The 454,933-nt window shown below is 69.6% G+C and carries 398 protein-coding genes and 8 tRNA genes (1 of these 406 running past the window's edge); 155 read left to right on the forward strand and 251 right to left on the reverse strand.

What is annotated here, in order from left to right:
- Positions 1–520: 520 nt before the first annotated feature.
- Positions 521–835: a hypothetical protein gene (locus tag ACEN96_RS21285; RefSeq protein WP_495585047.1), complete on the reverse strand. Its 315-nt coding sequence runs from the start codon at positions 833–835 to the stop codon at positions 521–523.
- A gap of 35 nt (positions 836–870) precedes the next feature.
- Between ACEN96_RS21285 and ACEN96_RS21290 the strand changes: the two genes are divergently transcribed.
- Positions 871–1,131 carry a prolyl oligopeptidase family serine peptidase gene (locus tag ACEN96_RS21290; protein WP_495588654.1) on the forward strand — a complete coding sequence of 87 codons (261 nt, stop codon included), beginning with the start codon at positions 871–873 and terminating at the stop codon, positions 1,129–1,131.
- Between the two features lie 170 nt (positions 1,132–1,301).
- On the opposite strand, the gene ACEN96_RS21295 is transcribed toward ACEN96_RS21290, so the two are convergent.
- The 4 genes from ACEN96_RS21295 to ACEN96_RS21310 all read right to left on the reverse strand — a co-directional run bounded on the left by ACEN96_RS21295 (position 1,302) and on the right by ACEN96_RS21310 (position 7,396).
- On the reverse strand, positions 1,302–1,757 hold the full coding sequence (locus tag ACEN96_RS21295) for a hypothetical protein (protein WP_495585048.1): 456 nt from the start codon (positions 1,755–1,757) through the stop codon (positions 1,302–1,304).
- A complete protein-coding gene (locus ACEN96_RS21300) occupies positions 1,745–4,123 on the reverse strand; it encodes an RHS repeat domain-containing protein (protein ID WP_495585049.1) in 2,379 nt (792 codons plus the stop codon). The genes ACEN96_RS21295 and ACEN96_RS21300 overlap by 13 nt, the downstream gene beginning before the upstream one ends.
- A 3-nt stretch (positions 4,124–4,126) precedes the next feature.
- Positions 4,127–6,610, reverse strand: a complete 2,484-nt coding sequence (locus ACEN96_RS21305) for an RHS repeat domain-containing protein (protein WP_495585050.1) — start codon at positions 6,608–6,610, stop codon at positions 4,127–4,129.
- A gap of 537 nt (positions 6,611–7,147) precedes the next feature.
- Positions 7,148–7,396 (reverse strand): hypothetical protein, encoded by a 249-nt coding sequence (locus ACEN96_RS21310; protein ID WP_495585051.1) that lies wholly within the window; start codon positions 7,394–7,396, stop codon positions 7,148–7,150.
- A gap of 309 nt (positions 7,397–7,705) precedes the next feature.
- Here ACEN96_RS21310 and ACEN96_RS21315 point away from each other — a divergent pair, with 309 nt between their 5' ends.
- Complete coding sequence (locus ACEN96_RS21315; protein WP_495585052.1) at positions 7,706–7,981, forward strand: DUF4242 domain-containing protein; 276 nt, start codon at positions 7,706–7,708, stop codon at positions 7,979–7,981.
- A 4-nt stretch (positions 7,982–7,985) separates the two neighbouring features.
- Here the strand turns inward: ACEN96_RS21315 and ACEN96_RS21320 are convergent, their stop codons facing one another.
- From ACEN96_RS21320 to ACEN96_RS21340, 5 genes are all read right to left on the reverse strand, one after another.
- A complete protein-coding gene (locus tag ACEN96_RS21320) occupies positions 7,986–8,330 on the reverse strand; it encodes a translation initiation factor Sui1 (RefSeq protein WP_495585053.1) in 345 nt (114 codons plus the stop codon).
- Between the two features lie 30 nt (positions 8,331–8,360).
- Positions 8,361–10,622, reverse strand: coding sequence for a S9 family peptidase (locus tag ACEN96_RS21325; RefSeq protein ID WP_495585054.1), 2,262 nt, complete (start codon positions 10,620–10,622; stop codon positions 8,361–8,363).
- Positions 10,619–11,680 (reverse strand): tRNA dihydrouridine synthase, encoded by a 1,062-nt coding sequence (locus ACEN96_RS21330; protein WP_495588655.1) that lies wholly within the window; start codon positions 11,678–11,680, stop codon positions 10,619–10,621. Before ACEN96_RS21330 ends, ACEN96_RS21325 begins: the two co-directional genes overlap by 4 nt.
- 188 nt (positions 11,681–11,868) lie before the next feature.
- On the reverse strand, positions 11,869–12,402 hold the full coding sequence (locus tag ACEN96_RS21335; protein WP_495585055.1) for a YgjP-like metallopeptidase domain-containing protein: 534 nt from the start codon (positions 12,400–12,402) through the stop codon (positions 11,869–11,871).
- Positions 12,399–14,342, reverse strand: a complete 1,944-nt coding sequence (locus ACEN96_RS21340; RefSeq protein WP_495585056.1) for a M3 family metallopeptidase — start codon at positions 14,340–14,342, stop codon at positions 12,399–12,401. Before ACEN96_RS21340 ends, ACEN96_RS21335 begins: the two co-directional genes overlap by 4 nt.
- 34 nt (positions 14,343–14,376) lie before the next feature.
- On the opposite strand from ACEN96_RS21340, the gene ACEN96_RS21345 reads away from it, so the two are divergent.
- Positions 14,377–14,724 (forward strand): 2Fe-2S iron-sulfur cluster-binding protein, encoded by a 348-nt coding sequence (locus ACEN96_RS21345; protein WP_495585057.1) that lies wholly within the window; start codon positions 14,377–14,379, stop codon positions 14,722–14,724.
- A 339-nt stretch (positions 14,725–15,063) separates the two neighbouring features.
- Positions 15,064–16,608, forward strand: coding sequence for a methyl-accepting chemotaxis protein (locus tag ACEN96_RS21350; RefSeq protein WP_495585058.1), 1,545 nt, complete (start codon positions 15,064–15,066; stop codon positions 16,606–16,608).
- Between the two features lie 47 nt (positions 16,609–16,655).
- Here ACEN96_RS21350 and ACEN96_RS21355 read toward each other — a convergent pair whose 3' ends face one another.
- Positions 16,656–17,543: a YceI family protein gene (locus ACEN96_RS21355; protein WP_495585059.1), complete on the reverse strand. Its 888-nt coding sequence runs from the start codon at positions 17,541–17,543 to the stop codon at positions 16,656–16,658.
- Between the two features lie 104 nt (positions 17,544–17,647).
- Between ACEN96_RS21355 and ACEN96_RS21360 the strand changes: the two genes are divergently transcribed.
- Together ACEN96_RS21360 and ACEN96_RS21365 are read left to right on the forward strand one after the other, a co-directional pair.
- Positions 17,648–18,178 carry an Mpo1 family 2-hydroxy fatty acid dioxygenase gene (locus ACEN96_RS21360; protein WP_495585060.1) on the forward strand — a complete coding sequence of 177 codons (531 nt, stop codon included), beginning with the start codon at positions 17,648–17,650 and terminating at the stop codon, positions 18,176–18,178.
- Between the two features lie 121 nt (positions 18,179–18,299).
- Positions 18,300–18,728, forward strand: a complete 429-nt coding sequence (locus ACEN96_RS21365; RefSeq protein ID WP_495585061.1) for a CBS domain-containing protein — start codon at positions 18,300–18,302, stop codon at positions 18,726–18,728.
- A 244-nt stretch (positions 18,729–18,972) separates the two neighbouring features.
- On the opposite strand, the gene ACEN96_RS21370 is transcribed toward ACEN96_RS21365, so the two are convergent.
- From ACEN96_RS21370 to apbC, 12 genes are all read right to left on the reverse strand, one after another.
- On the reverse strand, positions 18,973–19,551 hold the full coding sequence (locus tag ACEN96_RS21370) for a nitroreductase family protein (protein WP_495585062.1): 579 nt from the start codon (positions 19,549–19,551) through the stop codon (positions 18,973–18,975).
- A gap of 10 nt (positions 19,552–19,561) precedes the next feature.
- Positions 19,562–21,196: a phosphonate ABC transporter, permease protein PhnE gene (gene phnE / locus ACEN96_RS21375; protein ID WP_495585063.1), complete on the reverse strand. Its 1,635-nt coding sequence runs from the start codon at positions 21,194–21,196 to the stop codon at positions 19,562–19,564.
- The gene (locus ACEN96_RS21380) at positions 21,193–22,008 is read right to left on the reverse strand and encodes a phosphonate ABC transporter ATP-binding protein (RefSeq protein WP_495585064.1); all 816 of its coding nucleotides are present in this window, start codon (positions 22,006–22,008) and stop codon (positions 21,193–21,195) included. Before ACEN96_RS21380 ends, phnE begins: the two co-directional genes overlap by 4 nt.
- Positions 22,009–22,023: 15 nt before the next feature.
- A complete protein-coding gene (locus ACEN96_RS21385) occupies positions 22,024–22,923 on the reverse strand; it encodes a putative selenate ABC transporter substrate-binding protein (protein ID WP_495585065.1) in 900 nt (299 codons plus the stop codon).
- 54 nt (positions 22,924–22,977) lie between these two features.
- A tRNA-Sec gene (locus ACEN96_RS21390) sits at positions 22,978–23,070 on the reverse strand.
- A 16-nt stretch (positions 23,071–23,086) separates the two neighbouring features.
- Positions 23,087–25,135 carry a selenocysteine-specific translation elongation factor gene (gene selB / locus ACEN96_RS21395; RefSeq protein WP_495585066.1) on the reverse strand — a complete coding sequence of 683 codons (2,049 nt, stop codon included), beginning with the start codon at positions 25,133–25,135 and terminating at the stop codon, positions 23,087–23,089.
- Positions 25,132–26,592, reverse strand: a complete 1,461-nt coding sequence (selA, locus tag ACEN96_RS21400) for an L-seryl-tRNA(Sec) selenium transferase (protein ID WP_495585067.1) — start codon at positions 26,590–26,592, stop codon at positions 25,132–25,134. The genes selB and selA overlap by 4 nt, the downstream gene beginning before the upstream one ends.
- Before the next feature lie 20 nt (positions 26,593–26,612).
- Positions 26,613–27,728, reverse strand: a complete 1,116-nt coding sequence (gene fdhE, locus ACEN96_RS21405) for a formate dehydrogenase accessory protein FdhE (protein WP_495585068.1) — start codon at positions 27,726–27,728, stop codon at positions 26,613–26,615.
- Positions 27,725–28,345: a formate dehydrogenase subunit gamma gene (locus ACEN96_RS21410; protein WP_495585069.1), complete on the reverse strand. Its 621-nt coding sequence runs from the start codon at positions 28,343–28,345 to the stop codon at positions 27,725–27,727. Before ACEN96_RS21410 ends, fdhE begins: the two co-directional genes overlap by 4 nt.
- 17 nt (positions 28,346–28,362) lie before the next feature.
- Positions 28,363–29,319, reverse strand: a complete 957-nt coding sequence (fdxH, locus tag ACEN96_RS21415; protein WP_495585070.1) for a formate dehydrogenase subunit beta — start codon at positions 29,317–29,319, stop codon at positions 28,363–28,365.
- Between the two features lie 9 nt (positions 29,320–29,328).
- Positions 29,329–32,397: a formate dehydrogenase-N subunit alpha gene (fdnG, locus tag ACEN96_RS21420; protein WP_495585071.1), complete on the reverse strand. Its 3,069-nt coding sequence runs from the start codon at positions 32,395–32,397 to the stop codon at positions 29,329–29,331.
- Between the two features lie 311 nt (positions 32,398–32,708).
- Positions 32,709–33,803, reverse strand: coding sequence for an iron-sulfur cluster carrier protein ApbC (apbC, locus tag ACEN96_RS21425; protein WP_495585072.1), 1,095 nt, complete (start codon positions 33,801–33,803; stop codon positions 32,709–32,711).
- A gap of 277 nt (positions 33,804–34,080) precedes the next feature.
- Here apbC and ACEN96_RS21430 point away from each other — a divergent pair, with 277 nt between their 5' ends.
- Positions 34,081–35,034, forward strand: a complete 954-nt coding sequence (locus ACEN96_RS21430; protein ID WP_495585073.1) for a glycosyltransferase family 32 protein — start codon at positions 34,081–34,083, stop codon at positions 35,032–35,034.
- 120 nt (positions 35,035–35,154) lie between these two features.
- On the opposite strand, the gene ACEN96_RS21435 is transcribed toward ACEN96_RS21430, so the two are convergent.
- From ACEN96_RS21435 to tolB, 7 genes are all read right to left on the reverse strand, one after another.
- Positions 35,155–35,230: transfer RNA gene (locus ACEN96_RS21435), tRNA-Lys, on the reverse strand.
- A 164-nt stretch (positions 35,231–35,394) separates the two neighbouring features.
- Positions 35,395–35,470, reverse strand: a tRNA-Lys gene (locus tag ACEN96_RS21440).
- A gap of 24 nt (positions 35,471–35,494) precedes the next feature.
- Positions 35,495–35,570: transfer RNA gene (locus ACEN96_RS21445), tRNA-Lys, on the reverse strand.
- An 87-nt stretch (positions 35,571–35,657) separates the two neighbouring features.
- The gene (locus ACEN96_RS21450; RefSeq protein WP_495585074.1) at positions 35,658–36,470 is read right to left on the reverse strand and encodes a tRNA threonylcarbamoyladenosine dehydratase; all 813 of its coding nucleotides are present in this window, start codon (positions 36,468–36,470) and stop codon (positions 35,658–35,660) included.
- A 66-nt stretch (positions 36,471–36,536) separates the two neighbouring features.
- Positions 36,537–37,346: a tol-pal system protein YbgF gene (gene ybgF, locus ACEN96_RS21455; RefSeq protein ID WP_495585075.1), complete on the reverse strand. Its 810-nt coding sequence runs from the start codon at positions 37,344–37,346 to the stop codon at positions 36,537–36,539.
- Between the two features lie 9 nt (positions 37,347–37,355).
- Entirely contained in the window at positions 37,356–37,886 is a 531-nt protein-coding gene (pal, locus tag ACEN96_RS21460; RefSeq protein ID WP_343639396.1) for a peptidoglycan-associated lipoprotein Pal, read from the reverse strand.
- A 265-nt stretch (positions 37,887–38,151) separates the two neighbouring features.
- The gene (gene tolB / locus ACEN96_RS21465; RefSeq protein WP_495585076.1) at positions 38,152–39,477 is read right to left on the reverse strand and encodes a Tol-Pal system beta propeller repeat protein TolB; all 1,326 of its coding nucleotides are present in this window, start codon (positions 39,475–39,477) and stop codon (positions 38,152–38,154) included.
- A 362-nt stretch (positions 39,478–39,839) separates the two neighbouring features.
- Between tolB and ACEN96_RS21470 the strand changes: the two genes are divergently transcribed.
- Entirely contained in the window at positions 39,840–40,436 is a 597-nt protein-coding gene (locus ACEN96_RS21470) for a hypothetical protein (protein WP_495585077.1), read from the forward strand.
- 51 nt (positions 40,437–40,487) lie between these two features.
- Here the strand turns inward: ACEN96_RS21470 and rng are convergent, their stop codons facing one another.
- From rng to ACEN96_RS21510, 8 genes are all read right to left on the reverse strand, one after another.
- Positions 40,488–41,981: a ribonuclease G gene (rng, locus tag ACEN96_RS21475; protein WP_495585078.1), complete on the reverse strand. Its 1,494-nt coding sequence runs from the start codon at positions 41,979–41,981 to the stop codon at positions 40,488–40,490.
- 112 nt (positions 41,982–42,093) lie between these two features.
- Positions 42,094–42,723, reverse strand: a complete 630-nt coding sequence (locus ACEN96_RS21480; protein WP_495585079.1) for a Maf family protein — start codon at positions 42,721–42,723, stop codon at positions 42,094–42,096.
- A 7-nt stretch (positions 42,724–42,730) separates the two neighbouring features.
- Complete coding sequence (gene rlmH, locus ACEN96_RS21485) at positions 42,731–43,201, reverse strand: 23S rRNA (pseudouridine(1915)-N(3))-methyltransferase RlmH (protein WP_091734000.1); 471 nt, start codon at positions 43,199–43,201, stop codon at positions 42,731–42,733.
- A gap of 4 nt (positions 43,202–43,205) precedes the next feature.
- On the reverse strand, positions 43,206–44,069 hold the full coding sequence (gene rsfS, locus ACEN96_RS21490) for a ribosome silencing factor (protein ID WP_495585080.1): 864 nt from the start codon (positions 44,067–44,069) through the stop codon (positions 43,206–43,208).
- Positions 44,070–44,696 carry a nicotinate (nicotinamide) nucleotide adenylyltransferase gene (gene nadD, locus ACEN96_RS21495; protein WP_495585081.1) on the reverse strand — a complete coding sequence of 209 codons (627 nt, stop codon included), beginning with the start codon at positions 44,694–44,696 and terminating at the stop codon, positions 44,070–44,072. It abuts the gene before it with no gap.
- Between the two features lie 10 nt (positions 44,697–44,706).
- The gene (gene hemF / locus ACEN96_RS21500) at positions 44,707–45,642 is read right to left on the reverse strand and encodes an oxygen-dependent coproporphyrinogen oxidase (protein WP_495585082.1); all 936 of its coding nucleotides are present in this window, start codon (positions 45,640–45,642) and stop codon (positions 44,707–44,709) included.
- A gap of 152 nt (positions 45,643–45,794) precedes the next feature.
- Complete coding sequence (purD, locus tag ACEN96_RS21505; protein WP_495585083.1) at positions 45,795–47,075, reverse strand: phosphoribosylamine--glycine ligase; 1,281 nt, start codon at positions 47,073–47,075, stop codon at positions 45,795–45,797.
- On the reverse strand, positions 47,072–47,797 hold the full coding sequence (locus tag ACEN96_RS21510; RefSeq protein WP_495585084.1) for a YebC/PmpR family DNA-binding transcriptional regulator: 726 nt from the start codon (positions 47,795–47,797) through the stop codon (positions 47,072–47,074). The genes purD and ACEN96_RS21510 overlap by 4 nt, the downstream gene beginning before the upstream one ends.
- Positions 47,798–47,900: 103 nt before the next feature.
- On the opposite strand from ACEN96_RS21510, the gene ACEN96_RS21515 reads away from it, so the two are divergent.
- Complete coding sequence (locus ACEN96_RS21515; protein ID WP_495585085.1) at positions 47,901–49,487, forward strand: helicase HerA-like C-terminal domain-containing protein; 1,587 nt, start codon at positions 47,901–47,903, stop codon at positions 49,485–49,487.
- Positions 49,488–49,490: 3 nt separating this feature from the next.
- Here ACEN96_RS21515 and ACEN96_RS21520 read toward each other — a convergent pair whose 3' ends face one another.
- The 5 genes from ACEN96_RS21520 to ACEN96_RS21540 form a co-directional block, all read right to left on the reverse strand.
- Positions 49,491–50,141 carry an ABC-type transport auxiliary lipoprotein family protein gene (locus tag ACEN96_RS21520; protein WP_495585086.1) on the reverse strand — a complete coding sequence of 217 codons (651 nt, stop codon included), beginning with the start codon at positions 50,139–50,141 and terminating at the stop codon, positions 49,491–49,493.
- On the reverse strand, positions 50,138–51,100 hold the full coding sequence (locus ACEN96_RS21525; RefSeq protein WP_495585087.1) for an MlaD family protein: 963 nt from the start codon (positions 51,098–51,100) through the stop codon (positions 50,138–50,140). Before ACEN96_RS21525 ends, ACEN96_RS21520 begins: the two co-directional genes overlap by 4 nt.
- A 75-nt stretch (positions 51,101–51,175) precedes the next feature.
- The gene (locus ACEN96_RS21530) at positions 51,176–52,042 is read right to left on the reverse strand and encodes an ABC transporter ATP-binding protein (RefSeq protein ID WP_495585088.1); all 867 of its coding nucleotides are present in this window, start codon (positions 52,040–52,042) and stop codon (positions 51,176–51,178) included.
- A complete protein-coding gene (locus tag ACEN96_RS21535) occupies positions 52,039–53,196 on the reverse strand; it encodes an ABC transporter permease (RefSeq protein ID WP_495585089.1) in 1,158 nt (385 codons plus the stop codon). Before ACEN96_RS21535 ends, ACEN96_RS21530 begins: the two co-directional genes overlap by 4 nt.
- Positions 53,197–53,259: 63 nt before the next feature.
- Complete coding sequence (locus tag ACEN96_RS21540) at positions 53,260–54,201, reverse strand: LytTR family DNA-binding domain-containing protein (protein ID WP_495585090.1); 942 nt, start codon at positions 54,199–54,201, stop codon at positions 53,260–53,262.
- A 116-nt stretch (positions 54,202–54,317) separates the two neighbouring features.
- Here ACEN96_RS21540 and ACEN96_RS21545 point away from each other — a divergent pair, with 116 nt between their 5' ends.
- Complete coding sequence (locus ACEN96_RS21545) at positions 54,318–55,568, forward strand: acyltransferase family protein (protein ID WP_495585091.1); 1,251 nt, start codon at positions 54,318–54,320, stop codon at positions 55,566–55,568.
- A gap of 1 nt (position 55,569) precedes the next feature.
- Here ACEN96_RS21545 and ACEN96_RS21550 read toward each other — a convergent pair.
- From ACEN96_RS21550 to ACEN96_RS21610, 13 genes are all read right to left on the reverse strand, one after another.
- Positions 55,570–55,646 (reverse strand) — tRNA-Pro (locus tag ACEN96_RS21550).
- Between the two features lie 34 nt (positions 55,647–55,680).
- Complete coding sequence (locus ACEN96_RS21555; protein WP_495585092.1) at positions 55,681–56,148, reverse strand: MerR family transcriptional regulator; 468 nt, start codon at positions 56,146–56,148, stop codon at positions 55,681–55,683.
- Between the two features lie 40 nt (positions 56,149–56,188).
- A complete protein-coding gene (locus tag ACEN96_RS21560; protein ID WP_343639363.1) occupies positions 56,189–56,554 on the reverse strand; it encodes an integration host factor subunit alpha in 366 nt (121 codons plus the stop codon).
- Between the two features lie 20 nt (positions 56,555–56,574).
- The gene (gene pheT, locus ACEN96_RS21565; protein ID WP_495585093.1) at positions 56,575–58,989 is read right to left on the reverse strand and encodes a phenylalanine--tRNA ligase subunit beta; all 2,415 of its coding nucleotides are present in this window, start codon (positions 58,987–58,989) and stop codon (positions 56,575–56,577) included.
- Between the two features lie 39 nt (positions 58,990–59,028).
- A complete protein-coding gene (pheS, locus tag ACEN96_RS21570) occupies positions 59,029–60,066 on the reverse strand; it encodes a phenylalanine--tRNA ligase subunit alpha (protein WP_495585094.1) in 1,038 nt (345 codons plus the stop codon).
- Positions 60,067–60,244: 178 nt separating this feature from the next.
- On the reverse strand, positions 60,245–60,601 hold the full coding sequence (gene rplT, locus ACEN96_RS21575; RefSeq protein WP_058934277.1) for a 50S ribosomal protein L20: 357 nt from the start codon (positions 60,599–60,601) through the stop codon (positions 60,245–60,247).
- A gap of 26 nt (positions 60,602–60,627) precedes the next feature.
- Positions 60,628–60,831, reverse strand: coding sequence for a 50S ribosomal protein L35 (rpmI, locus tag ACEN96_RS21580; protein WP_495585095.1), 204 nt, complete (start codon positions 60,829–60,831; stop codon positions 60,628–60,630).
- 150 nt (positions 60,832–60,981) lie between these two features.
- Positions 60,982–61,527, reverse strand: coding sequence for a translation initiation factor IF-3 (infC, locus tag ACEN96_RS21585; protein ID WP_279759897.1), 546 nt, complete (start codon positions 61,525–61,527; stop codon positions 60,982–60,984).
- Between the two features lie 68 nt (positions 61,528–61,595).
- Complete coding sequence (gene thrS, locus ACEN96_RS21590; RefSeq protein ID WP_495585096.1) at positions 61,596–63,521, reverse strand: threonine--tRNA ligase; 1,926 nt, start codon at positions 63,519–63,521, stop codon at positions 61,596–61,598.
- Positions 63,522–63,724: 203 nt separating this feature from the next.
- Positions 63,725–64,807 (reverse strand): patatin-like phospholipase family protein, encoded by a 1,083-nt coding sequence (locus ACEN96_RS21595; protein ID WP_495585097.1) that lies wholly within the window; start codon positions 64,805–64,807, stop codon positions 63,725–63,727.
- A gap of 60 nt (positions 64,808–64,867) precedes the next feature.
- On the reverse strand, positions 64,868–67,069 hold the full coding sequence (locus tag ACEN96_RS21600) for a TonB-dependent receptor plug domain-containing protein (RefSeq protein WP_495585098.1): 2,202 nt from the start codon (positions 67,067–67,069) through the stop codon (positions 64,868–64,870).
- A 164-nt stretch (positions 67,070–67,233) separates the two neighbouring features.
- Positions 67,234–69,573 (reverse strand): Tex family protein, encoded by a 2,340-nt coding sequence (locus tag ACEN96_RS21605; protein WP_495585099.1) that lies wholly within the window; start codon positions 69,571–69,573, stop codon positions 67,234–67,236.
- A gap of 53 nt (positions 69,574–69,626) precedes the next feature.
- Positions 69,627–71,333, reverse strand: a complete 1,707-nt coding sequence (locus tag ACEN96_RS21610) for an acyl-CoA dehydrogenase family protein (protein ID WP_495585100.1) — start codon at positions 71,331–71,333, stop codon at positions 69,627–69,629.
- A gap of 381 nt (positions 71,334–71,714) precedes the next feature.
- Between ACEN96_RS21610 and ACEN96_RS21615 the strand changes: the two genes are divergently transcribed.
- Together ACEN96_RS21615 and ACEN96_RS21620 are read left to right on the forward strand one after the other, a co-directional pair.
- Positions 71,715–73,538, forward strand: coding sequence for a M4 family metallopeptidase (locus ACEN96_RS21615; RefSeq protein WP_495585101.1), 1,824 nt, complete (start codon positions 71,715–71,717; stop codon positions 73,536–73,538).
- A gap of 89 nt (positions 73,539–73,627) precedes the next feature.
- The gene (locus ACEN96_RS21620) at positions 73,628–75,220 is read left to right on the forward strand and encodes a M20/M25/M40 family metallo-hydrolase (RefSeq protein ID WP_495585102.1); all 1,593 of its coding nucleotides are present in this window, start codon (positions 73,628–73,630) and stop codon (positions 75,218–75,220) included.
- Positions 75,221–75,249: 29 nt separating this feature from the next.
- Here ACEN96_RS21620 and ACEN96_RS21625 read toward each other — a convergent pair whose 3' ends face one another.
- Together ACEN96_RS21625 and ACEN96_RS21630 are read right to left on the reverse strand one after the other, a co-directional pair.
- Positions 75,250–75,579, reverse strand: a complete 330-nt coding sequence (locus tag ACEN96_RS21625) for a tetratricopeptide repeat protein (protein WP_495585103.1) — start codon at positions 75,577–75,579, stop codon at positions 75,250–75,252.
- Positions 75,580–75,656: 77 nt separating this feature from the next.
- On the reverse strand, positions 75,657–76,346 hold the full coding sequence (locus tag ACEN96_RS21630; RefSeq protein ID WP_495585104.1) for a phytanoyl-CoA dioxygenase family protein: 690 nt from the start codon (positions 76,344–76,346) through the stop codon (positions 75,657–75,659).
- Between the two features lie 166 nt (positions 76,347–76,512).
- On the opposite strand from ACEN96_RS21630, the gene ACEN96_RS21635 reads away from it, so the two are divergent.
- Positions 76,513–76,851 (forward strand): hypothetical protein, encoded by a 339-nt coding sequence (locus ACEN96_RS21635; RefSeq protein ID WP_495585105.1) that lies wholly within the window; start codon positions 76,513–76,515, stop codon positions 76,849–76,851.
- Here the strand turns inward: ACEN96_RS21635 and ACEN96_RS21640 are convergent.
- The 7 genes from ACEN96_RS21640 to ACEN96_RS21670 form a co-directional block, all read right to left on the reverse strand.
- Positions 76,827–78,056 (reverse strand): Fic family protein, encoded by a 1,230-nt coding sequence (locus ACEN96_RS21640; protein WP_495585106.1) that lies wholly within the window; start codon positions 78,054–78,056, stop codon positions 76,827–76,829. The genes ACEN96_RS21635 and ACEN96_RS21640 overlap by 25 nt on opposite strands.
- A 76-nt stretch (positions 78,057–78,132) precedes the next feature.
- Positions 78,133–79,395 (reverse strand): BaiN/RdsA family NAD(P)/FAD-dependent oxidoreductase, encoded by a 1,263-nt coding sequence (locus ACEN96_RS21645; RefSeq protein WP_495585107.1) that lies wholly within the window; start codon positions 79,393–79,395, stop codon positions 78,133–78,135.
- Between the two features lie 47 nt (positions 79,396–79,442).
- Positions 79,443–81,164 carry a sensor histidine kinase gene (locus ACEN96_RS21650; RefSeq protein ID WP_495585108.1) on the reverse strand — a complete coding sequence of 574 codons (1,722 nt, stop codon included), beginning with the start codon at positions 81,162–81,164 and terminating at the stop codon, positions 79,443–79,445.
- A gap of 139 nt (positions 81,165–81,303) precedes the next feature.
- Positions 81,304–82,197, reverse strand: coding sequence for an SDR family oxidoreductase (locus tag ACEN96_RS21655; protein WP_495585109.1), 894 nt, complete (start codon positions 82,195–82,197; stop codon positions 81,304–81,306).
- Between the two features lie 29 nt (positions 82,198–82,226).
- Positions 82,227–83,192, reverse strand: coding sequence for a glutathione S-transferase family protein (locus ACEN96_RS21660; RefSeq protein WP_495585110.1), 966 nt, complete (start codon positions 83,190–83,192; stop codon positions 82,227–82,229).
- Positions 83,189–83,659, reverse strand: coding sequence for a GNAT family N-acetyltransferase (locus tag ACEN96_RS21665; protein WP_495585111.1), 471 nt, complete (start codon positions 83,657–83,659; stop codon positions 83,189–83,191). The genes ACEN96_RS21660 and ACEN96_RS21665 overlap by 4 nt, the downstream gene beginning before the upstream one ends.
- Positions 83,659–84,678 carry an NADP-dependent oxidoreductase gene (locus ACEN96_RS21670; RefSeq protein WP_495585112.1) on the reverse strand — a complete coding sequence of 340 codons (1,020 nt, stop codon included), beginning with the start codon at positions 84,676–84,678 and terminating at the stop codon, positions 83,659–83,661. The genes ACEN96_RS21665 and ACEN96_RS21670 overlap by 1 nt, the downstream gene beginning before the upstream one ends.
- Positions 84,679–84,906: 228 nt before the next feature.
- On the opposite strand from ACEN96_RS21670, the gene ACEN96_RS21675 reads away from it, so the two are divergent.
- The gene (locus ACEN96_RS21675; protein ID WP_495585113.1) at positions 84,907–85,920 is read left to right on the forward strand and encodes a hypothetical protein; all 1,014 of its coding nucleotides are present in this window, start codon (positions 84,907–84,909) and stop codon (positions 85,918–85,920) included.
- 23 nt (positions 85,921–85,943) lie between these two features.
- Here ACEN96_RS21675 and ACEN96_RS21680 read toward each other — a convergent pair whose 3' ends face one another.
- The 7 genes from ACEN96_RS21680 to ACEN96_RS21710 all read right to left on the reverse strand — a co-directional run bounded on the left by ACEN96_RS21680 (position 85,944) and on the right by ACEN96_RS21710 (position 93,833).
- The gene (locus ACEN96_RS21680; RefSeq protein ID WP_495585114.1) at positions 85,944–86,396 is read right to left on the reverse strand and encodes a PaaI family thioesterase; all 453 of its coding nucleotides are present in this window, start codon (positions 86,394–86,396) and stop codon (positions 85,944–85,946) included.
- Between the two features lie 19 nt (positions 86,397–86,415).
- Positions 86,416–87,207: an SDR family oxidoreductase gene (locus ACEN96_RS21685; protein WP_495585115.1), complete on the reverse strand. Its 792-nt coding sequence runs from the start codon at positions 87,205–87,207 to the stop codon at positions 86,416–86,418.
- Positions 87,208–87,245: 38 nt separating this feature from the next.
- Positions 87,246–89,063, reverse strand: coding sequence for an acyl-CoA dehydrogenase family protein (locus tag ACEN96_RS21690; RefSeq protein ID WP_495585116.1), 1,818 nt, complete (start codon positions 89,061–89,063; stop codon positions 87,246–87,248).
- A gap of 128 nt (positions 89,064–89,191) precedes the next feature.
- Complete coding sequence (locus ACEN96_RS21695; RefSeq protein ID WP_495585117.1) at positions 89,192–90,367, reverse strand: acetyl-CoA C-acyltransferase; 1,176 nt, start codon at positions 90,365–90,367, stop codon at positions 89,192–89,194.
- A 28-nt stretch (positions 90,368–90,395) separates the two neighbouring features.
- Positions 90,396–92,492: a 3-hydroxyacyl-CoA dehydrogenase NAD-binding domain-containing protein gene (locus ACEN96_RS21700; RefSeq protein ID WP_495585118.1), complete on the reverse strand. Its 2,097-nt coding sequence runs from the start codon at positions 92,490–92,492 to the stop codon at positions 90,396–90,398.
- 202 nt (positions 92,493–92,694) lie between these two features.
- The gene (locus ACEN96_RS21705) at positions 92,695–93,171 is read right to left on the reverse strand and encodes a hypothetical protein (RefSeq protein ID WP_495585119.1); all 477 of its coding nucleotides are present in this window, start codon (positions 93,169–93,171) and stop codon (positions 92,695–92,697) included.
- A gap of 182 nt (positions 93,172–93,353) precedes the next feature.
- Complete coding sequence (locus tag ACEN96_RS21710) at positions 93,354–93,833, reverse strand: hypothetical protein (RefSeq protein WP_495585120.1); 480 nt, start codon at positions 93,831–93,833, stop codon at positions 93,354–93,356.
- A gap of 235 nt (positions 93,834–94,068) precedes the next feature.
- Here ACEN96_RS21710 and ACEN96_RS21715 point away from each other — a divergent pair, with 235 nt between their 5' ends.
- Complete coding sequence (locus ACEN96_RS21715) at positions 94,069–96,105, forward strand: hypothetical protein (RefSeq protein ID WP_495585121.1); 2,037 nt, start codon at positions 94,069–94,071, stop codon at positions 96,103–96,105.
- 3 nt (positions 96,106–96,108) lie between these two features.
- On the opposite strand, the gene ACEN96_RS21720 is transcribed toward ACEN96_RS21715, so the two are convergent.
- The 9 genes from ACEN96_RS21720 to minC all read right to left on the reverse strand — a co-directional run bounded on the left by ACEN96_RS21720 (position 96,109) and on the right by minC (position 105,499).
- Positions 96,109–96,876 carry an ABC transporter ATP-binding protein gene (locus ACEN96_RS21720; protein ID WP_495588656.1) on the reverse strand — a complete coding sequence of 256 codons (768 nt, stop codon included), beginning with the start codon at positions 96,874–96,876 and terminating at the stop codon, positions 96,109–96,111.
- A 32-nt stretch (positions 96,877–96,908) separates the two neighbouring features.
- Positions 96,909–97,691, reverse strand: coding sequence for an ABC transporter ATP-binding protein (locus ACEN96_RS21725; protein ID WP_495585122.1), 783 nt, complete (start codon positions 97,689–97,691; stop codon positions 96,909–96,911).
- On the reverse strand, positions 97,688–99,070 hold the full coding sequence (locus ACEN96_RS21730) for a branched-chain amino acid ABC transporter permease (protein ID WP_495585123.1): 1,383 nt from the start codon (positions 99,068–99,070) through the stop codon (positions 97,688–97,690). Before ACEN96_RS21730 ends, ACEN96_RS21725 begins: the two co-directional genes overlap by 4 nt.
- 3 nt (positions 99,071–99,073) lie before the next feature.
- The gene (locus ACEN96_RS21735) at positions 99,074–100,081 is read right to left on the reverse strand and encodes a branched-chain amino acid ABC transporter permease (protein ID WP_495588657.1); all 1,008 of its coding nucleotides are present in this window, start codon (positions 100,079–100,081) and stop codon (positions 99,074–99,076) included.
- 22 nt (positions 100,082–100,103) lie between these two features.
- Positions 100,104–101,363: a branched-chain amino acid ABC transporter substrate-binding protein gene (locus ACEN96_RS21740; protein WP_495585124.1), complete on the reverse strand. Its 1,260-nt coding sequence runs from the start codon at positions 101,361–101,363 to the stop codon at positions 100,104–100,106.
- Positions 101,364–101,555: 192 nt separating this feature from the next.
- A complete protein-coding gene (locus ACEN96_RS21745; RefSeq protein WP_495585125.1) occupies positions 101,556–103,286 on the reverse strand; it encodes a 3-(methylthio)propionyl-CoA ligase in 1,731 nt (576 codons plus the stop codon).
- A gap of 133 nt (positions 103,287–103,419) precedes the next feature.
- On the reverse strand, positions 103,420–103,683 hold the full coding sequence (minE, locus tag ACEN96_RS21750; RefSeq protein ID WP_343639318.1) for a cell division topological specificity factor MinE: 264 nt from the start codon (positions 103,681–103,683) through the stop codon (positions 103,420–103,422).
- A gap of 18 nt (positions 103,684–103,701) precedes the next feature.
- Positions 103,702–104,514 (reverse strand): septum site-determining protein MinD, encoded by an 813-nt coding sequence (gene minD / locus ACEN96_RS21755; protein ID WP_495585126.1) that lies wholly within the window; start codon positions 104,512–104,514, stop codon positions 103,702–103,704.
- A gap of 49 nt (positions 104,515–104,563) precedes the next feature.
- Complete coding sequence (gene minC, locus ACEN96_RS21760; protein ID WP_495585127.1) at positions 104,564–105,499, reverse strand: septum site-determining protein MinC; 936 nt, start codon at positions 105,497–105,499, stop codon at positions 104,564–104,566.
- 764 nt (positions 105,500–106,263) lie between these two features.
- On the opposite strand from minC, the gene ACEN96_RS21765 reads away from it, so the two are divergent.
- From ACEN96_RS21765 to ACEN96_RS21780, 4 genes are all read left to right on the forward strand, one after another.
- Complete coding sequence (locus ACEN96_RS21765) at positions 106,264–107,247, forward strand: bile acid:sodium symporter family protein (RefSeq protein WP_495585128.1); 984 nt, start codon at positions 106,264–106,266, stop codon at positions 107,245–107,247.
- Between the two features lie 82 nt (positions 107,248–107,329).
- Positions 107,330–109,375, forward strand: a complete 2,046-nt coding sequence (metG, locus tag ACEN96_RS21770; RefSeq protein ID WP_495585129.1) for a methionine--tRNA ligase — start codon at positions 107,330–107,332, stop codon at positions 109,373–109,375.
- A gap of 60 nt (positions 109,376–109,435) precedes the next feature.
- Complete coding sequence (locus tag ACEN96_RS21775; RefSeq protein ID WP_495585130.1) at positions 109,436–109,639, forward strand: DUF3460 family protein; 204 nt, start codon at positions 109,436–109,438, stop codon at positions 109,637–109,639.
- 73 nt (positions 109,640–109,712) lie between these two features.
- Positions 109,713–110,555: a segregation and condensation protein A gene (locus ACEN96_RS21780; RefSeq protein ID WP_495588658.1), complete on the forward strand. Its 843-nt coding sequence runs from the start codon at positions 109,713–109,715 to the stop codon at positions 110,553–110,555.
- 47 nt (positions 110,556–110,602) lie between these two features.
- On the opposite strand, the gene ACEN96_RS21785 is transcribed toward ACEN96_RS21780, so the two are convergent.
- The 3 genes from ACEN96_RS21785 to ACEN96_RS21795 all read right to left on the reverse strand — a co-directional run bounded on the left by ACEN96_RS21785 (position 110,603) and on the right by ACEN96_RS21795 (position 112,732).
- Entirely contained in the window at positions 110,603–111,343 is a 741-nt protein-coding gene (locus ACEN96_RS21785) for a response regulator (protein ID WP_495585131.1), read from the reverse strand.
- A 230-nt stretch (positions 111,344–111,573) separates the two neighbouring features.
- On the reverse strand, positions 111,574–112,026 hold the full coding sequence (locus tag ACEN96_RS21790) for a MaoC family dehydratase (protein WP_495585132.1): 453 nt from the start codon (positions 112,024–112,026) through the stop codon (positions 111,574–111,576).
- 52 nt (positions 112,027–112,078) lie between these two features.
- Complete coding sequence (locus ACEN96_RS21795; protein WP_495585133.1) at positions 112,079–112,732, reverse strand: ParA family protein; 654 nt, start codon at positions 112,730–112,732, stop codon at positions 112,079–112,081.
- Positions 112,733–112,793: 61 nt separating this feature from the next.
- On the opposite strand from ACEN96_RS21795, the gene kefF reads away from it, so the two are divergent.
- From kefF to ACEN96_RS21810, 3 genes are read left to right on the forward strand one after another with little or no spacing between them, the layout of a single operon-like run.
- Positions 112,794–113,414 carry a glutathione-regulated potassium-efflux system oxidoreductase KefF gene (kefF, locus tag ACEN96_RS21800; protein ID WP_495585134.1) on the forward strand — a complete coding sequence of 207 codons (621 nt, stop codon included), beginning with the start codon at positions 112,794–112,796 and terminating at the stop codon, positions 113,412–113,414.
- On the forward strand, positions 113,414–115,282 hold the full coding sequence (gene kefC / locus ACEN96_RS21805) for a glutathione-regulated potassium-efflux system protein KefC (protein ID WP_495585135.1): 1,869 nt from the start codon (positions 113,414–113,416) through the stop codon (positions 115,280–115,282). Before kefF ends, kefC begins: the two co-directional genes overlap by 1 nt.
- A gap of 25 nt (positions 115,283–115,307) precedes the next feature.
- Positions 115,308–115,748 carry a DUF1841 family protein gene (locus tag ACEN96_RS21810; protein WP_495585136.1) on the forward strand — a complete coding sequence of 147 codons (441 nt, stop codon included), beginning with the start codon at positions 115,308–115,310 and terminating at the stop codon, positions 115,746–115,748.
- Between the two features lie 81 nt (positions 115,749–115,829).
- On the opposite strand, the gene ACEN96_RS21815 is transcribed toward ACEN96_RS21810, so the two are convergent.
- The 3 genes from ACEN96_RS21815 to flgA form a co-directional block, all read right to left on the reverse strand.
- Positions 115,830–116,219 (reverse strand): hypothetical protein, encoded by a 390-nt coding sequence (locus ACEN96_RS21815; protein ID WP_495585137.1) that lies wholly within the window; start codon positions 116,217–116,219, stop codon positions 115,830–115,832.
- Between the two features lie 57 nt (positions 116,220–116,276).
- Entirely contained in the window at positions 116,277–116,606 is a 330-nt protein-coding gene (flgM, locus tag ACEN96_RS21820; protein ID WP_495585138.1) for a flagellar biosynthesis anti-sigma factor FlgM, read from the reverse strand.
- A 120-nt stretch (positions 116,607–116,726) separates the two neighbouring features.
- On the reverse strand, positions 116,727–117,542 hold the full coding sequence (gene flgA, locus ACEN96_RS21825; protein WP_495585139.1) for a flagellar basal body P-ring formation chaperone FlgA: 816 nt from the start codon (positions 117,540–117,542) through the stop codon (positions 116,727–116,729).
- 164 nt (positions 117,543–117,706) lie between these two features.
- Between flgA and flgB the strand changes: the two genes are divergently transcribed.
- The 14 genes from flgB (at position 117,707) to ACEN96_RS21895 (ending at position 133,277) form a co-directional block, all read left to right on the forward strand.
- A complete protein-coding gene (flgB, locus tag ACEN96_RS21830) occupies positions 117,707–118,093 on the forward strand; it encodes a flagellar basal body rod protein FlgB (RefSeq protein WP_495585140.1) in 387 nt (128 codons plus the stop codon).
- A 28-nt stretch (positions 118,094–118,121) separates the two neighbouring features.
- On the forward strand, positions 118,122–118,538 hold the full coding sequence (flgC, locus tag ACEN96_RS21835) for a flagellar basal body rod protein FlgC (RefSeq protein WP_343639298.1): 417 nt from the start codon (positions 118,122–118,124) through the stop codon (positions 118,536–118,538).
- 41 nt (positions 118,539–118,579) lie between these two features.
- Positions 118,580–119,233 carry a flagellar hook assembly protein FlgD gene (locus tag ACEN96_RS21840; RefSeq protein ID WP_495585141.1) on the forward strand — a complete coding sequence of 218 codons (654 nt, stop codon included), beginning with the start codon at positions 118,580–118,582 and terminating at the stop codon, positions 119,231–119,233.
- A gap of 67 nt (positions 119,234–119,300) precedes the next feature.
- Positions 119,301–120,704, forward strand: coding sequence for a flagellar hook protein FlgE (flgE, locus tag ACEN96_RS21845; RefSeq protein ID WP_495585142.1), 1,404 nt, complete (start codon positions 119,301–119,303; stop codon positions 120,702–120,704).
- Between the two features lie 40 nt (positions 120,705–120,744).
- Positions 120,745–121,473: a flagellar basal-body rod protein FlgF gene (gene flgF / locus ACEN96_RS21850; protein WP_495585143.1), complete on the forward strand. Its 729-nt coding sequence runs from the start codon at positions 120,745–120,747 to the stop codon at positions 121,471–121,473.
- A gap of 69 nt (positions 121,474–121,542) precedes the next feature.
- Positions 121,543–122,325, forward strand: a complete 783-nt coding sequence (flgG, locus tag ACEN96_RS21855) for a flagellar basal-body rod protein FlgG (RefSeq protein WP_343639292.1) — start codon at positions 121,543–121,545, stop codon at positions 122,323–122,325.
- 94 nt (positions 122,326–122,419) lie between these two features.
- A complete protein-coding gene (locus ACEN96_RS21860) occupies positions 122,420–123,136 on the forward strand; it encodes a flagellar basal body L-ring protein FlgH (RefSeq protein ID WP_495585144.1) in 717 nt (238 codons plus the stop codon).
- 46 nt (positions 123,137–123,182) lie between these two features.
- The gene (locus ACEN96_RS21865; RefSeq protein ID WP_495585145.1) at positions 123,183–124,340 is read left to right on the forward strand and encodes a flagellar basal body P-ring protein FlgI; all 1,158 of its coding nucleotides are present in this window, start codon (positions 123,183–123,185) and stop codon (positions 124,338–124,340) included.
- Position 124,341: 1 nt separating this feature from the next.
- Complete coding sequence (flgJ, locus tag ACEN96_RS21870; protein WP_495585146.1) at positions 124,342–125,229, forward strand: flagellar assembly peptidoglycan hydrolase FlgJ; 888 nt, start codon at positions 124,342–124,344, stop codon at positions 125,227–125,229.
- 43 nt (positions 125,230–125,272) lie between these two features.
- The gene (gene flgK, locus ACEN96_RS21875; protein ID WP_495585147.1) at positions 125,273–127,249 is read left to right on the forward strand and encodes a flagellar hook-associated protein FlgK; all 1,977 of its coding nucleotides are present in this window, start codon (positions 125,273–125,275) and stop codon (positions 127,247–127,249) included.
- Positions 127,250–127,282: 33 nt separating this feature from the next.
- Entirely contained in the window at positions 127,283–128,530 is a 1,248-nt protein-coding gene (gene flgL, locus ACEN96_RS21880; RefSeq protein WP_495585148.1) for a flagellar hook-associated protein FlgL, read from the forward strand.
- Positions 128,531–128,543: 13 nt separating this feature from the next.
- Positions 128,544–129,689 carry an EAL and HDOD domain-containing protein gene (locus ACEN96_RS21885; protein ID WP_495585149.1) on the forward strand — a complete coding sequence of 382 codons (1,146 nt, stop codon included), beginning with the start codon at positions 128,544–128,546 and terminating at the stop codon, positions 129,687–129,689.
- Between the two features lie 338 nt (positions 129,690–130,027).
- Positions 130,028–132,553 (forward strand): sensor histidine kinase, encoded by a 2,526-nt coding sequence (locus ACEN96_RS21890; RefSeq protein ID WP_495585150.1) that lies wholly within the window; start codon positions 130,028–130,030, stop codon positions 132,551–132,553.
- A 97-nt stretch (positions 132,554–132,650) separates the two neighbouring features.
- Positions 132,651–133,277 (forward strand): response regulator, encoded by a 627-nt coding sequence (locus ACEN96_RS21895; RefSeq protein WP_495585151.1) that lies wholly within the window; start codon positions 132,651–132,653, stop codon positions 133,275–133,277.
- A 56-nt stretch (positions 133,278–133,333) separates the two neighbouring features.
- Here ACEN96_RS21895 and ACEN96_RS21900 read toward each other — a convergent pair whose 3' ends face one another.
- Positions 133,334–134,986, reverse strand: coding sequence for a sensor histidine kinase (locus ACEN96_RS21900; protein WP_495585152.1), 1,653 nt, complete (start codon positions 134,984–134,986; stop codon positions 133,334–133,336).
- Between the two features lie 223 nt (positions 134,987–135,209).
- Here ACEN96_RS21900 and ACEN96_RS21905 point away from each other — a divergent pair, with 223 nt between their 5' ends.
- The 3 genes from ACEN96_RS21905 to ACEN96_RS21915 are packed head-to-tail and all read left to right on the forward strand — an operon-like array spanning position 135,210 to position 139,798.
- Complete coding sequence (locus tag ACEN96_RS21905; RefSeq protein WP_495585153.1) at positions 135,210–135,617, forward strand: Hpt domain-containing protein; 408 nt, start codon at positions 135,210–135,212, stop codon at positions 135,615–135,617.
- Between the two features lie 8 nt (positions 135,618–135,625).
- Positions 135,626–137,821, forward strand: a complete 2,196-nt coding sequence (locus ACEN96_RS21910; RefSeq protein WP_495585154.1) for a putative bifunctional diguanylate cyclase/phosphodiesterase — start codon at positions 135,626–135,628, stop codon at positions 137,819–137,821.
- A gap of 54 nt (positions 137,822–137,875) precedes the next feature.
- Positions 137,876–139,798, forward strand: a complete 1,923-nt coding sequence (locus tag ACEN96_RS21915; RefSeq protein ID WP_495585155.1) for a GGDEF domain-containing protein — start codon at positions 137,876–137,878, stop codon at positions 139,796–139,798.
- A 45-nt stretch (positions 139,799–139,843) separates the two neighbouring features.
- On the opposite strand, the gene ACEN96_RS21920 is transcribed toward ACEN96_RS21915, so the two are convergent.
- The 3 genes from ACEN96_RS21920 to ACEN96_RS21930 all read right to left on the reverse strand — a co-directional run bounded on the left by ACEN96_RS21920 (position 139,844) and on the right by ACEN96_RS21930 (position 144,279).
- Entirely contained in the window at positions 139,844–140,359 is a 516-nt protein-coding gene (locus ACEN96_RS21920) for a DUF1697 domain-containing protein (protein WP_495585156.1), read from the reverse strand.
- Between the two features lie 90 nt (positions 140,360–140,449).
- Positions 140,450–142,204 carry an Ig-like domain-containing protein gene (locus ACEN96_RS21925; RefSeq protein ID WP_495585157.1) on the reverse strand — a complete coding sequence of 585 codons (1,755 nt, stop codon included), beginning with the start codon at positions 142,202–142,204 and terminating at the stop codon, positions 140,450–140,452.
- An 830-nt stretch (positions 142,205–143,034) separates the two neighbouring features.
- Positions 143,035–144,279: a DUF445 domain-containing protein gene (locus ACEN96_RS21930; protein WP_495585158.1), complete on the reverse strand. Its 1,245-nt coding sequence runs from the start codon at positions 144,277–144,279 to the stop codon at positions 143,035–143,037.
- Positions 144,280–144,598: 319 nt separating this feature from the next.
- Here ACEN96_RS21930 and ACEN96_RS21935 point away from each other — a divergent pair, with 319 nt between their 5' ends.
- Positions 144,599–145,771 carry a Fic family protein gene (locus ACEN96_RS21935; RefSeq protein WP_495585159.1) on the forward strand — a complete coding sequence of 391 codons (1,173 nt, stop codon included), beginning with the start codon at positions 144,599–144,601 and terminating at the stop codon, positions 145,769–145,771.
- 129 nt (positions 145,772–145,900) lie between these two features.
- Here the strand turns inward: ACEN96_RS21935 and ACEN96_RS21940 are convergent, their stop codons facing one another.
- The 22 genes from ACEN96_RS21940 to ACEN96_RS22045 all read right to left on the reverse strand — a co-directional run bounded on the left by ACEN96_RS21940 (position 145,901) and on the right by ACEN96_RS22045 (position 165,815).
- The gene (locus tag ACEN96_RS21940) at positions 145,901–146,233 is read right to left on the reverse strand and encodes a hypothetical protein (RefSeq protein WP_495585160.1); all 333 of its coding nucleotides are present in this window, start codon (positions 146,231–146,233) and stop codon (positions 145,901–145,903) included.
- A 15-nt stretch (positions 146,234–146,248) separates the two neighbouring features.
- On the reverse strand, positions 146,249–146,593 hold the full coding sequence (locus ACEN96_RS21945) for a hypothetical protein (protein WP_495585161.1): 345 nt from the start codon (positions 146,591–146,593) through the stop codon (positions 146,249–146,251).
- A gap of 386 nt (positions 146,594–146,979) precedes the next feature.
- Complete coding sequence (locus ACEN96_RS21950; protein ID WP_495585162.1) at positions 146,980–147,474, reverse strand: hypothetical protein; 495 nt, start codon at positions 147,472–147,474, stop codon at positions 146,980–146,982.
- 271 nt (positions 147,475–147,745) lie between these two features.
- Positions 147,746–148,390, reverse strand: coding sequence for a reverse transcriptase domain-containing protein (locus ACEN96_RS21955; protein WP_495588659.1), 645 nt, complete (start codon positions 148,388–148,390; stop codon positions 147,746–147,748).
- Between the two features lie 306 nt (positions 148,391–148,696).
- Positions 148,697–148,987 carry a hypothetical protein gene (locus ACEN96_RS21960; RefSeq protein WP_495585163.1) on the reverse strand — a complete coding sequence of 97 codons (291 nt, stop codon included), beginning with the start codon at positions 148,985–148,987 and terminating at the stop codon, positions 148,697–148,699.
- Between the two features lie 309 nt (positions 148,988–149,296).
- Positions 149,297–150,673 (reverse strand): methyl-accepting chemotaxis protein, encoded by a 1,377-nt coding sequence (locus ACEN96_RS21965; RefSeq protein ID WP_495585164.1) that lies wholly within the window; start codon positions 150,671–150,673, stop codon positions 149,297–149,299.
- A 57-nt stretch (positions 150,674–150,730) separates the two neighbouring features.
- On the reverse strand, positions 150,731–151,444 hold the full coding sequence (locus ACEN96_RS21970) for an RNA polymerase sigma factor FliA (RefSeq protein WP_495585165.1): 714 nt from the start codon (positions 151,442–151,444) through the stop codon (positions 150,731–150,733).
- Between the two features lie 20 nt (positions 151,445–151,464).
- Positions 151,465–152,286, reverse strand: coding sequence for a MinD/ParA family ATP-binding protein (locus tag ACEN96_RS21975; protein ID WP_495585166.1), 822 nt, complete (start codon positions 152,284–152,286; stop codon positions 151,465–151,467).
- Between the two features lie 518 nt (positions 152,287–152,804).
- Entirely contained in the window at positions 152,805–154,517 is a 1,713-nt protein-coding gene (gene flhF / locus ACEN96_RS21980) for a flagellar biosynthesis GTPase FlhF (RefSeq protein ID WP_495585167.1), read from the reverse strand.
- The gene (flhA, locus tag ACEN96_RS21985; protein WP_495585168.1) at positions 154,514–156,613 is read right to left on the reverse strand and encodes a flagellar biosynthesis protein FlhA; all 2,100 of its coding nucleotides are present in this window, start codon (positions 156,611–156,613) and stop codon (positions 154,514–154,516) included. Before flhA ends, flhF begins: the two co-directional genes overlap by 4 nt.
- A 242-nt stretch (positions 156,614–156,855) precedes the next feature.
- A complete protein-coding gene (locus ACEN96_RS21990; protein ID WP_495585169.1) occupies positions 156,856–158,052 on the reverse strand; it encodes an EscU/YscU/HrcU family type III secretion system export apparatus switch protein in 1,197 nt (398 codons plus the stop codon).
- A gap of 195 nt (positions 158,053–158,247) precedes the next feature.
- The gene (locus tag ACEN96_RS21995) at positions 158,248–158,886 is read right to left on the reverse strand and encodes a protein phosphatase CheZ (RefSeq protein WP_495585170.1); all 639 of its coding nucleotides are present in this window, start codon (positions 158,884–158,886) and stop codon (positions 158,248–158,250) included.
- Between the two features lie 15 nt (positions 158,887–158,901).
- The gene (gene cheY / locus ACEN96_RS22000) at positions 158,902–159,294 is read right to left on the reverse strand and encodes a chemotaxis response regulator CheY (protein ID WP_092947725.1); all 393 of its coding nucleotides are present in this window, start codon (positions 159,292–159,294) and stop codon (positions 158,902–158,904) included.
- A 45-nt stretch (positions 159,295–159,339) separates the two neighbouring features.
- A complete protein-coding gene (gene motB / locus ACEN96_RS22005; protein WP_495585171.1) occupies positions 159,340–160,287 on the reverse strand; it encodes a flagellar motor protein MotB in 948 nt (315 codons plus the stop codon).
- 15 nt (positions 160,288–160,302) lie between these two features.
- Positions 160,303–161,160 carry a flagellar motor stator protein MotA gene (motA, locus tag ACEN96_RS22010; protein ID WP_343639252.1) on the reverse strand — a complete coding sequence of 286 codons (858 nt, stop codon included), beginning with the start codon at positions 161,158–161,160 and terminating at the stop codon, positions 160,303–160,305.
- A 105-nt stretch (positions 161,161–161,265) separates the two neighbouring features.
- Positions 161,266–162,024 (reverse strand): class I SAM-dependent methyltransferase, encoded by a 759-nt coding sequence (locus tag ACEN96_RS22015; RefSeq protein WP_495585172.1) that lies wholly within the window; start codon positions 162,022–162,024, stop codon positions 161,266–161,268.
- 11 nt (positions 162,025–162,035) lie between these two features.
- Entirely contained in the window at positions 162,036–162,572 is a 537-nt protein-coding gene (gene flhC / locus ACEN96_RS22020; protein ID WP_091722407.1) for a flagellar transcriptional regulator FlhC, read from the reverse strand.
- 43 nt (positions 162,573–162,615) lie between these two features.
- The gene (flhD, locus tag ACEN96_RS22025; RefSeq protein ID WP_377161327.1) at positions 162,616–162,939 is read right to left on the reverse strand and encodes a flagellar transcriptional regulator FlhD; all 324 of its coding nucleotides are present in this window, start codon (positions 162,937–162,939) and stop codon (positions 162,616–162,618) included.
- A 163-nt stretch (positions 162,940–163,102) separates the two neighbouring features.
- Positions 163,103–164,218, reverse strand: coding sequence for a glycosyltransferase (locus tag ACEN96_RS22030; protein ID WP_495585173.1), 1,116 nt, complete (start codon positions 164,216–164,218; stop codon positions 163,103–163,105).
- The gene (flhC, locus tag ACEN96_RS22035; protein WP_091722393.1) at positions 164,127–164,663 is read right to left on the reverse strand and encodes a flagellar transcriptional regulator FlhC; all 537 of its coding nucleotides are present in this window, start codon (positions 164,661–164,663) and stop codon (positions 164,127–164,129) included. The genes ACEN96_RS22030 and flhC (ACEN96_RS22035) overlap by 92 nt, the downstream gene beginning before the upstream one ends.
- A gap of 60 nt (positions 164,664–164,723) precedes the next feature.
- Positions 164,724–165,047, reverse strand: a complete 324-nt coding sequence (flhD, locus tag ACEN96_RS22040; RefSeq protein ID WP_091722388.1) for a flagellar transcriptional regulator FlhD — start codon at positions 165,045–165,047, stop codon at positions 164,724–164,726.
- 270 nt (positions 165,048–165,317) lie between these two features.
- Entirely contained in the window at positions 165,318–165,815 is a 498-nt protein-coding gene (locus ACEN96_RS22045) for a tetratricopeptide repeat protein (protein ID WP_495585174.1), read from the reverse strand.
- Between the two features lie 646 nt (positions 165,816–166,461).
- On the opposite strand from ACEN96_RS22045, the gene ACEN96_RS22050 reads away from it, so the two are divergent.
- The 7 genes from ACEN96_RS22050 (at position 166,462) to ACEN96_RS22080 (ending at position 173,223) form a co-directional block, all read left to right on the forward strand.
- The gene (locus tag ACEN96_RS22050; protein ID WP_495585175.1) at positions 166,462–167,301 is read left to right on the forward strand and encodes a flagellin N-terminal helical domain-containing protein; all 840 of its coding nucleotides are present in this window, start codon (positions 166,462–166,464) and stop codon (positions 167,299–167,301) included.
- A 278-nt stretch (positions 167,302–167,579) separates the two neighbouring features.
- On the forward strand, positions 167,580–168,422 hold the full coding sequence (locus ACEN96_RS22055; protein WP_495585176.1) for a flagellin N-terminal helical domain-containing protein: 843 nt from the start codon (positions 167,580–167,582) through the stop codon (positions 168,420–168,422).
- Positions 168,423–168,788: 366 nt separating this feature from the next.
- Positions 168,789–169,658: a flagellin N-terminal helical domain-containing protein gene (locus ACEN96_RS22060; protein ID WP_343639238.1), complete on the forward strand. Its 870-nt coding sequence runs from the start codon at positions 168,789–168,791 to the stop codon at positions 169,656–169,658.
- Positions 169,659–169,813: 155 nt separating this feature from the next.
- Positions 169,814–171,244, forward strand: coding sequence for a flagellar filament capping protein FliD (gene fliD / locus ACEN96_RS22065; RefSeq protein WP_495585177.1), 1,431 nt, complete (start codon positions 169,814–169,816; stop codon positions 171,242–171,244).
- 225 nt (positions 171,245–171,469) lie between these two features.
- Positions 171,470–171,904, forward strand: coding sequence for a flagellar export chaperone FliS (fliS, locus tag ACEN96_RS22070; RefSeq protein ID WP_495585178.1), 435 nt, complete (start codon positions 171,470–171,472; stop codon positions 171,902–171,904).
- A gap of 102 nt (positions 171,905–172,006) precedes the next feature.
- On the forward strand, positions 172,007–172,306 hold the full coding sequence (locus ACEN96_RS22075; RefSeq protein WP_495588660.1) for a flagellar protein FliT: 300 nt from the start codon (positions 172,007–172,009) through the stop codon (positions 172,304–172,306).
- Between the two features lie 194 nt (positions 172,307–172,500).
- The gene (locus ACEN96_RS22080; RefSeq protein WP_495585179.1) at positions 172,501–173,223 is read left to right on the forward strand and encodes a flagellar brake protein; all 723 of its coding nucleotides are present in this window, start codon (positions 172,501–172,503) and stop codon (positions 173,221–173,223) included.
- A 24-nt stretch (positions 173,224–173,247) separates the two neighbouring features.
- Here the strand turns inward: ACEN96_RS22080 and fliE are convergent, their stop codons facing one another.
- Positions 173,248–173,568, reverse strand: coding sequence for a flagellar hook-basal body complex protein FliE (gene fliE / locus ACEN96_RS22085; protein WP_254783195.1), 321 nt, complete (start codon positions 173,566–173,568; stop codon positions 173,248–173,250).
- Positions 173,569–173,738: 170 nt separating this feature from the next.
- On the opposite strand from fliE, the gene fliF reads away from it, so the two are divergent.
- The 13 genes from fliF to fliR all read left to right on the forward strand — a co-directional run bounded on the left by fliF (position 173,739) and on the right by fliR (position 185,308).
- Positions 173,739–175,457: a flagellar basal-body MS-ring/collar protein FliF gene (fliF, locus tag ACEN96_RS22090; RefSeq protein ID WP_495585180.1), complete on the forward strand. Its 1,719-nt coding sequence runs from the start codon at positions 173,739–173,741 to the stop codon at positions 175,455–175,457.
- 60 nt (positions 175,458–175,517) lie between these two features.
- Entirely contained in the window at positions 175,518–176,513 is a 996-nt protein-coding gene (fliG, locus tag ACEN96_RS22095; protein WP_495585181.1) for a flagellar motor switch protein FliG, read from the forward strand.
- A 12-nt stretch (positions 176,514–176,525) separates the two neighbouring features.
- Positions 176,526–177,374 (forward strand): FliH/SctL family protein, encoded by an 849-nt coding sequence (locus tag ACEN96_RS22100; RefSeq protein WP_495585182.1) that lies wholly within the window; start codon positions 176,526–176,528, stop codon positions 177,372–177,374.
- Positions 177,371–178,795: a flagellar protein export ATPase FliI gene (fliI, locus tag ACEN96_RS22105; RefSeq protein WP_495585183.1), complete on the forward strand. Its 1,425-nt coding sequence runs from the start codon at positions 177,371–177,373 to the stop codon at positions 178,793–178,795. The genes ACEN96_RS22100 and fliI overlap by 4 nt, the downstream gene beginning before the upstream one ends.
- Positions 178,796–178,829: 34 nt before the next feature.
- Positions 178,830–179,300, forward strand: a complete 471-nt coding sequence (gene fliJ / locus ACEN96_RS22110) for a flagellar export protein FliJ (protein ID WP_495585184.1) — start codon at positions 178,830–178,832, stop codon at positions 179,298–179,300.
- A 32-nt stretch (positions 179,301–179,332) separates the two neighbouring features.
- Positions 179,333–180,775 (forward strand): flagellar hook-length control protein FliK, encoded by a 1,443-nt coding sequence (locus ACEN96_RS22115; protein WP_495585185.1) that lies wholly within the window; start codon positions 179,333–179,335, stop codon positions 180,773–180,775.
- A 136-nt stretch (positions 180,776–180,911) separates the two neighbouring features.
- Positions 180,912–181,493: a flagellar basal body-associated FliL family protein gene (locus tag ACEN96_RS22120; protein ID WP_495585186.1), complete on the forward strand. Its 582-nt coding sequence runs from the start codon at positions 180,912–180,914 to the stop codon at positions 181,491–181,493.
- 24 nt (positions 181,494–181,517) lie between these two features.
- Positions 181,518–182,519 carry a flagellar motor switch protein FliM gene (gene fliM / locus ACEN96_RS22125; RefSeq protein ID WP_343639218.1) on the forward strand — a complete coding sequence of 334 codons (1,002 nt, stop codon included), beginning with the start codon at positions 181,518–181,520 and terminating at the stop codon, positions 182,517–182,519.
- Positions 182,512–182,955, forward strand: coding sequence for a flagellar motor switch protein FliN (gene fliN, locus ACEN96_RS22130; RefSeq protein ID WP_495585187.1), 444 nt, complete (start codon positions 182,512–182,514; stop codon positions 182,953–182,955). The genes fliM and fliN overlap by 8 nt, the downstream gene beginning before the upstream one ends.
- Positions 182,956–183,016: 61 nt before the next feature.
- A complete protein-coding gene (locus ACEN96_RS22135) occupies positions 183,017–183,382 on the forward strand; it encodes a FliO/MopB family protein (RefSeq protein WP_495585188.1) in 366 nt (121 codons plus the stop codon).
- Between the two features lie 13 nt (positions 183,383–183,395).
- Positions 183,396–184,214, forward strand: a complete 819-nt coding sequence (gene fliP, locus ACEN96_RS22140) for a flagellar type III secretion system pore protein FliP (protein ID WP_495585189.1) — start codon at positions 183,396–183,398, stop codon at positions 184,212–184,214.
- Between the two features lie 25 nt (positions 184,215–184,239).
- The gene (gene fliQ, locus ACEN96_RS22145; RefSeq protein ID WP_495585190.1) at positions 184,240–184,509 is read left to right on the forward strand and encodes a flagellar biosynthesis protein FliQ; all 270 of its coding nucleotides are present in this window, start codon (positions 184,240–184,242) and stop codon (positions 184,507–184,509) included.
- Positions 184,510–184,543: 34 nt separating this feature from the next.
- Positions 184,544–185,308: a flagellar biosynthetic protein FliR gene (gene fliR / locus ACEN96_RS22150; RefSeq protein ID WP_495585191.1), complete on the forward strand. Its 765-nt coding sequence runs from the start codon at positions 184,544–184,546 to the stop codon at positions 185,306–185,308.
- Positions 185,309–185,483: 175 nt separating this feature from the next.
- Here the strand turns inward: fliR and ACEN96_RS22155 are convergent, their stop codons facing one another.
- The 6 genes from ACEN96_RS22155 to ACEN96_RS22180 form a co-directional block, all read right to left on the reverse strand.
- Positions 185,484–186,800, reverse strand: coding sequence for an ABC transporter permease (locus ACEN96_RS22155; protein ID WP_495585192.1), 1,317 nt, complete (start codon positions 186,798–186,800; stop codon positions 185,484–185,486).
- A gap of 2 nt (positions 186,801–186,802) precedes the next feature.
- Positions 186,803–187,972 (reverse strand): ABC transporter permease, encoded by a 1,170-nt coding sequence (locus tag ACEN96_RS22160; RefSeq protein WP_495585193.1) that lies wholly within the window; start codon positions 187,970–187,972, stop codon positions 186,803–186,805.
- 27 nt (positions 187,973–187,999) lie between these two features.
- Entirely contained in the window at positions 188,000–188,701 is a 702-nt protein-coding gene (locus ACEN96_RS22165) for an ABC transporter ATP-binding protein (RefSeq protein ID WP_495585194.1), read from the reverse strand.
- 30 nt (positions 188,702–188,731) lie between these two features.
- Positions 188,732–189,952: an efflux RND transporter periplasmic adaptor subunit gene (locus ACEN96_RS22170; protein WP_495585195.1), complete on the reverse strand. Its 1,221-nt coding sequence runs from the start codon at positions 189,950–189,952 to the stop codon at positions 188,732–188,734.
- A 203-nt stretch (positions 189,953–190,155) separates the two neighbouring features.
- A complete protein-coding gene (locus ACEN96_RS22175) occupies positions 190,156–190,803 on the reverse strand; it encodes a response regulator (RefSeq protein WP_495585196.1) in 648 nt (215 codons plus the stop codon).
- Positions 190,800–191,960, reverse strand: a complete 1,161-nt coding sequence (locus ACEN96_RS22180) for a hybrid sensor histidine kinase/response regulator (RefSeq protein WP_495585197.1) — start codon at positions 191,958–191,960, stop codon at positions 190,800–190,802. The genes ACEN96_RS22175 and ACEN96_RS22180 overlap by 4 nt, the downstream gene beginning before the upstream one ends.
- A gap of 282 nt (positions 191,961–192,242) precedes the next feature.
- Here ACEN96_RS22180 and ACEN96_RS22185 point away from each other — a divergent pair, with 282 nt between their 5' ends.
- The 8 genes from ACEN96_RS22185 (at position 192,243) to ACEN96_RS22220 (ending at position 203,673) form a co-directional block, all read left to right on the forward strand.
- Entirely contained in the window at positions 192,243–192,701 is a 459-nt protein-coding gene (locus ACEN96_RS22185; protein ID WP_495585198.1) for a hypothetical protein, read from the forward strand.
- A gap of 123 nt (positions 192,702–192,824) precedes the next feature.
- A complete protein-coding gene (locus ACEN96_RS22190; protein WP_067068294.1) occupies positions 192,825–193,187 on the forward strand; it encodes a response regulator in 363 nt (120 codons plus the stop codon).
- A 19-nt stretch (positions 193,188–193,206) separates the two neighbouring features.
- Positions 193,207–195,360 carry a chemotaxis protein CheA gene (locus ACEN96_RS22195; protein WP_495585199.1) on the forward strand — a complete coding sequence of 718 codons (2,154 nt, stop codon included), beginning with the start codon at positions 193,207–193,209 and terminating at the stop codon, positions 195,358–195,360.
- Between the two features lie 72 nt (positions 195,361–195,432).
- The gene (locus tag ACEN96_RS22200; protein WP_495585200.1) at positions 195,433–197,286 is read left to right on the forward strand and encodes a methyl-accepting chemotaxis protein; all 1,854 of its coding nucleotides are present in this window, start codon (positions 195,433–195,435) and stop codon (positions 197,284–197,286) included.
- Between the two features lie 22 nt (positions 197,287–197,308).
- A complete protein-coding gene (locus ACEN96_RS22205; protein WP_495585201.1) occupies positions 197,309–197,851 on the forward strand; it encodes a chemotaxis protein CheW in 543 nt (180 codons plus the stop codon).
- A gap of 162 nt (positions 197,852–198,013) precedes the next feature.
- Positions 198,014–200,077: a methyl-accepting chemotaxis protein gene (locus ACEN96_RS22210; protein ID WP_495585202.1), complete on the forward strand. Its 2,064-nt coding sequence runs from the start codon at positions 198,014–198,016 to the stop codon at positions 200,075–200,077.
- A gap of 407 nt (positions 200,078–200,484) precedes the next feature.
- Entirely contained in the window at positions 200,485–202,551 is a 2,067-nt protein-coding gene (locus ACEN96_RS22215; protein WP_495585203.1) for a M3 family metallopeptidase, read from the forward strand.
- Between the two features lie 75 nt (positions 202,552–202,626).
- The gene (locus ACEN96_RS22220; protein WP_495585204.1) at positions 202,627–203,673 is read left to right on the forward strand and encodes a hypothetical protein; all 1,047 of its coding nucleotides are present in this window, start codon (positions 202,627–202,629) and stop codon (positions 203,671–203,673) included.
- 36 nt (positions 203,674–203,709) lie between these two features.
- Here ACEN96_RS22220 and ACEN96_RS22225 read toward each other — a convergent pair whose 3' ends face one another.
- Positions 203,710–206,976: an EAL domain-containing protein gene (locus tag ACEN96_RS22225; RefSeq protein ID WP_495585205.1), complete on the reverse strand. Its 3,267-nt coding sequence runs from the start codon at positions 206,974–206,976 to the stop codon at positions 203,710–203,712.
- Between the two features lie 90 nt (positions 206,977–207,066).
- On the opposite strand from ACEN96_RS22225, the gene ACEN96_RS22230 reads away from it, so the two are divergent.
- Positions 207,067–208,884, forward strand: a complete 1,818-nt coding sequence (locus ACEN96_RS22230) for a hypothetical protein (RefSeq protein WP_495585206.1) — start codon at positions 207,067–207,069, stop codon at positions 208,882–208,884.
- 40 nt (positions 208,885–208,924) lie between these two features.
- Positions 208,925–209,887: a hypothetical protein gene (locus ACEN96_RS22235; RefSeq protein ID WP_495585207.1), complete on the forward strand. Its 963-nt coding sequence runs from the start codon at positions 208,925–208,927 to the stop codon at positions 209,885–209,887.
- Positions 209,888–210,459: 572 nt separating this feature from the next.
- On the opposite strand, the gene ACEN96_RS22240 is transcribed toward ACEN96_RS22235, so the two are convergent.
- From ACEN96_RS22240 to ACEN96_RS22270, 7 genes are all read right to left on the reverse strand, one after another.
- Positions 210,460–211,689, reverse strand: a complete 1,230-nt coding sequence (locus ACEN96_RS22240) for an MFS transporter (protein ID WP_495585208.1) — start codon at positions 211,687–211,689, stop codon at positions 210,460–210,462.
- The gene (locus ACEN96_RS22245; RefSeq protein WP_495585209.1) at positions 211,686–213,038 is read right to left on the reverse strand and encodes a DNA recombination protein RmuC; all 1,353 of its coding nucleotides are present in this window, start codon (positions 213,036–213,038) and stop codon (positions 211,686–211,688) included. Before ACEN96_RS22245 ends, ACEN96_RS22240 begins: the two co-directional genes overlap by 4 nt.
- Before the next feature lie 13 nt (positions 213,039–213,051).
- Complete coding sequence (locus tag ACEN96_RS22250) at positions 213,052–214,035, reverse strand: 2-hydroxyacid dehydrogenase (RefSeq protein ID WP_495585210.1); 984 nt, start codon at positions 214,033–214,035, stop codon at positions 213,052–213,054.
- Positions 214,036–214,157: 122 nt separating this feature from the next.
- Complete coding sequence (locus ACEN96_RS22255; RefSeq protein ID WP_495585211.1) at positions 214,158–214,877, reverse strand: nitroreductase; 720 nt, start codon at positions 214,875–214,877, stop codon at positions 214,158–214,160.
- A complete protein-coding gene (locus tag ACEN96_RS22260; RefSeq protein WP_495585212.1) occupies positions 214,874–215,320 on the reverse strand; it encodes an acyl-CoA thioesterase in 447 nt (148 codons plus the stop codon). Before ACEN96_RS22260 ends, ACEN96_RS22255 begins: the two co-directional genes overlap by 4 nt.
- Positions 215,321–215,366: 46 nt before the next feature.
- Positions 215,367–215,840, reverse strand: a complete 474-nt coding sequence (locus tag ACEN96_RS22265; RefSeq protein ID WP_495585213.1) for a cupin domain-containing protein — start codon at positions 215,838–215,840, stop codon at positions 215,367–215,369.
- A gap of 29 nt (positions 215,841–215,869) precedes the next feature.
- Complete coding sequence (locus tag ACEN96_RS22270) at positions 215,870–216,817, reverse strand: histone deacetylase family protein (RefSeq protein WP_495585214.1); 948 nt, start codon at positions 216,815–216,817, stop codon at positions 215,870–215,872.
- A gap of 189 nt (positions 216,818–217,006) precedes the next feature.
- On the opposite strand from ACEN96_RS22270, the gene phaP reads away from it, so the two are divergent.
- Complete coding sequence (gene phaP, locus ACEN96_RS22275) at positions 217,007–217,564, forward strand: TIGR01841 family phasin (RefSeq protein ID WP_495585215.1); 558 nt, start codon at positions 217,007–217,009, stop codon at positions 217,562–217,564.
- A gap of 100 nt (positions 217,565–217,664) precedes the next feature.
- Here the strand turns inward: phaP and ACEN96_RS22280 are convergent, their stop codons facing one another.
- Positions 217,665–218,420, reverse strand: coding sequence for a TetR/AcrR family transcriptional regulator (locus tag ACEN96_RS22280; protein ID WP_495585216.1), 756 nt, complete (start codon positions 218,418–218,420; stop codon positions 217,665–217,667).
- Positions 218,421–218,667: 247 nt separating this feature from the next.
- Between ACEN96_RS22280 and ACEN96_RS22285 the strand changes: the two genes are divergently transcribed.
- Both ACEN96_RS22285 and ACEN96_RS22290 read left to right on the forward strand, forming a co-directional pair.
- Positions 218,668–219,255, forward strand: a complete 588-nt coding sequence (locus ACEN96_RS22285; RefSeq protein WP_495585217.1) for a YdeI/OmpD-associated family protein — start codon at positions 218,668–218,670, stop codon at positions 219,253–219,255.
- A 93-nt stretch (positions 219,256–219,348) separates the two neighbouring features.
- Entirely contained in the window at positions 219,349–220,467 is a 1,119-nt protein-coding gene (locus ACEN96_RS22290) for a hypothetical protein (RefSeq protein ID WP_495585218.1), read from the forward strand.
- Between the two features lie 66 nt (positions 220,468–220,533).
- Here ACEN96_RS22290 and ACEN96_RS22295 read toward each other — a convergent pair whose 3' ends face one another.
- On the reverse strand, positions 220,534–221,514 hold the full coding sequence (locus ACEN96_RS22295; RefSeq protein WP_495585219.1) for a patatin-like phospholipase family protein: 981 nt from the start codon (positions 221,512–221,514) through the stop codon (positions 220,534–220,536).
- A gap of 78 nt (positions 221,515–221,592) precedes the next feature.
- Between ACEN96_RS22295 and ACEN96_RS22300 the strand changes: the two genes are divergently transcribed.
- Positions 221,593–224,064: a penicillin acylase family protein gene (locus ACEN96_RS22300; protein WP_495585220.1), complete on the forward strand. Its 2,472-nt coding sequence runs from the start codon at positions 221,593–221,595 to the stop codon at positions 224,062–224,064.
- Positions 224,065–224,119: 55 nt separating this feature from the next.
- Here the strand turns inward: ACEN96_RS22300 and pncB are convergent, their stop codons facing one another.
- Positions 224,120–225,334 (reverse strand): nicotinate phosphoribosyltransferase, encoded by a 1,215-nt coding sequence (gene pncB / locus ACEN96_RS22305; protein ID WP_495585221.1) that lies wholly within the window; start codon positions 225,332–225,334, stop codon positions 224,120–224,122.
- Positions 225,335–225,447: 113 nt separating this feature from the next.
- Here pncB and ACEN96_RS22310 point away from each other — a divergent pair, with 113 nt between their 5' ends.
- The gene (locus tag ACEN96_RS22310) at positions 225,448–226,587 is read left to right on the forward strand and encodes a hypothetical protein (protein ID WP_495585222.1); all 1,140 of its coding nucleotides are present in this window, start codon (positions 225,448–225,450) and stop codon (positions 226,585–226,587) included.
- Between the two features lie 61 nt (positions 226,588–226,648).
- Positions 226,649–227,476 carry a hypothetical protein gene (locus ACEN96_RS22315; protein ID WP_495585223.1) on the forward strand — a complete coding sequence of 276 codons (828 nt, stop codon included), beginning with the start codon at positions 226,649–226,651 and terminating at the stop codon, positions 227,474–227,476.
- A 24-nt stretch (positions 227,477–227,500) separates the two neighbouring features.
- Here the strand turns inward: ACEN96_RS22315 and ACEN96_RS22320 are convergent, their stop codons facing one another.
- Positions 227,501–227,926, reverse strand: a complete 426-nt coding sequence (locus tag ACEN96_RS22320; protein WP_495585224.1) for an Lrp/AsnC family transcriptional regulator — start codon at positions 227,924–227,926, stop codon at positions 227,501–227,503.
- Positions 227,927–228,165: 239 nt separating this feature from the next.
- Between ACEN96_RS22320 and ocd the strand changes: the two genes are divergently transcribed.
- The 10 genes from ocd (at position 228,166) to ACEN96_RS22370 (ending at position 238,270) form a co-directional block, all read left to right on the forward strand.
- Positions 228,166–229,233, forward strand: coding sequence for an ornithine cyclodeaminase (ocd, locus tag ACEN96_RS22325; protein WP_495585225.1), 1,068 nt, complete (start codon positions 228,166–228,168; stop codon positions 229,231–229,233).
- 42 nt (positions 229,234–229,275) lie between these two features.
- The gene (ybiB, locus tag ACEN96_RS22330) at positions 229,276–230,196 is read left to right on the forward strand and encodes a DNA-binding protein YbiB (protein ID WP_495585226.1); all 921 of its coding nucleotides are present in this window, start codon (positions 229,276–229,278) and stop codon (positions 230,194–230,196) included.
- Positions 230,197–230,531: 335 nt separating this feature from the next.
- The gene (locus ACEN96_RS22335; RefSeq protein ID WP_495585227.1) at positions 230,532–232,229 is read left to right on the forward strand and encodes a nitrite/sulfite reductase; all 1,698 of its coding nucleotides are present in this window, start codon (positions 230,532–230,534) and stop codon (positions 232,227–232,229) included.
- A gap of 11 nt (positions 232,230–232,240) precedes the next feature.
- A complete protein-coding gene (locus ACEN96_RS22340; protein ID WP_495585228.1) occupies positions 232,241–232,729 on the forward strand; it encodes a DUF934 domain-containing protein in 489 nt (162 codons plus the stop codon).
- A gap of 85 nt (positions 232,730–232,814) precedes the next feature.
- Positions 232,815–233,606 (forward strand): phosphoadenylyl-sulfate reductase, encoded by a 792-nt coding sequence (locus tag ACEN96_RS22345; RefSeq protein WP_495588661.1) that lies wholly within the window; start codon positions 232,815–232,817, stop codon positions 233,604–233,606.
- Positions 233,603–234,562 carry a sulfate adenylyltransferase subunit CysD gene (gene cysD, locus ACEN96_RS22350; RefSeq protein ID WP_495585229.1) on the forward strand — a complete coding sequence of 320 codons (960 nt, stop codon included), beginning with the start codon at positions 233,603–233,605 and terminating at the stop codon, positions 234,560–234,562. The genes ACEN96_RS22345 and cysD overlap by 4 nt, the downstream gene beginning before the upstream one ends.
- Positions 234,562–235,854, forward strand: coding sequence for a sulfate adenylyltransferase subunit 1 (locus tag ACEN96_RS22355; protein WP_495585230.1), 1,293 nt, complete (start codon positions 234,562–234,564; stop codon positions 235,852–235,854). Before cysD ends, ACEN96_RS22355 begins: the two co-directional genes overlap by 1 nt.
- A gap of 55 nt (positions 235,855–235,909) precedes the next feature.
- Complete coding sequence (cobA, locus tag ACEN96_RS22360) at positions 235,910–236,689, forward strand: uroporphyrinogen-III C-methyltransferase (protein WP_495585231.1); 780 nt, start codon at positions 235,910–235,912, stop codon at positions 236,687–236,689.
- A 97-nt stretch (positions 236,690–236,786) separates the two neighbouring features.
- The gene (fdxA, locus tag ACEN96_RS22365) at positions 236,787–237,110 is read left to right on the forward strand and encodes a ferredoxin FdxA (protein WP_091722144.1); all 324 of its coding nucleotides are present in this window, start codon (positions 236,787–236,789) and stop codon (positions 237,108–237,110) included.
- A gap of 56 nt (positions 237,111–237,166) precedes the next feature.
- Positions 237,167–238,270 carry an NAD(P)/FAD-dependent oxidoreductase gene (locus ACEN96_RS22370; RefSeq protein ID WP_495585232.1) on the forward strand — a complete coding sequence of 368 codons (1,104 nt, stop codon included), beginning with the start codon at positions 237,167–237,169 and terminating at the stop codon, positions 238,268–238,270.
- Between the two features lie 143 nt (positions 238,271–238,413).
- Here the strand turns inward: ACEN96_RS22370 and ACEN96_RS22375 are convergent, their stop codons facing one another.
- The 5 genes from ACEN96_RS22375 to ACEN96_RS22395 form a co-directional block, all read right to left on the reverse strand.
- Positions 238,414–240,177 (reverse strand): flotillin family protein, encoded by a 1,764-nt coding sequence (locus ACEN96_RS22375; RefSeq protein ID WP_495585233.1) that lies wholly within the window; start codon positions 240,175–240,177, stop codon positions 238,414–238,416.
- 41 nt (positions 240,178–240,218) lie between these two features.
- On the reverse strand, positions 240,219–240,845 hold the full coding sequence (locus ACEN96_RS22380; protein WP_495585234.1) for a YqiJ family protein: 627 nt from the start codon (positions 240,843–240,845) through the stop codon (positions 240,219–240,221).
- Positions 240,842–241,513: a PspA/IM30 family protein gene (locus ACEN96_RS22385; protein WP_495585235.1), complete on the reverse strand. Its 672-nt coding sequence runs from the start codon at positions 241,511–241,513 to the stop codon at positions 240,842–240,844. The genes ACEN96_RS22380 and ACEN96_RS22385 overlap by 4 nt, the downstream gene beginning before the upstream one ends.
- Before the next feature lies 1 nt (position 241,514).
- Positions 241,515–242,093 (reverse strand): hypothetical protein, encoded by a 579-nt coding sequence (locus tag ACEN96_RS22390; RefSeq protein WP_495585236.1) that lies wholly within the window; start codon positions 242,091–242,093, stop codon positions 241,515–241,517.
- 250 nt (positions 242,094–242,343) lie between these two features.
- A complete protein-coding gene (locus tag ACEN96_RS22395) occupies positions 242,344–242,496 on the reverse strand; it encodes a hypothetical protein (protein ID WP_495585237.1) in 153 nt (50 codons plus the stop codon).
- Positions 242,497–242,926: 430 nt separating this feature from the next.
- Here ACEN96_RS22395 and ACEN96_RS22400 point away from each other — a divergent pair, with 430 nt between their 5' ends.
- The 3 genes from ACEN96_RS22400 to ACEN96_RS22410 all read left to right on the forward strand — a co-directional run bounded on the left by ACEN96_RS22400 (position 242,927) and on the right by ACEN96_RS22410 (position 245,441).
- Positions 242,927–245,146, forward strand: a complete 2,220-nt coding sequence (locus ACEN96_RS22400) for a TonB-dependent siderophore receptor (RefSeq protein WP_495585238.1) — start codon at positions 242,927–242,929, stop codon at positions 245,144–245,146.
- A gap of 36 nt (positions 245,147–245,182) precedes the next feature.
- Positions 245,183–245,258: transfer RNA gene (locus ACEN96_RS22405), tRNA-Asn, on the forward strand.
- A gap of 107 nt (positions 245,259–245,365) precedes the next feature.
- Positions 245,366–245,441: transfer RNA gene (locus ACEN96_RS22410), tRNA-Asn, on the forward strand.
- Positions 245,442–245,536: 95 nt separating this feature from the next.
- Here the strand turns inward: ACEN96_RS22410 and ACEN96_RS22415 are convergent.
- Positions 245,537–247,180, reverse strand: coding sequence for a hypothetical protein (locus ACEN96_RS22415; protein WP_495585239.1), 1,644 nt, complete (start codon positions 247,178–247,180; stop codon positions 245,537–245,539).
- Positions 247,181–247,287: 107 nt separating this feature from the next.
- A complete protein-coding gene (locus tag ACEN96_RS22420) occupies positions 247,288–247,491 on the reverse strand; it encodes a hypothetical protein (protein WP_495585240.1) in 204 nt (67 codons plus the stop codon).
- Between the two features lie 248 nt (positions 247,492–247,739).
- Between ACEN96_RS22420 and ACEN96_RS22425 the strand changes: the two genes are divergently transcribed.
- Positions 247,740–248,384 carry a DUF4124 domain-containing protein gene (locus tag ACEN96_RS22425; RefSeq protein WP_495585241.1) on the forward strand — a complete coding sequence of 215 codons (645 nt, stop codon included), beginning with the start codon at positions 247,740–247,742 and terminating at the stop codon, positions 248,382–248,384.
- A gap of 22 nt (positions 248,385–248,406) precedes the next feature.
- Here ACEN96_RS22425 and ACEN96_RS22430 read toward each other — a convergent pair whose 3' ends face one another.
- Both ACEN96_RS22430 and ACEN96_RS22435 read right to left on the reverse strand, forming a co-directional pair.
- Complete coding sequence (locus ACEN96_RS22430) at positions 248,407–249,168, reverse strand: YoaK family protein (RefSeq protein ID WP_495585242.1); 762 nt, start codon at positions 249,166–249,168, stop codon at positions 248,407–248,409.
- Positions 249,165–249,620 carry a response regulator gene (locus tag ACEN96_RS22435; RefSeq protein WP_495585243.1) on the reverse strand — a complete coding sequence of 152 codons (456 nt, stop codon included), beginning with the start codon at positions 249,618–249,620 and terminating at the stop codon, positions 249,165–249,167. Before ACEN96_RS22435 ends, ACEN96_RS22430 begins: the two co-directional genes overlap by 4 nt.
- Positions 249,621–249,813: 193 nt before the next feature.
- Here ACEN96_RS22435 and ACEN96_RS22440 point away from each other — a divergent pair, with 193 nt between their 5' ends.
- The gene (locus tag ACEN96_RS22440; protein ID WP_495585244.1) at positions 249,814–250,860 is read left to right on the forward strand and encodes a LacI family DNA-binding transcriptional regulator; all 1,047 of its coding nucleotides are present in this window, start codon (positions 249,814–249,816) and stop codon (positions 250,858–250,860) included.
- A gap of 171 nt (positions 250,861–251,031) precedes the next feature.
- On the opposite strand, the gene ACEN96_RS22445 is transcribed toward ACEN96_RS22440, so the two are convergent.
- A complete protein-coding gene (locus ACEN96_RS22445) occupies positions 251,032–251,268 on the reverse strand; it encodes a hypothetical protein (protein WP_495585245.1) in 237 nt (78 codons plus the stop codon).
- Positions 251,269–251,613: 345 nt separating this feature from the next.
- Here ACEN96_RS22445 and ACEN96_RS22450 point away from each other — a divergent pair, with 345 nt between their 5' ends.
- Complete coding sequence (locus ACEN96_RS22450) at positions 251,614–253,989, forward strand: TonB-dependent receptor plug domain-containing protein (protein WP_495585246.1); 2,376 nt, start codon at positions 251,614–251,616, stop codon at positions 253,987–253,989.
- Positions 253,990–254,141: 152 nt separating this feature from the next.
- Here the strand turns inward: ACEN96_RS22450 and ACEN96_RS22455 are convergent, their stop codons facing one another.
- Together ACEN96_RS22455 and ACEN96_RS22460 are read right to left on the reverse strand one after the other, a co-directional pair.
- A complete protein-coding gene (locus ACEN96_RS22455) occupies positions 254,142–254,540 on the reverse strand; it encodes a cold-shock protein (protein WP_495585247.1) in 399 nt (132 codons plus the stop codon).
- 203 nt (positions 254,541–254,743) lie between these two features.
- On the reverse strand, positions 254,744–256,708 hold the full coding sequence (locus tag ACEN96_RS22460; protein WP_495585248.1) for a S9 family peptidase: 1,965 nt from the start codon (positions 256,706–256,708) through the stop codon (positions 254,744–254,746).
- 264 nt (positions 256,709–256,972) lie between these two features.
- Here ACEN96_RS22460 and ACEN96_RS22465 point away from each other — a divergent pair, with 264 nt between their 5' ends.
- Positions 256,973–257,323 carry a hypothetical protein gene (locus ACEN96_RS22465; RefSeq protein WP_495585249.1) on the forward strand — a complete coding sequence of 117 codons (351 nt, stop codon included), beginning with the start codon at positions 256,973–256,975 and terminating at the stop codon, positions 257,321–257,323.
- 223 nt (positions 257,324–257,546) lie between these two features.
- Positions 257,547–259,238, forward strand: a complete 1,692-nt coding sequence (locus ACEN96_RS22470; RefSeq protein ID WP_495585250.1) for a hypothetical protein — start codon at positions 257,547–257,549, stop codon at positions 259,236–259,238.
- A 15-nt stretch (positions 259,239–259,253) separates the two neighbouring features.
- On the opposite strand, the gene ACEN96_RS22475 is transcribed toward ACEN96_RS22470, so the two are convergent.
- The 6 genes from ACEN96_RS22475 to ACEN96_RS22500 form a co-directional block, all read right to left on the reverse strand.
- A complete protein-coding gene (locus ACEN96_RS22475) occupies positions 259,254–260,405 on the reverse strand; it encodes a BMP family ABC transporter substrate-binding protein (protein WP_495585251.1) in 1,152 nt (383 codons plus the stop codon).
- An 86-nt stretch (positions 260,406–260,491) separates the two neighbouring features.
- Positions 260,492–261,412 (reverse strand): ABC transporter permease, encoded by a 921-nt coding sequence (locus ACEN96_RS22480; protein ID WP_495585252.1) that lies wholly within the window; start codon positions 261,410–261,412, stop codon positions 260,492–260,494.
- Positions 261,412–262,536, reverse strand: a complete 1,125-nt coding sequence (locus tag ACEN96_RS22485) for an ABC transporter permease (protein WP_495585253.1) — start codon at positions 262,534–262,536, stop codon at positions 261,412–261,414. The genes ACEN96_RS22480 and ACEN96_RS22485 overlap by 1 nt, the downstream gene beginning before the upstream one ends.
- Complete coding sequence (locus ACEN96_RS22490) at positions 262,523–264,088, reverse strand: ABC transporter ATP-binding protein (RefSeq protein ID WP_495585254.1); 1,566 nt, start codon at positions 264,086–264,088, stop codon at positions 262,523–262,525. The genes ACEN96_RS22485 and ACEN96_RS22490 overlap by 14 nt, the downstream gene beginning before the upstream one ends.
- 16 nt (positions 264,089–264,104) lie before the next feature.
- Positions 264,105–265,418 carry a guanine deaminase gene (guaD, locus tag ACEN96_RS22495; protein ID WP_495585255.1) on the reverse strand — a complete coding sequence of 438 codons (1,314 nt, stop codon included), beginning with the start codon at positions 265,416–265,418 and terminating at the stop codon, positions 264,105–264,107.
- Positions 265,419–265,488: 70 nt separating this feature from the next.
- Positions 265,489–266,436: a LysR family transcriptional regulator gene (locus tag ACEN96_RS22500; protein WP_495585256.1), complete on the reverse strand. Its 948-nt coding sequence runs from the start codon at positions 266,434–266,436 to the stop codon at positions 265,489–265,491.
- A 91-nt stretch (positions 266,437–266,527) separates the two neighbouring features.
- Between ACEN96_RS22500 and xdhA the strand changes: the two genes are divergently transcribed.
- Both xdhA and xdhB read left to right on the forward strand, forming a co-directional pair.
- Positions 266,528–268,042, forward strand: coding sequence for a xanthine dehydrogenase small subunit (gene xdhA, locus ACEN96_RS22505; RefSeq protein ID WP_495585257.1), 1,515 nt, complete (start codon positions 266,528–266,530; stop codon positions 268,040–268,042).
- Positions 268,039–270,393, forward strand: coding sequence for a xanthine dehydrogenase molybdopterin binding subunit (xdhB, locus tag ACEN96_RS22510; protein WP_495585258.1), 2,355 nt, complete (start codon positions 268,039–268,041; stop codon positions 270,391–270,393). Before xdhA ends, xdhB begins: the two co-directional genes overlap by 4 nt.
- A gap of 24 nt (positions 270,394–270,417) precedes the next feature.
- Here xdhB and ACEN96_RS22515 read toward each other — a convergent pair whose 3' ends face one another.
- Complete coding sequence (locus ACEN96_RS22515; protein ID WP_495585259.1) at positions 270,418–272,988, reverse strand: DUF2339 domain-containing protein; 2,571 nt, start codon at positions 272,986–272,988, stop codon at positions 270,418–270,420.
- 185 nt (positions 272,989–273,173) lie between these two features.
- On the reverse strand, positions 273,174–275,231 hold the full coding sequence (locus tag ACEN96_RS22520; protein ID WP_495585260.1) for a peptidase inhibitor family I36 protein: 2,058 nt from the start codon (positions 275,229–275,231) through the stop codon (positions 273,174–273,176).
- Positions 275,232–275,638: 407 nt separating this feature from the next.
- On the opposite strand from ACEN96_RS22520, the gene ACEN96_RS22525 reads away from it, so the two are divergent.
- On the forward strand, positions 275,639–278,974 hold the full coding sequence (locus ACEN96_RS22525) for a S41 family peptidase (RefSeq protein WP_495585261.1): 3,336 nt from the start codon (positions 275,639–275,641) through the stop codon (positions 278,972–278,974).
- Between the two features lie 30 nt (positions 278,975–279,004).
- Here the strand turns inward: ACEN96_RS22525 and ACEN96_RS22530 are convergent, their stop codons facing one another.
- The 20 genes from ACEN96_RS22530 to kduI form a co-directional block, all read right to left on the reverse strand.
- Positions 279,005–279,409 carry a response regulator gene (locus ACEN96_RS22530; protein ID WP_495585262.1) on the reverse strand — a complete coding sequence of 135 codons (405 nt, stop codon included), beginning with the start codon at positions 279,407–279,409 and terminating at the stop codon, positions 279,005–279,007.
- Positions 279,410–279,556: 147 nt separating this feature from the next.
- Positions 279,557–279,907 carry a GFA family protein gene (locus tag ACEN96_RS22535; RefSeq protein ID WP_495585263.1) on the reverse strand — a complete coding sequence of 117 codons (351 nt, stop codon included), beginning with the start codon at positions 279,905–279,907 and terminating at the stop codon, positions 279,557–279,559.
- Between the two features lie 55 nt (positions 279,908–279,962).
- On the reverse strand, positions 279,963–280,829 hold the full coding sequence (locus ACEN96_RS22540; RefSeq protein WP_495585264.1) for an HDOD domain-containing protein: 867 nt from the start codon (positions 280,827–280,829) through the stop codon (positions 279,963–279,965).
- 47 nt (positions 280,830–280,876) lie between these two features.
- Positions 280,877–281,608, reverse strand: a complete 732-nt coding sequence (locus ACEN96_RS22545; RefSeq protein ID WP_495585265.1) for a Crp/Fnr family transcriptional regulator — start codon at positions 281,606–281,608, stop codon at positions 280,877–280,879.
- Positions 281,609–281,758: 150 nt separating this feature from the next.
- On the reverse strand, positions 281,759–283,093 hold the full coding sequence (locus tag ACEN96_RS22550) for a glycerate kinase type-2 family protein (protein WP_495585266.1): 1,335 nt from the start codon (positions 283,091–283,093) through the stop codon (positions 281,759–281,761).
- A gap of 26 nt (positions 283,094–283,119) precedes the next feature.
- The gene (locus tag ACEN96_RS22555) at positions 283,120–284,022 is read right to left on the reverse strand and encodes a 2-hydroxy-3-oxopropionate reductase (protein ID WP_495585267.1); all 903 of its coding nucleotides are present in this window, start codon (positions 284,020–284,022) and stop codon (positions 283,120–283,122) included.
- Positions 284,023–284,039: 17 nt separating this feature from the next.
- Positions 284,040–284,834 carry a 2-dehydro-3-deoxyglucarate aldolase gene (gene garL / locus ACEN96_RS22560; protein ID WP_495585268.1) on the reverse strand — a complete coding sequence of 265 codons (795 nt, stop codon included), beginning with the start codon at positions 284,832–284,834 and terminating at the stop codon, positions 284,040–284,042.
- Between the two features lie 25 nt (positions 284,835–284,859).
- Positions 284,860–285,867, reverse strand: a complete 1,008-nt coding sequence (locus tag ACEN96_RS22565) for a Bug family tripartite tricarboxylate transporter substrate binding protein (RefSeq protein WP_495585269.1) — start codon at positions 285,865–285,867, stop codon at positions 284,860–284,862.
- A 49-nt stretch (positions 285,868–285,916) separates the two neighbouring features.
- Positions 285,917–287,203 (reverse strand): enolase C-terminal domain-like protein, encoded by a 1,287-nt coding sequence (locus ACEN96_RS22570; RefSeq protein ID WP_495588662.1) that lies wholly within the window; start codon positions 287,201–287,203, stop codon positions 285,917–285,919.
- 71 nt (positions 287,204–287,274) lie between these two features.
- Entirely contained in the window at positions 287,275–288,270 is a 996-nt protein-coding gene (locus tag ACEN96_RS22575) for a Bug family tripartite tricarboxylate transporter substrate binding protein (RefSeq protein WP_495585270.1), read from the reverse strand.
- Positions 288,271–288,431: 161 nt separating this feature from the next.
- On the reverse strand, positions 288,432–289,178 hold the full coding sequence (locus tag ACEN96_RS22580) for a FadR/GntR family transcriptional regulator (protein ID WP_495585271.1): 747 nt from the start codon (positions 289,176–289,178) through the stop codon (positions 288,432–288,434).
- Between the two features lie 160 nt (positions 289,179–289,338).
- A complete protein-coding gene (gene kdgR / locus ACEN96_RS22585; RefSeq protein WP_495585272.1) occupies positions 289,339–290,145 on the reverse strand; it encodes a DNA-binding transcriptional regulator KdgR in 807 nt (268 codons plus the stop codon).
- A 29-nt stretch (positions 290,146–290,174) separates the two neighbouring features.
- On the reverse strand, positions 290,175–292,571 hold the full coding sequence (locus tag ACEN96_RS22590; RefSeq protein ID WP_495585273.1) for a pectinesterase family protein: 2,397 nt from the start codon (positions 292,569–292,571) through the stop codon (positions 290,175–290,177).
- On the reverse strand, positions 292,571–293,722 hold the full coding sequence (locus ACEN96_RS22595) for an oligogalacturonate lyase family protein (protein WP_495585274.1): 1,152 nt from the start codon (positions 293,720–293,722) through the stop codon (positions 292,571–292,573). The genes ACEN96_RS22590 and ACEN96_RS22595 overlap by 1 nt, the downstream gene beginning before the upstream one ends.
- A gap of 17 nt (positions 293,723–293,739) precedes the next feature.
- On the reverse strand, positions 293,740–295,077 hold the full coding sequence (locus ACEN96_RS22600; protein WP_495585275.1) for an ABC transporter substrate-binding protein: 1,338 nt from the start codon (positions 295,075–295,077) through the stop codon (positions 293,740–293,742).
- Positions 295,074–296,237, reverse strand: coding sequence for an ABC transporter ATP-binding protein (locus tag ACEN96_RS22605; protein WP_495585276.1), 1,164 nt, complete (start codon positions 296,235–296,237; stop codon positions 295,074–295,076). Before ACEN96_RS22605 ends, ACEN96_RS22600 begins: the two co-directional genes overlap by 4 nt.
- Positions 296,238–296,240: 3 nt before the next feature.
- Positions 296,241–297,158, reverse strand: coding sequence for a carbohydrate ABC transporter permease (locus ACEN96_RS22610; protein ID WP_495585277.1), 918 nt, complete (start codon positions 297,156–297,158; stop codon positions 296,241–296,243).
- Complete coding sequence (locus tag ACEN96_RS22615) at positions 297,155–298,042, reverse strand: carbohydrate ABC transporter permease (RefSeq protein WP_495585278.1); 888 nt, start codon at positions 298,040–298,042, stop codon at positions 297,155–297,157. The genes ACEN96_RS22610 and ACEN96_RS22615 overlap by 4 nt, the downstream gene beginning before the upstream one ends.
- 36 nt (positions 298,043–298,078) lie before the next feature.
- Positions 298,079–298,840, reverse strand: coding sequence for a 2-dehydro-3-deoxy-D-gluconate 5-dehydrogenase KduD (gene kduD / locus ACEN96_RS22620; protein WP_495585279.1), 762 nt, complete (start codon positions 298,838–298,840; stop codon positions 298,079–298,081).
- 9 nt (positions 298,841–298,849) lie between these two features.
- Complete coding sequence (gene kduI, locus ACEN96_RS22625; protein ID WP_495585280.1) at positions 298,850–299,686, reverse strand: 5-dehydro-4-deoxy-D-glucuronate isomerase; 837 nt, start codon at positions 299,684–299,686, stop codon at positions 298,850–298,852.
- 176 nt (positions 299,687–299,862) lie between these two features.
- Here kduI and ACEN96_RS22630 point away from each other — a divergent pair, with 176 nt between their 5' ends.
- From ACEN96_RS22630 to ACEN96_RS22640, 3 genes are all read left to right on the forward strand, one after another.
- Positions 299,863–300,198, forward strand: coding sequence for a cupin domain-containing protein (locus ACEN96_RS22630; protein WP_495585281.1), 336 nt, complete (start codon positions 299,863–299,865; stop codon positions 300,196–300,198).
- 207 nt (positions 300,199–300,405) lie between these two features.
- Positions 300,406–303,441 (forward strand): TonB-dependent receptor, encoded by a 3,036-nt coding sequence (locus ACEN96_RS22635; protein ID WP_495585282.1) that lies wholly within the window; start codon positions 300,406–300,408, stop codon positions 303,439–303,441.
- Between the two features lie 7 nt (positions 303,442–303,448).
- Positions 303,449–304,216, forward strand: coding sequence for a rhamnogalacturonan acetylesterase (locus ACEN96_RS22640; protein WP_495585283.1), 768 nt, complete (start codon positions 303,449–303,451; stop codon positions 304,214–304,216).
- An 11-nt stretch (positions 304,217–304,227) separates the two neighbouring features.
- On the opposite strand, the gene ACEN96_RS22645 is transcribed toward ACEN96_RS22640, so the two are convergent.
- Entirely contained in the window at positions 304,228–305,259 is a 1,032-nt protein-coding gene (locus ACEN96_RS22645; RefSeq protein WP_495585284.1) for a sugar kinase, read from the reverse strand.
- 30 nt (positions 305,260–305,289) lie between these two features.
- Here ACEN96_RS22645 and ACEN96_RS22650 point away from each other — a divergent pair, with 30 nt between their 5' ends.
- Positions 305,290–305,520, forward strand: a complete 231-nt coding sequence (locus ACEN96_RS22650) for a hypothetical protein (RefSeq protein WP_495585285.1) — start codon at positions 305,290–305,292, stop codon at positions 305,518–305,520.
- 21 nt (positions 305,521–305,541) lie between these two features.
- Here ACEN96_RS22650 and ACEN96_RS22655 read toward each other — a convergent pair whose 3' ends face one another.
- Positions 305,542–307,191 carry a lipase family alpha/beta hydrolase gene (locus ACEN96_RS22655; RefSeq protein WP_495585286.1) on the reverse strand — a complete coding sequence of 550 codons (1,650 nt, stop codon included), beginning with the start codon at positions 307,189–307,191 and terminating at the stop codon, positions 305,542–305,544.
- A 123-nt stretch (positions 307,192–307,314) separates the two neighbouring features.
- A complete protein-coding gene (locus tag ACEN96_RS22660; RefSeq protein ID WP_495585287.1) occupies positions 307,315–308,214 on the reverse strand; it encodes a LysR family transcriptional regulator in 900 nt (299 codons plus the stop codon).
- A 134-nt stretch (positions 308,215–308,348) separates the two neighbouring features.
- Between ACEN96_RS22660 and ACEN96_RS22665 the strand changes: the two genes are divergently transcribed.
- Positions 308,349–308,930: an isochorismatase family protein gene (locus tag ACEN96_RS22665; RefSeq protein ID WP_495585288.1), complete on the forward strand. Its 582-nt coding sequence runs from the start codon at positions 308,349–308,351 to the stop codon at positions 308,928–308,930.
- Between the two features lie 35 nt (positions 308,931–308,965).
- On the opposite strand, the gene ACEN96_RS22670 is transcribed toward ACEN96_RS22665, so the two are convergent.
- Positions 308,966–309,589 carry a class I SAM-dependent methyltransferase gene (locus ACEN96_RS22670; protein WP_495585289.1) on the reverse strand — a complete coding sequence of 208 codons (624 nt, stop codon included), beginning with the start codon at positions 309,587–309,589 and terminating at the stop codon, positions 308,966–308,968.
- A gap of 143 nt (positions 309,590–309,732) precedes the next feature.
- On the opposite strand from ACEN96_RS22670, the gene ACEN96_RS22675 reads away from it, so the two are divergent.
- Positions 309,733–310,323, forward strand: a complete 591-nt coding sequence (locus ACEN96_RS22675; protein ID WP_495585290.1) for a DUF2939 domain-containing protein — start codon at positions 309,733–309,735, stop codon at positions 310,321–310,323.
- A 21-nt stretch (positions 310,324–310,344) separates the two neighbouring features.
- On the opposite strand, the gene ACEN96_RS22680 is transcribed toward ACEN96_RS22675, so the two are convergent.
- From ACEN96_RS22680 to uraH, 3 genes are all read right to left on the reverse strand, one after another.
- Complete coding sequence (locus ACEN96_RS22680) at positions 310,345–311,553, reverse strand: urate hydroxylase PuuD (protein ID WP_495585291.1); 1,209 nt, start codon at positions 311,551–311,553, stop codon at positions 310,345–310,347.
- 337 nt (positions 311,554–311,890) lie between these two features.
- Positions 311,891–312,709: a xanthine dehydrogenase accessory protein XdhC gene (xdhC, locus tag ACEN96_RS22685; protein ID WP_495585292.1), complete on the reverse strand. Its 819-nt coding sequence runs from the start codon at positions 312,707–312,709 to the stop codon at positions 311,891–311,893.
- 10 nt (positions 312,710–312,719) lie between these two features.
- Entirely contained in the window at positions 312,720–313,073 is a 354-nt protein-coding gene (uraH, locus tag ACEN96_RS22690; protein ID WP_495585293.1) for a hydroxyisourate hydrolase, read from the reverse strand.
- Positions 313,074–313,137: 64 nt separating this feature from the next.
- On the opposite strand from uraH, the gene ACEN96_RS22695 reads away from it, so the two are divergent.
- The 6 genes from ACEN96_RS22695 (at position 313,138) to ACEN96_RS22720 (ending at position 320,754) form a co-directional block, all read left to right on the forward strand.
- Positions 313,138–313,821, forward strand: a complete 684-nt coding sequence (locus ACEN96_RS22695) for a GntR family transcriptional regulator (RefSeq protein WP_495585294.1) — start codon at positions 313,138–313,140, stop codon at positions 313,819–313,821.
- Positions 313,822–313,844: 23 nt separating this feature from the next.
- Positions 313,845–314,801 (forward strand): allantoinase PuuE, encoded by a 957-nt coding sequence (puuE, locus tag ACEN96_RS22700; protein WP_495585295.1) that lies wholly within the window; start codon positions 313,845–313,847, stop codon positions 314,799–314,801.
- A gap of 18 nt (positions 314,802–314,819) precedes the next feature.
- A complete protein-coding gene (gene uraD, locus ACEN96_RS22705) occupies positions 314,820–316,604 on the forward strand; it encodes a 2-oxo-4-hydroxy-4-carboxy-5-ureidoimidazoline decarboxylase (protein ID WP_495585296.1) in 1,785 nt (594 codons plus the stop codon).
- An 18-nt stretch (positions 316,605–316,622) separates the two neighbouring features.
- Complete coding sequence (locus tag ACEN96_RS22710; RefSeq protein WP_495585297.1) at positions 316,623–317,906, forward strand: M20 family metallopeptidase; 1,284 nt, start codon at positions 316,623–316,625, stop codon at positions 317,904–317,906.
- Between the two features lie 71 nt (positions 317,907–317,977).
- Entirely contained in the window at positions 317,978–318,376 is a 399-nt protein-coding gene (locus ACEN96_RS22715; RefSeq protein WP_495585298.1) for a DUF2946 family protein, read from the forward strand.
- A 53-nt stretch (positions 318,377–318,429) separates the two neighbouring features.
- Positions 318,430–320,754, forward strand: coding sequence for a TonB-dependent receptor (locus ACEN96_RS22720; protein WP_495585299.1), 2,325 nt, complete (start codon positions 318,430–318,432; stop codon positions 320,752–320,754).
- On the opposite strand, the gene ACEN96_RS22725 is transcribed toward ACEN96_RS22720, so the two are convergent.
- A complete protein-coding gene (locus tag ACEN96_RS22725; RefSeq protein WP_495585300.1) occupies positions 320,748–321,152 on the reverse strand; it encodes a CopG family ribbon-helix-helix protein in 405 nt (134 codons plus the stop codon). The two genes, ACEN96_RS22720 and ACEN96_RS22725, sit on opposite strands and share 7 nt — an antisense overlap.
- A 282-nt stretch (positions 321,153–321,434) precedes the next feature.
- Between ACEN96_RS22725 and ACEN96_RS22730 the strand changes: the two genes are divergently transcribed.
- Complete coding sequence (locus ACEN96_RS22730) at positions 321,435–323,624, forward strand: prolyl oligopeptidase family serine peptidase (protein ID WP_495585301.1); 2,190 nt, start codon at positions 321,435–321,437, stop codon at positions 323,622–323,624.
- Between the two features lie 532 nt (positions 323,625–324,156).
- Positions 324,157–325,266 carry a hypothetical protein gene (locus ACEN96_RS22735; RefSeq protein WP_495585302.1) on the forward strand — a complete coding sequence of 370 codons (1,110 nt, stop codon included), beginning with the start codon at positions 324,157–324,159 and terminating at the stop codon, positions 325,264–325,266.
- Positions 325,267–325,284: 18 nt separating this feature from the next.
- Here the strand turns inward: ACEN96_RS22735 and ACEN96_RS22740 are convergent, their stop codons facing one another.
- Complete coding sequence (locus tag ACEN96_RS22740; protein WP_495585303.1) at positions 325,285–327,717, reverse strand: membrane-bound PQQ-dependent dehydrogenase, glucose/quinate/shikimate family; 2,433 nt, start codon at positions 327,715–327,717, stop codon at positions 325,285–325,287.
- A gap of 204 nt (positions 327,718–327,921) precedes the next feature.
- Here ACEN96_RS22740 and ACEN96_RS22745 point away from each other — a divergent pair, with 204 nt between their 5' ends.
- Complete coding sequence (locus tag ACEN96_RS22745) at positions 327,922–330,501, forward strand: hypothetical protein (protein ID WP_495585304.1); 2,580 nt, start codon at positions 327,922–327,924, stop codon at positions 330,499–330,501.
- Positions 330,502–330,525: 24 nt separating this feature from the next.
- Here the strand turns inward: ACEN96_RS22745 and ACEN96_RS22750 are convergent, their stop codons facing one another.
- Positions 330,526–331,830: a class I SAM-dependent methyltransferase gene (locus ACEN96_RS22750; protein ID WP_495585305.1), complete on the reverse strand. Its 1,305-nt coding sequence runs from the start codon at positions 331,828–331,830 to the stop codon at positions 330,526–330,528.
- 201 nt (positions 331,831–332,031) lie between these two features.
- Here ACEN96_RS22750 and ACEN96_RS22755 point away from each other — a divergent pair, with 201 nt between their 5' ends.
- A complete protein-coding gene (locus ACEN96_RS22755) occupies positions 332,032–333,456 on the forward strand; it encodes a hypothetical protein (RefSeq protein WP_495585306.1) in 1,425 nt (474 codons plus the stop codon).
- Positions 333,457–333,477: 21 nt separating this feature from the next.
- Here the strand turns inward: ACEN96_RS22755 and argJ are convergent, their stop codons facing one another.
- Together argJ and secA are read right to left on the reverse strand one after the other, a co-directional pair.
- Positions 333,478–334,707: a bifunctional glutamate N-acetyltransferase/amino-acid acetyltransferase ArgJ gene (gene argJ, locus ACEN96_RS22760; protein WP_495585307.1), complete on the reverse strand. Its 1,230-nt coding sequence runs from the start codon at positions 334,705–334,707 to the stop codon at positions 333,478–333,480.
- A gap of 28 nt (positions 334,708–334,735) precedes the next feature.
- Entirely contained in the window at positions 334,736–337,495 is a 2,760-nt protein-coding gene (gene secA / locus ACEN96_RS22765) for a preprotein translocase subunit SecA (protein ID WP_495585308.1), read from the reverse strand.
- Positions 337,496–337,746: 251 nt separating this feature from the next.
- Between secA and ACEN96_RS22770 the strand changes: the two genes are divergently transcribed.
- From ACEN96_RS22770 to ACEN96_RS22840, 15 genes are all read left to right on the forward strand, one after another.
- Positions 337,747–338,082, forward strand: a complete 336-nt coding sequence (locus ACEN96_RS22770; RefSeq protein ID WP_495585309.1) for a hypothetical protein — start codon at positions 337,747–337,749, stop codon at positions 338,080–338,082.
- A gap of 187 nt (positions 338,083–338,269) precedes the next feature.
- Positions 338,270–338,428: a periplasmic nitrate reductase, NapE protein gene (gene napE / locus ACEN96_RS22775; RefSeq protein ID WP_495585310.1), complete on the forward strand. Its 159-nt coding sequence runs from the start codon at positions 338,270–338,272 to the stop codon at positions 338,426–338,428.
- A 32-nt stretch (positions 338,429–338,460) separates the two neighbouring features.
- Positions 338,461–338,781 (forward strand): chaperone NapD, encoded by a 321-nt coding sequence (locus tag ACEN96_RS22780; protein WP_495585311.1) that lies wholly within the window; start codon positions 338,461–338,463, stop codon positions 338,779–338,781.
- On the forward strand, positions 338,765–341,278 hold the full coding sequence (gene napA, locus ACEN96_RS22785; protein WP_495585312.1) for a periplasmic nitrate reductase subunit alpha: 2,514 nt from the start codon (positions 338,765–338,767) through the stop codon (positions 341,276–341,278). The genes ACEN96_RS22780 and napA overlap by 17 nt, the downstream gene beginning before the upstream one ends.
- A gap of 65 nt (positions 341,279–341,343) precedes the next feature.
- Entirely contained in the window at positions 341,344–341,823 is a 480-nt protein-coding gene (locus ACEN96_RS22790; RefSeq protein ID WP_495588663.1) for a nitrate reductase cytochrome c-type subunit, read from the forward strand.
- 16 nt (positions 341,824–341,839) lie between these two features.
- Positions 341,840–342,502, forward strand: coding sequence for a cytochrome c3 family protein (locus ACEN96_RS22795; protein ID WP_495585313.1), 663 nt, complete (start codon positions 341,840–341,842; stop codon positions 342,500–342,502).
- Entirely contained in the window at positions 342,489–343,181 is a 693-nt protein-coding gene (ccmA, locus tag ACEN96_RS22800; RefSeq protein ID WP_495585314.1) for a heme ABC exporter ATP-binding protein CcmA, read from the forward strand. Before ACEN96_RS22795 ends, ccmA begins: the two co-directional genes overlap by 14 nt.
- Entirely contained in the window at positions 343,178–343,834 is a 657-nt protein-coding gene (gene ccmB / locus ACEN96_RS22805) for a heme exporter protein CcmB (RefSeq protein WP_495585315.1), read from the forward strand. Before ccmA ends, ccmB begins: the two co-directional genes overlap by 4 nt.
- Before the next feature lie 13 nt (positions 343,835–343,847).
- A complete protein-coding gene (ccmC, locus tag ACEN96_RS22810; protein ID WP_495585316.1) occupies positions 343,848–344,618 on the forward strand; it encodes a heme ABC transporter permease CcmC in 771 nt (256 codons plus the stop codon).
- Positions 344,615–344,755 carry a hypothetical protein gene (locus ACEN96_RS22815; RefSeq protein ID WP_495585317.1) on the forward strand — a complete coding sequence of 47 codons (141 nt, stop codon included), beginning with the start codon at positions 344,615–344,617 and terminating at the stop codon, positions 344,753–344,755. Before ccmC ends, ACEN96_RS22815 begins: the two co-directional genes overlap by 4 nt.
- Complete coding sequence (ccmE, locus tag ACEN96_RS22820) at positions 344,752–345,207, forward strand: cytochrome c maturation protein CcmE (RefSeq protein WP_495585318.1); 456 nt, start codon at positions 344,752–344,754, stop codon at positions 345,205–345,207. Before ACEN96_RS22815 ends, ccmE begins: the two co-directional genes overlap by 4 nt.
- On the forward strand, positions 345,204–347,204 hold the full coding sequence (locus ACEN96_RS22825; protein ID WP_495585319.1) for a heme lyase CcmF/NrfE family subunit: 2,001 nt from the start codon (positions 345,204–345,206) through the stop codon (positions 347,202–347,204). The genes ccmE and ACEN96_RS22825 overlap by 4 nt, the downstream gene beginning before the upstream one ends.
- Positions 347,204–347,722 (forward strand): DsbE family thiol:disulfide interchange protein, encoded by a 519-nt coding sequence (locus tag ACEN96_RS22830; RefSeq protein WP_495585320.1) that lies wholly within the window; start codon positions 347,204–347,206, stop codon positions 347,720–347,722. The genes ACEN96_RS22825 and ACEN96_RS22830 overlap by 1 nt, the downstream gene beginning before the upstream one ends.
- On the forward strand, positions 347,719–348,201 hold the full coding sequence (locus ACEN96_RS22835) for a cytochrome c-type biogenesis protein (RefSeq protein ID WP_495585321.1): 483 nt from the start codon (positions 347,719–347,721) through the stop codon (positions 348,199–348,201). Before ACEN96_RS22830 ends, ACEN96_RS22835 begins: the two co-directional genes overlap by 4 nt.
- On the forward strand, positions 348,198–348,950 hold the full coding sequence (locus ACEN96_RS22840) for a tetratricopeptide repeat protein (protein ID WP_495585322.1): 753 nt from the start codon (positions 348,198–348,200) through the stop codon (positions 348,948–348,950). Before ACEN96_RS22835 ends, ACEN96_RS22840 begins: the two co-directional genes overlap by 4 nt.
- A 54-nt stretch (positions 348,951–349,004) precedes the next feature.
- Here the strand turns inward: ACEN96_RS22840 and ACEN96_RS22845 are convergent.
- The 6 genes from ACEN96_RS22845 to petA form a co-directional block, all read right to left on the reverse strand.
- Positions 349,005–349,080: transfer RNA gene (locus ACEN96_RS22845), tRNA-Thr, on the reverse strand.
- Positions 349,081–349,199: 119 nt separating this feature from the next.
- Entirely contained in the window at positions 349,200–349,757 is a 558-nt protein-coding gene (locus ACEN96_RS22850) for a ClpXP protease specificity-enhancing factor (protein WP_495585323.1), read from the reverse strand.
- Between the two features lie 14 nt (positions 349,758–349,771).
- Entirely contained in the window at positions 349,772–350,389 is a 618-nt protein-coding gene (locus ACEN96_RS22855) for a glutathione S-transferase N-terminal domain-containing protein (RefSeq protein WP_343642223.1), read from the reverse strand.
- Positions 350,390–350,555: 166 nt separating this feature from the next.
- On the reverse strand, positions 350,556–351,338 hold the full coding sequence (locus tag ACEN96_RS22860) for a cytochrome c1 (RefSeq protein ID WP_495585324.1): 783 nt from the start codon (positions 351,336–351,338) through the stop codon (positions 350,556–350,558).
- Positions 351,339–351,364: 26 nt separating this feature from the next.
- Positions 351,365–352,765, reverse strand: coding sequence for a cytochrome b (locus ACEN96_RS22865; RefSeq protein ID WP_495585325.1), 1,401 nt, complete (start codon positions 352,763–352,765; stop codon positions 351,365–351,367).
- Between the two features lie 20 nt (positions 352,766–352,785).
- Positions 352,786–353,382, reverse strand: a complete 597-nt coding sequence (gene petA / locus ACEN96_RS22870) for a ubiquinol-cytochrome c reductase iron-sulfur subunit (RefSeq protein ID WP_495585326.1) — start codon at positions 353,380–353,382, stop codon at positions 352,786–352,788.
- A gap of 221 nt (positions 353,383–353,603) precedes the next feature.
- Here petA and mscL point away from each other — a divergent pair, with 221 nt between their 5' ends.
- Together mscL and ACEN96_RS22880 are read left to right on the forward strand one after the other, a co-directional pair.
- Positions 353,604–354,047 (forward strand): large conductance mechanosensitive channel protein MscL, encoded by a 444-nt coding sequence (gene mscL / locus ACEN96_RS22875; RefSeq protein ID WP_495585327.1) that lies wholly within the window; start codon positions 353,604–353,606, stop codon positions 354,045–354,047.
- 117 nt (positions 354,048–354,164) lie between these two features.
- Positions 354,165–356,564, forward strand: coding sequence for a DUF1631 family protein (locus ACEN96_RS22880; protein WP_495585328.1), 2,400 nt, complete (start codon positions 354,165–354,167; stop codon positions 356,562–356,564).
- 49 nt (positions 356,565–356,613) lie between these two features.
- On the opposite strand, the gene ACEN96_RS22885 is transcribed toward ACEN96_RS22880, so the two are convergent.
- Genes ACEN96_RS22885 through ACEN96_RS22895 form a run of 3 tightly spaced genes read right to left on the reverse strand, consistent with a single transcriptional unit; the run spans position 356,614 to position 359,098 of the window.
- The gene (locus ACEN96_RS22885) at positions 356,614–357,267 is read right to left on the reverse strand and encodes an energy transducer TonB (protein WP_495585329.1); all 654 of its coding nucleotides are present in this window, start codon (positions 357,265–357,267) and stop codon (positions 356,614–356,616) included.
- 47 nt (positions 357,268–357,314) lie between these two features.
- Positions 357,315–358,349, reverse strand: coding sequence for a 4-hydroxythreonine-4-phosphate dehydrogenase PdxA (gene pdxA, locus ACEN96_RS22890; RefSeq protein ID WP_495585330.1), 1,035 nt, complete (start codon positions 358,347–358,349; stop codon positions 357,315–357,317).
- On the reverse strand, positions 358,346–359,098 hold the full coding sequence (locus ACEN96_RS22895) for a Nif3-like dinuclear metal center hexameric protein (protein WP_495585331.1): 753 nt from the start codon (positions 359,096–359,098) through the stop codon (positions 358,346–358,348). Before ACEN96_RS22895 ends, pdxA begins: the two co-directional genes overlap by 4 nt.
- A 13-nt stretch (positions 359,099–359,111) precedes the next feature.
- On the opposite strand from ACEN96_RS22895, the gene ACEN96_RS22900 reads away from it, so the two are divergent.
- From ACEN96_RS22900 to rocF, 4 genes are all read left to right on the forward strand, one after another.
- On the forward strand, positions 359,112–360,281 hold the full coding sequence (locus ACEN96_RS22900) for a S1C family serine protease (protein ID WP_495585332.1): 1,170 nt from the start codon (positions 359,112–359,114) through the stop codon (positions 360,279–360,281).
- A gap of 3 nt (positions 360,282–360,284) precedes the next feature.
- On the forward strand, positions 360,285–361,034 hold the full coding sequence (locus ACEN96_RS22905; protein WP_495585333.1) for a HesA/MoeB/ThiF family protein: 750 nt from the start codon (positions 360,285–360,287) through the stop codon (positions 361,032–361,034).
- Between the two features lie 132 nt (positions 361,035–361,166).
- Entirely contained in the window at positions 361,167–362,069 is a 903-nt protein-coding gene (locus ACEN96_RS22910) for an LOG family protein (protein ID WP_495585334.1), read from the forward strand.
- A gap of 45 nt (positions 362,070–362,114) precedes the next feature.
- A complete protein-coding gene (gene rocF, locus ACEN96_RS22915; RefSeq protein WP_495585335.1) occupies positions 362,115–363,035 on the forward strand; it encodes an arginase in 921 nt (306 codons plus the stop codon).
- 12 nt (positions 363,036–363,047) lie between these two features.
- Here rocF and ACEN96_RS22920 read toward each other — a convergent pair whose 3' ends face one another.
- From ACEN96_RS22920 to ACEN96_RS23000, 17 genes are all read right to left on the reverse strand, one after another.
- Positions 363,048–363,938: a ketopantoate reductase family protein gene (locus ACEN96_RS22920; RefSeq protein WP_495588664.1), complete on the reverse strand. Its 891-nt coding sequence runs from the start codon at positions 363,936–363,938 to the stop codon at positions 363,048–363,050.
- A 115-nt stretch (positions 363,939–364,053) separates the two neighbouring features.
- Positions 364,054–364,878, reverse strand: a complete 825-nt coding sequence (locus tag ACEN96_RS22925; protein ID WP_495588665.1) for a DUF429 domain-containing protein — start codon at positions 364,876–364,878, stop codon at positions 364,054–364,056.
- Positions 364,879–364,994: 116 nt separating this feature from the next.
- On the reverse strand, positions 364,995–365,741 hold the full coding sequence (gene gspN / locus ACEN96_RS22930; protein WP_495585336.1) for a type II secretion system protein N: 747 nt from the start codon (positions 365,739–365,741) through the stop codon (positions 364,995–364,997).
- The gene (locus ACEN96_RS22935; RefSeq protein WP_495585337.1) at positions 365,738–366,241 is read right to left on the reverse strand and encodes a type II secretion system protein M; all 504 of its coding nucleotides are present in this window, start codon (positions 366,239–366,241) and stop codon (positions 365,738–365,740) included. Before ACEN96_RS22935 ends, gspN begins: the two co-directional genes overlap by 4 nt.
- The gene (gspL, locus tag ACEN96_RS22940; protein ID WP_495585338.1) at positions 366,238–367,410 is read right to left on the reverse strand and encodes a type II secretion system protein GspL; all 1,173 of its coding nucleotides are present in this window, start codon (positions 367,408–367,410) and stop codon (positions 366,238–366,240) included. The genes ACEN96_RS22935 and gspL overlap by 4 nt, the downstream gene beginning before the upstream one ends.
- On the reverse strand, positions 367,407–368,249 hold the full coding sequence (gspK, locus tag ACEN96_RS22945) for a type II secretion system minor pseudopilin GspK (protein ID WP_495585339.1): 843 nt from the start codon (positions 368,247–368,249) through the stop codon (positions 367,407–367,409). The genes gspL and gspK overlap by 4 nt, the downstream gene beginning before the upstream one ends.
- Positions 368,250–368,281: 32 nt before the next feature.
- A complete protein-coding gene (locus tag ACEN96_RS22950; protein WP_495585340.1) occupies positions 368,282–368,827 on the reverse strand; it encodes a type II secretion system protein GspJ in 546 nt (181 codons plus the stop codon).
- On the reverse strand, positions 368,824–369,231 hold the full coding sequence (gspI, locus tag ACEN96_RS22955; protein ID WP_495585341.1) for a type II secretion system minor pseudopilin GspI: 408 nt from the start codon (positions 369,229–369,231) through the stop codon (positions 368,824–368,826). Before gspI ends, ACEN96_RS22950 begins: the two co-directional genes overlap by 4 nt.
- Positions 369,221–369,721, reverse strand: a complete 501-nt coding sequence (locus tag ACEN96_RS22960) for a prepilin-type N-terminal cleavage/methylation domain-containing protein (protein ID WP_495585342.1) — start codon at positions 369,719–369,721, stop codon at positions 369,221–369,223. Before ACEN96_RS22960 ends, gspI begins: the two co-directional genes overlap by 11 nt.
- Before the next feature lie 8 nt (positions 369,722–369,729).
- Positions 369,730–370,932: a type II secretion system inner membrane protein GspF gene (gspF, locus tag ACEN96_RS22965; protein ID WP_495585343.1), complete on the reverse strand. Its 1,203-nt coding sequence runs from the start codon at positions 370,930–370,932 to the stop codon at positions 369,730–369,732.
- Positions 370,929–372,515 (reverse strand): type II secretion system ATPase GspE, encoded by a 1,587-nt coding sequence (gspE, locus tag ACEN96_RS22970; RefSeq protein WP_495585344.1) that lies wholly within the window; start codon positions 372,513–372,515, stop codon positions 370,929–370,931. Before gspE ends, gspF begins: the two co-directional genes overlap by 4 nt.
- On the reverse strand, positions 372,512–374,611 hold the full coding sequence (gene gspD, locus ACEN96_RS22975) for a type II secretion system secretin GspD (RefSeq protein ID WP_495585345.1): 2,100 nt from the start codon (positions 374,609–374,611) through the stop codon (positions 372,512–372,514). The genes gspE and gspD overlap by 4 nt, the downstream gene beginning before the upstream one ends.
- Positions 374,612–374,699: 88 nt before the next feature.
- On the reverse strand, positions 374,700–375,287 hold the full coding sequence (locus tag ACEN96_RS22980; RefSeq protein ID WP_495585346.1) for a type II secretion system protein N: 588 nt from the start codon (positions 375,285–375,287) through the stop codon (positions 374,700–374,702).
- 28 nt (positions 375,288–375,315) lie between these two features.
- Positions 375,316–375,978: a hypothetical protein gene (locus tag ACEN96_RS22985; RefSeq protein WP_495585347.1), complete on the reverse strand. Its 663-nt coding sequence runs from the start codon at positions 375,976–375,978 to the stop codon at positions 375,316–375,318.
- 119 nt (positions 375,979–376,097) lie between these two features.
- Positions 376,098–376,658, reverse strand: a complete 561-nt coding sequence (locus ACEN96_RS22990; protein WP_495585348.1) for a hypothetical protein — start codon at positions 376,656–376,658, stop codon at positions 376,098–376,100.
- Between the two features lie 90 nt (positions 376,659–376,748).
- Positions 376,749–377,171, reverse strand: coding sequence for a type II secretion system major pseudopilin GspG (gene gspG, locus ACEN96_RS22995; RefSeq protein ID WP_495585349.1), 423 nt, complete (start codon positions 377,169–377,171; stop codon positions 376,749–376,751).
- A gap of 192 nt (positions 377,172–377,363) precedes the next feature.
- Entirely contained in the window at positions 377,364–379,937 is a 2,574-nt protein-coding gene (locus ACEN96_RS23000; RefSeq protein ID WP_495585350.1) for a winged helix-turn-helix domain-containing protein, read from the reverse strand.
- A gap of 233 nt (positions 379,938–380,170) precedes the next feature.
- Between ACEN96_RS23000 and ACEN96_RS23005 the strand changes: the two genes are divergently transcribed.
- Positions 380,171–381,853, forward strand: coding sequence for a GGDEF domain-containing protein (locus ACEN96_RS23005; protein ID WP_495585351.1), 1,683 nt, complete (start codon positions 380,171–380,173; stop codon positions 381,851–381,853).
- 136 nt (positions 381,854–381,989) lie between these two features.
- Here the strand turns inward: ACEN96_RS23005 and ACEN96_RS23010 are convergent, their stop codons facing one another.
- The 6 genes from ACEN96_RS23010 to hutC all read right to left on the reverse strand — a co-directional run bounded on the left by ACEN96_RS23010 (position 381,990) and on the right by hutC (position 388,464).
- Positions 381,990–383,546, reverse strand: a complete 1,557-nt coding sequence (locus ACEN96_RS23010) for a methyl-accepting chemotaxis protein (protein WP_495585352.1) — start codon at positions 383,544–383,546, stop codon at positions 381,990–381,992.
- A 65-nt stretch (positions 383,547–383,611) separates the two neighbouring features.
- On the reverse strand, positions 383,612–384,976 hold the full coding sequence (gene hutF / locus ACEN96_RS23015) for a formimidoylglutamate deiminase (protein WP_495585353.1): 1,365 nt from the start codon (positions 384,974–384,976) through the stop codon (positions 383,612–383,614).
- A complete protein-coding gene (gene hutG / locus ACEN96_RS23020; RefSeq protein ID WP_495585354.1) occupies positions 384,973–385,797 on the reverse strand; it encodes an N-formylglutamate deformylase in 825 nt (274 codons plus the stop codon). Before hutG ends, hutF begins: the two co-directional genes overlap by 4 nt.
- Positions 385,798–385,833: 36 nt before the next feature.
- Positions 385,834–387,066 carry an imidazolonepropionase gene (gene hutI, locus ACEN96_RS23025; protein WP_495588666.1) on the reverse strand — a complete coding sequence of 411 codons (1,233 nt, stop codon included), beginning with the start codon at positions 387,064–387,066 and terminating at the stop codon, positions 385,834–385,836.
- 2 nt (positions 387,067–387,068) lie between these two features.
- Positions 387,069–387,623, reverse strand: a complete 555-nt coding sequence (locus ACEN96_RS23030; RefSeq protein WP_495585355.1) for a HutD/Ves family protein — start codon at positions 387,621–387,623, stop codon at positions 387,069–387,071.
- Positions 387,624–387,711: 88 nt separating this feature from the next.
- Positions 387,712–388,464: a histidine utilization transcriptional repressor HutC gene (gene hutC / locus ACEN96_RS23035; RefSeq protein ID WP_495585356.1), complete on the reverse strand. Its 753-nt coding sequence runs from the start codon at positions 388,462–388,464 to the stop codon at positions 387,712–387,714.
- A 116-nt stretch (positions 388,465–388,580) separates the two neighbouring features.
- On the opposite strand from hutC, the gene ACEN96_RS23040 reads away from it, so the two are divergent.
- The 4 genes from ACEN96_RS23040 to ACEN96_RS23055 all read left to right on the forward strand — a co-directional run bounded on the left by ACEN96_RS23040 (position 388,581) and on the right by ACEN96_RS23055 (position 394,789).
- Positions 388,581–390,011: a purine-cytosine permease family protein gene (locus tag ACEN96_RS23040; protein WP_495585357.1), complete on the forward strand. Its 1,431-nt coding sequence runs from the start codon at positions 388,581–388,583 to the stop codon at positions 390,009–390,011.
- 29 nt (positions 390,012–390,040) lie between these two features.
- Positions 390,041–391,726, forward strand: a complete 1,686-nt coding sequence (hutU, locus tag ACEN96_RS23045; RefSeq protein WP_495585358.1) for a urocanate hydratase — start codon at positions 390,041–390,043, stop codon at positions 391,724–391,726.
- Between the two features lie 68 nt (positions 391,727–391,794).
- Positions 391,795–393,354: a histidine ammonia-lyase gene (gene hutH / locus ACEN96_RS23050; RefSeq protein ID WP_495585359.1), complete on the forward strand. Its 1,560-nt coding sequence runs from the start codon at positions 391,795–391,797 to the stop codon at positions 393,352–393,354.
- A 49-nt stretch (positions 393,355–393,403) separates the two neighbouring features.
- Positions 393,404–394,789, forward strand: coding sequence for an alpha/beta hydrolase (locus ACEN96_RS23055; RefSeq protein ID WP_495585360.1), 1,386 nt, complete (start codon positions 393,404–393,406; stop codon positions 394,787–394,789).
- Between the two features lie 192 nt (positions 394,790–394,981).
- Here the strand turns inward: ACEN96_RS23055 and clsB are convergent, their stop codons facing one another.
- Genes clsB through nudB form a run of 3 tightly spaced genes read right to left on the reverse strand, consistent with a single transcriptional unit; the run spans position 394,982 to position 397,625 of the window.
- Positions 394,982–396,256, reverse strand: coding sequence for a cardiolipin synthase ClsB (gene clsB, locus ACEN96_RS23060; RefSeq protein ID WP_495585361.1), 1,275 nt, complete (start codon positions 396,254–396,256; stop codon positions 394,982–394,984).
- Positions 396,253–397,083 (reverse strand): endonuclease/exonuclease/phosphatase family protein, encoded by an 831-nt coding sequence (locus tag ACEN96_RS23065; RefSeq protein ID WP_495585362.1) that lies wholly within the window; start codon positions 397,081–397,083, stop codon positions 396,253–396,255. Before ACEN96_RS23065 ends, clsB begins: the two co-directional genes overlap by 4 nt.
- Entirely contained in the window at positions 397,080–397,625 is a 546-nt protein-coding gene (nudB, locus tag ACEN96_RS23070) for a dihydroneopterin triphosphate diphosphatase (RefSeq protein ID WP_495585363.1), read from the reverse strand. The genes ACEN96_RS23065 and nudB overlap by 4 nt, the downstream gene beginning before the upstream one ends.
- A gap of 399 nt (positions 397,626–398,024) precedes the next feature.
- On the opposite strand from nudB, the gene ACEN96_RS23075 reads away from it, so the two are divergent.
- Positions 398,025–401,312, forward strand: a complete 3,288-nt coding sequence (locus ACEN96_RS23075; RefSeq protein ID WP_495585364.1) for an Ig-like domain-containing protein — start codon at positions 398,025–398,027, stop codon at positions 401,310–401,312.
- A 13-nt stretch (positions 401,313–401,325) separates the two neighbouring features.
- Here the strand turns inward: ACEN96_RS23075 and ACEN96_RS23080 are convergent, their stop codons facing one another.
- The 5 genes from ACEN96_RS23080 to ACEN96_RS23100 all read right to left on the reverse strand — a co-directional run bounded on the left by ACEN96_RS23080 (position 401,326) and on the right by ACEN96_RS23100 (position 407,544).
- A complete protein-coding gene (locus ACEN96_RS23080; protein WP_495585365.1) occupies positions 401,326–402,813 on the reverse strand; it encodes a hypothetical protein in 1,488 nt (495 codons plus the stop codon).
- Positions 402,814–403,059: 246 nt separating this feature from the next.
- The gene (aspS, locus tag ACEN96_RS23085) at positions 403,060–404,850 is read right to left on the reverse strand and encodes an aspartate--tRNA ligase (RefSeq protein ID WP_495585366.1); all 1,791 of its coding nucleotides are present in this window, start codon (positions 404,848–404,850) and stop codon (positions 403,060–403,062) included.
- A 149-nt stretch (positions 404,851–404,999) separates the two neighbouring features.
- Positions 405,000–405,674 carry a DUF502 domain-containing protein gene (locus ACEN96_RS23090; RefSeq protein ID WP_495585367.1) on the reverse strand — a complete coding sequence of 225 codons (675 nt, stop codon included), beginning with the start codon at positions 405,672–405,674 and terminating at the stop codon, positions 405,000–405,002.
- Between the two features lie 21 nt (positions 405,675–405,695).
- Entirely contained in the window at positions 405,696–406,046 is a 351-nt protein-coding gene (locus tag ACEN96_RS23095) for an FmdB family zinc ribbon protein (protein WP_495585368.1), read from the reverse strand.
- Between the two features lie 31 nt (positions 406,047–406,077).
- Entirely contained in the window at positions 406,078–407,544 is a 1,467-nt protein-coding gene (locus tag ACEN96_RS23100) for a high affinity choline transporter 1 (RefSeq protein WP_495585369.1), read from the reverse strand.
- A gap of 188 nt (positions 407,545–407,732) precedes the next feature.
- On the opposite strand from ACEN96_RS23100, the gene ACEN96_RS23105 reads away from it, so the two are divergent.
- The 3 genes from ACEN96_RS23105 to ACEN96_RS23115 all read left to right on the forward strand — a co-directional run bounded on the left by ACEN96_RS23105 (position 407,733) and on the right by ACEN96_RS23115 (position 408,644).
- A complete protein-coding gene (locus tag ACEN96_RS23105) occupies positions 407,733–407,942 on the forward strand; it encodes a hypothetical protein (protein ID WP_495585370.1) in 210 nt (69 codons plus the stop codon).
- 74 nt (positions 407,943–408,016) lie between these two features.
- Positions 408,017–408,190 (forward strand): hypothetical protein, encoded by a 174-nt coding sequence (locus ACEN96_RS23110; RefSeq protein ID WP_495585371.1) that lies wholly within the window; start codon positions 408,017–408,019, stop codon positions 408,188–408,190.
- Positions 408,191–408,281: 91 nt separating this feature from the next.
- The gene (locus ACEN96_RS23115; protein ID WP_495585372.1) at positions 408,282–408,644 is read left to right on the forward strand and encodes a sigma factor-like helix-turn-helix DNA-binding protein; all 363 of its coding nucleotides are present in this window, start codon (positions 408,282–408,284) and stop codon (positions 408,642–408,644) included.
- Between the two features lie 69 nt (positions 408,645–408,713).
- On the opposite strand, the gene ubiB is transcribed toward ACEN96_RS23115, so the two are convergent.
- On the reverse strand, positions 408,714–410,267 hold the full coding sequence (gene ubiB / locus ACEN96_RS23120) for a ubiquinone biosynthesis regulatory protein kinase UbiB (RefSeq protein WP_495585373.1): 1,554 nt from the start codon (positions 410,265–410,267) through the stop codon (positions 408,714–408,716).
- 22 nt (positions 410,268–410,289) lie between these two features.
- Positions 410,290–410,823, reverse strand: a complete 534-nt coding sequence (locus tag ACEN96_RS23125; protein WP_495585374.1) for a hypothetical protein — start codon at positions 410,821–410,823, stop codon at positions 410,290–410,292.
- Between the two features lie 137 nt (positions 410,824–410,960).
- Here ACEN96_RS23125 and ACEN96_RS23130 point away from each other — a divergent pair, with 137 nt between their 5' ends.
- From ACEN96_RS23130 to wecB, 10 genes are all read left to right on the forward strand, one after another.
- The gene (locus ACEN96_RS23130) at positions 410,961–412,355 is read left to right on the forward strand and encodes an undecaprenyl-phosphate glucose phosphotransferase (RefSeq protein WP_495585375.1); all 1,395 of its coding nucleotides are present in this window, start codon (positions 410,961–410,963) and stop codon (positions 412,353–412,355) included.
- A 65-nt stretch (positions 412,356–412,420) separates the two neighbouring features.
- Positions 412,421–413,587, forward strand: a complete 1,167-nt coding sequence (locus ACEN96_RS23135; protein WP_495585376.1) for a porin family protein — start codon at positions 412,421–412,423, stop codon at positions 413,585–413,587.
- A 46-nt stretch (positions 413,588–413,633) separates the two neighbouring features.
- Positions 413,634–414,656 carry a UDP-glucose 4-epimerase GalE gene (gene galE, locus ACEN96_RS23140; RefSeq protein ID WP_495585377.1) on the forward strand — a complete coding sequence of 341 codons (1,023 nt, stop codon included), beginning with the start codon at positions 413,634–413,636 and terminating at the stop codon, positions 414,654–414,656.
- Between the two features lie 122 nt (positions 414,657–414,778).
- On the forward strand, positions 414,779–416,188 hold the full coding sequence (locus ACEN96_RS23145) for a mannose-1-phosphate guanylyltransferase/mannose-6-phosphate isomerase (RefSeq protein ID WP_495588667.1): 1,410 nt from the start codon (positions 414,779–414,781) through the stop codon (positions 416,186–416,188).
- A 90-nt stretch (positions 416,189–416,278) separates the two neighbouring features.
- Positions 416,279–417,559, forward strand: a complete 1,281-nt coding sequence (locus tag ACEN96_RS23150; RefSeq protein ID WP_495585378.1) for a nucleotide sugar dehydrogenase — start codon at positions 416,279–416,281, stop codon at positions 417,557–417,559.
- 57 nt (positions 417,560–417,616) lie between these two features.
- The gene (rfbB, locus tag ACEN96_RS23155; RefSeq protein WP_495585379.1) at positions 417,617–418,675 is read left to right on the forward strand and encodes a dTDP-glucose 4,6-dehydratase; all 1,059 of its coding nucleotides are present in this window, start codon (positions 417,617–417,619) and stop codon (positions 418,673–418,675) included.
- 21 nt (positions 418,676–418,696) lie between these two features.
- Positions 418,697–419,578, forward strand: coding sequence for a dTDP-4-dehydrorhamnose reductase (gene rfbD / locus ACEN96_RS23160; RefSeq protein ID WP_495585380.1), 882 nt, complete (start codon positions 418,697–418,699; stop codon positions 419,576–419,578).
- A 14-nt stretch (positions 419,579–419,592) separates the two neighbouring features.
- On the forward strand, positions 419,593–420,483 hold the full coding sequence (gene rfbA / locus ACEN96_RS23165; RefSeq protein ID WP_495585381.1) for a glucose-1-phosphate thymidylyltransferase RfbA: 891 nt from the start codon (positions 419,593–419,595) through the stop codon (positions 420,481–420,483).
- Positions 420,483–421,034 carry a dTDP-4-dehydrorhamnose 3,5-epimerase gene (gene rfbC / locus ACEN96_RS23170; RefSeq protein WP_495585382.1) on the forward strand — a complete coding sequence of 184 codons (552 nt, stop codon included), beginning with the start codon at positions 420,483–420,485 and terminating at the stop codon, positions 421,032–421,034. The genes rfbA and rfbC overlap by 1 nt, the downstream gene beginning before the upstream one ends.
- A 17-nt stretch (positions 421,035–421,051) precedes the next feature.
- Positions 421,052–422,218: a non-hydrolyzing UDP-N-acetylglucosamine 2-epimerase gene (wecB, locus tag ACEN96_RS23175; RefSeq protein ID WP_495585383.1), complete on the forward strand. Its 1,167-nt coding sequence runs from the start codon at positions 421,052–421,054 to the stop codon at positions 422,216–422,218.
- 58 nt (positions 422,219–422,276) lie between these two features.
- Here wecB and kdsA read toward each other — a convergent pair whose 3' ends face one another.
- Positions 422,277–423,116: a 3-deoxy-8-phosphooctulonate synthase gene (gene kdsA / locus ACEN96_RS23180; RefSeq protein ID WP_495585384.1), complete on the reverse strand. Its 840-nt coding sequence runs from the start codon at positions 423,114–423,116 to the stop codon at positions 422,277–422,279.
- Between the two features lie 552 nt (positions 423,117–423,668).
- Between kdsA and ACEN96_RS23185 the strand changes: the two genes are divergently transcribed.
- Complete coding sequence (locus tag ACEN96_RS23185; protein WP_495585385.1) at positions 423,669–425,309, forward strand: Atrophin-1 multi-domain protein; 1,641 nt, start codon at positions 423,669–423,671, stop codon at positions 425,307–425,309.
- 16 nt (positions 425,310–425,325) lie between these two features.
- Here ACEN96_RS23185 and ACEN96_RS23190 read toward each other — a convergent pair whose 3' ends face one another.
- From ACEN96_RS23190 to ACEN96_RS23300, 23 genes are all read right to left on the reverse strand, one after another.
- Complete coding sequence (locus ACEN96_RS23190) at positions 425,326–426,663, reverse strand: UDP-glucose dehydrogenase family protein (protein WP_495585386.1); 1,338 nt, start codon at positions 426,661–426,663, stop codon at positions 425,326–425,328.
- A gap of 84 nt (positions 426,664–426,747) precedes the next feature.
- On the reverse strand, positions 426,748–427,755 hold the full coding sequence (locus ACEN96_RS23195) for an NAD-dependent epimerase (RefSeq protein WP_495585387.1): 1,008 nt from the start codon (positions 427,753–427,755) through the stop codon (positions 426,748–426,750).
- A gap of 90 nt (positions 427,756–427,845) precedes the next feature.
- On the reverse strand, positions 427,846–428,784 hold the full coding sequence (locus ACEN96_RS23200) for an O-fucosyltransferase family protein (RefSeq protein WP_495585388.1): 939 nt from the start codon (positions 428,782–428,784) through the stop codon (positions 427,846–427,848).
- A 46-nt stretch (positions 428,785–428,830) separates the two neighbouring features.
- Positions 428,831–430,036 carry a glycosyltransferase family 4 protein gene (locus ACEN96_RS23205; protein ID WP_495585389.1) on the reverse strand — a complete coding sequence of 402 codons (1,206 nt, stop codon included), beginning with the start codon at positions 430,034–430,036 and terminating at the stop codon, positions 428,831–428,833.
- 22 nt (positions 430,037–430,058) lie between these two features.
- Positions 430,059–431,519, reverse strand: coding sequence for a lipopolysaccharide biosynthesis protein (locus tag ACEN96_RS23210; protein WP_495585390.1), 1,461 nt, complete (start codon positions 431,517–431,519; stop codon positions 430,059–430,061).
- A gap of 44 nt (positions 431,520–431,563) precedes the next feature.
- Positions 431,564–432,472 carry a hypothetical protein gene (locus tag ACEN96_RS23215; protein WP_495585391.1) on the reverse strand — a complete coding sequence of 303 codons (909 nt, stop codon included), beginning with the start codon at positions 432,470–432,472 and terminating at the stop codon, positions 431,564–431,566.
- A complete protein-coding gene (locus ACEN96_RS23220; RefSeq protein WP_495585392.1) occupies positions 432,469–433,683 on the reverse strand; it encodes an acyltransferase family protein in 1,215 nt (404 codons plus the stop codon). Before ACEN96_RS23220 ends, ACEN96_RS23215 begins: the two co-directional genes overlap by 4 nt.
- A 40-nt stretch (positions 433,684–433,723) precedes the next feature.
- Positions 433,724–434,539: a WecB/TagA/CpsF family glycosyltransferase gene (locus ACEN96_RS23225; RefSeq protein ID WP_495585393.1), complete on the reverse strand. Its 816-nt coding sequence runs from the start codon at positions 434,537–434,539 to the stop codon at positions 433,724–433,726.
- Positions 434,540–434,555: 16 nt separating this feature from the next.
- The gene (locus tag ACEN96_RS23230; protein ID WP_495585394.1) at positions 434,556–435,764 is read right to left on the reverse strand and encodes a glycosyltransferase family 2 protein; all 1,209 of its coding nucleotides are present in this window, start codon (positions 435,762–435,764) and stop codon (positions 434,556–434,558) included.
- Positions 435,757–436,962, reverse strand: a complete 1,206-nt coding sequence (locus ACEN96_RS23235; protein WP_495585395.1) for a glycosyltransferase — start codon at positions 436,960–436,962, stop codon at positions 435,757–435,759. Before ACEN96_RS23235 ends, ACEN96_RS23230 begins: the two co-directional genes overlap by 8 nt.
- Positions 436,959–437,636 carry a serine acetyltransferase gene (locus tag ACEN96_RS23240; protein ID WP_495585396.1) on the reverse strand — a complete coding sequence of 226 codons (678 nt, stop codon included), beginning with the start codon at positions 437,634–437,636 and terminating at the stop codon, positions 436,959–436,961. Before ACEN96_RS23240 ends, ACEN96_RS23235 begins: the two co-directional genes overlap by 4 nt.
- Positions 437,633–439,249 (reverse strand): Atrophin-1 multi-domain protein, encoded by a 1,617-nt coding sequence (locus tag ACEN96_RS23245; RefSeq protein ID WP_495585397.1) that lies wholly within the window; start codon positions 439,247–439,249, stop codon positions 437,633–437,635. Before ACEN96_RS23245 ends, ACEN96_RS23240 begins: the two co-directional genes overlap by 4 nt.
- A 19-nt stretch (positions 439,250–439,268) precedes the next feature.
- A complete protein-coding gene (locus ACEN96_RS23250; RefSeq protein ID WP_495585398.1) occupies positions 439,269–440,264 on the reverse strand; it encodes an acyltransferase family protein in 996 nt (331 codons plus the stop codon).
- Entirely contained in the window at positions 440,261–441,742 is a 1,482-nt protein-coding gene (locus ACEN96_RS23255) for an O-antigen ligase family protein (RefSeq protein WP_495585399.1), read from the reverse strand. The genes ACEN96_RS23250 and ACEN96_RS23255 overlap by 4 nt, the downstream gene beginning before the upstream one ends.
- Positions 441,739–442,494: an exosortase C-terminal domain/associated protein EpsI gene (locus ACEN96_RS23260; RefSeq protein WP_495585400.1), complete on the reverse strand. Its 756-nt coding sequence runs from the start codon at positions 442,492–442,494 to the stop codon at positions 441,739–441,741. The genes ACEN96_RS23255 and ACEN96_RS23260 overlap by 4 nt, the downstream gene beginning before the upstream one ends.
- A gap of 8 nt (positions 442,495–442,502) precedes the next feature.
- Complete coding sequence (gene xrtB / locus ACEN96_RS23265) at positions 442,503–443,429, reverse strand: exosortase B (RefSeq protein WP_495585401.1); 927 nt, start codon at positions 443,427–443,429, stop codon at positions 442,503–442,505.
- A gap of 122 nt (positions 443,430–443,551) precedes the next feature.
- Complete coding sequence (locus ACEN96_RS23270) at positions 443,552–444,433, reverse strand: polysaccharide biosynthesis tyrosine autokinase (RefSeq protein WP_495585402.1); 882 nt, start codon at positions 444,431–444,433, stop codon at positions 443,552–443,554.
- A 44-nt stretch (positions 444,434–444,477) separates the two neighbouring features.
- Positions 444,478–445,896 (reverse strand): chain length determinant protein EpsF, encoded by a 1,419-nt coding sequence (gene epsF, locus ACEN96_RS23275; RefSeq protein ID WP_495585403.1) that lies wholly within the window; start codon positions 445,894–445,896, stop codon positions 444,478–444,480.
- A gap of 38 nt (positions 445,897–445,934) precedes the next feature.
- Positions 445,935–446,822 (reverse strand): polysaccharide export protein EpsE, encoded by an 888-nt coding sequence (gene epsE / locus ACEN96_RS23280; protein ID WP_495585404.1) that lies wholly within the window; start codon positions 446,820–446,822, stop codon positions 445,935–445,937.
- Complete coding sequence (locus ACEN96_RS23285) at positions 446,822–447,955, reverse strand: EpsD family peptidyl-prolyl cis-trans isomerase (RefSeq protein WP_495585405.1); 1,134 nt, start codon at positions 447,953–447,955, stop codon at positions 446,822–446,824. The genes epsE and ACEN96_RS23285 overlap by 1 nt, the downstream gene beginning before the upstream one ends.
- A gap of 173 nt (positions 447,956–448,128) precedes the next feature.
- A complete protein-coding gene (locus ACEN96_RS23290; protein ID WP_495585406.1) occupies positions 448,129–450,039 on the reverse strand; it encodes a S8 family serine peptidase in 1,911 nt (636 codons plus the stop codon).
- A gap of 11 nt (positions 450,040–450,050) precedes the next feature.
- Positions 450,051–450,752 carry a DVUA0089 family protein gene (locus tag ACEN96_RS23295; RefSeq protein WP_495585407.1) on the reverse strand — a complete coding sequence of 234 codons (702 nt, stop codon included), beginning with the start codon at positions 450,750–450,752 and terminating at the stop codon, positions 450,051–450,053.
- Positions 450,753–450,973: 221 nt separating this feature from the next.
- Positions 450,974–451,975, reverse strand: a complete 1,002-nt coding sequence (locus tag ACEN96_RS23300; RefSeq protein ID WP_495585408.1) for an AraC family transcriptional regulator — start codon at positions 451,973–451,975, stop codon at positions 450,974–450,976.
- A gap of 154 nt (positions 451,976–452,129) precedes the next feature.
- On the opposite strand from ACEN96_RS23300, the gene ACEN96_RS23305 reads away from it, so the two are divergent.
- Positions 452,130–453,359, forward strand: coding sequence for an MFS transporter (locus ACEN96_RS23305; protein ID WP_495585409.1), 1,230 nt, complete (start codon positions 452,130–452,132; stop codon positions 453,357–453,359).
- Between the two features lie 24 nt (positions 453,360–453,383).
- On the opposite strand, the gene ACEN96_RS23310 is transcribed toward ACEN96_RS23305, so the two are convergent.
- Positions 453,384–454,933, reverse strand: the 3' portion of a protein-coding gene (locus ACEN96_RS23310; protein ID WP_495585410.1) for a methyl-accepting chemotaxis protein. Its footprint extends 7 nt past the window's final position; only the last 1,550 of its 1,557 coding nucleotides appear in the window; its start codon lies off the right edge, out of view; its stop codon occupies positions 453,384–453,386.

The following is a 454,933-nucleotide window of genomic DNA, read 5'->3' on the forward strand; positions in this document are numbered from 1 at the left end:
AGTCCATGCACACCACGAAGGGCTAGCTGCCGCCATTCTTCGCCCCTCGCCTAGAACCTGGACGCAGACAGTAAAGAACATTTGCCACTGTTCATTTTTCATGATCACGAATCTGGTTTATAAGGAAACTCGATAGTCTCCATGCAGGGGTGCCTCACCCCTTGGCAGGTACAAACAAATCGCGTGCAGGCTGTTCTATGAGGTCAACATTCTTGGCGCCACGTCCTGGAATCAGTATTTCAGCAGCCCGTTAGCGCCCGCGAGCCGACAGCCAAGCCAATACACAGCAGACTGCGGCAGGGATGATGACGGCGAACGTCCAGAACAGACTATCTACACCTCTAAACACTAGTTCATATGCGCCAAGGCCCACCGCACCGATAGCGAATACCGCGGACACCACAGCCCATAGTCTGCGAAGCCGCATGACTTTCAGACAGGCGATAAATCCAAGGCCCTCACATATCGTCAGAAGCAACAAGGTCGAGTAGATGTAGGCAAAGCTCTCCACTGCCCATCCTTAGTTTGAGCAGTCGCAATTGACGCCGACACCGGATGACATCGCGCGATAGATGTCGTCGATGGTCTTCTGCTGCAACGCGGGCGTCAGGCCATTCACATTCTCATTGGACGTAGGAAACACGCCGTGCCGGGGAGCATCGCTGTTACTCCATTTTTGAAACCCCGAATGCGCCGGCGAGGTGTTATCCATGATGGGGTGCAACGCAAACCCCAGAGCGAAGTATGCATCGTGCAATGCCAAGTTGGCCGATGCTTGGTTCCCCTGCGCTGACCAATAGTTTGCGCTCTTGAGGTTGGACTGGTACAGCGCCAAGTTCTTCGCGAAGAATTCGTTCAGCTCTTTGCACGATCGGGTATGTCCAGCATTTCAACGCCCCGACGCTGGTGACCCACGGGCAGTTGGATTACCGAGTGCCGGATGCGCAGGGGTTGGCGTACTACAACACGCTGAAGGCGCAAGGGGTGGACGCCAGGCTGGTGTGGTTCCCGGATGAGAACCATTGGGTCATGAAGCCGCGGGACTCGAAGCTCTGGCATGGGGAGTTCTTCGAGTGGCTGAAGCGGTATGACAAACCTCGAAAAACCACTGGGAAGCGCGAAGGGAAGTAAGTTCCTGAGGAATTAAAGAATGGGCCTGCGATTGCAGGCCCATTTCATTTCCGCTGTGCCATAAGGAAAAAACGTCGCCGACCAGCAGAACCACGATAACGGCCGCGCCCCTGGCTAGAAATTGACTGCATCGTGAATGCACGTCATCGGACCAAGCAACTCAATTCGACCTATTTCTGCGAACTCTCCGCTTGCCGTCGCGAGAAGTACTCGTCGCGCGAGAGAACCGAGTACCTGTAGCTCGCGTCGCGTATGAAGTAATACTCTTCGTTGATTGAGTAATACGTGTCTGAAAGCAGACGCTGTGCCTTCGTTACCTCGGCCCACCCCGCTGGGACCTCGCCATATGCCAGCGTTGTGAGGGTGGCTTGGCCATCCTTGTCGGTGACGTTTTGAATCTGCCAGACAGTCCGTCCGATAGCCCCCTTGGAGCCCGCCTCCGTCACAGAAATGAAGTGCAGCTGCACCCCTCGCTTGCCACATTCCCCGCCTTCGTTCAAGCAAAAGACGGGTCCCATGGCGGCGTCCCACCGCTCAATTTCAAGGAACCACTGCTTAGTGCAAGCGGCTAGTAACACGAACTGCGCGAGGATGATGATGTTGCGCAGGGTTTTCATTTTGAGCATGAGCAGTTGTCCTTCACATAGTCTGCGATCGCTTGGTATCGCGCGAAATCGCCTCCAGACAGACGAATGAACAGGTAGTCCTCAAAGAGCTGCCCTTGCTGCTCTACGTTTCCCGTCTTGTACGTACCCAACATCGTCTGCGGGTCGTCCGAACTCGAATACGAATAGGGGTCCGAGATTCCGAGTGACGCCTTCAACTGCAGAAGCGCGGCCTGTCCCGTCACGTTGATGCCATTCAGCCGTTGAAGTTGATGCAGCGATTCATGGCCCATTATCGAAGCGACGCGCGGAGATGACAGGTTCAGCTCCTTCGCAGGGTCTTGGTCCTGAAAGTACGACTGTGGGAAAGAGATGAAGCCTTTATCAAGTGAGACAGCCCGCCGAGTGTCACCAATCGTCCGAACGTTGACGTCAAATGTGGAAAGGACGGAGTCTAGGCAGCTGCCAAAATGGGAGCGAAGGAAGGTTTTCTCGTTGTCCGTTAGTGGTCGCAGGCCAGAGGGGTCGACGAGTTGCGTTGGGCGCGACCGTGCATATGTGTATGTCGAGTAGCTTCGCCCCGCAAGGCCAATGGGGTCGCTTTGGACATATCTTCCGGTCGTCCCGTCATAGTCCCGGAAGTAGTTGTAGTTCAGCCCGGACTCGCTGTCGTAATACTGCCCCGGGAAGCGCAGGTTGAACGTGATCGGTGAGAGCCCCGCCGGCGCTTGCTCCGGTTGCGTCGTGCCGAAGGGCTCGCTGATCCAGCGCCAGCGCGCGGCACCGGTCTTGTCGATGAGCACCCGCGGCGCGTCCAGGTGATCCGCGTACGCGAGCAGAGGCAGCGGCGACGCCACGGAACCAACGATCACCGCCACGGGCGTGTCGCCCAGCCAGACGAATTCCTGCACGACACCAGCGGTGTTGTACTCGCCCAGCAGATGCCCTTGCTGGTCGTACGCGAAGTCCCGCAGCCCCACGCTGTGCTCCTTGTGCACGCGCTGCCCGCCGGCGTCGTACTGGTAGGTCGTCGTCAGGCCGTTCTTGGTGAGCGTGCCAAGCCGGTTGTCCAGCCGGATCGTCGTCGTGTAGGCGAGCCCGGTGTCGCTCAGCGTGTTGCCCGCCGCGTCGTAGCCGAAGCTTCGCGTGGGATTGGCGATGCTCGTGAGCCGGTTGCTGTTGCTGGCCGTGGTGTAGGTCCGCGTCGTGGCGTTGAGCTTGACGCTGGTCCGGTTGCCGTTGGCGTCGTAGCCGATGGTCCAGGAGTTGGCCGGCGTGACGATGCCGGTGAGCCGGCCCATCTCGTCATAGCTGAAGCTCTGGTTCATCGCCTGGGCTTCGGCGGTCACCTGGCCTGTCGTGGCATCCAGGTGCGTGTAGCTGGCGATGCGATCGGCTGCGTCGTAGGTGATGTCGCGCACCACCGAGCCCAGCGGGTAACGGACGAGGCGTCCGTATTGGTCGTAGATCCTCTCCTGCGCTTTGGCGCCGGAGTTCAGCTGCATCTGCCAGCTCTGTAGAGCGCCAAAGGAAGTCCACTGGATCTGGCTGATCAGCGGGCTGGCTGTGCTGCTCGCGTCTTTGGCCAGGCTCATGCTGACCGGCAGGCCGTTGACATAAGCGATGGTCAGCACGCGTCCCGAGGGATACGTGATGTTGGTGACGTGTCCGGCCAAGTCGTAGCCGTAGCGGGTGGTGAGCACCGCCGAGCCAACGGTCTGGATCACGTTGGTCACTCGACCGAAACCGTCGTAGCCGTACTTGGTGTTCCCGGCAGGACTGGTGGCCGTGGTGAGACGGCCGACCCCGAAACCGAAGACGCCGTCCTTTTGGTCGTAGGTCCACGAGTAGCTCAGCGTCGGCTGACCGCTCTTCGCGTAGACCGCCGAGGTCATCCGATCCAGGTCGTCGTAGCCGTAGGTACCGAGCACACCACGGCTGTCGGTCCGCGTGAGCAGGTTGCCGTTCGCGTCGAAGGTGCTGTTGGCGGTGCCGGTGTCGGGGCTGGTGAGCTGGTTCAGATCGCCCAAGCCATTGCGCTGGTATGAGGTGATCAGTTGCCTCGGGTCCGTGACCTGCTTGAGCTGATCGAGGCCGTCGTAGCCCAGCGTCGTCACGCCGTTGCGAGCGTCGATGTTGGTCTTCACGCGATCGAGCGCGTCGTACGCGTTTGACGTCGCGAAGCCAAAGCCGGAAACACCCTTGGCCTTGATGACCTTGGTTGGGTTTCCCTTGGCGTCGTACTCGTAGTCCGTCACCGGCGCGGGCGAGACCGGCGGTGGCGGCAGCGTCGCTGCGTGAGCGATCGATGCGATCGCGGTGAGGCCTGCGGCGATCGCAGACGCGATCGCGCTCCGGCACTTCGAGTGCCTGTCTTCTCGCTTCATGACTTACTCCCTGCCCGTCGTCTGTTGTGCGCGCCCGAGCGCGTCGTACGCGCGGCTCATGGCCCGTTGCAGCGTTCCTTGTGGATCCTTGGCGGCTTCCTGCGTCCGATTGCCGCTCTGGTCCAGCGTGTACTCGATGCGATTGCCCAGCGAATCGGCCACGGCGACGAGGCGGTGCGCGTCGTCGTACTCGTAGGTGGCGAAGCTGCCGTCCGGCTGGGTCGCCTTCTTCAGCAAGCCGGTGGGCCAGTACTCATAGGCAGTGACCGCGCCTTGCGTGGTCGTCGACAGCAGGCGCTGGCGCGCGTCGTACGCATAGGTCGTCGAGATGCCGTTCGTGTCGATCATCTCCAGCGGCTGGCCGTACGCGTTGTAGCGTGGGAACTGCGTCAGATGTCCAAGCACGTTGCTCGTCGATTGAAGGTCGCCCTTCGTGTGATCGGCCGTCGTGTCGGCGTAGTACACGTTGGTCACGACCGCCTTGCCCAGCGGGTTGGTCTCCGTGAGCACCTGGCCGGTGGCGTTGTAGGTCCAGCTCGTGGCGCGTGCGGCGACGCCGCTTTGCAGCGTCGCGTTGAAGCCTTGCGCGCCGGTCTCATCGATCGTCGCCTGCTCGACGCGCTTGCACAGCACGACGATGGGTTTGCCATCCGGCAGCTTCGCATCCGCCGGCGCGCAGCTCGCGATCGCACCGCCATTGAACACATCGGGCTGGCCGTTGTAGACCAGCGTCGTGATGCGCCGAGGCTCGGCCGTTTTCGTCGCCACGCGCCAGTCCGGATGCCACTGCGTCGACACCTTGCGCGCGCCTGCCGGCAATGCCCCCGTCACGGCGCTGCAGTCCGTCGCCGGCGTCAGCCCTTCCACGCGCGCCGTCTCCAGGTTGCGCGCCGTGTCGTAGCTCATGCAGCTGCGATTGCCGTTGAAGTCATCGAGCCGCGTTACGTTCATGTGGTCGTCAAGCACCCGCGAGGTCGTCGCCAGCGGACTGCCCGCTCCCGGCGCCTGCGTCTTCGCGGTCCACATCGACGTCCCGAACGACGTGGTGGACTGCAGTTCCTGCACCTGCCCATTGGGCAACTGGACCTTCAGCCCCTTCGGCGGCTGCAGCACGTGGTCCAACCAATCCACGCCGCTGGCCGGGTCGTACGAAGACTTCCGCGACAGACGAGGCGGCTCGTCCCACGACGCGATGTACTTGTCCAGCCCCAGCGCCCGCTCGGAAGAGATGGCGCGTCCCTGGCCGTCGTAGCCGTAGGTCCCCGCGCGCACGCTGCTTTCGTCGAGATAGCCCGTCAGCGCCCAGTTCAGATCGCTGCGCTCGTAGAGCAGCTGCTGAGCCGTGCCGTCCGGCCACTCGACCCGGGCGATCTGCTCGTTCGCGCCGTACCCGATGACCAGGCGCCGGCCGCCCGGATCCACGATCGCGGAAACCCGCGACCTCGACTCCGACCCCATGCGCGTGTACTCGAAGGTCCAGCGGCGGCCGAAGTGGTCGGTCAGCGACAGCGGCAGCCCTTCGTCAGGCGTCGCTTCGCCCGGCGCCTCCAGCGTCGTGCGGGCCACCGCCAGGCTCCGTCCGTCGAGCGCCGTGACCTTGATGAGCATGCCGCGCGCGTCGTACTCCTCGATCACCTGGCGATCCGCATCGCGGTAGGAGAAGCCCTGCGCGGTCTTGGTGAGCTGGTCGTTGATCTGCATGCCGACCGGATTGAAGCCGGCGCCCGACTGCAGGAAGCTCGTCCAATCCCCGCTGCCGCGGGCCACATTGGCGAGCGTGCCGCTTCCGCCGACGGACGTGTAGACCGCCTTGTCGATGCTCGCCGTCCACATGGGTCCGAAGGCCGGGGGATCCGATCGCAGATAGGGCGTTTCGCCTTCGCCATAGGGCAGCTTGCTCATCGAGCTGTAGGTCAGCTTCAGGCCCGTCCACGGCTGCCAGCCGGCGGTGAGCGCCTGCACCTTCAGGCCTTGCTCCGGGAAGATCGGATTGCCGTAGCAGGTCTTGCACGGCGTGAGGATCACTCGATCACGAACCGGCGTGCAGTAGCCACCACCGGAGGTCTTCATGTACACCTGCCCCTCCGGGCAGACGCATTGGCGGCTTTGCGGGTCGAAGTACTGGTCGCAGACCTTGGAGGCCGACACCATCCCCTCGACCGTGGCCTCGTACGGAGCGTTCCATCCGCACTTCTGGGTGTACTTGCCTTGCAGCTTGCAAAGCGCGACTCCATTGCTTGAGCTCGTGGCGTTGACCTGGCAAGCCTGCGTCACCGACCAGTCGATCTTGCTGTTGCAGGCGGTCTCCGCCGAACACTGACTACCCTGGATCAGCGCCAGATAGCTCGCGAAGTACTGCTCGGGTCGCCCGGGCGCGCCGTCCGAACGAGCGACGTGGTAGACACCGCCGTTGTAGGTCCATCCCCCGCCCGATTCATTGCAGGCTGGACCGTACTCCGCCGCATCGAGCCTCCATTCCGAAGGCATCTGCCGTTCGTTGGCCATCGCCGGCCCGCCGATCAACATGGCAACGAGCCAGAGCATGGCCGCGGCCCCGCCTCTGGAAGACACAAGAGACTTCGCTGCCCGCAGGCACGCGCGCATGGCAATTGATAGCGGCTTCATCGCTCCCCATCCGATCTGCAAGAAAACGGCGACAGGGAGGAGCGGCTCACGGGCGTGAGCCGATGCACGAGGGTCCGGCGAGCGTCTATCGCGCCCGACGCCGGTTCAGCCTCTCTCCCTGATTGAATAGCGCGCGATTCTGCACGACGGAAACACTGATTGCAGATGACCTCTGAACTGTTTCAGATCCCACCAAGGCATCACAGGTAGCTGCCTTGCATTCTTGGCAAGGCAGTTCACCCGAGCGGTGGGTCGAGAACCCCTGCACGACGGTGCAACCCTGGGCGATTGGGCACCTGACCGACAGCGGGCTGCCGAATCGAGCATCGAGCGCCAGAGCAGTTGGCGGCCGCGGCCCGGCTTTTGCCCTCCCGGGCATGTCGAGGGCTTTCGGCTTACCTACACGTCGCAGCGCTGGATGACCGGCGTCGCGTACTCGTGGCCGACGACGGCGCGGGCGAACAGGTAGTTCTCGCGGGCCTGCTCGCTGAGCTGGTCGAGCGCGACCAGGCCATGCTCGTCGCACGGGAAGGACAGGCCGCGGCCCGCATGGAAGAGGGATTCGAACCGCAGCAGGTAGCGGCCCTGGCCGGCGCTCGTGCGAACGGATACATCGCGCTGGAGCGCGGCGAATTGGGACGGACTCATGGACGGACTCCGAGGCCCGCGGGGAGGTCGGGGCCGGACGGGTCAACCTTAGACCCGCGCCCTCGCGGCCGCGCGTGCATACGTCGCGCTTTGCCCGACTGTCGGCCCTGCCCCCCTCACTCGCGTCATCGAGGCGTCATCGATGCATCACCGGCATCGCTCCAAACCACAGCCGACGCCTCACCAGCGCGCCGCGGCGCCGCGGCGCGCGCCCCCCCCCAGTTCCAAGGGCGCGGCGCCTTGAACCTGGGGCCGGCGTTGCCAATACTTTTCTGTTCCCCGTCCCGCATCAGGCAACAGGAGCCGACCATGCCCAAGTACGTCATCGAACGAAACCTGCCGGGCGCCGGCGCGCTCTCCGCTGCCGAGCTGCAGGCGGTCTCGCAGAAGTCCTGCGCGGTGCTGTCGGACCTGGGCCCGTCGGTCCAATGGCAGCAGAGCTACGTCACCGACGACAAGCTCTACTGCGTCTACATCGCCCCCAGCGAGGCGCTGATCCGCGAGCACGCGCGCATCGGCGGTTTCCCCGCCGACCGGATCTCTCAGGTGCGCCGCGTCATCGACCCGACCACCGCCGAGTCCTGAGGCCTCAGCCGCCCGCCTTCTTCGGCGCGAAGCCAGCCTGCGTCAGCCACTGCATCACCTTGTCGAGGTGATCGCCCTGGATCTCGATGGTGCCGTCCTTGACGGTGCCGCCCGTGCCGCAGGCGGCCTTGAGCTTCTTGGCCGTCTCGGTCAGCTCGGCCGCCGTCATCGGCAGGCCCAGCACCACCGTCACGCCCTTGCCCTTGCGGCCGGCCGTCTCGCGCCGCACCCGCACCTTGCCGTCGCCCAGCACCGCGCTGGCCGCCAGCGCCTTGCAGCGGCAGTCGGCCTGCGCCTGCCGGCATTGCGGGCAGACGCGCCCGCCCTCCGTCGAGTAGACCAGCGCCATCGCCCCGTCCCTTTCCTGTGAATGCCGCGCTCAGCGCGCCAGCGTGCGCGCGAAGAAGGCGTCGATGGTGCGGTACAGGTGCAGCTTGGCGCTGCGCCCCGCGATGCCGTGCGCCTTGCCCGGATAGATCATCAGCTCGAAGGGCCGCGACGCATCCTGCAGCGCCTCGGTCATCCGCAGCGTGTGCTCGAACAGCACGTTGTCATCGGCCGTGCCATGCACGATCAGCAGCGGCTTGCCGAGCAGCCTGGCGCGCTCGATCAGGTTGGCCTGGCGGTACGGCGCGGTCTGGCCGCCCTTGCCGTCCTGCGGCAGGCCCAGGTAGCGCTCGGTGTAGGCAGTGTCGTAGAGCGTCCAGTCGGTCGGCGGCGCGACAGCCACCGCCGCGGCCAGCGGCGTGTCGGCGTCCAGCATCGCGCGCTCCGCCAGGAAGCCGCCATAGGACCAGCCGAAGAAGCCGATGCGCCTGGCGTCGACACCGGCCACCTGCCTGGGCAGCTGACGGACGGCGGCGAACAGATCGTTGACATCGACCTCGCCGAACGCATGCCGGTGCGCGCGCGTGAAGGCGCGGTCGCGGTTCTGCATGCCGCGCGTGTCCAGCGTGAAGACGCCGTAGCCGCGGCGTTGCCAGTACGCGATCAGCGCGGTGTCGCGGCTCCAGTTCCAGTTGGTCGTCGAGGTGCCGGGGCCGCCGTAGGCCATCGCGATCACCGGATGCGGGCCGGCCTTGCCGTCCAGCGGCGCGAAGTACAGCGCGTTCAGCGGCGTGCGGCCGTCGGCGGCGGTGATGTCCACGACCTGCGGCGCCGGCACGATGCGCGCCAGCAGCGGATCGGGCGCGTCACCCGGCAGCGCGAGCGGCGCGGCGCCGGCCTTCACCGGCTGCAGCGACAGCGCCGGCGGCTCGCCCCACGCGCCGCGCGTGACCAGCAGCTGCGCGCAGTCGCCATCGCCGCGGGCATCGCGCCATTGGCGCGGCTGGGCGCCGTCGAGCACGCGGCCCTGGCCGTTCAGGTCGATGGCGAAAAGCTCGCGCGAGCGGCCGCGATCGCGCGCCGCCGCGTAGACCACCGTCTTGCCATCGCTGCACACGCGATGCGCGACCGGCTCCGGCTCGTTGGTCAGCGGGCGGCGTTCGCCGGTGCGGCGGTCCACCAGCACCAGCTGGCGGCGCCCCGAGGCTTCGCTCGACCACAGCAGCGCCGGCTGGCCCGAGAGCTGCAGGCCGTCGATCTCCAGCAGGTCGTCATGCACCTCGACCCAGGCCGGATCGCGCTCGTCGATCACGGTGCGGCCCGGGCCGGTGCCATTGGCGTATTCGGTCAGCGCGAGCTTGTGCTGGTCGCGCGTCAGCGTCTGCAGCCAGGGCGTGCCGTCGCCGAACCAGCCGGCGCGGGCGATGTATTCCGCATCGGCGGGCAGCGGCAGCGGCGTCGCCCGGCCGTCCGACACCTGCAGCGTCCACGCGGTGACGCGGGCGTTGTTGTCGCCGGCGCCGGGATAGCGCTGCTGCGTCATCGTGGTCCGGTCCGCGAAGATCTGCGCCCGCGTCTTCACCGGCACCTCGCTCTCGTCGACGTTCAGCGCCAGCAGCTGCTTCCCGTCCGGCGACCACCAGTAGCCGCGCTGGCGGCCCAGTTCCTCGGCCGCGATGAATTCGGCCAGGCCCCAGAAGCGCGTGTCCGTCGCGCCCTTCGTCAAGGCGCGCGCCGGCGCGCCGCCGTCCAGCGGCTGCACCCACAGCTCGCCGCCCTTCACGTAGGCGACGCGGCTGCCGTCGGGCGAGCAGGCCGGGTCCTGTTCGGGCACCTGCTCGTCCTGGGTCAGGCGCTGCGCCTTCGGGCCCTGCCCGGTCAGGCGGACGAGGTAGAGATCGCCCGACAGCGGAAACAGCAGCGCCTGGCCCGACGGACCGCACCACTGGTAGCCGGTGATGCCGCCTTGCGAGATCCGCTTGCGCTCCAGCGCCATGCGCTCCGCCTCGGTCAGCTGCTGGCTGCGGCCGCCCAGCACCTCGGCCGCCGACACCAGCTTGCGCGGCGCGCCGCCGGCCGCGGGCTGCGCCCAGAGCTCGAGCTGGTCGCTGTCGCTCTCCGACGGGCGCAGGTAGCTGACCCAGGCGCCATCGGGCGAGATCTCCGCCTGGCGGACCACGCGGCCCTGCAGCGGCGGATCGCCGAGCACGCGCTCCAGCGAGAGCGGCACCACCGGCGCCGCGGCGGTCGAGAGCAGGGGCGCGCACGCGGCGGCGAGCGCCAGCAGGCGCGAGGTCAGTCGGAAGGCGGTCATGCGGCGATCAGCGAGTCGCTGTCTTGTTGTTGATCGGTGAGGTCGGCGTCGCAGGCGGTGGACGCGTCGACGGGCGCGTCGTCATCGGTCTCGGGCGGCGGCGACGCCGGATCCAGCGCGCGGCCGAACAGCGCCAGCGCCAGCGCGTCCGGCGCGTTGATCGTGCGCACGCGCTGGTAGGTCTCCTCGGCCTCGGGATGGCGGCGGCGCAGGTAGTGCAGCCATTGCTTGAGCCGGCCGGCCTGGTGGCGCGTCGCGACCTTGCGGCGCACCTGCGCGAAGAAGCCCTCCATCAGCGGGAGCATGTCGGCCCAGGGCAGCGGCGCGGCGCCCTGCCCGGCGCGCGCCGCGCGCACGGCCAGCGCCAGTCCCGGATCGGCCACCATGCCGCGCCCCAGCATCAGCGAGGCGCAGCCCGATTCCTCCAGGCAGCGCAGCGCGTCGCAGGCGGTCCAGACCTCGCCATTGGCGACGACCTCGATGCCGACGGCTTCGCGCACGACGGCGATCTGGTCCCAGAACGCCGGCGGCTTGTAGCCGTCGCGCTTGGTGCGGCCATGCACGACGAGCTCCGCCGCGCCGCCGGCCTCGATCGCGCGGGCGCAATCGAGCATGCGATCGCGGTCCTCGTTGCCGAGCCGCATCTTGGCCGAGACCGGCACCCGCGCCGGCACCGCGCGGCGCACGGCGGCGACGATCCCGCCCACCAGCTCGGGCTCGTCGAGCAGCACCGCGCCGCCGCGATGGCGGTTCACCGTCTTGGCCGGGCAGCCGAAGTTGAGGTCGATGCCTTCCGGGTCCAGCTCGGCGAGCCGGGCGGCGTTCTCCGCCAGGCACTGCGGGTCCGAGCCGAGCAGCTGCGCCCGCACCGGGACGCCGGCGCGCGTGCGTCCGCCGTTCAGCAACTCCGGCACGATGCGCGTGAACACGCGGCGCGGCAGCAACTGGTCGGTGACGCGGATGAACTCGGAGACGCAGCGGTCCACACCGCCGACACGGGTCAGCGTGTCGCGCAGCATGTGGTCCAGCAGGCCCTCCATGGGCGCCAGCAGAATCATCGGAGGCAAGGGGAAGCGCGGCGCTCGTGACGCCGCGGATCGGGATCTGGAAAGCCCGAGAGCATAGCGGAACGTCCACACCGCCTGTGGATAAACGCGTGCACAGGCTGCGCAGCAATCGCGCAAGCCGTTGATCCGAAAGGGCTTCCCCTACCTTGCCCGAAAAAGAGGCAGGCGCGCGGGCGTCCTCAGGCTTGAGGAGGCGCCTGCGCCGCTTCGGGCGCAACATCGCCCCGGCGCGCTGCCTCGTCCTTCACGCTGAGCCACAGCCGCACGTCGAATTCGAGCTGCGCGTAGGCCGGCTCCATGTGGTGGCACAGCGCGTAGAAGGCCTTGTCGTGATCGAGCTCCTTCAGATGCGCGAGCTCGTGCACGACGATCATCCGCAGGAAATCCGCCGGCGCCTCGCGGAACAGCGTCGCGACGCGGATCTCGCGCCGCGTCTTGAGCCGGCTGCCCTGCACCGTCGTCTGCCGCGTGTGCGTGCCCAGCGCGTGCTGGATCACCTTGAGCTTGGCGTCGTAGCGGACCAGCGCGAGCGGCCCGGCGTTGCGCATGAAGCGCTGCTTCAGCTCCTGGGTGTAATCGAACAGCGCCTTGTCGCTGCGCACCTCGTGCGGCTCCGGGTACTTGCGCGTCAGCAGCGGGCCGAGCTCGCCCGCGTCCAGCAGCTGCTTCGCCTGCGCGACCAGCGCCGGCGAATATCCCTGCAGGTACTTCACGGATGGCTCGATTGAGCGGACTGCGCCGCCGGATAGTGCGCGCCGATCCAGCCCTCGAAGCGCTCGAACATCGCCTGCTCGGCCGCTTCGCCGCCATCGCCGTTGTCGGCCAGCAGCTCGGCGCCGTGCACCACCCGCACCCGCGCGTCCAGCGGCGGGCCGTCGTCGGTGCGCTCGCCGCGGCGCTCCGACGCCTCGAGCGTGTCGCGCGCCTTGGCCCAGGCCTGCTCGACGGTCTCGTCGCAGACCTCGGCCAGGTAGCGTGCCGAGAAGCCCTCGCCGGTCAGCCGGCGCAGCGTCTGGTCGTGCGACAGGCTGTTGCCCGGCGCCCAGTAGGCCTGGGCCAGCGCCGGCCCGATCGCGGGGTTGTCGGTCAGGTAGCCGTCACGGCGCAGGAAGAACGCGCGCGTCTGGTAGACCGCCATGTGCGCCAGCAGGTAGCCCTGGTACGAGGCCGCCGACTCCTGGTTCAGCAGATGCGGGATCGCCAGGAGGGGCCGCGGCGCCCGCTCGACGCCCAGGATGCGGCGCTCCATCGCGCGCGCCAGCGCGAGCACCGCCTCGGGCGTGCGCTCCGCATCGGACATCGCGTACAGCGCGGCCTCGAAGTACGGCACCACCGCGATGGCGCGCTCGTCGAAGGCACGCATCGGCTGCGCGGCCGCGATGCGGTCGTGGATCAGCTCGTCCGGGATCGCGTGGCCGTCGGCGCCGCGCGCATAGCGCTTGAGCCAGTCCGCGTCGCCCAGCAGGCTGTCGCAGAACATCGATTGGGTCTCGGCATAGGCCATCGAGGTCGGCGCGAACTCCTGCGAGAAGCAGGGCGAGTTCTGCGTCACGTTGGCGAAGTGCGCCGCATGGCCGCCTTCGTGGAACAGCGTGTTGATCGCGCGGGCGCCGCTGCCGACCTGGTCGGGCTTGGCCTCGGCGGTGAAGTTGATCTCGCCGGCATGCCAGCGGCCCTGGTCGTCGAACCAGGTCGGCAGCGGGCCGTGGCAGAAGCCGTTCTGGTACTTGCCGGGCCGCTGCAGCAGGTCCAGTTGCATCGTCGCGCCGCGGTACTGGATGCCGAGCCGGCGGAAGCTGCGCACCCAGCGCCGCAGCGCCGGGCCGAAGGGCATGTACGGATCCATGCGGCGGGTGACGTCGCCGGCGCTGTGGAAGCGCAGGTTCCAGGGCTCGAGCGCCGAGGCGCCGTGCCGGGCCGCCAGCGCGTCGTGCGCGCGGCGCTGCGCGGCCTCGGTGCGGGCGACGAAGTCGTCGAGGATCTCGAACAGGCCGGCCTTGGACATGCGCTCGTTCTTGCGCAGCTTCATCTCGAAGTAGTCCGGGAAGCCCAGCGCCCGCGCCAGCCGGTTGCGCAGCGACACGATCTCCAGGAAGCCGTTCTCCAGCACCCAGCGCTCCACCGCGTGCAGCGCGTCGTAGGAGCTGCGGCGGCGCGATTCGTCCGGGTTGGTCGCGAGGTTGGTCGACAGCATCGTCAGCGTCGCGGCCTCGGTCTCGCCGCGGTCGTTGACGTGGACCGGCGCGAAGTCCTTGCGCCTGGCGAAGAGGAGGCGCTCGGCCTCGATCAGCTCGGCCATCAGGCGCCGGCCCTCGTCGTTGTCGACGATGTTGGCCTCGAACACGCCCAGCCAGCCGCGCAGGCCGTGGGCCAGCGCGTCGCCCGCCGCGGAGGCCGGCGCGGCCTGGACGGCCTTCAGCTGCGCGCGGGTGGCGGCGAGCTTGTCCGGGTCGGAGATGAAGGCCTTGTAGGCGGTCTCGGCGCGGCCGAAGCCCTCATGGTCGTCGCTGGTGGCCATGTAGGTGGCCCAGAACAGGTCCTCCTTGCGCTTGTGCACCGTGACGTAGTCGCGGTTGAGCTGATCGAAGAAGGCCTGGGCGGCCTGGACGGCCGCAGGGGCGGCGGCGGCGCCGGAGATCGAGGTGTCGGGCATCGGGCGAGCTTAGCGCACAGGCATCATGGCGCCCATGGATCACCCCGCCGCCATTCCGGGCGCCCCTTCCGCCGAGCCCACCCCCGAGCCCACCCATGTGGTGGAACTCCAGCCCCAGGGCTGGCGATTCGACGCGCCCGAAAGCCAGACCCTGCTGCTGGCGGCGCTCGACCATGGGCTGCGACTGCCGCATTCGTGCCGCAACGGCACCTGCCGGGCGTGCATCGCGAAGCTGGTGTCGGGGAGCATCGACTATCGGATTGAATGGCCGGGGCTGTCACGAGAAGAGAAGGAAGAAGGCTGGATCCTTCCCTGCGTCGCCTGCGCCCGCTCCGACCTGGTACTCGACCAGCCGCAGACGATCAACCTCTTCGACCCATGACACCCTCGCCCCAGCGGGGAGAGGGAGGGGAGAGGGGGCTCGTGCCACGGCGCTGCTGCCCCTTCGAAGCACCCCCTCTCCCCTGCCCTCTCCCCCCACGCGGGGGGCGAGGGAGTTTTCGTGCCGGGGGCGTCGCCCTTTCGCGGGGCGCGTCTCGCACCATGGCGAGGCAAAAATCCGACATCGGCCCCCGCGCTCGGGCCTTCCGCGCCGTAGTTCACAGCCCACCCCGCATTTCCCTCGATCAAGCGCCACGTGATCGAGGCAGCATCGCGGACGTTGAACTCACGGGACGGCATCGACGCGATGGCGCCCCGTTCGCAGAAAAAGGATGTCGAGATGCTGAACTTGAATCGTTGGCGGCTTCGCAGCCGCGTGCTGGCCGGCTTCGCGCTGGTGATCGTGCTGATGGCCGTGGCCTCGGCCGTGGGCGTGGTGCGGGTCTCGATGCTGCACCAGCGCATCGAACGCCTGGTCGAGGTCGACATGCACACGCTGGAGCTGTCGCGCCAGTGGGCCGGCCTGACCGAGGGCAACATCCAGCGCCGCATCGTGCAGCTCGTCGTCGACGACGAGAACTTCGTCAACGCCTTCACCGCCCGTTCCAAGGAGCTCTCGGCGCGCATCGACAAGATCCAGAAGGAACTCGACGAGAGCGTCACCGAGAAGGAAGGCAACCGCCTGATCGACGAGATCGGCGCGGCCCGCAAGAAGTACCAGGACGCCCGCGAGGCGGTGGTCAAGGAGAAGAAGGCCGGCAACGACGTCAAGCCGCTGGCCGCGTCGCAGTTGATCCCGGCGATGAACGACTACCTGGCCTCGATCGACCGCTTCGCCGAGCACAACCGCGACCTGCTGCAGGCCGCGCGCAAGGAGGCCCAGTCCGAGGCCGAGAGCACCCGTGACCTGGTCATCGGCCTGATGGTAGTGGCGATCGCGCTGGGCGTGGGCATCGCGCTGGTGATCACGCGCTCGGTCACCGAGCCGCTGGCCCAGGCCCAGTCGCTGAGCCAGTCCATCGCCGAGGGCGACCTGAGCCGCCGCGCCGACGATGTCGTGGGCACCGACGAGGTCGCCGCGCTGCGCCGCTCGCTGCAGGAGATGCAGCGCCGGCTGGCCGACACGATCTCCGGCGTGCGCTCGGCGGCGGACCAGGTCCGCCATGCCTCCACCGAGATCGCCACCGGCAACGCCGACCTGTCCAACCGCACCGAGCAGGCCGCCAGCAGCCTCGAGGAGACCGGCGCCGCGATGGCCCAGCTCAGCGACGGCGTGCGGCTCAACGCCGAGTCCGCGCGCGAGGCCGACACGCTGGCGCAGACCGCGTCGCAGGTCGCCGGCCGCGGCGGCCACATGGTCGAGCAGGTGGTCGCGACGATGAACGAGATCCAGCAGTCGTCCAACAAGATCGCCGACATCATCGGCGTCATCGACGGCATCGCCTTCCAGACCAACATCCTCGCCCTGAACGCCGCCGTGGAGGCGGCCCGCGCCGGCGAGCAGGGCCGGGGCTTCGCGGTGGTGGCCGGCGAGGTGCGCTCGCTGGCCCAGCGCAGCGCCGAGGCGGCCAAGGAGATCAAGACGCTGATCTCGGCCTCGGTCGAACGGGTCGACGGCGGCTCGCGCCTGGTCGGCGAGACCGGCAGCACCATGCGCGAGATCGTCGACAGCGTCGAGCGCGTGACCCGCATCATTGGCGAGATCTCGGCCTCCAGCGCCTCGCAGTCGCTGACGCTCGGAGAGATCGGCCAGGCGGTGCGCCAGCTCGACCAGATGACGCAGCAGAACGCCGCGCTGGTCGAGGAATCGGCCGCGGCGGCCGAGTCGCTCAAGGACCAGTCGGCCCAGCTGGTGGAAGCCGTCGCCAGCTTCAAGCTGAACTGAGCGGCTGACCCGCCTGACCCGTCTGACGCCCGGCGCCGCTCCCGGCGTCAGCCGCAGGACGCCGCCGGGCGGGCCGACACGTCCACCTCCACCGTCAGTTCGTCCTGAACGGCGAGCAGGCCGCCCAGGATGGACAACGGCGCGATGCCGAAATCGCTCTGACGCAGGACGAGCGCGCCCTGCGCGCGCAGCGCCGCCTCCCCCATCGGACGGGCCACCCGCACTGGCACGTCGAACTCCCGGGCCTGGCCGTGCCAGCGCACCGCCAGCTTCACCGCCAGCACCGGAAACGCGCCCGCGACCGCCGTGCCGCGCATCGAGATCGCCGGGAAGCGCTCCCCATCGACCGTCCTGAGCAGGTTCGCGCGCGTCCCGGCGATGTCCGACGCGGACGGCACGCTGGCGAACTCCGGACCCAGCGCGGCGCGCCATTCGGGCTTGTCGATCGCGAGGTCCTCGAGCCGGAAACCCAGTTCCAGCCCCGCGCCGGCGACACCGTCGGCGGGCACGAAGACCTGGCCTTCGAGGCGCTCGACGCCCAGCACGTGGTTGTGCCCGGCCCTGGCCAGCCGGCCGGCCCGGAAGACATGGATCCGGACCTGCGAGGCGGCCGCGTCGACGCGGTAGAGCCGCCCGTCCCCGCGCTGCTGCGCGGCGAGCCAGCCGGGACAGGCGGACGCTGCTTCTCCATTCGCACCGGTCTGCGCGGCCGTGGCGCCAGGGGCCGCCGAGGCGGCCGAGGGCGGCGAGGCGGCCGAGGGCGGCGAAACAGACGGCGCCCCAGGCGGCAGTGCGGGCGGCGCGCTGCCGCATCCGGCCAGCGCCAGCATGATCGCGCCCAGGGCGGGGACGGCCGCCCGGCCGCTCGCCGAGCGCTTCTGGAGGCCGATCACGCGTCGGGAAGGCACCTCGCTTGCCCGCGTCAACACTTGCATAAGGGTGTATCCGGAGTGGTGAGACCTGCATTCTGAACGGCACAAAGAGGCTGGTCGCACTAGCATTGCGACATTCACGACCGACCTTCCGCACGGAGACCGCCATGGCACGCCAAGCCACCGACCTGATGGCGCAGTACGCCGCCTATCACCGCGACCGCCGCAACATCGCCACGCATTTCGTCGGCATTCCGCTGATCGTCTTCGCCGTCGGCGTGCTGCTGGCGCGAGCGCAGTTCCATGTGGCCGACTGGACGGTCTCGGCCGCCTGGCTGGTCTGGGGCGGGGCGACGATCTGGTATCTCACGCGCGGCAACTTCGTGCTGGGGCTGTCCACCGCGCTGGTCAACGCGGTGCTGATGGCGCTGGCGCACCCGCTGGCGGCCGGCTCCTTCGGCGGATGGCTGGCCTGGGGCCTGGGCAGCTTCCTGGCCGGCTGGGTGATCCAGTTCGTGGGCCACTACTACGAGGGCCGCAAGCCGGCGTTCGTCGACGACCTGATCGGGCTGCTGGTCGGTCCGATGTTCGTGGTTGGCGAGGCCCTGTTCGCGATGGGCTGGGGCCGCGACCTGCTGGCCGAGATCGAACGCCGCGCCGGTCCCACCCATCTGCGCGATCTCACGCATCCCGCCTGATCCCCCGGGTCGCGGCGGCCTTGCCCCCTGATGGGGGTCGGGTCTTGCGGGGGCTTGCGGCGCGCCGCCAACGCGCTTATCTTGGACGTCCGAGTTCCGTCAGATGTCGCCAGGAGGCCCCATGAAACCGGTGTCCGAACTGCTGAAGAATCGCGGCCCGAGCGTCTGGCGCGTCGCGCCGGAGGCAACGGTGTTCGATGCGCTGCATCTGCTGGCGCAGCACGATGTCGGCGCCCTGCTGGTGATGGAAGGGGATCGCCTGCTGGGCATCTTCTCGGAGCGCGACTACACGCGGAAGATCGCGCTGCAGGGGCGCGATTCGCGGCACACGCAGGTCAAGGAAGTCATGACGCCGAACGTGTTCGTCGTGAAGCCCAGCACCGACTGCCGCGAGTGCATGAGCCTGATGAGCCAGCGCAAGATCCGCCACCTCCCGGTGGTCGAGGGCTCGACGGTCGTGGGGATGCTCTCCATCCGCGACCTGATGGACAACATCATCGCGGACGACGAACTGACGATCGCGCAGCTGCAGAGCTACATCTACGGGTAAGAACTCCCTCGCCCCCCGCGAGGGGGGAGAGGGCAGGGGAGAGGGGGGTGCTTCGAAGGGCAGCAGCGCTGTGGCACGAGCCCCCTCTCCCCTCCCTCTCCCCGCAGGGGCGAGGGGGTAATGCCGGCGGGCGCGCTTCTTACATCCCTCGCCCGCTTGCAGGAGAGGGTAAGGGTGAGGGCCAGCGGCCGCCGCAGTCCTCCACCCTGCCCACTCTCGCAAGCGCGCGAGCGAAGGCCGTCCGTCAGGGCTGCCAGAACTGGAACGCCTCGGCCGCGCCGCCTTTCGGCGCGCGCGGCTTGGGCGGCTTGTCCGACTTCACCGGCGTGCCCAGCGCGATCCATCCCAGCAGCGTCTCGCCCGGCTCGCAGAACGCGGCGACCAATCCCGGGTCGCGCGCCTTCGCGCCGCTGAGCATCTTTCCCCCGAACCCCAGCGCATGCGCCGCGTTCAGGAAGTTCGTCAGCGCCCCGCCGACGCAGGCCCATTGCTCCTGCTCCGGCACCTGCGGCTGATCCGCCGTGATCCTCGCCACCACCGCCACCGTCACCGGCGGCCGCAGCGCGCGTTCCTCGTCGATCGCGATGCCGTCCGCGTCCTTGCCGGCGCGGCGAGCCGCCTGCGCATACAGCGCCGCCATCGCCTGGCGCGCGTCCCCGCTCACGACCTTGAAGCGGAACGGCACCAGCCCCGCGTGATCCGGCGCATGCAGCGCCGCCTCCACCATCTGCCGCAGTTGATCCTCGTCGGGCGCCGGCTCCGCCAGGTGCTTGGGCCCCACGGACACCCGCGACAACAGCAGCTTCAACCCTTCCTCGTTCATCGCGGACTCCTCATCGATTCAGCCGCCTCCGCGCCGCGTAGGAGCAGGCGTCGACCAGCATCACCAGCGCCAGCATCGCCAGCAGCACCGTGCAAGTCTCTCGCATCTGGAACAGGCTCAGATGCAGCGTCAGCATCTGCCCCAGCCCGCCCGCGCCCACGACGCCCAGCACCGTCGCCGCGCGGATGTTGTTCTCCCACCGATACAGCGTGTAGCTCAGCAGCTGTGGCGCCGCCTGCGGCAGCGTCGCGAACGCGAACACCTGCCAGCGCGCCGCGCCCGCCCAGCGCAGCGCCTGGGCGGTCTGCGGCGGCGCGTTCTCGAGCGCCTCGGCCATCAGCCGCCCCAGCACGCCGGCCGTGTGCAGCGCCAGCGCCAGCGTGCCGGGCATCGGCCCCAGTCCCGCCGCCACCAGCAGGATCGAGGCCCACACCAGCTCCGGCACGCTGCGCAGCGCGTTGAGCAGCAGCCGCGACGCCCATCGCAGCGCGCCTGGCGGACGGCTGGCCAGCAACGCGATCGCCAGCCCCGCGACCGCCGCCAGCCCGCTGCCCAGCGCCGACATCGCCAGCGTTTCCAGCGCCCCCTGCCCGACGCGGGCGAGGAAGGCCGGCGCCCACTGCGGCGGGAAGAATTCCGCGAGGAAGCGTCCCATCTGCGCGAGCGCCTCCCAGCCCAGCAGCTCGCCCCAGCGCAGCGGCAGCGACACGAAGCTCGCCACGCCGAGCGCCAGCAGGCCCGCGAGCAGGGCCCGCACGCCCCAGCGCGCCGGCGGACGGCCGGGCGGCTGCTGCGGCTCGGCGCCCTGCCCCGCCTCGCGCGCGGGCCGCAGCCAGGCGCTGATGCGATCCGCCAGCGCCACCAGCGCGATGAAGATCAGCAGGATGGTGGCGACCTCGGATCCCGCGAACATCTTGGTCGCGTTGTCCAGTTGCTGACCCAGGCCGCCCGCGCCGACGAAGCCCAGCACCACCGACGAGCGGATCGCGCATTCCCAGCGGTAGACGGTGTAGCTGACCAGCTCGTCGGCGCAGCCCGGCAGCGTGCCGAACAGCAGCGCCTGCAGCCGGCCCGCGCCGTCGCGCAGCAGCGCCTGCGTGGGCGCGGCGTCGGCGCTTTCGAGGATCTCGGCGTAGACCTTGCCCAGCATGCCGCCATAGGACAGCGCGATGGCCAGCACGCCCGCGCCCGGTCCCAGGCCGACCACGCGCACCAGCATCAGCGCCCAGACCAGCTCCGGCACCGAACGCAGCACGACCAGCACCAGACGCACGGCCCAGCGCAAGGCGGCCGGCGCCGCGCCCATGCGGCCGGCCAGCGCCGACACCGACAGCCGCGCCGTCGCCAGCAGCGCCAGCGGCACGGCGATGACCCAGGCGAGCGCCAGGCCCGCCGTCGCCATCGCCACGGTGCGCCAGGTATCGGCGGCGAGCATCGTCAGGAACTCGAGATCCATGCGCGGCGTCAGGAACTGCGCCGCGAAGCGCGAGGTCGCGCGCAGGCTGCGCGCATCCAGCAGCTCCCAGGGACGGAACTCGCACCACACGAGCAGCGGCCACAGCAGCGCCAGCACCGCCGCGGCGAGACCCAGCCGGCGCAGGCCGGCGGGATCGCGCCGCCAGGGCTCGATGGCCAGCGCGCTCATCGGCACATCGCCTGCGGCGGCGCGGCCGGCTGCGGCGCGCCATCGCCTGGCGGCGGCGATTCATTCAGGAGGTCGGCGTAGATCTCGTCCAACGCACGAGCCCCGAGCGCCTGCGGCGGACCGTCGTAGACCAGCCGGCCCTCGCGCAGCGCAATCACGCGCGGGAACGCGCGGCAGGCCAGATCGACCTGATGCAGGCTGCAGACCAGCGTGTGACCCTGCATCCGCGCCGCGTCCTGCAGCACCGCGAGCACGCGCTGCGCGCGCTGCGGGTCCAGCGCCGACAGCGGCTCATCGGCGAGCCACAGTCCCGCCTTGGACACCAGCAGCCGCGCGATCGCGACGCGCTGCCGCTCGCCGCCGGAGAGCTGATCCACCCGCGACCAGAGCCGGCTTCCGAGCTCCAGCCGCTCGAGCGCCTCGAACGCGAGCCGCGCCTGCGCCGCGCTGGGGCTCAGCAGCATGCGCAGGCTCTCGGCCATGGACGCGCCGGGCAGCCGCCCCGCCAGCACGGCGGTCGCGACGCGCTGACGCGGCGGCAGGGGCGGATGCTGCGGCGCCAGCATCAACGCGCGCCGCAGCCCATGGCGCTCGCGCGAGGACAGCGTCCAGGCCTCGCGCCCGGCCAGCCGCAGCGTGCCCGCGGCGGGACGCAGCGCCAGCGCGAGCGCATGCAGCAGCGAGGTCTTGCCGGCGCCCGAGGCGCCGATCAACGCGACCTGTTCACCGGTCTCGATCCTGAGCGACAGCGGCTCGACCAGCGTGCGCGCGCCGGCCCGCAGGTGCAGGCCGTCCAACTCCAGCAAGGGCATCGGGACGGGCTCAGTTCACTTCAGCAGGCCGGCGTTCTCGGCGGCGGCCTTGATGCCGGCGTAGTTCTCCGGCTGGGTCGGCACGAACTTCGTCGCGCGCTGCAGCTCCAGGATCTCCTTGCCTTCCGGCGTCGACGGGTTCAGCTTCAGGAACGCGGCCTTGAGCTTCTCCTTCATCGCCGCGGGCAGGTCGGCGTGCACGCTCCAGTTGTAGTCGTAGTAGGCCGGCGTCGTGAAGAACACCTTCACCTCGCTGGTGTCGACCTTCTTCTCGGCCACCAGCTTCTCCCACACGGAGATGTTCAGCGCGCCCGCGTCGACCTTGCCCGAGGCCACGGCCGCGACCGTCGCATCGTGCGCGCCGGAGAAGGACACGCGCTTGAGGTCCGACTCGGGGTTGATCTTCGCGGCCAGCAGGAAGGAGCGCGGCATCAGGTGGCCGGAGGTCGACGAGGCCGAGCCGAAGCTCAGCGTCCTGCCCTTGAGGTCCTCGAGCTTGCGGATGCCGGACTTGGCATCGGTGATGAAGACGGAGCGGAACTTCTCGTCCTCCTCGCGCTGGACCAGCGGCACGATCCTGCCGCCCGAGCGCACGTTGGCCTGCACGAACGTGAAGCCGCCAAACCAGGCCAGCTCGACCTTCTTGTTGACGACGGCCTCGACGGCCGCGGCGTAGTCGGTGACGGGCGTCCACTCGACCTTCACGCCGAGTTCCTTCTCCAGGTATTTGCCCAGCGGCGCGAACTTGCGCGCGAGCTCGGTCGGCGACTCATCGGGGATGGCGGTCACGCGCAGGACCTGCGGCGCGGTCTGCGCCCGCGCGGCGCCCACGGCGCTCATGGTGCCAGCGGCGATCAGCGTGGCGGCGACGATCCCATGCAGCGCACGGCTGACATGCTGGAAGACGTTGGACATCGGAAGGCTCCGGTGAGGAAGGAAGCGTGGAACGGGAAGGACGAAAAGCAAGGGCGGAGAGACATGGGAGTCGAACCCACCCGACGGCGCGTGGCGCCATCCACCGGATTTGAAGTCCGGCCGATCCACCAGGATCGTTGTCTCTCCAGTGATCGTGGCCTGTTCATGCGGCCCGGGCGGCGTCGCCGTCCGCGTCGTCGATGAACAGGCGGCAGTCGGTGCGCAGCTTGTGCGCGTCCCCGACGCGGCGCAGCAGGCCCACCTTGTCGAAGAACTCCAGCACCTGGATCGCGCGCTTGCGGCCCAGGCCGCTGCGGTCGCGGAAATCCGCGGCCCGGAGATCGCCCGAGGCGGCGGATTCTCGCGCGGTCCGGGCCAGGGCTTCGATAGCCGGGGGCGCATAGTAGAGGTCCTTCACGACCTGGAACAGCTCGCCGCGCTGCGACAGCCGCGCCAGCGTCGTGCGCACCAGGGCTTCAGGCTCACCGGCCGAGCGGGCCAGGTCGCGCGCCCAGGCGCCCTCGAAGCCGGCAGCCAGCAGCGCCGGCATCAGCTTCTGCGCCAGGCGCTCGTCCAGCGCCGACAGCTGCGCGCCATGCGCGGGCAGATGCGCCGCCGCGCCGGTGATCTTGACGCGGCCCGCCTCGGCCATCCGCCGCACCAGCGCGCGCCACAGCGGCTCGGCCATGCGCGGCGCGGCAAGGCGGCGCCATCGCGCCAGGTCGGGGCCGAGCTCATCCGGCCACTCCTGGTGGTAGCGCTGCAGGCGTTCCAGCGCGGTGTACTGCCACTGCGCCGCGCGCGCCGCGCCCAGCGCCCAGTCCGGGCCGTCGGCGCCGGGCACCACGGCGATGGCCGAGCCCGCCGCGCCGGCATCGGCCAGGCCGCCTGCCTCCTCGACCAGCGCGGCGCGCGCGTTCATCGCCACGCCCTGCCCCGCCGCGAAGCGCGCCAGGTCGACTCCCATCGGCGCCTGGTCCAGCAGCCCCGCCAGCCGCAGCGCCGGCGTCGGCGCCGTCAGGGCGACCAGTTCGGCGAGCCGCTGCGCGGTGCGCCGGTAGCGCGCTGGCGCCTGCGGATCGAGCACCGTGCCGCCGGCCAGCGCGCGCGTCGCCGAGGCATCGCGCAGCACGACGCGATCGCCGGCCCACGCGCCGATGCGGCGATGCAGCACCAGCTGGACGAGGGCCTCGGCGCCCGGCTCGAGCGCGTCGAGCGCGCTGCTGCCGTCCAGGGCGCCCAGCACCGCGATGGCGCCGGTCACCTGCTCCGCGCCGAGATGCACGTGCACCGCGGTGCCACTGCGCAGCGCCTTGGCTTCCTCGGGCCACAGGCGCAAGCGCGCATCCAAGCGCTCGGTCCACTGCGCCACGTCCGGCGCGGCCAGCCATTGGCCGCGCTCGACCTCGTCCTTCTCGAGACCGGCCAGGCCGATGGCCACGCGTTGTCCCGCCGACGCCCGCTCGGCGGCGGCGTTCTGCGCGTGCAGGCTGCGCACGCGGCCGCGACGGGGCGCCTGGCCGGGCGCGGGTGGCAACAGCAGCAGCTCGTCGCCGATCGCGACCTCGCCCGCATGCGCGGTGCCGGTGCAGACGGTGCCCACGCCCGCGAGGCTGAAGACCCGATCGACCGCGAGGCGGAAGCCCTGCCCCGCCACCACGCGCGGCGGCAGCGCCCGCGCCTGGGCGAGCAGGTGATCGCGAAGCTCGCGCACGCCCTCGCCCGTCGGCGCGGCGACCTCGAAGACCGGCGCGCCGTCGAGTGGCGTGCCCGCGACCAGCGCGCGGATGTCTTCATGACGACGCGCGCGCGTGGCGGCATCGGCGCGATCGCACTTGGTCAGCGCCACCGTGCCGCGCGCGATGCCCAGCAGGGACAGCAGCGCCAGATGCTCGCGCGTCTGCGGCATCACGCCGTCGTCGGCGGCGACCAGCAGCAGCGCGTGGTCGATGCCGGTCGCGCCGGACAGCATGGTGTGCACCAGCCGCTCGTGGCCAGGCACGTCCACGAAGCCGATGCGCGCGGAGGCGGCGCCCTCGCGCGGCTCCGCCTCCGCGTCGGCGGTCTGGGCCGCGTCGAGATAGGCATAGCCCAGCGCGATGCTGATGCCGCGCCGCTTCTCCTCGGGCAGGCGATCGGTGTCGACGCCGGTCAGCGCCTTCACCAGCGTCGTCTTGCCATGGTCGATGTGGCCGGCGGTTCCGACGATCACGCGAGCCTCTCCTTCAGCTGCGCGAGCTGCTCGACGAACTCGGCCTCCTCGCGCGCCTCGTCGAGGCAGCGCAGGTCCATCCAGAGTTCATCGGCCTGCACGCGCGCGATGACCGGCAGCGGCAGCGCGCGCAGCGCCGTCATCAGCTCGTCCAGCGCCCGCCCGATGCCGCGCTTGCCGGGCAGACGCGGCGTCAGCACCAGCCCCGCCGACGGCAGCGTCTCCACCGGCAGCGAGCCCGACCCGATCTGCCCGCGCATCGCGCTCACGCGCACCGCGAAACGCGGCGCGACGGCGTCCTCGACGCGCGCCAGCAGCCGCTCGGCCTGCGCCTCGATCTGGTCGACCGGCCGCGTCAACAGCCGCAGCGTCGGCAGGTCCCGCGTCAGCCGGTCGGGCTGCAGGTACAGGCGCAGCGTCGCTTCCAGCGCCGCCAGCGGCAGCTTGGACAGCCGCAGCGCGCGCTTCATCGGGAACTTGCGGATGCGCTGCACCAGGTCCTTGCGGCCGACGATCAAGCCGGCCTGCGGCCCGCCCAGCAGCTTGTCGCCGCTGAAGGTCACGACATCGCAGCCATCGGCCAGCATCGCCTGCGGCAGCGGCTCGGCCGGCAGCCCCCATTGCGCGAGGTCCACCAGCGAGCCGCTGCCCAGGTCCGTCATCAGCGGCACGCCGGCGGCCTTGGCGATCGGCGCCAGCTCAGCCTCGCTCACCGCCGAGGTGAACCCCTGGATCGCGTAGTTGCTGGTGTGGACCTTCAGCAGCAGCGCGGTGTCGGGACCGATCGCGGACTGGTAGTCGCGCGCATGGGTGCGGTTGGTGGTGCCGACCTCGACCAGCCGCGCGCCGGCCGCCGCCATCACGTCGGGCATGCGGAAGGCGCCGCCGATCTCGACCAGCTCGCCGCGCGACACGATCGCCTCCTTGCCGCCGGCCAGCGCGGCGATGCCCAGCAGCACCGCGGCGGCGTTGTTGTTGACCACCGTCGCGGCCTCGGCGCCGGTGATCTCGCGCAGCAGGTCCTCGACCAGGCTGTCGCGATCGCCGCGCTCGCCGCGCGCGAGGTCGAACTCCAGGTTGTTGGGCGAGGCCATGCAGGCCAGCACATGCTTGAGCGCCTCATCGGCCAGCAGCGCGCGGCCGAGGTTGGTGTGCAGCACCGTGCCGGTCAGGTTGATCACGCGGCGCATGCGCGGCGCCAGGCGCTCGGCGCATCGCCGATCGAGCTCGGCCGGCAGGCGCTGCAGCTCCCACGCGGCGAGCGAGCCGTCCAGGGCGCGCTGACGCCATTCCTCGAGCAGCCGGCGCGCCTGCGCCGCGACGAAGGCATGGCCGTGACGCGCCATCAGGTGCGTGACCGCCGCGTCGCGCAGCAGCCGGTCGACGGAGGGCAGATCCTTGGGGGCGGCGGGAGCCGGTGGAGGGACCGGGGAGCCTGCCGTCGGACCATGAACCATGGATGCCTCGGGCTTCATGCTCAGCGTCCTCCGGGATCGGGCGGGGACGCGGCGGCGGCGGCGCCGGGCGGGCCGCTGTCGCGCGCGGCCTCGGGCTCGCCGAGGATCAGCAACGGATTGAAGCCCTGCCGCACCAGGCCCAGTTCGCCGACCAGCAGATCCAGCGTCAGCGTGGCGAGGTCGTCGGCCAGCGGCTCGACCTGCAGGTCCTTCTCCATGTGGACCTGCTTGAGGTAGTGGCCGCAGCTCTCGCAGCATTCGGCCGCGACCGCTTCGGCCTTCTTCCCGTCGGCGTCGACCAGGTTCTGGAAGCTGATGCCCTTGGTGCCCTGGCAGTGCGTGCACTTGATGCGCACGTAATGCCATTGCGCGCCGCACAGCGAGCAGGCGAGGAAGCGCTGCCCGGACTGCTCCGCCGCGATGCGCGTGATCGAGGCCACCGGCCGCGAGCCGCAGCACGGACACACCGTCGGGTCGTCGATCATGCCGAAGGGCGGCACGTTCTCGCCCTGGTCGCTGCGGTCGTAGCGCTGCTGCAGCTGCGTCACCAGCCGCGTCCAGTGGACCTGCAGCGCGGCGGCGATCAGCGGCGCCGCCGCCGGATCGAGGCCCGGCGCCCCGCCGGCCAGCAAGGCGCCAGCCTGCTGCTCGAGCCAGGCATCGTCCGCGCCGCCGAGCTGCGCCACCAGCGCCCGCGCCGGCTCCGGGATCGCGGCCCGGCCGATCGTGCCCAGCAGCGCGCGCAGCTCCTCGCGCCAGACCGCCTCGCGCGGATGGCGCAGCGCGTCGACCGGCGGCAGCCCGCCCACCATCGCGCTGGCGACCGCGGTCTCGTCGGGCAGTTTCAGCGCGCGCGGCTGTTTCAGCAGCTCATGCTGGGCCTGCGCCAGTTCGGCGGCGAACAGCAGGTAGTCCCGCATCGCATGGCCGCCGGCGAGCTGCCGCAGCCGCAGCGCCCGCTCGGCGAAGAGGCCGGGCTCGGGCAGCCGCACCGGCGCGGCGCGCGCGCCGGCATTGACCGCGATCTCCTCCGGGCTCATCACCCGGACCGGATGGACGGCGGGATCGGCGCCGCCCTGGGTGACGCCGGGGCTGGTGCTGGTGCTGGTGCCGGTGCTGGAAAAGCTCGACGTCATGCGCGGGGACGCTCCTTCACTTCCTTGTGCCACAGCGGGTGATGGTGCGCGGCCCAGGTGTCGGTCACCGTACCACGGGTCATCGCCCGGAACGAGCCCTTGACCCAGATCGCGGCGTAGACATGGATGATGATCGTCAGGATCAGGATCGCCGCCGCCGCCGCGTGCAACAGGACCGCGACACGCCGCATCAGGATGTTCCCGTCGGGGAACCAGGCGTGCCAGAACATGAAGCCGGTCACCAGCAGGATCAGCAGCGACACGATCATGATCCAGAACACGATCTTCTGGCCGGCGTTGTACTTGTGCGCCGGCTGCGTGCCCTCCTTGTGGCCGCCGAAGATCATGTCGCCGCTCTGGCGCATCCATTGCCGGTCGGCATCGGTCCAGAGGTTGTCCCGCCACATCTGCGCCGCCAGGAAGGCGAACGCGACCACCATGCCCAGCCCCATGTAGGGGTGCAGGACGCGCGCCCACGGCCCGCCGCCGAACAGGTGGCTCAGGAAGAACAGGCTCGGGTGGAAGAAGGCCAGGCCCGAGAGCCCGGCGCACAGGAACAGCAGCACGACGAGCCAGTGGTTGAGCCGCTGGCCGTCGCGATAGCGTTGCAGCAACATGTCGATCTCCCGGTGGATCAGAGACCGCCGCCGGCGGGCGGCACGGACGCGTCGCGCGGCGGCTCGCCGTGCTTCGCGCGCTCGTAGGCCAGTTCCTCGTCGGGGTCCGGCTCGTCATGCGCGGTCTTCTGCGGCCCGACCTTCATGTAATGGAAGAAGCCCGCGACCGCCGCGCCGATCATGGCCGCCACCGCCAGCGGCTTGGCCGCCCCCTTCCACAGCGCGACCAGCGGACTGATATGCGGATCCTTGGGCAGGCCGTGATAGAGCTCGGGCTGGTCGGCGTGCTGCAGCACGTACATCACGTGCGTGCCGCCCACGCCCTGCGGGTCGTAGACGCCGGCGTTCTGGAAGCCGCGCTCCTTCAGGTCGACGATGCGCTCGGCGGCGAATTCATGCATGTCCTCCTTCGAGCCGAAACGGATCGCGCCGGTCGGACAGGCCTTCACGCAGGCCGGCTCCAGCCCCACGCCGACGCGGTCCGAGCACAGGCTGCACTTGTAGGCCTTGTGGTCGGCCTTGCTGATGCGCGGCACGTCGAACGGGCAGCCCGTCACGCAGTTGCCGCAGCCGATGCAGTGCTCGGAGATGAAGTCGACGATGCCGTTCTGGTACTTCACGATCGCGCCCGGCGCCGGACAGCTCTTGAGGCAGCCCGGATCGTCGCAATGCATGCAGCCGTCCTTGCGGATCAGCCATTCGAGCTTGTTCTCGACGACCTCCACCTCGGAGAAGCGCATCACCGTCCACGACTGCGGCGTCAGGTCGCGCGGGTTGTCGTAGGTGCCGTGGGTCTCGCCGACCTCGTCACGCAGGTCGTTCCACTGCATGCAGGCGACCTGGCAGGCCTTGCAGCCGATGCACGAGGACACATCGATCAGCTTGGCCACCTCCTCCACGTGCCGGCGCGCGTCCGGACTGGGCAGCGTGGTGGCGGAGCGCTTGGCGATGTCGAGGGATTGCAATGAAGACATGGCAGCTCCTCAAGCCTTCTCGATGTTGACGGTGAAGCTCTTGAACTCCGGCGTCTGGGTGTTCGCGTCGCCCACGAAGGGGGTCAGCGTGTTCACCAGGAAGCCGGGCTTGGCCACGCCGACGAAGCCCCAGTGGTTGGGCAGGCCCACCGTGTGGACCCGCTTGCCGCCGACATCCAGCGACGCCACCCGCTTGGTCACCACCGCCACGGCCTTGATGTAGCCGCGGTTGGAACTGACCTTCACCTGATCGCCATTGGCGATGCCCTTCTCCTTCGCGAGTTCCTCGCCGATCTCCACGAACTGCTGCGGCTGGATCACGGCGCTGGTGCGCACGTTCTTGGTCCAGTAATGGAAGTGCTCGGTGAGCCGGTAGCTCGTCGCCACGTAGGGGAACTTGTCCGGCTTGCCGAACTGCTCCCGGTCGCCCTTGAAGACCCGGCCGGCGGGGTTGTTCATCGCCTTGGGGTTGTCCGGGTGCATCGGATTGACCGTCAGCGGCGACTCGAAGGGCTCGTAATGCTCCGGCAGCGGACCATCCACCATGCCGCTGGGCGCGAACAGCCGCGCCACGCCCTCGGCGGTCATGATGAAGGGCCGCACCGCGTCCTCGTCGTTGGGATTGGCGTCCGGACGGATGTCCGGCACGTCCGAGCCGCCCCACTTGTCGGTGAAGCTCACCAGCCGCCGCTTCGGATTCCACGGCTTGCCGGTCGGATCGCAGGAGGCCGCGTTGTAGAGCACGCGCCGGTTGGCCGGCCAGGCCCAGGCCCAGTTCAGCGTCTGGCCGATGCCCCACGGATCGCTGTTGTCGCGCCGCGCCATCTGGTTGCCGGCCTGCGTCCAGGCGCCGGCGTAGATCCAGCAGCCGCTGGCGGTGCTGCCGTCATCGCGCAGCAGGCCGAAGCCCGAGAGCTGCTCGCCCGCCTTGGCCAGGACCTTCGTCGCATCCTTGGGATCGGTGACGTCGGCCAGCGCCTTGCCGTTGTATTCCATCGCCAGCTCCTCGGCCGAGGGGCTGCTGGGAATCTTGTACGGCCAGGTCAGGTTGAGGATGGGATCCGGGAAGGCGCCGCCGTCCTTCTGGTACGCGGCGCGCAGGCGCAGGAAGATCTCCGCGATGATCTCGGCGTCGCCCTTGGCTTCGCCCGGGGGCTCGGCGCCCTTCCAGTGCCACTGCAGCCAGCGGCCCGAGTTGGTCAGCGAGCCGTCCTCCTCCGCGAAGCAGGTGCTCGGGAAGCGGAACACCACCGTCTGGATGTCCTCGCTCTTCACGTCGTTGTGCTCGCCATGGTTCTTCCAGAACTCGGCGGTCTCGGTGTTGAGCGGGTCGATGATCGCGAGGAACTTCAGCTTCGAGAGGCTCTCGACCACCTTCTTCTTGTTGGGGAAACTGCCCACCGGGTTGAAGCCCTGGCAGATGTAGCCGTTGACCTTGCCCTGATGCATCAGCTCGAAGGCCTGCAGCACGTCGTAGCCCTTGTCCCACTTGGGCAGGTAGTGGAAGGCCCAGTCGTTCTCCTTGGTCGCGGCCTTGCCCCACCACGACTTCTGCTGGCTGACGAAGAACTTCGGATAGTTCTGCCAGAAGCTCATCTGGTTGGGCCGCAGCGGCTTGAGCGCCTTGGTCTTGTAATAGGTCTCGAGATCCTGCTCCGAGTCCTTGGGCAGCGTCATGTAGCCGGTCAGCGAGGTCGACAGCAGCCCCAGGTCGGTCAGGCCCTGGATGTTGCTGTGGCCGCGCAGCGCGTTCATGCCGCCGCCCGGCAGCCCGATGTTGCCCAGCAGCAGCTGCATCAGCGCGCCGGTGCGGATGATCTGCGAGCCCTGGCTGTGCTGCGTCCACCCCAGCGCGTACATCACCGTCATCACCTTGCCGGGGACCGAGGTCGCGGCGATCTGCTTGCAGATCTCCAGGAACCTGTCCTTGGGCGTGCCGCAGATCTCGCTGACCTTCTCCGGCGTGTAGCGCGCGTAGTGCTGCTTCATGACGTTGAGCACGCAGCGCGGATGCGCCATCGTCATGTCGACCTTGGCGAAGCCCTTCTCATCCATCTCGTAGGCCCACGACGCGTTGTTGTACGCGCGCTTGGCCTCGTCATAGCCGGAGAAGAGCCCATCCTCGAACTTGTAGCCCTCATTGATGAGGAAGGGCGCGTTCGTGTAATGGCGGACGTATTCCTTCTGGATCTTGTCGTTGCTCAGCAGGTAGTTGATGACCCCGCCCAGGAAGGCGATGTCGGAACCCGCGCGGATCGGCGCGTAGTAATCGCTCATCGCCGCCGACCGCGTGAAGCGCGGATCGACCACGATCAGCCGGGCCTTGTTGTGATGCTTGGCCTCGATCACCCACTTGAAACCGCAGGGATGCGCCTCGGCGGCATTGCCGCCCATGATCAGCACCAGATCGGCGTTCTTGATGTCCACCCAGTGGTTGGTCATCGCACCGCGGCCGAACGTCGGGGCCAGACTGGCCACCGTCGGTCCGTGTCAAACGCGGGCCTGGTTGTCGAACGCCAGCATCCCCGTCGAACGCATCGCCTTGTGGGTGATGTAGCCCGACTCGTTCGAGGACGCGGAAGCGCAGATCATGCCGGTCGAGAGCCAACGGTTCACGGTCTTGCCGTCCCCGTTGGTCGCGATGAAATTGGCATCGCGATCCGCCTTCAGCAACTTGACGAAACGATCCATCGCCTCGTCCCAGCTGACACGCTTCCACTCCTTGGCACCCGCCTCCCGGATCTCCGGATACTTCAACCGGTTGGGGCTGTGCACGAAATCCAGCAGGCCCGCCCCCTTGGGACACAAGGTGCCGCGATTCACCGGATGATCCGGGTCGCCCTCGATATGAATGATGTCGGCGGTGACGTTCTTCGCCTTGTCCCCCAGCGAATACATGATGATCCCGCAGCCCACCGAACAGTAGGGACAGGTGTTGCGGGTCTCCGTCGCCCGGGCCAGCTTGAACTGCCGCGTCTCAGCCAACGCCGCAGTGGGAGAGAACCCCAGCGCGACAAGGCTCGAGCCCATCACGGCCGCCCCGCTCACCCGGAAGAAATGCCTCCGGTTCATGTCCATCTTGTGCCTCCTGGGTTCGGCACCACCGCCGACCTGGGTGAAACGCACGACCGTCACGCGGCCCGTCTCGGCATTTCGGCACAAAGGCAGCGCTTTGTCCAATAAGGAGTCACCCTCTGATGGAGGGCGGGAACGTGGGGCGCACAACCCCCTTCGGGCAGAGAACTGCGCGCACCGCCCCGCGAGCGGGTGCCCCTCTCCGCTCACAATCTTCCCTTCGGTCCAGGGTTCGCTCCGAGGGGCACCCGCTCGCGGGGCTCTCGTTGCACCGCAGCACGCCCCCGCGCACGCGGGTCTCGCTCGTCAGGGGGTCACGTGTTCTTCGAGACGGTGATCGTCGGGAACTTCGACGAGTAGTCCTTGGCCTGGCCAGCAAGCTTCACGGCAATCTTGCGAGCGATCTGCTTGTAGGCCTGCGCGTACGGACCGTCCGGCTCGGCCACCACCGTGGGCTTGCCGCTGTCAGCCTGCTCGCGGATCGACAGCGCCAGCGGGAGCGAGCCCAGCAACTCCTGTCCGTACTGGTCCGCCATGCGTTGGCCACCACCACTGCCGAAGATGTGCTCGGCATGGCCGCAGTTGCTGCAGATGTGGATGGCCATGTTCTCGACGATGCCCAAGATCGGCACGCCGACCTTCTCGAACATCTTCAGCCCCTTCTTCGCATCGATCAGCGCGATGTCCTGCGGCGTCGTCACGATCACCGACCCACTCACCGGCACGCGCTGCGATAGCGTCAGCTGGATGTCGCCCGTGCCCGGCGGCATGTCGATGACCAGGTAGTCCAGGTCGCGCCAGCGCGTCTGGCGCAGCAACTGCTCCAGCGCCTGCGTCGCCATCGGGCCGCGCCACACCATGGCCTGGTCGTCCTCGACCAGGAAGCCGATCGACATCAGCTGCAGGCCGTGCGACTCCAGCGGCTCCATCGTCTGGCCGTCGGTGCTTTCCGGCCGGCCGTGAATGCCCAGCATGAGCGGCAGGCTCGGGCCGTAGATGTCGGCATCGAGGAGACCGACCTTGGCGCCCTCGGCCGACAACGCCAGCGCCAGGTTGGCCGCCGTCGTGCTCTTGCCGACCCCGCCCTTGCCGGAGGCGACCGCGATGATGTTCTTCACGCCAGGCAGCAATTGGACGCCGCGTTGCACCGCATGGGCGACGATCTTCGAGCCGATGCCCACGCTGACGTTGCCCACGCCCGGCACCGTCCGCGCCGCCGCGACCAGCGCCGCCCGCAGCGCATCGACCTGGCTCGCGGCCGGATAGCCCAGCTCGACATCGAAGCTGACCGCATCGCCGTCCAGCTTCAGATTGCGCAATTGCTTCGTCGAGACGAAGTCGCGCCCCGTGTTGGGATCGACGACCTGTTGCAGGGCCTGGAGCAGCTGGACTTCTGGAATCTGGGACATGTGGAAAGGCGGCGAAGCGGGCCGAACGGCCCGGGAGTCGGAAGAAGGATGGCAGCGGCGGGATCACCGTGCAGCAGCGTCGCGCACGGGAGGCGGACGTTTCGCCGGGCAGTCTAGCCCAGCCAGAAAAACCGCCTGCCGGCGGGTCCAACGTCCACACCGCACGCCACCAACCGAAGCAAGGGAGAGCCGCCATCTAGAACGAGTCAGTGGCGAGCGCAGGTCCACCAATGAAGGCCATGGCTTGGCACCCGAGGGCGCGCCGAGCATCCAGCCCATGAAACTCAAGATCTGCGCGGCCCTCTTGCGGTTGATGCGCCCCGTCGCCAACCTCCTTCATCGCCTTTGGGCCCGGCCTTCTCCCCGCAGGGCCTGGGTCAGCCAGGCGGTCATCGCGCCACCCAGGCGGCCGGTCCCGCGCATCGTCTGGAGTTACTGGCACTGCAAGGATCTACCGCCCGTCGTCGCGGCCTGCGTTGCCAACTGGCGGCGCCACGCCCCGGGCTACACCGTTCGCATGCTGCATCGCGACACGGCGCTGGCGGAGCTCGGCGGTCAACCGCTGGCGCAGGCTTTCGATACGTGGCCGGCTTATCGGCAGGCAGACTGGCTGCGGGTGGCGCTGGTGGGCCGATACGGCGGCCTGTGGCTGGACGCCAGCCTGTTCCTGACGCGCTCGCCGGAGTGGCTGCTGGCGCTGGCCACCCGCAAACGGGGATTCGCAGGCTTCCATCTGCGCGGCGGGGATCCGTTGGCGGATGGACCAGGCGCCTGGCCCTACCTGGAGAACTGGTGCTTCGCCGCCCCGCCACACGACCGGTTCGTGCTCGCCTGGGAGGCGGAACTGCGCTGGGCCATGTCGCTCGGCGAAGCAACGTATCTCGCTCGACTGGGCAACGCGCGGGATGAACTGCTGGCAGGCATCGACGGGCCGCACTACCTCGTGATGCACGTGGCGGCGCGCGTCGTGCTGCGACGCGACGGTCCGTTCAATCTCCATCTGCTGCCGGCGGAGGATTCAGCCTACTTCTACCAGTCCCGCACCGGTTGGCGCCGTTGGCGCTTGATGCTCGCCCTGCTGGGATGGGGACGCCGCACGGACACGCCGCTGGTGAAGCTCCGCGGCGCGGAGCGCAAGCGGCTCGACATGCAGTGCGCGCATGAACCTCCGCTCCCGCAGAGCCTTGTGGCGACCGAGTTGCCAGAACTCATGGCGCGACCGCGGACTTGAATCCCTGTCCGGCGCGAGATTCACATCACGCCAGAATGAAAAAAGGCCGCAGCGTCTGCTGCAGCCTTTTCGGTCGCGTCCTGATTCGATTCACTGTCGTGCTCGATATCGGCGCGTATTTGGTGGGCCCTGAAGGATTCGAACCTTCGACCAACGGATTAAGAGTCCGCTGCTCTACCAACTGAGCTAAGAGCCCGAAATTCGTTTCGTTCCGCGTCACCAACGGTGAATCTCGCGAAGCCGAGATTATGTCAGATATTCAGTCCTCTCGGAACCGAATCCCCTCTGACATCGTTCCGTCATCCGTGAATCGCACGCCCGTGGCGAGAGTTTCACTGTGACGATCCGACAAGGATCGGTTGGTGGGCCCTGTAGGATTCGAACCTACGACCAACGGATTAAGAGTCCGCTGCTCTACCAACTGAGCTAAGAGCCCCCGAGAAATACCATCTGAAGCAAATGGTGGGTCGTGCAGGATTCGAACCTGCGACCAACGGATTAAAAGTCCGCTGCTCTACCGACTGAGCTAACGACCCGAAGCCGTGCTTCAAGCAGTGAAGGCCGGGCTACCCCGACCTCCCCTACTGCGCTTTGAGGTTGTTGCCCCTCAGCAGAGCCACAGATTATAGGACGGTTTTTTGCGCTCGTGCAAGTGCCTTCAAATATCGCTTCACGAGTTCCGCCGCCGCGACCATGCCGAAGCCGGCAGTGACCGCCACGCTTGAGCCATAGCCATGGCAATTGAGGTTGGCATCGAGGTCACAGGCCTGGACGCCCTCGGGCCGCGTCACCGGCTCGCGCGAGAAGACGCAGGTCACGTCCATGTCGCCCTGCCGCGGCGCCGCATGGAACTTGCGCAGCCGCTGGCGCAGATTGGCGAGCAGCGGATCATGCGTGGTCGCGGAGAGATCCAGGATTTCGACGTCCTGCGGCCGATGCTTGCCGCCCGCGGCGCCAATGCAGATCTGCGGCAGCTTGAGCGCCCTCGCCCAGGCCGCGATCTGCGCCTTGGCCCGCACCTGGTCGCAGGCGTCGACGATGCCGTCCACCTGCACGTCGCCCAGCAGCGCCGGCCAGTTGGTGTCGTCGACGAAGTCCTCGATGGTGAGGACCTCGCAGCCGGGATGGATGTCGGCGATGCGCCGCTTCAGCGCCTCCGCCTTGGCCATGCCCAGCGTGCTGCCGAGCGCCTGCACCTGGCGGTTGATGTTGGATTCGGCGACGTGATCGAGATCGATCAGCACCAGCCGCGCCACGCCCATGCGCGCCAGCGCTTCCACCACCCAGGAGCCCACGCCGCCGAGTCCGACGACGCAGAAGCGCGCCGCGCGCAGCCGCGCGTAGTCGCGCTCGCCATGCAGACGGCGCAGGCCGCCGAAACGGCGCTCCGCGTCCGCTTCGAGATCAAGGGGGCCGTGCCCGGTGTCCTGGGTCAAGATGGTCGCGCGCCTCTGGGCGCGCCTCGGGAGAACGGGGAAGAACGGGAACCCGCCGGGCCGCGCTCAGCGCAGGCCCGCCTGGCGTTCCTTGGCGGCCTTCGCGGCCTCGGTGCCGGGATAGGCCTTCTGCAGGTCATCCAGGGTCTTGCGCGCGCTCTTCGTGTCCTTGAGCTCGATCTGGCAGTTCGCGATCGCCAGCAGGCTCTCGGCCGCGCGCGGGTGCTCCGGATTCGCGGCGACGAAGGACTTGAAGGTCGCGATCGCGCCTTTGTAGTCGCGCTTGCCGTACTGCGCATTGCCCAGCCAGAAGCGCACCGAGTCGGAATAGCCGCTCGCCGGGAAGCGCGTCAGGAAAGTCGAGAAGGCGGACACCGCCTCGTTGAAGTCACCGCGGCGGATCAGGCCCATGGCCGCGTCGAACTGGCGTTTCTCTTCCGGATCGGCCTGGAATTCCTTGCCGTCCAGCGACACCTTCTGCGGCTCCAGCGGGCGCAGCCGGTTGTCGAGGGTGGCCGACTGGTCGGTCACCTTGCGCTGGGTGTCGGACAGATCGCGCGCCAGCTGCTCGTTCTGGCCGCGCAGCTTGGCCAGCTCGGCCTTCAGGCCGTCGATCTGTCCGGACAGGTCCAGCAGACCGCGCCGGGCGGTCTCGAGCTGGGCCTGCAGGTCCGCGGCACGGGCACGCTGCGCCTCCTCGTTCTGAGCCATCTTGGCGCGCAGGTCGAGGATCGCCTTGCGGGCCTCGTCGTCGTCGAACAGCGCCGCCCGGGCGGGACCGGCGGCGCTCAGCGCCAGCAGCACGCCAACCAGCGCGGCCTTGACCACGGCGCCCGGCGCGAAGGGGATGGAACGGGAGAGTCGCAGCATGCTCATGTCACCGGATTACTTGTCGCGCAGTTCGACGCGACGGTTCTTGGCCCAGGCTTCCTCGTTGTGGCCCGTGTCGGCCGGACGCTCCTTGCCGAAGCTCACCGGCTCGACCTGGTTCGAGGACACACCCAGCAGCGTCAGCGACTTGGCGACGGCTTCCGCGCGCTTCTGGCCCAGGGCCAGGTTGTATTCGCGGCCGCCGCGCTCGTCGGCGTGGCCTTCCAGGCTCAACTGCAGCGTCTTCTTGTTGTTCAGACGCTTGGCGTGGTTCTCGATCAGGCTGCGGTACTCGTCCTTGACGACGAAGCTGTCGAAGTCGAAGTACACGATGCGCTGGTTGGACACGGCGGCGTCCAGTTGCGCGCCCAGGTCGACGGTCTCGACCTTGCGCTGCGCGTTGGCGTTCGGGTCGACCTGCGGCGCCTGTTCGGTCTTGACCGGTTCCTTGGTCTCGACCTGCGCGGGCTCGTCAAGCTTGGTGGAGCTGCAGGCGGACAGGGCGGCCGCGGCCACCAGGCCAAGCATCAGTTTTTCGAATTTCATGGACATTCGCTCCTATGGGTCAAAGCGTGCGGGGGAGTACGGGCAGGACGTCGCGGCCAGACAGCGCCGCTGGTGAAGCCGCGGGAAACAGCGATTGTGAAGCATCGGCTAACACATTCGCGGGGCCAGCCGCCACCCGCGAATGAGCGCTCGACGCGTCACGCTCACGCCTCGCACAGGACGGGCGAAGCGCGACGCCAACGTAGGCAAACCGTGTGCCCGGCGTTGCGAAAGGCGGGAGTGACTCGAACCGGTGCACGCGGCGTCAGTTGCCGAACGGGCCCCAGGCGGGCTCGCGGATGTCGGACACGCCCGGCGTGGCGAGCTTGGCCTTGACCTTGCCGTCCAGCGTCGTCGTCATCAGCACGTCCCGGCCGCCGGAGCGGGTCGCGTAGACGATCAGCTTGCCGTTGGGCGCGAAGCTGGGGCGCTCGTCGTCGCTGGTGTCGGTGATCTGCTGGACCTGCCCGCTGCCCAGGTCCATCACGCACAGCTTGAAGGTGCCGCCGCCGATGCGCGTCACGTAGGCCATCGTGCGGCCGTCCGGGCTGATGGACGGGCTGATGTTGTAGTTGCCGCTGAAGGTCACGCGCTCCGCGTTGCCGCCCGAGGCCGGCATGCGATAGATCTGCGGCGCGCCGCCGCGGTCGCTGACGAAGTAGATCTGTGCCCCGTCGGGCGAGAAGCGCGCCTCGGTGTCGATCGCCGAGCTCTGCGTCAGGCGTTTGGCGCCCGAGCCGTCGCGGTTGATCAGGTAGAGCTGCGAGCCGCCCTCGCGCGACAGCGTGACCACCAGCTGCTGGCCGTTCGGCGAGAACGACGGCGCGCTGTTGGTGCCGCGGAAGTCCGCGACCTTGCGCCGCCTGCCGCTGCGCAGGTCCTGGATCCAGATGACCGCCTTGCGGGTCTCGAAGCTGACGTAGGCGACCTCGTTGCCATCCGGCGACCAGGCCGGCGAGATGATCGCCTCCGGGCTGTTGAGCACGGTCTGCTCGCCCTCGCCGTCCGCGTCGGCGACACGCAGCGAATAGCGCGGGCCGGCCTTGTTCACGTAGACCAGCCGGGTGGCGAAGACGCCACGCTCGCCGGTCAGCTTCTGGTAGATCGTGTCGGCGATCTTGTGCGCCGCCAGGCGCAGGTCCGCCGGGACCACCGGCACGCTCTCGCTGCCCAGGTCGGTCCCCTTGACGACGTCCCAGAGCCGGTAGCGCACGTCGAAGCGGCCGTCCGCGAGCCGGGCCGCCGAGCCGGCCGTCAGCGCGTCGGCGGCGCGGGCGCGCCAGTCGACGAATTGCGGCTGCGAGGTTTCGGACATGCCGGCCTGGCCGGGCACGATGCTGAACTGGCCGCTGCGCTCCAGGTCGGCGCGGATGATGGCCGCGAGCGGCTGTCCGGTGGCCGATTCATTGGCGAAATCGCTGATCGCGATCGGCACGCGCGTCGCGCCGACACCGGCGATCTCGACGCGGAACTGCGCGAAGGACGGCAGCGTCAACCCGGCTGCCAGACCACCGAGCAGTCCGCGGCGCGTCAGCGCGCCCTGGCCTTGAGGAGGAAGAACGGAGGGGGAGGCAATCGTCTTGGTGCTCATCGGCTTGCGGAACGAATGGAGGCCTGATTGTGCCCGAGGCCCGTGAGGATGTTACGAATCGGCGAGGTTACAAAGGGCAAGGCGGCTGGCAAACGGCGCGCCACCCCGATGCAAGTCGGCGCCCCACTCGAATCAGTCAACGCAGCCGGCAGCCTCGACGAGTTCAGGCCATGGCCGCGGCGACGCCGGATTCCCAGAATGCGGGCTTCGCCCACGAAGGGTTCGGGGGCTCGAGGGACACCGATGGCTGACTCCAAATCCCGGCTGCGCGACCAGCTCCGGCCCTGGTTGATCGCGATCCTGTGGCTGCTCTTCGCGGCGTTGTTCAGGGCAGCGCTGGCAGCCGTCCCCCGGGGGGCGGCATGAGCGGCGTCGCCTTCAAGCATCTGGTCGCGGCGTCGGCGCATTTCCACCGGCTGGCCCGCGCCCACCTGGTGACCGACGACGGACTGGCCCACGCGCAGACCCAGATCCTGGGCGCGGCGTGGCTGGCGGGGCTGCTGATGTTCCGGAGCTTCCGTGTCGACACGGGCTCGCTGTCGCCGGGCATGCGCGTCGCGTCCTCGGAGGCGCTCGTCCACGGCCGCCGGCTGCGCGAGGTCCTGCTGGCCACGCTGCATCAACTCGGTCATCGGATCGCGATGGAGGATCTCGACGAGCGCAGCCGCGCGACGGGACTCTCCCGGCTCTCCTTCGTCGAGGTGCATGAGCGGCTGACGCCCCGCGCGCTGTCCTATCTGGAGCTGTCGCCGATGGGCGTGCGGGATGCGGCGATCGCGGCCGCCACCGCGGCCGCCGGCCTGATCCATGACCATGCGCCGGCGGTGTGCGTGCGCCAGGCCGCGGCGCTGGCATGCCGCGGCTTCGAGGAAGGCGTGACGACGGTGCCGTGGCCCTTCGCGCCCGATCTGGACGCGGCGCGCGCGCTGCTCGCCAGCCTGCGCCTGGGCAGCGCCTGAGCGCGTCCGGCGCCTCCGCCGCTCGCCGCGCCCGGCCGGCGCGGCGGCTCCTCACATCAGCACGATGTCGTAATGCTCGGTCTGGTTGGTGGGTTCGGCGGTCAGCGAGATCGGCTTGCCAATGAAGTCCGACAGGCCCGCGAGATGCTGGCTCTCCTCGTCGAGCAGCATTTCCACGACATTGGCCGCGGCCACGACGCGGAACTCCTTGGGATTGAACTGCCGGGACTCACGCAGGATCTCCCGCATGATCTCGTAGCAGATGCTCCGCGCGGTCTTGACCTGGCCGCGCGCTTCGCAGGTCGGGCACGGCTCGCACAGCATGCGGGCCAGCGACTCGCGCGTGCGCTTGCGCGTCAGCTCGACCAGCCCCAATTGCGTGAAGCCGCCAATCGTCACCTTCGTGCGGTCGCGGTTCAACTGCTTGCGGAACTCCTGCAGCACCGAGGTCTTGTGCTCCTCGCGCGTCATGTCGATGAAGTCGACGATGATGATCCCGCCCAGGTTGCGCAGCCGCAGCTGGCGCGCGATCGCGCCGGCCGCCTCGAGGTTGGTCTTGAAGATCGTGTCGTCGAAGTTGCGCGCGCCGACGAAGCCGCCGGTGTTGACGTCGATCGTCGTCATCGCCTCGGTCTGGTCGATGATCAGGTAGCCGCCGGACTTCAGGTCCACGCGCCGCGCCAGGGCGCGGGCGATCTCGGCATCGATGTTGTGCAGATCGAAGATCGGACGCTCGCCGCGGTACAGCTCCAGCTTGGCGGTCGCCGCCGGCATGTAGGTCTCGCCGAACCGGCGCAGCACGTCGTGCTGCAGCGTCGAGTCGATCCGGATCGAGTTGGTCCGCTCGCTGGCCAGGTCGCGCAGCACGCGCTCGACCAGGCTGAGGTCCTGGAACAGCAGGCTGCCGGGCGGCAGTTTCAACGACTTGTCGCGGATCGAGGCCCAGGTCTTGCGCAGGTAGGCGATGTCCGCGCCCAGCTCGTCGTCGCTCGCCTCTTCCGCGTTGGTCCGCAGGATGAAGCCGCCGGTATTGCCGTCCTGCACGCCGGCCGACACCAGGGTCTGCATGCGCCCGCGCAGCGCGTCGCGCGCCTCCGGCGAGCCGATCTTCTGCGAGATCCCGATGTGGTTGTCCTGCGGCAGGTGCACCAGCAGCCGCCCCGCGATCGAGATCTGCGTCGACAGCCGCGCGCCCTTGGTCCCGATCGGGTCCTTGATGACCTGCACGGTCAAGGCCTGACCCTCGTAGACGAGCCGCTCGATCGGCACCGCCTGGCCGCTCTCGCCATGCGGCCCGTGATGGCCGCGCGGATTCACGCCATTGAGGTGCAGGTCGGCGACGTGCAGGAAGGCCGCGCGCTCCAGGCCGATGTCGATGAAGGCGGACTGCATGCCAGGCAGCACGCGCGCCACCTTGCCGAGATAGACGTTGCCGACGAGGCCGCGTTCCAGCGTGCGCTCGATGTGCAGTTCCTGCACGGCTCCGTTCTCGACCACGGCCACGCGCGTCTCCTGCGGCGACCAATTGATCAGGATATCTTCCATGTTCTTGTGCTCCAGCGCTCTCGTCAGCCTCGGGGCTGGCGGCAACGCTCGAGTCGCCTTCGGGATCGCCCTGTGTTCGTGTCCGTCCGTGTCCGTCCGCCCGTGCCCGGCCTCAGACCACGAAGCCGGCCTCCCGCAGCAACTGCGCCGTTTCGAACAACGGCAGGCCCATGATGCCCGAATAACTGCCGGCGATGTGCTCGATCCAGGCGGCGGCCTGACTTTGTATTGCATAGGCGCCGGCCTTGCCCATCGGCTCCCCGCACGCCACGTAGGCATCGAGCCGGGCCTGGCCGATCACGGCGAAGCGCACCTGCGACACGTTGACCGCGCTCAGCACGCGGCCGTCCGGCAGTCCGACGGCCACGGCGGTGAGCACCCGATGCTCGCGTCCCGACAGGCTGGCCAGCATCGCCGCCGCATGCGCGGCGTCGTCGGGCTTGCCCAGGATGCGGTCCCCCAGCGCGACCGTGGTGTCCGAGCACAGCACCGGCGCGGGGGCCAGACCCCGGCGTTCGCGCCGCTGCAGCGCGGCCTGCAACTTGGCCGCGGTCACCCGCCGCACATAGTCGTCGGGCGACTCGCCATCGATCAGCGCTTCCAGCGCCTCGGCGTCCTCATCGGGACCCGGCAGCAGCAGCTCATGGCGGATGCCGATCTGCTCGAGCAACTGACGGCGGCGCGGGCTCTGCGAGGCGAGATAGACGAAGGCGAAGGGAGCGGCGGCAGCAGCGTCGGTCATGGACGATTCACTCGCGGTGATACGGATGCCCTTCCATCACGGACCAGGCGCGGTAGAGGCCTTCGGCCAGCAGCACGCGGACGAACGCGTGCGGCAGCGTCAGGTCGGACAGACGCAGCTTCTCGTCGGCGCGCGACTTGATGCTGTCGTCCAGGCCATCCGGGCCGCCGATGAAGATCGCGACATCGCGGCCATCGCCGCGCCAGGTCTCCAGCCGCTGCGCGAGCTGCTTGCTCGTGACCCGCTCACCGCGCTCATCGAGCACGACGCGACGCGCCCCTTTCGGGCAGGCGGCATCGAGGCGCTGGGCCTCGGCCGCCATCAGTTGCTCGGTCGACTTGCCGGTGGTGCGCGGTTCCGCCTTCACCGCCTTCAGCTCCAGCCGCATCTCCGGCGGGAAGCGCTTGGCGAAATCCTCATAGGCCTCATCGGCCCACGCCGGCATCTTCTGGCCGACCGCGCACAGCACCAGACGCACGGGGTCAGGCCTTGGCCTTGGACTTCGTGCCGGTCTTCACCGTCGTCTTCTTGGCGGCCGCCGTCTTGGTGCCGGTCTTGGTGCCGGTCTTGGCGGGGGCCTTCTTCACGGCGGGTCTGGCCGTCTTGGTCGGCGCGGCCGCCTTCGGCGAGACCTTCTTCGTCGCCGGCTTCTTCGAGCCGACCTTCACCGTCTCGACCGGCGCCTTGGCGGCCGCGGTCTTGCGAGCGGTCTTGGTGGCCGCCGTCTTGGTTCCAGTCTTCGCGCCGGCGGACGTCGCGGCCGTCTTCTTCGCCGCGGGCTTGGCGGCGGACTTCGCGGCCGGCTTGGCGGTCTTCGCGGCGGCGGACTTGGTGCCAGTCGCGCGCGTCGGCGCCTTCTTGGACGCGGGGGCCACGGTCTCGCGGTCGTCCGGCTTGGCCTTGGCCTTCGCCGGCTTCTTGGCTGCGGCCTTCTTCGCCTTGGGCTGGTCGTCCTCGTCCTCGTCCATCGGCTCGGACGCCTTCACCAGCTTCGTGCCGGCATTGCCCAGCTTGAGCTTGACCGGCTTGCCGCCCCAGATCTCCTCGAGGTGGTAGTACTGGCGGATGGCCGGCTGCATCAGGTGGACCACGGCGGCGCCGCAGTCGACGATGATCCATTCGCCGTTGTCCTCGCCCTCGGTGCGCATGACCTGCATGCCGCGCTTCTTGACCGTCTCGCGCACGCTGGAGGCCAGCGCCTTGGTCTGCCGGTTGCTCGTGCCCGACGCGATGATCACGCGCTCGAACAGCGGCGACAGGCGCTCGGTGTCGAAGACCAGGATGTCCTGGCCCTTCACATCCTCCAGACCATCGACGATGGCACGTTCCAGTTTCTTGATGTCCATTCAGTTCTCACTGTAGAGACGGTGCCGGGCAATATACCGCGCCACCTCGTCGCCCACCACGGGCCCCACGTCAGCGCCCTCGGCCGCCAGATGGCGGACCTCGGTGGATGACCATTGCAGCGCCGGCATCGTCAGCTTGACCAGCCGGTGCGGCCGTTCCAGCAGCGCCGCCGGCGCCCTCACTTCGTCCTGCGCGCGGGCGGCCACCGCCAGCCCCATGCGCTCGACCAGTTCCTCCCAGCCGTTCCAGCTCGTGAAGCCGGCCAGCTGGTCCTGTCCCAGGATCAGCCAGAGCGCGTCGTCGGGGCGCTCCAGCCCATACTCGCGCACCGAGTCGAGCGTGTAGCTCGGACCGGCGCGTGTCATTTCGCGATCATCGAGGATGAAGCGCCCATCGCCCTCCTCCCCACCGATCATCAGCCGCACCATCGCGGCGCGGTCCGCTGCAGGCGCCATCCGGCGGCCCGACTTCTGCCAGGGCTGGCCAGCGACGACCCAGCGCACCTCATCGAGCCCCAGCTGCCCGAGCGCCGCATGCGCCAGCGCCAGGTGCGCGCGATGGACCGGATCGAACGACCCGCCGAACCATCCGACCTGTCGCGCGCGGTGCGAATGGCTGCTGCTCACTCGGGACCCTTCAGAACCAGAGGTGCGTCGGCACCTCGTCCGCCCACTCGCGCGGGCGGAGGAAGTCGCTGTAGAGCCGCGCCTCGGGCGAGCCCTCCTCCGGCGACCAGTCATAGCGCCAGCGCGCCACCGGCGGCATCGACATCAGGATGGATTCGGTGCGCCCGCCGGACTGCAGGCCGAACAGCGTGCCGCGGTCGAAGACGAGATTGAACTCGACGTAGCGGCCGCGGCGGTAGGCCTGGAAGTCACGCTCGCGCTCGCCATAGGCCAGGCCATGGCGGCGTTCGACGATGGGCTCGTAGGCCGGCAGGAAGGCGTCGCCCACCGACTGCAGCATGCCCAGGGCCCGGTCGAAGCCGCCTTCGGCGTAGTCGTCGAAGAAGATGCCGCCGATGCCGCGCGGCTCGTTGCGGTGCTTCAGGTGGAAGTACTCGTCGCACCATTGCTTGAAGCGCGGGTAGAGGTCCTGGCCATGCGGCTCGAGCGCGGCGCGGCAGGTGCGATGGAAGTGCTGGGCGTCGCGCTCGAAGCCGTAGTACGGCGTCAGGTCCATGCCGCCGCCGAACCACACGACCGGATCGCGGCCGGCGGGCAGCGCGGCGAACATTCGCACGTTCATGTGGACCGTCGGCACGAACGGGTTATGCGGGTGCATCACCAGCGACACGCCCATGGCCTCGAAGGGCGAGCCGGCCAGCTCGGGCCGGTGCGCGGTCGCGGACGGCGGCAGGACCCGTCCGCGCACATGCGAGAAGTTGACCCCGCCGCGCTCGAACACCGCGCCGTTCTCGATCAGGCGCACCAGGCCGTCGCCCTCCAGGCGGCCGCCGGGTTCGCGCTGCCAGGCATCGGCGATGAAGGCCTGGCCGTCGAGCCGCTCCAGCGTCGTGACGATCCGCTGCTGCAGACCCAGCAGGTAGTCGCGCACCAACTGCGTGTTCATCGGGGATCTCCGTCCTGAACGGGAAATTGAGGGGCCAGTGGCCGGCGCGGGCGCGCGCGCCTTCCGGGCACGGCGCGCGCCACCGCGCCGCCACCCGGCATCGGCGTCAGCGTGCCGGTCCGGCGGCGAGGGGCGGAAAGGGCCACGTCAGGTCAACGCTTGATCGCGCGGTGGCCGATGTCCTGGCGGTACTGCTTGCCGTCGAACTGGATCGACTGCGCAGCCTGGTAGGCCCGCTGCTGGGCATGGCGGACGGCCTCGCCCAGCGCGGTCACGCACAGCACGCGGCCCCCGCTGGTGACCAGCTTGCCGTCCTGCATCGCGGTGCCGGCATGGAACACCATCGCGTCCTCGGCGTCCTCGGGCAGGCCCGTGATCGCGTCGCCCTTGCGCGGCGACAGCGGATAGCCGCCCGCGGCCATCACGACACCCAGCGCCGCGCGGCGGTCCCACTGCAGCTCGACCTGGTCGAGCGTGCCGTCGGTGGCGTGCATCAGGACCTCGAACAGGTCGCTCTTCAGACGCATCATGATCGGCTGCGTCTCGGGATCGCCCATGCGGGTGTTGAACTCCACCGTGCGCGGCTGGCCCTGCGCGTCGATCATCAGGCCGGCGTACAGGAAGCCCGTGAAGGGGGTGCCGTCGCGGGCCATGCCCTGGATCGTCGGCATGATGATCTCGTGCATCGCCTTGGCGTGGACGTTGGGCGTCACCACCGGCGCCGGCGAGTACGCGCCCATGCCGCCGGTGTTGGGCCCGTGGTCGCCGTCGAGCAGCCGCTTGTGATCCTGGCTGGTGGCCAGCGGCAGGACGTTCCGGCCGTCGCACAGCACGATGAAGCTGGCTTCCTCGCCTTCGAGGAACTGCTCGATGACGACGCGCGCGCCGCCCTCGTTGTGGACCACGCCGAGCTTGTTGTCGGCCAGGATCCAGTCGATCGCCTCATGCGCTTCGGCCAGCGTCATCGCCACGACCACGCCCTTGCCCGCCGCCAGGCCGTCGGCCTTGATGACGATGGGCGCGCCCTGCGCGTCGACGTAGGCATGCGCCAGCGCGGCGTCGCTGAAGGTCTCGTAGGCGGCGGTCGGGATGCCGTGGCGCTTCATGAACTCCTTGGCGAAGGCCTTGGAGCTCTCCAGCTGCGCGGCCGCCTTGGTGGGGCCGAAGATGCGCAGGCCGCGGGCGCGGAACTCGTCGACGACGCCCGCCGCCAGGAAGGCCTCGGGACCGACGACCGTCAGCGCGATCTTCTGCTCGATCGCGAAGTCGGCCAGCGCCTTCACGTCGGTGATCGGGACGTTCTTCAGCAGCGGATCGCGCGCGGTGCCGCCGTTGCCGGGGGCCACGAACACCTGCGTGACGCGCTCGCCCTGCGCCAGGCGCCAGGCCAGCGCGTGCTCGCGACCACCATTGCCAAGGACCAGGACCTTCATTCGGACAGGCTCGCGTTGTGATAGACCTCCTGGACATCGTCCAGGTCCTCGATGACGTCGAGCAGCTTCTGCATGCGCGCGGCGTCCTCGCCGGCCAGGTCGATGGTGTTCTCGGCGCGCATCGTCACCTCGGCGATCTCGGGCTTGAGGCCCGCGGCCTCCAGCGCGTTCTTCACCGCCTCGAAGTCGCCCGGGGCGGTCAGCACCTCGATGGCGCCGTCGTCGTCGGTGACCACGTCCTCGGCGCCGGCCTCCAGCGCGACCTCCATGACCTTGTCCTCCGAGGTGCCCGGCGCGAACACCAGCTGGCCGCAATGCTTGAACTGGAAGGCCACCGAGCCTTCGGTGCCCAGGTTGCCGCCGTACTTGCTGAACGCGTGACGGACCTCGGCGACGGTGCGCACGCGGTTGTCGGTCATGCAGTCCACGATGATGGCCGCGCCGCCGATGCCGTAGCCCTCGTAGCGGATTTCCTCGTAGGTCACGCCGTCCAGGTTGCCGGTGGCCTTGTCGACGTTGCGCTTGATGTTGTCGGCCGGCATGTTGGCGGCCTTGGCCTTCTCGATGGCCAGGCGCAGGCGCGGGTTCATGTTGACGTCGGCACCCCCGGCGCGGGCCGAGACGATGATTTCACGCGTCAGGCGGGTCCAGATCTTTCCGCGCTTCTCGTCCTGGCGGCCCTTGCGGTGCTGGATGTTGGCCCATTTGGAATGCCCTGCCATGTCCTCGTTCTCCTATGAACGACGGCCCGGAAAAAGTCCGGGCCGGCGCTGTTGATGCTTCGTTAGACTGCGATTTTAGCTTTTTGCCTCTGGAGACTTCCGCATGGCCGACCCGATCCTGCTGGCCCGCCACGGCGACACCGCATGTGAGCTGCTCCCCGCGTTGGCCAACCGCCACGGTCTGATCACCGGCGCGACCGGCACCGGCAAGACGATCAGTCTCCAGAAACTGGCCGAATCGTTCAGCCTGATGGGGGTTCCGGTGTTCATGGCGGACGTCAAGGGCGACCTGACCGGCATCTCGCAGGCCGGCGCGCCGTCGACCAAGCTGCTGGCGGTGCTGAAGGAGCGCGGCATCGAGCCGCCCGCCGCGATCGCCTGCCCGACGACGCTGTGGGACGTGTTCGGCGAGCAGGGCCACCCGGTGCGCGCGACGGTCTCGGACATGGGCCCGCTCCTGCTGTCGCGGATGCTGGGCCTCAACGAGACCCAGGCCGGCGTGCTGCAGATGGTGTTCAAGATCGCCGACGACCAGGGCCTGGCGCTGCTGGACCTGAAGGACCTGCGCGCGATGCTGCAGCACGTCGGCGACAACGCCAGCGACTTCACCACCCAGTACGGCAACGTCTCGGCCGCCAGCGTCGGCGCGATCCAGCGCGGCCTGCTGCAGATCGAGGCGCAAGGCGGCGACAAGTTCTTCGGCGAGCCGATGCTCGACATCCACGACTTCATGCAGACGTCGGATGGATTGGGCGTGATCAACATCCTGGCCGCCGACAAGCTGATGGCCGCCCCGCGCCTGTACGCGACCTTCCTGCTGTGGATGCTGTCGGAGCTGTTCGAGGCCCTGCCCGAGGTCGGCGACCTGGACAAGCCCAAGCTGGTGTTCTTCTTCGACGAGGCGCATCTGCTGTTCAAGGACGCGCCCTCGGCGCTGGTCGAGCGCATCGAGCTGGTCGTGCGGCTGGTGCGGTCCAAGGGCGTCGGCGTCTATTTCGTGACGCAGAACCCGCTGGACATCCCGGACACGGTGCTGGGCCAGCTTGGCAACCGGGTGCAGCACGCGCTGCGCGCGTTCACGCCGCGCGACCAGAAGGCGGTCAAGGCGGCGGCCGACACGATGCGGCCCAAGGCCGGGCTGGACATCGCGATGGCGATCACCGAACTGGGTGTCGGCGAAGCGCTGGTCAGCCTGCTCGACGAAAAGGGCCGGCCCTGCGTCACCGAGCGCGTCTTCGTGCTGCCGCCGGGCAGCCAGATCGGCCCGATCACGCCGGAACAGCGCAAGGCCCTGATCGCGGGTTCGCTGGTCGCGGGCGTGTACGAGAAGCAGGTCGACCGCGAGTCGGCCTACGAGAAGCTGACCGGCCGCGCCGCCGCGACGCCCGCGGCGCAGCAGCGCCAGCAGCAGTCGCCGGCGCGCGGCGGCTCGATGGCCGACGAGGCGGACGACGCCTTGCGCACGGGCGGTGGCCGGGCCGCGCCGGCGCCGCAGCCGGACCAGGGCGGCGGCATGCTGGACGGACTCAAGGACGTGCTGTTCGGCAGCACCGGGCCGCGTGGCGGACGTCACGAGGGCCTGGCGGAGACGGCGGCCAAGTCGGCGCTGCGCTCGATCGGCTCGTCGGTCGGACGCGAGATCGTCCGCGGCGTGCTTGGCAGCCTGCTCGGCGGCTCCAAGCGCCGCTGAGCCTCAACGCCGGCCGCGTCCCGGCGGCCGCGCCGTGTCGCGCGGCGACAGGGTCGCCGCCCAGGCCGCGATCTCGGGGCCGAGCGCATCGACCGCCGCCGCCGTCGCCTTGACGGCGCCCTCGGCGTTCGCACCCGACGGCTCGGTGCGATCGAAGGCGCGCTGCGTGCCGTCCTCGGCCGTCGCCATCACGCGCACCTGCACCTCGCTGCGCGCCGCGCTGCTGAAGTTCTGCAGGCATTCCTCGAGTTCGAGCGTGACGCCGATCGCGGCCAGGGGTTCCGCGCCCGCCGCCGGGGGGACCACGGGCGCGCGGGCGATCTGCTGCCGCAGCCGCGCGCCCACCAGCACCGGCAGCGGCGCCGCCCAGCGCGAGTCGCGATAGGCGCGCCGCGCATACGGGTCCGAGTCGCTGAGCCGGTAGGCGATGCCGGTGCCCTGCAGCGTTTCGGGCGCGCTCACCGCCTGCAGGTCGACGCGCCGCGCAAGCGTCATCTGCGCCGGCCAGGCCGCGGCAGGTCCGAGGTCCATCTGCGAGGGCGCCGGACCGCGGCTGCCGCAGCCGGCCGCCAGCGCCGCGGCGATCGCCAGCGCGCTCACCGTCAGCACGCGCCGCAGGCTGCCGGTGCGGGGAAGGTCGAGGTCGTCGTTCATTTCTTCGCTCCCGCGTCGAAGCCCGATTCGCCGGGCCCCGGCTCGCCGGGCTTCGGTCCGAGGATCAGGCTCTGCGGCTGATCGCCGATGCGCTGCGCGGCGCGCTCCAGCGCGCGGGCGGCCTGCGACAGGTCGTCGAGCACGGCGCGCTGGCGCGGCTTGTCGGTCGAGCCCACCAGCGACAGCTCCACCCGGCGCAGCGTGCGCTGCAGCTGCACCGCCGCGTCGCCAAGCTGGTCGATCGCCACGGCCTTGCCCTTGTATTCATCCACCAGTTCGCCGCCCTGCTTCGCCAGCGTGTCGACGTTGCCCAGCGTGTGCCGTCCGGCGACGACCAGCCCATCGGCGTTCTTCACCAGCGAGGGCAGCGCCTGCGCCGCCGGCCGCAGTTCGTGCACCAGCTCATTGAGCCCGGCCGAGGCCTGGTTCAGCTGCACCAGCGTCTGGCTGAGCTGCTGCTGGTTGCTGTCGCTGAGCACGCGCTGGATGCGCTCCATCGTCTGCAGCGCGCTCGCGGCGAGCTTGGGCCCGACGTCCTGCAGCTGGTCGAAGAAGGACGGCGCCAGCGCGATGCGCCGCGTCGTCAGCACGCTTTGCTTCGGATCGCCGGGCTCGGGCCCGTCGTACAGGTCGATGAACGACAGCCCCGTGATGCCCTGGTAACCCAGCTTGGCGGTGGTGCCCGCCGCGATTGGCGCGTCGGCGTCGACCTCGATGTCGACCAGGATCTGCCGGGGCTCCGCCGGATCGAAGCGGATCGCATCCACCTTGCCCACCTGCACGCCGCGCAGCTTCACCGGCGCCTTGACGTTCAGGCCCGGCACGCCGGCGCGGGTCACGACGGTGAAGCTCTGCGTGTCGCCGCGGTCGTCGCGGAACCACAGGATCACCGCCACCAGCGCCGCTCCGAGCAGCAGCACGAACAGGCCGGTGGCCAATGCATGTGCCTTGTTTTCCATGTGCTCGCCCGAAATCCTTTCTTGTCGCTCTTGCTCTTGCTCTTGGCTCGTCTGGTCCTCGCCTCGCCGCGGCCCTCAGGCCGGCAGCTCGTCGCGGTGATGCAGCGCGTCGCGGTAGTGGCGCAGGTTGTCGCCGGCGCAGCGGTCCGCGTGGCCGAGGAAGAAGTTGCGGATGAACGGATGCTGCTGCTTCACCACCACCTCCAGCGGACCGTGCGCGACCAGGTGCTGGTCCGCCAGCACCGCCACGCGGTCGGCGATCGCGAACAGCGTGTCCACGTCGTGCGTGACCATCACCACCGTCAGCGCCATCTCGCGCTTGAGGCTCTCGATCAGTTGCACGAAGCCCTTGGAGCTCGCGGGATCGAGGCCCGCCGTCGGCTCGTCCAGGAACAGCAATTGCGGATCCATGATCAGCGAGCGCGCCAGCGACACCCGCTTGATCATGCCGCCGGAGAGTTCGGCCGGCATCTTGATGCCGTCCTCCGGCTTCAGCCCGACCTGCTGCAGCTTGGTCATCACCAGCTCCGCGATCAGGTCCTTGGGCAGGCTCTTGAGCTCGCGCAGCGGCAGCGCGATGTTGTCGAACACCGTCAGCGCCGAGAACAGCGCCCCCTGCTGGAACAGCACGCCCCAGCGGTGGCGCACCTGCGCCAGGTCGGTGGCCTCGCACTTGCCGAGCTTGTGGCCGAAGATCAGGATCTCGCCCTCGCTGGGGCGCTCCAGCCCCAGCATCAGGCGCAGCAGCGTCGTCTTGCCGCTGCCCGAGCCGCCGATGATGCCCAGCACCTCGCCGGCCGTGACCTCCAGGCTGAGGTCCTTGTGGATGCGCACGCCGCCCAGCACGGTGCCGACATGACGCACCTCGATCACCGGCTCGCCGGGATGGACTTCCAGGGCCTCGATCGCCGCGGCCGGGTCTGGTTCGATGCAGTCGCTCATGACTTCAACCCCACGTCGGAGAACATCACCGCGAAGATCGCGTCGACGATGATGACCACGGTGATCGACGCCACCACCGAGGCGGTGGTGCCGGTCCCCAGGCTTTCGCTGTTGGGCTTGATGCGCAGCCCGAAATGGCAGGCCACGAACGCGATCAGCAGCCCGAACACCGCCGACTTCGACAGTCCCAGCCAGAGGTTGGCCACCGGCACCGCGGCCGGCAGCCCCTGCAGGAACTGGACGTACTCGAGGCCGAGCGTGGCTCTGGCGGCGATCATGCCGCCGAGCAGCACCATGCTGCTGGTCCAGGTCATCACCAGCGGCAGCGACAGGGACAAGGCCACCATCTTGGGCAGCACCAGCCGGATGGTGTGCGAGATGCCCATCACCGACAGCGCGTCGAGCTCCTGCGTCACCCGCATCACGCCGAGCTGCGCGGTCATCGCCGAGCCGCTGCGCCCGGCGACCAGGATCGCCGCGAGCAGCGGCCCGAGCTCGCGCCAGACGCTGATGCCCAGGATGTTGATGACGTAGATGTCGGCGCCATAGCTCTGCAGCTGCTTGGCGGTCAGGTAGGACAGCGTGATGCCCACCAGCACCCCCACCAGCGCCGTGATGCCCAGCGCCTGCGCGCCGCTGCGGTAGATGTGGGCGGAGATGTCCTTCCACGAGATCAGCGCCGGGTGGCGCGCCAGCGTGCCGAGATCGCGCACCACCTGGCCCAGCAGCGCCGTGGCGTCGAGCAGGTGGCCGGCCAGGTTCAGCAGGCCCTGGCCGAACTGGCGCACGTTCTGCGCGCGCGGCGGCCTGGCCGGCTTGCCCTGCTTGCTGCCCAGGCGCGCGAACAGCGCCTGGAACATGTCCGCCAGCGGCGCCGGCGGCCAGCGCAGGTCGTCCGGCTGGCGGCGGCCCCAGGCCTGCCACAGCAGCAGCGCGCCGGTCGGATCGAGCCGGCGCACCGCGCTCAGGTCCCAGGAGACGTTCGCGGTCGGCACCTCGCCGAGCTCGCCGCGCAGCGACTCGACGCGCTCGCGCAGCGCCAGCAGCGTCCAGTCGCCCTCCAGCCGAGCCCGCAGACGGCCGCCTTCGCCGGACTCGCGCAGCAGGCGCGGCGACGGATCGGCCGAGGTTCGGGTTTCCAGGGGGGCGTCCATTGGGGTCAGAGCATAGCCGCGCATGGCGGCTTCAGTGAATCCGGCGCGCAGGAGTTCGCCCAGTCAGACAAGACGCTGTCGCAGGCGCTCCAGGTAGGTGCGGCTGCAGGGCACGCGGCTGCCGTCGCGCAGCCGCAGGTGGGCATCGCCGGCCTCAGTGGGCTCGATCGTGTCGATCAGGCTCAGCCGCACCAGGTAACTGCGGTGAACGCGCACGAACGCCGCCGGATCCAGCCGCTGCTCGAAAGCGCCGAGACTGCTGCGCAGCGGATAGTCATGCTGCTGGCGGCGCAGGTTGACGTAATTGCCACAGGCCTGCACCCATTCGATCTCCTCCATCGGGAGCAGGAATTCCTTGCCGAGCTTCTTCACCAGCAGCCGCTCGGGGCGGTCCGGCGATGCCGAGGGCCCGGGGGCCGAGCGTTCGGGGGGCAGCGGTTCAGGCGCCGCAAGGCCGGACGGCGGGAGGCCGGGCGGGAGGGGCTCCGACAAGGCTGGCGGCTCGGCGAGCACGCTCGCTTCCCCCTGCCAGCGCCACACGAACAGCCGGTAAGCGCCCACGATCAGCAGGATGAAGGCGTAGCTGCGGACATCCTTCAGCGCCTCGTAGAACAGCTCGAGCGGCCAGTTGCCGAAGTCGTAGTGCGCGCCTCGCGCCGCGTAGGCCAGCTTGCGCAGCGCGACCATGCCCAGCACGTGCGCCAGGCTCGTCATCAGCGCGAACAGCAGGTGCCAGGGGAGATGGCGCCGGAGCAGCCCCCAGCGCAAGGGCTTGGTGTCGGCGGCGCGCACCAGCAGCGGCACGAGCGCGATCCACACCAGCGCGCTGGAGAACTCCCAGACCGCGGGTTCCCAGATGTCGACCGGCAGCCTCGCGCGGCGCAGGTCCAGGTTGACGGTGATCGTGTTGGCGACGGCCGAGCCGATCAGCAGCGCGGCCCAGGCCGCGCGCTCGATCCAGCGCCGATGCTTCAGGTAGATCCCCAGCCATTTGTCCTCGGTCATGGCGGCGCAGTGTAGGGGCGCGGGACAGCCCGGGGACGGGGCGGATCGTCACCGCGCGGGGGCGGCTCGTCACATTCCTCCCTCCTGCGAGGGGCGCGCGCCGATGCTCCGTCCTCATGAATGCCACCACCCCCTCCCCCGCGCCGGTCCGGACCGGCGCGTCCCGCCTCACCGAACTGGACTGGCTGCGCGTGCTCGCCTTCGGCCTGCTGATCCTCTACCACTCGGGCATGTTCTACGTGAGCTGGGACTGGCATGTGAAATCGCCGCGGCTCATCCCGGCGCTCGAGGCCTGGATGCTGTGGCTGAACCCGTGGCGGATGTCGCTGCTGTTCCTGATCTCCGGCGCCGCCACCGCCCTGATGGCGGAGCGCCTGGAACGCCCCGGCGCGCTGCTGGCCTCGCGCAGCAAGCGGTTGCTGCTGCCGCTGCTGTTCGGGATGACGGTGATCGTGCCGCCGCAGTCCTACCTGGAGGTGGTGGAGAAACTCCATTACGGCGGCAGCTACCTCGATTTCCTGAAGCTCTATTTCCAGGCCTATCACGGCTTCTGCCGCGGCAACGACTGCCTGTCCCTGCCGACCTGGAACCACCTCTGGTTCCTGCCCTACCTGTGGGCCTACACCGCCGTCGTGCTGCTGGCGTTGACGGTGCCGGCCGTGCGCGCGGGCTTCGGGCACGCAGGCTGGCGGCGTCTCATCGCGGGCGGACGGCTGCTGTGGGTGCCATGGCTGCTGTTCGCGCTGCTGCGCCAGCATCTGCTCGACCGCTTTCCCGGCACCAACGATCTCGTCCACGACTGGTACCAGCACGCGCTCTATGGCGCGATGTTCGTGCTCGGATTCGCGCTGTTCGGGTCGCGCGACGACCGCCACGGCGCCTGGGACGCCGCGCGCCGCATGCGCTGGGTCGCGCTGGGGGGCTATGTCCTCGTCCAGCTGCTGTCGCAGGGCATCGTCGACGGGTGGCGCGCCGGCCACGGCGATGAGTTCCCCGAGTGGCTGCTGATGGCGATGCGCGCGCTCAATGCCGGCAAGCAGTGGCTGCCAATCGTCGCGGCGCTGGGATTCGGTCGGCAGTGGCTCGCTGGAAAGGACTCTCCGGCGCTGCGCTGGCTGACGCTGGCGGTGTTCCCGTTCTACATCGTCCACCAGACGGTGACCGTCATCGCGGGCCATCTGCTGGCGCCGCTGCAGTGGCCGCTGGCGCTCGAGGCCCTCACGCTCATCGCGATCACCGCCGCGGCCTGCCTGTTTGCCGCGTGGCTGGCGATGCGCGTCGACGTCCTGCGTCCGTGGATGGGTCTGGGCCCCAAAGCAAAAAGCCCGGCACCTTGCGGTACCGGGCTTCTTGGTTCTTCTTATTAAATGGTCGGGGTGGCGGGATTCGAACTCGCGACCCCTTGCACCCCATGCAAGTGCGCTACCAGGCTGCGCTACACCCCGACGAAGCCTCAGATTCTATACGCAATTTCTGCGCTCAGGCAAGCAAACTCTCTCGAATCGACAACAACTCGTCCCGGACCTGCTCCAGCGTCAGCTTCTCCAGCGTCACGCTGGTGTGCGCCGCGCCATCGGCGACATCCGCCGCCAAGGCGCGCGCGCTTTCGCGGTGATCACGGAACGAATCGAGACGCGCCGCGGCGATTGCCTCGGCACGGAATTCCTGCGCGCTCGACGCCGCGCCCGCATGGACCGTGTCGATCAGCTGGTTGCGCGCGCCGCTGATCGTGAAGCCCTGGTCGTAGAGCAGGTCGCGGATGCGGCGGATCAGCAGCACTTCATGGTGCTGGTAATAGCGGCGGTTGCCGCGCCGCTTCATCGGCTTGAGCTGGGTGAACTCCTGCTCCCAGTACCGCAGCACATACGGCTTCACGCCGCACAGCTCGCTCACCTCACCGATCGTGAAGTAGCGCTTGGCAGGGATGGCGGGAAGCTGGACGTCCATGGGGATCAACGGCTCCGGCGGCGGCGGGAAGGGTCAGACTCTACTCGAAGTCCCCCGTCGAAGGCGTGTTGCCTTGGACGGCTTCTTTCAATTTGTGACTCGCATGAAACGTCACGACGTTGCGGGCCTTGATGGGGATCGCTTCGCCGGTGCGCGGGTTGCGCCCCGGTCTGGGCGCCTTGCGCCGGATGTTGAAGTTGCCGAAGCCCGACAGCTTCACCTCCCGGCCGCTGGACAGGCTCTGATGAATGATGTCAAAGAAGGCCTCGACCATGTCCTTGGACTCGCGCTTGTTCAGGCCGAGCTTGTCGAACAGCAGCTCCGCCAGTTCGGCCTTGGTCAGCGTGGGCGTCTCCAGGCTGCCGAGCAGCACGCGCGCCTGCTCCTTCAGATCGTCATCGTTCATGGATGTCCTCCCCTCCCCCTTCAGCCCCGCAGGCGCGCGCCCAGGCGTTCGCCCAGCGCCGTCACCACCTTCGCCACCGCCTGCTCGATGCGTTCGTCGGTCAGCGTGTTCTCGTCATCGAGCAGCTCCAGGCGCACGGCCAGGCTGCGTTCGCCCGCCTGCAGCTCCGCCGTCGGCTGGGCGGGCTTGAAGACGTCGAACAAACGCGCAGAGCGTACCAGGGCTTCGCCACTGGATTCGATCGCCCGCATGAGGGAGGCATAGGTCACTTGCTCATTGACGATCAGCGCCAGATCGCGTTGCACCGCCTGCAGGCGGGGCACGCCCTGACCCTGCGGCAGCGTGCGCGCCAGCGCGGCGTCCAGCGACAGCTCGAACAGCACCGGCGCCGACGGCAGCTCATAGCCCTGGCGCCACTTCGGATGCAGCTCGCCGATCACGCCGATCTCGACGCCGTCCAGCAGCACCCGGGCGCTGCGGCCCGGATGCAGCGCCGGATGGCCGGCGGCTTCGAAGCTCAGCGCGCGCGGCGCGAACAGCGCTTCCAGATCGCCCTTCACGTCGAAGAAATCGACGGCGCGATCCTTCAGCGCCCACTGCTGCTGGTCCGCCGGACCCCAGGCCAGGCCGGCCAGGCGCATCGGCTGGGCGATGCCGGCGATGGTCGTGTCGCTTTCCTGCACCGAGGCGTCGCGCAGGAACACGCGGCCGATCTCGAACACGCGCACGCGCGGCGCCTTGCGCGACAGGTTGTGACGCAAGACCTGGACCAGCGAGCCCATCAGCGAGGTGCGCATCACCGCCAGCGGCGCCGCGATCGGGTTCAGCAGCTGGATCGGATGGGCGTTGCCGGCGAGTTCCTGCTCCCAGCGCGCCTCGACGAAGCTGAAGTTGATCGTCTCGAAGTAGCCCAGGCCGGCCATCGCGTGACGCAGCGCGTGGGTGGCGCGGCGCGACTCGCTGCGCACCTTGCCCACCACCGGCGCCAGCGGCGGCGTCGACGGCAGCTTCGGATAGCCGAGCACGCGGATGACTTCCTCGATCAGGTCTTCCTCGATCTGGATGTCGAAGCGGAAGGACGGCGGCGTCACCGTGATCACGCCCGGCACCGACGTGAAGGCCAGGCCCAGCCGCTTGAACACGCCTTCGCAATCGGCCTGGGTGACGGGCATGCCGATCACCTTGGCGGCGCGCTCGACGCGCAGCGCGACCGGCTTGCGCTCGGGCAGCGCGGTGGTCTGGTCGTCCATCGGGCCGGCCTCGCCGCCGCAGATCGACTGGATCAGCTGCGTGATGCGCTCGATGTGATCGACGGTGCCCGCCGGGTCGACGCCCCGTTCGAAACGGTGGCCCGCGTCGGTCGAGAAGTTGTAGCGGCGCGACCGTCCCATCACCGCCTTCGGCCACCAGAACGCGGCCTCGACATAGATGTGCTTCGTGTCGTCGGAGACGGCGGTGGCGTCGCCACCCATGATGCCGGCCAGCGACTCGACCTGCTCGCGATCGGCGATCACGCCGACCTGCCCGTCGACCTCGATGGTGTTGCCGTTCAGCAGCTTGAGCTGCTCGCCCGGCTTGCCCCAGCGCACGACCAGCTCGCCATGGATCTTGTCCAGGTCGAAGATGTGGGACGGGCGGCCCAGCTCGAACATCACGTAGTTGGAGATGTCCACCAGCGGCGACACCGAGCGCTGACCGCAGCGGGCCAGGCGGTCGACCATCCACTGCGGCGTGCGGGCCTTGATGTCGACGTTGCGGATCACGCGGCCCGAGAAGCGGCCGCACAGATCGGGCGCCTCGATGCGCACCGGCAGCTTCGCGTCGTTGGCGACGGCGGCAGGCTGGATCTCCGGCGCGGTCAGCGGCGCGCCGGTCAGCGCGGCCACTTCGCGGGCGATGCCGTGGACGCTCAGCGCATGCGCCAGGTTGGGCGTCAGCTTCAGCGTGAACAGCGTGTCATCCAGGTTCAGGTGCTTGCGGATGTCCTCGCCCAGGGGCGCGTCCGCGGCCAGCTCCAGCAGGCCGCCATGATCCTCGGACAGCTTGAGCTCGCGGGCCGAGCACAGCATGCCGAAGCTCTCGACACCGCGCAGCTTGCCCTTGCCGATCTTGAAGGGCTTGCCGTCCTCGCCCGGGGGCAGCTCGGCGCCGATCATGGCCAGCGGCACGCGGATGCCCGCGCGCGCGTTCGGCGCGCCGCAGACGATCTGCAGCAGTTCGGGGCCGCCGGCGTTGACCTTGCACACGCGCAGGCGGTCCGCGTCGGGATGCTGCGCGGCCTCGACGATCTCGGCCACGACGATGCCGTGGAACGGCGGCGCCACCGGGCGCAGCTCCTCGACCTCCAGGCCGGACATCGTCAGCAGCTCGGCCAGTTCTTGCGTGTTCAGGGCGGGATTGCAGAAGGCCCGCAGCCAGCTCTCAGGGAATTGCATGGTTTTCTTTCTTGCTCTCTAGGCGACCGACAGGCGTGCTTACTTGAACTGCGACAGGAAGCGCAGGTCGCCGTCGAAGAACAGGCGCAGGTCGTTCACGCCGTAGCGCAGCATGGCCAGGCGGTCGATGCCCGAGCCGAAGGCGAAGCCGATGTAGCGCTCGGGATCGAGGCCCATGTTGCGGATCACCTGCGGGTGCACCTGGCCCGAGCCCGACACCTCCAGCCAGCGGCCCTTCAACGGACCGGAGCCGAACATCATGTCGATCTCGGCGCTCGGCTCGGTGAACGGGAAGTAGCTGGGGCGGAAACGGATCTCCATGTCCGTCGTCTCGAAGAACTGCTGCATGAAGTTCACGTAGACGGACTTGAGGTCCTTGAAGCTGATGTTCTCGCCGACCCACAGGCCCTCGACCTGGTGGAACATCGGCGAATGCGTCGCGTCACTGTCGACACGGTAGGTGCGGCCCGGCGCGATCACGCGGATCTCGGGCATCGGCTGGCCGGCGTCGATCAGCGCGCGATGCTTCTTGACGTGCTGCACCGCGTAGCGGATCTGCATCGGGCTGGTGTGCGTGCGCAAGACATGACCCCCTTCGATATAGAAGGTGTCATGCATCGAGCGCGCCGGATGGTCTTCCGGCGTGTTCAGCGCCGTGAAGTTGAACCAGTCGTTCTCGATCTCCGGGCCGTCGGCCACGTCGAAACCCATCGAGCCGAAGATGGCCTCGATGCGTTCCATCGCGCGCGTGATCGGGTGCAACCCGCCGGTGCCGCGCTGGCGGCCGGGCAGCGTCACGTCCAGGGCCTCGGCCTTGAGCTGCTTCTCGAGTTCGGCATCCGCGAGCGCCTGGCGGCGCTGGTTCAGCGCGGCCTCGATGCCCTGCTTGAGCTGGTTGATCTGCGCGCCGCGGGTCTTCTTCTCCTCGACCGACAGCGCGGCCATGCCCTTCATCAGCTCGGTGACCTGGCCGGTCTTGCCCAGGAAGCGGGCCTTGGCGTTCTCCAGGTCAGCGGGAGTCGTGGCGGCGGCGAAATCGCCGGTAGCCTGTTGCAGCAATTGATCGAGGTCGTTCATCGCGGGGCGACTGGGAGTCGTTGGCGGGCAGGGACGGTGGCGAATGGCGAACATCGCACCACCGCTCCGGAATGAAAAAAGGCCGGACACCCAGGTGCCGGCCTTCAAAGGGGGCTGCCTCGGCAAGCCGAAGCGGCCAGTCCGCCGCGGGCGAGCACCCGCAAGCGGACGATGGCAATTAAGCCAGAGCGGCCTTCACCTTGGCGAAGATGCTGGCAAAGCCAGCAGGATCGTTGACGGCGAGATCGGCCAGGACCTTGCGGTCGATGTCGATCTGGGCCTTCTTCAGGCCGGCCACGAACTTGCTGTAGCTCAGACCCAGGCCACGGCTTGCCGCGTTGATACGGGCAATCCACAGCTGGCGGAACACGCGCTTCTTGGCACGGCGGTCACGGTAGGCGTATTGGCCCGCCTTCATCACCGCCTGTTTGGCGATGCGGAAGACGTTCTTGCGACGACCACGGAAGCCCTTGGCCAGAGCCAGGACCTTCTTGTGACGAGCACGTGCGGTAACACCACGTTTGACGCGAGGCATGTTGTATCTCCTTGTCTACAGCTGGATTACAGACCAGCGGAGGGCAGCATCGCGGCGATGTGGCCCATGTTGGTCTCATGCACGCTCGTGGCGCCACGCAGATGGCGCTTGTTCTTCGTGGTCTTCTTGGTCAGGATGTGGCGCTTGAACGCCTGACCGCGCTTGACGGTGCCACCCGGACGAACGCGAAAACGCTTTTTCGCGCTGCTCTTGGTCTTCATCTTGGGCATGACTGCTCCTTCTATGTGCGTCCCTCCAGGCGACCCCGGTTCCGGAGTACTTGATTGGCCTGCAGGAGACTAATAAGCCCGCCGACGACCAGATCGGCGGGCTGAAACTGAGACGGGGCCTTCCGGCCCCGCCGCGATTCTCGCAGATGCTCAGCGCTTCTTCGGCGCCAGCACCATGATCATCTGGCGGCCCTCGAGCTTGGGCATGTGCTCCACCACCGCCACATCCGCCAGTTCATCGCGGATGCGCTCGAGCATGCGCATGCCGATGTCCTGGTGGGTGATCTCGCGGCCGCGGTAGCGCAGCGTGACCTTGCCCTTGTCGCCGTCCTCCGCGATGAAGCGGCGCAGGTTGCGCATCTTGATCTGGTAGTCGCCTTCGTCCGTGCCCGGACGGAATTTGACTTCCTTGACCTCGATGACCTTCTGCTTGGACTTGGCTTCCGCCGCGCGCTTCTGCTCCTGGTATTTGAACTTGCCGTAGTCCATCAGGCGGCACACCGGCGGGACAGCCGTGGCGGCAATTTCAACCAGGTCGACGTCCAGGTCACCGGCCATCCGGAGCGCTTCCTGGATCGAGACGATGCCGATCGGCTCGTTCTCCGGGCCATTCAGACGGACTTCGGAAGCGGTGATTTCGCGGTTCAGGCGGTGCTTGCGCTCCGGAATCGCACGACGGTCAGCAAAAGTAGCGATGGTGGTTACCTTTCGACAGGCCCTGGCAAGGGGCCGAAGTGATCAATGCAACGCAAAAAGCGCCCGACTCAGGTCTTGTCCGCGATGGCTTGCGAGAGCTTCGACACGAAGTCCTCCAGCGACATCACACCCAGATCCTGGTTGCCTCGGGCGCGTACTGCAACAGCGCCGTTCGCTTTTTCCTTGTCGCCCACGACGAGGATGAACGGCACTTTTTGCAGCGAATGCTCGCGGATTTTATACGTGATTTTTTCATTGCGCAAATCTGCGTGGACCCTAAGCCCTTGTTTTTGCAGCGATTTCACAATGTCGGAAACGTAGTCCGCCTGGGCATCCGTGATATTCGCGACAACGACCTGCGTCGGCGCCAGCCAGACGGGCAGCGCGCCGGCGTGCTGCTCGATCAGGATGCCGATGAAACGCTCCAGGCTGCCGACGATCGCGCGGTGCAGCATGACGGGCGTCCTGCGCTCGCCATCCTCCCCGACGTACTCGGCACCGAGGCGGCCCGGCATCGAGAAATCCACCTGCATCGTGCCGCACTGCCACTGCCGGCCGATCGCATCCTTGAGCGTGTATTCGATCTTCGGGCCGTAGAAGGCGCCGTCGCCGGGGGCGATGATGAATTCCACGCCCGAGGCGCGCAGCGACTCCATCAGCGCGAACTCGGCCTTGTCCCAGACCTCATCGGAGCCGATGCGCGCGTCGGGGCGCGTCGCCACCTTGTAGATGATGTTCTCGAAGCCGAAGTCCTTGTAGACCTTCTGCAACAGTGCCGTGTACGCCACGCACTCGGCCAGGATCTGGTCTTCCGTGCAGAAGATGTGGCCGTCGTCCTGCGTGAAACCGCGCACGCGCATGATGCCGTGCAGGCCGCCCGTGGGCTCGTTGCGGTGGCATTGGCCGAACTCGCCCAAGCGCAGCGGCAGGTCGCGGTAGCTCTTGATGCCGTGCTTGAAGATCAGGATGTGACCGGGACAGTTCATCGGCTTGAGCGCGTAATCGCGCTTCTCCGATTCCGTCGTGAACATGTTGTCGCGGTACTTGTCCCAGTGGCCCGTGGCTTCCCACAGCGTCTTGTCCAGTAGCTGCGGGCCCTTCACTTCCTGGTAGCCGTTGTCGCGGTACACGCGGCGCATGTACTGCTCGACCTCCTGCCACACCGTCCAGCCCTTCGGATGCCAGAACACCACGCCCGGCGCGTGCTCGTCGATGTGGAACAGCTCCAGGTCCTTGCCCAGCCTGCGGTGGTCGCGCTTCTCGGCCTCCTCCAGCATGCGCAGGTAGTTGGCCAGGTCGTCCTTCGTCGCCCAGGCCGTGCCGTAGATGCGCTGCAGCTGCTCGTTGCGGTGGTCGCCGCGCCAGTAGGCGCCGGCCACCTTCATCAGCTTGAAGAACTTGAGCTTGCCCGTCGAGGGCACGTGCGGGCCGCGGCACAGGTCCGTGAAGCCGCCTTCGGCGTAGAGCGACACATCCTGGTTGGCCGGGATGCTCTCGATGATCTCGGCCTTGTAGGCCTCGCCGATGCCCTTGAAGTACTGCACCGCTTCGTCGCGCGGCAGCACCGAGCGCACGACCTTCTCGTCCTTCTTCGCGAGCTCGGCCATCTTGGCCTCGATCGCCGCGAGGTCCTCGGGCGTGAAGGGGCGCTTGTACGAGAAGTCGTAATAGAAGCCGTGCTCGATGACCGGGCCGATCGTGACCTGCGCGTCGGGGAACAGCTCCTTGACCGCGTAGGCCAGCAGGTGGGCCGTCGAGTGGCGGATCACCTCCAGCCCGTCCGGATCCTTGTCCGTGACGATGGCCAGCTGCGTGTCCTGGTCGATGAGGAAGCTCGTGTCGACGAGCCGGGCGCCCTCGCCCGAGCCGACGCGGCCGGCCAGCGCGGCCTTGGCCAGGCCCGTGCCGATCGAGGCGGCGACCTCGGCGACCGTCACCGGCTGCGGGAATTCGCGCTTGGAGCCGTCGGGCAGTTGGATGGAAATGTTCGACATGTTCGTGTGCTCCAGAAACAAAAAAGCGCGGCCACTTGCCGCGCTTCCTCTGGGGTGCTGACTTTTTCCGGACAGCTGATGAAAAGACGTGACGAGCCGCGGCCGCTCAAACCTTCGCAGTGGAGGTGGTAGTCCGCGGTGTCATAACCAATTCGCCTTTCCCGGTCCTTGTTGGAAAAAGAAAATGAAGCGCTCAGTGTAGCTCAGAGCGCCTGGATGTCGAGGGAGGGCCGCGCGCAGGCTTCCTGGAACTCGTCGCGCAGGCGCTCGCCCTCGCGCACGGCGCGCAGCCAGTCGCGGGCGCGGCCGGGCACGTCGTGGAGGTAGCGCTGGAAGTCGCTGCGGTCGGGCAGCTTGCCGCCCGGCAGCGTCTTCACCCAATCGGGGTGGGGCGTCAGCAGCACGACGTTGTCGAGGAAGGCGCTGGTCCGGTGCCGGTGCTTGAGCGCCTTGTCCAGCCAGCCCGGGATCACGCTGGCCTGGAAATGCGGATACAGCGCCAGACCGTCGCCGACCATCGCCGCGTAGTTCAGGTGCAGGTGGTAGTCGGTGATGCCGCCGTCCCAGTAGGCGCCGGCGGGCGCGCCCTCGATGTCGTGCACGGCCTGCAGCCAGAACGGGATGGAGCAGCTCGCCAGCAGGCTGGGCTTGAGGTTGACGGCGTCCAGCGCGACCTGATGGCTGCGGTAGTCCGCGAGCGGCATCGGCAGCGGCGAGCGCCGGTCGGAGAACACCACCCGCTCGAGCCACGCGCCCATCGCGCGGCGCGACATCGCATTGGCCGCGAAGGCGCCGAGATACCCCAGCGGCGTGCGCAGGCGCCCTTCCCGCCGCAGCACGTGCTTGCCGCGCGAGGTGAAGACATGCAGCCGGAACTGCGGATGGGAGAGCACCTCGGCCTCGCGGCCGCCGAAGATCTCGGCGAGCTTGCCGGAGAACGCGCGCGACACCGTCGCCGCGCTGGGGCGCTTGCCGGGCTCGGACTCGTAGTCCTGATGGGCGTAGTCGTGGGCCAGGCGCTCGAACTCGGCGCGCGCCTGCGCGGCGTCGCGGGTCAGGCAGGCGGTGGCCATGCGCCAGGCGCCGATCGAGGCGCCCAGCAGGTGCACCTCCTGGCCGCCGGACGGCAGGAACTCGCCGAACAGGTGGGCATCGAGCGCGCTGAGGATCAGCCCCTTCGGGCCGCCGGCGGCGCCGGGCACGACGCGCACGTCGGCGGCGCGCAGGCCATGGTCGCGCAGCCGCTGGCGCGCGCGGGGTCCGGCGAGGATCTGCAAGGCCTGCATCGGGCGGGTCGTCCTTTCATGACTTCGTGGCCCGGCGCGGCCGGCGCTGCCGGTCCCGCGTCAGAGCTTCATCTCGAGGTTCAGCTGGAACCAGGGCTTCATGCCGCGGCCGGTGGCGTAGTAGTCGCCTTGCGGCAGCATGGTCTCGGCCCTGGCGTCGAGCGGGAACAGATTATTGGCCGAGAAGCGGACCGAGGTCTTGGGACTCACTACCCATTGCGCGAAGACGTCCAGCCCGCGGTTGCGCGAATACTCGACGCTCTGCCGATCGGTCTGCCGCACCGTGTAGACCGGCGTGTAGTTCAGGTTGGCGCCGGTGGTGACCGGCACGCTGCTGAAGCGGTAGTCGAAGCCCAGGTTGGCGGTCCAGGGCTGCTGCTGGTCGAGGCGGTTGTCCGGCCCCGGCACCGCCTTCACGCGCGAGCGGTAGACGCTCAGCGAGCTGCGCAGGTTCAGCGGCAGCTTCGGATCGAACAGCGATGGCAGCAGCTCGCCGGCGCGGCCCTTGAGCTCCATCTCGATGCCGCTGGTCGTGGCGCTGGAGAAATTCATCGGCCGGATCACGTAGCGCGAGGCCGAATGGAAGGGCGGATTGGCGGGCTCCAGCGTCACGACGTTGCGGATCAACTGGCTGATGTTGCGATGGAACAGGCCGATGCTGAACAGGCTGCCGCCGCTGAGGTATTTCTCGTAGGCGATGTCCAGGCCGGTCGCGAGCTCGGGCTTGAGCTGCGGATTGCCGATGCGATCGGGGTTCAGCTCATCGTTGGGCAGGCTGGTGTTGCCGAACTTGTTGTTCGGCGAGTACCGGCCGAGCAGCTGCGTCAACTCGGGCGCCTTGTAGCTGCGGGTGATGCTGGCGCGGATCATGTCGCGGCCCTTGGGGTCCAGCTTGTAGGTCAGGTGCCAGAGCGGCGACAGCACGCTCGAGCTGTTGCGTTCCCGCGTGGCGACGCCGCTGCTCGTGCTGACGATCCGCTCGTGGCGCAGGCCGAAGTAGGTCGACCACTGCGGATTGATCTCCCACTCGTCCTGGACGAAGAAGGCCTGGCGGCGGATGCGCGCGCCGAAGTTCTCGCCATCGAGTTCGGGGATCTGCGCCTGGCCATCGACGACGGTCGAGCGCACCTCGTCGCGCTTGCGGAACTCCAGGTCCCAGCCCACGGTCAGCGTGTGTTCCTCGCCCAGGATCTGGCTGTACTTGCCGCTCTGCGTCAGGCTGCGGTCGTGGCTCTCGACCCGCGCGTCGATGGGCTGGTCCGGGTTCAGGAAGTGGTTGACGAAGCGGCTCTTCGCATCCTGCGCGCCGGCCTTGACTTCCCACTTCTGCGTCTCGCTGAAGCGGTTGTTCCATTGCGCGTTGGCGCGCAGCAGCTGCCAGGTGCCGTCGTTGTCGGCGCTGTCGTCCAGGCGCGGCGACGCATAGGCGCCATCGGCGCTCAGGCGCGTCGACGAGTTCCACCAGCCCTTCTGCAGGAAGCCGATCAGCGACACCGATTCGTCGTCGCTGAGCTTCCAGGTCGCGCGTGGCGCCGAGTTCACGCCATGACCCCAGTTGCGCTGCTTGCCATGCTGCGACGCGACGACCGGCTGGCCGTCCAGGCCGGTGCCGGGGCGCTCGGTGGTGGCGGTGGTTTCGGTCAGCCACTGGAACGCCGACACCGGCACGGACACCGACACCGGCCCGAAGCGCTCGCCGTAGGTGAAGGTGCCGGACGGCACCGGATGCTCGGTGTTGTAGCCGGCGCCGATGCGCAGGTCGCGCTGCGACATGCGCGGCGCCTCCTTGAGGATGATGTTGATCGCGCCGGCCACGGCCTGCGCGCTCTGGTCCGCGCTCGGGCCCTTGGTGACCTCGATGCGCTCGACCTGCGCGGGATCCAGCTGGTCCAGCTTGAAGCCCGGCGGCGCAGGATCGCCGTTGATCAGGATCAGCGTGTAGCCCGAGCCCAGGCCGCGCATGCGCGGCGCGCCGTCCGAGACGTTCACGCCGGGCAGGCGCTTGAGCACGTCGGCGACGCTGGTGTCGCCATAGCGGTCCAGTTCCTCGCGGCCATAGACCTGCTTGGCGACCGGCGCGCGGCGGCGCAGCTCGGAGTCGGTGTTGCGGCCGCTGATCTCGACGCGATCGAGGCGCCGGCCGCTGCTGCCCTGCTCGGCGCCCGTCCCCGGAGGCCCCTCCTGCGCGAAGGCCGGCGGCAGCGCCGCGGACGCGGACAGGCAGACGAGGGCGCAAGCCCGGGCGATGGCGTGGGTCTTCAAGGGGGCTCCCGAGGAATCATGGTTCTTGTCGGCGCGCAGCGTAGCCGCCCGCCGCGCGTTCCGACATCCCGGGTGCGACCGACCGCGAAAAAAGTGGGATCAAGCGCGATCCGGCGCCGTGAATGGCGCCGTGAATGGCGCCGGTCGCGGAGCGCCGGCGAGCCTCAGCGCTTGAGCTTGGCGAAGGCCGCGGCCATCGCGTTGCCGGCAGGCGCCTGCGCGTCGCGGCCGCCCGCCGGGCGATGACCGCCCTGGCGCTCGTTGCGGCCGGCGGGGCGGAAGCTGTTGTCCGCCTTCGCGCCGCCGCGCGGAGCCTGCGCGTCCAGCTTCATCGTCAGCGCGATGCGCTTGCGGGCCAGGTCGACCTCCAGCACCTTCACCTTGACGATGTCGCCGGTCTTCACGACCTCGCGCGCATCACTGACGAACTTGTTGGCCAGTTGGCTGACGTGGACCAGGCCGTCCTGGTGCACGCCCAGGTCGACGAAGGCGCCGAACTGCGCCACGTTGGACACCGTGCCCTCGAGCACCATGCCCTCCTTCAGGTCCTTGATGTCCTCGACGCCGTCGTTGAAGCGCGCGACCTTGAAGTCCGGACGCGGATCGCGGCCCGGCTTCTCCAGCTCGCCGAGGATGTCCTTGACCGTAATCGCGCCGAAGCGCTCGTCGGCGAAGGCCTCCGGCTTCAGCGCGCGGATCACGTCGGACTTGCCCATCACGTCGGCGATCGGGCGCTCGACCTTGGCGAGGATGCGCTCCACCACCGGATAGGTCTCGGGGTGCACGCCGCTCACGTCCAGCGGGTTGTCGCCGTCGCGGATGCGCAGGAAGCCGGCCGCCTGCTCGAAGGTCTTGGGGCCCAGGCCGGTGACGTCGAGCAGTTGCTGCCGGTTGCGGAACGCGCCGTTGGCATCGCGCCAGCGCACGATGGACGCGGCCACGCCGGCCGACAGGCCCGACACGCGCGACAGCAGCGGCGCCGAGGCGGTGTTCAGGTCGACGCCGACCGAGTTCACGCAGTCCTCGACCACCGCGTCCAGCGTGCGCGCCAGCTCGCTCTGGTTGACGTCGTGCTGGTACTGGCCGACGCCGATCGACTTCGGATCGATCTTCACCAGCTCGGCCAGGGGGTCCTGCAGGCGGCGCGCGATGGACACGGCGCCGCGCAGCGACACGTCCAGGTCGGGCAGTTCCCGGGACGCGAATTCAGACGCCGAGTACACCGACGCGCCGGCCTCGCTGACGACGACCTTCTCGATCGCCGTCTCCGGCGACAGCTGCTGGATGCGCTTGATCAGGTCGGCGGCAAGCTTGTCGGTCTCGCGCGAGGCGGTACCGTTGCCGATCGCGATCAGGTTGACGCCATGCGTCGCGCACAGCCGGCCCAGCGTGTGCAGGGAGCCTTCCCAATCGCGCCGGGGCTCATGCGGATAGACGGTCGAGGTGTCGAGCACGCGGCCGGTGTCGCTGACCACGGCGACCTTCACGCCGGTGCGGATGCCGGGGTCCAGGCCCATCACGACGCGCTTGCCGGCGGGCGCGGCCAGCAGCAGGTCGCGCAGGTTCTCGGCGAAGACCTTGGTCGCGACCTTCTCGGCCTCCTCGCGCAGCCGCGCGAACAGATCACGCTCCAGGCTCAGCGACAGCTTGACCTTCCAGGTCCAGGCGACGGTCTTGCGGATCAGCTCGTCGCCGGCGCGCCTGGCGTGGCCCCAGCCGAGGTGGCGCGCGATGCGGCCTTCGGCCAGCGAGGGCTGTCCGGGCACGAGCTCCTCGTCGAGCGCCAGCTTGGCGTCGAGGAATTCCTGCGTGCGCCCGCGGAAGACGGCCAGCGCGCGGTGCGACGGCACGGTGCGGATCGGCTCGGCGTAGTCGAAGTAGTCGCGGAACTTGGAGATGTCGGGGTTGTTCTCGTCCTTGCCGTCCATCAGCCTGGACTTGAACAGGCCCTCCTCCCACAGCCACTCGCGAAGCTTGCCGATCAGCACGGCATCCTCGGCCCAGCGCTCGGACAGCAGGTCGCGCACGCCGTCGAGCACCGCGAAGGCATCGGCGAAGCCGGCATCGGGATTGAGGAAGGCGGCCGCCTCGGTCATCGGATCGAGCGACGGATCGGCGAACAGCTTGTCGGCGAGCGGCTCCAGGCCGGCCTCGCGCGCGATCAGGCCCTTGGTGCGGCGCTTCTGCTTGTAGGGCAGGTAGAGGTCCTCGAGCTCCTGCTTCGTCGGCGCGGCCGCGATGGCGGCGGCGAGCTCCGGCGTGAGCTTGCCCTGCTCCTCGATGGACTTGAGCACGGCCTCGCGGCGGTCCTCCAGCTCGCGCAGGTAGCCCAGGCGGGCCTCGAGCTCGCGCAGCTGGATGTCGTCGAGGCCGTCGGTGGCTTCCTTGCGGTAGCGGGCGATGAAGGGGACGGTGGCTCCTCCGTCGAGGAGTTCGACGGCGGCGTTGACCTGGGCCGGGCGGACTTTCAGTTCGGCGGCAATCTGGAGGAGGATCTTGTCCAAAACAGCGGCGGGGCCGACCGGCCCGGTGAGCAACGAAAGCGCGGGAGTTTAGGTCACGCGGGGAAGGCCCTGTGCAACAGCGCCTCCACGTCGACCAGGCGCGTGTCGAGCGCGCCGGCGACCGCGCCCCACTGGGGATCGAGCCGGCTGGCGATGAACGCATCGGCGACCAAGGCCGGCGCGTGCCGGCGCAGCAGCGCGGCCTGCGCCAGCACCACCAGCCGCGCGGCGAGCCGCCGCCCCAGCGCCTCGAGCTGTTCGGGCGGCGTGCCCAGCAGCGCGCGCAGCGCGTCGAGCGCCGCGCGCGCCGCGCGGTCCCCGGCGAGCGCCTCGCCGAGGTCGTCGAGCAGCGCCAGGAAGGCCTGCGGATCGCGCGCGGCGGCGCGCATCACGTCCAGGCACATCACGTTGCCGGAGCCCTCCCAGATCGAGTTGACCGGCGCCTCGCGATAGAGCCGCCCCATGATCGCGTCGTCGATGTAGCCGTTGCCGCCGAGCACTTCCATCGCCTCGCCGGTCAGCTCCACTGCGCGCTTGCAGACCCAGAACTTCGCGGCCGGCGTGACCAGCCGCATCCAGGTCCGCTCGCGCGGATCGTCCTGATGTTCGAAGGCCTGCGCCAGGCGCAGGCTCAACTGCATCGCGGCCTCGCTCTCCAGCGCCAGGTCGGCCAGCACCGCGCGCATCAGCGGCTGTTCGACGAGCCGCCGGCCGAAGGCGACGCGATGGCGCGCGTAGTGCAGCGCCTGCGCGAGCGCCTGCCGCAGCATCGCGGCGCTGCCCACCACGCAGTTCAGCCGCGTGTGGGTCGCCATCTCGATGATGGTCGGGATGCCGCGTCCCTCCTCGCCCATCAGCACGCCGTAGGCGTCCTGGAACTCGACCTCGGAGCTGCTGTTGCTGCGGTTGCCGACCTTGTCCTTGAGGCGCTGGACGTTCACGGCGTTCTTCGTGCCGTCCGGCCGCCAGCGCGGCACGAAGAAGCAGCCCGGCGCGCCGTCCGGCGTCTTGGCGACGACCAGGTGCGCGTCGCACATCGGCGCCGAGAAGAACCACTTGTGGCCGGTGAGGCGGTACTCGGCGCCGCGCCCGCCGGCCCCCACCGGCTCGGCCCGCGTCGTGTTGGCGCGCACGTCGGAGCCGCCCTGCTTCTCGGTCATGCCCATGCCCAGCCAGATCGAGCGCTTGTGCGCCAGCGGCAGGTCGCGCCCGTCGTACGCCGTGCTGAACAGTTGCTCGCGCAGCGCCTCCCACAGCGCGGGCTCGCGGCGCAGCACCGGGATGCTGGCCTGCGTCATCGTCGCGGGGCACAGCGTGCCCGCCTCGACCTGGCCGTGCAGGTAGAAGCCGGCGGCCCAGGCGGCCCAGCGGCCGGGCCGCCCGTCGCGGAACGGCATCGCCACCAGGTCGGCCTGGCGGTACATCGCGAGCAGCGCGTGCCAGCCGGCGTCGAACTCGACGCGGTCGATGCGGCGACCGCGCTTGTCGAAGCTCTCGAGCACCGGCGTGACGCGGTTGATGCGCTCGGCGATCGCGTAGGTCTCGGGGCGGCCCAGCTCGACGGCGTACGCCGACAGGGCCGGCACGAAGGCCGCGGCGCCGGCGCGCTCGAGCGCCTCCATCAGCGCCGGATCGGTCGCCAGCAGCGAGTGGCCGCTGAGCTCGTCGACCTGGTTGGAGACCTCGTGGGTACGCCATCCGGGGTCGGCGGCGTGGGTATTCGGGGTATTCGGGCTGCTCTTGGAAGCGTTCGTTGCCATCTGTTGCCTCTCCCGGGTTTCCCCGTCCATCGGACAAGGGTCGCGGCAGTCTAGTCCAGCGTCTACGCGCGTACGCGAGCGAATGACATGCCCATGCCGGCGCCTGCCAGGGTTAGCCCGGATGTCAGGCCTGACAGGCCGGATGCGCTGGCGGATGCCCCTACATTCGCGCTGGTCGACCGGTTCCCACCACACACGACCCCGGGTCCTCCGGGGCATCCGGCGACATTCGGGACGCGGCGCCAGCCGCACCTCCAACAACATCCGGGGCGACCTCATCATGGGCCGCGAACGGAGGAGGCCGCTCCCGTTCACATCCGAGCGAGTCCGGCCATTTTTCTTCGGGAGATCTCACCGATCCAACACGGAAGAAAGAGGCATATGACACAGGCATTCATCCAGCGCGCCCTGCGCGTGACCTTCATCGCCGTCGCGGCCACCGCCGCCTGCCAGGCGATCGCCGCGGACCGCGTCCAGCTCGACGAGACGTCCCCGGTGAACACCCAGATGCGCGCCTCCAGCGCTCCCCAGAACGCGGCGACCGCGCTCGGCCTGGCGGCCGGCGACCTGCAGGAGCTGCGCAGCCAGACCTATGCGAACGGCAAGGTCGTCACCCGTCACCAGCAGTTCTATCAAGGCGTGCCCGTCTGGGGCGAAGGCGTGGTCGAGCACCGCGACACCCGCGCCGGCACCTCGCGCTATTCCGGCACGATGCTGAGCAACATCCATCAGGACCTGGCCACGGCGCAGCCGAGCCTGACCGCCGCCGGCGCGCTCGCGCAGGCCAAGGGCGCGGTCAACGCGGTGCTGACCGCCAACGAGCAGGTCAAGCTCTACGTGCGGCTGAACGCGCGCAACCAGGCCCAGCTGTTCTACCTGGTGTCCTTCCTGCGCGAGGACACCAAGACGCCGAGCCGTCCGCACTTCATGATCGACGCCACCACCGGCGCGGTGCTGGAGCGCTGGGAAGGCCTGGCGCACCGCGACGCCACCGGCCCCGGCGGCAACACCAAGACCGGCCGCTATGAATACGGCACCAACTACCCGGCGCTGCAGGTCACGGACTCGTGCCAGATGAGCGACGGCAACGTCATCACCGTCAACCTGAACGGCAGCACCGGCGCGAGCAACACGCCGTTCCAGTTCACCTGCCCGCGCAACGAGTACAAGCAGATCAACGGCGCCTACTCGCCGCTGAACGACGCGCACTTCTTCGGCGGCGTGATCTTCAACATGTACCGGGACTGGTTCAACCTGCGCCCGCTGACCGGCACGCTCTACATGCGCGTGCACTACGGCAGCAACTACGAGAACGCGTTCTGGGACGGCGCCGGCATGAACTTCGGCGACGGCGGCTCGACGTTCTACCCGCTGGTCTCGCTGGACGTGTCGGCGCACGAGGTGAGCCACGGCTTCACCGAGCAGAACTCGGGGCTGACCTACTCCGGCCAATCGGGCGGCATGAACGAGGCCTTCTCCGACATGGCCGGCGAAGCCGCCGAGTACTACCGCAACGGCGGCAGCAACGACTGGCTGGTGGGCGCGCAGATCTTCAAGGCGAGCGGCGCGCTGCGCTACTTCGACGATCCGACCCGCGACGGCAGCTCCATCGGCAACGCCGCGGACTATCGCAGCGGCATGGACGTGCACTACTCGAGCGGCGTGTACAACCGCGCGTTCTACCTGCTGGCGACGAAGCCGGGCTGGAACACGCGCAAGGCCTTCGAGGTGATGGTGGACGCCAACCGCCTGTACTGGACGGCCAACAGCACCTTCAACCAGGGCGCCTGCGGCGTGGAGAAGGCCGCGACCGACCGCGGCTACACGATGGCCGACGTGACCGCCGCCTTCGCGACGGTGGGCGTGAGCTGCAGCGGCACCACGCCGCCGCCGACCGCGACCCCGCTGACCAGCGGCGTGCCGGTGACCGGCATCTCGCTGTCGACCAACTCGAAGAAGCTGTACAGCATCAACGTCCCGGCGGGCCGCAGCACGCTGACGGTGAAGCTGAGCGGCGGCTCGGGCGACGGCGACATCTACGTGCGCCGCGGCTCCGCGCCGACCACGACGAGCTACGACAAGAAGTCGGACGGCTCGACCAACAGCGAGACGATCACCTTCAGTTCGCCGACCGCCGGCACGTACTACGTGCTGCTGAACGCGTACCGGACCGTCTCCGGCGCCTCGCTGGTCGCGACCTACTGATCCCGCGCTGAAACCGCTCCGGCGCGCCGCCCCCCAGGGGCCGCGCGCCGGCTTCGTCATGCCTGTCCCCAACCCTGGAGAGACATCCCATGCGTCAGTTCCTTGCCATCACGGCCCTGTGCTTCGGCCTGGCCGTGCTCACCCCCGCCCATGCCGGCGAGAAGGTCTGGATCAGCCTCGGCGACGCCGCGCTGGTCCAGCTGCAGAAGCACCGTCCCGCGGCGCGCGCCGTCGCCAGCGTCGCGGCCGACGCGGGCCAGGACGGGTCCGCGATCCCGGCCTCGGCCTCGGCCCGGGCCAGGCCCGAGACCATCCACCTCGTCGAGATCGACGAGGACGCGCTGGCCTCGCTCAGCCATTCGATCCACGACGAGCTGCGCCGCTGCGGCGGCTACATGTACCACCCGGACCGCGACGCCGGCATGGCCGCGCTGCAGCGGCACAGCACGCCGCTGTCGGCCCAGCGCCTGGCGGCGGCGGCGGCCACGCGGCCGAGCTACGTGATCGACCAGCAGGCCGTGGTGACGCCGATGCTGTCGCAGATGCAGGCCAGCAACATCGGCCAGACCATCGTCGACCTGTCGGCCTACACCAACCGCTACTACACCAGCAGCAGCGGCGTGAACGCCTCCAACTGGCTCAAGCAGCGCTGGACCACGCTGGCGGGCGGACGCAGCGACATCACCGTCGAGCAGTTCACCCACTCGGGCTGGGCGCAGAAGTCGGTGATCGCCACCATCCAGGGCAGCGACAACGGCAGCGAGGTGATCGTGATGGGCGCGCACCTGGACTCGATCAACCAGTCGGGCGGCTCCGGCGAGACGATGCGCGCGCCGGGCGCCGATGACGACGCCTCGGGCGTCGCCAGCCTCACCGAGGTGCTGCGCGCGCTGGTGCAGGCCAACTACAAGCCGCGCCGCACGATCAAGCTGATGGCCTATGCGGCGGAGGAGGTCGGGCTGCGCGGCTCGCAGGACATCGCCAGCAGCTTCTCGGCGGCGGGGACCAACGTCGTGGGCGTGCTGCAGCTGGACATGACCAACTACAAGGGCGCGGCGAGCGACATCTACCTCTTCAGCGACTACACCGACAGCGCGCAGAACACCTTCCTGTCCAACCTGATCGCGACCTACCTGCCGACGCTGACGGTGGGGACGGACCGCTGCGGCTATGCCTGCTCGGACCATGCGTCCTGGAACGCCAAGGGCTACGCGGCGAGCATGCCCTTCGAGTCCAGCTTCAATGGCGACAACCCGTACATCCACAGCGCCAACGACACCTACGCCAACATGGGCAGCCAGGCCGACCACGCACTGAAGTTCTCGCGGCTGGCGGCGGCCTACGCGGTGGAGCTCGGCAGCGATGGTCCCGGCACGGGGCCGGTCGACAAGACCGAGAACTTCAGCGGCAGCCTGACGCGCGGCCAGAGCAGGAGCTTCGGTCCGTTCAAGGTGGCCAACGGCGGCAGCCTGTCGGCGAGCACGACGGGGACGGGCGACATCGACCTCTATGTCCGCAAGGGCGCGGTGCCGACGACGTCGACCTACACCTGCAAGTCGGACGGCTCGACCTCGACCGAGGGCTGCTCGGTCACGATGACGGCCAATGGCGACGTCTACGTGCTGCTGTACGGCTACGCGGCGGGCAACTACCAGCTGAAGGTGACCTACCGGCCGCAATGACGGCTTGAACGGGGACCGCGCGGGAGCGATCAGTTCAGCGCGGTCCCCTGCACCAGCGCGCCGCGCAGTTGCTGATAGGCGCGGAAGTGGAACAGCGAGGCCACCGGCTCGTTGAGCTGCTCGTAGAGCACGCCGAGCCGGTAATGCGCGTCGGCCAGATCGACGTCGAGGGCCAGGGCTTGCTCATAGGCTTCCAGCGCCTCGGTGACGCGGCCGGTCGCCTCGAGCAGCGAGGCGCGGTAGTAATGCAGCATGCCGGCGTCGATGCCGGAGAACGCGGCGCCATCGTCGAGGCTGGCGGTCGCGGACGAGGTGTGGGCGTGAGACGCGTTGGCTTGGGTCGTGGACGTGTGATTCATGGTCGGGCTCAAGGGAGAGAGTCGTTGAGCAAGACCTTATCCGGGACGCTGCCGGCGCTCTGCCGGAAGGCTCCACGTCAGCCTGTAGGACGGAATGCCATCGCCGCCCATGCCAGCCCTTCGGGCAGGCGCGGCGGCCCATAGAGGAAATGGAGCACGCGGCGGCGGCTGTCGCCCGAGGCCTTCGACGACGCGTGCAGGGTCAGGGGACGCAGGACCAGGACATCGCCCGCGTTGGCGGTGCTGGTCGTCTCGCCGCGATCGCGACGGGCTGCAACACCCGCTTCCGGCGCGAGGACCCCCAACCGGTGCGACCCCGGCACCAGCCGCAGCGGGCCATCGTTCGGGCCGCAGGCATCGAGGTGCAGCCGCACGGCGACGAGCTGCTCCAGCACATCGCGCGGCGGCTGGACGAAGACCTCCCCTTCCTTCTCGGACCATCCGCGCAGCAGCGGTGAATCCACTCGCCGCGCGACCGGGATGCTCAGGTCCTGATGGAGCGCGACGAGCCAGTTGCGGTCGCTCGACTTCTCGAAGTAGGTGCACTGGACCGCGACATGGGAGCGAGGAATCACCAGGCCTAATGCGGGATGCCGTTGCAGTTCGGTTGCAAGTGCGGCGATCTCCGGGCGCGCCAGCAGGCAACGCGATCCGCCGACGGCGCCTTCGCGCAGCACGACCGGCTCAAGTTCGAGCAGGCGATCGCGCGCGAGCACGTCATGGATCAGCGTGAATCCATCGGCATCGAAAGTCTGGGCAACGTCCATCGGGCGACAGAGAAAGGGCCGGAGTATCGGCCCTGATCCGATCGGGCCAGGTCTTTACACGAATCGGACATTCGCCAAACGCTTGCGGCGGGTTTCCACGGTCACGCGGCGGGGGCTCGATCGACAGACTGGCGCCTGTCTGATCCACGCCCACCGAGCCGACCCCGTGACCGCCAGCGACCGCCCTTCCGGCGCCTCCTCGACCCGAACGCCGCATCCCGTTCCGCCGGGATTCTTCGCCGCCGACGCGGCCGGCATTCCGCTGCGCGCGATCTTCGACATCGCGGGCGGCCCCGACGGCGACACGCAATCCGAGCGGGCGCTGAACATCGCGCAGGCCTGCCTCAGCAGCTGGCTGCGCCACGCGCATTTCGGTGATCTGGAGATCGCGCCGTCGGAAGAAGAGTTCGCGCGCGTCGAGGCCCGCCGCCGCCAGGTCTTCCTCGAAGTGGCCGCCGTGCTGGCCACGGTCGAAGCGGTTCAGCGCCGCTCGACCTGGTCCTGAGCCGCGTCCCCGCCGTCCGGCTCCGCCTCCAGACCGTGCCGCCATCCCGGCACGTTGACGTGATAGCGCGAGGCCTTGCCCACGCCCTGCACGCGCAACTGGCCCGCCGCCGTCATGTCCGCCAGATCGCGCGTCGCGGTCGCCTTCGAGACGCCGGTCATCTTCATGTACTTCTCGGCATTGAGCCCGCCGAGGAAGCCGCCATCACCGTCATCGAGCAGGCGCTGCAGCACCTTGCGCTGGCGCTCGCCCAAGACGCTGGCCGCATGCGCCTGCCAGAAGCGCTGCTTCTCGATGGCCAGGTCGATGACGCGCCTCGCCGCGTCGCAGGCCTCGGTGTACTGGCGCACGAACCACGCCACCCAGGGCGTCACGTCCGCGTGCCCCTTCTGAGCCTGGTTGAGCGCCTCGTAATACGCCGCCCGGGAATTCAACACCTGCCGGGAGAGGCTGAGCAGCCGGCGCTGCGGACGCAGATGCTGCGCAATGGCCATCTCGACGATGGCGCGGCCGATCCGGCCGTTGCCGTCCTCGAAGGGGTGGATGCTCTCGAACCAGAGGTGCGCGATCGCCGCGCGCGCGAGACCGTCGAGCCGGGGCCCTTCGAGCGACGGCGCCACGCCCTTGCGCGGCGCCGTGGCCGCGAACCACTCGAGGAAATGGGCCATCTGCGCCGGCACCTCGCGCGATGGCGGCGCCTGGTAGTGCACGACCTCGCGTCCCGGCCGCCCGCTGACGATCAGCATCGGGTCGTCATGGTCTCGATAGCGGCCGACGGCAATGCGTTGAAGGGCGGAGACGCCGCCTGGAAAGAGCGCCGCCTGCCATCGGCACAGGCGATCCTCGTCCAACGGTTCATCGAGGTGGGTCCACGCGTCGTCGACGACAGCCACCAGTCCATCGACGTGACGATCCACGGGACCGGCATCGCTCAGCCCCAGACGCCGCATGACGGAGGACCGCACGGTATCGACGGAGAGACGCTCGCCTTCGATCGCCGCGGTGGCGACCACCTCGTCCGAGAACGCGTTCAACACCAGCGGACTGGCGTCACCCAGGCCGATCGCCATCGACTTGCCCTCGATGGCGCCATGCATCAGGTAGGCCTCCATCAGGACTGGCGCCATCGTCCCGGCGTCGTAATGAAAGTCCGGCCAGCCGGCACGCTGCCAGATCCAGGGTTGCGACGTCGATGCGGAGGCCATGAGCCGCATTCTGACATTTACGGCTCAATTTGTGAGCCGTATTTCTGAAAATACGGCTCAGCGGCTGAAGGCGCGCTCAGTTCAGGAACGCCGCCGCCCCATCGCCGGCCACCAGGCCGCTCGCCATCGACGCCGTCAGCAGGTAGCCGCCCGTCGGCGCTTCCCAGTCCAGCATCTCGCCAGCGACGAACACGCCGGGCCGCGACTTGAGCATCAGCCGCTCGTCGAGCGACTCCAGCGTCACCCCGCCGGCAGTGCTGATCGCCTCCGCGACCGGACGCGCGCCACGCAGGCGCAGCGGCAACGCCTTCAGGGTGCGCGCGAGCGTTGGCACGTCGCCGTACTCGTCCTTGCTGAGCACCTCGTGCAACAGGCCGGCCTTCAGCCCCTCGATGCTCAGCCGGCTCTTCAGGTGCGAGGACATCGACCGCGAGCCGCGCGGATGCGCGACCTGCTCCAGCACCCAGGCCGCATCGCGGCCAGGCAGCAGGTCCAGGTGCACGAGGGCCTCGCCATCGCGTTCGATCTTCTCGCGCAGCAGCGCCGACGCAGCGTAGACCAGCGAGCCCTCGATGCCGCTCGCCGTCACGACGAACTCGCCCTGGCGCGAGAACTGGCGGCCGTCCACGCCTTCGGCGCTCAGCGCGACCGGCTTGATCGGCTGGCCGGCGAACTTCTCGGCGAAGAACGGCGACCAGCCGTCGGCCGCGCCCGTTCGCGCCGGGCCGAGATCGAAGCCGCAGTTGGCCGCGCGCAGCGGCGCCACCGTCGCCCCGGCATCGGCGAGCAGCGGCACCCAGCGGCCGTCGGAGCCGAGCTGCGGCCATGAGGCCCCGCCCAGTGCCAGCACCACGGCATCGGCGCGGACCGCCGTCTCGCCGTCCGGGCCGCTGAAGCGCAGCGCGCCGTCCGCGTCCCAACCGAGCCAGCGATGCCGCATGTGGAAGCGCACGCCCCGCGCGCGCAGGCGGGACAGCCAGGCGCGCAGCATCGGCGCGGCCTTCAGGTCCTTGGGGAAGACGCGGCCCGAGGTGCCGACGAAGGTCTCGACCCCGAGCCCCTGCGCCCAGGCGCGCAGCGCCTCGCCGTCGAAGCGGTCGAGCCAGGCGGCGACGCCGGCCTGGCGCTCGAAGTAGCGCGCATCGAAGTCGGGCCGCGGCTCCGAGTGCGTGAGGTTCAAGCCGCCTTTCCCCGCGAGGAGGAACTTGCGGCCGGCGGAGGCCATCGCGTCGTAGAGATCGACGCTCACGCCGGCGAGCGCGAGGCGTTCGGCGGCCATCAGGCCGGCGGGGCCGCCGCCGACGACGACGGCATGGCGAGGAGAGGGGGAGATGGGCATGGCGGGGAGCGTACTGCGCAGGGCGCGCAGTGTGCCAGAGCGCGGCCCTAGACCGCGCCCGCCGCCGGCAGTTCCAGCGTGAAGGTCGAGCCGCGGCCGCTCTCGCTGTCGACCAGGATGCGCCCGCCCATGCGCTCCATCAACTGCTTGCAGATCACCAGCCCGATGCCATGCCCGGGCTGCTCGACGCGCCCGAGCCGGTTGAACGGCTGGAACAGCTGCGCGCGCTGCGCCGCGTCCAGGCCGATGCCGTTGTCCAGCACCTCGATGCGGAAACCGCGCGGCTCGGCCCGCGCGCGCACCTGCACCCAGCCGCCGCGGCGGTTGTACTTGATCGCGTTGGAGACCAGGTTGTGCAGCACCTGCTCGAGCCGGATCGGATCGGCCTGCACCAGCGGCAGCGTGCTGTCCTCCTCCGGCGTCAGCCCCAGCCGCAGGTCCACGCCCGCGGCCTGCGCGGCCGGCTGCGCCAGCTCCACCACGCGGCGCAGCAGCGGCCCCGCCTGCAGCGGCAGCGACTGCACGCTCAGCGTGTTCGCCTCGACGCGCGAGAGCGTCATCATGTCCTCGATCAGCACCAGCAGATGCTTGGCCGCCTCGTCGATGTGGCGCAGCCGCGCATGCTGCGTCTCGTCGAGCGGCCGCCGCGGATCGTGCGCCAGCAACTGGCTGAAGCCGAGCACCGCGTTCAGCGGCGTGCGCAGCTCATGGCTGGCCTGCGACAGGAACTCGCTCTTGGTGCGACTGGTCACCTCGGCCAGCTCGCGCGCCCGGTCCGCGTCCTGCAGCCGCATGCGCTCGGCGAGCTCGCGCTGCAGCAGCTCGCCGCGCAGCCGCACCTGGCGCTGCAAGGCGCGGTTCCACAGCAGCGTCACGCCCAGCCCCGCGATCACCAGCGCCAGCGCCGTGCCCACGCCCCACAGCGCGCGGCGCTGCCAGCGCATCTGCACGGCGTCCTGCGTGATCCAGCGGTCGGCGATCGCCTGGCGCTCGCCCTCGCCGATGCGCGTCAGCGCCTTGTCCAGGATGCGGCCCAGCATCGGCCAGTCGCGCCGGTAGCCGATGCCCAGCGCATAGGCGAAGCCGATGTCGTCCACCACCCGCAGGTTGCCGATGCCGTCGCGGCGCATCAGGTAGGTGGCGCCGGCCAGGTCCACCACCGCCGCGCCGATCTCGCCGCCCGCGAGCCGGCGCAGCACCGTGCGGTCGTCCGGCTCGACCTGGACCGGATTCGTCGCGTAGCGGTCGCGCAGGAAATCGGCCACCGCGTAGCCGCGTGCCACCGCCACCGCCTCGCCCGGCCGCAGCGGGCCGCCGCCGGCGCCGGCGCGGCGCAGCAGCACCGCCGGCACCGTGATGTAGGGCCGCGTGAAGCCCAAGCGCTGAGCCCGCTCCGGCGTCTCGCGCAGCGACATCTGCACGTCGAGCGCGCCATTGGCCAGGCCGTCGAGGTTCTCGGCGAAGGTCCGCGGGGGCTGGAACTCGAAGCGCAGCCCGGTCAGCTCCGACAGGCGCCGCGCGTAGTCGAGCGACAGGCCGGCGACGCGGCCCTCCTCGTCGACATAGGTGAAAGGGCCGTAGGTCGCGGAGCTGCCCACGCGCAGCACCGGATGCTGCGCCACCCAGGCATGTTCCTCGGGGGTGAGCCAGTCGCGCGGGTCGGCATGGCCCTGCCCCGCCAATGTGAACCACGCCGCCGCGACCGCGGCCATGAAGGGCAGCAGCCGGAGCAGCAGGCGCGGCAGTCGGGGGAGGACGTTCGGGACCACGGGGGGATTGTGGGCCCGCCTCTCGCGGCAGCGGCAGGCCCCGCTCCCGCATCCGGGGGTGATGGGCCGTTGGATCCGTCACGCATCGGCCACGCGCCGCGGCCCCTTTTTCTGCTCAGGCGCTCGGGCGCCCGGGCCGTCAGCCGCGCAGCGACTCCCGCAGCCGTGCGCCGATCTCGGGCTTGTCCTGGAACGGGTCGGTCGGATTGCGCAGCTGCATCACGTCCTCCAGCCGCGTCTGCACGCCCTTGAGCGCCTGCGGGTGGCTGAAGATGTAGAAGCGCTCCTCGTCCATCGCGTCGAAGACCATCCGCGCGACGTCGGCCGCCGTCAGCTTGCCGGCGCCCACCGCCTTGTCGGTCATCGCCTGGGAGATCAGCTGGCTCTTCGTCGGCTTGCCCGCGGCCTGCTCGCCGGGGCGGTTGCGATGGCTCTGCGTGATGCCGGTCGGCACGAAGTACGGGCACAGCACCGAGGCCCGCACCTGGTCGGTCACCAGCGCCAGGTCCTGGTACAGCGTCTCGCTGAGCGAGACCACCGCATGCTTGGACACGTTGTAGACGCCCATGTTGGGCGGATTCAGCATGCCGGCCATCGACGCGGTGTTGACGATGTGCCCGCGCCAGGCCGGATCCGCCTGCGCGGCGGCCAGCATCATCGGCGTGAACAGCCGCACGCCGTGGACCACGCCCATCAGGTTCACGCCCAGCACCCACTCCCAGTCGGAGAGCGCGTTCTCCCAGATCAGCCCGCCCGAGCCGACGCCCGCGTTGTTGAACACGAAGTGCGGCGCGCCGAAGCGCTCGCGCACCGCCTCGGCCAGCGCCTCCATCTGATCGGCCTTGGCCACGTCGACGCGGCGCGCCAGCACCGGATGCGCGGCGAACTCCGCCGCCGCGCGGTCCAGCGCGTCCTGCTGCACGTCGCAGAGCACCAGGTTCATGCCCCGCGCGGCGGCGATGCGCGCCACCTCGAGGCCGAAGCCCGAGCCCGCGCCGGTGATGACCGCGGTCCTGCCTTGATAGTCCTTCATGCGCCTGTCTCCTTGCGTGAGGCCCGGTCTCAGCGAGCCTTCTTCAGCGTGTAGCGGATGCGGGGGAAGTGCACGTGCACCCGGCCCGCGCGTTCGTCGTCGCGCGCCAGCGTCACGGTGCGCGTCGTCAGTCCGGCCAGCGTGCCGGCGACCGCGTCGCGCGCGTAGTCGTAGGGCGTGACCGTCACCGGCTCGCCGGCCTCGAAGCCCAGGCCCGCGTCAACCGCCGCGGGCCGCGGCGTCGACGCGCGCGCCAGCGCGATGGCACCGGCGCCGTCGAGCTTGCCGGCGCGCTGGCCATGGCCGATCGCACCGACGCGGCCCATCCAGGCGCGCAGCGCCTCATGCGGCGTCAGCGCCTCGGCCAGCGGTCCGGTCTTCGTCAGGAACCACAGCGGGTGGTAGACGCTCAGGTCGGCGATGCAGGCCTGGGCGCCGAGCAGCCACGGCCGGCCGTCGGCCAGCATCGACGACAGCCACTCCAGGTACTGCGCCAGCGCCGCGCCCGCGTCGCTGCCGCGCACCTGCGGCATGCCCTCGCTCATCGCCTTGCGGTCGGCGACGAAGACCTGCAGCATCTCCGGCGGCGCGCCCGCGAACAGCGCCGTGGCGCCGGCCGGCTGCATCGCGTAGGGCAGCACCGTCCAGAACAGCTCGGTGTCGGCCCACTGCGCCAGCGCCCGCGCCTGGCCGGCGATCGCGGCCGGATACAGGCTGGGCGAGGGGCGGCGGTGCTCGAGCACCTCGGCGATCAACGCGGTGTCGCAATAGACGTCGGCGCCGATCTGCAGGAAGGGCGTGCGCCGGTAGCCGCCCGTCAGCGCGACCACGTCGGGCTTGGGCATCACCATCGGCACCGTCACCGAATGCCAGGCCAGCCCCTTCAGGCCCAGCATCAGCCGCGCCTTCTCGGCGAACGGCGAGCTGCCGTAGTGGTGCAGGACCAGGTCGCCGCCGGCCGGGCCGCGCGCGGGATCGTCGATGGCAGCGTTCATGGCGTCGCCTCCTTGCGCATGTCGATGTGGGGGATGCCGTCCTCGTCGTAGACCTCCGAGACCGGCGTGAATCCGAAGCTGCCGTAGAACTCGCGCAGATGCGCCTGCGCGCCGAGCTCGATCGGCTGGCCGGGCCAGTGCCTGTGGCACTCGCGCACCGCCTGGCTCATCAGCGCGCGGCCCAGGCCGCCGCCGCGCGCCGTCGGCGCGGTGATCACGCGGCCGATGCGCGCCGTGCCGCCGATCTCCGGCGGCAGCAGCCGCGCGTAGGCCAGCAGCGTCTCGCCGCCGTCCGCGCCCTGCCCCACGCCCTGGAGGTGCCAGGCGTGCTCGTCGAGTCCGTCCGGATCCAGGTAGATGCAGCGCTGCTCGATGACGAAGACCTCCGCGCGCAGGCGCAGCGCGCGGTACAGGCCGCGCGCGCCCAGGTCGTCGAAGCGCTGACAGCGCCAGGCCGGGCCGGCCATCAGACCAGCTTCACCAGCTGCTTGCCGAAGTTGCGGCCCTTGAGCAGGCCCAGGAAGGCCTCGGGCGCCGCGTCCAGGCCCTGCGCGACGGTCTCGCGGTACTTGAGCCTGCCGGTCGCCACCAGCGTGCCGAGTTCCTTGAGCGCCTCGGGCCAGACGTCCATGTGCTCGGAGACGATGAAGCCCTCGATCTTCATCCGGTTCACCAGGATCAGCTGCGGCGCGCTCATCGGAATCGGCTCGCCGTTGTAGCCCGCGATCATTCCGCACATGGCGACGCGGCTGAACGGATTGGCGCGCAGCATCACGGCGTCGAGGATCATGCCGCCGACGTTCTCGAAGTAGCCGTCGATGCCATCGGGGCAATCGGCCTTCAGCGCGGCCGACAGCGACTTCACGTCGCGGTGCTGCTTGTAGTCGATGCAGGCGTCGAAGCCGAGCTCCTCGACCACGTAGCGGCACTTCTGCGCTCCGCCGGCCAGGCCCACCGCGCGCGCGCCGCGCGCCTTGGCCAGCTGGCCGACCGCGCCGCCGACCGCGCCGCTGGCGGCGCTGACGACCACGGTCTCGCCCGGCTTGGGATCGATGATCTTCACCAGGCCATACCAGCCGGTCACGCCCGGCATGCCGACCGCGCCCAGGTAGGCCGACAGCGGCACGTGCGTCGTGTCGACCTTCTGCAGCACGCCGCGCTGGCCGGCATCCACGAGCTGGTACTCCTGCCAGCCGCCCATGCCCACGACCTGGTCGCCGACCGCGAAATGCGCGTTCTTCGACGCCACCACCTCGCCGACGGTGCCGCCGATCATGACCTCGTTCAGCGGCTGCGGCGTCGCGTAGCTCTTGCCCTCGTTCATGCGGCCGCGCATGTAGGGATCCAGGCTGAGGAAGTGGTTGCGGACCAGCACCTGGCCGTCCGCGAGCTCGGGAATCGTCTGCTCGACCAGCTTGAAGTTGTCGGCGGTCGGTTCGCCGCTCGGGCGGGAGGCCAGCAGGATCTGGCGGTTCACTTGGCTCATCGGGGGCTCCTCGGTCGGTGATGGATCGGGCGCGGACGCGCCTCGTTCCGTGACGGAATGCCGGCGATTGAACCACGCCCGCCCCACCCCTCGCGTCCCTCGGGTGACAGAAAAGAACGGTCGTGCTTTTCCTTTTGGTGCCGCGACGAACCTGCACATCCATGTCAAGAACTTCAAGGGGAAGTTGTCGACTGACCCTGCCATTCCAGCCCTTGCAGCCGTACCGCCATGCACATCCCCCGCTTGAAATTCCCCTGGCTTGACCGCCACTCGCATGCTCCCAAGGCGCCACAGCGGGCGGACGTGCGCATGTGGCTCCAGGGCGAGCTGCTCACCACCCGCAACGCCAAGCCGCTCAAGACGCTGGCGGGTCTGATGGACATGGCGCTGGCCCAAGATCCGGGCAAGCTGGACCTCTCGGGCGTGGAGCCATTCGCGCTGGGGCAGATGTCCTCGGGACTGATCCGGAGCCTGGGAGGACGGCGGCTGGCCACGCTGGTGCTGCCGGAGAACTGTCCGGCGGACATCGTCGAGCGCTGGGCCCGCGAACTGCACCACGTCGAGATCGAGCCGGTGGCGATCGTCCCGGAGCGTTACCGGATGGCGCATGCGCGTCCCCCGCTGCCGGTGGCGATACCGCCCCTTCCGCCATCGCGTCGCGGCAGCACCCTTAGGAAGGGAAAGACAGACCGCGCCACGGCGCAAGACACGCCCGCCCCGGAACAACCCAGGTATGCGGGGATCCGCCGCGGTCACGGCGTACCGCCACAGCGGCGGCCGTTGCCGATGACCGAGGCGCCTCGCGTCCCGGTGAGCGCCGGGGACTTGCAGACCCCGCCCCGGCCGCCGCTGCCGAGCGCCGACGCGTTGCAAGAGGCTGAATCGGCGGTGCGGCTCATTCACGTCTGGCTGTTGCGCTACGCGCGCGCGGAGGGCGCGGACTGCAAGACGGAGCTGTCATCCGATCAAGCCGATGCGATCGCCCGGCTGCTGCTCGCGGAACCGGAGCGAATGACGCCTCGTGAGCAACGGGCGTTCTTCTCCAGCAAGGCCGCGCTGGCCCGTCGCGCGCCCGGCAAGCCCCTGACTCTCACGCTGCCGCAGGTCATCGCGCTCGCCGCGTCGGTCTCGCTGGTCGAAGGGCGTGTCGCCGCCCTCGCGTACTCGAAGCAGCAGTATGGCAACGCCGCGCCGCGCGACGAAGCGCCGTCCGGCCCGAGGCGCCGCGCACCCGGCGGCTGAAGGCCCTGATCCGCCGGCCGGCCTCAGTCCTCGCTGCGCTGCAGCGCCTTGAGGCTGCGGCCCTTCCCGGGCAGCGCCTTCAGGTACTTGAAGGTGCCGGTCGCATGCGCGCAGAGCTTGCCGTCCTCGCCATAGACCGAGCCATCGCAGAAGGCCATCGTGGTCGAGCGGTGCAGCAGCCGGCCCACCGCGCGCAGCGCGCCCTCGCCGGGGCGCATGAAGCTGGTCTTCATCTCCACCGTCACCACGCCCGGCCCGAAGCCGGGCTGGTCGCGGTGGATGCTGCGCGCCGCATGCGCCATCGCCACGTCCAGCAGCGTCATCAGCACGCCGCCATGCGCCACTTCCCACGAATTCAGATGCAGCTCGCGGATGTCGACCCGCAGCTCGGCCTCGCCGTCGTCGATGCGGACCAGCTCGAAGCCCAGTTGCTGGACGAAGGGGATGTGGACGGGGAACTTCAGCGGCTCGGACATGGGATCGACGCGGACGGAATCAGCTGCCGTGAACGGCGGACACGCCGCCATCGACCGCCAGCACCTGCCCGGTGATGTGCTTCCCGGCGCGGCTCGCGAACAGCAGGGCGGCGCCCTTGAGGTCCTCATCATCGCCGATGCGCTTGAGCGGCGCGTGCTCGGCGAGCTTGTCCTCGCCGATGGCGGCCATCAGGCCCTTGGTCATCCGGCTCGGGAAGAAGCCCGGCGCCAGCGCGTTGACGGTGATGCCGTAGGCGCCCCACTCGCCGGCCAGCGCGCGGGTGAAGTTCACCGCCGCGCCCTTGCTGGTGTTGTAGGCGATGGTCTTCATCACCCCGCTGTTGCCGCCCAGGCCGGCGATCGACGCCACGTTGATGATGCGGCCCGAACGCCGCGGGATCATGCTGCGGCGCGCCACTTCCTGGCTCATCACGAACAGGCTGCGGATGTTCAGGTCCATCACCTTGTCCCAGGCCTCGAGCGGGTGCTCCTCGGCCGGCGCGCCCCAGGTGGCGCCCGCGTTGTTCACGAGGATGTCGATCTTCCCGAGCTTGGCCATCGTCTGCTCGACGATGCCGCGCGCCTGCGCCTCGTCCGATGCGTCGGCGGCGATCCACTGCGCGTCGATGCCGCGCGCCTTCAGGTGCGCGGCGGCCTCCTCCAGGTCGGCCGCCTTGCGCGAGCTCAGCATCAGCGTCGCGCCGGCCTCGCCCAGCGCCTCGGCGATCTGCAGACCCAGCCCGCGCGATCCGCCGGTCACCAGCGCCACCTGGCCGCTCAGGTCGAAAAGGTCTTGCACCTTGCTGCTCATCGTCGTCTCCTTGTCGGTTCGAATGTTCGGGGCGGGGATCAGAACCAGGCGTCCTGCATCTCGCGGGTGAGCGCCTCGCGCCGCGCGACCACGCCCAGCCAGGCGGGGACCTTGGGCAGCTCGTAGGCGAAGAAGTAGCGCTGCGCGGCGCGCTTGCCGCGGGCGAAGTCGTCGTCGCGGCCGTCGAGCGCCAGCGCGACGTCGAGCCAGATCCACGCCAGCACCGTGTGCCCGAAGGCCTGCAGGTAGGGCGTGGCATTGGCCAGCGCCGCCTCGGGCTCGCCGGTGGACCAGGCCTTCTTGGTCGCGCCGCCGACCGCGGCCAGCGCCGCGCCGAGCTCGTTGGCGGCCTCGGCAAGACCCGGCACCTGGCCGGCGCGCTGCGCGGTGTCGCTGATGCGCGCGGCCAGCGCCAGCAGCGCCTGGCCGCCGTCCATCACCACCTTGCGCCCGAGCAGGTCCAGCGCCTGGATGCCATGCGTGCCCTCGTGGATCATGTTCAGGCGGTTGTCGCGCCAGTACTGCTCGACCGGGAAATCGCGCGTGTAGCCGTAGCCGCCCAGCACCTGGATCGCCAGCGAGTTGGCCTCCAGGCACCACTCGCTGGGCCAGCTCTTGACGATCGGGATCAGCACCTCCAGCAGCCGCCTGGCGGCCTGCGCCTCGCCGGGCGAGCCGGTGTGCTGCTCGTCGACCAGGCGGGCGCAGAACAGCGCCAGCGCGAGGCCCCCTTCGACGAAGCTCTTCTGCGCCAGCAGCATGCGCTTGACGTCGGCATGCTCGATGATCGGCCGCTGCGGCTGCGCCGCGTCCTTGCCGGCCGCGGTCATCGGCCGGCCCTGCGGGCGCTGGCGCGCGTAGTCGAGGCTGGCCTCGTAGCCGGCGTAGCCCAGCATCACCGCGCCGAGGCCGACGCCGATGCGCGCCTCGTTCATCATGTGGAACATGCAGCGCAGGCCCTCGCCCGGCTGGCCGACGAGGTAGCCGATCGCGCCGCGCCGGCCGCCCGGCCTGTGGCGCCCCTCGCCGAAGTTGAGCAGGCAGTTGGTCGTGCCGCGATAGCCGAGCTTGTGGTTCAGGCCCGCCAGCGCCACGTCGTTGCGCTCGCCGGTCAGGCGGGCGGCGGGGTCGACCAGATGCTTGGGCACGATGAACAGCGAGATGCCCTTCGTGCCCGGCAGCGGCCTGCCATCGGGACCGGGGATTTTGGCGAGCACCAGATGGACGATGTTCTCGGTGAGCTCGTGCTCGCCGCCGGAGATCCACATCTTGTTGCCGGTCAGCCGGTAGCGCGGGCCCAGCGGATCGGCCTCGAAGCCGTCGCCATCGGGCTCGGCGCGCGTCGCAACGTCCGACAGCGACGAACCCGCCTGCGGCTCGGACAGGCACATGGTGCCGAACCAGCGCCCGCTGAACTCGTTCATCGCGAAGACCTCGCGCTGCGCCGGCGTGCCGTGCGCCATCAGCAGGTTGGCGTTGCCGTTGGTGAGCATCGCGTAGCCGCCCATGGCCACGCTGGCCTTGCTGAAGAAGCAGTTGGCGGCCATCTCCACGACGCAGGGCAGCTGCATGCCGCCGTGCTCATAGTCCTGCGCGGCGGCCAGCATGCCGGAGCCGGCGTAGGCCGCGAGCGCCTCGTGCGTCGCCTGGGGCAGATGGACGCGCTCGCCGTCGAAGCGGGGCTCCTCGGTGTCGGCGAGGCGGTTGAACGGCGCGAACTTCTCGCGGGCGATCTTCTCGCAGGTGTCGAGCACCGCGTCGAAGGTCTCCCGCGAGTGCTCCGAGAAGCGTTCGCGAGCCGAGAGTCGGTCGACCTTCAGCCAGTGATACAGCAGGAAGTCCAAGGTCTGGCGCATGAGCACCTCACGAAGGAGGCGGGGCGCAGCCCGCCGACATATCAAGCGGAGCCCGGGGATCCGGCTTTGCCGGGCCCTCGGGCTCGCCCCCTGAGGGGGCCGGCGTCAGCCGGTAGGGGGGGTGCTCGTCAGAGCACTTCAAAGACTCCGGCGGCGCCCATGCCGCCGCCGATGCACATCGTCACGCAGACGCGCCTGGCGCCGCGGCGCTTGCCCTCGATCAGCGCATGGCCGGTCAGGCGCTGGCCCGAGACGCCATACGGATGGCCGATCGCGATCGCGCCGCCGTTGACGTTCAGCCGGTCCATCGGGATGCCGAGCGTGTCGGCGCAGTACAGCACCTGCACCGCGAAGGCCTCGTTGAGCTCCCACAGGTCGATGTCGGACACCTTCAGGCCCAGGCGCTTGAGCACCTTGGGCACGGCGAAGACCGGACCGATGCCCATCTCGTCGGGCTCGCAGCCCGCCACCGCGAAGCCGAGGAAGCGGCCCAGCGGCTTGAGGCCCTTCTTCTCGGCGTAGGACTCGCTGACGATCGCGCAGGCGCCGGCGCCATCGGAGAACTGGCTCGCGTTGCCGGCGGTGATCACGCCGCCGGGCAGCGCGGTGCGGATGTCCTTGATGCTCTCGTAGGTGGTGCCCACGCGCAGGCCCTCGTCGACGGCGACGGTGACCTCCCGGGTCGACATGCCGCGCACCTTGTCGGCGACGCCGGCCATCACGGTGATGGGCACGATCTCGGCGTTGAACAGGCCTTCGGCCTGCGCCGCGCAGGCGCGCTGCTGCGAGGCGGCGCCGTAGCGGTCCATGCGCTCCTTCGGGATCTTGTAGCGCTGCGCGACGTTCTCGGCCGTCTGCAGCATGGACCAGTAGATCTCGGGCTTGTGCGCGGACAGCCAGCTCTCATGGATCATGTGGCGGTTGGCCTCGTTCTGCACGCAGGAGATGCTCTCCACGCCGCCGGCGATGAAGACCTCGCCCTCGCCCGCGATGATGCGCTGCGAGGCGGTGGCGATGGTCTGCAGGCCGCTCGAGCAGAACCGGTTGACGGTCTGCCCCGCCACGCTCACCGGCAGCCCGGCGCGCAGCGCGATCTGGCGCGCGATGTTGCTGCCGGTCGCGCCCTCGGGCGTCGCGCAGCCCATCAGCACGTCCTCGACCTCGCCGCCTTCGATGCCGGCGCGCTCCAGCGCCGCGCGCACCACGTGGCCGCCCAGCGTCGCGCCATGGGTCATGTTGAACGAACCCTTCCAGCTCTTGGCGAGCGGGGTGCGGGCCGTGGAAACGATCAATGCCTTGCTCATGTCTTGCTCCTGATTCGAGGTCCGCGGGTCAGTCGTTGAAGCCCTTGCCCTGGTCGGCCAGGCGCTTGAGCAGCGGCGCGGGCTCCCAGAAGCGGGCGTCGTCGAGCGGGTTCCTGGCGAAGCGCTTCATCGACTGCACCACGTTGTAGAGGCCGACGGTGTCGGCGTAGCACATCGGACCGCCGCGCCACAGCGGGAAGCCGTAGCCGGTCAGGTAGACCATGTCGATGTCGGAGGCGCGCAGCGCGATGCCTTCCTCGACGATGCGGGCGCCCTCGTTGACCAGCGCGTAGACCAGGCGCTGCACGATCTCCTCGTCGCTGATCTTGCGCGGCGTGATGCCGAGCGTGGCGCGGTGCATGTCGATCATCTGCAGCACGGTCTTGGACGGGATCGCGTCGCGCTTGCCGGGCAGGTAGTCGTACCAGCCGGCGCCGGTCTTCTGGCCGAAGCGGCCCATCTCGCACAGCAGGTCGGCGGTCTTGGAGTAGCGCAGGTCCGGCTTCTCCAGGTAGCGGCGCTTGCGGATGTACCAGCCCACGTCGTTGCCGGCCAGGTCGCCCATGCGGAACGGCCCCATCGCGAAGCCGAAGCGCTCCATCGCCTTGTCGACCTGCTGCGGCGTGCAGCCCTCCTCGAGCAGGAAGCCGGCCTGGCGGCTGTACTGCTCGATCATGCGGTTGCCGATGAAGCCGTCGCACACGCCCGAGACGACGCAGGTCTTGCGGATCTTCTTGCCCAGCGCCATCACGGTGGCGAGCACGTCCTTGGCGGTGGCCGCGCCGCGCACCACCTCCAGCAGCTTCATCACGTTGGCGGGGCTGAAGAAGTGGGTGCCGATGACGTCCTGCGGCCGCTTCGTGAAGGCGGCGATCTTGTCGACGTCCAGCGTCGAGGTGTTGGAGGCCAGGATCGCGCCGGGCTTCATCACCTCGTCGAGCTGGCGGAAGACCTGCTCCTTGACGGCGATGTCCTCGAAGACGGCCTCGATGACCAGGTCGGCCGAGCCGATGTCGGCGTAGTTCAGCGTCGTGTCCAGCAGCGCCATGCGCTGGGCGTAGCGGTCTTCCTTGAGCTTGCCCTTCCTGACCTGGGCCTCGTAGTTCTTGCGGATGGTGGCGATGCCGCGGTCCAGCGCCTCCTGCTTCATCTCCAGGATCACGACCGGGATGCCGGCGTTCAGGAAGTTCATCGCGATGCCGCCGCCCATCGTGCCGGCGCCGATGATGGCGACCTTGTCGACACGGCGCAGCGGCGTGTCCTCGGGCACGTCGGGGATCTTGGAGGCGGCGCGCTCGGCGAAGAACGCATGGCGCAGCGCCTTGGACTCGGGCGTGAGCATCAGCTGCTGGAAGGCCTCGCGCTCGGCGCGCATGCCGTCCTCGAACTTCATCGACACCGCGTTGGCGACGGTCTCGACGCACTGCAGCGGCGCGGGGAAGTTCTTGGCCATCGCGCCGACGGTGTTGCGCGCGAACTGGAAGAAGGCCTGCGCCTCGGGATGCTGCGCCTTGATGTCGCGCACGCGCGGCAGCGGGCGCTTGTCGGCGATGTCCATCGCGAACTGGACGGCGCCGTCGATCAGGTCGCCGTCGATGAGCTTCTGGAACAGCACCTGGCCAGGCACCTGCGCGAGCTGCTCGCTGGCCACGGGCTCGCCGCTGACGATCATGTTGAGCGCGGGCTCGACGCCGAGCGCGCGCGGCAGGCGCTGGGTGCCGCCGGCGCCGGGCAGCAGGCCCAGCTTCACCTCGGGCAGCGCGATCTTGGCGCCGGGCGCGGTGACGCGGTAGTGGCAGCCGAGCGCGAGTTCCAGGCCGCCGCCCATGGCGACGCTGTGGATCGCGGCGACGACGGGCTTGGTGCAGGCCTCGACGCGGTTGATCAGCGAGCCCAGGTTGGGTTCGGCCAGCGCCTTGGGCGAGCCGAACTCGCGGATGTCGGCGCCGCCGGAGAAGGCCTTGCCGGCGCCGGTGATGACGATGGCCTTGATGGCGGGATCGTTCTCGGCCTGTTCGACGCCCTCGGCGACGGCGAGCCGCGTGGCATGGCCCAGGCCGTTGACCGGCGGATTGTTGAGCGTGATCACCGCGATCTGGCCGCGGACTTCGTAGCTGGCACCCATGTGTGTTCCTTCCAGTGGGGGAAACGCCTCGCGGCCGGCCCGGTGTCTCCCCGGACGCCGGCTGCGAAAAGAACGATCGTTCGATTCTAGGCAGCGCCGATGCGCGCCGCTTGTCTCTGCTGTGACAGGGCGATACGGCGCGGCGCCGCAGACCTGGGACAGGTCCGGCGGACGGCGCGGGAAGCGGAACGAAGGGAACCGTTCAGAACGGCTTGTCGAGCTGCGTCGGCATGAAGCCGCGCGGCGGGGTGTCCGAGTCCTGGATCTCGGTCTGGGCGAAGCCGCCCTCGGCGGCGCGCTCGCGGACGCGTTCGGCGCGCTGGGCGGACTGCTCGGCCGGCGACAGCGGCGCGGGCGCGCTCACCGGCAGGACGGAATCCAGCGGAAGGATGGATTCGGGGCCTTCGTGCGAATCGTGCGGCGAGGAGGCCATCACGGCCTTGCGCCGCATGCGCTCGGCGACCAGGCGCAGTTCGCCGAGCTCGATCTGCAGGCGCTCGATCTGGCGGCGGGCCTGGGTGGTCTGTTCGTTGAGCAGCTGCCGCGACGATTCGATGCGGTCGATCAGGCGCCTCGCGCGCTTGAGCTTGCGCCACCACCAGCCGCTCGCGAGCGCAGTTCCCACCGCCAATCCGGCCAGCGTCCCGACGACCACCATCCAAGGCTGCACCGTGTTCATGGGCGGCTCCCTGTTCTTGTTGCCTGCCGGCCAATGTAGTGGGAGGACCAGCCGCCGGGGCGTCAAGGGCCACCCCGATCAGGGGACGCCGCCACCCGGACGGGGGCCATGAACGTGGGGGGTGGGGATGTCGGGAAGCGCCGCAGGACGACGGCGGCGAAGGCGACGGCGTCAGGCCGCCGTCAGAGCGTCGGATCGGCTTGCGTCGGCAGGAAGCCGAGCGGGAACGCGCGTTCCATGGGCTCGGTGGGGCAGAAGCCCCCGGCCGCCACGCGGTCGCGGGCGCGCTCCTGGCGGGCCGCTTCCTGCGTCCGGACTTCGGGCGCGATCGGCACGACGTTCTGCGGCGCACGCGCGCTCATCGGCGCCAGCATCGATTCGATCCATTCCGAGCCGCCCTGCCGCTCAGCGGTGAACTGCGCCTTGCGCCGCAGGTGCTCAGTCGTCAGGCGCAGCTCCATCATCTCCACCTGCAGCTGCTCGATCTGGCGGCGCGCGCCGTTGGCTTGGTCCTCGAGCTGGCGCCGCGACGCCACCAGCTGGTCGATCAGCCCGCGAGCCCGCCGAAGCTCCTGGCCCCACCACGCGCTCGCGACCGCCGCGCCCGCACCGGCGCCGGCCAGCACGCTGGCCGCCAACACCCAAGGCTGCATCAAGTTCATGGAGGGACCTCTGCTTCTGTATTTCGCTCCGGCAATGTAGTGCGGCCACAGAAAAAGTCCTCACCGGGGGCGGACATTCGTCACTGCCGCGCGCCCCTGACGGGGTTGGTGATGTCTTGGTTGCAACTTGACCGGCGCATCGCCTGCCAGCGCGTGACGCACGGCCAAGACCGCCGAACCGCGCCAGCAAGGTATGGCACTGCGTCGATCCTCCGCCACCTGAATCAGGCTCGCCATGACCTATCCCATTGCCGCCCGTCGCCTATCGGACGCAGCGACGCCGGCCGGCATTGAAGACACTCCCCCGCGCCTTGCCGACTCGCCGCCCTTCGGCGAGTCCCTTCCCGCGGACGAGGTCCTCAAGATGGGCCAGCTCGAACGCAATGAAGTGCTTCGGTTCTCAGCCGAAGTCGCGGCCTCCCTGACACGAGGGCAAGCTGCCCCCCTCTCCGGCCCCGCCTTGGAGGGCGTGATCATGGAGGTGCCGCTCTGCCTGCTGAATGCCGAACAACGGAAACAGGTCGTCGCGCTGCGGAGTGGCGGGGTTGACGCCATCGCTGATTTCTCTCGGCGCTTGCCCGCGAACGGCAACGAGGGCGAACTGTTCAATGCCGTCATGACTGCGATGAAGGTCGCTCATGACACTCGCCACCCTTTGCGCAAGGCCCTCGCCAGCCTGTCCCGATGGGAAACAGCCGCCACAGAGATCGACGACGCTCAAGCCAGGGCTGCCGGCGCGCAGGCGATTCGTCGCGCGGCCCTCGATGGGAATGTCACCTCGCTGGACTTCACTCGCCCGGATGGAGAAGGTCGGCCGACCCCGCTCATCGAATTGCCGCCGCCGGAATTGGCCGTGACACTGGGCCTGGCGGAACGGCGGCTCGAATGCGCACTGGGCACTTCCCGGCCCGCGAACCCTGGTGCCTTCAGCGCCTTCGCGCAGACACTCGGCCTGACCCGCTGCAGCATCGAGCTTCCCGGGTGGCGCGCAGCGCCTCTCACCTCAGTCATTCCCGTCTGCGCCGAAACGGTGCTGATCTCTGGTGATCCCGCCCTGCGCAATCAGTTCACTACGACCCTTCATGCCGAGTGGCGACAGCGCCCCGCCTTGCAGGTCGTGTCGCCGGTCATCAGTCCAGAGGAAGCTGCGAGTCGGGAGCAAGCGGCGGGTCGCCAGGCGGCATCGTGGCTCAATGATCTGGCCGCGCTGACCGCCCAGCCGCACAACGAGGCGCTCGCCGCTTGGGGATGTGACGATATGCAGGCGTGGGAGGAGAAGATGGACATGCCGGAAGCGCTTCGGCTGGCACGCTTCCTGATCGAGCTGGGACCTCGGCTTCAACGCCTCACGGAGCCCGGCGCCGCGCCACTGCGCGAAGAGATGTTCGCTCGAGGCCGTCGCCTGCTGCAGTTGGTGACGGCACAGCCCGCATTGCTGGCTGAGCTGCGTGGCGATCTTCTCGGCCCATGGGGCTGCGTCGATGCCAGGTCCAAGGCACTCCGTGACATGGAGTTGACGGCCCGCACCGGTGGTGACCTCTCATCGAGCGATGCCGCCGGCGTGCTGCTGCGTCTGGCGCTGCAAGTTCTCGTCGACAGCCATGTGGCCATCGAGAACAGCTCCATGGAGAACGTCGAGCACGGTCTCGCGCTACGGGCTCTGCTCGATCGCCGATTGACTGAAATCACCGGAAAGTCGTTTGCCCACGCCATGCCGCCCTACCACGCCCGGATCGGCGGCATGGCCGACCGGACCGGGGACAGCGAGCCGCCGCGGGAAGCGTGGAGCGAACTCCAGCGGGCCATCGTCGAAGACCTCATCGGCACCGAAGTCCGCAATGGCTTCCCCACGCTCCGGGAGATCATGTCCTGCGGCTCGGGGCCCGGGATGCGGGCGATGGAACGTCTGGAGAAGACCGACCCAGTGAAGAAATCCTGGGAACAGGCCTTCCTCGACGCCGAGGACCATGCCGACGAAGCGCGCCGGACTCACGACAAGCTCCGCGAGGAGAGCGAGCGTCAAGGGGCGCCGCAGCAAGAGCAGGCTGATCCCGGGCGCCAGGCATTGACCGATGCGACTCTGGCCGCCCAGGCGCGTGCTCAGGAGGCGCAGTCGGCCTTCGACGATATCCAGCAGCGCATGCCGCGAGAGCTGGCCCAGCGGCGCTTCGCCTTGATGAATGAATGGCTCGAGCCACTGCGCAAGCACTTCGGCGTCTCGACCGACGAGTCTCCGGCCGGGGCGGATCGTGAAGCCCACGCATCGCGCTGACCGTCAGACCTCCAGCCACTCCTTGCGCACGTAGGCATTCGCGCGCAGGTCGGCGGGCGTGCCTTCGAACACGATGCGGCCGTGGCCCATCACGTAGCACCGCTCGCTGATCTCCAGCGCGATCGCCAGCTTCTGCTCGACCAGCAGCACCGACACGCCGCGCCGCTTCAGTTCCTTGAGGTAGTCCGCGACCAGCTCGACGATCTTCGGCGCCAGCCCCTCGGTCGGCTCGTCGATCATGATCAGGTCCGGATCGCCCATCAGCGTCCGGCACAGCGTCAGCATCTGCTGCTCGCCGCCGGAGAGCACGCCCGCCTCGGTGTGCTGGCGCTCCTTGAGCCGAGGGAACATCGCGTACATGTCGTCGAAGCCCCAGCGCGGCTTCGCGCCCTTGCGGCCCCTCCCGCCGCCGCCACCACCGCCGCCCTTCTCGCCCAGCATCAGGTTCTGGTGCACCGTGAGCTTGGGGAAGATGTCCCGGTTCTCCGGCACGTAGCCCAGGCCGCGATGCGCGATCTCGTAGGCCTTGCGGCCCAGCAGCTCCTGCCCGCCCCAGGCGATTGAGCCGGTGCCGTCCACCTGGCCCATGATGGTCTTCACCGTCGTCGAGCGCCCCGAGCCGTTGCGGCCCAGCAGGCTGACGATCTCGCCGGGCCCCACCTCCATCGTCACGCCGTGCAGCACATGGCTCTTGCCGTAGAAGGCATGCACGTTCTCGAGCCGCAGCGCCCGCGTCCCGGCGGCGACCGTCCCCTGCGCCGCCGCGCGCATCGCGCCGGCGTTGCTGTCGTTGATCGCGACGCTCATGCGTGGGCTCCCGCGGCCTGCGATTCGGCCAGCACCGAGCCGAGGTAGGCCTCCTGCACCCGCGCGTTGGCGCGCACCGCGTCCGGCGTGTCGAAGGCGATCACCTCGCCGTAGACCAGCACCGCGATCTTGTCGGCCAGCCCGAACACCACGCCCATGTCGTGCTCCACCGTCAGCAGCGTGCGGCCTTGCGTGACCTGCCGGATCAGCTGGATGAAGCGCCGGGTCTCGCTCTTGCTCATGCCCGCCGTCGGTTCGTCGAGCAGGATCACCTGCGCGCCGCCGGCGATGGTGATGCCGATCTCCAGCGCGCGCGCCTCGGCATAGGTCAGGTTGACCGCCGGCACGTCGCGCTTCTTGTCGAGGTGGATCATCTCGAGCAGCTCCTCGACGCGCTCGTTGACCTCGTCCATGCCGGCGAGGAACTTCCAGAACGCGTACCGGTGCCCCATCGACCACAGCAGTGCGCAGCGGATGTTCTCGAACACCGACAGCCGCGTGAACAGGTTGGACACCTGGAAGCTGCGCGACAGTCCGCGGCGGTTGATCTGGTAGGGCGGCAGCTGGTCGATGCGCTCGCCGAAGAGCCGGATCTCGCCGCTGCTGGGCGCGAAGCGGCCGCTGATCAGGTTGAACAGCGTCGACTTGCCGGCCCCGTTCGGGCCGATGATCGCGACCCGCTCGCCCGGCTTCACCGCGAGCTCCGCGCCGCGGATGATCTCGCTCTTGCCGAAGCTCTTGCGGACCGCCTTCAACTCCAGGGCATACGGCGCGCTCACAGGCTCTCCCTCCGCTTGATCTCTTTCTCGATCTCCTCCTGCGCCTGGTCCCACTCGAGGCGGAACTGGCGGCGCAGCAGCTCGAACAGGCCCAGCCCGGTCGCCAGCACCAGGCCCGCGCCGAACCAGGACTCGACGCTCTTCGCATTCAGCGCCAGGCCCAGGTAGCTCATCTTCGGACCGAGCGCCTCGTTGAGCTGCAGGTGGTAGAGCATCTCCACCATCGCGGAGCCGCCCGCCAGCATCGTCGCCGCGGCGCCCGCCAGCCCCAGGTAGGACGGCCACAGCGCCCGCAGCTTGCCGAAGGCGGCCAGGCGCAGGTTCATCATGATCAGCGAGGCGATGCCGCCCGGCGCGTACATCACCATGAACAGGAACACCAGGCCCAGGTACAGCAGCCAGGCCTTGGTCAGTTCCGACAGCAGCACCAGCGCCACCACCATCAGCACCGCGCCGAGGATAGGCCCGAAGAAGAAGGTCGCGCCGCCCAGGAAGGTGAACAGCAGGTAGGCGCCCGAGCGCGCGGCGCCGACGACCTCGGCGGTGACGATCTCGAAGTTCAGCGCCGACAGGCCGCCCGACACGCCGGCGAAGAAGCCCGCGATCAGGAAGGCCAGGAAGCGCACCCACTGCGTGTCGTAGCCGATGAACTCGACGCGCTCGGGGTTGTCGCGCACCGCGTTGAGCATGCGTCCCAGCGGCGTGCGCGTGAACGCGTACAGCAGCGCCGTGCAGACGAAGGCGTAGACGGCGATCAGGTAGTAGACCTGGATCTGCGGCCCGAAGCTGATGCCCCACACCGCCTTGCCGACGACGCGGTTGGAGGAGATGCCGCCCTCGCCGCCGAAGAACTCCGGCAGCATCAGCGACATCGACCAGATCAACTCGCCCAGGCCGAGCGTGATCATCGCGAAGGGCGTGCCCGATTTCTTCGTCGAGACATAGCCAAACAGCGCGGCGAAGAACAGCCCGGCGAAGCCGCCGACGATGGGCACCAGGCTCACCGGCAGCGCCAGCTGGCCGGCGCCGACGGCATTGAGCGTGTGGATCGCGAGGTAGGCGCCCAGGCCGCTGTAGACCGCGTGGCCGAAGCTCAGCATGCCGCCCTGCCCCAGCAGCAGGTTGTAGGACAGGCAGGCGATGATCGCGATGCCCATCTGCGACAGCATGGTCTGCGCCAGGCTGCTGGTCCACAGCAGCGGCGCCACCAGCAGCACCAGCGCATAGAGCCCCCAGATCAGCCAGCGGCCGACGTTGTAGGGCTTGAAGTGGTAGGACTCCCCGCGCCGCGCGCGCGCCCGGGCGGAGGCCGCGCCGGAGGACGCGGGCGTGGCGGTGGAGGCGGTGGCGGCGGAGCTCGAGGGCATGACGGCGGACATCGATCAGCCCTCCCGCGTGCCGAGCAGGCCCTTGGGCCGGAAGATCAGGATCAGGACCATCAGCAGGTAGGGCAGGATGGGCGCGACCTGCGCCAGCGTGAGCTTGAGCAGCGGGTAGCCGAAGGTGCCGGGGCCGAGCTTGAGCGCCTGCGCCAGCGACACGTCCACCGTCAGCGGCAGCGTCTGCAGCAGCCCGATGACGAGGGAGGCGACGAAGGCGCCGGCCAGCGAGCCGATGCCGCCGACCACGACCACCACGAAGATGATGGAGCCGACGATCACCGCCATCGCCGGCTCGGTGACGAAGGTGATGCCGCCGATCACGCCGGCCAGCGCCGCCAGCGCGCAGCCGCTGCCGAACACCAGCATGAACACGCGCGGCACGTTGTGGCCCAGCGCCTCGACCATCTCCGGATGGGTCAGCGCCGCCTGGATCACCAGGCCGATGCGGGTGCGCGTCAGCAGCAGCCACAGCGCCAGCAGCATGCCCAGCGCGACCAGCATCATGAAGGCGCGCGTCAGCGGGAACTTGGAGCAGCTCGCCGCCGCGCACATCGCCGCCGGGGCGTCGCCCCACGCGAGCTGCAGCGCCTGGCCGGGCGCATGCACCAGCGTGAAGGCCGCGCCCTGCAGCGACGCCGGCGGCGGGAACGGCACCGCCGTGCGGCCCCACACCAGCTGCACCAGCTCCAGCACGACGTAGGACAGGCCGAAGGTGATCAGCAGCTCCGGCACATGCCCGAACTTGTGCACGCGCCGCAGCGCGCCGCGCTCGAACAGCGCGCCCAGCCCGCCCACCACCAGCGGCGCGAGCAGCAGCGCGGGCCAGAACCCGATCCACCCGGCGATCGTGTAGGCGACGTAGGCGCCCAGCATGTAGAAGCTCGCATGCGCGAAGTTCAGCACGCCCATCATGCTGAAGATCAGCGTCAGCCCGGAGCTGAGCATGAACAGCAGCAGCCCGGACGACAGGCCGTTGAGGAGATTGATCAGGATCTGTTCCACGTCGATGCGCTCGCGTTGTCGTCGACGATCAGCCGGGACGCTTCATCTGGCAGGACGTCGGTGTGCTCGACACGTAGGCGTCGTAGGTCTTCACCGGCGCGAAGTTGAAGCCGGTGTTCTCGACGTTGTACGGATGCTTGGCATCGACCTTCTCCCAGCGCGAGATGTAGATCGCCTGCTGCAGCTGGTGATCGGTCTTGCGCATCTCGACGTCGCCGTTGAAGGACTTGAACTTCAGGCCCTCGAGCGCGGCCGCGACCTTCACCGGATCGGTGCTCCTGGCCTTGGCCATCGCGTTGCCCAGCGCGTTGTAGATGTGGATGACGCTGCCGGTGTAGAAGTCGTCGTTGAACTTGGCCTTGAACTCGTTGGCCCACTGGTCCATCTGGCCGCCCATGTTGTTGTAGTTGTAGGCCGCCTGGTAGACGCGTCCTGCGCCCGCCGCGCCGATGGCCGTGGGCGTGCCGGTGACGCCGGCGTAGTAGGTGTAGAACTTGCCGTTGTAGCCGGCCTCGGCGGCCGCCTTCACCAGCAGCGCCAGGTCGGAGCCCCAATTGCCGGTGATCACCGTGTCCGCGCCGCTGGCCTTGATCTTGGCGACATAGGGCGCGAAGTCGCGCACCTGCGCCAGCGGGTGCAGGTCCTCGCCGACGATCTGCACGTCAGGCCGCTTCTTGGCCAGCCCCTCCTTCGCGTACTTGGCCACCTGGTGGCCATGCGCGTAGTTCTGGTTGAGCAGGTAGACCTTCTTGACGTCGGGCTGGTCCTTCAGGAAGGTGGTGATCGCCTCCATCTTCATCGAGGTGTCGGCGTCGAAGCGGAAGTGCCAGTAGCTGCACTTGCTGTTGGTCAGGTCGGGGTCCACGGCCGAGTGGTTGAGGTACAGCACCTCCTTGCCGGGATTGCGCTCGTTGTGCTTGTTGACCGCGTCGATGATGGCCAGCGCCGCGCCCGAGCCATTGCCCTGCGTCACGTAGCGCACGCCCTGGTCGATCGCCGACTTCAGCGCGTTGAGCGACTCGGCCGGGCTGAGCTTGTTGTCGATCGGGATGATCTCGAACTTCACGCCGGCGGGATTGTTCGCGTTGAACTTCTCGGCGAAGAACTGGAAGGACTTCACCTGGTTCTGCCCCACCGGGGCCATCAGCCCGGACAGCGGATCGATCCAGGCGATCTTCACCACCTCGCCCTTCTGCGCGTGGGCGCCGGCGGCGGCCAGCGCCGCGAATGCGGCGACCGCCAGCGGTCGTGCCAGCGAGGGGATCGGACGCGTGCTGTGCTTGCTCATGCTTGTCTCCTGATGTGGTTGTGATTGCAAGGCGATCGGAAGCGACGTAGTACGGCGTGAAGCGGCGGACTGCTGGGGACTGCGGTGAGGGAAATCGGCGGGACGGCTCCTGCGAAGGGGTTGAGGCGCGGCGGCCTCGGCGCCGCGCGGGGTGACGGGGATAACAGGGATGAAGGGGATGACGCGGCGGGCTCAGCAGCCCGGCAGCTTGTGGGACTTGAACTGCTCGCGCAGCTTGAGCTTGAGCATCTTGCCGGTGGCCGTGTGCGGGATCTCGTCGACGAACACGACGTCGTCAGGCACCTGCCACTTGGCGATCCGGCCCTCGTAGAAACCGAGCACGTCCTCGCGCGTCAGCGCCGCGCCGGCCTCGCCGGGCTTGCGCACCACGACCAGCAGCGGCCGCTCGTCCCACTTCGGATGCGGCACCGCGATCACCGCGGCCTCGTGCACCGCCGGATGCGCCATCGCGATGTTCTCGACATCGATCGAGCTGATCCATTCGCCGCCCGACTTGATGACGTCCTTGCTGCGGTCGGTGATCTGCATGAAGCCGTCCGCATCGATCGCGGCGACGTCGCCGGTGGGGAACCACAGGCCGGCGTCGCGGCCGTCCTCGCCGGTGACGCGGATCAGCGGCGAGCCCCCATGGCCGCCCTCATGGCCGCCCTCATGGCCGCCCCCATGGCCACCCTCATCGCCGCCCTCATGGCCGAAGTAGCTGTCGATGACCCACGGGCCGCGCACGACCAGGTTGCCCGAGGTCTTGCCGTCCCAGGGCAGCGCGCGGCCCGTGTCGTCGACGACGGCCATGTCCACGCCGTAGATCGCCTTGCCCTGCTTCTCCAGCAGGCGGCGCTGCTGCTCCACCGGCAGCTGGAGCTGGCGGCTGTCGAGCCGCGACAGCGTGCCCAGCGGCGACATCTCGGTCATGCCCCAGGCGTGGATCACGTCGACGCCGTAGTCGTCCATCAGCGTGCGCAGCATCGCCGGCGGACAGGCCGAGCCGCCGATCACCGTGCGCTTGAACGTCGAGAACTTCAGCCCGTTGGCGCCGACGTAGTTCAGCAGGCCCAGCCACACCGTCGGCACGCCGGCGCTGAAGGTGACCTGCTCGGTCTCGAAGAGCTCGTAGAGCGATTTGCCGTCCAGGTGCGGCCCCGGCATCACCAGCTTGCAGCCCACCAGCGCGGTGCTGTACGGCAGCCCCCACGCGTTGACGTGGAACATCGGCACCACCGGCAGGATCACGTCGCGGCGCGACGCGGCCATCGCGTCGGGCAGCGCGGCGCCGTAGGCATGCAGCACCGAGCTGCGATGGCTGTAGACCGCGCCCTTGGGATGGCCGGTCGTGCCGCTCGTGTAGCAGATGCTGGACGCGGTGTTCTCGTCGAACTCGGGCCAGACGTAGTGGCCGTCCTCGGCCTCCACCAGGTCCTCGTAGCAGCGCAGGTTGGGGATCGCCGACGCGGCCGGCATGTGGGCGCGGCCGGTCATCAGGATGAAGTGGCGGATCTGGCCCAGTTGCGGCGCGAGCTTCTCGACCAGCGGCAGGAAGGTCAGGTCGAAGCACAGCGCGCGGTCCTGCGCGTCATTGGCGATCCACGCGATCTGCTCGGGGAACAGGCGCGGATTGATGGTGTGGCAGACCAGGCCGGAGCCGGACGTGCCGTAGTAGATCTCGAGGTGGCGGTGGCCGTTCCAGGCCAGCGTGCCGACGCGCTCGCCGGGTTTCAGGCCGAGCCGCGCCAAGGCCTGGGCGAGCTGACGGGCGCGCAGCTCGACCGCCGCCCAGGTGGTGCGATGAAGATCGCCCTCGACCCGCTTGCTGACGATCTCCGTATCCCCGGAATGCCGCGCCGCATGCGTGATCAAGGACGAGATCAGCAACGGCATCGACATCATCTGGCCCATCAGTGCCATGTCGTCTCCTGGACTTTTGTTGTCGGCTGTCCAGGTCAGTCTATCGACGGCTCCGGACCCCTCGCGTCACCCTAGTGACGCGAGGCGGATTCCGGCATAGGGGATTACACGGGCGCTGCCGCGGGGCCCCCGATCAGGCCTTGCGGATTTCCGGCAGCTCGATCTTGACCTCGAGCACCTCGAGGTCGTCCTGCCGCTCCATGTGGACCTTGATGTCGTCCGGGTTGATGGCAACGTATTTGGAGATCACCGCCAGCAGCTCGCGCTGCAGCTGCGGCAGGTAGTCGGGGCTGGCGCTCCGGCCATTGCGTTCGTGGGCGAGGATCAGCTGCAGCCGCTCCTTGGCGACGCTGGCGGTGCTTTTCTTCTCGCCCAGGAAGAAGGACATGAATCCCATGGTTTCTCCCCGTGGATGTCAGCGGCTGAACAGGCGCTTGAAGAAGCCCGGCTTGACGGCCTCGACGAAGCGCATCGGCTTGTCCTCGCCCAGGAAGCGCGAGACCACGTCGGCATAGGCCTCGGCCACGTCCGTGCCCTTGAGGTGGATCGCCGGCAGGCCCTGGTTGGAGGCCTGCAGCACGCTCTCGCTCTCGGGGATCACGCCGATCAGCGGCGTGCGCAGGATCTCGTGGATGTCCTCCAGCGACAGCATCTGCCCGCCCTCGACCCGGTTGGGGTTGTAGCGCGTGATCAGCAGGTGCTCCTTGACGGGCTCCTTGCCTTCGATGGCGCGCTTGGTCTTGCTGTTGAGCATGCCCAGGATGCGGTCGCTGTCGCGCACCGACGAGACCTCGGGGTTGGTCACCACCAGCGCCTCGTCGGCGTAGTGCATGGCCATCAGCGCGCCGGTCTCGATGCCGGCCGGCGAGTCGCAGACGATGTAGTCGAACTCCATCGCCTTGAGCTCCTCCAGCACGCGCTCGACGCCGTCCTGCTTGAGCGCGTCCTTGTCGCGCGTCTGCGAGGCGGCCAGGATGAAGAGCTTGTCCAGCTGCTTGTCCTTGATCAGCGCCTGGCCCAGCTTCACTTCGTCGTTGATGACGTTGATCAGGTCGTATACGACGCGGCGCTCGCAGCCCATGATCAGGTCGAGGTTGCGCAGGCCGACGTCGAAGTCGATCACGGCCGTCTTGTAGCCGCGCATGGCCAGGCCGGTGGCAAAGCTGGCGCTGGTCGTGGTCTTGCCCACGCCGCCCTTGCCGGAGGTCACCACAACGATCTTGGTCATGGGTCGAGGTCCTTTTTTCAATGTGTCTGGTGAGGAGGCACCGCCAGCGTCACGCGCCCAGCGGTTCCATGATCAGCTTCTCGCCGTCCAGGCGAACCTGCGCGGCCTTGCCCCGGACGTTGTCCGGCAGCGGGTTCTCGCTCGTGCGGTAGATGCCGGCGATGGCGATCAGTTCGGCCTCGAGCTGCTGCGCGAAGATGCGCGCCTGCGCGTTGCCGCGCGCGCCCGCGATCGCCTTGCCGCGCAAGGGGGCATAGACGTGGATGCTGCCGTCGGCGATGACTTCGGCGCCGTGGTTCACCGCGGCCAGCACGACCAGGTCGGCGCCCTTGGCGTAGACCTGCTGGCCCGAGCGCAGCGGGCGGTCCACGTAGACCGTCTTCGACTCCGCCGCGACCGGCACCTGGACGGGCACCTCGACAGGCACCTCGACCGGGCGTTCGACCACCACTTCCTTGATGACCCGCTGGACGACCTTCTCGACGCGCGGCTCGCGCTCGGCCCGCGCCGGCTGGTCGGGAGCCTCGGCCAGGCCCAGTTCCGCGGCCTGCGCCAGTTCGGCGGCATTCGCGCCGACCACGCCCACCGGCTGCAGCCGGTGACGGCGCAGCAGCGGCAGCAGCGCGGCGATGTCCACGCGCGGGGCGGCCTCGCCGGCCTGGCCGGGTTCGGCGGCCGGCGCGCCGTCGGCGGCCGCCTCGCCGTCCAGGTTCAACTGACCCTGGCCCCCGGCCGTCTCGCCAGTCTCGCCAGTCTCGGCCGCCACGGCCGGCAGCTGGCTCAGATCCAGCAGCAGCGGGTCGTGATGGAAGGCATCGGGCGTCTCGCCCAGCTTCGCCATCAGCTCCGCGTCGAGCGCGGCCGCGTCGGCCGACTTCAGGACGAGGGCGAGCAGGCTCAGCGAGGCGCTCTTCAGTTCAAAAAGTTCCGGAGTCTTGCCGGAGGCGGATCGCCCCGGCACGTTGCCCGCCACTGCCTGCGTCATGAAAGAAATGAGGAATGCGTTTGCAAAGTCGCGGATTTTAGCGGTGCGCCGCGCGCCTCCTTTTAGGGGCCTGCCCAGCCTCCACCGGCCCCCGCCCGGTGTCATCCGGCGTCGCGGGGCTGTCATCCGGGCACGGGTCGCCTCTTCCAGGGTCAGGGCCGCGTTGTCAACCTGAAAATCATCGACGCGGGACTTGACTTATCCCCATTCCAGCGCTCTTGGGCCTTTGCGAACACTTCTGCTGCATCGCAGCTGCTCGTTTTCCCGGGACGCCGCTAAGTCGTTGATTCTTATGGCGCGATTCCGCGTGCCCGGAAATGAGGCAGGGAACCTCGGGGGGCCGTCGATCAAGGGTTTAGAGCGACCGGCGGCAGGTTTCCCACACAGTTATCCACAGCCGCGGTGGATAGGTTTCCGGGGTCTTTGAAATCAAGCAGTTAGCGGCGCTCCTTGAACCGCCAAAGGAAGTTGAGCACCCTTCTTCCGCCCTTCCGAGGGAACCGGAAGGGGACCAGTTGGGCCATCCGGCCTTTACAAGCGGGCCGGGGGACGCCCTGAATGGGTGGGGCCGGCCGTGCGATTGCCGTCATGAAAGCGCCGATCCGGGTCACGAATCCGACATCCGGGGCGGCCAGCGTTCCAGCGGGTGGAGAAATCGCGCGGCGGGCAAGGCTCAAGACAGGCGGGCAAGACGCGGGCCCGCTAGAGTCCCCGTTTTCCCCCAGGGGGTGACGTGCCGGCCGCGCGCCGGCGGAAGGAAGGCGATGGGCATCCGGTCCTGGATCCGCAAGGAATGGTTTCTGATGGCGCTGGTCGGCGCGGTGGCCCTGGCCAGCGTCTGGCCGGAACTGGGCCGCAGCGGCGGCCTGCTGCGGCTGGAGATCGTCAGCAACTGGGGTGTCGCGCTGGTGTTCTTCCTCACCGGCCTGGGCCTGTCGGCCGCGGCGCTGCGCGACGGCGCGCTCAAGTGGCGCGTCCACCTGCTGGTGCAGCTCAGCACCTACGTGCTGTTCCCGCTGCTGTGGTGGGGCTTCACCGCCCTCTTCGGCCGCTGGCTGCCCGCCGACCTGGCGCTGGGCTTCGCCTACCTGTGCGCGCTGCCGTCGACGATCTCGTCCTCGGTGGCGATGACGGTGCTGGCCAAGGGCAACGTGCCGGCGGCGATCTTCAATGCCAGCGCGTCCAGCCTGCTGGGCATCGTGCTGACGCCGCTGCTGGTCGCGCTGATGGCCGGCACCAGCGGCGCGACGCTGCCCTTGGGCGAGGCGGTCTGGAAGCTGACCCAGCTGCTCCTGCTGCCGCTGGTCGCCGGCCAGCTGCTGCGGCCGCTGCTGCTGCGCTTCCACACCGCCCACAAGGCGCGCATCGCGCTGATCGACCGCTGGGTGATCGTGCTGCTGGTGCTGTCGGCGTTCAGCGACTCGGTGGCGTCCGGGCTGTGGCGCGACCATGGCGCGGAGCTGCTGGTCAAGGCCGCGCTCGGCGCCGCGCTGCTGCTGGCCGCGGTGATCGTGCTGAGCCGCCTGGCGGCGCGGGCGATGGGACTGCCGGTCGAGGACGAGATCGCCGCCGTCTTCTGCGGCTCGAAGAAGACGCTGGCCTCGGGCGTGCCGATGGCCAAGCTGCTGTTCGGCACGCATCCGGCGGTGGGCGTGATCGTCCTGCCCATCATGTTCTATCACCAGCTGCAGCTGATCCTGTGCTCATGGCTCGCCCAGCGCTACGCGGCGCGCGGCGCGCGCGCCTAAAATCGCCGGCTCCCCCGCACGCGGCCGCACCGCCCATCCAGGCTCCGGGCGTCCGGGGGGCCACCGCAGCCCACATCGCGCCATGACACGCCAGCTCTTCGTGACCACCGCCCTCCCGTACGCCAATGCGAACTTCCACATTGGCCACGTCATGGAGTACACCCAGGCCGACGTCTGGGTGCGCTTCCAGCGGATGATGGGCAGCGAAGTGCACTTCGTCTGCGCCGACGACGCGCACGGCGCGCCGATCATGATCGCGGCCGAGAAGGCCGGGAAGACGCCGCAGCAGTTCGTCGCCGACATCGCCTCGGGCCGCAAGCAGTACCTGGACGGCTTCCACATCAGCTTCGACAACTGGCACTCCACCGACGGCGCCGAGAACCACGAACTGTCCAAGGAGATCTACAAGGCGCTGCGTGCCAACGAGCTGATCGCGGTGAAGACGATCGAGCAGTTCTTCGATCCGCAGAAGTCGATGTTCCTGCCCGACCGCTTCATCAAGGGCGAATGCCCGAAGTGCGGCGCCAAGGACCAGTACGGCGACTCCTGCGAGGTCTGCGGCGCGGTCTACACGCCGACCGAGCTGAAGAACCCGTTCTCGGTGCTGACCGGCGCGACGCCGGTGATGAAGAGCTCGGAGCACTACTTCTTCAAGCTGTCCGACCCGCGCTGCGTCGAGTTCCTCGAGCAGTGGACGCAGACCCCCGGCCGCCTGCAGCCGGAGGTGCTCAACAAGATCAAGGAGTGGTTCGCCAAGGACGAGGACGGCAAGGGCGGCCTGGGCGACTGGGACATCAGCCGCGACGCGCCCTACTTCGGCATCGAGATCCCGGACGCGCCGGGCAAGTACTTCTACGTCTGGCTGGACGCGCCGATCGGCTACCTGGCCTCGCTGAAGAACTACTTCGGCAAGATCGGCCGCGACTTCGACGCCTTCATGGCCGACCCGTCCACCGAGCAGATCCACTTCATCGGCAAGGACATCACGTATTTCCACACGCTGTTCTGGCCGGCGATGCTGCACTTCAGCGGCCGCAAGACGCCGAACCACGTGTACGTGCATGGCTTCCTGACCGTCAACGGCGGCGAGAAGATGTCCAAGAGCCGCGGCACCGGGCTGGATCCGCTGAAGTACCTGGCGCTGGGCATGAATCCGGAGTGGCTGCGCTACTACCTGGCCGCCAAGCTCAACGGCAAGGTCGAGGACCTGGACTTCAATCCCGAGGACTTCGTCGCCCGCGTCAACTCGGACCTGGTGGGCAAGTACATCAACATCGCCAGCCGCGCGGCGGGCTTCCTGTCCAAGCGCTTCGACGGGCAGCTGTCGGCGGACGTCGGCGTCGAGGGCCTGACGCTGCTGGACGCGCTGCGCGCGCACAAGGCGACCATCGCCGAGCTGTACGAGACCCGCGAGTTCGGCAAGGCGCTGCGCGAGATCATGCTGCTGGCCGACCGCGTCAACGAGTACGTCGACCAGAACAAGCCCTGGGAGCTGGCCAGGCTCGAGGGCAAGGACCAGGTGCTGCAGGACGTCTGCAGCGTCTGCATCGAGGCCTTCCGCCTGCTGACGATCTACCTCAAGCCGGTGCTGCCGGCGCTGGCCGCCAAGGTGGAGACCTTCCTGCAGGTCGCGCCGATGCGCTTCGCCGACGCCGATCGCGCGCTGGGCGCGCACAGGATCGGCGGCTACGAGCACCTGATGCAGCGTGTCGATCCGAAGATGCTGGAGGCGCTGTTCGAGCCGCCCGCCCCGCCCAAGACGGTGCCCGGCGGCGAGGAGCTCGCGCCCGAGATCAAGATCGACGACTTCGCCAAGGTCGACCTGCGCATCGCCAGGATCGTGAAGGCCGAGACGGTCGAGGGCTCGGACAAGCTGCTGCGCCTGACGCTGGACGTCGGCGAGGGCCGGCTGCGCAATGTCTTCAGCGGCATCCGCAGCGCCTACCAGCCGGAGCAGCTCGAGGGCAAGCTCACGGTGATGGTCGCCAACCTGGCGCCGCGCAAGATGAAGTTCGGCCTGTCCGAGGGCATGGTGCTGGCCGCCAGCCACGCCGACGAGAAGGCCAATCCCGGCATCTTCGTGCTGGAGCCCTTCCCCGGCGCCCAGCCCGGCATGCGCGTGCGCTGAGCGCGGCCGGCCCATCTAGAATCCGACCCCAGTTTTCGAACCTCCGATCAAGAGACGACCATGCCGCTGTTCTGGAAGAAATATGAATCCGAGGCCACGCAGTTCATCAATGAGCTGAAGGCCAAGAAACCGACGCTGGAAGCCGAGCAACGCGCCGGACGCGCGCTGCTGTGGGACCGCGAGCAGGACCGCCAGGCCCAGGCCGGCTACAACGACGCCCGCGTCGCGCAGCAGGCGTACGTCTACCAGACCAAGTCGGACTGATCCGGCCGCTGCTGAACCCCTGCTGTCGCCCGGCCGCGTGAGCAACAACGCTGACGACACTCGCGACCCCGCCCTGACGCTGCCGGTGGACCCGGCGGATCAGGGCGGCGGCGCTTCTTCGCCCGAGGCGGTGGACAACGTCGCCGTCGCGCGGCTGTATGGCGAACCGCTGTTCGCCATGCCGCAGGACCTCTACATCCCGCCGGACGCGCTGGAGGTCTTCCTCGAAGCCTTCCAGGGCCCGCTGGACCTGCTGCTGTACCTGATCCGCAAGCAGAACTTCAACATCCTCGACATCCCGCTGGCCGAGGTCACCAAGCAGTACCTCAGCTATGTCGAGCAGTTGCGCAAGCACAACCTCGAGCTGGCGAGCGAGTACCTGCTGATGGCCGCGATGCTCATCGAGATCAAGTCGCGGATGCTGCTGCCGCCGAAGAAGTCCGACGACGGCGCGGAGCCCGAGGATCCGCGCGCCGAGCTGGTGAGACGGCTGCTCGAGTACGAGCAGATGAAGCAGGCCGCGCTGCGGCTGGACCAGATGCCGGTGCTGGGCCGCGATTTCCTGCGCGCCCAGATCCACATCGAGCAATCGCTAGCGCCGCGCCTGCCGGACGTCGACGTCGACGACCTGCGCGCCGCCTGGGCCGAGCTGATGCGCCGGGCCAAACTCAACCAGCACCACAAGATCTCGCGCGAGCAGCTGTCGGTGCGCGAGTACATGTCGCACCTGCTGCGCAGGTTGCAGGGTCAGCGCTTCGTGGAGTTCGAGGACCTGTTCGAGCTGGATCGCGGTCCGCAGGTGCTCGTCGTGTCCTTCATCGCGATGCTGGAACTGTCGCGGGAGCGCCTGGTCGAGATCACCCAGGCGGAAGCCTTCGCGCCGATCTACGTGCGCCTGGCCTACTCGCCCTCCTGAGCGTCTCCTGAGCGGCGGCGATCGGCGCCCCGATCAACCGGGCGGGATCAGCGGAAGGTCGTGAACGCCGCGTTGGGCTGGCGCTGGACCATCTGGCCGACCGCCAGCACCGCCTGCGTGCGCGAGCTGACGCCCAGCGCCTTCAGCACCGCGGCGACGTGGTCCTTGATGGTCTCGACCGACACGCCCAGCTCGCGGGCAATGATCTTGTTGGGCTTGCCTTGCAGCAGCAGCGCCAGCACATCGGTCTGGCGCGGCGTCAGCTGCAGGCTCTCCAGCCCCGCCGTGGTCTGGTAGCCGGCCTGGCTGGCCAGCGCGTGGACCTGATGCAGCTTGGCATTGACCGGCGTGGCGCTCTCGGCGACGACGATCGGCTCCGGCTCGGGCGCCTCGGAACCCAGCGACATCGGCGGCACGTAGATGCCGCCCGACATCACCAACTTCAGCGCCTGGGCCAGCACGTCATTGCCGGTGCGCTTGGGAATGAAGCCCATCGCGCCCTGGTCGATCGCGCGGATCACGTCGCTGGCGCGGTCGGACGCGGAAATCACCACGACCGGCAGCGACGGGTACTGCGAGCGGAACTCCTCCAGCACGTCAAAGCCGCTGGCGTCGCCCAGATTCAGGTCCAGCAGCACCAGGTCGAAATCCTGGCGCGACTTGAGCGTGTCCCGGGCCTGAGCCGCGCTGTCGGCACCCAGCACCTGCACGTCCTCTCCCAGACCTTGAATCACAGTCTGGAGCGCGGCCAGGATCAGCGGGTGGTCGTCGATCAGCAGAACCCTCACGGGCGTCTCTCCTTGGATGGGTTGGACGGAGCAGGCCCTGCCACCGTCCCAAATGACTTCTTGAACCAGGGCGCGATCATAGGCGCGCACTTTGAGCCGGGCACTCCCCCTTACGGTGGCATCGCTACCAGCGGAAAGTTCTATTGGCAAACGGTGTGTTTTGTATTCGCACATCCGAGTACCAGCCTGAAAGGGCTATTTCTCTGCGGCGGACCGCGCCGCTGGCGCGCTCAGCGGTACTGCCGGGTCAGCGATTCGGCGATGCACACCGGTTTGCCGCCGGCCTCCGATTCGACGGTGACCTCCACCATCATCTGGACACCGCCCTCGATCGCCTCCAGCCGCTTGAGCACGAAGCGCCCGCGCAACCGGCTCCCGGCCGGCACCGGCGCCGGGAAGCGCACCCGGTCCAGTCCGTAATTGATCCCCATCCGGACTTCACCCACCCGGAAGCCGGTCTCGTAGAAGCGCGGCAGCAGGCTGAGCGTCAGGAATCCGTGGGCGATGGTGGTGCCGAAGGGGCCGTCGGCGGCGCGCCGGGGATCCGTGTGGATCCACTGCTGGTCCTCGGTCGCATCGGCGAAGGCCTGGATCCGCGGCTGATCCACCGCGATCCACTCGGACACGCCGATCTCCTGCCCCACCTGGGGGGTGAGGTCTTCCAGCTTCTCGAACATCCGCATCCCGATCTCCTGTCCTGTTGAAGGGGCCGGGCGCCGGGGCGGAATCGGACGATCACTCCTTGCCGACCGGGGTCGATCGTTCCAGCCAGGCGCACAGCCGTTGCCATTGCTCCAGATCGCGCGCCACCCGGCCCGGGGCGATGTCCCAGAGCGTCAGGCCGCGGGCGGCCAGCTGCACGTAGTTCTGCGTGTCGCGCAGCTCGGCCAGCAGCGGCAGCCCGAGCTGCTCGATGAACTGGTGCAGTTGCTGCTGCGACAGCGTCCCCTCGCGCACCCGCATGGCCACCAGGCCGATCTCGGGCGCGGCGCCGAGCTTGTCGCGATCGTGGGCGGCATCTTGCAGCTCGCGGACGAAGTCGTATGTCGCCTGGATGTCAAACAGGCTGGGCTGCAGCGGCACGACCACCCGGTCCGCCACCTTGAGCGCCTGCGTCAACCGCTTGCCGCGCAGCCCGGCCGGCGTGTCGAGCACCGCGTGCGACACGCCCTTGGGCGTGCGCAGCTGCTCGGCCGATTCCAGCTCCCAGCCGCGGATCAGCGGCAGCGCCGCGGGCCGCTGCGCCAGCCAGCGCGCCGACGACTGCTGGCGGTCGATGTCGCCCAGCATGACCGTCAGGCCCCGATGGGCCAGGAAGCCCGCGATGTTGCTCGCGAGCGTGCTCTTGCCAACCCCGCCCTTCGGATTGGCGACCAGGATCACCGGCATGGCGTCTCCTCTCCTCGATGAGGTGCGCGGGATGTTATGCGATACCGCAAAATCCGCCGCCATGAGCGCTCCCCCGTCCATCCTGATCCTGTCCGCGCATCCGGACCTCGCGCATTCCCGCGTCACGCGGGCGATGCTCTCCGCCGCCCATGGCCTGCCCAACGTCCGCGTGCGCGACCTCTACGCGCTCTATCCCGATTACGCGATCGACACGCCCGCGGAGCAGGAGGCGCTGCGCGACGCCGAACTGCTGGTGTGGCTGCATCCGATGCACTGGTACGGCATGCCGGCGCTGATGAAGCTGTGGGTCGACGAGGTGCTGAGCGTGGGCTTCGCCTACGGCCAGACCGGGCACGCGCTGCATGGCAAGGACCTGTGGCTGGTCACCTCGACCGGCGGCAGCGCCCATTCCTACAGCGCCGACGGCTACAACCGCCATCCGGTCGCCGACTTCCTGGTGCCCTACGCGCAGACCGCCGCGCTGTGCGGGATGCGCTTCCTGCCGCCGCTGGTGCTGCATGGCGCGCAGAAGGCCTCGGCCGAGCAGGTCCAGGCCCACGCGCAGGCCTTCCTCGAGGGCCTGCGCGCGCTGCCCGAGTGGTGCGAGCGCCAGCCCGAGCCGGCCCAGGAGACCGTCCCCGACGACGAACGCCCGGTGCGCGAGGAAGGAGCGCCGGTCTGATGGAAACCTCTCATGGCAACTGGCTGCTGACGCCGCTCGTGCTGCTGGCCGCCGCGGTGCTAGCGGTGCCCCTCGCCCGCGGATTGAAGCTGGGGTCGATCCTGGGCTACCTGGTGGCCGGCGTGCTGCTCGGACCGCAGGTGCTGGGACTGATCAGCCAGCCCGCGACGGTGCTGGAGGTCGGCGAATTCGGCGTGGTGCTGATGATGTTCCTGGTCGGCCTGGAGCTCGAGCCCAAGCGGCTGTGGGCGATGCGCCGGCCGATCTTCGGCTGGGGCTCGGCGCAGATGCTGGGCTGCGCGGCGCTGCTGCTGATCCCCGCGTTCTTCCTCGATGCCGACTGGCATGCCGCGGTGATCGCGGCGCTGGGCCTGGCGATGTCGTCCACGGCGGTGGCGCTGACCACGCTCAGCGAGAAGAACCTGGGCAACACCCGCGCCGGGCAGAGCGTCATCAGCGTGGCGCTGCTGCAGGACATCGCCGCGATCCCGGTGCTGGCGCTGGTGCCTATCCTGGCCAGCCAGGGCCGGCCCGCCGGCGGCCACTCGGGCGGCCGGATCTGGCTGGCGCTGGGCGCGCTGGTGCTGATCGTGCTGGGCGGGCGCCTGCTGCTGCGCCCCTTGCTGCGCTGGATCGCGCGCAGCGGCACGCCGGAGATCTTCACCGCCGCCTCGCTGCTGCTGGTGCTGGCCGCGGCGATGCTGATGCAGAAGGCCGGGCTGTCGATGGCGCTCGGGGCGTTCGCGGCCGGCGTGCTGCTGGCCGAGAGCGAGTACCGCCGCGCGCTCGAGGCCGACCTGGAGCCCTTCAAGGGGCTGCTGCTGGGCATGTTCTTCATCGCGGTCGGCATGGGCCTGGACCTGAGCGTGCTGTGGCACAAGCCCTTCGCGGTGCTGGGCCTGCTGGCGGCGCTGTGGCTGTGCAAGGGCCTGGTGCTGGCGGTGCTGGGCCGGCTGATGGGGCTGCCCAAGCCGGAGCGCGCGGTCTTCGTGATCCTGCTGGCGCAGGGCGGCGAGTTCGGCTTCGTCGTCTTCCAGCTGGCGGAGCAGGCCACGCTGCTCGACGCCGCGCAGCGCTCGGTGCTGGTGGCGGCGGTGGCGCTGTCGCTGGCGCTGACGCCGGCGCTGCTGGCCTGGGCGCAGCGGCGCGCCGGGCAGGTGGAGCGCCGCTCGCCGCACGAACTCAAGGAGCAGCAGGACTCGGAGGTGATCATCGCGGGCTTCGGCCGCTACGGGCAGATCATCGGCCGGATGCTGTTCGCCAACGGCATCCCGGCGACGGTGCTGGATCACGACGCCGACACGGTCGAGTCGCTGCGGCGCTTCGGCTGGCGCGTGTTCTGGGGCGACGCGACGCGGCTGGAGCTGCTGCGCATCGCCGGCGCCGAGCGCGCCCATGTGCTGGTGCTGGCGGTGGACGATTTCAACCACAGCGTCAAGATCGCCGAGATCGCGCGGCAGCACTTCCCGCACCTGACCATCGTCGCCCGGGCGCGCAACGTGCAGCACTACTACGCGCTGCGCGAGCTGGGCGTGGAACTCATCGAGCGCGAGACGCTGGACTCGGCGCTGATGAGCGCGCGCTCGGTGCTGGAGCAGCTCGGCTGGGAACGCCACGCGGCGCGGCAGATGGCCTGGCGCTTCCGGCGCCACACCGTCGAGCAGACCGAGGAGATGCGTCCGCACCGCGGCGACCTGGACACGCTGATCGCGATGTCCAAGCGCGGCCGCGAGCAGCTGGAGGAGCGGCTGGCGGCGGAGCGCCGCGAGCTCGCGGACGGCCGCAGGACCCATCCCTGGCAGGAGCCGCACCAGGCGCCGGGGTCGGCGCCCGCCCCGTCCGATCAGCCCCAGCCCGGCAAGGCCTGAGCGCCCCGGCGACAATCGCGCCCCTATGTTTGCCCCTTCCCAACTCGAGGTCCGGCGTTTCTTCTGCCAGACCTACCGCAAGCAGCGCGACGGGCTGCCGCTCACGCCGATGGAGGCGATCGCCTCGGACTGGATCACGCAGCATCCGGAGTACCACGGCGAGCTCGCCGACGAGGACGCCGCGCTGGCGGCCGTCTACACGGTGGAAGACGGCCGCGCCAATCCCTTCCTGCATCTGTCGATGCACCTGAGCCTCATCGAGCAGCACCAGATCGACCAGCCCACCGGCGTGCGCCAGGCGCTGGACCTGCTGGCGGCACGCCGGCAGTCGCTGCACGAGGCGCATCACGAGGCCATGGAATGCCTGGGGGAGATGATCTGGAGCTCGCAGCGCAGCGGCCTGCCGCCGGACGGCCACGCCTACCTGGACTGCCTGCGGCGCAAGGCGACGCGCACGCCCGCCTGAGGCGCCGCGCCGGGCTGCGGCCCGGCCATGAAAAAAGGCCACGCAGTCGCGTGGCCTTCTTCATTCGGGAGGGGAGCCGGCTCAGGCCTGGATCGATCCGCCCAGCGCCGACTTGCGCTCGTTCTTGCCGGAGGCGCCATACAGGCCCGACGGCTCGCCGGGCATCAGCACGTCGATGGCCCGGTCCAGCGCCGCGGTGGCGCGGGCCAGCGACTCGCGCTGCGCGGCGACGCGGCCGCCGGCCTGCATCAGCCGCGTCCGCAGCACCGCCGGCACCGAGCCCGTGCGGGCGGCCGCGCTGAACTGCTCGATCGCCCGCGCCAGCGCGGCGTGCAGCGAAGCGGCATGCAGCTCGATCGCCTGCGAATCGCGCCGGTGCAGCGCCTCGCCCAGCAGGTTGAGGCAGCTTTCGACGTCCTGCAGCGGTTGCTCCAGGTCGGCGGCGGTCGTGGTCAGGGGCGTGGCGGTCATGGCATCACCGGAAAACCGTTGTATTGAGGCGCGTCAGCTCAGTTTTTGCAATCGCGTTCAGTGCGACGACTGCTGGGCCCGGCCCAGCATCTCGCTCGCGTTGGCGATCAGCTTGTCGGCGATCGCGTCGGCGTTGATCTTGAACTCGCCCTTTTCGATCGCGCTGGCGATGCGCGCCACCTTTTCCGCGTCGAAGCTGCCGTCGTCGGACGTGGTGCCCGAGATCAGGCTGCTCGCCGTGCTCGACAGCTCGACGGTGGAGCCGGCGGCGTCCGAAGCCTTGGCGCGGCCCGGCTTGGCGGCCTTCGAGCCGCCGTCGACGGCGCCCGAAGCAGTGCCGCCCACTTTCGAATAGGCGTTCAGGTCAGCGTTGTTACCGATCTTCATGGCAAATCTCCATGGGCCCGTGGACTGCCGGACCCCTTCCAATGACGGGTTTATCGACCCGCCTGGGCGGAACTTGAGGGCCCCGCTTCACAAATTCGACTGCTCGCGCGAAAACGGTGTTCACAGTACCACCTCCACGCGACGTTCACCGATCGTACGCCCGGTGACCATGCGGCCATTGTCGAAGCGCACCCGGACGTCCTGGCCTTCCAGCCCGACGCCCATCGCCTGGCCTTCGCCGGCGATGGCGTAGCCGTCGCCGGTCGCCATGACCTGCACCCGGTCGCCTGGCTGCACCCATTGGCGCAGCTTCAGGTCGGCGGAGCGCAAAGCCCCGCCGGCGGCCACCGGCCGGGCCAGATGGCGCCCGAGCCAGCCCTCCGCTTGTGTATAGATGGCCCCGGCCTCGCCGGCAATATCCACTTCGGCCAGACGCAGGTGATCTTGAGTCAGGACCGTGCCGGCGGGAAGGTCAGATGCCGCGACATAGGCCTGTCCGTAGACCTTGATCGTCAGCGGCAGCGTGACATTCCACTTCGTCACGCCCGCCAGGCAGCGCAGGCCGAGCCGCGTGCGGCCCCACATCCGGGTGCCGGGCGGCAGATAGGGCTGGATCTGCGCGCAGGGCGCCAGGCGCAGACGCGGGTCCAGCCGGCCGAGTTCCACCTCGACGCGGGCCTGGTTGGGCGCCACCTGGCGCGCGCCGGCCATGGCCAGCGTCTGCAGCCGGTCCTCCAGCGTCGCGTCGAGCGCGCCGAGACTGGAGCCGCCCGGTTCGCTGATCGAAGTCTGCGGCGCGAGGGCGACCTGCACGGTCTGCGCCTGGGCGATGTCCAGCCACCCGAACATCATCCACACGGCCAGCAGCGCGCCCGCCAGCAGGGCGGGCAGCGCCAGCGGGGCACCGGCATGGGAATGGGGGCAGCTTGTCGGCATGAGGCGCAACTGTACGGATCCGGGCCACGCCGATGGCTTGGAAATGCGCCCGGATCACCCGTCTTATCGCGCTCATGTTTTCCGGCCCGCTGCCCACAATGCCCGAACGTGAACAACCGGCCGTGGCCCCCAGCCCGCCGGACCGGCTCCCGAAGGAGATCGCCATGATGAACAGACTGACCGACGCGATGAATTTCCAGGCCCAGGCGCTGACCCTGCGGGCCGAGCGTCAGCGCCTGCTCGCCAGCAACATCGCCAACGCGGACACCCCGGGCTACCAGTCCAAGGACATGGATTTCGCCAAGGCGCTGCGCGCGGCGACCTCCCCGGCCGCGGGCGCCGATTCCAACCAGACCCTCACGCAGCGCACCCAGAGCGCCCTGCAGAGCAGCCTCAGCGCCATGACCAGCATGGACAGCAACACCGTCGACATGGACCGCGAGCGCGCCAGCTTCGCCGACAACACGGTCAAGTACGAGGCCTCGCTGCGTTTCCTCAACGGCTCCATCCGCACCATGCTGGATGCGATGAAGTCGCCCAACGCCGCCTGACGCCGCGCGCTGAATCAAGGAGCCCGTCATGTCGATGTTCAGCATCTTCCACATCAGCGGCAGCGCGGTGAGCGCCCAGAGCCAGCGTCTGAACGCGGTCGCCAGCAACATGGCCAACGCCGACACCGTGGCCGGCCCCGACGGCCAGGCCTACAAGGCGCGCCAGGTGGTGTTCCAGAGCGTGCTGGCGCAAAACGGCACCGACCAGACCGACGTCGGCGTGCAGGTCGTCGGCGTGCAGGAGAACCAGACCCCCGGCCGCCGCGTCCACGACCCCAGCCACCAGCTGGCCGACGCCGACGGCTACGTCACCTACAGCAACGTCAACAGCGTGGAGGAGATGGTCAACATGATCTCGGCCTCGCGCTCGTACCAGAACAACCTCGAGGTCATGGGCACCGCCAAGTCGTTGCTGCTCAAGACCCTGCAGATGGGCCAGGGCTGACGCCCGGCGCTTCATAGAACGAACCGACCGGAAGGCCCGTCATGGACTACACCTCGCTGAACGTCAACTCGAGCACCAACAAGACCTCGACGAGCTCGGCCGCCCAGAGCAGCGGCGCCGCCGACACCCAGGACCGCTTCCTGAAGCTGCTGGTGGCGCAGATGCAGAACCAGGACCCGATGAACCCGATGGACAACGCGCAGGTCACGACCCAGCTCGCGCAGATCCAGACGGTGACCGGCGTGGGCACGCTGAACAACAGCATCCAGAGCCTGTCCAGCCAGTTCCAGCAGATGCAGGCGCTGCAGAGCGTCAGCCTGGTCGGCCGCGACGTCACCGTCCCCGGCAACAAGGTCAGCGTGGCCGACGGCAAGGCGACGATGAACTTCGACCTGGCCGACGCCGCCGACACCGTCAAGCTGGAGGTGCTCAACGGCGCCGGCGCGGTGATCTCGACGCAGGACCTGGGCAAGATGAAGGGCGGCAGCCAGAGCTACACCTGGGATGCCTCCAAGGCGAGCGAGACCGCCAACCTGACCTTCCGCGTCACCGCGGCCAAGTCCGGCAACGCCGTCACCGCCACGACGCTGATGCGCGACACGGTGCGTGCCGTGAACACCACCGGCGCGACGCTCCAGCTCGATCTCAAGAATTCGGGCCTGGTCGATTACGACAAGGTCCGCGCGCTGGGCTGATCCCGGCATTCCCCACACCGCCTGAACCGCGCCTGAACCCCGCCCGAACCGCCCAAGGACATCCCCCATGAGCTTCCAACAAGGCCTCTCCGGACTGAACGCCTCCAGCAAGAACCTGGAGGTCATCGGCAACAACATCGCCAACGCGCAGACCTACGGCGCGAAGTCGTCGCGGGCCGAGTTCGCCGACCTGTACGCCTCGGCGCTGAACGGCGCCGGCACCAACCAGGTCGGCATCGGCGTGCAGATCCAGACCGTGGCCCAGCAGTTCACGCAGGGCAACATCTCGATCACCGAGAACCCGATGGACCTGGCGGTCAACGGCGCGGGCTTCTTCCAGGTCAGCGACGGCAAGAACCCGACGAGCTACACCCGCAACGGCCAGTTCAAGGTCGACAAGGACGGCTACATCGTCAACAACAGCCAGCTCAAGCTGCAGGGCTACCCCGCCGACGCCAACGGCGTGATCCAGCCCGGCCTGGCGCAGGCGTTGAAGCTGCCCACCGGCGGCATCGATCCCAAGACCACCGGCAACATCAACATGGAGTTCAACCTGGACTCCCGCGCCGGCCCGACCGCCGCCTACGACCTGACCGATCCGGCGGACCCGAACTCGGCCAAGATCGACAAGACGGGCCTGACGCTGAACGACCCGACGACGTACAACAACGCCACGTCGATGACCGTCTACGACGCCAAGGGCCAGCCGATCGCGCTGACCATGTACTACCAGCGCGCCAACAACGACGACGCCAACGGCAACACCGTCTGGAACGTCTACCTGACGGCCAACGGCTCGGCGGTGCAGTTCGACTCCAAGGGCAATCCGATCGAGACCGACGACGGCAAGCCCTCCGGCAACCCGCTGACGCCGTTCACGCAGATGACTTTCCTGCCCACCGGCGGCAAGCCCGTCTCGCCCGGCCCGAGCGAGTTCCTGAACCTGAAGATCCCCGCCGGCGTGAACGCGCAGGGCGCCCCGACGCTGCCCATCCCGTCGCCGCCGGCCGACCCGTCCGACCCGTCGGTGCAGGGCATCAAGCTGGACCTGCGCTCGGCCACCGAGAACGGCTCCAACTTCGCCGTCACCGACCTGAAGCAGGACGGCTACGCGCCGGGCCAGCTGGTGGGCATCAAGATCGAGGACAACGGCATCGTCACCGCCCGCTACTCGAACGGCGAATCCAAGCCGGCCGGCCAGGTCGAGCTGGCGAACTTCCGCAACCCGCAGGGCCTGCAGCCGCTGGGCGGCAACCTGTGGGCGCGCACGAACGCGTCGGGCGATCCGGTCGTGGGCGTGCCCGGCGACGGCAACCTGGGCTCGCTGACCCCGGGCGCGCTGGAGGAATCCAACGTCGACCTGACCTCCGAGCTCGTGAACATGGTGACCGCGCAGCGCGTCTACCAGGCCAACGCGCAGACCATCAAGACGCAGGACCAGGTCCTGCAGACGCTGGTCAACCTGCGCTGATGCCGGCATCGCCGATCCCGCCGAACGCTGAGGACCTCCCATGGACCGCATGATCTACCTGTCGATGAGCGGCGCCCAGGCGGCGATGTCGCGCCAGGACGTGCTCTCCAACAACCTGGCCAACGCCAACAGCAACGGCTTCCGGGCCGAATTGCAGGCGTTCCGCGCGGTGCCCATCCGCGGCGACGGCGCCACCACCCGCGCCTTCGCGCTGGAGACGACCACCGGCCACGACCTGACGGCCGGACCGGTCTCGACCACCGACCGCAACCTGGACGTCGCCATGAAGGGCAAGGCCTGGATGGCGGTGCAGGCGCTGGACGGCACGGAGGCCTACACCCGCGCCGGCTCGATGGACGTCGACCAGGACGGCGTGCTGCGGCTGCGCAACGGCTTGCAGGTGCTGGGCGACGGCGGCGCGATCACCGTGCCGCCCAACTCGACGATCTCCATCGGCGACGACGGCACCGTCGTGGCCAAGGCCGACGGCCAGCGCCCGGTCAACATCGGCAAGATCAAGCTGGTGACCGAGGACGGCCGCTTCACCCGGCGCGATGACGGCCTGTTCATCGCCGACGGCGGTGACCCGCTGCCCGCCGATCCCAATGCCCGGCTGCAGTCGGGCGCGCTCGAGGGCTCCAACGTGAGCCCGGTCGAGACCATGGTCGGCATGATCGCCGCCGCCCGCCAGTTCGAGCAGCAGATGAAACTGCTCTCGATCGCCCAGACTCACGGCCAGGCAGCCTCCAAGCTGCTGTCCGACAGCTGATCCGGCGGCCGCCCGCCCCCCGGCCCGCGCCCCTCGGAACCGCTTTAGACCAGGAATCAGGAGTCCCCGATGCTTCGTTCGCTCTGGACCGCCAAGACCGGCATGGAAGCCCAGCAGACCCAGCTGGACGTCATTTCCCACAACCTCGCCAACGTCTCGACCAACGGCTACAAGAAGTCGCACGCCGTCTTCGAGGACCTGATGTACCAGACGCTGCGCCAGCCCGGCGCCAACAACACCGAGCAGACCACGCTGCCCACCGGCATGCAGGTCGGCCTGGGCGCGCGCGCGGTGGCGACCTCGCGCAGCCACTCGCAGGGCAGCCTGACGCAGACGTCGAACAACCTGGACGTCGCCGTCAAGGGCAATGGCTTCTTCCAGGTCCAGATGCCGGACGGCACCACCGCGTACACCCGCGACGGCAGCTTCCAGCTCGACCCCAACGGCCAGATCGTCACCAACAACGGCAACACGGTGCTGCCCGGCATCATCGTCCCGGCCGACGCCAAGTCGCTGACCATCGGCGCCGACGGCACGGTCAGCGTCACCACCGCCGCCAGCGCCACGCCGACCACGCTGGGCCAGCTTCAATTGGCGAACTTCATCAACCCGCCGGGCCTGGAGTCGCTGGGCGGCAACCTGTACGCCGAGACCGTCGCCTCCGGCACGCCGCAGACCGGCGCGCCCGGCACCAACAGCCTGGGCACGGTGCAGCAGGGCTTCGTCGAAACCTCGAACGTCAACGTGGTCGAGGAACTCGTGCAGATGATCCAGACCCAGCGCGCCTACGAAATGAATTCCAAGGCGATCCAGACCACCGACCAGATGCTCCAGAAGCTGTCGCAGATCTGACCGGCCCCAGCCCCGCTGATCGACCGACCGGGCGATGGCCGCCCCGGCGACCATGCGAGGGCCCGCGCCGTTGTCCGCGATCCAAGGAGTTGTCATGCAATCGATCCCGTCTTCTTCCCGTGCGCTCGCCCGTCTGGCGAGGCGGCTCGGTGTTCCCGCCGCCGCGCTGGTTCTCAGCGCCTGCGGCACGATGTACCCGCAACCGCGCGTGGATATGCAGCCCGCGCCCGTGGTGAAGATGCCCGAGCCGATCCCCGCCTCGGCCAACAACGGCGCGATCTACCAGAACGCCAACTACCGCCCGCTGTTCGAGGACCATCGCGCCCGCCTGGTCGGCGACATCGTCACCGTGCAGATCGTCGAGAAGGTCAGCGCCTCGCAGAAGTCGAGCAGCGAACTGGACAAGACCGGCGCCCTGGCCGCCGGCGTGACGGCCATCCCGGGCTTCAATCCGAACTCGTTCGCGAGCGGGCGGGCGGAGGTCGCGGGCACCTCGTCCAACAAGAACACCGGCAAGGGCACGAACGAGAACACCAACGACTTCTCCGGGACCATCACCGCGGTGGTCACCGGCGTGCTGCCCAACGGCCACCTCCTGATCTCCGGCGAGAAGCAGGTCGGCGTGAACAACAACGTCGACGTGCTGCGCTTCTACGGCCAGGTCGACCCGCAGTCGATCCGCCAGGGCAACACCGTCCCGTCGACGGCGATCGCCAACGTCCGGGTCGAGCAGCGCGGCCGCGGCGCCGTGGCCGACGCGCATGGAATTGGCTGGCTATCCCGCTTCTTCTTGAACCTTTCGCCCATTTAAGTTTCCCCACAATCGGTCACACGAGTCTGGCAACCGTGTGACCGAGATGTACCCCTCCACCTTCCCCCGTTTCTTCCATCGCACCTCTGAAGGCGCCCTCCGCCTGCTGGCCCCCGGCCTGCTCGCGCTGATGGCCCTGCTGTCGATCGCGACGCCGGCCCAGGCCACGCGCATCAAGGAAGTGGCGGCCGTGCAGGGCGTGCGTTCCAACCCGCTGACCGGCTACGGCCTGGTGGTGGGCCTGGACGGCACCGGCGACCAGACCACCCAGGCCCCGTTCACGGGCCAGAGCATGACGGCCATGCTGCAGCAGTTCGGCGTGCTGCTGCCGCCCGGCGTGACCATGCAGCCGCGCAACGTCGCGGCGGTCATGATCACCGCCCAGCTTCCCCCCTTCGCGCAACCCGGCCAGCCGCTGGACGTCGTCGTCTCGTCGATGGGCAACGCCAAGAGCCTGCGCGGCGGCACGCTCATCGCCACGCCGCTGCGCGGCGCCGACGGCCAGGTCTACGCGATCGCCCAGGGCAACCTGATCGTGGGCGGCGCCGGCGCCTCGGCGGGCGGCTCCAAGGTCCAGATCAACCACCTGAGCGCCGGGCGCATCCCCGGCGGCGCGCTCGTCGAGCGCAGCGTGCCCACGCCGCTGCAGCAGAACGAGTGGCTGCAGCTGGACCTGAACAGCTCCGACTTCGGCACCGCGCGCGCCGTCGCCAAGGCCATCAACAGGTCCAAGGGCGAGGGCACCGCGATGGCGGTGGACGGCCGCGTCATCCGCGTGCGCGCGCCGCTGGCGCCGGACGCCCGCGTCGCCTTCCTGGCCGACATGGAGAACCTGGCCTTCGACCAGGAGATCCCGGCCGCCCGCATCGTGATCAACGCCCGCACCGGCTCGGTGGTGATGAACCAGGCGGTCACGCTGCAGCCCTGCGCGGTCGCGCACGGCAACCTGGCGGTGACCATCTCCAGCACGCCGCAGGTCAGCCAACCGAACGCGCTCTCGGGCGGCCAGACCACGGTCACGCAGAAGACCGACATCTCGATCAAGCAGGACCCCGGCTCGCTGATCCAGCTGCCGGCGGGCGCGCGGCTCAACGACGTCGTCAAGGCGCTGAACACGCTGGGCGCCACGCCGCAGGACCTGCTGGCGATCCTCCAGGCGATGAAGAGCGCCGGCGCCCTGAACGCCGAGCTCGAGGTGATCTGACATGGCCCTCTCCACCCCTCTCTCCACCGCCCTCGGCATGGGGGTCAACGGCCTCTCGTCGGACACGCGTTCCGTCGAACAGCTGAAGTCGACCGCCTCGCGCGACCCGAAGGCCGCGGTCAAGGAGACCGCGCGCCAGTTCGAGGCCCTCTTCATGCAGGAAGTGATGAAGAGCATGCGCCAGGCCACGATGAGCAGCGGCATGATGGACAACTCGGCGACCCAGATGGGCGGCGAGATGCTGGACCAGCAGTACGCCGCGAAGATGACCGGCCTGCCCGGCGGCCTGTCGCAGGCCATCGAGCGCCACCTGCAGCGCCAGCTCGGCGTCAAGGACGGCGAGCTGCCCAGCGCCAAGGACGCCACCAAGGTGCAGCAGCTGCCGGCGCTGGCGGTCAAGAACGTGCAGCCGCACGTGCAGGACTTCATCCTCAAGCACGACGGCGCCGCCAAGGCCGCGCAGGCGTCCACCGGCATCCCGGCCAGCTTCATGATCGCGCAGGCCGCGCACGAGTCCGGCTGGGGCAAGCGCGAGATCGTGAACAAGGACGGCTCGACCAGCTTCAACGTCTTCGGCATCAAGGCCGGCGGCAGCTGGACCGGCAAGGTCGCCGAGGTGCCCACCACCGAGTATGTCGACGGCAAGCCGATGCGCGTGATGGCCAAGTTCCGCGCCTACGGCAGCTACGAGGAAGCGTTCAAGGACTACGCCAAGCTGATCAGCGGCAACGACCGCTACCGCGACGTCGTGGCCAAGGCCAACACCGGCAGCGCCGAAGGCTTCGCCAAGGGCCTGCAGAAGGCCGGCTACGCCACCGACCCCGACTACGCGACCAAGCTCGCGCGCACGATCAACACCACGATGCGCGTGCAGCGCGCGCTGGCCTGACCGGGCGACGACGGGCTGACGCCGAAGGACCGAGGAGACCCCCATGAGCACCTCACCGCTGCTGTCGCTGGGCATGCGCGCCATGTTCGCCAACCAGGCGGCGCTGCAGACCATCGGCCAGAACATCGCCAACGCCAACACGCCGGGCTATTCGCGCCAGGAGGTGGTGCTGACGACGCCGGAAGGCCAGTTCACCGGCGCGGGCTACTTCGGCAAGGGCGTCAACGTGGAGACGGTGACCCGCTCCCACAACGAGTTCCTGACCCGCGAGGCCGCGGCCGCCAAGTCGCAGGCCTTCATGGACACGTCGATGCAGGCACAGCTCGGGCAGCTGGAGAAGCTGTTCCCCACCGGCTCGGACGGCCTGGGCCAGTCGGCCAACGACTTCCTGAACGCGCTGGTCGACGTGGCCAGCCGCCCGGCCGACCCGTCGGCGCGGCAGGTGGTGCTGGGCAAGGCGCAGGCGCTGGCCTCGCGCTTCCAGAGCGCCGGCCAGCAGCTGGCCGACCTGCAGTCGGGCGTGGTCAGCGACATGAACGCCGACGTCAAGCAGGTCAATGAACTGGCCAGGCAGATCGCCGCGGCGAACGACCAGATCGCCCGCTCGGCCGGCAGCAGCCACACGCCCAACGACCTGCTCGACAAGCGCGACCAGCTGATCTCGCAGCTCAGCCAGTACGTGCAGGTCACCACCGTGCCCAACAGCCGCGACGGCACCACCGGCGTCTTCATCGGCGGCGGCCAGGTGCTGGTGCTGGGCGGCCAGGCGCAGCAGCTCTCGGTCACGCCCGATCCCTATGACGGCGCGCGCGGGCAGCTCTCGATCAGCGACACCGCCGGCACGCGCGCGCTCGACGAGAGCACGCTGACCGGCGGCTCGCTGACGGCGCTGCTGCGCTACCAGAACACCCACCTCCAGGACGCCCGCAACCTGCTGGGCCAGATGGCGACCGCCGTGGCCACGCGCATCAACGAGCAGCAGAAGCTGGGCATCGACCTGAAGGCGCAGGCCGGCGGTCCGCTGTTCACGATCGCCGATCCGAACGTGCTGCCCGCCTCGACCAACCGCGGCGACGCCAAGCTCTCGGCCACCGTCACCGATGGCTCGCTGGTGCCGGCGCTGTCGTTCACCGTCACGCCGGATCCGACCGGCACGCCGGACAGCTACCAGATCGCGGTCCGCCCGGGCGGCCAGCCGGCGATCATGAGCAACGACCAGATCAAGAAGGCCTATGGCGTCAGCCTGTCGATGACCGGCACGATGCAGCAGGGCGACAGCTTCCTGCTCGAGCCGGTGGCCGGCGCGGCGGGCAGCTTCAAGCGCGCGATGGACGACCCCAGCGGCCTGGCCGCCGCGGCGCCGGTCGTGGCGACCGCGGACGTGAACAACAAGGGCACCGCGACCGTCGATTCGCTGTACGCGGTCAACGAGAAGTTCGACAAGAGCAAGCAGCCCGCGACGGTGCAGTTCGGCACCGTCAACGCGGACAACAGCATCAACTACACCATCACACTGTCGGACAACACCAGCGTCAGCGGCGTCTGGAAGGCCGGCACCGCGATCGGCAACGATCCCGCGGGCGGCGTGGACCTGGGCTTCGAGCTGCGCCTGAACGGCGTGCCGCGCGAGGGCGACAAGATCGGGATGCAGGTCTCGGACGCGGTGGTCTCGACCAACAACGGCAACGCCAAGGCCTTCGTCGCGCTGCAGAGCGAGCCCTTCGTCGGCCGGCAGCTGCAGGCCAACGGCACGCTGACGCGCGGCCAGACCGTCAACGAGGCCTATGCCGCGTCGATGGCCGACATCGGCTCGCGCGTGCAGGGCGCGGACTACCTGGCGCAGGTCTCGACCTCGGTCGCCTCCGACGCCGAGACCACCCGCTCCAGCCAGGCCGGTGTCAACCTGGACGAGGAAGCCGCGCGGCTGATGCAGTTCCAGCAGGCCTACCAGGCCTCCGCCAAGATGCTGCAGACCGCGCAGAGCCTGTTCGATCAACTGCTGAGCATCGTGTCGCGCTGAGCGCCGACCATCTGAACCCCGAGGGACCGAGCCATGCGACTCTCCACCGCCAACATGTTCGACGCCAGCATCTCGACGCTGCAGCGCCGCCAGCAGGAGATGCAGGACGCGCAGCAGCGCCTGACCACCGGCAAGCGCGTCAACAAGGCCAGCGACGACCCGACCGGCGCGGCGCGGGCCGAGCGCGCGCGCACCTCCATCGGCCAGGTCGACGCCAGCCAGCGCGCGCTGGACGCCAGCCGCAACAGCATGACGCTGGCCGAGAGCGCGCTGGGCGACGCCAACGAGCTGATGCAGCAGATCCGCGAGACCGTGGTGGCCGCCGGCAACGCCAGCTACAGCGATCCGGAGCGCCAGGGCCTGGCGACCAAGATCCAGGGCCTGCGCGACCAGCTGCTGGCCATCGCCAACCGCGGCGACGGCGCGGGCGGCTACCTGTTCTCGGGCCAGGGCACCTCGGGCGTGCCCTTCCTGGACAACCCGGTGCAGCGCGACGCGTCGGGCAACCGCGTGGGCGGCGGGGTCGGCTTCGAGGGCGTCTCGGGCAACGTCACCACCGGCAACCTCGAGAACTACCCGCTCAGCGTCGACGGCCGCATGGCCTGGGAGCAGGCGCGCTCGGGCAACGGCACCTTCGTGACGGGCCCGGCGCCCAACGCGCTGACCGGCAAGGCCTCGACCGGCTACATCGACTCGGGCCGCGTCACCGACCCGGCGCAGGTCACCGGCGACAGCTACAGCATCGTCATCAGCGGCGCGGCGCCGTCGCAGACGTATACGGTCTTCAATGAATCGCAAGGCCATGTCCCGGTCGCGAGCGACAACTACGCCGCCGGCAACACCATCAAGTTCGCCGGCATGGCGATGACGGTGGCGGGCGCGCCGTCCGACGGCGACACCTTCACGGTCAAGCCGTCCACGGCCGACCTGAAGGTCTTCGACGTGCTGGACCGCACCATCGAGTCGCTGAAGAAGACCGGCCGCACCGGCCCCGAGATCACGCAGGACAACCTGATGAACCTGCGCGACCTGGACGCGGTGGTGGGCAACCTGACCAACGTGCGCAGCCAGGTCGGCGAGCAGATGAACAACCTGGACGGATCGGAATCGCGGCTGCAGACGCTCAAGGTTTACAACCAGGCTGAGCAATCTGCCGCAGAGGACCTGGACATGACGCAGGGCATTTCCGATTTCCAGAACCAGCAGACGGGCTACGATGCGGCGCTGAAGACCTACTCGATGGTGCAGCGCATGTCGCTGTTCCAGTACATCAACTCCTGATGCGCCGATCTGCATGAACTCCACACACGCCGTGCTGGGCCAAGTGGCCCTGGGGTACGCGCCCCTGGTTTCCAAGTCCCTCGAGATCGAGGCCACCCGCGTCACGGTATTCGCCCTTCGCCCGGAGGGGACCCCGGCCGCGGGCGAGCTGCTGGCGGCGCTGGCCGATGCCTTCCCCGCCAAGGCGGTGCTGCTGAACGTGGCGCACGAGGGGCTGCTCAAGGGCCTGCTGGCCACGGCGCTGCCGGGCAACATGAAGATCGAGGTGCCGGCCTTCCTGCTGTCGGACGCGGAAGTCGCGTCCCAGGCGCAGGCGCGCGGCGCGCTGCTGAAGGGCCGCTCGGACGCGGCCGGCTTCAAGCAGGTCGTGCTGGACCTGCAGGACCTGAGCAGCGGCCCGCTGCCGGCGGGCAAGTCGGTGCTGGTGTCGGGCGCGCGCAGCGCGGCTGATTTCAAGCAGGCGCTGGACGCCGGCGCGGCCGGCGTGCTGGGCTGGACGGTGCACGGCGAGTTCGAGGCCCCGGCCGCCCCGGTGGCGCGCAACGACGCGCAGGCCGACCTGCAGGTGATCGTCGAGCTGATGTCGCGCGTCGACCAGGGCGAGGACGTCGAGCGCCTGGAGCAGACGCTCAAGCGCGATCCGAGCCTGGCCTTCAAGCTGCTGCGCTACATGAATTCGGCGGCCTTCGGCCTGTCGGTGGAGGTGTCGTCCTTCCGTCACGCGATCATGCTGCTGGGCTACGCGCGGCTGCGCCGCTGGCTGGCGCTGCTGCTGGCCACGGCGAGCAAGGACCACGCGATGCGCCCGGTGATGTTCGGCGCGCTGCGCCGCGGCCTGGTGATGGAGGAACTGGCCAAGGGCATGTCGGACTCGGAAGTCCGGGACGAGATGTTCATCTGCGGGCTGTTCTCGCTGCTGGACCACATGCTGAAGCAGCCTTTCGACAAGCTGCTGCAGTCGATCCCGGTGCCGGAGCGGGTGCGCCAGGCGCTGGTCGACAAGACCGGGCCGTATCACGGCTACCTGCAGCTGGTGCAGGCGATCGAGAACGAATCCGGTCTGGACGTGCGTGAGGCGATGGACTCGCTGATGCTGGGTCCGGACGAAGTCAACCACGCGGTGCTGCGCGCGCTGGACAAGGCGGCGCAGCTCGAGTGAGCGCCGCGGATGCGGCGACCGAGACACGTCCACCCTCACCCCCGCCCTCTCCCGCCCTGCGGGAGAGCAACCGTGTCAAGCGCTGCTGCTGACCAACTCCCTCGCCCCCCGCGAGGGGGGAGAGGGTGGGGGAGAGGGGGTGCTTCGAAGGGCAGCAGCGCTGTGACACGAGCCCCCTCTCCCCTCCCTCTCCCCGCTGGGGCGAGGGGGTTTACTACGACGTCCGGCTCTTACCCCATCGCCCGCTTGCGGGAGAGGGAGTCAGAGGGACTGCGCTCTTCCACCGCCGCACGCCTCAGTCGACATCGCCATAGCGAGCTTTTTCATACACTCGCGGCGTGTCGCCTCAACTTCCCCTTGCCTCCCCTGATCTCGACGCGCTGCGCGCCCTGCTGACGGCACGCGGGCTCGAGCTTCCCGGCCTGCTCGCCGGCCTGTGGGATGGATCCTGGCCGGCCTTCGTGCTCGACGCCAAGGGCCAGGTCTTGCTCGCCAACGCGCGGCTGCAGGGCCTGATGGGCGAGGTCTCCCTGAAGGGCCAGCGCCTGCTTCCCAGCGGCAAGGCGCAGGAGCTCCGCCTGGTCGACGACCAGGGCCGCGAGCATCTGCTGCAGGCCTGGGTCCATCCGCTGGAAGGCGGCCTGGGCCTGGCGCTGCTGCAGGACCACAGCACCGAGCTCGCCGCGCGCGAGCGCGCCGACCGGATGCAGTCCGAGATCGACCAGTGGCTGGACCTGTGCCCGCTGCCCGCGCTGATGCACGACGACCAGGGCCTGCTGCTGCGCTTCAATGCCGCGTTCTCGGCGCTGTGCCGCCGCCTGAGCCCGCAACTGCCGATCAGCCTGCATGAACTGCCGCCCGAGTGGCGCGACCTGCTGCACGCGAAGGCGCCCGAATCCGGCCAGGAATCGCAGCGCAACGCGCTGCTCGCGCCGCCCGGCGACCGCCGGCGCTGGATCCGCGTGCGGGCCAGGCGTCTGAGCGGCCCCTGGGCGCGGCCGCGCATGCTGGTGATGCTCGAGGACCGCAGCGCGGAGCAGGACCTGGAGCTCGCGCAGCAGCAGCTGCAGACCTTGATGGACACGGCGGGCGTGGGCCTGGCGACCTTCCAGGCCGAGGCCGGCTGGTCGCGGCCCGGCGTCGACGGAGCGCCCGCGAGTCCGGCCTCCGCCGCCGACGGCCTGAAACCCGCGCCCGCGCTGCAGGGCGTCAACCGCGACATGGTCGAGCCCGACTCGCGCGCCGAATACGAGAAGCTGCAGCTCGCGCTCAAGCAGGCCGCGCCGGCGGTGGCGCGCTACGCGGTGCGGCATCCCGAGCATGGACTGCGCTGGCTGATGACGCGGGTCGAGATCGGCCAGCTCGCCTCGGGCCAGAAGACGACCTCGGTGCTGACCGTCGACATCACCGACCACCAGCAGGCGCAGGAGCGCAACGAGCTGCTGCAGCACTCGCTGCAGCTGCAGACCGAGCGCGAGCGCGCGGTGCTGGACTCGGTGCTGGTGGGCATCGTGACGGTGGGCCGCGAGGGCATCGAATGGATGAACCGCTCGGCGCGCCGGATGTTCGGTGGCGACCTGCCGGAGTTCGCCGGCCAGCCGATCAGCAGCGTCGCGACCGACGCGCCGGACCATCCGTTCCGGCAGACGCATTACCTGGACGACCTGCCCGAGGGTCAGGCCGAGACCTTCGAATGCCGGGTCGTGGCGCGTGACGGCCGCGAGTTCTGGGTGGTGGGCAACGCGGTGGCGACCGTCGGGCCGGATGGCGCGCGGCAGCTCACCTACGCGCTGCTGGACATCGAGCGCCGCCGCCAGGCCGAGGCGCAGAGCCTGCAGGCGCAGGCCTCGCTGCACCGGATCATCGAAGCCGCGCCGATCGCGATCAGCCTGCACGACGCGCGCACGCTGCAGGTGCGGCAGATCAACCAGGCGGCGGCCTCGCTGGCCGGCCGGCCCGAGGAAGAGCTGCTGGGCGCGACGCTGGAGGCGCTGTTCGGCGCGGGCGAGGAAGCGGCGACGATCCGCGCGGACATGGAGTTCGCGCTCCAGAGCAACGAGGTGCTGCAGCGCGAGTACCGGCTGACGATGCGCGGCCAGGCGCGGATCTGGGACGTGCGGCTGCTGCACCTGGCGGGCGTCAACGATGCCAGCGGCGAGCTGGAGCCGGAGCAGCTGCTGATGGTCGCCAGCGACGTGACGCAGCAGCGCGCGCAGGAGGCGGCGCGGCTGGAGGCGGCGATCGCGCAGCGCGAGCTGCTGGTGCGCGAGGTCCATCACCGGATCAAGAACAACCTGCAGGGCGTGGCGGGCCTGCTGCAGCAGATCGCGGCGCGCCGGCCGGAGGTGCGGGGCGTGATCAACGAGGCGGTGGGCCAGGTGCAGGCGATCGCGCAGGTCTACGGGCTGCAGGTCGGCATGTCGGGTCCGCTGCGGCTGCGCAAGGTGGTCGAGGCGGTGATGGGCTCGGTGCAGCGGATGTTCGGGCGCGAGATCCTGGTCGAGATCGACGGCGCGATGGCCGAGCAGTCGCACCGCTGGGGGCTGCCCGAGACCGAGGCGATCCCGATCGCGCTGACGCTCAACGAGCTGTTCACGAACGCGCTCAAGCATGGCGGCCAGGCGCCGGTGCGCTGCGAGTTGCGCTTCGATCCGGAGCAGGTGCTGCTGCGCATCGTCAACCAGGGGCGGTTGCCGGCGGGTTTCGACCTGGCGCAGGTGCGCGGCGGCGTGTCGGGCCTGGGCCTGGTGCGGGCGCTGCTGCCGCGCCGCAGCGCGCTGCTCGGGCTGACGCAGGACGGCGATCAGGTCGTGTGCGAACTCAGCCTGTGGCCGCCGGGGGTGCAGCTGCTCGAGGCCTTGTGACCACCCGAAACCGCTCCCGCGGGCTGACGGCCCTGGACGCGGCATTTCGGTGACAATCCTCGGTCACCCTCCGGGGAGCCTTGGATTCGGGAGCAGCGTGGATAGCGTAAGCAAGGACGTCGGCGCGAGCGGCAAGGGCCGCATCCTGGTCGTGGACGACGACCGGCTGGTGCTCGCCACCCTGACCCATGGCCTGGCCCAGGCCGGCTACGAAGTGCTCGACGCCGACAACGGCGACGACGCCATCCTCATCGCCCGCCAGCACCGCCCCGACCTCGCGCTGCTGGACATCCGCATGGAAGGCATGACCGGCTTCGACGTCGCCGGCTACCTGCGCGACTACCTGCAGCTCCCCTTCATGTTCCTGTCCGCCTTCGCCGACGAGGCCACTGTCGCCAAGGTCAAGGAACTCGGCGCCCTGGCCTACCTGGTCAAGCCGCTGGACATCCACCAGATCGTCCCCGCCGTCGAGGCCGCCTTCGCCAACCGGCCCGCCCGCCTGGCCGCCACCTCCGCTCCGGCCGCCACGCCCGACGCCGATGCCGCGGCCTCGCTCGGCATGGTCGAGGCCATGGCGCTGGGCGTGCTGATGCACCGCTACTCGCTCACGCGCGCGCAGGCGCTGTCGCGTCTGGAACGCATGGCCGCAGAGCAGAAGATCGATCTCGGGGAACAGGCCCGCCGCGTCGTCGAGGCCGTCGAGCAGCTCGCGCTCGGCAGCTGAGGCCCTCGGCAGCTCAGGCACTCGCCAGCGGAGGCAAGCCGGCGCACAGCGGCGGCTCAGCCCGGCAGCGTGAAATAGAAGCGGGCGCCCTGCCCGACCTCGGACTCGGCCCAGATGTCGCCGCCATGCCGGCGCACGATGCGCCGCGCCGACGCCAGCCCGACCCCCGTGCCCTGGAAATCGCTTGCGCTGTGCAGCCGCTGGAACACGCCGAACAGGCGATCGGCGAAGCGCATGTCGAAGCCCGCGCCGTTGTCGGTGACGACGTAGACGCGTTCGCCCTGGCGCTGCTCGGCGTCGAAGCGGATCACCGCCTGCTCGCGCTTGCTGCTGTACTTCCAGGCATTGCCGATCAGGTTCTCCAGCACCATGCGCAGCAGCGTCGGATCGCCCTGCACCCGCAGGCCCGGCTGGACCTGCGCGTCGACCTCGCGCGCGGGAGCGCCGCGGCGAAGCTCGTCCACCACCTGCGCGGCCAGCAGCGACAGGTCCACCGTCTCGTGCCGCAGCGCCTGCGACGACAGGTGCGACAGCGCCAGCAGCGAGTCGATCATGCTGTGCATCCGCGCCGACGCGCCCAGCACCCGGTCAAGGTGGTCGTTGCCGGCGCGATCCAGCAATCTGCCGTAGTCCTCCTTGAGGATGCGGGTGAAGCCCTCGACCACGCGCAGCGGCGCGCGCAGGTCGTGCGACACCGTGTAGCTGAACGAGGCCTGGTCCGCGCGCGCCTGCTCCGCCGCCTGCATGGCCAGCGCCGCGGGCACCGTCTCGACCGCGCCCTGCGGCCACAGGCTCAGCAGCGTGCCGCCGCCGTGCGGCAGCGCCGTCAGGCACAGCCACCACGCGCCGCAGGCGCTGCCCGACTGCAGGTCCGGCTGCGCGAGCGCCTGGCGCAGCTCCTCGGGCAGGCGCTCCTCGCAGGCGCGCCACGACTGGCCGCGCGCCTCGGAGCCGCCCATCATCTGGCTGGCGGCCTCGTTGAAATCGATCAGCCGCGTCGACGCGCCGGCCTCGCCGCTGAGCAGCCACGCGGGGCCCGGCAAGGCCTGGAGCCAGTCGGTGGGCAGCGCGCCCGGCGCCGCGGCGTCCGGCGCGGCCAGCAGCGCCGGCGCCTCGTCGAGGGCGCGCGCCGCGCCGACATAGCCCGCGAAGCGGCCGGCCGCGTCCGTGGTCGCCTGCGCCCGCAGCTCCCAGCGGCGGCCCTGCGCGTCGACGACGCGCAGCCGGTCGAAGGACTGGCCCGGCTCGACGCGGCGTCGCACGTCGGCGGCTTCCGGGGCCCCGGCGTCCTGCGCAGCGTCGAAGCGCTCCCACAGCCGCTGCGTCACCGCGCCATGGACCGGCGTGCCGGCCCAGCTCGAGGCCGGCGCGCCCTGCGGCGCCTGCCAGCGGACCAGGTGATGCTGCGCGTCGGTCTGCCACAGCCAGTCGGACTGCAGCTGCGTCAGCGAGTGGGCGTGCTGGCGGCTTTCGCGCAGCAGCTCGCCGAACTGCGCCCGCGCCAGCCGCACCGCCAGGTGCCAGGTCAGCGCCGCCACGACGATCGTCAGCGCCGCGCCCGCCGTCACGGCGGTCAGCACCAGGCCGGGGCCGCTGGGCTCGATGTTCAGCGCCAGCAGCAGGAGCAGGATCACCACGGCCAGACCCAAGGCCAGCGCGGCGCCCTTCCATGGCCGCCGGCGAGCGGCGGCTTCCCCCAACCTGTTCATGCGGGCCATTGTATGTAGCCCTCACCGCCGCCTCACCGAGGATTCACCACCACCTCACGCCCCGAGGGACGCGCCGGCGCGACACCCAACCCGGGACTTACCCCGAGCGGAGGCCCCAAGAACACCAGAATTGACTCCTTTTTCGCGCGCTCCCATCCTCCCGGTGAACGACAATGGCCCCGCAACTCCGCGTGGAAGCTCCGCGCGGCGCCATGATCAGAAGATGTCCTCAGACCACCCCACGACCATGCCCTCCCGGACGCAGCCCGAACCCGCCGTGCTGGACGATCAGGCGCTCGCCCGTCTGCGCGAGCTGGATCCCGAGGGCGTGAACCATCTGCTGGAACGCGTCGTGGCGGCCTTCCTCAAATCGCTGAATCAACAGGAGCAGGTGCTCGCGCAAGGCCGCGACGCGCCGCGCGACCTCAACGGCCTGCGCCATGTGGCGCACACGCTGAAGTCGGCCGCGGCCAGCCTGGGCGCGGTGGTGCTGTCGCAGCGCTGCGCCGAGATCGAGGCCCTGGCCCGCGCCGGCCGCGAGGAAGGCCTGCCCGACCTGATCCGCACCGTCCTGGACGACATCGCCGCCGCCCGGCTGGCGATGCAGCAACTGGTGCGGCCCTCGCGATGAGCCGCGACGTGAAGGAAGTGGATCTGATCGAGCGGCCACGCGTCCTGCTGGTCGACGACGACCCGGTCAACCTGATGCTGATCGAGGCCGCGCTGCAGGAGCACGGCTTCGAGGTCACCGCGCTGACCGGCGGCCAGCAGGCGCTGCAGCTGGTGACGCAGTGGACGCCCGAGCTGATCGTGCTGGACGCGCTGATGCCCGACCTGGACGGCTTCGAGACCTGCGAACGGCTGCGCGCGCTGCCCGGTTTCGAGAACGCCCCCATCCTGATGCTGACCGGCCTGGATGACGAGGCCTCCATCAACCGCGCCTACCAGGCCGGCGCGACCGACTTCTTCGTCAAGTCCACCCAATGGCGGCTGCTGGCCGGCCGGCTGCGCTACATGCTGCGCAGCGCGCGCACGCGCCAGGAGCTCGAGCGCAGCAAGTCCAAGCTGGCGCGCGCGCAAGACCTGGCCCGCATGGGCAGCTTCGAATGGCAGACCGGCCACGGCTTCAAGCTGGCCAACGAGGCGCTGCGCGTGTTCGGCCGCGGTCCGGCGGATCCCCTGGACTTCATCGGCGTGATGCGCATGGTGCCGCGCGAGGAGCGGCTGCTCTTCATGCGGCTGCTGCGCGACGTCGTCGCCCACAACTCGGTGCTGGTGACCGACCTGCCGTTCACGCTGCTGGACGGGCGCAAGCGCGTCATCCACATCGAGGCCGAGCCCGAGTTCAACGAGCACGGCAACGCCTGCGGCTACACCGGCGTGATCCAGGACGTGACCGACCGGCGCATGGCCGAGGACCGCATCCGCGAGCTGGCCAACTTCGACGCGCTGACCGGCCTGCCCAACCGCCGCCAGCTGATGTGGCGCGCCGAGCGCGCCATCGAGGCCGGCCGCCGCATGGGCCACGAGGTCGGCCTGCTGCTGATCGACCTGGACCGCTTCAAGGTCATCAACGACACGCTGGGCCACGCCGCCGGCGACGACCTGCTGATGGAGGTCGGCCGCCGCCTGCGCAGCTGCGTGCGCCACAGTGACCAGGTGATGGAGGGGATGCTGGAGTCGGTGGGCACGCGCTCGCACCGCACGCTGGAGGCGGTGGGCCGCCTGGGCGGCGACGAGTTCGTCGCGCTGCTGCCCGAGGTCGGCGACGAGAGCGATGCCGAGCGCGTCGCCGGCCGTGTGCTGGAGGCGCTGCGCGAGCCCATCTTCATCGCCGGCCAGGAATGCTTCGTGACCGCGTCGGTCGGCATCGCGCTGTATCCGCGCGACGGCCTGACGATGGCCGACCTGCTGCGCAACGCCGACGTCGCGATGTACGCGGTCAAGAACCAGGGCCGCAACGCCTCGGCGCTGTACTCGCCGATGCTGGCGGGCCGCGGGCGCGAGAAGCTCGAGCTCGAGTCCGCGCTGCACAAGGCGATCGAGCGCGACGAGCTGGTGCTGCACTACCAGCCCAAGATCGACGTCCGCACGGCGCGCATGGTCGGCGCCGAGGCGCTGATGCGCTGGCGCCGCGGCAACACGCTGGTGCCGCCGGGCGAGTTCATCCCGCTGGCCGAGGAGACCGGCCTGATCGTGCCGCTGTCCGAATGGGCGCTGCGCGAGGCCGCGCGCCAGGCCAAGGTCTGGCAGCTGAACTTCGGCTTCAGCGAATCGATCGCGGTGAACCTGCCCAACCGGCTGTTCGAGCGCTCGGACCTGGTCGAGCACATCCACCAGTTCGTCAGCCAATGGGGCGTGCCGCACCGCGCGATCCAGCTCGAGATCACCGAGACCGGCCTGATGAAAGACCTGCAGAGCGTGATCCCGTCGCTGCACCGGCTCAACGAGGTCGGGGTCGAGATCTCGATCGACGACTTCGGCACCGGCTACTCGTCGCTGGCCTACCTGACGACGCTGCCGATCTCCGAGGTGAAGATCGACCGCAGCTTCGTGCGCGACCTGGGCATCACGCCGCAGAGCTCGGCGGTGGTCACGGCGATCATCGCGCTGGCGCGCTCGCTGGGCCTGCAGGTGATCGCCGAGGGCGTCGAGACGCTGCGCCAGATGGAGGTGCTGCGCCGGCTGGACTGCAGCCTGATGCAGGGCTTCCTGTTCAGCAAGCCGCTGCCGCCGGACGACCTCGAGCGCTGGCTGGCGCAGACGGTGCTGCCGCGCAAGGCGCCCTGGATCCTGCCGACGTCCGACGCCGGCGACGAACTTCCGACGCGCTGACGCGGCCCGGCCGCGATCCGCAGCGCCCTTCCACGTTTCACCACGCCCCGACCGATGCCGCAGCAGCCTCCCGCTCTCCTGGCAAAAGCGGCCCTGCGCCGGCTGGCGCTGGACAAGCTGGAGCCCACCCCCGAGAACTACGCGCGCGCCTATGCGCAGGAGGCCGGCGAGCCGGCCCGCGCCGCCGCGGGCGGTGCGCTGCCGGAGCGCGCGCAGGCCTCGATCACGCGGCTGCTGGGCCTGGCGGTGCCGGATCCGCAGCAGCGCCAGGGCTATGCCGCGCAGATGCGCGAGGGCCGCTGGGATGAGCTGCAGCGCGCGCTCGAAGCGTTGCAGCAGACTCACGGGCCGGGCGCCCAGGCGGAGCAGCTGGCGCAGCTGGTCGAGAAGCTGATGCGCGGCCTGGAGCGCGGCGGCCGGCAATGGACGCTGGCGCGCAAGAAGGACGGCGTGCTGCGCGTGCTGCAGAGCAACCGCAGCGACCCGCAGCGCCTGACGCTGCGGCTGCGGCAGCTGGTGACGAGTTGGGACGGAGACACCGGGGACTCGCGCGTCGAGACGCAGCCGGCGCCGCTGGACGAGCTCGCCGCGACCCCGGGCACCGCGAGCGCGCAACCGGACGACGACGATGCGGACGAGGGCACGCCGACGCAGTTCTTCACCGACGAGGAGAACGCGCAGCCGCCCGCCGAGCCCGGCGCGGAGGCTGGGGCCTCGGCCGAAGGCGGCCGCTACGGCTCGCTCGACACGCTGATGGGCGGCGCGGCGGCCACCGGCCCGGGGCTGCAGTCCTGGCCCGAGGTCGGCACGCACCTGAACGGCACCGTGCGTCACGCGCTGGCCTCGGACGACGCGCGCGCGAAGGAACTGATCGAGGAACTCGGCGTGGCCCATGCCGAGCTGGTGCGCGGCGGCGCGACGCCGGAACGCGCGGCGCAGATGGACGCGCTGTGCATCCGCGCGCGGCGCTGGCTGGATCACCGCAACCACGCGTTCAACGAGCTGGGCAAGCTCTGCGGCGAACTGACCGGCAGCCTGGCCGACCTGGCCGAGGACGACTCCTGGGCCCAGGGCCAGTGCGAGGCCATGGGCCAGACGCTGGCGCAGGGGCTGACGGCGCGCAGCGTGCGCTCGGTCAGCGAGCTGCTGCACAACACCCGCGAGCGCCAGCACAGCCTGCGCGAGGAGCGCAGCCGCGCCCGCGACGCGCTCAAGGGCCTGATCAACCGCATGCTGCAGGAGCTGGGCGAGCTCGGCCAGCACACCGACCGTTTCAGCGACAGCGTCGGCAAGTACGCCTCCGTGATCGAGCAGGCGGATTCGCTGGAAAGCCTGGCGGGCGTGGTGCGCGAGATGGTCGAGGAGAGCCGCAGCGTGCAGTCGCTGGTGCAGACCACGCAGGGCCGGCTGCGCGACGAGCACGATCGCGCGACGCAGCTGGCCGAGCGCGTCGAGCAGCTCGAGGGCGAGCTGCGCAAGCTCTCCAGCGAGGTCCAGACCGACCAGCTGACGCAGGTCGCCAACCGGCGCGGCCTGATCGCGACCTTCGAGACCGAGCGCGCCAAGCTCGAGCGCGAGCCCAAGCCGCTGGCGCTGGCGCTGCTGGACATCGACAACTTCAAGAAGCTCAACGACAACCTGGGCCACGCGGCCGGCGACGAGGCGCTCAAGGCGCTGGCGGCACGGGTGTCGGGGCTGCTGCGGCCCGGCGACAAGGTCGGGCGCTGGGGCGGCGAGGAGTTCGTGCTGATCCTGCCGGAGGCGCCGCTTGATGAGGCGCAGGCGGTGCTGCTGCGGCTGCAGCGCTCGCTGTCGGCCAGCCTGTTCATGCACGAGGGGCGCGACGTGTTCGTCACCTTCTCGGCCGGCGTGACGCTGTTCCGCACGGGCGAGACGATGGAGCAGGCGCTGGACCGCGCCGACGAGGCGCTCTACGAAGCCAAGCGCACCGGGAAGAACCGCGCCTGCGTGGCCTGAGGCAGCCTCCCCAGCCGCGTCATCCGCCGCGTCATCCGCGGGCCGTCAAGCCTTGATGCACTTGCGCACCGTGTCCACGGTGCGGGTCGTGATCTGCTTGCCGAAGGTCTTCTCCAGCATGGTCATGAACAGCGGCCCCTGCTCGTTGGGCAGGTAGTGGCTGAAGACCTCGACGCCGTCGAGCTGGAGGATGGCCGCGTCGTTGCCGCGCAGCGGCAGCTCGACCGCGCCCTCGTGCGGGCGCTTGAGGAAGGTGATCAGGCGCTTGGCGCCGGCCGGCGGATCGAAGGCCTCGTGCACGTCGGCCTCGACGACCCGGACCAGGTGCTCCACCGGCCGCACCGTGGTGCCGAAGCTCTTGCCCAGCGTATCCGTCATCGCCTGCTCGGCGCGGCGCTCGAGCTCGTCGACCGGCGCGCCCTCGTGATCGAACACGACATTGCCGCTGGAGATCACCGTCTTGACGCGGGTGAAGCCGGCGGCCTCGAAGGCGCGGATCAGGTCCGGCATCTTGGCGTTCATCGGGCTGACTCCGCGGAGGAAGGCGACGTATCGGGGCATGACGGACTCCACAAGGACGAACGGAAGGGAACGAGCGCCGGAGTCTAGAGGACGCCGGCGCTCGCCGCGGGGGTCATGCCCGTCCCGGGCTCAGAGGACGTGCAGGCCGTCGGCGGTGCGGATGAGGATGGGGTCGATGGCGGGGAGGTTCCACAGGTCGACCATGTACTTCTGCCCGCCGTTGCCCGTGATGGCCAGCTCCACGCCCATCCACCCCTCGCCCCGATTCCACTTGCTCACGGCATCGCCGATCTTCTGGCCGGCGCCAAGCGTCAGGAGCTGGCTCAGATCGAGGACATCGTGCTGCGCGCTCGAGAAATTCGTGACGATGACCAGCCCGACGTTGGCGCCGATTTCGACCAGGAAATCGTCCTGGCGATCGGTACCGATCATCATCGGGTCCAGGCTCGATCGCAGCACCGGCTGGCGCCCATCGGCGTCCGCCTTCGTGGTCACGAAGGCGCGCAGCGGCGTTGACAGCGCGCTCGTGTTGCCGGCCAGGTCCGTCTGGCGGGCTCCGAAGATGAACCATTCGCTGGACGGGGGCGGTGTGACGGTGGGATTGATGCCGGTGGTCTGGGTGCCGGAGTAATGGTTGCCATTGATGCTCCCCCACCAGCTCGCACCGGCCTCCAGGCCGCCGATGACCACGGTGCCGTCGGCGGTGATGAAGTCGGAGGCGCTGGCGCCCGTATCGTTCTTCAGCCACAGCTTCGGCGCATTCGCGACGCGGTCCAGTTCGAAGCGCAGATGGGTGGGCTCGCTGCGATTGCCGGCCGCATCGATCTGCACGACGTCGACCCAGTTGACGCCGTCGCCGCCGTAGGCCGAGTTCTCGATCCGCATCGAGTCGTCGCCGTCGAACCAGGTGTCGCCGCTGGTCGCGACGCGGTACTGCCAGCGGTGGCCGGGCGTGAGGCCGGAGACCTGGATCGTTGCGTCCTGCGTGATGCCGTCGCTGGCGCTGGCGCCGGTGTCCTTGAGCAGCGTCAGGCCGAGTTTGGACGGCGGCGTGCGGTCCAGCTCGAAGGTGAAGCGCTGCAGCGTGCCGTTGCCCGCGCCGTCGTACACGCGCAGTTCCACCCAGCGGGCGCCGTCGGGCAGGCCGTCGGGCATCGGCACGATCTGGTCGCCCGGGCCGCTGCCCGAGCCGAAGTGGCCGGTGTCGAAGGTGTAGCTGAAGGTCTGGCCGGGTGCCAGCGTCAGCGCGAGCCGCGCGTCGTTGGTCAGCCGGTCGGTGCCGCTCAGGCCGCTGTCGTTGACGAGGCGGACGGCGACCGGACCGTCGCGCTGGGTGTCGAGGACGAATTGCAGGGTCTCGGTCTGGCTGAGATTGCCGGCGCTGTCGGACTGACGCACGTGGACGACCTTGGCGCCGTCGTGGTCGCCGAAGAAGCCGGGCTCGACGCGTCCGTCTCTGCCCTCGAACCAGGACAGGCCGTCCATGCTGTAGTGCCACTTCGCGCCGGGGATCAGGTTGCCGACCAGCACGGTGGCGTCGCGGGTGATGCCATCGTGCAGCGAGATGCCCGCCGGATCCGCGAAGACGGACGCGCCGGTGTCCTCCTCGAGGCGGAGCGTCGGCCTGGGGGCGGAGGTCAACAGCGTGAACTCGAGCGTGCCCGTGTCGCTGTCGTTGCCGGCGGCGTCGGTCTGGCGCACCAGGACCCGCCAGTCGCCGTCATGGGCGAAGGCGGACGCGGGGATCGCGGAGTTCTTGCCGCGATGCCAGCTCTGACCGCCGTCCAGCGAGTAGTGCCAGATCGCGCTCGCCTCCAGGCCGGAGACGAGCACGGTCGCGTCGCGGGTCACGCGGTCGAAGCCGCTGGTGCCGGTGTCGTCCATCAGCGCCAGGACGGGCGCGGCGGGCGGGTCGGTGTCAGGGACCGGATCGGGTTTCGGATCCGGCTTGGGATCTGGGTTCGGGTCGGGCTTCGGATCTGGGTTGGGGCCGGGGCCCGGGTCTGGTTTCGGATCCGGTGTGGGGTCGGGCTTGGGGTCCGGCTTTGGATCAGGCGTGGGATCGGGCTTGGGGTCCGGTTTCGGATCGGGCTTGGAGCCCGGGTCGGGGTCCGGCTGGGGCTGAGGCTGAGGCTGAGGCTGAGGCTGGGGCTGGGGCTGGGGCTGTGGCTCGGGTTGCGGCTCGGGCTCGGGAGTTGGCGTTGGCTTCTCTTCGGGCTTGGGCCTGTCGGGCGCCGGCGGGTCCGTGGTCACCGGCATCGCCGACGAGGAGCCGCCGCCGGCTCCACCGGCCACGGCACCGATCCCCAGCAGGCCCAACCCGGCCCAGAGCCACGAGCTGGAGCGCTCCTCGTTCGGCGGGCCGGCATCGCCGGCCACAGCTGCGGGGGCGGAGGACGACGCGACGTCGGCATCGACCGGCTTGACGGCATCGGAGGGCTGGGAGGGTTCGTCGGCGTCGTCGCGGCGGCGACGCGGTCCGGCAAGGGCGGCTTGGGTGGATGTGAGATCGGCTCGTTCCGGTGAACGGGCGACGGGGGCGGAAGTGGATCGATGAGACATGACGTGAGGCCGCTGGCGACTCGAATGAGGGAGCGGCCAGTCTCGTCATGTCAGGCTCCGCCTTCGATAGCCGAGGGGAGTCAAGTCTTGCTGCGCCTTCCACTCGATTAAGTAGGAAAGGGGCGAGAAATGCTGGAAGACGTCAGTCTCAGTCAACGCTGCGCTAGCAAGGTCACCGCATAAAGCAGCACGCCGATGACACCGCCCACCAGCGTGCCGTTGAGGCGGATGAACTGCAGGTCGCGGCCGACGCTGAGCTCGATCTGGCGCACCAGGCTGCGGTCATCCCAGGACTTGACGGTGGCGGCGATGTGGCGCGTGACGCCTTCGCGCATGCCGCCGACCAGCCGCGCCGCGGACGACAGCACATGCTCGTTGATCGCCTGCAGCAACGCCGGATCGCTGCTCAGGCGCTCGCCGAGCGCGGCGAGCGAGCGATCCACGTGCCGAACCAGCACCGAGTCGTCGCGGCGCAGATCGGCATCGACGCTCGCGCGCACCTCGGTCCACACGCCGTCGAGGTAGGCGCGGACGTCGTCGCTCTGCACGATGCGGTCCTTCAGCGCGTTGATCTCGCGCGCGAACTCGGGGTCTTCGCGCAGGCGCTGGACGAACTCCTGGATCCAGGCGTCGAACTGGCGTCTCACCGAATGGTCCGGCTGCGAGAGCGCGGTCTGCACCTCCTCGACCAGCTGCAGCGCGAGCTTGTCGGAGAGGCTGTCGGCCATCTTGTCGACGTTGGCGATGGTGTCGACCAGCGAGGTGGCCTTGGGCCATTGCGCGCGCGAGAACTTCACCAGGCGCGCGGCGACCAGCGCGCGCACCTCGGGCGTGGAGAGGTAGTCGCGCAGCTTGGCGAGCGCGCCGTCGAGCACGTCCTGATGGCGGCCGGACTGGGTCATGACGTCCAGGACCGCGGCGGCCGTGCCGGTGGCGTTCCAGGACAAGGCGCGCGCGACCAGGAACTCGCCCAGCGCGCGGCGCACGGCCTGCTCGTTCAGCAGCGACAGCGCCTCGAGCGCCATCGCGCGCAGCGAGCCGGTGAGCTGCGCGAGGTTGGCGGGCTCGCGCAGCCATTGGCCCAGGCGCTCGGCGGGGTTGAGGATCTCGAGCTTCTGCAGCAGGACCTCGGGGTGGAGGAAGTTGTCGCGGACGAAGTTGGCGAGGCTGTCGGCGATGCGGTGCTTGCCCTGGGGGATGAGCGCGGTGTGCGGGATGGGCAGGCCGAGCGGATGGCGGAACAGCGCGACGACGGCGAACCAGTCGGCCAGGCCGCCGATGGCGGCGGCCTCGCAGAAGGCCTTGAGCCAGGCCCAGGGGCCGGCGGCGCCCATGGCCAGGCTCAGCAGCAGGCCGGCGAGCGAGGCGAGCAGACAGCCCAGCGCGACGAGCTTCATCCGGCGGAGATCGGCGGCGCGAGGGTCGGAAGGGTCCGGGGCAGAGATCAAGGGCATCGGCGACGGGGCGGCAGGCGCGGTGCCTGGGCAGGCGGCTGGCGGACGGGGCGATGGATGAGCTTGTATCACCGCAGGCCGTGAAACGGAGCGGGCGCCGATGGTCGGCTCATTCAACTTGCGACAGGCGGCTGTTCAACATACGCTTGAGCGACATTCAACTTGTTCTATCGCATAGACGTCCATAAGTCATTGTCAATAAATGGAATTTAGAAATACATTAAACATGTGACCAGACGCGATTTGACTTCCACCACACATCATGGCGACGTTCGTTGATCATCCGCTGCGCTTGCTGAATCCAAGCTTTTCATCGCCGCTGCTCGACGTGCTGACGGATCTGGAGCATTTGCGACGACTGGAGATCAAGGCAACGACGCATCCAACGGTGTTCGTTCAGCTCAAGCAGGTGTTCCACCTCCTCGAGAGCTTGGCGTCAGCCCGGATAGAGGGCAACCACACGACGTTGGCTGACTACGTTGAGACCAAGTTCACCTCCCCCTCCGCTTCTGCTCCCTCCGAGCCAGAGGCGGATTCGTTGCGAGAGATCGCGAACATCGAACTTGCCATGGACGAGATCGAAAGCGCCATCGCGCCGGGAGCTCCCATCACCGAGCATTTTTTGCGCGGACTGCACGCGATGACCGTTGACGGCCTGGAGCGGGAAGGCGACAAGACGCCCGGCGCCTACCGGACCGGAACAGTGGGCATCGCGAAATCGGAACATGCGCCTCCCGAGGCCGTTCAGATCGGAGCCTTCATGCAGGAGCTGGTCGGGTTCGTCAACCGCGAGGACCAGCGCAAATACGACCTCATGAAGGTCGCGCTGGCGCACCACCGCTTTGCGTGGATCCACCCGTTTGGCAACGGCAACGGCCGCGTCGTGCGCCTGTTCACGTATGCCTTGCTGATCAAGTACGGCTTTCGGGTGAGCGCCGAAAGCGGACGTCTATTGAACCCGGCCGCGGTGTTCTGCGCCGATCGCGAGAAGTACTACGACATGCTGTCTCGGGCGGATACCGGGACGGACCAGGCGCTCGAAGCGTGGTGCACCTATGTGCTGGCCGGCGTCCGGGACGAAATGCACAAGGTGGACCGTTTGGCTGACCACCGAATTCTCAGCACGGAGATTCTGTTGCCGGCCTTGTCCCATGCGCGGACCCGCCAACTGATCACGGCGCGGGAGGAAGGCATTCTGAAGGTGGCGATCAGCGCAAAGGTCATGAGATCTGCGGACTTGGCCGAGGCCATGCCCGGGTTGACCGGCCAGCAGCGTACGTATCAGATCCGCAAGTTGTTGGCCAGCGGAATGTTGCAGCCGACGCGCCCCGACGCGCGTCAATACACGATCGGATTCAGCAATAGCACGCTGCTGCGAGGCGTGATCAAAGCGCTGACAGATCGCGGATTCATTCCGAGTGCTGTAGCGGCTTGATACGGTCACCACGTTGGCGGCAGCGAGTGGGCCAGCTCACCCAATATGCGCCGGCGTCCCATGATGCCTGGGGGAAAAATTCTCGATCGACGGCGCTATGCGACTCAGCGGAACTCGAGTACTCATAGCTCAGCGGAATGGGAGTGGCCTGAACGGGAAATAGCTTGGGCCACACCGATCGCAGTGGCGGCCCAGCAGCGCCCCGAGAGCTATTCCCATCACGCTGAGCGTCCCGACCGACGCGACTTCTCCCCACTGACCAAACATCATCGTCCCACCTAGAAACGACTCGCAAAACGAGGATGCAATACGTGCGAGGCCCTGAACGCACATTGCCGAACCGGCAACTGCCGCGATCACGTCGATCAACCGGCGGCGAATGGGCCAGAGGACCCAATATGGGCCGGCGGCCATGATTCCCGGCAGCAAGTAGAAAAACAATTTCTTGAACATCATTTCCATGACAGCCGCTCCAGCTCAACGGAACTCAAGAAACCAAGGGTAATAGTCATACCCCAAATCTGTCCTGCCCTTGCAAAACCGCCCCACCCAGATCCCAATCACCAAGCCGCAGCCACACAAGGCCACCATCTTGCAGTCTGCCCCATAAGCTCCGAACACCCAATTGGAGTTCGAGAAGAGCCGACTGATCTCCGCAGCGATGTCACCGAACGCTTGCATGAGCAGGACAAAGTATGACAGTGTGGCGATGTAGTCGCCAGAACCGCGCGCAACGGGCCAGACGGTCCAATACGAGATGGCAAACGCTATCCCGGGCAGCAGAAAGTGCAGTACCGCCTTGACTGAATCAACGAATTCCATCGTCCACTTCCTTGAAGAGCTCCATTCACCGGAGGTGATTGACCTGTTCTGTGGAGAATCGTACGCCGGGCGTCGGCTTCGCTCAATTACAAATCAAAGTGTTGAGCTCAGTGAAATCAGTAGTGCTTGAATACGACGCCATATAAGGTCTTGCTGACCGTCAAGGCATGCGGCGGAAGCGCCACGGAAATTGGAGCCAGTTGATAGCAGCACTTTGTCAATCTTCAGATTGATGCCTGCTATCCAAAATGACCTATTCACACTCCAAAACGAAACGAGTGCCTCACGCTCCCCGCGTGGGCACTCGTTTTCTTTTAGCGGCCGGATTCGTCGTCGCTTGGGACGGTGATGGCTCTTCGATATGAGGAAGGGTCTGCGCGCTGCCATTACGCCGGCTGCGCGCTGCTGCGGAGCTGGAAGTTGTTCTCCTGGACGGCGGCGATCTCGATCACCGAGAAGAAGCTGGTTGCCTCGTGAATCAGGTCGACAACCACATCCCGGAAGTGGCTGTTGGGGCCGAGGCGGACCTCCATCGGAACATCAAACTCCTGCACCAGCGCAGTGATATAGGTCAGACGATTTCGGACGTTGGCTATCGCTTCGCCGACCGAAGTCGAGCGGCTGAGGACGAGCGGCCGCGCATGGCCGCGGCCGGGCCGGGGCGATTCATAGCGATAGGGGTTTCCGGCGGCAGCGCGAAGGACCTCAAGAGTCCAGTCGCTGGAGGTTTCGAGAGGCTTGCGCTCCAGGAGGGGAACGCGCGGAGTGGTATCGCCCGCCTCGCGCTTTTGCCACTCGATTTCGTGCTTCTCGTTGGCGAGTTGCTCGGAGATGGCGAAGCCTTCCTTTGCAACGGTGTCCATGAACTTCTCGGTCAACATGATCAGGTTCCTTCAATTAACAGCAGTTGAGGGATACCCATCCAAAGCATCCAATGCGGAGGGTGGGCGAGATGTCAAAACACGCAACGCGAACGTGCGACCTTCCTCACGGAGAAGTCCATCTCGCCCGAAGAACGGAGCAATGAGAGGTCACCAGACGGTGACACGTCGCGCTGAGTGTTTTGAGCACCTGAGACAAATTATTGCCCTCGAGCCCCAAACTGAAAATTACTCAGACCTCTAGCAAACTTGATCGAACCCACCGAAGTCTCTAGTTGCCCCCACTTGAATCCGTTGGTTGAACCTCGTTGATATTATTAAAACCGTAGCGCCGCAAGAGAACTCGGACCGCATCGCCATCAATGGCATGCGCGAATGCGAGGCGCCCACGCAATGTGGCGTACTTTTCCGCGGGGAGAAGGCCGGTCGACGCCTTATGCAGAAGTAGCCGGAATTCACGCTTCATGCGCCGCCCCACGGAAGCCTCCCCTTCGTTCGTCAACGTCAGCCCGACCAGTGATCGCCGGTGCCTTTTTGAAACATGCACCGTCTTCTCCTCATTGACCGTCAGCCCGAGATACGATAAACGGCTCAATTCCCTTTTCACTTGCCCTTCGACCCCTCGCAACACATCGCGCTCCATTGTCGAAAAGGCCAAATCATCTGCATATCGGGTGTATCGAACGCCGATCCCGGAACAGAATTCACTGATTGCGGCGTCAAATTCATGAAGCACGAAATTTGAAACCAACGGAGAACTGGGTGCGCCGATTGCAAGATGGAATCGGCCGCTTCCCGAGTCGAACTTCGTCAGAATCCTCCCGAGGATCCAACGCTCGACCTCTGAGTATTCTGTCTCCGCACAGAGCCGATGCGCGATCGCCCCGATGCCGATACGGGAAGAAGTCCTTGAAATCCATCTTCAAGAGATACCGTCCTTCCGCGTGGGGCCGAGCATGGTCCACGATGGAATACCCTTGCCGATACGCGGTAGCGGCAGGATGGATATGAAGGTGATTCATCTCAAGGTCCACCACAAGCCGTTGGAGGTACTTCACCTCACTCCGCGGCTGGGCGATTTCCCTGGTTCCACGGCCGTGCCGCTTGGCGATGTGATGGGTCTTATAACGAGCACACGCAGTGACGATCAAGAGTTCCAATTCATACTTGGAAAAGGGCGTTCGCTTCCGCAGGCGCTCAAAAAGTGGCGTGGCAGCCATCTTCATGCTGCCCTCCCAAAAACGGCATGAAGCCGCTTGTCGCAGGCAATGACCTTTTGACGCTCCAGTTTGAAGCGCATCCGATCATAGGTTTCCGCCTTGCCTTCGTAATCCACCCATGGCCCGGGCGCGTCGTTTCGTCGAGTAAAAAACTCTTCTGCGCCTCGATCTGGCAGCTTGGTGATGCGGCAAGCCCCCGGATCCAACTGAAATTCAATCTGATCCGAGGGCTGTCCAGACAACTCAATTACCTTCAATATAGGCACGGAGACGCGTGCCGGCTCGTCCGGCACGGGGATCCGTGCCGTAAATGCCGTGCAACTCAATCAGTCCTGCGTTTCGCCGGACATTGATAGCAGCGCTATCGATTCGCTAATTGAGGTTTTCAGTCTAGCCAGACCGCGAATCGACGTCATGACTTGAATCCGGGCATTTCGCCCTCCAAACAAGTCAATTCCAGCGCGGGATCAGAATTGATCTCTTGAATGAGGTGCTCGCAAGTCAAGAGAATCCGGAACCCGGCCCCACCTTTGCAGTTAGGAGCCGGAGTCCAGATCGCTTCAATTCATCAGGCGAGCCACCCGTGTGAGTTGGCTCAACGCTCAGAACCCAAACGCCAACCTCACCCCGCCCCAATGCCTCCCGGCAACCGTGACTGGGGCGGATGCCTCCTTGAGCAGCACGAAATTCCCGCCGCCCATGTCGCGGCGATAGGTTTGCAGCAGGAATGGCCGCTGATTCCGCGCCGACGCCAGCCCGGTCCGGTCATTGAAGATCCGCCGATACCGGCTGTTCGCCGTGTTCCACGCCGTGTCGCCCTGCCGCTGCGGCTGGCAGTAGCGCTTGTTGTGCGTCGCGACATACCCGTTGCGGTCCACCGCGATGCAGAACACCACCTTGTCCGAAAACGACAGCACCCGCTCCTGAACCTGCGGGAACAGCTGGTCCGCGATCTGCGTGAATCTCGTCGTGAATTGCTGCGGATCCGTCCCCGCGATCGGCTGGTAGTGCTCGTCGAACAGCGACGGCAGATCGATCCGCTTCTCCCGCACCGCGCGCTCCAGCAGCCCCGAGATCTCCCCCGCCGCCGCCTGCACCGCCTGGATGTACGGCGAGTCCTCGACCTCCACGCCGCTCGCGGCGATCTGCTCGATCATCTGCTCGCTCAGCCGCAGGAAACGGTCACTGCACGCGAACGCCGCCTCCAGCTTGCGCATCGCCTGCTGGATCTCGGTCCCCAGTTCCCCCGACCGCTCCGCCAGCTGCTGCGTCGTCGTCTGGCTCTCCCGGGCAGACTTCGCGATCAGGTCGACATCGACCTCCACGTCCGAGAACGCCTGGTGGATCTTGCTCTGCCCCGCGCCGCCCGAGCCATCGGCCCGCAGCTCGCGGCTGAAGCTCTCGATCCGCGTGTCCAGCGTCCCCACCGTGCCCATGATGGCCTTGGACGACGCCTCCACCTGCGCCGCCAGGTCCTTCACCGCATCGGCTACGACGCCGAATCCCCGTCCGGCCTCGCCCGCGCGCTTGGCTTCCACCGAGGCGTTGAACGCCACCAGCCGCGTCTGCAGCGCGATCTTCGTGATCTCCGACGCCGCGTCGCTCACCTGCCGCAGCGTCGACACGATCCCGCCAACCTCATCGCCCACCCCGGCCAGCGCCGAGCGCGCGCGATCCACCGCCTCGCGGGTCTGGTTCGTCGATTGATTGATCGCGTCCTGCGCGTGCCGGACATGCTCGAGCTCGCCGCCCAGCGCCTGCATCGCCTGCGCCTGCGAGGTCACGACCTTCTGCGTGTCCTCCAGCAGGCCGCGCACTTCGGCCGCGTCGCGGCCCAGTTTCGAGACGCCACCCGAGAGCTCCCGGACCACCGTCTCCGTCCTGCCCGGCATCGCCGGTTCACGCAGACCGCCCTCGGCCTGCCCCACCGGCGCCCCAGGCGCCACCTTCCCGGCGCGCCTGCGCCATGAGTCCCACATCAGCCGCTCCCCTCATGGTTCTCCGACCACCAGGGACAGCGGCCGTCTCGGGCCCTTTTACCAGTCGCGCAGCTTCACGCGCAACCGTGCAATCGCTTGACTGTGCAGTTGGCACACCCGCGATTCCGTCACCTTCAGCACCGCGGCGATCTCTTTCAGGTTCATGTCATGTTCGTAGTACATGGACATGACGTAACCCTCGCGCTCCGGCAGGTTCTTGATCGCCTCCACCAGCGCCTCGCGCATGCGGTGGTCCCGCAGCATCGACATCGGATCCGCCGACTCGTCGCCGACATGCCGGTCCAGGTAGTCGTCGCTGTCGTCGCCCCCGGAAATGTCCTCCAGGTACACCAGCTGCGTCCCGCGCACCCGGCCCAGCATCTCCTGGTACTCGGCCAGCGCGATGCCCATCTCCGCCGCGATCTCCGACTCCTGCGGCGGACGGCCCAGCTTCTGCTCCAGCTTGTGCACCGCGCTCTCGATCGAGCGCTGCTGCCGCCGGTTGCCGCGGCTCATCCAGTCGCTGCCGCGCAGCTCGTCCAGCATCGCGCCGCGGATGCGCTGCGTCGCGAAGGTCTCGAACTGCACGCCCTGCGCCGTGTCGAAGCGCGACAGCGCATCCGTCAGGCCGATCAGGCCGACCTGGATCAGGTCGTCCAGTTCCACGTTGGCCGGCAGCTTCGCGATCATCTGATGCGCCAGCCGGCGCACCAGCGGGCTGTACTGGCGGATCAGCGAGTTGTTGTCGAGTTGTCCCTTGGCGGTGTACATCGTCTCGTCTCCCATCCGCGTCAATGCGCCGCCAGGGTCACGCCTTGCGGGGCGCGGCCGGCCTTGGGCTGCCACATCGGCCGCGGACGCAGCGGCATCGCCTCGGCGGCGCTGTCCAGCGCGGCGCCAGGCACCGAGGCCAGCAGCAATTCACGCGCCATGTGACGCATCTCATGCGTCAGCGGCGCGCTCACCGGCTGGCGAGGATCCAGGCAGGCCCACTCCCGCAGCACCGCGCCGAGGAAGCCATCGCCGCAGCTCGAGAGCTGCTGCGCGATCCGCTCCGCCAGCCGCAGCTGCGGGTTGCAGGCCAGCAGCAGGCTGTAGACCATCAGGCCCGCCCGCTGCGTCAACCATTTCATGCCGGCGTAGGCGCAGGTCACGCTCTGCACGTCGGTGTCGGCCAGCAGCACCGGCCGCACCTCGCGCGAGACCAGCACGCGGCTGAGCTCGGCGGCGCTCGCGTGCAGCAGCACCACGTCGGCGAAGGGGGCGGCATCGGCGACGGCTTCGAGGAATTGCGCGGCCGAGCCGTTGGCGTTGATGTAGCGCAGCGGCAGGCCGCGCGCGGCCAGGAAGGAGACCTTGGCGGACAGCGGCTCCACGCAGGCCGCGAGGTCCACCGCCGCGAGATCGGAGGGCGCGCAGGCCTGCTCGCCGGCGTCCACCACCAGTGTGTGCAGGCCCAGCTCGCTGAACGCCGCGCACATGCCTTCAAGCAGCGCGCCGCTGCCCATCACATGCGGATTGCTCACCACCGGCACCACGCGCACACGCGCCGTCGCGAACAAGCGCCGCAGGCCATCGGCCTGATCCTTGGGAGCATTGCTGAAGTCGCGCATTGGGCTGCTCTGTGTCGTCTTTCGTTATCCGCCCCGGATGCGTTTTCCTCCATCGGAAGAACCCGCAATACCGGAGCCGTTACCGGAAGTTTCGCCCCGGGGGCCCCCCTTCGACGCGGAATTGAAAGGGGGAAACACCCCGCTTTTCTCATCCGGTCCCCTGCTCTCGTCACCAGGCCCCGCGACCTCGGGTTCTCGTTCATCGCGGCGTCAGCTCAATGAATACAGCGCGAACGCGCTCGCCAACGACGAAAGGGAAGAGCCCGAGCCCTTCCCCTTTTCTAGAACTTCAGCAGGGATTTGGCAAATCGGAGCGGCCCGCGCTTGCCTTGCGCAAGAACTCCCTCGCCCCCCGCGAGGGGGGAGAGGGAAGGGGAGAGGGGGGTGCTTCGAAGGGCAGCAGCGCTGTGGCACGAGCCCCCTCTCCCCTCCCTCTCCCCGCTGGGGCGAGGGGGTTTACTGCGACGTCCGGCTCTTACCCCCTCGCCCACTTGCGGGTGGGGGTAAGCGCCGGCTGTTCAGTTCAGCCCCATCGGCGACGCCGCGCTGCCCGAAGCGCCGACCGAGCCGGCCGTGAAGATCAGGTTGACGTCCGACGAATCCATCCGCCACGCCGACTGCCCGTGGCTGCGCAGCGCGCGCTGCACCAGCGCCTGCGACGACAGGCGGTGCCAGTCTTCCGGCACGCGCTGGCCGTTGGTCACGCCCAGCACCCGCAGCTTGTGGCGGATCACCGTGTCCAGCGCCGGCGCCAGCTTCACCGCCTCGTCCAGCTTGGACAGGATCACGCCCTGCGCTTGCGCGCCGCGCCATGCGCCGACCACGTCCTCGATCGTCTCGCCCTGCTGCGCCGCGTTCACCACCAGGATGCGCTTGATGCTCTTGTGAGCCAGCATCTCCAGCAGCTCCGCGGTGCGGCTGTCGCGCTGGGCCGTGCCGGCCGTGTCGATCAGCACCATCTTCTTGGCCGACAGCAGATCCAGCAGATCCTCCAGCGACGCACGGTCATGCGCCGTGTGCACCGGCACGCCCAGGATGCGGCCGTACGCGCGCAGCTGCTCGTGAGCGCCGATCCGGTAGGCATCCAGCGTGATCAGGCCCAGCTGGCTCGCGCCGTACTTGGTCGCGAAGGCCGCCGCGATCTTGGCCGTCGTCGTGGTCTTGCCCACGCCCGTCGAGCCGATCATCGCGAACACGCCCCCCTGGTCTTCCAGCGGCGCCATCTGCTCCGCGGTCTGCACGTTGCGCGACAGCACGTTGGCCGCCCACGCGTGGGATTCCGATTCCTCGGTCATCTGGGCCGGCAGGCCCTCGACCAGCTTGCGCACCAGCGCCGGCGAGAACCCGGCGTCCAGCAGCTTCTGCGTCAGCCGCGCCTTCGCCGGCTGGCGCTGCAGCTTCTCCATGAAGGCCAGCGCGCCGAAACGCTCTTCGATCATGCCCTTCATCGCGCGCAGCTCGGTCATCATCTCCTGCTCGCGGCGCGACGACGGCATGTCGTTCAGCGGATGGGCACCCATGCCGCCAAAGCCGCCACCGATGCCGCCCAGGTCCTGCACCGGCTGCTGCATGCGGATCTCGTCGCGCAGCACCGGCGGCACAACGCGCGGCGCAGGCGCCGGTGGTTCATGGGCGCGCTCGTCGACGCGGCGCGCGCCCAGGGTCTGCATCGCGGCACGCGCGCGCTGGTCGCGCTGCGCCGCCATCGACGCCACCGATTCCATCTGCGAGGCCGAGAACGCCGGCTGCGCCGGCTCGTCCATCAGCGGGTCGGGCTGGCCGCTCATCTCGGCCGCGCGGCGCTTGAGCATGCGCTCGCGCACGTAATCCTGGAAGGACAGCGTGCTCATCGCCATCGCGTTCACGTCGTCGCCAATGGAGCCGACGTTCGAGCCGATATTCGAGCCGGCGTTCGCGCCGCCGAACCCCGGCTCCGCCCGCTGCTGATGCGGCTGCGGCGTCCCTGCCAGACGCTGCTTGAGCGCCTGGCGCGGCTGCGCCTCCTGGCGCTGCGGCTGGGCGGCCGGCTGCGGGCGCTGGGCCTGCGCGGCCCGCGGCGCCTGGGCGGCGACGCGCTCGATCTGCGACATGCCTTCCGGCGCCATCGCGAGCACTTCCACCCCTTCCGGGCACGGCTTGTTCGAGAGCACGACCGCGTCGTCTCCAAAGGCCTGGCGGACCAGGGCCATGGCTTCGCGGGAACTGCGGGCGGTAAAGCGTTTGACGTTCATGCCGTGCCTCCGATGATGGAGCCGATGCGGATCGTGTGCGTTTCAGGAATCTCGCTGTGTCCCAGCACCTTCAGCCGCGGCGCAGCGCGCTTGAGCAGTCGGGCCAGGGGCGCGCGGATCAGGTCCGGAACCAGCAGGCAGGCGGGCAAACCGCGATCCTCTTGGGACTGGGCGGTCTGGGCGGCACTCCGCGCAAGCGTGTCGGCCACCCCAGGATCCAGCGCCGCGCCGTGAGGCGAATGCAGGGCCTGCGTGACCAGCCGCTCCAGCTCGGGATCGAGGGCGATGACATCCAGTTCGCGAGACGGACCGTAGATCTGCTGCACGATCGCCGGAGCGATGTGGATGCGGATGCGACGGGCCAGTTCGGCCGGGTCCGAGGTCTGCGTGGCGTTCTCCGCCAGGCTTTCCACGATGGAGCGCATGTCGCGGATGTGCACGCCCTCTTCCAGCAGGAACTGGAGGACTCGTTGCAGGGCGGCGACATTGACCATCTTCGGAATCACGTCTTCGATGAGCTGAGGCGCTTGCTTGGTGAGGTGATCCACCAGCTGCTGGGTTTCCACCCGGCCCAACAATCGGGCCGCGTGAACTTGCAGCAAGTGTGAGAGATGCGTGGCCACCACGGTCGCGCAATCAACGACGGTAAAGCCCGCCATTTGCGCCATATCCCGCTGCCGCTCCTCGATCCAGACCGCCGGGAGTCCGAAGGCGGGATCCGTCGTCTGGGTCCCGATCAGCTTCTGCGTCGCATGCCCGGGGTTGATCGCCAGCCACATGCCCGGGTAGGCCTCCGCCTCCCCGATCACCGCGCCGCGCAGCGTCACGCGGTACTGGCTGGGGCGCAGCTCCAGGTTGTCGCGGATGTGCACCGACGGCGGCAGGAAGCCGATGTCCTGCGCGAACTTGCGGCGCACGCCCTTGATGCGGCTCAGCAGGTCGCCTTCGCGCGACTTGTCCACCAGCGTGATCAGGCGGTAGCCCACTTCCAGGCCCAGCGTGTCCACGGCCTGCACGTCGTCCCAGGAGGCCTCGGCGTCCGGGTTGGGCGCGCCGGGCACGGGCGCGGCCGGCTTCTTCGATTCGGCGGCCTTCTTCGCCTGCTCCTTGGTGCGCAGCCAGTAGGCCAGGTAGCCCATCGCGCCGGCGATCATCAGGAACACCAGGTGCGGCATGCCCGGGATCATGCCCAGGATGAAGACCACGCCGGCGGTGATGGCGACGGCCTTGGTCGAGCCGAACACCTGCGAGCCGATCATCTGGCCGACGTCCTTGTCCTTGCCCACGCGCGACACCACCAGGGCGGAAGAGACGGAGATCAGCAGCGCCGGGATCTGGGCCACCAGCGCGTCGCCGACGGCCAGCAGGATGTAGCTGTCGGCGGCCTGGCCGGCGGACAGCCCGTGCTGGGCCACGCCGATGACGAAGCCGCCGATGATGTTGATGAACAGGATCAGGATGCCGGCGACCGCGTCGCCGCGCACGAACTTGGAGGCGCCGTCCATGGAGCCGAAGAAGTCGGCTTCGTCGCCGAGCTCGGCGCGGCGGCGCTTGGCTTCCTTCTCGTCGATCAGGCCGGCGGACAGGTCGGCGTCGATCGCCATCTGCTTGCCGGGCATCGCGTCCAGGGTGAAGCGGGCGCCGACCTCGGCGATGCGCTCGGCGCCCTTGGTCACCACGATGAAGTTGATGACCACCAGGATCGCGAACACGATCAGGCCGACGGCGAAGTTGCCGCCGATCAGGAAGTGGCCGAAGGATTCGATGACCTTGCCGGCGGCGGCGGCGCCGGTGTGGCCTTCCAGCAGCACCACGCGGGTGGAGGCCACGTTCAGCGACAGGCGCAGCAGCGTGGTGATCAGCAGGACGGTCGGGAAGGCCGCGAAGTCCAGCGGTTTGACCATCTGCGACGCCACCAGCATCACCATGATGGACATGGCGATGTTGAAGGTGAAGAACAGGTCCAGGGCGAAGGCTGGCAGCGGCAGCACCATCATCGACAGGATGATGATGATGGCGATCGGTGCCCCGAGTGCCTGCACGATGGCGGCGCGGGGTCCGAGGAGGTTCTGCAAACGGGCCATCAGCTCGTTCATCGGGGTTGCCTTCTGCCTGGTTTCAACGGGTTGCTCGACGAGACCATCGAGCCCCGCCATTGTTCGCCCGCGCCCGCCCTTCCTTTACCCGGATAAGCAGGTCTTTCCCCCCCCGAATGCCGCCATTGATGGAGCGGCAGGCGGGACGGTGCCCCCTTGAAGCGAATGCCGAGCGGGCGCAGGCGTCTGAGCGGAAAGGGGGCACCGTCCCGTCCGCCGCCGGCTCGGTCCCTGCCAGGCGATCAAGCCGGGTTACCGCCAGGGAAGACGTCGTCCGCCTCCTCCACCGGCGGCGTCCACCCCGGCTTCTTGTGCGGATCGAGCTCGTCCGGCACGGCCGGGTTCGGTGCTGCGCTGGGTGCCATGCCCTGGCCCTTGAGCGCTGCCTTGAGCTGGTACACGTAGGCCAGCACCTGCGCCACTGCGCCGAACAGCGCGCCGGGGATCTCGCGGTCGAGTTCGGCGTGGGCGTACAGGGCACGGGCCAGCGCTGGCGCCTGCAGCACTGGCACCTTGTTGTCCTTGGCGATGTCGCGGATCTTGAACGCCAGCAGGTCCAGGCCCTTGGCCACCACGCGCGGGGCGCCCATCTTGCCCTCGTCGTAGGCGATGGCGACGGCGTAGTGGGTTGGGTTCATCACGACCAGGTCGGCCTTGGGCACTGCGGCCAGCATGCGGCGCTTGACCAGTTCCCGGGCCTTGGCGCGCATCTTGTGCTTCATCTCGAGGTTGCCTTCGGCTTCCTTGAGTTCGTTCTTGGCTTCCTCGCGGGACATTTTCAGGCGCTTCAGGTACAGGTGGCGCTGCAGCGGCACGTCGATCACGGCGAACAGCGCCAGGCACAGGCCCAGCAGCGCCAGGCCGCCCATCAGCTGCTTGCCGGCGAAGGCCAGCGCCGACGGCAGCGGCACCGACATGATCCCGACGAAGCCGGCGATGCGGTCCTTCAGCGCCATCGCGCCCACCACGCCCAGCACCAGCGACAGCAGCACCGCCTTCAGCGCGGTGGTCAGGTTCTGCCACTGGAACAGCCGGCCGAAGCCGTTGATGGGGTTCAGGTGCGTGAACTTCGGGGTCAGCGGCTTCATCGTGAAGTTCCAGCCGCCCGAGGCGATGTGGGCCGCGATCGCGGCGATCGCGAGAATCAGCAACGCCGGCAGGCCCAGCATGAAGCCCTGCCAGGTCAGCGTGGACAGGCGCTCGGTCATCATCCCGGCGGCGCGCAGCTGTTCGGCGTCGAAACGCAAGGCGCCTTCCACCATGCGCTGCAGGGAGTCGACGGCGTACGGCGTCGCGGTCGCGAACAAGGCGCCGCCCGTGGCCATCACCGCGAAATGCGGCAGATCCCGGGAGCGAGGTAGTTGACCCTCCTTGCGCGATCTTTCGATCTTTTTCTGCGAGGCGGGTAAGTTGCGGTCTTGTGCGTCTTGATCGGCCATGTGGGGGCCACGGCCTGATACCGTGGCGCCGCCATTGTTCGGCCGGGAAGGCTCGGGCTTTCGCCCGATAAGGACCGGAAATCGGCCGGTCTTCTCTCCCGAGAAAACCCCTTCTCAAACCGGGCCTTGAAATTCCCCAGAAAGCAGAAACCCGCGCCTGGCGCGGGTTTCTCGGGATCAGCCGGGGTTTCCGGATCAGAAGCCCAGCGAGGCCAGCAGGTCGTCCACTTCCGACTGGTTGGCCACCACGTCGGCGCGGCCTTCCGGATTCACGACCGGGCCTTGCAGGATGCTCGGATCGACCTTTTCGCGCTGCTCCGGCGGCACCACCGAGACCAGCAGCTTCACCAGCGAATCCTCCAGATCGTTGGCCAGCGTCACCACCTTGGCGACGACCTGGCCGGTCAAGTCATGGAAGTCCTGCGACAGCATGATGTCGGTCAGGTGGGTGTCGATCTTGGACGTCGAGGACTCGACCTCCTTCACGAAGTTCAGCACCGCGCCCGAGGCCACGGCCCGCACCGGGTCCGCGGTGATCGCCTGGGCCATCGCGTTGGCGGCCCCGGTGATCTTGGCGTGCTCGGCCTTGGCCTGGTCGACCGAGTTCAGCACCTTGTTGGCGGCGTCGGCGGTCTTGTTGGCGATGTAGGTCAGGCGGCTGCGCGCGTCGGGCAGGCCGTCGGTGGCGACCTGCAGCTTGGGCATCACGCCCAGCTGCTGCATCGTGTCGTGCAGCACGCGCGTGATCGTGCCGATCTGTTGGAACACCTCGGGCGAGACCGTCAGCGGCTCGTTGGTCTGCGAGGTCAGTTTGGCCAGCTCTTCCATCTGCATGGTGGACTCCCCGCGTCAGGCCGCAGCGGCCAGCTTCTGCATGATCTTCTGGACCTTTTCTTCCAGCGTGGCCTTGGTGAACGGCTTGACGATGTAGCCCGCCGCACCGCTCTGCGCCGCCAGGACGATGTCCTCCTTGCGGGCCTCGGCCGTCACCATCAGCACCGGCAGGTGCTTCAGCGTCGCGTCCTCCTTGATGGCCTTCAGCAGCTCGAACCCGTTCATGTTCGGCATGTTGATGTCGCTGACGACGAAATCGTATTTCGCCTGTTTCAGCATGCTGAGGGCCTCGACGCCATCTTCCGCCTCTTCGGCGTTGTTGTAGCCGATCTCCTTCAGCAGACCGCGCACGATCCGGCGCATGGTCGAGAAGTCGTCGACGATCAAGAATTTCATGTCAGTGCTCATGGCGTTCCTCTGAGGGGACTGGAGGGCTTTATTCGATTCTGGACGTTATCGGCCCGCGGACGGGGCACTTGAGGCCCGCGGCGCAAGGGCCGCGGGGTCTGAAGCATCCTCATCCTCGTCGGGCAGGTTCTTCAGCACCGCGTCCTCGGCATCGCGATTCATCACGATGATGCTGATGCGGCGATTGACCTGGGCTTTGGGGTCTTTCGTGTCGAGCAGTTTGCTCGACGCCAGACCCTGCACGCGAAGGACCCGGGCATCCGGCAAACCACCCGCCACCAGCTCGCGCCGCGAGGCATTGGCCCGGTCCGCCGACAGTTCCCAGTTGCTGTATCCACGCTCGCCCGCAGAAAACGGCTGTGCGTCCGTATGGCCTTCCAGCGTCAGCCGGTTGGGCACCTCGGACAGCACGTTGCCGAGTTCCTGCAGCAACTCGCGCATATACGGCTTCACCACCGCGCTGCCGCTGTCAAACATCGGGCGATTATTCTCGTCCACGATTTGGATACGCAAGCCCTCGCGGGTCATGTCGAGTCGGATTTGCCCACCTAATGCCGCAATTCGCGGGTTGTCGGCAATGATTTTCTCGACCTTGTCCTTCAATTGCTGCAGGCGCACCCGCTCGGCGCGGCGCTGCTCTTCCTTGAGGGCCTTCAGGTTGATGGTCTTGCGGGGGGATTCGACGTCGCCGGCCTTGACCTGACCGGTCTGGCGCGTCAGGTCCTGGCCGCCGCCCTTGATGATGTGCGAGGCATCGCCCGAACCCGAGCCGCCGAACATCGCCACCTTCAGCGGCGAGGCGAAATAGTCCGCGATGCCCTTCTTGTCGCCCTCGGTCGTGGAGCCCAGCAGCCACATCAGCAGGAAGAAGGCCATCATCGCCGTCACGAAGTCCGCGTACGCGATCTTCCACGCGCCGCCATGGGCGGCATGGCCGCCCTTCTTGACGCGCTTGATGATGATGGGCTGGAGTTTCTTGGCGTCACCGGCCATGTCGAATCACCCCGTTCACTTCTTCTTCACGTGGCCTTCGAGCTCGGCGAAGGTCGGGCGCTCGGTCGAGTACAGCACCTTGCGACCGAACTCGATCGCCACCTGCGGCGCGTAACCCTGCATCGAGGCCAGCAGCGTGGTCTTGATGCATTGCAGTTCCTTGCCGGCCTCGTCGACCTTGGCCTCGAGCGCGCCGGCCAGCGGCTCGGCGAAGGCATAGGCCAGCAGGATGCCCAGGAAGGTGCCCACCAGCGCCGAGCCGATCATCCCGCCCAGCACCGCCGGCGGCTGGCCGACCGAGCCCATGGTGTTCACCACGCCCAGCACCGCCGCCACGATGCCGAAGGCCGGCAGGCCGCCCGCCAGGCGCTGCAGCGCGATCACGGCGAGGAAGGCCTCGTGGTGGTGGGTGTCGATCTCGGCGTCCATCAGGGACTCGATCTCGTGCGCGTTGAGGTTGCCGGAGACCATCATCCGAAGATAGTCGGTGATGAATTCGGCCACATGGTGGTCATTGCCCACCGTGGGGTATTTCTGGAACAGCGGCGAGCTGTGCGGATCCTCGACATCCTTTTCGATCGACATCAGGCCTTCCTTGCGGGCCTTCTGCAGGATGTCGTAGAGCAGCGCCAGCAGCTCCATGTAGCGGGCCTTGGTGTACTTGCTGCCCTTGAAGCAGTCGCCCAGGCCCTTCATGGTGGCCTTCATGACCTTGGGCGGGTTGGTGGCCAGCATGCCGCCGATCGCCGCGCCGAAGATGGTGGTCATCTCGAAGGGCAGCGCATGCAGCACGACGCCGATATTGCCGCCGTGCGCGATGAAGACGCCAAAGATGCAGGCCAGCGCGAGCACCCAACCGATGATGACAAACATGAAGGTCGTTCCGTCTTGAAGTTGCCGCCGCGTCCGCTCGCGGTCCCGGCCATCCCATCCCTTATCGACCGGCGCCCGGCGCGCTTGAGCCGTTTGAACCCGGCCTCAGGCCTGGAGCTCGCTCACCCGGTACACGTACAGCTGGTGGCGGGTGCCGGTGTCCAGCTGCGCGAAGGGGGCTTGCCCCGGCAGCGGGAAATCCAGGCTCGCCAGCCAGCTGTCCGGCCGCATCTCGGCACGCGCCTTGTCGAGCGCGCGCGGCATCGATTCGGGCCGCTGGAAGAGGTAGACCAGGTCCGTGTCGCGCCACGACTGGGCCCACAGGTCGCCCCGGGCGATCTCGCCCCAGGGGCAGCGCAGGCGGGCCAGCAGCCACAGGACGCCACTGTATTCAATGCCGGCGAGGCGGACCGCCGGATAAGCGCGGCGAAGGGCCACCAATCCGTCGCCCAGCCCGCAGCCGGCGTCCAGCACGCGGGCGCCGGCGTGCAGCTTCACACGCTCGGGGAGCGCGCGCAGCGCGCCGTGGGGAGTCGGGAACAGCGGTGCGTCGCTCCAGCCGCGGCGCGGATAGGCCAGCGCCAGCACGGCCAGCGGGATCAGCCAGATCCAGGCCGGCAGGTCGGTGCCGGTGAACAGCAGCGCGAGCGGAAAGCCCGAGGCGACGATCAGCCGCCGCCAGGCCTGCCGGTGCAGCCCGGCGAGGATCAGTCCCAGGCCCGAGGCGACGATGGCCGCCGGCCAGTCGGGCCCGAACAGGCGCCAGACCGCGAAGCAGGCGGCCCAGCTCAGCAGCGCCAGCGCCGGCCAGCGCAGCGCGGACGGGGTCCGTCCGGGGGCGGCGTGGGGAAGTCGGGCGGCCATGGAGGGCGGCCTCAATGCATCTGGATGCCGCCGGCGGCCTTGCCCTTGCCGGCGCGCGCCGGCGGGTTGCACAGGCCGCAGACGTAATGCTTGGCGACCTCATGCGGATGGGTGACGAAATGACCACCGCACTTGCTGCACTTGGTCATCGTCAGCATGCCGTTGTCGACGAACTTCACCAGGCGCCAGGCCCGGGTCACCGACAGCAGCTGCTCCAGGTTCTGCGCCGCGGTCTGCTCCTGGTACAGCTGGTAGGCCTTGATGACGACATCGATCTCGTCCATCTCCGCCACCTTGTTCAGGTACTCGTGGATGTTCAGGAACAGGCTGGCGTGGATGTTGGGCTGCCAGGTCATGAACCAGTCGGTCGAGAACGGCAGCTGGCCCTTGCTGGGCGACTTGCCCGAGACTTCCTTGTACAGGCGCAGCAGGCGCTCGTAGCTCAGGTCCGTTTCCGATTCCAGCACCTGCAGGCGCGCGCCCAGGTGGATGAGCGTCACGGCGCGCTCGATCTGCTTGGCTTCGGTCAGGATGGACTTGGTGCGCATGTCAGGTCTCCGGCAGTGGGCGTCGTCGGTTCGTCGTTCTACCTCAGGCGGCTTCCTGATGGCGGCCGGCCATCAGGATGGACGCATGCAGGCGGGACACGCTGTCGTTGGCGGCCGGCTTGCCGTGCGAGGTCAGCAGGCCCCACACCAGGTCGTCGTCCATGCGGAAGCGGCACAGCAGCGTGTTGCCCGAAGCGATCTTCAGCATCTGCGCGGCGCTCAGCGTGGTGAGCAGCGTCGCGGTTTCCTCGGAGATGCCCAGGCGGTACAGCGCCTGCTCGCGGTCGGCGCGGATCAGGCTCTGCGCCAGCATCAGGTACGACAGGTTGGCTTCGCGGATCTCGGCGAGGATTTGGTCGGCGTTCATCGTTCGGCTCCTGGGGTGTTGGGTGCTGACTTCGTTTTGTTTCAGCGTGAGACGAACTGTAGAGACCGCGACAAGAAGCCAATATCAGGTCGCTTCCATGTAAAGGTTAGGGAGCGCGCCGACGCATTTGTCAGATGAATTCCTACAAGCTGCCGGATCAGCGCTATCGCGGCTGTCCTTTTTGAACGATCGAGGCGAGCAGCGCGAGGTTGTGCCGCGCGAGATGGCTGCCGCGTCCCGCGACCGCGCCGGGCTGGTCGGGGCGCTCGCCGATCTCGAGACAACGCGTCCAGGCGTCCTCGATCATCGGGAGCAGGAGCGGCGCCTGGGCGGGCTCATCGGCCGCCCAGTCGAGCAGCAGGTCGCCCAGCGCGAAGAAGAAGTCCGGCGAATCCCCGCATTGCTGCAATTGCGATTCGGCGAAGACCATGCCCTCGGCATGGCGCTTGAGCGATTTCAGGCCGAAGAGCCGGCGGGCCACGAGGTCGTACCACCATGGCGGCGGCAGGGGCATCGCGGTCAAGCGCTCGGCGGCAGTCGCGAAGGCGTCTTCTGCATCGGCGAAGCGGTCGTAGACCGAGCAATCCTTGCCGAGCTGATACCAGAGATAAGGGTTGTCCGGATCCTGCTCGAGGGCGGCACGCAACAGTTGTTCGTTGCGCCCCTGCTTCACGTGAAGCCGTTCAGGCAGATAGCCGTCGTGCGCGACATGGATATCCAGCGGCCGGACCGGGAGTTCATGGACCGGCTGTTCATGGATCCGGCCCGCGTAGCGGACGCGCCCCGGGAGCACGCGGCTCAGGCGCGAGCGCGCCGTGCCGCCGTCGAAGTGGTCTTCCAGCGCGATGGTGCCGACGAAATCGGGCGCCGTGGTCCGAAGCGCCGTCAGCGCCGCCGCACCGCCCTCCCCGATCAGCCATTCATCGGCATCGAGCACCAGGTGCCAGTCCGCCCCGGCCGCGTCGAGCGCCGCATTGCGGGCCGCGGAGAAATCGTCGATCCACTGGAAATGAGCGACACGCGCGCCCGCGGCTTCGGCCAGGCGGACGGTGTCATCGCTGGAGCCGGTGTCCATCACCAGCAGCTCGTCCACGAAGGGGCGGACGCTGTCCAGCAGCCTCGTGATCGTCGCCGCCTCGTCGCGGGCGATGACGACGAGGCAGGTGCGCCAGCGCGACGGCATGCGCTCAGTGCATCTGGATGCCGCCGGCGGCCTTGCCCTTGCCGGCACGCGCCGGCGGGTTGCACAGACCGCAGACGTAATGCTTGGCGACCTCATGCGGATGGGTGACGAAATGACCGCCGCACTTGCTGCACTTGGTCATCGTCAGCATGCCGTTGTCGACGAACTTCACCAGGCGCCAGGCCCGGGTCACCGACAGCAGTTGCTCCAGGTTCTGCGCCGCGGTCTGTTCCTGGTACAGCTGGTACGCCTTGATGACGACATCGATCTCGTCCATCTCCGCCACCTTGTTCAGGTACTCGTGGATGTTCAGGAAAAGGCTGGCGTGGATGTTGGGCTGCCAGGTCATGAACCAGTCGGTGGAGAACGGCAGTTGGCCCTTGCTGGGCGACTTGCCCGAGACTTCCTTGTACAGGCGCAGCAGACGCTCGTAGCTCAGGTCGGTCTCCGACTCCAGCACCTGCAGGCGCGCCCCGAGCTTGATCAGCGTCACGGCGCGCTCGATCTGCTTGGCTTCGGTCAGGATGGACTTGGTGCGCATGGGGGGCTCCGGGGGTGTCGGACGGTCTCGGGCGGCAATCGCTTTGCCTGGGCGCCTGGATCAGGCGGCTTCCTGGTGGCGGCCGGCCATCAGGATGGAGGCGTGCAGGCGGGAGACGCTGTCGTTGGCGGCCGGCTTGCCGTGCGAGGTCAGCAGGCCCCACACCAGGTCGTCGTCCATGCGGAAGCGGCACAGCAGCGTGTTGCCCGAGGCCATCTTCATCATCTGCGCGGGGCTCAGCGTGTTGAGCAGCGTCGCGGTTTCCTCGGAGATGCCCAGGCGGTACAGCGCCTGCTCGCGGTCGGCGCGGATCAGGCTCTGCGCCAGCATCAGGTACGACAGGTTGGCTTCGCGGATCTCGGCAAGGATCTGGTCGCTGTTCATTTCTGGGCTCCTGGGCGGTTGCGTTGCTGCGATGGAATGAATTCTGAAGAAACACCCATTTCCGCGACATCAGGTTGCTGCCAGATACAAGCTAGGGAGCGGGACGACGGCCTTGTCAGACGGATTCCTACACGCTGACAGGCCCCCAAAGCGAAACCGCCGCGAGAGGCCCGGTGGCACCGGGCTCGGCGGCGGTTTTTCAGGGAGACAGCCTGTCAGGCGGTCTCGCGGGAGGCGCGGTCCGGTGCGGTCCGGCGTGGTCCGGTGCGCTCAGGCGGCGCGCAGGCGCAGCAATTCCGTCTCGACGATCGGCAGCAGTTCCGGCGACTCGCGGCGCAGCATCTCCAGGGCCTCGCCCTCGTTCAGGAGGGTCAGCACCTCGATGGCGGCCTTGATCTCGCCCAGGCCCGAGAGCGCGAAGCCCAGCGTGTACAGCGACGGCGCATGCTGGGGCGACAGCTCGATGGCGCGGTGCGCGTAGAGCGCGGCCTCGCGCAGCTGGCCCGCGGCCAGCAGCAGCGCGCCGACGTCGGACAGCAGGTCGATGCTCAGCGGCGCCATTTCCAGCGCGTTGCACAGCAGCGCCACGCCGTCGCCGATGCGGCCCTGCGAGGCCTGCGCGTAGGCGGCATTGCGCGCCTGCGCCAGCAGCAGCCGAGCCTGGCCGGAGTCCGGACGGATGCGGGCGCCGGCGTGAACTTGTTCCTCGATCGAGGCATCGATCATCGACACGGCGGACCGTGCCTCGGTTTGCGTTTGCAGTGGCATAGACCTCTCCATGGTCGTTGATCGAGCCCGGCGCCGGATCGGCGCCGGCACCCGTTGGGGGTGGCGGTGACGTCGGCCGAACCTTGTCGGCCGCGCCGAAAGGCACTTTAGGGGGGCACCCCCGTGATCGAGCGCACGAAAAGCACCCGCTTTCCCCCTCAATCCCGGCGCCTTCACGCCGTTATCCCTGCCATGTCCGTCGCCAGACCGACGCCCGGCCACAAACCGGGTGGAAGTCAAACGACAAACAACGCGTTGCGGGACCTGCTTATCTCCGGATCACGGGTCTTGACAAATTGCCCTCAAGTTCTATGGAGCGCGTGCCGACAACCAAAACAACGGGGCTGCTGAACGCAGCGACAGACCAGCAAGGACAGGCAGTCCAAGCGGCAGTCGACGCACCAGCGGCACGTGGTCCGGTTAGAAGGCCAGGCGGTCTTGCTGCTCTGAACAAGAGGGTGAGAGTCAACGGTTGACTAGCGTCGGACTGGGACCGATCCGGGAAATGGCCCGGCAGGTCCAGCAGGAGCATCCGAGATCCTCGACCGGTTCGCCTCACGGCGGGTCGGAGGATCGGAGGACTCAGGCGCTCATGTGTGGTTCGGCGCTTTTGCCGGTATTTACGTCTAGCTGTTAGGAGCAAATCATGGCCCAAGTCATCAACACCAATCTGCTGTCGCTCAACGCCCAGCGCAACACCTCCACCAGCCAGTCGTCGCTGGCCGTCTCGATGCAGCGCCTGTCCTCGGGCCTGCGTGTCAACTCCGCCAAGGACGACGCCGCCGGCCTGGCCATCGCCGACCGCATGAACGCGCAGGTCCGCGGCATGAACGTCGCCCAGCGCAACGCCAACGACGGCATCTCGCTGGCGCAGACCGCTGAAGGCGCGCTGTCCAAGGTGGGCGACTCGCTGCAGCGCATGCGTGAACTGGCGGTGCAGGCGCGCAACGCGACCAACACCACGTCCGACCTGGACTCGATCGGCCAGGAATACAGCCAGCTGGGCTCTGAAATCCAGCGCGTGCTGGGCGGCACGACCTTCAACGGCCGCGCCATCCTGGCCGGCGACTCGGGCACGCAGACCTTCCAGATCGGCGCCAACACGACGAGCAACGACTCGGTCGACGTGGTCACCACCAACATGACCACGGACAGCACGATCACCGGCGTGACCAGCGGCGCGATCACCAACGCGTCGACGACCACCGACCTGGCCACCGTGATCGACAACATCGACTCGGCGATCAAGACGGTGTCGGGTGAGCGTTCGAAGCTGGGCGCCTCGCAGAACCGCTTCGACGCGATCGTGTCGAACCTGCAGATCTCGGTGGAGAACCAGACCGCCGCCCGCAGCCGGATCATGGACGCGGACTTCGCCTCGGAAACCGCCAACCTGAGCCGCGCGCAGATCCTGCAGCAGGCCGGCAACGCGATGATCGCGCAGGCCAACCAGCAGCCGCAGCAAGTGCTGGCCCTGCTCCGCTGATAGACGGAGCGGCACCCGCCAGCGAAGGGGGCCTCGGCCCCCTTCTCTTTCCTCGCCACCTCCCGCCCCGCGAGGGATGGCGAGGAAAGAGTTCACGGCCGACAAGGCCCGTTACAGGCTTTCTTCCGAAGAAGGCCTCAAGTCCATTCCTGCCGGCCCGATAACTGCATCAACGGGTCCGCAATTCAACGCAAGGGCCACGTGGTCCGGCTCAGTCGGACGTCAATCAACCGTCCGGCTAGACCGACAAGGTCTTTGAATCTCTAAAGGAATGGATCATGGCTCAGATCATCAACACCAATCTGCAATCGCTGAACGCCCAGCGCAACCTCTCGTCCTCGCAGTCGTCGCTGTCGGTGTCGATGCAGCGCCTGTCCTCGGGTCTGCGCGTCAACTCCGCCAAGGATGACGCCGCCGGCCTGGCGATCGCCGACCGCATGAACGCCCAGGTGCGCGGCATGAACGTCGCGGTGCGCAACGCCAACGACGGCATCTCGCTGGCGCAGACCGCTGAAGGCGCGCTGTCCAAGGTGGGCGACTCGCTGCAGCGCATGCGTGAACTGGCGGTGCAGGCGCGCAACGCGACCAACACGACGTCCGACCTGGATTCGATCGGCAAGGAATACGCCCAGCTGGGCCAGGAAATCGGCCGGGTGATCGGCGGCACGACCTTCAACGGCAAGGCCATCCTGGGCAGCGACGCCGGCACGCAGACCTTCCAGATCGGCGCCAACACGACGGCCAACGACTCGGTGGACGTGGTCACCAACAACATGACCAACGATGCGACCATCACCGCCGTCACCGGCGGCGTGATCGACAACGCGTCCACGCCCGACACCCTCAAGACGGTCATCGACAACATCGACGCCGCCATCACGACGGTCTCCGGCCAGCGCGCGATCCTGGGCGCGTCGCAGAACCGCTTCGACGCGATCATCTCCAACCTGCAGGTCTCGGTGGAGAACCAGACCGCCGCCCGCAGCCGCATCATGGATGCCGACTTCGCCGCGGAAACCGCCAACCTGAGCCGCTCGCAGATCCTGCAGCAGGCGGGCAACACGATGGTGGCCCAGGCCAACCAGCTGCCCCAGCAGGTCCTGTCGCTGCTGCGCAGCTGAGCGGCCAGGCACTGGCCAGTCGCTCCGGGCGCCCTCCCCTTTCAGAGGGCACCCTTTTTCGGTTGACTCCTCAAGCACGGCCTTCGCGGCCGGCCTCCAAAGGCTCCGCATCGACCTCCGGGATCGATGCGGAGCCTTTTTTCTGATTCGGGAATGGCCGGTTTTCCGCCCCTTAATCGGCCCTTCGGCGTTGGCACTCGTTTCGCACAATGGCAACCATCGAGCATGAATTGAGCTCGACCACCGGTCCAACCGGCAGATCCGAACAATGACTGCGATGGCGCAGCGAGGATCGGCAGGCGAGGTCGGGAACGACCAACCCAACCGGGATCGCAGCCAGGACAGGATCTCCGCAGGAGTGCATCAATGCCACAGACCATCAACACCAACATTGCCTCGCTCAACGCGCAACGCAATCTGAATTCGTCGCAGTCGTCGCTGGCCACCTCGATGCAGCGCCTGTCCTCGGGCCTGCGGGTGAACTCCGCCAAGGACGACGCCGCCGGCCTGGCCATCGCCGAACGCATGAACGCCCAGGCGCGCGGCATGTCGGTGGCGATGCGCAATGCCAACGACGGCATCTCGCTGGCGCAGACCGCGGAAGGCGCGCTGGGCAAGGTCGCCGATTCGCTGCAGCGGATGCGCGAGCTGGCCATCCAGGCCCGCAACGCCACCAACGCGGACAGCGACAAGGATTCGCTGGACAAGGAATTCGGCGAGCTGGCCAAGGAAATCCAGCGCGTCACCGGCGGCACCACCTTCAACGGCAAGTACATCCTGGGCCAGGACGCGGGCACGCCGCAGACCTTCCAGGTGGGGCCCAACACGACGTCCAATGACGAGATCACCGTCACGACGCCCAACATGTCGTCCGACGACGCGATCACCAAGGTGTCGGGCTCCGACACCGGCGGCACCGGCCGCTCGGTGATCGACCACACGGCGGACGCCGGCGCGATCGCCACGGTGGTGGCCAACATCGACGCGGCGCTGGACCAGGTCAACAGCCAGCGCGCGACGCTGGGCGCGACGCAGAACCGCTTCGACGCCGTGATCTCCAACCTGCAGGTGGCCTATGAGAACCAGACCGCCGCCCGCAGCCGCATCATGGATGCCGACTTCGCGGTGGAAACCTCCAACCTGAGCCGCGCGCAGATCCTGCAGCAGGCCGGCAACGCGATGGTGGCCCAGGCCAACCAGCTGCCGCAGCAGGTGCTGTCGCTGCTCAAGGGTTGATAGGAAATCGCAATCGAACCGCCGGGTCTGCGTCCTAAAGTCGGACCGACCGGCGCCGATATGCAGGACAGGGCCTCTCGCGGGGCCCTGTCGCGCATGGGGCTTCCCGCAGGGCAGCCCGCCGACGGAGTCTAGGGTCACAGGGAGTTCGCACGATGGCCACCATCACCTCCACCGGTCTGGGCAGCGGTCTGGACGTCGAGAGCATCGTCACGAAGCTGGTCGCGCTGGAAAAGCAGCCGATCACCGACCTGCAATCCCGCACGGACACGATCAAGACCCAGATCTCCGAGTACGGAAAGATCCAGAGCGCCTTCAGCGCGATGCGCGACGCGTCCGCCAAGCTGAGCAATCCCGCGACCTGGGCCGCGCTGACCGCCACCTCCTCCGACACGTCCATGGCCACCGTGGTGGCCGGCGCGGGCTCGGGCGCGGGCAGCTACTCGCTCAACGTGACGCAGCTGGCCGCGGCCCAGAGCGTCTCCAGCAAAGCCTTCACGAACAACGCCACGGTCGGCTCGGGGTCCATGACCATCGAGCTCGGCCAATGGGGCGGCACCGACGCCAGCCCCACCTTCACCAGCAAGGGCGGCGCCAGCCCGGTCAGCATCTCCATCTCCTCGACCGACACGCTGACCAGCGTCCGCGACAAGATCAACGGCTCGGGCGCCGGCGTGCTGGCCTCGGTCGTGACGGACGCCACCGGCTCGCGCCTGGTGATCCGCTCGCGCGACACCGGGGAGGCCAACGGCTTCCGCATCACCACGGCGGACGACGACGGCAACGGCTCGGACGCCAGCGGCCTGTCGGCGCTGGCCTATGACCCGACCGCGTCGATCGCGTCGATGACGCGCAACACCGCCGCGGCCAACGCAAAGCTCCAGATCAACGGGCTGGACATCAGCTCGGCGAGCAACAACATCGAAGGCGCCGTCGACGGCCTGACCGTCAACCTGCTCAAGACCGGCCAGTCGACCGTCTCGGTCGGCCAGGACAAGGACAGCGTCAAGAAGGCGATCAACGATTTCGTCACCTCGTACAACAGCCTCATGAACCTCATGAGGAACGACACCAAGTACGACGACGCCAACAAGACCGCCGGCCCGCTGCAGGGCGACAGCACGGCGGTCGGGCTGCAGAGCCAGCTGCGCAACATCACCGCCTCGGGCAGCACGCTGGGCGGCGCCTTCCAGCGCCTGTCGGACCTGGGCCTGAACATCGGCACCGCCGGCACCATCACCGTCGACGACAGCAAGCTCACCAGCGCGCTGGGCAGCATGAGCGACCTGAAAAACCTCTTCATGGGCGTGGACACCAGCGATCCGAACAACAACGGCCTGGCCTCGCGCTGGCGCGCCTTCGCCGACCAGGTGACGGGCTTCGACGGCTCCATCACGACGCGCACCACCGGGCTGCAGTCGCGGGTGACGGCCAACGGCAAGCGCATCGACGAGCTCAACGACCGCGCCGACTCCTACGAGAAGCGCGTCCGCGCCCAGTACACCGCGCTGGACACGCAGATGGCCAAGCTCAACGACATGCAGAGCTACGTCAACAAGATCACCAGCATGCTGAGCAGCAGTTGACGCCGCGCGCGTGTCCGCGGCGCCGCGGGCACGCGGAACTGGGCCGCCGCGACCGCCCTTCTCCGGCGCTTCGAAAAGCCCGCCGACAAGCCTCCTCACGGAGGCTTTCTCTTTTCCGCGCGCGGGCAGAATTTCGAGACAAATTCGACACGGGAGAGGCTCAAGTCGGGTCAGCGGGGGCCGAAAACTGAATCAAGCACTTCAGCACTCCCGCAGCAGCACATCATGTACGGCAACTCCTCCCCTTTCGCTTCCCACGCTCAGCGCGCCAGCAACATGTACAACCGCGTCGGCGTGGAGACCGACGTGATGACGGCCACGCCGCATCGCCTGGTGACGCTGCTGCTGGATGGTGCGTTCGACTCGATGACGCAAGCCATCGGCGCGATCCGCACCGGCAACGTCGAACTGAAGAACCGCAGCCTGTCGCGCGCGGTCCGGATCCTGGACGAGGGCCTGAAGGCGGCCCTGGACCTGGAGTCCGGCGCGCTCGCCCTGGACCTGCGTGACCTGTACGCCTACATCTGCATGCGGCTGACCCGCGCCAACCTGAACAGCGACGACGTCGCGATCGAGGAATGCGTGACCCTGCTGCAGCCCATCCGTGAAGCCTGGGCGGGCATCGCCCCGGCTGCCGCCGAACAACGTGCCGCGGCCTGATCCGATCCGGATCGACGCCCAACGCCTGACGACTTGAGAAGTTCCATGTCCAAGTACACCGCCAAGCCCCAGACCGCCCACGCCCCGACCCCGGACCGCATCATGAGCACCCAACTGTTGAGCTATTACGAAGCCATCGAACAGGCCAGCGCCGACATGCTGAGCGCCGCCCGTTCCGGCAACTGGGACGAGGTCGTGAAGCTCGAGGGCGCCTGCGTCCTGCTGATCTCGCAGCTCAAGCATGCGGCGTCCAGCCAGCAGCTGGGTCCGGACGAGTCGCAGCTCAAGACGCGCATCATGCAGCGCATCCTGCTGAACGACGCCGAGATCCGCCACCTGGCCGAGCCCTGGCTCGAGGACCTGGACCAGCTGATGAAGGGCAAGTCGAAGACGGTGCACTGAGCATCGGCCCGGCCCGGACGCTCCGGCGCCCTCGGACATGATCCGAGACATCGGTCACGCTCCGGGCCTGCCGCTCGCGACGACGCCGCGACCGGCCCCTCGAACGGATGGGGTTGGCGCGGCGTTTGCCTTGGGGTTGCGTGTAGATTTTCCCAACGATCCCCTGCCGGAAGCTGGCCTTGACCGACCTGAAGATGCCTGTCCTCACCTCCGATCCCGCGGACGCCGATTTCCGGCTGGACGCGCCGGGGGAAATCATGAACTGGCTGCGCGAGCTGCTGCAGTCGCAGGCGCGCATCCAGCTGTCGACGCCCGAGGGCGAGGCGATCCACACGGTGCTGCGCTCGCTGGACACGCCGCAGGGCATGCTGACGATGGAAGCGCCGCTGGCCGGCGGCACGCTGGCGCCGGTGCTGGCCAGCGACGAGCTGGTGGCGACGGCCTACCTGGACCGGATCAAGCTGCAGTTCGACGTCTCGGGGCTGGTGGCGATCCGCGGCGACGGCGCCGAGGTGCTGCGCGCGCCGACGCCGCTGCGGCTGTACCGCTTCCAGCGGCGCCAGGCCTACCGGGTGGCCTCGGCGGGGCAGCTCTATCCGGCGCTCAAGCTCGCGCAGGCGGACCTGCCGCGCATCCGGGTGATCAACGTGAGCGCCGGCGGCGTCGCGCTGCAATGGCCGGCGAACGTGGTGCCGGTGCCGCAGGCGGGCGAGGAGATCAGCGCCACGCTCGAGCTCGAGCGCGAAGTCAGCTTCACCGCGCTGCTGCGCGTGCAGCACATGACGGACGGGGAGGAAGGCGCGCCGCACCAGGCGGGCTGCGCCTTCGTGTCGCTGCCGCCTTCCGCGGCGCGGGCGCTGCAGGTCTTCATCGACCAGGCGCAGAAGCGCGAGCGCCTGATGCGGCGCGGCGTCTGAACACAGGGCTCGCGGGACGCGAGCTCACACCTGCATGTTCATGATTTCCGAATAGGCCGACACCAGCCGGTTGCGCACCTGCAGCGTGGCCTGGAAACCGATCTGCGCCTTCTGCATGGCGACCATGGTCTCTTCGAGGCTGACCGTCGGGTTGTCCAGCTGGACTTCCCGCTGCAGCCGCGACGCCTCGTTCTGCTGCGTGCTGACGGACTTCAACGCCGAGCTCATCGCATCGGCGAAGCTCGTGCCGCCCGGCGCGGCCTTGGCCACCGGCTGACCCTGGGGGGTCAATCCGGCACGGGCCACCGCGCTGGCGAAGTCGAAGGGTTTGAGTTTGAGGTCCACGCCACGCATCCTAGGGATGCAGCCCCCCACCCATAGCCCGGAACAGGGGGGCCTTCTTCGGCCTGTTCCCCCCATTCTTGAGGCCCCCGATCGAAATAATCCGGACCTGTGCCCAGGCGTCCGCCCGGATCCTGGCCAACCGATCGACCCGCCGTAACCGCCCCCACCCCATGGACAACGCCCTGAGCAGCCCCGCCGCCGGACTTCCCGAGGTGCAGCAGACCGCCGCCACGAGCCTGCCCGCCCGTCTGGCCGCGATGCCCACCAAGAGCAAGCTGATGCTGGGCGGCGGCGTCGCCGCGCTGCTGGCGGTGATCGTGGCGATGTCGATGATGACGGCCCGGCCCGACTACCGGCCGCTGTTCTCCGGCCTGTCCGACAAGGACGGCGGCGCCGTCATCGCGCAACTCGCGCAGATGAACGTGCCCTACCGCAACGACCCGGGCGGCGTGATCATGGTCCCCGCCAACCAGGTCTACGACCTGCGCATGAAGCTGGCCTCCGCCGGCCTGCCCAAGGGCGGCATCGTCGGCTTCGAGCTGATGGACAAGCAGTCCATCGGCCAGACTGCCTTCAACGAGCGGCTGAACTTCCAGCGCGCGCTCGAGGGCGAGCTCACCCGCACCATCACCGCGATGGCCGACGTCGCCGACGCGCGCGTGCACCTGGCCATGCCGCAGCAGAACGGCTTCTTCCGCGAACAGCAGAAGCCCAGCGCCTCGGTCATGCTGACCCTGCGCGGCGGCCGCACGCTGGACCGCGCCCAGATCGCCGGCATCGTCCACCTGGTGTCGTCGTCGGTGCCCGAACTCAATCCCAAGGCCGTCAGCGTGCTGGACAGCACCGGCGCCCTGCTTTCCCAGAACCCGGACGGCAACGGCTCCGGCCTGGACAGCCAGCAACTGCAATACAAGCAGCAGGTCGAAGCCAACCTGAACAAGCGCATCGCCGAGCTGCTCGAGCCGGTGGTCGGCCGCGACAACCTGCGCTCGACGGTGACCGCCGACGTCGACTTCAACCAGGTCGAATCCACCGCCGAGGAATACAAGCCCAACCAGGGCCCGAACACCCAGAGCGCGGTGCGCCGCCTGACCTCCGAGGAGCAGTCCGGCGGCGGCGCCGCCGTGCCCACCGGCGTGCCCGGCGCGACCTCCAACCAGGTGCCGCCGCAGGCCGCCGCGCCGATCAACGGCCAGGCCCAGCAGATGCAGCCGGCCGGCCAGTCCGGCCCCGCGCAGAACCAGCGCCGCAACGCCGACACGCAGTACGAGCTCGACCGCACCGTGCGCGTCACGCGCAACGCCATCGGCCAGGTCCGCCGCCTGAACGCCGCCGTCGTCGTCAACCAGAAGACGGTCACCGACAAGAACGGCAAGACCTCCAGCCAGCCGCTGTCCGAGAACGAGATCCAGAAGCTGGATTCGCTGGTCAAGGAGGCGCTGGGCTTCTCGCAGGAGCGCGGCGACTCGGTCAAGGTGCTCAGCGCCCCGTTCGTGTCGGACAAGGTCGAAGGCGCCGACGTGCCGCTGTGGCAGCAGCCCTGGCTGCGCGACATGGCCCGCGACCTGGCCGTGCCCGCCGCCCTGGTGCTGGTCGCGCTGATCGCCGTGTTCGGGCTGGTTCGCCCTGCTCTCAAGGCGGCTTTCCCGCCGCCGGCCGAACAGAAGGACGACACTGCCACGAATCAGCTCAGCGTCGTCGAGGACGAGCAGCTGGCCCTGGGCGGTCCGGGCGGCCTGCCCGCCCTGGAGGCGCCGATCTCCAACGACAAGCTGGTGCGTGCCCGCCAGCTGGCCAAGGAGAACCCGGTCGCGGTGGCCAACATCATGCGCGCCTGGGTCAACGGCGAAACGCTGGAGACGGCGGCTCCGGCGGGCGCCCGCCGCTGAGGCGGCTGACCGCGGCCCGCCCATCAGAGCGCCCATCAGGATCGACAGCGAGACATCACCATGGACGACAAAGGCGTCGAAGACGCGGCCATCCTGCTCATGTCCCTCGGCGAGGAGGAGGCCTCGGAGGTCTTCAAGCACCTCTCGCCGAAGGAGGTGCAGAAGCTGGGCGAGACCATCGCCAAGATGAAGGTCGTGCCGCGCGAGCGCGTCGAGAAGGTGCTGGACAAGTTCGACCTCGTCGCCGAGACCCAGAGCACGCTGGTCAGCGACACCGACGAGTACGTCCGCTCGGTGCTGCGCAAGGCGCTGGGCGAGGACAAGGCCAACCTGCTGCTGGACCGCATCCTGCAGGGCTCGGACGTGTCCTCGATCGAATCGCTGAAGTGGATGGACCCGGGCTCGGTCGCGGAACTGCTGCGCAACGAGCACCCGCAGATCGTGGCCGCCATCCTGTCGCACCTGGACTTCGACCAGAGCAGCTCGGTGCTGCGCGTCTTCACCGAGCGCCAGCGCAACGAGGTGCTGATCCGCATCGCCACGCTGGACGGCATCCAGCCCATGGCGCTCAAGGACCTGAACGAGGTCATGGGCCAGATCCTGGCCGGCGGCGAGCGCATGAAGAAGTCCAACCTGGGCGGCGTCAAGACCGCGGCCGAGATCATCAACATGATGGGCACCAGCGTCGAGGCCTCGGTGCTGGACTACATCCGCGAGGCCGACTCCGACCTGGCGCAGAAGATCATGGACAACATGTTCACGTTCGACGACGTGGAGAAGATCGACGACCGCGGCATCCAGGCGGTGCTCAAGGAAGTGCAGTCCGAGTCGCTCATCGTCGCGCTCAAGGGCGCGGGCCCCGAGCTGCGCGAGAAGATCTTCCGCAACATGTCCACCCGCGCCGCCGAGACGCTGCGCGAGGATCTGGAATCGCGCGGCCCGGTGCGCCTGTCCGAGGTCGAGGCCGAGCAGAAGGAGATCCTCAAGGTGGTGCGCCGCCTCGTCGACGAGGGCCAGATCGTGCTGGCCGGCGGCGGCGACGACCAGTTCCTGTAAACCTGCGCATCGATGGTCACCCGCCCGCCCCGCCAAGTCCCGCCGCCGCCCCGCCCCGAAGGCGAGGCGCAGCGCGGCAACACCTACAGCCGCATCATTCCGCGCGAGGAACTGTCCGGCTTCGCCGCCTGGAATCCCGGCGCGCTGGAAGGCGGCGCCGCGCCGCGCAAGCCCGCCGTCACGGCGCCCGCGCCGGTCGAGCCGCCGGCGCCTCCCCCGCCGCCCGGCCCCAGCGTCGAGGAGCTGATGCAGCAGGCCCGCCAGGCCGGCTACCAGGACGGTTATCGGGACGGCATGGCCGCGCTGGACGCGTTCAAGCAGAGCTTCGCCCGGCAGATCACGGCGCAGGTCGGCCAGCTGGTCGCCAGCTTCGACCAGGACCTGTCCGCGATCGAGCAGGGCATGGCGGAGGCGCTCGCGCGCACCGCCGTCGAGCTGGCCCGCCAGGTCGTGCGCAACGAGCTGACGACCGCGCCGGAACTCGTGTCCCGGGTCGCCCACGACGCCGTCGAGGCGCTGCTGATCAACGCCCGCCACGTGCGCGTGCGCGTCCATCCCGACGACCTGCCGCTGGTGCTGGACGGCGCCGGCCAGGAACTGCGCGCCCGCGAGGCCCAGGTCATCCCCGATGCCTCGATCGCCCGCGGCGGCGTCAAGGTCGATGCCGACATCTGCAGCGTCGACGCCTCGCTGCCGGCGCGCTGGCAGTCGGCCGTCGGCGCGCTGGGCCAGACCTCGGTCTGGGAGGACCGCCGCTCCGCCGCCGACGAGCAGCGCGAATCGCGCCTCGATTTCCGCACCGATCCCACGCCCAGCCAGTACGGCGGCCTGCCCCACGGCCTGCCCGAGGAGCAGCGATGAGCGCGCGCACCGACCGCTGGCAGCAGTACTTCGAGGACCTGCAGGCCTTCGCCGGCAACGCGCCGGCGCTGGAGCCGCAGGGCAAGCTGGTGCGCGTGGCCGGCCTGGTGCTGGAGGCCACCGGCGTGAAGGTGCCGGTCGGCTCGGTGTGCGAGATCCACATGCCCTCCTCCGCCACCGCGCCGCGCCGCGGCCAGCGGCCGGTGACGGCGGAAGTGGTGGGCTTCTCCGGCGACCGCGCCTACCTGATGCCGACCGACGAGATCCAGGGCCTGGCCAGCGGCGCGATGGTGCTGCCGCGTCCGGCCGCGCCGCATGGACCGCTGCTCGGCGAGGAACGCCATCCCTGGCGCCGCGACGAGGACCGCGGCCTGCACCTGCCCATGGGCGACGGCCTGCTGGGCCGCGTCGTCGATCCGCAGGGCCATCCGATCGACCGGGCCGGCCCGCTCGGGGAAGTCCGCGACGAGCCGATGGTCCGCCGCCCGATCAACGCCATGGACCGCGACCCGGTCCGCCGCCCGCTGGACACCGGCGTGCGCGCGATCAACTCGCTGCTGACGGTGGGCCGCGGCCAGCGCCTGGGCCTGTTCGCCGGCACCGGCGTCGGCAAGTCGGTGCTGCTGGGCATGATGGCCCGCTACACGCAGGCGGACGTCATCGTCGTCGGCCTGATCGGCGAGCGCGGCCGTGAAGTGAAGGAATTCATCGAGGACATCCTCGGCGAGGAAGGCCTGCGCCGCAGCGTGGTCGTCGCCGCGCCGGCGGATGCGCCGCCGCTGCTGCGCATGCAGGGCGCGACCTATGCCACCGCGATCGCCGAACACTTCCGCGACCGCGGCCAGCACGTGCTGCTGCTGATGGATTCGCTGACCCGCTACGCGATGGCGCAGCGGGAGATCGCCCTCGCGATCGGCGAACCGCCGGCCACCAAGGGCTATCCGCCTTCCTGCTTCGCGAAGCTGCCGCAGCTCGTCGAGCGCAGCGGCAACGGGCTCGCGGGCGAAGGCTCGATCACCGCCTTCTACACCGTGCTGTCCGAAGGCGACGACCAGCAGGACCCGATCGCCGACGCCGCCCGAGGCATCCTGGACGGCCACATCGTGCTGAGCCGCGAACTGGCCGAAAGCGGCCACTACCCCGCGATCGACGTCGAACGCTCCATTTCGCGCGTGATGACCAGCGTTGCCGACAAGCGGCACGTGGAGCTCGCGCGCCGCTTCCGGCAATTGCTCGCCAAGTACAACAAGGCGCGCGACCTGATCCAGCTCGGCGCCTACCAGCCCGGCCACGACCCCGATCTGGACCTCGCCGTCCGGCTGCATGGCGACATGGACCGGTTGCTCCAACAAGACATGCATTCCCCGGCTTCTTTGAACGATTGCCTCAACCAGTTGACCGCCACACTCAACCTTGCGTAGTAGCTGCCGACATCCGTGAAGCGAGGTCATCGACATGAGTAGTTCCAATCTGCAGGCCCTGACCGTTCTCCTCGAACGCGCGGAGGCCGAGCGCGATGAAGCGTTGCGTCATCTGCAGGAAGCGCAGTCGCGTGCCAACTCGGCGCGCGACCAGCACGACCAGCTCTCGCAATACCGATCGGACTACCGGAACCGCTGGACGCAGGAGTTTTCCCAGCGGACCACGGTGCAACTGCTCGGCTGCTACCAGAACTTCGGCCAGCGCCTGGACCAGGCGATCGGCCAGCAGGCCGGCATCGCCGACTTCGCGGACCAGCGCCTGACGGCCGCCCGCGACGTGCTGCGCGAGCGCGAACTGCGCGTCGCCTCGGTGCGCAAGCTGATCGAGCGCCGGCGCGCCGAGACCCTGCGCACCCAGATGCGCCAGGAACAGCGCGCCACCGACGAGCAGGCCGCCCGCGCCGCCAGCCGCGGCGGCCACCCGATGTCCCGGCTGGTCGCCTGATCGCGGCCCGGTCCCTTGGTCCTTTCCTCGCCATGACGCAGATCCAGAACAACACCGCGCTGCCGGGCGCCCTTGGCGGCCTCGGCGCGAACAATCCCGCCTATGCCGGCCGCAAGGAGGGCTCGCCCGACTTCGCCCGCTGGCTGAACCAGAGCAGCCAACAGTTGCAGAACCAGGCCTCGCTGGCGCAGCAGTCGCAGCAGCTCAGCGCCCAGCAACTGCAGACGCAGCAGCAGGCGCAGCAGTTGCAGGCTCAGCAGCTCCAGAACCAGCAGCAGGCGCAGCGCCAGCAACAGGCGCAACCCAAGCCGGAGCGCCCGCCGGAGCACAACGCCTCCGACGATGAGAACCGGCTGGCCGCGCGCAACGCCGCCGCCCGTCAGGGCGCGGGCAGGACGCAGGACGCGAAGGCGCCCGCGGCGCCGGCCAGGAAGGACGCCGGCCAGCAGGCGGACGCCAGCGATGCGGCCGACGCCGCCGATGCCGCCGCCAAGGACACCCGCGCCGCGGCCGACGCCGGCGACGCGCAGGATGCGAACCGTGTCGACGCCAAGGACGGCGAAGGCAAGGACCGCAAGATCGCCAAGGAGGCGAAGGACGGTGCCGCGACGCCGGCCGAGCAGATCCTGGCGATGCTGCGCGGCGAGGCCCCGGCCGAGGCCAAGCCCCGCGCCGCCGATGGCGATGGCGATGCCGCCGGCACCGACGCCCTGCCCGGCGGCACGCAGGCGCATGGCAAGCACCCCACCACCGGCGACGCGATGCGCGAGCGCCAGGAACTCCAGCGCGAGCTGAGCCAGGCCGCCGCCGGCAAGGCCGGCGCCGCCGAAGGCGCCGACAAGGCGGCCGCGCAGGACTCGCTGCAGGCCGTGTCCGGCGGCGCGCACGAGATCGCGATGGGCGACGGCGCCGCCAAGGGGCCGCAGCACAGCTTCGAGGCCCTGCTCGCCGCGGCGCAGCAGGCGGGGACGGCTCCGGCGGCCGGCGGCGCCGACGCCGCCGCGCCGGCCCAGGCCCCCAGCGTGCCGCTGAGCCAGCCGCTGGACAGCCCCGACTTCGCGCCCGAGCTCTCGGCCAGCGTCAGCCTGCTGATCAAGGACGGCGTCCATGAGGCCCAGCTCCAGCTGAATCCGACCGAGATGGGGCCGGTGTCGATCAACATCCAGCTCGAGGGCCAGCAGGCGCAGGTCAACTTCCACGCCCAGCACGCCGCCACCCGCGAGGTGCTGGAGCGCAGCCTGCCAGACCTGGCCGCGGCGCTGCAGGCCCAGGGCCTGACCCTGAGCGGCGGCGGGGTGTTCGCCCAATCGCAGTCCAGCGGCGGACAGAATCGCGGGGACGGTTCCCCGGACGGCGCCGCGAACGGCTCGGGCCGGCGCGGCGGACGTGGCTCGGACGACGACGGCGCGATCGCCGCCACCGGCCGGGGCGAGCGCCGCGCCGCGCCGCGCGGGCTGGTCGATCTGTACGCCTGACGGTCGCCGAGTCTGACCGGATTCCGCCGCCTTTTCGCGCGTTGAGCGCGCGGGCGGCGTTTCACAATGGGAGCCATTGCCGGATCGTCAGGTCCGGCTTCCCGACGAATCCCTCTCATCCATCACCGGAGCGCCCATGGCCACAGCCGCCGCAGGCAACGACGCCGCCGTCAAGGGCGGCGGCAAGAAGAAGCTGATCATCATCATCGCCATCGTCCTGGTGGTGGTGCTGGTGGGCGTCGGCGCGTTGCTGATGATGAAGAAGAAGTCCCACGCCGACGACGAGGAAGGCGGCGCCGCCGACGAGAAGCCGGCCGCCACCGCCCACGCCAAGCCGGGCACCCCGCCGACCTTCGTCCCGCTGGACCCGTTCACGGTGAACCTGGCGGACAAGGAGGTCGACCGCTTCGCGCAGGTCGGCGTCACGCTGGAGGTGGCCGACGCGCATTTCGCCGACCAGCTCAAGGCTTACATGCCGGCCATCCGCAACAACGTGCTGCTGGTGCTGTCGCACAAGACCTCCGCCGAGCTGCTGACCGTCGAGGGCAAGGAGAAGCTCGCCCGCGAGATCCGCCGCGAGGCCGTGCGCCCGATGGGCATCGAGCTGGACGACGAGGAGGAGGACGAGGAAGCCGCCCCGAAAAAGAAGAAGAAAAAGAAGCGCGCCGTCGAGAGCCCGGTGACGCAGGTGCTCTTCTCCACCTTCATCGTGCAGTGACCGGCAGCCAGCGAGGATAGGGCCATGAACCAGCAGATCCTGTCGCAAGACGAAGTCGATGCGCTGCTCCAGGGCATCACCGGCGAGAGCCAGAAGCTCGAGGCCGAGGAAGTCCAGACCGGCGGCATCCGCGAGTACAACCTCGCGAGCCAGGAACGGATCGTCCGTGGGCGCATGCCCACGATGGAGATCATCAACGAGCGTTTCGCGCGCAACATCCGCATCGGGCTGTTCAACTTCATCCGCAAGAGCCCGGAAGTCGCCATCGGCGGCATCAAGGTGCAGAAGTACAGCGCCTTCCTGCGCGAGATCGTGGTGCCGACCAACTTCAACATCGTGTCGGTCAAGCCGCTGCGCGGCAATGGGCTGATCGTCTGCGACCCGACGCTGGTGTTCGCGGTGATCGACTCGCTGTTCGGCGGCATCGGCAAGTTCCACACCCGCATCGAGGGCCGCGACTTCTCCGCCACCGAGCAGCGCGTGATCCTGCGCCTGGTCGAGGTCATCATCCAGGAGTACATCAAGGCCTGGAAGGGCATCTATCCGCTGGAGCTGGAGTACCAGCGCTCGGAGATGCAGCCGCAGTTCGCCAACATCGCCACGCCCAGCGAGATCATCGTCTCGACCTCGTTCACGCTGGAGATCGGCGAGACCAGCGGCACGGTGTACTTCTGCATCCCGTATTCGACGCTGGAGCCGATCCGCGACGTGCTGTACAGCACCACGCAGGGCGACTCGAGCGAACCCGACCGCCGCTGGGTCAACCTGCTCAAGCACCAGATCCAGTCGGCCGAGGTCGAGCTGGTGGCGGAGCTGGCCAAGGCGCCCGCGACGGTGGAACAGCTGCTGGCCTTCAAGCCGGGCGACTTCATCGAGCTGGACCTGGAGCAGATCATCCAGGCCAAGGTGGACGGCGTGCCGGTGTTCGACTGCCATTACGGCACCTCGAACGGCAAGTATTCGATCAAGATTGAAAAGATGCTGACCGGCCCGGATGCCGGCTGGCTGGGAGCCCGCAATGGCTGACAACACCCCGATGGACGAACAGGACGCAATGGCCGCCGAATGGGCGGCGGCGCTGGCCGAGGCCGGCGGCGGTGGCGGCAGCGAGGTCGCGGCCGAAGTGCAGCCGGCGGCCGAGCAGGTCGCGCCGGCGGCCTTCACCAACTTCGCGCCCACGCCGGGCAACCTGCCCGGCAGCGACATCAACATGATCCTGGACATCCCGGTCCAGCTCACCGTTGAACTGGGCCGCACGCGGATCCCGATCAAGAACATCCTGCAGCTGGCGCAGGGCTCGGTGGTCGAGCTCGACGCGCTGGCCGGCGAGCCGATGGACGTGCTGGTCAACGGCTACCTGATCGCGCAGGGCGAGGTGGTGGTCGTGAACGACAAGTTCGGCATCCGCCTGACCGACATCGTGACCCCCTCCGAACGGATGCGCCGTCTGAGCAAGGCCTGACCCTTCGATCAGCCCCACCGCGGTGGGGCTGATGCGTTTCAGGGACGCATAATTCGCCGCCATGAACAACAGCCTTGTCCCCCTGCTCTGGTTCCTGGCCATCCTGGCCCTGATCCCGGTCGTGCTGTGGCTGCTCAAGCGCACGCCGCTGGGCGGCGCGGCGCTCGGTGGACAGCTGCGCACCGTCGCGCAGCTCGTGATCGCGCCGAGCCAGCGCATCGTGATCGTCGAGGTGGGCCAGCACGAGGACCGCCAATGGCTGGTGCTGGGCATCACCGGCCAGCAGATCCGCACGCTGCACGTGATGCCGCCGCAGGCCGATGCCGGCGTCGCGCTGCAGGCGGCGCAGCCGTCGTTCTCCTCGATGCTCAAGCGCAGCCTGGGCGGCAGGCACGCCGATGGCCCCGGTCCCGGTGCCTCGGCCTGATGGAAATCCGCGCATGACGGCTTCGAGTCCCCTCCCCGCTTCCGCGCCACGGTCGCCGCGCCCCGCCCACCGGCCCTGGCGCGCGCTGGGCGCCGGCGCCGTGCTGACGCTCGGCGGCCTGGCCGGCGCCGCGGCCTGGGCCCAGCAGGGCGGCGCGCCGGCGAGCGTGCCGCTGATCATCGGCCAGGGCGCGGGCGGCAACAACTACTCGGTGCCGATCCAGACGCTGCTGTTCTTCACCGCGCTGGGCTTCCTGCCGGCGGTGCTGCTGATGATGACCGGCTTCACCCGGATCGTGATCGTGCTGTCGCTGCTGCGCCAGGCGCTGGGCACGCAGGCCGCGCCCCCGAACCAGGTGATCGTGGGCCTGTCGCTGTTCCTGACCTTCTTCGTGATGAGCCCGACGCTGGACCGCGTCTACGCCGAGGCCTGGCAGCCCTACCAGAGCGGCCAGATCGGCTTCGAGGTGGCGCTGGACCGGGCGCAGGTGCCGATGCGCGCCTTCATGCTCAAGCAGACGCGGCAGTCGGACGTCGCGCTGTTCGCGCGGCTGGCGAAGCTGGAGGCCAACGTCGCGCCGGAGAACGTGCCCTTCCGCGTGCTGGTGCCGGCCTTCGTCACGAGCGAGCTGAAGTCGGCCTTCCAGATCGCGTTCCTGATCTTCATCCCCTTCCTGGTGATCGACATGATCGTCTCCAGCGTGCTGATGAGCCTGGGGATGATGATGCTGTCGCCGGTGCTGGTGTCGCTGCCGTTCAAGCTGATGCTGTTCGTGCTGGCGGACGGCTGGAACCTGCTGCTGGGGTCGCTGGCGGCCTCGTTCGCGCAGTAGCGGCGCGGCTTGCAAGGAGAAATCCATGGATGCTCAACAGGTCTTCACGATCGGCCAGCAGGGCCTGTACGTGCTGCTGCTGGTGGCGGCGCCCATCCTGCTGACGGTGCTGGCGGTCGGCGTGCTGGTGTCGGTGTTCCAGGCGGCGACGCAGATCAACGAGTCGACGCTGTCCTTCGTGCCGAAGATCGTCGCCGCGGTGCTGGTGCTGGCGGTCGCCGGTCCCTGGATGATCACGACGCTGGTCGAATACATCCAGCGCACCCTCCAGAGCATCCCGCAGGCGCTGGGCTGAGGCCCGCCGCGCGGTCCGTCTCCATCTCCCCTCGATGATCTCCTTCAGCGAAGCGCAGCTGCTGGCGTGGATCAATCCGATCCTGTGGCCCTTCATTCGCGCGCTGGCGCTGTTCGCCGGCATGCCGGTGTTCAGTCAGCGCCAGGTGCCGGCGCGGGTGCGGATCGGGCTGGCGCTGTTCATCGCGGTGGCGGCGCAGCCTTCGCTGCCGGCGATGCCGGTGATCCCGCTCGATTCGCTGCCGCGGCTGCTGATGGTCACCGGCCAGCAGTTGCTGATCGGACTGTCGATGGGCTTCGCGGTGCGGGTGGTGTTCGCGTCGCTGGAATTCGCCGGCGAGCTGATCGGCCTGCAGATGGGCCTGAACTTCGCCGGCTTCTTCGATCCGTCGACGGGCTCGCAGGGCACCTCGTCGTCGCGCTTCCTCGGGTCGATGGTGGCGTTCCTGTTCGTGGCGATCAACGGGCACCTGATGCTCATCAACTCGCTGGTCGAGAGCTTCCAGGCCTTCCCCGTCGGCGAGGAGCCCTTCCGCTTCCTGCGCGTGGCGCAGCCGCAGGTGTGGGGCGCGGAGATCTTCCGCATGGGGTTGTGGATCGCGCTGCCGCTGATCACGATGCTGATGTTCGTGAACCTGGTGCTGGGGATCATCTCGCGCGTGGCGCCGCAGCTGAACGTGTTCTCGGTGGGCTTCCCGCTGACGGTCAGCATCGGCTTGGTGGGCATGGTCGCGACGCTGCCGCTGATGCATCAGCCCTTCATGGTCGCGCTGGAGCGGATGCTGGCGGCGTTCAACTGACGCCGAGGCCCTCTCACCCAGGAAAAGCTGAAGACTCGCGGGCAGTCTGGCTTGTCCATCGATCTCGCATTCCTGCGAGGGCTGAGGAACGAAAGCGGCGATGCGAGCGCAAGAGGTGAATGCCGTGGGGAGCGAATGACCGGCCGATGCTTCCCAGCATCGGCCAGTTCTCCTTTCAAAGCTCCCGCAGCGCCGTCGTGACCGGCACGCTCGCCGCCCGCACCGCGGGGAACAGGCCGCCGATGAAGCCGATGGCCAGGGCCCACTTCAGGCCTTCCCACAGCAGTTGCCCCGACACGCGCAGCTCGAAGCTCAGCTTGCCCACCGAGCCTGCCGCCATCGTCGACGCTGCGTGCCCGTTGAACAGCAGATAGGCGATCGCGCCGCCGATGACGCCGCCAATCGCGGCAAGCAGCATCGTCTCCAGCATCACCGCCACCACCACCGGCAGTCCGGGGAAGCCGATCGCGCGCAGCGTCGCGATCTCGCGGGCCCGCGTCGCGACAGCCGCGAACATGGTGTTCAGCGCCCCGAACACCGCGCCCACCGCCATGATCGCCCCGACCACGATCCCGATGACCCGCAGGATCTTGGTCATCTGCTCCGACTGCTTGGCGAAGAACGCCAGCGTCGTCGTCGCGTCGACCTTCAATTGCGGATTGGCCTCGAGCGCCGCCTTGAAGTCCTTGAAGGCCGCCGCATCCGTCAGCTTCACCGTCACCGAGTTGCGGCTCGCGCCACGCCGGTAGGTCTCGGCCACGACCGGCGCATCGGCCCACAGCTCCGATTCCATCGAATCGCCCGAGGCGAACACCCCGGTCACCGTCCAGATCTGGCTGCCCAGACGGATCTGCTTGCCCGGCTCCAGGCCCTCGAACTGGCGCGCCGAGCCCTGGCCCACGATCAGCTCCTTCAGCCCCGGCTGGAACTTGCGGCCCGCGACGATCTTCACCTGCGGCCGCACCGCGAAGGCCTCGTCGCCGACGCCGCGCACCTGCACGCTGCCTTCCTCGTCCGTCTTCGTGCCCTTGACCGGCAGGTTGGCCGCCACCACCGTCTCGGCCGACACCAGCGGCTCGCCCTTGGCGGACTTCGCCACGCCCGGCGCCTGCGCGATCTGCGTGATGTCCTCGCGCGAGAGCACCGACGCCACCTCCGCCGCCGACGCGCCGCGCAGCACGATCGCCGTGTCCTCGCTGCCGGACTTGCGCAGCGTCTCGGCATAGCCCTCGGCCATCGCCAGCAGCGCCACCAGCACGCCGACCACGCCCGCGATGCCCACGACGATCACCGCCGACGAGCCCATCCGCTGCGGCAGCGTGCTCACCCCGACGCTGGTCACCGAGCGCGCCTGCGCCCCGCGCCGCGACAGCAGCATCCACAGCCCCAGCAGCGCGGCCAGTCCCAGCGCGCCGAACCACGGCAGCATCACCCATGCCACCAGCACCACGGCCAGCAGCACCAGCAATCCCAATCGCTTCAGGAATTTCATGATCAGGCCCTCCCGGCCAGCGCGTCGGTGATGTTCAGGCGCATCGCGTTCAAGGCCGGCAGCGCGCCGACGATCACGCCGAACAGCACCATCAGCCCGACGCCGGTCGCCCAGCTGTTCAGCCCGGCCGCGGGCAGGTTCAGCGTCCCGCCGCTCGCGGCGCCCACGGCCGGCCCGATGACGCTGGCCAGCCCCAGCCCGACCACGCCGCCGATCACCAGCAGCAGCACCGACTCCGCCAGCACCATCGCCAGCACGCTCTGCCCGGAGAAGCCGATCGTCTTGAGCACCGCGATCTCGCTGGTGCGCTCGCGCACCGCCTGCATCATCGTGTTGCCCGACAGCAGCAGCAGCGTGAAGAACACCGCGCCCATGATCGAGCTGACGATCAGCCCGATGTCCGCCACCTGCTTCATCCACGAGGCCATCGCCGCCTGCTCGGTCTGGGTGCGGGTCTCATGGTCCGAGTTGGCCGAGATCGCATCGATCGCCTTGGCCACGCGGTCCGCCTGGTTGGCGTCGCTCACGCGCGTCACGTACCAGCCGACGGCGCCCTGGTTGTAGGGCGTCGTGTCGTCGAAGTACTTCCAGTTCAGCAGGAACATCTGGTCGTACCAGCCGCCCGACTTCTTGTCCGCGGCATGGATCAGGCCGACGATCTCGAACTGCCAGTTCTTGCTGCCGCTGCGGTCCGGGAAGATCGTCGACTGCAGCGGGATCTTGTCCCCGACCTTCCAGTTGAAGCGCCTGGCCAGCCCCTCGCCGACCAGCGCGCCGATGCGCGTCGACGCGAAGGCCTGTCTGGCCTGATCGGTGACCACCATCTCGGGATACATGTCGAGGTAGTTCGGCGCGACCGCGAAGCTGAAGACCTGGTTGTGCGGGTCCTGGTAGGCGCCGCCGAACCAGTTCGCGTAGGTCACCAGCTTGACGCCGTCCACCGCCTGGATGCGCTGCGTCAGCGCCATCGGCAGCGTCTGGATGAACGACAGCCGCGAGCCGGTCTGCAGCCGCGACGCGCCGTTGGCCGACTGGCCTGCCTGGTCGAACGAGGTCCGGACCGCGTCCAGCAGCCCGAACAGCAGGAACGCGGTGATGATGGACACCAGCGTCAGGAAGGTCCTGAGCTTGCGCCGGAACAGCGCCGCCCAGATGAGGTGCAGGTATTTCATGGCGTGCCTCTCCGTGCCCGCGCGGCCTCAGGCCGCCGCCACCGCGTTGACCGTCTGCTCGACCAGCGTGCCCTTGTCCAGGTGCAGCGTCTGGCGCGCGCGCTCGGCCGCCTTCGGGTCATGGGTGACCATCACGATGGTCTTGCCGTGGTCGCGGTTGAGCGCCTGCAGCAGCGCCAGCACGTCCTCGGCGGACTGCCGGTCCAGGTCGCCGGTGGGCTCGTCGCAGACCAGCAGGGTCGGATCGGAGACGATGGCCCGCGCGATGGACACGCGCTGCTGCTGGCCGCCGGACAGCTCGGTCGGCTTGTGGCTGGCGCGGTCCGACAGCCCCACCAGCTGCAGCGCGATCGCGGCGCGCTTCTTGCGCTCGGCCGCGGACAGCTTGGTCAGCAGCAGCGGCAGCTCGACGTTGCGCTGCGCCGAGAGCGTCGGCATCAGGTTGTAGAACTGGAACACGAAGCCGACCTTGGCCGCGCGCCACTTCGCCAGCGCGGCGCCGCCGAGCTGGTCGATGCGCTCGCCGCCGATGGCGATGCTGCCGCCGCTGGGCTGGTCCAGGCCGCCGATCAGGTTCAGCAGCGTCGTCTTGCCGGAGCCCGAGGGCCCCATCAACGCCAGGAAATCGCCCTGCGCCACATCCAGGTCGATGTGATGCAGCACCTCCACCTTCTGCTTGCCTCGGGTGTAGACCTTGGACAGGTCACGGATCTCGATCAACTTGTTCACGGTGACTCCTCGCGTAAGGGTTCAGGGGGTTCACTTGCCCGGGGCGAGGCGGATCTCGCCGCCGTCACGCAGCCCTTCGGGCGGATTCACGACGAGCGGCTCTCCGGCCTTGACTCCGTCCAGCACCACGGCCTGGTCGCCCACCGGCGTGCCCAGCTTCACCTGGCGCGCCGCGGCCTTCTGCCCGGCGACGACGAAGACCACCTGCGCGCCGTCGCGCGACACGACGGCCGACTTCGGCACCAGCACGCCCGGCGGCGGCGCGGTCTGGCCGCTCTGCTTGGCGGCCAGGAAGGAGACCCGCACGCCCATGTCGGGCACCACGCGCTGGTCCTTCTGCTCCAGCGCCACCCGCACCTTGACGGTCGCCTTGCCGCGGTCGGCCGACGGCACCACCGCGATCACGTGCGCCGGGATGCGCCAGTCCGGATAGGCGTCGAGCGTGGCCTCGGCCGGCATGTCGGCCTTGACCTGGCCGATGTAGGCCTCGTTGACGTCGACGTCCACTTCCAGCGAATCCATGTCGACGATGGTGCCGACCCCGGTCCGCGTGAAGCCGCCGCCGGCGGACAGCGGCGAGACGATCTCGCCCACCTGCGCCGCCTTGGCCGTGATGACGCCCGAGAACGGCGCCTTGACGACCGTGTAGTCGAAGTTGACCTGCGTCTGGGCCGCCTGCGCGGCGGCGGCGTCGGCCTCGCGGCGGCGCGCCTCGAGCTGCGCCAGATAGGCGGTCACCGCGGTGCGGGCCTGCTCGGCCGACTGCTTCGTGGTCATGCCGCTGGCGGCCAGCTCGTCCTGGCGCTTCAGGTCGGACTGCGCCTGCAGCAGCTGCGCGCGCGTGGCCTCGACGTTGGCCCGGGCGCTCTGCACGTTGGCGCGCGAGGCCTCCAGCGCCGCCCGCAGCGCGTTGTCCTCGAGCCGGGCCAGCACCTGGCCCTTCTCGACGCGGTCGCCCTCCTCGAACAGCACCGCGGTCAGCGTGCCGGTGATCTGCGTGGACACGGTCGCGGCGCGGCGCGCCGTCACGTAGCCGGTGGCCTGCAGCACCGCGTTGCCCCCGGCGCCGCCGCGCGCCTGCGCGTTGGCGGTCTCCACCTCGGGCACCTGCGACTGCCGCCACCACCACCATCCGCCGCCCGCCAGCAGGGCCAGCACGACGAGCGCCGCCACCAGGATCCAGACCCAGCGCGGCGGTCCGCCGCCATGGTCCTCGCGCTGCGTGCCCTGGATGCGCAGCTCTTTCAACAATGCGGTATCGATGACGTCCCCCTTGCAGTGCGGCTCCGCCTCGCGGGAAGAGCCTTGGTCGAGTCGGGGCGCATTCTGCGCGGCGCCCCGCCCGCGTCAACCCCTGGTTGCGACGAATGGCGGATGGCGGTCGTGAACGCCCCCTCGTGACGACGAATGGAAAAGGCGGATCTCGACACGGCGCGCGGCCGCGGCGCCGGGCGTCAGCTCTCGACCAGCCCGTTGCGGATCGCGTAGACGGTCAGTTCGGAGTTGTTGGACAGGCCCAGCTTCTCCAGCACCCGCGCGCGGTACACGCTGACCGTCTTGGGACTCAGCATCAGTTCCTCGGCGATGTCCGAGAGGCGCTTGCCCGAGGCGATCATCACCAGCGTCTGCAGCTCGCGGTCGGAGAGCTTCTGGTGCGCCTGCTCGGGCGCCGGGGCGGTCAGGCTCTCGACCAGCATCTGGGCGATCTCGGGGGTCACGTACTTTCGCCCCTGCGCCACCGTGCGCACCGCCTGCACCAGCAGCTGCGGATCGCCGCCCTTGTTGACGTAGCCGAAGGCCCCGGCCCGCAGCGCGCGGATCGCGTACTGGTCCTCCGGGTACATCGAGACGATCAGCACCCGCGTGCTCGTGCCCTCGTCCTTGAGCACGTGCAGCACGTCCAGGCCGCTGCGGCCCGGCATGTTGATGTCCAGCACCAGCACGTCGCACTGCCGGTCGGCGGGCAGCGTGCGCATCAGGCTGCGCAGCTCGCCGTAGTCGCCGGCCTCGCCCACCACCTCGATGTCGGGCGCGTCGGACAGCGTGTCGCGGATGCCGCGGCGGATCAGCGCATGGTCGTCGCAGAGGATGACTTTGATCATAGGGCGCCCCACGAGGAGGGATCATGGCCCGCGCCGGCCGGGAGCGGCTCGCCGTCGTCGTCGACGTCGAAGTCCGCGATCACGCCGCGCAGCGGCACCGACAGGATCAGCGCCGTGCCGTGGAGTCCGCTGCTCAGGTCGACCCAGCCGCCCACCGTCGCCGCGCGCTCGCGCAGGCCGCGGATGCCGAAGCTGCGCGCCTTGCTCAGGTCGCCCGGCGCGATGCCGTGGCCGTTGTCCTTGATCTCCAGCGTCAGCACGCCGCCCTCCATGCTCAGCTCCACGTCGACGCGGGTCGCCCCGGCATGCTTGGAGACATTGGTCAGCGCCTCCTGCGCGCAGCGATAGGCCACCAGCGGCACGCCCGCCGGCAGCTGGAAATGCTCGCCGACATGCCGCACGGCGGTGGCGATGCCGGTGCGGCGCTCGAAGCGCGCGGCCAGCCATTGCACCGCTGCCAGCAATCCCTGTTCCAGGATCGCCGGCCGCAGGTTGTGCATGATCCGCTGGCTCGATTCGATCGCGCTGGTCACCGTCTCCAGCGCCGACTGCACGCGCTGCTGGACCGCCTCGTCGCTGCTGTGGCGCGCGATCCAGGCCAGGTCGAACTTCAGCGCCGTCAGCGAGCCCCCCACGTCGTCATGGATTTCGCGCGCGATCGCCGCCCGTTCCATCTCGACGCTGGTCTGCAGGTGACCCGCGAGCTCATGCAGCTGCTGCTTGGACTTGAGCAGCTCGCGGTCGGCCTCCTGGCGCGCGAGCTGCGCCTCGCAGGACTCGATCGCGTGCAGCAGCGCCGGCGCCAGCCGCGCCAGGTTGTTCTTGAGCAGGTAGTCCGACGCGCCGGTGCGCATCGCCGCGACCGCGGTGTCCTCGCCGATCTCGCCCGACACCAGCACGAACGGGAGCACCAGTTGCCGCTGCTTGATCAGGTCCAGCACCACCAGCCCCGAAAACCCCGGCAGGTTGTAATCCGAAATCACCGCGTCCCAGGTCCGGTCCAGCGCCGCCTCGATTTGCGGCAAGGTGTCCAGCCGCGTGATTTCGAAACGCAATCCGGACCGTTGCAATTGAGCCAGGATCAATTGGTGATCCAGGTCGGAATCCTCGATATGAAGCAGGCGCAGGGAGCGCTCGGCCAGGGGGAGAGTCGGCATGGGCGCGAGTATGCCAAGTTTGTCGCGCATCCCTCGTCTATGCAGGTCCCCCCCCGCTGTTCTCCCTCTGGAAACCGTAGAGTCTTGGGTTTACCCTTATCGAGAATTTGTCAGTGTCGCGTCGACGCTAGTTGATCCAAGCTAATGGGACAGCTTTTCACGGTTAGTCCCGTCGACAGATGCGAGGCAAAGGCCGAAGATTCTTGCCAGCCGACAAGTCCGGGCACATGTCTGAGTTGGGCAGACATGAACAAGCACCAGGACATCCAATGTGGAGCCAAGATGCAAATCGATGAGACGTCGGTCGAGCCGGAAGGCAGCGGACTGATGCCACTGCTCGCCGCCGCCGAGTTGCAGGACCATCTGATGACGGTCAACAACGATCTGGAGCGGCTGCAGCGCCTGCTGGACGATGCCTGCGAGGCGCTGTCGACGCATTTCTTCGGCGCCTCCGGCCTGGTGGACCAGATGCGCGAGCGCCTGCCCGAGGCCCGCGACCAGGACGCGCTGCAGCAGCTGATGCTGCATCTGGCCGGGGCGATCACCGCGCTGCAGTTCCAGGACATGTCCACGCAGCTGATCGCGCACACCAGCCAGCGGCTGCGCAACTGCTCGGACCAGCTCGCGCGCGATGCGTTCGGGGAGGACGAGGACGGGATGGCCGTCGTCGAAACCGCCCCGCTGCGTCCCAATCCCGTCACGCAGGACGAGATGGACGCCGGCTCGATCGAATTGTTCTGACGATGTTGCGAGCTTCCGTCCCTTAGATCACGAAAACATCGACCGCGGACCACGGTCCGCCCTCAAGGTCCTCAAGAATCTTCGAGTCCACCCGAAAACAGCCTGTCATCCGGAGAACCAAAAATGCCCTCGATCCTCGCCGTAGACGATTCGGCCTCCATGCGCCAGATGGTCTCGTTCACCCTCAAGAATGCGGGTTTCAACGTCGTGGAGGCGGTGGACGGGCAGGACGCCTGGGAGAAGTCGTCGCAGCGCGATTTCGACCTGGTGCTGACCGACCAGAACATGCCCCGCATGGATGGCATCAGCCTGACGAAAAAGCTGCGGGACAACCCCAAATTCAAGACCACGCCGATCCTGATCCTGACCACGGAGTCCAGCGACCAGATGAAGCAGGCCGGCCGCGCCGCGGGCGCCACCGGCTGGCTGGTCAAGCCGTTCGACCCGGCCAAGCTGATCGAAGTGATCGGCAAGGTGATCCGCTGAAGTCCCGCGGGAGAGATTGATGGGAGACATGACCTCCGAAGGCGCCAACCTGGGCGCGGGCATCGACCTGAGCCAGTTCTATCAGGTCTTTTTCGAGGAAGCCGGCGAGAACCTCGACAACATGGAACAGCTGCTGCTGAACCTGGACATCGAGAACCCGGACGATGAGCAGATGAATGCCATCTTCCGCTGCGCCCACTCGATCAAGGGCGGCGCCGCGACGTTCGGCTTCAACGACGTGGCCGAGCTGACGCACCAGATGGAGACGCTGCTGGACAAGCTGCGCCGCCATGAACTGGCGCCGACCTCGCCGATGGTGGACGTGCTGCTGCAGTCCGGCGACGCGCTCAAGGCGCAGCTCGCGCGGCACCAGGGCTCGGGCGCCGACGCCGTCGACACCTCCGCCCTGCTGAGCAGCATCCGCACGCTGGTGGACGGCGGCACGCCGGACGGCGCCCGCGCCGCCGCGCCCGCGCCGGCCCCGGCGGCTCCAGCGGCCACCGCGGCGCCCGCCGCCGCCCCGGCCGCGGCGGCGCTGAAATCCACGGTGCGCCAGCTCGAGCTGCTGGTGGGCCCGCTGGACAACCCGGCGCAGGCCGACAACCTGGTCGAGCTGTTCAAGGAAATCACCGACCTGGGCACGATCGAGCCGCTGGATGGCGGCATCGCCGCCGACGGCATGCGCCGCTTCAAGGTCCTGACCAGCAGCACCGACAACGACCTGCTGGACCTGTTCACCTTCCACGTCTCGCGCGAGCAGGTCAAGATCCTGCCGCTGGGCGAGGGCTACGGCTTCCATGAAGGCGCGCCCGGCGCGCCCCCGGCCGAGGCGAAGAAGGACGAGGACCCCGGCTACGGCTTCTTCGACGACGCCCCCGGCGTTCCGCCCGAGACCGCCGCCGAGGCCAAGGCCGCCGCCGAGGCGCCCAAGGCGAACGTGCCGGTGGCCGCCAAGCCGGCCGCGCCGGCCCGCACCGAGGTCGCCCCGCGCGCCGGCGGCGCCAGCCCCGACCAGTCCACGCTGCGCGTGTCGGTCGAGAAGGTCGACCAGTTGATCAACCTGGTGGGCGAGCTCGTCATCACGCAGGCGATGCTGGCGCAGAACAGCCGCAACCTGGACCCGGGCCTGTACCAGCAGCTGGCCTCCGGCCTGGCCGACCTGGAGCGCAACACGCGCGACCTCCAGGAATCGGTCATGTCGATCCGCATGATCCCGATGTCGGTGGTGTTCAACCGCTTCCCGCGCATGCTGCGCGACCTGGCCGCCAAGCTCGGCAAGAAGGTCGAGCTGGTCACGCAGGGCGAGGCCACCGAGCTCGACAAGGGCCTGGTCGAGAAGATCACCGATCCGCTCACCCACCTGGTGCGCAACAGCTGCGACCACGGCATCGAGTCGCCGGCCGACCGCATGGCCAAGGGCAAGCCCGAGCAGGGCACGATCACGCTGGTCGCCTCCCACCAGGGCGGCTCCATCGTCATCGAGGTGCGCGACGACGGCCGCGGCCTGAACCGCGACAAGCTCATCAAGAAGGCGCGCGAGAAGGGCATCGACGCGCCCGACACGATGACCGACCAGGAAGTCTGGGGCCTGATCTTCGCGCCGGGCTTCTCCACGGCGGACCAGGTCACCGACGTGTCCGGCCGGGGCGTCGGCATGGACGTGGTCAAGAAGAACATCACCTCGCTGGGCGGCACGGTGGAGATCGACTCCGCCGAGGGCTACGGCATGAAGGTCTCGGTGCGGCTGCCGCTGACGCTGGCCATCATGGACGGCATGAGCGTGGGCGTCGGCGAGGAGGTCTACATCCTGCCGCTGTCCTCGGTGGTGGAGTCCTTCCAGGTCCAGGCTGACACGATCAAGACCGTCGGCGGCTCCGGCCGCGTGGTCGAGGTCCGCGACGAGTACATGCCGGTGGTGGAGCTCGAACAGGTCTTCAACGTGCCCCGCTTCGACTTCGAGCATGTCAGCTCGATCATGGTCGTGGTGGAGGCCGAGGGCGGCCGCGTCGCGCTGCTGGTGGACGAGTTGCTCGGCCAGCAGCAGGTCGTGGTCAAGAACCTGGAGGCGAACTACCGCAAGGTCACCGACGTCTCCGGCGCCACGATCATGGGCGACGGCCGGGTCGCGCTGATCCTGGACGTGGGCAGCCTGGTGCGCCGCTCGCGCCATTGAACGCCATCGATCGTCTTTGATTCCGGGAGGACGCCGGCCGCGCGGCCGGCGTCGAACTCACAAGAGGTCAACATGAATTTCAGTGCATTGCTGCGTCAGTTCAGCATCCGCACCCGCATGATCGGCGCGATCGCGATCGTGCTGCTGTTGTTGATGGTGGTCGGCAGCGTCGGCCTGTTCGGCATGCAGTCGATGCGTGGCCAGACGCAGGAGTTCCTCGAGAAATCCGCGGCCCGCGGCCAGCGCGTGGGCGCCCTTCACAGCGCGATGGGAGACATCCGCCGCTATGAGAAGGACATGATCATCAACTACGAGAAGGCCGAGGCCGTGAAGACGGCGCACGGCCGGTGGGACGAGGCGCGCAAGTCCGCCACGGCCCACCTCGACGAGGTGGCCGCGCTGAGCCCCGAGGAGGACAAGGCCGTCCTGATGCAGATCAAGGCCGCGCTCGAGGCCTATGCGCAGAAGTCGTCCAACGTCGTCACGCAGCTGGAAGCCGGCGCCTATGACCATGCGGCGGTCGCCGACCGCTTGCTCACCGCCGCGAAGGACCAGATCACCGAAGCGGAGAAGCAGCTCGCCGAAGTCGAGAAGCGCATGGAGACCCAGGCCTTGGAGATGCGCGCCGGCATCGAGAAGACGCAGGGCGGCGTGCTGTGGACCTTCGGCCTGGTGCTGGTGTTCGCCGCCATCGTCGTGGTGCCGCTGACGCTGCTGAACATGCAGACCATCTGCGCGCCGCTGGCCGAGGCCGAGGCGCTGGCCGAGGCGATCGCCGAGGGCGACCTGTCCCGCGCGATGAAGCCGGTCGAGGGCGTCGACGAGGCCTCCAAGCTGATGCGCTCGCTGCACCACATGCAGGAGGCGCTGCAATCGATGGTGGGGCAGCTGCGCACGGCGGCCGATTCGATCCGTACCGCGTCGGTGGAGATCGCCACCGGCAACCAGGACCTGTCCAGCCGCACCGAGCAGACTGCGTCCAACCTGCAGCAGGCCGCGTCCTCGCTGGTGCAGCTGACCGGCACCGTGAAGCAGACCGCCGATTCCGCGCGCACCGCCAACCAGCTGGCCTCCTCCGCCTCGGGCGCGGCGGCCAAGGGCGGCGACGTGGTGAGCCAGGTGGTCTCGACGATGGACGAGATCAACAGCAGCTCCAAGCGCATCAGCGACATCATCGGCACGATCGACGGCATCGCCTTCCAGACCAACATCCTGGCGCTGAACGCGGCGGTGGAAGCCGCCCGCGCCGGCGAGCAGGGCCGCGGCTTCGCGGTCGTGGCCGGCGAGGTCCGCTCGCTGGCGCAGCGCAGCGCCGAGGCCGCGCGCGAGATCAAGACCCTGATCGGCGCCAGCGTCGAGCGCGTCGAGACCGGCTCGCGCCTGGTGCAGGAAGCCGGCACGACGATGAGCGACATCGTCGCCAGCGTGCAGCGGGTGACCGACATCATCGGCGAGATCACCGCCGCCTCCAGCGAGCAGAGCGACGGCATCAGCCAGGTCAACCAGGGCGTCAGCAACCTGGACCAGATGACGCAGCAGAACGCCGCGCTGGTGGAACAGTCCGCCGCCGCCGCCGAGAGCCTGAAGGACCAGGCCGAGCGCCTGGGCGCCGTGGTCGATCGCTTCCGCGTGTCGGGCCATGCGCCGGCGCTGTCGGCGACCGCGTTCACCGCCAGGTCCACGCCGCCGGCCGCTCCGCCGGCCGCTCCGGTGAGCGCGGCCAAGCCGGCCTCCTCCACCACCAAGCCGGCCGCCTCGAAGCCGGTCAGCGCCAAGCCGCCGGCCCCGGCCACGGCGAAGCCCGTGTCCAGGCCCCTGTCCAAGCCTGCCGCCAAGGCCGCCGCGCCGAAGGCGGCGCCCGCCCCGTTCACCGCGCCGGCAGCCCCGGCCACCACCGCCGACGACGGCGACTGGGAAACCTTCTAATCAGCCCCCGCGAGGTCATCACATGGAAATCGTCCAACAAACCGGCACGCAAGTCGTGCAAGCGAAGTCCGGCTCGCTGGTCCCGCAGGGCGCCAGCGCCGCGCCCGCCGGCGGCGAGTACCTCACCTTCCGCCTCGGTCAGGAGGAGTACGGCATCGACATCCTGAAGGTGCAGGAGATCCGCTCCTACGAGCAGCCGACCCGCATCGCCAACGCGCCCGAGTTCATCAAGGGTGTCGTCAACCTGCGTGGCGTGATCGTCCCGATCGTGGACCTGCGCCTGAAGCTGGGCTGCGCCACGGCCGAGTACAACAGCTTCACCGTCGTGATCGTGCTGAACGTGAAGAACCGCGTCGTGGGCGCGGTGGTGGACTCGGTGTCCGACGTGCTGGAGCTGAACCGCGACGTGATCCGTCCGGCGCCCGAGCTGAGCGCCAGCTCCGTCAACACCAGCTTCATCATGGGCATCGGCGCCGTCGCCGAGCGCATGCTGATCCTGATCGACATCGAGGGCCTGATGTCCAGCGCGGACATGGGCCTGATGGACGCGATGACCACCGCCTGATCGCGCGCAACGCCCGGCACCGCCCGGGCGTTTCTCCTGCCCGGGCGCGCGCCCTGCCCTGATGAGGGGCCATGGAGCAGGGGAAGACCGAGAGAGCGAATCGTGGAGGCACGCGCCAGAGAGCGGAACACGCCCGGCGCCGATGAGACACGGAGTCCATTCATGTTCGACTCGATCAAGACCCGGCTGATTTCGCTGGGCGTGGGCATCGTCGCCCTGACCCTGCTGGCGATCACTGTCGCCAACTACGTGACCGTGCGCGGCCACACGCGGCAGCAGGTCTCGCAGGCCCTGGATGAACTGGCCGCGGCGCGCGCCGACGCGATCCGGCAATGGGTGCGCACGCAGCGCGACATCGTCGCCTCGCTGCAGCCGGCGGTGGCCGCCGCCGATCCGGTGCCGCTGCTGCAGCAGGCGGCCAAGTCCGGGCGCCTGGAGGCGGCCTACGTCGGTTTCGCCGACAAGAAGATCGTCTTCAACACGCCGCAGAACCTCCCGCCCGACTACGACCCCACCGGCCGTCCCTGGTACACCGGCGCGGCCTCCGCGTCCGGCACGGTGCTGACGGCGCCCTACATGGACGCGTCCAAGGGCCGCCTGGTGGTGACCTTCGCGGCGGCGGACAAGAGCGGCGGCGGCACCAAGGCGGTCATCGCCACCGATGTGTTCCTGGACGACGTGGTGGCCACGGTGCAGGCGATCAAGCCGACACCGGGCGGCTTCGCCTTCCTGATGTCCAAGGACGGCCGGATCGTCGCGCATCCGGACGCCAAGCTCGCCCTCAAGGGCGCGACGGAGATCTCCGGGCAGCTCACGCCGCAGGCGCTGGCCACGGCGATCGACCCGCAGGCCGGCTGGGTCGAGGCGCAGGTCGGCGGGGATACCTTCCTGGTGAGCGGCACGCCGATCCCGGATACCGACTGGCAGCTCTACGTGGCGGCGAAGAAGGATGAGGCGCTGGCCTCGCTGAGCGCGCTGCTGCGCACGGCGGTGATCACGGCGCTGATCATGATGGCGATCGCCGCGCTGGCGATGACCGGCACCATCACCGCGATGCTGCGCGGGGTGGACCGGGTACGCGCCGCGCTCGACGACATCAGCGCCGGCGACGGCGACCTGACGCAGCGCCTGCCCGCCGGCGGCCGCGACGAGGTTGGCCGCATCGCGTCCTCGTTCAACCTGTTCGCCGAGAAGATCCAGCGCATCCTGCTGGACGTGCGCTCGGCCAGCAACTCGATCACGACCGCCTCCAGCGAGATCGCGATCGGCTCCCAGGACCTGTCGCAACGCACCGAGGAGACGGCGTCCAACCTGCAGCAGGCGGCGTCGTCGATGGAGGAACTGACCGCGACGGTGCGCCAGACCGCCGACGCGGCGCAGACGGCGAACCAGCTGGCGTCGAGCGCGTCCAGCGCGGCGGCCCGCGGCGGCGAGGTGGTGGGCCAGGTGGTCTCGACGATGGACGAGATCAACGCCAGTTCCAAGAAGATCAACGACATCATCGGCGTCATCGACGGCATCGCGTTCCAGACCAACATCCTGGCGCTGAACGCGGCGGTGGAAGCGGCGCGGGCCGGCGAGCAGGGACGCGGCTTCGCGGTGGTGGCGTCGGAGGTGCGCAGCCTGGCGCAGCGCAGCGCCGAGGCGGCCAAGGAGATCAAGGCGCTGATCGGCGCCAGCGTCGACAGCGTCGAGGCCGGCACGCGGCTGGTGCAGGCGGCGGGCGAGTCGATGAACGACATCGTGCACAGCGTGCAGCGGGTGACGGACATCATCGGCGAGATCACGGCGGCCTCGACGGAGCAGAGCGGCGGCATCGCGCAGGTCAACGACGCGGTGACGCAGCTGGACCGGATGACGCAGCAGAACGCGGCGCTGGTCGAGGAATCGGCGGCGGCGGCGGAGAGCCTCAAGGACCAGGCGCACCGGCTGACCGAGATCGTGTCGGTGTTCCGGCTCGGGCAGGACGCGATGGCGGGGGTGAAGCGGGCGGCGCCGGCTCCCGCGGCGAAGCCCGCGGCCCTGGCCTCGTCCGCGCCGAGGGCGGAGACGAAGACGGCCTTGGCGCGGCCCTCGCCGATGACGGCGGCGCGGCCGGGCGCGAACGGCGCGGCGCATGGGGTGGTCAAGCCGCCGGTGCCGAAGCCGGCTCCGGCAGTCGCGGCGCCTCCGCCCGCGCCGCGTCCGGCACCAGCCGCCGCCGACGGCGACTGGGAAACCTTCTGACTCCGGAGGCTGCTGGCCCTCACCCCTCCCGCGAGCGGGCGTGGGTGTAAGAAGCGCGCCGCCCGGTATTACCCCCCTCGCCCCAGCGGGGAGAGGGAGGGGAGAGGGGGCTCGTGCCACAGCGCTGCTGCCCTTCGAAGCACCCCCTCTCCCCTGCCCTCTCCCCCCTCGCGGGGGGCGAGGGAGTTCTTGCGCCAGGCAAGTGCGGGCAGCCCTGTCCCCCTCGCCCGCTTGCGGGAGGGAGGGGTGAGGGCCAGCGCCCTTCGCTGGCCAACCCGCGTCTCGTGATTGGGGAAGCCCCGGGCTTGATAGCCTGATGCGCATCCCCACGATAGAAAGCTCCCGCGCATCCGCGCGCGAAAGGCTGAGACACTGTTCCGGCATTTCGTCAGACTCACGAGGCCTGCATGACCGATTCCTCCGCCGCCGGCACCGCTGCCGCCGCGAACCCGCTGCTCTCGACCGCGCCGCTGCCCGACTTCGCCGCGATCGATCCTTCGCACATCCAGCCGGCCATCGCCGAACTGCTCGCTCAAGCGCAGAAAGCGCTCGACCGGGTCACCGCGCCCGACGCGCCGGCCGACTACGAGCTCCTGTCCCGCACGCTCAACGTCGCCTCCGAGCGCCTGGGCACCGCCTGGGGCGCCGTCGGCCACCTGAACGCGGTCGCCAACACGCCGGCATTGCGCGAGGCCTACAACGCGATGCTGCCCGCGGTCACCGAATTCCACACCGCCCTCGGCGCCAACGAGGCCCTGTACGCCAAGTACAAGGCCATCGCCGCCCAGCCCGGCCTGTCGCCGGAGCGCGCCCAGTTGCTCAAGCACGCGATCCGCGATTTCGTCCTGTCCGGCGCCGAGCTGCAGGGCGAGGCCAAGGCCCGCTTCGCCAAGATCCAGGAACGCGGCGCCGAACTCGGCCAGGCCTTCTCCGAACACGTGATGGACGCCACCGACGGCTGGTCGGCGATCGTGTCGGCGGCGGAGCTCAAGGGTGTTCCCGCCGACGTCGTCGCCAACGCGCGCGCCGCGGCGGAGAAGGACGGCAACACCGATCCGGACGCCCACAAGCTGACGCTGCATTTCCCCGTCTACATGCCGGTGATGCAGTACGCCGAGGACCGCGCGCTGCGCGAGCGCCTGTACCGCGCCTACGTGACGCGGGCCAGCGAACTCGGCGACAAGTCCGAATGGGACAACGGCCCGCTGATGCAGGAACTGCTGATGCTGCGCCAGGAGGAAGCCCGGCTGCTGGGCTTCGCGAACTTCGCCGAGGCCTCGCTGGTGCCCAAGATGGCCACCTCGCCGGCGCAGGTGCTGGCCTTCCTGCGCGACCTGGCCGCGCGCGCCCGCCCCTACGCGCAGCGCGACCTGGACGAACTGCGCGACTTCGCCAAGGCCGCGCTGCGCCTGGACGACCTGCAGGCCTGGGACACCGCCTTCGTCTCCGAGAAGCTGAAGGAGGCGCGCTACGCCTTCTCCGACCAGGAAGTGCGGCAATACCTGACCCTGCCGCGCGTGCTGGACGGTCTCTTCCGCATCGTCGACCGGCTGTTCGGCGTGCAGCTGGTGCCGGCCAAGGCCTCGGTCTGGCACGAGTCGGTGCAGTTCTGCGAACTGCGCCGCGATGGTCAGCTGATCGGCCAGGTCTACCTGGACCTGTACGCGCGCAATGGCAAGCGGCCGGGCGCATGGATGGACGAGGTGCGCAGCCGCTGGGCGCGGCCGGACCTGGCGGGCACCGGCGCCGAGCAGATCCCGGTGGCGCACCTGGTGTGCAACTTCCCGCAGGGCGCGGAAGGCAAGCCGGCGCTGCTCACGCATGACGACGTCACGACGCTGTTCCACGAATGCGGCCATGGCCTGCACCATCTGCTGACGCGGGTGGCGGAGCTGGGCGTGTCGGGCATCTCGGGCGTCGAGTGGGATGCCGTCGAGCTGCCGAGCCAGTTCATGGAGAACTTCTGCTGGGAGTGGGAGGTGATCCAGCAGCTGTCGGGTCACGTCGACACGGGTGAGCCGCTGCCGCGCGCGCTGTTCGACAAGATGCTGGCGGCCAAGAACTTCCAGGCCGGCCTGCAGACGCTGCGCCAGATCGAGTTCGCGCTCTTCGACATGCGGCTGCACGCGGAGCCGGGCTCGGAGACGCGCGTGCAGGACCTGCTGGACGAGGTGCGCGCGGAGGTCTCGGTGCTGGTGCCGCCGGCCTTCAACCGCTTCCAGCACAGCTTCTCGCACATCTTCGCGGGCGGGTACGCGGCGGGGTACTACAGCTACAAGTGGGCCGAGGTGCTGTCGGCCGACTGCTGGAGCGCGTTCGAGGAGGAAGGCGTGTTCAATCCGGCGACGGGGCGGCGCTACCTCGACGAGATCCTGTCGATGGGCAGCGTGCGCGACGCGATGGACAACTTCAAGGCCTTCCGCGGCCGCGAGCCGACCATCGACGCGCTGCTGCGGCATCAAGGCATGGCCTGACCCCGGGGGCGGCGAACCCAACCGCCGTGGTCGTCCGACTACGGCGGCTTCGTTTTCACGATTGGGTTGCCATTCATGCCTGCCACTTTGTCGACGTCATTCACGCCATCCTTCACGGCGGACCACTTCAAGTGCTTCCGCCAAGCGTTTGATGCACGCAGCGACACGTTGAAGGAACTCAGAGCGCTTCACGACTTCTTGTCGCCGAATCAGAAGCAGTTGGTCGTTGACTGGCACGAGGGCACCGCACAGGTTCGCGACAGGACCGGCGCCGTCCGAACCTTGTTGCAGGCCTCGCCCAGCAGCTATACCGAGTACGCGGACCCTCATGATCTGGCGCACTCGGAAGTTACGAGCGGTCCGTTGCAATCGCTCGCCAAGGTGGCCTTGCAATTGGCGGAGAACAGTGATGATCGCTTCACGGCGTCCGACGGCTGGCCCCTGCCCAAAGCGCTGACGCTGGACGGTGACGTGCTGCGCACGGACCGCACGGTCATTGCCCACCAACTGGCCTGCCACGAAGCCGGCATCGTCAGGTGGAAGTTGCGTCCCGCTCCTCACCAGCTTCCCAAGGAGATCGACTCCGACCATGCGCATGTCCTCGATACCACGCAGCGAACACGATCGCGTCTGTGCGACTGGTTGTCGTGGGCAGGCGCCACGCCCGCGCTGGAGACCTCCGGCCTTCAGGTGTCGGAGGCCTGCAAACGGCTGATGATGGGTGAAGTCGAGATCGATACCGGCTTGCTGGCGCGTATGGGAATGCGCAATGGAGTCGCCGGTCTCGATGCGCCTGGCGCCTATCGAGGCCTGCGATTCGAGCCAGGGAAGCTCGAGGTCCTGCTGCGCCGAGGCCAGCCGGACGAGTGCATCACCGCGATCCGGCTGCTCAAGCAGATGATGCGTTCAGGTGTGCCGGCAGGCGACATCCTCCGGCCCATCTCCGGAAGCACGCGAGCCGCGCCGCCGGTTGCTTTGACCGCGCAGCTGGAGATGCTGGCACTTGGCGTGGATGACGACCTGCGCGTGTCCACGAAGATCTGGCGAGCCATCTGCGGACGCCCGACCGAATCGCCTGGCCTGCCCCTGGGGCTGATCGGCAAGGGTTCGAAGGGTCTCTGACGCGACTCCAGGCGTGGCCGGCGATGGCCAAGGCGCTCAGCCGGCCGGCTTCTTCCAAGGCACCGTCTGGACGAGCCAGCGCGCCTCCTCGGCCGGCAGGGCCTTGGCGAACAGCCAGCCCTGCGCGAGCGGCACGCCGAGCTCCTCCAGCAGCGCCGCCTTGGCCTCGTCGTCGACGCCCTCGGCCAGCGAGCGCCAGCCAAGCGCGCGCGCCAGCGCGGCGATGGTGCGCGCGGTCTCCCGCGCATCGGCGTCGCCGCCGAGCCGCGCCACGACGCCGCGATCGATCTTCAGCGTGTCGGCCGGGAAGCGGTGCAGGTCCGCCAGTGACAGGCGCCCCGTGCCCACATCGTCGATCGACAGCGCGAAGCCCATGCGAGCCAGCGCTCGAAGCACCGCGGCCTGTTGCCGCGGATGCGCCATCGCCACGCGCTCGGCGACCTCCAGCCTCAGTTGCGACGGCGGCACGTCGCCGAGCGCCTTGAGCGCCTCGCCGGCGTCGCCCAGCAGATCGTCCCCGCGCGCGAGCTGCGCTGCCGACAGGTTCACCGCGATCTCGCCCTTGAAGCCGATCTCGCGCCAGCGGCGCAGCAGCAACGCCGCCTCGATCAGCGTCCAGCGGCCGATCGCGGCGATCTGGCCGCTGGCCTCGGCGGCGGGGAGGAAGACATCGGGCATCAGCAGCCCGCGCTCCGGATGCCGCCAGCGCAGCAAGGCCTCGAACCCGAGCAGCGCCCGGTCGGCCAGCCGCACGACCGGCAGGTGGTGGAGTTCGAGCTCGCCTGCCTCGAGCGCGCGCGGCAGGTGCTCGCGCGCCCAGGCCCCGTCCGGCTCCGCGCGCGGCATCGAGCGGTCGAACATCCGCACTTGGCCCGTGCCCGCCGCCTTGGCGCGCGCGAGCGCGCTCCCCGCCGTGGCGAGCAGGTCTTCCGCGCTGAAACCGCCCTGCCCCGTGTGCGACCAGCCGGCGCAGGCCGTCAGACGATGCGCGCCCGTGCGCGCGGGCCGGCGCTCCTCCAGCGCCGCCGGAGCCTTGCCGTCGTCGCCCGGTGCCTGGACGGCGTCAAAGACGAAGGGCTCCTCGATCCGCGCGAGCGCCCATTCGGGCACCCGGTCGACCAGCACGCCGCCGGCTTCGAGGCGGATCTCGAACAGCAACGCGAACTGGTCCGGCGCCACCCGCGCCACCACGCGTCCAACACGGGCCGCCCGCCCCTCGCCGCCCGCCAGCCGCCGCGCGCATTCGGCGACGATCGCGTCGCTGGTCGCGACCCCATGCTGCTCGGTGAACGCGTGGAAGCCGTCCAGGCCGATCAGCGCCACGCCGATGGGCACGCCGGGCACCGGCGCCGCGAGCCGCTGCGCCAGCAACTCGAGGAACAGGGCCCGGTTCGGCAGACCGGTCGTGCCGTCGTGCATCGCGTCGTCGATGAGCTGTGCCTGCAGTCGTTCCTGCTCGCTGACGTCAGTGAGCGTGCCGCCCATCCGCACGGCGCGGCCATCGACCCGCTGCGCCATGCCGCGCACCAGCAGCGCGCGCGGCTGCCCGCCCTGCCGGAAGCGCAGCACGTGGTGGAAGCGAGGCCCGCGCCCTTTCAGATGAGCGTCGAGCTCGGCACGGAACAGGCCCGCGGCCGCCTCATCGAGCGGGAGGGTGAATCGGACGATGCCTCGCTCGGGCGGAGCTTCGCGTTCGTCCTCGCCCATCAGCGCGCGCCAGCGCGAGGACACGTCCAGCCGGTCCCCGTCGATGTCCCAGTCCCACAGACCGTCATTGGCGCCTTGCGCGGCCAGCGCATGGCGGGCCTCGTTCGCCTGCAGCCGTCTGAATTCACGCCGATGCCGCACCACGCGCCCCAGCAGGCGAAGCAGCAAGGCGCAGACGCTCGCCACCGCGGCCGCGAGCAGCGGCCCGCCCAGCGACAGGACGAGCTGCTCCTCCTGGAGCAGCCATTGCGCCGCCGCGAGCCCGATGCCCACGAGCACCGCCACGCCGAGCAGCCCGCGCCACCAGCGCCCGCGCGCGAGCAGCAGCATGCACAGCAGCGGCAGGACCAGCAGCCCGCCCAGTTCGGCGAGCGGGGCCCAGGCGGGGCGCGACAGGGTCCGGCCGGTGAGGAGGTTGTCGACGACCGTGGCCAGCCATTCCGCCCTGGACAAGCCGGCATCGAACGGCGTCGCGACGGTGTCATCGGGCGCCGGAGCCACGATCACGATCCGGTTGTGCAGGACGTCGTCGGACACCCGCCCGTCGACCAGGTCGGACAAGGTCACCGACGGAAAGGTGCCGGCGGGTCCATAGTCGTTGACGCCCTGCCGCGACAGGCCATCCAGCGGCACGCGCAGCGATCCCCAGCGGATCTCGCGCCGCCAGCGCAGCGTGGCCTCGGACCAGGGCTGGCGCATGGCGTCGCCCGCGATGCGCAGCGCCAGCGACGGATAGGCGGCGTCCTCCAGCGACAACGCCGGCAGGTCGTGGCGCAGGGTGCCATCGCGCGCCCGACCGGTCTGCCGGTGTCCCAGCGATGCGGCCGCCGACAGCAGCGGCTCGGGTGGCGTCTCGGCGAAGCGGCGGCGCAGCGCGGCGCCCGGCAGGCCTTCGACCCGGGGAAAGGCCTGCGGGCGCAGCGCCTGCGCGCCGGCCCCGGATCCCGAAGCGGGCGGCCCGGGCGGCAGCGCGAACGGCAACAGCACCGGCACGCCCGCGCGCATGGCGGCAGCGAGGGCCGCATCCTGGCCGGGCCGGGCGTCGAACAGCGGCAGATCGAGGGCGATGAGCCGGGGCTTGGCGGCCTGAAGGCGGGTGATCGCATCAGCCAGCAACGGCCGTGCCGTCACGTCGCCGTTGAAAGGCGCTGCGCTCGCGGCATCGATGCGCAGCAGCACGATCGGATAGGTCTTGCCGGGCTCGAGCCGGCCGCGCCAGCGGGTCTGCGCGTCCTGGATCAGGCCGTCCAGTCGCTCGGCCGGCCCGGACGGCGGCCGCATGACCCATAGCCAGGCGACCGCGGCCGTCACCAGCAGGACGACGAGAAGCTGCGCCCAGGCCCAGATGGACGGCCAACGCAGCGCGCCACGTTGGTGTCGACGCCGGAGGGCCATCGCTCCCGGTGTTCGAACCCGCTCCACTTTCCGGACCATGCGTGCGTCGCTCCCCTGTCCGGCTTCGCCGGGATGGCCGCGATGGTAGGCGATGAGGGCGTCCATCGAACGCAACCCCGGTGTGCGCGATGCCGACCAGCGATCACTGATGTCGCCTCTCGTCCGCTTTCCCTTCCGATGCTTTCTTCCCTGTCCCCACATGACCCCTGCGCAGCGAATGCCACGACGGCTGCCGCACCGCCAGATCCGACATCAGACCGCGAGGAGCCGGGCGCGCCCCTGCAGAAACTCATGGATCACATCGGTCCACCGAGCCACGTCGACGTCGAGGTGGACCTTGCCCAAGGCAGAGCGACGCTCTTCAGCAAGCGCAACGGGCGGAAGACCGAGTTCCGTTTCGGCCCCTGTGCCACGGACGAACGCGACGGCATTCGCTCGCTCGCCCAGCGCCGGTCCCAGCTCGACCTCATCGCGGAGGGCGCGCTTCATCTGCTGCAGCGTAAATTCGGCGCCTGCGGCGGGGGCGCCGACGACGCCCAGCCGCTGAAGCGATATTGGCCCTTGCCTCCCAGCCTCACGCTGGACGGCGACGTGCTGCGGGCTGGCGACCGGATCCTTGGACGCCATGCCGCCAAGGACCGGCAATGGCATTACGCGCCCGAGCATCTGACAGAAATCCGATTGCTGCTGACCCCCATGAATCGCAGCCGGCTCCGGCCGGTCGACGAGTGGTTCGTCCAGACACTTGATGCTCCGGCGCCCCTTGATTCGGCAAAACCGGCTTCCCCGCCAGCCCATGACCGCGTGTATGTGCTGCAGCTCAGCGGCGAGCTTCCGCCCTCCGTGAAGATGAAGGACCTGTCTCGCACCCGGGTGCTGCAGATGGACGATCAACAGAATCAGCGATGGGTGCCCACGCCGCGGGTCGCGCCTTGGAGCGGCTCGGCTCCCCCGAATGCCCGGCTGGTCATGATCGCTGGCAGCCGTGTCGACGAGGAAAGCGGTGAGCTGCGGGTCTGCGGCCGCACGCCAACGGAACTTGCAGCGACGGCGGTCCACGCGATGGCGCTGTTCTCGCAGAAAGAGGGCTTGAGCTCCCCGCTAGTGCCCAGCCACATCAGCCTGGTGACCTGCTACCTGGACAATGGCGCCTTCGCGCCGTTCGGCGAGCCCTTTCTGCGGGAGGCAGCGGGCCCCACCGGATTCAATCATCCTGCCCTCACCGTGAGCGTACGCACGAACAGCGTGGAGCTTACGGGCACTGGCCAGAAGCAGGTCCTGGGGACCGGCGACACCCCGCGGCACCGGCAACCCGGCGGCACGCTGGCCCTGTCTCTCGCGGGGGACCACGTACAGGCAACGCCCAGATATCTCGAGGATGGCAGCAGCTTCATCCTTGATCGCGAGCAGGACCCGAGCGGCCTGCTTGCGTGGTGGTCGTCGCGCCCGACCGGGACTCCATCCGGCACTTCGCCCAACACACTCGCGAAGGGCGACCCCTTCCTCATGGGCGAAGTGGAGGTCAGTCCGGCGCTGCTGGCGCGCATGGGCCTGCATCAACAAGCCACCGGCACGCCCTTGCCGGACAGGACGCTTGCGGATCGCCCCGGCGCCTTTCTGTCACTGCGCTTCGATGCGCGGCGTCTGATGACATTCCTGCAGGGCAAGGCCTCGCCACTGGAGATCGTTCAAGCGCTCCGGCTCCTGACCCAGTGCATGCGCGCGGGCGCTTCCCCGGCTGACTTGGTGGTCGGCAACGGGCAGGCCACCGGCGCGGCCATCGCGGTGCTCATGGCCATCCGCCGTGCGGTGGACGACGACCTGATGCTCCCTTCATCGGTCTGGTCAGCCCTCTGGCCGCCGGGCGAGGCGCCACCGGTACCGCTTTCCCCGGACTCCGTTCCCACCTCTGGGAACCCGGACGTCGTGGGGTGCTTCAATGAGATTCATCGCCGCCACGTCATCCAGCATGTGACACGGATGCAGGAGAGGAAGAGGCAGGCTCGGGAGGCGATGGCCGTCGGCAAGGCGCCGGGTGAGGCCGATGCGGCCCCGTCCGACAAGGCATCCCGTCCGCCGCCGACGGAGGCGGGGGAGTCGCCGGCCTAGACTTCTGACAACGGCCCTCGGCCACGCGACGGAGACCGCCATGCGTTCCTTCCCGCACGTTCCGCACTTCGACAAGGCCCATCGCCACCAGAAACACCCGGCTCCGCCGCATGGCGCGATGTTCTGGCTCGCGCATGCGGCAGTGCTGCTGGCCTTGCTGTTGATCGCCACCGAGGTCAACGCCCAGCAGGGCGCGGGCCTGCGCGCGCAATACGAACAGCTGGAGCCGCAGCTGAGCCGCAGCCCCTTTCAGCGGCCCATCATGTTGAGTTCGGTGGATGACACCGAGCACCCAACCGGCGAGATGCATGCGGTCGTGCAGCACGGCTTCGCGACGCTCGCCGGGGCGCTGCGCAGCGCCGACGCCTGGTGCGAGTTGCTGACGCTGCCGGCCAACGTGAAACGCTGCGTGGTCGATGACGATCCGGCGCCCGGGGCGCTGCTGCACATGGCGGTCGGCCGCAAGTTCGACCAGCCCATCGAGGATGCCTACGCGCTGGACTTCAACTTCCAGGTGGTCGCGGCGCAGCCGCAATACCTGCTCGTCGAGATGAGCGCGGCCAAGGGGCCGATGGGCACCAGCCAGTACCGGCTGACGCTGGAGGCCGTGCCGCTGGACGCGCGGCGCTCGTTCGTGCGGCTGCGCTATGCGTACGTGAACAACCTCGCCGCGCGGGTCGCGACCAGCGCCTACCTGGCCACCAGCGGGCGCGACAAGGTCGGGTTCACGATCGTCGGTCGCGATCGCGACGGCGGGCCGCGATATGTCGGCGGCATCCAGGGCATCGCGGAACGCAACACGATGCGCTATTTCCTCGCGATCGAGTCCTACCTCGACACGCTGTCGGCGCCGGCCGAACAGCGGCTCGACAAGCGGCTGCGGGACTGGTTCGCCGCGACGGAGCGCTATCCGCGTCAGCTCCATGAGCAATCGCTGGAGGAATACATCGCGATGAAGCACAAGGAAGCGCGCCGGCAGGTGGCGGTCGCGCCGGGTGGGTGAGGCTGCCGGTCCTCTCTCGCCCGCGAGCGGGCGATGGGTACTCGATCCTTTTCTTACCCCCTCGCGGGGGGCGAGGGAGTTCGTGCCGGCAGCGCTCGCTCCTTCTTACCCCCTCGCCCCAGCGGGGAGAGGGAGGGGAGAGGGGGCTCGTGCCACAACGCTGCTGCCCTTCGAAGCACCCCCTCTCCCCTGCCCTCTCCCCCCTCGCGGGGGGCGAGGGAGTTCGTGCCGGCAGCGCTCGCTCCTTCTTACCCCCTCGCCCCAGCGGGGAGAGGGAGGGGAGAGGGGGCTCGTGCCACAACGCTGCTGCCCTTCGAAGCACCCCCTCTCCCCTGCCCTCTCCCCCTCGCGGGGGGCGAGGGAGTTCTTGCCGGCAGCGCTCGCTCGTTCCTACACCCTCGCCCCAGCGGGGCGAGGGAGTTCTTGCGCAAGGCAAGTGCGGGCAGCCCTTTCTTACACCCTCTCCCGCGAAGTGGGAGAGGGAGGGGTGAGGGCCAGCGGCGGTGGCAGTACAGGAGCGCTGCACAGGGTTGCTCTCCCGCAAGCGGACGGACGTAGAAGCAGCACCGCCCTCAGCGCGCCGATGAGGCCCCGAGCTCGCGCGCGGCGAACTGCGCCCCGATGAGGATCGACGCCATCAGCCACAGCGGAGCCACCGCCACGCTGGCCGCCGCCAGCGCGCCGAATCCCAGCGGCATCGCCACCGTCGCGCCGTTCGCCGCCAGCATGCGCAGGCCCAGCGCCTGACCATGCCGGTCCGGCGGCGTGACCTGATGCATCGTCGCGAGCACCATCGGCTGCACCGCGCCCAGCGCCAGCCCGAGCACCGCCGAGCCCAGCATCAGCCCCAGCGTCCCCGGCAGCCACGCATAGACGATCAAGGTCACCGTCGCGATCATCATCGCCGCGCGCAGCGCCTTGACCTCGTCCAGGCGATGAGCCCAGCGCACGATGGCCAGCCGCACCAGCGTCGCCGCGGTCGCGAAGCTGCCCAGCACCAGCCCGATGCTGGACGCCGACAAGCCCCTCGCATGCCCCACCACCGGCACGACGAAGCTGTGCGCGTCCCAGCAGGACGACATCGCGACGTTGACGATCAACAGGTTGCGCAGCCCCCGATCGCGCAGCAGGTCCCAGGCGGGGCGCGGCTTGGCGGACGAGTCCGCATGGCGCGGCGGTCTCCTGGGCACGCGCCGCGCGACGGCCCACGCCGCCAGCGGCAGCAGCGTCGACAGCACCATCGCAGCCGTGAAGCCGGCGGTGTCGATGACGATGCCCGTGATGACCGGCGCCAGCGCGTTGGACAGCGCCGGCCCCAGCGCCACCCAGCTGAACACCCGCTTGAGCTGCGACGCGTCGGTCGCCATCAACCCGGCCTCGCGCTGGATCGCGACGGCGGACACCGCGACGGCGCCGCCACACAGCAGGCAGCCCACCGCGAGCAGCCAGAGCCAGCCCATCACCTGCGCGGCCAGCGCCAGCACCGCGCCGCTGAAGGCCATCGCCACGCCGATGCCCACCGGCCGGTGGAAGCCATGGCGGTCCGTCAGCCGGCCCGCCCACAGCGACAGTCCGAGCGGCGCGACCGCGAACAGGCTCAGCAGCACGCCGACGAAACCACCGCCGTAGCCCTCGTGCAGCACCCACAGCGTGGCCGACACCCGCGTCGTCGCCATGCAGGCATGGACCGCGACCAGCGAGGCGATGACCGCCGCGAATCCCGCGTCCAGGCCCGTGTAGCCGGCCGCCGCCGCGCTCGTGCCGGCGGCCGCGGGTGCGGGTCCCGGCGCGTCGCCGCTCATCCGGCCACGCCTTCCTCGTCAGCGGCCTGTCCGAGCCGGAGCACCCGCGTCATCTGGTCCTCCGGCAGCGCCTCGACGGTCTTGAGCCGGCGCGTCATCGCGCGCGTCCGGACCTCGGCGGCATCGATGGTGTTGCTCGCTTCCTCGAGCTTCTTCTTCGTCTTCGCCAGCACCTCGCCGAACTTGCCGAACTCCGTCTTCACCGCCGACAGCACCTCCCACACCTCGGCCGAGCGCTTCTCCAGCGCCAGCGTGCGGAACCCCATCTGCAGGCTGGACAGCGTCGCCAGCAGCGTCGTCGGGCCGACCAGCATCACCTTGTGCTCGCGCTGCAGCGCCTCGGTCAGGCCGGGGCGGCGCAACGCCTCGGCGTACAGGCCCTCGGTGGGCAGGAACAGCAGCGCGAAGTCGGTCGTGTGCGGCGGGCCCAGGTATTTCTCGCGGATGGTCCGGGCCTCCAGCCGCAGCCGCGTCTCGATCGCGCGCGCCGCCTGCTCGGCCGCGGGCGCGTCGGCGCGCTCCTGCGCGTCGACCAGGCGCTCATAGTCCTCGCGCGGGAACTTCGCGTCGATCGGCAGCCAGATCGGCTGGCCGTCGTCGCGCTGGCCGGGCAGCTTCAGCGCGAACTCCACGCGCGCGCCGGTGCCGGGCAGCGTCTCGACATTGGCCGCGTACTGCTCCGGCGTGAACACCTGCTCCAACAGCGCCGCCAGCTGCACCTCGCCGAAGATGCCGCGCGTCTTCACGTTGGTCAGCACCCGGTTCAGCGAGCCGACATCGCGCGCCAGCGTCTGCATCTCGCCCAGGCCCCGGTAGACCTGCTCCAGCCGCTCGGCCACCTGCTTGAAACTCTCGCCCAACCGCTGCTCCAGCGTCGCGTGCAGCTTCTCGTCGACGGTCGCCCGCATCTGCTCGAGCTTCTTCTCGTTGTCCTGCTGGATCGCCTGCAGCCGCGCCTCGACGCTGCGGCGCGTCTCGGCCAGGCCCGCCTCGTTGCGCTGCGCCAGCGCCTGCAACTGCTCAGTCAGCAGCGTGGCCGTGCGCGCGGCGGCGGCGTCCTGCGCCTCGCGTCCGCGCGCGGCCTGCTGGGCCAGCGCCTGCTGGAACTGCGTCAGCGTGCCCAGCAGCTCCTGCCGCAGGCCGCTGTTGCCGCGGCCCATCTCGTCGCGCAGCGCGCGCTCCAGGCGCTCCATGCGCTCCTCCGACCGCTGCATCAGCGGCGCCAATTCCGCCGCCGCGCCGCCCCCGCCCTGCCGCCGCGCCGCGATCAACACGGCGATCGACACGGCGATCAGCACGACCAGGATCAGGCCCGAGAGGACCAGCTGCAGCACATCGGGAAAAGCCATGCGTGCGATTCTCTCAGCGCGCGAGCACCTCGGGATTCAAGGCCGTGGGCGGCACGCCGCCGGTGAGCGCCGCGATCAGGTTGTCGACCGCGAGGTCGCTCATCGCGCGCCGCGTCGCGATCGTGGCGCTGGCGATGTGCGGCGTCAGCACGACGTTGCGGCAGGCCAGCAGGTCCGGATGCACGGCGGGCTCGCCCTCGAACACGTCCAGGCCCGCGGCGGCGATGGTGCCCGCCTGGAGCTCGGCCGCCAGCGCGGCGTCGTCGACGACGCCGCCGCGCGCGATGTTGGTCAGCGTCGCGGTCTTCTTCATCAGCCGCAGCTCGCGCTGGCCGATCAGGTGGTGCGAGGACGCGCTGTACGGGACCACGATGACCAGATGGTCGGCGCGCCGCAGCAGCTCGTCCTTCTCGACCCATTGCGCGCCCAGCGGCGCTTCCTCGCCGGCCGGCAGGCGCGAGCGGTTGTGATACAGCACCGGCATGCCGAAGCCCAGGTGGCCGCGGCGCGCGATCGCCGCGCCGATCCGGCCCATGCCCAGCACGCCCAGCGTCGCGCCATGCACGTCGGCGCCGGCGAACATCGTCACCGACCATTCGCGCCACTCGCCGCGGCGCAGGAAGTGTTCGCTCTCGGTGATGCGGCGCGCGGTCGCCATCATCAGCGCGAAGCCGAAGTCGGCGGTGGTCTCGGTCAGGACGTCGGGCGCGTTGCTCACCAGCACGCCGCGCGCGGTGCAGGCCGCGACGTCGATGTTGTTGTAGCCCACCGCCATCGTGCACACGGCCTTCAGGTCCGGGCAGGCGTCGAGCAGCTTCTGGTCGATGCGGTCGCCGCCGGCGATGTACGCGCCGGCCTTGCCCTGCAGGCGGCGGATCAGCTCGTCCTGCGGCCAGCCCAGGTCGCTGTCGTTGGCCTCCACCTCGAAGTGCGGGCGCAGCCGGTCGACGATGTCGCCGAAGGTCTTGCGGGCCACCAGGACGCTGGGCTTGCTCATGGACGATCTCCTAGCCGGGGAATCGCCAACTGTATGCAGCGCGGCCTCCTTCGCGGCCCGGCAGTGCCGCGCCGCAGCCGAGGATCGCCCAGGACGTGGCGCGCGCGCCGCGCCGGTTCAGCTCACTCGAGGAAGCGCGTGAACGCGGCGACGGCCTCGCGCTCGGTGACCAGCGTGTTCTCGACCGCCGACGGATCCGCGTAGCCCAGCGACATGCCGCACACCAATTGCTGCTGCGGCGCCAGGCCGAGCTCCTCGGCGATGACGCGGTGGAACTGCGTGAAGGCGGCCTGCGGGCAGGTGTGCAGGCCGCGGCCGCGCGCGGCGATCATCAGGTTCTGCAGGAACATGCCGTAGTCCAGCCAGCTGCCCTGCTGCATCACGCGGTCGATGGTGAACATCAGGCCCACCGGCGCGTCGAAGAAGCGGTAGTTGCGGCCGTGCTGCTCGTGCATGCGCAGCTTGTCGCCCTTGGTGATGCCCAGCAGGCCGTACAGGTCCCAGCCGACCTTGCGGCGGCGGTCGATGTAGGGCGAGATCCACTCGCGCGGGTAGTAGGCGTACTCCTCGCCATGGGTGGCGAGTTCCTCCGGGTCGTCGTAGACGGACTGGATGCGCGCCACCAGGCGGTCCTTGGCCGCGCCGGTCAGCACGTGCACCTGCCACGGCTGCGTGTTGGTGCCCGAGGGCGCGCGCGCCGCGACGGCCAGCAGCTCCTCGATCAGCGCGCGCGGCACCGGCGTGGGCAGGAAGGCGCGCATCGAGTGGCGCGTCACGATGGCCGCGTCGACGGCGGCGGTCTGCTCGGGCGTCGGCGGGACGAAGGGATCGGGGAAGGTCATGACATCTCCAGGGCGGCGAGCGCCTTCAGGTGGGACGCGGGCAGCGCGGCCACCGGGCGGCGCGTCTCGCGGTCCACGTAGACATGGACGAAGTGTCCCCTGGCGGCGCACAGCGGCTCGCCCTCGGCGAACAGGCCGATCTCGTAGCGCACGCTGGAGCGGCCGCGGCTGGCCACGCGCAGGCCGGCCTCGACCGCCTGCGGGAAGGCCAGCGATGAAAAGAAATTGCAGCGGGTCTCGACCACCAGGCCGATGACCTCGCCGCGCTCGAGGTCGAGCGCGCCCTGCTCGATCAGGTGGCGGTTCACCGCCGTGTCGAACAGCGAGTAATAGACGACGTTGTTCAGGTGGCCGTACGCGTCGTTGTCCATCCAGCGCGTGGGCACCGGGATGAAGCGGGCGAAGGCGGCGCGCGGCTCGGGGCCGGGGCGGTCGGTACTCATGGGCGGCGATTCTTCCACCGCCGCCGCCGGCCCGGTGTCGCGCCGGCTACTCCGGGTGCTCGCCCGAACCGCGCACGACGGTGTTGGACGCCGTTCCGCGCGGGACGATGTCGAGCAGCGTGAAGATCACCGGCTCCTTGCCGAGGGTCTGGCCGAAATGCCACTCGCCGATGGACTCCGCGATCACTTCGCCGGCCTTGAGGATCCGCTTCCTGCCGGTCTCCGGCTGCACGACCTCGATCTCGCCCTGGACGAGCCAGCCGTAGCGCGGATAAGGGTGGCGGTGGACCGGCAGGCTGGTGCCGGGCGCGATCGTCAGGCGGCTGAACACGGCCGCGCAGTCCGCCGGCCATTGGATCGGCTGCTGGGTCCAGGTCGTGGCGAACAGGCCCGCCTCGGCCAGCAGGCGGGCCTTCTCGGCCCCCGGGAACTCCCCGGATGCGACGACGCTGCTCTGGCACATGACGGGCACCGGGCGCTCGGCGGGCGGCGCGGGCGGGGTGTCGGCGGACAAGGGCATGGCGGTGGGTTCCGGCAGTGGAAAGCGCCTCAGTGTGGCGGAATGTCCCGCCAGCGCATCCAGCATTGCGTCGCGGCATCGAGCGTCCGGACCTGCACCTCCACCGTGGTATTGAGGTCCTCCCCGTAGCCGCCCGCCATGGTCAGCGCGACCGGGATGCGGCGCTCGAACAGCGCGTCCAGCACGATCCGGTCGCGGCGCAGCAGCCCGTCGGCGCTGAGCTTGAGCCGGCCCAGGCGGTCCCCTTCATGCGGATCGGCGCCGGCCAGGTAGAACGCCAGCCCTGGCGGCCGGCCGGCCAGGCGCCGCCAGACCTCGGCCAGCGCCTCCTGCAGCGCGGCCAGGTAGACCGCGTCGCCGCAGGCGTCGGGCAGGCCGACATCCAGGTCGCTCGCCTCCTTGCGGAAGGGGAAGTTCTTCTCCCCGTGCAGCGACAGCGTGAAGACGCTGTCGTCGTCCCGGAAGATGGCCGCGGTGCCGTTCCCCTGATGCACGTCGAGGTCGACGACCAGCACCTGCAACCCCGGCCGGCCAGGATGGCGGCGATGCCATCGCGCCTGCATCAGCCGCGCCGCCACCGCGACGTCGTTGAACACGCAGAAGCCGCTGCCCTTGTCCGCCTGGGCGTGGTGCGTTCCGCCCGCCAGGCTCGCCGCGACGCCCTCTTCCAGTGCGGCGCCCGCCGCCGCGATGGTCGCGCCGACCGAGCTCAGCGAGCGCAGCGGCAGCCCCGGCGCCCAGGGGAAGCCGATCTCGCGCTGGGCGGCCGGGCTCAGCGTGCCCTGCATCACCGCGTCGATGTAGTCCGGCGTGTGGACCAGCGCCAGCGCCTCGCGATCGGCCGGCTCCGCGACCCGCAGGCGCATCAGGCCCGGCGCGCGCTCCACCCGCTCGCGCAGCATCTGGTATTTCGACTGCGGGAAGCGATGCCCTGGAGGCAGGGCCAGGGTCAAATGGTCGTAATGGAAGGCGAGCATGGTGCGGACCCTAGCAGAGCGGGTCCGGACCGCCCCCGGAGCCTGTTTTGCTGCAATGCACAAAAAGTGCTTGCAATCGTTGATCACACTCCTATACTGACCTCATGCTGCACCGCAACAAAGGTGTGGCGACGGCTCTCAGCCTGCCGCGTGTTCCTGGCTGACGACATTCCTCAAGGAGATCCCGCAATGCTGACCGCTGACCAAGTGCTCGACCAACAAAAGAATCTGCAAGCCTCGTTCTTCGGCCTGACCGCCAAGGCTTTCGAAGGCTACGAAAAGCTGGTCGAACTGAACCTGCAGGTCGCCAAGACTGCGCTCGGCGAAGTCGCCGAGACCGCGCAGCAGGCGATCGCGGTCAAGGACCCGCAGGAACTGTGGGCCCTGCAGGCCTCGCTGCTGCAGCCGACCGCCGAAAAGGCCGTGGCCTACAGCCGCCACCTGTACGACATCGCCTCGTCGACCTCGTCCGAATTCGTCCGCCTGGCCGAGGCGCAAGTCTCCGACGCGCAGCAGAAGTTCGGTGCCGTCGTCGACAACGCGACCAAGAACGCCCCGGCTGGCACGGAAAATGCTGTAGCTTTGGTGAAGTCGGCGGTGGCTGCGGCCAACAACGCTTACGAAAGCCTGCACAAGGCCGCCAAGCAAGCCTCCGAAATCGCTGAATCGAATTTCAACGCCGTGACCAGCACGGCGGTGAAGGCGACCCAGAACGCCACCCGCGGCGCCAAGCGCGCCACGGCCTGAGCGAACGACAGTTGCCGTAACGGTTGTCTCCTCGGTACCCACGGAAGCTTGGCTTCCCAAGTGCCCTTCAAGCCCAGCCCTTCGCTGGGCTTCTTTTTTTTCAGCCGGAGCTGGTCCGCAGCGCCGGCGCTTCTTCCGCCGGTCCGCCCGCCTGGGTGGTGGAGGCGGCTGCCGGCGCCGGCGCGCCGCCGGCCGTCAGCCGGCCGACCTGCTCCGCCACGTCGCGCAGCACGCCCTGCACGGTGAACTCGCGCAGCGCCTCGCGATCGAACAGCGGGTAGCGCGGCAGGCCGATCACCATCATCAGATAGCCCATGACCCGCACCGACATCTGGTCGCACATCGTGCGGATCGCGGCCTCGTCGGGTTCGACGCCATCGGGCGCGCAGGCGGCCACGCGTTCGCGCATCAGGCCGAGCAAGCGGTTGTAGACGGGCTGCTGCGACTGGCCGATCTCGTCCAGCGTGCCCGTCTGCGTCAGCGACATGTAGATCATGCGGAACTGCTCGGGATGGCGTTCCCAGAAGTCCAGCAGGCACCGGGTGTGGGCTTCCAGCACCTTTCGGGGGCCCCGCTGCCCCTTGGAGGCGTCGAGCAACTCGTCGGTCAGCGACTCGAACACCTCGATCCACAGCCCGTCCAGCAAGGCTTTCTTGCTTTCGAAGTAGCTGTAGATGGCCATGGTCGAGATCCCCAGCTCCTGCGCCAGCCGGCGCATGCTGAGCGCCTCGACGCCCTCGTCGCGGTAGATCTTGCGGGCGCGCTCAAGCATCTCGCGCTTGAGCGCCGCCATCTCGGCGGGCCCGCGGCGCAGCCGGGGCCGCTCGCGGCCGGGATCCTGGTCAGTGTTTGACACGGCGTTCCTGTCCCAAAAGTTATTGTCGGCGTACGTTATCCCAGCCGCAATGAGCTTGAATCCTCACCAACCCTGGGTGCAACTGCCGTGCATCAAGCGCCGTACAAGTACGGCCGGCGGCAAGCCAGGGGGCCGGTCTTGCCCTCGCGGTGCGCGGCGCGGCGCGGCGCAATTGCGGCTGCAGTTCTCCGAGGGCAATGCGCGCGCCAGCGCGTCCGGCAAGATCGGCCGGGCATACTCCGGCCCCATGGCCGCCCGCACACCGATCTTCTTCGCCAGCGCCGCCGAGTTCCGCGCCTGGCTCGACGAGCACGCCGCCACCGCCACCGAGGTCGTGGTCGGTTTCCACAAGCGCGCCACGGGCACGCCCAGCATCGACTGGCCGGAGTCGGTGGACGAGGCGCTGTGCCACGGCTGGATCGATGGCGTGCGCACCCGCATCGACGACAAGCGCTACAAGATCCGCTTCACGCCGTGCAAGGCGGTGTCGATCTGGAGCGCGGTGAACATCGCCCGCGCCGAGGCGCTGATCCAGGAAGGCCGGATGAAGCCGGCGGGTCTGGCGGCGTTCGAACGCCGGCAGGAGGAGCGTTCGCGCCCGTCTTCGGCGTATTCGGCGTATTCGTTCGAGCAGCCCAAGGAACTGGTGGAGCTGTCGCCGGCGCACGAGGTCATCTTCATGCGCGACGCGCAGGCGTGGGCGTTCTTCCAGGCGCAGCCCGACGGCTACCGGCGCACCAGCGTCTGGCACATCCTCAGCGCCAAGAAGCCCGAGACGCAACTCGCGCGGCTGAACAAGCTGATCGAGGCGAGCGCGCGCGGCGAACGGCTCTGACGCCGCCGCTGTCGCCGGCGCTCCGGAGTTGTCATGCGCACTCGATGCGCATGACTACTGATCGGACCTCTTCATTGCCTTGGAGGTCCGCGCATGCGCAGACACCTTCCCCTTTCCGATCCGCGGCGTACCGTCCGGGTCGCGATGCTCGCCATCACACTCTCCACAGCAGCCTCTTACGCTTTCGCCGACCCCGCCACTTCGGCCCAATCGCTTCCGACCGAATGGAAGCAATGGAACGGTCATCACTATCGACTCGAAGCGGACGGGCATCTCAGCGCCTACAGCGAGAACAGCGCCAAGTCGCAACGCAGCATCAACGCTCCGCAGGCGCAGAAGGAGCAGCCGCTGCTTTGCAATGAGGCTCGATGGGGGGGCGCCTCGCACAAGCGCACGGGATACAAGAAGACCGGCCACTGGTGCAACTCGGCATACGCCAACCTATTCGCGAAGTGGGTGGATCTCTCCGAGTTCGGGTACCCACACTACCTGTCTAGAACGCTCGGAGGCGACGTCATGTGCCTGTCCACCGACGGCGTGACTTGCAAGCCCGCGGGCGAGGTCAAGCTGCCGCTGCCCGCTGGCGAGGAGATCAAGCCGCTCGTCTGCGGCCGCACGCTGGTCGCGACGATGGGCTTCACCGGCTACGAGCGGGACCGCAAGAATCATTGGTGTCAGTCCTTGATCGCGCTTTCGGAAGATCCTGGCGAACTACTCCGACTGGACGAACCAGACATGCAGGCGTACTACGGCCGGCCCGTGATGATGCGCACTGTGGATATGCCCCGCTGGGACAAAGGCGATCGAATCGCCATCGTGACCCAGGTCTCGGCGCCGTCGAACAGGGGGCTGGAGCTCGCTTTGGTGGGCCGGTCGATGGCACGGGACGCCGACTTGAGCCAGTGTCTGGACCATGCCCAATCCCACCGCACCTTGACGGTGAGATTCAGGGGAAATTTTCGGGACCTCGTCGTCGATTGCACCTACGGCTGGCCGAACTTGGGCAAGACAGCGGCGGCCTCGACGACGCCTGATGCCGAGCTGAAAATGGCCCGCTTCCCGACGCAACGGTTCACGCCGCAAGTCACCTCGACCGCATATGAGGCTGACCCGTCTGAAAAGATGAACAGATTCGTGATGCGGGCTCGCGATCAACTCGAACGAGGACTGTTTTTCGCTGTCCGGGAGCATCCTTCCGTCGTCAGGCCATGAAGGTTGACGACGGCGCGGCGGATCGGCCGCACAGCGACGGTGCCGGCGTGCGCGGGAATTCCAGCATCACCGCGTCTTCGCCGCGATCTTCCTTCTGATCTCCGGCAGCATCGCCGTCGCGACCTCGCGCCCCAGCGCGATGGCGCGGCGGCGCGTCGTGAAGTCGGCGCCGCTGAAGCCGTCCAGCTTCGGCCGCAGCACCACGTCGGCGCCCTGCAGCTCGTACTGGTTGATCGACTTGCCCATGATCGAGAAGGTCTGCATCAGCATGCGCATCGCGTCGCCCGGGATCTTGGGATCGGGCGGCTCGCCGATGTCGACGGCGATGACCAGTTCCGCCCCCATCTGCCGCGCGAAGCGCACCGGCACCGGCGCCACCAGCCCGCCGTCGACGTACTCGCGGTTGCCGATCTTGACCGGCTGGAACACCGCCGGCACCGCGCTCGACGCGCGCACCGCGGTGCCCACGTCGCCCTGCCGGAACAGGATCGGCGAGCCATCGCCCAGGTCCGTCGCGACGATGCCCAGCGTCAGCGGCAGCTGCTCCAGCCCGCGTCCGCCCGTCATCTGCCGCACGTAGCGCGCCAGCGCCTCGCCGCGGATCAGGCCGCGCATCGGGAAGGTCCAGTCGGTGATCGCGCCTTCGTCCATCTGCTCGGCCACCGCCTGCAGCTCCTTGCCCGAACGCCCCGCCGCGTACAGCGCACCGACCAGGCTGCCCGCCGAGGTGCCGCACACCAGGTCGACCTTGATGCCGTTCTCCTCCAGCACCTGGATCACGCCGATGTGCGCGAAGCCGCGCGCCGCGCCGCCTCCCAGCGCCAGACCCAGGCGCGGCGGCTTGGGCACCGGCTTGGGCGTGACCGGCGCCGGCAGGTCGGGGTCGGGTGTTGTCACGACCGGCGGCTGCGCCGCCGGCCCGAAGGTGGTGCAGCCGCTCAGGGCGGTCAGGCCGAGCGCCCCGGCGGCGCTCAGCCAGCGGCGGCGGGAGGCCATCGGCGGCAGCGCCGGCGCGGGCTTGATAAGGTCGCGATCGTCTGAAGACATGGCGCGGGATTCTAGGGAAACGCTGTAGCAGTCCTGTTGCACTGCGCACGCACAATCCCGCCCCAATCAGGAGAACTCATGAGTCGAGAGAGCGCGCTGCGGCGCTGGACGGTCCGCGGCCTCATCGGCCTGCCGCTGCTGCTGATCGCCGCGGCGATCGGCATCTGGGCCTCGGTGCGCGCAAGCCTGCCGCAGCTCGACGGCGACGCCGCGATCCCCGGCCTGAGCGCGCCGCTCAGCCTGGGCCGCGACGAGCGCGGCACGCTGGTGGTCGAGGGCCGCACGCGGCTGGACGTGGCGCGCGGACTGGGCTTCGCGCATGCGCAGGAACGCTTCTTCGAGATGGACCTGACGCGCCGCTCGGCGGCCGGCGAGCTGTCGGCGCTGTTCGGCGAGAAGGCGCTCGAGCGCGACCGCGGGCGCCGTGTGCACCGGCTGCGCGCGCGGCTGACCGACCGCTTCGAGCAGCTCTCCAGCGAGGACCGGCTGCTGCTGCTCGCCTACACCGAGGGCGTCAACGCCGGCCTGCACGCGCTGCCGATGCGCCCGTGGCAATACCTGCTGCTGCGCGCCAGGCCGCAGGACTGGACACCGGTCGATTCACTGCTCGTGATCGCGGAGATGTACTTCATGCTGCAGTCCGGCAGCTACGAGGTCGGCTTCGAGCGCGCGGTGCTGCGCGAGCGCGCCGGCGATGCCGTCTTCGAATGGCTGCATCCGCGCGGCGGCCGCTGGGACGCGGCGCTCGACGGCAGCCAGATGCCCCCGCCGCCGATCCCGGCGCCGGAGCAGCTCGACGTGGGGCGCAAGGCCGAGGCGCCTTCCGCTCCGTCCGCCCCTTCTGCCCCTTCTGCGCCCGCCAGCGGGCCGCTCGGCCGCTCGGGCGCGGCCTCGGCGGCGCTGCTGCGGCCGACCGACGACGACGATGCCGCCGGCGAGGACAGCGCGGGCCCCGGCCCGGGCGGCGGCGGCGAGCGGCCGGTGCTGGGCAGCAACAACTGGGCGGTGGCGGGCTCGCGCACCACGCACGGCGGCGCGATCCTGGCCGACGACATGCACCTGGGCCTGGGCGTGCCCAGCATCTGGTATCGCGCGCAGTTCCAGATCGGCGCCGGCCCCACCGGCCTGCGCGCGGCCGGCGTGACGCTGCCCGGCCTGCCGGCGCTGGTGGCCGGCACCAACGGCCACGTGGCCTGGGGCTTCACCAACGCCTACGGCCAGTGGTACGACTGGGTCGAAGTGCCGCGCGACGCCAGGCTGGTGACCCGCACCGAGACCATCGAGGTGCAGGGCCGTCCCGCGGTGACGATGGAGGTGCGCGAGCTCGACGGCGCGCCCATCGTGGCCGAGGACGGCCCGCGCCGCTTCGCGCTGCACTGGATCGCGCACGAGGGCGCGGCCTTCAACCTGGACGCGGACCGGATGCTGGGCGTGAAGCATGTCAGCGAGGCGCTGGCCGTCGCGCAGCGCGCCGGCATGCCGCATCAGAACTTCCTGGCCGCCGATCGCGACGGCCAGATCGGCTGGACCGTCGCCGGCCGGCTGTGGGCGCAGCCGGGCCTGCCGCAGGTCTATGGCCGCTTCGTCCCGCCGTCGGCGATGCGCAAGGACTGGCTCGATCCGGACCGCGCGCCGCAGGTGCTGTCGCCGGCGCGCGGCCAGCTCTGGACCGCCAACAACCGCCAGCTCGAAGGCGCGGCCGGCGAGCTGCTGGGCGATGGCGGCTTCGACCTCGGCGCCCGCGCCCAGCAGATCCGCGACCGCCTGTCGGAGCGCGAGAAGCACGATGAGGCCTCCATCGGCGCGATCCACGCGGACGACGAGGCGCGCTTCATGAAGACCTGGGCGGCGCGCCTGCTCGCCGCGGCACGTGCCGACGCCGGCACGCATCCGACGCACAAGGCCTTCGTGCAGCTGCTCGAGAACTGGAACGGCCGCGCCGAGGCGGATTCGGCCGCCTACCGGCTGGTGCGCCAGGCGCGCCTGCGCGTGCTGGACACGCTGTGGACCGCCTGGACGCTGCCCTCGCTGGGAGAGAAGCAGCTCGATCCAAAGCGCCGCATCCGCTGGCGCGGCCAGTTCGAGTACAGCGTCGCGCGCGCCGTCGACGAGCGTCCGATGCATCTGCTGCCGGCGGCCTACGCCAGCTGGGACGCGCTGCTGCTGGCGCAGCTGGATGACGCGGCGCGGGAGATCGCGCCGGATGGCAACCTCGGCGCGGCCACCTGGGGCGCGCAGAACGCCAGCCAGATCCAGCATCCGCTGGCCAAGGCGATCCCGCTGCTGTCGCGCTGGCTGGACATGCCCTCGGTGCCGCAAGGCGGCGACAGCAACATGCCGCACGTGGCGGGACCCGCCTTCGGGCAGTCGGAGCGGCTGGTCGTCTCACCCGGCCGCGAGGAACAGGGCTGGCTGTCGATGCCCGGCGGGCAGAGCGGGCATCCGATGTCGCCCTTCTACGGCGCGGGGCACCAGGACTGGGTCGAGGGCAAGCCCACGCCGCTGCTGGCCGGGCCGGTGATCCACCGCATCACCGCGCACCGGGACTGAGCGCCGCACTGAGCGCCGGCCCGGGCGCCGGATCGGGCGCCGGATCGGGCGCGGTTCAGCCCGGCGGCGCCACCTTGAACACCTGGCGCAGGTAGGCCAGGAAGGTCTGGTCCTCGCACATGGTCTTGCCGGGGCTGTCGGACAGCTTGGCCACCGGCTGGCCGTTCACGTGCGTGAGCTTGATGACGATGTTCAGCGTCGGCAGGCCCATGTCGTTGCTGAGCTTGGTGCCGATGCCGAAGCCCAGCTGGACGCGGTCCGCGAAGTGGCGGTACAGCGCCAGCGCCTTGGACATGTCGAGCGCGTCCGAGAACACCAGGCGCTTGGTGCTGGCGTCGATGCGCAGCCGGTCGTAGTGCGCCAGCGCCTTCTCGCCCCACTCGACCGGATCGCCCGAGTCGTGGCGCAGGCCGTCGAAGAGCTTGGCGAAGTACAGGTCGAAGTCGGCCAGGAAGGCGTCCATCGAGATCACGTCGGTCAGCGCGATGCCCAGGTCGCCGCGGTACTCCTGCACCCAGTCCTCGAGCGCCGCCTTCTGGTGGTCGCGCAGCCGCACGCCGGTGGCCTGGTAGGCCTGCAGGTACTCGTGCGCCATCGTGCCGATCGGCACCAGGCCGAGTTCCTTGGCCAGCAGCACGTTGGACGTGCCGCGGAAGGTCTCGGGCAGTTCGTCCCGCAGCGTGCGCAGCACCTCGGCATGCCAGGCGCCGGAGAAGCGCCGCCGCAGGCCGAAGTCGAAGAACTGGAACGGATGGCGGCGCGGCGCCTCGTCGCGCGCGAAGGCGCGCAGGGCCTCGACCTTCCGCGCCAGGCGGCGCCGGCCCTCCTCGATCGCGGGGCCCTGGTCGAAGCGGCGGAAGTACAGCTCGTTGACCATCGCCAGCACGAAGATCTCGAAGCCCATCACATGCACCTGCGGGCCGCGCACGACGATGTCGAGCCTCTCGCCGTCCGCGCGCACCGAGATGAAGTCGCGCTGGAAGCGGAAGATGCGCAGCAGGTCGATGAAGTCGGGCTTCATGAAGCGCAGGCCGCGCAGGTACTCGAGCTCGTCGGGCTGGAAGGTCAGCGAGCACAGGTGGTCGATCTCGCGCTCCAGGTCGGACACCAGCTCGGCGAGCGGGTACTGCGGCGTGTTGCGGCAGGCGAAGCGGTACTCGGCCTGCGCCTGCGGATGGCGATGCAGCATGGCCTGCCACATCGTGAACTTGTAGAGATCGGTCTCCAGCAGGCTGCGGATCACCGGGGCGTGGGTCGAGGGGCGGCTCATGGGCGGGGACTGTACCCGCGAGGGCCATGGCCGTGCCGGAGCGAGGTTGTCATGCTCACTCGCTTGGCACGCGGCACCCAGCGGGCTTCTTCATCGCTCACAGGAGCCCTTCGATGCAGTTCTTCCCCCTTCCCGCCGCGATGGCGGCCGCGCTGATGCTGGCCGGCTTCCAGGCCCACGCCAAATCCGATCCAGTCGACGAGCCGCCAGCGGCGACCGAGACGCCGGTTCGCGCGTCGGCCTGGAAAGCCTTCGAGGGTCAGTCCTATCGCATCGAGGCCGACGGCAACCTCAGCTGCTACAGCGAGGACGGCCAGCATTGCAAGCGCGGGACTCCTGCCGCGGACGAAACGCTCGTCAAGCCGCTGGCCTGCGGCGCGGCATACGCGGACAAGCACAGCGGCGTCACGGGCTATGACCAGACCGACCACTGGTGCAACGTCGCCTACGCCAATCTCTTCGCGAAGTGGCAGAACTACGAGATGCTGGGGTATCCCGCCCTGCTGTCGAAGACGCCGAACAACGACCCGATGTGCATGTCGGCCAACGGCACGGATTGCGAGCGGAGCAACGGCGAACGCACGCCCGCGCCAGGTCGGTCCATCAAACCGGTGGTGTGCGGCACGGCCCTCCTCAAGACCGGATCACGCATCACCGGATACGAGCCGGAGCAGGCGGGCCACTGGTGTCAGAGCCGCGAGATCGTGGCCTCGGCGGACACGCACCCCCTGCTCGAGGACCGGTCCGGGGACGCCAGCCTGTTCGTCTTGTCCACCCGACTCCCCGTCTGGACGGCTCAGGACAACCCTGAGTTCCTGGTACGGGGCGTCTCGAACAGATCCCGGCTGCCGTACTTCCTGGCCGTCGATCGCGACGGAAGGGGAGCCCTCATCGATCGAGTCGATGTCACGCCGTACACCGCGTTCACCGTGGGCCTCCTCCATTTCCTCACCGTCCCTCCTCACGTTCACGCTTTGCCCGCCTCGGGTACCCCGGGGTACTTCATGGCGTTCACCGCCGAACAAGGCAGCGACGGGTCCTGGCCGCTAGCCGCTTCGCTGCGGAGCATGGTGGCGGAAGGTGGTTGGGATGGAAGACGAGGGAACTCCTGGCGCGAAATTCACGTGAGCCCGCTGCCTTCGTTCTTGAACCAGCCGAACTCGCTGTCGCTCCATTACGGCCCACGTTCTGGCATTGAGATGCTGCCGCCCGACTTCGTGATGACCCTGCCTCGCAAGAAGCCCCGCTACTGAGCGCCCGGCTTCGCGCCGGCTCGGCGATGATGCGCGCTGCCTTCATCGCATCGAACGCTCCGTGCCTCACGCCGCCGACCCGATCCGCCGCTTCCTTGCCGCCGCGCTCCTGGGCGCGGCGGCCGCCGTTCGCGCGCAGGTGCCCATCGCGATCGAATCGCCGCCCAAGCCGGACGCGGCGATGAAGCTGGTCTACGGCGGCAACACCTGGCGCGATGCGCGCGTCGCGGCCTTCTTCGGCGGGCGCTCGCCGACGCTGCGCGCCGATGTCCGCGAGGTTTTCCGCGGCCGCTATGTCGAACAGGACGTCGAGAAGCTGATGCTCGTCTACCAGTTGACACCGGGCCCGCGCGAGCAGTTCCGCTGCGCCGGCTGCGTGCCCGCGCTCGGCGCCGCCGTGCTGGCCGCCGACGAGCAGGGCCGGTGGAAGCTGCGCGCCAAGGGCCTGCTGCTGATGCCGGGCGCGCCGGGCTCCGGCGACGAGGACCTCCAGCTGCTGCAGATCGCCGACGAGCGTTGGCTGCTGCGCAGCCGCCGTTACGACATCGACCGCGGCCGCGAGAGCCGCGCCGAGCGCCTGATCCTGGAACGCGACGGCGAACTGCAGCTCGCGGCCGAGCTCGGCTTCGACGGCAAGCCGGGGCCGCTCGCCTGTGGCGCGGGCGCGGCGCCGCAGACCTCCGGCGTCAGCGTGCTCAGCCCGGGGCGCGGCCCGCGCGTGGAGATCGTGCTGCGCTTCAACGAAGGCCCCTGCCCGTCCCCGCGGCCCGTGGTGCAGCGCACCCGGCTCGAACTGCGCGACGGCCGCTTCGAGCTTGAGCCGGACCGCCCCGAACCGGACGACGACGCGCCCGCCGCCCCGCCTTCGCTCTCGTCCGCCCGCCGCTGAGGCCGCCGGCCACCGCGCGGCGGCTCAGCCCAGCTTGTAGGTCTGCAGGTGGATGCTGGTCTCGGTCGCGCCGATGCCCTTGATCAGGCGCACGCGCTCCAGGATCTCGGCCAGTTCGTTGAGGTTGTCCGCGCGCAGCTCGGCCAGCAGGTCCCAGCGGCCGTTCGTGTCGAACAGGCCCGCCACGCCCGGCTCGCCGAGCAGGATGCCCACCACCTCGCGCGTGCGGTTGCCCTCGACGGCGATGCTCATCCAGGCGGTGATGTGCGGCTGCGCCACGTCGGCCCGCAGCTTCACCGTGTAGCCGACGATCTGGCCGCTGTCCTCCAGCCGCGTCAGCCGGTTGGTCACCGTCCCTCGCGACACCTTCAGCTTGTGCGCCAGCGTGGCGATGCTCTCGCGCGCGTTCTGGCGCAGCAGCGCGATCAATTGATGGTCGAGCGTGTCCATGTCGTCCAACCTCTCCCGGCCCTGCAGGCCGCGGCGGGGCGCACCATCGTGGCGCGGCGCGCGGCGGCCCCGCCTGATTCGCGCGCAGAGCGCCCTGGGTTAACCCTGATTTCACGGCATAACGGCAGCGGATGCTGACGAAATGCTCAATGGGCTTTAATTATTGATCAGTTCTCTGGCTTCCTGCTGACGGCCTGGATTCGAAGAATGGAGCCATTCCAACAGCCATGAGACTGCCGATGACGACCCGCCTGCTCCTCACGCCCGACGTCGCCCGCGTCGTCCGCCAAGACGGCCTGGCCGAGAGCCTGAAGACCCTCGCCCGCTACATCGCCGACGACTACGTCCGGTGGAGCCAGTTCGACAAGAGCGCCCGCGTCGCCAACCACTCCGACGACGGCGTGATCGAGCTGATGCCGATCTCCGATGCGTCGCTGTACAGCTTCAAGTACGTCAACGGTCACCCCAAAAACCACCGCGTGGGCCTGCCCACCGTCATGGCTTTCGGCGTGCTCGCCGACGTCGCCACCGGCACGCCGACCCTGCTCTCGGAGCTGACGCTCAGCACCGCGCTGCGCACCGCGGCCACCTCGGCGCTGGCCGCGCAGCAGCTGGCCCGTCCGGGCTCGCGCAAGATGGCACTGATCGGCAACGGCGCGCAGAGCGAGTTCCAGGCCCTGGCCTTCCATCACCTGCTGGGCATCGACGAGATCCGCCTGTTCGACGTCGACCCGGCCGCCACCGACAAGCTGGTCCGCCACCTGTCGCGCATCGAGGGCCTGACACTGGTCCGCTGCCGCGACACCGCCGAGGCGGTCCGCGGCGCCGACATCGTCACCACGGTCACCGCCGACAAGCGCAACGCGACCATCCTCACGCCCGGGATGGTCGAGCCCGGCATGCACATCAACGGCGTCGGCGGCGACTGCCCCGGCAAGACCGAGCTGCATCGCGGCGTGCTGGAACAGGCCAGCGTCTTCGTCGAGTACGAGCCGCAATCGCGCATCGAAGGCGACCTGCAGCAGATGCCGGCGGACTTCGCGGTCACCGAGCTGTGGCGCGTACTGCGCGGCGAGGCCGCCGGCCGGCGCTCGGCGGACGAGGTCACGGTGTTCGATTCGGTCGGCTTCGCGCTGGAGGATTTCGCGACGCTGCGCTGGCTGGGTGACCGCGCCCAGGCGCTGGGCCTGGGCCGAGAGCTGGCGCTGGTGCCGGACATGGCCGACCCGAAGGACCTGTTCGGCGAACTGGGACTGCCGGCCGCGCCGCAAGGCGTGCCGGCGCAGACCGCCGCGCTCGCCGTCTGAAAGCGGACGCGGCCCGGCGCGCGCTCTTAAGATGCGCGCCTCATGGACTACGCCCCCCTTCTCAAGGAAATCGGCCGCGGCGCGCGCGGCGCCCGCGACCTGACGCGCGAGCAGGCGCGCGAACTCTTCGGACAGCTGCTCGACGGCGCGGTGCCGGATCTGGAGCGCGGCGCGATCCTGATCGCGATGCGGATCAAGGGGGAGAGCCTGGACGAACTGCTGGGCTTCGTCGAAGCGATGCAGGCGGGCGCGGCGCGCGTCCAGGCCCCCGAGGGGCCGCGCACCGTCGTGCTGCCCACCTTCAATGGCGCCCGCAAGCAGGCCAACCTGATGCCGCTGGTGGCGATGCTGCTGGCCCGTGAAGGCATCCCGGTGCTGATCCATGGCCGGCATGACTTCGACAGCCGCGTCAGTCCGTTCGAACTGTTCGACGCGCTGGGACTGCCGGTGTCACGGGACGTCGCGGAAGCGGGACAGCGCCTCGCGGCGGATCGGCTCGCCATCCTGCCGACGGCGGCGATCCATGCGGGGCTCGACGCGATGATGGCGCTGCGGCCGCGGCTGGGCCTGCGCAACAGCAGCCACAGCGTCGCCAAGCTGCTGGATCCCCTTCCGGGGCGCAGCGTGCGTGTCGTCGCGGTGACGCATCCGGAATACGTCGACAGCATGGGAGCGGCACTGCCGGTCCTGAGCGCCGGCGACGGCCGCGCGCTGCTGATGCGCGCCAGCGAGGGCGAGGCTTATCTCCATCTGCGGCGCAAGGCGCATCTCCAAGGCTTCGCGGACGGACAAGCGATCGATCTCAATCCGCAAAGCAACGAGGATCTGGACTGGCCCTTGTCCACCGCCTGTGAGCCGGCCGAAAACGCCGCGCTCGTCCGCGCGATCCTCGACGGCATCGAGCCCTTGCCGCCTCGCATCGCGGATCAACTCACGGCGCTGCGCCGCTTGGCGACCGCCTGAAAACGCGGCCTGCGGCCGTGAAACCCACCCTCTCCCCTGCCCTCTCCCGCCCCTGCGGGAGAGGGAGTTGACGCTTCCCCGTGCGAACACCACCAACTCCCTCGCCCCGCGTGCGGGGAGAGGTAGGGGAGAGGGGTCTTCGAACAGCAGCAGCGCCACGCCTTTGCAGAATCATTCATATGCTTATCTCGCCATAAGCAATCTACGAATTTGTAGTTCTCATATATATAAAGCGTTCATAGAGTCCAGACTCCCGGCCAGCCCAGGGCGCCAGCCGCGGTGTCAGATGACGCGGCGGGCCCTTCTTGAAACCCCGCCGGGGCCCAGCTGACGCCATGTACGCCTATACCGATTTCGACCGCCAGTTCGTCCACGCCCGCGCGGCCCAGTTCCGCGACCAGCTCGAGCGCCATCTGGCCGGTCAGCTCCCCGACGACGACTTCCGCGCGCTGCGCCTGCAGAACGGCTGGTACATCCAGCGCCACGCGCCGATGCTGCGCATCGCCATCCCCTACGGCGTGCTGTCCTCGAAGCAGCTGCGCCAGCTCGGCCGCATCGCCCGCGAGCACGACCGCGGCTACGGCCACTTCACCACGCGCCAGAACCTGCAGTTCAACTGGATCCCGCTGCCGCAGTCGGCCGACGTGATGGACCTGCTGGCCGATGTCGACATGCACGGCATCCAGACCAGCGGCAACTGCATCCGCAACATCACCAGCGACGTCACCGCCGGCGTCGCGGCCGATGAGCTCATCGACCCCCGCCCCTACGCCGAGGTGCTGCGCCAGTGGTCGACGCTGCACCCCGAATTCGCCTTCCTGCCGCGCAAGTTCAAGATCGCCATCTCCGGCGCGAAGGAAGACCGCGCCGCCATCGGCTGGCATGACATCGGCCTGCAGCTGCGCAGGAACGAGGCCGGCGAGATCGGCTTCCAGGTCTTCGTCGGTGGCGGCATGGGCCGCACGCCGATCATCGGCCAGGAGATCAACGCCTTCGTTCCGTGGCAGCACATCCTGCTGTACCTCGAGGCGATCGTGCGCACGTACAACCGCTTCGGCCGCCGCGACAACATGTACAAGGCGCGCATCAAGATCCTGGTGAAGGCCGAGGGCCAGGCCTACTTCGACGCCGTCAACGCCGAGTACCAGGCCATCCTCGCCGACGACGCCGGCAGCCACGAGCAGATCATTCCCGAGGCCGAACTGGCCCGCGTCGCCGCGAGCTTCGTCGAGCCGCAAGGCGTGACCCCGGCCGCGGGCATCGACATCTTCGACGGCGCCGCCCCGGCCTACCGCCGCTGGCTGGAGCGCAACGTCCACGCGCACCGCGTCAGCGGCTACCGCTCGGTGACGCTGTCGCTCAAGCGCCTGGGCCTGCCGCCCGGCGACATCACCGACGCGCAGATGGACGCCGCCGCCGACCTGTCCGACCGCTTCAGCCATGGCGAGCTGCGCGTCTCGCATGACCAGAACCTGCTGCTGCCCTGGGTGCGCGAAAGCGACCTGCCCGCGCTCCACGAAGCCGCCAAGGCGCAGGGCTTCGCCACCCCCAACATCGGCCTGCTGACCGACATGATCGTCTGCCCCGGCGGCGACTTCTGCGCGCTGGCCAATGCCCGTTCGATCCCGGTCGCGGCCGAGATCACCGAGCGCTTCCAGGACCTGGACGAGCTCTGGGACATCGGCGACATCGACCTGCACATCAGCGGCTGCATCAACAGCTGCGGCCACCACCACAGCGGCCACATCGGCGTGCTGGGCGTCGACAAGGACGGCAGCGAGTGGTACCAGATCACGCTGGGCGGCTCGGACGGCTCGACGCTGTCGGGCGCCGCGGTGCCGGGCAAGGTGATCGGCCCGTCCTTCGCCGCCGACGAGGCGGCCGATGCCGTCGAGGCCGTGATCGCGACCTACCGCCGCGAGCGCGCCGCCGGCGAGCGCTTCCTCCAGACCGTGCGCCGCATCGGCCTGGACGCCTTCAAGCAGGCGGCCAACGGCATCCGCCGCACCACCGCCAAGCAGACCACCGACTGAGCCGCCGCACCATGAAGTTCGTTTCCAAGGCCCAAGACCCCTGGCACACCTGCGCGGGCGAGGATGGTCCCCAGCCGCATCCCGCCGCCGCCGACCACAAGCTGCTGACGCTGGAGCAGTGGCATGCCGTGCGCGACACCTGGCCCGAGGGCCTGGCCACCGGCGTGATCCTGCCCAACGACGTCGACGTGACCGAGCTCAAGGCCGATCTGCCGCGCCTGTCGCTCATCGCGCTGCAGTTCCCCAAGTGGGTGGACGGCCGCGCCTACAGCCAGGCGCACGTGCTGCGCTCGCGCCTGCGCTTCGCCGGCGAGGTCCGCGCGATCGGCGAGGTGCTCGTGGACATGCTTCCGCTGCTGCAGCGCTGCGGCGTCGACGCCGTGCAGCTGCGCGGCGACCAGAACCTCGAGGCGGCCGAGCGCGCGCTGAAGTTCTTCCCCGGCCATTACCAGGCGGACGTCAACGAGACGCGCCCGCTGTTCGCGCGGCAAGGGGCCTGACATGACCGGCGCAGCGAATGGCGCAGCAGGCGGCGCAGCGGGCGGCGCAACGGGCGGCGAGGAGTCCTCGCTGGACTTCGCGCCGATCGGCGCCTCCGCCCTGCCGGGCGCGCCGGCCACCGGCTCGGCCATCGGCCTGTATGCCCGCGAGACGCCCGGCTTCGGCGAGCGCCTCGCGCGCACGGTCGAGGTGCTGAAGCAGGCCGCCGCCGAATTCGGCCCCGGCGCGCTGCAGTCGACCTCGCTGGGCGTGGAGGACATGGTCATCACCGACCTGATCGCGCGTCACGGCCTGCCCATCGCGCTGGCCACGCTCGACACCGGCAAGCTGCACCCCGAGACGCTGGCGCTGATCCCGCGCATCCAGGCGCGCTACGGCCTGGAGGTCGAGGTCTTCGCGCCGGTGAGCGAGCAGGTCGTCCACTTCGTCCGCGCCCATGGCGAGGAGCCGATGTATCGCAGCGTCGAGCTGCGCAAGGCCTGCTGCAGCCTGCGCAAGCTCGAGCCGCTGGCGCGCATGCTCGCCGGCCGCGGCGCCTGGATCACCGGCCTGCGCCGCGAGCAGAGCGCCAACCGCGCTGACGTCCCATTCCGCGAGGACGACGGCCAGGGCCGCACCAAGATCAACCCGCTCGCCGAGTGGACCTGGGCCGACGTCTGGCACTACGTCCAGGTCCACGGCGTCCCCTACAACCCGCTGCATGACCAGTTCATGCCCAGCATCGGCTGCGCGCCCTGCACCCGCGCGATCGCCGTCGGCGAGGACTTCCGCGCCGGCCGCTGGTGGTGGGAGGACTCCTCCAAGGAATGCGGCCTGCACGCCACCCACACCCCCGAATCCACCGATTCCCCTGAGACCTCCGGAGCCTCGGCATGAACGCCCCCGTGAACCTGGAACAACTGCTGCCGCTGGCGGACCACCGTCATCTGGACCACCTCGAAGAGGAAGCGATCTTCATCCTGCGCGAGGTCGCCGCCGCCTTCGAGCGCCCCGCCCTGCTGTTCTCCGGCGGCAAGGATTCCTGCGTGGTGCTGCGCCTGGCCGAGAAGGCCTTCAAGCAGCGCGTCGCCGGCAACGAGTTCAAGGGCAAGCTGCCCTTCCCGCTGGTGCATGTGGACACCGGCCACAACTTCCCCGAGGTCATCGAGTTCCGCGACCGCCGCGTCGCCGAGATGGAGGAGCGCCTGGTCGTCGGCCACCTCGAGGACTCGATCAGGAAGGGCACGATCCGCCTGGCGCATCCGCTGGAATCGCGCAACGGCCATCAGACGGTGACGCTGCTGGAGACCATCGAGGAGCACCGCTTCGACGTGCTCATCGGCGGCGCCCGCCGCGACGAGGAGAAGGCGCGCGCCAAGGAGCGCATCTTCAGCCACCGCGACAGCTTCGGCCAATGGCAGCCCAAGGAGCAGCGGCCCGAACTGTGGAACCTCTTCAACACCCGAATCCGTCCGGGCGAGCACTTCCGCGCCTTCCCGATCAGCAACTGGACCGAGCTGGACGTGTGGCTCTACATCGCGCGCGAGAACATCCCGCTGCCGTCGCTGTACTTCGCGCATGACCGCCAGGTGATCCGCCGCAAGGGCCTGCTGGTGCCGCTGACCGAGGTCACGCCCCCCGAGGCGGGCGAGACCGTCGAGACCGCGCAGGTGCGCTTCCGCACCGTCGGCGACATGACCTGCACCTGCCCGGTGGAGAGTCCCGCCGCCAGCGCCGCCGACATCGTCGCCGAGACGCTGACCGTCACCGTCTCCGAGCGCGGCGCCACCCGCATGGACGACCGCACGTCCGACGCCTCCATGGAGCGCCGCAAGAAAGAGGGCTACTTCTGATGACCGCCGTTCACAAGATCCATCAGTCCGACGTCGACACGACGCACCGCGCGCTGCGCTTCCTGACCGCCGGCAGCGTCGACGACGGCAAGAGCACGCTGATCGGGCGCCTGCTCTTCGACAGCCGCGCGATCCTGGCGGATCAGCTCGACACGCTGGCCAAGCGCGCCGCCGGCCAGCCCATCGACCTGAGCCTGCTCACCGACGGCCTGGAGGCCGAGCGCGAGCAGGGCATCACTATCGATGTCGCCTACCGCTACTTCGCGACCAAGCAGCGCAAGTTCATCATCGCCGACGCCCCCGGCCATGAGCAGTACACCCGCAACATGGTCACCGCCGCCGCCGGCAGCGATGCCGCCGTGGTGCTGGTCGACGTGACCAAGCTGGACCTGTCGGTGGACGACGTCCCGCTGCTCCCGCAGACGCGCCGCCACAGCCTGCTGGCCCACCTGCTGCGCGTGCCCGGCATCGTCTTCGCGATCAACAAGATCGATGCGGCCGCCCATCCGGGCGACGCGTTCCGCAAGGTCTCGGCCGCGCTGGAGAAGTTCGCGTCGGCCGCCGGCATCCAGGTCACCGCGGTGGTGCCGGTCTCCGCGCTGCGCGGCGACAACGTCACCCAGCCGCTCGAGGCGGACTGGTACGACGGCCCCTCGCTGCTGCAGGTGCTGGAGTCGCTGCCCACCGTGCAGGAAACCGTCGAGGCGCCGCTGGCGCTGCCGATCCAGTACGTCGCCAAGGATGGGGACGGCACCGGCAACAACCCGCGCGTGCTGTGGGGCCGGATCGCGCAGGGCCAGGTGCAGGTCGGCGACGAGGTCCAGATCCTGCCGAGCGGCCAGACTGCCCTCGTGAGCGAGCTGCGCCGCGCCGGCGAGGCGGTCGCGGCGAGCGTGGCCGGCGAGTCGGCCGGCCTGCTGCTGGACCGCCAGATCGACGTGTCGCGCGGCGACTGGATCGTGGCGCCCGGCGCCGCCGCGCCGCGCCGCGCCTTCGACGCGACGCTGGCCTGGCTGGACACCGAGCCGGCCGTGATCGGCCGCAAGTACTGGGTCCGCCATGGCAACCGCTGGGTCCAGGCCCGCATCACGGCCATCGATCATCGCGTCGACATCCAGACCCTGGCCGAGACCGAGGCGCATGAGCTCTCCGTCAACGAGATCGGCCACGTCACCGTCGAGCTGCAGGCCGAGCTGCCGCTGCAGCCCTATGCGCAGAACCGCGTCGGCGGCGCGCTGATCGTCGTGGATCCCACCAGCAACCGCACCAGCGGCGCGCTGCTGGTCCGCTGACCGCCGGCGGATCGTTCAACCGACCCACGCCCACAAGGCCAAGCAGGAGACCGCCATGGGACGCGTCCTCTTCGTCAGCGCCGGCCCCGGCGCCGCCGACCTGATCACGCTGCGCGGCGCGCGGGCGCTCGCGCGGGCGGACGTCGTGCTGTTCGACGCCCTGACCGACCCGGCGCTGCGCGAGATGGCGCCGGATGCGAAATGGCTGGACGTCGGCAAGCGCGGCTTCTGCCACTCGACCAAGCAGACCGCGATCAACGCGGCGCTGGTGCGCGAGGCCCGGGCCAACGCGGTCGTGGTGCGGCTCAAGGGCGGCGATGCCAGCGTCTTCGGACGCCTGGAGGAAGAGCTGCTGGCGCTGGCCGAGGCCGGCATCGCCTACGAGATCGTGCCCGGCGTGACCGCCGCGATCGCCGCGGCCGCCCAGACCGGCCGTCCGCTGACGCGCCGCGGCGCGGGCCGCAGCGTCGCGCTCACGACCGCGATGACGCGCGAGGGCGAGCTGAACCCGGGACAGGCCGGCCAGGCCGCCGACACCGAGGTCTTCTACATGGCCGGCCAACAGCTGGCGGCCCTGTCCCGCCGCCTGATCGCCGCGGGCTGGGAGGCCGCCACGCCGGTGAGCGTCGTGTCGCGGGCGGGCTGCGCGGACGCGCTGGCCAGCGAGCATGACGTGGCCTCGCTGGGGGCGGCGTCGATGCTGCACCAGGGCCGCCCGACGGTGGTGGTGGTCGGGGCCGGCGCCGCGCCGCTGGGCGAATACGCGACCGCCGCGCCGAGGCAAGACCTTGGGGTGAAGGGGCCGTCCCGGCTGGCACAAACCCCGAACGATTAAAATCTCCCGTTTTCCGTCAGCGCCGACCGGGCCCACCGTCAAGCCGGCGCTGATTTTTCCAGGGCCCCGAGCCGGCCCCGCCACTAGAAGAGCCGCTATGACCCACGTCGTCACCGAAGCCTGCATTCGCTGCAAATACACCGACTGCGTCGATGTCTGCCCCGTCGACTGCTTCCGGGAGGGCCCGAACTTCCTGGCCATCGACCCCGATGAATGCATCGACTGCGCGGTCTGCATCCCCGAGTGCCCGGTGAACGCGATCATGCCGGAGGAGGACGTCCCCGGCGACCAGCAGATCATGATCAAGCTGAACGCGGATCTGGCCAAGAAGTGGCCCAGCATCACCAAGCGCAAGACGCCGCTGCCCGATGCCGACGAGTGGAAGGACAAGACGGGCAAGGTCGATCAGCTGGTCCGCTGACCGATCCCCTCATCTCGCGGCGCCGGAGCCTGCCGGCCGCCGCTCTCCTCACAAGAATGGAAACGCAAGTGACTGAAGCGACCTCCGCCCCGCACGCGGGCGTGATCGAAACCGATGCCGTCATCGTCGGCGCCGGCCCGGTGGGCCTGTTCCAGGTGTTCGAGCTGGGCCTGCTCGAGATCAAGGCCCACATCATCGATTCGCTGGCTTATCCCGGCGGCCAGTGCATCGAGCTGTACCCCGACAAGCCGATCTACGACATCCCGGCGCTGCCGGTGGTGACCGGCAAGGAACTGACCGACAACCTGATGAAGCAGATCGAGCCCTTCGGCGCGACCTTCCATCTGGGCCAGGAGGTCACGACCGTGGAGAAGCAGGAGGACGGCCGCTTCTTCGTCGCCACGAGCAAGGGCACGCAGTTCCTGACCAAGACCATCTTCATCGCGGGCGGCGTGGGCTCGTTCCAGCCGCGCACGCTGAAGGTCGAGGGCATCGACAAGTACGAGGGCTCGCAGGTCCACTACCGCGTCCGCAATCCGGCGCAGTTCGCCGGCAAGAACCTGGTGATCATCGGCGGCGGCGACTCGGCGCTGGACTGGGCGCTGAACTTCTGCGCCGGCAATGCCGACGGCAACCCGCACAAGGCCGAGAGCGTGATCCTGGTGCACCGCCGCGACGGCTTCCGCGCCGCGCCGGCCTCGGTGGCCAAGATGAAGGAGCTGTGCGACGCCTACGAGATGCAGTTCATCGTCGGCCAGGTGGCCGACGTGGACGAGGGCGAGGATGCGCTCAAGGGCCTGAAGATCACTGGCGGCGACGGCGTGACGCGCGTGGTGCCGGCGGATCAGGTGCTGGTGTTCTTCGGCCTGTCGCCCAAGCTGGGCCCGATCGCCGAATGGGGCCTGGCGCTGGAGAAGAAGCAGATCCAGGTCGACACCGAGAAGTTCCAGACCAGCGTGCCTGGCATCTTCGCGGTGGGTGACATCAACACCTATCCGGGCAAGAAGAAGCTGATCCTGTCGGGCTTCCACGAGGCGGCGCTGGCCGCGTTCGGCGCGATGCCGATCATCAATCCCGAGAAGCGCGTCCACCTGCAGTACACGACCACCAGCCCGAAGCTGCACAAGGTGCTGGGCGTCGAGACGCCAGTCTTCGACTGAACCGTCCCGCTCCACGAAAAAGCCCGCCTGGCTCATGCCGGCGGGCTTTTTTGCTGGTCGGCCCGACGAGTCACGTCATCGTTCGACGGATTGTTTGCGCCCCGTCTTTCACCAGCGGGCTTCGTTCATCCGCCGCTGGATGATCAGGCGTGCGGGCCGTCGATGGCCTTCTGCGCCGCGTGCGGGACTTGCGGCGCGGGCGCGCCATTGCCCTGCGCCAGCATGCCGGCCAGCGAGTGCGCCACGCCGGTGATGCCTTCGTTGGACAGGCCGGCGTCCTTCATCACCGCATCGACGATGGGCTTGGCGATCTGGTACTGCAGCGCCGAGTTCATCACCTGCTCCGGGAAGGTCGCGCCACCGGCCGTGCCGTTGCCACCGTGACCGCCATGCCCGTTCACCGCGCCGCCCGTGCCGTCGTTGCTCGCCCCCGGCATGCCGTTGACCTGGAAGATCCGGATCGAGTCGATCTTCTCCATCGGACGCACCGCCTGCTCCAGGATGGTCGGCAGCTGCTGCAGCAACAGCGTGCGCACCTGCAGGTCGATCTGCGCCGCGGACAGCGTGTTCAGCGCCTCGTTGATCGCGCGGCGGCCCTGGGCTTCGGCCAGCGCCGCCGCCTGCTTGGCCTGGGCCTCGATGGTCAGCGCCTCGGCGCGGTCGAGCGCGGCCTCCTTCTCCGCCGACGCGGACACCCGCACCGCGATCGCCAACTGCTCGGCTTCCTTCGACGCCTCGATCAGCTGGATGTTCTTCTCGCGCTCGGCCACCGCGACCTGGCGCGCGGTGTTCACCAATTCCTCGGCCTTCACCATCTCGGCGCGGGCCAGGTTGGCCGCGGCGTCCGCGTCGGACTGCTCGCGCGACTTGGTCGCGATCGCGATCTGCGTGTCCTGGCGCGCGATCTCGACCTGCTTGCGCTGCTCGGCACGCTGCATCTCGGTCTTGCGCTCCATCTCGATCTCGCGGGTCTGCAAGGCGAGGTTCTTCTCGATCTCCGCCGACTTGATCTCGCGATCGGCCTCGATGCGCTTCTGGCTCACCTGACGCTCGGCCTCGATCTTCGCGGCCTCCGCCTGGCGGCCGCGCTCGGCCTGCTGCGAGGCGATCAGCGCGATCTGCTCGGCGCGGGTGATCTCGATCTCGCGCTGCTGCGCGAGCGTCGCGAACTCCTGGTCCTTCTCGATCGTCAGCTTCTGGCGCGACGCGTCCAGGTTCTTGGTGCGGACCTGCACCTCGGTGTCCTGCTCCACGTCGTTGCGCTGCTTGCGGCGCGCCTCGGTCTGCTCGGTCAGCCGGGTCAGGCCTTCGGCGTCGAAGGCGTTGTTGGGGTTGAAGAACTGCTTGTCGGTCTGGTCCAGGCTGGTCAGCGACACCGACTCCAGTTCCAGGCCATTCTTCTCCAGGTCCTCGGCGACGGCGTTCTGCACCGCCTGCACGAAGTCGCGGCGCTTGTCCTGCAGTTCCTGGATGGACATCGTCGCCGCGGTCGCGCGCAGCGAGTCGACGAACTTGTCCTCCACCAGCGCCTTCAGCTCATTGGGGCTCATCGTGCGCGCGCCCAGCGTCTGCGCGGCGATGCTCACCGACTCCTCGGTCTGCTTGACGCGCACGAAGAAGGCGGCGGTCACGTCGACCCGCATGCGGTCGCGGGTGATCAGGCTCTCGCGCTCGCGGCGCTGGACCTCGAGCTTGAGCGTGTTCATGTTGACCAGCACGCGCTCGTGGAAGACCGGCAGCACGATCGCGCCGCCGTCCATGATGACCTTCTGTCCGCCCAGGCCGGTGCGGACGAAGGCGGTCTCCTTCGTCGAGCGCTTGTACAGCCTCGCGAAGATGAGGCCGATGCTCAGCAGCGCGACGAAGGCGATGCCCGCGATGATCAGCAGCTCGATCAGATTGTTCATGAACTCAGTACTCCCTCAATGACATGCGTGGCGGTGGCGGTTCACATCAGCGCCGGATGCGGATTGGCGATGCAGCGGTAGAACGCGCCCGCCTTGCTGACGATCAGCACCTGCACGCCTTCCTCGAAGATCTCGTCGTCGACATCGGGCTCGACCATCAGGTAATGCGAGCGCCCATGCGCGTCCTTGACCCGTGCCTGGGCCGCCAGGCCGCGCCGCGCGGCGCCGGTCACGACGATGCCGACCCGGCCGACCAGGCTCTGCTCGCTGACGGCGCTGGTCTCGTCCTGCGGAATGATGTGCGCGATCAGCGCGCCCAGCCCCCGCACGGTCGCCATGCCGGCCGGCACGGCCGCGACGCCCGCCGCGGCGGCCGGCAGGTAGCCGCCGAACAGCCCGTTCATGACCACCTGCAGGCTGTAGCCGAAGACCGTGTAGCCGCTCAGGAACAGCAGCAGCAGGACCAGCGCCGGCACCTTCCCGAGGTGCAGCCAGCCCAGCAGGCGGTCCAGGCCGGTGTCGCCGCTGATCTCGGGCAGGTGGTGGTCGATCAGGTTGCTGGGGCTGAACGAGATCAGCATGCCCGCGCCCTCGACGAGCGCGATACCGACGATCAGCGCGAAGCCGATGCCGAACGGCAGGTTCTGCGGCGCGGTGAAGAGGCTCATGACTTCGCGGCCTTCAGTTGCGCCATGCGCTCGGCGATCTTGTTGTCGCGGACGAGGTCGTCCAGCTCCTTCAGCTGCGCGGCCTGCTGCAGGCCGTTCTGGCGGGCGGTGCCGGACAGGCCGGTCTGGCGTTCGTAGACGCGGTCGAAGGCGTCGGTGACCTTGCCGATGCGGTGCGCGGCGGCGCCGGCGCCCGCGGGGCCGGTCACGGCGGCGGCGGCCGCGGCCCGGCTCTTGCGGAACTCGGCCAGCGCGTCCTGCATCTCGCGTTTCTTGGCCAGCAGCGCGGCGACGAAGCCGGTCAGCTCGCTTTCCTGCCGCGCCTGCTCGGCGAGCGTGGTCTCAAGCACCGGCAGCTGCGCCTCGATGTCGAGTTGCCGCGCGACGGCGGCGCGGGCGAGGTCCTCGCGGCCGGCGGTCATCGCCTCGTCGATCTGGGACGCGAGCGTCGCGTGCAGCTGGTTGAGGTTGGCGTGCTGGCGCTGCGACAGATGGCGGTTCGCCGAGACCGTGCCGAGTTCATGGCGCACCTCGTCGATGACGGCGTCGGCCTCGCGGATCGACTGCTCCATCATGGCCTCGGGGGCCTGGTCCTCGATCCGGTCGAGGAGCGCGTGCACGCTGCCGGCGATCACGCGGCCGACGCGGGTCTTCAGGGTGTCGGTCATCTCAGGATCCTTTCGAGGACGTGGCGGGATGCAAGGGCTGGGCGAGATCAAGCGTGGTGCCCAGGTGTCTGCGCACGACCTGCGGGTCGTACGCGGCGGCGGAGGCGGGCGTGCCCTGGCGCAGCAGCGTTTCGCAGAGCGCGGCGGCGCGGCGCACGAGCGCCTCTTCGAACTGGCGCGCCTCGCCGGCATCGGCGGGCGCCTGGCTGATGGCTAGTGCGAGCGCGGAGACGAAGTGATCCAGCAGCAGGCTGACGACCTCGGAGTGTTGGCCGGTCTCGCTCTCGATGCGCACCAGCGAGTCACGCAGCCGGGCGGTCAGGTCGCGGGTCCAGGCGTGGGCGGCGACGTAGTCGAAGGCGCCGTCGTGCTGGCGCTTGAGCTGGCCGAGCAGCACGCGCAGCTTGTCGCTGTTGGTCGCGGCGCCCTCGACGCGCAGCTGGGCGAGCCACAGGTAGAGGTCGCTGGGGATGCGGGCCGACAAGGGCTCCATCGTGGTCGGGGGACTGCTCGCGTTCATGTCGAAGGGCGTGAAGCGGTGGGGATCGGTCCAGTGTATGCAGATGAATTCATCCGTCAACAGAACACACTGGCCGCATTTCCTGTTCGTGCCGCAGGTTTCTCCGAACGCCGGATCGCGGCCAGAGGGCGCAGTGGGCCCGGGCGGGAGGAGCGAGTCAATCACCTTCCCCCATCGGTGGGAGATGGGGGTCACGTCTTGCTGCGGTGCGGCGAAAGCGGACGCGCAAATGACGCCGCCCCGCGATTGCGGCGCAATCGGCGGGGCGGTTGGATTCGGCCGCGGGGGCCGGGCGGGGAAGGACGAGGGCTCAGCCCGGCTTGTTCTTCAGCTTGCCCTTGGGCATCACGGCCGTCATGGGAGCGACGGGCCGGTCGGAGACGGAGGATGACTCCTTCGAAGTTCCGGTGTCCTTCTTCGGCTTCATCTTGGCCTTGTCGTTGCGTTGTTCACCCTTGGGCATGGTCTGAGCTCCTCAGCTTTCAATGTCGGTCAGCGATCGCTGCGTCTTGCCTCCCGGGCTTCGTTCCGGACGCCCGCAGCGAATGCGGCACTCTACTCCCGCTTTGAGGCGATGAGGCCACTCGCCCGGCTTGGCGATATCCCCTGCTTCGCGACCACGACTAGAATCCAACCCGCTCGCCGGCCCGTCCGGCGAGTTTCGCTAGGGGTGCTGGTCCGATCGATGCGTCGGCGGGCCGGCTGAGAAAGTCCCTTTGAACCTGATGACGGCCAGTCCGGCCGTCAGCCCGCGGAGCCAGATCTCCGCGGGCCGAGTTAATCCTCGCGCAGGGAAGCATGCCTTCGACACCTCTGGTGTCCTCGCACGCCGCCTTCTCATCGGCGTGTCCGGTTTGCCCACCTGCCATCGCATCCCAGGCTCCGGCATTCCGATGGCAACTTCGTCCGCTCCGACTCCCTTCCCGCTGCACCGCCTCGCGATCGCGTCGATCGCCCTGGCCACCGGCGGTCTGTCCCTCACCGCCGCCGCGCAGTCGGCGCCCTCGGCCCCCTCCGCCTCAACGGCCGCCCCCGCGCTGCCCAGCGTCGTCGTCAAGGGCACCGCCGACGCGCCCGTCACCGTCGGCGGTTTCGGCGACACGCCCGTCGCCAAGCTCCCGATGCAGGCCAGCGTCGTCAGCGCCGAGATGCTCGCCGACCGCGGCCTGAGCAGCCTCGCCGGCCTGACGCTGCTCGACGCCAGCGTGGGCGACGCCTACAACTCCACCGGCTACGTCTCCTATCTGAAGATCCGCGGCTACGACCTGGACAACCGCTTCAACTTCCGCCGCGACGGCCTGCCGATCAACGCCGAGACCGCCCTCCCGCTCGCCAACAAGAGCAGCCTCGAGGTCCTCAAGGGCACGTCCGGCATCCAGTCCGGCACCAGCGCGCCGGGTGGCCTGGTCAACCTCGTCGTGAAGCGGCCGACGGTCGAGCTCACCAGCGTGATGCTCGGCGTGAGCGAGCGCGGCACGGTCGAATCGGCGATGGACTGGAGCCACCGCTTCAGCGACGGCCACGGCAACGACAAGGCCTTCGGCCTGCGCGTCAACCTGCAGGCGGCCAAGCTCCGCCCCGAGTTGCGCGACGCCGACGGCAACCGCTGGATGATGGCCGTCGCCGGCGACTGGCGCGTCACCCGCGACACGCTGATCGAGGCCGAGGTCGAACTCAGCCGCCAGAGCCAGCCCAGCCAGCCCGGCTTCAGCCTGCTCGGCGACAAGCTGCCCGATGCGAAGGCCATCGACCCGCGCATCAACCTCAACAACCAGTCGTGGAGCCTGCCGGTCGTCTTCGAGGGCCGCACCGCCTCGCTGCGCGTCCAGCATCAGCTCAATGCCGACTGGAAGCTGCAGGCCCATGCCGCGATCCAGCGGCTGGTCAACGATGACCGCCTGGCCTATCCGTTCGGCTGCACCGCGGGCGACGGCACCTACTACCCGAGCACCTACTGCCCCGACGGCACCTTCGATCAATACGATTTCCGCAGCGAGAACGAGCATCGCGACAGCGATGCGCTCGACCTCTCGGCGCAGGGCAAGCTCAGAATGGCGGGCATCACGCACGAGCTGACGGCGGGCGTGCTGTTCTCGCGCTACAAGAGCCGGCTGCAGGGCCAGGCCTACAACCCGGCGGGCACCGGCAACATCTGGGGCACGCTGCCGACGACGGCCGATCCGACGCTCTCCGGCACCAACACCAACCGCACCGAGCGCAGCACCGAGCTCTATCTGCGCGACGCGATGCAGTTCAGCGAGCGCTGGCAAGGCTGGCTCGGCGTTCGTCACACGCGGCTGAGGCGCGACAGCGTCGCGGTCGGCCCGCAGCCGGGCGAGATCGGCACGCCGAATCCCTATGCGCAGTCGTTCACGACGCCGTGGCTGGGCGTGAGCTACGCGATCGATCCGCAGTTGCTGGCTTACGCGAGCTGGGGCCAGGGCATCGAGTCGGCGGTGGTGCCCAACCTGCCGGTCTACGCGAACCGCACGGCGGTGCTGCCGGCGCTGCGCAGCAAGCAATGGGAGATCGGTCTGAAGTCGGGCAGCCGGACGGTGGACTGGTCGATCAACTACTTCGACATCAGCAAGCCCGCGACGCGCGACGTGCCGGTGGTGGTGAACGGCGCGGCGATGCTCGAGACCCGCATCGATGGCGAGCAGAACCATCGCGGCGTGGAAGCGCAGGCGGATCTGAAGTGGACGGGCGGCGGCCTGATGGCGAGCGCGATGAAGCTGCGCGCGCGCCGCGAGCGCAGCGAGGACGCGACGCTCAACGGCCTGAAGCCGGCCAACGTCCCGGAGACGGTGCTGAAGCTGCAGGCGCATCAGAACGTGTGGCTGCCGGGGCTGGAGCTGCAGGCGGGCGTGGTCTACGAGGGCAAGCGCATGGTGCTGCCGGACAACTCGCTGGCGATCCCGAGCTGGACGCGGCTCGACCTGGGCGCGCGCTACGAGCAGAACGTGGGCCGGCAGCTGCTGATCTGGCGGATGGGCGTGGACAACGCGACGAACCGCCGGGCGTGGCGCGAGTCGCCATACCAGTACAACCACGTGTACCTGTACCCACTCGCCAATCGCACATGGCGGGCGTCGGTGGAGTGGGTCTTGTGAGGGACTGATTTTTCTGTGTATACTCTTAGGCTCTGATCCCCGATAGCTCAGTCGGTAGAGCGCCGGACTGTTAATCCGTAGGTCCCTGGTTCGAGCCCAGGTCGGGGAGCCAAGATCAGATGACGAAGGTCTCCGGACCTTCGTTCTTTTTCAGCCGGTGTCCGACCGAAGACGCTGGCCCAAGAAAATTCAGGTCGACAGGATCTGAAAACCGACGATTCCTCGATAGCTCAGTCGGTAGAGCGCCGGACTGTTAATCCGTAGGTCCCTGGTTCGAGCCCAGGTCGAGGAGCCAAATCAAAGCCCCGCATCGTGAGATGTCGGGGCTTTTTCTTTTATCGGCGAAAGCGTGCGAAGTGGTTTTCGACGGCGCTGCCAAATGGTCTTCAATCATTCGGAAAGGTCGTAGCTCCCGCTCCCGACATACACACTCCGGCCATTCCCATCCACGGGAAAACTGAGTAGCCGTTCCTCATGCCCGTCGTCGTAGACCAGCGTGATCGCATAGCCGCTCAGCTGATACCGACCTCTCCGGCTCGCCCCATCGTCCTTCGTGCGCGTCCCGCTGGTCGCGCCAACCGTCCCCAGTCCCGTCCCCACCGTCCCGCCACCGGTGCTACTGCTCCCCGAGCCATCCCCGTGCGACGACCCCGCGATCACCGTTCCGGTGATCGCCTGCAAGCTCCCCGTGCTCGACAGCGCGCTGTAGCTGCGCTCGAAGCGCCCATCCTTCGTGAACCGGATCCCGCGCGTCGCTGACGTCCCGCCCGTGACCATGCTGCCGTTGAAGCTGCTCCGGCTGAAGCTCCCTTCCAGCCTCGCGTCCTTCGGCCACGGCTTCACCGCGATGTGCTTCTCTAGCTTCCACTCGCCGACCGGCCGCCCGTCGTCGTCCTGCTCCTGCATCTCGTAGCCCTTGCCGGCGCTTCTCCATCGCCCCCAGCGCTGCGGTTCCAGTTGCCTCGAGGCCGCGACATTCAACTGATCCGGCGGCATCTCCGTGCGGCGGTACACCGTCCCGTCCTTCAGCAGGAATCTCACGTCCTCCTCCCAACGGCTGCCGTAGTTGTAGTTGGCCTCCCCATGAAGGACGACGGCGACCAGATCCTTCTCGTTCAACCCCTGACCCGGCGCGCTAGACACACGCTGCAGCAGCACTTCCTTGCGAGCCAGCGGCGTCTGCGGCAACGGCGACACCGTCAGCCCGGACGCATCGTTCACCAGCGCCGCATCGGCCAAGTCCATCGACAGCCGGCTCAGCGAGGTCACCACCCCGCGCAGCACGATCTCGCGTCCGACCCACGGCTCGGCGTTGAACTTCAGATGGATGAGCTGCTCGCCCCGGCGGTCGCCCCGCTCCTGCACGAGGTGGAAGCGCTCGGGATAACGGATATCGCGGGCCACCCGGCCCTTCACGTAGACCTGCCCCATCTTGCGCAGCGCCGCCTCATCGGAGATCCCCAGCCAGCTCCCGCGCTGCGCCGTCAAGGCGATCACCTGGCTCGGCAGCAAGAGCTGGCCCCGCGCCGGCTCGACGGCGATGGGCAGCGGCGTCGGCGGCGTCACGAGCTTCGCCTGCACGAGCGCCCGCGCCACCGGAATGGCCTGCGGGTACTTCGCGGCGATGTCCATGCCGGGCCCGTCCCACTCACGCGCCATCGCGAGGCAGGCCTGATCGGGCGTGGCGTTCGTCAGCACCCGCTTGCGGACGGGCTCGACGAGCTTGTCCCATGGCGGATCGCTGCTCTTGCGCTCCATCACGCGCGTCACGACCACCCGCAGCGGCGGAAGCTGGTAACGCGTGCGCCAGGCCACCCACGCGTCGCGCATCTGCGCGGCCGACGGCGCGCCGATGTCCTCGCACGCGGACACGGAGAGCTCGGAGATCACATCGAGGGTGACGGCCTCGACGAGTTGCGCCATCGCCACCGGATCGGTGGCAAGCGAGGCGGCCTCGGGCGCGGCGATCGCGCCACCCGCCATCCAGGCGAAGGCGGACGCCGCGAGCGTCCGCCGAAGAGGGGTCAAGGCCATGCTGTCGGTCCATGCCTGCTATCGGAGGACCGCATGCTGCCCGCTTCATCCGCCGCCAGCCACGGCCAGGACGGGGAAGCGCCGGAAGGGGACTTGACGCGCTCGCGCTAGTCCTGGACGCGCAGCGCTCGCGCCGCCTGCTCCGCGGCCGCGACCGTGGCGACGCGCTCCCGCTGCGCCGCGACCTCACGCGTCTTGCGCTGCAAGGCCGTCTCGTCGAACAGCCCACCCAATGGAATCAGCGACAGACCGATCGCGCACATGCTGGTGCCGATGATCTGCGGCGCGTAGCCCGCGATGCGTTCAAGCATGGTTGCCCCCCCTGTGCCAGGCGGCCCGGGCGTTCTGCGACGCCGTCGTCGAGCCTTGCGTTTTCTTCATGCCCGAATTCTGTTGATAGGCGATGGCGGCGGGAATCGGAAGTACACCAATGCGGCTGAGGGGGTTTTCCCGACACGCCCCCATCGATTTGCCGAACCGCCTGCGGCCGCCAGTTGCCTCCCGCCTGTCAACACATGCGAGAGTCGGCGCGTTCGAGTCGTTTCAGGGAGACAAGCACATGCCAAAGATCCACCGGACCGCCTTCGCCTGCCTGCTCGCCGCCGGCGCGATGGCCGCGCCCGCCGTCCACGCCGAAGTCTGGAAATGCCTCATCGACGGCAAGGTCCATTACTCCGACCAGCCCTGCCCCACCAAGGGTGAGCCGCTGCCGCAACGCGCCCTCCAGGGGAATGTGGTCGACACCTCGGCGGACCGCGCGGCCATCGCCGAACGCGCCCGGGCCGCCTCCGCCGAGGAGCGCGCCGCCGCGGCGGCCCCTTCGGGCGGCGGCGCGGCCGCGCCACCGGTCTCCAGCAACGTCTGCCCCTCCGAGCGCGACATCGCCGGCATGGAGACCAAGGCCAGCTCGATCTCGCTGAGCCCCGAGGCCAAGCGCTTCATCCAGGACGAGATCCGCCGCGCGCGCCAGTGCCAGAAGGGCCAGGGCAGCTACTCGGCGGCGGACTGGAACGTCAGCAAGCAGGCAGTCGATGCGCAGAGCAGCCTCACGGGCGGCGCCGACGCCAGGCGCCGCGCCGAGGCCATGCACAGCGCCGCCGATGCCAACGAAGGCGACCGCATCCAGCGGCAGCGGGAACTCGAGGACCGTGACGCCGCGCGCAGGGAGCGGGGACGCATGCGGCCGGCGAGCAGCCCGCGCTGAGCGCGAGCGCCGGCCGCCGGCGTCATCTTGGCCGCCCGAGCACGCCGCGCCACCGCCCCCAGTCGCGCGTCACCGGCGGCAAGGCCAGCACGAACAGCACCGCCGCCAGCGGCACCACGCACACGAACCCGAGGTGCTTGAAGCCGAGCGCGCCCGCGACCCCGCCCAGCACGAACGCCGCCAGCAGCCCGCCCGCGCGCCAGGCGCGCTGCCGGTCATGCCGCACCGCCGGCCGGCTGGCCGTGGGCTGCCGGTTCCAATAGAGCATCTTCCCGAGCTCCATCCCGAGGTCGGTGATGTTCCCCGTCATGTGGGTGGTGCGGATGCTCCCGCCCGAGGTCTTCGACCCCACCGCGTTCTGCAGCCCCATGATGAACGCCAGCAGCAGCACCGTCAGCGGCACCGCGAAGGGCGTGTGCCAGGTCAGCGTGATCGCGCCCATCAGCCCGAACGGGAACAGCAGCGCCGCCTCCAGCATCAGCGGCAGCGCGTAGACGCTGCGCAGCCCATGCTGGCGCGCCCAGTTCACCAGCATCGCGCACACCGCCGCACCGCAAAGGAACGCCAGGATCGCGCCCAGCGCGTTCAGCACCAGCGTGCCCTGCCCCAGCACCGCGCCATCGGCGAGCTGCGACGCGAAGCCCGTCATGTGCGAGGTGTAGCGCTGCAGGATCAGGAAGCCGCCCGCATTCACCGCGCCCGCGTTGAACGCGAGCAGCAGGCCCAGCGCGCGGTTCGTCGACGGCGCGCGGTGCCGGCTGGTGAGATGCAGCAGGCGCCTCATCGCGATGGATCCGGATCGCCGTCCAGCCGCGCCGCCGCCGTCGTCGGCAGCTCCTCCAGCTCCGCGCCGAACAGCTGCGCGCCGCCCGGCTCGACCACCTTCGCCCCGTGCCGCGTCAGCACCGCGTGCAGCCGCGCCCAGTTGATCGGCTTGACGAAATACTCGTCGAACACCAGGTCCTCCGCCGATTCGAAGTCGGTGTTCAGCGGCGTGCCGCTGACCGCGATCGCGATCAGCGCCGGCAGGCTCAGCTTCAGGCGGCTCGCCACGTGACGCCCGTCGGCGTCGGGCATCGCGATGTCGGTGATCAGCAGGTCCGGCTCCCACTTCAGCCCGATGCGGATCGCCTCGAGCCCGGTCTGCGCGACCTTCAGCTCGAAGTTGTAGACCGTCAGCAGCTCGCGCAGGAGCTCCAGCGAATCCGGCTGGTCATCGGCGACCAGGACTTTCAAGCGATCCTGCATGGTGGCGTTGGAAGAGATTTTGGAGCGGCGGTAGCAATCGGCGGGCCTGAGCCGCGGCCATCAGCCGCTTCCGCAGGGGACAGCCAAGGCATGGGGACGCATTCTTCCACCTCGGACGCCATCCGCGCGTCCCTGTGGTTCCCCCAGGAGTAGGATGACGCATCTTTGAAAGCGCTTTCCCATGAAGAGAAAGAAGCCGATCCTGTCGACCTCGCAGGAGGTCACGCTGGGCATGGTCGCCGCCGCCAGCGGGGTGTCGCCGAGCACCGTCTCGCGCGTGCTGAGTGGCAGCGCGCAGGTCAGCCCAGAAAAGGCGAGCCGCGTGCGCCGCGCGATCGACGAACTCGGCTTCGTGCCGAACACGATCGCGCGGGCGCTCGCCGATGGGCGGACCTTCAACATCGGATTGCTGGCGCAGTACTTCGAGAGCCCGTACTACGCGCTGCTGCTGCGCGGCATCGAGGAGGTGCTGACGCCGGCCGGCTACGCGCTGGTGGTCTCCAGCGGGCACTGGGATCCGGAGGAGGAGCGGCGCTGCGTCGCGTCGCTGCGGTCACGGCGGGTGGACGGGATCATCGTCCTGACGGGCGGGTTGACGGATGGCTTCCTGGTCGAGCTCGCGCGGGAGCTGCCCGTCGTGGTGACCGGCCGGACGCTGCAGGCGCCCGGGCTGCACGCGTTGAAGACCGATGACGTCGAGGGCGCGCGCGCCGCGGCGCGGCACCTGATCGAGCGCGGTCACCGGCGCATTGCCTTCATCGGCGGCGACTCGACGCATGCGGATTCGAAGGAGCGCGAGACCGGCTATCGGCTGGCGCTCGCGGAGGCGGGCCTGGCGGTCGACGAGGTGCTGATCGCGGGCGGCGATTACCTGGAGACCGGCGGCGCCAGGGCGATGGAACGGATGCTCGAGGCGGGCGTGCGCTTCACGGCGGTCTTCGCGGCCAACGACCAGATGGCGGCGGGCGCGGCGCGCGTGCTGCACAGCCGCGGCTTCCGCGTGCCGGAGGACGTCTCGCTCGTCGGCTACGACGACCTGTTGAACACGGCGCATGCGAGTCCGCCGCGCACGACGGTGGACGTGCACATCGTCGAGCTGGGCCGGCGGGCTGCCGCGGCGATGCTGGACCTGCTGAGGACGGGCGGCTCGGCGGTGCAGCCGCCGCCACCGCAGCTCATCGTGCGCGAGTCCACGCGGCCGCTCGCCCATCGCCCGGCGATGAACTGAGCCGCAGAGGGTTTGTTCTTCGTCAACTGGGCGTCATACGGGCTGGTCAGAATGCCACCCATCCGAGACAACAACCGGCTGCGACATAGGGCAGAAAGCTGGAACCCGTCACCAGCGTCGCGGATACCCTCTTCACAAAGAAGCCACCCCGAGCGGGTGGCTTCTTTCATTTCAGCCCTGCTTCGACGACAGCCGCCAGATCCCGCGCCCGAAGATCGCTGTCATCACGAAGCCGTAGACGAGGCTCGTGATCAACAGGCCGATATCCGCTTTGTATTGGCCGTCTGTCATGACGCCAAAGGCGACGAACAGGCCAAAGAACAACATCGCCAAGCTGAGCGCGAAGACAAGCAGGAACCGCCGCGGTCCCACCGCGCGCACCTTTTCCAGATCAAGCAGGTCCAACATCAGAGAACTCCTCGCCCGCACGAGCGCAGGCGTGCGGCGCATGTTGTCCGCCTCGTTCCGACCTTCAATAACCTGAATCGGTGGCGCTGCGCCGCCGTCGCAACCCCGCAAGCGCCGGGCCGGATTCCGGGTTTTCCCGCACCCGCGTCGCGCCCGCCCATCACCCCAGGTAAAGAAGGTTGAAAGTCCGCCCCCGCCTTCGTCACGAAACGTACACCGTGCGATCCTTCGGCCCGTTCCGCGACCGGCCTTCCCCAGAACGCGCCGCGCTCGCCGCTTTCATTTCCCGCGCTTCCGTCCCAGCCATCGCCAGATCGGCCGCGCCTGCACTGCCATTGCTTTCCGATGACACGCATCCGCCGCCCTGCCCTGCAGCCGCTTTCCATCGCCCTGTTGCTGGGCCTGAGCAGCTCCGCCTGGTCCCAGTCCACCCCGTCCACTCCTGCGGCCGCCCCGCCCGCGCCTCCCGGCACGAAGGCCCCCGCGCGCGCCGCGCCGCCGGCCAGCAAGGACAACGCCGACTCCCCCACCCAGCTCAATCGCGTCGAGGTGCAGGGCACCTCGCGCGACGACGACCAGCGCCGCGCCTCCACCGCCTCCAAGATCGTCATCGGCCGCGATGAGATCGAGCGCTACGGCGACGCCACCATCGGCGAAGTCCTCAAGCGCCTGCCCGGCGTCACCACCGGCGGCCGCCCCGGCCGCGGCGGCGAGATCCGCATGCGCGGCATGGGCGGCGGCTACACCCAGATCCTCGTCAACGGCGAACGCATGCCGCCGGGCTTCTCGCTCGACGAGCTCCCGCCCGAACAGATCGAACGCATCGAGGTCATGCGCGCCCCCACCGCCGAGTTCGGCGCGCGCGCCATCGCCGGCACCATCAACGTCGTCCTGCGCGAGGCCCTGCAGCGCCGCCTCAACGAGGTCCGCCTGGCCTCCACCTTCGAGCGCGGCCGCGTCACCCCGCATCTCAGCTGGACCCGCAATGACAAGCTCGACGACCAGGGCGGCGCCTACAACCTGACCGTCAACGCGATGCAGCACAAGCGCGTCGACGACATCGAGTCCTTCTCCGTCACCCGCCTCTTCGATCCCGCCTCCGGCGCGCTGCAGCGCCAGACGCTGCTCCAGACCCTCGGCCAGACGCGCGACGAGCGCAAGTCGCTCAACCTCACCGGCCGGCTGCAGCTGCGCCTGGACGGCGGCGACACGCTCGCCTTCCAGCCCTTCCTCATGGTCAACCGCGGCAGCGGCACCAGCGCCGCCGCCCAGACCCAGTCCCCGGACCTGCCCCCGGGCGACTTCGAGCGCATCAAGTACGACTCCTACGCCACCGACAGCAGCAGCCGCGCCGCCATGGCCCGCCTGAACGTCCAGTGGAACAAGCGCCTGGGCGAGCACACCCGCATGGAGACGCGCATCGGCGGCGGCCGCATGACGATGGACAGCTCGTCCCATCGCGAGGAAGACCTCTCCGGCTCCGCGTTGCCCTTCTACCGCCTGCAGGACGACACCACCCACAGCCGCGACACGCAGTGGAGCGTCAACTGGAAGCTCACGCACCAGATGGACAACGAGCACAGCCTCGTCGCCGGCGTGGAGGGCGAAGGCACCCAGCGCGACCAGACGCGCGGCTGCACCGAGGTCGACGGCCGCACGCTGCGCAGCGACAGCTGCGCCTACCTCGCCGACTTCGGCGAGAACGTCTCCGCCTCCACGCGCCGCCTGGCCGTCTACGCGCAGGACGAGTGGAGCGTCGGCAAGCAATGGGGCTTCTACGCCGGCCTGCGCTGGGAAGCCATCCAGACCGACAGCACCAACAACCAGGGCCCGGTGAAGAACACCTCCCGCGTGCTCACCCCGCTGCTGCATGCCGTCTACAAGATCGACGAGAAGAGCCGCGAGCAGATCCGCGCCAGCCTCACCCGCAGCTACAAGGCGCCCAACCTCAACGACGTCATCGGCCGGCTCAGCATCAACAGCCAGTACACCTGCCATCCGCCCGACGTCGTCTGCGGCCCCAACCTGATCAACTACCCCGACCGCCTCGGCAACCCCGATCTCAAGCCCGAGCTGGCGACGGGTGTCGAGATCGGTTACGAGAAATACCTTTCGAAGGGCGGCCTGCTCAGCGCGAATTTCTTCTACCGCCGCATCACCGACCTGATCCGCAGCCAGGCCGTGCTCGAGCCGGTGCCCTACTCGCCGGTGCCGCGCTACGTGATCCGGCCGCGCAACATCGGCAACGCCAAGACCCATGGCGTGGAGCTCGAGGCCAAGTTCCGCCTCGACGAGTACCTCGCCGACGCGCTGCCCATCAACGTGCGCAGCAACCTCTCGCTGTTCAGCTCATCGGTGGACGGCATCCCCGGCCCCGACAACAAGCTCGACCAGCAGCCGCGCTACACCGCCAACCTCGGCGCGGACTACCGCCTGCGCTCCGTGCCGCTGACGCTGGGCGCGTCGCTGAACTACACGCCGTCGACGCTGCTGCAGCAGAGCGCCCAGGTGCTCAACGAGATCGACAAGAAGCGCGTCATCGACGTCTCCGCGATGTGGACCTTCTCGCCCGCGGTGGCGGTGCGCGTGGCCGCCAGCAACCTGCTGCCGCTGACCTACGGCAACGGCAGCATCGCCACCACGCCGGGCCGCGTCGTCACCAGCGAGAGCACCGGCCGCAGCTTCACCGTCTGGACGGTGCGCCTGGAGCTGAAGGTCTGAGCAAGGCCTGGGCAAGGCCTGGGCAAGGCCTGGGCAATGTCTGGACGATGGACGCAAAAAAGGCTGCCCTGGGGCAGCCTGAAAAGAGCGGAGCACAGCGCCTCCGCGAGGGCGACGGAGCTGCATCTGCCAGCTCCAAGGAGTCAACGGGTTCAGCGACGGGCCTGGGTGGCCTCGCTGGTGGAAATGGCGTGGCTGGCGGGGGCCCAGACGGTGGCGCCGACGCCCAGCGCCAGCAGCACCAGCACCATCCAGGTCAGCGGCGAAGTGCGGCGGCGGGCGATCGGCCGGGGCGGACGCGAGCCGGTGCGCGCGGGGCGCAGCTGCGTCGGCAGCTTGAAGTCCTGCAGGCGCTGCAGGCGCACCGCCTGTTTGCTGCCGTCACTCCTGGACACAACCTCGAAGCTCAGGCGCTCGCCTTCCTGCGGCGACTGGCCGTCCATCGGAAAGGCCGACACATGCACGAACAGCGGATCGCCGCCCTGATCGGGCTTCAACATCCCATGGCCGCGCTCCGCGTACCAGCTGTCCAACGTTCCTTCGAATCGCATGACTGGTTCCCCCATCTTCTAGAACGTCCGATCCGGGTCGCGGACTCGTGGTCCGCCCGGCGCCCTGACCGGGCGCTTCTCTCTCTCGGACAAAAAGAGCCCGGCGGGTGGCCGGGCTGCTGGGGATGGATGCTGCCGAAGGTTGCGTCGGGCACGGCAACAGGCTGTAAACCGTGCAACTTCTCACGAAATCATTTCTGGGATCACGGCTTCAGATAGCGGTCCAGGAACTCGAGCGTCCGGCGGTTGGCCTCGATCTGGTTTTTCTTCTTCTTGAAGCCGTGGCCCTCGTCGTCGAACACGAGGTACTCCACCGGCACGCCGTTCTGCTTGACCGCCGCGACGATCTCGTCGCTCTCCACCTGGATGACGCGCGGGTCGTTCTTGCCCTGAATGACGAGTAGCGGCTTGCGGATCTCCTTGGCGTGGAAGAGCGGCGAGGTCGCGATCAGGAAGTCCTTGTCCTTCACCGGATCGCCGACCTCCTGGTACAGCGCCTGGCGCGCGCTCTCCCAGTACGGCGGGATGGATTCCAGCGTGCGCAGCCAGTTGGACACGCCGAAGATGTCGACGCCGACCTTGAAGGCCTCGGGCCGGAAGGCCAGCGCCGCCAGCGTCATGTAGCCGCCGTAGCTGCCGCCCATGATGCCGATGCGTTCGGGATCGATCACGCCGGTGGCGGCCAGGAAGGTCTTGGCCTCGACGCAGTCCCACAGCGGCTCGCGGCCGTGCTTGCCGTCGTCGGCGGTGTGGAAGCTCTTGCCGTAGCCGGCGCTGCCGCGGTTGTTGATGCCCAGCACCGCGTAGCCGTGGTTGGCCAGGTACTGCATCAGCGAGGAATAGCCGCGCATCGTCTGCCCGCCCGGGCCGCCGTGCACGAACAGCACCGCCGGCACCTTGCGCGCGGGCGAGGCCTCCTTGGGCAGGTAGAAGACCGAGGGGATGGTCATGCCGTCGAAGGACTTGAAGCGCACGATGCGGCCTTCGACCAGTTCCTCGGGATCGATGTCCTTGGACAGCGTGCGCGTCAGTTGCCGCAGCCGGCCGGTGCCGAAGTCGTAGACGTAGAGATTGCTCGGCGAGCGGTCGCCGTTCAGGAAGAAGGCCATGCGCGCGCTGGTGCGCGAGAAGACCACGCCGCGCACCTCGCCGCCGGGCAGCGGTGGCAGCGCGACGGGCTGGCCATCGGCGGTGCGGACGATGCGCGGTGACAGCGTCGCGTCGACGTTCACGCCGGTGACGCGATAGCGGCCGTCCTGCGAGAACAGGCTGTACTCGATGTCCCAGTCCGCCTTCTCGACCTCGCGCGTCTGGCCGCTGGCCAGGTCGTAGGCGATCAGGCGGCTGAACTCGCTGCCGTCGTTGGAGCGCATCAGCAGCGTCTTGGACGCGGGATCGAAGCTCGCCGCCGCGTAGGCCGCGACGCCCTGGTGCGGTGTGATGTGGGTGGTCTGGCCGGTCTGCGTGTCGTGGAGCAGCACGTCGGTGTCGGCCTGGGTCTGCACGCGTTCGAGCGCGATCCAGCGGCCGTCGCCGCTGATGTCGGCCACGGCCAGGCCGTTCTCGTTGCGGTAGACCAGGGTGCGCGCGTAGGTCTTCGCGTCGTAGCGGTAGAGGTCGAAGTAGCGCGGGTCGCGCTCGTTGGTGGTGACGTAGAAGGCCTGCCCGTCGCGGGCCCAGGCGAGGAAGTCCGCCTTGAGCTTGTCGCCTGGCGTGAGGTCGCGCTCGGTGCCGTCGAGCTCGCGCACGAAGAGGTGGTCGAGTTCGTCGCCGCCGTGGTCGCGCGTGAAGAGCACGCGGTCGTCCTGGGGGAAATAGCCGACGGCGAAGTGGCTCTCGGTGGTGGAGTTCGTCAGCGCGACCGGCTCGCCGCCGTCGACCGACACGCTGTAGAGGTTGAACACGCCATTGGCGTTGCTGCGGAACAGGATGCGCTTCTCGTCCGCCGAGAACGACGCGCCGGCCACGGTGGTGGTGGCCATGAACTGCTCGATCGTGTAGCGCTTGGCGGGGCGCGGGGGCGCTTCCTTCGCGGCCGTCGCGACCTTCGCCTTGGCGATGGCCTGTGGCTTCCCGGTGGCGGCCGGCGGTGCCGCGTTGGCGGCGAATGCCGCGGTGGCCAGACACAGCGCGGTCAGCGGCAGCCGGATCGAATGCTTCATCGTCATTGGAATCTCCTCTCCTGATGACCCGGGGATGCCGGGATCCGCGCACTTTAGGCGGGTGCCGGGTCTTGCCAATCGGGGCGCGATGCGATGCGGCGCGGAAGGGGCGGACGGTCGGAATGAAAGGATGAGATGCGCAAAGTCGCGCCGCCGGCGAGGCATGCGCCTGGCAGGCTGCTGAAGTACCTAGCCCCTCGCCATAGCCCTCGAGCGCACGTCGACAATGCGGCATGCACGGATCCGACACCTTCACAGAACGCTTGCTTCTTGCAACTTAAGGCCGACAGTTTTACGCTGCATGCCGTGCCGCAATTGCCGTACGTCTCATCGGACGTCGATTCGGCGGCTGGGTGGCAGGATGATTCTGCTAACCGGGGTGAGATGAAAATGCCTAAGAAGTTTGCTCAGTACCACGGGACCAAGGCGCCAGCGTCGAAGCTCGGGCTCGCAGCTCAGGCGCCGAGAACCGCGCCGACCAAGTTCAAGATCCGTCGGGTCCCGGCACTCGATCTGGATCTCTTGAACGAATCCATTCGTCAGGTGAAGGCCTTCTCCATGGCCCGCCGCGCCTCGGATGAACTGACGCCCGAACTGATGTCGACGCCAGTCAACGTCTGACCGCGAACTGCTCAAAGACATGGGGACGCTTGCCGTCCCCATCTCATTTGTGCGCGACACACTGCTTCCCATCAGAGGCTGACAACAAGCAGTACTTGCACGAGGCGGCAGCGGGAGGTCCTCGTCAACGCGCCAGCGAGGAGACACGTCGAGGTCGACGCTTCGTCCGTCCGGCGCGGGTCGGAACCTGTCGGGTCGCTTTGCCTCCGCTGGAAACGCCTGAGTGGACGCCAAACACTACAAGTCGCTGTCCGACATTTTTGGATCGCTGCACATTGACCACGGCGCGCAAGACAGCCCTCAGTGCCGTTGCATCACGGGCTACCTCAATGAAGTGGGGTGCAAGAGCTACGTCCTCGAAGAAAACTACGTCGACGCCGGCTACCTCGCGGACTTCGTGGGGTACTACGCGATGTGCCATGACATGCCGCCCAAACACACGCGGCGGCTGCACTTCTTCACTCAGCCGGCCGAGAAGGTCGACGCGCTATGGCGTCAAGTGCTCAGCGCGCCCGAGAAGGTCGAGGAACTCCAGAAGAGCCTCGATGAGACCTATCTGGGTTTCGTCGTTCTCAAGCCGCTGCGCTCCACCGTCATCGGCAAGACCTGCCTGCGCACGTACCCCGAGATCGACGAGCAAAGCCATCGCGCTCGCGTGTTCCCCATCCGCCGCCACTACGTGGCCAGCCTGTGGGGAATGAAGCTCAACGTCAATACAGTCGCCTTCCAGGAGCAGGACCGGGAGATCGCCGCCTGCGCTACCGCGGCCATTTGGGCGGCGATGCACGCCATGCCTGCGTGGTTCACCGTGCACGAGATCCCGTCGCCCTTCCAAATCACCTCATCGGGCTGGGACGGCAAGATCCAGCCGATGGACGGTGAGACCGCCAGCCGATTCCCCTCCAACGGCATGGACGTCAAGCAGATCGTCGGTTGCCTTCGCCAGCATGGGATCGAAACATCCGTCCTTGGTGTGGGCATCGACGATGGCTGCCAGAAGCTGCTCGAGAACGTAGCGGCTTTCCTGGTCGCCAAAACGCCCATTCTTCTGGTCGGCAACCTGTACGCGCGTCGCGAAGGGGAAGCCAAACACACGCTTCGAGGCCTGCATGCGGCGACAATCCTCGGCTACGCCAACAGCGAGGACTTCAAGCCCGGGGGCTGGCCCGAGCGCATCCAGCGGGTGTACATCCACGACGACACGCTGGGCCCCTTCGCCAGCTTCGAGCCGATGCGATGCGATGCGGGGCGATTCCGCCAAGCGCTTGGTCATACCGACGCTTCAGACGGGCCGCCCGGCGTCGTCGACAAGGTCACCGGCTATCTGCGCAATACCGGCGGCGCCTTCCAAGGGGTGGGCTTGAGCGGCTTTGTTGTCCCGCGGTACATCATCGTCCCAATCAACCAGAAGCTTCACCTGCCCTACTCGACGGTTCGGGATTTCGTCGAACTGCTGATGACGTGGTTCAAGACCGGTGCACCCCAAATGTATGGGAAGGGTGCGACGATCCCTGAGTTGAGTTGGACCATTCGCCTTCGCGACCAGCCGTCGTTCAAGGCGATGCTGCTGCAGGCGTCGTGGTGGATCAGCGTCAAGGAAAAGGAGGCCGCCCTGCGCAGGTCGATGTCGCGGCTGCTATGGACGATCGAGGTCACCGCGCTGACGGACGAGGGCGAACAACTGGTCGCCTTGCTCGAACTCGACGCGACGTCGCTGCAGCAGACCGGTGCGGTCCGCGACGTCCATGTGGGCAAGCATGGCCGGGACGTGGCGGAGACGGTTCTCAGCCGCTGGCTGTCTGATTCGGCGCATTACGCGAACAGGCGCCGAGGCATGAACCAAGTCGATCGCGTTGACGGCAATCTTGAGGCATGCATCCTCTCGCTGCGCGAGTCGCTGAAGAAGATGCTTTAGCCCCCGCCGCTCTCCTCACCTCCCCGCCGGCAACTGCCCCTCCACGCCCTTCACATAGAACTTGATGTTCTGCAGGAATTTGTCGTCCGCGACCGCGTCCTTGGCGAGGACCTCCTTGCCGTCCTGCCCCGCGATCGGTCCCTTCCAGATCATGAAGCTCCCATCCTTGAGCCCCGCCTTCACCTGATCTAGCCTGGCCTTCACCTCCGCCGGCACCGCCGCGTTCAGCGACACCAGATCGATCGCGCCCTCCTTGACGCCCCACCAGCTGTGCTTGCCCGGCCCGGCGCTCCAGCTGCCATCCAGCGCCGCCTTCACCGTCGCGATGTAGTACGGCGACCAGTCGATCACCGCCGACCCCAGATGCGCCTTCGGCCCGTACGCGCTCATGTCCGAGTCCCAGCCGAATGCGTACTTGCCGTTCTTCTCCGCCGTCTGCAGCACCGCGCTCGAATCGGTGTTCTGCATCAACACGTCAACGCCCGCGTTGATCAGCGTCTGCGCGGCATTGGTCTCCTGCGGCGGGTTGAACCACTCGTTGACCCACACCACCTTGACCGTCACCTTCGGATTGCTGCTCTGCGCCCCCAGCGTGAAGCTGTTGATGTTGCGGATCACCTCCGGGATCGGGATCGATCCCACCACCCCCAGCGTGTTCGACTTCGTCATCGCGCCCGCGACCATGCCCGCCATGTACGCGCCCTCATAGGTCCGCGCGTCGTAGCTGCGCAGGTTGGCCGCCTGCTTGTAGCCGGTCGCGTGCTCGAACTTCACCTGCGGGCTGTCCGCCGCGACCTTCATCATCGGCTCCATGTAGCCGAAGGTCGTGCCGAAGATCAGCGTGTTGCCCTGCTGCACCAGGTCGCGGAACACCCGCTCCGCATCGGCCGCCTCGGGCACCTTCTCCACGAAGCTCGTCTTGATGCGGCCGCCGAAGGCCTGCTCGAGCTTCTTGCGCGCGTTGTCGTGCGCGAAGGTCCAGCCCCCATCCCCCACCGGGCCCACGTAGGCGAAGGCCACGTTGAGCGGCGCCGCGCCGCCGGCCGAGGCCCCGCCCGCCTGCGGCGCGGACGCGGCCCCGGCGGGCGCCTCGTCCTTCTTCCCGCAGGCGGCCAGCCCGAGCGCGGCGGCCGCCGACGCGGCGATCAGCAGGGAACGGCGGAGCATCGGACGCGGATATCGGACGGACATGGGTTCTCCAGCGAAGTCATGATCGAAGGACGGAAGGCGGCGAGTCGCGGCGCGTGCCGCGCCTATCCGCCCGGATGGAAGGGCCGGCCCAGCGAGGCCGGCATGTTGGCGCGGATGAAGCCCTCGTTGCGCGAGATCAGCACCAGCACCACGATGGTGGCCAGGTAGGGCAGCATGCTCAGGAACTGGCTCGCCACCTGCACGCCCTGCCCCTGCAGGTGGAACTGCAGCATGGTGACGCCGCCGAACAGGTAGGCGCCCAGCAGCACGCGCGCCGGCCGCCATGTGGCGAAGCTGGTCAGCGCCAGCGCGATCCAGCCCTTGCCGGCGATCATCCCCTCGACCCACAGCGGCGTGTAGATCACCGAGCAGTAGGCGCCCGCGAGCCCGCACAGCGCGCCGCCCGCCACCACCGCCAGCAGCCGGATGCGCCGCACCGGATAGCCCAGCGCATGCGCCGATTCCGGCGACTCGCCGACGGCGCGCAGCACCAGCCCCGCGCGCGTGCGCGTCAAGGCCCAGGCCAGCAGCGCCGTCAGCGCCATCGCGCCGTAGACCAGCGGATGCTGCTTGAAGAGCGCCGGCCCGATGAACGGGATGTCGGCAAGACCTGGCACCGCGAACGAGGGCCGCGGTCCCAGCTTCGCCTGCACGTAGTTCTGTCCGACGAAGGCCGAGAAGCCCGCGCCGAAGAGGCTCAGCGCCAGCCCGGTCGCGTACTGGTTGGTGTTGAGATAGACCGCGAGCAGGCCGAAGGCCAGCGCCATCAGCGCGCCCGCGCCAATGCCGGCCACGAAGCCCACGACATCGCTGCCGCTGTGCACCGCCGCGGCGAAGCCGGCGATCGCGGCGACCAGCATCATCCCCTCCGCCCCGAGGTTCACGACGCCGGCCCGCTCGTTGATCAGCAGCCCCAGCGCCGCGAGCGCGACCAGCGTGCCCGCGTTCAGCGTCGCGGCGATCAGCAGCGCATACGCGTCCATCAGCGCGCTCCCTTGGCCAGCGTGTCGGCCGGCGTGTCGGCCGGCGTGTCGGCCGGCGTGTCCAGCGCCGCCGGCGCGCGCCGCACGCGGTAGTGGATCAGCGTGTCGCAGGCCAGCAGGCAGAACAGCAGCAGGCCCTGGAACACGCCGGTGATGGCCTTGGGCAGCCCGAGCCGCGATTGCGCCAGCTCGCCGCCGATGTAGAACATGCTCATCAGGATCCCGGACAGCACGATGCCCACGGGATGCAGCCGCCCGACGAAGGCCACGATGATGGCCGCGAAGCCGTAGCCCGCGGGCACGTAGGGCGTGAGCTGGCCGAGCGGGCCGGCCGTCTCGAGCGCGCCGGCCAGGCCGGCCAGGCCGCCCGACAAGGCCATCGCGCCCCACAGCGCCGCGCGCGAGGAGAAGCCCGCATAACGCGCCGCCAGCGGCGCGATGCCGCCGGCCTGCAGCGCGAAGCCCGCCATCGAGCGCATCAGCAGCCACCAGCAGCCCGCCACCGCCGCCAGCGCGACCCACACGCCGATGTGCAGCCGCGTGCCGGTGAACAGCTTGGGCAACTGCGTCGCCGGCAGGAAGGTGATGGTCTGCGGGAAGTTGTAGCCGGCCGGGTCCTTCCACGGGCCATAGACCAGGTACTGCAGCAGCAGCTCCGCGATGTAGACCAGCATCAGACTGACCAGGATCTCGTTGGCATGGAAGCGGTCGCGCAGGAAGGCCGCGATCGACGCCCACGCCATGCCCCCCAGCGTGCCGGCGACCAGGATGGGCAGGACGATCAGCTTCGTGCTGCCGGCATCGGCCTGCATCGCCACCCAGCCCGCCGCCAGCGCGCCGGCGACGAACTGGCCCTCGGCGCCGATGTTCCAGACGTTGGCGCGAAAGGCCACCGCCAGCCCCAGCGCGATCAGCACCAGCGGCGTCGCCTTCAGGCCGAGCTCGCCGAGCGCGTAGCCGTTGCGCAGCGGCTCCCAGAAGAACATGCGCAGGCCCTGCAGCGGGTCCTTGCCCAGCGCCATGAAGATCGCGACGCCGATCAGCGTCGTCAGCCCCAGCGCGATCAGCGGCGAGGCCAGCGACATCGCCGCCGACGGCCGCGCGCGCGGTTCAAGCCTCGGCATGCGAGTCCTCCCACAGTCCGCTCATCCACAGGCCGATGCGCTGCACCGTGGCCTCGGCCACCGGAATCGCCGGCGACAGCCGGCCGCGCGCCATCACCATCAAGCGGTCGCTGAGCTCGAAGAGCTCATCCAGTTCCTCGCTCAGCACCAGCAGCGCGCAGCCGGCGTCGCGCAGCGCGAGCAGCTCCGCGCGGATCTGCGCCGCGGCGCCGACATCCACGCCCCAGGTCGGCTGCGCGACGATCAGCGCCTTCGGCGCCGCGTCGATCTCGCGGCCCATGATGAACTTCTGCAGGTTGCCGCCGGACAGGCTGCGCGCCGCGGCCTGCGGCCCCGAGGCCCGCACGCCGAAGCGCTCGATCAGCCGCCGCGCCAGCGCCGCCGCCTTCGCCGTCGACACGTGGCCAAGCCGGCCGACCGGCTCGCGCCGCGTCAGCAGCGTGTTCTGCGCCAGCGACATCGACGGCACCGCGCCGCGTCCGAGCCGCTCCTCCGGCACGTGGTGCAGCCCGAGCGCGCGGCGCTTCGCCGGTCCGAGCGGCCCGAGATCGGTGGCGTGGTCCACGGCGCCCGCCGCCGCCCGCGCGATCGACGGGTCCTCCGCGATCCAGGTGACCGCGCCACGCGGCGCGCGGCGGTCCTCGCCGGACAGCACGCGCAGCAGTTCCTGCTGGCCATTGCCCGATACGCCGGCCAGGCCGAGGATCTCGCCCTGCCGCAGCTCGAGCGCGAGGTCCACCAGCGCCGTCCCGTGCGGCGTCTCCGGCGCCAGGCTCAACCCGCTCACCCGCAGCCGCGCCGGCGCATGCGCCCGGGCCGCGCGCGGCGCGAGCGCGGGCGGCTCCGCGCCGATCATCAGGCGCGACAGGCTGGCGTTGCTCTGCTCGCGCGGGTCGACCTCGCCGGTCACGCGCCCCGCGCGCATCACCGTGCAGCGGTGGCACAGCGCGCGGATCTCGTCGAGCTTGTGGCTGATGTAGAGGATGGCGCAGCCCTGTGCCGCGAGCTGGCGCAGCGTCCCGAACAGCGCCTGCACCGCCTGCGGCGTCAGCACCGAGGTCGGCTCGTCCAGGATCAGCAGCCGCGGCGCGGTCATCAGCGCGCGCAGGATCTCCACGCGCTGGCGCTCGCCCACCGACAGCGCATGCACCGGGCGCTCGGGATCGAGCGGCAGGCCGTACTCGGCCGACAGCGTCCGCACGCGGGCGCGGACCTCGTCCAGCGTCATCGCCTGGTCCAGCCCCAGCCAGATGTTCTGCGCCGCGGTCAGCGAGTCGAACAGCGAGAAGTGCTGGTAGACCATGCTGATGCCCAGCGCCCGCGCCTGCGACGGCGAGCGGATCGCCCGCGGCGCGCCGTCCCAGAGCAGCTCGCCGGCGTCGGCCGCGACCGCGCCGGCGATGATCTTCATCAGCGTGGACTTGCCGGCCCCGTTCTCGCCCAGCACCGCGTGGATCTCGCCCGCGGCCACCGACAGCGACACCGCGTCGTTGGCCTTCACGCCGGGGTACTGCTTGCTGACGTGGCGGAGTTCCAGGCGTGGCGGTGTCATGGGGGCGGCAGGGTCCTCAGGATCTCCGGTAGCGCGCCTCGCCCGCGACGTAGCTGGCCACCAGGTTGCGATCGTCCGACAGCGTCATCCAGGCGAAGGCCCGTTCGTGCGGGTCGCGCGTGAGGTCCATGCGGGCCTCGGCGACCGGCCCCGCGGCCCAGTCCCAGATGCAGACGTCGGCCAGTGTAGCCACGCCGAAGTGGCCCAACTCCTCCGACAAACCCAGGGCCTCGGCCGCGCCGCGCGTGGCCGCATGCAACCCGGCCCAGGCGGTCAGGCGCTGGCCGCCGAGCGCCTGCACCTTGTAGCCGTCCGCCAGCGTGCGCTGCGCCGACAGCGAGGTCCCGCCGCCGACGTCGCTCGCCGCGCTGACGCGCACGCCCGCGGCCAGCGCGCCGGGCCAGTCGAACAGCCCGCTGCCCAGGAACAGGTTGGACGACGGGCAGTGCGCGATGTGCGCGCCGGTGCGGGCCAGCACGCGCCGGTCCTCGTCGTCCAGCCAGATGCCGTGCGCCAGCACCGCGCGCGGATGCAGCAGGCCGACGCGGTCGTAGACGTCCAGGTAGCTGCGCGCCTCGGGGAAGAGCCGCGCCACCCACTCGACCTCGCCGCGGTTCTCGGCGACATGGGTCTGCATGTAGAGGCTGGCATCGGCGCGGCACAGCGCGCCAGCCATCGCCAGCTGCTCCGGCGTGCTGGTCGGCGCGAAGCGCACCGTCACCGCGTAGGCCAGCCGCGCGCGCTGGTGGTGCTTGGCGATCAGGTCCAGGCAGTCGCGCTCGGCCTGGACCACGTCGTCGCGCAGGCCCTCGGGCGCGTTGCGGTCCATCAGCACCTTGCCGGTGATCAACCGCATGCCGCGCGCCGCGGCGGCCTCGAACAGCGCGTCGGCCGAGACCTTGTGCACCGTCGGATAGACCACCGCCGAGGTCGTGCCATGCGCCAGCAGCGCATCGAGGAAGCGGTCCGCGCCGAAGCGTGCGACCTCCGGGTCCATGTAGCGCTGCTCGGCCGGAAAGGTGTAGGTGTTGAGCCAGTCCAGCAGCTCGGTGCCATACGACGCGATCACGTCCAGCTGCGGGCTGTGCACATGCGTGTCGACGAAGCCCGGCAGGATCAGCCGGCCGGCGTGATCCTCGCGCACCCAGCCCTCGCCCGGGTCCTCGGCCTGCGCGCCGGCGATGCGGCCGTCCTCGATCAGCAGCCAGTGATCGGGCCGGAAGCGCACGGCGGGATCGTCGACGCGGCCCCATTGCGGCGCGGCGGTGAAGTCCAGCAGGTCGCCCTTCAGGGCCAGGCGTGCCGGAGCGGCGGAGCGGTGGGTCGTCATGCGTCGGAGATCAGGAAGACAGGGGAAACAGGGGAAGACAGGAATGCCGGAATCATCGAGGACCCGGCGCTCACGGCACGAGCTGGCGCGCGACGTCGCGCACCTGCTCGCGCAGCCAGCGCAGCGGCGCGCTGTTGTGGCTCACGTCGTGCCACAGCTGGTAATAGGTCATCGGCGGGAACGCCACCGGGCAGCGCAGCACCGTCACCGGCAATTGCTCCAGGTAGCGATTGCAGAACAGCCGGCCGGTGGTCAGCACCAGCAAGCTGCGCGCCACCATCTGCGGCAGCTGGCCGAAATGGGCGCAGCGCACCGCGATGCGGCGCTCCAGGCCCAGCGACGCGAGGTGCTGCTCGATCACGCCGGGCTGGCCGCGGCTCAGCGGCATCGGCGCCAGGTGCTGGCAGTCGAGGTAGCGCTCCTGCGTCCAGGCGCGTGGCGCCATGCGCGCGGCCGGATGGTCGCGGCTCACCAGGCAGACCACCTCGTCCACCAGCAGCCGGCCCATGTGGAGCTCGCCGGGCGGCTCCAGCCAGTTGCCGATCACCAGGTCCACCTCGCCGCGCGCCAGCGAGGCGCGGTAGTCGAAGTCGGCATTGAGCGGCTGCAGATCCAGTTGCACGCCCGGCGCCAAGCGCTGCAGATGGGCCACCAGCAGCGGCAGGAACAGCGGGTCGAGGTAGTCGCTGGCCGCGACGCGCAAGCGCAGTTCGGCCGTCGCGGGATCGAAGGCCGACTTGCGCAGCCGCGCACCGAAGAGCTCATCGGCCTCACGAAGCAGGCGCTCGGCGGGCGCCAGCAGCTCCAGCGCGGTGGCGGTCGGGGTCATGCCGGCGCCGCTGCGCACCAGCAGCGGATCGCCCGTCAGGGTGCGCAAACGCCGCAGCTGCGCGCTCAAGGCGGGCTGCGTGCTGCCGAGCCGCATCGCGGCCCTGGACACACTGCGCTCGGAAATCAAGGTATGCAGGACCCGCACCAGAAGGAGGTCGATCTTGTCGAAGTTCAGTTCTTCCGACATTGTCAATCGCATATAGAGGCTATATGCGCGATCGTATAACCATGGAGAAGCCGCAGGAGTACCGTTCGGGGTAATTGCATTCGCCGCTCCCATGACCACTCCCCGTCCCATCCGATTCGTCCACCAGGGCCAAGTGAGGTCCGTCTCCGGCCTCCCGCCCACGACCACGGTGCTGCAGTACCTGCGCGAGCACGCCCGCTGCGCCGGTACCAAGGAAGGCTGCGCCGAAGGCGACTGCGGCGCCTGCACGGTGCTGATCGGCGAGCTGGACGCCGAGGGCCAGGCGGTCGAGCTGCGCAACGTCAACGCCTGCATCCAGTTCCTGCCGATGCTCGATGGCAAGGCGCTGCTGACGGTCGAGGACCTGGGGGGCAGCGCCGATCTGAATCCGGTGCAGCAGGCGCTGGTCGACTGCCACGGCTCGCAATGCGGCTTCTGCACGCCGGGCTTCGCGATGACGATGCAGGCCCTTTACGAACGCCATCAGGCGGCGGGGACGCGGCCGCGGCGCCAGGAACTGGCGGACGACCTCGCCGGCAATCTGTGCCGCTGCACCGGCTACCGGCCGATCCTCGACGCCGGCGAACGCATGTTCGACGCGCCCGCCCGCGTCCTCGACCGCGCACCGCTCGCCCAGGCGCTGCGGGCACTGAGCGCCGACCCGCCGCTGCACTACGAGGCGCCCTCGCGCGTCGGCGCGCCGCAACGCGTCTTCGCGCCGCGCTCGGCCGATGAGCTGGCCGCGCTGCGCGAGGCGATGCCGCAGGCGCGCCTGGTCGCCGGGGCGACCGATGTCGGCCTGTGGGTCAACAAGCAGCAGCGCGAACTTGGCGACGTGATCCTCACCGGCCGCGTCGACGAACTGCGCCGCATCGAGGCCGGCCCCGAGGGCGCGCTGCGCATCGGCGCGGCGGCCTCGCTGGAGGACGCCTGGGCCGCGCTCACCGCGCGGGTGCCGGCGCTGCGCGAGCTGTGGCTGCGCTTCGCGTCGCCGCCGGTGCGGCACGCCGGCACGCTGGGCGGCAACATCGCCAACGGCTCGCCGATCGGCGACGGCGCGCCCGCGCTGATCGCGCTCGGCGCCCGCATCGCGCTGCGGCGCGGCGCCTCGCGGCGCACGCTGCCGCTCGAGGACTTCTACCTCGACTACATGAAGAACGCGCTCGAACCCGGGGAGTTCGTCGAGGCGCTCGAGGTCCCCGCCCTGCCCGCCGGCACGCGGCTGCGCGGCTACAAGCTGGCCAAGCGCTACGACAGCGACATCTCCGCCGTCTGCGCGGTGCTGAGCCTGCGGCTGGAGGACGGCGTGGCGCGTGAGGCGCGCTTCGCCTTCGGCGGCATGGCCGCGATCGTCAAGCGCGCGCCGAAGGCGGAAGCCGCCGTGAACGGCCAGGCCTGGGACGAAGCCGCCGCGATCGCCGCCGCGCGGGCGCTGCGCGAGGACTTCCAGCCGATGACCGACCTGCGCGCCAGCGCCGCCTACCGCGAGCGCGCGGCGGCCAACCTGATCCGGCGCTTCTGGCTGGAGACGCGCGCCAACGCGCCGCTCGCCGCCGAGGCCGCCAGCGTCTGGCAGGCCATCAACCTGCAGCGGAGCGTCGCATGAACAAGCCGCTGGACTTCCCGGTCGACGTGACCGCCGCGCCGGCGCTGCAACCGCAGGTCGGCGTCAGCCGCGCGCACGAGGCCGCCCACCTGCACGTCAGCGGCGAGGCGCTCTACACCGACGACATCGCCGAGGCCCACGGCACGCTGCATGCGGCGCTGGGCCTGTCGCCGCTGGCGCACGGGACGCTGCTGTCCGTCGACGTCGAACTGCTGCGGCGCCAGCCCGGCGTGGTCGCGGTGCTGACCGCGGCGGACATTCCCGGCGACAACAACTGCGGCCCGCTGGTCCACGACGATCCCATCCTGGCCGACGGCCAGCTGCGTTACGTCGGCCAGCCGGTCTACGCGGTGATCGCCACCGATCGCGAACTGGCGCGCCGCGCCGCGGCGATGGCCAGGCAGGCGATCGCCGCGACGCCGCTGCCCGCGGTGCTGACCGCGCGCGAGGCCCATGCCATCGGGCAATACGTCATCCCGCCGATGCATCTCTCGCGCGGCGACGCCGCGGCGGCGCTGGCGGCGGCGCCGCACCGGCTCGACGGCGAATGGGCCGTCGGCGGACAGGAGCAGTTCTACCTCGAGGGCCAGATCAGCTACGCGCTGCCGCAGGAGAACCAATCGCTGCTGCTGCACTGCTCGACGCAGCATCCGTCGGAGATGCAGCAGCTGGTCGCGCACGCGATGGGCTGGCAGTCGCACCAGGTCACGGTGCAATGCCGGCGCATGGGGGGCGGTTTCGGCGGCAAGGAATCGCAGTCGGCGCTCTTCGCCTGCGTCGCGGCCATCGCGGCCAGCCGCCTGCGCCGCCCGGTCAAGCTGCGCGTCGACCGCGACGACGACTTCCTGATCACCGGCCGGCGCCATGGCTTCGACTACCGCTGGTCGGTCGGCTTCGACGACGAGGGGCGCATCCTCGGCGCCGAGATCGACCTGATCTCCAACTGCGGCCACAGCGCCGATCTCTCGGCGCCGGTGATGGCGCGCGCGCTCTGCCACTTCGACAACGCCTACTGGCTGCCCCACGTGGCGATGCATGGCTACGGCGCGAAGACGAACACCCAGAGCAACACGGCCTTCCGCGGCTTCGGCGGACCGCAGGGCGCGCTCGCGATCGAGATGATCCTGGACGGCGTCGCGCGGCGGCTGGGGCTCGATCCGCTGCTGGTGCGGCAGCGCAATTTCTATCGCGAGGGCCAGGACCTCACGCCCTACGGGCAGCGCGTCGAGGACAACCTGATCCAGCCGCTGACGGACCGCCTGGTCGAGACCTCCGGCTACCACGCGCGGCGCGCCGAGATCGCCGCCTTCAACGCGGCGAATCCGGTGCTCAAGCGCGGCCTCGCGCTGACGCCGGTGAAGTTCGGCATCTCGTTCAACGTCGTGCACCTGAACCAGGCCGGCGCGCTGGTGCATGTCTACACCGACGGCTCGGTGCTGGTGAACCACGGCGGCACCGAGATGGGCCAGGGACTCAACACCAAGGTCGCGCAGGTGGTGGCGCACGAACTCGGCATCCCGGCCGCGCAGGTGCGCGCCAGCGCCACCGACACCAGCAAGGTCGCCAACACCTCGGCGACGGCGGCGTCCACCGGCTCGGACCTGAACGGCAAGGCGGCGCAGGACGCGGCGCGCAGGATCCGGCAGCGGCTGCAGCCGCTGGCGGCGCGGCTGCTGGGCTGCGGCGAGGACGCCCTCGTCTTCGATGGCGGCGAGGTGCGCGCCGCCGGCGGCGCCGCGGCGATCGGCTTCCAGGAACTGGTCGCGAAGGCCTACCTGGAGCGCATCCAGCTCTGGAGCGACGGCTTCTACGCGACGCCCGGCCTGCATTGGGATCGCGCGAAGCTGCAGGGCCATCCGTTCTTCTATTACGCCTTCGGCGCGGCGGTGGCGGAGGTGCTCGTGGACACGCTGACCGGCGAGACCCGGGTGCTGCGCGCCGACGTGCTGCATGACGCCGGGCAGTCGCTGAATCCGGCGCTGGACATCGGCCAGGTGGAGGGCGCGTTCGTGCAGGGCCAGGGCTGGCTCACCAGCGAGGAGCTGGTGTGGCACCCGCAGTCCGGCCTGCTGCTGACCCATGCGCCGAGCACCTACAAGATCCCGACGGCCAACGACATGCCGCGCGATTTCCGCGTCGCGCTCTACGACGCGCCGAACGCGAAGGACAGCATCCATCGCTCGAAGGCCGTCGGCGAGCCGCCGCTGCTGCTGCCGTTCTCGGTGCTGCTGGCGATCAAGGACGCGGTCGCGGCCTGTGGCCCCCAGCGCTGCGATCCGCCGCTGCGCGCGCCGGCCACGCCGGAGGCGGTGCTGGACGCGGTGGAGGCGGCGCGGGCCGCCGTCAGCTAGCCGCCGTAGCCGCCGTAGCCGCCATCAGCTGGCCGCGGGGCCACTTGCCTCGCGGCCCGGCGGCTGCGGCGCCAGGTAGCCGGCCAGCAGGAACAGCGCGCCCATGCCCAGCAGGCTGCCGACGATGCCCATCGGCGACAGCGCCAGGCTGCCCAGCGACAGCAGCAGCTTGACCATCGCGCCGGCGCAGACCACGGCCGACACCTGCCACGCGAGGCGGCGGCCGCCGCGCGCGCTCAGGAACAGGCAGCTCACGCCGACGGCGGCCAGCGCCACCGGCAACAGATAGCTGCGCCACGCGAGCTCGAAGGCCTGGGCCGGCGAATCGGTGAGGCCTCGCGCCACGACGTAGCCCACGGCCACGGCCGCCGCCGCGACGGCCACCTGGCGCGCCTGCGCGGGCACGCCGTCGCCGAGCTTCCACCAGGTCAGCAGCGCCGCGTAGAAGGCGGCGCCGGACAGCATCCAGACCAGCGCGCCGGACGATGCGGCCAGCAGCAGCGGGAGCGAGGCACCGATCAGCGCGGCATGCGCGGCGCTCGCGGGCGTGAGCTGAGCCGCGGCATCCGGCGGGGTGTCGGCGCGCAGCCGGCCCAGCACGTGGGCGAAGACCGCGGTGCCCGTCACCGCCAGCAGCGCCACCACGGCGGCGCTCGCATCGAGCGCGAAGGCCACCAGCGCCGGCAGCAGATGGAGGTTGCACAGCAGCGCCTTGGCGAGCTCCGCCGCGCGGCCGCTGATCGGCCGGCGCATCGAGGCCATCGCCATGACGGCGCCGGCCACGGACGGCATCACCAGCGCCGAGAGGCCCAGCACGCGAGGCAGCGCCGGCAACATCGGCAGCATCGACAGCCAACCCAGCGCGAGCACCACGGCGTAGATCCGCGGCACCAGAACGCTCGTCGTGCGTTCGACGCCACTCGCCGGCCTGTTCAGCACGTACGCGAGCACGGTCGCGGACAGCATGACCAGCACGAACACCGGCACCGCATCCATCGTCAGGCCGGCATGGCGGTATGAGAACGCGGCCGCGGCGGCGACCGTGACGCTCGCGGCCAGTCCGGCGTCGGTCGCGCGGTCCACGCGCGCCATCCGCAGGGACAGCGCGAGCCCCGCCAGCAGCAGCATCGCGGCCGGCCACCAGCCGGGCAGCAGCAGCACGTTGATCGCGCCCAGCAGCATCAGCCCGCGCGCGACCACACGCCGCAGGCGCGACTGGCTGCCCGTGGCCAGCATCAGGATCGCGCCCTCGGCGAACAGGCCCAGGCTGGAGACCGAGGTCGCGAGCTCGTTCTGCGCCAGGCCGACGGCCACGCTCAGCGCGCTCAGCACCCAGGCTGTCTCGCGCAGCGCCTGCAGCGGGAAGCCGCGCACCGTCAGCGCGCCCAGCGCCGCGGCGGTGACGAAGGCAACGGCCGTGAAGGCGTTCGGCGTCAGCAGCCAGCCCTCCATCGCGAGGAAGACCACCACCGTCATCGAGAAGCAGGCGCTGACGATGGGCGTCTCATGGGCTCGCGCCTGGGCGCCGGCGCGATCGGCCGCCGCCGCGCCTTGCAGCCGGCGATGCGCCCACGCGAGCGTCCAGCCCGAGAACTGCGCCAGGTACGCGAGCAGCAGCCCCTGCTGCTGCCACGCGGGCAGCGCCGGCTCATGGGACGCCGCCGCCCAGGCCAGCGATGCCAGGCCGGCCGCGCAGACATGGGCATGGATGCCGATCTCCAGCCAACGTCGATGCAGGCTCACCCAGAGCGCGAAGGCGGTGACGATCAATCCGTAGCCGAGGTTGAACAGCAGCCCCGCATGACCGTAGAGGGCCAGCAGCGGCGCGGCATAGGCGCCGAGGAAGCCCACGCCGGCGAGGACCTTGGCGTCCTCCTTCAGCGCGCGATGGACCAGCGCGCCCGAGATCGCGGCGAACAGCGCCAGCGCGGCGGAGGGCGGCAGGACTTCATAACCCGACGAACCCACGTAGGTCGCGAGGTAGCCGATGGCCGCCGCTCCGCCCTGCACCACCTGACCCCACAGGCCATTGCGGGCGCTCAGCCGCACGCCGGCGAAGCCGAGCACGGCCGCGGCGGCCCACGCGAGCGAGACCTTGGCGATCGGGGGCAACAGATGGCCCCATTCGATCGAGCGGAACAGCACCACGAAGCCCAGCAGCAGCAGCACGACGCCGGCGACGGCGAACAGGTTGCGGCGCAGCAGGTCGAAGAGCGAGACCTGCCATTGCGGCGGACCCGCCGGCGCGGGGCTCGGTGTCACCGGCGTCTGTGGCATCACCGGCGGCGCGGCGGGAGCAGCGGGAGCAGCGGGAGCGGCGGGAGCAGCGGAAGCGGCGGAAGCGGCGGAAGCGACCGGAACGATGGGAGCGGGAGGATCCACGCTCACCGGTATCGCGGGTGCGACGGGCGCGGGCGCCCTCGCCGGCTCGATCGCCGAGGGCATGCCGGCCGGCGCGGCCTGCCCCTTCGCGCGGGCGATGGCATCGGCCTCGAGCCGCTCCTCCAGCCGCCGCACGCGCTGCTTGGTCGCGGCGAGCTGCGACCAGAGGTAGCCGATGGCGGTCACCACCAGAAAGAGTTCGAGGATGTCCATGACGGGGTCGCGAGCGCGGATCGGAGAACGGCCCGGAGTGTCCGCCAGCGCCGTGCCGCGTCAATGGACGAAAGTCCTCGGGTCTCGCCGGACGCCACCGGCGGTCGCTCCTGGCTCGCCCGCCCCGCTGAAACGGCGACGCCCCGCGCGAGGCGGGGCGTTCTGTCGTCAGCGCGAACGCGCGGTCAGCGGCTCAGCTCGATGCGCTGCGCGTTCAGGCCGTCGGAGACGATGAACTCGAAGCGGCCGCCGGCCGGCAGCTCGTTCGTGTCCAGCGTCACCTCGCCGCCCTGCAGGTCCTGCGCCAGGTTCAGGCGGCGCGTGCCGTCCGTCCAGGTCACGCTCAGGAACGGCACGGCATCCGCATCCCAGCGCAGCGTGGCCTTGCCGCCGGCTTCCTTCACCTGCACCTGCGCGCGGCTGGTGCCGGCGGCCAGCGCCTTCTGGCGGGCGTTGGTCACCCGCGCCTGGGCCTGCGCCAGCGTCGCGCCATCGCGCAGCACGCTGATGCCGACGATGTTGTCGGCCTTGGGCACCAGCACGCTGAAGTGCAGCTGGTCGCCATCATGGTCCAGCGCCTGGGCCGCGAAGGCGTAGTCCTTCACGTCGCCGCCCGAGGTCTGCACGCGCAGCACGTACGGGCCGCCGACCGCATCCGGCCTGGCCACCAGCGTCTTGACCGGATTGATCTCGACCTGACGGCCGCGGATGCTGCCGCTGACCAGCAGCACGTCCTGCGCCACCGCCTTGCCGTCGCCGTCCGCGGAGGCGGCGCCCTTGACCGCCGCGCCGGCCGCCACCGCGTCCGACGGCGTCAGGAAGGTCTGCATGCGGCGGTAGTTGTAGTCGGAGAACACCGTGCCGCCGCAGTAGCTCATGATGTCGTGGCGGTCGGTCGGGCGCGGGTCGTAGAACGCGTTGACGTCCGACAGGTAGCTCCAGATGTAGCGGCCCGGCTTGCCCAGGTTGGCGTCCGGGTACGGGTAGTTGGGATCCGGCGAGCCCGCGCCGCCGCAGGCCGCGTGCGGCAGCGAGAAGTTGTGGCCCAGCTCGTGCGCGACGACGTCGCGCACCGTGTCCGGGCTGCTCGGCATGTCGAAGCCCACCGCCGAGGTGCCGGGCACGTAGCCCAGGCCCGCCAGGCCCCAGGTGCGCTTGGGGATGAAGCCGAAGTAGTAGTCCTGGCGCGCGGCGCCCTCGATGCGGTGCAGGTCGTTGAGCTCGCCCAGGATCTTGCCGAAGGCATCGCTCCAGCCCGAGTCCGTGGTCGGCAGCGTGGTCACCTTGGACGACACGAAGGCCGGGTGCGAGCGCAGCGTCACCGACGACACCGGGAACAGCGCGCGCAGGTGCGCGGTCTGGTCGGCCGGCAACTGGCCGGTGGTGCCGGCGATGCGCACCGAGATCGGGATGAAGCGCATCGCGGTGCCGCCGCCCACGCGCGGCGCGAAGCTCTGCGCCGCCGCGCCGGCCACGTTCACCGTGACCTTCAGGCCGGTCTTCACCAGCTCGGCCGGCACGGTGACGCTGTAGGCGTCGTCCAAGGACTGCGTGTCCGAGACCGTCGTGGGCAGGCCGCGGCGCGGCGCCGTCAGCGCCAGGTCGCGGCTGGTGCCGTCGGCGGTGTTGTCGACGCGCACGGTGCCGGCCGGCACGGCGGTGCCCGCCGGCGCGGTCACGTTGACCTTGAGCAGCGCCGGCTTGTTGGCCACCAGCACCAGCTGCGCGTCGCCGCTGCCGTACAGCATGGACTGCGCGAACTGCACCGAGGCCAGCGTCACCTTGGACGGCACGGCCGGCGGCGTCACGCGTATCGAGGAAACCGCGTCGTTCAGGCCGGCGCCGGTCAGGTTGGCGTTGTCCGCCGTCAGCGTCACCGACGCGCCGCGGAAGTTCAGTTCCGCGAACAGCTCGACCTTGTAGCCGGCCGGCACGCGGACCGAGGAGATGCGGTCGTTCCAGGTCTCGCCAACCCAGCTCGTCGTGAAGTTGCGGCACACGCTGGCGCCGCCGAAGTTGGCGTGCTCGAAGAAGCAGACCTGCGCCGGCGTGGCCGCTGCCGCGGCCACCGCGGCCGCGCCCGATGCCGCGGTGGCGCCGCCCGGCAGGCGCGCCTCCTGCACGGCCGCGTCGGAGGATGCGCCACCGCCGCCGCAACCGGCGAGCACGCCGGCCAGCGCCAGCGACAAGGCCAGCGGATGCAGGCGCAGAGCGCCGTCCGGGCGCGTCGAGGTGATCGTCATGGAAACCGTCCTTCGGGAAAGTGGTTCTCGGAATGGGGCGAGGTCCGCCGCGGCGCGACGCCGGCGGCGGCGGACCTCGAGGGCGGCGGATTATTCGGAGGGCGCCCCGCACCACCGGCAACCGAAGGCGCCGATTCGTAAGCACGCGAACGCGGTTTCCCGCACGCAGCGCTTCACAAGCCAGACAAGCAGCGCAACGGCGTGCAACGGCCGGTTGCACTCGATACGCCGCGCGCGTCCCTGATTCAGGGGAAGTCTCCGGGGAAGCCATGAAAGCGGTTGCGGAGCCCGTCGCGCGAGCCTTCACGCCGTGTCCACGGCGTCTTCATGCGGCCCCATCCATGACTGGCGCCACCCCGGGTCCTCGCGCCTAGACTGCCCGCCATCCCCAGCTTCCACGCCTGCCCATGAGACTCCAGCTCGCGACCCTTGTCCTGGCGGCGGTGACCGCCATTTCCGGCGCCCAGGCGCAGACGCCCGCCGCCGCGCTCGGTCCGCTGACGGATCCGCTGTGGCTGCGCCAGCCGGCGATCTCGCCCGATGGCCGCCAGATCGCCTTCACGTTCCAGGGCAACCTGTTCCTGGTCGGCAGCGACGGCGGCACCGCGCGCGTGCTGGTGGCCAACGGCCATCACACGACCGCGCCGGTCTGGTCGCCCGATGGCCGCGCCCTCGCCTACGCATCCAACCTGCACGGCAACAACGACGTCTTCATCGTCTCGGCGGACGGCGGCCCCTCGCGGCGCCTGACGGCGCACTCCGCGCCGGAGCTGCCGATCGCGTTCACGCCGGACGGACGCTCGGTGCTGTTCTCGGCGCAGCGCCAGGACACGGCCGGCAGCCTCGCGTTCCCGGTCTCCGCGATGGGCGAGCTCTACCAGGTGAAGGTCGACGGCGGCCGCCGGCCCGAGCAGCTGTTCAGCGATCCGGCCCTGGCCGGCCGCTACGACAAGGCGGGCACGCGGCTCGTCTACGAGGACTGGAAGGGCTACGAGAACGCCTTCCGCAAGCATCACCAGTCGCCGGTGGCGCACGACCTCTGGCTGTGGGACGCCCGCACCGGCCAGCATCGCAAGCTGACCGCCAGCGGCGGCGAGAACCGCAACCCGGTGTGGTCGCCGGACGAGCGCTCCATCTACTTCCTCAGCGAGCGCAGCGGCTCCTTCAACGTCTGGAAGATGCCGGTGGACCAGCCCGACGCGGCGCGCCAGATCACGCACTTCACGCGCAATCCGGTGCGCTTCCTGTCGGTGGCCGCGGACGGCACGCTGTCCTTCGGCTTCGACGGCGAGCTGTACACGATGGCCGGCGACGACGCCACGCCCAGGAAGCTGAGCGTGCGCATCGCCGCCGATGCGCTGGCATCCAGCGTGGAGCAGCTCAAGCTCTCCGAAGGCGTCACCGACATGGCGCCCAGCCCCGATGGCAGCGAGGTGGCGCTGGTCGTGCGGGGTCAGGTCTTCGTCGCGTCGGCGGAGTTCGGCAACACGCGCCGCATCACCGACGGACCCGGACAGAAGCGTTCGGTGAGCTTCAGCCCGGATGGACGCAAGCTGGTCTACGCCTGCGAGCAGGACGGCCATTGGCGCCTGTGCGAGTCGGCCATCACCGGCGACAAGAAGGACGCGCCCAACTTCTTCAACGCGCCGCGCATCGGCACGCGGGTGCTGCTCGACAGCACGCATCAGAACTTCCAGCCCCGCTATTCGCCGGACGGCCGGCAGGTCGCCTACCTGCAGGACCGCGCCGCGCTGCACGTGCTGGACGTCGCCTCGGGCAAGACGCGCGAGGTGCTGTCCAGCGAGTGGAACTACTCCTACGAGGACGGCGATCAGGCCTTCGACTGGGCGCCCGACGGCAAGAGCCTGCTGGTGCAGTTCGTCGACCGCAACCGCTGGGGCGCGGAGGTCGGCATCGTGCCCGCGGACGGCAGCGGCAAGCTGGTCAACCTGACGCAGAGCGGCTACGACGACCTGCATCCGCTGTTCGGGCGGCAGGGCCGGATGATGATCTGGCGGAGCGATCGCCAGGGCCTGCATGGCACCGGCGGTGGCGCGCGCAGCGATGCCGACGTCTTCGGCATGTTCCTGACCCGGGCCGCCTACGACCGCTTCAAGCTCGACAAGGCCGAGTACGCCCAGCTCAAGGCGCGCGAGGACGAGGAGAAGAAGGAGGCGGAAAAGAAGGAAGAGAAGAAGGACACCGGCCGCAAGGCCCCCGGCAAGGGCGAGGACGCGAAGGCGCCGCCGGTCGCGCCGGTGGTGATCGAGCAGGAAGGGCTCGAGGACCGCGTCGTCCGCCTGACGACGGCCTCCGGCGACATCCAGGACTACGCGCTGACGCCGGATGGCGAGCAGCTGTTCTACGTCGCCAGGGCCGGCGAAGGCTTCGAGGTCCAGCAGGTCCGTCTGCGCGACAAGGAGACGCGCCGCGTGGGCGCGATGCCGCCGGCACCGGGCCGGCATGAGGGCGACGCCGTTGCGCTGTGGCTGGACGCCAAGGGCGAGAACGGCTTCGTGATGGCCGGCGGCCGCGTGCAGCGGTTCAAGGTCCCGGGCGGCGACGGCAAGGGCGAGCTCAAGATGGAGCCGGTGAACTTCAGCGCGGAGCTGCGCGTCGATCACGTCGCCGAGCGCCGGCAGATGTTCGACCACGCCTGGCGGCAGACGCTGGAGAAGCTCTACGTGCAGGACATGGGGAAGGTGGACTGGGCCGGCTATCGCCAGGTCTATGAGCGCCAGCTGCCCTTCGTCGCCGACGGCACCGACTTCGCGGAGCTGCTCAGCGAGATGCTGGGCGAGCTCGACGTCTCGCACACCGGCAGCGGCTACCGGCCGCCGCCCAGCGGCGATGCGACGGCCTCGCTCGGCGTGCTCTACGACCCGCGCCACCAGGGCGCGGGCGCGAAGATCGCGCAGGTGCTCGAGGGCGGGCCGCTGGACACGGCGGATCACCGCCTCAAGGCCGGCATGCTGATCGAGGCCATCGACGGCGTGGCCATCGCGGCGGGCGCGGAGTTCGACTCGCTGCTCAACCTCAAGGCCGGCAAGCAGGTGGCCATCGAGTGGCGCGATCCGGCGACGGGCCAGCATGGCGCGCGCACGCTCAAGGCGATCAGCCTCAAGGACGAAGAGGAGCTGCTCTACAAGCGCTGGGTGCGCCGCGAGCGGGCCGAGGTGGACCGGCTGTCAGGCGGCCGCCTGGGCTACGTGCACGTGCGCGGCATGGACGACGAGAGCTACCGGCAGGTCTACGCGGACGCGCTGGGCCGGGCCAGCGGCAAGGAGGCCCTGATCGTGGACACCCGCTTCAACGGCGGCGGCGACCTGCATGACGCGCTGTCGACGCTGCTGTCGGGCCGGTCCTACCTGGAGTACCTGCCGCGCGGCCAGAGCCTGGGCTGGGAGCCGGCCGGCCGCTGGAGCCGGCCGTCGGTGGTGCTGATCAGCGAGAGCAACTACTCGGACGCCCATCTGTTCCCGTGGACCTACAAGCACCTGGGCATCGGACAGCTCGTCGGCATGCCGGTGGCCGGCACCGGCACGGCGGTGTGGTGGGAGACGCTGCAGGACGGCGCCACCTACTTCGGCATTCCGGAGGTGGGCTTCCGCGCCAGGAACGGCGAGTTCATGGAACGCGCCCGCATCACGCCGGACATCGAGGTCGCCAACGACAAGGCGAAGCTGGACCAGGGTCAGGACCAGCAGCTGGAGGCGGCGGTGAAGGCGCTGCTCAAGCGCTGAAGCGCGGCGCGGACCGCGGGCGCGGTCCGCTCAGAGGCTGTGCGCCTTGATGCGCGAGCGGCCGAAGGTCACCGGCGCGTGCGCCAGCACGCTCAAGGCCTGGACCAGGCGGTCCAGGTCGAGGGTCTTGTCGTAGAAGCCGTCCAGGCCGGCGGCCAGGCATTGGGGGCCGAACTCCGCCTCGTCGGCGGCGGTGACCGCGTAGGCGGTGCCTTCGAAGCCGGCGGCGCGCAGGCGCTCCAGCACGGAGAAGCCGCTGCCGCGGGCCAGGTCGAGCTCGGTCAGCACCACGTCCGGCCCGCACAGCGCGGCGGCGAGCACGGCCTGGTTCTCATCCGCCGCCTGGGCGACGACGGTCGCGCCGGGCACTTCGCGCAGGCGCTTGCACAGGTGCCTGCGGAAGGCATCCGAGGGATCGACGAGCAGGATCTTCATGGGGTGTGAGGGCGCTTCGACGGGCGTGGACCGCATTCTTGGGATCGGTCCGGCGCCGGGCAATCGGCGATTGCTGGAGCGCCGTGTAGGCCAACGACCTACAAGGCCTTCACAGGCGCCACGGGCGGTAAAAAGTCCGCCGCGGCCTCACATGTCCCGGCCGTTGAAGTGCGTGACGGGCACGCTCTCCAGCTCGATGCCCTCCAGGCAGCGGATGTTGATCGCCGCCATCGCGTTGCCCTTCGGGTCGACGCCGTCGGCATACGGATGGATGCCGCACTCCGGGCAGAAGCGGTGCTTGATCATGTGGCGGTTGAACTCGTAGGTCTTCGCCGCCGCGTCGTCGGTCAGCAGCCGGAACTGCGCCTTCGGCACGAACCACAGCAGCGAGCCCTTGCGCTGGCAGATCGAGCAGTTGCACGCCAGCGCGCCGTCGATCTCCCCGTCCACTTCATACGCCACGCGGCCGCAGTGGCAGCTTCCCTTGTACGTCGTCATGCCGTCTCCGAGCGTTCGAGAACCGTGAAGCCCGCGACCTTACCTCAGCGCGGCCTCACTTGAGCATCAGCTCGACGTCCTGTCCCGGATCTCCGCAGGCATCCAGCCGCAGTCTCAGGAACTCCAGGTCCAGGTGCAGGTGCTCCACCAGCTCCGGCACCGCGAGCTTCACCGCGTCGATGCGGTCCAGCCCCTGGTCGCAGGCGTCGGCGATGACCTCGGCCAGGTGCAGGATCGCCGCCAGCATCGAGAAGGGCCGGATGTCCAGCGGCGCGTTCGCGTCCTTGAAGGCCTCGACCAGGTCGGCCGGGAAATGCCAGTGCGCCGCGAGCGCCGCCGTCACGTCCGCATGGGTGCAGCCGAAGCGGTGCATCTCCAGCGAGAAGCGGCTGCCCGGCTCGGCCGCGTGGGCCTCCACGTCGGTGACCTGGTCCGCCTCGGACATCGCCATCATCAGCTGCCCGGTGCGCAGCATCAGGCCGGCGAGGTAGGCGGTGTCGGCATCGCCCTGCAGCAGCTTGGCCAGCAGCCGCGCATAGCCGGCCGTGCGCACGCTGTGCCGCCAGAAGCGCTGCCGGTCCAGGCCCTTGACCTCCGGGAAGGTCGCCGAGATGCTGGCCGCCATCGCCAGGTTGCGCAGCGTCTCCAGGCCCAGCGCCATCGCCGCGTCCTGCAGCGTGCCGATCGTGTGCGACGGGCTGTAGCGCGCCGAGTTGGCCAGCCGCAGCACCTTGGCCGCGAGCGTGGAGTCCTTGCCGATCAGCTCGGCGATCTGCCCCAGCGAGACACTGTCGTCATCGAGGCTGCGCAGCAGCTTGCGCCCGACCTCGGGCATGACGGGGAGACTGGCGTGTCCCCCGAAGAACCGCTCCGCGCTGGAACTGACGCTGGTGGTCACAGGGGTCGTGCTGGCAATCGTCACGGCAAGCCTCCTTCCAACGCGGACAGGTGGAGGCGAGTCTAAGCTGCTCAGCGGCAGCGCGCCAGCGCCAGCAGCGCCACCCGGTCCAGCAGCCCGATCCGGTAGCCCTGCACCGCCAGCACGCCGCGATCGGCGAGCTGGCGCAGGGTCCGCGAGAAGGTCTCCGGCGAGATCGACAGCTGCGCCGCGACGTCGCGCTTGCGCTCGGCCAGCCGCAGCTCCCCCGCGGCGCCGGCCTGCGCCAGCAGCCAGGCCGCCACCCGGCCGGTCGCGTCCTGCGTCGTCAGGCCGGTGATGGCGTCCTGGGCGTCGCGCAGCCGCGCCGAGACGGCCCGCACCAGCGCCTCCAACACCAGCGGCTGCTGCCGCAGCCACAGCACCGCCATCGCCATCGGCCACTCCATCACCAGCGCGGACGCCGACGCGACGCTGGCGTCGTCTTCATAGCGGCCGTCCAGCCACGCGGTGTGCAGGTCCAGCCACAGCGGCCCGGTCACCGGCGCGCGCGCCGCCACGCGGCCCTCGCACAGCGCGAGCATCGAGACCGCCGCGTCCCCGCGCCGGATCACGCGGTCGCCGGCCCGGCAGCGGCGCACCCGGGCCATGCAGCCCAGCGCGGACCAGCTGTCGGCATCGAGCAGCACGTCGCCCAGCAGCGCGCGCCAGGGGATCGGATGGGCGGGGCCGGGAATCAGCCCGGCGGACGCGGGAAGAAAGGCCGCGCCGGCGGGAGCATCGGCGGGGGCATCGGCGGCAAGGGACGTCAGTTGGGCGCTCACGGGCAATCTCGGAAACCGGGGATGCCGGACTGTCGCGGCACTCGACGGAAATTGCCTTGAGGCTGGTCAACATCCGTTCACTCTTCCCGCCCTCCGCTCGATTGGGGGAGACGCGACAGCTTCGCGTCAGCAAGCGCCGCAACGTGCGCCTCAGCGGATCAGCAGCGCGCGGAAGTCGTTGACGTTGGTCTGCGTCGGCCCGGTCACCAGCAGGTCGCCGAGCGCCTCGAACAGCGCGTAGCCGTTGTTGGCGGCCAGCAGCTCGGCCGGCTTCAGGCCCAGCGCGCGGGCGCGCTGCAGGGTGCTGGGACTGAGGAAGGCGCCGGCGTTGTCCTCGACGCCATCGATGCCGTCGGTGTCCGCGGCCAGCCCCCACACGCCCTCCTGGCCGTCGAGCGCGATCACGCAGCCGAGCACGAACTCGCCGGCGCGGCCGCCGCGGCCGGGCTGCGGGACCAGCGTCACCGTTGTCTCGCCACCGGACAGGAGCAGGCAGGGCCTGGCGAAGGGCTCGCCATGCCGCGCGATCGAGCGCGCCAGCGCCGCATGCACGCGGCCGACGTCGCGCGACTCCCCCTCGATCTCGTCGGACAGCAGGTGCACCGCGAGGCCGAGCGCGCGCGCCGCCTCGGCCGCCGCCAGCAGGCTTTGACGAGGCGCCGCGATGATGCGCTGCTCATGGCCGTCGAAGCAGGCGTCGCCGGGCTTGGGCGTCTCCCACTCGCCGCGCTCGAGCGCCTTGACGGCGCGCGCCGGCAGCGCGATGCGGTAGCGGCGGCAGATCGCCAGCGCCTCGGCGCAGGTGGTCGCGTCGGGCACCGTCGGCCCGGAGGCGATCACCTGCGGGTCGTCGCCCGGCACGTCCGAGATCATCAGCGTCAGCACCTTCGCCGGCGCGCAGGCCGCGGCCAGCCGCCCGCCCTTGATCGCGCTCAGGTGCTTGCGCACGCAGTTCATTTCGCCGATGTTGGCGCCGCTCGCGAGCAGCGCGCGGTTCACCGCCTGTTTGTCGGCGAGCGTCAGTCCCGGCGCCGGCAGCGGCATCAGCGCCGAGCCGCCGCCCGAGATCAGGCAGATCACCTGGTCGTCGGCGGTGGGCTGGAAGTCCCGCACCCGCTGCATCATCCGGGCCGCGGCGCGCTCGCCGGCCGCGTCGGGCACCGGATGCGCGGCCTCGACCATCTCGATGCGCCGCGGCGTGTAATCCGGCGGGATGTGGCCGTAGCGCGTGATCACCAGGCCCGTCAGCGGCGCGTCCTTCGGCCAGGCCGCCTCGAGCGCCTGCGCCATCGAGCCGCCGCCCTTCCCCGCCCCGATCACCAGCGTGCGTCCCTTGGGCACGGGCGGCAGATGGCCGGCGAGGATCTTCCCCGGCAGCGCCCGGTCCACCGCGACGCGGTAGAGGTGGCGCAGCAGCGCGCGGGGATCGTCGAGCAGGGCCGCGGAGTCCGCGGCCCCGGCGGAGGCGTCGTGGGGCTGGCTCATGGACGGCGATTGTGCGGCGGCGCCGTTCAGCCGGCGTCCGTGGCGGCGCCGACCTCGTGGTTCCCCATCAGCTCGAGCGCGCGCACCAGCGCCGAGTGGTCGAGCTGATCCCAGCCCTGCGCCGCCGCGGCCTGCATCAGCTGCGCGGTGCCCGCGGTATTGGGCAGCGCCAGGCCCATCGCCTTGGCGCTCTGCAGCGCCAGGTTCAGGTCCTTCTGATGCAGCGCGATGCGGAAGCCCGGATTGAAGGTGCGCTTGATCATGCGCTCGCCATGGACCTCGAGGATGCGGCTGGAGGCGAAGCCGCCCATCAGCGCCTCGCGCACCTTGGCCGGATCGGCGCCCGCCTTGGAGGCGAAGACCAGCGCCTCGCCGACGGCCGCGATGTTCAGCGCCACGATGATCTGGTTGGCCACCTTGGTCGTCTGACCCGCGCCCGCGCCGCCGACGCGCGTGATGTTCTTGCCCATCAGCTGCAGCAGCGGCTGGATGCGCGCGAAGGTCGCTTCCTCGCCGCCGACCATGATGGACAGCGTGCCGGCCTTGGCGCCGACCTCGCCGCCGGAGACCGGCGCGTCCAGCCATTCGCAGCCCATCGCGACGATGCGCCGCGCGAAGTCCTTGGTCGCCATCGGCGAGATGGAGCTCATGTCGACGACGGTCTTGCCCGCCGACAGGCCGGCGGCCACGCCGTCCTGGCCGAACAGCACGCGCTCGACATCCGGCGTGTCCGGGACCATGGTGAAGATCACGTCGGCCTGCCGGGCGACCTCGGCGGCGCTGGCGCAGACGGTGGCGCCGGCGGCGGTCACCTCCTCGCGCACCTGGCTGCGGGTGTGGACGAACAGCGCGTGACCGCCCTGCGCGAGGCGCGCCGCCATGGGCGCGCCCATGATGCCGAGGCCGATGAATCCGATCTTGATGCTCATGGGAGCGACTCCTTGTTTCAATCCTTGTACTTGTCGCGCAGGCCCTGCGTCGCCGCGCGGAACACGCCCAGGTCGCTGCCGACGGCGACGAAGGTCGCGCCCTGCGCGAGGTAGCGGCGCGCGTCGACCTCGACCGGCGCGAGGATGCCGACCGGCTTCCCGGCGGCCTTGCACGCCGCGAAGATCGCGCCCATCGCCGCCTGCACCTCGGGATGGGCCGGATCGCCGAGGCGGCCATAGCCGGCGGCCAGGTCCTGCGGCCCGATGAACACGGCGTCCACGCCGTCCACCGCCGCGATCTCCGCGACGGCCGCCACGCCGGCCGGGCTCTCGATCTGGACGATCACCGCGATCTGCTCGTTGATGCCCTGGAAGTAGCCGGGCACCGTGCCGTAGCGGTTGTTGCGCTGCGCCACCGAAACGCCGCGGAAACCCTGCGGCGGATAACGCGTGGACTGCACCGCGTAGCGCGCCTGCTCGGCGGACTCGACGAAGGGGATCAGCAGGTTGGAAAAGCCGGCGTCGAGCAGCCGCTTGATCTCGACCGCGTGGTTGGTGCTCGGCCGCACGACCGGCGCGCTGACGCTGTCCTTGAGCGCCATCAGCTGCGGCACGAAGCTGGCGACGTCGTTGGGCGAGTGCTCGCCGTCCAGCAGCAGCCAGTCGAAGCCGGCCAGGCCCAGCACTTCGGTGCTGATCGGGCTGGCCAGCGAGCACCAGCAGCCGATCAGGCGCTCGCCGGCGATCAGGCGCGCGCGCAGCGTGTTGGGGAAAGCGGAGTAAGGCGTGGTCGGCGTGGTCGGCGTGGTCATGGCGGGCTCCTTCGCGCGGGCCGGTTCAATCGAGCTTGAGCCCGCTCTTGGCCACGACGGCCGCCCAGCTCTTGCGCTCCTTGTTGAAGAAGGCATCCATCTCGGCCGGCCCCATCGTGTGGACCTCGGCGCCCTGCGAGGCCAGGCGCGCGCGCAGGTCGGGCGAGCGGATGATGCGGATCAGCTCGGCGGAGAGGCGGTCGATGTTGGCCTTGGGCATCGAGGCGGGCGCGAGGATGCCCTGCCAGGTGCCGGACTCGAAGCCGGTGGCGCCCTGCTCGGCCAGCGTCGGCACGTTCGGAAGCAGCGGCACGCGCGTGGCCTTGCTGACGCCGATCACCTTGAGCTTGTTCTGCTGCACGAAGGGCAGCGTGGCGAGCATGCCGTTCATCAGCACCTGGGTCTGGCCGGCGATGGTGTCGGTGACAGCCTGCGAGCCGCCCTTGTACGGGATGTACTCCCACTTCGCGCCGGTCAGGCTGGCGACCTGGAAGCCGGCCAGGTGCGGCGCGCTGCCCATCGCGGTGACGGCGAAGTCGATCTTGGACTTCTTCGACAGCTCGACCAGTTCCTTCAGGTTGCTGGCCGGCACCGACGGATGCACCACCAGCATGTGCGGCGAGTAGGCCAGCATCGCCACGCCCTTGAGGTCCTTGGAGGGGTCGAAGTTGAGTTTGGTGTACAGCGAGGGGCTGATCGCCAGCGCGCTGACGTCGCACAGCATGACGGTGAGGCCGTCGCTGGCCTTGGCGGTCTGGTCGGCGCCCATGTTGCCGCTGGCGCCGGGCTTGTTCTCGACGATGACGGGCTGCTTGAGCGCCTCCGACAGCATCGGCGAGATCGCGCGGGCGATGATGTCCGACGAGCCGCCCGGCGTGTACGGGACGATGATGCGCAGCGGCTTGTTGGGCCAGGCCTGCGCGAAGGCATTCGGCGCGAGGCCGGCGGCGGCCGCGATCGCGGCGGCGGCGAGCGCCGCGCGGCGCGTGATGGCCGCGCCGCGCTTGCGGGCCGGGGGATTCGTGTGGGTCATGTCTCTCTCCGTGCGTGGCGCTCGTGGCGCTCTGGGGTCGGGGAAGCGGTCAGCGGACCATGCAGGGCCGCTTGGGATCGAAGGTCCAGCCGGGGATCAGGAACTGCATGGCGATCGCGTCGTCGCGCGCGCCCAGGCCGTGCTGGAGGTAGAGCTGGTGCGCGGCCTCCACGGCGTCCATGTCCAGCGTCACACCCAGGCCCGGCGCGGTCGGCACGGCCACCTCGCCGCCGACGATGCGCAGCGGCTGCTGCGTCAGGCACTGGCCGTCCTGCCAGATCCAGTGCGTGTCGATCGCGGTGAGGCGCCCGGGCGCGGCCGCCGCGGCGTGCGTGAACATCGCCAGCGAGACGTCGAAGTGGTTGTTGGAATGCGAGCCCCAGGTGAGGCCGAAGTCGCGGCAGGTCTGCGCGACGCGGACCGCGCCGGACAGGGTCCAGAAGTGCGGATCGGCCAGCGGGATGTCGACCGATTGCAGGCTCAGCGCATGGGTGAACTGGCGCCAGTCGGTGGCGACCATGTTGGTCGCGGTCGGCAGGCCGGTGGCGCGGCGGAACTCGGCCATCACCTCGCGGCCGGAGAAGCCGCCTTCCGCGCCGCAAGGATCCTCGGCATAGGCGAGCACGCCGCCCAGGTCGCGCAGCAGCCGGATCGCGTCCTTCAGCAGCCAGCCGCCGTTGGGATCGAGCGTGATGCGCGCGTCGGGGAAGCGCGCCTTCAGCGCGCGGATCGCCTCGACCTCTTCCTCGCCGCGCAGCACGCCGCCCTTGAGCTTGAAGTCCTTGAAGCCGTAGCGCGCCTGCGCGGCGACGGCCTGCTCGACGATGGCCTCGGGCGTCATCGCGACCTGGTGGCGGACCTTCAGCCAGGCGTCGGCGCCCTGGCCGCTGCCGGCCTCGTCGTCAGGCGTCCTGTAGGCCAGGCCGGTCTTCGTGCGATCGCCGACGAAGAACAGGTAGCCCAGCATCGCGACGCTGTCGCGCTGCCGGCCCTCGCCGAGCAGCTCGCAGATCGGGACGTCCAGGTGCTGGCCCAGCAGGTCCAGCAGCGCGCATTCGACGGCGGTCAGCACGTGGATCGTGGTCCGCAGGTCGAAGGTCTGCAGGCCGCGGCCGCCGCTGTCCAGCGACTTGAACTGCTCGCGCACCCGCGCCAGCAGCGCGTTCCACTTCGCGACCGGCTGGCCGATCAGCATCTCGCCGGCCTGCTCAAGGGTCTTGCGGATGGGCTCGCCGCCGGGGATCTCGGCGACGCCGACATGGCCGGCGTTGTCCTCCAGGATCAGCAGGTTGCGGGTGAAGAACGGCGCATGCGCGCCGCTCAGGTTCATCAGCATGCCGTCCTGACCGGCGACCGGGATGGCGCGGGCGGACGTGACGATGGGACTGCTCACGGCGGGCTCCTGCGTCAATCGGCGGTGATCTTGCGGGTCTCGATGACCTGCTTCCAGCGGGCGAACTCGGCCTTCTGGAAGGCCTGCGCCTGCTCGGGCGTGTTCGCGACGGTCTCGATGCCGATGTCGGAGAACTTCTGCTTGACCGACGGGTCGTGCAGCGCGGCGGCGATGTCCTTCTGCAGCTGCGCGCGCACGGCGGGCGGCAGGCCCTTGGGCGCGGCCACGCCCTGCCAGGAGTAGACGTCGGCGCCCTTGATGCCGGACTCGGACAGCGTGGGGACGTTGGGCAGCACGGCGGAGCGCTTGTCGCCGGTCACCGCCAGCGCGCGCAGCTTGCCGCCGGTGATGTGCGGCAGCACCGCGTTGATGTTCTGGAACGAGGCTTCGACCTGGGCGCCGAGCAGGTCGCTGATGGCGGGCGCGCCGCCCTTGTAGGGCACGTGCAGGCCGGAGGTGCCGGTCTGCAGCCAGAACAGCTCGGCGGTGAGGTGGTCGGAGGAGCCGTTGCCGGAGGACGCGAAGGTCATCTTGCCGGGCTCCTTCTTGAGCAGGTCCACGACGTCCTTGACGGACTTCAGCGGCGACGCGGCCGGCACGACGAGCACGTTGGGCGCCTGGATGGCGACGGTGAGCAGGTCGATGTCCTTGAGGGCGTCGTACTGGACAGCCTTGATCAGATGGGGCGCGATGACGAAGGGCCCCAGCGAGGACACCAGCAGCGTGTAGCCATCGGCGGCGGAGCGCTTGACCTGCGCGGTGCCGAGCGTGCCGGTGGCGCCGGGGCGGTTGTCGACGATGACGGTCTGGCCCCGCTTCTTCTGGAGTTCGGCGCCCATGGCGCGGGCGAGCATGTCGGTGGAGCCGCCGGCGGGGAACGGGACCACGAGGGTCACGGGGCGTTCGGGGAAGCCGGCGGCCAGGGCCGGGCCGGCGCAGACGGTGGAGAGGACGGCGGCGCCGAGGGCGGCACCGGCCTTGACGGCCAGGCGGCGGGTCAGAACGGTCATGGGTTGTCTCCGGAAGGAACCGTGGAAACCGCTCTTGGTGCGTCTTCGGTGCTCAGCTCCGGAAGTCGTCGGCGGCTTTGTTGTCAGTCATCATACAAGTTGAGTGAAGCCGATGACAAGGCGGCAAGCCGCAGTGGGTGATCGGGAAAAACGCTGAGGCGTCAGCGCTGCTCTTGCAGCGCCTGCGCCGCGCGCCGGCGCCGCTCGCGGCTGTTGGCCAGGTGCGTCCTCATCGCGGCGCGCGCGGCTTCGCTGTCGCGCGCGGCGATCGCGTCCAGGATGCTCTCGTGCTCCGCGTTCACGCGCAGCAGGTAGTCGCGTTGCGCGATCGGGTCCTCGTCGCCCGCGGCGCGCAGGCTCGCCAGGCGCGCGCGCGGAATGCTCGGCGCGCCCAGCGTCCCCATCAACTGCTCGAAGTGCGGGTTGCCCGTCGCCCGGGCAATCTCCAGGTGGAACTGGAAGTCCGCCGTCACCGCGTCGCGGCCCGCCACCGCCGCCTCCGCGAACGCCGTCAGCGCCGCCCGCATCGCCGTCAATTGCGCGTCCGAACGCCGCTGCGCCGCCAGCGCCGCGGCCTCGGTCTCGACGCCGATGCGCAGCTCCAGCACCGCCACGACGTCGTTCAGCGTCGCCATCTGCTCCGCGCCGATGCGGAACGGCCCGCCGTCGCCCAGCCCCAGCACGAAGGTGCCGATGCCATGCCGCGTCTCCACCAGCCCCGCCGCCTGCAGCTTGGAGATCGCCTCCCGGACCACCGTCCGGCTGACCTCGAACTCGGCCATGATCGCCGCCTCGGTCGGCAGCTTGTCCCCGGCCGCCAGCGCGCCCGCGCGGACGCGGTCCTCCAGCGCCCGGACAAGTCCGAGAGCCAGCGATTTCGGTCGGGAACGGGTCAGTGGGGCATTCATCACAGGATCAGTTGTACGACAACATCGCGCCGCGCGACAACCGCGTTATCGCGATGTCGCGCCAAAGCAGCGGATGGAGGGGAGACGGCGGAACCGCGGATTGTCCCGGTACCGGGCGTCGCCACCAGCGGCACGGGGCTGGCCGCTCGTGCCCGGCGCCTCAGGCGGCGTCGAGCGGGAACCTCGTGCAACCCAGCCGCGCCGAGATGTCCCGGCTGGCCGTCTTCAGCATCGCCACGACCTCGGGCGCCTTGGCCTCGTCGTAGCGGAAGGTCGGGAAGCTCACGCTCATGCCAGCGATCGGCTGGCCCAGCCGGTCGAAGATCGGCACGCCCAGGCAGCGGATGTGATCGTCGAACTCCTCGCGGTCCTCGCCGAAACCCTGCGCCTTCACCCGGTCCAGCTCGGCCTGGAAGGCCGCCGGCTCGGTGATCGTGCGGTCGCGGAAGCGCTGGAACACCGCGCCCTCGAGGATGCGCGCGCGCCGGTCCGGATGCTCCCAGGCCATCAGCACCTTGCCGATCGCCGTGCAGTGCAGCGGCGCGCGGCGGCCGATGCGCGAGTACATGCCCAGCATGTGCCTCGAATCGACCTTGTGCACGTAGATGATCTCGCTGTCGATCAGCGTGCCCAGGTGCACCGTCTCGCCGGTGGCGTCGGCCAGCATCTGCATGTGGTGCTTGGACAGGTCGACCAGGTCCGGGTACTGCAGCGCCTTCGCGCCCAGCTCGAACGCCTTCATCGCCAGGCCGTAGCGCTCGCTGTCCGTCTCCTGCCGGACATAGCCCAGCGTCTTCATCGTCTGCAGGAAGCGGTAGACCGTCGCCTTGGGCATCGCCAGCCGGACCGACAGCTCCGAGATGCCGGTGTCGCTGCGTTCCGACAGCGCCTGCAGGATGGCGAACACCTTCAGGACAGCCGCCACCGATTCGGGCTGCTGCTTGCCATCGTTCAGATCGTCATCCATGCGCCACGTGTTCTTGGAAAGGAAGGATTTCACCACAGCCGGCCCGCGCCCGCGCCCGCGCGAACCCGCGCCGCCACCGCGTCCGCGGACTCGATGGGCAGCCGGTACGGCGGCGTCCAGCCGGCCTGGCCATCGATGGTCCGGCCGGGGTTCGCGGCACGCAGCATGCCCACCAGGTCGACCGGCGCGCCATTGAACCGCGAGCCCCGGTCCTCCAGGCGCTCGCCCTTGAGCAGCCGCGCGATGCGCTCCGGCGCGATGCCCGGCGCGGCCTCCCAGGCGTTGGCCTCGCTCAGCACGCTCGATTCGAAGCCGGCGCCGATCGAGTAGCCATAGGGATAGTCCCCGTCCGGCGTCGCGGCGTAGAGGTTGTTGACGACATGGACACGGCCGTAACGCACGCGCGGCGTGCGCTCCTTCACCTGCTCCCACAGGTTGTGGTGCAGCGTCACGCGCAGGTGGCCGCGATCGTCGCGATGGCCGTCGCCGCCGCCGATCAGCATGGTCTTGTCGTGGCGGCGGAAGACATTCCACGACACGGTGACGAAGTCCGAGCGCCGCGTGATGTCCAGCAGTCCGTCGTGACGCTGCATCCGCTGCCCGAGCGTCACCGGCTCGCGCGGATCGGGCCGCGCGCCGTCGTCGAAGCTGCAGTGGTCGATCCACACCTGCGTCGCCTCGCGCAGCGAGACCGTGTCGTACTCGGAGTTCCACTCGCCATGCCCGTTGTCGTTCGGGTCCCAGGCCGGGAAGAAGTCGTAGGCATCGGAGAAGCGCAGGTTGCGCAGGATCACCTGCGAGACCTTCTCCAGCATCAGCGAGCCGTTGTCGAAGCCCGCGTCGGGCGTGATGCCCACGAGGGTCGTGTTGGACGGCAGCCTGACGACGACCTGCGCCGCCTGCCGCTTCGCGGAGCGGCGGCGCGCGTCCTCGAGCGGCCCTTCAGGCGCGCGGCGGCCCCAGGTCGCCGGGTCGTACTGGCGCACGAAGGCGTCGAAGTCAAAGGCGGGATCGCGGAAGTCCTCCAGCCCGAGTCGGCGGCCCGACGCGTCGGCCGCGAGGTCGATGCGCGCGGCCACGGCGATCAGCTTCGGCGTGTCGCCGAGCGCCAGCGCGGCGTCGAGCTCGGCGCGCGTGCGCACGATGCGGACCGCGCCAGGTTTCGCCTTCGCGCCACCTTCGGTGCCGCCGTTCATCGAGGCCCAGCCGTCGCCGGGCGCGATCGCATCGAAGGCCGCGGCGGGCACCACGCCGAGGGACGCGGCAGGCGCGGCGGCGGCCAGCGCGGCGTTGCGGTACTCGGCCATGCGGTTGGCGGCCTCGCCGGTGGCGGCGAAGGGACGGCGCGAGGTCGACGCACCCCAGGCCGTCAGATGCGGACCGAGCTGGCTGTCCCGGATCACCGCCTGGCCGTTGGGCGCCGACGGCGACGCTCGCCATTCACCGGCCTTCACGCCGCGGTCCCAGGCGCGGCCCAGGCGCACGCTCCCCGGCGCCAGGCCGGGTTCCGCCACCCAGCGCGAGCCCTGGACCAGGAAGCCGCGCGGAACGCCGGCCGGCGTGCTGGGCGCGAGCACGATGCCGCCCTGTCCCGGCGAGCGCCGTCCGGCGCGGCTCACGATGACGCTGTCGTCGATCACCAGCGTCGCGCCGCCGAAGATGAAATCGACATCGCCGCGAATCTCGCTGGCATGCACGAACACGCGCGAATCGCTGGCGAGGTCGTCGCTGGCGCGCTCGGCAAAGAAGGTGTCCTGATGCCCGAGCAGCCGCACCTGCTCGAGCTGGATCCGATCGCCGCGCGTCATCAGCGCGACGGCCTGCGCGCCGCCGCTCTCGCCGGCACCGGGCGGGTAGCCCTGGCCGGCGCGCACGCCGTCCATCGCGTCGTTGGCGATGGTCAGCCGCGCGAGTTGCACGTCGTCGCTGAACACCATCACGCTGGCGCTGCCCGGCGTGCCGAAGGTCTCCGCGTCGAGCAGCGGCATGCAGCGATGCGCCGCGGCGCCGCGCGCCTTCGGCAGCGCGTTGTAGCGGCCCTCGACGATCACGACCTCCGCGGGATCGCCGCGCCCGTAGAGCGTGAACGGCGCCTTGTCCTGGATGCAGAGCGGCTCGCGGTAGAGGCCCGGCTTGACGAGCACATGAATGCGCGCTGCCGCGGCCGGGCCGCCCTGCCCTTTCGCCGGCAAGGCATCGATCGCCGCCTGGAGCGTGCGGTGCGTGCCGCTCCCATCGGCGGCGACGACGAAGGCCGGCGTCCAGCGCGCGGGGTCGAGCGTCTGCGGCTGCCAATCGCCAAGGTAGCGCGCGGCCGTGGCCTGGGCGGCCGCATCGTCACCGAGCTGTGGCCGATCCTGCGCCCACGCGGCCTGCGGCGCGGCCACGCACAGCCCCGCCATCACCGCGCCGCGCCAGCCCCGCATCACAGGTCCGCCAGGTACAGCGCCGGCTCGCCCTCGGCATCGGCGCTGAAGAGCACCTGCCGCTCATCGGGCGTGAACGACGGGTGCGGATGCGTGACCTGCCGGTTGCCCTTGTAGACGCGCCACGAGCTGTCGTGCCGCGCCACGCGCCGCTCGGTGCCGGCCTTCAGGTCGAACAGGTGCAGGAAGGGATCGGTCGCGATCTGGTGGCTGCCGGTGTCGGCGACGTCGGCCGGCGAGTCGCAGCCGTCGCCGATCAGCAGCGTGCCGTCGTGGTTGCTCATCAGGTGCGAGCACGGCGGCATCTTCATGAGCCGCCGCGATTGAAGCGTCATCGGATCGAGCGCGCAGATCCAGCGATCACGCTGCCCCTTCAGGTAGGAGACGTAGATCATCGCGGAACCATCCGGCACCCAGAACTCATGGGTGCAGCTTTCGCCCTGATCCTGACGCCGCCCGCACCGGACGTTGCGGCCGTCCTCGTCGACGAACCACATGCGCGCGTCGACCAGGTCGTGCGGCCCTTCATGGCAGTACGCGACCGTGTGGTCGTCGCCGGGCCGGTACTGGGGATGGCCCAGCCAGCCCTGCTGCTCGAGGATCACCTCGCGCGCGCCGCTCGCCAGGTCGATGCGGATCAGCCGGCAGCGCGGCTTCGCATGGAACATCTGGTGGAACTTCTGCCAGTCGCTGAGCGGGAACCAGTCGCTCGCGGCGATCTCGATGCCGACCATCTTCGTGCAGGCCGAGTTCGCGACCCAGGTCCCGTAGCCGACCCAGCCCTCGGGCACGGTGTAGACGGTCTCCTCGCTCAGGTCGCGCAGCGACAGGCGGATCAGCCGCCGCTCCGCGCGAACGAAGTACAGGTGCCGGTCATCGGGACTGAGGAAGCCGCCGAAGGTGTTCTCGCCCGGCTGGTCGGTGAGCTGCGTCGCGACCTGCGACTCGAGGTCGAGCAGGTGGTAGTTCCAGCTCGTGTCCGGCCCGAACTCGGCGCCGAAGATCAGCCGCCGGCCCTCGTTGGTGAAGCACTTCTGATAGAAGTAGTTGCGATGGCAGGTCACGTCGGTCGGCGTCAGGCGCGTGACGCGCGCGCCGGTGTCCGGATCCTGGCGGGTGACGAAGCGGAGCTGGCGTTCGGTGGCTTTCATGGTCGCTCGGTGGGCTTTCACTTGATGCGTTGCAGCAGGGCCTGGCCCTCGGTGACGAGGCGGCGCGCGGCGCCGAGGTCGTCGGTCTTGCCATAGGCGACGGTCTCGAAGACCTCGCGCATGAACTTGTGCAGCCGCGCGTGCTCGAACAGCGGCGCCGGCCGCTTCAAGCGGCCCGACTCGCGCTGGCGCCGGATCTGCTCATGCGCGGCGGCTTCCAGCGGCGGCAGCGCGCCGGCCGCCTTCAGCTGCTCGAAGGGACCGCGCGCCGACGGCAGGCCTCGCGTGCGGCCCAGCAGGGCCGCCGCCTCCGGATCGGTGAGCAGGAAGTTGACGAGCTTGGCCGCGATCTCCGCCTTGCCGCGCCGCTCGGCCTGGCGGCTCACCGCGTACATGACGGTGGGCCGGCCGAACATGCCGCTGTCGAGCGCGCCGGGCAGCGTCGGGAACTCGCCGAGCACCAGCTTCTGCTGCTTGTCCAGCGTCGACGCGCGCAGCGCGATGACCGAGTCCCAGGTGTAGTTGCCGGCCCAGCGGCCGGTCACCCAGTCGGGCTGCTGCTCGGTGGGTTTCTCCGCGCCGCCCAGGCTGGCGCGCAGCGGCAGCGGCGTCGCGACGTGCCCGGCGACCAGGCGCCGATAGAGGCGCACCCAGTCCAGCGCCGCGGCTTCGCTCATCGCCACGCGCGGCTGCGCGGGATCGACGTAGGCCACGCCGTGGCGCTGCTGCACCCAGGCCTGGGCGAGCAGCATCATGTCGTAGAGCTCGCCGTCGAGCGGGTAGGCGTCCTCGCCGAGCGCGCGGCGGAAGGCCGGGCCGGCGGCGAAGAGCTCGTCCCAGTTGGCCGGCAGCGCCAGGCCCGCGCGCTCGAAGGCCGCCTGGTTCCACAGCATGACCCGCGCGCTGAACGACACCGGCAGCGCATTCAGCTTGCCCGCGACGTCGCCATAGGCCAGGTCGTCGCGATCGAACTGCGCAAGGTCCAGCAGCGCCGCGTGCTGGTTCAGATCGGCGAAGCCATTGCCGCGCTTGCTGAACATCGCCAGCCAGGCCCAGTTGATCTGCATGAGCTCGGGCTCCGAGCCGCCGGCGATCTGCGTCGTCAGCCGCTCCAGGTAGCCGTTGAAGCCCATGTACTCGGCCTTCACGCGCACGCCGTGGCGGCGCTCGAAGAGCGCCAGCGCCTTCAGCGTCGCCTCGTGCCGGCCGGCCCCGCCCCACCAGGCGAAGCGCAGCACGGCGTTCCTGTCCTGCGCGCGGAGCACGGCCGGCGCCGTCAGCGCCGCCTTGACGCCAGCCGTCGCGGCGATCGCGCCGGCGGCCAGGCCCAGCAGTTGTCGTCGCGGCAGGCTCATGGGCGGGTCCCGGCAGGCGCGCCCGGCAGCAGGTTCATCCCGCTGGCCGCGTCGAAGAGATGACAGGCCGGCATCTGCAGATGCAGCGTCAGCGCGCCACCGCGCGCGAGGCCCTCGAGCGCCACCGCCTGCTCGGCCGGCACGCGCGCCGTCAACGGCAACGAACCGAGCTCGGCGTGCAGGTAGACCTCCGAGCCCATGTGCTCGATGAAGCGCAGGCGCGCCTCCACCGGCACGCTGTCGCCCTGCGCGCGCGGCGACAGGCCGATGTGCTCGGGCCGCAGGCCGAAGGTCAGCGCGCCATCGGCCAGCCGCGGCAGCGCCGTCAGGCCCGCCGCCTTGACGGCCGGCAGCGGCAGCCGCGCGCCGCCAAGCTCGATGGCCAGGCCGTTGTCGGTCGCCAGCAGCCGCGCCGCGAGCAGGTTCATCTCCGGCGAGCCGATGAAGCCGGCGACGAAGGCATTCGCCGGCCGGTCATAGAGCGCCGTCGGCGTGTCGACCTGCTGGATCACGCCGTCCTTGAGCACGCAGATGCGCTCGCCCATCGTCATCGCCTCGACCTGGTCGTGGGTGACGTAGATGGTGGTCGCGGGCTGCTGGCCCTCGCGCAAGGTGCGATGCAGCTCGGTCAGCCGCACCCGCATCGCCGCGCGCAGCTTGGCGTCGAGGTTGGACAACGGCTCGTCGAACAGGAACACCTCGGGCTTCTTGACGATCGCGCGGCCGACCGCGACGCGCTGCGCCTGGCCGCCCGACAGCTGCTTCGGATAGCGCTCCAGCAGATGCTCCATCTCCAGCAGCGACGCGGCATGGCGCACGCGGCGGTCGAGCTCCGCCTTCGGCGTGCCGGCCAGCTTCAGGCCGAAGGCCAGGTTGTCGTAGACCTTCATGTGCGGGTACAGCGCGTAGTTCTGGAACACCATCGCGATGCCGCGCTGCTTGGGCGGCAGCGCGTTGACGGTGCGCTCGCCGATGCGCAGCTCGCCGCCGGTGATGCTCTCCAGCCCGGCGATCATCCGCAGCAGCGTCGACTTCGCGCAGCCCGACGGGCCGACGAAGACCATGAACTCGCCATCCCTGACTTCCAGGTCCACGCCATGCACGGCCTTGAAGCCGTTGGGATAGACCTTCTCCACCTTGTCCAGGCTCAGTCTTGCCATGTGTCAGCCCTTGACCCCCGAGGACGTCGCGCCCTCGATGAAATGCTTCTGCGCCGCGAAGAACACCGCCACCGAGGGGATCAGCGCCACCACGGAGATCGCGATCACGTTGGCCCACTCGACCTCCTCGGTCGCGCCGATGCTCATCTTCAGCGCGAGCGAGACCGGGTACTTCTCGACCGAGGCGAGGTAGATCAGCGGCCCCATGAAGTCGTTCATCGTCCAGATGAACTGGAACACGACCACGGAAATGATCGCCGGCTTGAGCAGCGGCACGATGATGTGCCAGAGCAGCTGCAGCGCGTTGCAGCCGTCGATCTGCGCGGCCTCCTCCATGTCGCGCGGAATGCCGCGCAGGAACTGCACCAGCATGAACACGAAGAAGGTGTCGGTGGCGAAGGCCGAGGGCACGATCAGCGGCAGGTAGGAGTCCAGCCAGCCGATCTCGCGGAAGACCAGGTATTGCGGCAGCCGCAGCACGATCAGCGGCAGCATCATCGTGGCGATCATGATGCTGAACAGCAGCTTGCGGCCCCAGAACTCGAAGCGGGCAAAGGCGTAGGCCACCAGCACGCAGGAGATCACCGTCACCACGATGCGGGGGATCGTGATGAGGAAACTGTTCAGGAAGTAGGTCGCGAAGGTGTATTCCGTGCTGGTCTTCCAGCCCTTGGCGTAGGCGCTGAAATCGAGGCGGTCGGGCCAGAAGCCGGCGGAACTGAAGATCTCGGCATTGCTCTTGAAGGAGGCGCCGATCAGCCACAGCAGGGGGTAGAGCATCACGATCGCGACCGCGGCCAGCGCGAGGTAGCGCAGCGTGCGGTTGCCACGGTCGCGGCCCTCACCCCTGCCCTCTCCCGCAAGCGGGAGAGGGGGTTGGATGGGAGTACTGCTGCGATGTGGGACGGGAAGGCGGCTCATCGGCGGGTCTCCTTCTCGCCGGAGTAGAAGACCCAGTACTTCGAACTCCAGAACGACAGCGCCGCCAGGCCGCCCACCAGCGCGAACAGCACCCAGGACAGCGCCGCGCCGTAACCCAGGTTGAAGAAGCGGAAGCTCTGGTCGTAGATGTAGAGCGCCAGCACGTAGGTCGAGTGCAGCGGGCCGCCCTCGGTGATGAGGTAGGGGCCGTTGAACTCCTGGAACGCGTGCACCATCTGCATGATCACGTTGAAGAAGATCACCGGCGTGATCAGCGGCACCGTGATCCGCCAGAACTGCTGCGCCTTGCTGGCGCCATCGCATTCGGCGGCCTCGTAGAGCGAGATCGACACGTTCTGCAGCGCCGCCAGGAAGATCACCATCGCCGAGCCGAACTGCCACGTGAACAGCAGCACGATGGTCCACATCGAGTAATGCTCGTCGGCCAGCCAGGCGACCGGCTCCAGCCCGAGCTTGACCAGCACCAGGTTCACCAGCCCGTTGCGCGCGAAGACGAAGCGCCACAGCACCGCCACCGCGATCGACCCGCCAAGGATCGACGGGATGTAGAACGCGGCCCGGAAGAAGTTGATGCCGCGCAGCTTGAAATTGAGCACATGCGCGATGAACAGCGCGAAGCCGACGCGCAGCGGCACCGCCAGCAGCGCGAAGAGCAGCGTCACGCCCAGCGACTTCCTGAAGAGCGGATCCGCGGTGGCGAGCTCCTCGTAGTTGCGCAGCCCGACGAACTGCGGCGGGTCGATCAGGTCGTACTGCGTGAAGCTGAGCGCGAAGCTCATCACGAAGGGGAAGAGCTTGAACAGCAGCACGCCCAGCACGAAGGGCAGCGCGAACAGGAAGCCCAGGCGCTTGTTCTCGTACATGGCCGACGGTCGGTATGGTCCGCGAGGGCGGCGCGCTCAGCGCGCCAGCCAGCCGCCGTCCACGGCGACGGTGTAGCCGTTGACATAGTCCGAGGCCTTGGACGCCAGGAACACCACCGGCCCCGCCAGGTCGTCGGGCACGCCCCAGCGGCCCGCCGGGATGCGGTCCAGGATCGCGGCGTTGCGGTGCTCGTCCTGGCGCAGCGCGGCGGTGTTGTTGGTCGCCATGTAGCCCGGCGCGATCGCGTTGACGTTGATGCCGTGCGCGGCCCACTCGTTGGCCATCAGCCGGGTGATGCCCATCACGCCGCTCTTGCTGGCCGTGTACGAGGGCACCCGCACGCCGCCCTGGAAGGACAGCATCGACGCGACGTTGATGATCTTGCCGCCGCTGCCCTGTGCCAGGTATTGCCTGGCCACCGCCTGCGAGAAGAAGAACACCGTCTTCAGGTTGAGATCGACCACGTCGTCCCAATCCTTCTCGCTGAAGCGGATCGCGTCCTCGCGGCGGATGATGCCGGCGTTGTTGACCAGGATGTCGATGCGCCCGGTCAGCGACTTGGCCTCGGCGACCAGGCCCTCGATGCCGCTGATGTCGCCCAGGTTGGCGCGCAGGTCGAGGAAGCGCCGCCCCAGGCGCTGGACCTGCGCGCGCGTCTCGGCCGGGTCCGACACGTTGACGCCGACGATGTCCGCGCCGGCCTGCGCCAGCGCCACCGCCATGCCCTGCCCCAGGCCGGTGTTGCAGCCCGAGACGATGGCCACGCGGCCGTCGAGTTGGAAGTTGTCCAGGATCATGGCGTTCCCTCAGCGCAGCGTGGTCATCGGCACGTGGTCCATGTCCTTGAAGACCTGGTTCTCGCCGACCATGCCCCAGATGAAGGTGTAGGCCTGCGTCCCGACGCCGGAATGGATGGACCAGCTCGGGCTGATGACGGCCTGCTCGTTGCGCACGACCAGGTGACGCGTCTGCGTCGGCTCGCCCAGCATGTGGAAGACCACCGCGTCCGCCTTCATGTCGAAGTAGAAGTACACCTCCATGCGGCGGTCGTGCTGGTGGCAGGGCATGGTGTTCCAGAGGCTGCCGGGCTCGAGCTGCGTCATGCCCATCAACAGCTGGCAGGTCGGCAGCACGTCGGGCACGAGGAACTTGTAGATGGTGCGGCGGTTGCTGGTCTCGGGCGCGCCCAGCGTCTCGGGCGAGGCCTCGGCCAGCGTGACCTTGCGCGTCGGATAGGCGGTGTGCGCCGGCGCGCAGTTGAAGTAGAGCTTGGCCGGCTGCGCGGGGTCGACGCTCTTGAACTCGACGATCTTCGCGCCCTGGCCGATGTACAGCGCCTCGCGCGGGCCGACGTCGTGCTGCGTGTCGTCGACGAACACGCGGGCCGCGCCGCCGATGTTGATCAGCCCCAGCTCGCGGCGCTGCAGGAAGTAGTCGGTGCCGGTGTGCCGGCCCAGTTCCGCCGAGAAGGTCACCGGCCGCGTCACCGGCATGATGCCGCCGACGATGATCCGGTCGATCTGGCTGTAGGTCAGCGTCGCCTGATCGGGCTGGAACAGGTCCTCCACCAGGAACTGCCGACGCAGGCCTTCGGTGTCCAGCGTGCGGGCGTGCTCGCTGTGGATGGGTTGGCGGATCTCCATGTCGTCTCCTGGTGATGCAGGCATTCGGGCCTCTGTTGGGGTCGCAGCGTACGGGCCTGCGGACTTTCCCGGAACTATGGTTTCTATGTAGTGAACCAGCGTTTCAATTTTTCGCCACCTCGCTATAGTTGCTCGAAACGACGACCCAGACCCGTCCGCTTCCAGGAGACGCCCCGATGACCCACCCGTACTTCCTGAACGACGCCGAGCCGTGGACCGAGCTCGGTGACGGCATCCGGCGCAAGATCGTCGGCCACACGCCGGAGCTGATGTCGGTGCTGGTGCAGTTCGACCAGGGCGCCATCGGGACGCCGCATGCGCATGACGCGCACGACCAGATCGCGTTCGTGATCAGCGGCGCGTTCGAGTGCGAGGTCGGCGGCGTCAAGCGCGTGCTCAAGCCGGGCGATGCCTTCGTGGCGCCGCGGCTGACGACGCACGGCGTCGTCGCGCTGGAGCCCGGCAGCACGCTGCTGGACCAGTTCTCGCCGCGGCGCGAGGACTACCTGTAGGTCCTTGGCGCGACGGCCGTCGCCGGCCCGCGCCCGCTGAAGTCCACCGCAGTTCCCAAGCAGTACCCGAGGCGGCGATCGCACTGCAGCGACGGCCGCTCCCGCCTGCCGGCGCCCTGCGCGCGCCCGCGACCGACACGACACCGCGAGAGAGCGACGGGCCACGATCCCGCGCCCGCGGTCGCTGAAGCCCTTGGAGACAACGTCATGCCCCAACGTCATGGGACCCGCCTCGGGACGCGCGCCCCCGCCACGTCCACCACGTCCGTCAGTCGCCGCGCGCCCCGCGTGCCGCGATTGACGCGCCTGGCCGCCTGCCTGCTCGGCTCGGCCACGCTCACGCTGCCCGCCTGGAGCCAGGACCAGGCCGCCGCGCCCGCCGCCGCCGCCGCCTCGGCACCCGCGGCCGCCTCGGACAAGTCGCTGGAGACCGTCGTCGTGACCGGCATCCGCGCCTCGCTGGAGAGCGCGCTGAACGCCAAGCGGCAGGACCGCGGCATCGTCGACGTGATCAAGGCGGAGGACATCGCCAAGTTCCCCGACACCAACCTGGCCGAGTCGCTGCAGCGCATCCCGGGCGTGGTCATCGACCGCGACGCCGGCGAGGGCCGCAACATCACGGTGCGCGGCCTGGGCGCGGACTTCACCCGCGTGCGCATCAACGGCATCGAGGCGCTGGCCACCACCGGCGGCACGGACAGCTCCGGCGGTGCGAACCGCTCGCGCGGCTTCGACTTCAACGTCTTCGCGTCGGAGCTCTTCAACACCATCACCGTGCGCAAGAGCAGCTCGGCGGAAGTGGATGAAGGCTCGCTCGGCGCGACCGTGGACCTGCAGGCGGCGCGGCCCTTCGATTTCAACAAGCGTGTCATCACCGCCTCGGTGAAGGGCCGCTACAACGACCTGTCGCGCGAGACCGACCCGCGCATGGCCTTCCTGATCAGCGACGTGTTCCTGGACAAGACGCTGGGGGTGCTGGTCTCGGGCGCGTACTCCAAGCGGCGCCTCTTCGAAGAAGGCTTCTCCACGGTGCGCTGGGACAACGGCCCCTCGTCCGGCGGCTGGTGCTCGCCGCAAGGCGTCACGCCGGCAAATCCCGCGACCACCGCCGCCACCTGCGGCCCGGCCGCGCAGAACGTGCCGCGGCTGCCGGCCTCGGCCGGCGCGTCGGCGGCCTACGGCGCGGCGAGCAGCGCGGACAACTTCCACCCGCGCCTGCCGCGCTACGGCCGGCTCACGCATGACCAGGACCGCTATGGCCTGACCGGCTCGGTGCAGTTCCGCCCGAGCGATCGCACGCTGCTGACCTTCGACATGCTGTATTCGAAGCTCAAGGCGACGCGGCAGGAGGACTTCCTCGAGGCGATCTCGTTCAGCCGCACCGCGAGCCAGGGCGGCAAGCCGCAGACCAGCGTGGTGGAGGCGCAGTACGCGCCCAGCGGCGCGCTGCTGTATGGGGTCTACAACGGCGTCGACGTGCGCTCCGAGTCGCGCTACGACGAGCTGTCCACGACCTTCCGCCAGCCCAGCCTGACGCTGGAGCAGGACCTGACCGACCACCTGAAGCTCAACGCCAGGATCGGCCGCGCCGACTCGCAGTTCCGCAATCCGGTGCAGACGACGGTCACGCTCGACGCGCTGAACGTCAACGGCTACACGCTGGACTTCCGCAACAGCGACCGCCTGCCGGTCATCAAGTACCCCTTCGATCCGGCGGCGCAGAACGGCGCGCTGCAGATCGTCGGCGTGCCGCAGGCCGCGACGGGCACGCAGCCCACGACGATCGCCAACACGACGACCAGCGAGATCCGCATCCGGCCCCAGGGCGCCAACAACCGCAACGACATCGCGCACCTGGACCTGGCCTGGGAGGTGGTGCCGGACCGGCTCACGCTGAAGGCCGGCTACGACTACAAGAAATACGCGTTCGACACCTATGAGTTCCGGCGCGTCAACCAGAACGACACGATCTTCTCGCCGGCCGCGGGCGCCGGCGTGCTGACGAAGATGCTGACCGGCTTCGGCCGCGGGCTGAGCCTGCCGGATGGCGCGCCGACCTCGTGGGTCATCCCCGACCTCAACGCGATCGCCTCGGCGTACGACATCTACTGCAACTGCATCAAGAGCGGACCAGCCGGCGGGCCGGGCGACTTCACGCTGTCCTCGACCACCAACGGCAACGCGCGTGGCAACAACCGCGCGGTGATCGAGAAGGACCGCGGCGGCTTCCTGCAGGCGGACTTCGAAGGCCGCGTCGCGGGCCTGCGCGTGCAGGGCAACGTCGGCGTGCGCTATGTCGTCACCGAGCAGGACGCGACCGGCTACCTGGCCAGCGGCGGCGGCACCGAGGTCGTCATCGGCCAGAAGTACAAGGACTGGCTGCCGGCGTTCAACATCTCGGCCAACCTGACCAAGGACCTGATCGCGCGCTTCGCCGCCGCGAAGGTGATGGCGCGTCCGCAGCTGGGCAACCTCAACCCGGGCGGCACGATCAGCACGACGGGGACGCTGTCGATCACGACGGGCAATCCGTATCTGAAGCCCTTCCGCGCCAAGACCTTCGACGGCAGCCTGGAGTGGTACTTCGGCCGCAACGCCTTCCTCGGCGTGGGCGTGTTCCAGAAGAACATCGACACCTACATCCAGAGCCTGCGCACCAACTCGCCGTTCAACCAGACCGGGCTGCCGCTGTCGCTGCTGCCGGCCAACTTCACCGGAGAGGAAGTCTTCCAGCTCACCACCCCGATCAACACCCCGGGCGGCAAGCTGCGCGGCATCGAGCTGAACTACCAGCAGCCGTTCACCTTCCTGCCGGGCTGGGGACGCAACTTCGGTACGGTGCTGAACTACACCTACGTGAAGTCCAAGATCACCTACCTGGTCTCGCCCACCAGCGACGCCACCATCACCGACGACCTGCTCAACATGTCGCCCAAGTCGTGGAACGCCACGCTGTACTACGACGACGACACCTTCAGCGCCCGGGTCTCGGCGTCCAAGCGTTCGTCCTTCCTGACGCGCGTGCCGGGGCAGAACAACAACGACGTCGAAGGGAAGAACGGCACGCTCAACGTGGACGCGTCGATCTCCTACAAGGTCAATGACCGGCTCACCCTCACGCTGGAAGGCGTCAACCTGACCAACGAGGCGAACGACCAGTTCATCTCACGGCTGCGCAACAGCCCCGTGGTCTATCACGTCACCGGGCGGGAGTACCTGCTGGGCGCGAGCTACAAGTTCTAATGCACGCATGAAACAGGCATGGCTCCTCGCGCTGGCCGTGGCCGCCGGCGCGGTTCAAGCGCAGAACGCGGCGCCCGCGCCGCTCCGCGTGATCCTCGTCGGCGACTCGACGATGGCCGCGAGGAGCGGCTACGGCGACGCGCTCTGCGCGCGCTTCAAACCGGAGGTGAGCTGTCTCAACCTCGCCAAGGGCGGACGCAGCACGAAGAGCTTCCGCGCCGAAGGCCTGTGGGACCAGGTCATGGCCCTGCTGCGCGATCGGCGCGACGGCCAGGCCGACGTGGTGCTGATGCAGTTCGGGCACAACGACCAGCCCGGCAAGCCGGGCCGGTCGACGGATCTGCAGACCGAATTCCCCGCCAACCTCGCCCGCTACATCGAGGAGGTCGCGCCCACTGGCGCGCGGCTCGTGATGCTCACGCCGCTCACGCGGCGGAGCTTCGATGCGCGGGGCCGGCTCGACAACGCGCTGCAGCCCTGGGCCGACGCGACGCTGCGCGTCGCCGCCGAGCACCAGATCCCGTCGATCGACCTCAACGCCCTCAGCCACGCGGCGGTCCAGGCGATGGGCGAGACCGAGGCCGACACGCTCGCGATGGCGCCCAGGCCGCTTGATGCGCCAGCGCAAGGGGCGTCCGCCGCCGATCGCGGTGGCGCTGCGAATCCCGTCTTCGACCGCACGCATCTGGGTGCGAAAGGCGCGGAGCTGTTTTCCGCGATGGTGGCCGGACAGCTCGTGACGACGCTGCCCGACCTCCAACGCTGGATGCGCTGACCTGACGCCCGTCAGACCAGATCGGCCATGGCCTCGACGGGAATGATGGCGCCGGGATAGCCGATGACACGGGCCGCGACGCGATTCCCATGCGTTGCCGCGCTGACGGCGTCATGCCCGCTCAATCGCCGCGCCAGATAGCCGCCCGCGAACGAGTCCCCCGCCGCCGTCGTATCGACCACGCGCTCGACCCGCTGCGTCGGCGCCTCACGCCACTCCCCAACTTCCTCCCTCTTCCCGACGTCAGCGGTCTCTCCAACTCCCTCGCCCGCTTGCGGGAGAGGGTAGGGGAGAGGGCCAGCGGCCGTCGCAGACCGCGACTGCTCACGCGCTCTCACGAGCGTCGACGCCGCCCCGCGCTTGATGATCAGCTCCGCTGGCGGCAGCGCCCGCGCATGCGCGATGGCCGCTTCGACATCCGCGAACTCCATCAACGCCTGATGATCGTCCGCCGTCACCAGCGCGATGGTCGCGAGCGAGAACGCGCGCTCGAACGCCGCCCTCGCATCAACGCGGCTGGCCCAAAGCCTGGGCCGGAAGTTGTTATCGAAGACGACATGCGCCCCGCGCTCCCGCATCGCCGCCATCAGCGCAAACAGCCTTTCACGCCCTGCTTCCGGCAGGATCGCCAGCGTGATGCCGCTGAGATAGAGCGCATCGAACTCCTCGATCCGTGCCTCGATCGGCGTCACCGCGTCCTCGAAATAGCCCCTGGCCGCCGCGCTCTCACGCCAGTAGTGAAAGCTGCGCTCGCCACCCGGATCCACTTCGATCATGTAGAGCCCCGGCATGCGTCCTGGCAGTCTGCGCACGAGCCGCGTGTCGATCCCCTGCCCGCGCCATCGCTCGAGCAGCCCGTCGCTGAGCGAGTCCTCGCCGAGCGCCGTGGCATAAGCCACCTCGATCCCCGCCGCCTTGCCGCACCGCCGCAGATACACGGCGGTGTTGAACGTATCGCCGCCGTATCCCAGCGTCATCGCGCCGAAGGCTTCGCCCTTGAGTTCGAGCATGCATTCGCCGATCACGGCCACGCGCTTGGTCATGGATTCCTCTACGTCTCGACCTGTGAAACGATGTTCCGAATCTTCCTTCGCACGTGCTTCGCGGTCCATCGGGGCGAGCCCGATGGCCTGGACCGGCTGACCGAGCGCTCGAAGCGCGGGCAGTTGCCGCTGCTCGACCACGACGGCGTGCTCGGCGACGGGGCGGCCGTCGACGACCGGTTTGGGATGGCGGAAGAAGAGCATCGGGCCGACATCGCGCCGGCAGGCGTGTTCTTCAAGCGCGGGTATGCCCGCTCTTGAAGGACGCCGCCGCGCAAGGGATCAGGCCGCGTCCTGATTCCAACCCCGGATCACGAATCTCAAGCGGCCCTTGATGCCGGGCGTCGTCGGCTGCCGGGAACCATCGGGCGCGATGCTCGTGCTGTCGATGTCGACGGTCACCTCGACGGCCTCGCCGGCGATCTGCTGCGGCGTGAGCGCGGTGCTCGCGGGCGCGACGCCCGCGTCCTGCCACGCGTACTTGACCTTCCACGGCGTGCCATCGGCGCGCGGCGGCTCGAGTTCCAGGATCAGCGCATTGCGGAACAGATAACCGCCTTCGAAGTGCTGGTTGAGCCAGAGCCGGTGGTCGATTTCGTAGTCGGGCACGCGCACGCCCAGCGTCAATCCATAGGCGAGCGAGCGCCGTCTCGGATTCACCTTCGCGCGGTTGGCGAGGAACACCGTCGACAGGTAGCTCGCGCAGGGCTTGCGGCCCTGCAGCCAGTCCGCATGCGTGACGCAGGCGACCGAGTCCTCTTCCGAGGTGCGCCGCGTCAGGTACCAGAGCTTGCCGCGCGGCGAGGCCAGCATCTCGATCTGGTACAGCGCGTTGATCTTCTCCGGGTGGCCATCGGCCGCCTTCAACACATCCGGCGGCAGGCGGATCTCGTCGATGTCCATCCAGATGTCGACGCGCACGTCGCCGAACAGGAATCGCGTGAGGTTCTGGAAGGCTTCCTCGCTGTTGACGATGCCGTAGAAGCCCGAGTGCGAGCGATAGGCGAAGGCCTTCGCGCAAGGCGAGCCGATGCTGCCATCCGCGTTGAGCCCGCACAGCGTCGCGTTCTCGATCTTCACCAGCCCGTCGCTGCCGTTGCCGACGAAGGTGCGGGACAGGCCCGCGCCGACCTCGTAATCGAGGCGGTTGGTGCCGACCATCGTGAACACGCGCTGCGAGGGGAAGCGCGCCTCGGGCAGCAGGTCCACGGCGCCATGCCGCGCGAAGGCCTCCTTCAGATCGAGGTACTCGGCCATGCGGGTGCCGCGGTTGAAGTTGCTGATGTCCATCGCGGAGAACCACGACGGCACGTTCACGCCCAGCATGTCGATGCCGTTGTGCGGCGTGGCGTAGGTGAAGAACTTGTCGACGCAGCCGGCGACGCCCTTGGGATCCAGGTCCGGGTTCTGGAGGAAGGCGCGGCAGACCAGGCCGCCCATCGAGTGCGCGACCAGATGGCAGCGGAAGTCCTGCTCCTTGTCGACGCCGCTGCGCGGATTGGCGACGACGAGCTGGCGCACCTTGGCCACGAGTTCGGACAGTCCCTTCGCGAAGCCTTCGATGGAGGGCGTCTGACCGCTGCCCAAGAGTGTCGAGGCCGGGTCGTAGTAGCGGTAGATGACGATGGATCGGCTGCCCAGCGCGTTGTCGGTGGGCTTGCCGGCGGCGTCGAATTCCCAGCCGGGATCGACGATGTCGAGGCCGTCCTCGTAGACGTCGGCATAGCCGAAGTCCGAGGCGAGGCGCACGACCGGCGATTCGAAGACGAACTTGCGCGGCCGGGTCCTGTCGCTGGCCGAGGCCCGCATCGTCGTGGAGCCGAGGTTGAAGCCGCAGAACGGATCGGCGGTCGTCTCGTCGATCTCGCCGCGCGACATCGCGAAGCCCCGGACGTAGACGATCGGATGGAACGGAGCGTTGTTGTTGGCCATCGGGCCCTCCCTCGGGGCCCGGTGCGGAGGCGAACCCCAAGGGAGTTTCGCGTGCGGGAGCGGGGTGGTCATCCCCAAGTTTTAGGGCGCGGCCACGCAACAACCGATGCGCTCGGGAGCGCTTCAGGCGGCGTGCGGGCGGTCGAGCTGCTCGCGCAGGAAATCAATGAAGCGTTGAGTTTTCGCCGGAAGCAGGCGCGTCTCGGTGACGGCGTGCACCGAGACGGGGGGCGCCCGCCAATGCGGCAGGACGCGACACAAACGCCCGGCCGCCACGTCTTCGGCGACAACGTCCTCAGCCAGCATGGCGATCCCAAGGTCCAAGGTGGCGAATCGCTGCAGCATGACCACGCTATTGAGCGCGAAGCGCCCGCCGATCCGGACCTCGACAGCCGCGCCCTTCCTGTTCACCGGATGAAGCGCCCAAACATCGGCCTCTGCCGTGCGCGGTCTCAGGCATTCATGCTGAGCGAGGTGGGCTGGCTGGGTGGGCACGCCGGCGCGCTCCAGGTAGCGCGGCGATGCGTAGAGGTAACGCGCCAGACTCGCGATCGGGCGGGCGATCAGGTTCGAGATCGGCGGCTCTCCCATGCGGATCGCCACGTCGAAAGGCTCCGTCACGAGATCGACGCGTCGCGAAGAGAAATCGAATTCGAAGCTGATACCAGGATGGCGGCGCGCGAACTCGGCGATCAGCGGCGACAGGAAGAGGTTCGCGTAGCCCTCCGGCATCGACACACGCAGCACCCCGCGGGGCTGGGCAAGCATGTCGCCGAGTTGCTCGTGAGCCAGTCGAGCTTCTTCGACGATGCGCTTGCAGCGCTCGAAGTACAGCACGCCGGCTTCGGTCAGTTCAATCTTGCGGGTCGTGCGGTGCAACAAGCGAAGACCGATCGCCTTCTCCAATGCGCTGATGCGGCGCGACAGCGTCGAGTTCGGGATTCCGGTCGCCTCGGCGGCGCGACGAAAGCTCATCGCCTTGACGACCTCGACGTACAGGGCCATGTCGTTCAGAGGATCCACGCATTGCTCCAATTCTGGAGCACTGGATTCTATTGAACTGGGTTTATCCCAAGCCTTGATCGGGCCACCATGGCGGCCGAGCCACCGTCATCTCGGGATACGTTCGCGTAGCCCTCCAACCAAGGAGAACCCACATGCCATTCCAACGATTCACCGGCAATAGCGCCGCGATGCTGCTCATCGACCATCAGGTCGGCACGATGGGCTGGGTAACGTCCACGCCCTTCGCGGAAATGAAGCGCAACGCGTTGATCCTGGCGCAGGCCGCGAAGATCCTGAAGATGCCTGCCGTGCTGACCTCCAGCATGGAGGAGGCGGCCCAGGGCCCATTGCTGTCCGAACTCGAAGCCATCCTGCCGGCCGAATTTGCCGGGCGGATCAAGCGTGCGGGCATCGTCAATGCCATGGATGACGAGCAGTTCGCGGCCGCGGTCCAGGCGACCGGCCGAAAGAAGCTCATCCTGGCTGGGGTGACCAACGACGTTTGCACGGTCTATCCGGCATTGAGCTTGGTCGGCCAGGGGTTTGAGGTTCAAGTGGTCGCTGATGCCGGCGGCTCCCCGACCAAGATGGCCGACGACATCGCGCTGCGCCGGATGGAGCGCGCCGGCGTGACGCTGACGACGACGAACCAGCTGATCGCCGAGCTGGCCGGCAGCTGGACGACGCCCGACGGCGGGCAGCTTGTGCAGGTCCTCATGGCGCCGCAGGCGTGAGACTGGGGTCGACTGCACCGGGTGTGCCCGGGTCATCACCGCAAGTGAGGAGGACCTCGGAATGCGAGCTTGGTCCAGGTGACCCCGGCCGCTCGATTCAGCGGCTGGAAGGACTCGGTGAGCCGATTGAAAACGCATGACAGGCCTCGCTTGCTCGCCAGCTCCATGGTTTCGTCCGCGCTGACGTCGAACATTCGCCGACCGGGAGGAACGGGGCCATGTCTGAGCGTCATCACGACGACTCCGTCTGGCGAGAGCAGCGCAGCGAGCGTCTCCATCGCGGCTTCTCTCTCTGCCGCCGCGAGATGCATCCACACCGCGAAGAGCACGATGAGGTCAAAGCATTTCTGACGAGCGCGAACCGCTTGCAGGGCAGGCAAGGCGTCATTGACCCATTCGATCCCGAGCCCCTGATGCAGCTGCTCTGCAGCCCTTCGCAACCCGGTCGTCGGCTCGACCGCCGTGACGCGATGCCCCTGCCTTGCAAACCACGCCGCGTCACTGCCCGAGCCGGCCCCGACATCCAGGACCTCGCAAGAAGGGCGTCGAAGAAGATGAAGCTCGGCACCGTGCCTGTCCTCGAATGCACCGGCCTGGTACCGCTCAATGAGTGGGCTCGCCATCTCCTCGTAGCCTTCGGTGCCTGGAATCAACAGCATCTCTCCATCGTTTCTGCCCGCTCTTCGGCTGAACGAGGAATGTACGTCCGCTTGCGCCGTATCCCGCCCATCGGCCAGATCTGCGATGCAAAGGACGACGGCTGATACGCTTCGCCAGCATCAAGGCGAAGGAAGGGTTGGTCATGGCATCGAAGGCATTGAAAGCCTCTGTTCTGGCGGTGGCGGTCGCGCTCGGGGCGTACTGGTACTGGTCTCCCTTCCTCGCGATCCACCAGCTCCGTTCCGCGGCGAAGGCCGGCGATGCCGATGCATTCAACGACCGGGTCGACTACCCCAGGTTGCGCGAGAGCCTCAAGGGCCAGCTCTCCGCGGCCATCGGCGACAAGATGGCAGAGGACGCGCCGAGGAGTGACGCAGCGAGGGCCGGAGCCGTTCTCGGATCCCTGTTCGCAACAGCCTTGTCGGACCGCATGGTGGAGGCGTTCGTTCGTCCGGAGGTCGTCATGCGGGTCATGCAGGAAGGCAAGCTTCTTCCAAAGACCGGCCAGGGCCGCGGCAGGCGCGATCGAGGAAATCCGCCCGAGGAGGCTTCGGGCCCGGAATCGTCGAGATCCCGCGAGCCCATCTGGTCAACCGAGCGAACGAGCGTCGACAAGCTCATCCTGTTCGCGCGCGACGCCGGTCAGCCCGAAGAGAAGCGCACCGGCCTGGTCTTCGAACGGCGCGGCTTCGCGTCGTGGCAGCTCACGGAGATCCGGCTGCCGGCGCTCTGAGTCGGAAGGCGCGGTCAGCGGCTAGCGCTCCTTGAACCACCTTCCCAGCGTCGCCCGCTCCTCGTCGGTGATGCCGGTGGCGTTGTTCAGCGGCATCGTCTTCTGCACGACCGCCTGCTGGTAGATCTCCGCCGCGTGTTGCTCGATGAGCTGCGGCTCGTGGAACTGGATGCGCTTGGGCGCCAGCGCGGCGTTGTGGCACGCCAGGCAGCGATCGTTCACGATCTTGCGCACGTCATCGAAGCTCACCTTCGCCGGCCCCGCCGGGCTCACGGCCGCGACCGGCGCCGCGCCCATCGCCTCCCGCTTCGGCGCCAGCCACGTGATCAAGGCCGCGAGCAAGGCCACGACCACCACCAGCAGCGGCCACGCGTTCACGCCCTTGTGGCGCCTCACGAACCAGGTCCGCACCAGCGCGCCGGTCAGCATCAGCCCCACCAGCACCAGCCAGTTGTGCGCATGGCTGTAGAGCATGCCGTAGTGGTTGGACAGCATCGCGATCAGCACCGGCAGCGTGAAGTAGGTGTTGTGCACGCTGCGCTGCTTGCCGCGCTGGCCATGCACCGGATCCACCGGCCGGCCCGCCCGCATGTCCGCGATCACCTGCTTCTGGCCCGGGATGATCCAGAAGAACACGTTCGCGCTCATCATCGTGGCGATCATCGCGCCCACGATCAGGAAGGCCGCCCGGCCCGCGAAGAGCTCGCTCGCGCCCCACGCCGCCACCGCGATCACCACCGCGATCAGGCCCAGCACCACGCCGTCATTGCCGATCGAGCCATCCGCCTTGCGGCCGAAGCGACGGCAGATCTGGTTGTAGACGAGCCAGCCGCCCGCCAGGAAACCGAGCGCCCCGGCCACCGCCGCGGGCGCGCTCCAGTCATGCACGCGCTTGTCGATCAGGTAGGTGTCGGCATTGAAGAGATAGAGCAGCGCGAAGAGCGCGAAACCGCTCATCCACGTCCAGTAGCTCTCCCAGTAGAACCAGTGCAGGTCCCTCGGCAGATCCGCCGGCGCGACCATGTACTTCTGCGGGTTGTAGAAGCCGCCACCATGCACGGCCCACAACTCGCCGTCGACCCCCTTGGCCTTCAGGTCCTGCGCCTGCGGCTTGAGCAGGTGGTTGTCCAGCCAGACGAAATAGAACGAGGCGCCAATCCAGGCAATGGCCACGATCACATGCAGCCAACGCAGCAGCAGGTTGGCCCAGTCAAGCAGATAGCTGTCCATCAACGAATGAGGTTCAGGTCCGGACCACCACTGCGGGCGCTGTGAACCGGCAAGCGTCGCGCTGAAAATCCCGGGCGCCGCGGCGACGTTGAGGAGCGAAGTGTATACAGCTTGGCGTGCCAACTGCGGCGGCCGCTGGCCCTCACCCCCGCCCTCTCCCGCAAGCGGGCGAGGGAGCAGGAAGAGCAGGAAGAGCCGGACGGCGCAGTAAACCCCCTCGCCCCAGCGGGGAGAGGGAGGGGAGAGGGGGCTCGTGCCACAGCGCTGCTGCCCTTCGAAGCCCCCCCTCTCCCCTACCCTCTCCCCCCTCGCGGGGGGCGAGGGAGTAAGACAGAGCTCAGCGCGGTGCGGCGGGGTCCTGCATGGCTTGGGCCACGACGGACAGCGCCACCATTTCCGGTTGTTTTCCTGGGATGCCCGGGATGCCGATCGGGCAGGTCACGTGCGCCAGTTCGTCCGCGCCGAAACCGCGAGCCTCCAGCCGGTGACGGAAGGTCGCCCACTTGCTCTTGCTGCCGATCAGGCCGATGTAGGGCAGGTCCCTCGCCTCGCGCTGCCGCTTCAGGCAGGCGGCCAGGATGTCCAGGTCCTCCGCGTGGCTGAAGCTCATGATCAGCACATGCGATCCCGGCGCCAGCGCCGGCACCGCGCCCTGCACCGGCTCCGACTGCTCGGCCGCCACGTTGTCCGGCAACGGCTCGGGGAACATGCCCTCGCGGCTGTCGATCCAGTGCACGCGCGCCGGCAGCCTCGCCAGCAGGTCCACGATCGCGCGGCCCACGTGGCCGCCCCCGAACAGCGCGATCCGCCGCCAGTCCTGCCGGCCGCCAAGGCGCTCAGCCAGGCCCGCGATCGACGCCGCGTCCAGCCATTCGAAGCCCAGCCACACCACGCCGCCGCAGCACTGGCCCAGCGAGGGCCCGAGCGCGAAGCGCTGACGCGCCTCGATGACCCGGCCGGCCGCCAGCGCGGCACGCGCCTTCGCGATCGCGTCGAACTCCAGCTGGCCGCCGCCTATCGTGTTCAGCACCTCCGCCGCGGTCACCGCCATCCACGCGCCGACCTCGCGCGGCCCGCTGCCCTGCAGCGCCTCCACGCGCACCAGCACGGCCGGCTCGCGGGCCAGCCTCAGCGCCAGGATCTGCCACGACCGCATCGGCGCGCCCTCAGCTCCCGCGATAGGTCGAGTACGACCACGGGCTCGCCAGCAACGGCACGTGATAGTGCGCGTCCGGATCGGCGATGCCGAAATCCAGCGGCACCTCGTCGAGGAAGGCCGGCTCCGGCAGCGTCACGCGCCGGTGGCGGAAATAGGCGGCCACCTCGAACACCAGCCGATAGCGCCCCGCCTGCAGCGCCGCCCCCTCCAGCAGCGGCCCGTCGGCGCGCCCGTCGGCATTGAGCGTCAGCGCCTGCAGCAGGCGCGGCTCGCCGTTCTCCATCCGGTACAGCCGCGCCGCCATGCCGGCCGCCGGGCTGCCGTGCATCGTGTCCAGCACATGTGTCGTGAGCTTGCCCATCGGCGTCTTCGGTGGAATGAAAGCGCAAAGTGTATACACTCCCGGACACAAAATCCGCCCCGCCATGAACGCCCGCGACCCCGACGCCGCCGCCTCCGTCACCGAGCGCATCACCGCCGCCATCACGCAGGCGGTCGTCGAGCGCCGCCTGATGCCGGGCACCAAGCTCGTCGAGCAGCAGCTGGCGGACATCTTCGACTGCTCGCGCACGCTGGTCCGGCAGGCGCTCAACCAGCTGAGCCGCGACCGGCTCGTGCGGCTCGAGCCCGCGCGTGGCGCCTTCGTCGCGCAGCCCAGCGTCGAGGAGGCGCGCCAGGTCTTCGAGGTGCGCAAGATGCTCGAGGCCGCGATGCTGTCCGACCTCTGCCAGCGCATCAGCCCCGCGCAGGTCCGCCAGCTGCGCAGCCACCTGAAACAGGAACGCGAGGCCATCGCCCGCACCGACGTGCCGGGCCGCACCCGGCTGCTGGCCGACTTCCACGTCGTGCTCGCCCGCATGCAGGGCAACGAGGTGCTGGCCCAGTTGCTCACCGACCTGCTCTCGCGCAGCTCGCTGATCGCGCTGATGTACCAGAGCTCCCATTCCGCCGCGGAGTCCCAGGCCGAGCACGAAGCCATCGTCGATGCGCTCGAGGCCCGCGACAAGCGCGCCGCGCTGAAGCTGCTCGACGCGCACCTGGGTAACGTCGAGGCCAACCTGCGGCTCGATCCCCGCGTGCAGGACCTCAAGGCGGTCCTGCAGCCCTGAACCGTTCCACCTCCATGCCGTCCATGAAACCCGTCGTCTCCCCCGGCTATCCCCGCGACCTGATCGGCTATGGCGAACATCCGCCGCACGCGCAGTGGCCGGGCCAGGCGCGCATCGCGGTGCAGTTCGTCCTGAACTACGAGGAGGGCGGAGAGAACTCGGTGCTGCACGGCGACGCCGGCAGCGAGCAGTTCCTGTCCGAGATGTTCAACCCGCCCGCCTTCCCGGCCCGCCACCTGAGCATGGAAGGCATCTACGAATACGGCTCGCGCGCCGGCGTGTGGCGGCTGCTGCGCGAATTCGAGAAGCGCGCGATGCCGCTGACGGTGTTCGGCGTGTCGATGGCGCTGGAGCGGCATCCGGAGCTGACGCAGGCCTTCGTCGAGCTGAACCACGAGATCGCCTGCCACGGCTGGCGCTGGATCCATTACCAGCAGATCGACGAGGCCATCGAGCGCCAGCACATGGACATCGGCATGGACATCATCCAGCGCCTGACCGGCGAGCGGCCGTCGGGCTGGTACACCGGCCGCGACAGTCCCCGCACGCGCCGCCTGGTGGCGGACTTCGGCGGCTTCGAGTACGACAGCGACTACTACGGCGACGACCTGCCGTTCTGGCTCAACGTGCGCAAGACCGACGGCACGCTGGCCCCGCAGCTGGTCGTGCCCTACACGCTGGACTGCAATGACATGCGCTTCGCGCTGCCGCAGGGCTTCAGCCACGGCGACGAGTTCTTCGAGTACCTGCGCGACACCTTCGACGTCCTCTACGCCGAGGGCGCCGAGGCGCCGAAGATGATGAGCATCGGCATGCACTGCCGGCTGCTCGGACGTCCGGGCCGGATGCGCGCGCTGCAGCGCTTCCTCGACCATGTCGAGAAGCACGACCGCGTCTGGATCGCGCGCCGCGTCGACATCGCCCGCCACTGGCGCGCGACCCATCCGTTCGACGCCGACCAGGCCTTCGTCTGGGGCTGAGCCCACGCCGAGCATCCGATGAGCACACCCGCCCTCACCCTCGACCTCCTCAACGCCGCCGGCCAGGCGCGCTTCGCCGCGCTGCTCGATGGCATCTATGAACACTCGCCGTGGATCGCGCAACGCGCCTTCGCGGCGCGGCCGGCGCAGGGCTTCGCCAGCCTCGCCGCGCTCAAGCACGCGATGGCCAGCGTCGTCCGCGAGGCGTCGCTCGACGAGCAGCTCGGCCTGATCCGCGCGCACCCCGAACTGGCGGGCAAGGCGATGGTCGCGAAGTCGCTCACCGCCGAGTCCACCCACGAGCAGCGCACCGCGGGCCTCACCGCCTGCACGCCCGAGGAGTTCGCGCGCCTGCAGCAGCTGAACGCGGACTACAACGCGCGCTTCGGCTGGCCCTTCATCCTCGCGGTGCGCGGCCCGCGCGGCGACGGCCTGTCGCGCCAGCAGATCATCGACACCTTCGCGCGGCGCCTGAACGGGCATCCGGACATCGAGCGCGCCGAGTGCCTGCGCCACATCCATCGCATCGCCGAGATCCGCCTGAACGACAAGTTCGGCGTCACGCCGGCGCTGGGCAATCAGGTCTGGGACTGGGCCGAATCGCTCGCGCGCTTCTCCGACCCCGGCTTCGCGGAGCACGGTCAGCTGACCGTGCTCTACCTGACCGAGGCACATCGCGCCGCCGCGGCCCAGCTCGCGGACTGGATGCGCGAGTGCGGCTTCGACGAGGTGTCGATCGACGCCGTGGGCAACGTCGTGGGCGTCTATCACGGCGAGGATCCCAGCGCCCAGCGCCTGCTGACCGGCAGCCATTACGACACCGTCCGCAATGGCGGCAAGTACGACGGGCGGCTCGGCATCCTGGTGCCGATGGCCTGCGTGCGCGAGCTCAAGCGCCAAGGCCGCCGGCTGAAGCACGGCATCGAGGTGGTCGGCTTCTCCGAGGAGGAAGGCCAGCGCTACAAGGCGACCTTCCTCGGCTCCAGCGCGCTGGTGGGCCGCTTCGACCCGGCCTGGCTCGACCAGGCCGATGCCGACGGCGTCGTGCTGCGCGAGCTGATGCAGGGCGCCGGCCTGCCCGCGACCATGGACGCGATCCAGGCGCTGCGGCGCGATCCGTCGCGCTACCTCGGCTTCGTCGAGGTCCACATCGAGCAGGGCCCGGTGCTCAACGAGCTCGACCTGCCACTGGGCATCGTCACCTCGATCAACGGCAGCATCCGCTACGTCGGCGAAATGCGCGGCCTGGCCTCGCATGCCGGCACGACGCCGATGGGCCGGCGCCGCGACGCGGCCGCCGCGGTGGCTGAGTTGATCCTCTACGTCGAGGAACGCGCCGGTGCCGTGGCGGAGGTCGTCGGCACCGTCGGCCAGCTGCAGGTGCCCAATGGCTCGATCAACGTGATCCCCGGCCGCTGCCGCTTCAGCCTGGACCTGCGCGCGACCACCGACGCCGCCCGCGACGCGCTGGACGCCGACGTGCGGCAGCGGCTCGCGGAGATCTGCGAGCGCCGCGGCCTCACGTTCACGCTCGAGCGCACCGAGACCGCCGCCGCCGCGCCAAGCGCGCCGGTGTGGCAGGCGCGGTGGGAGGCGGCGGTGCTGGCGCTCGGCCTGCCGGTGCACCGGCTGCCCTCGGGCGCCGGCCACGACGCGATGAAGCTCCATCAGGCGATGCCGCAGGCCATGCTGTTCCAGCGCGGCCTGAACCTGGGCATCAGCCACAACCCGCTCGAAGCCATCAGCAACGACGACACCGAGCTGTGCGTGCGCGCCTTCCAGGCGCTGCTCGACGGACTCTGACTCCCTCCGACGCCCGCCATGACCGCCTCCACCGCCTCCACCGCCACGCCCTCCCCCAACGACACGCGCTTCGCGGCGCTCGACGCCTGGATCGACGCCCACTTCGACGAACAGGTCCGCTACCTGCAGGCGCTGGTGCGCGTGCCGACGGACACGCCACCCGGCAACAACGCGCCCCACGCGGAGCGCACCGCCGAGCTGCTCGCCGCCATGGGCTACGCCGCCGAGAAACACCCCGTGCCGGCCGCCCAGGTGCGCGAGTACGGCCTGGCGTCCCTCACCAACCTGATCGTGCGCCGGCGCTTCGCCGACGGCGGCCCGGTCATCGCGCTGAACGCGCATGGCGACGTCGTGCCGCCCGGCGAAGGCTGGACGCACGATCCCTACGGCGGCGAGGTCGTCGACGGCCGGCTCTACGGCCGCGCGTCGGCCGTCAGCAAGAGCGACTTCGCGACCTACACCTTCGCGCTGCGCGCGCTCGAGGCCATCCAGGCCCAGGGCGCGCCGCTGAAGGGCGGCGTCGAGCTGCACTTCACCTATGACGAGGAATTCGGCGGCGAGCTGGGCCCCGGCTGGCTGCTGGCGCAAGGCCTGACCCGGCCCGATTACCTGCTCGCGGCGGGCTTCAGCTACCAGGTCGTCACCGCCCACAACGGCTGCCTCCAGATGGAGGTGACCGTGCACGGCAAGATGGCGCACGCCGCCATCCCCGACACCGGCATCGACGCGCTGCAAGGCGCGGTGGTGATCCTCAACGCGCTGTACGCGCGCAATGCCGAGTACCGCAAGGTCACGTCGTCCGTCGAGGGCATCGAGCATCCCTACCTGAACGTCGGCCGCATCGAGGGCGGCACCAACACCAACGTGGTGCCCGGCAAGGTGACGCTCAAGCTCGACCGCCGGATGATCCCGGAAGAGGATCCCGAGGTCGTCGAGGCGGAGATCCGCGACACCATCGCCCGGGCGGCGGCCTCGTTCCCCGGCATCACGGTCGAGATCCGGCGCCTGCTGCTGGCGCGTTCGCTCAAGCCGCTGCCGGGCAACCGGCCGCTGGTCCAGGCGTTGCAACGCCACGGCGAGGCGGTGTTCGGCGAGCCCATCCCGACTTCCGGCACGCCGCTCTACACCGACGTGCGGCTCTACGGCGAGCAGGGCATCCCCGCCGCCATCTATGGCGCGGGACCGCGCACGGTGCTGGAGTCGCATGCGAAGCGCTCGGACGAGCGGGTCGAGCTCGAGGACCTGCGCCGCGCCACGAAGGTGGTGGCGCGCACGCTGCTCACGCTCCTGGGCGCCGGCTGAGCATCCCCCCGGCGCGCGGCGGACGCCGCATGGCCGGGGCCACCGGGCGCGAGCCTAGAATCCGGCCCGCCATGCGCCTGCATTCCCCTTCCGCCCTCGTCCGCTGGATGGTCGCCCTGACCTTCTGGCTGGCGGCGCTGCTGCCCGCGGCGGCCATGGCGGCGCAGGCGCTCGATGGCGAGCTGGCGCCGTGGACGCAGATCTGCCGCGCCAGCGTCGTCGGGCCACGCGCGGCCGAGCTGCGCGAGGGGCTGTCCGGCAGCGGCGTGAACGACCAGGACCACGCGCTGTTCCAGCATTGCGCGTTCTGCCATCTGCATCAGGACGCGCTGCCGCTGCCGCCCGTTCCCGTGATCCTGCCGCTGCGCGCCGAGCTGCGCCACGGCGTGCCGGAGCGCTTCCTCAGCGCGCCGGTCACCGCCCACGCCTGGCGCAGCGCGCCCGCGCGGGCGCCGCCTTCGACGGTCTGAAGCCGCCGCGCCGGCCGTGCCGGCGCCCCTTCGTTCCGTTGGAGTTTCCTTTCATGCACAGCATTTCCCGTGCGCGCCGGCTGCAGGCTGGCGCGCTGACGGTGCTGGCGACCGCTTCCGCCGCCGTGTGCGCGGCGCAGGACGCCAGCCCCCGCGCCCAGAGCCTGGGCATCGTCCGCGTCGATGGCGCGGCGCCGACCTCGCTCCCCAGCCGCATCCCCACCACGATCGAGGGCGTCAGCGGCGAGGACATCGCCCGCGACATCAACGCCACCGACGCCGAGGACGCCCTCAAGTACCTGCCCAGCCTGCTGGTGCGCAAGCGCTACATCGGCGACTACAACCACGCGGTACTGTCCACGCGCGCCTCGGGCACCGGCAACAGCGCGCGCTCGCTGGTCTATGCGGACGGCATCCTGCTGTCCAACCTGCTCGGCAATGGCGCCACCTTCGCGCCGCGCTGGGGGCTGGTGTCACCCGAGGAGATCACCCGCGTCGACGTGATGTACGGGCCGTTCTCGGCGGCGTATCCGGGCAACGCGGTCGGCGCGGTGGTCGACTACCAGACCCGCATGCCGTCGCGTTTCGAGGCGCATGCGCGCCTCGGCTACAGCCATCAGCCCGATGACCGGTACGGCGCGCGGCGGAGTTATGACGCGACGCAGGCCAGCGCCTCGATCGGCAGCGCCGAGGGCGCGTTCTCGTGGTGGATCCACGCGGGCCGCACCGACAGCGAGGGCCAGCCGCAGACCTTCGCGACGCGGACCGTGAGCACCGCGCCCGCCGATCCCGCCGCCGTGCCGGTGATGGGCGCGGTGCCAGGCCTGAACCGCGCCAACCAGCCGTGGCTGCTGCTTGGCAGCGGCACGCAGTACGACACGGTCCAGGACCAGGCGAAGCTGAAGCTGGCCTACGAGCTGCAGCCGGGCCTGCGCGCGCTCTACGTCTTCGGGCTGTGGAGCAACCACGCCGATGGCCGCTCGCGGAGCTTCCTGACCGACGCCGAGGGCCAGCCGGTCGACCACCGCCGTGGTGGCGGCCTCACGCAGCCCGTCAGCATCGACGGCAAGGGCTACACGCTGGGCGCCAGCGATTTCCCACAGACGAGGGACGAGCTCGAACACCGCATGCATGCGCTGTCGCTGAAGCGGCGCGTCAGCGAGGGGCTCGGCTGGGAGCTGTCGGGCAGCGTGTACGACTACCTCGCCGATCGCTCGCGGGCTTACGCGCCGACGCAGCAGGCCAGCGAGGGCGGCCGCCTCACCGATCAGGCGGGCACCGGCTGGAACACGCTGTCCGCCAAGCTGACCTGGGCGCCGGCGGGCAGCGATCACGCGATCGACGCCGGCCTCTCGCAGGAGCGCTACCAGCTGCGCACGCGGGTGTCCGGGCTGAGCGACTGGCGCTGGGGGGCGGCGGGCTCACAGACCTCGCGCTTCGAGGGCGACACGCGCGTGCGGGCCGTCTTCGCGCAGGATGCCTGGACCTTCGCGCCGGACTGGACCGCGGTGCTGGGTCTGCGCGGCGAGCGCTGGCAGGCCTTCGACGGCCTCACGCAGGCCGCCGCCGACAGCGCGCCGCATCGGCACGGCGACCGTGCGCGCACGGCCTGGTCGCCGAAGGCGGCGCTGTCCTACGGTCTCTCCGAGCATTGGGTGCTGAAGGCCAGCACCGGACGCGCAGTGCGCTTCCCGACGGTGAGCGAGCTGTTCCAGGGCGGTTTCGATCCGGCCGGCAACTTCATCAACAGCAACCCGCTGCTGAAGCCCGAACGCAGCTGGACCAGCGAACTCAGCGCCGAATGGACGGGCGCCGGGCGCGACAACCTGCGGATCACGCTGTTCCACGAGGACAGCCGGGATGCGCTGTATTCGCAGATCAACCCGGGCGTGAGCACCTCGACCAGCACGGTGCAGAACATTGATCACGTGCGCACGCGCGGGGTCGAGTTCAGCGGCACGGCGACGCTGCCCAGGCGCGTGACGCTGACGGGCAGCCTGACCTTCGCGGACTCGATCATCCTGGCCAACGGCGGCTACGCGACGGTGCCCGGGGACACGATCGGCAAGTGGCAGCCGCGCGTGCCGCGCTGGCGGGCGACGCTGCTGGCGCAATGGCAGGCGCGGGATGACCTGAGCCTGAGCCTGGGCGCGCGCTACAGCGGCAAGCAGTTCAGCACGCTGGACAACAGCGACGTGAATGGCTTCGCCTACATGGCCGCGAGCAAGTACTTCACCGTCGACGCGCGGGCGCAATGGAAGGTCGACCGCCAGTGGACGCTGGCCGCCGGCATCGACAACCTCAACAACTACCGCTACTGGAACTTCCATCCGTATCCGGCAAGGACGTTCCAGGTGGACGCGAGGTGGGACTACTGAGGCAATCCATCCGGCAGCTCGGCATCGGGCCAGTGCCGCGCTGCATGGATCACGTCGTCCGGAAGGTCAGACGAGCCCTCCGCTCCGAATTGCTCCTCGATCTCCCGTTCAACCTGCTCGAGAGGCACATCGTGTCCGAGTGCGCTGGACCGACGTGCTTCCTGCACGAGCCGGTATTCGTGAGCCTCCCAGTTGTCCGGATCGAAGAACTCGGGGCTGTTGATGAAGACGGCTTCCTCAATCAACCAGGACACGTGCTCGTCCAGCGTGAGGTTCGATTTCACAGCCCCTGCTTCGAGCTTGCGCTTCAGCTCCGCATCGATGCGGATGGTCAACGTGATGGTCTCGGGCTCGGGCATCGGGGGACTGAAATGGATGGGATCCAGGAGGGCGTTCATTCTGCACCTGCACTTTCCAACGAGGAGAAGAAGAGCAGTCTGAGCGCCCTGGCGACAGTCCGATTTCAGCCGGCCGCCCCAAACGACTTGGACAAGTCAGCACTTCGGAAAAGTCGATCAGTTTGAGCCAGTTCTCATCGCCACGGGCCTCCCGCGTTCAACGCCTCCGTACTTCCCCTGACTGACCAAAGGCACCCCCGCCCCTGCCGGGCACAATCGTCCGCCACCGCCCCGCCGGCCACGAGCCGCGGGGCGGCTTTCCGACTCCCAGGAGCACACCGCATGCATTCCCGACTTTCGCTGACCGCCGCGCTGGTGGTCGGGCTTGGCGCCGCCGCGGCCGCGACCGCTCAGACCGCGCCGGCCGCCCCGGCCTCGGCCACCGCCGCGCAGGCCTTGAGCTATCCCGCCACCCGCAAGGTCGACCAGACCGACGACTACCACGGCACCCGCGTCGCCGACCCCTACCGCTGGCTCGAGGACGACAACTCCGCCGAGACCAAGGCCTGGGTCCAGGCCCAGAACGCGGTCACCGACAAGTTCCTCGGCGCGATGCCCCAGCGCCTGCCCACGCGCAAGCTCTACACCGAGCTCTACAACTTCGAGAAGTACGGCGTCCCCTACAAGGAAGGCGGCCGCTACTTCTGGACCCGCAACGACGGCCTGCAGCAGCAGGCGGTGCTCTACACCGCGCGCAGCCTGAAGGACACGCCGCAGGTCGCGCTCGACCCCAACACGCTGTCCAAGGACGGCACCGTCGCCCTGACCGGCGGCGCCGTGTCGCGCGACGGCCGGCTGATGGCCTACGGCACCGCCGGCGCCGGCTCCGACTGGCAGACCTGGAAGGTCCGCGACCTGGAGGCCGGCAAGGACCTGCCCGACACCATCGACTGGGTGAAGTTCTCCGGCGCGTCCTGGACACCCGACGGCAAGGGCTTCTTCTACTCGCGCTACGACGCGCCCAAGGAAGGCCAGGCCCTGACCGGCGCCAACTACTTCCAGAAGGTCTACTACCACCGCCTGGGCACGCCGCAGTCGGCCGACGCGCTCGTCGCCGAGAACCCGGCCGAGAAGGAATGGGGCTTCAACGTCGAGGTCACCGATGACGGCCGCCTGGGCCTCATCCATGTGTGGAAGGGATCGGGCAGCAAGAACGGCCTGATGCTGCTGCCGCTGGACAGCCAGGGCGGCTACGCCGGCGCCAAGCCGATCCCGCTGACGCTGAGCTTCGACGCCGAGTACAGCCCGGTCGTGCTCGACGGTCAGCGCCTGATCGTCAAGACCGACAAGGACGCGCCGCGCGGCCGCCTGATCGCGATCGACCTGGACAAGGAGTGGCGCGCCGGGGATCCCAAGACCTGGACCACGCTCGTGCCCGAGACGCAGGACGCGCTGACCGCCGCGAACGGCGTCGGCGGCGAGCTGATCCTGAGCTACCTGCAGGACGCCTCCACGCTGGTGCGCATCCACGCGCCGAGCGGCAAGCACGTGCGCGACGTCAAGCTGCCCGGCATCGGCACCGCGGCCGGCTTCGGCGGCAAGTGGAAGGACCCGGAAACCTTCTTCAGCTACACCAGCCTGACCACGCCGGGCGAGATCTGGCGCCTGGACGCGAAGACCGGCCGCACCGACCTGTTCAAGCGCGCGCAGACCGCGTTCGATGCCGACCAGTACGAGAGCAAACGCGTCTTCGTCACCAGCAAGGACGGCACCAGGCTGCCGATCTTCATCGCCCACCGCAAGGGCTTGAAGCTCGACGGCAGCAATCCGACGCTGCTCTACGGCTACGGCGGCTTCAACGTGCCGATGACGCCGGGCTACGGCGTCACCGCCGCGACCTGGATGAAGATGGGCGGCGTCTACGTGCTGGCCGTGCTGCGCGGCGGCGGCGAGTACGGCGCCGCCTGGCACGACGCCGGCACCAAGCTGCGCAAGCAGAACGTGTTCGACGACTTCATCGCCGCCGGCGAATGGCTGGTGGCCAACAAGTACACCCAGCCCGCGAAGCTCGCGATCAACGGCGGCTCCAACGGCGGCCTGCTGGTCGGCGCGGTGACCAACCAGCGTCCGGACCTGTTCGGCGCCGCGGTGCCGCAGGTGGGCGTGATGGACATGCTGCGCTTCCACAAGTTCACCATCGGCTGGGCGTGGACCTCGGACTACGGCGTGTCAGAGAACCCGCAGGAGTTCAAGGCGCTGCTGGCCTACTCGCCGCTGCACACGATCAGGAGCGGCGCGCGCTACCCGGCGATCCTGGTCACCACCGGCGACCATGACGACCGCGTCGTCCCGGCCCACAGCTTCAAGTACACCGCGACGCTGCAGGCCGCCGACACCGGCCCGGCGCCCAAGCTGATCCGCATCGAGACCCAGGCCGGCCACGGCGCCGGCAAGCCGACCTCCAAGATCATCGAGGAGCGCGCGGACATCCTGGCCTTCATCGCGAACACGTTCGGGATGGACGTGAAGTAAGCCGGATCGCGTTCCGCACCGGCCCGGCGCGTCCTCGGCGCGCCGGGCCTTTTCACGTCCAGATCGGGCGCAAGGGAAGGTCCAGCGCCCGGCACGTGGAAATGGCCGTGAAATCCGGCCAGTTGTTTGGCCGGATTTGGGGCCTGTTCTTCGAGGCTGGCCGGCGCGCCGCACGGCGATGATGCGAAGCATGACGACACGCCGCACGCCCGCCTTCCCGCAGTCCACGCTCCCGCGTCCCTGCACGCGAAAGCCCGCCCCGGCGCGGTCGCCGCACGGCGACTGACGTCCTCCTGATCCTCGCGCCCAGGCCGCGTCCCTTGACGGGTCGCCGATGGCCGGCGCGCCAGCGCCTCATTCGCCACGCCGCAGCACCACGCCCGCAGTCCGGGCGTCCAGGCGGCGTCCCAGCGCTCTTGCCCGGCCCGTCGATAGAGGGGCCGGGCATTTTTTTAACGATGTCCGCCGGGATCGCGAACCTCGCCGCTGCCATTCGACAACTGAATCGCCTCCGCCACTTGTCGAGTCGCTCATGAAGTTCCTCGTTCGAACCCCCGCCTCCACGCCGATCGAGCCCAGCGCCGAGCGCGCGGATGACCTGGTCGACATCGGCGGCGAATGCATCCCCGCCCACGTGCCGCTCGATGCCGAGCTGCGCAAGGCGCTGCACACGTGCGATGCCGGCGCCGTGCGGCGCCTCACCACCGAACTGCAGGAGGCCGCCGACCAGCGCAAGATCGATCGCGCCTCCCACCTCGTCCGGCTGCTGGACGTGCTGGGCGATAGCGACCTCGGGCCCGCCAACGCAGCGGCGTCCGACTATCTGCAGGCCTTGTCGCGGATCAAGGCCAAGCAGTCGGGCCTGCTGGTCCGACGCGCCGCCAAGTGGTCGCCAGCGACGGTGGCCGCCGCACTGGCATTGACCTATCCCGAGGCCTTGCGGCACACCACCTGGGTCGCCGACGACCAGCGTCCGGCCGCCATCCGGCGGTGGATCAGCCGGGTGAGCGCCTTCGCCGGCACCGGGCTGATCGACTCGCGCACGTGCACCAAGCTGCTGCTGGGGGGCCCGTCCGCCACGCCGTTGCCGCATCGGGCGCTGCGCCGCGGCGACCAGGCGGGCCTGGAGTTCCAGGCCGTGATGGACGGCTTCAAGGACTGCGCCTTCGCCGGCGCCCTCAAGGGCTCGGAGTTCCTCAGGCTGCTGCGGACCACCGACGAGGGTTTGGACCTGCCGGAGGCCGTTCTCAGCCGGGGTAACGCCAAGCACCTCCGTTCATTCCTCGACATGGCGCGCGGCGCGCGCGCCGTCGATGCGCTGAACGCGCAGGAGTACCTGGACCTGGTCACGAAGACGGCGGCCGGTGAGTCCTTCCTGGGCCGCCTGTGCCAAGGGAACCCGCGGGATGCCGTACCGCTGAATGTCTATCTCCACGCGCTGCTCAAGGCGGAGCAGACCGGCAACGTTCCCGCTGACACCCTGGCCGGCGTCCTGCTGACCCGCGCGGAGAACGGCAGGTTCCTCATCGAGCGCGCCGGCGCGGCGCAGGCGGCGGCCATCCGGCGCCTGCTGGACGAGGTGCCGGAGGAGATGTTCTCCGCGAAAGCGGCGGACATGATCCGCGGTCTGCTCCCCAGGTGAGTCCGCTGGCGCACCGCGTCAACGCTTGTCCAGCGCATAGGCGCGCACGCTGTCGCCGGGCTTGGTGCCCGTCGATCCGTGCCCGCCCGCGACGACCAGCAGGTACTGCCGGCCGTCGGCGCCCAGGTAGCTCATCGGGGTCGCCTGGCCGCCCGCGGGCAGCCGCCCCTCCCAGAGCTGGCGGCCGTCGTTGACGTCGTAGGCGCGGACATAGTTGTCCATGCTCCCCGAGAGGAAGGCCACGCCGCCCGCCGTCATCAGCGGTCCGCCCAGGCTGGGCACGCCCAGCGGCAAGGGCAGCGGCAGCGACGACAGGTCGCGCACCGTCCCGTTGCGATGGCGCCAGACCACGCGCCCCTCGTTCAGGTCGACGCCCGCCACCGTGCCCCACGGCGGCGTCTGGCAGGGAATGCCCAGCGGCGAGGTGAAGGGCTTCATCTTCGCCGCGAACGGCGCGCCGAAGTTCTCGTTGAGCGCCGGCAGCGAGCCGCTCGGCGGGCCCTCGTCCTGCACCAGCAGCGACTGGTCGTCGTGGCGCCGCACCAGCTGCGAGGTGAAGCCCAGCACCGCCGGCGTCGTGAAGGCGATGCCGCGCACCGGATCGACCGCGATGCTGCCCCAGTTGAAGACGCCGAAGTTGCCGGGATTGATCAGCGAGCCCTGCTCCGACGGCGGCGTGAAGCGCCCTTCGTAGCGCAGGCGGTGGAAGGCGATGCGGCACCAGAGCTGGTCGAACATCGTCACGCCCCACATGTCGCGCTCGCGCAGCACCGGCGGATTGAAGGAGATCGCCGACACCGGCTGCGTCGGCGCGCTGAAGTCGCCCGCCGCCGCGCCCTGCGGCGCCGGCGCCTCGGTCACGGGGAACACCGGCTTGCCGTCGCGCCGGTCCAGCACGAACAGCTCGCCCTGCTTGGTCGCCTGCACCAGCGCGGGCACGCGTTGCCCGCGCACGGTCAGGTCGACCAGCACCGGCTGCGCCGGCACGTCGTAGTCCCACAGGTCGTGATGCACCGTCTGGAAGACCCAGCGCGCGCGTCCGGTCGCGAGATCCAGCGCGACCACCGACGAGGAGTGCTTCTCCACGTTCGCCGAGCGCTTGCCGCCCCACTGGTCCGGCGGCTGGTTGCCCATCGGCAGGTAGACCAGGCCCAGGTCCTCGTCGACGCTGGCCACCGACCAGCTGTTGGGCGAGTTGGCCGTGTAGGTCTGCCCGGCGGCGATCGGCGCCGTCGCGTCGGGGTTCGCCGAGTCCCAGTTCCAGACCAGCGCGCCGGTCTCGACGTCGTAGGCGCGGATCACGCCCGACTGTTCCTTCGTGGACGCGTTGTCGAGCACCGTGCCGCCGACGATGACCAGCCGGCGCGTCACGACCGCCGGCGAGGTCGAGTAGTAGGCGCCGGGCTTGGCGTTGGGCATGCCGGTCCACAGATTCACCGCGCCTTGCTGGCCGAACGAGGGACAGGTCTTGCCCGACGCCGGATCCAGCGCGATCAGGCGCGCGTCGGCCGTCGGCATGAAGAGCTTGGCCGCGCACGGCGGCGACTGCGCGCCGGCCGGGGCCATCGCGTCCGGCGGCGGCTGATACGACAGGCCGCGGCAGGTCAGGTGCTGCAGCGCGAGCTCGCCCCGGACCTGCGGGTCGAAGCGCCACAGCTCGCGGCCCGTGGTGGCGTCGAGCGCCAGCACGGTCTGGTGGGGCGTGCACAGGAACAGGCGCTCGCCGACCTTCAGCGGCGTGACCTCGAAGGTGGTCTCCTTTGGATCGCCGGGCCGGCCGCGCAGGTCGCCGGTGTGGAATTCCCAGGCCAGCTTCAGCCCGCCGACATTGGCCGGCGTGATCTGCGCCAGCGGCGACCAGCGCTGGCCGAAGCCGGTGCGGCCATACGCGTGCCATTCGCCGTCCGGGATCGACGCCGTTCCGGAGGCGGCCGGCCCCGGCGGGCGCGCCGCGCCGCTGGCCGGCATCGTGCCCTGGACCGCATGCAGGTCATGGGTCCAGGACAGCACGGCCGCGACGACGAAAGCCGCCAGCGCCGCCGTCAGCGTCAGCGCCGGCGGGCTGCGCCAGGCGACGCGCCGGGGATCGTCGAGCGGCAGATGGCGGCGCATCGTGGGCACCAGCGCCAGCAACACGGCGCCGATCACGAAGGGCACGCCCAGGCGCGCGCCGAGCGGCCACCAGTCCAGGCCGGACTCCCACAGGCTCCAGGCGAGCGTGGCGAGGAAGTACAGCGCGTAGCCGAGCATGGCCTCGCGCAACCGGCCCCACATCAGCGCCCCGATGACCGCCCAGGCCAGGCCGGACAGCGCGTAGTACCAGCTGCCGCCGAGCGAGGCGAGCCACCCGCCGGCGGCCAGCATCACGAAACCCAGGATGAGCAGCACCGTGCCGAGGATGCGGGCCAGCCACGGGACTGGGGCGGGAGAAGGCGCGAGGACGGTCGACATGCGCCGCATCGGCAATCGACATGCCGGTTGCCCACGCCGGCTGTGGACAAGTCGTGGGGAAAGCTGAGGGCGGGCCGCCTAAGTCGTTGATCCGCCAGCGCATCCCTTGCGCTGCTCAACTTTGAGGCAGGCCGCCGGGGCGGTCCCGCCGGATCGTGATTCGCGTGACCAGAACCGGATGCGCCCGGCTGGCACCCAGCACCGATGACGCCCACCTTCTCTCCAGCGACCGGCCCCTTCCAGTCCGGCTACCTCGATGTCATGCACGAGGCCATGAACGAGGCCGCGCGGCCCGCCGCACTTCCGGCTGCTCCCTGCGCCGGCCCGGTGCCATCACCGGTCTACGCTCCCCCGGACCTGCTGGATCCGCTCGCGCGGATCAAGTCCGACAAGCGCTTCCTGTCCAGCGATGTCCTGCCGGTGGCACGGAAGGAATGGGAGACGGCGCACCAGGCGTTGCTCGACTTCTGCAACAGGCAAGGGCTCCGCCATGCCGCGGACGAATTGGCGCAATTGACGCTCAATCCCCGGCAGCTCGCAACCAAGAAGATCTCCGAGGCGGACTGCCTGCGCGAGGATTTCAAGGGCCCGCTGGAAGCGCTCGCCCAGCATGTCGGAGACGAGCGCATTGCGCTGACGGCACGCTGCCAGATCCTGGAAGGGATCGATGGCCTGAACTACTGCCTGCAACGACAGCGCGCCGAACTGCGCAAGGCCGCGATGGAGCTCGGCGCCCATCTCGGTGGCGCGCGAGCGGCGGCCAGCCTGGTTTACGTGAAATTGAGCGAGGCGCATCTTCGAGAGATGCTGTTGGATGAGCCCTGGTTGAAGGATCAGGACTTCACCACCCCGCACGCGCTGCAGTCCTTCGCCAGGGCACTGAATCTGCCGCATTTCCTTCCCGCCGACGCGCTCAAGGACAGTTACGCGCTCGACATCAATCTCTATGCGGACGTCATCGACCGCTGCGGGCCCGAGCTGCTCCGGCGCATCGACGGGATGGCGATGGCCGACTGGCTGGCCGGGGAATGTCTGGAGGAGGCGCGGGCGATGCTGGCGCATGAACTGGGTGGCATGACGCCGGACTTCCACAATGGTGACCGCCACTGGAGCGCACTCCAACAGGTGGTGCTTCGACTGGCCCACCGCTACGGCCGACTCAATCCGGCCAGCTTCTGCAGCCTTCCAGTTCCCAAGGTCCTCACGGCCGACGAGAAGGCCCTCGCTGGAGACGCGGGCACCAAGGGGGAGGGGGACGGTCCCCTGAAAAACGCAGCGCAGGAGGACGATCCCCTGGTGCTGTGTCCGGAACGACTCGCGGACAGTCCGGCGATGCTGGCGATCGACTTCCGGCGCAAGTTGACGGAAGAGCGCCTGCTGCGCGATCCCACGGACATCGTGCTTGACCAGTACACCAAGTTCGGCGCCCCCCATCGGGTGGGACTGTTTGAGGGTCGCCCTTACGTCCGTATTGATTGCGGCGGGGGCACGCCACCCCTCCTGCGTCCATTGGAAATCAGCGAGACCCAGCAGTTGCTGGGCTCGGTCCCGCGCTTGAGACCGCTCGACGAGGAACGTCTGCGGGACCACCTCGTGACGAGCTGCAGTGCCGGGAAGACGGCCTGTATCGCAAGAAACGTGTCGCTCAAGCACCCGACACCCGAGCGCATCGGCCACGTCATCGAACACGTGGTGCTCGATGACGACACGCTGGCGGGCTGGATGGGCACCGCTCCCGCGCAATGGGATGCCCCGACACTCGACAACGCATTCCATCAGATCCTGCGGTGCTCGCATGGGGCGGCGCTTGGCGAGCTGCTCGCGCATTGGACGGATGCCGGATTCCCGGAGTCCTGGATGCGCCAGGTGCGGCGCCAGGCCGCGGTCACACGCGCCGCCAACACGGATCAGCGCACCCAGGGCATCCATGAGGATGGCGCGCCGAAGGACAATCTGCGCAACGCGCAGCGCGAACTGCTCGATCGCATGGGGCAGCTCCTGGGAGAAGCGGTACCCCTGGAGGCCGGCCGGCAAGCGGCTCGGCAATTCGCGGCGGCCCATCCGATCGGCCTTGGCCGGCCGGTGGACGAAACGGCGCTGGATGAGCTGGCGCGCGCGCTGAAGCCCTTGGCCGACGGCCCGGGCCGCAAGCTCATCGCACCGCTGCTGCTGGAGGACGGCGGCCTGGCAGGCGCGCTGGAGGCCGCCCTCTTCACTGGCCGGGTGGACAAGCTGCTGGCGGAACTCGGCAGGGTTCGCCGCCTGATCGAGCAGCTGCACCTGCCGCATGAAGCGGCCCGCATGCTCGTGCACGTCACCAGCAACGATCGCTTCCCGGTGCCCTTCCCATTGCTGGGCGCGGCGGTGGTACTCGGCCGCTCCCAAGCCGTCATCGCGGCGGCCTTCGGCTGGACCGGCCAGATGCTCGCCGACCGCTTGCTGGACGCGGACGCCCTGCGCCACATCCTTCTGCCGGAAACCCTGGCGGCGGAACATGCCATCACGTCGGTGGGAAGCGGGCCGGTGGCTTCCGCCCTTCAGGGCTACCTGGCGCAGTTGCGCCAGGCCGCGAGCAACGGTCTGCTGTCCTGGGAGGACCTGGCCGCCGCCGCCGGACTGCGGGGCGGGACCTTGGCCCCACTGATGCGCACGGCCATCAAGCGCGGCGGAGAGACCGCGACCGGGCATTGGAAAGACCACATGGAGGCGCTCGCGAAGGTCATGCTCGCCGCGAATCCGCCATCGGCACCGGGCGCCGGGGCCCCGCCGCCGGCATCGTCCTGACGTCCCTCGCCGTCTCGCGCGGCATCACGCCGCGTCGAGCCGGCCTTCCACGCGCAGCAGCGTCTCCAGCGCCTGGCTGCGCAGGCCGTAGAAGCGCTTGATCTCGTCCAGCTGCGCCAGCAGTTCGGCGCGGCGCGCCGCGGCGGGCGGCTGCGGACGCTTCACCGCCAGCACCATCTTGTTCTTGCTGGTGTGCTCCAGCGCGATGAACTCGATCACCTGCGTGTCGTAGCCCATCAGCTCCAGCAGCAGCGCGCGCAGCGAGTCGGTGACCATCTCCGCCTCCTGCCCCAGGTGGATGCCGTGCTGCAGCAGCGGCCGCAGCGCCGCCGGCGTCGTCATCTGCGGGCGGATCTCCTTGTGGCAGCAGGGCGCGCACATGATGATCCGCGCGCCGCTGCGCAGGCCGAAGTGCATCGCGTGATCGGTGGCGATGTCGCAGGCATGCAGCGCGACCATCACGTCCAGCGGCTGGTCGCCGCGCTCGCGCACGTCGCCATGCTCGAAGCTCAATCCCTCCAGCCCGTGCCGCGCCGCCGCCGCGTTGCCCAGCGCCACCATGTCCTGCTTGAGCTCCACGCCCTGCACCCGCGGCGCCAGGCCCTGCGCGCGCAGCCAGTCATGCATCGCGAAGGTCAGGTAGCCCTTGCCGGAGCCGAAGTCGGCCAGCCGCACCGGCGTGCCCGGCGCATCCAGGCCCGCCTTGCGCACCGCGGCGCCGAAGATCTCGATGAACTTGTTGATCTGCTTCCACTTGCGCGCCATCGCCGGCACCAGCGCCGCCTGGCCCTTGAGCTCGTGCGTGACGCCGAGGTCCCGCCAGAAGGCGCTCTCCATCGACAGCGCGCGCGGCTTGGCGCGGTCATGGCCGGCCGGCGGCGAGCCCTCCCCGTCCCCATCCGCGTCCCCATCCGCGTCCGCCTTCTCGCCGGCGGCCCGCGCCGCCGCGGCCTTCCTGCCAACCTGCAGCAGCGGCTTGCCCTTGCGGCTGAAACGCAGCTGCGCCTCCTCGCCCAGCGTGTCCAGATGCGCCTGCATGAAGTCGCGGCCCAGCAGGCCGTCGATCAGCGCGAGGCCCTCGTCCAGCGCATGGTTCTTGGTGATGTCCTTGGTCTTGTGACGCCACAGGAAGCTCAGCGCGCGCTCGCCGCGCAGCTCGATGTCGCGCACGGTGAGACGCTCGATCGAGCCATCCTCGCCTTCGTGGCGGTTCAGCAGCAGGCGCTGGAAACGGCGCTCGGCCAGGGCGGTGCGCAGCAGGCGCAGGAAGCGCGCGCGGGCGTCGGGCGGCGCGGCACCGGCATCGGGATCGACAAGGGAACTGAACATCGGGGGTCCTGTGGGAAGCCGGGATTGTCCCGCCAAACCCGGCTCGCGCCCGCCGCGCGCGCCGCGCGCGCCAACGGCCCCACAGGGCATGGGTGCGGCCGCCCGGGCGCGCGGCCGCCGGTTGAAGCCCCGAATTCCGGGGCGATCCGCCCCATCGCGCGGCGATCGGAGCGGCAACGCTGACGCACAATGGCCGGCGCCATGGACGATACCCCCGCCTCGCCCGACATCGACCTGAACGGCCTGCCCACCGCGGAAGCGGCGGCCGCGCCGCCGCCCGCCGCCCCCGCGGTGCCGTGGGAAGGTCCGTCGCCGGACGTCGTGGCCTGGATGCTGGTGAACTGGCACAACAAGCATCCGCTGGCGCGGCGCATCGGCATCGCCGATGTCCACACCGTGGGCGCGGTGGCCCTGCCCTTCATGGCGCAGGCGCTGCCCAAGGAGCCCAGCCTGGACGGCGGCGCTCCCGCCGAGGCCGCCCCCACCCCGCCCAGGCGCCGCCTGCCGTGGCAGCGCAAGGCGGCGCGCACGGGCCCGCGCCCGGCCTGGGTCGATGACTTCATTCCCGGTCTCAAGCGGTCGAAGGTCACCGCGATGGCGCTCGATCACGGCTTCACCAGCGCGCCGGACGAACTCCCTTTGCGCCGCGTCGAGATCGATGAGCGCGCCCTCGCCGGCGGACCCGAGCAAGCCGGCGCCTGGCCCATGGAACTGGTGCTGCTGAGCGCGGCCTTCGATGCCGGCCCGGCGCGCCGGCGCGTGCTCGTCGGACGCCGCGACCGGGTGCTGGGTCAGCGGGCGCTCGATCCGGCGCGGCTCGGCGTCGCGGGCAGCGTCGCGGCGCTGGTGCTGATCGTGGCGGGCTGGGTGCTGTGGCCGTCGTCGACGCCCTCCCCCGAACAACTGGCCGCGCAGGCGGCGGCGCAGGCCGCGTCGGCTGCTTCCGCGGCACAGGCGGCCGAAGCGGCCTCGGCGGCCTCCGCCGCGCTGGCGGCGCAGACCGCAGCTTCCGCGGCGCCGGCGCCGGCCTCAGCGGTCGCGACCGCCGAAGCCGCGCCGCCGGCGAGCGATGCCGCCTCCTCGCCCGCGGCGCCGGTGGCCGGGGTCACCGCCGCATCGGCCCCTTCATCCGCGGTCACGGCGGCACCGGTGCCCGCCGACGAGGTGCCGAACATCCGTCCCACGCTGCAGAGCGGCGTCGAACGGGCCCAGCGGGAACGCGAGCAATCCCAGGCCGCGCCGCCCGCCGACGCCTCGCGGAGCAAGGCGGCCGAAGGCGGCAGGCCGGGCGCCTCGGCGCCGGCGGCGGAGGCCGAGCGGCGCCTGGCCGTCGACGACGCCGGATTGACCAGCTTGATGAAGCGCGGCATGGCGCCCGGCGGCAAGCCGGTCGCGCTGGTCGGTTTGCCGGTGAAGAGCAAGGCCGATGCCGAGGCCCAGCTCGGCCGCATGCGCGAGATGATCGCGCAGACCTTGGGCGGCTCCGCGCCGCCCAATGGCGACGTGTTCCAGACCAAGGAAGGCTGGCGCGCCGCGGTGTGGCCCTTCGCGACGCGCGAGGAAGCGCAGCTGATCAACGCCACGCTGCTGGCCCGCGGGATGCGGGCGCGGGCGGTCGATTTCTGATCCGCGGCCCGCGGAGGCCGCTCAGGAGCGGTAGTCGGCGTTGATCGTCACGTACTCGTGGCTGAAGTCGCAGGTCCAGACCGTGGTCTGGGCCGGGCCACGGTTCAGATCCACGCGCACGGTGATCTCGCTCTGCTTCATCACGCGCTGGCCGTCCTCTTCCCGGTACTCGGGGCGGCGGCCGCCCTTGGTCACGACGTGCACGTCGTCGAGGAACAGGTCGATCAGGCCCTGGTCGAGATCGTCGATGCCGGCGTAGCCGACCGCCGCCAGGATGCGGCCCAGATTGGGATCGCTGGCGAAGAACGCCGTCTTGACCAGCGGCGAGTGCGCGATCGCGTAGGCGGCCTTGCGGCACTCGTCCTCGCTCCTGCCGCCCTGCACCACCACCGAGATGAACTTGGTCGCGCCCTCGCCATCGCGCACGATGGCCTGCGCCAGCTGCTGCGAGACCGCCACCACGGCGTCGCGCAGCGCGCGGCCCTCGGCGCTGGTCAGCGAGCTGATGCGATCGTGACCGGCCTGGTGCGTGGCGATCAGCACGAAGGAATCGTTGGTGGAGGTGTCGCCGTCGATCGTGATGCGGTTGAAGGACAGGTCCGCCGCCTCCTTGACCAGCGGCTGCAGCAGCTCCGGCGCGATCACCGCGTCGGTGGCGACGAAGCCCAGCATCGTGGCCATGTTCGGGCGGATCATGCCGGCGCCCTTGGAGATGCCGGAAATGGTCACCGTCCTGCCGCCGATCGTGATCTGGCGCGAGCAGGCCTTGGGCAGGGTGTCCGTGGTCATGATCCCGGCGGCGGCCTCGGCCCAGTGGTCCGCCTTCAGCGCGGCGATCGCGGCCGGCAGGCCGGCGACGATGCGGTCCACCGGCAGCGTCTCCATGATCACGCCGGTCGAGAACGGCAGCACCTGCGCCGCGTCGATCTTCATCTCGGCGGCCAGCGCCGCGCAGGTCTGGCGCGCGCGGGCGAGGCCGTCGGCGCCGGTGCCCGCGTTGGCATTGCCGGTGTTGATGACGATCGCGCGGATCGCGGCGCCGGCGGCCAGGTGCTCGCGGCAGACCTGCACCGGCGCGGCGCAGAAGCGGTTGGCGGTGAACACGCCGGCGACGCTGGCGCCTTCGTCCAGCGCGATCACGGTCAGGTCGCGGCGGTTGGCCTTGCGGATGCCGGCCATCGTGATGCCCAGGCGCACGCCGGGCACGGGCAGCAGGGTGGAGGGATCGGGGGCGGTCAGGTTGACGGGCATGGCGGCGCAGGGTGGATGGACAACGGGATCAGGCCAGCTTGCCGTGGCAGGCCTTGAACTTCTTGCCGCTGCCGCACGGGCAGGGGTCGTTGCGGCCGACGTGGCCCCACTCGCTCGGCACGGCCTGCGTGCCGCCAGCCACCGGCGCCGCTTCCTGCGACACCGAGCCATCCTCGTTCGGATGCGTGTAGGTCACGTTGCTGACGTTCTCGGCGCGCTGCTCGATCGCGTCGGCGGCGGCCGAGGCCTCCTCCTGCGACTGGATGCGCACGTTCAGCAGCACGCGGGTCACTTCCAGCTTCACCGCGTCCAGCAGCTGCGAGAACAGCTCGAAGGCCTCGCGCTTGTATTCCTGCTTCGGGTTCTTCTGCGCGTAGCCGCGCAGGTGGATGCCCTGGCGCAGGTAGTCCAGCGACGCCAGATGCTCGCGCCAGTGCTGGTCGATGCTCTGCAGCAGCACCATGCGCATGAACGGCGTGAACTGCTCCAGCCCGACGCGGTCCAGCTTGTCCTGGAACGCGGCATCGCCGGCCTTCAGCACGGCGTCGAGGATGTCCTCGTCGGTCAGCGTCTCGCTCTTCCTGAGCATCTCGCCCAGCGGCACCTCGAGCTTCCACTCGTCGCGCAGCACGCGCTCCAGCGCCGCCAGGTCCCACTGCTCCTCGAGCGATTCCTCGGGCACGAACCCGCGCACCACGTCCGTCAGCGTGCCGGTGCGCAGGTGCGAGATCTGCGCCAGCAGCTCCTCGGCCTCGAGGATCTCGTTGCGCTGCTGGTAGATGACCTTGCGCTGGTCGTTCGACACGTCGTCGTACTCGAGCAGCTGCTTGCGGATGTCGAAGTTGCGGGCCTCGACCTTGCGCTGCGCGCTCTCGATCGAGCGCGTCACGATGCCGGCCTCGATCGCCTCGCCCTCGGGCATCTTCAGGCGGTCCATGATGGCGCGCACGCGGTCGCCCGCGAAGATGCGCATCAGCTGGTCGTCCAGCGACAGGTAGAAGCGCGACGAGCCCGGGTCGCCCTGGCGGCCCGAACGGCCGCGCAGCTGGTTGTCGATGCGGCGGCTCTCATGGCGCTCGGTCGAGATGACGCGCAGGCCGCCCGCGGCCTTCACCTGATCGTGCAGCTTCTGCCACTCGGCCTTGAGCGCGGCGATCTTCGCCTGCTTGTCGGACTCGGACAGCGCCTCGTCGTCCTCGATCGCGGCGACGTCCTTCTCGATGCTGCCGCCCAGCACGATGTCGGTGCCGCGGCCGGCCATGTTGGTCGCGATCGTGATCACGCCCGGACGGCCGGCCTGGGTGATGATGTCCGCCTCGCGGGCATGCTGCTTGGCGTTCAGCACCTGGTGCGGCAGCTTGGCCTGGGTCAGCAGCTCGGAGACCTTCTCGGAGTTCTCGATCGAGGTCGTGCCCACCAGCACCGGCTGGCCGCGCTCATGGCAGTCGCGGATGTCCTGCGTGACGGCGTCGTACTTCTCCTTCGTGGTCTTGTAGACCAGGTCCAGCTCGTCGCGGCGCACCGTCGGGCGGTTCGGCGGGATCACCACGGTCTCCAGGCCGTAGATCTCCTGGAACTCGTAGGCCTCGGTGTCGGCCGTGCCGGTCATGCCCGAGAGCTTGCCGTACATGCGGAAGTAGTTCTGGAAGGTGACCGAGGCCAGCGTCTGGTTCTCGGCCTGGATCTGCACGCCTTCCTTGGCCTCGACGGCCTGGTGCAGGCCGTCGCTCCAGCGGCGGCCCGTCATCAGGCGGCCGGTGAACTCGTCGACGATCACGACCTCGCCGTTCTGCACGACGTAATGCGTGTCGCGGTGATACACGTGGTGCGCCCGCAGCGACGCGTACAGGTGGTGCATCAGCGTGATGTTGGCGGCGTCGTACAGCGACGCGCCCTCGGTCAGCAGCCCGGCCTGCGACAGCAGCCGCTCGGCGTTCTCGTGGCCGTCTTCCGTCAGGTAGATCTGGTGCGACTTCTCGTCGACGGTGAAGTCGCCCGGCTCGATCACGCCCTCGCCGGTGCGCGGATCCAGCTCGCCGATCTGGCGCTTGAGCTTGGGCGCGACCGCGTTGATCGCGACGTAGAGCTGGGTGTGGTCCTCGGCCTGGCCGGAGATGATCAGCGGCGTGCGCGCCTCGTCGATCAGGATCGAGTCCACCTCGTCGACGATCGCGTAGGCCAGCCCGCGCTGCACGCGGTCGCGGACCTCGTAGACCATGTTGTCGCGCAGGTGGTCGAAGCCGTATTCGTTGTTGGTGCCGTAGGTGACGTCGGCGCCGTAGGCGGCCTGCTTCTCCTCGCGGACCAGGCCGGCGTAATTGATGCCCACCGTCAGGCCCAGGAAGCGGTACAGCCGGCCCATCCACTCGGCGTCGCGGCGCGCGAGGTAGTCGTTGACCGTCACGACATGCACGCCCTTGCCGGTCAGCGCGTTCAGGTAGACCGGGAGCGTCGCCATCAGGGTCTTGCCCTCGCCGGTGCGCATTTCCGCGATCTTGCCGGCGTTCAGGACCATGCCGCCGATCAGCTGCACGTCGAAGTGGCGCATCTTCAGCACCCGCTTGCTGCCCTCACGGCAGACGGCGAAGGCCTCGGGCAGGATGTCGTCGACGGTCTCGCCCTGGGCGATGCGCTGCTTGAACTCCTCGGTCTTGGCGCGCAGCTGGTCGTCGCTCAGCCCCTCGAACTGCGGTTCCAGCGCATTGATCTGCTGGACGACCTTGCGATAGGTCTTGAGCAGGCGCTCATTGCGACTGCCGAAAATCTGGGTCAAAAGCTTGGGCAACATGCAGCTTTGGAAGTTCTTGGGTGGGCCCGGTCGGCCGGGCTCGGACGCCCGGGCGCCGCCTCGTGGGCGGCCGCGAGGGCAGCGCCGCGTGACCGGTGCACCTGAGGCCATGAGCCTCGGTTTGCAAGCGCCAGCGCGGAAAAAAACCGGCGGAGTTTAGCACCCGCCCCCCGGGCGGCCCGGCCCGCCGGCCCGGCCGGGACCACCGCCCGTCTCCGGGTTTTCCAGTCCCCGGACTACACTGCCGGCCCATGGCCCCGCGCTACCTGCCCCCCCGCGTCAAGTCCGACACGCCCGATCCGCTGGATTTCGGCCGGGCCATGTCGCGCCATGGCGTGCTGGCGCGGCTGGGGCAGCAGCTGGCGCTGTCGCAGCGCCACCTGGCGGCGGTCAGCGTCGCCCTGCCCGGGGCGATGAAGCGCTTCGTCCAGGCCGGCACGCTCGACGAGCACGGCTGGACCCTGGTCGCGGACAACGCCGCCATCGCCGCCAAGCTCCGTCACCTGCAGCCGACGCTGCTGCAGCTGCTGCGCGACGAAGGCCTGCTGCTCCAGGGCGAGTTGCGCATCCGCGTCCGGCAGGCTTGAGCGGCCGCGGGCCGCCCTCGGGCTCGCCGGGCGGTTCCGGACAAGACCTGGCCCCCTGGCGGCCGGCCACCGCCTTGCAGGCGCACACCGCGCCTGGCGCCGCATCGTGCCGGCGCTTCCGTTGACAAGCATCAACACGAGGGGCGCAGCGGCGGCGAAGAATCGCCGCCCATATATCGCCGCCCATATGCCCCCCTCGACCCCTGATCCAAGCCGCAGCGACGAGCTGCGCGGCTTCCTCCTCCTGACCGTCGTGATGGCGCCGATCCTGGCGGTCGTCACGGTGGCCGGCTACGGCTTCATCGTCTGGATCTACCAGATGTTCGCCGGACCGCCCGGCGGATGACCCGGCGGATGACCCTGCAGATGACCCGGCGCATGACCAGCCCCATCCCAGCAGAAATGCACATCGCCAGCGCCGTGGTGCAAGCGGCGCCGCGCCAGCTCGACGCCGTCGCCCAGGCGATCGGCCGCATGCCGGCGGCGCGGCTCCATGGCCGCGCCGAGAGCGGCAAGCTCGTCGTGACGCTCGATGGCGCGAGCGCCGGCGAGATCCTCGACCAGATCGGCGAGCTCCAGCGCCTGCCCGGCGTCATCGACGTCGCGCTGGTCTACCAGCACATCGAACCGCTGGGCCCGGCGGATGAGCCGCCGCCCGCTCCGCCCAACAAGGAACACGACCATGAGCACACGACGTGACTTCGTCCGTCATTCCGCCGCCGTCGCCGCGGGCGCGGTGGCGGGCATTCCGATCGAGGCCCTGGCCGAGGACGGCAGCGCCCCTGCGCAGGCCTCGAAGCTGACCTGGTCCAAGGCGCCGTGCCGCTTCTGCGGCACCGGCTGCCACGTGCAGGTGGCGGTCAAGGACAACCGCGTCGTCGCCACGCAGGGCGATCCCGAGGCCGAGGTCAACCGCGGCCTGAACTGCGTCAAGGGCTACTTCCTGTCCAAGATCATGTACGGCGCGGACCGGCTCACCACCCCGCTGCTGCGGATGAAGGACGGCCGGTACGCCAAGGACGGCGAGTTCCAGCCCGTCAGCTGGGAGCGCGCCTTCGACGTGATGGCCGAGCAGTTCAAGAAGACGCTCAAGGCCAAGGGACCGACGGCGGTCGGCATGTTCGGCTCGGGCCAGTGGACGGTCTGGGAGGGCTATGCCGCGTCCAAGCTGATGAAGGCGGGTTTGCGCAGCAACAACCTGGATCCCAACGCGCGCCACTGCATGGCCTCGGCCGTGACCGGCTTCATGCGGACCTTCGGCATGGACGAGCCGATGGGCTGCTACGACGACATCGAGCACGCCACCGTCTTCGTGCTGTGGGGCTCGAACATGGCCGAGATGCATCCGGTGCTGTGGACCCGCGTCACCGACCGGCGGCTCAGCGGCCCGGACGTGAAGGTGGCGGTGCTGTCGACCTTCGAGCACCGCTCCTGCGAACTGGCCGACATCGAGCTGATCTTCAAGCCGCAGACCGACCTGGCGATCCTGAACTACATCGCCCACCACATCATCTCGACGAAGCGCGTCAACCAGGCCTTCGTCGAGCGGCACGCCAACTTCAAGCTCGGCAATCCGGACATCGGCTACGGCCTGCGGCCGGAGCACCCGCTGCAGAAGGCGGCGAAGAACGCCGGCGACCCCAATGGCGCCAAGCCGATCACCTTCGACGAGTACGCGAAGTTCGTCAGCAAGTACGACCTGGACCACACCGCCGAATTGACCGGCGTGCCCAAGCACCGGCTCCAGGCGCTGGCCGAGCTGTACGCCGATCCCAAGACCAGGGTCACCTCGTTCTGGACCATGGGCTTCAACCAGCACACGCGCGGCACCTGGGCCAACAACCTCATCTACAACATCCATCTGCTGACCGGCAAGATCTCGACCCCGGGCAACAGCCCGTTCTCGCTGACCGGACAGCCCTCGGCCTGCGGGACGGCCCGCGAGGTCGGCACCTTCGCGCACCGGCTGCCGGCGGACATGGTGGTGACCAACCCCAGGCACCGCGCCCACGCCGAGGAGATCTGGCGCCTGCCCGAGGGCACCATCCCGCCCAAGCCCGGCTATCACGCGGTCGAGCAGAACCGCAAGCTCAAGGACGGCGCGCTCAACGCCTACTGGGTGATGGTCAACAACAACATGCAGGCCGGCGCCAACCTGATGCAGGAGACCTACCCGGGCTACCGCAATCCGGAGAACTTCATCGTCGTCTCGGACGTCTACCCGACGGTGACCGCAGTCGCGGCCGACCTGATCCTGCCCAGCGCGATGTGGGTCGAGAAGGAAGGCGCCTACGGCAACGCCGAGCGCCGCACCCATTTCTGGCATCAGCTCGTGAAGGCGCCGGGCGACGCCCGCTCCGACCTCTGGCAGCTGGTGGAGTTCTCCAAGCGCTTCAAGGTCGAGGAGGTCTGGCCCAAGGCGCTGATCGACCAGAAGCCCGCGCTGCGCGGCAAGACGCTCTACGACGTGCTGTACCGCAACGGCCATGTCGACCGTTTTCCGCTGGCCGATGTCGACCCGGCCTACGCCAACGACGAGGCGCAGGCCTTCGGCTTCTATTTGCAGAAGGGGCTGTTCGAGGAGTACGCCGCCTTCGGCCGCGGCCATGGGCACGACCTGGCCCCGTTCGACGAGTATCACAAGGCGCGCGGCATCCGCTGGCCGGTGGTCGACGGCAAGGAGACGCGCTGGCGCTACCGCGAGGGCGAGGATCCCTACGTCAAGGCCGGCAGCGGCTGGCAGTTCTACGGCAACCCGGACGGCAAGGCCAACATCTTCGCCCTGCCCTACGAGCCGCCGCCCGAGTCCCCGGACAAGGACTATCCGTTCTGGCTGTCCACGGGGCGGGTGCTGGAGCACTGGCATTCAGGCTCGATGACGCGCCGCGTGCCTGAGCTGCATCGCGCGGTGCCCAACGCCTATTGCTACATGCATCCGGATGACGCCAAGGCGCTCGGCGTCCGGCGCGGCTCGCTGGTGGAGATCGCGTCGCGGCGCGGCCGCATGCAGACGCGCGTCGAGACCCGAGGGCGCAACAAGCCGCCGCGCGGGCTGGTGTTCGTGCCCTGGTTCGACGCGAGCCAGCTCATCAACAAGGTGACCCTGGACGCGACCGATCCGATCTCGCTGCAGACGGATTACAAGAAGTGCGCGGTCAAGATCACCAAGGTCGCCCTGACGGAGGACGCGCCATGAGACCGAGACCTGCAGTCCTCCACCGGATCCGCGCCGCCATCGGTGGCACGATCATCGCGCTGCTGATGGGCGCCGCCGCCATGGCGCAGCCCGCGGGCGCTCAGAAGGGTCAGCCCTTCACCGACGCGGCCCGCGGCCCGGCGCCTATCACCGAGACCACCCGGCCGCCGCTGCTGGGCAACCAGATCAACGACGACCTGCGCCGCACCCGCAACTACGCGATGCAGCCGCCGACGATTCCGCACCGGATCGACGGCTACCAGGTCGATCGCAACTTCAACAAATGCCTGGACTGCCACGCGCGCGCGAAGACCTCCGTGTCGCAGGCGGTGCCGGTGAGCATCACCCATTACATGGACCGCGACGGGCACATGCTCGGGCAGGTCTCGACGCGACGCTACTTCTGCGTGCAGTGTCACGTGCCGCAGGACGCCGCGCCGCTGGTGGTGCCCAACACCTTCGTCGACATCGACACGCTGATCCAGCGTGAAGCCCGGCGCCCGCGGACCCGCAAGGACGCGTCCGCGTCCGCGGGCCGCAAGTGACCCCAGGGAGCGGACCATGCTGCAAGCCACGATCCGGCTCCTCGGGCGCTACTGGACCGTCCTGAGACGGCCCAGCGTCCATTTCAGTCTCGGCTTCCTGACGCTGGGCGGCTTCATCGGCGGCATCGTGTTCTGGGGCGCGTTCAACACCGCGATGGAAGCGACCAACGCCGAGGCGTTCTGCACCGGCTGCCACGAGATGCGCGAGAACGTCTACGCGGAGCTCAAGAGCACCATCCACTACACCAACCGTTCGGGCGTGCGGGCCATCTGCTCCAACTGCCACGTGCCGCATGACTGGACCGACAAGATCGCCCGCAAGATGCAGGCGTCCAAGGAGGTCTGGGGCAAGATCTTCGGCACCATCAGCACGCCGGAGAAGTTCCAGGAGAAGCGGCTGGAACTGGCGAAGCACGAGTGGGCGCGGTTCAAGGCCAACGATTCGCTGGAGTGCCGCAACTGCCACAACTACGAGTCGATGGACTTCACGCGGCAGAGCGCGCGGGCGCAGGCGATGCACTCGACCTACCTCGCCAGCAAGGAGAAGACCTGCATCGACTGCCACAAGGGCATCGCGCACAAGCTGCCCCACATTCCGCCGGGCGAGGGACCGTCCGACAGCCCGGGCCAGCAGGTGCCCGGCGGCGACGCGGGCGGGACGACCGATGGCAAGCCATGACGCGGCGCTGCGGGTCGAGCGGCTGGGCTGCGCGCGCGGCGGCCGCTGGCTGTTCCGCGAGCTGAGTTTCGAGTTGCGCGCCGGCCAGGCGCTGGCGCTGCGCGGCCCCAATGGCAGCGGCAAGAGCAGCCTGCTACGCCAGCTCGCCGGCCTGCTGCCGGTCGAGCGCGGTCTCATCGAGGGCATCGATCGTCCCGCGCGGGCCGTCTACCTCGCGCATCAGAACGGGCTCAGCCTCGACCTCACCGCGCGCGAGAACCTGGCGCTGTCGAGCCGCCTCGCCGGCGTCCGGCCGAGCGGCGACCGCATCGACGCGGCGATCGGCGACGCCGGCCTGCGGCGCGTGGCCGAGGCGCCGGTGCGCCGGCTCTCCCAAGGCCAGCGCCGCCGGCTCGCGCTGGCCCGCGTCCGATTGAGCGATCGCCCGCTGTGGCTGCTCGATGAACCGCTCGCGGCCCTCGATGCCGACGGGGAACGCGCCTTCACGGCGCAGCTGTCCCGCCATCTCGAGGCGGGCGGACTGGCCGTGGTGGCCACCCATCACCCGCTGGCCCTGCCCGGGCCCATCTGCGTGCCGCTGGACTTGGCCTCGCATCTGGCGTCGCCTCTGGCCTCGCATCTGGTCTCGCATTTGGCCTCGCATCCGACCCGCCATGGCGGCGACGGGCGCTCCGAATGATGCGCGCGCTGCTGCATCGCGACCTGCTGCTGGCCGCGCGCCGGCCGTCGGACGCGCTGGGGCCGCTGGTCTTCTTCGCCGTCGTGGCGAGCCTGTTTCCCCTGGCCATCGGACCGGACGCCGCGTTGCTGCGCGCGCTCGGGCCTGGCGTGATCTGGGTCGCCGCGCTGCTGGCAATGCTGCTGTCGCAGTACCGCCTGTTCGAGGCCGACCTGGCCGACGGCAGCCTGGAACAGGCGCTGCTCGCGCCTGGCGGCGCGCTCTCGCTGGCGGCCGCCAAGACGCTCGCCCACTGGCTGCTGACGGGCGCTCCGCTGGTGCTGGCCTCACCGCTGCTGGCCTTGCAGTACGGTCTCACGCCGGCCTCGTCGGGCGCGCTCGCGCTGTCGCTGCTGATCGGCACGCCGGCGTTGTCGCTGCTCGGCGCCTTCGGCGCGGCGCTGACGCTGGGCCTGCGCGGCCACGTGCTGCTGGCGCTGATCGTCCTTCCCCTGTGCGCGCCCACGCTGATCTTCGGCAGCGGCGCCGCCACCGCCACCCAGCAAGGCCTGCCCCCCGCGCCGCATCTGGCGATGCTGGGCGCGGTGCTGCTCGTGTCGCTGGTCTCGCTCCCCTGGGCCACCAGCGCCGCGCTGCGGCTCGCCGTCGAATGAGGAATCCGCCGCCATGACCGTGACCGGCACCGTCCCCCTTCCCGCCAAGGCGCCGTCCCGCGCCGGCGCCTCCCGCCGCCGCTGGCGGGCGCTGGCCTCGCCCGTCATCTTCGATCCGTGGGCAGCGCGCGCGATTCCCTGGTTCGCCGCAGCCGCCGCGATCTTCGCGGCCCTGGGCCTGTGGGTGGGCTTCGCCGTCGCGCCCACGGACCATCAGCAAGGCGAGGTCTACCGGCTCATCTTCCTGCATGTGCCGGCCGCCTGGATGTCCATGTTCATCTACCTGGTCGCCGCCTTCCACGCCGCGATCGGACTGATCTACCGCAGCCGCCTCTCGCCCATCCTGGCCCGCGCGCTCGCCCCCACCGGCGCGGTCTTCACCGCCATCGCGCTCTGGACCGGCGCCGCCTGGGGCAAACCGACCTGGGGCACCTGGTGGGTCTGGGATGCGCGGCTCACCTCCGAGCTCCTGCTGCTGTTCCTCTACCTCGGCTACCTCGGCCTCGTCTCGGCGATCGAGGACACGCGCCGCGCCGACCACGCCGGCGCCATCGTGCTGCTCGTCGGCGTCGTCAACGTGCCGGTCATCTACGGCTCGGTGCGCTGGTGGAGCACCCTCCATCAAGGGGCGTCCATCCGCTTCGACGCCGCGCCGTCGATGGCCAGGTCCATGCTCGCCGGCATGCTGCTGATGGCCCTCGCCTGCTGGGCCTACGCGATCGCGGCCTCGTTCGCGCGTGCCCGCTGCCTGCTCCGCGAGCGCGAACTGGAGCGCCAGGCATGAGGGCCGATCACTGCTTCCATCTCGCCGTGGGCTGGGCCTCGGCCGCCTTGCTTGTCCTCGAGGTCGCGATGCTGTGGCGCCGCCACCGGCGGTCACGCGATGCGGCCCCGCGCGAGGACGAGGAGCCCCTGCCATGAAACCCCGTCATCGACGGCTGCTCTTCGTGCTGGCCGCGCTCACCGCGCTGGGAATGGCCAGCACCCTCGTGCTGCGCGCCTTGAGCGACAACGTCATGTTCTTCTTCAGCCCCACCCAGGTGCATGCCGCGCAGGCGCCCCGCGACGCCGCCTTCCGGCTCGGCGGACTCGTCGAGCCGGAGTCGCTCCGCCGCGAGGACGGGCTCGCCGTGCGCTTCGTCGTGACGGATCAGGCGCACCGCGTCCCCGTCCGCTACCGCGGACTGCTGCCCGACCTCTTCAAGGAGGGCAAGGGCGTGGTCGTCGCGGGACGGCTGCGGGACGACGGTGCCTTCATCGCCACCGAGGTCCTGGCCAAGCATGACGAGAACTACATGCCGCCCGAGGCCGCGACCGCCCTCGAGCACGGCAGGCGCGCCAATGCCGGCGCCGCGGCGGGAGCCGCGCCATGATCCCGGAGGCCGGCCTCTTCGCGCTGGTGCTGGCGCTGCTGACCGCCGTCGTCCAGGGCACGCTGCCGCTGCTCGGCGCCCATTGGCGCATCGAGCCCTGGATGCGCGTGGCGCGTCCCGCCGCGCTGCTGCAATGCGCGCTGTGCCTGTTGGCCTTCGGCGTGCTCGCGGCCGCCTTCCTGCGCGGCGACTTCTCGGTGCTGTACGTCGCGGCGAACTCGCATTCGACGCTGCCCGCCCTCTACCGCTTCACCGCCGTGTGGGGTGGCCATGAGGGCTCGATGCTGCTGTGGCAGACGCTGCTCACCGTCTGGGGCGCGGCGGTCGCGCTGCTCAGCCGCCGCCTGCCGCGCGACTACGCCGCGCGCGTGCTCGCGGTGATGGGCTGGCTCAGCATCGGCATGCTGGGGTTCCTGCTCGCGCTGTCCAATCCATTCGCGCGCCTGTCTCCGGCCGCGCCCGAGGGCCGCGACCTGAATCCACTCCTCCAGGACCCAGGCATGGTCGCGCATCCGCCCTTGCTCTACATGGGCTATGTCGGCTTCTCGGTGGCCTTCGCCTTCGGCATCGCGGCGCTGCTCTCGGGCCGGCTCGACGCGGCCTGGGCGCGCTGGTCGCGTCCCTGGACGCTCGCCGCCTGGTCCTTCCTGACGCTGGGCATCCTGCTCGGCAGCGCCTGGGCCTATGGCGTGCTGGGCTGGGGCGGCTGGTGGTTCTGGGATCCGGTCGAGAACGCCTCGCTGATGCCCTGGCTCGCCGGCACCGCGCTGATCCACTCGCTGATCGTCACCGACCACCGCGGCGCGTTCCGCAGCTGGACGGTGCTGCTGGCCATCGCGGCGTTCTCGCTGAGCCTGCTGGGCACCTTCCTGGTCCGCTCCGGCGTGCTGACCTCGGTGCATGCGTTCGCGGTGGATCCGGGGCGCGGCCTCTACATCCTGTCGATGATGATCGCGGTGGTGGGCGGCTCGCTGCTGCTCTTCGCGTGGCGCGCGCCGGGCGTCGGACTCGGCGGCCGCTTCGAGGCGCTCTCTCGTGAGACGCTCCTGATGCTCAACAACGTGCTGCTCGGCGCCGCGGCGCTGGCGGTGCTCATCGGCACGCTGTATCCGCTGGCGCTGGACCTGATGCGCGGCGAGAAGATCTCCGTCGGCCCGCCCTACTTCGAGGCCGTCTTCATGCCGATGCTGGTGCCGGCCCTGGTGCTGATGGGCGTCGGGCCGCTGGTGCGCTGGAAGCGGGCGCCGCTGCCGGAGCTGCGCCGCCAGCTGCGCTGGGCCGTCGGGGCCAGCGGCTTGTGTGCGCTGGCGCTGCTGGCGCTGACCGGCGGCGCGTTCTCGGGCTGGACGCCGCTGGCCGGCTTCGGCGTGGTGCTGGCGGCGTGGTGCATCGGCGCGGCGATCGCGCACGCGGCGCAGCGGCTGAGCGCCGAGCCCGGCGCGCGCTGGCGGCGCGCGTGGCGTCAGCCGGCGGGGTGGTGGGGCATGCTCGCGGCCCACGCGGGCGTGGGCGTGTTCGTCCTCGGAGCGACGCTGGCCACCGGCTTCGAGCGCCACCAGGAGACGACACTGAGCCTGGGCGACTCGGTGGAGGTGGCGGGACAGCAGTTCCGCTTCGCGGCGCTGGATCCGGTCGCGGGCCCCAATCACGACAGCGTGCGCGCGACCTTCATCGCGGGGGACGTGACGCTGCATCCCGAAAAGCGCGTCTTCCGCGCCGATGGCACCGCGCTGAGCCAACCCGCCATCGATGTCGGCTGGCGGCGTGACCTGTTCATCGTGCTGGCCGACCCCGCCGGCGATGGGCGATGGCATGTGCGGATCCAGGTGAAGCCCTTCATGGCGTGGATCTGGGCCGGGGTGTTGCTGATGGCGCTTGGCGGCTTCCTGGCACTGGCGGACCGGCGCTTGAGAGTCACGAGCAATGCCCCGGCCGGCGCGCGCCCGGAGCGGCCGCGAAGACAAGCGGCGGCGCTCGCCGGCGGGGAGGCCGCCTGATGCGCTACCTGCTTCCCTTGCTGGTCTTCCTTGGCCTGGCGCTGATGCTGGCCTTCGGCCTCGACCGCGATCCCCGCGTGCTGCCCTCGGCCTTGCTGGACCGGCCGGCGCCCGCCTTCGAGCGGCCGCTGCTCGAGGACGCGCGCCAGCGCCTGAGCACCGCGTCGATGCACGGCCAGCCCTGGATGCTGAATGTCTGGGCCTCGTGGTGCGAGCCTTGCCGCCAGGAGCTGCCCGCGCTGCGTCAACTGGCCGCGCGCGACGGCGTGGCGCTGTACGGCCTCAGCTACAAGGATCAGGACGAGGCCGCCCGCGCGCTGCTGAGCGCCGTCGGCAATCCGTATCGCGGGTCGGCGATCGATGCCGATGGGCGCGTCGGTCTCGATTTCGGCGTGCAGGGCGTGCCCGAGACCTTCGTCATCGACGCGCGAGGGCGCGTGCGCTATCGCCATCAAGGGCCGGTGACCGCCGCGATCTGGCGCGACAAGCTGCTCCCCGCGTTGAGGGCGTCGCGATGACGGGCCGCCGATCACTCGCCGCGGGACTGCTGGCGCTCGCGGCCCTGCTCGAACCGTCGGGCGCGGCCTTCGGCGCGGAGCCTCGGCCGGCAGGCACGGACGATCTCGAGGCGCGTGAATCCCGGCTGGCGCACCAGCTGCGCTGCGTCGTCTGCCAGAACCAGACCCTGGCCGAGTCGAACGCGCCCCTGGCCGCCGACATGCGTCAAGTCATTCGCGAGCAACTGCGCGACGGACGCAGCGATGACGAGGTCGTCGGCTTCTTCGAGCAGCGCTACGGCGCGTTCGTCCGCTATTCGCCGCCCTGGCGCCCCTCCACCTGGTTGCTCTGGACCGGCCCGTTCCTGGTGCTCGCGGCGGGGTTGGCCGCGCTCGCCGCGGCCCTGCGCCGGCGAGGCGCCTTCCAGGCGGTCGGCGGCGGCGGCGCGCTCGACGACATGGAGGAGGCCGGCGGCATCGAGGAAGGACAGACCGCATGAACGCGATGTTCCCGCTGTGGGCCTCGGCCACGGCGATGCTGCTGGTGGTGCTTGGCGTGCTGCTCTGGCCTCTGCTGCGCGCTGACGGCGAGCCAGATGCCGGATCGACCGCTCGACGAGCCTCGCGCTGGTGGCGGCATGGGACTGCCGGGGTGCTGAGCCTCGCGCTCCCGATCGCGGCCCTAGCCGTGTATCTGAAGGTCGGTGATCCGCGCGCCGCGGCCGAGGCGGTCATGGGCCGCGGCGCGACCCATGCGACCGAAGGCGTCGATGTCGACGCGATGGTCGACCGGCTGGCGGCGAAGCTCGCGGCGTCGCCGCAGGATCTGCCGGGCTGGATGGTGCTCGCGCGATCCCGGGAGGCCCAGGAGCGCTATGGCGACGCCGTCGATGCGTACCGGCGCGCGATCGCGCTGGCGTCCGGCCCCGATCAGCGGAGCCTGCGCGCGAAGCTGCAGGCGGATCTCGCCGACGCGCTGGGCTCGCGGGAGGGTGGCGACCTTTCCGGGCTCGCACAGGCCGCGATCGATGCGGCGCTCGCGCTTGAGCCCGATCAGCCCAAGGCGCTCGCCCTGGCGGGCGCCGCGGCCGTGCGGCGCGGTGACACCGCTTCCGCGCGGCGGCACTGGACGCGCCTGCTGAGCCTGCTGGAGCCGGGCTCGGACATGGCCCGGCGCGTGAGCACCGATCTGACGAGCCTGGAGGGCATGCCGTCCGCCGCGGCGTCGTCCGTCGCGATCCGCCCCTGAAAAGACCGAAGCCCCGGTTCGTCCTGGGACGAATCGGGGCTTCGAAGCGTTCGATGGTGCCGGCTATCGGATTCGAACTGATGACCTACCGCTTACAAGGCGGTTGCTCTACCAACTGAGCTAAGCCGGCACACGGAAAACTGGGGCGCCGCGGAAATCGCGGCGCGGGCTGCATTCTAGACGCAGCGGGGAGGCGGTCAGAGCGAAAAGACGCTCCTTGGCCCCCGCGCTTGAGCGAGGTTCAGGCGCTCACTTGATCCGCTTGAGCGCCGGGCGGCCACCCGACGGACCCGCGCCGGGATCGTCGTCGTCCGGCGGCGTGGGCACCGCCGTCGGCGCCGGGACGGGCTCCGGCCTGGATTCGGCGGGAGCGCCGGCATTGCCGCCGCTGCCCTCGGACGCCAGACGCAAGCCCCGCGGTCCCGACGACGGCGCCGGGCCGCGCGGAGCCGCCGCCGCTTCCTCCGGTCCCGGAGGCGGGAAGGCCATGCCCTGCCCGTTCTCGCGCGCGTAGATCGCGACCACGTGATCCACCGGCACGATGATCTCGCGCGCCACGCCGCCGAACCGGGCCTTGAACTGAATCAGCTCATTGCCCAGGTCCAGGTGGCTCGTGGCGTCGAAACCGACGTTGAGCACGATCTCGTTGTTGCTCACGTACTCCAGCGGCACCTGCACCATGCGGTCCACATGCACCGCGATGTAGGGCGTGAAACCGTTGTCGGTGCACCACTCGTGCAGGGCACGGATCAGATACGGCCGCGTCGAGCTGGCGGCGTTGCCGCCGCCGTCCTTGCTGTCATCCATAACGACGCAGTGTATTACTTGCGCATCACCTTCTCGGACGGCGTCAGCGCCTCGATGTAGGCCGGACGCGAGAAGATCCGCTCGGCGTACTTCAACAGCGGCACGGCGTTCTTCGACATGTCGATGCCGTAGTAGTCCAGGCGCCACAGCAGCGGCGCGATCGCGACGTCCAGCATCGAGAAGTCGTCGCCCAGCATGTACTTGTTCTTCAGGAAGATCGGCGCCAGCTGCGTCAGGCGGTCGCGGATCTGCGAGCGGGCCTTCTCCAGCTGCTTCTCGGTCGGCTTGACCGGCTGGCCGCGGTTCTCCAGCACGTTGACGTGGGCGAACAGCTCCTTCTCGAAATTGAACAGGAACAGGCGCACGCGCGCACGAGCCACCGGGTCGCCGGGCATCAGCTGCGGATGCGGGAAGCGCTCGTCGATGTACTCGTTGATGATGTGCGACTCGTACAGGATCAGATCGCGTTCGACGAGGATGGGCACCTCGTTGTACGGGTTCATCAGCGCGATGTCCTCGGGCTTGGCGAACAGGTCGACATCACGGATCTCGAAGTCCATGCCCTTCTCGAACAGCACGAACCGGCAACGGTGCGAGTAGGGGCAAGTGGTTCCGGAATAAAGCACCATCATGGCAGTGGACTCCTGATCGACGCCTCTCGGCGTCCTCGTTTTCTAACAACAACACCAGCACGAGGCCGGCGCGGTCAAAGACCAAACAAACAAACGACAACGCAGTGGGAGCCTTTCGGCGCCCCACTGCGCTTGAGGGCCCGGCCTTCGGCCGAGCCATCGGTTCTTACTTGATGTCCTTCCAATAGGAGGCATTCAAGCGCCAGGCGAACACGGTGAACCCCAGCAGGAACAGCACCACGATGATCCCCAGCCGGAAACGCAGGCCCTGCGCCGGCTCGCCCATCCATTGGAGATAGGCGACCAGGTCGCCCACGGCCTCGTCATACTGCTGCGTCGTCATCGTCCCGGGCGTGACCTGTTCGAAGCCCTTGAAGACATGCGTGACCCGGTTCGGGTCATGCGGGTCCTTTTCTTCCTCGAACCTGGCGGTGCGGACGCCCTGGAGTTCCCACAGCGCGTGCGGCATCGCCACGCTGGGGAAGGCGAGATTATTCCATCCCGTGGCCTTGGTTTCGTCGCGGTAGTACTTTCTGAGGTAGGTATAGAGGTAATCCGCCCCGGTTCCCTTGGCGCCATCGGCCCGCGACCGGGCGATCACGGTCAGGTCCGGCGGGGTCGCGCCGAACCAGTCCTTGGCCTGCTTCGGGTCCAGCGAGACCTTCATCGTCTCGCCCACCTTCTCTCCGGCGAACAGCAGGTTGTTCTTGATCTGCTCGTCGGTCAGGCCGATGTCCTTGAGCCGGTTGTAGCGCATGAAATTCGCGCTGTGGCAGTTCAGGCAGTAGTTGACGAAGATCTTGGCGCCGTTCTGCAGCGAGGCCAGGTCATTCATCTTCTGGACCGGGAAGCGGTCCCACTCGATGCCGCCCTCCGACGCGAGCGCCGTCGACGTCAGTCCCGCGCCCAGGCACAGCGACGTCAGCAGCGTGGCGATGATTTTCTTCATTCGTTCGACTCCGTGACGTTGGCGGTTCAGTGCGGGTGAAACGTGACGCGCTCGGGCACCGGCTTGAACTGGCCGGCCTTGCTCCACCACGGCATCAGCAGGAAGAAGCCGAAGTAGTAGAGCGTGCCGATCTGCGACACGATCGTTCCCGCATCCGACGGCGGCTTGACGCCCAGGTAGCCGAGCACGAGGAAGAGCAGCACAAAGATGCCGTAGAGATACATGTGCCAGTCGGGCCGGTAGCGGATCGACTTGACCGGGCTGTGGTCCAGCCAGGGCAGGAAGAACAGGATGATGACCGCGCCGCCCATCACCACCACGCCCCAGAACTTCGCGTCGAAGGTCAGCAGCAGCGCGATGCCGACCACCGCGCCCACGAGCACGATCCCCTTGCCCAGCGCCGACAGCCCGCCGCGCAGCAGCGTGACGATGGCCGACAGCGCGATCACGCCGCACAGCACCTGGACCATCACGTCGGTGGTGGCGCGCAGCATCGAATAGAAGGGCGTGAAGTACCAGACCGGCGCGATGTGCGGCGGCGTCTTCAGCGGGTCGGCCGGGATGAAGTTGTTGTACTCGAGGAAGTAGCCCCCCAGCTCCGGCGCGAAGAAGATGATCGCGGAGAAGACCATCAGGAACAGGCCCACGCCGAAGATGTCGTGCACCGTGTAGTACGGGTGGAAGGGGATGCCGTCGAGCGGCCGGCCCTGCGCGTCCTTCTTCGCCTTGATCTCGACGCCGTCCGGGTTGTTCGAGCCCACTTCGTGCAGCGCGATGATGTGCGCGACGACCAGGCCGAGCAGCACCAGCGGCACCGCGATCACGTGGAAGCTGAAGAAGCGGTTCAGCGTCGCGTCGCCGACGACGTAGTCGCCGCGGATCAGCAGCGCCAGGTCCTGGCCGACGAAGGGCACGGCGGCGAACAGGTTCACGATCACCTGCGCGCCCCAGTACGACATCTGCCCCCAGGGAAGCAGGTAGCCCATGAAGGCCTCGGCCATCAGGCACAGGAAGATCGCGCAGCCGAAGATCCACACCAGCTCGCGCGGCTTTCTGTACGAGCCGTACAGCAGCCCGCGGAACATGTGCAGGTACACCACGACGAAGAACGCCGAGGCGCCCGTCGAGTGCATGTAGCGGATCAGCCAGCCCCACGGGACGTCCCGCATGATGTACTCGACCGACGCGAACGCCAGCGCCGAGTCGGGCTTGTAGTGCATCACCAGGAAGATCCCGGTGACGATCTGGATCACCAGCACCAGCAGCGCCAGCGAGCCGAAGATGTACCACCAGTTGAAGTTCTTCGGAGCGTAGTACTCCGACATGTGCTCCTTGTAGAGCTGGGACGCGGGGAACCGGTTGTCCACCCAGGTCATCAGCCGGACGCCCATCGGAGCGCCGGCAGGTGCTTCCTTGAATTCAGCCATGTCGTGGATCTCGCTCCGGGTTAAGCCTTCTTGTCCTCGCCGATCAACAGCTTGGTGTCCGACAGGAATGTGTACGGGGGCACCTCGAGGTTGTCGGGGGCGGGCTTGTTCTTGAAGACGCGGCCCGCCATGTCGAAGGTCGAGCCGTGGCAGGGGCACAGGAAGCCGCCGTGCCAGTTGTCCGGCAGCGAGGGCTGGGGGCCGGCCTGGAACTTGTCGCTGGGCGAGCAGCCCAGGTGCGAGCAGATGCCCACGACGACCAGGTACTCGGGCTTGAGCGAGCGCCATTCGTTCTTGGCGTACTCGGGGATCGGATAGGCCTTGCGATCGGACTGCGGATCGGCGAGCTCCGGGTCGTTGCCCTTGAGGGCGTCGAGCTGCTCCTTGGTCCGGTGGACGATCCACACCGGCTTGCCGCGCCACTCGACGGTCAGCTTCTGACCGGGGGCGAGTCCGCCGATGTCCACTTCGACGGCGGCGCCGGCCGCCTTGGCGCGCTCACTGGGAGCGAAGGTACTGACGAACGGGACGGCGGTGGCCACGCCGCCTACTGCTCCCGCGCAACCGGTGGCGATGAGCCAGGTGCGCTTGCCTTGGTCCACTTGTGGGTCACTCATGAGGGTCCTTACAGGGAACTTCTGATCAGGGGCAACCAAAGATTCTAGGTAAGAAAATCCCGGCCCGCCCCTAGGCGCTCTACCGATGTGCATCGATCCGCCACGTTGACATTTGTCGTGGCGCAAACGCCGTTAGGATGCTTGCCCGGAGGCGGAGGGCGACCCCGGGAAAGCGCTTGGTAGTGGGCGCCTTCGCACACGTGGAGCACAAGGAGCAAACGATGGGTTTTTTGACCGAATTCCGTGAGTTCGCCGTCAAGGGCAATGTGATGGACCTCGCCGTGGGCGTGATCATCGGCGGCGCCTTCGGCAAGATCGTCGACTCGGTGGTCAAGGACCTGATCATGCCGCTGGTGGGCAAGGCAGTCGGCGGACTGGACTTCAGCAACTACTTCGTCCGGCTCTCGGATCCGCCCAAGAACTACACCGGCCCGATGACCTACGAGGCCCTCACCAAGGCCGGCGTCCCGCTCTTCGCCTACGGCAGCTTCCTGACCGTGCTGCTGAACTTCATCATCCTGGCATTGATCATCTTCATCATGGTCAAGCAGGTGAACCGCCTCAAGCGCGAGACGCCCGCCGCCCCGGCCGCCCCCCCGGCCACGCCCGAGGACATCCAGCTGCTTCGCGAGATCCGCGACGCGCTGAGACGTGACAAAGCGTAAAGCTTTCTTCAATCGTCACCTTTTGCGCACAAGCCGGGTGGATCCCACCCGGACGAGGGATAGCCATCGCCGATACTTGTCATGTGGTGCGATCACCACAATGTGCCTGATGCCTCGATGAACCGTCTGAACCCCCACGTCGACGCTGCGCTCCAGCGCGTGCGCCTGGCGGCGGAACAAGCCGCCGAGCGCGGCGCCGAAGGTCTAGGTCTCGCCGCACTGTCCTCCGGACAGGCCAAGCGGCGGGATGCGCTGCTGTCCGCGCAATTCATCTTCCGCAAGCACCAGGCGCTGTTCTCGCAGCGCTTCGACCAGTCGATGCGGCAACAGGCGGCGGAGACGTCGCCCGCTCCGGGAACGCCGGTTGCCGGCGCCCGTCCCGCGGCCAAGCCCACGCAGTGGGACGAGCTCTCCCTGATGGACGACGACCAGGTCAACACCCTGGTCGCGACCGACCGGATCGGTCTGGCGCTCGGCCACCAGAGCGAGTGGGAGCTGCGCGAGGTCAATTCCTACATGGGCGACATCCCCGGCATCGCCGAGGACCGCCATCCGCTGCGCCCCCAGGCGATCGCGCAGGCCTTGATCGAGGGCGTCAACGCGGTCACCGACGATCCGGACACCCGCCAGGTGCTGACCGACGAACTCACCCGGGCGCTGTCGCTGGAAATGCGCGCCTGCTATGCCGACGTCGCCGGCCTGTTCCGCAGCCGCGGCCTGCGCCCGCAGGACCTGCGCGTGCGCGGGACCGGCGGCTCCACATCGCGGGGCCAGTCCATGCACGGCGCATCGACCTCGGGCGTGCCGCTGCACGACAGCCGCTACGCGACGATGCCCGGCGCGCTGCACAGCATCCAGGGCGGCCGGCCCGGCATGCTGCACAGCATGGCCGGCGCCTTCCAGGGGAGCGGTCATGGCGGCTACGTGGCCACGGGCGGAGGCCTGGGCGGCGGGCCCATCGATCCGCAACTGATGGAGCTGCTGCGCCGGCTGGCGCAGGCGCCGATCGTCGGACTCGCCGGGCCGACCACGGCGGGCGGACTGCCCCCCAACAGCCAGTGGCAGGGCTGGGAAGGCGAACCGGGCGCCTACGTCGAGGGCGGCCCGATCGTGCTGCCGCCCAACCTGATCCACCAGCACCGCGACGAACTGCGGCAGGCGGCCAGCGGCTCGCTCGACCACATGGTGATCGACGTCGTCGCCGGCCTGTTCGACCAGATCCTGTCCGATGCCAAGCTGCCGCCGCTGATGGCGCAGCAGATCGCCCGGCTCCAGCTGCCGGTGCTGCGCGCGGCGCTGGGCGACCGCACCTTCTTCTCGTCGCGCCGGCATCCGGTGCGGCGGCTGGTCAACCGCATCGCGACGCTGGCGGCCGCCTACGACGACTTCACCGAGGACCCCGGCAAGTCCTTCCTCGCGCTGGTGCGGGACCTGGTCCAGGACGTGGTCAGCGGCGACTTCGACCGCATGGACCTGTACGAGTCCAAGCTGGGCCAGCTCGAGCACTTCATCGAGGAGCAGACCGCCCAGTCGCTGAAGGCGCAAGGCGATGCCGCCGCGCTGCTGGAGCGCAAGGAGACCGAGCTGCGCCTGCAGCAGCGCTACATGCAGCAGCTGCAGCAGGCGATGGCGAGCGTCGAGATGCGGGACTTCCTGCGCGACTTCCTGACGCAGACCTGGAGCGAGGTGCTGGTCCACACGTCGCGGCACCCGGACCTGGACGCGGCGCTGGTGGAGCGGCTGCGCCAGATGGGCCGCGACCTGGTGCTGTCGGTGCAGCCCAAGACCACGCCGCAGCAGCGCCAGGCCTTCCTGGCCTCGCTGCCGGTGCTGATGCGCACGCTCAACGAAGGCCTGGACCTGATCCGCTGGCCGGAGCCCGATCGCAAGAAATTCTTCGCCGAACTGCTGCCGGCGCACGCCGACTCGCTGAAGGGCCAGGCGCTCAGCCCGCTCGAGTACAACCTGCTGGCCAAGCAGCTGGAGTCGGTCTTCGGCATGGCGCCGCCGCGCGAGCAGGACCTGCCCGCGCCCGGCAGCACGCCGCTGGACCTGGACCTCAGCGAGAAGCTGTCCGACGAGGAGGCCCAGCGGCTCGGCCTGATCGAGGACAAGCATGTCGACTGGGACGGCCAGGTCGACATCGACCTCAGCGCCGAGGAGCAGCGGCCGCTGCAGGCGGTGGACATCAGCATCGACGGCCTGCCGGCGGCAGAGGAGGCGCCGTCACCGACGGCCGGCGAACTGCTGGTCGATCACCTGCACATCGGCACCGCCTACCGCATGCATCGCGATGACGACTGGGTGAAGGTCCGGCTGGCCCACATCAGCGCCACGCGCAGCTTCTTCATCTTCACGCACGGCACCAAGCATCAGGAGACGCTGACGATGACGGCGCGGATGCTGCGCAAGCTCTGCGAGGGCGGCCGGCTGCGGGCCTACGAACACGCGCACCTGCTGGAGCGCGCCACCGCGCGCGCGCGGCAGCAGCTCGCGGCGCTGGGCAAGGCGTCATGAAAGCGTGCTGAAGGCGTGCTGAAGGCGCCCCGCCTGGCGCGCCTGCGGCTCAGAGCTTGCGCGGCTCGCGGAAGTCGACCGGCATGTTGTCGTTGGTGCGCATCCGGAGCGGCGTGATGAACTCGCCCTCGACCGGCTTGCCATCCACTTCCTGCGGCTTGAAGCGCCATTGCGCCATCGAGGCCCGGCCATAGCGCTTGAGCGACTGCGGCATGCCGGCCGGCATGTCGACGGTCGACTCCACGCAGGTGCCGTCGACGCCGACCTTGCAGACCATCCTGATCTCGCCTTCCCAGCCCGCCAGCGAGGCAGCGTCGTCCGGATAGGCCGCGTAATAGAGCCTGGTCGGGATCGGCAGCATCTCCATCGAGCGGATGCCCACCGTCGACTTCTCCTTGTCCACGGCCAGGTAGAGCCGGACGCCGGTTCGGAAGGTCGCGTTCCGGCCATCGGCCTGGCGCGGCGGGATCCTGGCCTTCTGCAGCCGGGCCGTCATCTGCTTCCAGAACCCGGGCGTCTGCGTCGCCTCGTCGACGGGCGTGATCTCCCTGGCCTGGCCGTTCTCGTCGAACAGCACGTCGAACCAGACGTTCAGCTCCTCCTTGACCTCCTGGGCCGAGGCGCCGCCAACGGCGGCGAATTGCAGCGCGCCGGCCAATGCCAGCAGCGCCAGCGCTCTGCGGCGCGTCGTCTTCCCGTCCATGCCGTTCTCCCTGTATCGATGGTTGGAATGGCGGCGATTATGGTGGTTCAGGCGGACATCGCCCGCGCCATCCGGATCGCCGCGGCCATGCTCGACGGGTCGGCCCGGCCGGTGCCGGCGATGTCGAACGCGGTGCCGTGATCGGGGCTGGTGCGCACCAGCGGCAGGCCCAGCGTCACGTTGACGCCCTCCTCCACGCCGAGGTACTTCACCGGGATCAGGCCCTGGTCATGGGTCATCGCGACCACCACGTCGAACTCGCCCGGATGCCGCGGCGGCGCATGGCGCGCGCGCATGAAGACGGTGTCCGGCGCGAAGGGGCCGCTCGCGGCGATGCCCAGCGAGCGCGCCTGCGCGATCGCGGGCGCGATGTGCTCGATCTCCTCGTTGCCGAACAGGCCGCCCTCGCCCGCGTGCGGGTTCAGGCCCGCGACGGCGATCCGCGGCGCGGCGATGCCCGCGCGCTTGAGCGCGGCATCGGCGATGCGGATCGTCTGCAGCACGCGTCCGGTCGTGATCTGGTCGACCGCCTGCCGCAACGCGACGTGGATGGTCACCAGCACCACCCGCAGCTCCTCGTTGGCCAGCATCATGCGCACCGGCGGCAACTGCCCCTGCGCGTCGGCGCACAGCGCCTGCAGCAGCTCGGTGTGGCCGGGGTGATCGATGCCGCCGGCATGCAGCGCCTCCTTGTGGATCGGCGCCGTCACCAGCGCGCGCGAACGCCCGGCCTGCTGCTCATGCACGGCCGCGACGATGCAGCGCGCCGCCGCGGCGCCGGCTTCGGCGCTCACCTGCCCGAGCGGCTGGGCCAGCAGATCCGCCGGCAGCCCGGACGGCTGCCACACCGGCAGGCAGTCCGGCGGCGCGGCATCGTCCGCGCGCTCGAGCACCGCCACCGGCAGCGACAGGCCCATGAATCCCAGCGCGCGCCGGAAGACCCGCGCGTCGCCGACCAGCCGCAGATCCGCGCCGCGGTCGCGTGCCCAGGCGGCGACGGCGATCTCGGGGCCGATGCCGCAGGCATCGCCCATCGTCAGCAGCAGCGGCTTGGCGCCGCGGGCCTCGAGCGGGGTATTCATGCCGGATTCGGGATGTCGATGAACTCGACGCGCAGGCCGAGCTGCTCGCCCACCTGGCGGCCCAGCGCCTGCACGCCGTAGCGTTCGGTCGCGTGATGGCCGGCCGCGATGAAGGCGACGCCGGTCTCGGCGGCGTAATGGGCCTGGGGCTCGGAGATCTCGCCGGTGAGGAAGACGTCGGCGCCGGCGGCGATGGCGGCCTCGAAGTAGCCCTGCGCGCCGCCGGTGCACCAGGCCACGCGCCGCAGGGGCCGCCCATCGCCCGCGGCCCGCACCGTGGCGCGGCCCAGCCGCTCCTCGACGTGGGCGCTCAGCGCATCGAGCGTGCCCAGCGCCGCCGGCAGCGCGCCGATGAAGCCCAGGTCCTGCTCGCCGAAACGGCCGTCGGCGGCCCAGCCCAGATGTTTCGCCAGTTGCGCGTTGTTGCCGAGTTCGGGATGGGCATCCAGCGGCAGGTGGTAGGCGAACAGGTTGATCTCATGCGTCAGCAGCCGCGACAGGCGCTGCTTCATCCAGCCGGTGACGCGGCCGTCCTGGCCGCGCCAGAACAGGCCGTGGTGGACCAGGATCGCATCGGCGCCGGAGGCGATCGCGGCGTCGATCAGCGCCAGGCTGGCGGTGACCCCGCACACCAGATGCCGGATCGGATCGCGGCCCTCGACCTGCAGACCGTTCGGCCCATAATCCTTGAACCGCGTGGGCTCCAGCGTGGCGGCGAGCAGCCGCTCCAGCTCCGTGCGATGTGCCATGACAGGATCTCTCTTGCGTCAAACCTGGCTGATTTTCTCCCAGGCCACCACGGTGGCGCTGGCCGGCTATTTCGTCGTGTCGACGCTCAAGCCGGAATGGCTGCACGAGGCGCCCCGGGTCCTGCCCACGCTGCCGGCCGCGGCCGGCGCCCCGCCCCGCGCGGCGGTCCAGTTCAGCTTCGCGGCCGCGGCGCAGGCGGCCTCGCCGGCGGTGGTGGCGGTGCTGGCCAACAAGCCCGCGCCCAGCCAGCGCGAGATCGACGCCGACCCCTGGCTGCGCTTCCACTTCGGCAAAAGGCAGTTGCAGCAGCCGCAGCAGCGGCCGCAGACCGGCCTGGGTTCGGGCGTGATCGTCTCGCCGGACGGCTACGTGCTGACCAACAACCATGTGGTCTCCGGCGCGACCGAGATCCGCGTGCAGCTGGCCGACGGCCGCGACACCGCGGCGCGGCTGGTCGGCACCGATCCGGAGACCGACCTGGCGGTGCTGCGCATCACGCTGCCGCCGCCGCTGCCGGTGATCCATCCGGGCAAGGCGGGCGAGCTGCAGGTCGGCGACGTCGTGCTGGCGATCGGCAATCCGTTCAACGTCGGGCAGACGGTGACCTCCGGGATCATCAGCGCGCTGGGCCGCACGCAGCTCGGCCTGAGCACCTTCGAGAACTTCATCCAGACCGACGCGGCCATCAATCCCGGCAATTCCGGCGGCGCGCTGGTCGACGTGCAGGGCCGGCTGGTGGGTATCAACACGGCGATCTACTCGCGCACCGGCGGCGGCAGCCTGGGCATCGGCTTCGCGATCCCGGTGGACTCGGCGTACCAGGTGCTGGAGGCGCTCGTGAAGGATGGCAAGGTCTCCAGGGGCTGGCTCGGCGTCATCACCGGCGACATCAATCCGGAGGTCGTCGACACGCTGAAGCTCGCGGTCGATCACGGCGTGCTGGTCAAGGAGGTCTTCAAGGCCAGTCCGGCCGCGAAGGCCGGGCTGGAGGCGGGCGACGTCGTGACCGAGGTCGCGGGCCAGGCGGTGCGCACGCCGCGCGAGCTGGTCAATGTCGTGGCCGCGCTCAAGCCGGAGAGCCAGACGGTGATCGCGGTGCAGCGCGGCAAGTCGCTGCTGAAGCTGCCGCTGCAGGTCGGGCTGCGCCAGCCGCAGACCACCGACGAGGCCCAGCCGGAATGACCCATGGATGACGATCAGCTGCTGCGCTACTCGCGCCACATCCTGCTGGACGACATCGGCATCGACGGCCAGCAGCGCCTGCTGGACGCGCACGCGCTGGTGATCGGCGCGGGCGGCCTGGGCTCGCCGGCGGCGCTCTTCCTGGGCACGGCCGGGGTCGGGCGCATCACGCTGGTGGACCATGACCGCGTCGACGTCACCAACCTGCAGCGCCAGATCGCGCACAGCCTGGCCCGCGTCGACCAGCCCAAGGCGCTGTCGGCGGCGGCCGGCATCGCCGCGATCAATCCCGAGCCGAAGGTGCGCCCGCTGACCGCGCGCGCCGACGCGGCGCTGCTCGACGAGCTCGTGCCGCAGGCCGACGTCGTGCTCGACTGCACCGACAACTTCACGACGCGCCACCTCGTCAACGCCGCCTGCGTGAAGCACGGCAAGCCGCTGGTGTCGGGCGCGGCGCTGGGCTTCGACGCGCAGCTGAGCGTCTACGACAGCCGCGGCCGGGCCTTCCCCTGCTACGCCTGCCTGTTCCCCGCCGACCAGCCGCCCGAGGAGCAGCGCTGCGCGGTGATGGGCGTATTCGCGCCGCTGGTCGGGATCATCGGCAGCATGCAGGCGGCCGAGGCGCTCAAGCTGCTCAGCGGCATGGGCTCGCGCCTGCCGGGCCGGCTGCTGATGCTCGACGCGCGGCGGATGGAGTGGACCGACCTGCAGGTCGCGCGCGACCCGCGCTGCCCATGCTGCGGCGGCCACTGACCCCGTGTTCCGTCGCGTGCCCCGCGCGCCGGACGGATCCATGCAACAAACCGACACCGCCGGCGGATCAGCACCGCTCGGGACGAACAGAAATTAAGTGCCATCGCCCGTAAGCTGCCGGGCCATCGAATCATGATCAGAAGCGACAAACTCACCGCCCGCAATTTCCCCTCCGCGCAGGAGGAGGCCGCGCAACAAGCGGCCTTCGACGCCGCGTTCGACGCCAATCCCCCCAGCGCCTACCAACTGGCGTTCACCGACACCGACTTCCTGCTCCGTCCCGAGCTGCGACCGGTGCGCATGCAGCTCGAGCTGCTGAAACCGGAGCTGATCCAGCAGGAGCTGGACATCCAGTCGACGGTGGTGATCTTCGGCAGCGCCCGGATCGCGGACCGCGAATCGGCGCAGGCGGCGGTCGACGCGGCGCGCGCGGCCAACGACGCGGCGGCGCTGCAGCGCGCCGAGCGGCGCCTGGTGATGAGCGGCTACTACGAGGAGGCGCGCCGTTTCGCGCACCTGGTGACCCAGCACACCAAGGACTTCCCGCATCCGCTGTACGTCGTCACCGGCGGCGGCCCCGGGATCATGGAGGCGGGCAACCGCGGCGCGCATGAGGCCGGCGGCCGCAGCATCGGGCTGAACATCGTGCTGCCGCACGAGCAGCGCCCCAACCAGTACATCACCCCCGAGCTCTGCTTCCGCTTCCACTACTTCGGGCTGCGCAAGATGCACTTCCTGATCCGGTCGGTGGCGCTGGCGGCGTTCCCGGGCGGCTACGGCACGCTGGACGAGCTCTTCGAGACGCTGACGCTGATCCAGACCGGCAAGTGCCGGCGGCGTCCGATCCTGCTGTTCGGACGCGACTTCTGGTCGCGCCTGATCGACTTCGAGCTGCTGATCGACACCGGCATGATCAGCCCGGGCGACGAGCAGCTCTTCCATTACGTGGAGACCGCCGACGAGGCCTGGGCCCTGCTGATGAAGGAATACGACATCGGCTCGGCCACCAACGGCGCCTCGGCCGACGTCCCCTGAGACCGCCCCGGCCGGGGCATCGAGCAAGCAAGAGAGAGGTTGGACATGAGCGCAGCACGACACGTGAGCCTGATCGGCGCCCCCACCGACGTGGGGGCCGGCGCCCGGGGCGCCAGCATGGGACCGGAGGCCCTGCGGGTGGCGGGCCTGGCCGAGGCGCTGCGGGCGCACGGCGTCGAGGTCAAGGACTGCGGCAACCTCGCCGGTCCGTCCAATCCCTGGCTGCCGCCGGCGGATGGCTACCGCCACCTGGACGAGGTCACCGCCTGGAACCGCGCGGTGCATGACGCGGTCTACGCCGAGCTGGGCGGCGGCCGCATGCCGATCCTGCTCGGCGGCGACCACTGCCTGGGGCTGGGCTCGATCGCGGCGGTCGCGCACCACTGCCGCGACACCGGCAAGAAGCTGCGCGTGCTGTGGCTGGACGCGCATGCGGACTTCAACACCAGCAAGCTCACGCCCAGCGGCAACATCCACGGCATGCCGGTCGCCTGCCTGTGCGGGTATGGCCCGCAAGAGCTGATCGAGATCGGCGGCCGCGTTCCCGCGATCGATCCGAAGTGGATCCGCCAGATCGGCATCCGCAGCGTCGACGAGGGCGAGAAGCGCTTCGTCCACGAAGTCGGCCTGGAAGTCTTCGACATGCGCTACATCGACGAGATGGGCATGCGCCACACGATGGAGCTGGCGCTGGCGACGATGGATGCCAACACCCACCTGCATGTCAGCTTCGACGTCGACTTCCTGGACCCGGACGTCGCGCCGGGCGTGGGCACGACGATCCCGGGCGGCCCGACCTACCGCGAAGCGCAGCTGTGCATGGAGATGATCGCGGACACGGGCCGGCTGGCCTCGCTGGACGTCATGGAGCTGAATCCGGCGCTGGACGTCCGCAACAAGACGGCGCTGGTGGCCGTCGACCTGATCGAATCGCTCTTCGGCAAGAGCACGCTGATGCGCAAGTGACGGCTGCGGACATCAGCGGCTGAGTTCCGCCAGCTTCACCAGCGTCTGCAGCACGCGGTTGGCGGGCGTCGGGATGCCGAGCGCCTCGCCGCGGCGGACCAGGAAGCCGTTCAGGTGGTCGATCTCGGTCCGCTTGCCGCGGCTCAGGTCCTGCGCGGTCGACGAGAGCTGTCCCGGCATCGTGTCCGCGATCTTGCGCACGGCCTGGCGCACGTCCCCCACCACGGACACCCCGTCCGCCGCCGCCACCGCGAGGCCCTCGTCCACGAGCTGATCCATCACCGTCCAGACGCCCTCGCCCTTCACCAGCTCGCCATAGGGCTGCTGCGTCAGCGCCGACAGCGCGTTGTAGGCGCAGTTGATCAGCAGCTTGGACCACAGCGCGCCACGCACGTTGTCCGAGATCTCCGTCGGCACGCCGGCCGCGATCATTGCCTGCGCGGCGCGCTGGGCGCCGGCCGCGGGCTCGATGACCAGCTCGCCGCGGCCGTGATGCTTCACGTGGCCGGGTCCGGCCATCTCCGTCGCGACGTACACCACCGCCGCCGATACCGGCTGCGGCACGGTCTCGCGCAGCCGCTCGGCGTTGTCGACGCCGTTCTGCATCGACAGCAGCAGCGTGTCCGCGCCGAGGTGCGGCGACAGCGCCTGCGCCGCGGACACCGTGTCGGTCGACTTCACGCAGAACAGCACCAGCTGCGCGCCGCGGGCGGCGGAGGGCTCGGTGTCGGCGCGCAGGCGGACCTGCTCGTCGAACATCCGCGTCTCCATGCGCAGGCCGTGATCGCGGACCGCCTCGACATGGAGCGGGCGCCCGATCAGGGTCACGTCATGCCCGGCGCGCGCCAGCATGCCGCCGAAGAAGCAGCCCACCGCGCCGGCGCCCATCACGGCGACCTGCAGCGGCACTTGCGGCGGCACCTGCAGCGGCACTTGCGCGTTGGGGACATCGACTGCGGTCATGGGAGCCTCCTTGTCATCGCGGGGGGAGCCGGGCGCCTCGCCGGGCGATCCCCATTCAAGCACAGACGATCCAGCCTTCGAGCGGATCCATGGCGGCGGGCTGGCCGTAGTCCGCCCGCGCGTCAGCCCAGGCCGCCTGCATCAGGCACAGCACCGCGTCGAGCTTGTCACCGCTGCCGTCGTCGGCGAGCTCGTCACGCTGCGCATGGCTCAGCTTGAGCCGCAGGCCCAGCCGTGTGCGGCCCTGCTCCAGCGCGTCGATCAGGTCCTTGCGCGCGATCAGCCGCTCGGGCGTCTGCCGGGCGCGGTCGTCGCTCTTGTAGCTGCGCTGGCCGATCAGCTCGCGCGCCAGCAGCCCGGGATAGGCCTCCAGCGCCACGCGCGACGGATCGCCCGCATGCAGCCCCGGCAGATGCACGCCCGCGGCCATCAGCCGGGGCACGCCCGCGTGCAGCATGTAGGCCACCGGCGGATTCACCCACTTCATGCTCGGCGACGAGCCGGCCGGGCCATCGCAGGCGCGGTGCGCGAACTTGCGGCCGGCCGGCCGCGCATCGCAGAAGGCGGCGAAGGTGTCGCGGATCTGCGCGCGCGACAGGCTTGCGTAATGCTCGATCAGCGGCGCCCACTCGGTGGGCCAGCCCAGCGTCTCGACCAGCTCGCGCGGCAGCCCGAAGGGCAGGTCGAAGCCGCCCAGCCACGGGCCCGGCGCGGCCAGCCAGGCCGCGAAGGCGTCCAGCGACAGGAGCGCCTCCTGGCGTTCGAGCTTCACCACCGCGCCGCGGCGATGGCCCAAGGCCAGCCGGATCGGCTTGCGGGCGGTCGGCGCGCTGGTGAAGTCCACGCCGACCAGCGTCCGGTGGCTTTCGCCGGATTCCATGCGGGCCGAGGGCGCGGCGGGGGCTTTCGAGGCGGTCGACATGGCCGCGACTGTATCCATCCGCCACGCGCCACGCGGCAGCCGGCGTCCGGCGGCCGCCCGCGCGGGGACGCGCTTCAGCGCTCGACGGTGATCCGGTATTCGCCAGGACGGCCGGTGGCCTCGAACACCTTGCCGAGGAAGCCGGGGAACTGCGACAGCACGGCATCGTTGCCGCGCGCGAGGCCGTCGAAGCGCAGTTGCCCCTGCTGCCATCGGCCCTTGCCCGTCAAGGCGATGGGCCCCTCGCCGCTGCTCAGCTCGAAGTCCACGCGGCCACCGTCTCCGGCGAGGGCGAGCTGGTAGTCGCCGAGGGCGCCGTTCTCGATGCGCCGCGTGGCGGCGCCCGACCAGGCGAGCTGCGCGCGGCCGGCGCAACGTCCCAGCCAGTCGCAGCGCCCGTCGGCGGCCGCGAGCGCCAGTTGCCCTTCCCACTGGCCGCGTCCCAGCGCGCCGGGCAGCAGGGCCAAGGTCTCGGCGGCTGGCAGGCGCCAGTCGGCCACGCTCGCGCCGACGCCCGTCACCTCCACGCGCAGGCGGCCCAGCGGACGGCCCTCGAAGGCCAGCGCGATCTCCAGCGCCCCCTCCCGGATGCCCGCGAGCCGCCAGCCCACTTGCCCCAGCGGCAGCGCGCCATGGCCGGCCGCGGCATCGGCCAGGATCACGCCCTCGCCGTTCCAGGCGCTGCCGCGCGCGTCGGCGATGCGCACCCGCCCGTCGCTGGCCTGGCGCATGCCCAGGTCCAGCAGCGCCGCCGGCGCCTGGCACACGGCCACCAGCAGCGCGCCGCACAGCGCCGCCAGCGCGATCGCGATCCGCTTCATGGCGTCCCCTCGCGCGGCACCAGGTCGACGTCGAGCTTGACCATGCCAGGCGCCTCGCCCGCCTCGATCAGCACATGCCGCACCACCAGTCCCAGCTCCAGTTGGGCGGCGGCCAGCCAGGCGGTCGCGCGCTCGAACGGCATCTGCCCGCTCAGGCGCACGCCGCGTCCATCGGCCTGCGGCTGCAGCAGCGCCGCCGGCAGGCCCTGCCGCTGCAGCAGGTTGGCGGCGGCGCTCTGCAACGCGCCGGCGCCCAGGCGCTGCAGCGGTGGCTGGGCCTTCAGGCGCAGCAGCTCCTCGCTGCGCGTCTGCATGCGCCACAGCTCGCGCTGCTCCTGGTCGCGCAGCCGCTCGGCGCGTTCATGCGCCGTGGCCATCGCGCCAAGCCCCCAATACACGCAGGCGGCGCCGCACAGGGCGGCCCCCGCCGTCAGCAGCGCGCGTTCCCGCGGCAGGCGGGCCTGCCACCAGCCGCGCGCCTGCATCCGCCAGTGCTTCATGGTTCTCCTCCAAATCGCAGCGCGGTGGACACCTGCCCCTGCGCCAGCGGCCGGCTCACGCTCTCGTAGCCCGAGGCCGCCAGGCGCGCCTCGGCCCGCGAGGCCTCCTCCTCATTGCCCTGCCAGTCCACGCTGAGCCGGTCCTCGGCGAACTCGACCTTGCGCCAGGGCCTCGTGGGCAGCGTGCGCGCCAGCGCCGACAGCATCGGCAGGAACTCGTCGGCGCCGGGTTCGCCGACACGCGCGCGCGCCGCCGCCCAGACCGCGCGCAGGTCCTGCCCCGGCCGCCGCGACGCCGGCGCGTCCGTCACGCCGCGCAGCACGGCCAGCTGCTGCTCGCGCAACTGGCCGATGCGCCAGCTCGCCGCGGCCCAGCCGGCCGCGTCCAGGCCCAGTTGGCCCAGCAGCGCGAACGCGAGCAGGGCCGCCGCCAGGCGCAGGCGCGGCGCCGACATCCAGTCGCGGCGCGGCGCCAGCTCGCCCGTCAGCAGGTTCACGCCGGGCGTGGCGCAATGCAGCCGCCAGTCGTCGGGCGCTGCCGGCCGCACCGGCAGCGCCAGCGCCTCGCTCCAGGCGGCGGCCAGTTCGGGCGTGGCGCCGGACACCCACAGCACGGCCGGCGGCGGCCCTTCCGCCAGCGCCAGCCGCAGCAGCAGCGGCGGCTGTGCGTCCTGGGCGTCGTCGAGCGCCAGCCCGCGCCGGCCGTCGTGCAGCCACGCGCCGTGCGGCGCGCGATGCACCCGCCAGCCGCCTTCGGGCGGCGGCAGCTTGTCGGCTTCGCATTCGACGCGCGCCAGCGGCCGCTTCAGTTCGCCGAAGCAGGCGGCCAGCGTCTTCAGGCGCTCCGTCTGCACGACCGCGCACCACGTGGCGCCGCCCTCCTGCCGCAGCGGCACCACCGTCTGCTGCTCCAGCGGCGCGGCGAGCTGCTCCTCGATCGCCATGGCCAGCGGCCCGGCGTCGTTCCAGCGCACGCCGGGCGGCAGCGCCGCCATCGCGTGGCGCACCTGATCCATCGACAGGACGGCGACATGGCGGTCCGCTGGCGGCCAGTCGGCCGGCGCGCCGGTGCCGTCATGGACGGTCCTGCCGTCCATCAGCCGCCAGGCGCAGACCGTGCCCTGCCGCGGCCAGTCCGCATCGAGATAGACGAAGAGTGTGGCGCTCATGGGGTCCTCATCCAGACAATCGACGGCCACGCGCCCGGCTGGCGCTGCAGCAGCGCCGACAAGGCGGCGCGTCCGCGGCCGAATTTCGCGAAGGTGTCGACACGGAAAAAGCGGCTTCGCACCGCCAGCGCGTCGGGGTTGACCCGGCCTTGCGCGGCTTCGGGCAGCCGGGTGATGAAAGCGCCGACGTTGATGAAGGGCTCGACGGCGCGGCGGGCGGTCACGGCGCGCGCGTCGCCCGGTGTCAGCCCCGGCACCATCGCGGCCAGCACCTCGGCGGAAGCTGTGTTGACGTTCACCGCGGTGCGCGCCTCCGGCAGCACCGTGACGAAGGCGCGCAGCCGCTCGAGCACCGGCCCCGAGTAGCCCGGCACGCCGTCCAGGCTGCCCGTTCCGGAGAGCACCAGCCGCGGCGTCGCCGACGGCGACAGCCGCGCGCGCAAGGCCGCCGCCAGCGCGGGCGGCAGGCCCAGCGCCTCCAGCAGCCGCGCATAGGCCTGCCAGGCCGCATCGTCGTCCGCGCCCTCGCGCGGAAGCGAGGCCAGGTTGAAGCGGGCCTGCTCGTCGAACATCTGCCCGCCGACCTCGCCGCCCGCCACCGGGATCTGCGGCACCCGGGTGGCCCAGGGCTCGCCGAGGTAGTCGACCGACACCTGGTTGCGATCGCGCTCCCACAGCACCGAGCGGCCCCAGTCCACGCCGCCCAGCGCCAGGCGCTGGGCCTGGCGCGCGTCGTGCAGGACCTCGACCTGCGTCAGCCACAGATCGACCCGCCACAGCACCGCGCTGGCCAGGATCGCGCACAGGGCGGTGACCAGCAGGGCCAGCAGCAGGGCCACGCCACGATCGCGCGGGAGTCGGTGAACGCGGTTCATGGCAAGGCGAAGGTCCGTTGCAGCTGCGTGCCCTCCCGCAGCGTCAGCGAGACGATGACCGCCAGCGGGCGGCTGTCCTTCACGCCTTCCGCAGGCCAATCGGCGTGGCGTCCGCCGGCGCTGTCCAGCAGTTGCAGCCGCAGCCCGGCGACGCCCTCCAGCAGCACGGCCGGCTCCGGCGCGCCGCCCTCGATCGCCGCGGTGGCGCGGCGCAGCCGGCCGTCCTGCAGGTCGTAGGCCAGGCGCAGCAGACGGCCGTCCTGGCCCCACCGCGTCCAGCGCAAGCGCTCGCCGGTGCCGCGCCACGGCGTCGCGTCGGCGTCGCCGGGAAGGCCCTGCGCCGCGAAGGCCACGTCCTCGGACAGCCGGCCGAAGGCGAAGGCGATGTCGCGCCAGCGCTGCTGCTCCGCGGCCACCTGGTCGCGCGCGCGCAGCATCTGCGACAGGCCGCGCTCGGCCATCAGCCCGACCAGCGCCATCAGCACCATCGCGATCATGACCTCGATCAGGCTGAGGCCCGAGGCGGCGCGGCGCGGGCTCATGAGGGCGCTCCCCCGCGCGGAGCATCCGGACGGCCGGCGTTCATCAGGTAGCCGCTGACCAGGGCCACGTCGTGCCCCGGCGCGGCAGCCAGCTGCACATGCACGTCGACACGGCGCGCCAGCGGGCTGGGCGTGGCGCTCACCTCCTCGACGACGACGAAGTCCAGGCCGCCCTGCCGGACCGGCTCCGCGGACTGCCGGCCGGTGTCGATCCAGTCGGCGCGCGCCCGATGCCATTCCAGCCGGTCCTGCGCGACCCATTCGGCGCACAGCCGCGTCCGCAGCGCCGCGGCGTTGTCGACGGTCACGCCGGTGGCGCGCACCGCCGCCATCAGCGCGATGCTCAGCACCAGCAGCGCCACCAGCACTTCGATCAGGGTCATGCCGCGCGCGTCAGGGTGCATGGCCGTCGAGCGTGTACTGCGTCACCGCGCCGGAGGGCGTGGACTGCAACTGCACCAGCTGGCCGCCGGTCCGCAGCCGGAGCCGGAACAGCGGCGGCGCGCTGCCCGCGAAGGACAGCCGCGGCTGGCCGCGCTGCGCCTGGCTGTCCTGCCAGGCGGCCTCGATCCGCACCGCGTCGGGCAGCGACCGCGCGCGCAGCGGGCCGTCGGCCTCGGTCAACGACCACACGCCCTCGTCGCCGCGGCGCTCGAAGTGATAGGCATCGCCGCTGGACACGAAGACCAGCTGCTGGCCGCCCAGCATGCTTTCGAAGACGGCCTGCTCGAGCGCCAGACGCAGCTGCTCGACCGCGTCATCGCGCCGGGCCGCGCCCACCCAGCCCAGCGACGGCGCGGCCGCCACCGCGGCGATGCCCAGGATCACCAGCACCAGCAGGATCTCCAGCAGGGTGAAGCCGCCGGCGTGGCGGGTCGGGGATGGCATCCGCATCGGCCGCCTCAATGCAGCAGCTGGTTGATGTCGAACACCGGCTGCAGGATGGCCAGCACGATCGCCAGCACCATGCCGCCCATCAGCAGGATCATCGCGGGCTCCAGCAGCCGGGTCAGCACCGCCACGTCGTGCGCCAGCGTCATCTGCTCCAGCCGGGCCGCCTGGGCCAGCATCTCGGGCAGCTGGCCGCTCTGCTCGCCGCTGGCGATCAACTGCACCAGCAGCGGCGGGAAGCCCTTGTCGCGCTTGAGCGAACGGCTCAGCGCCTTGCCCGCGCTGACCTCGCGCAGCGCGTGGTCCACGATGTCCTTCAGCGGCAGGCGCTGGACCAGCGCCTTGCCGGCCTCCAGCGCGACCAGCAGCGGCACGCCGCTGCGCACCAGGATGGCCAGCGTGCTGGCGAAGCGCGCGGTGTCGGCCGAGCACAGCAGCTTGCCGATCACCGGCAGCGCCAGCAGCCGCACCTCGACGCGGCGCCGGAACGCGTCGCCGCGCCAGGCCCGCCGCCACCAGGCGGCTGCCAGCGCGATCACCGCCAGCAGCGGCAGCCCCGCGACCTTGACGCCGTGGCTGAGCCCGATCAGCGCGCGCGTCATCAGCGGCAAGGCCTGGCGCTGGTGCTCGAACACGCCCACCACCTGCGGCACGACGTAGACGAGCAAGGCCGCCACGACCGCGATGGCCACGGTGATCATCATGGCCGGATAGATCAGCGCCTCCATCGTCTTGCGCCGCAGCGCGTCGCTGTCGGCCAGGTAGTCGGCCAGGCGGGACAGCACCTCGGCGAGCTCGCCCGCCGCCTCGCCGGCCCGCACCAGCGCCACGTACAGCGGCGGGAAGCTGCGCGGATGCAGCGCCAGCGCCGCGGCCAGCGCGCGCCCCGCGCGGACCTCGGCGCGCACGTCGGACAGGACGTCGCGCTGCGCCGGCGTCTCCGCCTGGTTGGCCAGCGCCACCAGCGCTGCATCGACGTTCAGGCCCGCCTTGAGCAGCGAGGCCCATTGCTGCGTGAGCAGGTACAGCGCGCGCGCGTTGAGCCGGCCGCGATGGCGGCGGGCCGCGCCCGCGCCGCTCACCTCCTCCACCGCCAGCGGCAGCAGCCCGCGCTCGCGCAGCAGGCCGCGCAGATGGCGCGCGGAATCGGCCTCCTGCAGCCCGTTGCTGACGGTGCCGGCCGCGTCCGCGGCGCGATAGCGGAAGGTGCTCATCGATCGCCCGTCACGCGCAGCAGTTCGTCGCGCGAGGTCATGCCCTCCCGCACCCAGCGCCAGCCGTCCTCGCGCAGCAGCCGCAAGCCGCCGCGCTCGCGGGCCGCGTCGCGGATGCGGTGCTCGCCGGCCCGTTCATGGACCAGGCGGCGCAGCGGGTCGTCGACCTCGAGCCATTCGAAGACCCCGAGGCGGCCGCGATAGCCGCTGTGGCCGCAGCGCTCGCAGCCGGTGGCGCGCCACGCGGGGCCGTCCGCGTGGAGGTCCGCGTGGAGGTCCGCGTGCACGTCCGCGTGCACATCCGAGGACGGGCCGCCCCCGGCGCGCGGCGCCAGCGGATCGGGCTGGCGGCAGGCGGGGCACAGGCAGCGCACCAGGCGCTGCGCCAGCACGCCGGTCAGGCTGGAGGCCAGCAGGAAGGGCTCGACGCCCATGTCGACCAGGCGCGTGATCGCGCTGACCGAATCGTTGGTGTGGATGGTGGCCAGCACCAGGTGGCCGGTCAGGCTGGCCTGGATGGCGATCTGGGCGGTCTCCAGGTCGCGGATCTCGCCGATCATGACGACGTCCGGGTCCTGCCGCAGCAGCGCCCGCAGCGCGCGCGCGAAGGTCATGTCGATGCGCGGATTGACCTGCACCTGGCCGATGCCGGCCAGGTCGTATTCGACGGGATCCTCGACCGTCATGATGTTGCGCTCGCGCGCGTTCAGCCGCATCAGCGCGCCGTACAGCGTGGTGGTCTTGCCCGAGCCGGTCGGCCCCGTCACCAGCACGATGCCGTGCGGCGCGCGCAGCGCGCGGTCCATGGACGCCAGCGTGTCGGCCGCCATGCCGAGCGCGCCCAGGTCCAGCCGCGACGGATCCTTGTCGAGCAGCCGCATCACGACGCGCTCGCCATGACCGGTGGGCACGGTGGAGACGCGGATGTCGACGGCGCGGCCCGCCAGCCGGATGGCGATGCGGCCGTCCTGCGGCAGGCGCTTCTCGGCGATGTCGAGCTGGGCCAGGATCTTGATGCGCGAGGCCATCGCGGCATGCAGCGCGCGGTGCGGCGACAGCACCTCGCGCAGTTCCCCGTCGCGGCGCAGGCGCACCACGGTGCGGGCCTCCTCGGGCTCGATGTGGATGTCGGACGCGCCCTCGCGCACGGCCTCGGTCAGCAGCGCGTTGATGAGGCGGATCACCGGCGCATCGCCCTGGCTGTCGAGCAGGTCCTCGATCGGCGGCAGGTCGCTCAGCAGCTGGTCGAGGTCCACGTCCTGGCCGGCGCCGTCGACGATGGACGCGGCGCTGTCGCCGCCGTCCGCGTAGAGGCGGGTCAGCGCCTGGTCGAAGCGCTCGGCGTCGACCAGCTCGACCGGCAGCCGCGCGCCAGCGATGCGCCGCGCCTCGGCGGCCGCCTCGACGCGCGCGCCGCGGCGCACCCACAGCACGGCCGGGCCGGCGCCGCCGCCGTGCACCAGCACGCCCTGACCCCGGGCGAACGCGTAAGGCAGACGCGGCAACGAGGCGCCGGCGCCCGGGTTGACGCCCATGTCGGCGCTCATCTCGGCGCTCATCTCGGCGCTCAGGTCGGCGCTCATGGGGCGGGACTCCCTCCCGCGGGCGGCGCCGCCTGGGGCGTCAGCGGCGGCAGCACCGGCGCGGCGGCGTCGCCGGACGGGCCGTTCATGCGGCGCTGCGCGCCGGCGATGTAGTCGTAGCGCTCGGAGGACAGCTGCTGGTCGGCCTCGGCGGAGCGCAGCGTGCGCGGGCGCAGGAACACCAGCAGGTTGGTCTTGCTGCGCTGGCGCGTGGTGTAGCGGAACAGGTGGCCCACCACCGGCAGGTCGCCGATCACCGGCACCTTGCTGACGCCGTCGGACGAGGTGTCCTGGATCAGGCCGCCCAGCACCAGCAGGCCGCCGTCCTCGACCTGCACGGCGGTCTCGATGGTGCGGGTGTTGATGGTCGGGCCGGAGGGATTGGTCAGCGTGCCCGGCACCACGGTGGAGGCCTCCTGCATGATCTTCATCCGCACGGTGCCGCCTTCGGCCACCTGCGGCAGGATGCGCAGCCCCAGGCCGACCTTGCGCCGGTCGAAGGTCTGGAACGGCGTGGCCGAGCCGCTGGTCTGCGAGTAGCTGCCGGTGATGACGGGGATGTCCTGGCCGATCTGGATCTGCGCCTCCTGGTTGTCCAGGGTCATCAGCGTGGGCGTGGACAGGATGTTGGCGTTGTTGTTGCTCTCCAGGAAGCTGGCCAGCGCGAGCAGGTTGTTGATCTCCGTGCCGTTGGGCAGCGTGATGGTGCCGCGGCTGATGCCCACGTTGAGCCCGTTGCCCATCGTCAGCGGGTTCTGGGCCGTGCCGGCGATGTTGAAGCCCGACGCCGGCGCGTTGAAGTTGGCGCTGCCCACGACATGCGTGCCGGTCGCGCCGGCGGCGGCGCCGCCCAGCGTCTGCCACTGGATGCCGAACTGCGCGGCGGTGTCGCTGTTGACCTCGGCGATCAGGGCCTCGACGTAGATCTGCGTGCGCCGCAGGTCGAGCTTGGCCACGACCTTCTTCAGGCGCTGGCTGATGATGGGCGGGGCGCTGATGATCAGCGCGTTGTTGGCGGCGTCGGCCTGGATGTAGCTGCCTTGCGCGAGGCCCGCGCCCGGCTGGGCCGCGGCGAAGGAGCCGCCGGCCGGCGCGAGGGCGGACGTCCCGGCGCCGGTGTTCGCCTTCGCGCCCGCGTTCAGGCCGCCGCCAAGGCCATTGCCCACGGGCGCGCTCAAGCCGCCATTGGGCATCGAGCCGCCCTGCGCGCCCGCGCCGCCGGCGCTGGCGCCGTCGGCGGACAGCAGCGCGCGCAGCGTCTGCGCGACCTCGATGGCCACCGCGTTGCGCAGGTAGATGACCTCGATGTTGCCGCCGGCTTCCGGCTGGTCCAGTTGCTGGACCAGCTGCCGCGCGCGCTGCAGCTTGCCGGGGCTGTTGCTCTTCATCAGCAGACTGTTGCTGCGCGGCTCGGCCAGCACGGTGAAGCGCTCGCCGGTGGCCGCGCCGGAGGTACCGTTGGCGCCACTGGCGCCTTCGGCCACCAGGCTCTGCACCAGGCCGGCGAGCTCGCTGGCCGAGGCGTGGCGCAGCGGCACGATCTGCGGCTCGTCCACGCTGGGCACGTCGATCGCCTGCAGCACCTTGCCGATGCGGCGCAGGTTGTCGGAGAAATCGGTCACCACCAGCGTGTTGTTGCCGGGGTAGCCGACCGCGGTCGCGTTGGTGTTGAGCAGCGGCTTGATCGCCAGGCTCAGCGCCACCGCCGATTCGTAGCGCAGGTTGAAGACCTGCGAGGCCAGGCTGTCGCCGGCGGGCGGCTTGCTCACCACCGGGGCGCCCTGCCCGCGCGCATCGGCCTCCGGCACGATGCGCACCGTCCGGCCGTCATCGACGGCGGCGATGCCCTGCAGGCGCAGCGCGGCCACCAGGGTCGGATAGACCAGCTCCTTGGGCAGCGGCTCGGCCGACACGATGTTGACCGTGCCATGCACGCGCGGGTCGATGACGAACTGCCGGCCCGTCAGCTGCGCAGCCAGCTTGAGGATCGTCGCCACCTCGACATTGGAGAAGTTCAGGGCCACCGGCTCGTCGGCGGCCCACAGCGGGGACACGGAACACAGCAGGGCCGCGGCCAGCCAGGGGCGAAGTTTCATGTGGACATCCAGGAAGCAAGGTCGGCGAGAGGCGCGGGGCAGCGGTGCGCAATGCGGTCGGTGAAGGGGGATGGACGGTCCGTGGCGGTCAACGACCGGAGGCGGGCCGGACGTTCTCCATGTCGGATGCGCGCGGCGGTGCGCCCTCGCGCGCAGCGGCAGCTGCCGCGCCGGGCGGGCTCACGTCCCCGCGGCCCAGTCTTGGCGGCTCCTCCTGCGTCAGGGCCGGCGCCAGCGCCAGGCGCCGGGTGCCGCCCCCGCTGGCGAGCTCGATGCCATCCGTCAGGATGCGGCTCACGCGCTCGCCGCCGTCCAGCGCGTCGCCCGGCCGAACCACCGTCACGTCGCCGCCGTCGCGATCCAGCAGGGCCGTGCCGCCGCCGTCCGTGGCCGCCATCGTGGCCAGCAGCCGCCAGCTTCCGGCGGGCGACGCGGCGGGCGCTTCGGCGCCGCCCTTCCCCGCCCGGCCGGTGCCGAACGGGTGCTGGCCGTTGATCTGCGCGAGCTGCTGCGGCAACGCCGCATCCGCGGGGAATGGCGCGGTCACGGCCGGGAGGTCCGCGACCCGCCAGCCCAGGGCCGCCAGCGTCCAGAGGGCGCCGGCGGCCGCGAGACCGCAAGCCAGCGTCGTGAGCGCGGCCGCGCCGCGGCCCGTCATGAGGCGTCGAACGAACATGCGGACCCCGGCGAACGGTCAAGCCCGATCAGAGCGGGCGGGAGCTGAAATGGAAGGTGTGATACGGGCTGCCCGAGGCCGTGTTCGTGCTCCAGGCGCCGTAGGTCACGTTGCCCGTCCAGGCGTAGTGGTAATAGCAGCCGGTGCCGCAGCGGTCGCGGTGGCTATGCTCATCCATCACCCAGCCGTTCATGAAATGACCACGCTGCCAGACGCGGTGCTGGACCATGATCGGTTCCACCCACTGCCCTTGAGAAACCGAGGTCCCTTCCGTCGAGGAAATGGTATTGGAGCGGGTTTTCTGGTAGCTGAAATTGAAGGAGGCTTCCAGGCTGCCCTTCACCGTCTTGAACCAGTCGCCCGAGTTGGCGCCGGCATCGACACCGCCGCCGATGCCGATGGTGGTGGATTTGGTGGTGCTGCGCTGCACCGTATAAGAGCAGGTGCGCGATCTGTCCTGGGTATTGCAGCGGAACGACATGCCTTCGGTATGGCCCTTCCAGAACCAGTCATCCCAGCCGCCGCGCTTTTCCTGCTGGTCGACCACGTGCACCGTTCCGGCGTCGCCGGCGGCATGCGGACTGCCTTGGTCGTAATCGGTCCAATAACCGCCGGCCCAAGCCGACGACGAAGCCAGGGCCGCGCCCAGCAAAGCCGTGCGGATTGCCAGTTTCGAATTGATCATCTTCATTTCTCCAGAGAATCAACTACATTGATATTCCACCTACCGGCCGGTTCCGATCCGCGTCGACCCCGTCCGGCTCCCAACATCGCCCGAGGGGTGGACAGACCCCGGGCGACTCCTTGCAGTCATTGCAGGTTGAGCACGTTGGCCGCGACATTCCCATTGACATAAGTGCCGTCGGGGTTTTTCGCCAACGGATCGGATGGATTGGCGAGCGGGGTGATCGTGTAATCGGTGCGGTTGACGTAGGACACCAGCGCGGCATCGCCTTCGACGGTATTGCCGCCGAGGATCCGGCTCAGCGCCGCCTTGACCGCGAGCCGTCCTTCCGGGGTGCCGTCCGAATCCACGATCAGGCGCTTGTGGTCCTTCAGGAACTCATTGGCCTGGCGGATGGTCTCGTCGGTCAGCGGCGTCGTGGCGTTGAAGACCATGACGTCGGCCTCGGCCGCGGTGGCGGCCATGTTCACCGCGTCGCCCTTGTCATTGCGCAGCCCGGCGAGCTGCTTCATGACGAAGCCGGGCGCCCCGGCCGACAGATCGGCCACGGCGCGGACCGACGGATACCGGCGCTCGTCCTGGGTGATCTCCGGCGCCTTTTCCTCGGCCTGTTGCGCCTGGATCTCGGGCGCGCCGCCGCTTTTGCCGCTGCACGCGGCCAGCATGGCCGCCACGGCGACCGACAACAACATCAATTGAGGCCGCATGCAATCTCTCTGCAGTCAGAAGGAAAGGGGGTTTGAGACGATCTCGCCCGGGTTTTCAGGTTCGGTGATTCACTGCATCCAGGAACCGATGACCGTGGTATTCCCTTCACCGGCGCTGCCCAGGCTGATGACATCGAAATCACCGTGCAGGCCAGGCGATGAATACTTGTAGGGATTCCCCCAGGGGTCGTTGGGGAGGCGCTCGAGATAACCGCCGTCACGCCAGTTGACGGGAATCGGCGTGGCGGTCGGCTTCTGTACCAGCGCGGTGAGCCCCTGCGCGGTGCTGGGGTATCTCTGGTTATCCAGCTTGTACATCTTGAGCGCTTGGGACAGGGTCGCGATGTCCTGTTTCGCGGCCAGCACCCGCGCCTGCTCGGGCCGGTCCAGGATCTTGGGCGCGATCAGCGCGGCCAGCACTCCCAGGATCACCAGCACGACCATGATCTCGATCAGGGTAAATCCCCTGGAAAACCTGCGGCCTCTCGTCATGAGACGACTTCCTGTCTTGATTCTGTAATAATTCATTCCCGCCGGCAAAGTCATCCGGTGAAGGAATGTGAGGAACTGTAGGCGGAGCGGTATCCGCCCGTCTTGATGGAATCAGGACGGTTCTGCGACGGAGATTCAACCGAGGTATCACCGAAGCGGGACGAATCCCCCGCCGCGGGTTTTCGCCGGGGTTTACCCGTGCAGCAGCGGGGCCGGCGCGGTGACGGCCGCGGCGTCGCCGGGGGCGCGGCGCGACTGCCCTTCGCGCTCGAGCAGCTCGGCGTGGGTCAGCGCCAGCGCATCCCGCGCCGACTCGAGCTGCCGATAGACCGCCGCGTTGCCCAGCGCCACCGCGCTGTAGGCGCTCAGGGTGCGCAGCACCAGGTGCTCGCGCTCGCCATAGGCGTTGGCGCGCGGCGACTGGACGGTCAACACGCCCAGCATCCGGTCACCGATGCCCAGCGGCGCGAACAGCGCGCTGCGTGACAGCAGCGTGCCAGGGATGGCGCGCCCGCCGTCCACGGGCCATTGCACGTGAATCTCCCGGCGCTCGCGGGCGCAGCGCGCGGCGTTGGCGTCGGGGTCGTCCAGCGCCACGCGGCATTCCGGCAAGGGGCCGCCGGCCTCGGCGCCGAAGGTCAGCTCCAGCGCCCTGCCGTCCGCGTCCAGCAGGAACACCGCCAGCGACGAGGCGTCGAGCAGGCCGTGCACATGGCGCTCGAGCGCGTCGAAGATCGCCGGCGCGTCCAGGTGGCGCGTGATCTCCTGGCCGATGCTTCCCAGGCGCGCCAGGATGGCGTTGGTCTGCGCCAGTGCCTCGGCCCGCTCCGCGTGGGCGGCGGCGAGCGCGCGATGGTGCTCGCTGTCGGCCCGCGCCTGCTCGGTGTCATGGCGGATCTTCATCGCGATGGCGCGGCCATCGGCCTCGGCCGATTGCGCCTGTGCCTGGGCCGCGCGGCCGCGGACCTCGTGGGCATAGGCATTGGCGTAGTCGCCGAGCCGGGCGTACTCCGCGGCCAGCGCCTCCAGCAGCGCCGGGGGCGGGGTTCCGCGGTTGTCCGTGCCCTCCTTGTCCAGCGCGCGCAGCAGGTAGTGCAGCACGACGCTGGCCTCGGGAACCGGGTCGTGCGGCAGCGCCGGGTGGTCGCGCCACAGGCTGGCCAGCGTCTCGAATGCGAGGAAACGGCAGTAGTCCTTGTCGCTCGCCTCGGCCAGGTCCAGCGCCTGGAACGCCGCATCGCGGGCCTGCAACGCCTGCCCCAGACCGGACAGCGCCTTGGCCTGGCCGATCAGCGCGTCGATCTCGAAGACCGCCAGGCCGCGCCGGCGCGCCTGCGCCGCCGCCTGCTCGAAGGCCGCCAGCGCCGCCGCGTGCCGCCCCAGCCCCAGCTCCAGGTCGCCGCGGTAGCGCAGCGTCATCAAGGACACGCGGTGTCCGGGGTACGCGACCAGCAGCGCGCTCGCCTCCTCGAGCAGCGGAATCGCGTCGGCCTGCCGGCCGGACATCGTGCCGATGACGGACGCGGACTGCGCCAGGCTGGCCGCCAGCGTCAACGGCCAGCCGGCGGCGCGCGCCTCGGTCAAGGCGGCGTTCAGATGCCGCAGGGCGCTCTCGTTGTCGAAGAGATTGCCGAAGAGCGCGCCGATGTTGCCGGTCTCCCGCACCACGTCACGGCGCTGGCCCACGGCCGCGTACAGCTCGCGCGCGGCCATCGCGTGCCGGAGCCGATGGCCCCGCTCGCCGCCGGCGCGGGCCCAGTTCGCCTGGACGTCGTGGCACACCGCCCGCACGCCCGGACCGCAGGCGGCCCGCCAGCCGTCGATGGCGGCCGACCATCGGGCGCAGGCTTCGCCCGGCCGCCGCAGTGACTGCGCGAGGGCCAGTTGCAGTTGCAGCAGCGCCTGGCGCTCCTTGTCGCCCCGCACGCCGAGCCGTTCGAGCGCGAGCCGCACGCAAGCCTCGAGGCCTTCGTCATCCTCGCGGTCGGCGGCGATCGCGGCGCGCAGCAGCGCGGCATCGCAGACGCCGGCGATATCGCCGCAGCCATCGAAGGCCGATGCCGCCTGTTCGGCCAGGTCATTGGCCGCGTGCAGCTGGCCGGCCAGCCAGCGGGCCTCGCCGCGCACCAGCATCAGCCGGGCGCCCGCCCGCGTGGCGGCCTCGTCGCGCGGGCACGCGAGCAGCAGCAGGCTCGCCTCCTCGGCCAGGGCCTGCGCCCGCGCCGTGTCGCGCTGGCGCAGGTGCCAGGCCAGCGCGATCAACGTGTCCAGCCGCGCCGCGCCGCGCGCGGCGGGCAGCGCGGCCATCCAGGCGGCGACTTCCTCGTTCAGCGCGAAGACATCGAGTCCCTTCACCTCGCGGGACCGGGTGATCGGGGCCATGCCTGGCCCGGCGGCGGGCGCCTGCGGCGGCACTGGCGCTGCCCGCGGTTTGCGCGAGGTCTCGATGGCCTCCACCTCGCCGATGAACTGGTAACCGATGCCATGCACCGTGCGGACCAGGAAGGGGGCTTCCGCGATGTCGCCGATGGCCCGCCGGGCCTTGCTCGCGGCGCGTCCCAGCACGCTGTCGGTGAGGATCTCGCCGCCCCAGACCTGGGCGATCAGTTCGTCCTTGCGCACCACGCGGCCGCGGCGCTCGATCAGGCAGATCAGGAAATCCAGCACGCGCGGTTCGACCTGCTGCCGGCAGCGGTGCAGCCACAGCTCCCGCGTGGCGACGTTGAGGCGGCAATCGGCGAAGTGGTACTCGAAGGACTTCGTCATGACATCGTCCAGCGACTGCGCAAAGGCAGGCGATTGACTCCCTGAACCCGCAAGGGTATCGGGCGGCGGAGCCGCAGGCGGGCGGACGAAGGGGCGCGGCGCCGCTTTCGAGACTTTTGGCACGCCTGCGGCGGCCCCCGTGTGGTATTGGGGCCAGCCGCGATTGACGCCGGGGTGCGGCCGGCCAATGCTGTGCGTTCGAGGTCGACCGCATCGACACAGGAGAGTCCGCCTTGTTCCAACGCGAACTGGCCCGAGCCCTGCACCTGAGCCGCCGCGGCGCCTACCGCGACGCCACCGACGCGCTGGAGCTCTCGCTCGTCGCGGCGGACACGGTGCGGGACCGCGCGCGGGCGCTGATCCTCATCGCCCACAACCTGCCGCGCCAGGGCGACCTCCAGGCGGCGCTGCGGCGCGCCAGCGAGGCGGCCGCGCTCGTGCGGCTCATCGACGGCCCTGACCAGGACGCCTGGACCGCGGACGCCCTCACCGAGCTCTGCTACATCTACGCGCAGTTCCAGATGGGCCGCGACGCGGCCCAGGCGGGCCTGCAGGCGCTCGCGGCGGCGCGGCGCGCGGCGGATCCGGCGCGCGAGGCCTGGGCGCTGAACCGGCTGGCCGTGTCCTTCTCCGTCTCCGACCAGGTCGAGCAGGCCTGCCAGCACACCCTGCAGGCGCTCGAGATCGCCCAGGAGCAGGCGGCCGGCGAGCGCGAGCTGGTGCTCTCCTGCCTCAACAACCTGGCCCACTTCTGGCTGCAGGCGCATGCCGAGGCCATCCGCGACGAGGACCGCGCCGCGGCCGCCGAGGCCCTCGCGCAGGCCGAGCCCTACGCGGTGCGGGCGGCCGAGCTGGTGCGGGAGGAAGGCAATCCCTTCCTGATCGCCGTCTCGCTGTCCAACCTCGTCGAATGGCAGCTGGGCATCGGCGCCATCGACGACGCGCTGGGCGTCGCCGAGGAATACGAGCGCCTGGCGCATCGCCATGGCTACGCCGGCATGGTGCTGCAGGCGCGTGCGCAGCGCGGGCTGCTGCAGCTCAAACGCGATGACGCCGCCGGCGCGCAGGATGCGCTGCCCGCGCTGGAGACCCTGCAGGCCCTGACCCGCCAGCAAGCGCCGCACCAGTTGCCCGTGCGCCTGCGGCGCCAGCTCACGCTGGCGATCTATCGCGGCTACAAGCTGCGCGGCGATCCGGCGAAGGCGCTGGAGGCGCATGAACAGCTCTCGGCGCTCGAGCGCCAGTCCGCGCGCAATGCCATGGCGCTGCAGACCGAGGCGATGCTGATCCGCCAGGAGTTCGAGCAGGCGCAGGCGCGCGCGGCGCATGCGCTGCAGGACGCGCAGCGCGAACGCGAGCGCGCCGACCTCGCGGAGCAGGAGCAGCAGCGCCTGCGGCGACAGGCCGCCGAGCTGGGCCGCATGGCGCATGAGGACGCGCTGACGGGTCTCAACAACCGGCGCCACGCCGAGTTCGCGCTGCCGCTGCTGCTGGAGCGCTCGCGCCAGGAGCGCAAGCCCATCGCGCTGGGGCTGCTCGACATCGATCACTTCAAGCAGGTCAACGATGCCTTCGGCCACGGCATCGGGGATCAGGTGCTGCAGAAGGTTGCGCAGATCCTGAGGCGGCAGTTGCGCAGCGCGGACCTGCTCGCGCGCGTGGGCGGCGAGGAGTTCATGCTGGTCTTCGTCGGCGTCGAGCCGGCGCGCGCGCAGGACATCTGCGAGCGGCTGCGCGCCGCGATCGCCAATCACGGCTGGGGCGAGATCACGCAGGGCCTGCGCGTCACGGTATCCATCGGCCTGTGCGCCGGCGGGCCGCCAGCAAAGCCGGCTCTCTTGGTCGAGCCCGCCGACCAGGCGCTCTACGCCGCCAAGAACGACGGCCGCAACCGCATCCAGTTCAAGGCCGCGTAGCCCCCCCAAAGAAGTCCTCGGTCGCAAAACCGTGGAAGTACGACGATGGTGGGGGACGGCAGGGCGTGGGGTTTCGGCGCTTGCCGCCGGGGCCCCACGCCCTGGCGGCCAACGCGCCAACCGCCGCAGTGTGTCTTCAACCCAGCTTGAACACCGCCACCGACTGCGACAACGCATCCGCCTGATGCTGCAGGCTCTGCGCCGCCGCGGCGGACTCCTCCACCAGCGCCGCGTTCTGCTGTGTCATCTGATCCAGCTGCGAGATCGCCGACCCGATCTGGTTGATGCCGCCGCTTTGCTCGGTGGTGGCGTGGCTGATCTCCGCCACGATGCGCGACACGCGTGAGATCGAATCCGAGATCTCGTTCATGGTCTGCCCGGCGCGTTCCACGAGTGCTGCGCCGTTGGCGACGCTTTCCCCGCTGGTGGTGATGAGTTGCTTGATTTCCTTGGCCGCTTCCGCGCTGCGCTGCGCGAGTGTGCGGACTTCCCCTGCGACCACGGCGAACCCGCGACCCTGTTCCCCGGCGCGCGCGGCTTCCACGGCGGCGTTGAGCGCCAGGATGTTGGTCTGGAAGGCGATCCCGTCGATGGTGCCGATGATGTCGGCGATGCGTGCTGACGAGGCGCTGATCCGGCCCATGGTCTCGACGACCTCGCCGACGACGTTCACGCCGCGGTTGGCCACGCCGGCGGCCTCCTCGGCGAGCTGGTTGGCCTGCCGCGCGGAGTCGGCGTTGTGCTGCACGCTCTCGGTCAGGTGGTCCATGGCCGAAGCCGTCGACTGCAGGTTCGACGCAGCCTGCTCGGTGCGCACGCTCAGGTCGTGCGCGCCGGCCGCCACTTCGCGCGATGCCGTGGCGATGCTGTCGGTGGCGCTGCGCACGCCGCTGACGACTTCGCGGAGCGAGGCCTGCATGCCTTGCACGCCGCGCACCATCGCGGCCGTCTCGTCGCGGCCTTCGGCTTCGACCGGCTGGCTCAGGTCCTTGCGCGCGATGCGTTCGGTCGTGGCCACGGCCTGTGTCAGCGGCGCGAGCAGCGAGCGGATGATGAGCACCGTCAGCACGGCGATCAGCGCCGCGCCGACGGCCATCACGCCGACCAGCGCGGCCCGCACGCGCGATTCGCGGCCGCCCAGGCGCTGCACTTCGTCCTGGCCATGCTGCGTGATTGCCTGCGTCATCTCGGACACGCCGCGGTCCATCGCCACCACCGGGGCCTTGATCGCTTCGGTCGACCGGTTCGCTTCGGCCGCGTCGACGAAGTCCGCGTTCAGGATGCGTTTGGCGATGTCGTCCACGCCGGCCTTGTAGGCCTCCAGCGACTGCTTGAGCCGGGGCGGCATCGCCCGGATGTCCTCGCGCACGTCCAGTGCCGCCATCGCGTCGAGGCTGCTGATCACGCTGGCGTAGGTCTTGCGCCAATCGGCCTGCGCTTGCTTGACCGTGCCGTCGTCGCCGATGTTGATCAGCATGTCCTTCTCGTAGCGGCGCAGATTGCCGATACCGGCGCGCACCTCGGACAGCTGGGCCAGCGAGCCGACGTCCTGGCCCACGTACTGCTCGAAATCCGACCGGGTGCTGCCCATGGCCCAGAGGCCGGCGCCGCCGATCAGCAGCAAGGCGAACACGGACAGGAATCCGAGGCCGAGCAATCGGGCCCGGATCGTGAAATTGCGCAAGGACTGCATGGTGCTTCAACGGGGGAGGTCGAAGCGGGGAGCCTAGCAGTCGCGGCGGCGCTCCGGCTAGCGTCTCAGCGCCACAGCGCGGACATCGCCGTGACAAATCGGTCGCGCCGGCCCGCGTCGTCGATGGCGCGGCGCTGACCGGCGACGACCACCTCGCGCCAGGCCTGCCCCTGGCTCGCGAACACCAGCCCGTCGAGCAGCGACGCGTCAGGCAGTCCGGCCAGGCCGCTGGCCGTGGTGTCCAGCACCAGGAAGTCGGCCCGGGCGCCGGCGCGCAGTCCCCACGCGGGCAGTCCGGCGGCGCGAGCGCTGCCGGCCACGCAGGCGTCGAACAGGCGCGCCGCCGTCGACGGCTGCCGGCCCGGCTGCGCGGCGACGTTGCGCCGCTGCAGGCCCAGGCGCTGACCGTACTCGAGCCAGCGCAGTTCCTCGACCCAGCCGCGCGTGGCCTGGCTGTCCGAGCCCACCGTCATCGGCACGCCGGCCGACAGCCAGCCCTCCAGGTCCGCCAGGCCGTCGCCGAGGTTGGCCTCGGTGCCCGGGCAGATCACCACCGCCGCGCCGCTGGCGGCGATGCGCGCGATCTCCTCGCGCGTGCTGTGGGTCGCGTGCACCAGCTGCCAGCGCGGATCCAGGCCGTAGTCGGCCAGGAAGTCGATCGGCCGCCGGCCGGTCGCCGCGACGCAGTCATGGACCTCCTGCATCTGCTCAGCGACATGCACGTGGATGGGGATGTCGGCGTCGCCGACCAGCGCCTGCAGCGCCCGCACGTCGTCCGGATGCGCGGCCCGCAGTGAATGCACGGCCACACCGGCACGCACCAGCGGCAGCCGCGCCGCGTTGATGCGCTCGCAGGCGCGCCAGACCCAGGCCGCGTCGGCGCGGAAGCGCCGCTGCGTCTCGCGCAGCCCCGGGTGCGCGAAGCCGGCGTGCGCGTACAACACCGGCAGCAGCGTCAGGCCGATGCCGGCTTCCTGCGCCGCCTCGGCCAGCGCCATGGCCATCGCGTGCTCGTCGTCGTAGGGCGTGCCGTCCTCGCGGTGATGCAGGTAGTGGAACTCGCAGACCTGCGTGTAGCCGCCGGCCAGCAGCTCGGTGTAGAGCTGCGCCGCGATCGCCTTCAGCTGCGCCGGCGTCACGCGCAGCGCCACGCCGTACATGCGATCGCGCCAGGACCAGAAGTCGTCGCTGTCGCTGTCGCGCTGCTCGGCCAGGCCGGCGAAGGCGCGCTGGAACGCGTGGCTGTGCGCGTCGACCAGCGCCGGCAGCACCGGCCCCGCCAGCCGCACCGCCTGCGGCGGCGCCGGCTGGCCCGCCGTCAGCGAGATCCAGTGGCCATCGGCCCCGGCCCGCATCAGCACGTCCTGCTGCCAGCGGCCGTCGAGCCAGGCCAGCGGCGCGTGGAAGTCGGTCCCGCCCGCCGCGCTCATGCCGAGCCCCGCGAGGGATTGGCCATCAGGTAGCCCTGCAGCAGCGCCGACAGCACCGGCCGGATGCGCTCGACGCAGCCCGCGTCGAGTTCATAACCGGTGAAGCCCATCTTGTTCTCCAGCATGTAGCAGCGGTAGCACATCTCCAGCTGCACCGCCTGCTGGCCCAGTTCCGGCCGGCCGTACTGGCGCGTGATGTAGCCGCCCTTGAAGCGGCCGTCGACCACCCATGAGAACTGGTCCTGCGCGCCCAGCACGATCTCGATCGCCTCGCGCGTGACCTGCTTGCAGGACCGGCCCTCGACGGTGCCGATGTTGAGGTCGGGCAGTTGCCCCTCGAAGAGCCAGGGCAGCTCGGAGCGGATGCTGTGCGCCTCGAACAGCAGCGCGAAGCCGTGTTCCTGGCGCAGCCGCTGCAGCTCGCCCTGCAGCGCCTGGTGGTAGGGCGCCCAGTACCGCTCGATGCGGCGCTGCTTCTCGGCGGCGTCGGGCGCCAGGCCGTCCTTGTAGAGCGGCTCGCCGGTGAAGAAGCGCGTCGGGCACAGCTCGGTGTTGGAGGCGCCGGGATACATCGGCGTGTCCTCGGGCGGGCGGTTCAGGTCGATCAGGTAGCGCGAGAAGCGCGGCACCAGCATCCCCGCGCCGAGCTGCCCGGCGATCGGCGCGTACAGCGGCTCCAGGTGCCAGTCGGTGTCCTCGCTGCCGAGCGCGCGCTCCACATAGCGGTGATGCTGGTCCGCCGGGATCTCGCGGCCCACGTGCGGCATGCTGATCAGCAGCGGGGTGCGGCCGCGCCGCAGTTCAAAGACGTCGTGCTTCATCGCTCGTTCCTCTTGTCTCCACTCGCGCGTCGCTTGTCAGTCCTCGCGCCGCGGCCGGCCGGCCACGACCGTCTGCCGCAGCGGATTGCGCCCGAACCAGTAGGCCAGCTCGCGCGGATGCGCGGCGTCCCAGATGCAGAAGTCGGCGCGCAGTCCGGCGGCCAGCCGGCCCCGGTCGGGCAAGCCGAGCGCCCGCGCCGCGTTCACCGTCAGCCCGCGCAGCGCTTCCTCCGGCGTCATGCGGAAGAAGGTGCAGGCCATGTTCAGCATCAGCAGCAGCGACAGCCCCGGCGAGCTGCCCGGGTTGTGATCGGTCGCCAGCGCGATGGGCACGCCGGCGTCGCGCAGCGCCTGCACCGGCGGCAGCCTGGTCTCGCGCAGGAAGTAGAACGCGCCGGGCAGCAGCACCGCCACGGTGCCCGCGCGCGCCATCGCCGCGATGCCGTCCTCGCTCAGCCATTCGAGGTGGTCGCAGGACAGCGCGCCGAACTCGGCCGCCAGCGCGGCGCCGCCCTGGTCGCTGAGCTGCTCGGCATGCAGCTTCACCGGCAGGCCCAGCGCCTTGGCCGCCTCGAACACCCTGCGGGTCTGCGCCGGCGTGAAGGCGATGCGCTCGCAGAACGCATCGACCGCGTCCACCAGCCCCTGCCGCTTGAGCTCGGGCAGCCAGGCGCAGACGGCGTCCACGTACTCGTCCTGGCGGCCATCGAATTCGGGCGGCAGCGCGTGCGCGCCCAGGCAGGTCGTGCGCACCGTCAGGCCGAGCTCGGCCAGCTTGCGCGCGACCCGCAGGCATTTGGCTTCCGCCGCGAGCGACAGGCCATAGCCCGACTTCACCTCCAGCGTCGTCAGCCCTTCCGCCATCAGCGCGCGGGCCCGCTGCACGGCCAGCACGTGCAGCTCATGCTCCGTGGCCCTGCGCGTCGCGGCCACCGTCGAGCGGATGCCGCCGCCGGCGCGGGCGATCTCCTCGTAGGTCGCGCCCTGCAGCCGCAGCTCGAATTCCGCCGAGCGCTCGCCGCCATAGACCAGGTGCGTGTGGCAATCGATCAGCCCCGGCGTGACCAGCATGCCGCCGAGGTCGCGCATCTCGACCACGCCCTCGCGCAGCCCGGCCGGCAGCTCCGCCATGGGGCCGGCCCAGCGCAGCTGTTCTCCCTCGACCAGCAGCGCGCCATCGTTCACCAGTCCCCAGTCGCGCTCGCCGGCGAAGGTCGCCAGCGTCGCGTTGGTCCACAGGGCGCGGCGGGGCGCGGCGGTCGAGGTCATCGTCATGTGTCGCTCCAGACCAGCCACCAGGCCGGCCCATGTTGATCGCCGTCGTCGAAGACGCAGCTGTGCGCGGCCGGCGACTCGCACCACGCCAGCGTGTGGGGCGCCAGCGGCACCGAGCGGTGGCCGTGGATCAGCAGCCCGCCCTCCTGCGTGAACAGGCCCAGCCAGCGCGCGCCGTGCGGCAGCAGCGGCCGGTCGGCCGGCTGCAGCCGGAACACGCCGGCATCGCGCCGGTGCATCACGTTGAAATCCTGGGTCGGGCCATCGATCAGCGCGCAGTCGGGCGCGTCCTCGCCGGGAAACCGGACCATGCCCTCGTTGGGCTTGAGCGCGCGGCCGCGCATGATCACGCCCTCCCCCGACAGCACGCCGAACCACCGGTCCACGCCGGGGTAGGCCGAGAACGGTCCGTCGCGGTCGATGTCCGCGACGCTGATGCGCACTTTCCAGTCCGAGACGTGCGGCCACGCGAGCAGCTCGCGCGTGCGGCCTCCTCCATTGCGCCACGGGGTCGGGGAAACCTCGTCGGCGGTGATCCTCATCCAGCTCATGTCGTCCAACTGCACAGGGCTATTGCTGAAGGGCGGGATTCTCGAAGACTCACTCATGAGGACACGTCACCAAACGTCAACCCGGGGGTCACGCCTGGAAGCTCCCCTCTAGCAGGTAGCGGCTGGCCGGATGCACCAATCGCACCGCCGTCACCGCGCGGCCCAGGCTGGATGTGACACGTTTCACGACCAGGCAGGGTTCGCCGCGCGGCATGCCCAGCAGGCGGGCCTCGAGCGCCACCGGCATGGCGGCCTCGATGGTGTAGCGCGCTTCCGACAGCGGCGCCACTTCCAGCAGGTAATGGGTGGGCGTGACGCGCGCGAAGTCCTGCTCCATGTAGGCCGGCGCGCAGGCCGGATTCACGAGCCGGTCCTCGCACTGGATCGCCACGCCGTTCTCGCGATGCACGATGACGCTGTGGAACAGCGTCGCGCCGGTGCGCACGCCCAGCAGCGCGGCCTGGTCGGCGCTCGCCTTGAGCGTCTCCAGCACATGCACCTTGGCCTCGTGACGATGACCGCGCGCGGCGATCTCCTCATGCACGTCGCGCACCGTCAGCGTCGACGCGATCCGGTGCAGTTCCGCGACGAAGCTGCCCACGCCCTGCACGCGGTCGACCATGCCCTCCTGATGCAGCTCGCGCAGCGCGCGGTTGACCGTCATGCGGCTCACGCCGAAGGTCCCGGTCAGCTCCGACTCCGAGGGCAGGCGCTCGCCCGGCCGCCAGCGGCCGCTCGCGATGCCTTCGCGCAGGTGATTCTTGACCTTCAGGTACTGCGGGGCGGGACCGCCCGCGGCGGCGGCAGCGGCCGGAAGGATGCTCGGGGTCTTCGTCGCCATGGGGTCGCATCCTACTTGACTGTACTTGTATAGACAACTAGAGTCGGCCAGCCTCATCCGCCGGCATCATCCGCCGACATCGCGCTCCAAGACGCGGCCCCATCCGGAGACAGCCCATGACCGTATCGACCTCCGCCTCGCCGCCCGCGGCCGGCGCTTCCGCCCCGCCCGGCCGGCTGCTGGAAACCCGCAGCATCGACCGCGTGCCCGAGCGCGAGCGGCACGGCAGCCCGGGCAGCCAGTTCAGCCTCTGGATGGCGGCCAACCTGCAGATCACCGCGGTGGTCGATGGCGCGCTGGCGATCGTGTTCGGCGCCGAGGCGCTGACGGCGATCCTCGGCCTGCTGCTGGGCAACCTGCTGGGCGGCGCGGTGATGGCGCTGCATTCCGCGCAGGGCCCGCGGCTGGGCCTGCCGCAGATGATCTCCAGCCGGGTGCAGTTCGGTGTCAAGGGCGCGGCCTTGCCGCTGCTGCTGACGCTGGTGATGTACCTGGGCTTCGCGGCCACCGGCACGGTGCTGTCGGGCCAGGCCATCAACCTGCTGCTGGGCGCGCGATCGCCGCTGACCGGCATCCTGATCTTCGGCGCGCTCACCGCGCTGATCGCCACCGTCGGCTACCGGCTGATCCACATCGTCGGCCGCATCGCCACGGTGCTGGGCATCCTGGGCTTCGGCTACCTGGCGCTGCGGCTGTTCCAGCAGCACGACGTGGCGGCGGCCTTCGGCCAGAAGCCCTTCTCGCTGGCCTCGCTGCTGCTGACCATGGCGCTGGCGGCCGGCTGGCAGCTCACCTTCGCGCCCTACGTCGCGGACTACTCGCGCTACCTGCCCTCCTCCACCTCGACGGCGCGGGCCTTCTGGGCCACCTTCTCCGGCACCGTGCTGGGCGCGCAGCTGGCGATGACCTTCGGCGTGCTGGTCGCGGCGGTGGGCGGCGGCTTTCTCAAGAACCAGGTCGGCTTCATGGGCGAGCTGGCCGGGCCGGCGGTCGCGGCCGCGATCTACGTCGTGATCGTCTCCGGCAAGCTGACCGTCAACTGCCTGAACGCCTACGGCGGCTGCATGACGCTGCTCACGACGATCAGCGCCTTCCGGTCCTCGCGCGGCATCGGCGGCGCGGCGCGCGTGGCCGCGGTGATCGGCTTCGTGATCGCGTCGATGGCAATCGCGGTGCTCGCCAGCGCCGACTTCCTGAACAACTTCAAGAACTTCGTGCTGCTGCTGCTCGCGGTCTTCGTGCCCTGGAGCGCCATCAACCTGGTGGACTACTACCTCGTCTCGCGCGAGAAGGTCGACATCCCCGCGCTCTACGACCCCGAGGGCCGCTACGGCGCCTACAACGCGATGGCGCTGGGCTGCTACCTGCTGGGCATCCTGGTGCAGATCCCCTTCCTCAACCAGAAGCTCTACCGCGGCCCGCTCGCCGACTGGCTCGGTGGCGCCGACATCTCCTGGATCGTCAGCCTGGTGCTGACCTCGCTGGTCTATTACCCGCTGGCCCGGCGCGCGACGCGCGTGCCGGCCTCCATGATCTGTCCCGACTGAACACCCGAACGCCCTCGAAAGGACCCGCCATGAGCCACGCCCAACCCCGTCCCGTCCGCGCCCCCGTCGGCACGCAGCTGAGCTGCAAGAACTGGCTGATCGAGGCCGCCTACCGGATGATCCAGAACAACCTGGACCCGGCCGTGGCCGAGAACCCCGATGCGCTCGTGGTCTACGGCGGCATCGGCAAGGCGGCGCGCAACTGGGACTGCTTCGAGCAGATCCTGACGTCGCTCAAGAACCTCAACGAGGACGAGACCCTCTTGATCCAGTCCGGCAAGCCGGTGGGCGTCTTCCCCTCGCACGTGGACGCGCCGCGGGTGCTGCTGGCCAACTCCAACCTGGTGCCGGCCTGGGCCAACTGGGAGCACTTCAACGAGCTCGATCGCAAGGGCCTGATGATGTACGGCCAGATGACGGCCGGCTCCTGGATCTACATCGGCTCGCAGGGCATCGTGCAGGGCACCTACGAGACCTTCGCCGAGGCCGGCCGCCAGCACTTCGGCGGAGACCTGGCCGGCCGCTGGGTGCTGACCGCGGGCCTGGGCGGCATGGGCGGCGCGCAGCCGCTGGCGGCGACCTTCGCCGGCGCCTGCTCGCTGACCATCGAGTGCCAGCAGTCGCGCATCGATTTCCGCCTCAAGACCCGCTACGTCGATGAACAGGCCACCAGCCTGGACGACGCGCTGGCCCGCATCGCCAAGTACACCGCCGAGAAGAAGGCCGTCTCCATCGCGCTGCTGGGCAACGCGGCCGAAGTGCTGCCGCAGCTGGTCGAGCGCGTGAAGGCGGGCAGCGCGATCAAGCCGGACCTGGTCACCGACCAGACCTCGGCGCATGACCTGATCAACGGCTACCTGCCGGTGGGCTGGACCGTCGAGCAGTGGAAGGCCGCCGCGGGCGACGCGTCCAGGCACGCCGACTTGAAGGCCGCCGCCGCGCGCGGCTGCGCGGTGCACGTGCAGGCGATGCTGGACTTCCAGGCGATGGGCATTCCCACCGTCGACTACGGCAACAACATCCGCCAGGTCGCCTTCGACCAGGGCGTGAAGAACGCCTTCGACTTCCCCGGCTTCGTGCCCGCCTACGTGCGGCCGCAGTTCTGCGAGGGCCGCGGGCCGTTCCGCTGGGTCGCGCTGTCCGGCGATCCGGAGGACATCTACAAGACCGACGCCAAGATCAAGGAGCTCTTCCCGCAGCACGCCGGCGTGCACCGCTGGCTGGACATGGCGCGCGAGCGCATCGCCTTCCAGGGCCTGCCGGCGCGCATCTGCTGGCTGGGCCTGGGCGAGCGCCACAAGGCCGGCCTGGCCTTCAACGAGATGGTCCGCACCGGCGAGCTGAAGGCGCCCATCGTCATCGGCCGCGACCACCTCGACTCCGGCTCGGTCGCGAGCCCGAACCGCGAGACCGAATCGATGATGGACGGCTCCGATGCCGTCTCCGACTGGCCGCTGCTCAACGCGATGCTCAACACCGCGGGCGGCGCGACCTGGGTCTCGCTGCACCACGGCGGCGGCGTGGGCATGGGCTACTCGCAGCACAGTGGCGTGGTCATCGTCTGCGACGGCAGCGAGGCGGCGGACCGGCGCCTGTCGCGCGTGCTGTGGAACGACCCCGGCACCGGCGTCATGCGCCACGCCGACGCGGGCTACGACATCGCGCGCCAGACCGCGCGGGAACGCGGCCTGAAGATGCCGATGCTGGGCCGCTGAGCCGGCCTCCTCCGCTCCCGATCCCGATCCCGATCCCGCTCTCGAACCCGATTCCGACACGAGCTCCCATGACCACATCCCTCGAACTCACCCCCGGCCGCCTCACGCTGGAGCAGCTGCGCCGCATCCGCGCCGGCGGCATCACGCTGGCGCTGCATGCCGGCGCGTGGCCGGCGATCCGCCGCGGCGCCGCCGTCGTGCAGGCCGCCGCGGCCGGCGACGACCCGGTCTACGGCGTCAACACCGGCTTCGGCAAGCTGGCCTCCAAGCGCATCGGCAAGGACGAGCTGGCCGCGCTGCAGCGCAACCTGATCCGCTCGCACTGCGTCGGCGTCGGCGCGCCGCTGGCGCCGCAGGTCGTGCGGCTGATGCTCGCGACCAAGGCGGCCTCGCTGGCGCGCGGCTTCTCCGGCGTGCGCGAGTCCGTCGTGCAGAGCATCCTCGACGCCTTCAACGCCGGCCTCGTCCCCTACGTGCCGGCGCAGGGTTCGGTCGGCGCCTCGGGCGACCTGGCGCCGCTCTCGCACATGACGCTGGCGCTGATGGGCGAAGGCGAGATGCTGGTCGACGGCCAGCGCAAGCCGGCGCTCGCGGCGCTCGAGAAGGCGGGGCTGAAGCCGCTGGTGCTCGAGGCCAAGGAGGGCCTGGCGCTGATCAACGGCACGCAGACCTCGACGGCGCTGGCGCTGGACGCGCTGCTGCGCTTCGAGACCGTGTACGCCGCGGCCGTCGTCAGCGGCGCGCTGAGCCTGGATGCCGCGCGCGGCAGCGACGGCCCCTTCGATCCGCGCATCCATGAGGTGCGCGGCCAGCCCGGCCAGATCGAGGCGGCGGCCGCGTATCGCGCGTTGCTCTCGGGCAGCGCGATCCGCCAGTCGCATCGCGACGGCGACGACCGCGTCCAGGACCCGTACTGCCTGCGCTGCCAGCCGCAGGTCATGGGCGCCTGCCTGGACCAGTCGCGCTACGTCCGCGACGTGCTGCTGCGCGAGGCCAACGCCGTCACCGACAACCCGCTGGTCTTCGCGCCGGAGCAGGGACCGGCCGCGATGATCTCGGGCGGCAACTTCCACGCCGAGCCGGTCGCGCTGGCGGCCGACGCGCTGGCCTGCTCGATCGCGGAGGTCGGCGCCATCGCCGAGCGCCGCATCGCCATGCTGATCGACACCGGCGTCTCGCGCCTGCCGCCCTTCCTCACCGAGAACGCCGGCCTGAACTCCGGTTTCATGATCGCGCACGTCACCGCGGCGGCACTGGCCAGCGAGAACAAGTCGCTGGCCCATCCGGCCAGCGTCGACAGCCTGCCGACCTCGGCCAACCAGGAGGACCACGTGTCGATGGCCACCTTCGGCGCGCGCCGCCTGGGCGCGATGCTGGACAACACCGCCCACATCGTCGCCATCGAGCTGCTGGCGGCCGGACAGGGCATCGAGTTCCTGCGTCCGCTGCGCAGCTCGGAGCCGCTCGAGGACATGCATGCGCTGCTGCGCGCGCGCTGCCCGGCGATGCCCAGCGACCACTACCTGGCGCCGGACATCGAGCGCGCCTTCGCGCTGGTCAACGACGACGGCCCGCATGGCCCGGCGGCGCTGCTGCGCATGCGCACCGAGATGGCCGTGCTGGACTAATATCCGGGACCTCGGCGGGCACGGCCCGCCCCCTCGCCGCGAGTCCCGCATGACCTCTTCCGCCTCGACGGCGCGCCCGGAGCGCGCCGTTTTCGCATCCATCAGCGCCTCGGTCCGCGGCGCGCCGGAACGCTCCTCGCCCCTGTTTGTCCGCTTCATGGCGGCGCTGTTGCTGCTGATCGCGGCGATGGCCGCCGCGCCGCGCGCCTTCGCCGCGACGCGGGTGGTGTTCGACATCGACCTGCGCGAGGAGATCGCCGCCGGCCGTTTCGATCCGGCCCGGGACATGGTCGGCGTGCGCGGCGGCGCGGCGCCGCTGAGCTGGACGCGCTCGCTGATCGCGCCGGCGGCGGGCCTGGGCAAGGAGGGCTGGTATCGCGCCACCGCGCTGTTCGAGCGCGTCCCGGCGGGCGGCACCGTGCCCTACAAGTTCCGCATCGAACGCCCGGGACAGGCCGAGGGCGAGGACGGTTGGGAGACCGGCGGCAACCGCGCCATCGAGCTCGTCGCGGACGAGGTGCGCGTCACGCGCGCGTTCAACGCGCCCGGCGCGCCGGTGTCGCTGAGCCGCGCCGGCACCATCGAGCGCCTGGACCCGCTGCCCGGCACCTTCGTCGGCGAACGCCCGGTGCAGGTCTGGCTGCCGCCGGACTATGAGCGCGACACGCAGCGGCGCTATCCGGTGCTCTACCTGCATGACGGGCAGAACGTCTTCGACGCGGCGGCGGCGGGCGCCGAATGGCAGGTCGACGAGACCGCGCAGCGCCTGGTGGTCGATGGGCAGATCCGGCCGCTGATCATCGTCGCGGTCCACAACACCGCGCGGCGCATCGACGAGTACACCGCCACCGCGATGAGCCGCGACGGCCACACGCAGGGCGGCCAGGGGGCGGCGTATGCGCGCTATCTCATCGAGCAGCTCAAGCCGGCGATCGATGCGCGCTATCGCACGCAGCCGGACGTCGCGCACACGGCGGTGGGCGGCTCGTCGCTGGGCGGGATCATGAGCCTGTGGCTGGCGGTGCATCACGGTGACGTCTTCGGCACGGCGCTGGTGGTGTCGCCGTCGCTGTGGTGGGACAACGAGTTCCCGATCCGCGACACGCAGAAGACGCCGCTGCCGATGTCGGTGCCGCGGCCGAAGCTGTGGCTGGACATGGGCACGGGTGAAGGCCTCGAGGCCATCCGGCAGCTGCGCAAGCTGCGCGGCGTGCTGTATGCGCGCGGCTGGGCCAGCGGGGACATCGCCTACCTCGAGGCCGAGGGCGCGACGCACGATGAAGCGAGCTGGGCGGCGCGCGTCGAGCCGATGCTGCGTTTCGTCGACAGGCAGTTCAATGCCAAGCCGGCACGGGAGAACCGCCAGCAGCGGGATCCGTTCCCGAGCGAAGTGCGCCCGTCGATGCCACCAGGGCCCGGGACCTACAACAAGTGACGGCGTGAGGGCGCTGGCCCTCACCCCTGCCCTCTCCCGCAAGCGGGCGAGGGGGTAAGAGCCGGACGTCGTAGTAAACCCCCTCGCCCCAGCGGGGAGAGGGAGGGGAGAGGGGGCTCGTGCCGCACCGCTGCTGCCCTTCGAAGCACCCCCTCTCCCCTGCCCTCTCCCCCCTCGCGGGGGGCGAGGGAGTTAATACCGTCCCGTCGCCCCTGCCACCCGCAGGTAGACATACGCGACCCACGCCACCAGCGCCCGTCCGAGGAACCCGCGCAGCCCCTGGCTGTCCGGCCGTTCCACCTTGCGCGACAGCGCCACCGCCGCGTCGAACTCCCGCGCCACGTCTCCCGCGAACGCCGCGTCGCGCACCACCACGTTGGCCTCGAGATTGAGCAGCAGCGACAGCGGATCGATGTTGGAGCTCCCCACCGTCGCCCAGTCGTTGTCGACGACGCAGACCTTCGCATGCAGGAACGCCGGCGTGTACTCGTAGATCTGCACGCCATGTCCGAGCAGCTCGTCATACAGCGCCCGCGCCGCCATCGCCGCGATCTTGTAGTCGACCTTCCCCTGCAGCAGCAGCCGCACCTGCACGCCGCGCTTGGCGGCGTCCTTGAGCGCGCGGCGGAAGCGCTGCCCCGGATAGAAGTAGGGCGTGATCAGGTCCACGCGCTGCGTCGCGCCGCGAATGGCGTCCACATAGGCGCGTTCGATCGTGCGGCGCTGGCGCAGGTTGTCGCGCAGCACGAAGGCCGCGCGCACCGGCGGCAGACGGTCGGGATCGCGGCGGCGGTGCTCGCCGCGCGGCATGCGGATGCGGCGCATCAGCCGCTTGGCCCGCCGCGCCGGCGAGGCGCTGCGGATCATCGCGCGCATCTCGTCGCCGAAATCGTGACCCAGCCAGGCCCGTGTCCACACGGCGCGGGCCGCCTGCTCGATCGCGCGGACCGCGGGGCCGCCCACGCTCACGGCGAAGTCCAGCCGCGGCGCGTCCGTGCGGCCGTGATGCAGGTCGATGCGGTCGTCGATCACGTTGATGCCGCCGACGAAGCCGATGCGCCCGTCCACCACGCACAACTTCTGATGCAGCCGGCGCAGCTGCCCGGGATGCAGCCAGTTCCACCAGCGGTCGATCGGCCGGAACACCGCCAGCGCGACCGGCGCGTCCCGCAGCTGCTCGCGCAGCCAGCCCAGGCTGCCCTTGGATCCGAAGCCATCCACCACCACCCGCACCCGCACCCCGCGCAGCGCCGCGCGCCGCAGCGCGCCGACGGTGGCCGCGCCGGCCTCGTCGTCATGAAAGATGTAGGTCGCGAGCCAGACCTCGTGCTCGGCGCGCTCGATCGCCTCGATCTGCGCCGGGAACAGCGCGTCGCCGCCGCACAGCAGCCCCACCGCGTTGCCGCCCGTGAAGGCGGGCTGGGACCCGAGGGTCCACGGGAAGAGGGGTTCCTGCGGCCGCTTCAAGATTCCAGGACGAGTTCGGCCAGCAAGGGCAGGTGATCGGACATCCGCGCCCAGGCCGGTCCGCGCGGCACCTTCATGTCGACGCAGCGCAGCCCGCGCGTGTAGATGCGATCCAGCGAGAACACCGGCACCCGCGACGGGAAGGTCGGCAGCGAGCGCTTCGATCCCGGCAGCACCGCGCGGCTCAGGCCGCCGGCGCGCATCGGCTCGTCCAGGCGCTCGCCCCAGTCGTTGAAGTCGCCGGCCACCACCAGCGGCGCGCCGCGCGGCACGTGGTCCTCGATGAACGCGGCCAGCCGCTGCACCTGCCGCACGCGGCTTCCGTGGATCAGCCCCAGGTGCGCGACCACCGCGTGCACCTCGGTGTCCTGCCAGCGGACCGGCACGTGCAGCAGGCCGCGCTGCTCGAAGCGGTGGTCGGAGACGTCATGGTGGCCGACGTCGCCGATCGGATAGCGCGACAGCAGCGCATTGCCATGTTCGCCATGACGGGTCACGGCGTTGGTGCGATAGGCCACCTCGTAGCCCTCGGGCGCGAGGAACTCGGCCTGGCCCTGCTCCGGCCAGCCGAACCAGGTGCGCTCGAACTGGCGCGCCTCGCGGTGGTGGAAGAGCCGGACCTCCTGCAGGAACACCAGGTCGGCATCCAGCGCCTGCACGCCCATGCCCAGGTTGTGGATCTCCAGCCGCTTGCCCGGCCCCATGCCGCGCACGCCCTTGTGGATGTTGTAGGTCGCCACGCGCAAGCGCCCGACGCTGTCCGCCGGCGAGGTGTCGGTGGTCGCGGAATTGGCCACGGCCGCGTGGCGGGGCGTGCGGCGGATCATGCGGCGCTCCCGTCAGGCCCGGCCGCCGGCCCGCGCCGGCGCGGCAGCTGCAGGATGGCCTCGGCGTTGGACGGCGAGAAGCACAGGTCCGCCGCCTCGCGCCACGGCAGCCAGCGGAACCGCAGGTGCTCGCGCGGCGCCAGCGTGACCGCGGTGCCGGCCGGCACGGTCAGGCCGAAGACATGCTCGGTGTTGCGCGTCACGCCCGGCGCGTAGCGGTGGCGCCAGACCGGATAGATGTCGTAGACGTTGGCCAGGCCCCAGTCGTGCAGCGCCGCCGGGGCCAGGTCTTGCACGCGGATGCCGGTTTCCTCGAACACCTCGCGCCGCGCGGTCTCGGCGAGCGCCTCGCCGTCCGTGTCCTTGGACCCGGTCACGCATTGCCAGAAGCCGGGCCGGTCGGCGCGTTCCAGCATCAGCACGTCCAGCGCCTCGGTGTGGATCACGACGAGGACCGATTCGGGGATCTTGTAGGGGCGCGCGGCCGGCTCGGCGGCGGCCGGCAGCGGCGTGGCGGCGGGGGCGAGGGGCACTTCGCTCATAGCGGGCAAGCATATCCCAGCGTCATGGGGAAGCGACATGGCCGGGCACATCGCGGCGCCTGACGCGCAGGCGGCCGGCGCGGGACCTCGGCCTTGAGGAATGACTAGCAAGTCTTTGCTATTCGACGACTGATCGGCGTTGGTTCTAGTCATATTTCGAACGAACCAGTCTCCCGAGACTGCGAGGTTTCCAACTCGTCCGAGTCAGTCCTCATGTCCGCGCACCCGTCGCCGGTGGTCTCCGGCTCCCCCGTTTCCCCCGCACCCTCCCCCGTTCCTCTTCGCTCCGAGCCCCCCTCGTCCGTCTCGACCCCGCCCCTGCCCCTGTCCATCACCAGGGCGCTGCCTGTCCCACCCGCCCGAGCCGCCCGCGTCAGAGCTGACGAAGATCAAACGCCGATGATCGATGGCGACGCCTCGGAGGCGGCGCCCACCCCACCCCCGCCGGAGGACGACGATCGCGACTCTGCCCTGCTGGGTTGGGGCGTGCTCGGCGCCGGCATCGCGCTCATCGGCAGCGGCGCCCAAGGCGCCTCGGGCGGTGCGCCGCTGCTGCCTCCCCTCCAAGGGGGAGGCCTCGATCCCCAGCCGCCCGTCCAGCCGTGGCCCCCGTCCCCCTTCCCTCCCGCGACGGACGAGCCTCACGCCGAGGAGCCATCGATCCCGTCCGTCGAGCCGGCACCGGCGACGCCGCCCGATCTGGCGACTCCGTCGGACTCGGCCGATCCGGCCGGTCCCACCCCTCCCGCCAATCCGGCTAATCCGGCCAATCCGGCTGGCCCGGCCGATCCGGCCGATCCCCCCACGTCGGTGGAGCCCCCTGCCCCTGACCGCCCCGCCATCCCCGTGCCACCTCCGCCGAGCCTCGCGCTCGCGCGCGACACGGGCCTCTCCGCGAGCGATCGCCTCACCTGCGACGCGACCGTGGCCGTCACCGGCCTCGCCGAGGCGGCGACCTGGGCGTACAGCCTGGATGACGGCCTCACCTGGCGCGCCGGACAGGACGCCGCGATCGCCGCTTCGGCCTTCGCCGAGGGCCGGACCTCGCTGCTGGTCCGCCAGACCACGGCCGGCGGCACCAGCGAGGCGGCCCGCCTCGATTTCACGCTGCGCTCGCGAGGCGAAACATTCGATCTGTCCCCCGCCGAGGGGCTCCAGGATGCGTTGAACCTCACCGTGGATCCCGCCGCCATGGCGTCCGGCGTCGCGCTCACCGCGATGCCGCTGGCCGCCATCGCGCACGACATCCAGGAACTGCGGCTGCGGCTCGGCGGTGACGGACTGGCTCCCGCCAACGACCGTCTCCAGCTGGACCGGGGCCTGGCCCTGGCCCTGGACCAGGACGCCCAGGCGCACGACATCCGGATCGGCGGTCTGGACCACCTCGCCTATCGCTACGACAGCGCGACCCAGGCGCTCTCGATCTGGCGTGCCGATGACACGGCGCTCACCGGCTCCGATGCCGCCGCGTTGACGAACGCGATCCGCCTCGTCGATACGCAGGGCCTGCCCCGCGCCGGCAAGCTCGAGCTGCGCATCGGGACGCTCGATCTGGCCGGCAACGTCAGCGACGATTCGGTGATCGCGCTCACCGTGGATCCGCGCGCGCCCCTGCTCGATTTCAATGGCGCGTCCAAGGGCGTGGACCTCGCGCTCGTCACCGGCTCGATGGCGGCGCCGACGGGCCTGCTGTCCTCCGGCGGCCGGCTGACCCATGCGAACCCGGACGCCACCTTCAAGCAGCTGCGCATCGACCTGGACGGTCCCGCCCTCGGCGCCGAGGACCTGCTCATCAGCAGTGACGGCGGCCGCTCGACCACGCTGGCGGACGGCAGCACGGCCTTCCACGTGGCGGGCATCGCATGGCGCGCGACACGCGTGGCCGATCACGTCGAGCTGCAGCGCGCGGACGGCACGCCGGCGAGCCTCGCGCAGACCGAGGCGGTGCTGGCCTCGCTGGCGCTCCAGAACACGCAGGCGGCACCGATGGAGGGATCGCGGCGCCTCGCGGTCACGGTGGTGGACCACCTCGACCGCAGCGCCAGCGCCACGGTGACTCTCCGCGTCGATCACACCGGACCGGAGGTCGACCTGAACGGCCCGCTCCCCGGGCTGGACCAGCCCGTGGCGGTGACGCCGGGCCTGATCTTCGCCTTCCACATCGACAACGTGGCCCGGGGCGTGGTGCGCGACGACAGCCTCATCACCTCGTTCCAGGTGGTCTTGAACAGCCCGGTGCCCGGCGCGTTCGACAGCAGCGACCCGCGTCATCAGGAATGGTTCGGCTTCTACCGTCCGTCCGAGCCCACGATCTTCTACAACATGTTCCGTCTGGGCGAGCGGGGCGTCGACATGGAGGCCTACTCCATCTTCAAGGGCCAATCCTTCACGGTGACCTTCCGTGGCGGCCCCGGCAAGCCCCAGACGATCAGGTACGAGCCGCACGTCCCGATCACGCCGGAGCAGGCCCATGAACTGCTCGATGGGCTGTACTACACCTGCGGCGCGGACACGGCCCCAGGCCTGCGCACGATGGAGATCACGGCGACCGACATCGTCGGCAACACGAGCGCCGTCGTCGCCCGGACCCTCATCGACGTGCGCGCACCCGATACGCCGGTCGTGCGGCTGGCCACGGGCTGCGACACGGGCGCGCGGCAGGATGACGGCATCACCTCGGTCGATGGCGGCAGCGCATCGCCGCTGGCGCTGGCCGGCTTCGCCAAGGCGGGTTCGACGGTGAGCGTGTTCCATGACCTCGATGGCGACGGCGTGGCCGGCGCGGGCGAGGCGGTGGGATCGGCCGTCACTGACAGCAACGGCCGCTGGACCCTGACGCTGGCGGGCGGACCGCTGGCCGACGGCGTCCACCACTTCGGCGCCACCGCGGACGGGTTGAGCGCCGCGATCCTGGCGCTGACCGTCGACACGCAGGCTCCCGCGACGACGCCGGTGTTCGGCAGCCACGTGAATCCGCGTCCGGTGCTGTCGGGTGTGACCGATCCCGGCATGGCGGTGACGGTGAAGCTCAATGCCGACGGCGTGTTCGACAAAGGACATGACGCGCAATACCTGGTCCGCGCCGATGACACCGGCCGCTGGATCCTGGACACCTCGACGGCCACGCCGGACGGCGGCACCGCGTGGCTGTTCAACGGCGGCGACCAGGTCCACGTGCAGGTATCCGCCCGGGACCTCGCCGGCAACATCGGCGTGAGCACCGCCAGCGCGGTGGTCGAGGCGACGACCTACGCGATCTCCGATTCGCGGGACACCAGCGTTTCCGACGGCGCGCCCGGCGCCCGCGAGCTGGTCTTCACCGTCATGCGAGGTGGCAACCTGAGCGAGGCAGGCAGCGTCCGCTATGCGGTGGATCGCGACGCCAGCACGGCCGGCTCCGGCGATGACGCGCTGGCCGCCGGCCTCGCGGTCACCGGCGCCAGCACCGGCGAGATCGCCTTCGCGCCCGGCGAGTCGAGCCGGGCCCTCCGGTTCGCCGTGCTCGGGAGCCCCGATGGCGGCGCGGAGGCGAAGTTCGTGGTGCGCCTTGAAGATCCGGCTCGCGGCGTCATCGAGGACGGACTGGGCATTGGCCTGCTCCACTTGGAGACCGACCTGGCGCCGCTGGCCATCGCGCTGGTGCCGGCGCCGGCCGGGTTCCCGGCGTTCGGCGGCGCGGTGATCTGACGCCGGCCGGCGGTCAGGACAGCCGCGCGGCGAGGCGCCGCGCCAGCGCCAGCGCCTCCGTCAGCGCCCCTGTCAGGCGCGAAGGGGATGCCGGGCCGGCGGCGTGCGCGCCCAGCTGCTCGAGCATCGTGACCAGCGCGCGGGCTTGAGCGGCCGGCTCCTCGTCGGATTCGCCGCCGGCCCCGGCGGCCTCCGCCGGCGACAACTGCGCCAGCATCTGCTGCAGCCAGCCGGCCAGCCGCTCGGCGCGGCTGCGGTCGGCGCGGGACCAGACCGCGCCCGCGGCGCGCTCCAGCCACAGCTCCGCGACCACGGCGCCCGAGGCATCGCGCACGGCCTGCGTCTGCACGGAGCGATCGGCGCGCGCCGCGGCGGGGGCCGGCGCGCCCGTCCATCGCAGGCTGAGGTCGGTCAGCGCCAGGCCCTCCACGAGGCGCTGCCGCGCCTGTTGCCAATGCGATTCGACATCGGCCTTCGTCGCCACGGCCAGGCTGGCCCGCCCCAGCGCCAGCAACAGCCCTTCGGCGCCATGGGGATCGGTATCGAAGCGCGCCAGTTGTTCGAGCCGGGCCGGCAGCTCCGTCTGACCCAGCGTCGCCTCGAGCCGCTGACGCTGCTGCTGGTGGTACCAGCTGGGTCCGAGCTGCTCCTGCTCCGCCATCAACTGACCGAGCCGCCCATGCGCCGCCGCCTGCAGCGAACGCGACTGGATCGCCTCGCCCAGCGCCAGCGCCTGCTGCGCGGAGGCCGCGGCCTCGGCGCCGCGGCGCAGTTCGCTGATGAGCAGCAGCGTCTGCGCCTGCAGCCAGCGGTAGCGGCTGCGGCGCGAGAGATCCTCGGCCTCCAGCGCCAGCGCCAGCGCGTGATCGAGGGCGCCGCTGTCGCGGGCGCAGCGCGCGTGATGCCACATCGCCTCGGCCTCGTAGTCGCGGTGCCCGACCGCGCGCGCGTCCGCGCGCGCCTCGTCGAGCCGCGGCAGCGCCGCCTGCGGTCCCTGCGTGGCCCGCAGCGACACCGCGCGGTTCAACGCGATCTTCGAGCGCATGTAGGGGTCGTCGCCGAGCCGGGGGTAGTGCAGCTCGGCCTGGTCCAGGACCCGGCCGCCGCGCGCCCAGTCGCCCAGCGCGAAGCACAGGTGCGCCAGGCCGATGCGGGCGAGGCAGGCCCAGCGGGTCTCGTCGTCGGCCAGCTCCAGCGTCTGGCTCCAGGCGTTGCAGGCCTGGACGTAATCGCCGCGCTGGTAATGCATGCGGCCCAGAGCCTCGCTGAGTTCCGCCGCCTCCTCCAGCAGGCGGTGCTGCAGCGCCCGCGCCAGCGCGCGCTCCAGTTCGGCCTGGAGTTCGGGGCCGCGGCCCCAGCGCTCGAGGATGAAGAACGCGCCCAGCAGAGCCTGGAACGGCGGCTCGTCCTCGCGGGCGATCAACCGCTGCAGCCGCGGCAGCGCCAGGCCGGGGCGGCGCATCACGAGCCGCTCCCAGCGCGCCTGCGGCGTCAGCGTCATCCGCGTGGGAGTGCCCGCGCCTCGCGGCGCGGCGCGCCTGGCGCGCCTCTCGCCATCCCTGCCCCCGCGTTCGTTTCGCTCGCCCGTCGCCATGCCCATTCCGTTCGATGCCCCCTTGGAGGGAAGGCGAAAGCATAAACGCCCCGGTGAATCGCTCACCGGGGCGCTGTCTCGAGGGCGTCTCGAGGGGGTTTCGAGAGCGGCGTCAGGACGGCGCGCCCTCGAAGCGGTCAGCGCGTCAGCCGCTCAGGCCGCCGCGCCCGGGTTGCGCAGACGGATGTGCAGCTCGCGCAGCTGCTTCTCGTCGACGAACGACGGCGCGCCGGTCAGCAGGCATTGCGCGCGCTGCGTCTTCGGGAAGGCGATCACGTCGCGGATGGATTCGGCCTTGGTCATCAGCGTGACCAGGCGGTCCAGGCCGAAGGCCAGGCCGCCGTGCGGGGGCGCGCCGTACTGCAGCGCGTCCAGCAGGAAGCCGAACTTCACGCGCTGCTCCTCGGGGCTGATGTTCAGCGCCTCGAAGACCTTGGCCTGCACGTCGGCGCGGTGGATGCGCACCGAGCCGCCGCCCAGTTCCCAGCCGTTCAGGACCATGTCGTAGGCCTTGGCCACGCACTTGCCCGGGTCGGTGACCATCAGGTCCTCATGACCGTCCTTGGGCGCGGTGAACGGGTGATGGACCGCGGCCCAGCGCTTGTTCTCCTCGTCTTCCTCGAACATCGGGAAGTCGACGACCCACAGCGGCGCCCACTTGTCCTCGAACAGGCCGGTGGTCTTGCCGAACTCGCTGTGGCCGACCTTCAGGCGCAGCCCGCCGATCGCGTCGTTGACGACCTTGGCCTTGTCCGCGCCGAAGAACAGCAGGTCGCCGTCCTGGGCGCCGGTGCGCGACAGGATGTCCGCGATCGCCTTGTCGTGCAGGTTCTTGACGATCGGCGACTGCAGGCCCTCGCGGCCCTTGGCCACTTCATTGACCTTGATCCAGGCCAGGCCCTTGGCGCCGTAGATCTTCACGAACTCGGTGTACGAGTCGATCTCGCCGCGGCTCAGCTGGGCGCCGCCCGGCACGCGCAGCGCGACCACGCGGCCGCCCGGCGTCGTGGCCGGCGTCGAGAACACCTTGAAGTCCACGTCGCCCATCACGTCGGTCAGCTCGGTGAACTCGAGCTTCACGCGCAGGTCGGGCTTGTCCGAGCCGAAGCGGTGCATCGCCTCGGCGTACTTCATGACCGGGTAGTCGCCCAGCTCGACGTTCAGCGCCTTGCGGAAGACGTGGCGGATCATGCCCTCGAACATCGCGCGGATCTCTTCCTCGTTCAGGAACGAGGTCTCGATATCGATCTGGGTGAACTCGGGCTGGCGGTCGGCGCGCAGGTCCTCGTCGCGGAAGCACTTGGTGATCTGGTAGTAGCGGTCGAAGCCGGCCACCATCAGCAGCTGCTTGAACAGCTGCGGCGACTGCGGCAGCGCGAAGAACATGCCGTCATGCACGCGCGACGGGACCAGGTAGTCGCGCGCGCCTTCGGGCGTGCTCTTGGTCAGCATCGGCGTCTCGATGTCGACGAAGCCGTGCTCGTCCAGGAACTTGCGCGCCTCCATCGCCACGCGGTAGCGCAGCATCAGGTTGTTCTGCATGTACGGGCGGCGCAGGTCCAGCACGCGATGCGTCAGGCGGGTGGTCTCGGAGATGTTCTCGTCGTCCAGCGGGAAGGCCGGCGTCACCGACGGGTTCAGCACTTCCAGCTCATGGCACAGCACCTCGACCTTGCCGCTGACCAGGTTGGCGTTCTCGGTGCCGGCCGGGCGCGCGCGCACCTTGCCGACGATCTTCACGCAGAACTCGTTGCGCACCTCCTCGGCCACCTTGAACATCTCGGGACGGTCCGGGTCGCAGACGATCTGGACCAGGCCTTCACGGTCGCGCAGGTCGATGAAGATCACGCCGCCATGGTCGCGGCGGCGATGGGCCCAGCCCATCAGGGTCACGGTCTGGTCCAGCAGCTTCTCGCTGACTTGGCCGGCATAGCAGGTACGCATGGAGTTCTCCGGAAATTCTTCAGTGTTCGTGGCTGAGCTGGCGGCGACGCGCCGCGTCGGGCTCGAAGAAGGCGGCCAGCTCGAGGAAAGGCGCTGGCGGGGTCCCGCGGACCCTCAGGACTGAGCGCTTGCCGGGGCGCCCAGCCCGGTCAATTTCGGACGGCCTCGCCCGGAAGGACGATGGACGCCTCCCCCTGAGGAGCGACCACCCCCATCGAGATGATGTATTTGAGCGCTTCGTCCACGCTCATCGCCAAAGGCCGCAACTGCGCGCGGGGCATCATCAGGAAGAAGCCGGACGTGGGGTTCGGCGTCGTGGGGACATAGAGCGAGACATGCTCGTCGGGCTCGGCGCCGCTGAGGCTGCCCAGCTGATGCGCCACCTCGCCGGCGGGCTTGCCGGTGACGAAGGCGATCGTCCAGGATCCCTGATGCGGATAGGGCACCAGCACCGCCTCGCGGAAGGCGTTGCCGCTGGACGAGAACAGCGTGTCGGAGACCTGCTTGACCGAGCTGTAGATGCTCTTGACGATGGGGATCTTGTAGAGCAGCCGGTCCCATTGGCGCAGCCACCATTGGCCGAACATGTTCGCCACGAACATGCCGGTCAGCATCAGCAGCGCGACCATGACGACCACCCCCAGGCCGGGGACGTCGTGCAGCTGCCGGAGCGAGGTCTGGGCCGGCAGCGGCAGCAGCGCGCTGACGGCCGACAGCAGCCAGACGAAGACGCCGTCGATCATGCCGAGCACCCACAGGAGCACCCAGACGGTGATGGCCAGGGGAAGCCAGACCAGCAGGCCGGTGATGATGTACTTTCTCATGCCTGGGTCCGGGCCTCGGCGTCAGTGGCAGGCGCAGGAGCCGCCACAGGACGTGCCCGGGGAGGGCGACGCGCCGGAGGAGGATTCCGAAGCAGCGGCGGCCGATCCGCCGGCCGGGGCGCTGTCGCCACCCGCTGCTGCGGGCGCGGCGGGCGCGGCCGCCGGGGCCGCGGCGCCGGCGCCGCCCGATCCGCCGCGGAAGTCCGTCACGTACCAGCCCGAGCCCTTGAGCTGGAAACCGGCGGCGGTGACCTGCTTCGAGAAACTCTCCGCGCCGCAGGCGGGGCAGACGGTCAGCGGGGCGTCGGACAGCTTCTGCAGCACGTCTTTGGCGTGGCCGCAGGCGCCGCAGCGATAGGCGTAGATCGGCATGTGAGGGGGCTACCGGGTCAAAAACCCGAAATTATATAGAGTGGCCCGCTGCCGCCGCGCCGCCGGCCAGCCGGTGGTGGGAACCCTGCGTGTCGCGGATGGCCTGGGGGCCCAGGGAGCCGATCAGCATCCCGGCGATGCCGGCCAGCAGGCCGGCCAGTTGGCCGGGGAACTGCTCGCCCGCCGGCGTCGCGAGGAACAGGATCCAGGTGATCGTGCCCAGCGCGATGGCGAAGATCGCGCCCTGCGTGGTCGCGCGCTTCCAGTACAGGCCGAACACCAGCGGCACGAAGGCGCCGACCAGCGTCACCTGGTAGGCGCTGGAGACCATCTCGTAGATCGAGGTGCCTTGCAGCGCGATCGCGTAGCCGCAGACGCACACCGAGAACAGCAGCACCGCGATGCGCATCGTGCGCAGCTCCTGCTTGTCGGACACGCGCGGGAAGAACTGGCGCCAGATGTTCTCGACGAAGGTCACCGACGGCGCCAGCAGCGTGGCCGAGGCGGTCGACTTGAGCGCCGACAGCAGCGCGCCGAAGAAGATCACCTGCATCACGAAGGGCATCTTGTCGATCACCAGGGTGGGGATCACCTGCTGGGGGTCCTCGGCGATCAGCTGCTTGGCCTCGGTGGGCATGATGATCAGCGCGCTGACGACGATGAACATCGGCACGAAGGCGAACAGGATGTAGCACAGGCCGCCGATGACCGGGCCGCGGGTCGCGGCCTTCACGTCCTTGGCCGACATCACGCGCTGGAACACGTCCTGCTGCGGGATCGAGCCCAGCATCATCGTGATGGCCGCGCCGAGGAAGAAGGCCACGTCGTGGAATTTCGGCTCGGGCAGGAAGCGGAACATGTCCTGGCTCGAGGCCAGCGCGATGACCTTGCCGGCGCCGCCGGCCATGTCGGCCGCGAACCAGGCGATCAGCGACAGACCCACCACCAGGATGATCATCTGGATGAAGTCGGTGACCGCCACCGACCACATGCCGCCGAACAGCGTGTAGGCCAGGATCGAGGCGGTGCCGATCATCATGCCGACCGGGATGCTGATCGCGCCGCCCGACAGCAGCTTGAACACCAGGCCCAGCGCCGTGACCTGCGCCGCGACCCAGCCCAGGTAGGACAGGATGATGATGAAGCTGCACACCACCTCGACGACGCGGCCGTAGCGCTCGCGGTAGTAGTCGCTGATGGTCAGCAGCGTCATCTTGTAGAGCCGCGCCGCGAAGAACAGGCCCACCAGGATCAGGCAGGAGCCCGCGCCGAACGGATCCTCCACCACGCCGTTCAGCCCGGTCTGGACGAACTTGGCCGGGATGCCCAGCACCGTCTCCGAACCGAACCAGGTCGCGAAGGTCGTGGTGACGATCATCACCAGCGGCAGATGCCGGCCGGCGATGGCGAAGTCCGCCGTGTTCTTCACCCGTTTGGCGGCCCACAGGCCGATCGCGATGGTGACGAGCAGGTAGAGGATGACCAGGGTCAGGAGCATGGCGGGTGGGCTGGGCGTTCGCTGGGGATCCGCAAGGATGCGGGAGTCGGAGACACAAAAAAGCGCGCGGATTATCCCCGGAACGTCAAGCCGCGCTGCCCCGGGCTGACCCGGACGCCAGAACTCCGCCCGCCACCCCCGCTACTGATGCCTCCAGCGCCCCCGCGCGCTTTTGAAAGGAAATTCACATGGCAGCAAGTTATGGCTTCGTCGATGGCCAGATGGCTCAAAACAGCTTCCAGGACTTGGAGAACCAGAGCCGGGTCGCGGACAACAACGCCGAGATCCAGGGTTACAGCGTCCGCGCGTCTGATCAGCAGGTCGCGAACGTCAAATCCAAGTTCCTCTTGAGCCAAGGCAATTCCTACAAGGAACTGGTCGACACGGTCCGCCTGTAACCGGCGGGCCCTTTGATCCGGGAACGCGTCCGGGTCGCACTTCACACCATCTCAACATCTGAAAGGAAATCATCATGTCAACGTCCGCCGCCCACGCCCAAGGCCAGATCAGCGGCATGCGGGAGATTCTCTCCATGACCATGGGTCAGTTCCGACCGCAGCTCGCGATGCCCTTCAGCGGCTACTACCAGGGCATGTGCCACAGCATGATGACCCACGCCGCCGCCAGCATGCGCGGGTGGTACTGACCGCGTCCATTGACCCCGGTCTGGAGGCCGGCGCCCGAAGGCTCCGGCCTTTTCGCGGCGATGCATGCCGCGCCTCACGATGGATACCGCCATGCCCGAACACAACGCCGACACCGTCACCCTCCCCCCCTACATCCTGGAAAAGCGCGCCTGCATCGCCGCGTTCATGGATGCCATGGATGGCGAATCGGCCCACCGGCCGCGCGACTCGTCGATGGACGTCAGCCAGCGCGTGGCCTACCGCCAGCTGGCGGGCATCGTCGACCTGACGCTGTCCAGCCTGTCGCCGGACCTGCGGGGCACCTTTGATCTCGCCTGCCTGCAGGAGGAGTCCTATCGCGATGTCGCCGAGATCCAGTCCATTCCGATCGGCACCGTGCGATCCCGCGTGAATCGCGTCCGGACCTTGCTGCGCTCGCGCCTGAAGCACGGCTTCGCCGACTACGCCACCTGAGCGCGCGCCGCCGGCGCATGGACGAACCGCCCCGAAAGGGGCGGCCGCGCGTCATGGGCCGCGCAACGGTCAGTCGAACCAGCGCATCGCCAGCTGCGTCACCACCAGCGCGGCCATGAATCCCCCCACGCCCCACAACAGGGCCTGGAGCAGGTGATTGGTGCGCCGCTGCTCGATCAGCAGCTGCCGCGTCAGGTCGGCATGTCCGCCCTCGGCGCGCTGGCGCAGGACCTCATGCATCAGCCGCGGGAACTCCGGCACCATCTGCGCGAAGCGCGGCGCCTCCTTCTTCAGCTGGTGCACGAAGGCGCGCCAGCCCACCTGCTCGTCCATCCAGCGCTCGAGGAAGGGCTTGGCCGTGGCCCACAGATCCAGTTCAGGGTCGAGCTGCCTGCCCAATCCTTCAATGTTGAGCAGTGTTTTTTGCAGCAAAACAAGCTGAGGCTGAATCTCGACGTTAAATCTGCGCGAGATCTGAAACAGCCGCATCAGCACCTGGCCCAGCGAGATGTCCTTGAGCGGCTTGTCGAAATGCGGCTCGCAGACCGTGCGCACCGCCCCTTCCAGTTCATCGACGCGCGTCTCGGGCGGCACCCAGCCCGACTCGATGTGCAGCTCGGCCACGCGCTTGTAGTCGCGGCGGAAGAAGGCGATGAAGTTCTGCGCCAGGTAGTCCTTGTCGACCTCGGTGAGCGTCCCGATGATCCCGAAGTCCAGCGCCACGTAGCGGCCGAAGGTGTGCGGGTCCAGGCTCACCTGGATGTTGCCGGGGTGCATGTCGGCGTGGAAGAAGCCGTCCCGGAACACCTGCGTGAAGAAGATCGTCACGCCGTCGCGGGCCAGCTTGGGGATGTCGACGCCCGCCTCGCGCAGCCGCTCCAGCTGCGAGATCGGCACGCCGCGCATGCGCTCCATGACGATGACCTCGCTCCTGCAGAGCTCCCAGATCATCTCCGGCACCAGCACCAGCTGCAGGTCCTGCATGTTGCGGCGCAGCTGGGCGGCGTTGGCGGCCTCGCGCACCAGGTCCAGCTCGTCGTGCAGGTAGGTGTTGAACTCGCCGACGACCTCCCGCGGCTTGAGCCGCCGGCCGTCCGCCGAGAAGCGCTCCACCCAGCCCGCCAGCGTGCGCATCAGCGCCAGGTCGTCCTCGATGATGTCGAGCATGCCCGGCCGCAGCACCTTCACGGCCACCTCGCGCCCGTCCTTGAGCGTGGCGAAATGCACCTGCGCGATGGAGGCGCTGGCCACCGGCTCGGCGTCGAAGGTGCCGAACAGGTCCTCGATGCGGCGCCCGAAGGCGCGCTCGATCAGCTCGCGCGAGAGCTCGGCCGGGAACGGCGGCACGCTGTCCTGCAGCTTGGCCAGTTCCTCGATCATGTCCGGCGGCACGAGGTCGCGGCGCGTCGACAGCAGCTGGCCGAACTTGACGAAGATCGGCCCCAGCCGCTCCAGCGCCAGCCGCAGCCGCGCGCCGCGCGGCTGGTCCCAGGCGCGCCCGACCGAGATCAGCCGGCGCAGGAAGCGGAAGCGGCGCCGCTTGAGCGTCGACAGCGCCAGTTCATCCAGCCCGAATCGGTACAGGGTCCAGACGATGACCAGGAGGCGGGACAGATACCTCATGCCCGGAACTGATTCCGGGAGGTCATGCCCGCCCCTGGCCGTCCGGCATGAAGCGGCCGGCCTGGCGGGCCAGCGCCGCCATGGCGGAGGCGGCCGCGCGGCCGAGGCGGCCGAGCTGATGCGCCACGGCCGGGCCGGTGATGGCGGCCAGGTCGTCCTCGACGTCCCAGCGCACGTGGTCGATCAGCCAGTTGAAGTCGCCCGCGAGTTGCGCGTCGCCCTGCACCCGCACGTCCGGACGCGCGCCGGAGAGCGCCGCGAAGGCGGCCGCGGCCGGATTGGACGCGTCCAGCTCGATGAGCAGGTCCGGTTCTTGCCTAGGGCCATCCTCGTCAGCCAGCCGTTCCAGCAGACCGGCCGGGGTGATGCGCAACCGCAGGTCCGGCGCGGCCGGCAGCAGGGCCGGCCAGCCGGCCAGCCGCACCCGCAGCGTCTTGCCCGTGTGCGGCGCCAGGCGCGCGGAGGCGACCGGCTCGCGGGACATGACATGGTTGAGCAACAGCGTGATGCGATCCTGGGCCGCGGGGGCCAGGAGCTTGGACCATTCTTGGAGCATGGGGCGGATTGTAGGCAGGGCGCGGCAGCCATCCCCCCGCGCTGGAACCGGTGACAAGCTAGGGGGTCCGGTTACGAGTCCGTTGGATCAATTGAGCGAGAATTTCCGGCTCTCGGCCGGGGAAGGACCACTGGGTAATGTTTGAGGATCGGAATTACAAAAGAACGTTCTACAGCGCGCCGCAGTCGGTCCAGTCGTTCATCGCGGCCTTCCTGGAGCCGACCCTGATCGTCCTGATCTACCTGGCCCTGCTGGCGTGGTTCGGCGAGCCGGTCATGCGCTCCACCTACACGCTGTGCATGCTGGTGTTCGCGCTGACCTTCCCGGGCCGGAACCGCTTCTCGGACCATCCGGCCAGCGCCGTGACGGACATCGTCGGCTCCTGGCTGATGCTGCTGCTGATCCTTGGCATGTTTGCCTACGCGACCAGCAGCTTCCATTACTTCGAGCGCCCGGTGCTGCTGTGGTGGGCGATCCTGACGCCGCTGGCGCAGATCGCCGCGGTCGAGATCGGCCGGCGCGTGCTGCGCTGGCGCTCGCGCCAGCCCTCGGTCAAGCGCACCGCGGTGATCGTCGGCGCCGGCCCGCTGGGCGCGAAGGTGGCGCGGGCGCTGGAGTTCGGCAAGCTCGGCGGCGTCGACTGCCTGGGCTTCTTCGACGACCGCACCGACGACCGGCTGCACGCCGACTGCAACGGCCGCGTGCTGGGCACGCTGCCGCAGCTCAGCGACTACGTGCGCGCCCAGGGCGTGCGCGAGGTCTACATCACGCTGCCGCTGGGCTCGCAGCCGCGCATCCTGCAGCTGCTCGAGCAGCTGCAGGGCACGACCGCGTCGCTGTTCTTCGTGCCGGACGTCTTCGGCATCAGCATCATCCAGGGCCGGCTGCAGGACGTGAACGGCGTGCCGGTGGTGGGCATCCTGGAGACCCCGTTCACCGGCGTGAACGAGGTGGTCAAGCGCATCAGCGACATCATCCTGGCCTCGCTGATCCTGGTGCTGATCTCGCCGATCCTGCTGATCCTGGCGATCGGCGTGAAGCTGAGCTCGCCCGGCCCGGTGATCTTCAAGCAGCGCCGCAACGGCCTGGACGGCGAGGAGATCGTGGTCTACAAGTTCCGCTCGATGCGGGCGATGGACAACGGCGCGGTCGTCAAGCAGGCGACCAAGGGCGACCCGCGCATCACGCCGTTCGGCGCCTTCATCCGCAAGACCTCGCTGGACGAGCTGCCGCAGTTCATCAACGTGCTGCAGGGCCGCATGAGCATCGTCGGCCCGCGCCCGCACGCGGTCGCGCACAACGAGGAATACCGCCAGCTGATCAAGGCCTACATGGTCCGCCACAAGGTCAAGCCCGGCATCACCGGCTGGGCGCAGGTCAACGGCCTGCGCGGCGAGACCGACACCGTCGACAAGATGAAGGCGCGCGTCGAATACGATCTGGAGTACCTGCGCAACTGGTCGCTGGGCCTGGACCTGCAGATCATCGTGCGCACCGTGCGGCTGATGCTGTTCGACCGCCACGCCTATTGAGACGCACCGGTCCACTCCCCACCCGCACGCCCCCCCGCACGACACCCGCAGGAGATCCCCCGCCCATGAACCGCCTCCACCGACTGTCGCTGCCGCTGGCGCTCCTCGCCTCGACGTCCTGCTGGGCCCAGAGCGACGTGGGCAGCCCCTGGTACCTCGGGGCCGCGCTCGGCCACTACTACACGAACAACGTGTTCCGCACCAACGCCGACGCCAACAGCGACCGGCTGACCTCGCTGAGCCTGCTGGCCGGCGTCGACACGCGGCTCGGCCGCCAGCGGCTGCACGCCGACGGCCGCTTCAACGACACGCGCTACCAGGACAACAGCCGGCTGGACAACCGCGGCTACAGCCTGGACGCCGGGCTGGACTGGGAGACGGTGGGCAACCTGTCGGGCACGCTGGACTACACGGGCGCCCGCACGCTGGCCGACTTCAACGCCAACACCAGCATCGCCCCGACCACCGAGCGCAACCTGCAGACCGACAGGAGCCTGGGCGGCAGCGTGCGGCTGGGCCTGCCCAGCCTCTCGCCGTTCGGCATCGAAGGCACCTTCCAGCACCGCGAGCGCGACTACTCGCTGCCGGAATGGGCCACGCAGGAATACCGCCAGAACACCTCGTCGCTGGGCCTGCTCTACAACGCCAGCAGCGCCTGGCGCTTCGGCGTCGCGGGCCGCTACACCAAGGGCAGCGTGCCGGTGAACGGCTTCAGCTGGAGCCGCAAGGACATCGACCTGACCGCGCTGTGGCGCGCCACCGGCTCCAGCAGCCTGAACGCGCGGCTGAGCCGCAGCAGCTCGCAGTCCTTCACCGGCGTGACGGGCGCGCTGAACTGGATCTGGGCGCCGGGCGGCCGCTGGTCGCTCAACACCAAGGTGTCCCGCGACACCGGCGTCGAGACCTACTACCTGGGCATCAACAACGGCCTGGCCGACTTCAACCGCGTCCAGACGGCGCTGCAGACGCAGCTGAACTACCGCCTGACCGGCAAGCTGACGGCCACGGCCAGCCTGGGCGTCACGCGCCTGAGCCGCGACCAGAGCATCGCGCTGAGCGGCGCCGGCGCCAAGGACAACTCCACGCAGTACGGCCTGGGCCTGGCCTGGGAGGCCCTGCGCAACGTCACGGTGGGCTGCCAGTACACCCACCTGGAGCGCGACACCTCCAACGTGATCTACTCCAACACGGCGTACACGGCCGGCTGCTACGTGCAGGGCATGCTGCGCTGAGCCCTTCGTCCCCGCCCCTTCCGACTCCTGGATCCCCCGGACTCCCATGGCCAACGACACCATCCTCCTGACCGGCGCGACCGGCTACATCGCCTCCCATACCTGGCTCGCGCTGCAGGCGGCCGGCTACCGCGTCGTCGGGGTGGACAACTTCAGCAACAGCTCGCCCAAGGTGCTGGACCGCCTGGCCGAGCTCAGCGGCCAGACGCCGCTGTTCGAGAAGCTCGACGTCTGCGACGGTGCCGCGCTGGACGCCGTGTTCAGCGAGTACCAGCCCGCCGCGGTGGTGCACTTCGCGGCCTTCAAGGCGGTCGGCGAATCGACGGCCAAGCCGCTGAGCTACTACCGCAACAACCTCGACGGCCTGCTGACCGTGTGCGAGACCATGCGCCGCCACGGCTGCAAGCGGATCGTGTTCTCCTCGAGCGCGACCGTCTACGGCCAGCCCCGGTCGCTGCCGCTGCGCGAGGACGCCGAGCTGATGGCGGTCAATCCCTACGGCGCGACCAAGCTGATCGGCGAAGGCATCCTGCGCGACCTGGGCGCGGCCGACCCGGACTGGCAGACCGCCTGCCTGCGCTACTTCAACCCGGTGGGCGCGCATGAGAGCGGCCGCATCGGCGAGGACCCGCGCGGCATCCCCAACAACCTGATGCCCTATGTCACGCAGGTGGCGGTGGGCCGGCGCGCGAAGCTGTCGGTCTTCGGCAGCGACTACGACACCCCCGACGGCACCGGCGTGCGCGACTACATCCACGTCGTCGACCTGGCCGAGGGCCACGTGGCGGCGCTGAACTTCCTGCTGCGCGGCAAGGAGTCGATCTGGGTCAACCTGGGCACCGGCCGCGGCCACAGCGTGCTGGAGCTGGTCGACGCCTTCGCCAAGGCCAGCGGCCGCGAGATCCCGTACGAGCTCGTCGCGCGCCGTCCGGGCGACGTCGCCGCCTGCTACGCCGATCCGGCCCTGGCGCGCGAGAAGCTGGGCTGGACCGCCCGCTTCGACCTGCAGCGCATGTGCGAGGACAGCTGGCGCTGGCAATCGTCCAATCCGAACGGCTTCGAGGGCTGAGCCGGCGCTCTGCGACACTTCCGGCCCGTTTCTCCAATACCACCGCCCCGGCCACGACGCGCCAGGGGCCACGACCCAGAGGGAGCAGTAACTTGAGCAAGATCGACACGCAGCCGGTGATCATGGCGGGCGGCAGCGGCACCCGGCTGTGGCCGCTGTCGCGCGCCGGCTATCCGAAGCAGTTCCTCGTCCTGAACGGCAACACCAGCCTGTTCCAGCAGGCCGCCGAGCGCCTGGCGGCACTGGGCGCCGAGGACATCGCGGTGAACGCGCCCATCGTGGTGGGCAACGAGGAACACCGCTTCATGGTCCTGGACCAGCTGCGCGAACAGCAACTGGCCCCGAGCGCGGTCGTGCTCGAGCCGGTCGGCCGCAACACCGCGCCGGCGATCACGCTGGCAGCGCTGCAGGCGATCGAATCCGGCGCCGATCCGGTGCTGGTCGTGACGCCGGCGGACCAGACCGTCGTCGACGGCCCCGCCTTCACCGCCGCGCTGCAGGACGCGGTGCGCCAGGCCCAGGGCGGCGCGATCGTGATCCTGGGCATCACGCCCGACCGGCCGGAAACCGGCTACGGCTACATCCGCGCCGGCGCCGAGGGCGCCGGCCTGCGCGTGGAGGCCTTCGTCGAGAAGCCCGACGCGGCGACCGCGCAGAAATACCTCGACCAGGGCGGCCATTACTGGAACAGCGGCATGTTCGTGCTGCGCGCCAGCGTCTGGCTGAAGGCGCTGCAGCAGTTCCGTCCCGACATCGAGCAGGCCACGCGCGCCGCCTTCACCGCCAAGGCGGTGGACGGCGCCTTCGTGCGTCCGGCCAAGGACGCCTTCGCGGCGGTGCCGTCGGAATCGATCGACTACGCCGTGATGGAGCGCTGCCCGGGCAGCGCGATCGCGCTGCGCATGGTCCCGCTGGATGCCGGCTGGAACGACCTGGGCGCCTGGGAGGCGGTCTGGCAGGTCGCGGAGAAGGACGCCTCGGGCAACGCCAGCCGCGGCGACGCGATCATCGCGGACAGCCGCAACACGCTGGTCCACGCGACCAGCCGCCTGGTGTCGGCGGTGGGGCTGGACAACATCGTCGTCGTCGAGACGCCGGACGCTGTGCTGGTCGCGGACCGCAGCAAGAGCCAGGACGTCAAGAAGATCGTCAACCAGCTCAGCGCCGCCCAGCGCGACGAGCAGAACCTGCACCGCAAGGTGCACCGCCCCTGGGGCTGGTACGACAGCATCGACATGGGCGAGCGCTTCCAGGTCAAGCGCATCATGGTCAAGCCGGGCGCCTCGCTGAGCCTGCAGATGCACCACCACCGCGCCGAACACTGGATCGTCGTGCAGGGCACCGCCGAGATCGTCAACGGCGACAAGACGCTGCTGCTGACCGAGAACCAGTCGACCTACATCCCGCTGGGTCAGGTGCACCGCCTGTCCAACCCGGGCAAGGTGCCGCTGGAGATCATCGAAGTGCAGTCGGGCTCCTACCTGGGCGAGGACGACATCGTGCGCTACCAGGACACCTACGGCCGGAATTGACCCTCACCCAGGGGGAAGGGACGGGCGACGACGCGAAAGTCGGATGAAACTCGGATACAAAACCGCCCTCGGAAAGAACAGGAGAAGACCGTGTCCGTGATCGCCGTCGTCGGGTTGGGATATGTGGGATTGCCGCTGGTGGTCGAGTTCGGCAAGCACGGCCGCACGATCGGCTTCGACATCGCCGTGGACAAGGTCGCGAAGTGCCGCGCCGGCACGGACCCCTCGCGCGAGTTGAGCGACGAGGAAGTCCGCGCCGCCATCCACGCCGAGTATCACAGCGACCCGGCCTGCCTGGCCGAGGCCGACGTCATCATCGTGGCCGTGCCCACGCCGGTCGACGAGGCCCACATCCCCGACTTCCGGCCGCTGATCGGCTCCTCCACCAGCGTCGGCCGGCACATGAAGCGCGGCGCGATCGTGGTCTATGAATCGACGGTCTATCCCGGCGCGACCGAGGAGGTCTGCATCCCGGTGCTGGAGCGCGAATCGGGCCTGAAGTGGAAGCAGGACTTCTTCGTCGGCTACAGCCCCGAGCGCATCAACCCGGGCGACAAGGACCACACGCTGACGAAGATCCTCAAGATCGTCTCCGGCGACACGCCCCAGACGCTGGACGCCGTCGCCAGGACCTACGAGAAGATCATCGTCCCGGGCGTGCACCGCGCCTCGAGCATCAAGACGGCCGAGGCGGCCAAGGTGATCGAGAACACGCAGCGCGACCTGAACATCGCGCTGATGAACGAGCTGGCGATCATCTTCGAGCGCCTGGGCCTGGACACCTCCGAGGTGCTGGAGGCGGCGGGCACCAAGTGGAACTTCCTGAAGTTCAAGCCGGGCCTGGTCGGCGGCCACTGCATCGGCGTGGACCCGTACTACCTGACCCACAAGGCCGACATGCTCGGCTACCACCCGCAGGTCATCCTGGCGGGCCGGCGCATCAACGACGGCATGGGCAAGTTCATCGCCGAACAGACCATCAAGCAGATGATCGCGGCGGGCAGCCACGTCAAGGGCGCCAAGGTCAACGTGCTGGGCCTGACCTTCAAGGAGGACTGCGGCGACCTGCGCAACTCCAAGGTGATCGACATCATCCATGAGCTGCAGAGCTACGGCGTGGAGGTCTGCGTCACCGATCCGGCGGCCGAGGCCGAGGAGGCGATGCAAGAATACGGCGTCAAGCTGCATGCCTTCGAGGATCTGCCGCGCGCCGACGCCATCGTCGCGGCGGTGGCCCATCGCGAGTACAAGGCGCTGAGCGCCGCCGAGCTCGCCGTCAAGCTGGTGGACGGCGGCGCCTTCATCGACGTGAAGGCCGCCTTCAACGGCGACAGTCTCCGCGCCGCCGGCCTGAGGGTCTGGCGGTTGTAATCAAACCGCGTCGCGGACCCGCGGGGGAGCGACGCCATCACGTTTCAGGGAAGTTCCATGACGATCCTCGTCACCGGCGGTGCCGGATTCATCGGCAGCAATTTCGTGCTCGACTGGTTCAAGTCCTCGGACGAGCCGGTCGTCAACCTCGACGCCCTGACCTACGCGGGCAACCTCGAGAACCTGGCCTCGCTGAAGGACGACGCGCGCCACGTCTTCGTCCAGGGCGACATCTGCGACCGCGCGCTGATCGACCAGCTGCTGGCCACCCACCGCCCGCGCGCCATCGTCCACTTCGCCGCCGAGTCGCACGTCGACCGCTCCATCCACGGCCCCGGCGCCTTCATGCGCACCAACGTCGAAGGCACGTTCACGCTGCTCGAGGCGGCGCGCGCCTACTGGACCGCGCTCGAGGGCGAGGCCAAGGCCGCGTTCCGCTTCCACCACGTCTCCACCGACGAGGTCTACGGCTCGCTGAAGGCCGAGGATCCGCCCTTCGCCGAGACGAATCCGTACGAGCCCAACAGCCCCTACTCCGCGTCCAAGGCCGCCAGCGACCACCTGGTGCGCGCCTGGCACCACACCTACGGCCTGCCGGTGGTCACCACCAACTGCAGCAACAACTACGGCCCGTATCACTTCCCCGAGAAGCTGATCCCGCTGATGATCGTCAACGCCCTCGCCGGCAAGCCGCTGCCCGTCTATGGCGACGGCCAGCAGATCCGCGACTGGCTCTACGTCACCGACCACTGCTCGGGCATCCGCGCGGTGCTGGCCGGCGGCGCGCTGGGCGAGACCTACAACATCGGCGGCTGGAACGAGAAGGCCAACATCGACATCGTGAAGACGGTGTGCGCGCTGCTCGACGAGCTGCGGCCCGATCCGGCCGGCCCCTACGCGCGGCTGATCACCTACGTCACGGACCGCCCCGGCCACGACCGCCGCTACGCGATCGACGCGCGCAAGATCGAGCGCGAGCTGGGCTGGCGTCCCGCCGAGACCTTCGAGACCGGCATCCGCAAGACGGTGCAGTGGTACCTCTCGAACGAGGACTGGGTCGCGCGCGTGCAGTCCGGCGCGTATCGCGACTGGGTGTCCAAGCAGTACGGCGCCTGAGCGCACGCGGGAGACATCGGCATGAAGATCCTGCTGCTCGGCAAGAACGGCCAGCTCGGCTGGGAACTGCAACGCGCGCTGGCCCCGCTGGGCGAGCTGGTCGCGCTGGACCGCCGCGAGGGCGGCGACCTCGGTGACAGCGAGGCGCTGCGCGCGACGCTGCGCCGCGTCGCGCCGGACGTCATCGTCAACGCGGCCGCCTACACCGCCGTCGACAAGGCCGAGAGCGAGCCCGAGGCGGCGCGCCAGATCAACGCGCTGGCCACCGGCGTGCTGGCCGAGGAGGCCAGGGCCCGGGGCGCGCTGCTGGTGCATTACTCGACCGATTACGTCTTCGATGGCGCCGGCCAGGACTGGCGCTTCGAGGACGCGCCCACCGGACCGCTCAGCGTCTACGGCCGGACCAAGCTCGAGGGCGAGCAGTTGATCGCCGCGGCCGGCGCCGACGCGCTGGTGCTGCGCACCAGCTGGGTCTACGCGGCGCGCGGCGGCAACTTCGCCCGGACCATGCTGCGCCTGGCCTCGGAGCGGGAGCAGCTGAAGGTGGTCGCCGACCAGATCGGCGCGCCCACCGGCGCGGACCTGCTGGCCGACGTCAGCGCGCACATGATCCGCGCGGCGCTGAAGGACCGCGCGCTGTGTGGCACCTACCATGCCGTCGCGAGCGGCGAGACCAGCTGGCATGCCTATGCCCGCCACGTGCTGACGCGCGCGCGGGACAAGGGCGTGGCGCTGAAGGTCCAGCCCGAGCAGGTGGAAGCGCTGGCCAGCAGCGCCTACCCGACGCCGGCGCCGCGGCCGCTGAACTCGCGCCTGGACAACCACAAGCTGCAGGACCGTTTCGGCCTGGTGCTGCCGCATTGGCAGACCGGCGTGGACCGGCTGCTCGACGAGATCCTGTGAAGGGAAACAGCACGATGGGCAACGACACCCGCAAGGGCATCATCCTCGCCGGCGGCTCCGGCACCCGGCTGCACCCGGCCACGCTGGCGATCAGCAAGCAGCTGCTGCCGGTCTACGACAAGCCGATGGTCTATTACCCGCTCAGCACGCTGATGCTGGCCGGCATGCGCGACATCCTGCTGATCAGCACGCCCCAGGACCTGCCGCGCTTCGAGGCGCTGCTGGGCGATGGCTCGCGCTGGGGCATCAACCTGCAGTACTGCGTGCAACCCAGTCCGGACGGCCTGGCGCAGGCCTTCGTCCTGGGCAGGGACTTCATCGGCGGCGCGCCCAGCGCGCTGGTGCTGGGCGACAACATCTTCTACGGCCACGACTTCGCCGGCCTGCTGGACAGCGCCGACGCGCAGACCGATGGCGCGACGGTCTTCGCGTACCACGTGCATGACCCCGAGCGCTACGGCGTCGTCGAGTTCGACAGCGGCCAGCGCGCCATCAGCATCGAGGAAAAGCCCAAGGCGCCCAAGAGCCATTACGCGGTGACCGGGCTGTACTTCTACGACCGGCAGGTCTGCGACATCGCCGCCGACATCAAGCCCAGCCCGCGCGGCGAGCTCGAGATCACCGACGTCAATGCCCACTACCTGGCGCAGCAGCAGCTGCGCGTCGAGATCATGGGCCGCGGCTACGCGTGGCTGGACACCGGCACGCACGACAGCCTGCTCGAGGCGGGCCAGTTCATCGCGACGCTGGAGAAGCGCCAGGGCCTGAAGGTCGCCTGCCCGGAGGAGATCGCCTTCCGCAAGGGCTGGATCACGGCGGGAGAGCTCGAGAAGCTCGCGCAGCCCATGCTCAAGAACGGATATGGCCAGTACCTGATGCAGGTCCTCAAGGAGAAGGTGTTCTGATGAATGTGATCCCGACGGCGCTGCCCGAAGTGCTGATCATCGAGCCGAAGGTCTTCGGCGATGCGCGCGGCTTCTTCATGGAGAGCTGGACCGAGCCCAAGTTCAACGCGGCCTGCGGGTACGACGTGAGGTTCGTCCAGGACAACCATTCGCGCTCCGCCAAGGGCGTGCTGCGCGGGCTGCATTTCCAGCTGCCGCCGCATGCGCAGGGCAAGCTGGTGCGCTGCACCAGCGGCGCGGTGTTCGACGTCGCCGTCGACATGCGCCGCTCCAGCCCCAACTTCGGCAAGTGGGCCGGCGTCGAGCTCAGCGGCGAGAACCATCGCCAGCTCTGGATCCCGCCGGGCTTCGCCCACGGCTTCCTGGTGCTGAGCGACACGGCCGACTTCCTCTACAAGACCACCGGCCTCTACGCGCCGCAGGCCGAGGGCTCGGTGCGCTGGGACGATCCCGCCGTCGGCATCGACTGGCCGGCGCTGGACGTCGAGTTCAAGCTGGCGGAGAAGGACGCCAAGGCGCCCCTGCTCGCCGACGCGAAGTCCTTCGACTGAGCCTCTCGCCGCCGCTCATGCCCGCGCCGCTGCTGCACCTGATCGCCGGCGCGCGGCCGAACTTCATGAAGCTCGCGCCGCTGGTGCGGGCGCTGCGCGCGGACGGCCGGCTGGCGTGGAAGCTGATCCACACCGGCCAGCACCACGACGCGGCGATGAGCGGCGTGTTCTTCGACGAGCTGGGCCTGCCCCCGCCGGACGTCTCGTTGGAGTGCCACGGCGGCGGTCACGCGCAGCTGACGGCCAGGATCATGCAGGCCTATGAGCCGCACGTGATCGCCGACCGGCCCGCCGCCTGCGTGGTCGTCGGCGACGTCGATTCGACGCTGGCCTGCGCGCTGACGGCGCGCAAGCTGGGCGTGCCGGTCGCGCATGTCGAGGCCGGCCTGCGCAGCGGCGACATGACGATGCCGGAGGAGATCAACCGCCGCGCCACCGATGCGATCGCCGACTGGCTGTTCGCCACCGAGCCCAGCGCCGCGGCCCACCTGCGCCGCGAGGGTCATCCGGACACCCGCATCGACGAGGTCGGCCATGTGATGGTCGACAACCTGCTGTTCCAGATCGGCCGGCTCGAGGCCGGCGACGCGGACGCGCGCGCGGCCCAGGCCGCCGCGCACGGCGCGCTCGAGGCGGCGGGCGCGGCTGATGCGGCGGCCCTCCTCGCCGGCCGGTTTGGCGTCGTCACGCTGCACCGGCCCGCCAACGTCGACGAGCCGGCGCAACTCGCCGCGCTGATGGGCGCGCTGCGCGCGCTCGCCGCCCGGCTGCCGCTGCTCTTCCCGGTGCATCCGCGCACCCGGGCGCGCCTGGATGCGCTCGGACTGGCGCCGGCGCCGGGCCTGCACCTGCTGCCGCCGCTGCCCTACCGGCCCTTCCTGGCCCTGTGGCGCCATGCCACGCTGGTCCTCACCGACAGCGGCGGGCTGCAGGAGGAGACGACCGCGCTCGGCATTCCCTGCCTGACGGTGCGCGACAACACCGAGCGTCCGGTCACGGTCGAGCTCGGCACCAACCAGATCGCCGGCACCGACCCGGCGCGCGTGCTCGCGCTGGCGCGGCAGCGCCTGGACGAGCTGGAGGCCGCCCGCGGCCAACGGCAGCCGGTGCGCCGTCCGCCGATGTGGGATGGCCACGCCGCCGCCCGCATCGTGGCCCGGCTGGCCGACGACCTGCTCCTCTGACTTGCTCCCGATCGAAAGCGGTGACCCGGCGTCCCGCCGGATCCGCCGCTGAAGCCGCTTACTGCGTGTCCAGCGCCGGGAAGCCCTTGACCAGGTCGTCGATCGCCTTGACCTGCTGCAGGAAGGGCTTGAGCTGCGACAGCCGCAGCGCGCTGGGCCCGTCGCACAGCGCCTGCTCCGGCGCGGGATGGGCCTCGAGGAACAGGCCCGCCAGGCCCACCGCCATGCCGGCGCGGGCCAGCTCGGTCACCTGGCCGCGGCGGCCGCCCGAGGCGGCGGCGCCGGACTCGCGCTGCTGCAGCGCATGGGTCACGTCGAAGATCACCGGCTTGCCGCCGCTGACCTGCTTCATCACGCCGAAGCCCAGCATGTCCACGACCAGGTTGTCGTAGCCGAACTGCGCGCCGCGGTCGCACAGCATCACGTTCGGATTGCCGCCTTCCTCGAACTTCTCGACGATGTTCTTCATCTGCGGCGGGCTGACGAACTGCGGCTTCTTGATGTTGATCACGCGGCCGGTCCTGGCCAGCGCGATCACCAGGTCGGTCTGGCGCGCCAGGAAGGCCGGCAGCTGCAGCACGTCGCAGACGGCGGCGACCTCGGCGGCCTGGAAGGGCTCGTGCACGTCGGTCAGGACGGCCACGCCATGGGCCTTCTTGACCGCCTCGAAGATCTTCAGCCCGGCATCCAGCCCGGGGCCGCGGTAGCTCTTGATCGAGGAGCGGTTGGCCTTGTCGAACGAGGCCTTGAAGACGTAGGGGATGCCCAGTTCCCGCGTCACCCGCAGGTATTCGCCGCACACGTCGACGGCGAACTGCTCCGACTCCAGCACGTTGACGCCGCCGAACAGCACGAACGGCTTGGCGTTGTCGACCACGATGTCATTGATCTTGACCATCTCGTCTTCTTTCCCCTCTGGCGAAGGCGGGCAGTATCCCACAGCGCCCCCGGCGCGCCCGGGGGCGTCCCCAGGCCCCGGCGGGGGCCTTGTCGGGGATTCGCCGACATTCCCCTCAGCGGACTGCCTTCCGCATTTTCGTGCGATGTCCGGGTTTGGAATCCGAATATCGAACCGGAATATGTCGGCGCCCTTCGCCGAGTATGTAACGGAAGGCAATAACCCCCTGATCCGAGACATCCAGCGGGTTGTCAATCCTCGACCTGGATGTTTCAAACGGTACGGTCCCGCGAGCGCCCAATATTCCCGGAATTCGACTCCAGCGGCCCGCCTCTCCTCTGGAAAAACGGCCATCACCCTCCGCATACTGAGTCATGGCCGCAACACCTGCCCAGGCAAGGGCGAATGAAGCGGCACATATCCGGGGTGCCAACATCCAGTAACAAGAGTCCAGCCCGACACCGGTTCCAGCCGGGTCGGCGTGCAAGAAGAAGAGATACCGGCATTAACTCGTCAACGCGTTCCCACGCATTTCAGCAGTTCGAAATCCTCATGACGACTTACTCTTCTTCCCGCTTTGGAATCTCCGCCGGCCTGAGCGCCTGCGCCCTGGCCGCCGTGCTGCTGGCCGGTTGCGGCGGCGGCGGTGGCGGCACGGCGGCGGTGGCCGCCGGCGCGCTGTCGCTGGAGACGCCTCCGACCGCCGCCTCGGCGCCGGTCTCGATCGCGGCCGTGCCCTCGGCGCCCGCCAGCCAGGCCGTGGCGGGCGTCTCCGCGCTGGCCACCGACGCGGTCGCCCGCCCGGCCGCCGCGGCCTTCTGCTCGTCCGGCGACTTCGGCACCTTCCAGCGCCCGTTCAGCCCGGATTCGCCGTGGAACAGCCGCCCGGTCGGCCCGGTGCTGGGCACCGCGACGGTCCCGACCTCGACCTACTACCCGTCCGTGGACAGCGGCACCTGGTCCAGCGCGGCCTTCGAGGCGGCCGACACCGACGCGCCGATGGTCGTCACCGGCGTCAACACGCAAGGCGTGTGGGACCCGGACAGCGAGGTCTACCGCCCCAGCATCACCATCCCGCACTGGCCCGCCGCGACCCAGCCCGCCACCGGCAACGACGGCCATGCGGAGATCGTCGACACCGCCGCCGGCATCGTCCATTCGTTCTGGGGCCTCAAGCAGGTCAACGGCGCCTGGGTGACGGTGCAGTACGCCTGGACGCCGCTGTCCGGCCGCGGCGTGGGCGACCCGTCCCACTACTACCAGGGCGCGCGCTCGGCGGGCGTGTCCACGCTCGGCGGCCTGATCCGCATCCATGAAGCCAACGACGGCGCCGCCCTGTACAACCATGCGCTGGCCATGTCGCTGGACTTCAACGGCCTGAGCAACAGCCCGACCTACCGTTTCCCGGCCACCTCGGCCGACTCCAACGCCGCCACCGCCAACAGCGGCCAGATCCCGATGGGCTCGCTGCTGATGCTGCCGTCGACCTTCGACGCGCAGGCGCTGGCCACGCCGGAGCTGCGCAAGATCGCCGAGACGCTGAAGAAGTACGGCGCCTATGTCGTCGACCGCAACAACGGCACGCCCTTCGTGATCTATGTGGAGATCGGCGCCGACCTCAAGCTGCACCGCAACGGCTGGAGCGCCAGCACCGCCACCGACCTGGACACGATCCGCGCCGCGCTGCGGCCGCTGGAGAGCGCCGCCTGGTGGGTGGACGGCAACAACAAGAACAGCACGACGGTGACCAGCACCGCGATGAACCTGCTGTCGATGCGGGGCGCCTGGTGGCGCACCAAGGGCACCGTGAGCGGTGAGTTCGACACCTGGCGCCAGGCGCTGGTGTTCCCGGCCACGACGACGTTGATCGAGCAGGCCAATGCGACCGGCCGCGCGGTGAACCCGGTGACCTGGGCCACGCCCGTGGCTGGCGAGTCCTACCGCCTGTCAGTCGCCGGCACCGGCGGCGCCACCTTCCGCATGACGATCGCCGACCGCTCGACCGGTGCCACCGTCTACGACAGCGGCTACCTGGCCGACGGCCAGTCGGTCACCTTCGCCTGGCCCAGCGTGACCGGCTTCAAGGTCACGACCTGGGGACGCAGCGGCATCGCCGGCCAGGAATCGACGCTGCGTCCGACGCTGGTCAAGACCGGCGGCGGCGTGACGGCGGGAAGCGTCTGCGCGTCCTGACCGCCCCGCCATCGGCTCAAGGCGCCTTGCGGGTGCCGCGGCCGATGGCGTGGTGCTCGATGCCCAGCGTCCGCATCAGCGCCGGCTCGTACAGGTTGCGGCCGTCGAAGATCACCGGCTGCTTGAGCTCCGCCTTGATGCGATCGAAGTCCGGCGTGCGGAACTCCTTCCACTCGGTCACGATGACCAGGGCGTCGGAGTCCGCCAGCGCATGCTCCGCGCGCTCGCAGAAGCTCACGCCCGGCACCTGCGCCAGCAGGCGGTTCGCCTCGCTCATCGCGACCGGGTCATAGGCCGCGATCGCCGCGCCGCGCCGGACCAGCTCCTCGATGATCACCAGCGACGGCGCCTCGCGCATGTCGTCGGTGTTGGGCTTGAAGGCCAGGCCCCACAGCGCGAAGCGCTTGCCCGACAGGTCCGCGCCGAAGCGCGCGACGATCTTGTCCACCAGCACCAGCTTCTGGCGGTCGTTGGCCTCCTCGACGGCATTCAGCACGAACAGCGCCTGGTCGTGCTCGCGGCCGGTGCGCACCAGCGCCTTCACGTCCTTGGGGAAGCACGAGCCGCCGTAGCCGGCGCCCGCGTACAGGAACTGGTAGCCGATGCGCGGATCGGAGCCGATGCCGCGGCGCACCAGCTCGATGTCGGCGCCGACCTTCTCGGCCAGCAGCGCCAGCTCGTTCATGAAGCTGATGCGCGTGGCCAGCATCGCGTTGGCGGCGTACTTGGTGAACTCGGCGCTGCGCACGTCCATCACGAACAGGCGGTCGTGGCTGCGCGTGAACGGCGCGTACAGCGCGCGCATCATCAGCGTGGCCTGCTCGTCATCGGAACCGACGACGATGCGATCGGGCTTCATGAAGTCCTCGATCGCCGCGCCCTCCTTCAGGAACTCGGGGTTGGACACCACCGCGAAGCCGACCTGCGTGTCGCGCCGGGCCAGTTCCTCGGCGATGGCCGCGCTGACCTTGTCGGCCGTGCCCACCGGCACCGTGCTCTTGTCGACGATGACCTTGTAGTCGGTCATGCGCTGGCCGATCGAACGCGCCGCCGCCAGCACGTACTGCAGGTCGGCCGAGCCATCCTCGCCCGGCGGCGTGCCCACCGCGATGAACAGGATGGTGCCGTGATTGACGGCCAGATCCACGTCGGTGGTGAACTGCAGGCGGCCGGCGGCCACGTTGCGCTTGACCACCGCGTCCAGGCCGGGCTCGTGGATCGGAATGCCGCCGTCGTTGAGGATGCGGATCTTCTCCGCGTTCACATCCAGGCAGACCACGTGGTTGCCCATCTCGGCCAGGCAGGCGCCGGTGACCAGGCCCACGTAGCCGGTGCCGATCGTTGTGACTTTCATTCAAATACTCCTGGTTGAATTCCGGTTGAATCTGGCGGGAGAGGCCCGCGTGGCGCGCCCCTCCCGGGTCTCATGGCGGGAGGCTCACTGCTTGTAGTACTCGCGGTACCAGGCGACGAAGCGGCGGATGCCTTCGGGCACCGGCATCGCCGGGCGGAAGCCGGTCCACTGGGCCAGTTCCTCGACATCGGCATGCGTCGCCGGCACGTCGCCGTCCTGCAGCGGCAGGAACTCCTTGATGGCCTCGCGGCCCACGGCCTGCTCGATCGCGGCGATGAAGTCCATCAGCGGGATCGGCGCATGGTTGCCGATGTTGAAGACGCGGTAGGGGGCGTTCGAGCGCGCCGGATCGGCCAGCGCCGGGTCGTAGTCCGGATCGGCGGCGGCGGTGCGGTCGAGCACGCGCACGACGCCTTCGGCGATGTCGTCGATGTAGGTGAAGTCGCGGATCATCCGGCCGTGGTTGAACACCTGGATGGGCTGGCCCGCGAGGATCGCCTTCGTGAACAGGAACAGCGCCATGTCCGGCCGCCCCCAGGGCCCGTACACGGTGAAGAAGCGCAGGCCCGTCGTCGGCAGGCCGAACAGATGGCTGTAGGTGTGGGCCATCAGCTCGTTGGCCTTCTTCGTCGCGGCGTACAGGCTGACCGGATGGTCCACGCCGTGATGCTCGCTGAAGGGCATCAGCGTGTTGCCGCCGTAGACGCTGGAGCTCGACGCGTAGGCCAGGTGCTGCACGCCGTGGTGGCGGCAGCCTTCGAGGATGTTGGTGAATCCGACGATGTTGGATTCGATGTACGCATGCGGATTGACCAGCGAGTAGCGCACGCCGGCCTGCGCGGCCAGGTGCACGACGCGGTCGACCTTGTGCTTGGCGAACAGGTCGGCCATGCCCTGGCGATCGGCGACATCCAGCTGGACGAACTCGAAGCCGTCCTTGCCCGCGAGCCGCGCCAGACGGTCGTGCTTGAGCCGCGGATCGTAGTAGTCGTTGAGGTTGTCCAGGCCGACCACCCGGTCGCCCCGCGCCAGGAGGAGCTGGCTGACATGCATGCCGATGAAGCCGGCGGCGCCGGTGACGAGGACTTTCAAGCGCACTCCCGCGGTTCGGTGGACGGAACGGTCAACATTCTCCATGACTCCCTGCGGCGGACCGGTGCCGGTCCCCCGCTCACGGGGGGTTCATCCGCGCAGCCGCCCCAGCACGCCCTTGACCAGCGTCTTGGCGGCGACCTCCAGCCGCTCGCCCCGCGTGGCCGCATCGGCCTGGCGCAGCATCGCGGCCACCTCGTCCCTGGACATCAGCGGATAGAGCGCCTCGCGGCTCAGGCCGTCCACGTCCTCCTGCTGGCCGTTCCAGTGCCGGATCGGGAAGCGGTAGAAGCGGTAGCGCGGATCGTCCAGCGGCAGCAGGTCCACGTCGGGCCGCTGCGCCGGGTTCAGCAGGCCCAGCACCGGGACGTGGATGGTCTGGGCGTCCGACAGCCAGGTGGCCAGCCACGCGAAGGAGCTGACGCTGGTGACCACGTGCCGCGCGCTGCGCAGCCGCTCGAAGTCCGCCAGCACGCCCTGGCTGCGCACGACGCGCGCGTCCGGCATCGCCTCGATCAGCAGGCGCGAGTACCAGTCGTCCTCGATCTGGCCGAACAGCACCGGCCGCAGGCCGGTCTCGCGCGCCAGCTGGCGGTAGTAGGCCGGCGGCACCGGACCGTAGTCCGGATGGCACTGGCCGAGGATCTCGGCGCCGCGCACGCTGATCAGCAGCTCGTCGGCGCCGTGGCGCTCCACCTGCGCCTGTCCGGCCGGGAACAGGCTCTGGTAGGCCGATGGCGGCAGGTAGTTGGCCATGCGCGAGCCGATGCCCACCAGCTTCATGTCACGCAGCAGCCCGGCCTTGACCAGCGACGCCACGCCGTGGATGTCGATCAGGTGGCCGCGCAGCTCCACCGGCTTGACGCGCGCGGCCGGCTCCTCGCCGCCCTTGAGACCCCACAGCGGCATGTCGTGGCCGACGATCTCCAGCCCGGGGATCTTGCTGCGCAGCGTGTGGCCCAGCATCAGCTGCATCATCTGGTTGCCCAGGTTGCCGGTGGGTTGGATGCGGAAGGTCACCGCGCTCATCTTGCGTGCTCCAGGGGAATCGCCGGAGGAGGCCGGCGGCCGTCGATCAAGCTCTGCAGAGTTCGGCATAGAGGGCCTCGTAGGTGTTGCCGATGGCGGCCATGCCGAAGTCCTGCCGCGCGCTTTCCGCCAGCGCGGCCGACGAGGCCGGCGTGCGCTGCGCCAGCAGGCGCAGGCACAGGCGCGCGAATTCCTCCGGATCCCGCGACGGGGTGTTCACCGCGTCCGGACGCTCGCCGACGATCCAGCCGGTGATCTCGGGAATGTCCATCACCGCGACGGCCAGGCCGGCGCACATCGCCTCGACGATGGCGGTGCCGAAGCCTTCCTGGCGCGAGCAGAACGCGAACAGGTCGACCGCGCGCAGGATGTCGTGGATGTCGTCGCGGCGGCCCAGGAAGCGCACGCCGTCGATGCCGCGTTCCTTCATGAACTGCTGCAGCTGGACGTGGAACGGGTTGGTGTCGTCGTTGCCCGGGCCGATGATCAGCAGCACCGCGCCGGGCCGCTCGCGGCGGATGGTCTCGAAGGCGGCGATCAGCAGGTCGTAGCCCTTGCGGTGCTCCACCGCGCCGATCGTGGCCAGCACCGGCACGTCATCCGGGATGTCGAGGGCGCGGCGCGCCTTCGCCACCTCATCGGGCATCGGCAGGTAGTAGCGGTCGGTTTCGACGCCGTTGGCGACCAGCAGCACGCGCTCGGGCGCCACGCCGACGCTGCAGGCCATGCGTTTGAGGCTGGGCGAGATCGCGATGTAGCGGTGCACCGAGCCCAGGCAGGCGCGGTACAGCTTGCCCATCAGCCGGCGCCGCGTCAGCGTGGCGGGGTCGTCCGACTCGGCCAGCGTCAGCTTGACGATGGTCTTGCGGCCCAGCCACTTCAGGAGGGGCATCGCCAGCAGCTCCGGCCCCTGCACCGAATGGAAGTGGAAGACGCGGAACTTCGGATGCGCCAGCGCGAACAGCACGATGCGCAGCGTCCAGATCAGCTTGCGCAGGTTGGAGCGCGCGGCGGTGAAGGTGCGGCGGCGGTAGAGGTCGAAGGACTCGTGGCGCAGGTCGGCGTCGGGCCCGTCGCCGTTGTCGGCCAGGAAGGCGACCTCGCAGCCGCGCGTCTGCAGCTCCGCGCCCAGGCGCAGCGCCTGCACGATCGCACCGCCGAATTCGGGCGGGAAGGTGAAGCACACCATCAGGATCGCGCCGTGCGCGGCCGACGCGGTGGCCTGGGATTCGGTGGTCAAGGAAGCGCTCATCGGTGTCGTTTCATCAAGCGCTTCATGAAGCGCGGGACAGCTTGCTACGGAACAGGGCCCTCACCGAGGCCATCTTCTGCGGCGCCAGCACGGCCATGACGCCGAGATAACAGGCGGCGAACAGCGCGTACTGCGCGGCCAGGCGCCACAGCCCCTCGTGGCCGCCCGGGACCGCGGGGCCGAAGATCCAGCGGTCGCCGCCCCACACCAGCACGCCCGCGGCCAGCGCGGCCAGCACCTGGTGGCCGATCGCGCGCAGGAGCTGCGGCAGGCCGGCCTCGAGCAGCCGCAGCACCGCGGTCATCGTCAGCAGCAGGTTGAGCACCGTCGCGATCAGGTAGGCCTGCGTCAGGCCCGTCACGCCGTAATGGATGCCGATGGCGAAGGACGCGACCTGCAGCACCGAGCCGATCACGCCGTAGCGCAGCATCAGGCCGGCGTGGCCGGTGGCGAGGAAGGCGCTGCCCGAGGTGCTCAGCACCGACTGGATGAACCCGGTCGGCGCGAGCCAGGCGAGCAGCGTCTGGGCGCCGGCCCACTTGGCGCCGAAGACCACGGCCACCGTCGGATCGCGGAAGAACCACAGCGCGGCCATCACCGGCGCGGTGCCGAAGGTGATGACGCCGAGCGAGCGCAGGTAGACATCGGCCATCTGGCCCTTGCCGCCCTGCTGGTGCGCCTGCGTCAGCAGCGGGAACACCGCGCGGGCCACCACGTGGCTGATGTTCTGCACCGGGAACAGCATCAGCCGGTAGGCCACGCTGTACAGGCCCAGCACCGCCGAGCCCAGCACCTTGCCGATGATGAAGCTGTCGGCATTGCGGGCGAAGTAGTTGACGAACTGGAAGGCCGACACGTTGCCGCTGTAGCGCGAGATCTCGCGCAAGCCGTCCCAGCGCGGGCGCCAGCCGGGACGCCAGTCCGACATCGCCCAGAGCATCGCGCCCTGCACCGCCGCCGCGACCAGCGTCTGCGCCACCAGCGCGTACACGCCCCAGCCCGCCAGCGCGGCGGCCACCGCCGCCAGCAGCGCCAGCACCACCGCGACGCTCTCCACCGCGGCGATGCGCTTGAACTGCGAGGCCCGCTCCAGCAGCGACTGGTGCACGATGCTGCTGCACGCCACCGGGAAGGACAGCGCCATCAGGCACAGCACCGGCACCAGCGCGGGCGCGTCGTAGAAGTGCGCGACCGCCGGGGACGCGGCCATCAGCGTCAGGCAGATCAGCCCGCCCAGCGCCATGTTGAGCCAGAACACCGAGGCCTTCAGCCCGTCGGTCAGCGTCTCGCGCTGGATCAGCGCCGAGCCGGTGCCGAAGTCGCGGAACAGCATCGCGAAGTTGGTGAAGATCGCCGCGATCGCCAGCAGGCCGTAGTCCGACGGCGACAGCAGCCGCGCCAGCAGCGTCACGCTGGCGATCTGCGAGCCGATGCGGGCCAGCTGCGAGAAGGCCGCCCACTTGATGTTGTTGAGGATGGACACGCGCGCGTTCCAGGTGATCGGGCCGGGTCGGACCGGGAGCCGGCTCAGGCCGGCTCCTCCGCCATCTTGCGCAGGTCGGACGCGACGTAGGTCGCGGCCACCTGGCGGTCGTTGCCGCCGTTGAAGCTGTTGAAGTGCACCAGCCCCTGGTCATGCGTGCCGGGCAGGCCCTCGAAGTAGCGCGGCAGGCGGCCGAGCTGGCGCACCCGCAGGCCGGCGCGCAGCGCCATCGCGTGCAGCCAGATGTCGTCGGCCTTGGGGCAGCAGGCCTTGAAGGCGTCGCCCTGCGCATGCATGAAGTCCAGGAAGCGCGGCGGATAGATCACGCCGGAGACGCCGGTGGCGAAGTGGCGCCAGCGCGGCTCGCGGCTGCCGCACGGCGGCCAGTCGCGGTAGGGGCGGATGACCGCCCCGCCCTCGGTCCTGTCCTCGAGCGCCACCACGTGCGCGCGGTAGCAGCTGATCTGCTCGGGCGCGGCGCGATAGGCGTTCCACAGCCGGCGCAGCCACCAGCGCGGATAGACGATGTCGTCGTCCGCGGTCACCAGCGGCACCTCGTGGCGCGGCATCGACGCGACGTACGGGTAGTACTTCGTGTGCGGGCCGAGGTTGTCGGTGAGGTGCACTTCCAGCCCGCGCGCCTGCAGGCGGCGCAGGCCCTCGGGCAGGTCGTTGAAGCGGCGCGCGTCGTCCAGCCACAGGATCAGGCGCGAGGGCCTCAACTGCCCGCGGCCGATGCTCTCGATGGTCAGGTGCACCGTGTCGATGCGCGGGCCGTAGGTCGTCAGCGAGACCACCGGACCGCCCGGGGCCACGACGGACCGGGTGCTGGTGTCATTCAGGCGCTGCAAGGTCTTCACCTGCGCCGGCACGAGGCGCGGCGCGAGCTTGTAGACCAGCTTGCGGTGGATCTTCGAGATCAGCAGATCGATGTCCATGAACGGGAGACTCATCCTTTGGATCGACGGACGGCATCCGTTGCCGGGCGCACGCCTGTCAGGCGCAGCCGCACCAGGTCCATCGCCGCGCCCAGCCAGCGCTTGACCACCGGCTCGGCGTAGGTCACCACCAGCCAGCTCAGCAGCAGCACCACGGCGCTGGCCAGCAGCAGCGCCATCGCCGGCTCGATGCCCGCCCGCCGCATGAGGCCCATCGAGACGGCGCCGATGTTCTGGTGCACCAGGTACAGCGGGTAGGTCATCAGGCCCAGCACGCGCAGCAGGCTCACCAGCGGCTTGCTCGAACGCCAGGCCGCGTTGTGCCGGATGCCGAGCAGGATCACGGCCAGACTGATCAGCCAGATCGCCAGCGCGGGCCACCAGGGATAGGTGCGCGGACCGTTGGCATCGACGTTGGTCCAGAAGATCTGCACCACGCAGGCGGCGGCGGTCGCGGCCAGCGTCGCCCACGACGGCCGCTTCTGGCGGTCGATCAGCACGGCCCAGATGAAGATGCCGGCGGCGAAGAAGGCGCCATGCTTCACCAGCAGCAGCTCCAGCACGCGCTCCACCAGGTAGGGCAGCGTCTTGTGCAGCACTGCCAGCGCCGGCACCAGGCCGCTCTGGCCCAGGCTGTACGCGACCCAGTAGGCCAGGCAGATCCAGCCCAGCGCCGCGGCCAGCGTGCCGATCGCCTTCTCCCTGCCGCGCCAGATCAGCACGCCGACCGAGGCGTAGAAGAAGATCTCCACGCCCAGCGTCCAGAAGACGTTGTCGATCCACGGGTACCAGGGCATGAACAGCATGCTGTGGCGGTAGCCGCGCATCAGCTCGGTCGTGAATCCGCTGTAGTGCCACGCGAGCACGGCCAGCGTCAGCGTGGAGCACACCCAGGCCGCCGGCACCAGGCGCACCACGCGGCTGCGCAGGAAGGCATAGGGCGTGGCGCCGCGCGCCGAGTACGCGATCACGATGCCCGAGATCACGAAGAACACCTGCACGCCGATCCAGCCGTAGAACGACAGCCAGGGGATGAGCGGCTGCGGGAAGGTGCCGCCGCTGAGCTCGTAGGGGCGGCTGTCGGGCCGGTCGCCGATGCTGAAGGCCAGATGCGAGAACAGCACCAGCACCGCGGCGACGAAGCGCACCAGGTCGATCGCGATGACGTGCTGCTGCCGGGGATTGGCATGCTCGATCGGCTGAGGCCGTGGATCAGGCTGGGACATGGGGGTACCTCCGGAACGGGCGAGGGGCGGCGCTGGCATTTCAGGCTGACGAACGCGGGACGGCGGTCGCCGCGGCATACCGCCGCGCGCGCGCCAGGAACAGGGGATTGCCCAGCACGTAGCGCTTGAACAGGCGGCGCGGTTCGCGCGCCAGCCGGTACAGCCACTCGATGCCCAGGCGTCGCATCCAGGCCGGCGCGCGCGTCGCGCCGCCGCCGAGGAAATCGAGGATCGCGCCGCCGCACACGATCAGGCAGGGGCGGTCCAGCGCGGCGCGCAGCTGCTGCGCGACCTGCTCCTGCTTGGGCATGCCCATGCCCAGCACGATCAGGTCGGGCGCGAACGCGAGCGCCCGCTCGACATACGCCGCCGGCGCGCGGAAGCCGTCGAGCGCCTCGATGGCGGCGCCCGGCGCGAGTTCGCCGCGGATCTTCGCGGCCGCCGCGGACAGCTGCGGATCGCGCGTGCCCAGCAGCAGGATGCGGCGGCCGGCATGCCGCGCGACGATGCGCGGGATCAGGTCGGTGCCGTTCAGGTTCAAGCCCGGCGCGCGGCCCAGGCGGCCCATCAGCATCTTCATGCCGGAGCCGTCGCGCAGCACCCAGTCGGCCTCGGCGACCGCGGCGGCGAACCCGGCATCGGTCGCGGCCAAGTTCATCGCATGCGCGTTGACGAAGGCGACCACGCGCGGCCGTTGCACGCCGGCGAAATCGCGCAGCAGGCCGTCCTCGACGCCGCGTTCGTCGTCGACCACGGTGAGCGCGTCCAGGATGGCGCGCCAGCGGGCGATCCAGGCCGTGGTGGACGCGGCGTTCGCGCCGGCTGGCGCGTCGGGGGTCATGCGGGTGTCCGTCATGGTGCGTTCCGGCGCGTCAATGGTCGCGTCTGGTGCGCACCCATTCGGTCTGGCGGCGCACGACGAAGCTCAGGTAGATCGGCAGCTTGGCCAGCACGTACATCGGCGCCTTCAGCAGCTCGCCCAGTCCGATCAGGTCGGACGCGAAACGCTGCCGCGCGATGACGATCGCCGTCACCAGCGCCAGGACGCCCAGCAGCGCGATCACCAGGCCGGCCACGAGTCCCGTGGCGAGCGCCCAGACCGCCTGCGCCAGCACGGCCACGACCAGCAGGCCGGCCAGCAGCGCCAGCGGCGGCACCAGCATGTCCATCACCAGCATCGCCTGCGCGAAGCGGCCGCGGCGCAGCGCATCCCACAGCAGCCGGGGCCCTTCCCCGACCAGCAGCGACAGGTGACCGTGCTCCCAGCGCGTGCGCTGGCTGCGTTCGCCCTCCTGGCTGGCGGCGAAGACGCTGGTGACCAGCACGTCCTCGCAGAACAGCGGCGGCGTGCCCTCGCGGGCCAGGCGCACGCCGAGCTGCATGTCCTCGGCCAGATGGCCGCTGGCCAGCGGCGCGCGCAGCGCGACGACCCACGGGAAGGCCATGCCGGTGCCCAGCAGCTGGCACGGCAGGCCGAGCCGGAACATGCCGCGCGAGCGCGCCAGGTTCTTCACGCGCATCGCGAACTCGGCGACACGCGCCTTGAGCCCGGGCGTGGGCGCATGCATCAGGTAGCTGGCCTGCACCGGCCGGCCGTGCGCCTGCGCCAGGCTCGCCAGGCGCGGGATCAGCCCCGGCGACAGCACGCAGTCGGCGTCCAGCACGATCACGACGTCGGGCGCATGGCCCTCGCGCAGCGCCAGCGCTTCCAGGTGGCGCACGCCGAAGTCCAGCGCGTAGCCCTTGCCCCGGCGCTCGGCGTCCTGGCGTTCGACGACCTCGGCGCCGACCATGCGGGCCTGCGCGGCCGTGTCGTCGCCGCAGTTGTCGGCCACGACCAGCACGCGGTCGTCCGGGCCCAGTTGCGACAGGGTCTGCATGATCGTCGCGCGCACCCCGTGGCCCTCGTCGTGGGCCGGGATCAGCACGGCGATGCGGCCCGGGCGCGGCTGCTGCGGCAGCGGCGCCGGGCGCTTCATCGCCAGCAGGACCTGGGTCAGCAGCAGCCCCGCCGGCAAGGCCAGCGCCAGCGTGCCGAGGATCAACAGCGCGTGGATCACGGTCAGCACGAGGTCAAGCATGGGCGTACTCGCTGAAAAGCCGGAGCAACCGCGTGGCCTCCGTGTCCACGTCGTGGCGCGCGAGCACGCGCGTGCGGGCCGCGTCGGCCATCTGGGCCAGGCGCGCGTCGTCGCAGTCGAGGCACTCGCGCATCGCGTCGGCCAGCGCCTGCGCGTCGCCGGCCGGCACCAGCCAGCCGTGCGTGCCGGGCACGATGAGTTCGGGGATGCCGGCGATGGACGTGCTCACCACCGGACGGCCCAGCGCCATCGCTTCCATCGCGACGACGGGCAGGCCCTCGGCGAAGCTGGCCAGCACCAGCGCGCGCGCCGCCATCAACTCGGCGCGGACCTGGTCGCTGCCGATCCAGCCCGTGATGCGCACCGTGCGCTGCAGGCCGAGCTCGGCGATGCGCGCCTCGATGGCGGGACGCAGCTCGCCGTCGCCGGCCAGCACCAGCTCGAAGTCGGGCCGGTGCTTCGCCACCAGCGCGGCGGCCTCGATCAGCAGCAGGTGGCCCTTCTGCTCGGCGAGCCGGCCGATCGCCAGCAGGCGGCTGCCGGTCGGCGGCGTGTCCGCGCCGGCGTGGAAGCCCGGCTCCAGCCCGCAGTGCACGACCTGCACCTTGGCCCAGTGCGCGCGCTCCACCCAGCGGAACAGCTGGCTGCGGCAGAAGGACGTGATCGCGACGACGAAGCGCGCGCGGCGGATCTTCTCGCCCAGGTGCAGGAACTCGGGCTTGTCGAATTCCTCGGGCCCGTGGACGGTGAAGCTGTAGCCCGGGCCGCCCAGCGCGTGCAGCAGCATCGCGACTTCGGCCGAGTTGGTGCCGAAGTGCGCGTGCACGTGCGTGACGCCGGCATCGCGCGTCAGCTTCAGCGCGACGCAGGCCTCGGCCAGGTACACGAGGTGCAGCGGCAGCGGCCGGTCGGCGCGGCGCCCCATGCGCAGCGCGAGCTTGAGCGCACCGAGGAAACGTCCGGGCGCGCGGAGCGCCTCGCGGACCAGCGCGCCGCCGAGCGCCCCCGCGCCACCGCGCAGCAGGTAGTGGGTGCGGCCCTTCTCCGCCTGGTCCTGCGCGTCGGGCGCGGGATCGTTCCAGCCGCGCACCGCCACGCGCAGGACGTCCTGGCCCTGCTTCTCCAGCGCGAGGATCTCGCGGCGGATGAACGTGTGGCTGACCTTCGGATAGTGGTTGACGAGGTAGGCGATCTTCAAAGGGTCAAACTCCCAGACTCCTGACCATCCACGGGGGCCGGAAGCTTGTTCTTGTCATGGCCGGCAGCGGCGCCGGGGTTCTCGTCGCGAGGGCAAGCATCGTTCCCGGCACGGGCCGGCACGAACGCCCCGGCGACCGGCGAGGTGGCCCGCGTGCCATGCAGGATGCGTGCCGGATTGCCGACGGCCGTCGCGCCGGGCGGCACATCCTGCAGCACGACGCTCATCGCGCCGACCTTGCAGCCGGCGCCCAGCCGCACGCCACCCAGCACCTGCGCATAGGCGCCGAGCTCCACGCCGTCCTCCAGCACCGGACACGGTCCCCCGTCGACGCGGTTGCCCAGCGTCACGCCCTGGCGCAAGGTGCAGCCGGCACCGATCACGGTGCCCGGATTCACGAAGATGCCGCCGAAGTGCCAGATCCGCAGCCCCGGGCCGATGCGCGTCTGCTTGGGCAGGCTGATGCCGGTCAGCGTCTCGACGACCGTATGCAGCAGCAGGTGGAAGCCGCGATGCAGCTTCTGAGCGAAGCCCGCCGGCGCCGCGTCGACGCGGCGGCCGTAGCGGTAGACCCACAGCGCCCACATCGACTGCTCGCGCAGCGGCATGCGGCCCAGGCCCCAGCGGGCGACGTCGGCGGCCCAGTCGGGATCGCGGTGCGCGCGCAGCGTCATCGGGCGCTCCTCGGCGAGGCCTTGTCCATCGGCTTGTCGGCGCCGTCCACGGGCACCAGCGTGCCGCCCACCGACGACTCGCCCGGTCCCGGGCCGCTGCGCACGGTCACCCGCACGGCGCCCTGCCCTTCGGGCCATTCGAAGGTCTTGCTGGCGCCATCGGCCAATTCGCCGCTGTCGAACAGCGTCGTGCGCCGATCGGCATCCAGCAGTTGCAGCTGCAGCTTCGCGCCGCCGGTGGCGGTCGCGGTCAACCGGTAGCGCTTGCCCGCCTCGGGCTTGGCCCACGTGACCGGCTGCAGGCCGCGGCCGGAATCGTTGACCAGCACCATCACGCCGTCGCCCGGCGGGAACACGACCGCCTGGCGGCGCGTATCGAAGCCGGCGCCCGGCCGGTCACCCGAGGGGGCGGCGGCGGTTGCGCCGGTCGCGCCGGTCGCGCTGGTCGAGGCCGACTTCATCGCGGCGTCGCTGCCGCCCGCGGGCCGCCACGGGCCGCGCAGCGAGAACCGGTTCTGCGGCGCCTGCATCGACATGGGCCGGCCGTTGCCGTCGACCCAGCGCTCCACCGCCACGACCTGGCGCAGCGCGCCGCGCACGCGGTCCAGCTCGGCCGCGAACTCGGGATGCCAGCCGCGCTTCATCGGCGACTTGTTGGCGCCCATCTCGACGTAGATGACGTAGGGCGTCTCGACATTGCGGTCCACGACGTAGGCGCCGTAGACCTTCAGCGTGCGCGCGACCTTGCGCAGCAGCGGGTCCTTGATGCGCTCGGTGTCGAAGTCCGGCGGCAGCATCATCAGCGCGCCCTGCGGAATCTTGCCGGTGTTGGACTTCGCGCCCGTGTCGGCCGAGGTCGCGGGAAAGATGTAGGCCGGATCCGGCGACAGGCCCGTGTGCGTCAGCGACATCGCCAGCGCATGCCGGAACACCTCGTCGTCGTCGTCGATCTCCTTGGCGCGCACCAGCCCGCCCATCGTCGGCACCGCCGCGGCGCGCGCGCCCTGGAAGTAATGACCGGGCTCGCCCCAGCCGCGGCCGTCCAGCTTGGTCCACGCGTACTGGTCCGCGCGCCATTGGCCATCGATGAAGCGCAGCACGTTGAACGAATGGATCACGCGATCCACCGGATCGACGATGTCGCCGTGGCCGTCGGCGGCGCTCGCCGGCTCGACGCCGGCGGGCCAGCGCGGGATGGTGATCCGGTCACGCATCGCTCCCGCGTCCGGATCCCAGATGCCCTGGCGGCCCGGCAGCGGCATCACGGTCACCGGCTTGTCGTCGGGCGAGGCGACGAACACGCCGGTCGACCACTTGCCGTCTTCCATCGTCGGGTAATTGCGGGCCCGGGGGATCTCGTCGGTGCCCAGCGTCACGCCGATGGGGCGCGCGTTCCACGGCGAGTCCGCCGCGAATGGCCGGTCCGGCGTGCCAAAACGCAGATGGCGCACCGCGCGGGCCTGCGGATCATTCCTGTCGGCGGCATCGGACTTGTCGCCGCGTGCAGCCGCTTGAGGCTGGGCCGACGCATCGAGGCAGACGGTCGCGGCCGCGCCGGCGATCACGCCGCACAGCAGCCAGGTCACGGGGATGACGGAACGGATTGTGAGCATCGACGACATCCGTCCAGCCTCAAACACTACGAACCGGGTCATTGGACATCCTCACTCGGTGGCCCATCGCAATAAAGTGTCGCTCGAAGTAAAACGTCGACAGATGCGCGAGCAGGAAGATCACTGCGAGCAGCAGTGGTCGCTTGAGGTACTTTTCGGTGACATCGCCGGAGCCCAGCCAGGTGTGCTCCAACGGCACATGCAGCACGTAGACCGCGAAGGACACCGCCGCCAGATAGCCCCAGAAGGGGCGCGACAGGAACACCGACGGCGCCGAGCGCGGCTGGCTCATCAGCGCGCCGGTGAGCACCAGCACGGCATACGGCCGCACGAACGAGGCGAAGTTGCCGTCCACGCTGTAGCAGGTCAGGCACAGCATCGCCGCGGCGATCCACAGGACCACGGGCCGCTCGAAGAACTCGAGCGCCTCGCGCCGGCTCGGCGAGTGCAGCAGGATCGCCAGCACGAAGCCCGCGAGGATGTCGTCGATGCGGTACCAGGTGATGCTGCCGCTGTAGCCGCTCATGTACACGCGATAGGCCGTCACGGCGAAGAGCAGCACCGGGACCGCGATGCGCGCCACGCCCGGACGGAAGAACAGCAGCAGCGTGGCCAGCGCGTAGAACTGCAGTTCGACGCACAGGCTCCAGAAGTGGTCCAGCGGCACGCGCATGCCGGGGCTGCTGAGGTTGGCGTAGAACAGCAGGTGCGAGGCCAGTGCCGACGGCGGGAAGTGCCAGATGGCGGCGACCACCACCGCGACCAGCCAGGCCAGCGGCAGGATGCGCAGCAGCCGCTTGGCCACGAACTCCAGCGGGTGCGACTGGATCAACACCTGCTTGCCAATGAAATATCCGGACAGCACGAAGAACAGCGCCATGCCCAGCATGCCGGCCGATTCGTTGAGCCGCGGTCCGAGGGCGTTGAGCGGCAGCAGGTGCGCGACCAGCACGGTCACGATGCTCAGGCCGCGCACGCCGTCCAGGACCGGGGACCGGGCTGCGGCGCCGCTCATGCCGGCTCCGTGACGGCCCACGGTCGCGCCACCCGGCGCACGGCGCGCCGCGGCCGGTGGCCGATGTCGGCCTTCTCATGGCAGACGATGGCGCAGCCCGCGCCCATCACGAACCAGAAGAACCAGTTGAAGACGAGGTAGCTCAGCATGTTGTCGGACAGCGAGACCACCACGTAGCCGATCAGCAGCGCGATGAACATCGCCGACAGGAGCGCGTCCTCGCGGCGGAAGCGCCAGAAGATCTGCGCCGCGCGCCAGTACTTCCAGTAGTAGGCGCCCAGGCCGACGATGCCGACGTCGAACAGCATCTGCACCGCCACGCTGTGCGCCCCGGTGGTCATGCCGCCGCTCAGGCTGAAGAAGGTCGGCGAGTTGAAGAAGAAGCCGCCCGAGCCGTAGCCGAACGCGTAGCGGATCGGCGCCATCCACGCGATGGCGTCCTCCCACAGCACGCGGCGCCAGGTGAAGGAGTTCAGCTTGGCGTACTGCACCACCACGTTGCCCTGGCCGATGTCGAGCACGCGGTCGCGGATGTCGGGCACCAGCAGCGCCAGCAGCGGCACCAGCAGCAGGTAGAGCAGGAAGCGGCGCTCGAACAGCAGCCCGTACAGGAAGAACATCGCGCCGGCGGCCATCCATGCGCTGCGCGTCTTGGTCGCCGCCAGCAGGGCCAGCAGGACCAGCAGGTAGAAGGCCATGGCCAGCCGCGCGGCGGTGGTCGTGGTGGCCAGCGTGCGCGCGTTCTTCCAGAGGTAGAGCAGCACGCCCTGCATCAGCACCAGGTAGAAGGCCAGGATGTTGGGGTGCGAGAACGGCCCCTTGTAGCGGCCCATCGCCGCCGGGTCGTTGGTGACGTGGACGTCGCCGCGCGCGATCGCGACCAGCGTGTAGAGCGCCACCGGCACCGAGGACCAGATCACCAGCTTGAGGATGCGGTCGAACGAGGTCCAGTCCTCGACGACGTAGAAGGCAACGACGAACATCGCCATCGTGCTGAGCGTGCCCAGGAAGGTGCGCAGCTCCGGCAGCCGGTCCGGCGAGTACAGCAGGCCCACCGCCTGCGTCACGATGAAGGGCAGCCACACCATCCAGGCCACGCGCGGGATGCGGCGCGGCTCGCGCATCCAGAACACCAGGGCCAGCAGGATCACCGCCAGGTTCACCAGGCCGCCCAGGCCGCCGAAACTCGCGAAGCGCGCCTCCTCGAGCACCGGGTTGCCGATGGCCCGCAGCAGGATGATGGTCAGCAGCAGCGCCTTCGGATTGGCCAGGAACATGAAGGCCACGATCAGCGCCACCGGCAGCACGACGAAGAACACCGGCTTCTGCGCCGCCAGGTCGCCCATGACGACGCAAGCGATGCCCAGGACCATGCAGCCGACGGCCAGCGCCAGCGCCCACGCCAGCGTCCGCCGCGCCGGCAGCCGCGAGCGGCGGTCGTTGCCGTAGGGGTTCAGGCCCTTGCTTGCCGCGTTCATCGGACCAGCATCCCGCGGGCCGAGGCCGGGACGGACGCCACCAGCTCGGCAAGGAATCGTTCCATCAGCGCCTGCGACGCCGGCGCGGCGCCGGCCTGCGCCAGGCGCTGCGAGGCGCGCACCAGGATGCCGTCGGGAATGCGCCCCGCCAGCCCTTCATTGAGGATGTACCAGCGCGCGGCCAGGCCGTCGCCGCCGTAGCTGTCGCCGATGCGGATCCAGTAGCGCACCGCCTCGAAGCCGCCGCCGCGGCTTTCGGCCAGCAGCTGCGTCGTGGGCACCGGCAGCGCGCGGCCTCGGGTGGCGATCGGGCGGCCGGCCTCGCTGACGCGCACGGCGAAGCCCTGCGCGGGATAGCAGACCTCGGGCCGGTGCACCTTCACGTCCTGGCGCTGGCGCTCGCCCCAGGCCAGCGCGAGCATCACCTGCTCGCCGTGGCCGTTGGCATAGGTGCGCATCACCGTCTGGTCGTAGGGCTGCTCCAGCACCGTCTCGACGCCCTGCGCCACGTCGACCTGGGTCGTCGAGTCGGCCACGACGCGCCAATCGCCGAAGGCCTTGGGCACGACCGCATCGAGGCTGGGCGCGCCGGTGACGGCCTGCAGGCGCGGCGTGGCCAGCCACGCCCCGGCGGCCGCGACGCCCATCAGCGCGGCGCCGGTCAGGCAGGCGCGGCGCGAGAAACGCGGCGGCGCGTCGGCCGCACCCGCGGACGCGGTGCTCACCGGGGGCGTGCCCTTGGAGGATGGCATCGGCAGGCTCATCGCGCGCCCCCCGCCGCCGCGCGCAGGCGGTTCCAGCGCAGCGACAGGCCGCGCAGCAGGCCGTCGACGCCGACGATCAGCATCAGCGCGGTCAGGAACAGCGCCATGCCGGAGAACTCGTGCATGAACCCCTGGCCGACGTCGTCGCCCAGGTGGTAGGTCAGCAAGGCCAGGATCAGGATGCGGATCACGTTGGAGCAGTAGGAGATGGGCACGATCAGCAGCGCCAGCGCGACGTTCCGGAACACGGATTCATGGCGCACGACGTTCATGTAGAGCAGGCCGAGCGCCTCGAGCGTGAACAGCGAGTTCAGGCCCGCGCAGGCGTCCGCGACCATCAGCTGGTAGGGACCGATCTGCAGGATCACGCCGGCCCGCGCGATCGGGTAGCCCAAGGCGTACATCAGGGTCTCGGCGCCCCAGGAGGCGGCCAGCTTCATCGGCTGGGTGATGACGTCGACGATCGACGCAGGCAGCGGCACCGCGAAGAGCAGCAGGAAGAAGGCGAAGCCGTAGCGGCGCGCGATCTCGGGCCCGAGCAGCACCAGCGCCAGGCCGAGCAGCACCGGCATCAGCGAGCCCATCTCCAGCACGGCGATCGACTGCGAGCGTCCCAGCACGTAGGCCAGCAGCCCCAGCGCGACCAGCGTCCAGCCGGCCACCGGCGCCGGGCGGGGGCGGAAGGACTTGCCCTCCCGCGCCATGCGCCGGGTCTGGAAGTAGAAGTACCAGGCCGACAGCGCCAGCACGATCGGCCCATGCGAATTGCGGTCGCCGCGCCACGGGCCGCGCAGGAAGTCGACGACGGTGGGCGCGTACAGCGCAACCAGGCCGATCGCCAGCGCGATCAGCGCGACCCGGTTGGCGGCCCAGAAGGCCGCGCCCGGGCGGCCCGGCGCGCCGGGAAGGACATTCTGCGTCATGGCGTTCACTGCGATCCCTGCTGGTGGTTCCGGACATGCGGCGGCACGGGCCCCGCGGCCCCGCCTGTGGTCGATGTTCGCGGCTCTGCCGGCCGCTGTGACGTCTCGCCCGGTATCCGGTGTCAGTATTGGTTCATGACGGTGCCCACCAGCGTGGTGGAAACGCCATCCAGACTGTCGGTGAGGTCCTGCAGCGCGCTCACCCGCGACTGGTTCTGGCGCGCGAGCACCAGCGCCGCGCCGCAGCGCGACGCGACGATGGCGGCGTCCGCGCCGTAGCGGCTGGCGGAGGTGTCCACCAGCACGTGGTCGAACTTGCCGGCCAGCTCGCGCATCAGCAGGCCGAAGGCGGGCCGCTCCAGCAGCTCCACCGGATTGGGCGGCACCGCGCCCACCGGCAGGATGAACAGGCTGTTCAGCCCCTCCACCTGCTGGATCACGCGCGGCTCGCTGCGGCCCGACAGGATGGAGGACAGGCCGGACTGGTTGTTCACGTCGAAGATCTCGTGCTGCCGCGGGCGGCGCAGGTCCGCGTCGACCAGCAGCGTGCGGCCGCCCAACTGCGCCAGCGTCACCGCCAGGTTGGCGGTGAAGTAGCTCTTGCCGTCCAGCGTGTCAGGGCTGATGACGGCCAGTGCGCGGCGCGGCTCGCCCTCGCGGTACAGCCGCATCGTGATCTGGCTGCGGATCGCGCGGAAGACTTCCGACTGCGACGAGAACGGCTGGTTCAGCGCCACCAGCTCGGGGCTGCGCGTCTTGCGTTCGTTGGGGGCGTACGGATAGTGGAACTGCTTGGACAGCGCCTCCAGCACGTCCTCGGCGTTCGCGTAGCCCAGCGCCACCGCGGCTTCGCCGAAGCGGATGCCACGCTCGCGCTGGTACTGCAGCACGCGCTCGACCTGGTCGGCGCTGAGGTTGCGGGTCTCGGCAATGATGGCGCCGATCGAGCGGTCATGCACGCCGGCACCGCTGCCGGAGGAGGGCTTGTTCAGAGGTCCGTCCACGGGTTTGCTGTGAGCCAGGGGAATGGGTTCCTTGAGATCCGACATCAGGCGGCTCCTCGGCTGGCGGTGCCGGGACCGGCACCGAGCAGGCGCCGTTCGGCCGAGGGCAGCGCCGCGCGCTTGCCCGGCGCCGGCAGGACGCCCAGCATCGGCAGCGGCAGCACGGCCATCACGTCGTCGGCATCGCGCACCTTGCGGTCGCGCAGTTCCAGCAGCAGCGCGATGCCGACCGCCAGCACCAGGCCGGCCACGAAGGCCAGCGCCGTGTTCAGCGCCACGCGCGGCGAGGCGGGCTTGAGCGGCGGCGTCGCCTCGGCGAGCAGGTTCACGTTGCTCTGCGTGGACTGGCTTTCCAGGCTGGTCTGCGTCAGGCGCGTGGTGATGTTCTCGTAGGCGCGCTGGGCGCTCTCGACCTCGCGCATCAGGCCGCTGGCTTCATCGCGCGCTTCCTTGAGCTTGACGACCTTGGCGCGCTGCGCCTCCATCTGCGCGCGGGTCTCCGCCTCGCGCTGGCTGTTGATGGTGCTGGTCACCGCGACCGAGCCGGTCACGCGGCGGATTTCCGCGTTCAGCTTGGCGCGCGTATCGGCCACCGAGGCCTTGGCCTCGATCACCTGCGGGTGGTTGTCGCCGTAGCGGGTGCTGAGCTGCTGCAGGTTGGCCTCGGCGCGGCTGACGTCGGCCTTGAGCTGCGACACCACCGGGTTGGCGAGCACATCGGGCAGTTGATCGCCGCTGCGCGCGGCCTGGCCGGAGCGGCTGCGCGACTCGGTCGCCAGCGAGGACAGCGCCACCAGCTGCGAGGACAGTTCGTTCAGGCGGGCGCTCTCGACGTCCAGGCGCTCGTCGGAGGCCAGGATGCCGTGCTCGCGCTCGTAGGCCGAGAGCTTGGCGCGCGCCTGCTCCAGCCGGTCCAGCGCGGCCTTGGCCTGCTGGTCGAAGTAGCCGGCGTACTGGCGCGCGGGTTCGACGCGCAGATCCAGCGTGGTGGCGATGTAGGCCTTGACGAAGGCGTTGGCCATCTGCGCGGCGACCTGGGGCGACGGCGACCGGTAGTTGACCGTCAGCACGTTGCTTTCCTTGGAGGGCTTGACCTCCATGTTGGCCTGCAGGAACGCGGCGACCCATTGCTCCATCGAGCCCTCGGCGCCCTGCGCCTGCCATTGCTCGCGCAATTCGGGCAGCTCGGTCAGGCGCAGGTCGCGCACGACGCGCAGCGCGACGCGATCGCTGGCGATCACGTCCACCTGCGTGTTCATGTAGGCGGGCGAGGCCATGCCGGGATAGATCAGCGCCGACACCGGGTCGGGCTTGGCGTCCACGACGACCGAGGCGCTGGCCAGGTAGCGCTTGGGCAGCACGAGGCTGACCCCGAGCGCCGTCAGGGTGGTCACCATGACCACCAGCAGCACCAGCTGCCAGCGGGCCAGGATGATCGACATCAACTTGCTGGGCGTCACCATGCACTCCTTCGCCGGGACAGGAACCCGGGGTTACTGCGTCAGAACAGGCTCTCGCGGACGAAGATCACGTCGCCGTCCTTGAGCGACTCGTCCATGGCCGGCTTGAGTTCCTGCACCTTGCCGGCAGCGTCCTTGCGATGCACGCGGATGCCGCGCTCGGTGCCGCGCAGCGTCAGACCGCCGCCGGCGGCCAGGCCCTGCAGCAGCGTCATGCCGCGTTCCAGGCGGATCTGGCCGGGCTTCTGGACCTCGCCGTAGATGTAGACCATCGGATAGCGCTCGACCCACAGCACGTCCCCGTTGAGCACCACCACGTCCTGCTCGCGGCCGCCCGGTCCGAACAGCGTCGGCAGGTCGATCTCCAGGCGGAACGGCTTGCCGCCGCGCTGGCCGGTCAGCACCAGCAGGTCGCCGCCGGCGGGCGAGACGCCGCGCGCGTTGGCCAGCAGGTCGGTCAGGCGCGTGTCGGCCACCTCCAGCGGATAACGCCCGGGCTGGTTCACCTGGCCCAGCACGCTGGCCTGGTTGCCGGTGACCTTGAGCACCAGGATCGTCACCTGCGGCTGCTTGACGAAGTTGCCCTTGCGCAGGCCCTCGGCGATGCGGCTCTCGGCCTCGCTGACGGACAGACCGCCGATGCGCACCACGCCCAGCAGCGGGAAGCTGATCGTGCCCGACTCGGACACGCGCGTCTCCAGCGTCATGTCCGGGTTCTGGAACACGCTGATCTTGATCGCGTCGCCCGATCCGAGCCGGTACTCGGCGGCCGCGCCGGTGGACAGGCCGGCCGGCGCGGGGGCGTTGGCGGGGCGCGTGGCCGATTGAGTGGCGGGTTGGGCGATGGCGCCCGTGGCGATCGACGCGGCCAGGAGCGCCGGGACGGCGGTGGCGGCCAGCGAAAGGAGGGGGAAGCGACGCAGGTTCATCATTTGATGCCGAGGCCCTTGGCGAGTTCGTTGTTGTCCACCGGGCCGCTGGCGGCGGTGGGGCTGTCGGACGCGGCAGGCGCGGCCGTGGGCGCGGAGGCCGCGCCTTCGGCGAACTTGCCGACGTATTCGATCCTGGCGTTCTCGCGCATGGACTTGATGTCCTTGGCGACGAGTTCGGCGCGGCGCTGGTTCAGCAGGAACATCTCGATCGACGGACGCGCCTGGGCTTCGGTCGCGGGCTGGCTCTGCGAGCCGGCGAGGAACAGCACGGTCAGGCCGCCGGGGTGGCTGTTCATGATGAACTGGCCGTCCTTCAGGCGCGCGATGGCGTCGAGGTTGTTGAGCGGGATCTGCTCGGCCGAACGCACCATCTGGGAGCCGACGAACTTGAAGTTGTCGGCCTTGAGCGCGTCGACGAATTCGGGGAGGGTCTTGGCACCCTGGAGCTTGGCGCGGATCGCTTCGAACTGCTCCGGCTTCGCCTCGATGTTGAGTTCCTGCAAGTTGTAGATGCGACGCTCGGCAAAAAGTGCCGGTTTGTCGTTGTAGTACTGCTTGATTTCCTGGTCGGACGGCTTGGTCACCGTCTCGCCCAGGTGGTCAGCATAGGCCCTGGCGATGATCTCCCGCTTGGCGGTTTCGATCTGTTGCACCACCCGCGGATCGCGATCGAGCTTGAGATCCTGGGCCTTCTGGACGGCGAGTTCCTGGTCGATCAGGCGCTCCAGGACCTGGCGCGAGGCGGCCTCGACCTGCTCGGGCTTGAGGTTGGGCTGGCGCTGCAGCACGAAGTTGATCTGGTGGACGGTGATCTCTTCCTTGTTCACCTTGGCCGCGGTCTGCGAAGCCTTCGCGCCGCTGCCGCCGCCACAGGCGGCGAGCATCGTTGCGGCAAGAACGGCCGCCGCGATCGCGCCAGCCGAGCCGGCGCGCCGCGCTTCAATCCCGAGGACCCGAGTCCTGATCACCTGCATGTTGTCGACCTTGGTAGTTTTATCTGTCCGCGAGCCCGGCCAGGAGGCGTTCTGCGCGTTCGCGAGAGCGGCGAGTGTAGCCCTGCACCATGACGGAACCGCCTCGTTCCAGGGGTCCCCGGGCCCTCCATTCCGGGGTCGGAGGGGACATAGCAAGAATGGGTCCTGCCCCCGTGGCCATCGGGCCTCCAGCCCCCCCGCGAACAAGGGGGACGCGGGCCCTCCGGTACGCGGGGGAACATCAATGCAACCGCTTGAAATCAGCCGTAAATGGACGAGGCCGCCGGCCTTTCGGACGGCGGCCTCGAGGACCGGCGCGCGGCGCGGGATCAGGGCAGCTTGCCCAGCGCGTTGACCGCGTCGATCAGGCCGAAGCCGTCGTACAGGCTCCAGCCCTTGACGGCGGCGCCGCCCGAGAACGGAATCACCCGCGCCGCCGGCGTCCCCTGCAGGAGGCTCTTGACCTGCTTGGGCGTCAGCGTGCCGGGGCCGCCGGCCTTGTGCAGCATCAGCGCGGCGACGGCGGCCGCATGCGGGGCGGCGGCGCTGGTGCCGAAGAAGTTGTTGAAGCCGTCGCCTTCGTAATCCGAGTTCTTGTAGAAGAAGGTCGTGTTGCCGCCGTCGGGCGCGGCGATGTCGGGCTTCTTGCGCGTCTCGGCCACCGGCAGCCGGTTGCCCGCGGCGTCGAAGGCGATCGTCACCGGACCCGGGCTGGAGAAGCTCTCGAACGCGGGGATGAACGGGCTCTGCTGCGTGGCCGGGAAGGTGTAGCGGTAGGCGGCGACGCTGTTGGCGGCGGCCGCGGCACTGTGGCCGAAGGTCGTCGGGCTGTTGCGCACCTGGAAGGCCGGGCCGCCCCAGCCCTGCAGGTTGAGCAGCCGCACGCGCGAGGCCAGCTTCGTGCCGGCGCTGGTGCGGCCGACCATGATGCGATAGCTGCCGCTGGCGCCGCCGGACAGGCCGACCTGCTCCATGCCGTAGTCGGTGTTGATGTTGTTGGCCGCGAAGGCGAAGACGCAGTTGCCGGCGCTGTTGATCAGGTAGAAGTTCAGGTCGGTGGTGACCTTGTGCTGATAGAAGAGGTCGTCCCACTGCATCAGCAGCGTCGAGCCCGAGGACGTGTAGGTCACCGGCAGCGCGTAGGTGCCGCCGCCGAAGTCCAGGAAGCCGCCGCCGGTGTCGGCCTTGGTGCTGCCGGACGACGGCGAGCTGGTGCAGGTGGCCAGCGACGCGAGGTTGACGTTGCCCAGGTTGGCCGGCGCCGTCGAGAAGGTCGCGGCGGGGATGTCGATCGAGCCGTCGCCGCCGGCCGAGCCCTGGTTGCCGGCGGACGAGAAGTAGGACACCGGCCGGCCCGCCAGCGCCGTGCTGGTCACCACGTCGGTGACGGCCTGCGCGACCTGGCCGTCGGAGAAGAAGGGCTCGTCGTAATAGAACACGTCGTCGACGATCACGTCGGCGCGGCAGGCCGGATCGGTGCGCAGCCGGCGGATGTTGGCGGCGAAGGCGGCCTCGCCCGCGAAGGCGGTGGCGAAGCACAGGTCCGCGGACGGGGCCACGTCCTGCACGATCTGCATCATCGCGCGGCCCTCGTCGGTGTTGCTCGGGCTCGCCGCGTTGTCGATCACGAGCTTGGGCGGACGCAGGTCGCCGGTGGCGATGTCGTTGGCCGCGCGGATCGTGGTGAAGGACAGCGGCGACTGGTCGTAGGAATCGGACAGCACGCCGACGGTGATGCCGGCGCCGGTCCATCCGGCGGCGTTGGCGACGTTGCTGCGCATCACCGGCGCGCCCTGCGAGGTGACCGCGCCGACGTTGCGCTGCGGACGGCGCGTGAGCTTCATCAGGTGCAGGCCGTCGACCGCGGACAGCGAGGCCAGCGCCGAGGGGGGCACGTAGGCCGAGATCGCGCCGTTGCCGAAGGCCGGATTCACGCCGGTGACGCGGGCGCCGGCGGCGGTCAGCGACCCGGTGAAGGCGTCGAGCGAGGCGCCGGCATCCAGGTAGATGTCCACCAGCACGCGGCCCTCTTCATCGGTCATCGACGCCACCAGCGGCTGCGGCGTGTCGGTCTCGACCGCGAGGCTGCGCAGCAGCTTGCGCGCGGCCTGCTTGTCGACCATGTCGGACAGCGCGCTGTCCAGCCGGGCGTGCTGCGCGTGGGCGGTGCCGCAGGCGGCGAGCGCGATCAGCGCCGTCAGGACGCGCAGGCGGGGGAAGGTGCGGGAATTCGTCGTCATGGGCCGGCTCCTCAGGCGTTGGTCTTGTCGGCGGCGGGCTTGCGGCGGCGGATCAGGCCGGCGGCACCCAGCGCCGCGCCGGCCAGCAGCAGGCTGCCGGGCTCGGGCACGTCGGAGGCGGCCGCGGTGCGGGCGCCGGTCAGCACCAGCTCGTAGTCGCCGGACTCGCTGGTGATGCTGTTCCATCCCGTGAGCGCGCCCGCGCCCGGATTCGCGGCCACGTTGCCGCCCTGCCCCAGCAGCGACGGGAAGATCGCCGCGCCGCCGCTCACCGGCGTGTAGCTCGCGCCGGTGATGGCCAGGTAGTACAGGCCGCTGACGGTCGGGATGTAGCCGCTCAGCGTCGATTGCGAACCGCCGGCGTTGCCGTCGTCGTCGTTGGCGATCAGGCCCTTGCCCGCCGCGTCGAACAGGTAGAGCACCGTGTCGAAGAAGTTATAGGGGAAGCCCGACGCGGTCGTGGTCGCGGAGAACGCGGTCCCGGCGGTCAGGTAGACCGCGAACATGTCGGCGTCGGCGCCGCCGTCCAGCGTGCCGCGGATCGCGTCGACGGGGCTGGAGCCGGCGAAGGTCACGGCGGTGGCGATCGACTCGCCGGCATCGGTGCCGCCTTCCAGGAAGACCGCGGCGGCCTGGGCGGACGTCGCCGCCCCCAGGGCCAGCGCCGCGATCGGCAGCCAGGTGTTCTTGATGCGCTTGACTCGGGTGGACATCGGGCTTCCTTTTGAAGTGGGGCGGGCCGCGCGGGATCACCGCGGACACGGCGGTTCCGGACGGCCGAGCGTGAAGCACGACCCGTGCCAGATTTCACGAAAACGTGAAGGTCCGGCGGGAACTCCCGATGCCACCAGGACTTGCGTGCCACCCCCTGGCGCGGGGCCGATCGGAGGGCCACCCCCCGCGATGCGGGGATGTAAAGGCGGCCGACTCCGGGTTAGCCCGGTGGACGCGCGGCCGAGCGGCGCAGCGCGCCGGGCGGCTGGCCCACGATGCGCTTGAAGGCGCGGCTGAACGACGCCTCCGAGTCATAGCCCAGCCGGTCCGCGGCCACCGCCACGCGCATGCCGTCATGGGCGATCCAGCGGCGGGCCTGGAACATCTTCACCTTGGCCACGTACTTGGCCGGGCTCTCGCCGACGGTGCGGGTGAAGGCTTCGGCGAAGCGCGAGCGCGACGCGCCCATCAGCCCGGCCAGCTCCGGCACGCTCCAGTCGCGCTCGGGCTCGGCGTGGATCGCCGCGATCACCTTGCCGATGCTGGGGCACTGCACGGCGGCGATCCAGCCGCTGGCGTCGTTGCAGGCGCATTCCACCCAGGCGCGGATGATGCTGGCGGCCAGCACGTCGGCCATGCGCGCGAGGATCCCGCAGGCGCCGATGCGATCGAGCGCCACCTCGCGTTCCATCGCCTCGAGCAACGCGGGCACGGTCGGATCGCGGCGCGCCAGGTCGTTGGCGCGCATCGCGTCCGGCATCATCGCCAGCAGCGGATGCAGCGGGTCCAGGTTGAAGCGCATCGCGCCGCAGAACACCACGTCGACCGGCTCGGCGGACGGCGCCGCCTTCGCCGCGGCCTCGGCCTCGGCTTGCGCGCCGACCAGGTAGATGTCGTCCGCGACGGCACGGCGCGACAGCGAATCGATCTCCACGGCCGGCAGGTCCGGCGCGCTCGCCAGCACGTGCGCGCTGCCGCGCGGCAGCAGCACCGCGTCGCCGGCATTGAGCCGCACCCACTCGGCGCCGCCGCCGGTCTTCAGCCAGCAGCCGCCGCGCGCGACGAAATGGAAGCGCGCCTCGGCCCGCGCCGGGAAGGCGATGGCCCAGGGCGCGCGCAGCAGGCAGCGGCCGTACTCGACGCCTTCCAGCCGCAGGCCCAGCAGGATCTGCGTCAGCAAGTCGGCCGGCTTGAGCGGCGACGGCGGGAGCGGCCCGGTCATAGGCACATGAACGGGCACATCAACGCGCGCATGCACGGGGCCGGGGACGGCAACAGCTCTGGAGGATTCGTCAAGCATTTCGGCTCTTCCGTCATGGAAACGCCAGGATGCTATCCGTAAGCTGATCCCCATTGCCACTGCCTTGACTTCCGCCGTGACTTCCTCTTGCACCGATTGCCTCGACACCCGCCCGCCGGCTTCCCCGCCCGCGGCCCTGCCACCCGCCGTTCACGACAGCGGCCATGCGCACTGGAGCGCCATTGCCTCGCTGACGCTGGGCGTCTTCGGCCTGGTCACGGCGGAGTTCCTGCCCGCCAGCCTGCTCACCGCCATGGCGGCCGACCTGGGCGTCAGCGCTGGAGCGGCCGGCCAGACCGTCACCGCGACGGCGCTGGTCGGCGCGGTCGCGGCGCCGTCCATCCCGCTGCTGACCCGGCGCCTGGACCGGCGTCTGGTCATGGTCGTCCTGACGCTGCTGCTGATCCTGTCCAACGCCATGGCGGTCACGGCGTCCAGCCTGGGCATGCTGCTCGCGGCGCGGGTCATCCTGGGCGTGGCGCTGGGCGGCTTCTGGTCCATGGCCGCGGCGCTCGCGATGCGGCTCGTTCCCGAGCGCCTGTTCGCGCGCGCCATGTCGGTCATCCTGGCCGGCGTCTCCGTCGCCACCGTCTGCGCGGCGCCGATCGGCGCCTGGATGGGCGAGGTCTGGGGCTGGCGCAGCGCCTTCATCGCGGCCGGCGCGCTCAGCGTGGTCACGCTCGCCGCGCAGGTGCTGACCCTGCCCCGGCTCGCGCCCAAGGACAACCCCGACCTGCGCGTGCTGGGCGAGCTGCTGACGCGGCCGGGCGTGCGCGTCGCGCTGCTGGCGGTGCTGCTGGTCATCTCGGGCCACTTCGCCGGCTTCACCTACATCCGTCCGCTGATGGAGAACGTCACTCACCTGCCGGTCTCCGCCATCTCCGCGATCCTGCTGGGTTACGGCATCGGCGGCTTCTTCGGCAACCTGGCGGGCGGCTTCATCGCCGAGCGCAGTGAACGCCGCGCCATCGTCGCGGGCGGCTCGCTCATCGTGGTGCTGGCGGCGAGCCTGCTGCTGGCGGGCTCCTCCACCTGGGTCACCGCGGTCGCCGTGGTGCTGTGGGGCTTCGCCTTCGGCGCCTTCCCGGTCGGTTTCCAGACCTGGATCGTCCGCGTCGCGCCGGACCAGGCCGAGGGCGCGGGCGGCCTGCTCGTCGCGGCCTTCCAGATCGCCATCGCCAGCGGCGCCATTGGCGGCGGCATGCTGGTCGACCACATCGGCGCGCTCGGCGGTCCCACCTTCGCCGCGGCCGCCATCACGCTCGGCACGCTGCTCACCCTGCGCCACGGCCCCCGCGCCGCTTGAGCGGGGGAGCCGGGGGCGGAACGCTCAGCGCAGGCGGAAGGCCGCGACCGACTGCACCAGCGCGTCCGCCTGCTGCCGCAGGCTTTCCGCGGCGGCGGCCGACTCCTCGACCAGCGCCGCGTTCTGCTGCGTCACCTGATCCATCTGGCTCACCGCCTCTCCCACCTGGTTCACGCCCGCCGACTGCTCCCGCGTCGCATTGCTGATCTCGCCGACGACCTCGGTCACCCGCCCGATCGCGGCCACGATCTCGGTCATCGTCGCGCCGGCTTCCTGGACCAGTCCGGAGCCCTGTTCCACGCGTTCGACGCTGACGGTGATCAGCGATTTGATCTCCTTGGCCGCCTCGGCGCTGCGCTGCGCCAGCGCGCGCACCTCGGAGGCCACGACCGCGAAGCCCTTGCCCTGCTCGCCGGCCCGCGCGGCCTCGACGGCCGCGTTCAGCGCCAGGATGTTGGTCTGGAACGCGATCCCGTCGATGGTGCCGATGATGTCGGCGATGCGCCGGCTGCTTTCGTCGATGCCATGCATGGTCTGGACGAACTGCGTCACCACCGCTCCGCCGCGCCGTGCCACCTCGCTCGCGGAGCGGGCCAGCCGGTCCGCCTCCTGCGCGTGCTCGGAGGTCTGCTGCAGCGTCTCGCCGAGCTCGGTCATCGTCGCGGCCGTCTGCTCCAGCGCGCTGGCCTGCTCCTCGGTGCGCTGGCTCAGGTCGCCATTGCCCATCGCGATCTGCGCGCTCGCGCTGGCCACCGACTCGCTGCCCTGGCGCACGCCGCCCACCACCTGCCGCAGGCCGATCTGCATCGCGTGCAGGCCGGCGATCAGGCTGTGCTGGTCGCCAGGCCGCACATGGATCTCGCTGCTGAGGTCGCCCGCGGCGACCCGCCGCACCAGCTGCGCCGCCTCCGCCGGATCGCCGCCCAGCAGCCGCCGCACGTGGCGCGTCAGCAGCCAGGTCAGCCCGACCGCCATCACCACCGCCGCCAGCGTCAGCAGCAGCGTCCAGCGATGGCCGGCCACGTAGCCCTGGGCGGCGGCCAGCCGCGACTGCTCGCTGCCGCTGGCGTTGTAGTCGGCGGTGCGCTCGATCGCCTTGACCCACGTGTTGAAGCTGTTGCGCGACTCCGACCGGAAGAAGGCGCGCGCCTGGGCGTCCGCGCCGTCGTCGCGCGAGAGCTTCAGCAGCGTCTCCTGGGTCGCGAAATAGCGGTCGCGCGCCGTGATCACCTCGGCGTAGAGCCGGCGCTCCTCGTCATTCGAGATGAAGGGCTGATAGGCCTGCTCGGCGGCCATCAACTCCTTGCGGGCGTGCTCGATGGCGCGTTCGATCTGGGCCATCTCCTCGCGATCGGTGGACAGCAGGTGGTCCGGCTCCATGCGCCGGATCTGGTTGGCCTTGACGCGGATCGCCGCCATGTTCTGGATGCTGGGCAGCCAGTCCTCGGCGATCTCGGTGGTGCCCTCGTGGACGCGGCTCATCTGCAGCAGTCCCATGCCGCCGACCAGCGCGCACAGCGCCACCAGCAGCACGAAGGATGCGGTCAATTGCGTGGACAGACGCCAGGTTCCGA

The sequence above is a fragment of the Roseateles sp. Mitsp63 genome, assembly GCF_059491535.1.

What these genes read in the sequence shown, in the direction of transcription:
- ACEN96_RS22215 (WP_495585203.1), top strand. Translation starts at nt 200,485, where the DNA reads ATGACCGATTCCTCCGCCGCCGGCACCGCTGCCGCCGCGAACCCGCTG.
- ACEN96_RS22695 (WP_495585294.1), top strand. Translation starts at nt 313,138, where the DNA reads ATGAACGCCCGCGACCCCGACGCCGCCGCCTCCGTCACCGAGCGCATC.
- napE (WP_495585310.1), top strand. Translation starts at nt 338,270, where the DNA reads ATGCCCCCCTCGACCCCTGATCCAAGCCGCAGCGACGAGCTGCGCGGC.
- ACEN96_RS23080 (WP_495585365.1), bottom strand. Translation starts at nt 402,813, where the DNA reads ATGACGCTGACGCCGCAGGCGCGCTGGGAGCGGCTCGTGATGCGCCGC.
- ACEN96_RS21615 (WP_495585101.1), top strand. Translation starts at nt 71,715, where the DNA reads ATGACACAGGCATTCATCCAGCGCGCCCTGCGCGTGACCTTCATCGCC.
- ACEN96_RS21700 (WP_495585118.1), bottom strand. Translation starts at nt 92,492, where the DNA reads ATGGGTGCCAGCTACGAAGTCCGCGGCCAGATCGCGGTGATCACGCTC.
- flgL (WP_495585148.1), top strand. Translation starts at nt 127,283, where the DNA reads ATGCGACTCTCCACCGCCAACATGTTCGACGCCAGCATCTCGACGCTG.
- ACEN96_RS22385 (WP_495585235.1), bottom strand. Translation starts at nt 241,513, where the DNA reads ATGACCGACACCCTGAAGACCCGCGTCGGCCGCGTGATCGCCGGCAGC.
- ACEN96_RS22030 (WP_495585173.1), bottom strand. Translation starts at nt 164,218, where the DNA reads ATGAGGTCGCCAAGCATTACGTCTGCGGTCTGTGCAACCCGCCGGCGC.
- flhF (WP_495585167.1), bottom strand. Translation starts at nt 154,517, where the DNA reads ATGAACGTCAAACGCTTTACCGCCCGCAGTTCCCGCGAAGCCATGGCC.
- ACEN96_RS21790 (WP_495585132.1), bottom strand. Translation starts at nt 112,026, where the DNA reads ATGCGGATGTTCGAGAAGCTGGAAGACCTCACCCCCCAGGTGGGGCAG.
- ACEN96_RS21940 (WP_495585160.1), bottom strand. Translation starts at nt 146,233, where the DNA reads ATGGAAATGATGTTCAAGAAATTGTTTTTCTACTTGCTGCCGGGAATC.
- ACEN96_RS21730 (WP_495585123.1), bottom strand. Translation starts at nt 99,070, where the DNA reads ATGTCCGCCGTCATGCCCTCGAGCTCCGCCGCCACCGCCTCCACCGCC.
- ACEN96_RS21860 (WP_495585144.1), top strand. Translation starts at nt 122,420, where the DNA reads ATGCAATCGATCCCGTCTTCTTCCCGTGCGCTCGCCCGTCTGGCGAGG.
- ACEN96_RS22490 (WP_495585254.1), bottom strand. Translation starts at nt 264,088, where the DNA reads ATGACACCGCCACGCCTGGAACTCCGCCACGTCAGCAAGCAGTACCCC.
- ACEN96_RS22190 (WP_067068294.1), top strand. Translation starts at nt 192,825, where the DNA reads ATGCCCTCGATCCTCGCCGTAGACGATTCGGCCTCCATGCGCCAGATG.
- ACEN96_RS22680 (WP_495585291.1), bottom strand. Translation starts at nt 311,553, where the DNA reads ATGGACAGCTATCTGCTTGACTGGGCCAACCTGCTGCTGCGTTGGCTG.
- pheT (WP_495585093.1), bottom strand. Translation starts at nt 58,989, where the DNA reads ATGCAATTCCCTGAGAGCTGGCTGCGGGCCTTCTGCAATCCCGCCCTG.
- ACEN96_RS22160 (WP_495585193.1), bottom strand. Translation starts at nt 187,972, where the DNA reads ATGAAATACCTGCACCTCATCTGGGCGGCGCTGTTCCGGCGCAAGCTC.
- ACEN96_RS22415 (WP_495585239.1), bottom strand. Translation starts at nt 247,180, where the DNA reads ATGGCCTTGACCCCTCTTCGGCGGACGCTCGCGGCGTCCGCCTTCGCC.
- gspE (WP_495585344.1), bottom strand. Translation starts at nt 372,515, where the DNA reads ATGAGCGCCGACCTGAGCGCCGAGATGAGCGCCGAGATGAGCGCCGAC.
- ACEN96_RS21510 (WP_495585084.1), bottom strand. Translation starts at nt 47,797, where the DNA reads ATGGCAGGGCATTCCAAATGGGCCAACATCCAGCACCGCAAGGGCCGC.
- ACEN96_RS21515 (WP_495585085.1), top strand. Translation starts at nt 47,901, where the DNA reads ATGGCCGACCCGATCCTGCTGGCCCGCCACGGCGACACCGCATGTGAG.
- pheS (WP_495585094.1), bottom strand. Translation starts at nt 60,066, where the DNA reads ATGAACGACCTCGATCAATTGCTGCAACAGGCTACCGGCGATTTCGCC.
- ACEN96_RS21430 (WP_495585073.1), top strand. Translation starts at nt 34,081, where the DNA reads ATGAAACTCAAGATCTGCGCGGCCCTCTTGCGGTTGATGCGCCCCGTC.
- ACEN96_RS23090 (WP_495585367.1), bottom strand. Translation starts at nt 405,674, where the DNA reads ATGAGAAAGTACATCATCACCGGCCTGCTGGTCTGGCTTCCCCTGGCC.
- kdsA (WP_495585384.1), bottom strand. Translation starts at nt 423,116, where the DNA reads ATGGTCAAGATCAATGACATCGTGGTCGACAACGCCAAGCCGTTCGTG.
- ACEN96_RS22450 (WP_495585246.1), top strand. Translation starts at nt 251,614, where the DNA reads ATGACACGCATCCGCCGCCCTGCCCTGCAGCCGCTTTCCATCGCCCTG.
- ACEN96_RS22395 (WP_495585237.1), bottom strand. Translation starts at nt 242,496, where the DNA reads ATGCCCAAGGGTGAACAACGCAACGACAAGGCCAAGATGAAGCCGAAG.
- flgE (WP_495585142.1), top strand. Translation starts at nt 119,301, where the DNA reads ATGAGCTTCCAACAAGGCCTCTCCGGACTGAACGCCTCCAGCAAGAAC.
- ACEN96_RS22835 (WP_495585321.1), top strand. Translation starts at nt 347,719, where the DNA reads ATGACGGGCCGCCGATCACTCGCCGCGGGACTGCTGGCGCTCGCGGCC.
- ACEN96_RS23300 (WP_495585408.1), bottom strand. Translation starts at nt 451,975, where the DNA reads ATGACCGGGCCGCTCCCGCCGTCGCCGCTCAAGCCGGCCGACTTGCTG.
- ACEN96_RS22770 (WP_495585309.1), top strand. Translation starts at nt 337,747, where the DNA reads ATGGCCCCGCGCTACCTGCCCCCCCGCGTCAAGTCCGACACGCCCGAT.
- phnE (WP_495585063.1), bottom strand. Translation starts at nt 21,196, where the DNA reads ATGAGCGCGCTGGCCATCGAGCCCTGGCGGCGCGATCCCGCCGGCCTG.
- ACEN96_RS22250 (WP_495585210.1), bottom strand. Translation starts at nt 214,035, where the DNA reads ATGAGCAAGCCCAGCGTCCTGGTGGCCCGCAAGACCTTCGGCGACATC.
- ACEN96_RS22635 (WP_495585282.1), top strand. Translation starts at nt 300,406, where the DNA reads ATGCCCCAACGTCATGGGACCCGCCTCGGGACGCGCGCCCCCGCCACG.
- ACEN96_RS22500 (WP_495585256.1), bottom strand. Translation starts at nt 266,436, where the DNA reads ATGTCGGAAGAACTGAACTTCGACAAGATCGACCTCCTTCTGGTGCGG.
- ACEN96_RS22205 (WP_495585201.1), top strand. Translation starts at nt 197,309, where the DNA reads ATGGAAATCGTCCAACAAACCGGCACGCAAGTCGTGCAAGCGAAGTCC.
- ACEN96_RS21620 (WP_495585102.1), top strand. Translation starts at nt 73,628, where the DNA reads ATGCGTCAGTTCCTTGCCATCACGGCCCTGTGCTTCGGCCTGGCCGTG.
- ACEN96_RS21640 (WP_495585106.1), bottom strand. Translation starts at nt 78,056, where the DNA reads ATGGCCTCCGCATCGACGTCGCAACCCTGGATCTGGCAGCGTGCCGGC.
- ACEN96_RS21625 (WP_495585103.1), bottom strand. Translation starts at nt 75,579, where the DNA reads ATGAATCACACGTCCACGACCCAAGCCAACGCGTCTCACGCCCACACC.
- ACEN96_RS22530 (WP_495585262.1), bottom strand. Translation starts at nt 279,409, where the DNA reads ATGAAGATCCTGCTCGTCGATCCCTCGGATGCCTTCCGCAGGCACCTG.
- mscL (WP_495585327.1), top strand. Translation starts at nt 353,604, where the DNA reads ATGGGTTTTTTGACCGAATTCCGTGAGTTCGCCGTCAAGGGCAATGTG.
- ACEN96_RS21905 (WP_495585153.1), top strand. Translation starts at nt 135,210, where the DNA reads ATGTCCTCAGACCACCCCACGACCATGCCCTCCCGGACGCAGCCCGAA.
- ACEN96_RS21945 (WP_495585161.1), bottom strand. Translation starts at nt 146,593, where the DNA reads ATGGAATTCGTTGATTCAGTCAAGGCGGTACTGCACTTTCTGCTGCCC.
- pal (WP_343639396.1), bottom strand. Translation starts at nt 37,886, where the DNA reads ATGAAATTCGAAAAACTGATGCTTGGCCTGGTGGCCGCGGCCGCCCTG.
- ACEN96_RS23240 (WP_495585396.1), bottom strand. Translation starts at nt 437,636, where the DNA reads ATGACGCTGCGCGCGCACCGCGATCCCGACTGGGCCGCCGACGTCGCC.
- flhC (WP_091722407.1), bottom strand. Translation starts at nt 162,572, where the DNA reads ATGCGCACCAAGTCCATCCTGACCGAAGCCAAGCAGATCGAGCGCGCC.
- ACEN96_RS21295 (WP_495585048.1), bottom strand. Translation starts at nt 1,757, where the DNA reads ATGCTCAAAATGAAAACCCTGCGCAACATCATCATCCTCGCGCAGTTC.
- fliF (WP_495585180.1), top strand. Translation starts at nt 173,739, where the DNA reads ATGGACAACGCCCTGAGCAGCCCCGCCGCCGGACTTCCCGAGGTGCAG.
- ACEN96_RS23295 (WP_495585407.1), bottom strand. Translation starts at nt 450,752, where the DNA reads ATGTCCACCCGAGTCAAGCGCATCAAGAACACCTGGCTGCCGATCGCG.
- fliJ (WP_495585184.1), top strand. Translation starts at nt 178,830, where the DNA reads ATGAGTAGTTCCAATCTGCAGGCCCTGACCGTTCTCCTCGAACGCGCG.
- kefF (WP_495585134.1), top strand. Translation starts at nt 112,794, where the DNA reads ATGAGCGCTCCCCCGTCCATCCTGATCCTGTCCGCGCATCCGGACCTC.
- ACEN96_RS21915 (WP_495585155.1), top strand. Translation starts at nt 137,876, where the DNA reads ATGCCGCAGCAGCCTCCCGCTCTCCTGGCAAAAGCGGCCCTGCGCCGG.
- xdhC (WP_495585292.1), bottom strand. Translation starts at nt 312,709, where the DNA reads ATGCGGTCGTGGCAGATCCTGGCGCTGAGGCTGGCCCGCGAGCCGGCC.
- ACEN96_RS22245 (WP_495585209.1), bottom strand. Translation starts at nt 213,038, where the DNA reads ATGGCTTTTCCCGATGTGCTGCAGCTGGTCCTCTCGGGCCTGATCCTG.
- ACEN96_RS22230 (WP_495585206.1), top strand. Translation starts at nt 207,067, where the DNA reads ATGGATCACATCGGTCCACCGAGCCACGTCGACGTCGAGGTGGACCTT.
- ACEN96_RS22645 (WP_495585284.1), bottom strand. Translation starts at nt 305,259, where the DNA reads ATGACCAAGCGCGTGGCCGTGATCGGCGAATGCATGCTCGAACTCAAG.
- ACEN96_RS21930 (WP_495585158.1), bottom strand. Translation starts at nt 144,279, where the DNA reads ATGAAGCTCGTCGCGCTGGGCTGTCTGCTCGCCTCGCTCGCCGGCCTG.
- fliQ (WP_495585190.1), top strand. Translation starts at nt 184,240, where the DNA reads ATGGATGCTCAACAGGTCTTCACGATCGGCCAGCAGGGCCTGTACGTG.
- ACEN96_RS23190 (WP_495585386.1), bottom strand. Translation starts at nt 426,663, where the DNA reads ATGAAAGTCACAACGATCGGCACCGGCTACGTGGGCCTGGTCACCGGC.
- pdxA (WP_495585330.1), bottom strand. Translation starts at nt 358,349, where the DNA reads ATGAATACCCCGCTCGAGGCCCGCGGCGCCAAGCCGCTGCTGCTGACG.
- ACEN96_RS21670 (WP_495585112.1), bottom strand. Translation starts at nt 84,678, where the DNA reads ATGAGCCAAGTGAACCGCCAGATCCTGCTGGCCTCCCGCCCGAGCGGC.
- fdxH (WP_495585070.1), bottom strand. Translation starts at nt 29,319, where the DNA reads ATGTCTTCATTGCAATCCCTCGACATCGCCAAGCGCTCCGCCACCACG.
- minE (WP_343639318.1), bottom strand. Translation starts at nt 103,683, where the DNA reads ATGGGATTCATGTCCTTCTTCCTGGGCGAGAAGAAAAGCACCGCCAGC.
- ACEN96_RS21885 (WP_495585149.1), top strand. Translation starts at nt 128,544, where the DNA reads ATGAACTCCACACACGCCGTGCTGGGCCAAGTGGCCCTGGGGTACGCG.
- secA (WP_495585308.1), bottom strand. Translation starts at nt 337,495, where the DNA reads ATGTTGCCCAAGCTTTTGACCCAGATTTTCGGCAGTCGCAATGAGCGC.
- ACEN96_RS21315 (WP_495585052.1), top strand. Translation starts at nt 7,706, where the DNA reads ATGCCCAAGTACGTCATCGAACGAAACCTGCCGGGCGCCGGCGCGCTC.
- cheY (WP_092947725.1), bottom strand. Translation starts at nt 159,294, where the DNA reads ATGAGCACTGACATGAAATTCTTGATCGTCGACGACTTCTCGACCATG.
- ACEN96_RS22600 (WP_495585275.1), bottom strand. Translation starts at nt 295,077, where the DNA reads ATGAGCCTGCCGCGACGACAACTGCTGGGCCTGGCCGCCGGCGCGATC.
- fliR (WP_495585191.1), top strand. Translation starts at nt 184,544, where the DNA reads ATGATCTCCTTCAGCGAAGCGCAGCTGCTGGCGTGGATCAATCCGATC.
- ACEN96_RS23030 (WP_495585355.1), bottom strand. Translation starts at nt 387,623, where the DNA reads ATGAGCTGGATGAGGATCACCGCCGACGAGGTTTCCCCGACCCCGTGG.
- fliI (WP_495585183.1), top strand. Translation starts at nt 177,371, where the DNA reads ATGAGCGCGCGCACCGACCGCTGGCAGCAGTACTTCGAGGACCTGCAG.
- ACEN96_RS21595 (WP_495585097.1), bottom strand. Translation starts at nt 64,807, where the DNA reads ATGCAGGCCTTGCAGATCCTCGCCGGACCCCGCGCGCGCCAGCGGCTG.
- ybiB (WP_495585226.1), top strand. Translation starts at nt 229,276, where the DNA reads ATGGACTACGCCCCCCTTCTCAAGGAAATCGGCCGCGGCGCGCGCGGC.
- rfbA (WP_495585381.1), top strand. Translation starts at nt 419,593, where the DNA reads ATGGGCAACGACACCCGCAAGGGCATCATCCTCGCCGGCGGCTCCGGC.
- ACEN96_RS21965 (WP_495585164.1), bottom strand. Translation starts at nt 150,673, where the DNA reads ATGTGGGACTCATGGCGCAGGCGCGCCGGGAAGGTGGCGCCTGGGGCG.
- ACEN96_RS22735 (WP_495585302.1), top strand. Translation starts at nt 324,157, where the DNA reads ATGAAGTTCCTCGTTCGAACCCCCGCCTCCACGCCGATCGAGCCCAGC.
- flgJ (WP_495585146.1), top strand. Translation starts at nt 124,342, where the DNA reads ATGGCCCTCTCCACCCCTCTCTCCACCGCCCTCGGCATGGGGGTCAAC.
- ACEN96_RS23220 (WP_495585392.1), bottom strand. Translation starts at nt 433,683, where the DNA reads ATGTCCCAGCCTGATCCACGGCCTCAGCCGATCGAGCATGCCAATCCC.
- ACEN96_RS22425 (WP_495585241.1), top strand. Translation starts at nt 247,740, where the DNA reads ATGCCAAAGATCCACCGGACCGCCTTCGCCTGCCTGCTCGCCGCCGGC.
- pncB (WP_495585221.1), bottom strand. Translation starts at nt 225,334, where the DNA reads ATGAGCCGCCCCTCGACCCACGCCCCGGTGATCCGCAGCCTGCTGGAG.
- ACEN96_RS21685 (WP_495585115.1), bottom strand. Translation starts at nt 87,207, where the DNA reads ATGAGCAGCAAGGTGCAAGACCTTTTCGACCTGAGCGGCCAGGTGGCG.
- ACEN96_RS22665 (WP_495585288.1), top strand. Translation starts at nt 308,349, where the DNA reads ATGCCATTCCAACGATTCACCGGCAATAGCGCCGCGATGCTGCTCATC.
- napA (WP_495585312.1), top strand. Translation starts at nt 338,765, where the DNA reads ATGAGCACACGACGTGACTTCGTCCGTCATTCCGCCGCCGTCGCCGCG.
- ACEN96_RS22860 (WP_495585324.1), bottom strand. Translation starts at nt 351,338, where the DNA reads ATGAAGAAAATCATCGCCACGCTGCTGACGTCGCTGTGCCTGGGCGCG.
- fdxA (WP_091722144.1), top strand. Translation starts at nt 236,787, where the DNA reads ATGACCCACGTCGTCACCGAAGCCTGCATTCGCTGCAAATACACCGAC.
- kefC (WP_495585135.1), top strand. Translation starts at nt 113,414, where the DNA reads ATGGAAACCTCTCATGGCAACTGGCTGCTGACGCCGCTCGTGCTGCTG.
- ACEN96_RS22575 (WP_495585270.1), bottom strand. Translation starts at nt 288,270, where the DNA reads ATGACCGTTCTGACCCGCCGCCTGGCCGTCAAGGCCGGTGCCGCCCTC.
- ACEN96_RS22180 (WP_495585197.1), bottom strand. Translation starts at nt 191,960, where the DNA reads ATGCCGACTCTCCCCCTGGCCGAGCGCTCCCTGCGCCTGCTTCATATC.
- ACEN96_RS23115 (WP_495585372.1), top strand. Translation starts at nt 408,282, where the DNA reads ATGCCCGAACACAACGCCGACACCGTCACCCTCCCCCCCTACATCCTG.
- ybgF (WP_495585075.1), bottom strand. Translation starts at nt 37,346, where the DNA reads ATGAGCATGCTGCGACTCTCCCGTTCCATCCCCTTCGCGCCGGGCGCC.
- fdhE (WP_495585068.1), bottom strand. Translation starts at nt 27,728, where the DNA reads ATGACGTCGAGCTTTTCCAGCACCGGCACCAGCACCAGCACCAGCCCC.
- ACEN96_RS22300 (WP_495585220.1), top strand. Translation starts at nt 221,593, where the DNA reads ATGAGTCGAGAGAGCGCGCTGCGGCGCTGGACGGTCCGCGGCCTCATC.
- phaP (WP_495585215.1), top strand. Translation starts at nt 217,007, where the DNA reads ATGCTGACCGCTGACCAAGTGCTCGACCAACAAAAGAATCTGCAAGCC.
- ACEN96_RS22200 (WP_495585200.1), top strand. Translation starts at nt 195,433, where the DNA reads ATGAATTTCAGTGCATTGCTGCGTCAGTTCAGCATCCGCACCCGCATG.
- ACEN96_RS22335 (WP_495585227.1), top strand. Translation starts at nt 230,532, where the DNA reads ATGTACGCCTATACCGATTTCGACCGCCAGTTCGTCCACGCCCGCGCG.
- ACEN96_RS22135 (WP_495585188.1), top strand. Translation starts at nt 183,017, where the DNA reads ATGAACAACAGCCTTGTCCCCCTGCTCTGGTTCCTGGCCATCCTGGCC.
- ACEN96_RS23075 (WP_495585364.1), top strand. Translation starts at nt 398,025, where the DNA reads ATGATCGATGGCGACGCCTCGGAGGCGGCGCCCACCCCACCCCCGCCG.
- motA (WP_343639252.1), bottom strand. Translation starts at nt 161,160, where the DNA reads ATGTTTGTCATCATCGGTTGGGTGCTCGCGCTGGCCTGCATCTTTGGC.
- ACEN96_RS22675 (WP_495585290.1), top strand. Translation starts at nt 309,733, where the DNA reads ATGGCATCGAAGGCATTGAAAGCCTCTGTTCTGGCGGTGGCGGTCGCG.
- ACEN96_RS22120 (WP_495585186.1), top strand. Translation starts at nt 180,912, where the DNA reads ATGGCCACAGCCGCCGCAGGCAACGACGCCGCCGTCAAGGGCGGCGGC.
- ACEN96_RS22740 (WP_495585303.1), bottom strand. Translation starts at nt 327,717, where the DNA reads ATGTCGACCGTCCTCGCGCCTTCTCCCGCCCCAGTCCCGTGGCTGGCC.
- ACEN96_RS21365 (WP_495585061.1), top strand. Translation starts at nt 18,300, where the DNA reads ATGAAACCGGTGTCCGAACTGCTGAAGAATCGCGGCCCGAGCGTCTGG.
- ACEN96_RS22195 (WP_495585199.1), top strand. Translation starts at nt 193,207, where the DNA reads ATGGGAGACATGACCTCCGAAGGCGCCAACCTGGGCGCGGGCATCGAC.
- ACEN96_RS21325 (WP_495585054.1), bottom strand. Translation starts at nt 10,622, where the DNA reads ATGACCGCCTTCCGACTGACCTCGCGCCTGCTGGCGCTCGCCGCCGCG.
- ACEN96_RS21675 (WP_495585113.1), top strand. Translation starts at nt 84,907, where the DNA reads ATGCACATCCCCCGCTTGAAATTCCCCTGGCTTGACCGCCACTCGCAT.
- ACEN96_RS23135 (WP_495585376.1), top strand. Translation starts at nt 412,421, where the DNA reads ATGAACCGCCTCCACCGACTGTCGCTGCCGCTGGCGCTCCTCGCCTCG.
- ACEN96_RS21300 (WP_495585049.1), bottom strand. Translation starts at nt 4,123, where the DNA reads ATGAAGCGAGAAGACAGGCACTCGAAGTGCCGGAGCGCGATCGCGTCT.
- ACEN96_RS22475 (WP_495585251.1), bottom strand. Translation starts at nt 260,405, where the DNA reads ATGCTCCGCCGTTCCCTGCTGATCGCCGCGTCGGCGGCCGCCGCGCTC.
- hutC (WP_495585356.1), bottom strand. Translation starts at nt 388,464, where the DNA reads ATGGCGACGAAGACCCCGAGCATCCTTCCGGCCGCTGCCGCCGCCGCG.
- xdhB (WP_495585258.1), top strand. Translation starts at nt 268,039, where the DNA reads ATGAACAAGCCGCTGGACTTCCCGGTCGACGTGACCGCCGCGCCGGCG.
- ACEN96_RS21330 (WP_495588655.1), bottom strand. Translation starts at nt 11,680, where the DNA reads ATGATTCTGCTGGCGCCCATGGAGGGCCTGCTGGACCACATGCTGCGC.
- ACEN96_RS21740 (WP_495585124.1), bottom strand. Translation starts at nt 101,363, where the DNA reads ATGAGCAAGCACAGCACGCGTCCGATCCCCTCGCTGGCACGACCGCTG.
- ACEN96_RS22880 (WP_495585328.1), top strand. Translation starts at nt 354,165, where the DNA reads ATGAACCGTCTGAACCCCCACGTCGACGCTGCGCTCCAGCGCGTGCGC.
- ACEN96_RS22015 (WP_495585172.1), bottom strand. Translation starts at nt 162,024, where the DNA reads ATGGCCGCCCGACTTCCCCACGCCGCCCCCGGACGGACCCCGTCCGCG.
- ACEN96_RS22175 (WP_495585196.1), bottom strand. Translation starts at nt 190,803, where the DNA reads ATGATCAAAGTCATCCTCTGCGACGACCATGCGCTGATCCGCCGCGGC.
- flhA (WP_495585168.1), bottom strand. Translation starts at nt 156,613, where the DNA reads ATGAACGAGCTGATGGCCCGTTTGCAGAACCTCCTCGGACCCCGCGCC.
- ACEN96_RS22910 (WP_495585334.1), top strand. Translation starts at nt 361,167, where the DNA reads ATGATCAGAAGCGACAAACTCACCGCCCGCAATTTCCCCTCCGCGCAG.
- ACEN96_RS22370 (WP_495585232.1), top strand. Translation starts at nt 237,167, where the DNA reads ATGGAAACGCAAGTGACTGAAGCGACCTCCGCCCCGCACGCGGGCGTG.
- ACEN96_RS22285 (WP_495585217.1), top strand. Translation starts at nt 218,668, where the DNA reads ATGGCCGCCCGCACACCGATCTTCTTCGCCAGCGCCGCCGAGTTCCGC.
- ACEN96_RS22055 (WP_495585176.1), top strand. Translation starts at nt 167,580, where the DNA reads ATGGCTCAGATCATCAACACCAATCTGCAATCGCTGAACGCCCAGCGC.
- ACEN96_RS23200 (WP_495585388.1), bottom strand. Translation starts at nt 428,784, where the DNA reads ATGAGCGCGGTGACCTTCCGCATCCAACCCACCGGCAACCTGGGCAAC.
- purD (WP_495585083.1), bottom strand. Translation starts at nt 47,075, where the DNA reads ATGAAGGTCCTGGTCCTTGGCAATGGTGGTCGCGAGCACGCGCTGGCC.
- ACEN96_RS22060 (WP_343639238.1), top strand. Translation starts at nt 168,789, where the DNA reads ATGCCACAGACCATCAACACCAACATTGCCTCGCTCAACGCGCAACGC.
- ACEN96_RS21705 (WP_495585119.1), bottom strand. Translation starts at nt 93,171, where the DNA reads ATGAACACGGTGCAGCCTTGGATGGTGGTCGTCGGGACGCTGGCCGGA.
- rocF (WP_495585335.1), top strand. Translation starts at nt 362,115, where the DNA reads ATGAGCGCAGCACGACACGTGAGCCTGATCGGCGCCCCCACCGACGTG.
- ACEN96_RS21535 (WP_495585089.1), bottom strand. Translation starts at nt 53,196, where the DNA reads ATGGACGCCCCCCTGGAAACCCGAACCTCGGCCGATCCGTCGCCGCGC.
- ACEN96_RS21655 (WP_495585109.1), bottom strand. Translation starts at nt 82,197, where the DNA reads ATGAAGGACTATCAAGGCAGGACCGCGGTCATCACCGGCGCGGGCTCG.
- ACEN96_RS21720 (WP_495588656.1), bottom strand. Translation starts at nt 96,876, where the DNA reads ATGCGCGCGGCGGCGCAGGGGACGGTCGCCGCCGGGACGCGGGCGCTG.
- ACEN96_RS21370 (WP_495585062.1), bottom strand. Translation starts at nt 19,551, where the DNA reads ATGAACGAGGAAGGGTTGAAGCTGCTGTTGTCGCGGGTGTCCGTGGGG.
- selA (WP_495585067.1), bottom strand. Translation starts at nt 26,592, where the DNA reads ATGGTTCATGGTCCGACGGCAGGCTCCCCGGTCCCTCCACCGGCTCCC.
- ACEN96_RS21345 (WP_495585057.1), top strand. Translation starts at nt 14,377, where the DNA reads ATGGATCACCCCGCCGCCATTCCGGGCGCCCCTTCCGCCGAGCCCACC.
- flgG (WP_343639292.1), top strand. Translation starts at nt 121,543, where the DNA reads ATGCTTCGTTCGCTCTGGACCGCCAAGACCGGCATGGAAGCCCAGCAG.
- ACEN96_RS21995 (WP_495585170.1), bottom strand. Translation starts at nt 158,886, where the DNA reads ATGCAGATGGAAGAGCTGGCCAAACTGACCTCGCAGACCAACGAGCCG.
- ACEN96_RS22075 (WP_495588660.1), top strand. Translation starts at nt 172,007, where the DNA reads ATGAGCACCCAACTGTTGAGCTATTACGAAGCCATCGAACAGGCCAGC.
- ACEN96_RS22420 (WP_495585240.1), bottom strand. Translation starts at nt 247,491, where the DNA reads ATGCTTGAACGCATCGCGGGCTACGCGCCGCAGATCATCGGCACCAGC.
- ACEN96_RS22895 (WP_495585331.1), bottom strand. Translation starts at nt 359,098, where the DNA reads ATGGCACATCGCACGGAGCTGGAGCGGCTGCTCGCCGCCACGCTGGAG.
- ACEN96_RS22795 (WP_495585313.1), top strand. Translation starts at nt 341,840, where the DNA reads ATGCTGCAAGCCACGATCCGGCTCCTCGGGCGCTACTGGACCGTCCTG.
- hutF (WP_495585353.1), bottom strand. Translation starts at nt 384,976, where the DNA reads ATGAGCGCGGCGGGCGGGACCGACTTCCACGCGCCGCTGGCCTGGCTC.
- ACEN96_RS22480 (WP_495585252.1), bottom strand. Translation starts at nt 261,412, where the DNA reads ATGGACGCGTATGCGCTGCTGATCGCCGCGACGCTGAACGCGGGCACG.
- ocd (WP_495585225.1), top strand. Translation starts at nt 228,166, where the DNA reads ATGACGACCCGCCTGCTCCTCACGCCCGACGTCGCCCGCGTCGTCCGC.
- flgF (WP_495585143.1), top strand. Translation starts at nt 120,745, where the DNA reads ATGGACCGCATGATCTACCTGTCGATGAGCGGCGCCCAGGCGGCGATG.
- ACEN96_RS23250 (WP_495585398.1), bottom strand. Translation starts at nt 440,264, where the DNA reads ATGAGCGGCGCCGCAGCCCGGTCCCCGGTCCTGGACGGCGTGCGCGGC.
- ACEN96_RS22960 (WP_495585342.1), bottom strand. Translation starts at nt 369,721, where the DNA reads ATGCGGATGCCATCCCCGACCCGCCACGCCGGCGGCTTCACCCTGCTG.
- rpmI (WP_495585095.1), bottom strand. Translation starts at nt 60,831, where the DNA reads ATGCCCAAGATGAAGACCAAGAGCAGCGCGAAAAAGCGTTTTCGCGTT.
- ACEN96_RS22320 (WP_495585224.1), bottom strand. Translation starts at nt 227,926, where the DNA reads ATGGACACGCTCGACCATCAATTGATCGCGCTGCTGCGCCAGAACGCG.
- ACEN96_RS21745 (WP_495585125.1), bottom strand. Translation starts at nt 103,286, where the DNA reads ATGGCACTGATGGGCCAGATGATGTCGATGCCGTTGCTGATCTCGTCC.
- ACEN96_RS21520 (WP_495585086.1), bottom strand. Translation starts at nt 50,141, where the DNA reads ATGAACGACGACCTCGACCTTCCCCGCACCGGCAGCCTGCGGCGCGTG.
- ACEN96_RS22440 (WP_495585244.1), top strand. Translation starts at nt 249,814, where the DNA reads ATGAAGAGAAAGAAGCCGATCCTGTCGACCTCGCAGGAGGTCACGCTG.
- rsfS (WP_495585080.1), bottom strand. Translation starts at nt 44,069, where the DNA reads ATGGACATCAAGAAACTGGAACGTGCCATCGTCGATGGTCTGGAGGAT.
- ACEN96_RS22950 (WP_495585340.1), bottom strand. Translation starts at nt 368,827, where the DNA reads ATGAGCCCGCGCCGCGCCGCCTCGGGCCTCAGCCTGATCGAGGTCATG.
- ACEN96_RS21690 (WP_495585116.1), bottom strand. Translation starts at nt 89,063, where the DNA reads ATGCGCCAGACCTTGGACTTCCTGCTGTATCACTGGCTGAAGGTCGAC.
- aspS (WP_495585366.1), bottom strand. Translation starts at nt 404,850, where the DNA reads ATGCGTACCTGCTATGCCGGCCAAGTCAGCGAGAAGCTGCTGGACCAG.
- ACEN96_RS22745 (WP_495585304.1), top strand. Translation starts at nt 327,922, where the DNA reads ATGACGCCCACCTTCTCTCCAGCGACCGGCCCCTTCCAGTCCGGCTAC.
- ACEN96_RS21360 (WP_495585060.1), top strand. Translation starts at nt 17,648, where the DNA reads ATGGCACGCCAAGCCACCGACCTGATGGCGCAGTACGCCGCCTATCAC.
- ACEN96_RS22725 (WP_495585300.1), bottom strand. Translation starts at nt 321,152, where the DNA reads ATGAACGCCCTCCTGGATCCCATCCATTTCAGTCCCCCGATGCCCGAG.
- ACEN96_RS22640 (WP_495585283.1), top strand. Translation starts at nt 303,449, where the DNA reads ATGAAACAGGCATGGCTCCTCGCGCTGGCCGTGGCCGCCGGCGCGGTT.
- ACEN96_RS22045 (WP_495585174.1), bottom strand. Translation starts at nt 165,815, where the DNA reads ATGCCACTGCAAACGCAAACCGAGGCACGGTCCGCCGTGTCGATGATC.
- ACEN96_RS22750 (WP_495585305.1), bottom strand. Translation starts at nt 331,830, where the DNA reads ATGTTCAGTTCCCTTGTCGATCCCGATGCCGGTGCCGCGCCGCCCGAC.
- gspN (WP_495585336.1), bottom strand. Translation starts at nt 365,741, where the DNA reads ATGAAGCGGATCGCGATCGCGCTGGCGGCGCTGTGCGGCGCGCTGCTG.
- ACEN96_RS22650 (WP_495585285.1), top strand. Translation starts at nt 305,290, where the DNA reads ATGTTCCGAATCTTCCTTCGCACGTGCTTCGCGGTCCATCGGGGCGAG.
- ccmB (WP_495585315.1), top strand. Translation starts at nt 343,178, where the DNA reads ATGATGCGCGCGCTGCTGCATCGCGACCTGCTGCTGGCCGCGCGCCGG.
- ACEN96_RS22925 (WP_495588665.1), bottom strand. Translation starts at nt 364,878, where the DNA reads ATGGAATCCGGCGAAAGCCACCGGACGCTGGTCGGCGTGGACTTCACC.
- ACEN96_RS22445 (WP_495585245.1), bottom strand. Translation starts at nt 251,268, where the DNA reads ATGTTGGACCTGCTTGATCTGGAAAAGGTGCGCGCGGTGGGACCGCGG.
- fliS (WP_495585178.1), top strand. Translation starts at nt 171,470, where the DNA reads ATGTACGGCAACTCCTCCCCTTTCGCTTCCCACGCTCAGCGCGCCAGC.
- ACEN96_RS22830 (WP_495585320.1), top strand. Translation starts at nt 347,204, where the DNA reads ATGCGCTACCTGCTTCCCTTGCTGGTCTTCCTTGGCCTGGCGCTGATG.
- ACEN96_RS23130 (WP_495585375.1), top strand. Translation starts at nt 410,961, where the DNA reads ATGTTTGAGGATCGGAATTACAAAAGAACGTTCTACAGCGCGCCGCAG.
- ACEN96_RS21935 (WP_495585159.1), top strand. Translation starts at nt 144,599, where the DNA reads ATGGCGACGTTCGTTGATCATCCGCTGCGCTTGCTGAATCCAAGCTTT.
- flgB (WP_495585140.1), top strand. Translation starts at nt 117,707, where the DNA reads ATGATGAACAGACTGACCGACGCGATGAATTTCCAGGCCCAGGCGCTG.
- ACEN96_RS21900 (WP_495585152.1), bottom strand. Translation starts at nt 134,986, where the DNA reads ATGAACAGGTTGGGGGAAGCCGCCGCTCGCCGGCGGCCATGGAAGGGC.
- ACEN96_RS21665 (WP_495585111.1), bottom strand. Translation starts at nt 83,659, where the DNA reads ATGGCCGGCCCGGCCTGGCGCTGTCAGCGCTTCGACGACCTGGGCGCG.
- ACEN96_RS23000 (WP_495585350.1), bottom strand. Translation starts at nt 379,937, where the DNA reads ATGACGAAGTCCTTCGAGTACCACTTCGCCGATTGCCGCCTCAACGTC.
- ACEN96_RS23290 (WP_495585406.1), bottom strand. Translation starts at nt 450,039, where the DNA reads ATGACGACGAATTCCCGCACCTTCCCCCGCCTGCGCGTCCTGACGGCG.
- ACEN96_RS22400 (WP_495585238.1), top strand. Translation starts at nt 242,927, where the DNA reads ATGGCAACTTCGTCCGCTCCGACTCCCTTCCCGCTGCACCGCCTCGCG.
- ccmC (WP_495585316.1), top strand. Translation starts at nt 343,848, where the DNA reads ATGACCGTGACCGGCACCGTCCCCCTTCCCGCCAAGGCGCCGTCCCGC.
- ACEN96_RS22520 (WP_495585260.1), bottom strand. Translation starts at nt 275,231, where the DNA reads ATGACGATCACCTCGACGCGCCCGGACGGCGCTCTGCGCCTGCATCCG.
- ACEN96_RS21815 (WP_495585137.1), bottom strand. Translation starts at nt 116,219, where the DNA reads ATGACCGCCACGCCCCTGACCACGACCGCCGCCGACCTGGAGCAACCG.
- flgK (WP_495585147.1), top strand. Translation starts at nt 125,273, where the DNA reads ATGAGCACCTCACCGCTGCTGTCGCTGGGCATGCGCGCCATGTTCGCC.
- kduI (WP_495585280.1), bottom strand. Translation starts at nt 299,686, where the DNA reads ATGGAGATCCGCCAACCCATCCACAGCGAGCACGCCCGCACGCTGGAC.
- ACEN96_RS22595 (WP_495585274.1), bottom strand. Translation starts at nt 293,722, where the DNA reads ATGAAAGCCACCGAACGCCAGCTCCGCTTCGTCACCCGCCAGGATCCG.
- ACEN96_RS22225 (WP_495585205.1), bottom strand. Translation starts at nt 206,976, where the DNA reads ATGTGGGGACAGGGAAGAAAGCATCGGAAGGGAAAGCGGACGAGAGGC.
- ACEN96_RS23010 (WP_495585352.1), bottom strand. Translation starts at nt 383,546, where the DNA reads ATGCAGTCCTTGCGCAATTTCACGATCCGGGCCCGATTGCTCGGCCTC.
- ACEN96_RS21975 (WP_495585166.1), bottom strand. Translation starts at nt 152,286, where the DNA reads ATGCGCGACTTCAGCAATGCTCCCAAGGATCAGGCCGATGGCCTGCGG.
- metG (WP_495585129.1), top strand. Translation starts at nt 107,330, where the DNA reads ATGACACGCCAGCTCTTCGTGACCACCGCCCTCCCGTACGCCAATGCG.
- ACEN96_RS21765 (WP_495585128.1), top strand. Translation starts at nt 106,264, where the DNA reads ATGGGCATCCGGTCCTGGATCCGCAAGGAATGGTTTCTGATGGCGCTG.
- ACEN96_RS22375 (WP_495585233.1), bottom strand. Translation starts at nt 240,177, where the DNA reads ATGAACAATCTGATCGAGCTGCTGATCATCGCGGGCATCGCCTTCGTC.
- ubiB (WP_495585373.1), bottom strand. Translation starts at nt 410,267, where the DNA reads ATGAGGTATCTGTCCCGCCTCCTGGTCATCGTCTGGACCCTGTACCGA.
- ACEN96_RS22850 (WP_495585323.1), bottom strand. Translation starts at nt 349,757, where the DNA reads ATGGATGACAGCAAGGACGGCGGCGGCAACGCCGCCAGCTCGACGCGG.
- flgM (WP_495585138.1), bottom strand. Translation starts at nt 116,606, where the DNA reads ATGAAGATCGGTAACAACGCTGACCTGAACGCCTATTCGAAAGTGGGC.
- ACEN96_RS23125 (WP_495585374.1), bottom strand. Translation starts at nt 410,823, where the DNA reads ATGCTCCAAGAATGGTCCAAGCTCCTGGCCCCCGCGGCCCAGGATCGC.
- ACEN96_RS22840 (WP_495585322.1), top strand. Translation starts at nt 348,198, where the DNA reads ATGAACGCGATGTTCCCGCTGTGGGCCTCGGCCACGGCGATGCTGCTG.
- kduD (WP_495585279.1), bottom strand. Translation starts at nt 298,840, where the DNA reads ATGATCCTGGACAACTTCCAACTCGACGGCCGCGTGGCCATCGTCTCG.
- ACEN96_RS21680 (WP_495585114.1), bottom strand. Translation starts at nt 86,396, where the DNA reads ATGTCCGAGCCGCTGAAGTTCCCCGTCCACATCCCCTTCGTCCAGCAA.
- tolB (WP_495585076.1), bottom strand. Translation starts at nt 39,477, where the DNA reads ATGAGCACCAAGACGATTGCCTCCCCCTCCGTTCTTCCTCCTCAAGGC.
- ACEN96_RS22615 (WP_495585278.1), bottom strand. Translation starts at nt 298,042, where the DNA reads ATGTACGAGAACAAGCGCCTGGGCTTCCTGTTCGCGCTGCCCTTCGTG.
- ACEN96_RS23215 (WP_495585391.1), bottom strand. Translation starts at nt 432,472, where the DNA reads ATGAGTCTCCCGTTCATGGACATCGATCTGCTGATCTCGAAGATCCAC.
- ACEN96_RS21630 (WP_495585104.1), bottom strand. Translation starts at nt 76,346, where the DNA reads ATGGACGTTGCCCAGACTTTCGATGCCGATGGATTCACGCTGATCCAT.
- ACEN96_RS21710 (WP_495585120.1), bottom strand. Translation starts at nt 93,833, where the DNA reads ATGAACTTGATGCAGCCTTGGGTGTTGGCGGCCAGCGTGCTGGCCGGC.
- ACEN96_RS21540 (WP_495585090.1), bottom strand. Translation starts at nt 54,201, where the DNA reads ATGACCGAGGACAAATGGCTGGGGATCTACCTGAAGCATCGGCGCTGG.
- ACEN96_RS22715 (WP_495585298.1), top strand. Translation starts at nt 317,978, where the DNA reads ATGCGCCTGCATTCCCCTTCCGCCCTCGTCCGCTGGATGGTCGCCCTG.
- fliP (WP_495585189.1), top strand. Translation starts at nt 183,396, where the DNA reads ATGACGGCTTCGAGTCCCCTCCCCGCTTCCGCGCCACGGTCGCCGCGC.
- ACEN96_RS22790 (WP_495588663.1), top strand. Translation starts at nt 341,344, where the DNA reads ATGGGCGCCGCCGCCATGGCGCAGCCCGCGGGCGCTCAGAAGGGTCAG.
- ACEN96_RS22430 (WP_495585242.1), bottom strand. Translation starts at nt 249,168, where the DNA reads ATGAGGCGCCTGCTGCATCTCACCAGCCGGCACCGCGCGCCGTCGACG.
- rfbB (WP_495585379.1), top strand. Translation starts at nt 417,617, where the DNA reads ATGACGATCCTCGTCACCGGCGGTGCCGGATTCATCGGCAGCAATTTC.
- flgC (WP_343639298.1), top strand. Translation starts at nt 118,122, where the DNA reads ATGTCGATGTTCAGCATCTTCCACATCAGCGGCAGCGCGGTGAGCGCC.
- ACEN96_RS22355 (WP_495585230.1), top strand. Translation starts at nt 234,562, where the DNA reads ATGACCGCCGTTCACAAGATCCATCAGTCCGACGTCGACACGACGCAC.
- flgA (WP_495585139.1), bottom strand. Translation starts at nt 117,542, where the DNA reads ATGCCGACAAGCTGCCCCCATTCCCATGCCGGTGCCCCGCTGGCGCTG.
- ACEN96_RS21775 (WP_495585130.1), top strand. Translation starts at nt 109,436, where the DNA reads ATGCCGCTGTTCTGGAAGAAATATGAATCCGAGGCCACGCAGTTCATC.
- ACEN96_RS22555 (WP_495585267.1), bottom strand. Translation starts at nt 284,022, where the DNA reads ATGAGCATCAAGATCGGATTCATCGGCCTCGGCATCATGGGCGCGCCC.
- petA (WP_495585326.1), bottom strand. Translation starts at nt 353,382, where the DNA reads ATGAGTGACCCACAAGTGGACCAAGGCAAGCGCACCTGGCTCATCGCC.
- rfbD (WP_495585380.1), top strand. Translation starts at nt 418,697, where the DNA reads ATGAAGATCCTGCTGCTCGGCAAGAACGGCCAGCTCGGCTGGGAACTG.
- ACEN96_RS23260 (WP_495585400.1), bottom strand. Translation starts at nt 442,494, where the DNA reads ATGCCATCCTCCAAGGGCACGCCCCCGGTGAGCACCGCGTCCGCGGGT.
- ACEN96_RS22905 (WP_495585333.1), top strand. Translation starts at nt 360,285, where the DNA reads ATGGATGACGATCAGCTGCTGCGCTACTCGCGCCACATCCTGCTGGAC.
- ACEN96_RS21320 (WP_495585053.1), bottom strand. Translation starts at nt 8,330, where the DNA reads ATGGCGCTGGTCTACTCGACGGAGGGCGGGCGCGTCTGCCCGCAATGC.
- gspI (WP_495585341.1), bottom strand. Translation starts at nt 369,231, where the DNA reads ATGCACCCTGACGCGCGCGGCATGACCCTGATCGAAGTGCTGGTGGCG.
- ACEN96_RS21545 (WP_495585091.1), top strand. Translation starts at nt 54,318, where the DNA reads ATGAATGCCACCACCCCCTCCCCCGCGCCGGTCCGGACCGGCGCGTCC.
- ACEN96_RS22255 (WP_495585211.1), bottom strand. Translation starts at nt 214,877, where the DNA reads ATGACCTTCCCCGATCCCTTCGTCCCGCCGACGCCCGAGCAGACCGCC.
- apbC (WP_495585072.1), bottom strand. Translation starts at nt 33,803, where the DNA reads ATGTCCCAGATTCCAGAAGTCCAGCTGCTCCAGGCCCTGCAACAGGTC.
- hutG (WP_495585354.1), bottom strand. Translation starts at nt 385,797, where the DNA reads ATGAAGCACGACGTCTTTGAACTGCGGCGCGGCCGCACCCCGCTGCTG.
- ACEN96_RS22670 (WP_495585289.1), bottom strand. Translation starts at nt 309,589, where the DNA reads ATGCTGTTGATTCCAGGCACCGAAGGCTACGAGGAGATGGCGAGCCCA.
- ACEN96_RS21525 (WP_495585087.1), bottom strand. Translation starts at nt 51,100, where the DNA reads ATGGAAAACAAGGCACATGCATTGGCCACCGGCCTGTTCGTGCTGCTG.
- hutU (WP_495585358.1), top strand. Translation starts at nt 390,041, where the DNA reads ATGAGCCACGCCCAACCCCGTCCCGTCCGCGCCCCCGTCGGCACGCAG.
- gspF (WP_495585343.1), bottom strand. Translation starts at nt 370,932, where the DNA reads ATGAGCACCTTCCGCTATCGCGCCGCGGACGCGGCCGGCACCGTCAGC.
- flhC (WP_091722393.1), bottom strand. Translation starts at nt 164,663, where the DNA reads ATGCGCACCAAGTCCATCCTGACCGAAGCCAAGCAGATCGAGCGCGCC.
- ACEN96_RS21645 (WP_495585107.1), bottom strand. Translation starts at nt 79,395, where the DNA reads ATGCCCATCTCCCCCTCTCCTCGCCATGCCGTCGTCGTCGGCGGCGGC.
- ACEN96_RS21350 (WP_495585058.1), top strand. Translation starts at nt 15,064, where the DNA reads ATGCTGAACTTGAATCGTTGGCGGCTTCGCAGCCGCGTGCTGGCCGGC.
- ACEN96_RS22980 (WP_495585346.1), bottom strand. Translation starts at nt 375,287, where the DNA reads ATGTTCGTTCGACGCCTCATGACGGGCCGCGGCGCGGCCGCGCTCACG.
- ACEN96_RS22855 (WP_343642223.1), bottom strand. Translation starts at nt 350,389, where the DNA reads ATGATGGTGCTTTATTCCGGAACCACTTGCCCCTACTCGCACCGTTGC.
- hemF (WP_495585082.1), bottom strand. Translation starts at nt 45,642, where the DNA reads ATGAACACGCAGTTGGTGCGCGACTACCTGCTGGGTCTGCAGCAGCGG.
- gspG (WP_495585349.1), bottom strand. Translation starts at nt 377,171, where the DNA reads ATGACGAGAGGCCGCAGGTTTTCCAGGGGATTTACCCTGATCGAGATC.
- ACEN96_RS22265 (WP_495585213.1), bottom strand. Translation starts at nt 215,840, where the DNA reads ATGCCCTTGTCCGCCGACACCCCGCCCGCGCCGCCCGCCGAGCGCCCG.
- ACEN96_RS23100 (WP_495585369.1), bottom strand. Translation starts at nt 407,544, where the DNA reads ATGCTCCTGACCCTGGTCATCCTCTACCTGCTCGTCACCATCGCGATC.
- ACEN96_RS22455 (WP_495585247.1), bottom strand. Translation starts at nt 254,540, where the DNA reads ATGCGATTCGAAGGAACGTTGGACAGCTGGTACGCGGAGCGCGGCCAT.
- thrS (WP_495585096.1), bottom strand. Translation starts at nt 63,521, where the DNA reads ATGTCGAACATTTCCATCCAACTGCCCGACGGCTCCAAGCGCGAATTC.
- ACEN96_RS22815 (WP_495585317.1), top strand. Translation starts at nt 344,615, where the DNA reads ATGAGGGCCGATCACTGCTTCCATCTCGCCGTGGGCTGGGCCTCGGCC.
- ACEN96_RS21925 (WP_495585157.1), bottom strand. Translation starts at nt 142,204, where the DNA reads ATGGACGACACCGGCACCAGCGGCTTCGACCGCGTGACCCGCGACGCG.
- ACEN96_RS22515 (WP_495585259.1), bottom strand. Translation starts at nt 272,988, where the DNA reads ATGGACATCCTCGAACTCTTTCTGGTGGTGACCGCCATCGGCTACCTC.
- ACEN96_RS22185 (WP_495585198.1), top strand. Translation starts at nt 192,243, where the DNA reads ATGCAAATCGATGAGACGTCGGTCGAGCCGGAAGGCAGCGGACTGATG.
- ACEN96_RS21920 (WP_495585156.1), bottom strand. Translation starts at nt 140,359, where the DNA reads ATGCCCCGATACGTCGCCTTCCTCCGCGGAGTCAGCCCGATGAACGCC.
- uraH (WP_495585293.1), bottom strand. Translation starts at nt 313,073, where the DNA reads ATGGGCAAGCTCACGACACATGTGCTGGACACGATGCACGGCAGCCCG.
- ACEN96_RS23145 (WP_495588667.1), top strand. Translation starts at nt 414,779, where the DNA reads ATGGCGGGCGGCAGCGGCACCCGGCTGTGGCCGCTGTCGCGCGCCGGC.
- ACEN96_RS22155 (WP_495585192.1), bottom strand. Translation starts at nt 186,800, where the DNA reads ATGAAATTCCTGAAGCGATTGGGATTGCTGGTGCTGCTGGCCGTGGTG.
- ACEN96_RS21610 (WP_495585100.1), bottom strand. Translation starts at nt 71,333, where the DNA reads ATGGCAACGAACGCTTCCAAGAGCAGCCCGAATACCCCGAATACCCAC.
- ACEN96_RS23110 (WP_495585371.1), top strand. Translation starts at nt 408,017, where the DNA reads ATGTCAACGTCCGCCGCCCACGCCCAAGGCCAGATCAGCGGCATGCGG.
- ACEN96_RS22115 (WP_495585185.1), top strand. Translation starts at nt 179,333, where the DNA reads ATGACGCAGATCCAGAACAACACCGCGCTGCCGGGCGCCCTTGGCGGC.
- ccmA (WP_495585314.1), top strand. Translation starts at nt 342,489, where the DNA reads ATGGCAAGCCATGACGCGGCGCTGCGGGTCGAGCGGCTGGGCTGCGCG.
- ACEN96_RS23105 (WP_495585370.1), top strand. Translation starts at nt 407,733, where the DNA reads ATGGCAGCAAGTTATGGCTTCGTCGATGGCCAGATGGCTCAAAACAGC.
- xrtB (WP_495585401.1), bottom strand. Translation starts at nt 443,429, where the DNA reads ATGACGCAGAATGTCCTTCCCGGCGCGCCGGGCCGCCCGGGCGCGGCC.
- ACEN96_RS22485 (WP_495585253.1), bottom strand. Translation starts at nt 262,536, where the DNA reads ATGCCGAGGCTTGAACCGCGCGCGCGGCCGTCGGCGGCGATGTCGCTG.
- ACEN96_RS21560 (WP_343639363.1), bottom strand. Translation starts at nt 56,554, where the DNA reads ATGAACGATGACGATCTGAAGGAGCAGGCGCGCGTGCTGCTCGGCAGC.
- ACEN96_RS22550 (WP_495585266.1), bottom strand. Translation starts at nt 283,093, where the DNA reads ATGAGCCAGCCCCACGACGCCTCCGCCGGGGCCGCGGACTCCGCGGCC.
- kdgR (WP_495585272.1), bottom strand. Translation starts at nt 290,145, where the DNA reads ATGGATGACGATCTGAACGATGGCAAGCAGCAGCCCGAATCGGTGGCG.
- ACEN96_RS21340 (WP_495585056.1), bottom strand. Translation starts at nt 14,342, where the DNA reads ATGCCCGACACCTCGATCTCCGGCGCCGCCGCCGCCCCTGCGGCCGTC.
- ACEN96_RS21555 (WP_495585092.1), bottom strand. Translation starts at nt 56,148, where the DNA reads ATGGACGTCCAGCTTCCCGCCATCCCTGCCAAGCGCTACTTCACGATC.
- ccmE (WP_495585318.1), top strand. Translation starts at nt 344,752, where the DNA reads ATGAAACCCCGTCATCGACGGCTGCTCTTCGTGCTGGCCGCGCTCACC.
- ACEN96_RS22460 (WP_495585248.1), bottom strand. Translation starts at nt 256,708, where the DNA reads ATGACGATGAAGCATTCGATCCGGCTGCCGCTGACCGCGCTGTGTCTG.
- ACEN96_RS22720 (WP_495585299.1), top strand. Translation starts at nt 318,430, where the DNA reads ATGCACAGCATTTCCCGTGCGCGCCGGCTGCAGGCTGGCGCGCTGACG.
- ACEN96_RS22885 (WP_495585329.1), bottom strand. Translation starts at nt 357,267, where the DNA reads ATGGACGGGAAGACGACGCGCCGCAGAGCGCTGGCGCTGCTGGCATTG.
- ACEN96_RS23040 (WP_495585357.1), top strand. Translation starts at nt 388,581, where the DNA reads ATGACCGTATCGACCTCCGCCTCGCCGCCCGCGGCCGGCGCTTCCGCC.
- fliD (WP_495585177.1), top strand. Translation starts at nt 169,814, where the DNA reads ATGGCCACCATCACCTCCACCGGTCTGGGCAGCGGTCTGGACGTCGAG.
- ACEN96_RS21990 (WP_495585169.1), bottom strand. Translation starts at nt 158,052, where the DNA reads ATGGCCGATCAAGACGCACAAGACCGCAACTTACCCGCCTCGCAGAAA.
- ACEN96_RS21355 (WP_495585059.1), bottom strand. Translation starts at nt 17,543, where the DNA reads ATGCAAGTGTTGACGCGGGCAAGCGAGGTGCCTTCCCGACGCGTGATC.
- fliG (WP_495585181.1), top strand. Translation starts at nt 175,518, where the DNA reads ATGGACGACAAAGGCGTCGAAGACGCGGCCATCCTGCTCATGTCCCTC.
- ACEN96_RS22340 (WP_495585228.1), top strand. Translation starts at nt 232,241, where the DNA reads ATGAAGTTCGTTTCCAAGGCCCAAGACCCCTGGCACACCTGCGCGGGC.
- ACEN96_RS22525 (WP_495585261.1), top strand. Translation starts at nt 275,639, where the DNA reads ATGAGACTCCAGCTCGCGACCCTTGTCCTGGCGGCGGTGACCGCCATT.
- ACEN96_RS23230 (WP_495585394.1), bottom strand. Translation starts at nt 435,764, where the DNA reads ATGCTTGACCTCGTGCTGACCGTGATCCACGCGCTGTTGATCCTCGGC.
- ACEN96_RS22565 (WP_495585269.1), bottom strand. Translation starts at nt 285,867, where the DNA reads ATGACCCACACGAATCCCCCGGCCCGCAAGCGCGGCGCGGCCATCACG.
- ACEN96_RS22985 (WP_495585347.1), bottom strand. Translation starts at nt 375,978, where the DNA reads ATGAAGATGATCAATTCGAAACTGGCAATCCGCACGGCTTTGCTGGGC.
- ACEN96_RS22630 (WP_495585281.1), top strand. Translation starts at nt 299,863, where the DNA reads ATGACCCACCCGTACTTCCTGAACGACGCCGAGCCGTGGACCGAGCTC.
- argJ (WP_495585307.1), bottom strand. Translation starts at nt 334,707, where the DNA reads ATGCCCGTCAACCTGACCGCCCCCGATCCCTCCACCCTGCTGCCCGTG.
- ACEN96_RS22080 (WP_495585179.1), top strand. Translation starts at nt 172,501, where the DNA reads ATGCCTGTCCTCACCTCCGATCCCGCGGACGCCGATTTCCGGCTGGAC.
- ACEN96_RS22610 (WP_495585277.1), bottom strand. Translation starts at nt 297,158, where the DNA reads ATGAGCCGCCTTCCCGTCCCACATCGCAGCAGTACTCCCATCCAACCC.
- ACEN96_RS23205 (WP_495585389.1), bottom strand. Translation starts at nt 430,036, where the DNA reads ATGAGCGCTTCCTTGACCACCGAATCCCAGGCCACCGCGTCGGCCGCG.
- ACEN96_RS23255 (WP_495585399.1), bottom strand. Translation starts at nt 441,742, where the DNA reads ATGAACGCGGCAAGCAAGGGCCTGAACCCCTACGGCAACGACCGCCGC.
- uraD (WP_495585296.1), top strand. Translation starts at nt 314,820, where the DNA reads ATGAGCACACCCGCCCTCACCCTCGACCTCCTCAACGCCGCCGGCCAG.
- fliM (WP_343639218.1), top strand. Translation starts at nt 181,518, where the DNA reads ATGAACCAGCAGATCCTGTCGCAAGACGAAGTCGATGCGCTGCTCCAG.
- ACEN96_RS22590 (WP_495585273.1), bottom strand. Translation starts at nt 292,571, where the DNA reads ATGCGGGGCTGGCGCGGCGCGGTGATGGCGGGGCTGTGCGTGGCCGCG.
- ACEN96_RS23055 (WP_495585360.1), top strand. Translation starts at nt 393,404, where the DNA reads ATGACCTCTTCCGCCTCGACGGCGCGCCCGGAGCGCGCCGTTTTCGCA.
- flhD (WP_091722388.1), bottom strand. Translation starts at nt 165,047, where the DNA reads ATGAACAGCGACCAGATCCTTGCCGAGATCCGCGAAGCCAACCTGTCG.
- ACEN96_RS21385 (WP_495585065.1), bottom strand. Translation starts at nt 22,923, where the DNA reads ATGTCCAACGTCTTCCAGCATGTCAGCCGTGCGCTGCATGGGATCGTC.
- cobA (WP_495585231.1), top strand. Translation starts at nt 235,910, where the DNA reads ATGGGACGCGTCCTCTTCGTCAGCGCCGGCCCCGGCGCCGCCGACCTG.
- epsE (WP_495585404.1), bottom strand. Translation starts at nt 446,822, where the DNA reads ATGAACCTGCGTCGCTTCCCCCTCCTTTCGCTGGCCGCCACCGCCGTC.
- ACEN96_RS21970 (WP_495585165.1), bottom strand. Translation starts at nt 151,444, where the DNA reads ATGTACACCGCCAAGGGACAACTCGACAACAACTCGCTGATCCGCCAG.
- rplT (WP_058934277.1), bottom strand. Translation starts at nt 60,601, where the DNA reads ATGCCTCGCGTCAAACGTGGTGTTACCGCACGTGCTCGTCACAAGAAG.
- ACEN96_RS22100 (WP_495585182.1), top strand. Translation starts at nt 176,526, where the DNA reads ATGGTCACCCGCCCGCCCCGCCAAGTCCCGCCGCCGCCCCGCCCCGAA.
- ACEN96_RS22655 (WP_495585286.1), bottom strand. Translation starts at nt 307,191, where the DNA reads ATGGCCAACAACAACGCTCCGTTCCATCCGATCGTCTACGTCCGGGGC.
- puuE (WP_495585295.1), top strand. Translation starts at nt 313,845, where the DNA reads ATGAAACCCGTCGTCTCCCCCGGCTATCCCCGCGACCTGATCGGCTAT.
- gspL (WP_495585338.1), bottom strand. Translation starts at nt 367,410, where the DNA reads ATGAGCGCCACACTCTTCGTCTATCTCGATGCGGACTGGCCGCGGCAG.
- ACEN96_RS23245 (WP_495585397.1), bottom strand. Translation starts at nt 439,249, where the DNA reads ATGCTCACAATCCGTTCCGTCATCCCCGTGACCTGGCTGCTGTGCGGC.
- ACEN96_RS21310 (WP_495585051.1), bottom strand. Translation starts at nt 7,396, where the DNA reads ATGAGTCCGTCCCAATTCGCCGCGCTCCAGCGCGATGTATCCGTTCGC.
- ACEN96_RS21795 (WP_495585133.1), bottom strand. Translation starts at nt 112,732, where the DNA reads ATGCCGGTGATCCTGGTCGCCAATCCGAAGGGCGGGGTTGGCAAGAGC.
- ACEN96_RS21695 (WP_495585117.1), bottom strand. Translation starts at nt 90,367, where the DNA reads ATGAGCAAGGCATTGATCGTTTCCACGGCCCGCACCCCGCTCGCCAAG.
- flhD (WP_377161327.1), bottom strand. Translation starts at nt 162,939, where the DNA reads ATGAACGCCGACCAAATCCTCGCCGAGATCCGCGAAGCCAACCTGTCG.
- ACEN96_RS22210 (WP_495585202.1), top strand. Translation starts at nt 198,014, where the DNA reads ATGTTCGACTCGATCAAGACCCGGCTGATTTCGCTGGGCGTGGGCATC.
- galE (WP_495585377.1), top strand. Translation starts at nt 413,634, where the DNA reads ATGGCCAACGACACCATCCTCCTGACCGGCGCGACCGGCTACATCGCC.
- nudB (WP_495585363.1), bottom strand. Translation starts at nt 397,625, where the DNA reads ATGAGCGAAGTGCCCCTCGCCCCCGCCGCCACGCCGCTGCCGGCCGCC.
- ACEN96_RS21380 (WP_495585064.1), bottom strand. Translation starts at nt 22,008, where the DNA reads ATGCCCTTGCTGGAGTTGGACGGCCTGCACCTGCGGGCCGGCGCGCGC.
- fliN (WP_495585187.1), top strand. Translation starts at nt 182,512, where the DNA reads ATGGCTGACAACACCCCGATGGACGAACAGGACGCAATGGCCGCCGAA.
- ACEN96_RS22050 (WP_495585175.1), top strand. Translation starts at nt 166,462, where the DNA reads ATGGCCCAAGTCATCAACACCAATCTGCTGTCGCTCAACGCCCAGCGC.
- ACEN96_RS22780 (WP_495585311.1), top strand. Translation starts at nt 338,461, where the DNA reads ATGACCAGCCCCATCCCAGCAGAAATGCACATCGCCAGCGCCGTGGTG.
- ACEN96_RS21305 (WP_495585050.1), bottom strand. Translation starts at nt 6,610, where the DNA reads ATGCCTTCGGAATGGAGGCTCGATGCGGCGGAGTACGGTCCAGCCTGC.
- hutI (WP_495588666.1), bottom strand. Translation starts at nt 387,066, where the DNA reads ATGACCTCGACCGCCGCGCCCCGCCGCGCCCTGTGGACCAACGCGACG.
- ACEN96_RS22295 (WP_495585219.1), bottom strand. Translation starts at nt 221,514, where the DNA reads ATGTCTTCAGACGATCGCGACCTTATCAAGCCCGCGCCGGCGCTGCCG.
- hutH (WP_495585359.1), top strand. Translation starts at nt 391,795, where the DNA reads ATGACCACATCCCTCGAACTCACCCCCGGCCGCCTCACGCTGGAGCAG.
- ACEN96_RS21840 (WP_495585141.1), top strand. Translation starts at nt 118,580, where the DNA reads ATGGACTACACCTCGCTGAACGTCAACTCGAGCACCAACAAGACCTCG.
- ACEN96_RS23065 (WP_495585362.1), bottom strand. Translation starts at nt 397,083, where the DNA reads ATGATCCGCCGCACGCCCCGCCACGCGGCCGTGGCCAATTCCGCGACC.
- garL (WP_495585268.1), bottom strand. Translation starts at nt 284,834, where the DNA reads ATGACCACGCCGACCACGCCGACCACGCCTTACTCCGCTTTCCCCAAC.
- ACEN96_RS21470 (WP_495585077.1), top strand. Translation starts at nt 39,840, where the DNA reads ATGAGCGGCGTCGCCTTCAAGCATCTGGTCGCGGCGTCGGCGCATTTC.
- ACEN96_RS21480 (WP_495585079.1), bottom strand. Translation starts at nt 42,723, where the DNA reads ATGACCGACGCTGCTGCCGCCGCTCCCTTCGCCTTCGTCTATCTCGCC.
- ACEN96_RS22570 (WP_495588662.1), bottom strand. Translation starts at nt 287,203, where the DNA reads ATGCTGATGAACCTGAGCGGCGCGCATGCGCCGTTCTTCACCCGCAAC.
- ACEN96_RS22220 (WP_495585204.1), top strand. Translation starts at nt 202,627, where the DNA reads ATGCCTGCCACTTTGTCGACGTCATTCACGCCATCCTTCACGGCGGAC.
- ACEN96_RS22710 (WP_495585297.1), top strand. Translation starts at nt 316,623, where the DNA reads ATGACCGCCTCCACCGCCTCCACCGCCACGCCCTCCCCCAACGACACG.
- ACEN96_RS22260 (WP_495585212.1), bottom strand. Translation starts at nt 215,320, where the DNA reads ATGAGTACCGACCGCCCCGGCCCCGAGCCGCGCGCCGCCTTCGCCCGC.
- ACEN96_RS22240 (WP_495585208.1), bottom strand. Translation starts at nt 211,689, where the DNA reads ATGAGCGGCGACGCGCCGGGACCCGCACCCGCGGCCGCCGGCACGAGC.
- cysD (WP_495585229.1), top strand. Translation starts at nt 233,603, where the DNA reads ATGAACGCCCCCGTGAACCTGGAACAACTGCTGCCGCTGGCGGACCAC.
- ACEN96_RS22605 (WP_495585276.1), bottom strand. Translation starts at nt 296,237, where the DNA reads ATGGCAAGACTGAGCCTGGACAAGGTGGAGAAGGTCTATCCCAACGGC.
- ACEN96_RS22290 (WP_495585218.1), top strand. Translation starts at nt 219,349, where the DNA reads ATGCGCAGACACCTTCCCCTTTCCGATCCGCGGCGTACCGTCCGGGTC.
- ACEN96_RS22825 (WP_495585319.1), top strand. Translation starts at nt 345,204, where the DNA reads ATGATCCCGGAGGCCGGCCTCTTCGCGCTGGTGCTGGCGCTGCTGACC.
- ACEN96_RS21865 (WP_495585145.1), top strand. Translation starts at nt 123,183, where the DNA reads ATGTACCCCTCCACCTTCCCCCGTTTCTTCCATCGCACCTCTGAAGGC.
- guaD (WP_495585255.1), bottom strand. Translation starts at nt 265,418, where the DNA reads ATGACGACCCACCGCTCCGCCGCTCCGGCACGCCTGGCCCTGAAGGGC.
- ACEN96_RS22865 (WP_495585325.1), bottom strand. Translation starts at nt 352,765, where the DNA reads ATGGCTGAATTCAAGGAAGCACCTGCCGGCGCTCCGATGGGCGTCCGG.
- ACEN96_RS22310 (WP_495585222.1), top strand. Translation starts at nt 225,448, where the DNA reads ATGCAGTTCTTCCCCCTTCCCGCCGCGATGGCGGCCGCGCTGATGCTG.
- minD (WP_495585126.1), bottom strand. Translation starts at nt 104,514, where the DNA reads ATGACCAAGATCGTTGTGGTGACCTCCGGCAAGGGCGGCGTGGGCAAG.
- xdhA (WP_495585257.1), top strand. Translation starts at nt 266,528, where the DNA reads ATGACCACTCCCCGTCCCATCCGATTCGTCCACCAGGGCCAAGTGAGG.
- ACEN96_RS23095 (WP_495585368.1), bottom strand. Translation starts at nt 406,046, where the DNA reads ATGCCGATCTACGCCTATCGCTGCGGCGCCTGCGGCCACGCCAAAGAC.
- epsF (WP_495585403.1), bottom strand. Translation starts at nt 445,896, where the DNA reads ATGGTGACGCCCAGCAAGTTGATGTCGATCATCCTGGCCCGCTGGCAG.
- ACEN96_RS22580 (WP_495585271.1), bottom strand. Translation starts at nt 289,178, where the DNA reads ATGAATGCCCCACTGACCCGTTCCCGACCGAAATCGCTGGCTCTCGGA.
- ACEN96_RS22535 (WP_495585263.1), bottom strand. Translation starts at nt 279,907, where the DNA reads ATGACGACGTACAAGGGAAGCTGCCACTGCGGCCGCGTGGCGTATGAA.
- ACEN96_RS21410 (WP_495585069.1), bottom strand. Translation starts at nt 28,345, where the DNA reads ATGTTGCTGCAACGCTATCGCGACGGCCAGCGGCTCAACCACTGGCTC.
- gspD (WP_495585345.1), bottom strand. Translation starts at nt 374,611, where the DNA reads ATGAAACTTCGCCCCTGGCTGGCCGCGGCCCTGCTGTGTTCCGTGTCC.
- ACEN96_RS22270 (WP_495585214.1), bottom strand. Translation starts at nt 216,817, where the DNA reads ATGCTCGCCTTCCATTACGACCATTTGACCCTGGCCCTGCCTCCAGGG.
- ACEN96_RS22755 (WP_495585306.1), top strand. Translation starts at nt 332,032, where the DNA reads ATGGACGATACCCCCGCCTCGCCCGACATCGACCTGAACGGCCTGCCC.
- ACEN96_RS21810 (WP_495585136.1), top strand. Translation starts at nt 115,308, where the DNA reads ATGTTTGCCCCTTCCCAACTCGAGGTCCGGCGTTTCTTCTGCCAGACC.
- ACEN96_RS23185 (WP_495585385.1), top strand. Translation starts at nt 423,669, where the DNA reads ATGACGACTTACTCTTCTTCCCGCTTTGGAATCTCCGCCGGCCTGAGC.
- ACEN96_RS21660 (WP_495585110.1), bottom strand. Translation starts at nt 83,192, where the DNA reads ATGAACGCTGCCATCGACGATCCCGCGCGCGGCCCGGCCGGCGGCGAC.
- wecB (WP_495585383.1), top strand. Translation starts at nt 421,052, where the DNA reads ATGCCCGCGCCGCTGCTGCACCTGATCGCCGGCGCGCGGCCGAACTTC.
- ACEN96_RS21530 (WP_495585088.1), bottom strand. Translation starts at nt 52,042, where the DNA reads ATGAGCGACTGCATCGAACCAGACCCGGCCGCGGCGATCGAGGCCCTG.
- rng (WP_495585078.1), bottom strand. Translation starts at nt 41,981, where the DNA reads ATGGAAGATATCCTGATCAATTGGTCGCCGCAGGAGACGCGCGTGGCC.
- ACEN96_RS21950 (WP_495585162.1), bottom strand. Translation starts at nt 147,474, where the DNA reads ATGTTGACCGAGAAGTTCATGGACACCGTTGCAAAGGAAGGCTTCGCC.
- ACEN96_RS22380 (WP_495585234.1), bottom strand. Translation starts at nt 240,845, where the DNA reads ATGAGCCTCTTCACCGCGCCGCAGAACCTGCCGTTCGGCATCGGCTTC.
- minC (WP_495585127.1), bottom strand. Translation starts at nt 105,499, where the DNA reads ATGACGCAGGCAGTGGCGGGCAACGTGCCGGGGCGATCCGCCTCCGGC.
- ACEN96_RS22730 (WP_495585301.1), top strand. Translation starts at nt 321,435, where the DNA reads ATGCATTCCCGACTTTCGCTGACCGCCGCGCTGGTGGTCGGGCTTGGC.
- ACEN96_RS21715 (WP_495585121.1), top strand. Translation starts at nt 94,069, where the DNA reads ATGACCTATCCCATTGCCGCCCGTCGCCTATCGGACGCAGCGACGCCG.
- ACEN96_RS22235 (WP_495585207.1), top strand. Translation starts at nt 208,925, where the DNA reads ATGCGTTCCTTCCCGCACGTTCCGCACTTCGACAAGGCCCATCGCCAC.
- ACEN96_RS23225 (WP_495585393.1), bottom strand. Translation starts at nt 434,539, where the DNA reads ATGACGGACACCCGCATGACCCCCGACGCGCCAGCCGGCGCGAACGCC.
- motB (WP_495585171.1), bottom strand. Translation starts at nt 160,287, where the DNA reads ATGGCCGGTGACGCCAAGAAACTCCAGCCCATCATCATCAAGCGCGTC.
- rfbC (WP_495585382.1), top strand. Translation starts at nt 420,483, where the DNA reads ATGAATGTGATCCCGACGGCGCTGCCCGAAGTGCTGATCATCGAGCCG.
- ACEN96_RS22935 (WP_495585337.1), bottom strand. Translation starts at nt 366,241, where the DNA reads ATGAAGCACTGGCGGATGCAGGCGCGCGGCTGGTGGCAGGCCCGCCTG.